At 69.7% G+C, this 461,373-nt stretch carries 394 protein-coding genes, 5 tRNA genes, 32 pseudogenes and 1 riboswitch (2 of these 432 only partly in view); of the genes and pseudogenes, 165 read left to right on the top strand and 266 right to left on the bottom strand.

Features of this window, described 5'->3' with window-relative positions; translation table 11 throughout:
- Positions 1–1,352: the 3' portion of an amino acid permease gene (locus OG390_RS45860; protein WP_406176358.1), read on the top strand. The gene continues 79 nt to the left of window position 1, outside the view; 1,352 of the gene's 1,431 nt are visible here — the last part of the coding sequence; its start codon lies off the left edge, out of view; the stop codon is at positions 1,350–1,352.
- Here OG390_RS45860 and OG390_RS45855 read toward each other — a convergent pair.
- Positions 1,339–2,505: a CapA family protein gene (locus OG390_RS45855; protein WP_406176356.1), complete on the bottom strand. Its 1,167-nt coding sequence runs from the start codon at positions 2,503–2,505 to the stop codon at positions 1,339–1,341. The two genes, OG390_RS45860 and OG390_RS45855, sit on opposite strands and share 14 nt — an antisense overlap.
- A gap of 275 nt (positions 2,506–2,780) precedes the next feature.
- On the opposite strand from OG390_RS45855, the gene OG390_RS45850 reads away from it, so the two are divergent.
- The 3 genes from OG390_RS45850 to OG390_RS45840 all read left to right on the top strand — a co-directional run bounded on the left by OG390_RS45850 (position 2,781) and on the right by OG390_RS45840 (position 4,823).
- Positions 2,781–3,329 carry a sigma-70 family RNA polymerase sigma factor gene (locus OG390_RS45850; protein WP_406176355.1) on the top strand — a complete coding sequence of 183 codons (549 nt, stop codon included), beginning with the start codon at positions 2,781–2,783 and terminating at the stop codon, positions 3,327–3,329.
- A gap of 138 nt (positions 3,330–3,467) precedes the next feature.
- On the top strand, positions 3,468–3,983 hold the full coding sequence (locus OG390_RS45845; RefSeq protein WP_406176353.1) for a hypothetical protein: 516 nt from the start codon (positions 3,468–3,470) through the stop codon (positions 3,981–3,983).
- A 189-nt stretch (positions 3,984–4,172) separates the two neighbouring features.
- Positions 4,173–4,823, top strand: a complete 651-nt coding sequence (locus OG390_RS45840) for an anti-sigma factor family protein (RefSeq protein ID WP_406176352.1) — start codon at positions 4,173–4,175, stop codon at positions 4,821–4,823.
- A 263-nt stretch (positions 4,824–5,086) separates the two neighbouring features.
- Here the strand turns inward: OG390_RS45840 and OG390_RS45835 are convergent, their stop codons facing one another.
- From OG390_RS45835 to OG390_RS45825, 3 genes are all read right to left on the bottom strand, one after another.
- A complete protein-coding gene (locus tag OG390_RS45835) occupies positions 5,087–5,947 on the bottom strand; it encodes an Fpg/Nei family DNA glycosylase (RefSeq protein WP_406176350.1) in 861 nt (286 codons plus the stop codon).
- 67 nt (positions 5,948–6,014) lie between these two features.
- A complete protein-coding gene (locus OG390_RS45830; protein ID WP_406176348.1) occupies positions 6,015–8,090 on the bottom strand; it encodes a SpoIIE family protein phosphatase in 2,076 nt (691 codons plus the stop codon).
- Positions 8,091–8,166: 76 nt separating this feature from the next.
- Complete coding sequence (locus OG390_RS45825; protein ID WP_406176347.1) at positions 8,167–9,519, bottom strand: DUF6777 domain-containing protein; 1,353 nt, start codon at positions 9,517–9,519, stop codon at positions 8,167–8,169.
- A 115-nt stretch (positions 9,520–9,634) separates the two neighbouring features.
- Here OG390_RS45825 and OG390_RS45820 point away from each other — a divergent pair, with 115 nt between their 5' ends.
- Positions 9,635–11,065: a lipase maturation factor family protein gene (locus OG390_RS45820; RefSeq protein WP_406176345.1), complete on the top strand. Its 1,431-nt coding sequence runs from the start codon at positions 9,635–9,637 to the stop codon at positions 11,063–11,065.
- 204 nt (positions 11,066–11,269) lie between these two features.
- Here OG390_RS45820 and OG390_RS45815 read toward each other — a convergent pair whose 3' ends face one another.
- Genes OG390_RS45815 through OG390_RS45780 form a run of 8 tightly spaced genes read right to left on the bottom strand, consistent with a single transcriptional unit; the run spans position 11,270 to position 19,179 of the window.
- On the bottom strand, positions 11,270–12,109 hold the full coding sequence (locus tag OG390_RS45815; RefSeq protein WP_406176344.1) for an amidohydrolase family protein: 840 nt from the start codon (positions 12,107–12,109) through the stop codon (positions 11,270–11,272).
- Entirely contained in the window at positions 12,106–12,420 is a 315-nt protein-coding gene (locus OG390_RS45810) for an L-rhamnose mutarotase (protein WP_406176342.1), read from the bottom strand. Before OG390_RS45810 ends, OG390_RS45815 begins: the two co-directional genes overlap by 4 nt.
- On the bottom strand, positions 12,417–13,403 hold the full coding sequence (locus tag OG390_RS45805; protein ID WP_406176341.1) for an aldo/keto reductase: 987 nt from the start codon (positions 13,401–13,403) through the stop codon (positions 12,417–12,419). Before OG390_RS45805 ends, OG390_RS45810 begins: the two co-directional genes overlap by 4 nt.
- Complete coding sequence (locus OG390_RS45800; protein ID WP_406176340.1) at positions 13,400–14,173, bottom strand: SDR family NAD(P)-dependent oxidoreductase; 774 nt, start codon at positions 14,171–14,173, stop codon at positions 13,400–13,402. The genes OG390_RS45805 and OG390_RS45800 overlap by 4 nt, the downstream gene beginning before the upstream one ends.
- Positions 14,170–15,525 carry an L-fuconate dehydratase gene (locus OG390_RS45795; protein WP_406176338.1) on the bottom strand — a complete coding sequence of 452 codons (1,356 nt, stop codon included), beginning with the start codon at positions 15,523–15,525 and terminating at the stop codon, positions 14,170–14,172. The genes OG390_RS45800 and OG390_RS45795 overlap by 4 nt, the downstream gene beginning before the upstream one ends.
- A 60-nt stretch (positions 15,526–15,585) precedes the next feature.
- Complete coding sequence (locus OG390_RS45790) at positions 15,586–16,620, bottom strand: ABC transporter permease (RefSeq protein WP_406176336.1); 1,035 nt, start codon at positions 16,618–16,620, stop codon at positions 15,586–15,588.
- Complete coding sequence (locus OG390_RS45785) at positions 16,613–18,106, bottom strand: sugar ABC transporter ATP-binding protein (protein ID WP_406176334.1); 1,494 nt, start codon at positions 18,104–18,106, stop codon at positions 16,613–16,615. The genes OG390_RS45790 and OG390_RS45785 overlap by 8 nt, the downstream gene beginning before the upstream one ends.
- Positions 18,103–19,179, bottom strand: a complete 1,077-nt coding sequence (locus tag OG390_RS45780; RefSeq protein ID WP_399079345.1) for a sugar ABC transporter substrate-binding protein — start codon at positions 19,177–19,179, stop codon at positions 18,103–18,105. The genes OG390_RS45785 and OG390_RS45780 overlap by 4 nt, the downstream gene beginning before the upstream one ends.
- A 195-nt stretch (positions 19,180–19,374) precedes the next feature.
- Between OG390_RS45780 and OG390_RS45775 the strand changes: the two genes are divergently transcribed.
- Positions 19,375–20,076, top strand: coding sequence for a FadR/GntR family transcriptional regulator (locus OG390_RS45775; protein ID WP_406176332.1), 702 nt, complete (start codon positions 19,375–19,377; stop codon positions 20,074–20,076).
- A gap of 588 nt (positions 20,077–20,664) precedes the next feature.
- On the opposite strand, the gene OG390_RS45770 is transcribed toward OG390_RS45775, so the two are convergent.
- The 6 genes from OG390_RS45770 to OG390_RS45745 form a co-directional block, all read right to left on the bottom strand.
- Entirely contained in the window at positions 20,665–23,682 is a 3,018-nt protein-coding gene (locus tag OG390_RS45770; protein WP_406176330.1) for an alpha-mannosidase, read from the bottom strand.
- A gap of 29 nt (positions 23,683–23,711) precedes the next feature.
- On the bottom strand, positions 23,712–25,718 hold the full coding sequence (locus tag OG390_RS45765) for an endo-beta-N-acetylglucosaminidase (protein WP_406176328.1): 2,007 nt from the start codon (positions 25,716–25,718) through the stop codon (positions 23,712–23,714).
- Between the two features lie 55 nt (positions 25,719–25,773).
- Positions 25,774–27,006, bottom strand: coding sequence for a glycosyl hydrolase (locus OG390_RS45760; protein WP_406176326.1), 1,233 nt, complete (start codon positions 27,004–27,006; stop codon positions 25,774–25,776).
- Positions 27,007–27,040: 34 nt separating this feature from the next.
- Positions 27,041–27,946: a carbohydrate ABC transporter permease gene (locus OG390_RS45755; protein WP_406176324.1), complete on the bottom strand. Its 906-nt coding sequence runs from the start codon at positions 27,944–27,946 to the stop codon at positions 27,041–27,043.
- Positions 27,943–28,848 carry a carbohydrate ABC transporter permease gene (locus OG390_RS45750; protein ID WP_406176322.1) on the bottom strand — a complete coding sequence of 302 codons (906 nt, stop codon included), beginning with the start codon at positions 28,846–28,848 and terminating at the stop codon, positions 27,943–27,945. The genes OG390_RS45755 and OG390_RS45750 overlap by 4 nt, the downstream gene beginning before the upstream one ends.
- Before the next feature lie 105 nt (positions 28,849–28,953).
- Positions 28,954–30,246, bottom strand: coding sequence for an ABC transporter substrate-binding protein (locus OG390_RS45745; RefSeq protein ID WP_406176321.1), 1,293 nt, complete (start codon positions 30,244–30,246; stop codon positions 28,954–28,956).
- 221 nt (positions 30,247–30,467) lie between these two features.
- On the opposite strand from OG390_RS45745, the gene OG390_RS45740 reads away from it, so the two are divergent.
- Positions 30,468–31,511, top strand: coding sequence for a LacI family DNA-binding transcriptional regulator (locus OG390_RS45740; RefSeq protein ID WP_406176319.1), 1,044 nt, complete (start codon positions 30,468–30,470; stop codon positions 31,509–31,511).
- A gap of 101 nt (positions 31,512–31,612) precedes the next feature.
- Here the strand turns inward: OG390_RS45740 and OG390_RS45735 are convergent.
- The 3 genes and pseudogenes from OG390_RS45735 to OG390_RS45725 form a co-directional block, all read right to left on the bottom strand.
- Positions 31,613–32,695 (bottom strand): annotated as a pseudogene (locus OG390_RS45735) (alpha-L-fucosidase); the annotation flags it as partial.
- Between the two features lie 57 nt (positions 32,696–32,752).
- Positions 32,753–32,941: a hypothetical protein gene (locus tag OG390_RS45730; protein ID WP_406176318.1), complete on the bottom strand. Its 189-nt coding sequence runs from the start codon at positions 32,939–32,941 to the stop codon at positions 32,753–32,755.
- Positions 32,934–35,324: an alpha-L-fucosidase gene (locus OG390_RS45725; RefSeq protein ID WP_406176316.1), complete on the bottom strand. Its 2,391-nt coding sequence runs from the start codon at positions 35,322–35,324 to the stop codon at positions 32,934–32,936. The genes OG390_RS45730 and OG390_RS45725 overlap by 8 nt, the downstream gene beginning before the upstream one ends.
- A gap of 268 nt (positions 35,325–35,592) precedes the next feature.
- Between OG390_RS45725 and OG390_RS45720 the strand changes: the two genes are divergently transcribed.
- Positions 35,593–36,933, top strand: coding sequence for an amidase (locus tag OG390_RS45720; RefSeq protein WP_406176314.1), 1,341 nt, complete (start codon positions 35,593–35,595; stop codon positions 36,931–36,933).
- Positions 36,934–36,982: 49 nt separating this feature from the next.
- Here the strand turns inward: OG390_RS45720 and OG390_RS45715 are convergent, their stop codons facing one another.
- Entirely contained in the window at positions 36,983–37,465 is a 483-nt protein-coding gene (locus tag OG390_RS45715) for a GNAT family N-acetyltransferase (protein WP_406176312.1), read from the bottom strand.
- An 80-nt stretch (positions 37,466–37,545) separates the two neighbouring features.
- Positions 37,546–37,722 (bottom strand): hypothetical protein, encoded by a 177-nt coding sequence (locus OG390_RS45710; RefSeq protein ID WP_189185670.1) that lies wholly within the window; start codon positions 37,720–37,722, stop codon positions 37,546–37,548.
- Positions 37,723–38,144: 422 nt separating this feature from the next.
- Here OG390_RS45710 and OG390_RS45705 point away from each other — a divergent pair, with 422 nt between their 5' ends.
- From OG390_RS45705 to OG390_RS45695, 3 genes are all read left to right on the top strand, one after another.
- Entirely contained in the window at positions 38,145–39,302 is a 1,158-nt protein-coding gene (locus OG390_RS45705; protein WP_406176310.1) for a permease, read from the top strand.
- Between the two features lie 96 nt (positions 39,303–39,398).
- Complete coding sequence (locus tag OG390_RS45700; RefSeq protein WP_406176308.1) at positions 39,399–39,989, top strand: HD domain-containing protein; 591 nt, start codon at positions 39,399–39,401, stop codon at positions 39,987–39,989.
- A gap of 127 nt (positions 39,990–40,116) precedes the next feature.
- Entirely contained in the window at positions 40,117–40,923 is an 807-nt protein-coding gene (locus tag OG390_RS45695; RefSeq protein WP_406176307.1) for an SDR family oxidoreductase, read from the top strand.
- Positions 40,924–41,447: 524 nt separating this feature from the next.
- Here OG390_RS45695 and OG390_RS45690 read toward each other — a convergent pair.
- From OG390_RS45690 to OG390_RS45675, 4 genes and pseudogenes are all read right to left on the bottom strand, one after another.
- Positions 41,448–41,681: a hypothetical protein gene (locus OG390_RS45690; RefSeq protein ID WP_406176305.1), complete on the bottom strand. Its 234-nt coding sequence runs from the start codon at positions 41,679–41,681 to the stop codon at positions 41,448–41,450.
- A gap of 75 nt (positions 41,682–41,756) precedes the next feature.
- Positions 41,757–43,298 (bottom strand): SDR family NAD(P)-dependent oxidoreductase, encoded by a 1,542-nt coding sequence (locus tag OG390_RS45685; RefSeq protein WP_406176303.1) that lies wholly within the window; start codon positions 43,296–43,298, stop codon positions 41,757–41,759.
- A 112-nt stretch (positions 43,299–43,410) separates the two neighbouring features.
- Positions 43,411–44,739, bottom strand: coding sequence for a wax ester/triacylglycerol synthase family O-acyltransferase (locus OG390_RS45680; RefSeq protein WP_406176302.1), 1,329 nt, complete (start codon positions 44,737–44,739; stop codon positions 43,411–43,413).
- A gap of 240 nt (positions 44,740–44,979) precedes the next feature.
- Positions 44,980–46,234, bottom strand: a pseudogene (locus tag OG390_RS45675) (GH92 family glycosyl hydrolase); the annotation flags it as partial.
- A 1-nt stretch (position 46,235) separates the two neighbouring features.
- Between OG390_RS45675 and OG390_RS45670 the strand changes: the two are divergent.
- Positions 46,236–46,640, top strand: a pseudogene (locus OG390_RS45670) (hypothetical protein); the annotation flags it as partial.
- Positions 46,641–46,689: 49 nt separating this feature from the next.
- Here OG390_RS45670 and glgC read toward each other — a convergent pair.
- The 3 genes from glgC to OG390_RS45655 form a co-directional block, all read right to left on the bottom strand.
- Positions 46,690–47,910 carry a glucose-1-phosphate adenylyltransferase gene (gene glgC, locus OG390_RS45665; RefSeq protein WP_406176300.1) on the bottom strand — a complete coding sequence of 407 codons (1,221 nt, stop codon included), beginning with the start codon at positions 47,908–47,910 and terminating at the stop codon, positions 46,690–46,692.
- A gap of 81 nt (positions 47,911–47,991) precedes the next feature.
- Complete coding sequence (glgA, locus tag OG390_RS45660) at positions 47,992–49,143, bottom strand: glycogen synthase (RefSeq protein ID WP_406178264.1); 1,152 nt, start codon at positions 49,141–49,143, stop codon at positions 47,992–47,994.
- Positions 49,144–49,228: 85 nt separating this feature from the next.
- On the bottom strand, positions 49,229–49,978 hold the full coding sequence (locus OG390_RS45655; protein ID WP_406176298.1) for a (2Fe-2S)-binding protein: 750 nt from the start codon (positions 49,976–49,978) through the stop codon (positions 49,229–49,231).
- Between the two features lie 210 nt (positions 49,979–50,188).
- Between OG390_RS45655 and OG390_RS45650 the strand changes: the two genes are divergently transcribed.
- A complete protein-coding gene (locus tag OG390_RS45650; protein ID WP_406176296.1) occupies positions 50,189–51,463 on the top strand; it encodes a DMT family transporter in 1,275 nt (424 codons plus the stop codon).
- On the opposite strand, the gene OG390_RS45645 is transcribed toward OG390_RS45650, so the two are convergent.
- Positions 51,453–52,592: a transglycosylase family protein gene (locus OG390_RS45645; RefSeq protein WP_406176294.1), complete on the bottom strand. Its 1,140-nt coding sequence runs from the start codon at positions 52,590–52,592 to the stop codon at positions 51,453–51,455. The genes OG390_RS45650 and OG390_RS45645 overlap by 11 nt on opposite strands.
- 264 nt (positions 52,593–52,856) lie before the next feature.
- Between OG390_RS45645 and gndA the strand changes: the two genes are divergently transcribed.
- Entirely contained in the window at positions 52,857–54,296 is a 1,440-nt protein-coding gene (gene gndA / locus OG390_RS45640) for an NADP-dependent phosphogluconate dehydrogenase (RefSeq protein WP_406176292.1), read from the top strand.
- A 437-nt stretch (positions 54,297–54,733) separates the two neighbouring features.
- Here gndA and OG390_RS45635 read toward each other — a convergent pair whose 3' ends face one another.
- From OG390_RS45635 to OG390_RS45615, 5 genes are all read right to left on the bottom strand, one after another.
- Positions 54,734–55,408 (bottom strand): arylsulfatase, encoded by a 675-nt coding sequence (locus OG390_RS45635; RefSeq protein ID WP_406176290.1) that lies wholly within the window; start codon positions 55,406–55,408, stop codon positions 54,734–54,736.
- A gap of 14 nt (positions 55,409–55,422) precedes the next feature.
- Entirely contained in the window at positions 55,423–55,767 is a 345-nt protein-coding gene (locus OG390_RS45630; protein WP_399079403.1) for a GNAT family N-acetyltransferase, read from the bottom strand.
- Between the two features lie 44 nt (positions 55,768–55,811).
- The gene (panD, locus tag OG390_RS45625) at positions 55,812–56,231 is read right to left on the bottom strand and encodes an aspartate 1-decarboxylase (protein WP_406176288.1); all 420 of its coding nucleotides are present in this window, start codon (positions 56,229–56,231) and stop codon (positions 55,812–55,814) included.
- Between the two features lie 463 nt (positions 56,232–56,694).
- The gene (locus OG390_RS45620) at positions 56,695–58,764 is read right to left on the bottom strand and encodes a SpoIIE family protein phosphatase (protein WP_406176286.1); all 2,070 of its coding nucleotides are present in this window, start codon (positions 58,762–58,764) and stop codon (positions 56,695–56,697) included.
- 158 nt (positions 58,765–58,922) lie between these two features.
- Entirely contained in the window at positions 58,923–59,066 is a 144-nt protein-coding gene (locus tag OG390_RS45615) for a hypothetical protein (RefSeq protein ID WP_406176284.1), read from the bottom strand.
- A gap of 722 nt (positions 59,067–59,788) precedes the next feature.
- Between OG390_RS45615 and OG390_RS45610 the strand changes: the two genes are divergently transcribed.
- Positions 59,789–62,455, top strand: a complete 2,667-nt coding sequence (locus OG390_RS45610; protein ID WP_406178262.1) for a SpoIIE family protein phosphatase — start codon at positions 59,789–59,791, stop codon at positions 62,453–62,455.
- 296 nt (positions 62,456–62,751) lie between these two features.
- On the top strand, positions 62,752–63,891 hold the full coding sequence (locus OG390_RS45605) for an ABC transporter substrate-binding protein (RefSeq protein WP_406176282.1): 1,140 nt from the start codon (positions 62,752–62,754) through the stop codon (positions 63,889–63,891).
- 461 nt (positions 63,892–64,352) lie between these two features.
- On the opposite strand, the gene OG390_RS45600 is transcribed toward OG390_RS45605, so the two are convergent.
- The 8 genes from OG390_RS45600 to OG390_RS45565 all read right to left on the bottom strand — a co-directional run bounded on the left by OG390_RS45600 (position 64,353) and on the right by OG390_RS45565 (position 72,622).
- Positions 64,353–64,562 carry a hypothetical protein gene (locus tag OG390_RS45600; RefSeq protein ID WP_406176280.1) on the bottom strand — a complete coding sequence of 70 codons (210 nt, stop codon included), beginning with the start codon at positions 64,560–64,562 and terminating at the stop codon, positions 64,353–64,355.
- Complete coding sequence (locus tag OG390_RS45595; protein ID WP_406176278.1) at positions 64,562–64,987, bottom strand: hypothetical protein; 426 nt, start codon at positions 64,985–64,987, stop codon at positions 64,562–64,564. Before OG390_RS45595 ends, OG390_RS45600 begins: the two co-directional genes overlap by 1 nt.
- Before the next feature lie 885 nt (positions 64,988–65,872).
- On the bottom strand, positions 65,873–67,021 hold the full coding sequence (locus tag OG390_RS45590; RefSeq protein ID WP_406176276.1) for a vWA domain-containing protein: 1,149 nt from the start codon (positions 67,019–67,021) through the stop codon (positions 65,873–65,875).
- A complete protein-coding gene (locus tag OG390_RS45585) occupies positions 67,014–67,922 on the bottom strand; it encodes an AAA family ATPase (RefSeq protein ID WP_406176274.1) in 909 nt (302 codons plus the stop codon). Before OG390_RS45585 ends, OG390_RS45590 begins: the two co-directional genes overlap by 8 nt.
- Positions 67,915–68,847: an XdhC family protein gene (locus OG390_RS45580; protein ID WP_406176272.1), complete on the bottom strand. Its 933-nt coding sequence runs from the start codon at positions 68,845–68,847 to the stop codon at positions 67,915–67,917. Before OG390_RS45580 ends, OG390_RS45585 begins: the two co-directional genes overlap by 8 nt.
- Before the next feature lie 10 nt (positions 68,848–68,857).
- Positions 68,858–71,230: an aerobic carbon-monoxide dehydrogenase large subunit gene (locus tag OG390_RS45575; protein WP_406176270.1), complete on the bottom strand. Its 2,373-nt coding sequence runs from the start codon at positions 71,228–71,230 to the stop codon at positions 68,858–68,860.
- Positions 71,227–71,748: a (2Fe-2S)-binding protein gene (locus OG390_RS45570; RefSeq protein WP_406176268.1), complete on the bottom strand. Its 522-nt coding sequence runs from the start codon at positions 71,746–71,748 to the stop codon at positions 71,227–71,229. The genes OG390_RS45575 and OG390_RS45570 overlap by 4 nt, the downstream gene beginning before the upstream one ends.
- Position 71,749: 1 nt before the next feature.
- A complete protein-coding gene (locus OG390_RS45565) occupies positions 71,750–72,622 on the bottom strand; it encodes an FAD binding domain-containing protein (RefSeq protein ID WP_406176266.1) in 873 nt (290 codons plus the stop codon).
- A 115-nt stretch (positions 72,623–72,737) separates the two neighbouring features.
- On the opposite strand from OG390_RS45565, the gene OG390_RS45560 reads away from it, so the two are divergent.
- On the top strand, positions 72,738–73,694 hold the full coding sequence (locus OG390_RS45560; RefSeq protein WP_406176264.1) for a LysR family transcriptional regulator: 957 nt from the start codon (positions 72,738–72,740) through the stop codon (positions 73,692–73,694).
- Between the two features lie 51 nt (positions 73,695–73,745).
- A pseudogene (locus OG390_RS45555) lies at positions 73,746–74,214 on the top strand (transposase); the annotation flags it as partial.
- 57 nt (positions 74,215–74,271) lie between these two features.
- Here OG390_RS45555 and OG390_RS45550 read toward each other — a convergent pair.
- Positions 74,272–76,194, bottom strand: a complete 1,923-nt coding sequence (locus OG390_RS45550; RefSeq protein WP_406178260.1) for an ABC transporter ATP-binding protein — start codon at positions 76,192–76,194, stop codon at positions 74,272–74,274.
- A 141-nt stretch (positions 76,195–76,335) separates the two neighbouring features.
- On the opposite strand from OG390_RS45550, the gene OG390_RS45545 reads away from it, so the two are divergent.
- Together OG390_RS45545 and OG390_RS45540 are read left to right on the top strand one after the other, a co-directional pair.
- The gene (locus OG390_RS45545; protein WP_406176262.1) at positions 76,336–77,310 is read left to right on the top strand and encodes a YbhN family protein; all 975 of its coding nucleotides are present in this window, start codon (positions 76,336–76,338) and stop codon (positions 77,308–77,310) included.
- Between the two features lie 231 nt (positions 77,311–77,541).
- Positions 77,542–78,306 carry a crotonase/enoyl-CoA hydratase family protein gene (locus tag OG390_RS45540; protein WP_406176260.1) on the top strand — a complete coding sequence of 255 codons (765 nt, stop codon included), beginning with the start codon at positions 77,542–77,544 and terminating at the stop codon, positions 78,304–78,306.
- 568 nt (positions 78,307–78,874) lie between these two features.
- Here OG390_RS45540 and OG390_RS45535 read toward each other — a convergent pair.
- A pseudogene (locus OG390_RS45535) lies at positions 78,875–79,144 on the bottom strand (FGGY family carbohydrate kinase); the annotation flags it as partial.
- A gap of 239 nt (positions 79,145–79,383) precedes the next feature.
- On the opposite strand from OG390_RS45535, the gene OG390_RS45530 reads away from it, so the two are divergent.
- Positions 79,384–80,469, top strand: a complete 1,086-nt coding sequence (locus OG390_RS45530) for a mechanosensitive ion channel family protein (protein WP_406176258.1) — start codon at positions 79,384–79,386, stop codon at positions 80,467–80,469.
- A 39-nt stretch (positions 80,470–80,508) separates the two neighbouring features.
- Here OG390_RS45530 and OG390_RS45525 read toward each other — a convergent pair.
- A pseudogene (locus OG390_RS45525) lies at positions 80,509–81,156 on the bottom strand (RNA-guided endonuclease InsQ/TnpB family protein); the annotation flags it as partial.
- Between the two features lie 373 nt (positions 81,157–81,529).
- Here OG390_RS45525 and OG390_RS45520 point away from each other — a divergent pair.
- A complete protein-coding gene (locus OG390_RS45520; protein ID WP_406176256.1) occupies positions 81,530–83,749 on the top strand; it encodes an NADP-dependent isocitrate dehydrogenase in 2,220 nt (739 codons plus the stop codon).
- Positions 83,750–83,983: 234 nt separating this feature from the next.
- Here OG390_RS45520 and OG390_RS45515 read toward each other — a convergent pair whose 3' ends face one another.
- A complete protein-coding gene (locus OG390_RS45515; protein ID WP_399079458.1) occupies positions 83,984–84,187 on the bottom strand; it encodes a cold-shock protein in 204 nt (67 codons plus the stop codon).
- Between the two features lie 195 nt (positions 84,188–84,382).
- Between OG390_RS45515 and OG390_RS45510 the strand changes: the two genes are divergently transcribed.
- Together OG390_RS45510 and OG390_RS45505 are read left to right on the top strand one after the other, a co-directional pair.
- The gene (locus tag OG390_RS45510; RefSeq protein ID WP_406176254.1) at positions 84,383–85,444 is read left to right on the top strand and encodes a nitrous oxide reductase family maturation protein NosD; all 1,062 of its coding nucleotides are present in this window, start codon (positions 84,383–84,385) and stop codon (positions 85,442–85,444) included.
- Positions 85,445–85,496: 52 nt separating this feature from the next.
- Positions 85,497–86,525 (top strand): methyltransferase, encoded by a 1,029-nt coding sequence (locus OG390_RS45505; protein WP_406176253.1) that lies wholly within the window; start codon positions 85,497–85,499, stop codon positions 86,523–86,525.
- An 86-nt stretch (positions 86,526–86,611) separates the two neighbouring features.
- Here OG390_RS45505 and OG390_RS45500 read toward each other — a convergent pair whose 3' ends face one another.
- From OG390_RS45500 to OG390_RS45470, 7 genes are all read right to left on the bottom strand, one after another.
- Positions 86,612–86,947: a TcmI family type II polyketide cyclase gene (locus tag OG390_RS45500; RefSeq protein WP_406176251.1), complete on the bottom strand. Its 336-nt coding sequence runs from the start codon at positions 86,945–86,947 to the stop codon at positions 86,612–86,614.
- Between the two features lie 24 nt (positions 86,948–86,971).
- A complete protein-coding gene (locus OG390_RS45495; RefSeq protein ID WP_406176249.1) occupies positions 86,972–87,451 on the bottom strand; it encodes an SRPBCC family protein in 480 nt (159 codons plus the stop codon).
- A 1-nt stretch (position 87,452) separates the two neighbouring features.
- Positions 87,453–87,710 carry a phosphopantetheine-binding protein gene (locus OG390_RS45490; RefSeq protein ID WP_399079468.1) on the bottom strand — a complete coding sequence of 86 codons (258 nt, stop codon included), beginning with the start codon at positions 87,708–87,710 and terminating at the stop codon, positions 87,453–87,455.
- Between the two features lie 23 nt (positions 87,711–87,733).
- Positions 87,734–88,981, bottom strand: coding sequence for a ketosynthase chain-length factor (locus tag OG390_RS45485; protein WP_406176247.1), 1,248 nt, complete (start codon positions 88,979–88,981; stop codon positions 87,734–87,736).
- Positions 88,978–90,246: a beta-ketoacyl-[acyl-carrier-protein] synthase family protein gene (locus OG390_RS45480; protein WP_406176245.1), complete on the bottom strand. Its 1,269-nt coding sequence runs from the start codon at positions 90,244–90,246 to the stop codon at positions 88,978–88,980. Before OG390_RS45480 ends, OG390_RS45485 begins: the two co-directional genes overlap by 4 nt.
- Positions 90,243–90,725, bottom strand: a complete 483-nt coding sequence (locus OG390_RS45475) for a cupin domain-containing protein (protein ID WP_406176243.1) — start codon at positions 90,723–90,725, stop codon at positions 90,243–90,245. The genes OG390_RS45480 and OG390_RS45475 overlap by 4 nt, the downstream gene beginning before the upstream one ends.
- Before the next feature lie 71 nt (positions 90,726–90,796).
- The gene (locus OG390_RS45470) at positions 90,797–91,921 is read right to left on the bottom strand and encodes a SchA/CurD-like domain-containing protein (protein ID WP_399079477.1); all 1,125 of its coding nucleotides are present in this window, start codon (positions 91,919–91,921) and stop codon (positions 90,797–90,799) included.
- Between the two features lie 234 nt (positions 91,922–92,155).
- Between OG390_RS45470 and OG390_RS45465 the strand changes: the two genes are divergently transcribed.
- A complete protein-coding gene (locus tag OG390_RS45465) occupies positions 92,156–93,874 on the top strand; it encodes an FAD-dependent oxidoreductase (RefSeq protein WP_406176241.1) in 1,719 nt (572 codons plus the stop codon).
- A gap of 250 nt (positions 93,875–94,124) precedes the next feature.
- Here the strand turns inward: OG390_RS45465 and OG390_RS45460 are convergent, their stop codons facing one another.
- Positions 94,125–94,496, bottom strand: a complete 372-nt coding sequence (locus OG390_RS45460) for a DUF488 domain-containing protein (protein WP_406176239.1) — start codon at positions 94,494–94,496, stop codon at positions 94,125–94,127.
- 26 nt (positions 94,497–94,522) lie between these two features.
- Between OG390_RS45460 and OG390_RS45455 the strand changes: the two genes are divergently transcribed.
- The 5 genes and pseudogenes from OG390_RS45455 to OG390_RS45435 all read left to right on the top strand — a co-directional run.
- A complete protein-coding gene (locus tag OG390_RS45455) occupies positions 94,523–94,756 on the top strand; it encodes a hypothetical protein (RefSeq protein ID WP_406178259.1) in 234 nt (77 codons plus the stop codon).
- Positions 94,757–94,856: 100 nt separating this feature from the next.
- Positions 94,857–95,033 carry a hypothetical protein gene (locus tag OG390_RS45450; RefSeq protein WP_406176237.1) on the top strand — a complete coding sequence of 59 codons (177 nt, stop codon included), beginning with the start codon at positions 94,857–94,859 and terminating at the stop codon, positions 95,031–95,033.
- A 103-nt stretch (positions 95,034–95,136) separates the two neighbouring features.
- Positions 95,137–95,391 (top strand): DUF5133 domain-containing protein, encoded by a 255-nt coding sequence (locus OG390_RS45445; protein WP_406176235.1) that lies wholly within the window; start codon positions 95,137–95,139, stop codon positions 95,389–95,391.
- A 56-nt stretch (positions 95,392–95,447) separates the two neighbouring features.
- Positions 95,448–96,551: a hypothetical protein gene (locus tag OG390_RS45440; RefSeq protein WP_406176234.1), complete on the top strand. Its 1,104-nt coding sequence runs from the start codon at positions 95,448–95,450 to the stop codon at positions 96,549–96,551.
- 126 nt (positions 96,552–96,677) lie between these two features.
- Positions 96,678–96,842 (top strand): annotated as a pseudogene (locus OG390_RS45435) (xanthine dehydrogenase family protein subunit M); the annotation flags it as partial.
- Positions 96,843–96,885: 43 nt separating this feature from the next.
- On the opposite strand, the gene OG390_RS45430 reads toward OG390_RS45435, so the two are convergent.
- Together OG390_RS45430 and OG390_RS45425 are read right to left on the bottom strand one after the other, a co-directional pair.
- On the bottom strand, positions 96,886–97,950 hold the full coding sequence (locus tag OG390_RS45430; protein ID WP_406178258.1) for a patatin-like phospholipase family protein: 1,065 nt from the start codon (positions 97,948–97,950) through the stop codon (positions 96,886–96,888).
- Between the two features lie 308 nt (positions 97,951–98,258).
- Positions 98,259–99,173 (bottom strand): class I fructose-bisphosphate aldolase, encoded by a 915-nt coding sequence (locus tag OG390_RS45425; RefSeq protein ID WP_406176232.1) that lies wholly within the window; start codon positions 99,171–99,173, stop codon positions 98,259–98,261.
- 375 nt (positions 99,174–99,548) lie between these two features.
- Between OG390_RS45425 and OG390_RS45420 the strand changes: the two genes are divergently transcribed.
- Positions 99,549–100,409: a universal stress protein gene (locus tag OG390_RS45420; protein WP_406176230.1), complete on the top strand. Its 861-nt coding sequence runs from the start codon at positions 99,549–99,551 to the stop codon at positions 100,407–100,409.
- Positions 100,410–100,427: 18 nt separating this feature from the next.
- Here OG390_RS45420 and OG390_RS45415 read toward each other — a convergent pair whose 3' ends face one another.
- The 5 genes from OG390_RS45415 to OG390_RS45395 all read right to left on the bottom strand — a co-directional run bounded on the left by OG390_RS45415 (position 100,428) and on the right by OG390_RS45395 (position 104,863).
- Complete coding sequence (locus OG390_RS45415; protein ID WP_406176228.1) at positions 100,428–101,456, bottom strand: 6-phosphofructokinase; 1,029 nt, start codon at positions 101,454–101,456, stop codon at positions 100,428–100,430.
- Between the two features lie 265 nt (positions 101,457–101,721).
- Positions 101,722–102,780, bottom strand: coding sequence for an RNA 3'-terminal phosphate cyclase (rtcA, locus tag OG390_RS45410; RefSeq protein WP_406176226.1), 1,059 nt, complete (start codon positions 102,778–102,780; stop codon positions 101,722–101,724).
- A 20-nt stretch (positions 102,781–102,800) separates the two neighbouring features.
- Positions 102,801–103,025, bottom strand: coding sequence for a hypothetical protein (locus OG390_RS45405; protein ID WP_406176224.1), 225 nt, complete (start codon positions 103,023–103,025; stop codon positions 102,801–102,803).
- 355 nt (positions 103,026–103,380) lie between these two features.
- Positions 103,381–103,851: a universal stress protein gene (locus tag OG390_RS45400; RefSeq protein ID WP_406176222.1), complete on the bottom strand. Its 471-nt coding sequence runs from the start codon at positions 103,849–103,851 to the stop codon at positions 103,381–103,383.
- A gap of 184 nt (positions 103,852–104,035) precedes the next feature.
- On the bottom strand, positions 104,036–104,863 hold the full coding sequence (locus tag OG390_RS45395; protein WP_406176220.1) for a YbhN family protein: 828 nt from the start codon (positions 104,861–104,863) through the stop codon (positions 104,036–104,038).
- 309 nt (positions 104,864–105,172) lie between these two features.
- Between OG390_RS45395 and OG390_RS45390 the strand changes: the two genes are divergently transcribed.
- Complete coding sequence (locus OG390_RS45390; RefSeq protein ID WP_406176219.1) at positions 105,173–106,507, top strand: phosphoribosyltransferase family protein; 1,335 nt, start codon at positions 105,173–105,175, stop codon at positions 106,505–106,507.
- Between the two features lie 61 nt (positions 106,508–106,568).
- Here the strand turns inward: OG390_RS45390 and OG390_RS45385 are convergent, their stop codons facing one another.
- A complete protein-coding gene (locus OG390_RS45385) occupies positions 106,569–107,369 on the bottom strand; it encodes an HPF/RaiA family ribosome-associated protein (RefSeq protein WP_406176217.1) in 801 nt (266 codons plus the stop codon).
- A gap of 294 nt (positions 107,370–107,663) precedes the next feature.
- Between OG390_RS45385 and ftsH the strand changes: the two genes are divergently transcribed.
- Positions 107,664–109,646 (top strand): ATP-dependent zinc metalloprotease FtsH, encoded by a 1,983-nt coding sequence (gene ftsH, locus OG390_RS45380; RefSeq protein ID WP_406178256.1) that lies wholly within the window; start codon positions 107,664–107,666, stop codon positions 109,644–109,646.
- Between the two features lie 270 nt (positions 109,647–109,916).
- Here the strand turns inward: ftsH and OG390_RS45375 are convergent, their stop codons facing one another.
- Positions 109,917–110,591: a CBS domain-containing protein gene (locus OG390_RS45375; protein WP_406176216.1), complete on the bottom strand. Its 675-nt coding sequence runs from the start codon at positions 110,589–110,591 to the stop codon at positions 109,917–109,919.
- A gap of 469 nt (positions 110,592–111,060) precedes the next feature.
- On the opposite strand from OG390_RS45375, the gene OG390_RS45370 reads away from it, so the two are divergent.
- The gene (locus OG390_RS45370) at positions 111,061–112,551 is read left to right on the top strand and encodes an ATP-binding protein (protein WP_406176215.1); all 1,491 of its coding nucleotides are present in this window, start codon (positions 111,061–111,063) and stop codon (positions 112,549–112,551) included.
- Positions 112,552–113,013: 462 nt separating this feature from the next.
- Positions 113,014–113,781, top strand: coding sequence for an STAS/SEC14 domain-containing protein (locus OG390_RS45365; RefSeq protein WP_406176214.1), 768 nt, complete (start codon positions 113,014–113,016; stop codon positions 113,779–113,781).
- A 154-nt stretch (positions 113,782–113,935) separates the two neighbouring features.
- Here OG390_RS45365 and OG390_RS45360 read toward each other — a convergent pair.
- The 3 genes from OG390_RS45360 to OG390_RS45350 all read right to left on the bottom strand — a co-directional run bounded on the left by OG390_RS45360 (position 113,936) and on the right by OG390_RS45350 (position 116,700).
- A tRNA-Pro gene (locus OG390_RS45360) sits at positions 113,936–114,009 on the bottom strand.
- Between the two features lie 220 nt (positions 114,010–114,229).
- Positions 114,230–114,997 carry an NPP1 family protein gene (locus OG390_RS45355; protein ID WP_406176212.1) on the bottom strand — a complete coding sequence of 256 codons (768 nt, stop codon included), beginning with the start codon at positions 114,995–114,997 and terminating at the stop codon, positions 114,230–114,232.
- A 260-nt stretch (positions 114,998–115,257) separates the two neighbouring features.
- Positions 115,258–116,700 carry a hypothetical protein gene (locus OG390_RS45350; RefSeq protein WP_406178255.1) on the bottom strand — a complete coding sequence of 481 codons (1,443 nt, stop codon included), beginning with the start codon at positions 116,698–116,700 and terminating at the stop codon, positions 115,258–115,260.
- 120 nt (positions 116,701–116,820) lie between these two features.
- Here OG390_RS45350 and OG390_RS45345 point away from each other — a divergent pair, with 120 nt between their 5' ends.
- Positions 116,821–117,681: a hypothetical protein gene (locus OG390_RS45345; RefSeq protein ID WP_406176210.1), complete on the top strand. Its 861-nt coding sequence runs from the start codon at positions 116,821–116,823 to the stop codon at positions 117,679–117,681.
- On the opposite strand, the pseudogene OG390_RS45340 reads toward OG390_RS45345, so the two are convergent.
- Positions 117,617–118,039, bottom strand: a pseudogene (locus OG390_RS45340) (iron-containing alcohol dehydrogenase); the annotation flags it as partial. The gene OG390_RS45345 and the pseudogene OG390_RS45340 sit on opposite strands and share 65 nt — an antisense overlap.
- A 509-nt stretch (positions 118,040–118,548) precedes the next feature.
- Here OG390_RS45340 and OG390_RS45335 point away from each other — a divergent pair.
- From OG390_RS45335 to OG390_RS45325, 3 genes are all read left to right on the top strand, one after another.
- The gene (locus OG390_RS45335; protein WP_406176209.1) at positions 118,549–119,079 is read left to right on the top strand and encodes a hypothetical protein; all 531 of its coding nucleotides are present in this window, start codon (positions 118,549–118,551) and stop codon (positions 119,077–119,079) included.
- Between the two features lie 459 nt (positions 119,080–119,538).
- Positions 119,539–120,663: a DUF2235 domain-containing protein gene (locus OG390_RS45330; protein ID WP_406176207.1), complete on the top strand. Its 1,125-nt coding sequence runs from the start codon at positions 119,539–119,541 to the stop codon at positions 120,661–120,663.
- A gap of 24 nt (positions 120,664–120,687) precedes the next feature.
- The gene (locus OG390_RS45325; RefSeq protein ID WP_406178254.1) at positions 120,688–121,215 is read left to right on the top strand and encodes an NUDIX hydrolase family protein; all 528 of its coding nucleotides are present in this window, start codon (positions 120,688–120,690) and stop codon (positions 121,213–121,215) included.
- Positions 121,216–121,321: 106 nt separating this feature from the next.
- On the opposite strand, the gene OG390_RS45320 is transcribed toward OG390_RS45325, so the two are convergent.
- The 3 genes from OG390_RS45320 to OG390_RS45310 form a co-directional block, all read right to left on the bottom strand.
- Entirely contained in the window at positions 121,322–121,594 is a 273-nt protein-coding gene (locus OG390_RS45320) for an SHOCT domain-containing protein (protein ID WP_406176205.1), read from the bottom strand.
- Positions 121,595–121,677: 83 nt separating this feature from the next.
- On the bottom strand, positions 121,678–122,115 hold the full coding sequence (locus OG390_RS45315) for a DUF6325 family protein (RefSeq protein ID WP_406176203.1): 438 nt from the start codon (positions 122,113–122,115) through the stop codon (positions 121,678–121,680).
- Positions 122,116–122,383: 268 nt separating this feature from the next.
- Positions 122,384–122,457, bottom strand: a tRNA-Pro gene (locus OG390_RS45310).
- 100 nt (positions 122,458–122,557) lie between these two features.
- On the opposite strand from OG390_RS45310, the gene OG390_RS45305 reads away from it, so the two are divergent.
- Together OG390_RS45305 and cobF are read left to right on the top strand one after the other, a co-directional pair.
- Entirely contained in the window at positions 122,558–123,082 is a 525-nt protein-coding gene (locus OG390_RS45305) for a DUF309 domain-containing protein (RefSeq protein WP_406176201.1), read from the top strand.
- Positions 123,083–123,161: 79 nt separating this feature from the next.
- The gene (cobF, locus tag OG390_RS45300) at positions 123,162–123,932 is read left to right on the top strand and encodes a precorrin-6A synthase (deacetylating) (protein ID WP_406176200.1); all 771 of its coding nucleotides are present in this window, start codon (positions 123,162–123,164) and stop codon (positions 123,930–123,932) included.
- A gap of 284 nt (positions 123,933–124,216) precedes the next feature.
- Here cobF and OG390_RS45295 read toward each other — a convergent pair whose 3' ends face one another.
- Positions 124,217–124,963: a cobalt-precorrin-6A reductase gene (locus OG390_RS45295; protein ID WP_406176198.1), complete on the bottom strand. Its 747-nt coding sequence runs from the start codon at positions 124,961–124,963 to the stop codon at positions 124,217–124,219.
- 244 nt (positions 124,964–125,207) lie between these two features.
- Between OG390_RS45295 and OG390_RS45290 the strand changes: the two genes are divergently transcribed.
- On the top strand, positions 125,208–126,038 hold the full coding sequence (locus OG390_RS45290) for an HAD-IIA family hydrolase (protein WP_406176196.1): 831 nt from the start codon (positions 125,208–125,210) through the stop codon (positions 126,036–126,038).
- 43 nt (positions 126,039–126,081) lie between these two features.
- Here the strand turns inward: OG390_RS45290 and OG390_RS45285 are convergent, their stop codons facing one another.
- The 4 genes from OG390_RS45285 to OG390_RS45270 all read right to left on the bottom strand — a co-directional run bounded on the left by OG390_RS45285 (position 126,082) and on the right by OG390_RS45270 (position 130,559).
- The gene (locus OG390_RS45285; RefSeq protein WP_406176194.1) at positions 126,082–126,855 is read right to left on the bottom strand and encodes a sulfite exporter TauE/SafE family protein; all 774 of its coding nucleotides are present in this window, start codon (positions 126,853–126,855) and stop codon (positions 126,082–126,084) included.
- Positions 126,856–126,952: 97 nt separating this feature from the next.
- Complete coding sequence (locus OG390_RS45280; RefSeq protein WP_406176192.1) at positions 126,953–128,461, bottom strand: long-chain-fatty-acid--CoA ligase; 1,509 nt, start codon at positions 128,459–128,461, stop codon at positions 126,953–126,955.
- Between the two features lie 94 nt (positions 128,462–128,555).
- Positions 128,556–129,317 (bottom strand): 3-oxoacyl-ACP reductase FabG, encoded by a 762-nt coding sequence (gene fabG, locus OG390_RS45275; protein WP_406176191.1) that lies wholly within the window; start codon positions 129,315–129,317, stop codon positions 128,556–128,558.
- Between the two features lie 54 nt (positions 129,318–129,371).
- The gene (locus OG390_RS45270; protein WP_406176189.1) at positions 129,372–130,559 is read right to left on the bottom strand and encodes a thiolase family protein; all 1,188 of its coding nucleotides are present in this window, start codon (positions 130,557–130,559) and stop codon (positions 129,372–129,374) included.
- Positions 130,560–130,774: 215 nt separating this feature from the next.
- Between OG390_RS45270 and OG390_RS45265 the strand changes: the two genes are divergently transcribed.
- From OG390_RS45265 to OG390_RS45250, 4 genes are all read left to right on the top strand, one after another.
- On the top strand, positions 130,775–131,041 hold the full coding sequence (locus tag OG390_RS45265; RefSeq protein WP_406176187.1) for a WhiB family transcriptional regulator: 267 nt from the start codon (positions 130,775–130,777) through the stop codon (positions 131,039–131,041).
- A gap of 30 nt (positions 131,042–131,071) precedes the next feature.
- Positions 131,072–131,887 carry an SAM-dependent methyltransferase gene (locus OG390_RS45260; RefSeq protein WP_406176185.1) on the top strand — a complete coding sequence of 272 codons (816 nt, stop codon included), beginning with the start codon at positions 131,072–131,074 and terminating at the stop codon, positions 131,885–131,887.
- Between the two features lie 114 nt (positions 131,888–132,001).
- Positions 132,002–132,361, top strand: coding sequence for a thioesterase family protein (locus tag OG390_RS45255; RefSeq protein WP_406176183.1), 360 nt, complete (start codon positions 132,002–132,004; stop codon positions 132,359–132,361).
- A 311-nt stretch (positions 132,362–132,672) separates the two neighbouring features.
- The gene (locus tag OG390_RS45250) at positions 132,673–134,007 is read left to right on the top strand and encodes a S28 family serine protease (protein ID WP_406176181.1); all 1,335 of its coding nucleotides are present in this window, start codon (positions 132,673–132,675) and stop codon (positions 134,005–134,007) included.
- 255 nt (positions 134,008–134,262) lie between these two features.
- Here the strand turns inward: OG390_RS45250 and OG390_RS45245 are convergent, their stop codons facing one another.
- The 3 genes from OG390_RS45245 to OG390_RS45235 are packed head-to-tail and all read right to left on the bottom strand — an operon-like array spanning position 134,263 to position 135,961.
- Complete coding sequence (locus tag OG390_RS45245) at positions 134,263–134,736, bottom strand: transketolase C-terminal domain-containing protein (protein ID WP_406178252.1); 474 nt, start codon at positions 134,734–134,736, stop codon at positions 134,263–134,265.
- On the bottom strand, positions 134,673–135,425 hold the full coding sequence (locus tag OG390_RS45240; RefSeq protein WP_406176179.1) for a thiamine pyrophosphate-dependent enzyme: 753 nt from the start codon (positions 135,423–135,425) through the stop codon (positions 134,673–134,675). The genes OG390_RS45245 and OG390_RS45240 overlap by 64 nt, the downstream gene beginning before the upstream one ends.
- Positions 135,426–135,430: 5 nt before the next feature.
- Positions 135,431–135,961 carry a MarR family winged helix-turn-helix transcriptional regulator gene (locus OG390_RS45235; RefSeq protein WP_406176177.1) on the bottom strand — a complete coding sequence of 177 codons (531 nt, stop codon included), beginning with the start codon at positions 135,959–135,961 and terminating at the stop codon, positions 135,431–135,433.
- 238 nt (positions 135,962–136,199) lie between these two features.
- Here OG390_RS45235 and OG390_RS45230 point away from each other — a divergent pair, with 238 nt between their 5' ends.
- Positions 136,200–136,751: a YceI family protein gene (locus OG390_RS45230; RefSeq protein WP_406176175.1), complete on the top strand. Its 552-nt coding sequence runs from the start codon at positions 136,200–136,202 to the stop codon at positions 136,749–136,751.
- Between the two features lie 77 nt (positions 136,752–136,828).
- On the opposite strand, the gene OG390_RS45225 is transcribed toward OG390_RS45230, so the two are convergent.
- On the bottom strand, positions 136,829–137,350 hold the full coding sequence (locus OG390_RS45225) for a hypothetical protein (RefSeq protein ID WP_406176174.1): 522 nt from the start codon (positions 137,348–137,350) through the stop codon (positions 136,829–136,831).
- Positions 137,351–137,569: 219 nt separating this feature from the next.
- Between OG390_RS45225 and OG390_RS45220 the strand changes: the two genes are divergently transcribed.
- Complete coding sequence (locus tag OG390_RS45220) at positions 137,570–138,142, top strand: MarR family winged helix-turn-helix transcriptional regulator (protein ID WP_406176173.1); 573 nt, start codon at positions 137,570–137,572, stop codon at positions 138,140–138,142.
- A 291-nt stretch (positions 138,143–138,433) separates the two neighbouring features.
- Here OG390_RS45220 and OG390_RS45215 read toward each other — a convergent pair whose 3' ends face one another.
- Complete coding sequence (locus tag OG390_RS45215) at positions 138,434–139,153, bottom strand: gamma-glutamyl-gamma-aminobutyrate hydrolase family protein (protein ID WP_406176172.1); 720 nt, start codon at positions 139,151–139,153, stop codon at positions 138,434–138,436.
- Complete coding sequence (locus OG390_RS45210) at positions 139,150–140,640, bottom strand: aldehyde dehydrogenase (RefSeq protein WP_406176170.1); 1,491 nt, start codon at positions 140,638–140,640, stop codon at positions 139,150–139,152. Before OG390_RS45210 ends, OG390_RS45215 begins: the two co-directional genes overlap by 4 nt.
- A gap of 124 nt (positions 140,641–140,764) precedes the next feature.
- On the opposite strand from OG390_RS45210, the gene OG390_RS45205 reads away from it, so the two are divergent.
- Entirely contained in the window at positions 140,765–141,475 is a 711-nt protein-coding gene (locus tag OG390_RS45205) for a type 1 glutamine amidotransferase (RefSeq protein ID WP_406176168.1), read from the top strand.
- A 138-nt stretch (positions 141,476–141,613) separates the two neighbouring features.
- Here OG390_RS45205 and OG390_RS45200 read toward each other — a convergent pair whose 3' ends face one another.
- From OG390_RS45200 to OG390_RS45165, 8 genes are all read right to left on the bottom strand, one after another.
- A complete protein-coding gene (locus OG390_RS45200; RefSeq protein WP_406176166.1) occupies positions 141,614–143,071 on the bottom strand; it encodes an APC family permease in 1,458 nt (485 codons plus the stop codon).
- Between the two features lie 193 nt (positions 143,072–143,264).
- Positions 143,265–143,933 carry a TetR/AcrR family transcriptional regulator gene (locus OG390_RS45195; protein ID WP_406176164.1) on the bottom strand — a complete coding sequence of 223 codons (669 nt, stop codon included), beginning with the start codon at positions 143,931–143,933 and terminating at the stop codon, positions 143,265–143,267.
- A gap of 94 nt (positions 143,934–144,027) precedes the next feature.
- Positions 144,028–144,873, bottom strand: coding sequence for a fumarylacetoacetate hydrolase family protein (locus OG390_RS45190; RefSeq protein ID WP_406176163.1), 846 nt, complete (start codon positions 144,871–144,873; stop codon positions 144,028–144,030).
- Positions 144,874–144,903: 30 nt separating this feature from the next.
- A complete protein-coding gene (locus OG390_RS45185) occupies positions 144,904–145,839 on the bottom strand; it encodes a 3,4-dihydroxyphenylacetate 2,3-dioxygenase (protein ID WP_406176161.1) in 936 nt (311 codons plus the stop codon).
- Positions 145,832–147,301: an aldehyde dehydrogenase gene (locus OG390_RS45180; RefSeq protein ID WP_406176159.1), complete on the bottom strand. Its 1,470-nt coding sequence runs from the start codon at positions 147,299–147,301 to the stop codon at positions 145,832–145,834. Before OG390_RS45180 ends, OG390_RS45185 begins: the two co-directional genes overlap by 8 nt.
- A gap of 125 nt (positions 147,302–147,426) precedes the next feature.
- Positions 147,427–148,239 carry an acetoacetate decarboxylase family protein gene (locus OG390_RS45175; protein ID WP_406176157.1) on the bottom strand — a complete coding sequence of 271 codons (813 nt, stop codon included), beginning with the start codon at positions 148,237–148,239 and terminating at the stop codon, positions 147,427–147,429.
- A 12-nt stretch (positions 148,240–148,251) separates the two neighbouring features.
- Entirely contained in the window at positions 148,252–149,460 is a 1,209-nt protein-coding gene (locus OG390_RS45170) for an NAD(P)/FAD-dependent oxidoreductase (RefSeq protein ID WP_406176155.1), read from the bottom strand.
- A gap of 5 nt (positions 149,461–149,465) precedes the next feature.
- Complete coding sequence (locus tag OG390_RS45165; RefSeq protein WP_138044410.1) at positions 149,466–149,654, bottom strand: ferredoxin; 189 nt, start codon at positions 149,652–149,654, stop codon at positions 149,466–149,468.
- Between the two features lie 358 nt (positions 149,655–150,012).
- Between OG390_RS45165 and OG390_RS45160 the strand changes: the two genes are divergently transcribed.
- Positions 150,013–151,368, top strand: coding sequence for a glutamine synthetase family protein (locus tag OG390_RS45160; protein ID WP_406176153.1), 1,356 nt, complete (start codon positions 150,013–150,015; stop codon positions 151,366–151,368).
- A gap of 20 nt (positions 151,369–151,388) precedes the next feature.
- Entirely contained in the window at positions 151,389–152,681 is a 1,293-nt protein-coding gene (locus OG390_RS45155; protein ID WP_406176152.1) for a cytochrome P450, read from the top strand.
- Between the two features lie 122 nt (positions 152,682–152,803).
- Here OG390_RS45155 and OG390_RS45150 read toward each other — a convergent pair whose 3' ends face one another.
- Together OG390_RS45150 and OG390_RS45145 are read right to left on the bottom strand one after the other, a co-directional pair.
- Positions 152,804–152,941, bottom strand: coding sequence for a hypothetical protein (locus OG390_RS45150; RefSeq protein ID WP_406176150.1), 138 nt, complete (start codon positions 152,939–152,941; stop codon positions 152,804–152,806).
- Between the two features lie 99 nt (positions 152,942–153,040).
- Positions 153,041–154,498, bottom strand: coding sequence for an MFS transporter (locus OG390_RS45145; RefSeq protein ID WP_406176148.1), 1,458 nt, complete (start codon positions 154,496–154,498; stop codon positions 153,041–153,043).
- A gap of 135 nt (positions 154,499–154,633) precedes the next feature.
- Between OG390_RS45145 and OG390_RS45140 the strand changes: the two genes are divergently transcribed.
- Complete coding sequence (locus OG390_RS45140; RefSeq protein WP_406176146.1) at positions 154,634–155,536, top strand: LysR family transcriptional regulator; 903 nt, start codon at positions 154,634–154,636, stop codon at positions 155,534–155,536.
- A 225-nt stretch (positions 155,537–155,761) separates the two neighbouring features.
- Here OG390_RS45140 and OG390_RS45135 read toward each other — a convergent pair whose 3' ends face one another.
- From OG390_RS45135 to OG390_RS45115, 5 genes and pseudogenes are all read right to left on the bottom strand, one after another.
- Complete coding sequence (locus OG390_RS45135) at positions 155,762–157,576, bottom strand: ABC transporter ATP-binding protein (protein ID WP_406176144.1); 1,815 nt, start codon at positions 157,574–157,576, stop codon at positions 155,762–155,764.
- A gap of 297 nt (positions 157,577–157,873) precedes the next feature.
- Positions 157,874–158,539: pseudogene (locus OG390_RS45130) on the bottom strand (RNA-guided endonuclease InsQ/TnpB family protein); the annotation flags it as partial.
- Positions 158,517–158,726, bottom strand: coding sequence for a hypothetical protein (locus OG390_RS45125; protein WP_406176142.1), 210 nt, complete (start codon positions 158,724–158,726; stop codon positions 158,517–158,519). The gene OG390_RS45125 and the pseudogene OG390_RS45130, both read right to left, overlap by 23 nt.
- A 433-nt stretch (positions 158,727–159,159) precedes the next feature.
- The gene (locus tag OG390_RS45120; protein WP_406176140.1) at positions 159,160–159,987 is read right to left on the bottom strand and encodes an enoyl-CoA hydratase-related protein; all 828 of its coding nucleotides are present in this window, start codon (positions 159,985–159,987) and stop codon (positions 159,160–159,162) included.
- A gap of 40 nt (positions 159,988–160,027) precedes the next feature.
- Entirely contained in the window at positions 160,028–160,522 is a 495-nt protein-coding gene (locus OG390_RS45115) for a PaaI family thioesterase (RefSeq protein ID WP_406176138.1), read from the bottom strand.
- A gap of 98 nt (positions 160,523–160,620) precedes the next feature.
- Between OG390_RS45115 and OG390_RS45110 the strand changes: the two genes are divergently transcribed.
- Both OG390_RS45110 and OG390_RS45105 read left to right on the top strand, forming a co-directional pair.
- The gene (locus OG390_RS45110; RefSeq protein ID WP_406176137.1) at positions 160,621–161,088 is read left to right on the top strand and encodes a winged helix-turn-helix transcriptional regulator; all 468 of its coding nucleotides are present in this window, start codon (positions 160,621–160,623) and stop codon (positions 161,086–161,088) included.
- A 413-nt stretch (positions 161,089–161,501) separates the two neighbouring features.
- A complete protein-coding gene (locus OG390_RS45105; protein WP_406176135.1) occupies positions 161,502–161,858 on the top strand; it encodes a hypothetical protein in 357 nt (118 codons plus the stop codon).
- A gap of 696 nt (positions 161,859–162,554) precedes the next feature.
- Here OG390_RS45105 and OG390_RS45100 read toward each other — a convergent pair.
- From OG390_RS45100 to OG390_RS45055, 10 genes are all read right to left on the bottom strand, one after another.
- Entirely contained in the window at positions 162,555–163,157 is a 603-nt protein-coding gene (locus tag OG390_RS45100; protein ID WP_406176133.1) for a sarcosine oxidase subunit gamma, read from the bottom strand.
- Positions 163,150–166,443 carry a sarcosine oxidase subunit alpha family protein gene (locus OG390_RS45095; protein WP_406176131.1) on the bottom strand — a complete coding sequence of 1,098 codons (3,294 nt, stop codon included), beginning with the start codon at positions 166,441–166,443 and terminating at the stop codon, positions 163,150–163,152. Before OG390_RS45095 ends, OG390_RS45100 begins: the two co-directional genes overlap by 8 nt.
- A 12-nt stretch (positions 166,444–166,455) precedes the next feature.
- A complete protein-coding gene (locus tag OG390_RS45090) occupies positions 166,456–167,688 on the bottom strand; it encodes a sarcosine oxidase subunit beta family protein (RefSeq protein WP_406176130.1) in 1,233 nt (410 codons plus the stop codon).
- A complete protein-coding gene (gene glyA, locus OG390_RS45085; RefSeq protein WP_406176128.1) occupies positions 167,685–168,986 on the bottom strand; it encodes a serine hydroxymethyltransferase in 1,302 nt (433 codons plus the stop codon). Before glyA ends, OG390_RS45090 begins: the two co-directional genes overlap by 4 nt.
- Entirely contained in the window at positions 168,983–169,843 is an 861-nt protein-coding gene (locus tag OG390_RS45080) for a bifunctional methylenetetrahydrofolate dehydrogenase/methenyltetrahydrofolate cyclohydrolase (RefSeq protein ID WP_406176126.1), read from the bottom strand. Before OG390_RS45080 ends, glyA begins: the two co-directional genes overlap by 4 nt.
- A gap of 438 nt (positions 169,844–170,281) precedes the next feature.
- A complete protein-coding gene (locus OG390_RS45075; protein WP_406176124.1) occupies positions 170,282–172,720 on the bottom strand; it encodes an FAD-dependent oxidoreductase in 2,439 nt (812 codons plus the stop codon).
- A 250-nt stretch (positions 172,721–172,970) separates the two neighbouring features.
- Entirely contained in the window at positions 172,971–173,939 is a 969-nt protein-coding gene (locus tag OG390_RS45070) for an ABC transporter substrate-binding protein (RefSeq protein ID WP_406176122.1), read from the bottom strand.
- 12 nt (positions 173,940–173,951) lie between these two features.
- Complete coding sequence (locus OG390_RS45065; RefSeq protein WP_406176120.1) at positions 173,952–175,961, bottom strand: ABC transporter permease; 2,010 nt, start codon at positions 175,959–175,961, stop codon at positions 173,952–173,954.
- Positions 175,961–177,049, bottom strand: coding sequence for a glycine betaine/L-proline ABC transporter ATP-binding protein (locus OG390_RS45060; RefSeq protein ID WP_406176118.1), 1,089 nt, complete (start codon positions 177,047–177,049; stop codon positions 175,961–175,963). The genes OG390_RS45065 and OG390_RS45060 overlap by 1 nt, the downstream gene beginning before the upstream one ends.
- Before the next feature lie 20 nt (positions 177,050–177,069).
- On the bottom strand, positions 177,070–178,539 hold the full coding sequence (locus OG390_RS45055; RefSeq protein ID WP_406176116.1) for an aldehyde dehydrogenase family protein: 1,470 nt from the start codon (positions 178,537–178,539) through the stop codon (positions 177,070–177,072).
- A 219-nt stretch (positions 178,540–178,758) separates the two neighbouring features.
- Between OG390_RS45055 and purU the strand changes: the two genes are divergently transcribed.
- On the top strand, positions 178,759–179,631 hold the full coding sequence (gene purU, locus OG390_RS45050; protein ID WP_406176115.1) for a formyltetrahydrofolate deformylase: 873 nt from the start codon (positions 178,759–178,761) through the stop codon (positions 179,629–179,631).
- A 259-nt stretch (positions 179,632–179,890) separates the two neighbouring features.
- Here purU and OG390_RS45045 read toward each other — a convergent pair whose 3' ends face one another.
- Positions 179,891–180,727, bottom strand: a complete 837-nt coding sequence (locus tag OG390_RS45045) for a 5,10-methylenetetrahydrofolate reductase (protein WP_406176114.1) — start codon at positions 180,725–180,727, stop codon at positions 179,891–179,893.
- Positions 180,728–180,730: 3 nt separating this feature from the next.
- A complete protein-coding gene (betA, locus tag OG390_RS45040; RefSeq protein WP_406176113.1) occupies positions 180,731–182,398 on the bottom strand; it encodes a choline dehydrogenase in 1,668 nt (555 codons plus the stop codon).
- A gap of 151 nt (positions 182,399–182,549) precedes the next feature.
- Here betA and OG390_RS45035 point away from each other — a divergent pair, with 151 nt between their 5' ends.
- Positions 182,550–183,347, top strand: coding sequence for an IclR family transcriptional regulator (locus tag OG390_RS45035; RefSeq protein WP_406176111.1), 798 nt, complete (start codon positions 182,550–182,552; stop codon positions 183,345–183,347).
- Positions 183,348–183,410: 63 nt separating this feature from the next.
- Here OG390_RS45035 and OG390_RS45030 read toward each other — a convergent pair whose 3' ends face one another.
- From OG390_RS45030 to OG390_RS45020, 3 genes are all read right to left on the bottom strand, one after another.
- A complete protein-coding gene (locus OG390_RS45030) occupies positions 183,411–184,541 on the bottom strand; it encodes an aromatic ring-hydroxylating dioxygenase subunit alpha (RefSeq protein ID WP_406176109.1) in 1,131 nt (376 codons plus the stop codon).
- Between the two features lie 133 nt (positions 184,542–184,674).
- Positions 184,675–185,844 (bottom strand): NAD(P)/FAD-dependent oxidoreductase, encoded by a 1,170-nt coding sequence (locus OG390_RS45025; RefSeq protein WP_406176108.1) that lies wholly within the window; start codon positions 185,842–185,844, stop codon positions 184,675–184,677.
- Positions 185,841–186,203: a bifunctional 3-phenylpropionate/cinnamic acid dioxygenase ferredoxin subunit gene (locus OG390_RS45020; protein ID WP_406176106.1), complete on the bottom strand. Its 363-nt coding sequence runs from the start codon at positions 186,201–186,203 to the stop codon at positions 185,841–185,843. Before OG390_RS45020 ends, OG390_RS45025 begins: the two co-directional genes overlap by 4 nt.
- Positions 186,204–186,406: 203 nt before the next feature.
- Here OG390_RS45020 and OG390_RS45015 point away from each other — a divergent pair.
- A pseudogene (locus OG390_RS45015) lies at positions 186,407–186,466 on the top strand (hypothetical protein); the annotation flags it as partial.
- A gap of 72 nt (positions 186,467–186,538) precedes the next feature.
- A pseudogene (locus tag OG390_RS45010) lies at positions 186,539–187,104 on the top strand (L-serine ammonia-lyase, iron-sulfur-dependent, subunit alpha); the annotation flags it as partial.
- A 47-nt stretch (positions 187,105–187,151) separates the two neighbouring features.
- On the opposite strand, the gene OG390_RS45005 reads toward OG390_RS45010, so the two are convergent.
- The 4 genes and pseudogenes from OG390_RS45005 to OG390_RS44990 all read right to left on the bottom strand — a co-directional run bounded on the left by OG390_RS45005 (position 187,152) and on the right by OG390_RS44990 (position 191,275).
- Positions 187,152–187,793 (bottom strand): MBL fold metallo-hydrolase, encoded by a 642-nt coding sequence (locus OG390_RS45005; RefSeq protein WP_406176105.1) that lies wholly within the window; start codon positions 187,791–187,793, stop codon positions 187,152–187,154.
- Positions 187,793–188,878, bottom strand: a complete 1,086-nt coding sequence (locus tag OG390_RS45000) for an S-(hydroxymethyl)mycothiol dehydrogenase (protein WP_406176103.1) — start codon at positions 188,876–188,878, stop codon at positions 187,793–187,795. Before OG390_RS45000 ends, OG390_RS45005 begins: the two co-directional genes overlap by 1 nt.
- A gap of 318 nt (positions 188,879–189,196) precedes the next feature.
- Positions 189,197–190,030: pseudogene (locus tag OG390_RS44995) on the bottom strand (alpha/beta fold hydrolase).
- A 1,131-nt stretch (positions 190,031–191,161) separates the two neighbouring features.
- Positions 191,162–191,275 (bottom strand): DUF397 domain-containing protein, encoded by a 114-nt coding sequence (locus OG390_RS44990; protein WP_406176101.1) that lies wholly within the window; start codon positions 191,273–191,275, stop codon positions 191,162–191,164.
- 60 nt (positions 191,276–191,335) lie between these two features.
- Between OG390_RS44990 and OG390_RS44985 the strand changes: the two genes are divergently transcribed.
- Both OG390_RS44985 and OG390_RS44980 read left to right on the top strand, forming a co-directional pair.
- Complete coding sequence (locus OG390_RS44985) at positions 191,336–192,418, top strand: IS630 family transposase (protein ID WP_406177445.1); 1,083 nt, start codon at positions 191,336–191,338, stop codon at positions 192,416–192,418.
- 190 nt (positions 192,419–192,608) lie between these two features.
- A complete protein-coding gene (locus OG390_RS44980) occupies positions 192,609–193,151 on the top strand; it encodes a hypothetical protein (RefSeq protein WP_406176100.1) in 543 nt (180 codons plus the stop codon).
- Here OG390_RS44980 and OG390_RS44975 read toward each other — a convergent pair.
- The 7 genes from OG390_RS44975 to OG390_RS44945 all read right to left on the bottom strand — a co-directional run bounded on the left by OG390_RS44975 (position 193,101) and on the right by OG390_RS44945 (position 197,222).
- Entirely contained in the window at positions 193,101–195,299 is a 2,199-nt protein-coding gene (locus OG390_RS44975; protein WP_406176098.1) for a type IV secretory system conjugative DNA transfer family protein, read from the bottom strand. The genes OG390_RS44980 and OG390_RS44975 overlap by 51 nt on opposite strands.
- 165 nt (positions 195,300–195,464) lie before the next feature.
- Positions 195,465–196,100, bottom strand: coding sequence for an MT-A70 family methyltransferase (locus OG390_RS44970; RefSeq protein WP_406176096.1), 636 nt, complete (start codon positions 196,098–196,100; stop codon positions 195,465–195,467).
- Between the two features lie 256 nt (positions 196,101–196,356).
- The gene (locus tag OG390_RS44965) at positions 196,357–196,533 is read right to left on the bottom strand and encodes a hypothetical protein (RefSeq protein ID WP_406176094.1); all 177 of its coding nucleotides are present in this window, start codon (positions 196,531–196,533) and stop codon (positions 196,357–196,359) included.
- The gene (locus OG390_RS44960) at positions 196,530–196,727 is read right to left on the bottom strand and encodes a hypothetical protein (RefSeq protein ID WP_406176093.1); all 198 of its coding nucleotides are present in this window, start codon (positions 196,725–196,727) and stop codon (positions 196,530–196,532) included. The genes OG390_RS44965 and OG390_RS44960 overlap by 4 nt, the downstream gene beginning before the upstream one ends.
- Positions 196,724–196,879 (bottom strand): hypothetical protein, encoded by a 156-nt coding sequence (locus OG390_RS44955; protein WP_406176091.1) that lies wholly within the window; start codon positions 196,877–196,879, stop codon positions 196,724–196,726. Before OG390_RS44955 ends, OG390_RS44960 begins: the two co-directional genes overlap by 4 nt.
- Positions 196,876–197,076, bottom strand: coding sequence for a hypothetical protein (locus tag OG390_RS44950; RefSeq protein ID WP_406176089.1), 201 nt, complete (start codon positions 197,074–197,076; stop codon positions 196,876–196,878). The genes OG390_RS44955 and OG390_RS44950 overlap by 4 nt, the downstream gene beginning before the upstream one ends.
- A complete protein-coding gene (locus tag OG390_RS44945) occupies positions 197,073–197,222 on the bottom strand; it encodes a hypothetical protein (protein WP_406176088.1) in 150 nt (49 codons plus the stop codon). Before OG390_RS44945 ends, OG390_RS44950 begins: the two co-directional genes overlap by 4 nt.
- A 350-nt stretch (positions 197,223–197,572) precedes the next feature.
- Between OG390_RS44945 and OG390_RS44940 the strand changes: the two genes are divergently transcribed.
- Entirely contained in the window at positions 197,573–198,067 is a 495-nt protein-coding gene (locus OG390_RS44940) for a hypothetical protein (protein ID WP_406176086.1), read from the top strand.
- Positions 198,068–198,100: 33 nt separating this feature from the next.
- Positions 198,101–200,005, top strand: coding sequence for an NB-ARC domain-containing protein (locus OG390_RS44935; protein ID WP_406176084.1), 1,905 nt, complete (start codon positions 198,101–198,103; stop codon positions 200,003–200,005).
- Between the two features lie 23 nt (positions 200,006–200,028).
- On the opposite strand, the gene OG390_RS44930 is transcribed toward OG390_RS44935, so the two are convergent.
- The 3 genes from OG390_RS44930 to OG390_RS44920 all read right to left on the bottom strand — a co-directional run bounded on the left by OG390_RS44930 (position 200,029) and on the right by OG390_RS44920 (position 201,195).
- Positions 200,029–200,364 carry a hypothetical protein gene (locus tag OG390_RS44930; protein WP_406176082.1) on the bottom strand — a complete coding sequence of 112 codons (336 nt, stop codon included), beginning with the start codon at positions 200,362–200,364 and terminating at the stop codon, positions 200,029–200,031.
- A gap of 62 nt (positions 200,365–200,426) precedes the next feature.
- Positions 200,427–200,840 carry an ATP-binding protein gene (locus OG390_RS44925; RefSeq protein ID WP_406176081.1) on the bottom strand — a complete coding sequence of 138 codons (414 nt, stop codon included), beginning with the start codon at positions 200,838–200,840 and terminating at the stop codon, positions 200,427–200,429.
- Positions 200,830–201,195 carry a hypothetical protein gene (locus OG390_RS44920; RefSeq protein WP_406176079.1) on the bottom strand — a complete coding sequence of 122 codons (366 nt, stop codon included), beginning with the start codon at positions 201,193–201,195 and terminating at the stop codon, positions 200,830–200,832. Before OG390_RS44920 ends, OG390_RS44925 begins: the two co-directional genes overlap by 11 nt.
- A 347-nt stretch (positions 201,196–201,542) precedes the next feature.
- Here OG390_RS44920 and OG390_RS44915 point away from each other — a divergent pair, with 347 nt between their 5' ends.
- A complete protein-coding gene (locus OG390_RS44915) occupies positions 201,543–203,042 on the top strand; it encodes an XRE family transcriptional regulator (protein ID WP_406176078.1) in 1,500 nt (499 codons plus the stop codon).
- On the opposite strand, the gene OG390_RS44910 is transcribed toward OG390_RS44915, so the two are convergent.
- The 3 genes from OG390_RS44910 to OG390_RS44900 all read right to left on the bottom strand — a co-directional run bounded on the left by OG390_RS44910 (position 203,020) and on the right by OG390_RS44900 (position 206,031).
- Positions 203,020–204,144 carry an ISAs1 family transposase gene (locus tag OG390_RS44910; RefSeq protein ID WP_406176077.1) on the bottom strand — a complete coding sequence of 375 codons (1,125 nt, stop codon included), beginning with the start codon at positions 204,142–204,144 and terminating at the stop codon, positions 203,020–203,022. The genes OG390_RS44915 and OG390_RS44910 overlap by 23 nt on opposite strands.
- Before the next feature lie 240 nt (positions 204,145–204,384).
- Complete coding sequence (locus OG390_RS44905) at positions 204,385–205,104, bottom strand: hypothetical protein (protein WP_406176076.1); 720 nt, start codon at positions 205,102–205,104, stop codon at positions 204,385–204,387.
- 108 nt (positions 205,105–205,212) lie between these two features.
- Positions 205,213–206,031: an alpha/beta hydrolase gene (locus tag OG390_RS44900; RefSeq protein ID WP_406176075.1), complete on the bottom strand. Its 819-nt coding sequence runs from the start codon at positions 206,029–206,031 to the stop codon at positions 205,213–205,215.
- Between the two features lie 148 nt (positions 206,032–206,179).
- On the opposite strand from OG390_RS44900, the gene OG390_RS44895 reads away from it, so the two are divergent.
- On the top strand, positions 206,180–206,677 hold the full coding sequence (locus OG390_RS44895; RefSeq protein ID WP_406176074.1) for a hypothetical protein: 498 nt from the start codon (positions 206,180–206,182) through the stop codon (positions 206,675–206,677).
- Here the strand turns inward: OG390_RS44895 and OG390_RS44890 are convergent.
- Positions 206,655–207,368: a hypothetical protein gene (locus OG390_RS44890; RefSeq protein WP_406176072.1), complete on the bottom strand. Its 714-nt coding sequence runs from the start codon at positions 207,366–207,368 to the stop codon at positions 206,655–206,657. The genes OG390_RS44895 and OG390_RS44890 overlap by 23 nt on opposite strands.
- On the opposite strand from OG390_RS44890, the gene OG390_RS44885 reads away from it, so the two are divergent.
- The 5 genes from OG390_RS44885 to OG390_RS44865 are packed head-to-tail and all read left to right on the top strand — an operon-like array spanning position 207,361 to position 212,038.
- A complete protein-coding gene (locus OG390_RS44885) occupies positions 207,361–208,080 on the top strand; it encodes a hypothetical protein (protein ID WP_406176070.1) in 720 nt (239 codons plus the stop codon). The genes OG390_RS44890 and OG390_RS44885 overlap by 8 nt on opposite strands.
- Positions 208,077–208,967, top strand: coding sequence for a class I SAM-dependent methyltransferase (locus OG390_RS44880; protein ID WP_406176069.1), 891 nt, complete (start codon positions 208,077–208,079; stop codon positions 208,965–208,967). The genes OG390_RS44885 and OG390_RS44880 overlap by 4 nt, the downstream gene beginning before the upstream one ends.
- Positions 208,964–210,415, top strand: coding sequence for a phosphotransferase (locus OG390_RS44875; protein WP_406176067.1), 1,452 nt, complete (start codon positions 208,964–208,966; stop codon positions 210,413–210,415). Before OG390_RS44880 ends, OG390_RS44875 begins: the two co-directional genes overlap by 4 nt.
- On the top strand, positions 210,405–211,436 hold the full coding sequence (locus tag OG390_RS44870) for a GNAT family N-acetyltransferase (RefSeq protein WP_406176065.1): 1,032 nt from the start codon (positions 210,405–210,407) through the stop codon (positions 211,434–211,436). Before OG390_RS44875 ends, OG390_RS44870 begins: the two co-directional genes overlap by 11 nt.
- Positions 211,437–211,456: 20 nt before the next feature.
- Entirely contained in the window at positions 211,457–212,038 is a 582-nt protein-coding gene (locus OG390_RS44865) for a M15 family metallopeptidase (RefSeq protein WP_406176064.1), read from the top strand.
- 129 nt (positions 212,039–212,167) lie between these two features.
- Here the strand turns inward: OG390_RS44865 and OG390_RS44860 are convergent, their stop codons facing one another.
- From OG390_RS44860 to OG390_RS44845, 4 genes are all read right to left on the bottom strand, one after another.
- Complete coding sequence (locus tag OG390_RS44860; protein WP_406176062.1) at positions 212,168–212,707, bottom strand: GNAT family N-acetyltransferase; 540 nt, start codon at positions 212,705–212,707, stop codon at positions 212,168–212,170.
- 222 nt (positions 212,708–212,929) lie between these two features.
- Entirely contained in the window at positions 212,930–213,343 is a 414-nt protein-coding gene (locus OG390_RS44855) for a hypothetical protein (protein ID WP_406176061.1), read from the bottom strand.
- Positions 213,340–213,852: a hypothetical protein gene (locus OG390_RS44850; RefSeq protein ID WP_406176059.1), complete on the bottom strand. Its 513-nt coding sequence runs from the start codon at positions 213,850–213,852 to the stop codon at positions 213,340–213,342. The genes OG390_RS44855 and OG390_RS44850 overlap by 4 nt, the downstream gene beginning before the upstream one ends.
- Before the next feature lie 156 nt (positions 213,853–214,008).
- Positions 214,009–214,082 (bottom strand) — tRNA-Pro (locus tag OG390_RS44845).
- A 151-nt stretch (positions 214,083–214,233) separates the two neighbouring features.
- Here OG390_RS44845 and OG390_RS44840 point away from each other — a divergent pair.
- A complete protein-coding gene (locus OG390_RS44840; protein WP_406176058.1) occupies positions 214,234–214,935 on the top strand; it encodes a transketolase in 702 nt (233 codons plus the stop codon).
- 115 nt (positions 214,936–215,050) lie between these two features.
- Positions 215,051–215,962, top strand: coding sequence for a transketolase family protein (locus OG390_RS44835; RefSeq protein WP_406176056.1), 912 nt, complete (start codon positions 215,051–215,053; stop codon positions 215,960–215,962).
- Positions 215,963–215,998: 36 nt separating this feature from the next.
- Here OG390_RS44835 and OG390_RS44830 read toward each other — a convergent pair whose 3' ends face one another.
- The 14 genes and pseudogenes from OG390_RS44830 to OG390_RS44765 all read right to left on the bottom strand — a co-directional run bounded on the left by OG390_RS44830 (position 215,999) and on the right by OG390_RS44765 (position 230,173).
- Positions 215,999–217,462: an MFS transporter gene (locus OG390_RS44830; protein ID WP_406176054.1), complete on the bottom strand. Its 1,464-nt coding sequence runs from the start codon at positions 217,460–217,462 to the stop codon at positions 215,999–216,001.
- A gap of 125 nt (positions 217,463–217,587) precedes the next feature.
- Positions 217,588–217,947 (bottom strand): MmcQ/YjbR family DNA-binding protein, encoded by a 360-nt coding sequence (locus OG390_RS44825; RefSeq protein WP_406176052.1) that lies wholly within the window; start codon positions 217,945–217,947, stop codon positions 217,588–217,590.
- Between the two features lie 355 nt (positions 217,948–218,302).
- A complete protein-coding gene (locus OG390_RS44820; RefSeq protein WP_406176050.1) occupies positions 218,303–218,845 on the bottom strand; it encodes a GNAT family N-acetyltransferase in 543 nt (180 codons plus the stop codon).
- Positions 218,842–219,414: a helix-turn-helix domain-containing protein gene (locus OG390_RS44815; RefSeq protein WP_406176049.1), complete on the bottom strand. Its 573-nt coding sequence runs from the start codon at positions 219,412–219,414 to the stop codon at positions 218,842–218,844. The genes OG390_RS44820 and OG390_RS44815 overlap by 4 nt, the downstream gene beginning before the upstream one ends.
- Before the next feature lie 38 nt (positions 219,415–219,452).
- Positions 219,453–220,358 (bottom strand): LysR family transcriptional regulator, encoded by a 906-nt coding sequence (locus OG390_RS44810; RefSeq protein WP_406176048.1) that lies wholly within the window; start codon positions 220,356–220,358, stop codon positions 219,453–219,455.
- A gap of 83 nt (positions 220,359–220,441) precedes the next feature.
- Positions 220,442–221,635, bottom strand: a complete 1,194-nt coding sequence (locus tag OG390_RS44805; RefSeq protein ID WP_406178250.1) for a glycine C-acetyltransferase — start codon at positions 221,633–221,635, stop codon at positions 220,442–220,444.
- Positions 221,636–221,726: 91 nt separating this feature from the next.
- Positions 221,727–222,755: an L-threonine 3-dehydrogenase gene (tdh, locus tag OG390_RS44800; protein ID WP_406176047.1), complete on the bottom strand. Its 1,029-nt coding sequence runs from the start codon at positions 222,753–222,755 to the stop codon at positions 221,727–221,729.
- A 171-nt stretch (positions 222,756–222,926) separates the two neighbouring features.
- A pseudogene (locus tag OG390_RS44795) lies at positions 222,927–224,110 on the bottom strand (Gfo/Idh/MocA family protein).
- Positions 224,111–224,338: 228 nt separating this feature from the next.
- The gene (locus OG390_RS44790) at positions 224,339–224,932 is read right to left on the bottom strand and encodes a GAF domain-containing protein (protein WP_406176045.1); all 594 of its coding nucleotides are present in this window, start codon (positions 224,930–224,932) and stop codon (positions 224,339–224,341) included.
- On the bottom strand, positions 224,929–225,528 hold the full coding sequence (locus tag OG390_RS44785; protein ID WP_189185851.1) for an ATP/GTP-binding protein: 600 nt from the start codon (positions 225,526–225,528) through the stop codon (positions 224,929–224,931). Before OG390_RS44785 ends, OG390_RS44790 begins: the two co-directional genes overlap by 4 nt.
- Positions 225,506–225,877: a DUF742 domain-containing protein gene (locus tag OG390_RS44780; RefSeq protein ID WP_406176044.1), complete on the bottom strand. Its 372-nt coding sequence runs from the start codon at positions 225,875–225,877 to the stop codon at positions 225,506–225,508. Before OG390_RS44780 ends, OG390_RS44785 begins: the two co-directional genes overlap by 23 nt.
- Before the next feature lie 2 nt (positions 225,878–225,879).
- On the bottom strand, positions 225,880–226,314 hold the full coding sequence (locus tag OG390_RS44775; protein WP_388871471.1) for a roadblock/LC7 domain-containing protein: 435 nt from the start codon (positions 226,312–226,314) through the stop codon (positions 225,880–225,882).
- 68 nt (positions 226,315–226,382) lie between these two features.
- Positions 226,383–228,608, bottom strand: a complete 2,226-nt coding sequence (locus OG390_RS44770; RefSeq protein ID WP_406176042.1) for an ATP-binding protein — start codon at positions 228,606–228,608, stop codon at positions 226,383–226,385.
- Positions 228,609–228,955: 347 nt separating this feature from the next.
- Positions 228,956–230,173 carry an MBL fold metallo-hydrolase gene (locus OG390_RS44765; protein ID WP_406176041.1) on the bottom strand — a complete coding sequence of 406 codons (1,218 nt, stop codon included), beginning with the start codon at positions 230,171–230,173 and terminating at the stop codon, positions 228,956–228,958.
- 451 nt (positions 230,174–230,624) lie between these two features.
- On the opposite strand from OG390_RS44765, the gene OG390_RS44760 reads away from it, so the two are divergent.
- The 4 genes from OG390_RS44760 to OG390_RS44745 are packed head-to-tail and all read left to right on the top strand — an operon-like array spanning position 230,625 to position 234,587.
- On the top strand, positions 230,625–231,320 hold the full coding sequence (locus tag OG390_RS44760) for an acyl-CoA dehydrogenase family protein (protein ID WP_406176040.1): 696 nt from the start codon (positions 230,625–230,627) through the stop codon (positions 231,318–231,320).
- The gene (locus OG390_RS44755) at positions 231,320–232,924 is read left to right on the top strand and encodes a 5-guanidino-2-oxopentanoate decarboxylase (RefSeq protein WP_406176039.1); all 1,605 of its coding nucleotides are present in this window, start codon (positions 231,320–231,322) and stop codon (positions 232,922–232,924) included. The genes OG390_RS44760 and OG390_RS44755 overlap by 1 nt, the downstream gene beginning before the upstream one ends.
- Entirely contained in the window at positions 232,921–234,099 is a 1,179-nt protein-coding gene (locus OG390_RS44750; protein ID WP_406176038.1) for a Glu/Leu/Phe/Val dehydrogenase dimerization domain-containing protein, read from the top strand. Before OG390_RS44755 ends, OG390_RS44750 begins: the two co-directional genes overlap by 4 nt.
- Positions 234,096–234,587: a CoA-binding protein gene (locus OG390_RS44745; protein WP_406176036.1), complete on the top strand. Its 492-nt coding sequence runs from the start codon at positions 234,096–234,098 to the stop codon at positions 234,585–234,587. The genes OG390_RS44750 and OG390_RS44745 overlap by 4 nt, the downstream gene beginning before the upstream one ends.
- Here OG390_RS44745 and OG390_RS44740 read toward each other — a convergent pair.
- Positions 234,517–235,443, bottom strand: a complete 927-nt coding sequence (locus tag OG390_RS44740; protein WP_406176035.1) for an APC family permease — start codon at positions 235,441–235,443, stop codon at positions 234,517–234,519. The two genes, OG390_RS44745 and OG390_RS44740, sit on opposite strands and share 71 nt — an antisense overlap.
- 199 nt (positions 235,444–235,642) lie before the next feature.
- Positions 235,643–235,822 (bottom strand): annotated as a pseudogene (locus OG390_RS44735) (amino acid permease); the annotation flags it as partial.
- 341 nt (positions 235,823–236,163) lie between these two features.
- Here OG390_RS44735 and OG390_RS44730 point away from each other — a divergent pair.
- Positions 236,164–236,784, top strand: coding sequence for a TetR/AcrR family transcriptional regulator (locus tag OG390_RS44730; RefSeq protein WP_406176034.1), 621 nt, complete (start codon positions 236,164–236,166; stop codon positions 236,782–236,784).
- A 409-nt stretch (positions 236,785–237,193) separates the two neighbouring features.
- Here the strand turns inward: OG390_RS44730 and OG390_RS44725 are convergent, their stop codons facing one another.
- The 5 genes and pseudogenes from OG390_RS44725 to OG390_RS44705 form a co-directional block, all read right to left on the bottom strand.
- Positions 237,194–237,979, bottom strand: coding sequence for an SGNH/GDSL hydrolase family protein (locus tag OG390_RS44725; protein WP_406178248.1), 786 nt, complete (start codon positions 237,977–237,979; stop codon positions 237,194–237,196).
- A gap of 145 nt (positions 237,980–238,124) precedes the next feature.
- Positions 238,125–238,364: pseudogene (locus tag OG390_RS44720) on the bottom strand (DUF6250 domain-containing protein); the annotation flags it as partial.
- A 56-nt stretch (positions 238,365–238,420) separates the two neighbouring features.
- Positions 238,421–238,534: pseudogene (locus OG390_RS44715) on the bottom strand (hypothetical protein); the annotation flags it as partial.
- A gap of 105 nt (positions 238,535–238,639) precedes the next feature.
- Positions 238,640–239,530 (bottom strand): peptidoglycan DD-metalloendopeptidase family protein, encoded by an 891-nt coding sequence (locus tag OG390_RS44710; RefSeq protein WP_406176032.1) that lies wholly within the window; start codon positions 239,528–239,530, stop codon positions 238,640–238,642.
- A 4-nt stretch (positions 239,531–239,534) separates the two neighbouring features.
- Positions 239,535–239,710: riboswitch (cyclic di-AMP (ydaO/yuaA leader) on the bottom strand.
- 283 nt (positions 239,711–239,993) lie between these two features.
- Positions 239,994–242,063, bottom strand: a complete 2,070-nt coding sequence (locus OG390_RS44705; protein WP_406176030.1) for an alpha-galactosidase — start codon at positions 242,061–242,063, stop codon at positions 239,994–239,996.
- 190 nt (positions 242,064–242,253) lie between these two features.
- Between OG390_RS44705 and OG390_RS44700 the strand changes: the two genes are divergently transcribed.
- Entirely contained in the window at positions 242,254–243,051 is a 798-nt protein-coding gene (locus OG390_RS44700) for a tyrosine-protein phosphatase (RefSeq protein WP_406176029.1), read from the top strand.
- Positions 243,052–243,064: 13 nt separating this feature from the next.
- Here the strand turns inward: OG390_RS44700 and OG390_RS44695 are convergent, their stop codons facing one another.
- From OG390_RS44695 to OG390_RS44600, 20 genes are all read right to left on the bottom strand, one after another.
- A complete protein-coding gene (locus OG390_RS44695) occupies positions 243,065–243,181 on the bottom strand; it encodes a DUF6126 family protein (protein ID WP_369252793.1) in 117 nt (38 codons plus the stop codon).
- Between the two features lie 32 nt (positions 243,182–243,213).
- Positions 243,214–243,858 (bottom strand): helix-turn-helix domain-containing protein, encoded by a 645-nt coding sequence (locus OG390_RS44690; protein WP_406176027.1) that lies wholly within the window; start codon positions 243,856–243,858, stop codon positions 243,214–243,216.
- A gap of 297 nt (positions 243,859–244,155) precedes the next feature.
- On the bottom strand, positions 244,156–245,556 hold the full coding sequence (locus OG390_RS44685; protein WP_406176026.1) for an aspartate aminotransferase family protein: 1,401 nt from the start codon (positions 245,554–245,556) through the stop codon (positions 244,156–244,158).
- Positions 245,553–247,487, bottom strand: coding sequence for a 1-deoxy-D-xylulose-5-phosphate synthase (gene dxs / locus OG390_RS44680; protein WP_406176024.1), 1,935 nt, complete (start codon positions 247,485–247,487; stop codon positions 245,553–245,555). The genes OG390_RS44685 and dxs overlap by 4 nt, the downstream gene beginning before the upstream one ends.
- 27 nt (positions 247,488–247,514) lie before the next feature.
- Entirely contained in the window at positions 247,515–248,672 is a 1,158-nt protein-coding gene (ispG, locus tag OG390_RS44675) for a flavodoxin-dependent (E)-4-hydroxy-3-methylbut-2-enyl-diphosphate synthase (protein WP_406176023.1), read from the bottom strand.
- A 4-nt stretch (positions 248,673–248,676) separates the two neighbouring features.
- Positions 248,677–249,699, bottom strand: a complete 1,023-nt coding sequence (hpnH, locus tag OG390_RS44670) for an adenosyl-hopene transferase HpnH (RefSeq protein WP_406176021.1) — start codon at positions 249,697–249,699, stop codon at positions 248,677–248,679.
- A gap of 5 nt (positions 249,700–249,704) precedes the next feature.
- The gene (locus OG390_RS44665; protein WP_406176019.1) at positions 249,705–250,346 is read right to left on the bottom strand and encodes a 1-hydroxy-2-methyl-2-butenyl 4-diphosphate reductase; all 642 of its coding nucleotides are present in this window, start codon (positions 250,344–250,346) and stop codon (positions 249,705–249,707) included.
- Positions 250,346–252,349: a squalene--hopene cyclase gene (gene shc, locus OG390_RS44660; RefSeq protein WP_406176018.1), complete on the bottom strand. Its 2,004-nt coding sequence runs from the start codon at positions 252,347–252,349 to the stop codon at positions 250,346–250,348. The genes OG390_RS44665 and shc overlap by 1 nt, the downstream gene beginning before the upstream one ends.
- 113 nt (positions 252,350–252,462) lie before the next feature.
- Positions 252,463–253,581 carry a polyprenyl synthetase family protein gene (locus tag OG390_RS44655; RefSeq protein ID WP_406178246.1) on the bottom strand — a complete coding sequence of 373 codons (1,119 nt, stop codon included), beginning with the start codon at positions 253,579–253,581 and terminating at the stop codon, positions 252,463–252,465.
- A 17-nt stretch (positions 253,582–253,598) separates the two neighbouring features.
- Positions 253,599–255,008 carry a hydroxysqualene dehydroxylase HpnE gene (gene hpnE / locus OG390_RS44650; RefSeq protein WP_406176016.1) on the bottom strand — a complete coding sequence of 470 codons (1,410 nt, stop codon included), beginning with the start codon at positions 255,006–255,008 and terminating at the stop codon, positions 253,599–253,601.
- A complete protein-coding gene (locus tag OG390_RS44645) occupies positions 255,005–255,145 on the bottom strand; it encodes a DUF6380 family protein (RefSeq protein WP_406176015.1) in 141 nt (46 codons plus the stop codon). The genes hpnE and OG390_RS44645 overlap by 4 nt, the downstream gene beginning before the upstream one ends.
- Positions 255,145–256,095: a presqualene diphosphate synthase HpnD gene (hpnD, locus tag OG390_RS44640; RefSeq protein WP_406176013.1), complete on the bottom strand. Its 951-nt coding sequence runs from the start codon at positions 256,093–256,095 to the stop codon at positions 255,145–255,147. The genes OG390_RS44645 and hpnD overlap by 1 nt, the downstream gene beginning before the upstream one ends.
- Positions 256,092–256,994: a squalene synthase HpnC gene (hpnC, locus tag OG390_RS44635; RefSeq protein ID WP_406176011.1), complete on the bottom strand. Its 903-nt coding sequence runs from the start codon at positions 256,992–256,994 to the stop codon at positions 256,092–256,094. The genes hpnD and hpnC overlap by 4 nt, the downstream gene beginning before the upstream one ends.
- A 358-nt stretch (positions 256,995–257,352) precedes the next feature.
- Complete coding sequence (locus OG390_RS44630) at positions 257,353–258,126, bottom strand: ABC transporter ATP-binding protein (RefSeq protein ID WP_406176010.1); 774 nt, start codon at positions 258,124–258,126, stop codon at positions 257,353–257,355.
- Positions 258,119–259,048, bottom strand: a complete 930-nt coding sequence (locus OG390_RS44625) for an ABC transporter permease (RefSeq protein WP_406176009.1) — start codon at positions 259,046–259,048, stop codon at positions 258,119–258,121. Before OG390_RS44625 ends, OG390_RS44630 begins: the two co-directional genes overlap by 8 nt.
- 100 nt (positions 259,049–259,148) lie before the next feature.
- Positions 259,149–260,021, bottom strand: coding sequence for a glycosyltransferase family 2 protein (locus OG390_RS44620; protein ID WP_406178244.1), 873 nt, complete (start codon positions 260,019–260,021; stop codon positions 259,149–259,151).
- 8 nt (positions 260,022–260,029) lie between these two features.
- Positions 260,030–260,809 (bottom strand): CDP-alcohol phosphatidyltransferase family protein, encoded by a 780-nt coding sequence (locus OG390_RS44615; RefSeq protein WP_406176007.1) that lies wholly within the window; start codon positions 260,807–260,809, stop codon positions 260,030–260,032.
- Positions 260,787–261,848 (bottom strand): iron-containing alcohol dehydrogenase family protein, encoded by a 1,062-nt coding sequence (locus OG390_RS44610; RefSeq protein ID WP_406176005.1) that lies wholly within the window; start codon positions 261,846–261,848, stop codon positions 260,787–260,789. Before OG390_RS44610 ends, OG390_RS44615 begins: the two co-directional genes overlap by 23 nt.
- Entirely contained in the window at positions 261,836–262,588 is a 753-nt protein-coding gene (locus OG390_RS44605) for a sugar phosphate nucleotidyltransferase (RefSeq protein WP_406176004.1), read from the bottom strand. The genes OG390_RS44610 and OG390_RS44605 overlap by 13 nt, the downstream gene beginning before the upstream one ends.
- Entirely contained in the window at positions 262,585–264,381 is a 1,797-nt protein-coding gene (locus tag OG390_RS44600; RefSeq protein ID WP_406178242.1) for a DUF5941 domain-containing protein, read from the bottom strand. The genes OG390_RS44605 and OG390_RS44600 overlap by 4 nt, the downstream gene beginning before the upstream one ends.
- Before the next feature lie 383 nt (positions 264,382–264,764).
- Here OG390_RS44600 and galE point away from each other — a divergent pair, with 383 nt between their 5' ends.
- The 4 genes from galE to idi all read left to right on the top strand — a co-directional run bounded on the left by galE (position 264,765) and on the right by idi (position 268,310).
- A complete protein-coding gene (gene galE / locus OG390_RS44595) occupies positions 264,765–265,745 on the top strand; it encodes a UDP-glucose 4-epimerase GalE (RefSeq protein WP_406176002.1) in 981 nt (326 codons plus the stop codon).
- A 134-nt stretch (positions 265,746–265,879) separates the two neighbouring features.
- Positions 265,880–266,818 carry a cation diffusion facilitator family transporter gene (locus OG390_RS44590; RefSeq protein ID WP_406176000.1) on the top strand — a complete coding sequence of 313 codons (939 nt, stop codon included), beginning with the start codon at positions 265,880–265,882 and terminating at the stop codon, positions 266,816–266,818.
- Between the two features lie 244 nt (positions 266,819–267,062).
- Positions 267,063–267,593 carry a GNAT family N-acetyltransferase gene (locus OG390_RS44585; RefSeq protein WP_406175998.1) on the top strand — a complete coding sequence of 177 codons (531 nt, stop codon included), beginning with the start codon at positions 267,063–267,065 and terminating at the stop codon, positions 267,591–267,593.
- Positions 267,594–267,716: 123 nt separating this feature from the next.
- Positions 267,717–268,310: an isopentenyl-diphosphate Delta-isomerase gene (idi, locus tag OG390_RS44580; RefSeq protein WP_406175997.1), complete on the top strand. Its 594-nt coding sequence runs from the start codon at positions 267,717–267,719 to the stop codon at positions 268,308–268,310.
- 11 nt (positions 268,311–268,321) lie between these two features.
- Here idi and OG390_RS44575 read toward each other — a convergent pair whose 3' ends face one another.
- Positions 268,322–268,828: an ATP-binding protein gene (locus tag OG390_RS44575; RefSeq protein ID WP_406178240.1), complete on the bottom strand. Its 507-nt coding sequence runs from the start codon at positions 268,826–268,828 to the stop codon at positions 268,322–268,324.
- Between the two features lie 370 nt (positions 268,829–269,198).
- Between OG390_RS44575 and OG390_RS44570 the strand changes: the two genes are divergently transcribed.
- The gene (locus OG390_RS44570; protein WP_406175996.1) at positions 269,199–269,942 is read left to right on the top strand and encodes an enoyl-CoA hydratase/isomerase family protein; all 744 of its coding nucleotides are present in this window, start codon (positions 269,199–269,201) and stop codon (positions 269,940–269,942) included.
- Positions 269,943–269,955: 13 nt separating this feature from the next.
- Here the strand turns inward: OG390_RS44570 and OG390_RS44565 are convergent, their stop codons facing one another.
- Positions 269,956–270,591: a DJ-1/PfpI family protein gene (locus OG390_RS44565; RefSeq protein ID WP_406175995.1), complete on the bottom strand. Its 636-nt coding sequence runs from the start codon at positions 270,589–270,591 to the stop codon at positions 269,956–269,958.
- A gap of 10 nt (positions 270,592–270,601) precedes the next feature.
- A complete protein-coding gene (locus OG390_RS44560; RefSeq protein ID WP_406175993.1) occupies positions 270,602–271,555 on the bottom strand; it encodes a GlxA family transcriptional regulator in 954 nt (317 codons plus the stop codon).
- A 113-nt stretch (positions 271,556–271,668) separates the two neighbouring features.
- Between OG390_RS44560 and OG390_RS44555 the strand changes: the two genes are divergently transcribed.
- The gene (locus tag OG390_RS44555; RefSeq protein ID WP_406175991.1) at positions 271,669–272,535 is read left to right on the top strand and encodes an SCO6745 family protein; all 867 of its coding nucleotides are present in this window, start codon (positions 271,669–271,671) and stop codon (positions 272,533–272,535) included.
- A gap of 88 nt (positions 272,536–272,623) precedes the next feature.
- Positions 272,624–275,008, top strand: coding sequence for a Tex family protein (locus tag OG390_RS44550; RefSeq protein WP_406175989.1), 2,385 nt, complete (start codon positions 272,624–272,626; stop codon positions 275,006–275,008).
- Between the two features lie 233 nt (positions 275,009–275,241).
- On the opposite strand, the gene OG390_RS44545 is transcribed toward OG390_RS44550, so the two are convergent.
- Positions 275,242–276,888 (bottom strand): ABC-F family ATP-binding cassette domain-containing protein, encoded by a 1,647-nt coding sequence (locus OG390_RS44545; RefSeq protein WP_406175987.1) that lies wholly within the window; start codon positions 276,886–276,888, stop codon positions 275,242–275,244.
- Between the two features lie 414 nt (positions 276,889–277,302).
- A complete protein-coding gene (locus OG390_RS44540; protein WP_406175986.1) occupies positions 277,303–278,337 on the bottom strand; it encodes an oxidoreductase in 1,035 nt (344 codons plus the stop codon).
- 66 nt (positions 278,338–278,403) lie between these two features.
- Here OG390_RS44540 and OG390_RS44535 point away from each other — a divergent pair, with 66 nt between their 5' ends.
- Positions 278,404–279,369, top strand: coding sequence for an FAD-dependent oxidoreductase (locus OG390_RS44535; RefSeq protein ID WP_406175984.1), 966 nt, complete (start codon positions 278,404–278,406; stop codon positions 279,367–279,369).
- Between the two features lie 25 nt (positions 279,370–279,394).
- Here OG390_RS44535 and OG390_RS44530 read toward each other — a convergent pair whose 3' ends face one another.
- Both OG390_RS44530 and OG390_RS44525 read right to left on the bottom strand, forming a co-directional pair.
- The gene (locus OG390_RS44530; RefSeq protein ID WP_406178239.1) at positions 279,395–280,675 is read right to left on the bottom strand and encodes a M14 family metallocarboxypeptidase; all 1,281 of its coding nucleotides are present in this window, start codon (positions 280,673–280,675) and stop codon (positions 279,395–279,397) included.
- Complete coding sequence (locus OG390_RS44525) at positions 280,675–282,636, bottom strand: Xaa-Pro dipeptidyl-peptidase (protein ID WP_406175982.1); 1,962 nt, start codon at positions 282,634–282,636, stop codon at positions 280,675–280,677. The genes OG390_RS44530 and OG390_RS44525 overlap by 1 nt, the downstream gene beginning before the upstream one ends.
- Before the next feature lie 227 nt (positions 282,637–282,863).
- Here OG390_RS44525 and OG390_RS44520 point away from each other — a divergent pair, with 227 nt between their 5' ends.
- Entirely contained in the window at positions 282,864–284,354 is a 1,491-nt protein-coding gene (locus tag OG390_RS44520) for a M1 family metallopeptidase (protein ID WP_406175981.1), read from the top strand.
- A gap of 285 nt (positions 284,355–284,639) precedes the next feature.
- Here the strand turns inward: OG390_RS44520 and OG390_RS44515 are convergent, their stop codons facing one another.
- Positions 284,640–285,560 (bottom strand): PfkB family carbohydrate kinase, encoded by a 921-nt coding sequence (locus OG390_RS44515; RefSeq protein WP_406175979.1) that lies wholly within the window; start codon positions 285,558–285,560, stop codon positions 284,640–284,642.
- Positions 285,561–285,704: 144 nt separating this feature from the next.
- A complete protein-coding gene (locus tag OG390_RS44510; RefSeq protein WP_406175978.1) occupies positions 285,705–286,184 on the bottom strand; it encodes a macro domain-containing protein in 480 nt (159 codons plus the stop codon).
- 264 nt (positions 286,185–286,448) lie between these two features.
- On the opposite strand from OG390_RS44510, the gene OG390_RS44505 reads away from it, so the two are divergent.
- Positions 286,449–287,147, top strand: a complete 699-nt coding sequence (locus tag OG390_RS44505) for a MerR family transcriptional regulator (RefSeq protein ID WP_406175976.1) — start codon at positions 286,449–286,451, stop codon at positions 287,145–287,147.
- Between the two features lie 15 nt (positions 287,148–287,162).
- On the opposite strand, the gene OG390_RS44500 is transcribed toward OG390_RS44505, so the two are convergent.
- The 8 genes from OG390_RS44500 to OG390_RS44465 all read right to left on the bottom strand — a co-directional run bounded on the left by OG390_RS44500 (position 287,163) and on the right by OG390_RS44465 (position 295,791).
- Positions 287,163–287,903 (bottom strand): hypothetical protein, encoded by a 741-nt coding sequence (locus OG390_RS44500; RefSeq protein ID WP_406175975.1) that lies wholly within the window; start codon positions 287,901–287,903, stop codon positions 287,163–287,165.
- A 292-nt stretch (positions 287,904–288,195) separates the two neighbouring features.
- On the bottom strand, positions 288,196–288,387 hold the full coding sequence (locus tag OG390_RS44495) for a hypothetical protein (protein WP_406175973.1): 192 nt from the start codon (positions 288,385–288,387) through the stop codon (positions 288,196–288,198).
- Between the two features lie 49 nt (positions 288,388–288,436).
- Positions 288,437–290,614: a 3-hydroxyacyl-CoA dehydrogenase NAD-binding domain-containing protein gene (locus tag OG390_RS44490; RefSeq protein ID WP_406175971.1), complete on the bottom strand. Its 2,178-nt coding sequence runs from the start codon at positions 290,612–290,614 to the stop codon at positions 288,437–288,439.
- A gap of 39 nt (positions 290,615–290,653) precedes the next feature.
- Positions 290,654–291,868 carry an acetyl-CoA C-acetyltransferase gene (locus OG390_RS44485; RefSeq protein WP_406175969.1) on the bottom strand — a complete coding sequence of 405 codons (1,215 nt, stop codon included), beginning with the start codon at positions 291,866–291,868 and terminating at the stop codon, positions 290,654–290,656.
- Positions 291,869–291,916: 48 nt separating this feature from the next.
- On the bottom strand, positions 291,917–293,059 hold the full coding sequence (locus OG390_RS44480; RefSeq protein WP_406175968.1) for an acyl-CoA dehydrogenase family protein: 1,143 nt from the start codon (positions 293,057–293,059) through the stop codon (positions 291,917–291,919).
- A 42-nt stretch (positions 293,060–293,101) separates the two neighbouring features.
- Complete coding sequence (locus tag OG390_RS44475) at positions 293,102–294,115, bottom strand: LLM class F420-dependent oxidoreductase (RefSeq protein WP_406175966.1); 1,014 nt, start codon at positions 294,113–294,115, stop codon at positions 293,102–293,104.
- Positions 294,115–295,269, bottom strand: coding sequence for a CaiB/BaiF CoA transferase family protein (locus tag OG390_RS44470; protein ID WP_406175964.1), 1,155 nt, complete (start codon positions 295,267–295,269; stop codon positions 294,115–294,117). Before OG390_RS44470 ends, OG390_RS44475 begins: the two co-directional genes overlap by 1 nt.
- A gap of 141 nt (positions 295,270–295,410) precedes the next feature.
- Positions 295,411–295,791, bottom strand: coding sequence for an MmcQ/YjbR family DNA-binding protein (locus tag OG390_RS44465; protein ID WP_406175962.1), 381 nt, complete (start codon positions 295,789–295,791; stop codon positions 295,411–295,413).
- Between the two features lie 139 nt (positions 295,792–295,930).
- On the opposite strand from OG390_RS44465, the gene OG390_RS44460 reads away from it, so the two are divergent.
- Entirely contained in the window at positions 295,931–297,103 is a 1,173-nt protein-coding gene (locus tag OG390_RS44460; protein WP_406175961.1) for a saccharopine dehydrogenase family protein, read from the top strand.
- 34 nt (positions 297,104–297,137) lie between these two features.
- Here the strand turns inward: OG390_RS44460 and mmpA are convergent, their stop codons facing one another.
- Together mmpA and OG390_RS44450 are read right to left on the bottom strand one after the other, a co-directional pair.
- Complete coding sequence (mmpA, locus tag OG390_RS44455) at positions 297,138–297,284, bottom strand: morphogenic membrane protein MmpA (protein WP_406175960.1); 147 nt, start codon at positions 297,282–297,284, stop codon at positions 297,138–297,140.
- Between the two features lie 94 nt (positions 297,285–297,378).
- On the bottom strand, positions 297,379–298,080 hold the full coding sequence (locus OG390_RS44450) for an endonuclease V (protein ID WP_406175958.1): 702 nt from the start codon (positions 298,078–298,080) through the stop codon (positions 297,379–297,381).
- A 194-nt stretch (positions 298,081–298,274) separates the two neighbouring features.
- Between OG390_RS44450 and OG390_RS44445 the strand changes: the two genes are divergently transcribed.
- Positions 298,275–298,571: a YciI family protein gene (locus OG390_RS44445; RefSeq protein ID WP_406175957.1), complete on the top strand. Its 297-nt coding sequence runs from the start codon at positions 298,275–298,277 to the stop codon at positions 298,569–298,571.
- A gap of 16 nt (positions 298,572–298,587) precedes the next feature.
- Here OG390_RS44445 and OG390_RS44440 read toward each other — a convergent pair whose 3' ends face one another.
- Positions 298,588–298,914 carry a plasmid stabilization protein gene (locus OG390_RS44440; RefSeq protein ID WP_399094083.1) on the bottom strand — a complete coding sequence of 109 codons (327 nt, stop codon included), beginning with the start codon at positions 298,912–298,914 and terminating at the stop codon, positions 298,588–298,590.
- A gap of 74 nt (positions 298,915–298,988) precedes the next feature.
- Positions 298,989–300,038, bottom strand: a complete 1,050-nt coding sequence (locus OG390_RS44435; RefSeq protein ID WP_406175955.1) for a WD40/YVTN/BNR-like repeat-containing protein — start codon at positions 300,036–300,038, stop codon at positions 298,989–298,991.
- Between the two features lie 284 nt (positions 300,039–300,322).
- Here OG390_RS44435 and OG390_RS44430 point away from each other — a divergent pair, with 284 nt between their 5' ends.
- The gene (locus OG390_RS44430; RefSeq protein WP_406178238.1) at positions 300,323–300,739 is read left to right on the top strand and encodes an SsgA family sporulation/cell division regulator; all 417 of its coding nucleotides are present in this window, start codon (positions 300,323–300,325) and stop codon (positions 300,737–300,739) included.
- A 48-nt stretch (positions 300,740–300,787) separates the two neighbouring features.
- On the opposite strand, the gene OG390_RS44425 is transcribed toward OG390_RS44430, so the two are convergent.
- Complete coding sequence (locus OG390_RS44425; protein WP_406175953.1) at positions 300,788–301,651, bottom strand: isocitrate lyase/phosphoenolpyruvate mutase family protein; 864 nt, start codon at positions 301,649–301,651, stop codon at positions 300,788–300,790.
- A 121-nt stretch (positions 301,652–301,772) separates the two neighbouring features.
- Complete coding sequence (locus OG390_RS44420) at positions 301,773–302,450, bottom strand: GPP34 family phosphoprotein (protein ID WP_406175952.1); 678 nt, start codon at positions 302,448–302,450, stop codon at positions 301,773–301,775.
- Between the two features lie 410 nt (positions 302,451–302,860).
- Between OG390_RS44420 and OG390_RS44415 the strand changes: the two are divergent.
- The 5 genes and pseudogenes from OG390_RS44415 to OG390_RS44395 form a co-directional block, all read left to right on the top strand.
- A pseudogene (locus OG390_RS44415) lies at positions 302,861–303,313 on the top strand (ATP-binding cassette domain-containing protein); the annotation flags it as partial.
- A 30-nt stretch (positions 303,314–303,343) separates the two neighbouring features.
- The gene (locus OG390_RS44410) at positions 303,344–304,399 is read left to right on the top strand and encodes an ATP-binding cassette domain-containing protein (protein ID WP_406178236.1); all 1,056 of its coding nucleotides are present in this window, start codon (positions 303,344–303,346) and stop codon (positions 304,397–304,399) included.
- Between the two features lie 128 nt (positions 304,400–304,527).
- Positions 304,528–305,304 carry a dimethylargininase gene (ddaH, locus tag OG390_RS44405; RefSeq protein WP_406175950.1) on the top strand — a complete coding sequence of 259 codons (777 nt, stop codon included), beginning with the start codon at positions 304,528–304,530 and terminating at the stop codon, positions 305,302–305,304.
- A 209-nt stretch (positions 305,305–305,513) separates the two neighbouring features.
- Positions 305,514–306,491, top strand: a complete 978-nt coding sequence (locus tag OG390_RS44400; protein WP_406175949.1) for an acyl-ACP desaturase — start codon at positions 305,514–305,516, stop codon at positions 306,489–306,491.
- A gap of 135 nt (positions 306,492–306,626) precedes the next feature.
- Positions 306,627–307,504: pseudogene (locus tag OG390_RS44395) on the top strand (hypothetical protein); the annotation flags it as partial.
- A gap of 339 nt (positions 307,505–307,843) precedes the next feature.
- Here the strand turns inward: OG390_RS44395 and OG390_RS44390 are convergent.
- From OG390_RS44390 to OG390_RS44375, 4 genes are all read right to left on the bottom strand, one after another.
- Positions 307,844–308,296 (bottom strand): hypothetical protein, encoded by a 453-nt coding sequence (locus tag OG390_RS44390; RefSeq protein ID WP_406175947.1) that lies wholly within the window; start codon positions 308,294–308,296, stop codon positions 307,844–307,846.
- A 159-nt stretch (positions 308,297–308,455) separates the two neighbouring features.
- Positions 308,456–308,527, bottom strand: a tRNA-Ala gene (locus OG390_RS44385).
- Between the two features lie 31 nt (positions 308,528–308,558).
- Positions 308,559–308,630: transfer RNA gene (locus OG390_RS44380), tRNA-Glu, on the bottom strand.
- Between the two features lie 584 nt (positions 308,631–309,214).
- On the bottom strand, positions 309,215–309,463 hold the full coding sequence (locus OG390_RS44375; RefSeq protein ID WP_399094051.1) for a WhiB family transcriptional regulator: 249 nt from the start codon (positions 309,461–309,463) through the stop codon (positions 309,215–309,217).
- A 271-nt stretch (positions 309,464–309,734) separates the two neighbouring features.
- On the opposite strand from OG390_RS44375, the gene OG390_RS44370 reads away from it, so the two are divergent.
- The gene (locus tag OG390_RS44370) at positions 309,735–310,526 is read left to right on the top strand and encodes a VOC family protein (RefSeq protein ID WP_406178234.1); all 792 of its coding nucleotides are present in this window, start codon (positions 309,735–309,737) and stop codon (positions 310,524–310,526) included.
- A gap of 376 nt (positions 310,527–310,902) precedes the next feature.
- Here OG390_RS44370 and OG390_RS44365 read toward each other — a convergent pair whose 3' ends face one another.
- Positions 310,903–311,742: a patatin-like phospholipase family protein gene (locus tag OG390_RS44365; protein ID WP_406175945.1), complete on the bottom strand. Its 840-nt coding sequence runs from the start codon at positions 311,740–311,742 to the stop codon at positions 310,903–310,905.
- 103 nt (positions 311,743–311,845) lie between these two features.
- Here OG390_RS44365 and OG390_RS44360 point away from each other — a divergent pair, with 103 nt between their 5' ends.
- Positions 311,846–312,511, top strand: coding sequence for a TetR/AcrR family transcriptional regulator (locus tag OG390_RS44360; RefSeq protein WP_406175943.1), 666 nt, complete (start codon positions 311,846–311,848; stop codon positions 312,509–312,511).
- Positions 312,512–312,514: 3 nt separating this feature from the next.
- Here the strand turns inward: OG390_RS44360 and OG390_RS44355 are convergent, their stop codons facing one another.
- On the bottom strand, positions 312,515–313,561 hold the full coding sequence (locus OG390_RS44355) for a LacI family DNA-binding transcriptional regulator (protein ID WP_406175942.1): 1,047 nt from the start codon (positions 313,559–313,561) through the stop codon (positions 312,515–312,517).
- A 141-nt stretch (positions 313,562–313,702) separates the two neighbouring features.
- Between OG390_RS44355 and OG390_RS44350 the strand changes: the two genes are divergently transcribed.
- The 4 genes and pseudogenes from OG390_RS44350 to OG390_RS44335 form a co-directional block, all read left to right on the top strand.
- The gene (locus OG390_RS44350) at positions 313,703–314,611 is read left to right on the top strand and encodes a hypothetical protein (protein WP_406175940.1); all 909 of its coding nucleotides are present in this window, start codon (positions 313,703–313,705) and stop codon (positions 314,609–314,611) included.
- Positions 314,612–315,209: 598 nt separating this feature from the next.
- Positions 315,210–316,917, top strand: a pseudogene (locus OG390_RS44345) (PQQ-dependent sugar dehydrogenase); the annotation flags it as partial.
- Positions 316,917–319,127 (top strand): annotated as a pseudogene (locus OG390_RS44340) (OmpL47-type beta-barrel domain-containing protein). The pseudogenes OG390_RS44345 and OG390_RS44340, both read left to right, overlap by 1 nt.
- Positions 319,128–319,251: 124 nt before the next feature.
- Positions 319,252–319,542: pseudogene (locus OG390_RS44335) on the top strand (HEAT repeat domain-containing protein); the annotation flags it as partial.
- A 201-nt stretch (positions 319,543–319,743) separates the two neighbouring features.
- Here the strand turns inward: OG390_RS44335 and ligD are convergent.
- A complete protein-coding gene (gene ligD / locus OG390_RS44330; RefSeq protein WP_406175938.1) occupies positions 319,744–320,760 on the bottom strand; it encodes a non-homologous end-joining DNA ligase in 1,017 nt (338 codons plus the stop codon).
- 74 nt (positions 320,761–320,834) lie between these two features.
- Between ligD and OG390_RS44325 the strand changes: the two genes are divergently transcribed.
- Together OG390_RS44325 and OG390_RS44320 are read left to right on the top strand one after the other, a co-directional pair.
- Entirely contained in the window at positions 320,835–321,905 is a 1,071-nt protein-coding gene (locus OG390_RS44325) for an ATP-dependent DNA ligase (protein WP_406175936.1), read from the top strand.
- A gap of 166 nt (positions 321,906–322,071) precedes the next feature.
- Complete coding sequence (locus OG390_RS44320) at positions 322,072–323,049, top strand: DUF3048 domain-containing protein (RefSeq protein WP_406175935.1); 978 nt, start codon at positions 322,072–322,074, stop codon at positions 323,047–323,049.
- Positions 323,050–323,596: 547 nt separating this feature from the next.
- On the opposite strand, the gene OG390_RS44315 is transcribed toward OG390_RS44320, so the two are convergent.
- Entirely contained in the window at positions 323,597–324,064 is a 468-nt protein-coding gene (locus tag OG390_RS44315) for a MarR family winged helix-turn-helix transcriptional regulator (protein ID WP_399094009.1), read from the bottom strand.
- 214 nt (positions 324,065–324,278) lie between these two features.
- Here OG390_RS44315 and OG390_RS44310 point away from each other — a divergent pair, with 214 nt between their 5' ends.
- The 8 genes from OG390_RS44310 to OG390_RS44275 all read left to right on the top strand — a co-directional run bounded on the left by OG390_RS44310 (position 324,279) and on the right by OG390_RS44275 (position 331,679).
- On the top strand, positions 324,279–325,061 hold the full coding sequence (locus OG390_RS44310; RefSeq protein WP_406175933.1) for a CoA transferase subunit A: 783 nt from the start codon (positions 324,279–324,281) through the stop codon (positions 325,059–325,061).
- Positions 325,061–325,705 (top strand): CoA transferase subunit B, encoded by a 645-nt coding sequence (locus tag OG390_RS44305; protein ID WP_406175931.1) that lies wholly within the window; start codon positions 325,061–325,063, stop codon positions 325,703–325,705. The genes OG390_RS44310 and OG390_RS44305 overlap by 1 nt, the downstream gene beginning before the upstream one ends.
- On the top strand, positions 325,702–326,943 hold the full coding sequence (locus OG390_RS44300) for a thiolase family protein (protein WP_406175929.1): 1,242 nt from the start codon (positions 325,702–325,704) through the stop codon (positions 326,941–326,943). The genes OG390_RS44305 and OG390_RS44300 overlap by 4 nt, the downstream gene beginning before the upstream one ends.
- A 10-nt stretch (positions 326,944–326,953) precedes the next feature.
- Positions 326,954–327,724, top strand: coding sequence for a protocatechuate 3,4-dioxygenase subunit beta (gene pcaH / locus OG390_RS44295; protein ID WP_406175927.1), 771 nt, complete (start codon positions 326,954–326,956; stop codon positions 327,722–327,724).
- A 2-nt stretch (positions 327,725–327,726) separates the two neighbouring features.
- Positions 327,727–328,290: a protocatechuate 3,4-dioxygenase subunit alpha gene (gene pcaG / locus OG390_RS44290; protein WP_406175926.1), complete on the top strand. Its 564-nt coding sequence runs from the start codon at positions 327,727–327,729 to the stop codon at positions 328,288–328,290.
- Positions 328,287–329,696 (top strand): 3-carboxy-cis,cis-muconate cycloisomerase, encoded by a 1,410-nt coding sequence (pcaB, locus tag OG390_RS44285; RefSeq protein WP_406175925.1) that lies wholly within the window; start codon positions 328,287–328,289, stop codon positions 329,694–329,696. Before pcaG ends, pcaB begins: the two co-directional genes overlap by 4 nt.
- Entirely contained in the window at positions 329,693–330,820 is a 1,128-nt protein-coding gene (pcaD, locus tag OG390_RS44280) for a 3-oxoadipate enol-lactonase (RefSeq protein WP_406175923.1), read from the top strand. Before pcaB ends, pcaD begins: the two co-directional genes overlap by 4 nt.
- A 64-nt stretch (positions 330,821–330,884) precedes the next feature.
- Positions 330,885–331,679: an SDR family NAD(P)-dependent oxidoreductase gene (locus OG390_RS44275; RefSeq protein WP_406175921.1), complete on the top strand. Its 795-nt coding sequence runs from the start codon at positions 330,885–330,887 to the stop codon at positions 331,677–331,679.
- 123 nt (positions 331,680–331,802) lie between these two features.
- Here OG390_RS44275 and OG390_RS44270 read toward each other — a convergent pair whose 3' ends face one another.
- Positions 331,803–332,096 carry a YciI family protein gene (locus OG390_RS44270; RefSeq protein ID WP_406175919.1) on the bottom strand — a complete coding sequence of 98 codons (294 nt, stop codon included), beginning with the start codon at positions 332,094–332,096 and terminating at the stop codon, positions 331,803–331,805.
- A 64-nt stretch (positions 332,097–332,160) separates the two neighbouring features.
- Positions 332,161–334,830, bottom strand: coding sequence for an ATP-binding protein (locus tag OG390_RS44265; protein ID WP_406175917.1), 2,670 nt, complete (start codon positions 334,828–334,830; stop codon positions 332,161–332,163).
- Between the two features lie 260 nt (positions 334,831–335,090).
- Between OG390_RS44265 and OG390_RS44260 the strand changes: the two genes are divergently transcribed.
- From OG390_RS44260 to OG390_RS44250, 3 genes are read left to right on the top strand one after another with little or no spacing between them, the layout of a single operon-like run.
- Positions 335,091–336,377 carry an MFS transporter gene (locus OG390_RS44260; RefSeq protein ID WP_406175915.1) on the top strand — a complete coding sequence of 429 codons (1,287 nt, stop codon included), beginning with the start codon at positions 335,091–335,093 and terminating at the stop codon, positions 336,375–336,377.
- A gap of 4 nt (positions 336,378–336,381) precedes the next feature.
- Complete coding sequence (locus OG390_RS44255; RefSeq protein ID WP_406175914.1) at positions 336,382–337,536, top strand: anhydro-N-acetylmuramic acid kinase; 1,155 nt, start codon at positions 336,382–336,384, stop codon at positions 337,534–337,536.
- A 55-nt stretch (positions 337,537–337,591) separates the two neighbouring features.
- A complete protein-coding gene (locus tag OG390_RS44250; protein WP_406175912.1) occupies positions 337,592–338,605 on the top strand; it encodes a DUF2510 domain-containing protein in 1,014 nt (337 codons plus the stop codon).
- Between the two features lie 141 nt (positions 338,606–338,746).
- Here OG390_RS44250 and OG390_RS44245 read toward each other — a convergent pair whose 3' ends face one another.
- Entirely contained in the window at positions 338,747–339,361 is a 615-nt protein-coding gene (locus tag OG390_RS44245) for a TetR/AcrR family transcriptional regulator C-terminal ligand-binding domain-containing protein (RefSeq protein ID WP_406175910.1), read from the bottom strand.
- A 246-nt stretch (positions 339,362–339,607) separates the two neighbouring features.
- Between OG390_RS44245 and OG390_RS44240 the strand changes: the two genes are divergently transcribed.
- Both OG390_RS44240 and OG390_RS44235 read left to right on the top strand, forming a co-directional pair.
- Positions 339,608–340,492 (top strand): phosphatase PAP2 family protein, encoded by an 885-nt coding sequence (locus tag OG390_RS44240; protein WP_406175909.1) that lies wholly within the window; start codon positions 339,608–339,610, stop codon positions 340,490–340,492.
- Positions 340,489–341,457 carry a hypothetical protein gene (locus OG390_RS44235; protein ID WP_406175907.1) on the top strand — a complete coding sequence of 323 codons (969 nt, stop codon included), beginning with the start codon at positions 340,489–340,491 and terminating at the stop codon, positions 341,455–341,457. Before OG390_RS44240 ends, OG390_RS44235 begins: the two co-directional genes overlap by 4 nt.
- Positions 341,458–341,699: 242 nt before the next feature.
- Here the strand turns inward: OG390_RS44235 and OG390_RS44230 are convergent, their stop codons facing one another.
- Together OG390_RS44230 and OG390_RS44225 are read right to left on the bottom strand one after the other, a co-directional pair.
- Positions 341,700–342,554: a phospholipid scramblase-related protein gene (locus OG390_RS44230; protein WP_406175905.1), complete on the bottom strand. Its 855-nt coding sequence runs from the start codon at positions 342,552–342,554 to the stop codon at positions 341,700–341,702.
- Between the two features lie 52 nt (positions 342,555–342,606).
- Entirely contained in the window at positions 342,607–344,658 is a 2,052-nt protein-coding gene (locus OG390_RS44225; RefSeq protein WP_406175903.1) for a phosphocholine-specific phospholipase C, read from the bottom strand.
- Positions 344,659–345,773: 1,115 nt separating this feature from the next.
- On the opposite strand from OG390_RS44225, the gene OG390_RS44220 reads away from it, so the two are divergent.
- The 6 genes from OG390_RS44220 to OG390_RS44195 are packed head-to-tail and all read left to right on the top strand — an operon-like array spanning position 345,774 to position 354,829.
- The gene (locus OG390_RS44220; protein ID WP_406178232.1) at positions 345,774–346,406 is read left to right on the top strand and encodes a 4Fe-4S single cluster domain-containing protein; all 633 of its coding nucleotides are present in this window, start codon (positions 345,774–345,776) and stop codon (positions 346,404–346,406) included.
- Complete coding sequence (locus tag OG390_RS44215; RefSeq protein WP_406175902.1) at positions 346,403–347,809, top strand: hypothetical protein; 1,407 nt, start codon at positions 346,403–346,405, stop codon at positions 347,807–347,809. Before OG390_RS44220 ends, OG390_RS44215 begins: the two co-directional genes overlap by 4 nt.
- Positions 347,810–347,815: 6 nt before the next feature.
- The gene (locus tag OG390_RS44210; protein WP_406175900.1) at positions 347,816–350,347 is read left to right on the top strand and encodes an AAA family ATPase; all 2,532 of its coding nucleotides are present in this window, start codon (positions 347,816–347,818) and stop codon (positions 350,345–350,347) included.
- Positions 350,334–351,917, top strand: coding sequence for a WD40 repeat domain-containing protein (locus OG390_RS44205; RefSeq protein WP_406175898.1), 1,584 nt, complete (start codon positions 350,334–350,336; stop codon positions 351,915–351,917). Before OG390_RS44210 ends, OG390_RS44205 begins: the two co-directional genes overlap by 14 nt.
- A gap of 25 nt (positions 351,918–351,942) precedes the next feature.
- Complete coding sequence (locus tag OG390_RS44200; protein WP_406175896.1) at positions 351,943–352,881, top strand: hypothetical protein; 939 nt, start codon at positions 351,943–351,945, stop codon at positions 352,879–352,881.
- Positions 352,874–354,829 (top strand): Hsp70 family protein, encoded by a 1,956-nt coding sequence (locus OG390_RS44195; RefSeq protein WP_406175894.1) that lies wholly within the window; start codon positions 352,874–352,876, stop codon positions 354,827–354,829. The genes OG390_RS44200 and OG390_RS44195 overlap by 8 nt, the downstream gene beginning before the upstream one ends.
- A gap of 52 nt (positions 354,830–354,881) precedes the next feature.
- Here OG390_RS44195 and OG390_RS44190 read toward each other — a convergent pair whose 3' ends face one another.
- Both OG390_RS44190 and OG390_RS44185 read right to left on the bottom strand, forming a co-directional pair.
- Positions 354,882–355,862 carry a hypothetical protein gene (locus OG390_RS44190; protein ID WP_406175892.1) on the bottom strand — a complete coding sequence of 327 codons (981 nt, stop codon included), beginning with the start codon at positions 355,860–355,862 and terminating at the stop codon, positions 354,882–354,884.
- A 4-nt stretch (positions 355,863–355,866) separates the two neighbouring features.
- The gene (locus OG390_RS44185) at positions 355,867–357,009 is read right to left on the bottom strand and encodes a hypothetical protein (protein ID WP_406175891.1); all 1,143 of its coding nucleotides are present in this window, start codon (positions 357,007–357,009) and stop codon (positions 355,867–355,869) included.
- Positions 357,010–357,213: 204 nt separating this feature from the next.
- Between OG390_RS44185 and OG390_RS44180 the strand changes: the two genes are divergently transcribed.
- From OG390_RS44180 to OG390_RS44170, 3 genes are all read left to right on the top strand, one after another.
- Positions 357,214–357,546, top strand: a complete 333-nt coding sequence (locus OG390_RS44180; protein WP_406175890.1) for a CU044_2847 family protein — start codon at positions 357,214–357,216, stop codon at positions 357,544–357,546.
- 9 nt (positions 357,547–357,555) lie between these two features.
- On the top strand, positions 357,556–362,040 hold the full coding sequence (locus OG390_RS44175; protein ID WP_406175889.1) for a tetratricopeptide repeat protein: 4,485 nt from the start codon (positions 357,556–357,558) through the stop codon (positions 362,038–362,040).
- Between the two features lie 116 nt (positions 362,041–362,156).
- Complete coding sequence (locus OG390_RS44170; RefSeq protein ID WP_406175887.1) at positions 362,157–362,624, top strand: hypothetical protein; 468 nt, start codon at positions 362,157–362,159, stop codon at positions 362,622–362,624.
- 197 nt (positions 362,625–362,821) lie between these two features.
- Here OG390_RS44170 and OG390_RS44165 read toward each other — a convergent pair whose 3' ends face one another.
- Together OG390_RS44165 and OG390_RS44160 are read right to left on the bottom strand one after the other, a co-directional pair.
- Complete coding sequence (locus OG390_RS44165) at positions 362,822–363,205, bottom strand: hypothetical protein (RefSeq protein ID WP_406175885.1); 384 nt, start codon at positions 363,203–363,205, stop codon at positions 362,822–362,824.
- A gap of 398 nt (positions 363,206–363,603) precedes the next feature.
- A complete protein-coding gene (locus tag OG390_RS44160) occupies positions 363,604–364,380 on the bottom strand; it encodes a hypothetical protein (protein WP_406175884.1) in 777 nt (258 codons plus the stop codon).
- A gap of 131 nt (positions 364,381–364,511) precedes the next feature.
- On the opposite strand from OG390_RS44160, the gene OG390_RS44155 reads away from it, so the two are divergent.
- Positions 364,512–365,183: a uracil-DNA glycosylase gene (locus OG390_RS44155; RefSeq protein WP_406175882.1), complete on the top strand. Its 672-nt coding sequence runs from the start codon at positions 364,512–364,514 to the stop codon at positions 365,181–365,183.
- A gap of 450 nt (positions 365,184–365,633) precedes the next feature.
- Here the strand turns inward: OG390_RS44155 and OG390_RS44150 are convergent, their stop codons facing one another.
- The 4 genes from OG390_RS44150 to OG390_RS44135 all read right to left on the bottom strand — a co-directional run bounded on the left by OG390_RS44150 (position 365,634) and on the right by OG390_RS44135 (position 369,167).
- Positions 365,634–366,452, bottom strand: coding sequence for a class I SAM-dependent methyltransferase (locus OG390_RS44150; protein WP_406175880.1), 819 nt, complete (start codon positions 366,450–366,452; stop codon positions 365,634–365,636).
- Positions 366,449–368,062, bottom strand: coding sequence for a radical SAM protein (locus OG390_RS44145; protein ID WP_406175878.1), 1,614 nt, complete (start codon positions 368,060–368,062; stop codon positions 366,449–366,451). The genes OG390_RS44150 and OG390_RS44145 overlap by 4 nt, the downstream gene beginning before the upstream one ends.
- Positions 368,059–368,289 carry a hypothetical protein gene (locus tag OG390_RS44140; protein WP_406175876.1) on the bottom strand — a complete coding sequence of 77 codons (231 nt, stop codon included), beginning with the start codon at positions 368,287–368,289 and terminating at the stop codon, positions 368,059–368,061. The genes OG390_RS44145 and OG390_RS44140 overlap by 4 nt, the downstream gene beginning before the upstream one ends.
- A 308-nt stretch (positions 368,290–368,597) precedes the next feature.
- On the bottom strand, positions 368,598–369,167 hold the full coding sequence (locus OG390_RS44135; protein ID WP_406175875.1) for an SRPBCC family protein: 570 nt from the start codon (positions 369,165–369,167) through the stop codon (positions 368,598–368,600).
- Positions 369,168–369,320: 153 nt separating this feature from the next.
- On the opposite strand from OG390_RS44135, the gene OG390_RS44130 reads away from it, so the two are divergent.
- A complete protein-coding gene (locus OG390_RS44130; protein WP_406175873.1) occupies positions 369,321–369,995 on the top strand; it encodes a CDP-alcohol phosphatidyltransferase family protein in 675 nt (224 codons plus the stop codon).
- A 327-nt stretch (positions 369,996–370,322) separates the two neighbouring features.
- Here the strand turns inward: OG390_RS44130 and OG390_RS44125 are convergent, their stop codons facing one another.
- From OG390_RS44125 to OG390_RS44075, 11 genes are all read right to left on the bottom strand, one after another.
- On the bottom strand, positions 370,323–370,625 hold the full coding sequence (locus OG390_RS44125; protein WP_406175872.1) for a DUF427 domain-containing protein: 303 nt from the start codon (positions 370,623–370,625) through the stop codon (positions 370,323–370,325).
- Between the two features lie 417 nt (positions 370,626–371,042).
- Positions 371,043–371,555: a copper chaperone PCu(A)C gene (locus OG390_RS44120; RefSeq protein ID WP_406175870.1), complete on the bottom strand. Its 513-nt coding sequence runs from the start codon at positions 371,553–371,555 to the stop codon at positions 371,043–371,045.
- Complete coding sequence (locus OG390_RS44115) at positions 371,552–372,205, bottom strand: SCO family protein (RefSeq protein WP_406175868.1); 654 nt, start codon at positions 372,203–372,205, stop codon at positions 371,552–371,554. Before OG390_RS44115 ends, OG390_RS44120 begins: the two co-directional genes overlap by 4 nt.
- A 334-nt stretch (positions 372,206–372,539) precedes the next feature.
- The gene (locus OG390_RS44110; RefSeq protein ID WP_406175866.1) at positions 372,540–373,388 is read right to left on the bottom strand and encodes a hypothetical protein; all 849 of its coding nucleotides are present in this window, start codon (positions 373,386–373,388) and stop codon (positions 372,540–372,542) included.
- 191 nt (positions 373,389–373,579) lie between these two features.
- A complete protein-coding gene (locus OG390_RS44105; protein ID WP_406175864.1) occupies positions 373,580–374,170 on the bottom strand; it encodes a copper resistance protein CopC in 591 nt (196 codons plus the stop codon).
- Positions 374,149–374,763: a superoxide dismutase family protein gene (locus OG390_RS44100; protein ID WP_406175863.1), complete on the bottom strand. Its 615-nt coding sequence runs from the start codon at positions 374,761–374,763 to the stop codon at positions 374,149–374,151. The genes OG390_RS44105 and OG390_RS44100 overlap by 22 nt, the downstream gene beginning before the upstream one ends.
- A 237-nt stretch (positions 374,764–375,000) precedes the next feature.
- Positions 375,001–375,816, bottom strand: a complete 816-nt coding sequence (locus OG390_RS44095) for a hypothetical protein (protein ID WP_406175862.1) — start codon at positions 375,814–375,816, stop codon at positions 375,001–375,003.
- A gap of 163 nt (positions 375,817–375,979) precedes the next feature.
- Positions 375,980–377,836: a copper resistance CopC/CopD family protein gene (locus OG390_RS44090; protein ID WP_406175861.1), complete on the bottom strand. Its 1,857-nt coding sequence runs from the start codon at positions 377,834–377,836 to the stop codon at positions 375,980–375,982.
- Complete coding sequence (locus OG390_RS44085; protein WP_406175859.1) at positions 377,833–378,549, bottom strand: DUF1775 domain-containing protein; 717 nt, start codon at positions 378,547–378,549, stop codon at positions 377,833–377,835. The genes OG390_RS44090 and OG390_RS44085 overlap by 4 nt, the downstream gene beginning before the upstream one ends.
- A gap of 900 nt (positions 378,550–379,449) precedes the next feature.
- Positions 379,450–379,737: a universal stress protein gene (locus tag OG390_RS44080; protein ID WP_406175857.1), complete on the bottom strand. Its 288-nt coding sequence runs from the start codon at positions 379,735–379,737 to the stop codon at positions 379,450–379,452.
- Entirely contained in the window at positions 379,641–379,889 is a 249-nt protein-coding gene (locus OG390_RS44075; RefSeq protein WP_406175855.1) for a universal stress protein, read from the bottom strand. Before OG390_RS44075 ends, OG390_RS44080 begins: the two co-directional genes overlap by 97 nt.
- A 329-nt stretch (positions 379,890–380,218) precedes the next feature.
- On the opposite strand from OG390_RS44075, the gene OG390_RS44070 reads away from it, so the two are divergent.
- Together OG390_RS44070 and OG390_RS44065 are read left to right on the top strand one after the other, a co-directional pair.
- Positions 380,219–381,898 carry a chloride channel protein gene (locus OG390_RS44070; protein ID WP_406178230.1) on the top strand — a complete coding sequence of 560 codons (1,680 nt, stop codon included), beginning with the start codon at positions 380,219–380,221 and terminating at the stop codon, positions 381,896–381,898.
- A 101-nt stretch (positions 381,899–381,999) separates the two neighbouring features.
- Entirely contained in the window at positions 382,000–382,245 is a 246-nt protein-coding gene (locus OG390_RS44065; protein WP_406175853.1) for a hypothetical protein, read from the top strand.
- A 134-nt stretch (positions 382,246–382,379) separates the two neighbouring features.
- Here OG390_RS44065 and OG390_RS44060 read toward each other — a convergent pair whose 3' ends face one another.
- Positions 382,380–382,544 (bottom strand): hypothetical protein, encoded by a 165-nt coding sequence (locus tag OG390_RS44060; RefSeq protein ID WP_406175852.1) that lies wholly within the window; start codon positions 382,542–382,544, stop codon positions 382,380–382,382.
- A gap of 359 nt (positions 382,545–382,903) precedes the next feature.
- Here OG390_RS44060 and OG390_RS44055 point away from each other — a divergent pair, with 359 nt between their 5' ends.
- The 3 genes and pseudogenes from OG390_RS44055 (at position 382,904) to OG390_RS44045 (ending at position 386,640) form a co-directional block, all read left to right on the top strand.
- Complete coding sequence (locus OG390_RS44055; RefSeq protein ID WP_406175851.1) at positions 382,904–384,838, top strand: galactose oxidase-like domain-containing protein; 1,935 nt, start codon at positions 382,904–382,906, stop codon at positions 384,836–384,838.
- 152 nt (positions 384,839–384,990) lie between these two features.
- Positions 384,991–385,758, top strand: coding sequence for a DUF4142 domain-containing protein (locus OG390_RS44050; protein WP_406175849.1), 768 nt, complete (start codon positions 384,991–384,993; stop codon positions 385,756–385,758).
- Positions 385,759–385,874: 116 nt separating this feature from the next.
- Positions 385,875–386,640 (top strand): annotated as a pseudogene (locus OG390_RS44045) (DUF4142 domain-containing protein).
- On the opposite strand, the gene OG390_RS44040 reads toward OG390_RS44045, so the two are convergent.
- The 3 genes and pseudogenes from OG390_RS44040 to OG390_RS44030 form a co-directional block, all read right to left on the bottom strand.
- Positions 386,604–387,248, bottom strand: a complete 645-nt coding sequence (locus OG390_RS44040; protein WP_406175847.1) for a hypothetical protein — start codon at positions 387,246–387,248, stop codon at positions 386,604–386,606. The pseudogene OG390_RS44045 and the gene OG390_RS44040 overlap by 37 nt on opposite strands.
- Before the next feature lie 251 nt (positions 387,249–387,499).
- Positions 387,500–388,021: a MarR family winged helix-turn-helix transcriptional regulator gene (locus tag OG390_RS44035; protein WP_406175845.1), complete on the bottom strand. Its 522-nt coding sequence runs from the start codon at positions 388,019–388,021 to the stop codon at positions 387,500–387,502.
- A gap of 34 nt (positions 388,022–388,055) precedes the next feature.
- Positions 388,056–388,890 (bottom strand): annotated as a pseudogene (locus OG390_RS44030) (PP2C family protein-serine/threonine phosphatase); the annotation flags it as partial.
- A 925-nt stretch (positions 388,891–389,815) separates the two neighbouring features.
- On the opposite strand from OG390_RS44030, the gene OG390_RS44025 reads away from it, so the two are divergent.
- Genes OG390_RS44025 through OG390_RS44010 form a run of 4 tightly spaced genes read left to right on the top strand, consistent with a single transcriptional unit; the run spans position 389,816 to position 392,189 of the window.
- Complete coding sequence (locus OG390_RS44025; RefSeq protein ID WP_406175843.1) at positions 389,816–390,460, top strand: TetR/AcrR family transcriptional regulator; 645 nt, start codon at positions 389,816–389,818, stop codon at positions 390,458–390,460.
- A 14-nt stretch (positions 390,461–390,474) separates the two neighbouring features.
- Positions 390,475–391,134, top strand: a complete 660-nt coding sequence (locus OG390_RS44020) for an ABC transporter ATP-binding protein (protein ID WP_406175842.1) — start codon at positions 390,475–390,477, stop codon at positions 391,132–391,134.
- A complete protein-coding gene (locus OG390_RS44015; protein ID WP_406175840.1) occupies positions 391,121–392,005 on the top strand; it encodes a hypothetical protein in 885 nt (294 codons plus the stop codon). Before OG390_RS44020 ends, OG390_RS44015 begins: the two co-directional genes overlap by 14 nt.
- Before the next feature lie 13 nt (positions 392,006–392,018).
- Complete coding sequence (locus tag OG390_RS44010) at positions 392,019–392,189, top strand: hypothetical protein (RefSeq protein WP_406175839.1); 171 nt, start codon at positions 392,019–392,021, stop codon at positions 392,187–392,189.
- Between the two features lie 448 nt (positions 392,190–392,637).
- Here the strand turns inward: OG390_RS44010 and OG390_RS44005 are convergent, their stop codons facing one another.
- A complete protein-coding gene (locus OG390_RS44005; protein WP_406175837.1) occupies positions 392,638–393,102 on the bottom strand; it encodes a CBS domain-containing protein in 465 nt (154 codons plus the stop codon).
- Between the two features lie 431 nt (positions 393,103–393,533).
- Between OG390_RS44005 and OG390_RS44000 the strand changes: the two genes are divergently transcribed.
- On the top strand, positions 393,534–393,902 hold the full coding sequence (locus OG390_RS44000; RefSeq protein WP_406175835.1) for a hypothetical protein: 369 nt from the start codon (positions 393,534–393,536) through the stop codon (positions 393,900–393,902).
- A gap of 230 nt (positions 393,903–394,132) precedes the next feature.
- Here the strand turns inward: OG390_RS44000 and OG390_RS43995 are convergent.
- Positions 394,133–394,885 (bottom strand): annotated as a pseudogene (locus tag OG390_RS43995) (galactose oxidase early set domain-containing protein); the annotation flags it as partial.
- Between the two features lie 437 nt (positions 394,886–395,322).
- Between OG390_RS43995 and OG390_RS43990 the strand changes: the two are divergent.
- Entirely contained in the window at positions 395,323–395,829 is a 507-nt protein-coding gene (locus OG390_RS43990; RefSeq protein ID WP_406175834.1) for a nitroreductase family deazaflavin-dependent oxidoreductase, read from the top strand.
- 320 nt (positions 395,830–396,149) lie between these two features.
- Here OG390_RS43990 and OG390_RS43985 read toward each other — a convergent pair whose 3' ends face one another.
- The 12 genes from OG390_RS43985 to OG390_RS43930 all read right to left on the bottom strand — a co-directional run bounded on the left by OG390_RS43985 (position 396,150) and on the right by OG390_RS43930 (position 417,008).
- Positions 396,150–397,001, bottom strand: coding sequence for a lysophospholipid acyltransferase family protein (locus OG390_RS43985; protein WP_406178228.1), 852 nt, complete (start codon positions 396,999–397,001; stop codon positions 396,150–396,152).
- A 187-nt stretch (positions 397,002–397,188) separates the two neighbouring features.
- Positions 397,189–397,869 carry a DUF1295 domain-containing protein gene (locus OG390_RS43980; protein ID WP_406175832.1) on the bottom strand — a complete coding sequence of 227 codons (681 nt, stop codon included), beginning with the start codon at positions 397,867–397,869 and terminating at the stop codon, positions 397,189–397,191.
- 65 nt (positions 397,870–397,934) lie between these two features.
- Positions 397,935–399,104 (bottom strand): Rieske 2Fe-2S domain-containing protein, encoded by a 1,170-nt coding sequence (locus tag OG390_RS43975; protein ID WP_406175831.1) that lies wholly within the window; start codon positions 399,102–399,104, stop codon positions 397,935–397,937.
- Between the two features lie 73 nt (positions 399,105–399,177).
- Positions 399,178–401,898 (bottom strand): PEP/pyruvate-binding domain-containing protein, encoded by a 2,721-nt coding sequence (locus tag OG390_RS43970; RefSeq protein WP_406175829.1) that lies wholly within the window; start codon positions 401,896–401,898, stop codon positions 399,178–399,180.
- A gap of 19 nt (positions 401,899–401,917) precedes the next feature.
- Positions 401,918–403,009: an SAM-dependent methyltransferase gene (locus tag OG390_RS43965; RefSeq protein ID WP_406175827.1), complete on the bottom strand. Its 1,092-nt coding sequence runs from the start codon at positions 403,007–403,009 to the stop codon at positions 401,918–401,920.
- The gene (locus OG390_RS43960) at positions 402,997–403,869 is read right to left on the bottom strand and encodes a thioesterase II family protein (RefSeq protein ID WP_406175826.1); all 873 of its coding nucleotides are present in this window, start codon (positions 403,867–403,869) and stop codon (positions 402,997–402,999) included. Before OG390_RS43960 ends, OG390_RS43965 begins: the two co-directional genes overlap by 13 nt.
- Positions 403,870–403,934: 65 nt before the next feature.
- Positions 403,935–411,818: an aminotransferase class I/II-fold pyridoxal phosphate-dependent enzyme gene (locus tag OG390_RS43955; protein WP_406175824.1), complete on the bottom strand. Its 7,884-nt coding sequence runs from the start codon at positions 411,816–411,818 to the stop codon at positions 403,935–403,937.
- Positions 411,819–411,829: 11 nt separating this feature from the next.
- Entirely contained in the window at positions 411,830–413,452 is a 1,623-nt protein-coding gene (locus OG390_RS43950; protein ID WP_406175822.1) for a D-alanine--poly(phosphoribitol) ligase, read from the bottom strand.
- Positions 413,453–413,474: 22 nt separating this feature from the next.
- The gene (locus tag OG390_RS43945) at positions 413,475–415,364 is read right to left on the bottom strand and encodes an aminotransferase class I/II-fold pyridoxal phosphate-dependent enzyme (RefSeq protein WP_406175820.1); all 1,890 of its coding nucleotides are present in this window, start codon (positions 415,362–415,364) and stop codon (positions 413,475–413,477) included.
- Entirely contained in the window at positions 415,361–415,621 is a 261-nt protein-coding gene (locus OG390_RS43940; protein WP_406175818.1) for an acyl carrier protein, read from the bottom strand. The genes OG390_RS43945 and OG390_RS43940 overlap by 4 nt, the downstream gene beginning before the upstream one ends.
- Positions 415,622–415,708: 87 nt before the next feature.
- Complete coding sequence (locus tag OG390_RS43935; RefSeq protein ID WP_406175815.1) at positions 415,709–415,957, bottom strand: acyl carrier protein; 249 nt, start codon at positions 415,955–415,957, stop codon at positions 415,709–415,711.
- A gap of 49 nt (positions 415,958–416,006) precedes the next feature.
- Positions 416,007–417,008, bottom strand: a complete 1,002-nt coding sequence (locus tag OG390_RS43930) for a beta-ketoacyl-ACP synthase III (RefSeq protein ID WP_406175817.1) — start codon at positions 417,006–417,008, stop codon at positions 416,007–416,009.
- Positions 417,009–417,387: 379 nt separating this feature from the next.
- Between OG390_RS43930 and OG390_RS43925 the strand changes: the two genes are divergently transcribed.
- From OG390_RS43925 to OG390_RS43895, 7 genes are all read left to right on the top strand, one after another.
- Entirely contained in the window at positions 417,388–417,636 is a 249-nt protein-coding gene (locus OG390_RS43925; protein WP_406175815.1) for an acyl carrier protein, read from the top strand.
- Entirely contained in the window at positions 417,633–418,865 is a 1,233-nt protein-coding gene (locus OG390_RS43920; RefSeq protein ID WP_406175813.1) for a beta-ketoacyl-[acyl-carrier-protein] synthase family protein, read from the top strand. Before OG390_RS43925 ends, OG390_RS43920 begins: the two co-directional genes overlap by 4 nt.
- Positions 418,866–418,944: 79 nt before the next feature.
- On the top strand, positions 418,945–419,388 hold the full coding sequence (locus OG390_RS43915; protein WP_406175812.1) for a DUF6041 domain-containing protein: 444 nt from the start codon (positions 418,945–418,947) through the stop codon (positions 419,386–419,388).
- 13 nt (positions 419,389–419,401) lie between these two features.
- Complete coding sequence (locus OG390_RS43910; protein WP_406175810.1) at positions 419,402–420,292, top strand: DUF6206 family protein; 891 nt, start codon at positions 419,402–419,404, stop codon at positions 420,290–420,292.
- A gap of 10 nt (positions 420,293–420,302) precedes the next feature.
- The gene (locus OG390_RS43905) at positions 420,303–421,085 is read left to right on the top strand and encodes a 4'-phosphopantetheinyl transferase family protein (protein ID WP_406175808.1); all 783 of its coding nucleotides are present in this window, start codon (positions 420,303–420,305) and stop codon (positions 421,083–421,085) included.
- A 139-nt stretch (positions 421,086–421,224) separates the two neighbouring features.
- On the top strand, positions 421,225–422,355 hold the full coding sequence (locus OG390_RS43900) for a RedV protein (protein WP_406175806.1): 1,131 nt from the start codon (positions 421,225–421,227) through the stop codon (positions 422,353–422,355).
- Positions 422,356–422,871: 516 nt separating this feature from the next.
- On the top strand, positions 422,872–423,546 hold the full coding sequence (locus OG390_RS43895; RefSeq protein WP_406175804.1) for a DNA-binding response regulator: 675 nt from the start codon (positions 422,872–422,874) through the stop codon (positions 423,544–423,546).
- 42 nt (positions 423,547–423,588) lie between these two features.
- On the opposite strand, the gene OG390_RS43890 is transcribed toward OG390_RS43895, so the two are convergent.
- From OG390_RS43890 to OG390_RS43875, 4 genes are all read right to left on the bottom strand, one after another.
- A complete protein-coding gene (locus OG390_RS43890) occupies positions 423,589–423,942 on the bottom strand; it encodes a RedY protein (RefSeq protein WP_406175803.1) in 354 nt (117 codons plus the stop codon).
- A gap of 52 nt (positions 423,943–423,994) precedes the next feature.
- A complete protein-coding gene (gene redW / locus OG390_RS43885) occupies positions 423,995–425,173 on the bottom strand; it encodes an L-prolyl-[peptidyl-carrier protein] dehydrogenase (protein WP_406175801.1) in 1,179 nt (392 codons plus the stop codon).
- Positions 425,170–428,058, bottom strand: a complete 2,889-nt coding sequence (locus OG390_RS43880; protein WP_406175799.1) for a polyketide synthase — start codon at positions 428,056–428,058, stop codon at positions 425,170–425,172. The genes redW and OG390_RS43880 overlap by 4 nt, the downstream gene beginning before the upstream one ends.
- Before the next feature lie 140 nt (positions 428,059–428,198).
- Entirely contained in the window at positions 428,199–428,927 is a 729-nt protein-coding gene (locus tag OG390_RS43875) for a BTAD domain-containing putative transcriptional regulator (RefSeq protein ID WP_406175797.1), read from the bottom strand.
- A gap of 506 nt (positions 428,928–429,433) precedes the next feature.
- On the opposite strand from OG390_RS43875, the gene OG390_RS43870 reads away from it, so the two are divergent.
- The 3 genes from OG390_RS43870 (at position 429,434) to OG390_RS43860 (ending at position 431,306) form a co-directional block, all read left to right on the top strand.
- Positions 429,434–429,949 carry a hypothetical protein gene (locus OG390_RS43870; RefSeq protein WP_406175796.1) on the top strand — a complete coding sequence of 172 codons (516 nt, stop codon included), beginning with the start codon at positions 429,434–429,436 and terminating at the stop codon, positions 429,947–429,949.
- Positions 429,950–430,207: 258 nt separating this feature from the next.
- On the top strand, positions 430,208–430,357 hold the full coding sequence (locus OG390_RS43865; RefSeq protein WP_406175795.1) for a hypothetical protein: 150 nt from the start codon (positions 430,208–430,210) through the stop codon (positions 430,355–430,357).
- A 301-nt stretch (positions 430,358–430,658) separates the two neighbouring features.
- Positions 430,659–431,306, top strand: coding sequence for a YHS domain-containing protein (locus tag OG390_RS43860; protein ID WP_406175794.1), 648 nt, complete (start codon positions 430,659–430,661; stop codon positions 431,304–431,306).
- Between the two features lie 171 nt (positions 431,307–431,477).
- Here OG390_RS43860 and OG390_RS43855 read toward each other — a convergent pair.
- Positions 431,478–431,582, bottom strand: a pseudogene (locus tag OG390_RS43855) (flavodoxin family protein); the annotation flags it as partial.
- 49 nt (positions 431,583–431,631) lie between these two features.
- Positions 431,632–431,727 (bottom strand): annotated as a pseudogene (locus OG390_RS43850) (transposase); the annotation flags it as partial.
- A gap of 319 nt (positions 431,728–432,046) precedes the next feature.
- Between OG390_RS43850 and OG390_RS43845 the strand changes: the two are divergent.
- Positions 432,047–432,814, top strand: coding sequence for a peroxiredoxin-like family protein (locus tag OG390_RS43845; RefSeq protein ID WP_406175792.1), 768 nt, complete (start codon positions 432,047–432,049; stop codon positions 432,812–432,814).
- Here the strand turns inward: OG390_RS43845 and OG390_RS43840 are convergent.
- From OG390_RS43840 to OG390_RS43830, 3 genes are all read right to left on the bottom strand, one after another.
- On the bottom strand, positions 432,811–434,763 hold the full coding sequence (locus tag OG390_RS43840; protein ID WP_406175790.1) for a galactose oxidase-like domain-containing protein: 1,953 nt from the start codon (positions 434,761–434,763) through the stop codon (positions 432,811–432,813). The two genes, OG390_RS43845 and OG390_RS43840, sit on opposite strands and share 4 nt — an antisense overlap.
- Positions 434,764–437,096: 2,333 nt before the next feature.
- Entirely contained in the window at positions 437,097–438,755 is a 1,659-nt protein-coding gene (locus tag OG390_RS43835) for a penicillin-binding transpeptidase domain-containing protein (protein ID WP_406175789.1), read from the bottom strand.
- Between the two features lie 151 nt (positions 438,756–438,906).
- Positions 438,907–439,140, bottom strand: a complete 234-nt coding sequence (locus OG390_RS43830) for a hypothetical protein (protein WP_406175787.1) — start codon at positions 439,138–439,140, stop codon at positions 438,907–438,909.
- Positions 439,141–439,872: 732 nt separating this feature from the next.
- Between OG390_RS43830 and OG390_RS43825 the strand changes: the two genes are divergently transcribed.
- The 6 genes and pseudogenes from OG390_RS43825 (at position 439,873) to OG390_RS43800 (ending at position 443,282) form a co-directional block, all read left to right on the top strand.
- On the top strand, positions 439,873–440,025 hold the full coding sequence (locus OG390_RS43825) for a hypothetical protein (protein ID WP_406175785.1): 153 nt from the start codon (positions 439,873–439,875) through the stop codon (positions 440,023–440,025).
- A gap of 205 nt (positions 440,026–440,230) precedes the next feature.
- The gene (locus OG390_RS43820) at positions 440,231–441,259 is read left to right on the top strand and encodes a DNA-directed RNA polymerase subunit alpha (RefSeq protein ID WP_406175783.1); all 1,029 of its coding nucleotides are present in this window, start codon (positions 440,231–440,233) and stop codon (positions 441,257–441,259) included.
- Between the two features lie 23 nt (positions 441,260–441,282).
- Entirely contained in the window at positions 441,283–441,594 is a 312-nt protein-coding gene (locus OG390_RS43815) for a hypothetical protein (protein ID WP_406175782.1), read from the top strand.
- A gap of 54 nt (positions 441,595–441,648) precedes the next feature.
- Positions 441,649–442,427 (top strand): annotated as a pseudogene (locus OG390_RS43810) (transposase family protein).
- Positions 442,424–442,615, top strand: coding sequence for a hypothetical protein (locus OG390_RS43805; protein WP_406175780.1), 192 nt, complete (start codon positions 442,424–442,426; stop codon positions 442,613–442,615). Before OG390_RS43810 ends, OG390_RS43805 begins: the two are co-directional and overlap by 4 nt.
- Positions 442,616–442,916: 301 nt before the next feature.
- Complete coding sequence (locus OG390_RS43800; RefSeq protein ID WP_406175779.1) at positions 442,917–443,282, top strand: STAS domain-containing protein; 366 nt, start codon at positions 442,917–442,919, stop codon at positions 443,280–443,282.
- A 434-nt stretch (positions 443,283–443,716) separates the two neighbouring features.
- Here the strand turns inward: OG390_RS43800 and OG390_RS43795 are convergent.
- Positions 443,717–444,043, bottom strand: a pseudogene (locus tag OG390_RS43795) (hypothetical protein); the annotation flags it as partial.
- 16 nt (positions 444,044–444,059) lie between these two features.
- Positions 444,060–444,194, bottom strand: coding sequence for a hypothetical protein (locus tag OG390_RS43790; protein ID WP_406175778.1), 135 nt, complete (start codon positions 444,192–444,194; stop codon positions 444,060–444,062).
- A gap of 964 nt (positions 444,195–445,158) precedes the next feature.
- Here OG390_RS43790 and OG390_RS43785 point away from each other — a divergent pair.
- Positions 445,159–446,313, top strand: coding sequence for an alpha/beta fold hydrolase (locus OG390_RS43785; protein WP_406175776.1), 1,155 nt, complete (start codon positions 445,159–445,161; stop codon positions 446,311–446,313).
- Positions 446,314–446,627: 314 nt separating this feature from the next.
- Positions 446,628–447,092 carry a hypothetical protein gene (locus OG390_RS43780; protein WP_406175775.1) on the top strand — a complete coding sequence of 155 codons (465 nt, stop codon included), beginning with the start codon at positions 446,628–446,630 and terminating at the stop codon, positions 447,090–447,092.
- Between the two features lie 784 nt (positions 447,093–447,876).
- Here OG390_RS43780 and OG390_RS43775 read toward each other — a convergent pair.
- The 4 genes and pseudogenes from OG390_RS43775 to OG390_RS43760 form a co-directional block, all read right to left on the bottom strand.
- Entirely contained in the window at positions 447,877–449,091 is a 1,215-nt protein-coding gene (locus OG390_RS43775) for an alpha/beta fold hydrolase (RefSeq protein ID WP_406175774.1), read from the bottom strand.
- 89 nt (positions 449,092–449,180) lie between these two features.
- On the bottom strand, positions 449,181–450,761 hold the full coding sequence (locus OG390_RS43770) for an AMP-binding protein (protein ID WP_406175772.1): 1,581 nt from the start codon (positions 450,759–450,761) through the stop codon (positions 449,181–449,183).
- A 394-nt stretch (positions 450,762–451,155) separates the two neighbouring features.
- A pseudogene (locus tag OG390_RS43765) lies at positions 451,156–451,839 on the bottom strand (exonuclease domain-containing protein); the annotation flags it as partial.
- A gap of 629 nt (positions 451,840–452,468) precedes the next feature.
- Entirely contained in the window at positions 452,469–452,975 is a 507-nt protein-coding gene (locus tag OG390_RS43760) for a MarR family winged helix-turn-helix transcriptional regulator (protein ID WP_406175770.1), read from the bottom strand.
- A gap of 145 nt (positions 452,976–453,120) precedes the next feature.
- Between OG390_RS43760 and lgt the strand changes: the two genes are divergently transcribed.
- Positions 453,121–454,005, top strand: a complete 885-nt coding sequence (lgt, locus tag OG390_RS43755) for a prolipoprotein diacylglyceryl transferase (RefSeq protein WP_406175768.1) — start codon at positions 453,121–453,123, stop codon at positions 454,003–454,005.
- A 122-nt stretch (positions 454,006–454,127) separates the two neighbouring features.
- Positions 454,128–454,838, top strand: coding sequence for a phosphatase PAP2 family protein (locus OG390_RS43750; protein ID WP_406175766.1), 711 nt, complete (start codon positions 454,128–454,130; stop codon positions 454,836–454,838).
- Positions 454,839–454,983: 145 nt separating this feature from the next.
- Here the strand turns inward: OG390_RS43750 and OG390_RS43745 are convergent.
- Positions 454,984–456,392: pseudogene (locus OG390_RS43745) on the bottom strand (MFS transporter).
- A gap of 178 nt (positions 456,393–456,570) precedes the next feature.
- Here OG390_RS43745 and OG390_RS43740 point away from each other — a divergent pair.
- The 3 genes and pseudogenes from OG390_RS43740 (at position 456,571) to OG390_RS43730 (ending at position 457,779) form a co-directional block, all read left to right on the top strand.
- Positions 456,571–456,777: a three-helix bundle dimerization domain-containing protein gene (locus tag OG390_RS43740; RefSeq protein WP_406175764.1), complete on the top strand. Its 207-nt coding sequence runs from the start codon at positions 456,571–456,573 to the stop codon at positions 456,775–456,777.
- Positions 456,778–456,896: 119 nt separating this feature from the next.
- Positions 456,897–457,253: pseudogene (locus tag OG390_RS43735) on the top strand (DNA-binding protein); the annotation flags it as partial.
- Positions 457,254–457,458: 205 nt separating this feature from the next.
- Complete coding sequence (locus OG390_RS43730) at positions 457,459–457,779, top strand: hypothetical protein (RefSeq protein ID WP_406175762.1); 321 nt, start codon at positions 457,459–457,461, stop codon at positions 457,777–457,779.
- Between the two features lie 81 nt (positions 457,780–457,860).
- On the opposite strand, the gene OG390_RS43725 is transcribed toward OG390_RS43730, so the two are convergent.
- Positions 457,861–458,922, bottom strand: a complete 1,062-nt coding sequence (locus OG390_RS43725; protein ID WP_406175761.1) for a PucR family transcriptional regulator — start codon at positions 458,920–458,922, stop codon at positions 457,861–457,863.
- Positions 458,923–459,152: 230 nt separating this feature from the next.
- Between OG390_RS43725 and OG390_RS43720 the strand changes: the two are divergent.
- The 3 genes and pseudogenes from OG390_RS43720 to OG390_RS43710 form a co-directional block, all read left to right on the top strand.
- A pseudogene (locus tag OG390_RS43720) lies at positions 459,153–459,584 on the top strand (cation:proton antiporter); the annotation flags it as partial.
- Positions 459,585–459,651: 67 nt separating this feature from the next.
- A complete protein-coding gene (locus tag OG390_RS43715; RefSeq protein ID WP_406175759.1) occupies positions 459,652–460,950 on the top strand; it encodes an SLC13 family permease in 1,299 nt (432 codons plus the stop codon).
- 148 nt (positions 460,951–461,098) lie between these two features.
- On the top strand, positions 461,099–461,373 hold the beginning of the coding sequence (locus OG390_RS43710) for a flotillin domain-containing protein (protein WP_406175758.1). 871 nt of this gene lie beyond the right edge of the window; only the first 275 of its 1,146 coding nucleotides appear in the window; it begins with the start codon at positions 461,099–461,101; the stop codon falls past the right edge of the window.

Genomic DNA, 461,373 nt, shown 5'->3' with positions numbered 1-461,373 from the left:
GCCCGAAACTCGAGCGGACGCTCGGTATGTGGCAGCTGACCGCCATCGGTGTCGGCGGCATCATCGGTGCGGGCATCTTCACGCTCGCCGGCACGGTCGCGAACGGCACGGCCGGGCCCGCGGTCGTCGTGTCGTTCCTCATCGCGGGCTTCGCGAGCGCCGCGGCCGCGCTGTCGTACGCGGAATTCGCCGGCCTCATCCCGAAGGCCGGCTCGGCCTACACGTACGGCTATGCGGTGCTCGGCGAGTTCGCGGGCTGGTTCATCGGCTGGGACCTGCTCCTGGAGTACACGGCGATCGTGGCGGTGGTCGCGATCGGCATCTCCGGGTACTTCGGCTTCCTGATCGGCGAGATGGGCGCCAACCTGCCGAACTGGATGCTGGGGGCGCCGGGCACCGGCGACGGCCACCGGGTCGACCTGTTCGCCGCGGTGCTGTGCCTGCTCATCGCCGGCCTGCTGAACCTGGGCATCAAGAACGCGGCACGCTTCGAGACAGTCGTCGTCGTCCTGAAGGTGCTGGTCGTACTGCTCGTCATCGGTGTCGGTGTCTTCCGCATCAACACCGACAACTACACCCCCTTCTTCCCCTACGGGATCAGCGGGGCGTTCACGGGCGCGGCGACCGTCTTCTTCGCGGTCTTCGGGTACGACGCCATGTCGACGGCGGCCGAGGAGTCGAAGGACGCCCAGCGCCACATGCCGAAGGCGATCCTCTACTCCCTGGCGATCTCGATGGTGCTGTACGTGGCCGCCTGTCTGGTCCTGACGGGCATGCAGAACTACAAGGACATCGACAAGGAGAGCGGCTTCTCGACGGCGTTCAAGTCGGTGGGCCTGAGCGGTCTCGCGGATGTCATCGCGGTGGGAGCGATCATCGGCATCCTCACGGTCATGTTCACGTTCATGCTGGGCGTCACCCGCGTCTGGTTCAGCATGAGCCGGGACGGGCTCCTCCCCAAGTGGTTCGCCAAGACGCACCCGACGCGCCATGTACCGACGCGCGTGACGTGGATCGTGGGGTTCGCGTCGGCCGCCGTCGCCGGGTTCCTGCCGATCGCCGAGGCGGCCGAACTCACCAACATCGGGATCCTGTTGGCGTTCGTCGTGGTGTGCGTGGCGGTGATCGTGCTGCGCTACCGGCAGCCGGACCTGCCGCGCACCTTCCGCACCCCGTGGATGCCGTTCGTACCCGCACTGGGAGTGATCTTCTCCCTGTGGCTGATCACGTTCCTGCAGTGGCAGACCTGGGTGCGGTTCGCTCTGTGGTTCGTCATCGGTTGCGTCATCTACTTCGGGTACTCGTACAAGCGCTCGGAGCTGGCCAGGGACACCACGGCTACTTCCCCATGAGCAGCCCGTCCTGGGCCGCGCCCCGGCTCAGGACGACGTCCCTGATCCGGTTGCGTACGCCCGAGGCCCCCTGGTCGAGGGCGGCGTCGAGGTTGACCAGACGACCGGAGTCGAGATCGAAGGACTGCGGGATGAACTCGGCCCTCGTGACCTCCCAGCGCCCGCCCGGGTGGACGGGCGGGCCGAAGGTGAACCGCCCGATCGTGCTCTCGTTGCCGCGTGGGTCCCGCACGCCCCGCTGGTCGACCATCCCGTCGGCGATCTGGTCGCCCAGGCCGTAGACGACCCAGGTGCCGTTGACCTTCTCGTACGCCTGCGGGACATGCGCGTGGGTGCCGAGGATCAGGTCGACGTCGGGCCGTCCGTTGATCGCGGAGGCGGTCAGCTGCCTGCTCAGCCACATCTGCTGATCGTCCGGCGCGTCCTGCCATTCGGTGCCCCAGTGCAGGGAGACGACGACCACGTCCGCGCCCGCCGCCCGGGCGGCGCGGGCGTCGGCGACGATCCTGTCGGGGTCGATCAGGTTCACGGCCCAGGGCTGCCCCTGCGGGAGCGGAAACCCGTTGGTGCCGTTGGTGTAGGCGAGATGCGCGACCTTGGCGGCGCCCGCGCGCATCACCGTGACGTTGCTCGCCTCGTCCGCCGTGCGCGCCGATCCCACGTGGCGTACGCCCGCGCGGTCGAGCGCGTCCAGGGTGCGCCGAATACCGGCGGCGCCGTCGTCCAGGGTGTGGTTCGAGGCGGTGGAGCAGGCGTCGTAGCCCGTCGCGGCGAGCCCCTCGGCCACCTGCGGCGGGGAGTTGAAGCTCGGGTATCCGGTGTCGTCGCCGTCCGCGCCGTACACGGTCTCCATGTGACAGATCGCCAGGTCGGCACCGGCCACGACAGGTTGGACCGCCGCGAGCATCGGCCGGAAGTCGTACCCGCTGCCTCCCGCGTAGGTCTTCGCCTGCTCGGTGATCGTGCCGCGCGGCAGCACGGCGCCCGAGGCGACGAGGGTGAAGCCGGGCTTGAAGGAAGGGGCGGGGGCTGCGGGCTGTCCGCCGGTTCCGCTGGGCCGCGCCGTCGGCGGGTCCTGGGCCTGGCAGCCAGCGGTGGCCGCGATGAGTACGGCCGCGAGGGCCATGGTGGTCTGTCTCCTGCGTGTGGTCATCGACGGGCCCCAATGTGGTCTGATTTTCCCATTAATGAGTAGGAATCCACATACAAGGGACCCCAAGAGTCAAGGAGCAACGACACCATTCACCCGTCCGGCGTTCGAGGACGAGCCCGTCAGGGCGAATGGGAGTCCGGGTTGGGAGCCCCCGGCGACGGAGGACTCACCCGGTGGACCGTTCATCGCACCGTTCACCGACGGCTTCGACCGCCCACCGCAGACCCGCGCTCCGCCCCTGTCCCCACGGAGCGGCACCCGCTGGCATACACGCCATGACGGCCGGAACCACCACCATCACACACGGGACGACCGCCGAGCACGAGCTGGCCGCGCTGCAGCGCGAGCACGGCCGGCCCCTCTTCGCGCTGCTGCTGCGACTGTCCGACGGCGATCGGCAGCGCGCCGAGGATCTGGTGCAGGAGACGTTCGTACGCGCCTGGCAGCACCCCGAGGCGCTGCGCGCCGACGACTTCGACTCCGTACGCCCCTGGCTCCTCACCGTCGGACGACGGCTCGCGATCGACGCGCGGCGGGCCCGTCAGGCGCGACCGGCGGAGGTCGGCGACGCGGTGCTGGAGAGTGCGCGTGTCTGTGCCGATCACGCCGAACGGTCCGCGGCGATGCTCGATGTACGGGAGGCTGTGAAGACACTCACTCCCGAGCACCGCGAAGTCCTGGTGCAGGTGTACTTCCAGGGGGCGAGTGTGGCGGAGGCCGCCGCAGCCCTCGGAATTCCGCCCGGTACGGTGAAGTCTCGCGCGTACTACGCGCTGCGCGCCCTGCGCCGGGTTCTTCCGGGATACGCGACCGACCTGCGGTGAAACCGAAGGCCGAGTCAAACCTCCGTAAAGCGCCTTGCTGAGGACCATGGTTGAGCAATCAGCTTGCCTCATCCGTGTTCCGGACTGGGGGCCCGGGGTCGGGCGACGCGCACGCGAACCGGAGGAAGGCAGGAAGGGATGCTGCACAGAGGTCAAGAGAGCACGGATGGCACCGGCGGTGGCGAACTCACCGTCCCCATGGCGTGGTTGTATGCCGAGTACATCGCTGACGAACTGCTGCGGACCGGCGACCTGATGCCGCCCACGTCCTTCGAGTTCCGCGCCGGGCGCGACGCGTTGGCGCTGACCATCTTCCTCTCCGACAGCGGCGGTGAGCTCTCCGGGATCCGGGTCGTCACTCAGCTGGAGACCTGGCTTTCGCTGACGGCGTACGACCAGCCGTGGCAGGACTGGGTGCGCGAGCACATGGCACGGCTCGCGGCCGAGGCGGCGGCATCCGGCGCTCCCGCTCCGGACTTGGAGCTGGCGTCGGCGGCCTGGCGCTGGCTGGAGGAGACCGAGCTGCTCGCTCCCGACCTGGACGCGGTGCCCGGTGGCGGCCCGGTTCCGGGCGAGGACGACGGTCCGAAGGTATGGACGCCGGCCTGGCGGCTGGGGCTGCCGCTGGGGCATCTGGCGATCCACCTGTTCTGACCGCCGGCTCCGACCACGCTTGCGAGCAACTTTTTTTCGCTCGCACCAATCCGCGGGCCCTCGCGCTCCGAACGTCTTGGCCGTTATTCCGGACGAGTCTTGAGTGATTCGACGGTCTGGTGCGTACCGGTGGGCAACAGCAACACCACCCCCACCCCGCACCATCGCCACAAGGATTCGGTATTCGGTATGAGGTCCCTGGAACGGCATCGTGACGTCGGCGCCTACGCGCTCGGCGCGCTGGACGAGGCGGATGCCTTCCGCTTCGAGGATCACCTCATGGAGTGCCCCAGCTGCACGGCGCACGTGAGTGAGTTCCGGCCCGCCGCGCGGCAGTTGATGCTGTACCGACGGGCCACACCGCGCTCCGTACACCCATTCGCGGCCCCCGGGCCCCGGCTTCTCGACCGGCTGCTCGGTGAGGTGGCGTCGCGGCACCGGGCCGGGCGCCGGCGCTGGCTGTACGCGGTGGCGGCCTCCGTGGTGTTCGCCGCGGGCGGGCCCGCGATCGCGATCGTCACCGCGCACGATCCGCAGTCGACTCAGGTCGCCGCGACGGATGCCGAGACCGGGGTGTGGGCCCAGGTCACGTCCGAGGACCGGGTCTGGGGCAGCCAGGTCGAGGTCGAGGTCAAGGACGCCGGGGGCCCTCGGCCCTGTCAGCTCGTGGCCATCGGCAAGGACGGCTCCGAGCAGACGGTGACGAGCTGGATGGTGCCGCCGCACCACGGCAAGGCCACCAGCATGCAGGGCGGCGCGGCGCTCCAGACCGAGGAGATCAGTCGGTACGAGGTGCGCACGATGGATGGCAAGCATCTGGTGACGCTCAAGTCCCGGTGAGCACTGTGGTCCCGTTGAGCACTGTGGTCCCGTTGAGCACCATGGTCCGAGTAAGCACCGTGGTTCCGCTGATCACAATGGTGCCGCCGCGCACCCCGGTCCTGCTGAGCACTCTGGTCCCGGTGAGCACCGCGGTCCCGCCGAGTGGTCGGGGCCGGCATGGAGTCGGGGCCCACCGAGCGCTCAAGGCCCGCTGATCAACCGCTCTTCCGCTCCTTGAGCACAGCTCGGTGAGCACCTTCTGACGGCTCGGTGAGCACCGTCTATTTGAGCAGCCGGGACATCCGGCGGTCCGCCAGTGGCTTGCCGCCCGTCTGGCAGGTCGGGCAGTACTGCAGCGCGGAGTCGCTGAAGGAGACCTCGCGGATGGTGTCGCCGCAGACCGGGCAGGGCTTGCCCGCTCTGCCGTGCACCCGCAGTCCGCTCTTCTTTTCCGCCTTCAGACGTCCGGCGGCCAGCCCGTGGGAGCGCTCGACGGCCTCGGTGAGCGTGGAGCGCAGCGCCTCGTACAGGCGTCGTGTTTCCTCGGGTGTCAGCGAGGAGGCGAGCTTGAAGGGCGACATCTTGGCGGCGTGCAGGATCTCGTCGCTGTACGCGTTCCCCACGCCCGCGATCAGGCTCTGGTCGCGCAGGGCGCCCTTCAGCTGACGCCGCTCGCCCGCCAGCAGCTTGGCGAACCGCACCTCGTCGAAGTCGTCGGCGAGCGGGTCGGGGCCCAGCCGGGCCATGCCGGGGATCTCCGCCGGGTCCCGCACCACGTACACCGCGAGACGCTTCTGGGTGCCCGCCTCGGTGAGGTCGAAGCCCTCCCCGGTCTCCAGCGCGACACGCAGCGCGAGCGGGCCCTTGCCGGGGCGCGGCGGCCCGTCGGGCAGCGTGTCCTTCCAGTGCAGCCAGCCCGCGCGGGCCAGGTGCGTGACGAAGTGCAGGCCGTCCGCCTCGATGTCGAGGAACTTGCCGTACCGGCGCACGGCCGTGACCTGGCGCCCCTCGAAGGCGGTGACGGGCGGGTCGTAGGTCTTCAGGACGCTGACGGCGACGGGCAGCACGCGCACCACCTCGCGTCCGACGAGATGATCGGCCAGGAAGTCCTTGAGCGCTTCGACCTCGGGCAGTTCCGGCATGGGTCCAGAGTGCCACCCGGCACCGACAACACCATGCGGAACCCGACGGTCTGCGAGGCACCGCCGGTCAGATCCGCTCCGGAACGATGAACTCGCACCACACGCACTTGCCGCCGCCGCGGGCCTCCACGCCCCAGACGTCGGTCAGCCGGTCGACGAGGAGGAGGCCGCGGCCCGACACGCCGGACTCGCCCGCCTCGCGGCGGCGCGGCAGGGCGCTGGAGGAGTCCTCGACCTCGGCGCGCAGTCTGCGGTCGGAGCCGGCGAGAACGCGCAGGGTGACGATGGCGGAGCCCTCGGTGTGCATCAGGGCGTTGGTGATCAGTTCGTCGGCGACCAGCTCGATCTCGTCCGCGCGCCCGCCGGCGCCCCAGGCACGGACCGCGGCGCGGATCATGTGGCGGGCCTCGGTGAGCGCCTCGGGGTCGCCGGGAGCGACGTGCTGCTGGAGCCGTCCGCCGGCCTGCTGGGTGGTGGGGCCCTGGCGGCGCAGGAGCAGCAGCGCCACGTCGTCGTCGCCGCCGCGCTCCTCGGCCACGTCGATGAGCCGGGCGGCGAGGTCGCGGACGTCCTCGGGGCCCGAGCGGATGAGCCCCTTGAGGGTGTGCATGCCCTCGTCGAGGTCGATGCCGGGCTGTTCGACGAGCCCGTCGGTGAACAGCAGCAGGGTCTGGCCCGGATCGAGCTCGACGGTGTCGACCGGGTATTCGAGGCGGCCGAACTCGGCGGACAGCCCGAGCGGCAGACCTCCCTCGACGGCGAGTCGACGGCAGGTTCCGTCGGTCTGCCGGATCAGTGGGTCGATATGGCCGGCGCGGACCAGCTGGACCACCCCGGTGGACAGGTCGGCCTCCGCGTACAGGCAGGTCGCGAAGCGGTCGGTGTCGAGTTCGTCGAGAAACACCGAGGCGCGGGCCATCACGGTGGCCGGGGTGTGGCCCTCGGCGGCGTAGGCGCGCAGCACGATGCGCAGCTGGCCCATGACGGCCGCGGCGTGCGTGTCGTGGCCCTGGACGTCACCGATGACGGCGCCGACCCGGCCGCCGGGCAGCGGTATCACGTCGTACCAGTCGCCGCCGATGTCCCGCCCGAGAGAGGCGGAGCGATAGCGGACGGCGATGTCGGCATCGGGAACGCCGGGGATGGAGCGCGGCAGCATGGCCTGCTGGAGGCCCTGGGCGAGGTCCTTCTCCTGCTCGTAGAACATGGCCCGCTGGAGGCTCTGCGCGATGCTGCTGCCGAGCGCCACGAGGACATTGCGCTCCTCGGCCGAGAAGCCCCGCCGGTCGTTGTAGAGCAGGCCTATCGCGCCGATGGGTCGGGCCTGCACGATGAGCGGCATATACGCGGCCGAGGTGATATTCAGATCGGTGATGTTGGGCCACAGCAGGGGGTACGACGCCGCGAACTCCTCCGGCGACTCGATGAAGTGGGGCGCGAGGGTCCGGACCACCTCGTTCATCGGGTACTTCGCGTCGAGGCGGGTGACCCGGGTGCCGGGTACGTAGCTGTCCGCGGGGCCCGTGGCGACCAGGCGGATGCGACCGGCCTCCACCAGGCCCATGACCAGGCTCGTCGCCCCGAGGTGGGTGAGACCGTGGGTGTCCTCCAGGACGTCGATGACGTCCTGGACGGTGCGGGCGTGCGCGAGCGCCGCGGTGGTCATCTGGACGACGTTCGTCTGCCGGCGCCGGGCCTCGTCCAGAGCGGCCTGCTCGCGGCGCGCCGCGCTCTCGCTCAGCTCGTCCGTGGCGTCGCGGACTATGCCGATGATCCGGCGCGGCTTGCCGGTCTCGTCGCGACGGATGTAGCCCTGGGTGTGGGTCCAGCGCAGGGAGCCGTCGCGGCGGCGGACGCGGAAGTACGCGCCGTAGTTCTCGCTGCCGTCCTTCATGGCCTGGGACACCACGGCGTCGAGACGGTAGCCCTCCGTCCGGGGCACCCGTACGGTCAGGCTCTCGGGGTAGCCGTCGTATTCCTCGGGGCGCAGATCGAAGATCTCGTGGGCCTGGGCGTCCATGTGGAACAGACCCGTGTCCAGATCCCAGTCGAAGCTGCCCATGCGGTTGAGCGCCAGGATCGGATCCGGGTGGGCGGGCCAGTCGTCCGGGAGTGACAGGGCGCTTGCTCCCCGATCAACCATGGAGCCACCTTGCCAGGATTTGCCTGACTATTCGACTGGGGAGCCCGTCTCCGGGCTCCCCCCGCCGGGCCGGCGCTCAACTGTCGAAGACGTCGGTCGGGGCGTCGAAGATGCTGTCGGGGGCCGGCGACTCGTCGGGGATCAGACCGCCGCCATCGGGTACGTCGGGGCTGTCCGGGAGGGTGTCGGGGCCGATGTCCTCGTTCCCCGTGCCGCTCGACCCGCTGGGCGGCGCGAGCGGAGACGTGGGCTCCTCCGACGCGGACCGGTCAGGTGCGGCCGTACGCGTCTGTGGAGCGGTGCTCTCGCCCGACGCGGTCCCGTCCGAGGGGGCCGGTCTGCTCTCGGGCGCCGTCGTCGGCGGGGCCGTGGCGGTGTCCGTGGGGCACCGCGAGTGCTCTGCCGCCGGGTCCCCCGAAGCGTCGGCCGGCGGCCCGAGCCTCGCCGCGTCGAACAGCGGGGCCCCGGAGTCGTCGGTCGCTCCCGGGGCGGTCTCGGTCGCTCCCGGCGTGACGGTCACCGTCTGCGTGGGCGTCACGCAGTCGGGCTCCGATGCGTGGGGCCGCGGGCTCTTCATGGTCGCTGAGGCGCTGGGCAACGGGTGGTCCGGCTTCCGGGGCCGCGTCCAGTCGTCGGACGGCGGCACCGCGTGATCGTGGTGGCCGTCGTCGCCGGTCCTGCGCACGAGCCAGCTGTTGTCGACGATGTTGATGAGCGTGATGTCGGTGATCACGGTGGGCGCCGGGGTCACCACGACGACCTGGGAGGGCTGATATCCGGACCAGGGCCGGCCCAGAGTACGCGGGTTCCCCTGGAGCGCGGCGGGCGGGCTCAGTGGGTTGCCGCAGGCGCAGCGGACACGGGGCATGCCCAGGTTGTCGACGAGGACGGCGGTGCCCACCTGGAGCACGGACTGATAGCCGGACGCCCGGCCGTTGCTGAACCCGTGGTTCGTGACCAGCGTGTCGGCACGCAGGACGACCGAGGTCAGACCATGCAGGTAGTCCGGGATGGAGGCCTGGGAGATGCCCACGGTCTGGGCGAAGGCACGAGACTTGGCCCGGTCCGCGGCCAGAAACCGGATCTGCTTCTCGGCATCACAGCTGCCGACGTTCTGGGTGCCGCCGTAGAGGCCCGGCGTGGAACCCGAGATGGCGCGCAGTCCCTGCGCGCCGGAGCGGTTCCCGGTGGACTGCGGCTGCGGCATTCGGGTGACGGGCGGCGGGGTCGCCGTGGAGTCGGTGAAGGGGTCGGGCCCCTGCGCCGCGACGGGCTCGAGGAAGACCTCGCCGCCCGATCCGTCGGACGCCACCTGACCCTTCTGGTTGTGGCCGACGCACCCGGCGACGAGGAGCGCCGCCGAGAGCACGCAGGCCATGACGAAGGTTCTGGTGGGTATCTGCACCACTGTTCTGGCGGGTTTGCGCACCACGTTCTCCCGTTCATCCCGGGCAATTCGTCCACTATTGTCTGCGTCGCCCAGTTGGCTTACGCAAGCGGAGGCGGTCACCCAGCGTCACAATGAGAGGGAGAGGAGCACTGCCGTGGAGTGGTTCACCGCCCCCGAGTACTGGCTGAGCCGGTTGGTCTTCCAACGGGCGCTGGCCGTCGTGTACCTCTTCGCGTTCCTGGGCGCGGCGCTGCAGTTCCGCGCGTTGATCGGGGAGCGCGGGATGCTGCCGGTCCCCCGCTTCGTGGAGCGAGTGGCGTTCCGCCACGCGCCGAGCGTGTTCCATCTGCGCTACTCGGACCGCTTCTTCGCGGCCTGGGCCTGGACGGGCTGCGCGGTGTCGGTGGCGCTGATCGCCGGCCTGGACTCGCGACTGCCGCTCTGGGGCGGGATGTTGCTGTGGCTCGTTCCATGGGCGTTCTATCTGTCGATCGTCAACGTCGGCCAGACCTGGTACTCGTTCGGCTGGGAGTCCCTGCTCCTGGAAGTGGGCTTCCTCGCGGTCTTCCTCGGCAACGACGAGGTGGCCCCGCCGATCGTCGTCCTCTTCCTGCTGCGCTGGGTGCTGTTCCGCGTCGAGTTCGGCGCCGGGATGATCAAGATGCGGGGTGACGCGTGCTGGCGGAAGCTGACCTGCCTGTACTACCACCACGAGACACAGCCGATGCCGGGCCCGCTGAGCTGGTTCTTCCACCACCTCCCGAAACCGTTCCACCGCGTGGAGGTGGCCGCCAACCACGTCACCCAACTCGTCGTGCCGATCCTGCTGTTCACACCGCAGCCGATCGCGACGGCCGCCGCGTCGTTGATGATCCTCACGCAGCTGTGGCTGGTGCTGTCCGGCAACTTCTCCTGGCTGAACTGGATCACCATCGTGCTGGCCCTGTCGGCGGTCGAGATCCCGACCACTCCCCCGCACGTGGCCGGCCCACCACTCTGGTACGAGATCGTGGTCCTCGCCGTGGGCACGGGCCTGCTGGCCCTCAGTTACCGCCCGGCGCGCAATCTGCTCTCCCGGCGCCAGGTCATGAACCGCTCCTTCGACCCGCTCCATCTGGTGAACACCTACGGAGCGTTCGGCAGCGTCAGCCGCGTGCGCTACGAGGTGATCCTCGAGGGCACGCCGGACGCCATGCCCTACGAGGAATCGGAGTGGCGGGAGTACGAATTCAAGGGCAAACCGGGCGATCCACGGTACTGGCCGCGCCAGTTCGCTCCGTACCATCTGCGACTCGACTGGCTGATGTGGTTCGTGGCACTCTCCCCGGCGTACGCCGGCACGTGGTTCACGGGTCTGGTGGAGCGGCTCCTGGAGAACGACCGCGACACGCTGCGGCTGCTGCGCCGCTCCCCGTTCCCCGCCGACGCCCCGCCGCACTACGTCCGCGCGCGTCTCTTCCACTACCGGTACACGACCTGGCACGAGCTGCGGGAGACGGGCGCGTGCTGGCACCGGACGTACGTACGCGACTTCCTGCCGCCGACGCGGCTGGAGACGGCGGACGAGCGTCGCATTCCGTACTGAGCGGCCTCGGGGAAGTGGGGTGCGTTTCCGCGTCGTCCGGTGCGGTGCATCGGCGTACTGCCGCGTCGCCCTCGTACTGGATGCTGGGGTGATGTGGCAGTGCGGCGAGGTGCCGTGCCGGGCGGCGTGGGGGCGTGCCTCACTTCCCCGAGGCCGCTTGGACGGTCCCCGAGGCACCGAAGCCGTGGCAGGGAGCCGAGTGTGTCAGAGGCCGTAGACGCGGGTGGCGGTGCCGGAGAAGACGGCCTCCCTGGCGGTGTCACCGAAACGGACCGTCAACTCCTCAGTGACGCAAACGACTTGACCGTAGGTGGCCGCCAGCGTGCACACCGGCCAGTCGGACCCGAACATCAGCCGGTCGGGGCCGAAGGCCTCCAGGACCGTGTCGGCGTACGGGCGCAGTGTGTCGGTCGTCCATCCGGCGAGGTCGGCCTCGGTGACCAGGCCCGAGAGTTTGCACACGGTGTTGGGCAGTGCGGCCAGCGCCCGGACGTCCGACGCCCACGGTTCGAGTTCGCCCGAGGCGACCGGCGGCTTGCCCAGGTGGTCGAGGACAAAGGTGAGTTCGGGCAGGACGGCGGCCGCCTTGGCACAGGCCGGGAGCTGATGCGGCACGACGACCAGGTCGTAGACGAGCCCTGCCTCGGCCACGGCGGCCAGCCCCCGGCGTACGTCCGGGCGCAGCAGCCACTCGGGGTCGGGCTCGCCCTGGACCTGGTGGCGGATGCCCTTGAGGTACTCGCCACCCGGCAGCTCCCGCAGCCGCGCCAGCTCGTCGGCCACCTCCGCGCGGGTCAGATCGGTCCACCCCACGACTCCCGCCACCAGCTCGCTCTCCGCCGCGAGGACGAGGAACTCGGGGGTCTCCTCCGGGACGGTGATCGTCTGCACCAGGATCGTCCGGTCCACCCCGGCATCCCGCGCTCGCGGTGCGAGATCCGCGAGGGTGAAGTTCCGTCGCAGGGGCTGCAGTTCGGGCCCGGTGATCCAGTCCTGGTCGCGGACGGAGAGGTCCCACACATGGTGGTGCGCGTCCACGCTCACGGCAGCTCCCACACGACCGGCAGGCCGGCGTCCGCGCCCTCGTCGGAGTAGTCGTGGACGACGTCGAGGAGTTCGGCCATGCGGGCCTGCCAGGCGATGTTGACCGGCAGCTGCTCCAGTTCGGCGAGCATCCGCCCGTAGTCCTCGCACTCCAGGACGTGGAAGAGATCGGTGCCGCTGCGCCAGATGGTCCAAGAGGTGGCTCCGGCCGCGCGGATCGCAGCGGTCAGCTCGGCCGGGACCTCGCGGTGCGCGGCCTCGTACGCCGCGACTCGGTCCGCGCGGACCTTGGTGTGCAGCGCGACTCTCATGAGGGCTCCTGTACGGGTACGGGGGCAGTGGCGGGCAGCAGTCCTTCCGCGAGCAGTTCCACCCAGAACTCCGTGGGCACCGGTGTGGCGAACTGCTGTACACAGTCGCGGACCTCGTCCGCCGAGCGGGCACCGACCAGCACGCTCGCGACGGCCGGGTGGGCGGCCGGGAAGGCCAGGGCGGCGGCGCGCAGCGTGGTGCCGTGCCGCTCGGCGACGGCTTTCAGACGCAGGGCCCGGTCGAGCAACTCGGTCGGCGCGGCGGCGTAGTCGTACGTCGCATCGGGCCGCGGGTCCGCCAGCAGCCCGGAGTTGAAGGCGCCGCCGATGACGACGGACGTACCGCGCTCCTGGGCGTCGGGCAGCAGGTCGGTCAGTGCCCGATGGTCGAGCAGCGTGTAGCGGCCCGCGCACAGCACCACGTCGACGTCCGTCTCGCGGACGAAGCGGGTGAGCATCTCGGCCTGGTTCATGCCCGCGCCGATCGCGCCGACCACGCCTTGTGAGCGAAGCTTCTCCAGGGCGGGGTAGCCCTCACGGAAGGCCCGCTCGGCGTGGTCGTCCGGGTCGTGCAGGTAGACGACGTCCACCCGGTCCAGGCCGAGCCGTTCAAGGCTGGCGTCCAGGCTGCGACGCACGCCGTCCGCGCTGAAGTCCCAGACGCGGCGGTGCGTGGCGGGCACGGCGAAGCCGTCGGTCAGATCGTCCCCGCCCGCGTCCGCGGGCTCCAGGAGGCGGCCCACCTTGGTGGAGACGGTGTACTCGGCGCGGGGCCGTTCACGCAGGGCCGCCCCGAGGCGCCGCTCGGAGAGGCCGATGCCGTAGTGCGGCGCGGTGTCGAAGTAGCGGATGCCGCCGGCCCAGGCCGCGTCGAGGGCCTCGTACGCCTGCTCGTCGGTGACCGCGGTGAACAGGTTGCCGATGCCCGCGGCGCCGAAGGACAGCTCGCTGACCTCGACGCCGCTTCTGCCGAGCGTGCTCACTGGCCCACCGGGCGCAGTCGCAGCCCCTGCATGCCGCCGTCGACGGCGAGCGCCGTGCCCGTGGTCGCGCCGGACAGCGGACTCGCCAAGTAGGCGATGGCGCCCGCGACTTCGGCAGCCGAGACGAGGCGGCCGGTGGGCTGACGGGCCTGAAGCGAGGCACGTTCGGCGGCCGGGTCGGGGGCCACGTCGAGCAGGCGGCCGACCCAGGGCGTGTCGACCGTGCCCGGGTTGACGCAGTTCACCCGGATGCCCTCGCGGACGTGGTCGGCGGCCATGGCGAGGGTCAGGGAGAGGACTGCGCCCTTGGAAGCCGCGTACAGGGCGCGCTGGGGCAGGCCGGCGGTGGCGGCGATGGAGCAGGTGTTCACGATCGCCGCGTGCGCGGACTCGCGCAGCCGGGGCAGGGCGGCGCGGGCGGTACGGACCATGCCGAGGACGTTGACGTCCAGGACCCGGTGCCACTGCTCGTCGTCATTGTCCTCGACGGTGCCCTGCGCGCCGATGCCCGCGTTGTTGATCAGTACGTCGAGACCGCCGAGGTCGGCCACCGCCGCGGCCACCGCCGAGCGCACGGACGCGTCGTCGGTGACATCGGCACGGTAGCCGAGCAGTGGCTTCTCGACCGACGAAGGGTCGAGGTCGAGGACGGCGACCTGCGCGCCGCGCGCGGCGAGGAGGTCGGCGGTGGCCCGGCCGATGCCGGAGGCGCCGCCGGTCACCAGCGCCTTGAGTCCCTCGAAGTCCTGAGCGCCCTGAGGGTCCGTCATGCCGCTTCCCCCTTCTGGTCGGTGAGTGCCTGCTGGGCGAGGTCGGCGGCCCAGAAGGTGCCGACGGGGTAGGTGAACTCCGCGATGGACTCGGGCCGCATGGTCGACGAGAAACCCGGTGTGGAGGGTGCCATGTAGTGACCCTCGCGGATCACCACCGGGTCGCGGAAGTGTTCGTGCAGATGGTCGACGTATTCGATGACCCGGTCGTCGGTCGTGCCGGACAGCGCCACGAAGTCGAACATCGAAAGGTGCTGCACGAGTTCGCACAGCCCGACACCGCCGGCGTGCGGGCAGACGGGCACGCCGAACTTGGCCGCGAGCAGCAGGATGGCGAGGTTCTCGTTGACGCCGCCGACACGAGCCGCGTCGATCTGCAGGACGTCGATGGCATCGGCCTGGAGCAGCTGCTTGAAGATGATGCGGTTCTGCACGTGCTCGCCGGTGGCGACCTTGATGGGGGCGACGGCCTTGCGGACAGTGGCGTGGCCGAGGACGTCGTCCGGGCTCGTCGGCTCCTCGATCCAGTAGGGCCGGAACTCGGCGAGCGCCTGCGTCCAGGTGATGGCCTCGTCGACGTTCCAGCGCTGGTTGGCGTCGATGGCGATGCGGATGTCCGGGCCGACCACGGAGCGGGCGACCCGGCAGCGGCGTACGTCGTCCGCCAGGTCCGCGCCCACCTTCAGCTTGATCTGCCGGAAGCCGTCGGCGACGGCCTCGGCGGCGAGACGGGTGAGTTTCTCGTCGCTGTAGCCGAGCCAGCCCGGCGAGGTGGTGTACGCGGGGAAGCCCTCGGCCCTCAGGCTCGCGGCGCGTTCGGTGGCCCCCTCCTTGCCCCGCCGCAGCAGGTCCAACGCCTCGTCCGGCGTGAGCGCGTCCGTGATGTAACGGAAGTCGACCTGACGCACGAGCCATTCGGGCTCGGCATCGGCGAGCAGCCGCCACAGCGGCTTGCGCGCGCGTTTGGCGGCCAGATCCCACACGGCGTTGACGACGGCGCCGATCGCCATGTGCATCACGCCCTTCTCGGGTCCGAGCCAGCGCAGCTGGCTGTCGCCGATCAGGTCGCGGCTCAGGGAGCCCGGGTCCGCGCACAGCTCGTCGACGGACCGTCCGACCACATGCCCCCGCAGCGCGGCGATCGCGGCGACCTGGACATCATTGCCCCGCCCGATGGTGAAGGTGAAGCCGTGCCCCTCGGGGAAGTCGGCGGCGTCGGTGCGCAGCACGACATAGGCCGCCGAATAGTCGGGGTCCGGGTTCATCGCGTCGGAGCCGTCGAGCTCGCGCGAGGTGGGGAAGCGGATGTCGTAGGTGTCGACCGCGGTGATACGGGCGGCAGTTGGGGACACGGGAGGCCTTTCGGTCCGGGACAGGGGGTACGGAAGGGTCCGTACGCGAGCGAAGGGAGGTCAGTCCTGGGCGCGGCCGGTGGTCACGCGGGCGATCATCAGGGCGACCAGGATGATTCCGCCGTAGATGGCCTGGATCCAGAAGGACGGCACCTGGGCGAGCGTAAGCAGGTTCTGTACGACGCCGAGCAGCAGCACGCCGGTGAGGGCGCCGAACATGGTGCCCTTGCCGCCGTCGAGGCTGATGCCGCCGATGACCGCCGCCGCCATCACCGTGAAGATCATGTTGTTGCCCTGGTTGGCGCTGATGGCGCCGACGTAGCCGGTCTGCATGATCCCGCCGACGGAGGCGAGGACGCCCGCGACGACGGACGCCCCGAGCACCACCCGGTCGACGCGGATACCGGCCGCGCGGGCCGCCTCCGCGTTGCCACCGATCGCGTACAGGGCGCGGCCGATCCGGTGGTACTTGAGGATCAGCCCGGCGACACCGAAGGCGATCGCGGCCAGCCACACCGACAGCGGGACGCGCAGGAAGGTGGTGGTGGCCAGCGAGAAGAACGCGTCGGGCATGCCGAAGAGCGTCTTGCCCTTGGTGGCGCCGACCAGCAGCCCGCGCAGCACGATCAGCATCGCGAGGGTGACGATGAAGGCGTTGAGCTTGAACTTCACCACGAGGATGCCGTTGAAGGCGCCGATGACTCCGCCCACGACGAGGACCGCCAGGAGGGCGAGCGCGGCCGGCCATTGCGTGCCCCAGCCGGACTGCGCGGCGGGCAGGACCAGCAGCGCGCCGACGGCGGGCGCGATGCCGACCACCGACTCCAGCGACAGATCGATCTTGCCGGTGATCAGCACCAGCGCCTCGGCGAGCACCACCATCGCGAGCGCCGCCGAGGCGCCCAGGATGGAGATCAGGTTCCGCTCGGTGAGGAACGAGTCGTTGACGATCGCGCCGAGCACCAGGAGCACCAACAGGGCTGGCACGAGGGCGAGTTCGCGGGCACGACGGAGCAGCACGGCCTTGGCGGCACGCGCGTCGGGCGCGCGCACGGAGGTGGGTGTCGAGGCCGACGGGGCCTTCGTGTCAGCCATGGTCCACTCCTTCGATGGAGGCGATCAGCTCGTGGTCGTGCCAGCCCGCCGGGTGCTCGGCGACGACGCGGCCGTGGAAGAGGACGAGGACCCGGTCGCAGCGGCGCAGGTCGTCGAGTTCGTCGGAGACGACGAGTACGGCCGTGCCGTCCTCGCGGGCACTGTCCATGCGGGAGAGCAGGGACTCCTTGGACTTCACGTCGACGCCCGCGGTGGGGTTGATGAGGACGAGAAGGCGCGGATCGGAGGCGAGGGCGCGCGCCATGACGACCTTTTGGGCATTGCCTCCGGACAGGTCGGAGACCGGCTGTTCGGGACCCTCGGTGTGGATGTCGAGGCGCTCGATCAGATCGGCGGCGAAGCCGCGTTTGCGGTCGGTACCGATGAAGCCGTAGCTGCCGAGCCGGTTCAGGACGCTCATGGTGGCGTTGTCGCCGATACTCATCACGGAGACGAGACCCTGGTCGTGCCGGTCACGCGGAACACAGCCGACGCCGGCCTTGAGCGCGGCCTGCACATCGCCGAACGGGAGCCGCTCGCCGTCGAGTCGGGCGGTTCCGCCGGTCGGCGTGTGCAGGCCGGCGAAGGACTCGGCCAGCTCGATCTTGCCGCTGCCGCTGGAGCCGGCGAGACCGACGACCTCGCCGCTGCGGACGGTGAGGTCGATGCCGTCGTACGCGTCCGAGGTCAGTCCCTCGACGTCGAGCATCACGCGCGCGTCCGCGGCCACGGACGCGCGCGTGGCCGTGTGCTCGGCGATCGACTCCCCGGCCATCGCCTCCACCAGCGCCGGGCGCGGAAGATCCGCGACCGGGGCGGTGGTGATCCAGCGGGCGTCGCGCAGGACCGTCACCGTCTGGCACACCTCGTACACCTCCTGGAGGTGGTGCGAGATGAACAGGAAGGTGACGCCGGACTCCTGGAGCGCGCGCATCCGGGTGAAAAGCCGCTCGATCTCACGGTTGTCGAGCTGAGCGGTCGGCTCGTCGAGGACGATGAACCGGGCGCCGAAGCTCAACGCCCGGGCGATCTCGACCATTTGACGGTCCTCGACCTTGAGGTCGGCGGTCCGCGCGTCCGGGTCGACCCGCACGTCCCAGGTCTCCAGGACCTCGGCCGCCTCGGACTTCAGCCGGCGCCAGCTGATGAAGCCGCCCCGGCCCACCGGCTGCCGGTTGATGAAGAGGTTCTCGGCGACCGTCAGCTCCGGTACGACGGTGGGCTTCTGGTAGACGCAGGCCACCTTGCGGCGCCAGGCGTCGCGGTCGGTGAGCGCGGGCGCGGGCTCACCGTCGAAGCGGACCGTGCCCTCGTCGGGGGCCTGGAGGCCGGTGAGGACGGTGACGAGGGTGGACTTGCCCGCGCCGTTGCGGCCGACGAGGGCGTGCGACTCGCCCGGCAGGACGGTGAGCCGGCCGTCTTGGAGGGCGACGGTGGGGCCGTACCGCTTGGCCACCCCCCGCGCCTCCACCAGTGGTGTACTCATTTGACCGTGTTGCCCCAGAGCTTGGAGTCGTCCACGTTGTCCTTGGTCACCAGCGGCGCGGGCAGCTGGTCCTCCAGGATGCCGCTGGGCAGCTTGACGATCTCGGAGTCGTGGTCGGTCGGGCCGGGCTTGAACGTCTTCCCCTGCATCGCGGCCTTGATGTAGTACATGCCGTACTGGGCATAGGCGTCGGCGGGCTGCGAGACGGTGGCGTCGATCTCGCCCTTGCGGATGGCGTCGAACTCCTGCGGGATGCCGTCGTTCGAGACGATGGTGATGTGGCCCGCCTGGCCGGTCTTCTTCAGCATGCCCTTGGACTTGAGGGTCTGCAGGGTGGGCGCGAGGTAGACGCCGCCCGCCTGCATGTAGATGCCCTTGATGTCGGGGTTGGCGTTCAGGAGGGTGTCCAGCTTGGAGGCCGCGGTGTCGGACTCCCACTTGGCCGGGATCTCCAGGACCTTCAGCTTCGGGTAGTTCTTCTTCACGCAGGAGCGGAAGGCCTCCGAGCGCTCACGGCCGTTGACGGACGCCAGGTCGCCCATGATCTGCACGACCTTGCCGGAGCTGATCTGCTTGCCGAGGTACTCGCAGGCCTTCTCGCCGTACGCGACGTTGTTGGCGCGTACGACCATGGCGACCTTGCCCTTCTCGGGCGCCACGTCGACGGCGACCACGGGCACGCCCTTGCGCTCGGCCTGGTCGAGGCCCGCGGCGATCGCGGCGCTGTCCAGGGGGGCCACGACGAGGCCCTTCACGCCCTGGTTGAGCTGGTTGTTGATGTCGGTGATCTGCTGCGACGGGTCGCTGTTGGAGTTGACGGTCTTCAGCGCGTCCACGCCCTCGGACTTCGCCATCTTCGGGACGTAGTCGTTGTACGACTGCCAGAACGGCGAGGTCAGCAGGGGCAGGATCACCCCGACCTTGCCGGTACCGCCGCCTCCCCCGCCACCCGAGGCGACGGTGTCCTTGGTGCTGCCGCATGCCGTGAGCACGAGGGTCACGCAGGCGGCCGCAGCCGCCGCACGCACCGCCCGCGACGAGATTCGCCTGTTCCGCACTGTTCTGCCGGCCATCTGACGGCTCCTCATTGAGCGTGATCGAGCAGGACGCGTGGCCGGAGGTCCCTCTTCCGACCGGGACGAATATTTATCAGACCACTTCCCCCTCACAACACCCTCCGACGCCAGATTTTCCTACTTCCAAGCCATAGTGGTCCGACCACTCCGGTCGTTAGACTGCGGCGCACCCGACAATCAGGAGGAAGTGGCGTGGACGAGCCGGCCCCGCAGAAGGGCACCGTGACGCAGCGCGCCATCGAGCGGATCAAGGCGATGATCGGCGAGGGCCGCCTGGAGCCGGGGCAGCGGCTGCCGACCGAGCGCGATCTGGCGGCTCAGCTGGGCATCTCGCGCAGCTCGATGCGCGAGGCGATCCGGGCGCTCACGGTCCTCGGTGTACTGGAGGCGCGGCACGGATCGGGCATCTACGTCACACAGCTGGAGGCCGGCGACCTCCTTGAGACCTTCGGTGTCGTGGCCGATCTCTCGCGTGGCCCACGCCTGGTCGAGCTGCTGGAGCTGCGCCGGATCCTGGAGTCGACGGCGACCGCGCTGGCCGCCGCGCGGATCACCCCCGACCAGCTCGCCGAGGTGGAGAAGCATCTGACAGCCATGAACGCGACCGACGATCCGGAGCAGATCCTCGCGCACGACCTGGCCTTCCACCGCGTGATCGCGGCCGCCGCGGGCAACGACACGATGGCGGCCATCCTGGAGGGCCTCTCCTCACGCACCTTCCGGGCCCGTGTCTGGCGCGGCTACCAGGAGGAGGGCGCCTTCGAGCGCACCCGGCGCGAGCACGCGGCGATCCACCGAGCGCTGGTCGCCCACGACCCGGAGGCTGCGCGCGCGGCGGCGGCCGCGCATGTGGGTGAGGTGGAGGAGTGGCTGCGGACCCAGCTCAAGGCGTAGGTGCTCCCGCCACAGCGGGCGGGCCCACAGCCGCTCAAGTCGCGGGCCCACGGCCACTCCGGCCGCGGTGGGCTCACAGCCGCCCAGGCCCCTGGGGGTCCACAGCCGCTCCGGCCGCGGAAAGCACGCAGCCGCCAAAGCGCCAGGTCCACAGCCACCCAGACCCTGGGGTCCACAGCCCCTCCGGCCGTGGAAAGCACGCAGCCGCCAAAGCGCCAGGTCCACAGCCACCCAGACCCTGGGGTCCACAGCCCCTCCGGCCGTGGAAAGCACGCAGCCGCCAAAGCGCCAGGTCCACAGCCACCCAGGCCCCTGGGGGTCCACAGCCGCTCCGGCCGTGGAAAGCACGCAGCCGCCAAAGCGCCAGGTCCACAGCCACCCAGACCCTGGGGGGCTCGCGGCGCTGATGGCTCGGGGCTCGGAGGCGCTCCCGCCGTAGTGGGGCCGCAGCCATCAAGGCTCAGGGCTCGCGGTTGCGCCGCCGTAGGGGGCCCGCCGCCGCTCATGGCTCGGGGCTCACAGGTGCCCGCGCCGTAGCAGGGCCGGCGGCGGCTCATGTCGCCGCGGGCCCGCAGCCCGTGCCGTGTCTCAGGCGCGCTTCAGCCTGAGCGTCACCAGCTCGAACGGGCGCAGCGGCACCGTGACCCGGTCGCCGTCCCGCCCTGGCGTCGCCGACCCGGCGAGCGGCCGCTCCAACAGGTCGGTCACCGTGACGGCCGCGGTCTCGAAGCCCGCGGTGAGCGTGGCCCGCGTACGGCCGCCGTGGGACTCGTGGAAGCGGACCACCACGTCACCGCTGCCGTCGTCGGCGAGCTTGACCGCCGTCACGACGACCGCGTCCTGGTCCACGGTCACCAGCGGGGCGACCTCCCGCGAACCGGTCACCCGCCGTTGTGGCAGATTGATCCGCCACCCCTCGCGCACCGCGTCGCCGATCGCCGCGCCCGGCACCAGGGCGTGCCGGAAACGGTGGACGCCCTGGTCGGTCTCGGGGTCGGGAAAGCGCGGGGCGCGCAGCAGCGAGACACGCACCGTGGTGGTCGTACCGGAGTCGGTGTCGCGTACGGTCCGGGTGACGTCATGGCCGTACGTCGAGTCGTTGACCAGCGCGACGCCCCAGCCGGGCTCCTCGATGTGCACGAACCGGTGGCTGCACGTCTCGAACTTGGCCGCCTCCCAGGACGTGTTGGTGTGGGTCGGCCGGTAGAAGTGCCCGAACTGGGTCTCGGACGCGTACCGGTCGGCGTGCACGTCGAGCGGGAAGGCCAGCTTGAGGAACTTCTCGGTCTCGTGCCAGTCCACCTCGGTGTCGATGCCGAGCCGTCGCTCGCCCGGCGCGAGCGACAGCACCTGGGTGACCCGCGACGCGCCGAAGGACCGTACGATCCGGACCGACGCACCGTCCTCACCAGGCACGATCTCATCCGCGTCGACCAGGTCGGTGACCGTGTTGCGGTAGAACTCGTCGACGTCCCAGGCGTCCCACATGTTCGGGAAGTCGGGGTGGATCTGCAGCAGGTTGGCGGCCTGTCCGGGTGCGATGGTCTCGCGGCCGGCGCCGAGGTCGTACGCCGAGACGACCAGCCCCCGCGCGTCGATCTCGATGCGCAGCAGACCGTTGTCGAGGACGTAGCCCCCGTTCACGCGCGGAGCGAGCGCGGCCTCGCCCTCGACGAGGGGCGTACCGGCACCGCCGGCGGGCACGCCCTCCCGCCCGTGCGGCGCAGAGTTGAACAGCAGTGCCGCCGAGCCCTCGCCGGCCAGCGCACGCTGGGCCGCGTCGATGATGCCGTCCAGTTCCTCGGCGACCTTCTCGTACGTCCTGCGCGCCTCCCGGTGCACCCAGGCAATGGACGATCCGGGCAGGATGTCGTGGAACTGGTGGAGCAGGACCGTCTTCCAGATGCGGTCCAACTCCTCGTACGGGTAGGGGAATCCGGTCCGTACGGTCGCGGTCGCCGCCCACAGTTCGGCCTCGCGCAGGAGGTGTTCGCTGCGCCGGTTGCCCTGCTTGGTCTTCGCCTGGCTGGTGAGCGTGGCGCGGTGCAGCTCCAGGTACAACTCGCCGACCCACACGGGCGCGTTGGGGTATTCGGCTTCCGCCTTCTCGAAGAACCTCTCGGGGGTCTCCCACACCACGGTCGCGGAGCCTTCGAGGTCGCGGAGCCGGCCCGCCTTGGCGATCATCTCGCGCGTGGTGCCGCCGCCTCCGTCACCCCAGCCGGTCGGCGCGAGGGAGTGCCGGGCGACGCCCTTGTCCTTGAAGTTGCTCGCGGCGTGGGCTATTTCGCTGCCCTTCATGGAGCAGTTGTAGGTGTCGACGGGCGGGAAATGCGTGAAGATGCGGGTGCCGTCGATGCCTTCCCACCGGAAGGTGTGGTGCGGGAACCTGTTGGTCTGCGACCACGAGATCTTCTGCGTCAGCAGCCACTTGGAGCCGGCCGCCTTGATGATCTGGGGCAGCCCGGCGGCGAAGCCGAAGGTGTCGGGCAGCCAGGCCTCGTCGTTCTCGATGCCGAACTCGTCGAGGAAGAACCTCTTGCCGTGCACGAACTGACGGGCCATCGCCTCCGAGCCCGGCATGTTCGTGTCCGACTCGACCCACATGCCGCCGGCGGGCACGAAGCGCCCGTCGGCCACCGCCTTCTTCACCCGTGCCCACACCTCGGGCCGGTGTTCCTTCACCCAGGCCCACTGCTGGGCCTGCGACATGGCGAAGACGAAGTCGGGCTCGTCCTCGATCAGGGCCGTCATGTTGGAGGTCGTGCGCGCCACCTTGCGGACGGTCTCACGCAGCGGCCACAGCCACGCCGAGTCGATGTGCGCGTGTCCGACGGCGCTGATGCGGTGAGCGGAGGGGACGGCGGGCACGGACAGGACCTCCGCCAGGAGCGCACGGGCCGCGGCCGCCGTGCCGCCCACGTCCTGGAGGTCCACCGCGTCCAGGGCGCGCTCCACGGCCCGCAGGATGTCCCAACGCCGCGCCGACTCCACCGGCAGCTCGGCCATCAGCTCGCCGAGGACCTCCAGATCGATGACGAGCTGCCACACGGTCTCGTCGAAGACCGCCAGGTCCATGCGTTCCAACCGGTACTGCGGCGCACTGCCCGCCGTCTCCTTGTCGCCCAGCTGCGTGGGCAGGAACGGGTGGTAGTCCAGGATCACCGGGTTGGAGGCCGCCTCGACGTGCAGCCGGACCTGCTCGCCGCCCTCCACCGGGGCGCCGATCCGCACCCACTGGTTGCGCGGGTTGAGGCCCTTCACCGGAGTGCCGTCGGGCCGGTAGACCAGCCCCTCGCACTGGAACCCGGGCATGTTCTCGTCGAAGCCGAGGTCCATCAGCGCCTCGACGGTCCTGCCCGCCCAGGCCTCCGGCACGGTCCCGGTCGCGCGGAACCAGCTGGTCCCCCACGGAGCACCCCAGCGCGCGCCCACCTCGATCGGCTCCGGCGCGGCCGCGAGCCCCTCGGCGACCGGCACGGGCTCGCCGGGCGCGTGCCACACCGCCACGTCCAGCGGCACGGACTCGGGGTACACGGCGGGGCGTATCCGCTCGTCGAGGACGCGCTTGAGGCGGGCTTCGACCAGGGTGCGGTCGTCATGCATGAGAGTGCTCCGTGGGGTGAGGGTGCGGGCTACCAGGTGTGGGTGGTCGTGGCGGGCGTCGAGACGGTGAACAGTTCCCCCACCGCGCGCAGTTCGAACCGTGCGGCCGGTTCACCCTGTTCGGGGGCGAGACCACCGACGTAGAACGCGCGCTGGCAGGTGCCGCCGAGGAAGCGACGTGTGCCGTCGGGGAGCGTCCGGTACAGCTCGTAGTGGCGTACGGGTCCGGGGGCGCCCTGCCACGCGAAGCGCAGGTTGCCTCCGTCGGCGTCGGTGATGCGCAGGTCGGTGGGGGCAGCGGGGGTCACCACCGCGTCCCGGGCGGCGAGCCCGCCGAGGCGCCAGCGCACGGGCCCGGTGGTGGCGGTCAGCCGGACGCCGATCGCGCGCACGCTCCCCGACAGACCCGTGAGCCGGACGGTGGACGTCTGCCAGCCGTTGCCGGAGGTCGCGGTCACCGGGAAGTACCTGTACGGCGGCGCGCCACCCGCGGCGCCCGGCTCGGCAGTGGCGACGGCCAGCGCCAGGGACGCGCTGCCCGCATCGGTACGGTGGGTCAGCTCGACCACCGTCTCCGCGCCGAGCGGCAGCCGCGTCGCGTAGAGGTCCAGCGTGGTCGGCGCGTCGAGAGCGCCCTCGAGCAGGAGACTGCTGCCGCCACGCCAGGCGTCGGCGAAGTCGAAGGTGACCAAGGGGCGCCCGCCGGTGGTGCGTACGACCCAGCGGCGGGACGGCAGCCGGTCCTGGAGGCCCAGGTGGTTCCAGGCAGTGTCCGAGGTGGCCTTGCCCTTGTCGTACCACTTCAGTCCGTGGCCCGTGTTGAAGGAGCTGGCGAAGGGCACGGCGCTGACCGTCGAGCGGTCGGCGACGGACACGGCGGGGGCGCGCCAACCGGTTGTCGTGTCCGGCTTGGCAGGGTCGAGCGAGGCGCCGGTCCAGAACTTGTCGTCGGCGGCGTGGAAGTCGCCGGGCGCGCGGTTCGCGGGGAGGTGGTTGCGGGTCCACTCGGGCCGGTAGAAGCCGATGGACGTGACGTGGGCCTTGGTGGTCGGCACGATGGCGTCCCAATCGACCGAGGTGTTCGTGCCGTTGGCCTCCACGTCGACGCCCGCCCACAACTCGTAGCGGCTGCGGCCGAGTTGCTGGGCCGTCGTGCCGGAGGAGGCCAGGCTGCTCGGGGACCAGCGGAAGTCGATGAACATGGAGTCGGCGGCCTGGAAGAAGGTCTTGTTCTGGTTGTTCAGCGCCCCCTGCCAGCTCACCGGTCCGTTCACGGTCATCGAGTCGTACCAGGTGACGCGCTGCCCCTTCGCCGCCCCGAGCGTCTTCAATGCGCGCAGGAAGCCGAGCATGTCGGTGGCGAGCGCTGTGTTCCCGCCACCGGTCTCTGCGTTGATGAACCAGCCGTCGAAGCCGTACGCCGCGGCGACGGCGACCAGCTGCGCGGCGAGCGGGTAGTGCCCGGTTGAGTCCTTCTGGACCAGGTCGCGGGTCCACTGGAGTCGGCCGCCGTAGGCGACGGGTGGCAGGAAGACATTGCCGAGGACGGGTACGCCGTGCCGGTGGGCCGCGTCCACGATCGGCGCGTTCGGTGCGAGGATCAGGCCCTCGCCGGACGAGCCGCCCCAGAAGACGAGTTCGTCGACGTAGGCCCAGTGGGTGAGGGCGTAGTAGTCGGCGGTGGGCGCCCCTTGCGAGGGGTTGCTCGACGTGGGGCCGAAGGAGACCAGGGACTGGATGCGGGCCTGCCCGGAGCGGGCCGTGGTGTTCGCGGGGGTCGGCGTGAAGCGCGCGGTGAGCGGCACCGACGCCGCGTTGAACGCGAGGTCCGCGTCGCTCTCGGCACGCCAGGACTTCAGGCTGCGCCAGGTGATGCCGGTGCCGGGTGTGCCCGAGGGCAGTGAGTCGGGGTACCAGTAGGAGGCGTACGGCTGCAGGTCGCGGGTGGCCGCGGCCGCCGTACCCGACAGGCCGGGGACGAGTCCCGCGGCGACGCCGGCTCCGGCGAGCAGGACGGTGCGTCTGCTGAGGTTCACTGTGTGCTCCGTATCGTTGGGGGACGGACTACGGTGCTTTCGGTGGTGGCTGCGGTCACTGGGTGACCTGATCAGGGGTGACGACCTCGGAGATGCCCCGGGCCTCAAGGTGCTCCTTGTCGTCGGCGCGGCTCGCGAGAACCGTGGCGGGTCGGGCCCCCTCGGCGGTCAGCCGGGCGAAGGCCTCGAAGACCGGGCCGCCGGGAGCACAGACGGAACGGCCCGGCCCGGTGTCGACGACCAGCGCGGTGGTGCGCGTGGCAGGCGCGTGGGGCCGACCCTCCTTGACGATCCGGGCGATCGCCTCCCCGGCGGGCTTGGTCTGCCGGTCGCTGGTCAACAGGCCAAGGCTGTACTCCAGTTCGGGGAAGTCCGCGAGGTCACGGCTTACGTCGTGCGAGCACCACCAGGTCACGCCCCACACGTCTGGGCAGTCGAGGGCGTTCGCCACGGTCGCCTCCGTGAAGGCGGCCGCGTGCTCGGCCGGGATCAGGGGGGCGGGGGCGCCGACCTCCTGGAGCCAGACCGGGCGGTGCGGGTCGTCCGCCCATGCCTTGGACAACTCGATGAGGTACGCGGCGTGGTGTTCGGTGGCGACGCCCGTTCGGCCGTGCCGCTGCGCCGTCCCGTTGAACACCCACGAGTGCACGGCGGTGACGGCGCCGAGTCGGGCCGAGTGCTCGGGCGTGAACGGCTGGTCGTCCTGGTACCAGGCGGCGTCGTACGAGGCGTGCAGATGCAGCTTGCCGGGGGCGCCCTCTTCGCAGGCGGCGAGCAGACGCCGCAGCCACGCCTCCGCCTGCTCCGGTGTGATGCGGTCCGGGTCGGGGTGCGGCCCGGCGGCGAATTGATTGACCTCGTTGCCGAGGGTCATGCCGATGAAGTTCGGCCGGTCGGCGAGCGCCGCGGCGAGGGTGCGCAGGTACGCGGCCTCCCCCTCGACCACCTCCGGATCGGTGAAGATGTTCCGCCGGTGCCAGGTCTGTGTCCACGCGGGCAGGAAGTCGAAGCTCGACAAGTGCCCTTGCAGTCCGTCCACGTTGACGTCGAGCCCGCGTTCGGCGGCCGCGTCAGCGAGTGCGACGAGCTGCTCGACGGCTCGTGGGCGGATCAGGGTGCGGTTGGGCTGGAAGTGGGGCCACAGCGGGAAGACCCGGATGTGGTCGAGGCCGAGCGCGGCGATCGAGTCGAGATCGGCGCGCACTGCGTCGGGGTCGAAGTCGAGCCAGTGGTGGAACCACCCTTCGCTGGGGGTGTAGTTGACGCCGAAGCGCACGGCAGGGGGCATGCGGGGTCCTTGCGAATCGGAAGTACGGGAGGGGTCAGCCCTTGACGGCACCCTCGCCCACGCCGCGGAAGAAGTACCGCTGGAGACAGGCGAAGAGGGCTATCAGCGGCGCCACGGCGATGATCGTGCCCGCGGCGACGAGCCGTTCGTCATTGGCGAAGGTGCCGTGCAGATAGTTGAGTCCGATGGTGAGAGTGAACTTCGACGGGTCACTGAGGACGATCAGCGGCCACAGGAAGTCGTCCCAGGCGCCCATGAAGGCGAAGATCGCGACCACGGCGAGGGTGCCCCGCACCGACGGCAGCGCGATCCGCAGGAAACGCTGCCAGGCATTCGCCCCGTCGACGAAGGCGGCCTCCTCGATCTCGTACGGGAGGTTGAGGAAGGCGTTGCGCATCAGCAGCACGTTCATGGCGCTGATGCAGGCGGGCAGCACGACACCGATGAGTGTGTTGTTCAGACCGAGTTCCCGCATGGTCGTGAACTGGGCGATGATGATGCTCTCTGCGGGCACGAGCATCGCCAGGATGAAGACGAGTGTCGCGACGCGCCGGCCACGGTAGCGCAGCCGGGCCAGTGCGTAGCCCGCGAGCGCCGAACCGACACAGTTCGTCACGACGTTGGCGGTGGCGACCTTCAACGAGTTCAGGGCGTAGTCCCAGACCGGAATGGTGTCCGCAACTCGCTTGTAATTGTGCAGAGTCGGCTCGTCCGGCAGGAACGTGGGCGGCGAGCTGAAGATGTCCTCGTGGGGTCCCTTGAGGGACGTCGACAGCTGCCACAGGAACGGTCCGACCGTCAGTGCGAGGACGGCGAGCAACAGCAGGTAGCGCAGGGCGAGTTCCCAGGGACGGATGCGGCGGCCGTGCTCGTCGGCGATGCGGGGCTCCCGCGCGGCCGCCGGACGCTCCACCGGTCGTGTCTTCTCGGCGACGCTCACACCCCCTCCTTCCGGTCGGCACGCAGCACCAGCAGCATCAGGACGACGGTGACGACGAAGACGACCACCGAGATGGCGGATGCGTAGCCGACGCGGCCGGTCAGGCCGGTGCCGGTGCGCTGGACGAGCATCACGAGGGTGGTGTCCTCTCCCGCCGGACCGCCGTCCGGGCCCGCCATCAGGTAGACCTCGGAGAACACCTTGAAGGCGGAGACCGAGGAGAGCGCCCCGACCAGGACCATCGTGGAGCGCACGGCCGGCACGGTGACCGTGAAGAAGCGACGCACCGCGCCGGCGCCGTCCACCATGGCGGCCTCGTGCAGCTCGCGCGGCACGTTCGCCAGCGCCGCCAGATAAATGATCATGTAGTAGCCGAGGCCCCTCCACACCGTGACGGCCATGGCGCTCAGCAGGAGCAGCCACTGGTCGCTGAGGAAGCCGACCCTGCCGACACCGATCGTCTCCAACAGCGAGTTCACCAGGCCGCGTTCGTCCAGCAGCCACACCCAGATGAGCCCGACCACGACGATCGACGCGACGACCGGGGTGTAGAAGGCCGACCGGAAGAAGGTGATGCCGGGGATGTTCTTCTGGACCAGCAGGGCGAGCAGCAGCGGCAGCAGGACAAGCGCGGGGACGACCCCGAGGACGTACAGCGCGCTGTTGCGCAGCCCGATCCAGAACATGTCGTCGTGCAGCAGCTCGCGGAAGTTGTCGAAGCCCACGAATGTGCCCGGGATCAGAGTCCGGCGGTCGGTGAAGGCGTTGACCAGCGTGGAGACGAACGGGTACAGGATGAAGATGCCGGTGATCACCAGCCCGGGAGCGGCGAACAGCCAGGGGCTGGCGGGCAGGTGGCGCCGCACCCGCGGGGGGCGCGGCGCCCGTGACGGACGCCCCATCCCCTGCGGATGCCGCACCCCCGACGGACGTCGCACCCTCGACGGACGTCGCACCCTCGACGGACGCTTCACCCCGGCAGCGGTGGAGGAACTCGCCATGTCGGATCAGCCCTGCTGCTGGAGGAGCCGGTCGCAGGCCTTGACAGCGTTGTCAAGAGCCACCTTGGGGCTTTCCTTGCCTTGCAGCGCCTTGGCCACCTCGTTGCGCAGCGCCGTCTTCATCTGCTCGCTGAACAGGACCGGTGTGTAATTGACGGCGTTCTTCAGAGACTTCGCGGCCGCGATCCGCACCCGCGTCTCGTCCGTCCCGTCCTCCTTGGTGAAGTACGGGTCGTCGAGTGATCCGGCCGTGCTCGGGAAGATCGCCACCTTCTTGGCGAACGACATCTGGTTCTGCGCGTCGGTGACGTAGTGCGCGAAGGCGACCGCGGCCGGGGTGTGCTTGGTGCGCGAGTTGACCATCACACCCATCACATACATGTTCACCTTGCCGGTGCTGGTGATCTGGTCCGTGATGCCGATGTTCTTGTACAGGTTCGGCGCCTGCTTCTTGAAGTTGCCGAGGTCCAGGGCGCTGCCCGGGTTCATGGCGACGGCCTCGGTGAGGAACTTCTTGCCGGACGACTCCGGGGTCGCGGTCAGCGCCTGCGGGTCGAGCGCCTTGGCGTCGTACAACTCCTTGTACTTGGTGAGGAGTTCGACCCCCTTGGCATCGTTGAAGGCGAAGCCGGTGCCCTCCTTGTTCATCAGCTCGACGCCGTAGCGGCCGAAGTCCTCGACGGTGGGCACATTGGCGAGCGTGGCGACCTTGCCGTTGCTCTTCTTCGCCAACTGCATGGCGTCGGCGAAGAGTTCGTCGTACGTCGTCGGCGGCTTGGAGGCGTCGAGTCCGGCCTCCTTGAAGAGGGACTTGTTGTAGAAGAGCGGGCCGGTGTTGAGGTACCAGGGGAAGGCGTACGTTCCCGTCATGCCCGGGATCTGGTGGCTGGCCCAGGCGCCGTCCAGGTACTCCTTCTTGTACTGCGCGGCCGCCTTGTCGAGGTCGAGCGCGAGGCCCGCCTTGGCCAGCGGTGCGACCAGGTCCGGGGAGACGTTGACGACATCCGGCAGGGTGCCGCCCGCCGCGTCCGCGCTGATCTTGTCGGCGTAGCCCTCGGCGGGCTGGTCGATCCACTTCACATGGGTGCCGGGGTACTTCTTCTCGAAGTCGGCGATCACGCCCTCGAAGTACGGCTTGAAGTTGGCCCTCAGGTTCCAGGTCTGGAAGGTGATGTCGCCCTCGACCTTGCCGGAGGCGTCCGTCGAACCGCCGCCGTCGTCGTCACCGGAGCCGCAGGCGCTCAGCGGCAGGACGAGGGCGACGGCGGCGGCGACTAGTGCTCTGCGGGGTATGGGCACGGTGACACGGCTCCCTTGCGGCGTCGGCTAGTAGTAGCGCCAGCGACCATGCCCGCCGTGCTCGCGGAAAGTCAATGGATTCGTTCCAGCTAATTGAATCCGTCTAGCATTAGTGCAGGTCAACGCCGCATCCAAGGAGACTTGCAGATCAGGACTAATGCGCTTTAGGGTTCTATCACTCAAGCGCATTAGTGCTCAGCTCGGAGAAATGGGGAGCCAACGTGCCAGCCAAGCGGTCTCCCGCGCGCCGGCCGACGATGAAGGACATCGCGCGGCGCGCCGGGGTCTCCGAGAGCGCGGTCTCCTTCGCGCTCAACGACCGGCCCGGAGTCTCCGAGGTCACCCGCGACCGGGTCCGCCGGGTCGCCGAGCAGCTGGGCTGGCGGCCCAGTACGGCGGCCCGCCAGCTGTCCGGCGAGGGTGCGGCCACGGTCGGTCTGGTCGTCGCGCGCCCCGCCGACACGCTGGGCGTGGACTCGTTCTTCCTCCAGCTGATCTCCGGCATCCAGGAAGTGCTGGCGGAGCGTCACCTCGGGCTGCTCTTCCAGGTGGTCGAGGACGTGGACGCGGAGTGCGCGGTCTACCGGCGCTGGTGGGCCGAGCACCGCGTGGACGGCGTGCTGGTCGTGGACCCGCGCGTCGACGATCCGCGTCCCGATCTCCTCGACGAGCTGGGCCTGCCCGCCGTGGTCACCGGCGGTGCGCCGGACGCCCGGCATCCCGGGCTGTCCGTCGTCTGGGCGGACGACGCGGGCGCGATGGCCGCGGTCGTGGACGAGCTCGACTCACTCGGCCACCGCCGGATCGTGCACATCGCGGGCCTGCCGGGTCTCGCCCACACCGAGCGCCGGATCCGCACGCTGCGCGCGGAGGCCGAGCGGCGGGGTCTGACCGAGGTGCGCTCGGTGCCGACCGACTACTCGGACGCGGAGGGCGCGGCCGTCACGCGCCGCGTCCTGGAGAGCGGCACACCACCCACCGCGCTGGTCTACGACAACGACGTGATGGCCGTCGCGGGGGTCGCCGCCGCGACGGAACTGGGCTTCTCCGTGCCGGGTGATGTGTCCGTCGTGGCCTGGGAGGACTCCGTCCTGTGCCGCATGGTCAAGCCCTGGCTGTCCGCGCTGTCCCGCGACACCGTGGAGTTCGGCCGCACGGCGGCACGGGAGCTGATCGCGCTGCTGGACGGCGGCCCGGCGCGGACGGTGCAGGTGCCGGTGCCGCGGTTGATCGAGCGGGACAGCACCGGGCCCTGCGGGGCGTAATACGGCGGGCGTGGACGTCATACGGCAGGGGTGGACGTCGTGCCCGGCGTCCACCCGCATGACGGCGCCCGGGCCGCCCGTCCCGGTCTTCCTCCCGGGTGTCAGACCCGCGAGCGGTAGAGCCCGAACTCCGCGATCCGCGCCGAGCTTCGGGTCTGCGTCACCCGAAGCCGCCATCGCCTCGCCCGCACGGGCGCCGGCAGCAGCAGGATCCGGCTCGCCCCGACCGTCCCGGCCCCGGCCACTCGGGTCCAGGTGCCGCGGCTGTAGGCCTCGACGACGAAGCCCTCGACCTGCTGTCCGTGCCGGATGTCCTCCGCGAGCCGTATCCGGTCCACCTCCCGTTCGGCACCGAGGTCGACGGTGAAGACGGTCGAGGAGGCCCTGACCAGGCGGCCGCGGGCGAGATCCTCCGGAAACTCCCGGTCGACCCGTTCGCGGAACTCCCGCAGCCGGGCCACATCGGCGGCGTGCAGCAGCCCCTGGGTGTCCGGGGGAATGTTGAGCAGCAGCACCGAGTCGCGCCCGACCGACCGGAAGTAGATGTCGGTCAACTGCTCGACGCTCTTGGGCTGTTGGTCGGGGTGGTAGAACCAGCCGTCCCGGATGGACACATCGCACTCGGCCGGCCACCACTGCAGATGGTCGGCCAGCGGGCGGGCAGCGAGCAGCGCGTCACGGCTCCCCTCGTCGGGGGCGTCATAAGCCAGCGCGTAGTCCGTCCGCCCGTAGTCCTTCTCCTTGACGGGTACGACACTCCACTCGTCCTCGCGGGCCAGGCCGCCCTCGTTGCCGACCCAGCGCACATCGGGCCCCGACACGGCGATCGAGGCATCCGGTGCGAGGGCCCGCACCAGGGCGTACCAGCTGTCCCAGTCGTACTTCTCCACCTTGTCGGGAGGAATGCGTCCCTGGGCCCCGTCGAACCACACCTCGTCCATGGGCCCGTACTCGGTGAGCACCTCGTGGAGCTGGTTGAGCATGTGGGCGCCGTAGTCGGTGGCCGACAGCGCGAAGGACGGCTGGTCCGCGCGGTTGTCCCCGGCGACGGGCGTGGGGATGGTCCGCTCGGAGCGGGCGCTTCCGTTGGCGTACACGCCGTGCAGGTACTGGTTCTCGTCGGCCGGTGAGATGTAGACGCCGACCTTGATGCCGTACCGGCGCATCGAGTCGGTCGTACAGCGCCTCGGTGTTCGTGTGGAAGCCGCCGCGTACGAGGTAGAGGGAGTAGGCCGCGTTCATCAAGGGCGACTCTGGGCGATGAGTTGGCTGGGTTTCATGGCCTGTACAGCTTCCCAGTCGGACAGGGCCGGGACCGTGCGGGGCGCGGGTGTCTCCGTCCGGGCCGCCGCCGGCAGGGGCGCGGCGAACAGCAGCAGCGCCGCCGCGCCACCGATGAGCCGGGACCGTCCGCCACGCGTATCAGGCATTCCACTCCACCTTGAACACCCACACGTACTGGCCGGACTTGCGGGCCGCCTCGGGGACGTCGATCACCAACGAGCCGTTGCTCACCGTCCAGGTCAGCGGCCGGTCGTGGCCCAGCATCGTGACCTTGTCGCCGCTGCGGACCGGCACCGGTGCCTCGACGGTCAGCTTGCTGCCGGGCGTGGTCAGCGAGTGGATGTAGAAGGCCTTGTTCTGCCGGACCGTGAACCGCAGGTCCTCGCCGAGCTGGGCCATGCGCGACCAGTACGTGGTGTCGTAGATCGCCTCTCCGTTGGTCTTCAGCCACCGGCCTGTCTCCCGCAGCCGGGTCTGCATGATCTCCGCGATGGTGCCGTCCGCGCGCGGACCGATGTCCAGCAGGAAGTTGCCGTTCTTCGACACGATGTCGACCAGGCTGCGGACGACCTCCTCGGCGGTCATGTACTCGGCGTCGGGCGTCGCCTGGTTGTAGCCGTAGCTGAACGGGTCGAGGCCCCGGCTGGACTCCCACTTCGCGACGACGGTGTTCTCGTACGTCGTGTACTCGGGGGTCGTGAAGTCGTGGAAGCCGATGCCGGAGCGGTTGTTGACGGTCACCTCGTACGGCTTCGGCCGGTTCTTGCCGTGGTTGAAGTACTCGGCGAGCACATGAACGCTGTCGTTCGCCCCGCCGATGTCGCACCACAGGACGGATGGGTCGTAGCCGTGGATCAGCTCCAGCATCTGCGGGGCCTGATAGTCCTTCACATAGTCCTTGCCCGCGGTGTATCCGGTATACGGAAGCTGCTCCAGAGTGTACGGATTACGCGGCGCGTGGCCCATCCACGGGTTGTCGGGGTTGAACCACTCGGGCATGGAGAAGTACAGCCCACGGTGCAGCTCGGGCGTGAACCGCTTCGACGCGTCGAAGAGCTCACGGATCAGGTCCCGCTTCGGGCCCATCTTCACGGCGTTGCGATCGGCGACCTTGGTGTCCCAGAGGGCGAAACCCTCGTGGTGTTTCGAGGTCAGGACGTGGTACTGGGCTCCCGCGTCCCGGAACAGCTCCACCCACGCCCGCGGGTCGAACTTCTCCGCCGTGAACATCGGGATGAAGTCGTCGTAGGCGAAGTTCTCGCCGTACTTCTCCCGGTGGTACGCGTAGACCGCGTTGTCCGGGCTCTGCATGTGGTTCCAGTACCACTCGGCGTACTGTTTGCCGACCGGCGACCAGGCGGGCACGGAGTAGACGCCCCAGTGGATGAAGATGCCGAACTTGGCGCGGTGGAACCAGTAAGGGGCCTGGTGGCCGGAGAGGGACTCCTCGGTCGGCCGGTAGTCGGGGATCCCCAGGGTCAGCTTGCGGCTGCTGGAGGTGACTTGCCCGCCGCGTCCATTGACGACCACCTTGCCGTCCTGTGCGGTGCCGGGTGCCGTGCCGACACGGTTGCGGATGCCGATACGGACGCGGGCCTGCTCGCCCGGGTCGAGGCGGGTCACCGGCGCGGGCTCGACGGTGCGGGCGCCCGGCACGTCGATGCCGACCGACACATGGTCATCGGCGAGGACGGCGACCGTGCCCGCGTTGACGACGGTGGCTTCGATGCTCTGGGCGCCGCTCGACTCCAGCAGGGAGAGGGTCGAGTCCGCGTCCCGCAGGACCAGCGCCCGTCCCTGGGCGGCAGGCTGGAGGGACAGGGCGAAGACGTGCAAGGACGCTTTGTTCTCCTCGGCCGGGTTGGTGACCGGCAGGGTCAGGGCGACCGCGTCACGCTGCGGGTCGATCCAGACTTCGGCCGTGCCGATGCCGACGTCGTGCTCGTCCTTGGTGCCGTCCGGCTTGTAGCGGTACGGGACCGAGAGCGAGCCGCCCGCCGAGTACCAGTCCGCGCCGCCCAGCCCGGCACTGGTCGTCGAGCCGTCGGCGTAGTGGACGGTGGCCTTGCCGGTGGCGTTGCCGTAGCTGCCCGCCGTGAGGAACAGGGCCGAAAGGTAACGTCCCTTGGGCAGATCGATGCGCTGCCCAAGGGCCACCACGTTGTTCTTGGCGCCCGCGGCGGATGACGGGAAGAGGAAGGAGATCCCGTCGACCTCCACTCGTCCGGCGGGCAGTTCCTCGCCCGGGAACGTGTAGCCCGAGCCGTCGAAGTTCCCGCCGCGCGCCGCCGCGGAGTCGATGCCGTCGTTGTCGAGGTACGCGTCGAGCGGCACGGCTATCGGGTCGGGGACGGGTACCCACGGGCCCTGTTGCTCTCCGGCGGCGGCCCGCACTCCGGCCGCGGCTCCGGTCGGCGCCCCGGCTGCCGCACCGGCCCGCGCTTCGGCAGGGGTGGCGAGGGGAAGAGTGGCCGCGACGGCGGCTCCGGCCGCGGCTCCCAGTACCTGACGTCTTGGATGCAAACTCATGAGCGGCTCCCATTCATCGGATGTCTGATGATTGAGCCGCCGCGAAACCGTGTCAATGGGGCCTGCAGTCATAGAAGTTGAACAAGTGATCGGATGATCTCCCGCCCCGGGGAGATACCGGGCAGCCCCCGCACGAAAGTCCAAGAGAACCGCACCGAATGTCCAAGGCAGACAGCTCTCGACGCGGCACCCCACCCCCGGGCAGAGTGCTTCCCGCACTACTCACGAGTACGACCACGAGGACAACCGAGCACGACAAGGAGCGCCCGTGACCACCTGGGTCGGCCGGACCGCCGCCGAGATCGCCGCAGCCGTACGCGAGAAGCGGGCCACGCCCCGCGAAGTGGTGGCCGAACACCTCGCGCGGATCGAGCGGCTCGACGGCCGCGTAGGCGCCTTCCGCACCCTGCGGGCACAGGCGGCCCTCGCCGAGGCCGACGAGCTGGCCACGAAGGATCTCGGCGAACTCCCCCTCGCGGGCGTGCCCGTGGCGGTCAAGGACAACCTGCCGGTGCGCGGCGAGTCGAACCGCAACGGCTCTGCCGCCACCCAGGACACGCCCGCCGACCACGACCACGTGACCGTGGCCCGGCTGCGTGCGGCAGGCGCCGTGGTCGTGGGCCTGACCAACGTGCCCGAGCTCTGTGTCTTCGGCACCACGGACGGTGTGCACGGCACCGCCCGCAACCCGTGGGACCTGACCCGCACGGCGGGCGGTTCGTCGGGCGGCAGCGCGGCAGCGGTCGCCGCCGGCATGGTGCCGATCGCGCTCGGCAACGACGGGATGGGCTCGCTGCGCATCCCGGCCGCCAACTGCGGTCTCGTCACCCTGAAGCCGGGCCACGGCGTGGTGCCCGCCGGGATCGGTCACGGAGACTGGTTCGGGATGTCGGAGAACGGTCCGCTGGCCACCACGGTCGAGGACGCGCAGTTGATGTTCTCGGTACTCGCGGACACCGAGGTGGTACGCCCCTCGGAGACCGTCACCCGGAAGGTCGCCCTCTCCGTGCGCAGCCCGCTGGCCGGCGTGAGCGTCAGCCGTGCGTATACGACCGCCGCCCGGGCGGCGGCTCAGCTGCTGGCCGGGGCGGGCCATCGGGTGCGGCCCGCCGAGCCGCCGTACCCGCTCTGGCTGAGCACGACATCGCTCGCGCACTGGACGGCGGGCACCGCGGTTGACGCCGAGGGTCTCGAACCGCGCCGGCTCACCCGGCGTACCCGCGTGCACGCCGCCGTCGGTCGCCGTTTCCTGGCCGGCGTCCGCAAGAGCGGCCGCCGCGAGCAGCTGCGCGGGCGCCTGGAGCCGTTCTTCGCGGAGCACGACGTGCTGCTCACCCCGGCGCTCGCCCGACGCGGGCCCGCCGCCACGGCCTGGCACGAGCGGGGCTGGCTGCGCAATCTGGTGGCCAACACGAACTACTCGCCGATGACGCCGCCGTGGAACCTCACCGGTTGGCCCGCGATGTCGGTGCCGTTCGGGACGCTGCCGAGCGGCGCCCCGTGCGCCGTACAGCTCGTCGGCCGTCCGGGGTCCGAATCGACTCTCCTGGAAGTGGCGGGACAGCTGGAGGAACTGCGCCCGTGGCCACGTACGGCGCCGCTCGACTAGAGAACGCCTCCGCTGCAGGAGAGCCGGTCGGGAGCCTCGCTCGTCCCGGTCAGAGCGCCCGGTACATGATGTGCAACCCCACCAGCCCGTGCCGTGGGTGCTCGTACGCTTCCGGCAGGGTGCCCAGGATCATGAAGCCGAGCGAAGTCCACAGCGTGACGGCCGGGTTGGTCTCCACGACGGCGTTGAACACCATGCCGCGATAGCCGTCGGCCCTCGCCACGGCGAGGATGTGTTCGGCGAGCGCACGCCCGATGCCCTGTCCGGACCGGTCCGGGTCGACCATGAATCCGGCGTTGGCGATCCGGGCGGCGGGACCGCCGTAGTTCGGGGTGACGTAGGCGGAGCCGACGATCGCTCCGGTGTCGTCCTCGGCGACGTACACCTGCTTGCCCGGGCCCATCCACAGGGCGCGGGCGGCTTCCTCGGAGGTGTCCGGGTCCCAGGCGTAGGTCTCGCGGGCGGCGACGATCCGGTGCCAGAAAGGCCAGATCCGCGGCCAGTCGTCGGCCGCGGCTTCTCTGATCAGCATGGGCGTGAGTCTGGCACGCCCATGCTGTCAGCGATCGCGATGGGTCCTACCGGGGGTCGATCGCGATGGGTCCTGCTCGGTCAGTCGACGCTGGGCAGGATATGGGGCTCGGCGAGGTCGTCCTCGTAGCCCGCGAGACGGATCGGGGCGGACCTGGCCCACACGTCCAGGCTGCCGAGCTCCTTCTCGGGCCCACGGCCCGCACGCTCCGTGCGTTCCTTGGGGCGCTGATCGCGATTCGTCTTCTCCGGTGTCACCGCGCACTCCTTATGTGTCGGGTCACCCTCGGGACGTACAGGGCCGGTCCGCTCCGGTCGCCTGACGCCCGCTCGGGTCTGAGTCGAAGGCAGTGAGAGGACGCGGTGGCGCCGGTAACTCGTACCAGAGCAGGCCGTGATGACCGGCTTGTCCCGGGACGGACCGTGGGCGTGGGTGGAACCCGGAAAAGCTGTCCGTCTGGTACAGGGTAACCAAATGAGCGAGTGCCCGCTCGATGGGGCTGAAAACAAGAGGTTACTGTCTCGAGTCGCCCAGCGCCCATCAGGCCCCGATCTGCGGCGATTTGAAACACGATGCCCACTTCGATGCCACCCATTCGGCTCAATACCGACCGTGGGCAGGGTCACTGAACCGCCCACGGGTCATCCCTGATCCCACCGCCCAGGAGAGAGTCGAACCGATGAACGCGATCCTGCACGCACTGTCCCTCACGGGATCGATGACCTGGGAGATCACCTGGGCGCTGATCCTCGGCTTCGGCCTGTCCGCCGTGGTCCGGGCGGTGGTACGGCGGACCACGGTGGTACGACTGCTCGGCGATGACCGCCCCCGGACGCTTGCGCTCGCCGCCGGGCTCGGAGCGGCGTCCTCGTCCTGCTCGTACGCGGCCGTCGCGCTCGCGCGCTCGCTGTTCCGCAAGGGCGCGGACTTCACGGCGGCCATGGCCTTCGAGATCGCCTCGACCAACCTGGTGGTCGAACTCGGCGTGATCCTCGCCCTGTTGATGGGATGGCAATTCACGCTCGCGGAGTTCGTCGGCGGACCGGTCATGATCGTGCTGCTCGCCGTGCTGTTCCGGCTCTTTCTGCGCGAGCGGCTGCTGCGGCGGGCCCGGGAGCAGGCGGAGCGCGGGATCGCCGGGTCCATGGAGGGGCATGCCGCCATGGACATGTCCGTCCAGCGGAAAGGGTCCTTCCTGCGGCGGCTGCTCTCCGGCGACGGCTTCACCTCGGTCTCGCACGTCTTCGTCATGGAGTGGGCGGCGATCCTGCGGGACCTGGTGATCGGTCTGCTGATCGCGGGCGCGATCGCGGCCTGGGTGCCCGACGCATTCTGGAGCTCGCTCTTCCTGGACGGGCATCCGCTCGCCGCGAAGCTGATCGGCCCGCTCGTCGGACCGCTGGTGGCGATCGCCTCGTTCGTCTGCTCCATCGGAAACGTGCCGCTGGCCGTGGTCCTCTGGAAGGGCGGCATCAGCTTCGGCGGCGTGGTCGCATTCATCTTCGCGGACCTGCTGATCCTGCCGATCCTGAACATCTACCGGAAGTACTACGGGCCGCGCATGACCGCGTTCCTGCTGGTCACCTTCTACACCGCCATCGTGCTCGCCGGATACCTCGTGGAGTTCGTCTTCGGCGTCCTCGGGCTCATCCCCGACCAGGCCGACGCGATGATCCCCATGGAGGGCGTCTCCTGGAACTACACGACCTGGCTGAACATCGCCTTCCTGCTGGTGGCGGCCGCTCTGGTGTGGCGATTCCTGCGTACGGGAGGACCGGCCATGCTGCGGATGATGGGCGGGGCACCGGAACCGGCGGACCAGCATCACCGGCACTGAACACGGGTGTGCAGTTCAGGTCCCGTTGGCCGATTCGCAAGGCGGCCATGATCTGCTGACGCCCGGCAACGGCTTTTCTCCCGGGAGGACTGACGCATGGAGCTGCGCAGCGTCGAGGAGCTGATGGATCTGCTGCACGCCTGCCGGGGTGCCTGGGACACCCCGGACCTCCCCCACTCTCGGCTTCGCTCGAGCGGGGGGACCCCCATGGGCGACCCGGTCGATCTGCACGATCACGCACTGCAGACCGCGGCGCTACTGCGCCGCGGCCATCCCAGCGACAAGGAACTCCAGGTGGCGGGCCTGGTGCACGACATAGGACATCTGCTCAGGCCGGGCGACGACGCGGGACACGCCGACCACGCGGCCGATGCGGTACGTCCACTGCTCGGCGAACGGGTCTCCCGCCTCGTACGGCTGCACGTGGCGGCGAAGCGCTATCTGGCGACCACGTCGCCGGGCCGCGGGCTGTCTCCGCAGAGTGCGCTGACCCTGACCGTGCAGGGCGGCGCCATGACACCGCGGGAGGCGGCCGCGTTCGAGCACGATCCACTCGGGGAGGACGCGGTGACCCTGCGGCAGGCCGACGACGCGGGCAAGGTCGTCGGACTGGACGCCGGGGTCATGGAGGACTGGCGCACGGTGCTGGAGCTGGTGGCGGCGCAGCACTCGCGACTCGGGGCTTGACCGACGGCTTCCACCGCGCCGAGGACCTCGGCTTGCACAGCGGGGACCCCGGCTTTCACAGCCGAGGGCTGCCGGCGTGCACGGCCGGGGGCTGTCGGCTGACGGTCCGTCATGAGACCGTACGCGGATGACGTCGCCGTACGGGCTCGAAGGCAGGACCGCCATCGTCACCGGGGCCTCGCGCGGGATCGGCCTCGCCGTCGCCGCCGCGCTCACCGAGGCCGGAGCATGTGTATGCGTGAACGCCCGGGATCCCGACGGGGTGGCCCGGGCCGCCGAGCGGCTGGGCGGCGTCGGGCTCGCGGGTTCGGTGGCCGACCCCGCACATCTGTGGGAGCTGACCGAGCTGGCGCTGCGGGAGTTCGGGCGCATCGACGTCGTGGTGAACAACGCGGCGACCAACCAGCCGTACGGCCCGCTGATGGACGCCGACCCGGACCGCTGGCGCGAGGCCTTCACGGTCAACGTCGAGGCACCGCTGCGGCTGGTGCAGTGCGCGTGGCGGGCGTGGATGAGCGAGCACGGTGGCGCGGTGGTGAACGTCTGCACGGAGGGCGCCGGACACGTCGGCCCGCAGGTGGGCGCATACGGCACCAGCAAGGCCGCCCTGCTGCACCTGACCCAGCAGCTCGCCGGTGAGCTGGCCCCGAAGGTGCGCGTGAACTCCGTCTCCCCCGGTCTCGTCCGCACCGAGATGGCACGCTTCGTGTGGGAGCACGCCGAGGAGCAACTGGGCGCCGGACTGCCCCTGGGCCGCATAGGTCGGCCCGAGGACATTGCCCGGGCGGTCACCTGGCTGGCCTCGGACGCGGCCGAGTGGATCACCGGCGCCGATCTGCTGGTCGACGGCGGTACCCGGGTCAGAGCCGCGCACACCGCCACTCGCGGCCACGCCGTGCACGAGCGTCTACGGACACGGGCTCCGGACGTCTAGCGTCACGTCGGCCAAGGTTTGCCCGTTGAGGAGCGGCGTCCGGTGCGTGCTCCGGGGGTCCCCCGGCCGAAAGCTGGGGGAGTGCCGGCCGGAAGTCCTCGTACTGGACGTACTTGGGCTTTCGGCCGGTGCGGCGAGTGGGGGCACCTCCCACGCCCTTGAGGCAGTGAGGGAGCGTGCCGCGCGTCGCGACGAGGCGAACCTCGGCCGACGCGGCACTGGAGACCCGACTCCGCTGGACGCCGCTTGGGGCCCGCCAGCCCCGGAGAACCACGCGCAGACACCGCCGGCTCCGCACGACGCCGGCGGGAGCACCGGCTCCGCGGAGCAAAAACCGCTGCCTCGGGGGGGTCGAGGGGTCACCATGAGTGTCCGGCGGCGGGCACAACACCACAGCGAGCCACCGCTGAGGGCAGCCCCGACCGCGGCACACAGGTCAGGACGGCGTACTCGGGCGGGTACGCCGTCCGCGACCGTCTGCGGTCATACGCACCACCTCACTCATGACGGTGCCCCGGTACCCCTCACGGGAACAGAGCGATCCCTACCAGGACCAGCAGGACGATGCCGACGACGAGGGCGACCGTGGCCCATGTCCCCCGGTGCTTGACCGGAGCCGTGCCCCCGCCTCCGCGGGGCCGGTCCTCGGGCAACGTGGGATGCGCCGGGCGGCCGCTCGCATAGAACTGTTCGTCGGTCGGGTAGTGGTTGCGCGGATCTTCGAAGGCCCGCGGATCTATGTCGTGTGGACTGCCCATGGGAACTCCCGGCGCGGTGCTCACCAGGGTCCGGGGATCCCCACCGGCGCCGGGGCACGCGTCACGGCCGGCGGATCACCACTTGCCGGGCGCGTAGTCCTTGAGGAAGACGCCGTAGAGGTCCTCGCCCTGCTCTCCGCGCACAATCGGATCGTAAACCCGTGCGGCCCCGTCGACCAGGTCGAGCGGTGCGTGGAAGCCCTCCTCGGCCAGGCGCAGCTTGTCGTAGTGGGGGCGCTCGTCGGTGATCCAGCCGGTGTCGACCGAGGTCATGAGGATGCCGTCGGTCTGGAACATCTCCTGGCCGCTGGTCCGCGTGACCATGTTCATCGCGGCCTTGGCGGCGTTGGTGTTCGGATGGCCCGCGCCCTTGTAGCCGCGGCCGAAGACGCCCTCCATCGCGGAGACGTTCACGACGTACGCGCGTCCACTCGTCGCCTTCCTGGCGGCCTCGGCCATGGCCGGCCGCAATTTGCTGATCAGGATGAACGGCGCCGTGTAGTTGCACAGCTGGGTCTCGAGGAGCTCCACCGGCGAGATCTGCTCGATGGTCTGCACCCAGGTGTTGGTGTCGACGACGTCCGGGACCAGGCCGCCCGCGTCGATGGCGGTGCCGTCGAGGTGTCGGGCGACGCTGGCGTTGCCCGCGACCAGGGCAAGGTCTGCGACCTGCTGTGCATCGAGACCGCTGATGCCGACGGGCAGCGCGGCCAGGCCGTCGACCGCGCCGGAGTTGAAGGCGCCGATGACATGGTGGGCGGGCAGCTCCCCGGCGGGCAGAGGGGCACTCTCGCCCTCGACCAGGACGGCGTAGGCGGAGGGCAGACGGCGTACGGTCTGCGTCGCGTTGTTGACGAGGATGTCGAGCGATCCGGCCTCGGCGACCTGGTCGGCGAGGGCCACGGCCTGGGCCGGGTCGCGCAGGTCGATACCGACGACCTCGAGACGGTGGATCCAGTCCGCCGAGTCGTCCATGGCCTTGAAGCGGCGGATGGCGTCCTTGGGGAAGCGCGTGGTGATGGTGGTGTGCGCGCCGTCGCGCAGCAGCCTGAGCGCGATGTACATGCCGATCTTCGCGCGGCCGCCGGTGAGCAGCGCACGCTTCCCGGTGAGGTCGGCGCGGGCGTCGCGGCGGGACCGGTTCTCGGCGGCGCAGTTCTGGCAGAGCTGGTGGTAGAAGTAGTCGACCTCGACGTACCGCGTCTTGCAGGTGTAGCAGGAGCGCGGGCGCTGGAGTATCCCCGCGATCTCGCCCGCCTCGGTCACGGAGGAGGGCAGGATGCCCTCCGTCTCGTCGTCGATGCGCTGCGCGGAGCCGGTCGCGGTGGCCTCCGTGACCGCCTTGTCGTGGGCGGTCTTCGCGGCCCGGCGCTCCTGACGGCGGCGCTGCTTGACCATGCGGTAGATGCCCGCGGTGGCGCGGCGCACCGCGATGGCGTCCGGGTGGTCGACCTCGATCTTCTCGAGTTCGTCGAGCACGCCGAGGCAGACGGCCAGCCGCTCGGGGTCGATGCCGGGCCCGTAGGAGACCTCTGCCGTGTCGACGGCGGGAGTCGCCCGGTCGTCCCCTGCCGTGTCCACGGCGAGAGCCGCCTGGCCGTCCTCTGTCACCGTCATCGCCGTTGCCGTTCCTCGGGTTGTGCGCCGCGTTCGAACCGCGCTCGCTTTCGAAGGCGGAATTTTACGGAGCAATGGTGCGCGGCACCAAACCCGAGATGATCAACGGCCGTCAGGAACCGCAGGCGGCGGTCAGTGTCTCCACCTCCTCGGACAGCGCACGGGCCAGCAGATCGAGGTCCGGCACGGCCTCCGCGTCGGCGACGAGCCCGTAGTGGACGCGCCCACGGTAGGTCGAGACTGCCACCGCCAGCGCCTGCCCACGGGCCAGCGGGGCGAACGGATACACCTCGGCGAGCGGGCAGCCGCCGAGCTTCAGGCCGAGGCTGGGCAGCGGCACGCTGGTGACGAGGATGTCGAACAGCAGCCGGGCCGCCTGGCCGACGACGGGCCCGCCCAGCCGGTGCCCGAGCGGCGGCACATGGTCGGCGAGCAGCGCCACGGCGCCCGCTCCCCTGTTGGGCCCCGCGTCCTTGTTGCGGTCCATCGCCGTACGCACCGTACGCAGCCGTCCGAGCGGGTCCGGATCGTCGACAGGAAGCCGTATCAAGTACCCGGAGAGCCGGTTGCCCTGTGGGTGGGCGGTGCGCGGGCGGCGCTTGGAGACGGGGATCAGGGCGCGCGGCGCGACCCCGTGGCTGCCGTCACCGCGTTCGTCGAGCCAGCGGCGCAGAGCGCCCGCGACGACGGCGATCAGGACGTCATTGACGGTGCCGCCGACGGACTTGCGGACGCGGTGCACCTCATCGAGGTCCAGGATCACGCCCGCGGTGCGCCGGGTGCCGGTGGGCTGCGAGGTGAGGGCGGGCGAGGACCGTACGCCCAGGGTCGCGCGGGCCACGGAGGTGCCGATGTCGAGGGCGCGGCCCACGTCGGAGAGGGTGCCGCGGACCAGGCCCGGCAGCTTGCGCACGTCCGGGAAGAGCCCCCGGGGCGGCTCCGCCGGGCGCGGGCGGGGCTCCGGCATGTCCATCGGGTCCATGATGGCGGCCGCGAGCATCAGCGCCCTCAGTCCGTCGGCCAGCGCGTGGTGGAACTTGAAGAGCACAGCGAAGGACACGCCGTCCTCGCCGGGCAGCACATGCGCCTCCCACGGCGGCCGGCCGCGCAGCAGCGGGCGTTCCATCAGCCGGCCCGCCACCGCGTGGAAGTCCGCCGTCGGCGCGTGCAGCCGGACATGGTCGAGCGGCTCGAAGTCGGGCGCGGGCTCCCGGGTCGCGCTCCCGAAGGCGAGGGGGGCCAGTGGCTCCCACACGTCACGGATCCGCATGCGCAGCCCCGGCACCGCGGCCGCGCGTGCCGCGAGCAGATCGGCGGCGTGCGCGCCCGCGGTGGGCGAGTGGGCCACGAAGACACCGAGGGCGCCCAGATGCATGGGGTGCTGGGCGGACTCGATGTTCCAGAACGCCAGGTCGAGTGGTGCGAGGAGATCAGAAGTCAAAGGCTTGCTCTCGCGTCGACGGTGGGTGGGCAAGCAGTCAACCTCCGATAAGCGATTACGGTCAAGTACGATCAAGCTACGCACAGTTAACAGCAGATTAAGTCCCGACCCTCGTGGGAGGGGCGGGGCTCGTGTGCCTCAAGGGGTGGCTGAGGTGCGGCTGGTGTGCGGCTGGTGTGCGCCCGAGGCGCGGCTGATGTGCGTCCGAGGTGCGTACGAGTATGTCCGCGCCGTCCGCGGTCAGTTGAGGACGGGCGGCGCGGCCGCGGCGGAAGTCCCCCATTCGGACGGCTCGGCACCGACCGTGAAGGACAGCGAGCGCAGAGCGCGCAGCGTTTCGGTCGCCAGATACGTACGCCCGTACGATGCCCCGTCCACCCAATGCGGACTGGATGTACCGGTCGCTGTCCGAGCTGCCCGGCGCCGTCACCGTCAGAGCGCCACGCGGGTAGTAGCGCCGGTCGAGGGTCAGGTCGACCCGCTCGAAGACCGGCGTCGACAGGCCCCACGTGTCGTAGCCGGGCTGGACCGGGAAGATCCCGATGGACGAGAGCACGTTCCAGGCGGACATCGTGCCCAGGTCGTCATTGCCGGTCATTCCGGTCGGCGCGTCCGTGAACAGCGTCAATGCGGCATGCACCACATCGGTCGTCTTCCACGGCCGACCGGTCGAGAGGTAGGTTTACGGGGCGATGAGGTCGGGCTCGTTCTGCGGGTTGTACTTGTCCGCGTTGTAGTAGTCGTACGGACCGTTGACCCACACCTCACGGGCGGTCTTCGCCGGGTCCTTGAGCAGTTGCTCGTAGGCGAAGAACGAGTCGAGCCGGTCCTTGGCCGTCTGCCTGCCGCCGATCAGGTCGACCATGCCCGGCAGGTCCTGCGTCACGAGCCACTGCTACTGCCAGGACGTGCCCTCGCGGAAGCCCTCGCTCCGGGCCGGGTCCGCCGGGCCGGTGAAGGCGCCGGCGGCGTCCCGCGCACGGAAGAACCCGGTCGAACTGTCGTAGATCTTGCGATAGTTCTGGGCTCGTGCGGCATAGCGCGCGGCATCCGCGTCATGACCCAGATCCCGCGCCATCGCGCCGAGCATCGCGTCCGACAGGGCGTACTCCAGCGTCGCGGACGCGCCGTGGTCGTAGTCCGAGTCGCCGGGCTTCGCGTGCGGGCGGTCCTTGATGTAGGGCGCGAAGCCGTCCGCGATGTACTCCTCGTTGGCCTCGCGGCCCACCGCGGGGGAGTCGGCGGGCGGCACCCCGTCGGCGTTCTTCTTCAGGGCGCGGTAGGCCCGCTCCGTGTATCCCGCGACCCCCTTGAGCAGGCCCTGCTGGTAGGCGTTGGCGAGGAACGGGGGGACCGGGCCGCCGGTCATGATGTTCGTCTCGACCGTGCCGTAGCCCCACTTGGGCAGCCAGCCGCTCTCCTCGTCGGTCTTGATCACGGAGATCGCCATGTCCCGCGCCTCGCGCGGCGCGAGCAGGGCCAGGAGCTGGGGCTGGGGCTGGGAACCGGTGCTGCGCTCCGCGTCGGCCAAGCACGTCCCGATCGTCACCGTCGACCGCAAGATCAACGCGGCCGCCTGAAAGGACTATGTGAGTTTCATCGGCTCCGCCTTCGTGGAGCAGGGCAAGCGGGCCGCCGACCGGATGATCGAGGCGACGGGCGGCACCGGCATGGAACTGGACGCCATCTCCGCCGTTGTCATCGGCGGGACACTGCTCACCGGCGGATCCGGCTTCCTCAGCGGTTCGTTGGCCGGCGTGCTCCTGCTGAAGGTCATCCAGAACGTCATCAACCGGATCGGTTCATCGGACTCGGCGTGCCAACAGGTCGTCAGCGGGGCGTTCCTGGCCGTCGTGGTCATCGCGCAGACCTGGCTGGGGCGGAGGCGCCGGGTGATCTGAGCCCTCCGCTCCGGCCGTCCGCCCCGCCGGACCCGCTCGAGGGACCCGATCAGGAGACGAGCTGTCCCTTGCCCAACGCGATCACTCCGCCCTTGGAGACCGTGTAAAGCTCCGCGTCCCGCGAAGGGCTGACGCCGATCGTCGCGCCTGGCGGCACCTCGACGTTCTTGTCGAGGACCGCGCCGCGCACGACCGCGCCCCGCCCTATGTGGACGTTGTCGTGCAGGACCGAACCCTGGACGACGGCCCCCGGGTCGACGACAACGCCCGGTGAGAGCACGGACCTCGTGACCTGCCCGCGGATCAGGCAGCCCGCGCTGATGATGGACTCGCTCGCGATGCCACCGGCGTTGAATCTCGCCGGCGACAGCTGCCCGGAGTGGGTGTAGATGGGCCAGCTGCGGTTGTAGAGGTTGAAGGCGGGGCGCTCGGCGATCAGGTCCATGTGGGCGTCGTAGTACGCGTCGAGGGTTCCGACATCGCGCCAGTAGCCCTGGTCGCGGGTGGTCTCGCCGGGTACATGGTTGTCACTGAAGTCGTAGAGCTGCGCCTCGCCGCGGTCGGTGAGCATGGGCAGGATCGAACCGCCCATGTCGTGCACGGAGCGCTCGTCCTCGGCGTCCCGCTGGAGCGCCTCCACCAGCGCCTTGGTGGTGAAGAGGTAGTTGCCCATCGAGGCGAAGACACACTCGGGGTCGTCGGGCAGACCGGGCGGATCGGCGGGCTTCTCCAGGAAGCCCCGCACGGTCTGGCCGTCCGAGCCGGGGCTGATGACCCCGAAGGAGGAGGACTCGGCGCGCGGCACCCGTATCCCGGCCACCGTCACGCCCGCGCCGCCCTCGATGTGCTGGGCGAGCATCTGCCTCGGGTCCATCCGGTAGACGTGGTCGGCACCGAACACCGCGATGTAATCAGGCTGTTCGTCGTACACGAGGTTCAGCGACTGCAGGATCGCGTCGGCGCTGCCCAGGTACCAGCGCGGGCCGAGCCGCTGCTGGGCCGGGACGGGAGTGACGTAGTTGCCGAGCAGGCTCGACATCCGCCAGGTCGTGGTCACATGCCGGTCCAGCGAGTGCGACTTGTACTGCGTCAGGACACAGATGCGCAGGATGTCGGCGTTGACGAGATTGGAGAGTACGAAGTCGACGAGGCGGTACGTGCCGCCGAAGGTGACCGCGGGTTTCGCGCGGTCCGCGGTGAGGGGCATCAGACGCTTGCCCTCTCCACCCGCAAGTACGATTCCCAGCACCGAAGGTCCACCGCGCCGCATGCCGCCGCCCCTCTACGCCCGGTCGGGCCCTGCCCCGTGTCGGGCCGAACCCCGTGTCGCTGAACTATGCCTGTCCGATGGCTACCCCGGTTTGAGGACTTCCTCGTACAACTGGACGGTCCGCCGGGCCACCGCGTCCCAGCCGAACTCCCCCACGGCGCGCTCCCGCCCGGCCTCGCCCATGCGCCGGGCGGCTTCGGGGTCGGCGAGCAGCGCGTCGAGGGCGCGCGCCAGCCACTCTTCGAAGTCGTCCTCGACCGGCACGAGGAGCCCGGTGCGTCCGTCGTCGACGACCTCGGGGATCCCGCCGACGCGCGAGGCCACCACGGCCGTACCGCAGGCCATCGCCTCCAGGTTGACGATGCCGAGCGGCTCGTACACCGAGGGACAGACGAACACGGCCGCGTGCGTGAGGAGTTGGATGACGTCCGGGCGCGGCAGCATCTGCGGGATCCAGTGCACTCCCTCGCGTACGCCGCTCAGCTCCCGGAAGAGGTCACGGAACTCCCGGTCTATCTCGGGGGTGTCGGGGGCGCCCGCACACAGCACCACCTGGGCGGCCGGGTCGATGTCCCGCGCCGCGCGCAGGAGTTGGGGCACACCCTTCTGGCGGGTGATGCGGCCGACGAACAGGACGTACGGGCGGCTGGTGTCCAGACCGATACGGTCGAGGACGTCCGTGCCGTGGTCGGGCCGGTAGAGGGAGGTGTCGATGCCGTTGTGCACGACGCGCACCTTGGCCGGGTCCAGCGCCGGATAGCAGCCGAGGATGTCCTCGCGCATCGCGCCGGAGACCGCGATCACCGCGTCCGCGGCCTCGATGGCGGTGCGTTCCGCCCAGCTGGAGAGGGCGTAGCCGCCGCCGAGCTGCTCGGCCTTCCAGGGGCGCAGCGGCTCCAGCGAGTGCGCGGTCATGACGTGCGGGATGCCGTACAGCAGCTTGCCGAAGTGGCCCGCGAGGTTCGCATACCAGGTGTGTGAGTGGACGAGTTCGCGGCCTTCGAGGGCGGCCGCGATGGAGAGGTCCACGGAGAAGGTGCGCAGCGCGTCGTTGGCGCCGTCCAGCGAGGACCAGGGCCGGTGGCGCAGTACTCCGCCCGCGGCGCCCTCGCCCCAGCAGTGCACGTCCAGCTCCGTGAGGCTGCGCAACTCCCGGGCGAGGAACTCGACATGGACGCCCGCACCGCCGTACACGTCCGGCGGGTACTCCCGGGTCAGCAGTCCCACGCGCACACAGAACCCCCCGTCATAGCGGCTGGTGCTCCTCATGGTCACTCAGATGGGGCAGTTGGGGAAGACCACGCGAAGACCACGGCTGTCAGAAACGGTCGGCCCCCGGCCGCGGCAGCCGGTCGAAGCAGCAGTCGCCGCACAGTCCACCGCCGGGCAGGCGGTAGTACAGGCAGCAGCTGCGGCGGCGGAGCGTGTGGGGGTCGAGGGTGGTGGAGAGGTCGGGGTGCGCGAGGAGACGGGAGGCGAGTGCGTGGGCCCGATCGGCCACGTCCGTACGACCGTTGGCACACGCCCAGCGGTCGAGCTGGCGTACCGCGCCGGCCAGGGCGGAGCCCGCGTTGCCCCACAACAGGCGTGGTGAGATGCGGTACCGGGAGTGCAGGGCGGCAGCCAGCGGGGCGAGGTGACCGGCTCGTACGACCTCGTCGACGGCCGTGGCGGGCAGGGCGCGCACCTCGGACAGCCACAGGTCTTGCGGGGCGCTAGCGTCCGGATCCCAGCGCAGGAGTTCCGGATCGAGGTCGGGCACCTGCCCGTACAGCGTGGCGGCGCCGAGCGCGATCGACCACAGCCGGGCGGCGAGGGCCTGGTGGGCGATCGAGACCGCGATCCGCGATTCCGGCGCATGGAGACTCTTTGTGACCTTCTGGACACGAAAAGTCATCGGATCCGGGTAAACATCATCTTGGGCCTCAGGTCGTGGCGTTGCGTAGGCCTGCGCGAGGGTCGGCAGCGGCCCGCGCGACGGTACGCCGGTGCGTAGTACGAAGAAGCCGCCGAGCGGGCCGAGCGCCGCGAGTTCCGGGTCGAGGTCCACGAAGAGCAGTAGTACCAAGCCCCCTAGGGGATTCCACCAGCGGGTCGGCTGCCCGTGTAACCCACCTTGGGGAGGACGGTGGGCGATTCGTACTCCATCGGCAGTAGGACTCAATGCCTGCTCAGGTACGACGACGTGAACTAATTCGCGAGGCATCGTTGTTTCCATGGAAGCCGACCGTTCGTCGCACCGGGCAGACCGCGCCCGCCGTACGCAGAGGAGGGACTCATGAGCGCCCTCGCTTTGTCCGTGCTGCTCTCGTTCGTCTCCGCCGTCGCGTACGCAGGCGGCGCGATCGTCCAGGAGCAGGTCGCCCTGACCTCCCCCGGCCACACCTACGCACCGCTGCGCAGGCCGAGCTGGTGGGCCGCCGTGGCGTTGAACGGCCTCGGCGGGCTGCTGCACGTGGTGGCCCTCGCCTACGGCCCGCTGAGCCTTGTACAGCCGCTCGGCGCGCTGACCATAGTCTTCGCCCTTCCCATGGCGGCTCTGCTCGTCGGCCGCAGGGCCGGAGCGACCGCCTGGCGCGGCGCGATCATGGCCACCGTGGGTCTCGCGGGCCTGCTGTCGCTGGTCGGCGCCTCCGCGGCGCAGTCGCTCGGCGGCACCCAGCGGGTGGCGCTGGCCGTGGTGGCGGGCGGCTCGGTGGCGGCCCTGATGGTGGCGGGCCGTGCCGCCCACCGCCACCCGGCGGTGCGCAGTGTGCTGCTCGCGGTCGCCGCGGGCATCGCCTTCAGCATGTCCTCGGTGTTCACCAAGACGGTCGCGGTGGACTGGTCGCAGCAGGCCTCGCTCTCCGACCTGTCCAGCCTCGCCGTGATCGGTGTCTTCGCGACCGCCGGGATGCTGCTGTCGCAGGCCTCCTACCGGGGCGGCGGCCTGGCGGCGCCGCTGGCCACGCTGACGGTCGTGAACCCCGTCGTGGCGGCCGCCGTAGGCATCACGATGTTCGGCGAAACCTTCCGCTACGGCTCGACGGGTACCGCCCTCGCGCTGGGCTGTGGAGTCGTCGCCGCCGGCGGTCTGATCCTGCTCACGACGGAGCGGATCGGCGGCGCACGGCCGACGACCGTACCGGCGGAGTCCTCGGTCGGGTCGGCGTTCGCCGCCGGCAGGCCCGACACGGCTGGGTTCACGATCGAGTCGGTCCCGGTCCCCGTCGGGGCCGGGTCGGACCTCGCGGCTCTCACCATCGCCGAATCGGAGGTGAACGGGCTGCTCGTGGGCCTTCCCGACCAGCCGGTCGCCGGTGTCCGCGAGGAGGTCTTCGGACCTGCCGGCGACCTGCTCGTACCGGGCGAGGACGTCATCGGGGCCGACGGGGACGTCTTCGCGCCGCGCGAGGGGGTTTTCCTGCCCGGGCCCATGCCGACGCCGGCCGCGGAGAACACCTCGCAGGACAGCGCACCGGTGGACGCCCTTCCGTACTACACCGTCCTGTGCGGCGGGGCGTACGTGCCGATGCCCTTCGTGGACCACCACCGCACGAGGGTCAAATCCTGACCCCGCCCGCCCTCAGGTAGGCCACCGGATCGATGTCGGATCCGAAGCCGGGCCCCGTCCGCACCTCGAAGTGCAGATGCGGGCCCGTGCTGTTGCCCGTGGACCCCGAGCGGCCGAGGCGCTGGCCGCTCACCACGCTCTGCCCCGCCTTCACGGAGATCGCGGACAGGTGGCCGTACTGCGTGTAGCGGCCGTCGGCATGCCGGATCACCACTTGGTAGCCGAAGGAGCCGCCCCAGCCCGCGCTGACGACCTGACCGGCCGCGACCGCCTTCACGGAGGTCCCGGTGGGCACGGGGAAGTCGACGCCCGTGTGGTAGCCCTTCGACCATGAGGAACCGGCGGCGCGGTAGGGCGTGCCCGTCGCCGCGTTCACGGGGGCGACGAAGGAGGGCGCCTTCTTGGCCGTGTCCGAGGTGGTCCTGTCGGCCGCGGGCTTCTTCGTCGGCGCCGGCGCGGCTTCCGTGTGCGTGGGCGCCTGGGCCTTGCCGCGCAGGTTCAGCCGCTGGCCCGGCAGGATCAGATCCGGATCGGAGCCCACGGTCTTGCGGTTGGCGGCGTACAGCCGCTGCCAACCGCCCTGGACATGCCGGGAGTCGGCGATGCCGGAGAGCGTGTCGCCGTGCATGACCGTGTACATCTCGGCGGTGCCCGCCTGCGACTGGGGCGTGGTCTGCGGCTGCACGTCCCGCACGGAGCGCTTCGTCGACTGGGGCGTGGTGCCCGACAGGCTGATGTCGGGGGTGTCGCCGCCTCTGGTCAGCCCGGTACGGACCGAGCACACCGGCCAGGCCCGGGGCCCCTGTCCTCTCAGCACCTTCTCGGCGACGGCGATCTGCTGGTCCTTGGTGGCCTGATCCGCGCGCTGCGCGTACACCTTGCCGCCGTACGCCTCCCAGGTGGACTGGGTGAACTGCAGGCCGCCGTAGTAGCCGTTGCCCGTGTTGATGCTCCAGTTGCCGCTGGACTCGCAGGCGGCGACCTTGTTCCAGGTGCCCACATCGGCCGCGTGGGCAACACTGGTTCCGACGAGCGGGAGTGCGATACCCGCGCCGCCTGCCGTGACAGTGAGTGAGGCGCGGTTGATCCTGTTGGGCTGGTACCGGCGGTGCCGACCGCGTACGGCCATGAACGAGCCCCCCTCGACATGCGTCAGGAGCGGCAAAAGTAAGCGCTGCGAACAGGCCATGACAAGGGGGCAATCGGCCGTCCCTGCGCCCCAAGTGACCGGGATTCACCACGCGTTCCTCGGGTCACTGAGGCAGGTGGGGCACCTTGTGCGTACACAACGTCGGCAAGTCAGGATACGCGGACGGCGAATCGGGGTCGCGGTGGCGTAATACTGGCGGGCAGAACGGCATTACCGATTCCAGCAGCTTTGGGAGCCAACCGTATGAGCACTTCAGCCCAGATCGGCGTCACGGGTCTCGCGGTCATGGGGCGCAATCTCGCCCGTAATTTCGCACGCAACGGCTATACGGTCGCCGTGCACAACCGCACCGTGGCACGGACGAACGCGCTGGTGGAGGAGTTCGGTCACGAAGGCGAGTTCGTCGCGGCCGAGACGGCCAAGGAGTTCGTGGCGGCGCTGGAGCGCCCGCGGCGCCTGATGATCATGGTGAAGGCCGGTGAGCCGACCGACACGGTGATTCAGGAGTTCGCACCGCTTCTGGAGCCCGGCGACATGATCATCGACGGTGGCAACGCGCACTTCGCGGACACCCGGCGCCGCGAGCGCGCACTGCGCGAGCAGGGCATCCACTTCGTCGGCACGGGGGTCTCGGGCGGCGAGGAGGGCGCGCTGCACGGGCCCAGCATCATGCCGGGCGGCGCGAAGGAGTCGTACGAGTCCCTCGGTCCGATGCTGGAGAAGATCTCCGCGAAGGCGGCCGACGGCGCTCCGTGCGTGACGCATGTCGGTCCCGACGGCGCGGGCCACTTCGTGAAGATGGTCCACAACGGCATCGAGTACGCCGACATGCAGCTGATCGGCGAGGCGTACCAGCTGCTGCGCGATGTGGCGGGCTACTCCCCCGCGCAGATCGCGGACATCTTCCGCACCTGGAACACCGGCCGGCTCGACTCGTATCTGATCGAGATCACCGCCGAGGTCCTGTCGCACGTGGACGCGGCGACGGGCAAGCCGTTCGTGGACATCGTCGAGGACCAGGCCGAGCAGAAGGGCACGGGCCGCTGGACGGTCCAGATCGCGCTCGACCTCGGGGTTCCGGTGTCCGGTATCGCCGAGGCGGTCTTCGCGCGCTCGCTGTCCGGGCACGCCGATCTGCGGGCCGCCTCGCGCGGACTCGCCGGTCCGAAGGCCACGCAGCTCGGGGAGGCCGAGGCGGCGGCCTTCGCCGACCGGGTGGAGCAGGCGCTGTACGCGTCGAAGATCGTCTCGTACACGCAGGGCTTCCACGAGATCACCGCGGGCAGCGACGAGTACGACTGGAACATCGACCTCGGTGCCGTCGCCTCCATCTGGCGCGGCGGCTGCATCATCCGTGCCGCCTTCCTCGACCGCATCCGCGCTGCCTACGATGCCCGGCCCGACCTGCCGAGCCTGCTGTCGGACGAGACGTTCGCGCAGGAGATCGCGGCGGCCCAGGACGACTGGCGCGAGGTGCTCGTCGCCGCCACCCGCCAGGGCGTGCCCACGCCCGGCTTCTCCGCCGCCCTCGCCTACTACGACGCCCTGCGCGCCGAGCGTCTGCCCGCCGCCCTCACGCAGGGGCAGCGGGACTTCTTCGGAGCACACACGTATCGCCGTACGGACCGGGAGGGGTCGTTCCACACGCTGTGGGGCGGCGACCGGTCGGAGGTCGAGGCGTAGGCGCCTGCACGGCCGAAGCCGTCACGTCCCTGGAGTGGGGCGTGGCGGCTTCGTCGTGGTCGGTGGGGGCGGCCGGCGCGTCGTACGCGCCGGCCGCGTTGCCGTCGGTGTCTGTTCGGATGCCCGCTCAGGAGATCGGCCCCGGCTGAGGCTCCGGCTCCGGTACCGGGTCGGGGCCCGGTGGCTTCGGGATCGGGGACGGAGACGGGACGGGCTCCGGGGAGGGGTGGGGGCCCGGGTCCGGGGACGGCTCCGGGAAGGGCTCCGGGCGGTCGGGGCCCGGGCCCGGAGTGGGGCCCGGCTTCACCGGGTCGGGGAACGGATGCGTCATGGTGTCCTCCAGCCAGTCGAGACGTCGGCCCTGGACTTGTCCCACGCGTACCCGGCCCCCGCGCACCCACTCACCCCGTCGCGCGGGGGATGGAGACCAGGTGGTCCTACTCGGCGTGCGCCGCCGCGGCCGCCCGACCGCCGCACGCCGCCTCCGCTCCGGCGGCGAGCCCCGGGCGGGGGCTCGACAGCACCGGGGTCGAGGTCGCGGTCAGGTGCTGGGCCACAGCCATGGACGCCTGGGCGAGGACGATCGCGTCGGCGCCGGTGACCGCGTCGGCGGCTGCCGCCACCGTGCGGACGTACCCGTCCCCGTCGCCCGCCTCGAAGAGGGCCCACGCGCCCTCGACCAGCACCGTACGAACATGGACAGGGCGCCCGGCGCTGCGCGCCTCCTCCTCGACGAGAGCGACCGTCGGCTCCAGGGTGCTCTCCAGCGCCGCGAGGACGACGACACGCGGGCCCGCGGCCACCGCGGCGGCGGCCATCGGGCGGTCCACGCGGAGCACGGGCACCCCGGCGCCGGCGCACTCGGCGACGGCGCCGATGGTCGAGCAGGTGCAGAGCACCGCCCGCGCGCCCTGAGCGACGGCCTGGTCGAGCAGCGCCCGCACCTCGTCGGCCACCGCGTCGGGGCCCTCGCTCCGGGCGCGGGCCAGCAGTTCCTCGGCCACCAAGTGCCGCAATTCCAGCCCTCTGTGGGCCTCGTCGCGCAGCGCGTCGAAGACGGGGACGTGCACGGGCGAGGTGTGCAGCAGGGCGAGCGGGCCGGACCGGGGCATCAGGGGCACCGTCCTCAGAAGCGCCCGGGGTGCGCCTTGAGCCAGTCCACCGCCGCTTCCAGCAGCTGCGGATCGGCCGCCGGAGCCTCCTCGGGGTGACGCGCCGCCCACTTCACGACGTACGGGCACAGCGGCGCGACCACGACGCCCTCGCGCGCGGCGATGGCGTACAGCTCACGGGCGAGGGAACCGGCGATCCCCTTTCCCTCGTGCTCGGGTTCCACGATGGTGTGCACGGGGACGAGCGCCCGCGCGGGCGCTTCGAGCACGAAGTACTCGATGTGGCCGACCACTTCATCCCCGGCAACCGCCTCCAGGCGGCCGCCCGCCCGGTCGTCGCGGATCTCGATGTCGCTCATGGGCACTCCTCGGGTCCTGGGGTCCGCCGATTCCTCCGCCCAGGTCAGACGGTGACGGCCTGCGGGCTGCGCTCCTGGTCCGAGCCCGGCACCGGCTCGGACGGATCGGCCCCGAGGGCCACGATCCGGTTGTCGCGGTCCACGTGCACGACCCGCGGCCGCAGCTCCCGCGCCTCGGCGTCGGAGACCTGAGCGTAACTGATGATGATCACCAGATCCCCGGGATGGACGAGATGGGCCGCCGCTCCGTTGATGCCGATGACTCCGGAGCCGCGCTCGCCCTCGATGACGTACGTCTCCAGCCGGGCACCGTTGGTGATGTCGACGATGTGCACGAGCTCGCCCGGCAGCAGATCGGCGGCGTCGAGCAGATCGGCGTCGATGGTCACCGATCCCACGTAGTGCAGGTCGGCCTGGGTGACCGTGGCGCGGTGGATCTTGGATTTGAACATGGTACGAAGCACGAAGAAACTCCCGATTCGTCTGCTCCCTGCCTGCTTCTGCAGGTCAAGGGCGGTCTCCGGAGGCTACATCGATTCGCATGTCCGGTCAGCAGTCGCCAGGTGTTTGAAGACTCACGCTGACCCATTGCTGACCTTTCTGACGCCGCGCCAGTCACGTGCGCACGCCCCTCACGGGCTCTCGGCGCGCTTTCCGTTCCGGGCGACGTCCAGAGGGCCTCGCGTGCGGCGGTCCGGGGAGGACCGATCTCCGCAGCCAGGCCGGCGAGGAACGCAGAACCTACCGCTGCGGTGATGGCTTGATCCTCAACCGGGTGCGGTGTCCGGGGTGACGTCGACGTCTTGTACGACAACTCATCGTGTCAGAACCGGTACCTGCGTTGCCTGGTCCACGCCTCGAAAGGGCCGAGCGCGTTCACTCTCAGTTATGGACGACGGCTGAGGCCGCCTCCCGAAATGTGATTGCTCAGGACCTGGCTCGGGCGATGAGCAGCGCCACGTCGTCCTCACCCCCGGGCGAGCGCAGAATCTCCAGGATGCGGTCGCATGTGCCTTCCAGATCATGGCCACGTGTCGCGGTGAGGGCGTCGAGGAGGGTGTCCAGGCGAGCGTCGATGGGTTCGCTGCGGGTTTCGACCAAGCCGTCGGTGTAGAGGACCAGTTCGTCGCCGGGACCCAAGGTGATCGTGGCGGCCTCGAAGGGCACCCCACCGACGCCCAGCGGCGCGCCGGTGGGAAGGTCGAGAAGCTGTGCTGCGTGGCCGAGTCGCATCAGGGCCGGGGGCATGTGGCCGGCGAGGCAGATCTCGCACTTGCCCTGGTGAGGGTCGTAGACGCAGTAGATGCAGGTGGTGATGGTCTGCTCGACACCTTCGGTCAGGTGATCCAGGTGATGAAGGGCCTCGGCGGGGGCGAGAGCGAGCTCGGCGAAGGCACGGGCAGCACTTCGGAGTTGCCCCATGGTGGCGGCGGCCTTGATGCCGCTGCCCATGACGTCCCCGACGACCAGGGCGGTTCTGTCGCCCTGGAGAGGTATGGCGTCGTACCAGTCGCCGCCGATCTCGCTCGTGGCGCTGGCGGGCTGGTAGCGGCAGGCAACCTCCAAACCGGGCAGGTGCGATGGGCGCTCCGGAAGCAGACTGCGTTGGAGGGTGAGGGCCGCTCGGCGCTGGGCCTGGTATCCGCGGGCGTTGTCGATACAGACCGCGGCTCGGGCGGCCAGCTCCCAGGCGAGGAACGCATCGTCGTCGTCGAAAGGCGCGGGGTTCCGGGTGCGTGTGAGGTCAAGGGCGCCCAGGACTTCGCCCCGGGCCAGGAGCGGCACGGCCAGGTAGGAGTGAACGCCGGCCGCCGCGAGGAGGGAGGCGGCCTCGCCATGTCGGGCGATGCGCTCCAGGTCCTGACGGGTGGTGTGGGGCACCAGTACCGGTTGGCGGGTGCGCACGCACTGGGTGATCAGGCGGTCGCTGTCGTACGGGGCGAGTCCCCCTGGCACGTCGGCCGCGCGGACCGCCTCGGTGGACTGGGCCGCGCTGACCGCGAGGGCGCGGAAGAGGGCGGGTCCCTCGTGTGGCGCGGTCCGGCCGTCAAGGGCGCTGTCGAGTACGTCCACGACCGCCACGTCGGCCAGGACCGGTACGACGACGTCGGCAAGCTCGCGCGCTGTCGTTTCCAGATCGAGGGTGGTACCCACGGAGGCGGAAGCTCTGGCGATCAGCGTCAGCCGTTGCCGGGCCTGTGCCGCCTCGGCAGCGGCTCGATGACGCTCGGTGACGTCGATGACGGAGTAGGCCAGGCCCAGCACCCGCCCACCGGAATCCTCCAGCCGGTAGTACGAGACGGACCAGGCATGCTCGTGGTCCGGGTCGGCGGGGGGACGACACACGATGTCCCGGTCCACGACTGACTCGCCCGTCTCCAGGACGCGGCGCAGACGTGCCTCGGGGTCCGTGTCCAGGAAGGTCAGGACCTCGCCGACCGGCCGGCCGAGACGCTCGGCGGCGGACTGACCCGTGATGCGTTCGAGAGCGGGATTCACGGCCACGTACCGCAGCTCCGGGTCCAGAATGGCCAGCCCGACCGGGGACTGGGACACCAGACGCATGGCCAGGGCGGCATCTCGCTCGATCCGCTCCACAGCGGCCTGGTCCGCGGCAAGGCCCAGGGCGTAGACGTGGCCCAGGTCGTCCAGCAGCCGCATGTTGCGGAACTCCACCAGGCGGGTGCTGCCGTCCTTGTGCCGGATCGGGAACGCCCCTGCCCAGTCCGTGCCGGATTCCATGATCTCGGCGAACAGCTTGATCACCGCGTCCCGGTGCTCCTCGTGGACCGTTAGCCGAGCCGCGTGCTGACCCAGCGCTTCCGCCGCGGTGTAGCCGAACAGTTCCTCCGCCTTCGGGCTCCAGAAGACCACCTGGCCCTGCGCATTCAGCACCACGGCAGCGACGCTGAGCAGATCGAGCAGGCCACCGGGCGGCGCAGCAGGACCCGCCACCGACCGGCCGCGGCCTGCTCGGGAGGAGTCCGTCGTACCCATGCCTCATTTCCCTTCCCGCTCGGCGCCCCGCCTCTTGCCGTACCGGCGGGCGTTCTGCCTTCATCCATGGTCGGCCCAGACCCAGGCAGCAGACACCTGGACCGACTGCTGACAACCGCCCGACGATGCCGGCGGCAGTACCCGCACCTGCACGGGGGCTACGCCAACAGTCGCCTTTTGTGTGGTTCGGCAGTGTCCGCCATCGGTACCTGGATCGTCTGCTCGGCCCAGATGATCTCGCCGGTGGACAGGTAGCGGGTCCGCCACTGGGCCGCGAGCCGGGCGACGCGTCCAACGTCCAACCTGACAGCAACTGGTCGACCCTGGTCCGCACATCGGCCACCGCGGCGGGATCGGAGGGCACCTCCCGGGCGGCGAACCGGTTGTCTGCCAGGGCGCGGGTCCGGGCGACGAGCAGGGCGACGTCTCCCTGGGACGTGCGGGCAGCAGCGCGTCCTGCACCGCGCTGCAGGTCTGCTCCGGAGTGCGGCCGTATTGCCGAGGACGGCGCTCAGCCGCGCAGGGCCCTCGTCGACGTCGCGGCCCCGGGCCTCGGTCAGCCCGTCGGTGCACAGCACGAGCCGGCACCGCGGCCGCCACGCCGACCCGGTGCGCCGGCCGGGCGCGCACGTCGGTGCAGCTCGCGCCGCAGGGAAAGCGCCTTCAACGGTCGGCCGACCGCCGGTCCTGGTGCCGAATGACGTCGCCCTCCGGGTTCGCACCAGACCTCAGAGGCTGTGCGTGACCGCGGCCCTCCGGCAGGGCCCCATGTGTTCGTCACCGTCCCCGAGCGGACCAGTCCGTCCCGGTCGCTTCGTGGTCGGCCACCCAGAAACGATAGAAAGGGTATATGAGTGGAGTTTCGGGTCAATCCGGGCCTGATGTGCCTGATGTGCCTGATGTGTCCGTGCGGACTCATCGGTCCGGTCGGCCCCGTCAGACCGAGAAGGCGAGGCGGTCGGGCTCGCTGCTGAGCGTGCACAGCCTCGCGGGCCAGGTCTTCCTGCTCCAGCTGGCCGTTGTGATGCTGCTCGTCGCCGCCGCCCTGGTGGCGCTCGTGGTGCAGGCTCAACGCGACGTGATGGCGGACGCTCGCCACCGGACGCTCACCACGGCGCAGACGTTCGCGCACTCCCCGGGGATCGTGGCGGCACTGAACAGCGCGAACCCGACCGCCGTGCTGCAGCCGCACGCCGAGGCGGCCCGGAAGGCCGCAGGCGTCGACGCCATCATCGTGTACGGGCTGAACGGGATCACCCTCACCCACAGCGACCCGCATCAGGTCGGGAAACACATCATCGGGCCTTACGCGAAGGCGGCGACGGGCAAGCCCTTCACGAGTACCTTCCAGGGGTCCCTGGGGCTCTCCGTGATCTCGGCGGTTCCCGTCAGGGGTCCCGACGGCTCTGTCGTCGCCATCGTCTCCGTGCCCGTCACGGTCGAGAGGGTGCAGCACAGGCTGAACATGCAGCTGCCGGTCCTCCTCGGCGGCGCCGCCACGGCCCTGGTAGTCGCCGCGGGCGGGTCGGGCCTGGTGAGCCGGCGGCTGCGGCGGCAGACCCACGGGCTGGGGCCGACCGAGATGACCCGGATGTACGAGCACCACGACGCAGTGCTGCATGCGGTGCGGGAAGGAGTGCTGATCGTCGGCGGTGACGGCCGGCTGCTGCTGGCCAACGACGAGGCACGACGGCTCCTGAACCTGCCGGCGGACGCGGAGCGGCGAGGCATCGCCGATCTGGGGCTGGACGAGGACCTCGCCGGGCTGCTGGCCTCCGATCGCCCCGCCACCGACGAGGTGTACCTGGCGGCCGACCGGCTGCTCGCGGTCAGCAAGCGACTCACCGCACCTCACGGACCAGTCGGCAGCGTGGTGACGCTCCGGGACACCACCGAGCTGCGGGCCCTCTCCGGCCGGGCGGAGGTGGTGGGCGGACGATTGAACTTGCTCTACGACGCCGGGCTGCGGATCGGCACCACGCTCGATGTGCAGCGCACGGCCGAGGAACTGGCCGAGGTGGCGGTGCCCCGGTTCGCCGACATCGTCACCGTCGAGCTGCTGGACCCGGTCCTGCGCGGCGAGGAGTCCTCCGGTGCGACCGCCGGGATCACCGAGTTGCGCCGCAGCGCCGTCGCCGGTCTCGACGCGGACCATCACCTCCATCCCGTCCGCGAGCTCATCCGGTTCGTCCCGGACCATCCCGTCTCCACGGCGATGGCCGAGGGCCGACCGGTCCTGGTCGGGGACCTGAGCGCCTCCGACGGCTGGCTGGCCCAGCAGCCCGAACGTGCCCGGCGGATCCTCGATCGCGGCATCCACTCCATGCTCGTGGTGCCCCTCCGCGCCCGCGGCGTGGTGCTGGGCGTGGTGGACTTCTGGCGCGCGCAGGGCTCCCCGTCGTTCGAGGACGAGGACGTGTCGCTCGCCGAGGAGCTGGCCGCCCGGGCAGCGGTGTGCATCGACAACGCCCGCCGCTACACCCGCGAACACGCGATGGCCGTCACCCTGCAGCACAGCCTGCTGCCCCGCGCGCTGCCCGAGCAGTCCGCCCTCGACGTGGCCTACCGCTATCTGCCGGCCCAGGCCGGAGTGGGCGGGGACTGGTTCGATGTCATCCCGCTGTCCGGTACCCGGGTGGCGCTGGTCGTGGGCGATGTCGTCGGCCACGGTCTGCATGCCGCGGCGACGATGGGCCGGCTGCGCACCGCCGTGCACAACTTCGCCGGCCTGGACATGCCCGTGGAGGAGCTGCTGGGCCGGCTGGACGAGCTGGTGGCGCAGATCGACGCCGAAGAGGTCGTCGCCGCCGAGGACGGGCAGGGGATGATCACCGGGGCCACCTGCCAGTACGCCGTCTACGACCCCACCTCCGGGCGACTGGCCATCGCCACCGCCGGCCATCCGGGACCGGCGGTGGTCCGGCCCGACGGGGCCGTCGACTTCCCTGAGCTGCCCGTTTCCCCGCCACTGGGACTCGGAGCAGGCCTGCCTGTCGAGACCACCGAGCTCACCGTGCCTGAGGGTTCCCGACTGGTGCTCTACACCGACGGACTGATCGAGGACCGCACCCGAGACCTGGACGTCGGTCTGGAGGCCCTGCGCGAGGCTCTGACAGGGCCGGGTCGCACGCCGGAGGCCACCTGCGCGGCGGTGATGAAGGCCATGCTGTCCGACCGGCCCAGGGATGACATCGCGCTGCTGGTGGCCCGCACGCGCCGGCTCGGGCCAGAGCAGGTCGCCGAGTGGGACGTGCCCCGTGACCCGGCGGCGGTGGCCCCGGTACGCGGCGCCTGCGCCCGCAGGCTGACGGAGTGGGGGCTGGAGCAGGCCGGATTCACCGCCGAACTCATCCTCAGCGAACTGATCACCAACGCCGTCCGCTACGGAACCGAGCCCATCACCGTGCGGGTGCTGCGCACGGAGCCGATCGGCAGCCCCGATGCGGGCACCCTGATCTTCGAGGTCGCGGACGGCAGCAGCACCTCGCCGCGGCTGCGCCGGGCGAAGGTCACCGACGAGGGCGGCCGCGGACTCTTCCTGGTCGCCCGCTTCGCCGAACGCTGGGGGACCCGCTACACGCCCACCGGCAAGGTCATCTGGGCCGAACAGTCCCTGCACCGCGGCGCCACGCCGGAGGGCGAAGATCTCGGCGAGATCCTGCTCGGCCAATGGGACGACACCGCGCTGTGAGGTGCGCCGGTACGTCCCTTCCCTCCGCCGTGGCGCACGCCGCGTGCCGCCGTGGGCGCGGCCGGGCCCGGAACGTACGGAGAAGCCGAGTACTGGGGCAAAAACGGTGATCGCGGGCTTCCCGGACGACATTCCGCCATCCAGGCTGCCGGGTACTCTGGCCTTGATGACCGCTTCGTCGGCACCGTGGAGCCGATGAAGCGGGGGGCACAGCGGGAGGCCCGCCACTCCGGACCCAGTGGCACTGCCGCCAGCCAGTCGAGGTGACCACCTCGCCCCCACGTCCGGGAGCAGCCGTGACTACACCGTGTGCCCGAGCAGCGGCGGTCTTCGGCTGCTTCGCTCTTGTGGCACTGGGCCTGAGCGCTTGCGAGAACACACCGCCCGTCGGCCTCGCACGGCCGTCGGTGGCCACGTCCGCCGAGAGCATGGGCGGCATGCGCGCGCTGATCGCCGCAGCGAAACGGGAGGGCACGCTCAGAGCGATCGCGCTGCCACATGACTGGGCCGACTACGGCGGCCTGATCAACGGCTTCGAGAAGAAGTACGGGATCAAGGTCACGGTCGAGGATCCGCTGGGCCACAGCGAGGACGAGATCGACGCCCTGAGGAAGGGGGGAAGCCGGCCGACCGCGCCCGACGTGATCGACGTGGGCGATACGTTCGCGCGGAAAGCAGCGGCGCAGAATCTTCTCGCGCCGTACAAGGTGGCCGCTTTCGATTCGATCCCCGGCAATCAGAAGGATGCGAAGGCCCGCTGGTCCAACAACTACGGGGGCTACATCTCCATCGGCTGCGACGCCAACCGGGTCAAACCCTGTCCGGAGACTTTCTCCGATCTGCTGAAGCCCGGCTACAAGGGCAAGGTGGCACTCGAAGGCGACCCACCCCGGTCGGCCACTGCCTTCGCCAGTGTCTACGCGGCCGCGCTGGCGAACAACGGGTCGTTCGACAACGTCCAGCCGGGTCTCGACTTCTTCGCCGAGCTCAACAATCGCGGCAACTACAATCCTCTCAATTCCAACTCGGCGACGGTCGCGCGCGGCTGGACCCCCATCAGCATCAACTGGGACTACATCAACCTCCAGTACGCCGACCAACTCCGCGACAAGGGCGTGAACTTGCAGGTCTCGATCCCCTTCGACGGCAGCTTCGCCCAGTATTTCGCGCTGGCGGTCAACAAGAACGCCCCGCACCCGGCGGCTGCCCGCCTGTGGCAGGAGTACCTCTTCAGCCCAGAAGGCCAGAACCTCCGGCTGCGCGCCTATGCCCGCCCGGTGCTCATGGACGCCATGAGGCAGGATGGCACCCTCGACAAGGCCGCCGCTGCACGACTGCCGACGGTTGAGGGAACGCCGCAGTTCCCGACGGACGCGCAACTGGGGAAGGCGAAGGAGACGGTCACCCAGGGCTGGGCGAAGGCCGTCTCCGGCTAGTGCCCCGGCAGGCAACGTTTGCCCGTCAAGGAGCGGCGTCCGGTGCGTGCTCTGGGGGTCCCCCCGGCCGAAGGCCGGGGGGAGTGCCGGCCGGAAGTCCTCGTACTGGACGTACTTGGGCTTTCGGCCGGTGCGGCGAGAGGGCGTGCCGGGCGTCGCGACGGGGCGAACGTTGCCTGCTGGGGCACTAGCTGGGACGATCCCCGGCGCCCAGCAGTTGTGCGGCGAAGGGGCACCGGCACGAGGCGGGCCGGCCCTGGAGCTGTCCTCAGCGATCGCCCGGATCTCCGGCGTGGACGAGAGACAGACCATGGTGGTGCTACAGGACGGTCCTGCCCGGTCCACTGTCGAGGGTGGGCACGTGCTGCCCGAACCAGGCGGGGAAGAGGAGTGGTCGCGCCGGACCGGGGGCTGAACAGCGTGTGTGTATTTCGGTTCGGCTCCGGTGGCCTTCGACCTGCTCAGCGGCCGATGGCGGTGCCCCCATGGAACACCCCGGCCACCACGGGGACCAGCTGCCGCTCGACGAAACAGTGCCGCACCTGACGCCACGACTCGTCCACGATGTCCTTGGCGATGCCGGACTCCTCGTAGCGGCGCTGCAGTTCCGCGACACGCTCGTGAAACTGCAGCGGGCTGGTGCGCGCCCGGCCGCGACGCAGCAGCGCCATCACCCCGCCGCGGAGGACTGCGAGTCGAGCGCGGACGTGATGGCATCGGTCAAGACGGCGGTGTCCACCACGGGCGTGCCGTCCGGCCCGAACGGACAGACGACCTCGATCGATCGACCGGCCTCGCCGATCGTGGTGGTCACCGTGAGCGTGAGGGGCACGGAAGGGACACTGGCGTTCCGGGCGGCCAGGCCGAGCCAGGCCGCAACGCGGTTCACGAAGTCACCGATCTGCTCGCGCGCGACGTAGACGGCCACCAGTTGGGTCGAGACGTTCAAGGCGGTCCCACCGACCGACAGCACGGCCTCGACCACCGACGACCACTGCTCCATGCCCCTGGTCGAGGTTTCCACCTCGTCGAAGTCGCCCTCTTCGAGCAACGGCCAGAGATCTTCCGGCACATGAACGTACACGTGACTCGCCATGCGCGTACGGCAACAGCGGACGTACGGCACGGTGGCCGATATGCGGAGATCGCCCCGAGACAAGGCCCATGGCGGCACCAGTCAAGCGGCTTCCCGGAGGCCGGCGTCGAGAATCCGAGCCGCCCTGGCGACACTCCCAGGCATCAGGTGCCGGTAGGTGCGATACGTCTCCTCGATGGACTTGTGGCCCATCCATGCCGCCGCGTCAGCAACCGAATCGTGTACGGGTGATGGCAACGGGTCGGCTTGCACATGCGCAGCCCTTGAAGCGGGGGCCGGGGACTCCCCGGGCCGGGTCACCCCCTGGCCCGGAGGTCAGCAACGCCAGGACGCGGCCACGCCCGATGCTGGCCATTTGCTGACCACAGCCCGGCAATCATGCCTCCGACCTGCAGGAATGACCAAGCGTTAGATCTTGGACTTGAACATGGTACGCAGCATCGAGGTACTCCCCAATCTAGGCTCCCTGCCCGCGTATTTGTAGGTCAAGTGCTATTTCCTCACCCTACAGCCAGTCGCATGTCCGGGCAGCGTCCGCCAGGTTTTGCAGAACTCGTGCTGACCGTATGCCGACTTCCCTGACGGCGCCTCAGACGTTGATAAGAGGTGCTCGGGATCGACCTCACCCCGGGCGCCCCTGACGAACGGCCGGGATCAGCGTACGCAATGGCCCTCGAAGACCTTCGTGACGATCGCCACAGCGGTGCTCGGCTGCTCGGCTGTCAGGCCGGACAACAGTCCACGTCGGATCCGGCGGCGCGCAACGCAGCCGCCCATCGCCGGTCGCTGAACCTGAATCAGTGATGTCGGGAGGATCGGCTGAGCGCGGGTTGCCTCGGACCCGCCTCCCGGCGCCTTCTTGGCCTCGGCGCGGGACGGGCAGGGTCATCGGCGGCGGCGCGGGGCGGACAGAGCGGCGGTGAAGTCGTCCAGGGCCCCGAGGTTGTGGGCGCTGACGACGGCGTCGCAGTAGGGCAGTGCGGCAGCCATGGCGGCCACGAGCGGACGGTAGCGCGGGCTTGCGGTGCGCGGGTTGACCCACACGACGCGGTAGGCGACCCGGGACAGCCGCGCCATGTGGGTGGCGAGGTCGGCGGGCGCGCCGGTGTCCCAGCCATCGGAGATGATGGCGACCACGGCGCCGTGCGCCATGCCGCGCCGGCCGAACCGCTCGTTGAACTCCGCCAGGCACTCCGCTATCCGGGTGCCCCCTGACCAGTCCGGGGCTGCCCGTCCGGCCCGTGCCAGGGCGTCGTCCGGCCCGGCCCGCCGGAGGACGGGCGTGAGGCGTGTGAGCCGGGTGGCGAAGGTGAAGACTTCGGCGTGGGTGGCGCGAGCGGCACAGTAGAGCAGTTGGAGCATCGCGCGGGCATAGGGCTCCATCGATCCGGAGATGTCGCAGAGCACGATGAGGTCGCGGGGGCGGGCGCGGGGCACGAAGCGGCGTAGCCGCAGCGGGTATCCGCCGGTGCGCCGACTGACGGAGAGGGTGCGGCGCACGTCGATGCGCGCACCGTGGTGCGCGGTGCGGCGCCGGCGGGACGGCCGGGTCGGGGTGCGAAGCACCATGGTGCGCATCACTTCGGAGAGCCGCGCCAGTTCCTCTGCGGACAGCTCCGCGAAATCGCGGCCGGCGAGACGGTCGAGCGGACTGGCCGCGAGGGGTACGGGAGCCTCCCGCGGCTGTGTATCGGCCTCCCGGCCGCGTCCGTCCACGGTGGCCTTCTGGGCGCCGGGGACGCGGCCGGGAACGGTGTCCGGGGGCGATCGGGCCGGGTCGCCGGGTTGCCCGCGCTGTGCTCCGCGGTCGGCCGGGCCGCCGAAGACCTTGCGGAAGACCGCGTCGAACGGCTCGATCTGCTCGCGGTCGGACACCAGGGTGGCGAGCGCGCAGTGCCGCAGCTCGCGCGTTGTCGACGGTGCCAGCAGGGTGAGCGCCCGAGCGAAGCTCCGGGTACGGTCGGGGCCCACCGCGATCCCCGCGTCGTGCAGGGCGGCGGTGAACGAGGCCGCCAGTTCGGGCAGGTCAGGCATCGGAGTCTGCCTCCGCGTCGACCAGCTCCGCCAGTCCGGCCCGGCGCACGGCCTCCAGGTCCTCGGCGTACTTGAGTACCGTCCCCAGGGTGCGGTCGGCGGCGTCGGCGTCGAGAACGGAGAGCCCCAGCGCGTGCAGCGCGCCCGCCCAGTCGATCGCCTCGGCGATGCCGGGCGGCTTGGTGAGCTCCTGCCGGGCACGCAGGCGCGCCACTCCGCGCGCCACGCGCGCGGCCAGCCACTCGGCCGACTCCGGCACCCGCCTGCGGATGATCGCGGCGACGCGTGCGGTGTCCGGGTAGTCGATCCAGTGGTAGAGGCAGCGGCGTTTGAGCGCGTCGTGCAGATCCCGGGTGCGGTTGGACGTCAGTACGGCCACCGGCGGCACCGCAGCCGTCCGGGTGCCCAGTTCGGGGATGGTGACCGCGGCATCGGCGAGCAGCTCCAGCAGGAACGCCTCGAATTCGTCGTCGGCGCGGTCCACCTCGTCGATGAGCAGCACCGCCGGCCTCGGTCCCGGGTGGCAGATCGCGGCGAGCAGCGGCCGTGGCAGAAGGTAGTCCTCGGCGAACAGGTCGGCGTCCCGCAGGGGCTCCCCGCGGGACTCGGCCAGCCGGATGGCCAGCAGTTGCCGCGGATAGTTCCACTCGTAGAGGGCCTCGGCCGAGGACAGTCCCTCGTAGCACTGCAGCCGGATCAGCGGGGTGTCGAGCACGGCGGCGAGCGCGCGGGCGGCCTCGGTCTTGCCGACGCCGGGCTCGCCCTCCAGCAGGATCGGCTGCCGCATGCGCACGGCCAGCAGCAGCGCGGTGGTCAAGGCGTCGTCGGCCAGGTAGCCGACTGCGTCCAGACGCGAGCGCAGGGCGGGGACATCGGGTACGAGAGGGTCGAGGTCAGGCATGCGCGTAATGGGAGGGGTCGTCGGCGAAGGCGTGCTGGCACCCTGGCCCGCAGAAGTACACCCTGCTGCCGGCCCGGTCCAGCGAGAGGGTGGCGGGCGTGATCGCCACGGTCATGCCGCACACGGGATCCACGTCCACGTCCTCGGCCATGGTCTGCGGCGCGGCGGCGTCGGCTCCGGGGCGCACGGCTCGGGCCACCTGCGGCCGCAGTGCGATGATCTCGGCGTATACCGACAGCGCGATTTCCCCCGGGGTCCGCGCGCCGATGTCCAGGCCGGCCGGGGTGTGGACGTGCGCGCGTTGTTCCTCGGTGAGATCCAGCCCGGCGAGCACCGCCGCGCCGCGCTTCGGACTGGCCACCAGCCCGATGTACGGGATCCCGGCGTGTGCAGCCTCGATGAGCACGGTCTCCTCGTCGCGGCCGTGCGTGGCGATGACGACGACGTCCAGATCGGGCGGCAGCGGCTCTCCGGGCGAGGCTGGTCGGGCGTCGAGGCCGAGCACACGACCGACGTCGAGCAGAGCGCGGGCGATGGGGGCGTGTCCGTAGACGTAGGCCAGTGCCGGGGGGAGGTTGGCCTCCAGGAAGATGTCGAGCGTTCCGCCCGACAGGCAGGGATTGGCCACCGTGACCAGGCCTTCGCCCGGCTCCTGCGCGCCTTCGGTCCCGCTGTCCGCGACGGGCGTGATCCTCAGCAGCAGCGACTCGCCGGTCTCCAGCACCCGCAGGCACTGCAGTTGCACCGTCGTCTCGGCGCATGTGCCGCCGACGAAGCCCTCGACGGTGCCGTCGGGCAGCACCAGCGCGCTGTCCCCGGGCTTGGCGCTCGTGGGCCGTTCCGCGTGGACGACGGTCGCCAGGACGAACGGGGTCCGGCCGTGCCGGAGCACGTCCGCGCGGGTCAACAGTTCGGTGTTCGTCATCGCGGGGGCCTCAGGTGATCGCCAGGTCGGTGCGCAGCGGCCGGCCCTGGGCGGCCCGCCATACCGCGGCGGGCGTCAGCGGCATGTCGACATGGCGTACGCCAAGCGGCTTCAGCGCGTCGACCACGGCGTTGACCACCGCGGCGGGCGAGCCCACCGTGGCGGACTCGCCGACGCCCTTGGCTCCGATGGGGTGGTGCGGGGAGGGGGTGACGGTCTCGCCGAGCTCCCAGGACGGGCACTCGACCGAGGTGGGCAGGAGATAGTCCATGAACGACCCGCCGAGGCAGTTGCCGTCCTCGTCGAAGGCGATCACCTGCATCAGCGCCATGCCGAGGCCGTCGGCGAGTCCGCCGTGCACCTGACCCTCGACGATCATGGGGTTGATCCGGTTGCCGCAGTCGTCCACGGCGATGAACCGGCGGACCTTCACCTGGCCGGTGGCCGCGTCCACGTCGGCCACGCAGATGTAGGCGCCGAAGGGGAAGGTGAGGTTCGGCGGGTTGTAGACGCAGGTCGCGTCCAACTGGCCCTCGACACCCTCGGGCAGCTCCAGGTTGGAGTGCGCCGCGAGCGCGATCTCGGTCATGGTTCTTCCCTGGTCGGGGTCGCCCGTGACGTACCAGCGGCCCTTCTCCCATTCCAGGTCGTCCGGGTTCACCTCGAGCATCGCCGAGGCCACGAGCCTCGCGCGCTCGCGTACCTTGCGGGAGACCATCGCCGCCGCCGCTCCGGACACCGGCGTCGAACGGGAGCCGTAGGTACCGAGCCCGAACGGGGTCTGGTCGGTGTCGCCGTGCACCACCTCCACGTCCTCGGGCGGGATGCCCAGCTCCTCGGCGACGATCTGCGCGAAGGTCGTCTCGTGGCCCTGGCCCTGGGTCTGCACGGAGATGCGCAGCACCGCCTTGCCGGTCGGGTGAACGCGCAGTTCGGCACCGTCGGCCATGCCCAGCCCGAGGATGTCCATGTGCCTGCGCGGGCCGGCGCCGACGGCCTCGGTGAAGAAGCTGACACCGATGCCCATCAGCTCGCCACGCTCGCGTTTTTCGGCCTGCTCCCGGCGCAGATCGTCGTAGTGCGCGATGTCCATCGCCAGCCGCAGGGCCCTCGGGTAGTCGCCGGAGTCGTACTCCCACCCCGTCTGCGTCCGGTACGGAAACTGCCCGGGCCGCAGCAGGTTGCGCATCCGCAGCTCGGCCGGGTCCGTGCCGAGCTTGTCCGCGAGCACGTCGACCATCCGCTCGACCAGGTACACGGCCTCGGTGACACGGAACGAGCAGGCGTAGGCGACACCGCCGGGCGCCTTGTTGGTGTAGACGCCGGTCACGGTGCAGTGTGCGGCGGCCAGGTCGTACGAGCCGGTGAAGACGCCGAAGAAGCCTGCCGGGAACTGGGACGGTTGCGCGGTTGCGTTGAAGGCACCGTGGTCGGCGATCACGTGGACGCGCAGGGCCTGGATCTTCCCGTCCTTCGTCGCCGCGATCTCCCCGTGCATGTGGTAGTCGCGGGCGAAGGAGGTGCTCATCAGATTCTCCGAGCGGTCCTCCACCCACTTGACCGGCTTGCCGGTGACGATCGAGCCGACGACCGCGCACACGTAACCGGGGTAGATGCCGACCTTGTTGCCGAACCCGCCCCCGATGTCGGGGGAGATGATCCGGATCTTGTGCTCGGGGATGCCGGCCACCATGGCGTAGATCGTGCGGTGGGCGTGCGGGGCCTGGGTGGTGGACCACACCGTCAGCTTCCCGGTGATGGCGTCCATGTCCGCCACGGTGCCGCAGGTCTCCAGCGGCGCCGGGTGCACCCGCGGGTAGAGCATGTCCTGCTCCACCACCACGTCGGCGGCCGCGAAGACCTCGTCGGTGTGCTCCTTGTCGCCCGCCGACCAGTCGAAGATGTGGTTGTCGCTCTGCTGTTCCTTGTCGTCGCGGATCACCGGCGCGTCCGGGTCGAGCGCGCGGCGGGCATCGACGAGCGGCGACAGTGGCTCGTACGCCACGTCGATCAGCTCGAGGGCGTCCCGGGCGGCGTAGTGGTCCTCGGCGACGACGAAGGCGACTTCCTGGCCCTGGAAGCGCACCTTGTCGGTGGCGAGCACCGCCTGCGTGTCGTACGAGAGCGTGGGCATCCAGGCCAGCCCGAGACCGGCCAGGGTCTCCCCGGTGATCACGGCCTTGACCTTCGGGTGCGCCTCGGCGGCGCTGGTGTCGACGGAGATGATCCGGGCGTGCGCCAGTGGGCTGCGCAGGATGGCGCCGTGCAGCATACCGGGCAGTCGGACGTCGTCGACGTAGGTCCCGTGGCCGCGGACGAACCGCGCGTCCTCCTTGCGGGGCATTCGTCCGAAGCCGACCGGCCGCTCCTCGGTGGTCGTCATGCCCGCACCTCCTCGCGGTCGGGCGCCGGCTCGGTGCCCGCGTCGGCGGTCCGCACCCCGCCGCCATGCTCGGCGGCCCAGCGGATGGAGCGCACGATGTTCTCGTAACCGGTGCAGCGGCACACCTGTCCGGAGATGACCTTGCGGATGTCCTCCTCGGACGGATCCGCGTTGTGGTCCAGCAGCCAGCGGGCGGTCATCATCATCCCCGGCGTGCAGAAGCCGCACTGCAGCCCGTGGCAGGCGACGAATCCCTGCTGCACCGGGTCGAGTTCGGCCCCTTGCGCCAACCCCTCGACGGTCCGCACCTCATGGCCGTCGGCCATGACCGCGAGCACGGTGCAGGATTTGACCGGCGTGCCGTCCAACCAGACCGCGCACACACCGCAGTTGGAGGTGTCGCAGCCCCAGTGGGTGCCGGTGAGTCCGAGTTCGTCGCGCAGGAAGTGCACGAGCAGCAGCCTGGGCTCGACGTCCCTCGTGTGCTGCTCGCCGTTCACGGTCACGGTGATCCGCATGTCACGCCTCCTGCCCCTGGGCGCGTGCGGCGGCGGCGCGCAGCGCCCGCGTGGTGAGCTCCCCGGCCAGATGCCGCTTGTAGTCGACCGGGCCGCGCTGGTCGGCTGCCGGCCTGCACTCCTGCGAGGCGATCCGGCCCGCCTCGGCGAAGCCCTCGTCGTCCGGCCGTCCGCCGCGCAGGAAGTCCTCTGCCCGCTCGGCCACGAACCGTGGGGCACCCACCGCGGTCAGTCCGATCCCGGCCTCGGTGATCACCCCGTCGGAGATCTCCAGCACCGCTCCCGCGGCGACGACCGCCCAGTCGCCGACCCGGCGCTCGACCTTGCGGTAGGCGCTGGCGTGCGAACGGATGGGCACTCGGACCTCCACCAGAAGCTCCGCTTCGTCCAGCGCGGTCTCGTACGGCCCGAGGAAGAACTCCCTGATCCCGATGGTGCGCCTGCCGCCAGGGCCCTGGGCGACAAGGGTCGCCCGCAGTGCCGAGAACGCAGCGGACAGGTCCTCCGACGGATCGGCCTGGCACAGCGAGCCGCCCACGGTGCCGCGGTTGCGTACGAGCGGATCGGCGATCACACGTTCCGCGTCCCGCAGGATGGGGAAGTGCTCGCCGACGACCGGCGAGGCGAGCAGCTCAGCGTGGCGGACCATCGCTCCGACGGACAGTTCGTGCCCGTCCACCCGGATCAACGCCAGCTCGCCGAGGCCGTTGATATCGATCAGGGCTTCGGGCTGGGCCAGCCGCAGCTTCATCATCGGCAGCAGGCTGTGTCCGCCCGCCACCACCCGGGCCTCGGGGCCGTACCGTGTGAGCAGCTCGATCGCATGCTCGAGGCTGGTGGCCGTCTCGTACTGGAACGCAGCTGGAACCTGCATCGGGCCCTCCTGGAACGCTGTGCCCGCTGTGCAGTGATGCTGCGCTCTTCCGCACCGACCGTGCAATGGGTCGATAAGTATTCACTTATCGACCCAAACGCGGGAAAATCGCATAGTGACCGTCACACAGCTCAGCACCTTCGTGCTGGTTGCCCGGCTCGGTTCGGTCCGCGCCGCGGCGCGGACTCTGGACGTGAGCGAATCCGCGGTGTCGCAGACGCTCACCGCGCTGCGCACCCACTTCGGCGATCCACTCATCCGGCACTCCCACAGCGGTGGGATGCGCCTGACGCCCGCGGGGGCGCGGCTGCTGCCGGTCGCGTCGCGGATGGTCGCGCTGAGCGCGGATGCCGAGGCGGCGGTGCGGGTGGCACGGGGTGCGCCGGACGAGCTGCGGGTCGTCTCCACGAGCACGCTGGCCGAGTTCGTGCTCCCGGCGATCATGGAAGCCTTCGCCGGCCGCGCGGGGCGCAGGACCGAGACCTCCTTCGGCGTGGCCACCGGCAAGGAGATGCGCGTGCTCCTGGAGAGCCGACTGGCCGACGTCGCGCTCGGGCCGGATCTCGGTGCCGGCCGTGGGGGCGAAGTGGTCGGCGAGCCACTGTTCCGCACCCAGCTGGTCGTGGTGACCGGCGCCAGGGCGCCGCGGCCGCCGGGTCCGCCGCCGCTGTGGTCGTGGCTGGTCGACGCCTCCGGTACCGATCCGGACGCGGACTCCGGGCGGTTGCTGTGTCGGCTGGGTGTGACCGAGCGACACGTGTGGGTGTTCCCCAACCAGACCGCGACCTGGGCGGCCGCTGCCGAGGGCGCGGGGGTGGCGCCGGCGTTGGCCCATCTGGTGTCGACCCGTATCCGACGTGACGAGCTGCGCATGCTGGAGACTCCGGCCACGCCGTCGGACGCCACGTGGCACGTCGCGGTCCTGCGACCCGAGCACCGTTCCCCGGCCACCGACGCGTTCCTGCACTTCCTGCACACCCCCGCAGCAACCCGCATCATGCGCGCGCCCGGCGCGGGTGTCCCGCCGTCCCGGTTCCGGCCCCCGGTGTACGTCACGCTCTGGGGCGCGTGAGGGAGCAGGCTCTCACTCATTGCCATAGCGGCGCGCCCGGCTTGTGGCGCTCGGATCGCCGATCTCCACCCGGGCGAGGGCAAGACTGATGCCCGCGACACGGCGATCATCGCGGACGCCGCCCGCACCGTGCCGCACACGCTCCGCTCCATCGAGCTGGACGACGAGACCGTCGCCGAACTGCATGATCGTGGGCTTCGACAACGACCTGGCGGGCGAGGTCACCCGAGTCGCGAACCGGCCGCGGAGCCCGCTGACCCAGATCCATCCCTCGCTGGAGCGGGTGCTCGGCCCGCGCCTCCAGCACCCGGCCGTGCTGTGGCTGCCGGAACGCTTCGGCTCGCCCGAGGCAATCCGCAAGGCCGGCCACCGCCGGCTGATCAGCGTGCTCCGCCCGAAGGCCCCGCGCATGGCCGAGCGCCTGGTCGAGGACATCTTCACCGCGCTCGATGAGCAGACCGTCATCGTCCCGGGCACGGAGGCGGCCGCCGTGATCGTGCCCAACCTCACCTCGCTGCTGGACGCCCTTGGAAGGACAGCTGGTACGCAACTGCCTCTCCGGCAGCCGCGGCCTCGGTCAGGCCACGGCCTCGCCCGCGGCGGCGATGTCCGTCACGTCGGCGGTGCGCGCCGCGTCGCCCGTCCCGGGCTTACTGAACTGCGTGCGGTAGAGCTCCGCATACCGCCCCTCGGCCGCCAGCAGTTCCTCGTGCGTACCCCGCTCCACGATCCGCCCCGCCTCGACGACGAGGATCACGTGGGCGGCCCGCACGGTCGACAGGCGGTGTGCGATCACCACGGCAGTGCGGCCCTCCAGCGCTTCGGTGAGCGCCTCCTGGACAGCCGCCTCCGAGGTGTTGTCGAGGTGGGCGGTGGCCTCGTCGAGGATGACGACGCGTTGTCGGGCGAGCAGCAGCCGGGCGATGGTCATGCGCTGGCGCTCGCCGCCGGAGAGCCGGTAGCCGCGCTCGCCGACCACGGTGTCGAGGCCGTCGGGCAGGGAGTGCACGAGGTCTTCGAGGCGGGCGCGGCGCAGTACGTCCCACAGCTCGTCCTCGGTCGCGGACGGGCGGGCGAGGAGCAGGTTCGCCCGTACCGAGTCGTGGAACAGGTGCCCGTCCTGGGTGACCATGCCGAGGGTCTCGCGCATCGAGTCGGCACTCAGTTCGCGGACGTCGACGCCGCCGATGCGTACGGCGCCCTCGTCGGTGTCGTACAGCCGCGGCAGCAGCTGCGCGATGGTCGACTTGCCCGCGCCGGAGGAGCCGACGAGCGCGACGGTCTGGCCGGGTTCGGCACGGAAGGAGACACCGCGCAGGACCTCCGTGCCACCGCGGGTGTCGAGGGCGGCGACCTCCTCCAGGGAGGCCAGAGAGACCTTGTCGGCGGAGGGGTAGGCGAAGCGGACGTCCTCGAACTCCACGGCCGCCGGCCCCTCCGGCACCTGCCTCGCGTCCGGTTTCTCCTCGATGAGCGGCTTCAGGTCCAGCACCTCGAAGACACGCTCGAAGCTCACGAGGGCGCTCATGACCTCGACGCGCGCCCCGGCGAGCGAGGTGAGCGGCGCGTACAGCCGGGTCAGCAGCAGGGCCAGTGAGACGACGGCGCCCGGCTCCAGACTGCCGCGCAGCGCGAACCAGCCGCCGAGCCCGTACACGAGGGCGAGCGCCAGGGCCGACACCAGTGTCAGGGCCGTGATGAACGCCGACTGCGCCATCGCGGTGCGGACCCCGATGTCCCGCACCCGCCGGGCGCGCTCCGCGAACTCGGCGGACTCCTCCCCGGGCCGCCCGAAGAGCTTCACCAAGGTGGCGCCGGGTGCCGAGAAGCGCTCGGTCATCCGGGTGCCCATCGAGGCGTTGAGGTCGGCCGCCTCCCGCTGGAGCTTGGCCATCCGGCTGCCCATCCGCCGGGCGGGGATCACGAACACCGGCAGCAGCACGAGCGCGAGCAGCGTGATCTGCCAGGACAGGGTGAGCATCACGACGAGGGTGAGCAGCAGCGTCACCACGTTGCTGACGACTCCGGACAGCGTGTTGGAGAAGGCGCGTTGGGCGCCTATGACGTCGTTGTTGAGTCGGCTGACGAGCGCGCCCGTACGTGTACGTGTGAAGAACGCGACCGGCATGCGCTGCACATGATCGAACACAGCCGTCCGCAGATCGAGGATGAGTCCCTCGCCGAGCGTCGACGAAAGCCAGCGGCCGAGGATCCCGAGTGCCGCCTCGGCGAGCGCGATGACGGCGATGAGCACGGCAAGGCGGACGACGGTGCTCTCGTCGCCGCCGGACACGATCGCGTTCACGACGTGCCCCGCGAGCACCGGCGTCGCGACGGCCAGCAGCGCGGTCACCACGCTGAGCACCACGAACTGCCCGATGCGGCGGCGGTGCGGGCGGGCGAAGGCGGCGATGCGGCGCAGGGTCGCGCGGGCGAAGGGACGGCGCTCCTGCTGCGCGTTCATGACGCTGTGCAGCTGTGTCCAGGCTGTGGTCTCCATGCTCATGCAAGAGACACTAAGACCTCAAGCGAAGTTGGGGTCAACCGCCTGGCGCCACCTCCCTCCCCTTGCCCGGCGTGTCAGCCGCCGTCTCCGCGCCCGCAACCCCACGTTGGTGCGGTGTGGAAACCCTCTCCCGATGTGACAGCGGTACGCCTCCCCGAGGGACTCCCCCGACGCCCGCCCCTGCGGGCTGCCGTCCGGCCGGTCCTGTGTCTGCTCCCGCTCGCCCTTGTGCTGGTGGTCGCGGTACGCCACCGCTCCGTACTCGCGGAGGGCTTCGGTCACCTGAAGTCGGCCGAGTGGCCCTGGCTCGCGGCCGCGGCCGCGGCGACCTGCCTGACCTGGGTCGCGGCGGCCTTCACCCGCCAGGGGGCGGTCATCGAGCGGCTGCCCGCGCGCCGGCTGCTCGCCACCCAGTTCGCGGCGGGCGCGGCCAACCATCTGCTGCCGACGGGCCTGGGCGCCGGCGCGGTCAATCTGCGGTTCATGACGGTGTGCGGTGTGCCGCTCGCCCGCTCGTCGGCCGCGCTCGCGCTGTACATGCTGGCGGAGTCGATCGCCCGGCTGAGCCTGCTGCTCGGCCTGCTGATCGCGTTCCCGGGGGCGCTGCGGCTCGGCAGCCTCCTGCCGGACGGGGCGATCGGCCCCCTGCTGCTCGGCGTCGGCTTGGTGCTGTGCGCCGCCGTGACGGCACTCCTTCTCCTACGACGGCTCCGTACGGCCGTCCTCTCCTTCCTGCGCACCGCGCTCGGGGAGGCCCGCTCGGTGCACTCCCGCCCGTCCCGCGCGCTCGCCCTGTGGGGCGGATCGCTCGCCTTCCCGCTGCTCCAGGCGACCGGACTGGCCGCAGTGGGGCAGGCATTGGGGCTGCCGGTACCGCCGGTGCACATGGCGGTCGCGTATCTGGCGGCGACGGTCGCGGTCGCACTGGTGCCGACGCCGGGCGGGATCGGTTCGGTGGAGGCCGCACTGGTCGTCGCACTGGTCGCGGCGGGCGGTCCGGTGGCCGTGGCGACGGCGGTGGTGCTGGCGTACCGGATCATCACGGTGTGGGTCCCGCTGCTGCCGGGGGCACTGACGCTCGGGGCGCTGGTCCGCTGGAAGGTGATCTGAGGCGAACTCCGGATGTACGGCGGGATCGCCCCGGTCGAGGGCGACGACCTGCGACCGGCCCCCGGCGCCGGTCGCCGCGGCTCGCGCTGCCGCGGTGCCTGCTGACCGAGGACGAGCTGTCCGCGAAAGCGGTGTCCGACGACCCGTTCCCGGCGCGGGCCGTCCATGCGACCCGAAGCTGCGCTACCGAGGGGTAACCTCGGCGTACACCGTCGGAGAAGGGACACCACGATGCCGGTCCGGATCGAGCGCCAGGGTTACGTCACCACGGTCGTCCTCTCCCGGCCCGAGGCCCGCAACGCGGTGGACGGCCCGACGGCCGCCGAACTCGCCGACGCCTTCAGGGAGTTCGAGGCGGACGATGGCGCGCGGGTCGCGGTGCTCTGGGGCGAGGGCGGCACGTTCTGCGCGGGCGCGGACCTCAAGGCGATCGGCACCGAACGCGGCAACCAGGTCACCGAGGACGGCGACGGACCGATGGGCCCCACCCGGCTGGTCCTGACCAAGCCGGTCATCGCGGCGGTCGCGGGACACGCCGTGGCCGGCGGCCTGGAACTGGCCCTCTGGTGCGATCTGCGGGTCGCGGAGGAGGACGCCGTCTTCGGGGTCTTCTGCCGCCGCTGGGGTGTGCCGCTCATCGACGGCGGCACGGTCCGGCTTCCCCGTCTCATCGGTACCAGCCGCGCGATGGACATGATCCTCACCGGCCGCCCGGTCCCCGCTCCCGAGGCATACGAGATGGGGCTCGCCAACCGCCTCGTCCCGGCCGGCCGCGCCCGCGCGGAGGCGGAGCGCCTGGCGGCCGAGATCGCCGAGTTCCCCCAGTCCTGTCTGCGCAGCGACCGTGCCTCCGTCCTCGACCAGGAGGGCCTGGTCGAGAAGGTGGCCATGCGCACCGAACTCCGCTACGGCATGGACGTCTTGGCCGAGAGCCTGGAAGGCGCCGCCCGCTTCGCATCGGGTGCCGGTCGGCACGGTTCGTTCAGCGAGCTGTGACGCGGACGGGGCCTGCGGCCGGATCGACCGAACCGACCCAGCGTCCGTCGAGACGCAGGGGCCGATTCGGTACGGCGGTGGCGAGAAGGCGTTGTCGGTGCAGGACCCGGTCGTCCTGCGTGACGGTCAGCACCGGCCGGGTGAGGAACTCCGCCGCGCCGAGCACGAAGGGGCCGTACGGCATCGCGGCCGCGAGCCGGTTCGGGGCGGCCCAGCGCAGAGGCGGCACCACGAGGAGCGGAACCGTCGGGGACCAGGGCGCGCCCGCCAGGTGATCTCGTACGTGCCGCGCCGCCCGTACGCCCTCGCGGGCCACGGCGGCGGCGCTCTCCACGGCGTGCAGCACGTTGCCCACGGCGAACACGCCCTCGCGTGACGTGCGGAAGGCGCCGTCGACCGCGGGTCCGCGCGTGCCCGTGTCGAGGGCGGTGGCGTCGGGCAACGCCGAGACTTCGACGGGGAGTTGGCGGAGATCGGCCTGGGTCTGCTTGAGCAGCGCCGAGCGCGTCAGACCGCTGTCGACGCGCAGCGCGGTGAGCGGTGCGCCGAGGTCGGCGGCGGCCGCGTCGCCGGTCGACGGGTCCCAGGCGAAAACGGTCTCCCCCTGGTTGGCGAGCCCGACCGCCGCCACGGGCTCGCCCGCCTGAGCAAGTGCCCGGCGCCCGGCGTCGACGACGGACTCGTACAACTCGACCGGATCGACCTCGACACGTCCGCCGGGCAGATGGCGGGGGCGTACGGGAGCGGTCCCGGAACCGATCACACCGCGGTCGGGACAGATCACCAGTGCCTTGGTCCCGGACGTCCCCTGGTCGATCGCGAGCACCGAACCGGTCATGACCCTCCCCTGTGATCACCGCCTGCCAGCCTGCTTCAGGGCGCACCCGGCCGTCAATGGCGGGTCCGCGGCGGCCCGGTGACGGGAAGGCAGGTGGATGCGGCAGGATGAGCGGTCGCCCCGGACGACGAACACCGGTCCGGGCTTGATCGTGCATTCCCGGATTCGAGCAGGTGGCAAGTGACGACACAGCACATCCGGCCCGCGGGCCTTCTCTCCGGTCACCAGGGAGGTCACCGGTGAAGCGCTCCCTCACCCTGGACGACCTGATGGTCGCCGGAATCGCCGTCGCGACGGGCCTTGTGGCCGCGTTCCTGCTGCGCATGCTGCTGCGCTGGCTGGGCAAGCATGCCTCGCGCACCCGCTGGAGCGGCGACGACGTCATCGTGGACGCGCTGCGCGCGCTGGCGCCCTGGGCCGCGATCGCCGGGGGGCTCGCGTCGGCGGCCGCGGTGCTGCCGCTGACCGCGCAGGTCGGGCGCACCGTCAACCGATCGCTGACCGTCCTGCTGATCCTGGCGTCCACCATCACCGCGGCCCGGGCGATGACCGGCCTGGTCCGGTCCGTGACCCAGTCCCGGTCGGGGGTCGCCGGCTCGGCCACGATCTTCGTCAACATCACCCGGGTCGTGGTGATGGCGATCGGCTTCCTCGTCGTGCTGCAGACGCTGGGGATCTCGATAGCCCCGCTGCTCACGGCGTTGGGCGTGGGCGGTCTGGCGGTGGCCCTCGCCCTCCAGGACACCCTCGCCAACCTCTTCGCGGGCGTGCACATCCTCGCCTCGAAGACGATCCAGCCGGGCGACTACATCCGTCTGAGCAGCGGAGAGGAGGGCTATGTCGTCGACATCAACTGGCGCAACACCACGGTCCGTCAGCTCTCCAACAACCTGGTCATCATCCCCAACGCCCAGCTCTCGGGCACCAACATGACCAACTTCACCCGGCCCGAGCAGCAGATGACGCTCACCGTCCAGGTCGGGGTCGGATACGACAGTGACCTGGAGCATGTCGAGCGCGTGACCAACGAGGTCGTCACCGAGACGATGACCGAGATCACCGGCGCCGTCCCGGACCACGAGCCCGCCGTCCGCTTCCACACCTTCGGCGACTCGCGTATCGGTTTCACCGTGATCCTCGGCGTGGGCGAGTTCAGCGACCAGTACCGGATCAAGCACGAGTTCATCAAGCGCCTGCACAAGCGCTACCGGGAGGAGGGCATCCGGATTCCGTCGCCCGCGCGGACGGTGGCGCTGCAGCCGGGCGGCGCGGGGCTCCTGGAGCCGGTCATCCCCCATCAGCGCGACGCCACGGCACGCACTTGAAGCGCTCTCCCGGCTGAAGTGAAGCCGGGAGATTCCTGCCTACCTTGCGGTGGCGGGCTTGACGCCGCGGGGACGCCTGACGACTGCCCTCCCGGCAGCCGGGATGAGCGCGTGGCCCATCCGGTACAGGTGCAGGATGTTCCGGCCTGCGTTGTGGTCGGCGTTGCCTGACCATCGGCAGTCTTCGTTCTTGCACACGAATACGGCCTGGGACTCCCGGCTGCCTGGTGTGGTGACGCCACAGGCCGAGCAGCGCTGGGAGGTGCCGGGGGCGGGGATCTTGTGCAGGGTGCCGCCCTGGCGGGCGGTCTTGTACGTCAGCATCGTGACGGTGCGGCCCCAGGCCTCCTGGCTGATGGAGCGGTTCAGGCCGGATTTCTGAGCGACTCTCGTCCCGGGCTTTTCGGCGGTGCCCCTGGCGCTCTTGGTCATGTTCGTGATGTCCAGTTGTTCCACCACGATCACGCCGTAGGTCCGGGCGAGTTGGGTGGTGGTCTGGTGCTGCCAGTCGGTTGCCCTGCGCTTGGCTCTCGCACGAAGGCCGGCGATCTGGTCGTAGGTGGCCCGCAACCGGTTCGAGGTCTTCTGCCCCGGCCTGCCAAAGCTCTTGCGGTGTGCGGCCCGCTGCTGAAGGCGGAGCAGTTTCGCCTTCTCGTCGGCATTCAGCCACTTGTCCCGGTCGGCCGACCACACGATCACCATACTGTGTGGTTCACGTCACCACGGCGGAATCCTGCCAATCAAAGGCGGCCGCTGGGGCCGTCACTCTGGTGCGATATCTCATGGTTCGCTTTCGTTCGGGCGGTCGGGGCCGGCGGCCCTGCCGTCGGATCAGGTGGGTGATCTACCTGAGGTACGCAAGAGCGGGCAGTGCGGTTGCTCGCGGCGCACCACTTCCCGCTTTCACTTGCGCTTCTGTTTTCACTGGCGCCTCGGCCGCTGATCAGCGGCGGTCGCAGGAGGCCGCCCGACCGACCCTGCGCGGACCCCTGTCGAGTCGGGGCCGCTCACGAGATATCTTGATGTCGAGCAATGTTGCAGACGTGGAGCGGAGCACCCGGTGACTGACTCGACCATCATTTACACGCACACTGACGAGGCCCCGGCCCTGGCGACGTATTCGTTCCTGCCGGTGGTCCAGGCGTACGCCTCGCAGGCGGGTGTCACTGTGGAGACCCGTGACATCTCGCTGGCCGGACGCATCATCGCCCTCTTCCCCGAGTTCCTCCAGGAGGGCCAGCGCATCGCGGACGCCCTTCACGAGCTCGGTGAGCTGGCCAAGACGCCCGAGGCGAACATCATCAAGCTGCCGAACGTCTCGGCGTCGATCCCGCAGCTGAAGGCCGCGATCGCCGAGCTGCAGGAGCAGGGCTACGCGCTTCCGGGCTACCCGGACGACCCGAAGTCGGACGAGGAGCGCGACATCCGCGCCCGTTACGACAAGGTCAAGGGCAGCGCCGTGAACCCGGTGCTGCGCGAGGGCAACTCCGACCGCCGCGCCCCCGCGTCGGTCAAGAACTACGCCAAGACCCACCCGCACCGCATGGGCAAGTGGACGCCGGAGTCGAAGACGAACGTCGCCACCATGGGCGTCGACGACTTCCGCTCCACCGAGAAGTCCGCGGTGATCACCGAGCCGGGCACGCTCCGTATCGAGCTGACGGGCGACGACGGCTCCACCACCGTGCTGCGCGAGTCGGTACCCGTCCTCGCGGGCGAGGTCGTCGACGCGTCCGTCATGCACGTCGCGCCGCTGCGCGAGTTCCTCACCGCGCAGATCGCCCGCGCCAAGGCCGAGGACGTGCTGTTCTCGGTGCACCTCAAGGCCACGATGATGAAGGTCTCCGACCCGATCGTCTTCGGTCACGTGGTGCGCGCCTTCTTCCCGAAGACGTTCGCGAAGTACGGCGAGATCCTCGCCGGCGCCGGGCTCACCCCGAACGACGGTCTCGGCGGCATCTACAAGGGCCTGGAGGCGCTGCCCGAGGGCGCCGAGATCAAGGCCTCCTTCGACGCCGAGCTCGCCGAGGGCCCGGAGCTGGCGATGGTCGACTCCGACAAGGGCATCACCAACCTGCACGTCCCGTCCGACGTCATCGTCGACGCCTCGATGCCGGCCATGATCCGCACCTCCGGTCACATGTGGGGCCGGGACGGCCAGGAGGCCGACACCCTCGCGGTCCTGCCGGACAGCAGCTACTCCGGTGTCTACCAGGTCGTCATCGACGACTGCCGTGCCAACGGCGCCTTCGACCCGGCGACGATGGGCTCGGTCCCGAACGTCGGTCTGATGGCGCAGAAGGCCGAGGAGTACGGCAGCCACGACAAGACCTTCGAGATCCCGACCACCGGTACGGTCCGCCTCGTCGACGAGGCCGGCAATGTCGTCCTGAAGCAGGTCGTCTCCGCCGGTGACATCTTCCGCGCCTGCCAGACCAAGGACGCCCCGATCAAGGACTGGGTGAAGCTGGCCGTCACCCGCGCCCGCGCGACCGGCGACCCGGCCGTGTTCTGGCTCGACGAGAACCGCGCGCACGACGCCGTGCTCATCGAGAAGGTCAAGCGGTACCTGCCGGAGCACGACACCGAGGGCCTGGACATCCGCATCCTGTCCCCGATCGAGGCGACCAAGCTCTCCGTGGAGCGCATCCGCCGCGGCGAGGACACCATCTCCGTCACCGGCAACGTGCTGCGTGACTACCTGACCGACCTGTTCCCGATCCTGGAGCTGGGCACCAGCGCCAAGATGCTGTCGATCGTTCCGCTGATGGCGGGCGGCGGCCTCTTCGAGACGGGCGCCGGCGGTTCCGCGCCGAAGCACGTGCAGCAGCTGGTCAAGGAGAACTACCTGCGCTGGGACAGCCTGGGCGAGTTCCTCGCGCTGGCGTCCAGCTTCGAGCACCTCGCGACGACCACGGGCAACGCGCGCGCCCAGGTCCTCGCGGACACCCTCGACCGCGCCACGGCGACCTTCCTCAACGAGGACAAGTCCCCGACCCGTCGCGTCGGCGGCATCGACAACCGCGGCAGCCACTTCTTCCTGTCCCTGTACTGGGCGCAGGAGCTGGCGCAGCAGACCGACGACGCGGACCTCGCCAAGGCGTTCGCCCCGCTCGCCGAGACTCTCGCCGCGCAGGAGCAGACGATCGTCGACGAGCTGATCGCGGTCCAGGGTTCCCCGGCCGACATCGGCGGCTACTACCAGCCCGACCCGGCCAAGGCCGCGGCGGTCATGCGCCCGTCGACGACCTGGAACCAGGCGCTGGCGACCCTCGCCTGACATACGCACCACCCCGCGGACCCCGGTCCGTGACGGTGCCGCCCCGGCCGGATCCTCCGGTCGGGGCGGTTGCGTATGACGGGTGCTCGGTCGGCCTCATGTCTCCAACCGTGTGCGCCGCATGACACGGGAGTCACGCCCGTCCGGCATGCGGGCCCGGAGTCCGACGCAAGCCCTGCGCTCGTACGAACCGACCTTCTTGCACGGTCGGTTGCAGACCGAGGACGAGGTCCGTCAGATCGGGCGGATGTTCTCTGCCTGCAGACCCTTCTGGCCCTGGACGACGTCGAACTCGACCTTCTGGCCCTCCTGAAGCTCCCTGAAGCCCGATGCGCTGATGTTGGAGTAGTGGGCGAATACGTCAGGGCCGCCCTCGTCCTGGGCGATGAATCCGAATCCCTTCTCGGCGTTGAACCACTTCACGGTGCCTGTAGCCATGATCGTCTCTCTTTTCACCCGAAGCGGTGCCGACGACTCGGCCTGTGGCCGCTCCGGGGGTGCTCACGCGATGCATACCACTCGGCGGCCCGTTTTCTCACCGCGTCACCGCCCTGGCTCTGGCTCTGTGACGGGGGCTGCCCACCTGGGTGATCAGCGGTGGCGAGCCGGAACTCCCGCTCATAGCTTCGGCCTATGACCAAACGACAGATGGCCTACCTCGCTTGCATCGCGGCTGTCGTGGCGTCGGGACTGGGTTGCGCCCCGCCGGCCCACAGCCTGACGGTGCACCGGGTCAGCGCCGGCGAATCGATCCAGAAGGCTGTGAACGCCGCCAGACCGGGGGACACCATCGTCCTGTCCCCCGGCACCTACCACGAGAGCGTCAGCATCACCGTGTCCAACCTGACGCTGCGGGGCTCCGACGCCCAGTCCACCGTCATCGTGCCCGGCCCCGCCTCCGCCGACAGCGCATGTGCCAAGGCCGGCAACGGCATCTGCGTGACCGGGACCGACAGCAAGCGCGTCGCGGGCGTCACCGTACGCTCACTGACCCTCAGAGGCTTTGCCAAGCACGGACTGTGGGCGTCGGGGACCGATCGGCTGACCGTGCGGAACGTGACCTCCGAGAAGAACGGTCAGTGGGGCATCGCCCAGGAGAAGTCGGTCCGCGGCGTGTTCCGCTACAACACCGCCCAGAACAACGGCGACGCGGGCCTGTTCGTGTCCAATACGGTCAACACCGAGGAGGGCGCCCGCGACACCAAGGGAACGGTGGTCAGTCACAACCGCCTGGTCGGCAACCGGATCGGCGTCACGGTGCGGCGACTGCGGAACCTGACCGTCGATCACAACGAAGCGACGGGCAACTGCACCGCGGTGTTCGTCGTGGGCGACGAGAACAAGCCGGCCGTCGGGGCCCTGAGCGTGCACCACAACTACCTCCACGCCAACAACAAGAACTGTCCCAAGACCGCCCGGCTGCCTTTCCTTCAGGGCTCGGGGATCGTCCTCACCGGCGCCGAGGACACGCGGGTGACGGACAACCGGGTCGAGGACAACGTGGGCACCTCCCCGCTGTCGGGCGGCATCGTGCTGTTCAAGAGCTTCGTAGGCGCCCACAACCAGCGCAACGAGATCCGCGACAACGTGGCGATGCGCAACGGCACCGCTGATCTGGCCAACAGGGACACCGGCAGCGGCAACATCTTCCACGGCAACACGTGCGCGGTCTCCGAGCCCGCCGGAATGTGCTGACCGGTCCGCTCCCCACCCCACTTGCAGCACGACAGCAGAAGCGAGGCAACAGATGACGACCGTTGATCCGGCTCCCCCGCCGCCCATGCGGCTGCGCGAGCTCGTTTTCGGGGCGGCGTGCGCCGCCGCCGTACGCGCGGCCGCCCGCCTGGGTGTGGCCGACGCCCTGGAAGAAACGCCCATGAGCGTGGAGGACCTGGCGGCAGCGGTGAAGGCCCAGCCGCGGACACTGCGCCGGCTGCTGCGCGCGCTGTCCTGCCAGGGCGTCTTCATGGAGCACCCCGACGGCACCTTCGCGCACACGGAGATGTCCCGGCTGCTGCGCGAGGACGATCCGCACAGCCTGCGCTACATCGCGCTGTGGTGCACCGAGCCGTGGACGTGGAACGTCTGGCCCAAGCTCGACGAGGCGGTGCGCTCCGGCCGGAACGTCTTCGAGGACGTGTACGACAGGGAGTTCTTCGAGTATCTCAACGAAGAGGCCCCCGAGTCGGCGTATGTCTTCAACCGGGCCATGACGACGTCCAGCGAGCAGTCGGCACGGGACGTCGCCAACCTGCTCGACCTGCGGAACGTGTCCTCGGTCGCGGACATCGGCGGCGGTCAGGGGCAGGTCGTGGCCAGCCTGCTGGAGAAGCACCCCAAGATGCACGGCACGCTGCTCGACCTGCCAGGTGTGGTGGAGAACGCCGATCCGCGTCTGCGGAGCGGAGGTTCGCTGGCCGATCGGGTGCGCATCGTGGCCGGGGACTGCCGCGAGGACATCCCGGTCCAGGCGGATGTGTACATCATCAAGAACATCCTGGAGTGGGACGACGCGAGCACCCGCAGGGCGCTGGCGAACGTCCGGAAGGCGGCGCGGCCCGGTGCCCGCGTCGTCGTCATCGAGAACCTCGTGGACGACACCCCGTCGATGAAGTTCACGACGGCCATGGACCTGCTGCTGCTCCTCAACGTCGGCGGCGCCAAGCACACGCAGAAGAGCATGGTCGAACGGCTGACGGACGCCGGCCTGGTCATCGGCGAGATCCGCCCGGTCAACGCCTACCTCCACGCCTTCGAGTGCACCATCCCCAGCTGAGCTTCTCTCCCCCGAAGAAGACCCGAGGCCGCCGGTTCCGCGTCTGTCGCGGAGCCGGCGGCCTCGGGTCTTCTTCGGGCGCCCGTTCAGGAAACGGAGGCGTCCCGCTCCCAGCGGTAGAAGCACTGCGCCATGGCGTCCTTGGGGCTGCGCCACGTCTGCGGGTCGTACGCGCTGACGTACGCCGACAGCTGCTCGCTGATGCTCCGGAACTCGGGGTGTCCGGCCACCTTCGCGATGGCGGGCGCGGGGTCCTGGTCGGCTTCGATCAGGTGCATGTACACGTCGCCGAACTGGAAGAGGCTGCGACGGTTGACGCCGATCAGATGCGGGAGTTCGCCGCGGTCGGATGCGGCGAAGACATCGGCGATCGCCGGCGCCGAATCCGGCGCCATGCGGGCGACGATCAGGGCGTGGTGCATCGAGTGTCCTTTCGGGGCCGGCGATCAGCGGGGCATGACGGGGGCGGCCTGACGGTCGCGGGCGGCCTGCTCGATCCGGTCCCGGATGAGGGCCATCTGGACGCGCGAGTTGCGGTTGATGTTGTCCGTCATCCAGGCGTCGTCGACCGGGGCCTCGGGCTTCATCGCGAAGTCCTGCACCCAGCGCATGTGGGTGCCCTGCGGGGTCTCCTTGTACTCCCACAGGATGTTCATGTGGGCGAAGGGGCCGGTCTCGACGCGGCGGGCCCGGACCGTGCGCTTGGCGCGGTCCATGGTCCGCTCCGAGACCCAGCTCCAGACCTTCCCGTTCTCGTCCGGGTGCATGGTCAGCCGGAAGGTCGTCGTGTCGCCGTCGCGGGAGAGCACCTCCAGCGACGCGTATTCGCTGAAGAGCTGGGGCCAGTTCTCGATGTCGTTGGTCATGTCCCAGACGAGGTCGAGAGGGGCGTCGATGGTGATGCTGTTCTCGGTGTGTCCTACCACTTCAGGCTCCAGCCTTGAGGGTCGTGTTGACGAGGTCGAGGAATTCACGGGGGGTCTTGCAGCGCTCGGCGTCGGGAGGCAGCGGCTTGCTGTACTGGTTCTCCAACTCGCCGACGATGCCGAGCAGGCCGAGCGAGTCGAGGCCGAGGGTGCCGAAGGGCGAGTCCGACGAGTGCGCGAGGTCCTTGGGGTCGACGGTGACGCCGGCCGCCTTCTTCATCAGCCTGGCCAGCTCGTCGACAGTCACTTCGATGATCATGTTGTTCTCCTTCCCGCCCGGTACTACCGGGCGGAGTCGCCGCCGCGGCGCACGACCAGCGCCGCGTTGGAGCCCATCAGTCCCCTGCTGAGGACCAGGGCCGTGTGCAGTTCGGCGGGGCGAGCGCGAGACATCACCAGGTCGAGGTCGTGGCAGATGTCGAACACGTTCGGAGTAGGGGGTACTTGGCCGTGTTCCATGGCGAGCACCGCGGCCGCAGTGTCCAGCACGGGTGCCGCGCAGTAGCTCCGCCCCATTCCGGTCTTGGGCGCGGTGACGGGCACGCGGGTACCGTGCGCCCCCAGCGCGTCGGCGATGGCCAGCGCTTCGGCGCGGTCCGCCTCCGGTACGCCCAGGGCGTCGGCGAACACGACGTCGATCTCCTCCGGGGCGCAGTCGGCCTCGTCGAGGGCGCCCCGGATCGCGTGGGCGAGCCCCTCTCTGGACCGCTCCCATCGGGAGGCGCCGGTGAATGTGGCGGCATGGCCGGCCACGGTGGCCCGGACGGCCGCCCCGCGGTCGCGGGCGCGGGTCTCGTCCTCCACGACGAGCATGGCGCCGCCCTCCGCCGGAGCGAAGCCGCAGGCTCCCGCGGTGAAGGGCCGGTAGGCGCGCTCGGGGTCCTCGACGGTGCTGAGCTCGGGGTAGCCGAGCTGACAGACCATCGAGTACGGGGCCAGCGGCGCCTCCGCGGCTCCGACGACCACCGCGGCGGTTCCGCGCCGTACCACCCGGGCCGCATGCGCGATGGAGTCCAGACCACCCGCCTCGTCGCTCGCGACCACTCCGCACGGCCCCTTGAAGCCGCCCCGGATGGAGATCTGGCCGGTGCTGGCGGCGTAGAACCAGGCGATGGACTGGTACGGGCCGACGAACCGGGATCCCTGTCCCCACAGCTTCTGCAGCTCCCGCTGCCCGAACTCGCCGCCGCCGGATCCGGCGGCGGTGACCACGCCGATGTCGTAGGGCTCCGCGGGGTCACCGTTGGCGAGCCCGGCGTCGTCGAGGGAGAGGGCGGCCGCGGCCATGGCGAAGTGGCTGAACCGGTCGGTCTGGACGAGGAATCGCTCCTCGATGAGGGCCGCGGCGTCGAAGGCCCGGACCTCGCCCGCGACGCGGAGCGGCAGGTGCTCGCACCCCTCGCGGGTGATCCGGTCCAGAACGCCGAGGCCTTCCTTGACGGATTTCCAGTACGCGTCGACGCGCAGGCCGTTGGGCGCGATCACACCGATTCCGGTGATCGCCGCACGAGGTGGGCGCTGAGTGCTCATGGTGTCCTCCCACCCGGCCCGGTCAGGAGCACCGCGGACTGGAAGCCGCCGAATCCGCTGCCGACGGAGAGCACGTTCTTCAGCTTCCGTGGGCGGGCGGTGCACGGCACGTAGTCCAGGTCGCACTCGGGGTCGGGAGTCTCGTAGTTCGCCGTCGGCGGCACGACCTGGTGCTTCAGGGCGAGGACGCAGGCGACGACCTCTATCGCCCCGATCGCGCCCAGCGAGTGCCCCACCATGGATTTGATGGAGCTCATGGGCGTGTCGTAGGCGTGCGCGCCCAGGGACCGCTTGACCGCGGCGGTCTCGTGCCGGTCGTTCTGTCGGGTGCCCGAGCCGTGCGCGTTGACGTAGTCGATCAGCGTGGGGTCGAGGCGGGCCTGGTCGAGCGTGGTGTCGATCGCCCGGGCCATCTCCAGCCCCTCACCGGTCAGACCGGTCATGTGGTAGGCGTTGCCGTAGGTGGCGTAGCCGCTTATCTCGCAGTACACGTGCGCGCCGCGGGCTCGGGCGTGCTCGTACTCCTCCAGGACCAGCACCGCGGCGCCCTCGCCCATGACGAAGCCGTTGCGGTGTGCGTCGAAGGGCCGGGAGGCGTGCTCGGGGTCGTCATTGTTGGGCGACGTCGCCTTGATGGCGTCGAAGCACGCCATGGTGATCGGCGATATCGGCGAGTCCGACGCCCCGGCGATGCAGACGTCGGCCCGGCCCTCTTCGATGGTGTGGAAGGCGTAGCCGACCGCGTCGAGTCCGGAGGTGCAGCCGGTGGATACGGTCTGTACCGGGCCTTGAGCGCCGAACTGCTCGGCGACCACCGAGGCGAGCGTGCTGGGCGAGAACGCCAGGTGCAGTTTCGGGTCGGCCGCGCGGTGGTCCACGTCCCACCGCCGGCCGCGCTCACTGACCTGAACGTAGTCGTGTTCCAGGCGGGTGGTGCCGCCGACCGCGCTGCCCAGCGACACTCCGACGCGCCAGGGGTCTTCCCGGCCGGAGTCGAGGCCGGAGTCGCGTACGGCTTCCCCGGCGGCGACCACGGCGAACTGTATGTACCGGTCGGCGTGGTCGCGCAGCTCCGGGTCCAAACCGTGCGCGAGCGGGTCGAAATCGCATTCGGCGGCTATCCGCGAGCGCAGGCCCGCCGGATCGAACAGCGTGATGCCGCGGGTCGCGGTGCGGCCATGGGAGAGCAGGTCCCAGAACGCCGTCGCCCCGGTGCCGCCCGGAGCGACCACACCGATACCGGTGACGGCCACCCGCCGGGTCACTTTATGGCCCCACTTCGCTCGGACGGCTGTCCGTGGTCCGACGCGGACAGATCCGTCCCGGCGGTGGCGACCTCGCGGCTGGGCACGGTGTCGTCGGTCCCCTCCGTGTCCACGTGACCGAGACTCGGACGCGGGGCGAGCGGGCCCAGGTGGAAGACCATGCGGGCTTCCGTGTCGCCGACATTGCGGAAACGGTGCCGCATGTTGATGGGGATCAAGAGGCCCTGATCGGGCTTCAGCGCGTGCGTGTCGCCATCCAGGTCGACCTCGAGCGCGCCCGTGACGACGTACACGAACTCCTCGGAGTACGGGTGGTAGTGCTCGCCGATGCGCTCGCCGGGCTGGATGAGGGCCAGGCCCATGAAGCCGCTGGTGGAACCCGCCGTGGCGGGCGTGAGCATGGCCCGGATGTCACCTCCGCGCCTGCGGTTGGGCTCCGTCTCGCTCAGGTCCACGATGCGTGGATGCTGCTTGATCATGCTTGATACCTCCGGGTGTGGCTGGGACGTCCGGGTGGAGCGGCCGCGGGCAGGGGCCCGCGGCCGTTCCGTCAGGAATCCGCCGAGCTGCGGTCGGTGATGGGCATCATGTCGGCGTGCGACAGGAGGCGGTTGATGTTGCGTTCCGTCTCCAGGGAGCCCTCGACGCCGATCGCGGCACCGTCGAGGAGGCGCTCCAGCTCCGCCGCCTTCTTGGGACCCTTGAGGCCCAGCGAGGCGACGGGGTCCGCGTCGAAGTCGCCCACCAGGTCGATGAGGCGCACCACGGTGTCGTCACGCTGGAAGACGGTGCTTCCGTACACCGGGCTCTTCGGGTCGTCCGCCGCGGCCTCGTCCTGGTGGGCGAGCAACCGGGCCAGCTCCATCCCGCAGCCCCGCTTGGCCGGGTAGTACAGCGCGTGCCGCCGCAGGTTTGCGGGTTCCGGCCGACCGGCCACCACGTGGTGCACGGCCGGGAGCGCCGCTCGGGTGAAGAAGACCCGCGCGGAGCCGTCGTCGGTCAGGTCCCGCTCCTGCTCCAGGTACGGGTTGATGGCCTCCTCGACCGCCCGCACCTCGGGCTGACGCGCGACGTGGCGCAGGGCCACAAGGAGGTCGCCCTCCACTTCCACCGCCCGCACGACACGGTTGCCGTGCATGAACAGTGAGGTACGGCGCAGCCGCGTGGTGTCGTCGACCTGGGCCTGGGGGGACTTGTACCCCGCCAGGATCTCGGCGACCTTCGATTCGGAGCCCGGCTTGACGGTGAAGGTGAGCGCGTGGCGTGCCACACCGTCGCCCACTCGGGCCTCCACCTGCATGGCCGCCTTGGCCGACTCCGGCGTGAGCGGCTGAGCCGGGCTGGTCTCCCGGAGGATGCTGTAGCGCATCGACCGGGTGTCCCGGACACAGTCGTGCATCGGCCGGACCGTTTCGACATGCTCCTCGCTGTTCACCCAGGCCAGGAAGGGCGGAGCGCTCTCCCACTCGCTGGTGATGAGCCACTGCGAAGGGTTTTCGATCGACTGGCAGAGCTGGTCACTGAGGTGACCGGGCACCGACGCGACCTGATTGCGCATGTGCTCATACGCGTCGAGGAACTGCTGCTGGGCTCCTTCGTACAGATCGAGCAGCAGGATCACCCGCAGCCTGGAGCCGTCGAACGCCGACTGCGATATACGTCCCGTGGTGGTCATCCGGCACACCTCTCCTCTTCATTACGGAAGGTCAGGAACGACCGCCGTGTCCCGAAAGGCCGGGGTCGCCATGAGCCGATCGTTGACGGGACCTCCGAAGTGCGCGAGCCCCACGGGGCGGACGAGTGAACCGCGTGCCATCCGGGTGCCCCGAGCGAGCGAACCGGTCAGCACAGGGCATGGAAACTGCATCCCATCCCTGACTCACCTCGCAGGTGACGCTGGAGGCATTCAATGAACCGATCGGAAGAGGCCGGCGAGGTCGGTCACCACACGCCCGTCCTCATCGTCGGCGGCTCTCTGGTGGGCCTGTCCACCTCCCTGTTCCTGGGGCGTCTTGGCGTGCCGCACATGCTCGTCGAGCGTCACTCGGGCACGTCGATCCATCCGCGTGGGCGTGGAAACAACGTGCGCACCATGGAGTTGTTCCGGGTGGCCGGGGCTCAGCAGCGCATCCGGGACGCCGCCTCGATCCTGGCGGAGAACCACGGCATCATGCAGACGCCGACCCTGGTGGGCGATGCCGGCGAGTGGCTGTTCAAGGAGATCGACCCCGGTGGCGGGCTTGCGCGCTTCAGCCCGAGCGCGTGGTGTCTGTGCAGCCAGAACGACCTCGAGCCGGTGCTGCTGGAGTGCGCGCGGGAGCTGAGCGGAGATCTGCGCTTCTCCACGGAGTTGATGTCGTTCGACCAGGACTCCAACGGGGTGACCGCACAGGTCAAGAGCCGCGACACCGGCGAGCACACCACCATCCGCGCGGACTACCTCGTCGCCGCGGACGGTCCGCGCAGCCCCATCCGCGAGCGGCTCGGCATCGGGCAGACCGGACCGGGTGACCTGTTCCACAACGTGAGCCTCACGTTCACGTCCCGCGCTCTGGCGGACGTCGTCGGTGACCGGCGCTTCATCTGCTGCTACCTGACCAACCCGGATGCCGACGGGGCGCTCCTGCCGGTCGACAACAAGGAGCACTGGGTCTTTCACGCTCCCTGGCATCCCGAACACGGCGAAACCCTGGAGGAGTTCACCGACGAGCGGTGCGTGGAGCACATCCGGCGGGCCGTCGGAGTGCCGGGTCTCGATGTGGAGATCACCGGCAGAGCCGCCTGGCACGCCGCCGAGCGGGTCGCCGAGCGGTACACGGACGGCAGGGTGTTCCTCGCCGGGGACTCGGCCCATGAGATGTCCCCCACCGGGGCGTTCGGCTCCAACACTGGTATCCAGGACGCGCACAACCTCGCCTGGAAGCTGGCCGCCGTGCTGGGCGGCTGGGCCGGTCCCGGACTGCTGAGGTCCTACGACGCGGAGCGCCGGCCGGTCGCGGAGGCGACCAGCGCCCGCGCTTCGTCGCGTTCGGTCGAGCACAGCCACCCCGGGTTCACCCCCGGCCCCGGCGTCGGTGGGCCCAGTGGCCCTGGGCGCCCTGGTGGTCCCGGCGGTCCCGGCGGTCCTGGCGGTCCCGGCGGTCCCGGCGGGAAGAACGGAATCCTCAACGTGGCGCTGGGCTACCGCTATCGGCAAGGCGCGATCCTGGGTGCCGACCCGGCGATGCCCGTCGTACCCGACGGCATGCGGCTGACCGGCGAGCCCGGTAGCCGGGCGCCCCACATGTGGCTGAACCGCTCCGGCACCCGGGTCTCCACCCTGGACCTGTACGAGCGGTCCATGGTGCTCCTGAGCTCAGCGGACGGCGGCGGTGGATGGCACTCCGCAGCGAAGGGCGTCGCGCAACGGCTGTCCGTGCCCCTCGACTCGTACCGGATCGGCAGCGGGCCCGACGCGTTGCTGTCCCCCGAGGACGGCATGGACTGGGCGGAGGTCCACGGCGTCACGGCGGACGGTGCGGTGCTGGTCCGCCCCGACGGGTTCGTCGCGTGGCGGTCGAAAGGGCCGTCGGCGGACCCGGAGACGGCGTTGGAGCAAGCCCTCATGGCGATCCTGGACCGGGGCTGACCCCACAAGCTGGGCGATGAACCCGATGGAGCGCCGGTGTTCGGGGTGGCATGTCATTGACGTGCCACGTCGCTCACCGGCGCTCCAGCACGTCCTCACCCGGCACCCACCGGGTCTGTTGCCCGCTGTCCAGCCATGCCGTCGGGCGCCTGGCGATGCTCGCCGTTGTGCTGCCGACCCGGCCCGGCAGCACGTCGCCCGGCTCCCGGTCGGCGTGCCGGTGCTGTTCGTCGCATGACCGCGCAGCGCGCTACATGGGTCGCGCCGCACCGGTCAGCCACTCGGCGAGGACGGCCGCCTGGCTGTGGTCCACGTCCTTGGTGGCGGTCAGCAGCGTGAGCTTGTCGTGGTCGGCGAGATCACGCAGGTGCCCTGCCGCCTCTCGGTGCTCGGAGTCGCGCAGTTCATCGAGGTAGCGGTGGCGGAACTCCGTGAAGCGGCTGGGCTCGTGGCCGTACCACTTCCGCAGTTCGGTCGAGGGCGCGACATCGCGCAGCCACTCGTCGATGTCCGCCTCATCCTTGCGCATCCCCCGCGGCCAGACACGGTCGACCAGGATCCGTCTGCCGTCGCGGGGCGAGGTCTCCTCATAGACTCTGCGGTATTTGATCTGCTTTGCCATGATCGAACCCCCTTCCGTCTCATTTTATCGAGCCTGATCATTCATCGGGAGGGCGACCTCCTCGGAGCGCCCGCCCGCACGCCCCGGTCCCCACGCCGCTGGACTGGGACGAACTCGACGAGCCGGGGCTCGGCCCGCAGCGGTGGACGCTGCGCACCCTGCCCGAACGACTCGACAAGTACCGGGACCCGTGGAAGGGGCTCAGCCGCTGCAGGCGCGCTCTCACGAGGGCGGCAAAGCCTCTCGATGACCTCGGGTGAGGCGGACCGGGCGGACCTGTGGGGTTGAGTCGCCCTGTTCGACGCAGACGCGCACTATGGAAATCACCCGGATGCCACACACTCACGGAGGTGAACCGCGATGACGCTGCCTGTACGACACCGGGCCGGCAGCCTGCTGGGGAGGACGTTGCCCGCCTTCGGACGGGGTGAACCGGTCGATGACAAGGAACGGGAGCTCAGCGGCGGCGCCCTGACGGTCACCGTGCCCATGGCGCACGCCACCAAGTCGCGGCACATCGAAATCACCGGGTCCTGACGGCCCGGTCCGGTGCGCCGCGATGCCGTTGTGCGGCAGTCGAGCCTTCGGCTCCTCTCCCGGCCGCCGTGTGACGGCATCGGCCGGCGCAGGGAGAACGGACATGAAGATGCTGGTGCCCCACGCCAAGTCTGTCGCCGCGGCGCTGCGCGCCTACCGGTACGCACAGGCTGGTCTGCTGCGCGACCCGGCGGACCCGCTCCGCTACCGTTGGCTCGACGACGCCGCCTACACACTCTGCGTTCTCATGGGCCAACGCAACGCCGCCGATGCCGCAACGCAGGCAGAGCGCCTGCTCACCGTGTCCTCGGCCCGGGCGGCGCATCAGGCCAGGCAGGCACAGACTGTCGTTCCCTGACCTCGAAACGGGACCTCCAGTGGCACTTCCGTGGGTGGTGTCCTCAGGAGTGGAGCATGAGACTTTCCTTCCTCGAAGCCCTGTACAAGGAGAACGGCCCCTTCGCATCCGTCTATCTGGACACCTCCCGCGACAGCGCCGTCAACGATCCCGAGGCGGCCATAGAACTGCGCTGGCGCCACCTGCGGGACACCCTGACGTCCGAGGGTGCCGATCAGGACTCCCTCACCGCGGCGGCAAAGGCCGTGGGCAGCGACGTCGACGTCCCCGGTCCCCACGGGCAGGCCGTGTTCACCGCGCATGGGCGACTGGCCTTGCTGGACGAGTTGCCCGACCCGCCCGCACGGGACACCGCGCACTTCGGGACACTGCCGGACACCCTGCCGCTGATCGTCCAGCACTCCCCCGGGATCCCTTACGTGGTGGCGCACGTCCACTACAGCGGCCGTCACTCCACGGACGCCACCGGCACCGTGCGGCTCGACGCCGAGGTCGGCGTGTGGCCGCTGACCAAGGTCACGCCGGGGCATCGACTCCACGAGGAGATCCCGGTGACCGACTGGCTGAACGCCGCCGCGCGCACAGGCCGCGCGCTGGAGGGCCACGCGCGGCGTATCCACGCGGAAGCGGTGGTCGTCGCCGGGGATGTCTGGGCCCGTGGCATCCTCGTCCGCCGGCTTCCCACCCCCCTGCGCGGGCAGGTCATCACCGTCGAGGGTGCCGGTGAGTCCCAGCCGCGACGGGCGCTGTTGGAACACCGGCTCGAGAGTCTCTTCAGCGGACGCATGGCCGCGCACGACCGGTCCCTGCTGGCAGCCTTCCTCGCCCAGCGGGCACACGACGGAGCGTCGGCGGAAGGCGTTGCCGCAGCCGTGTCGGCACTGCAACGCGGCCGGGTCAAAGCCCTCTTCCTCAACCACCACCCCGAATCACCGCTCCGCCTGTGGGTCGGCCCGGAACCCGGCCAACTCGCCCTCACCGAACAGGAACTGCGCTCCTACGGCATCGAGGACGTCCGCGAGCAGCGTGCCGACGCGGTGCTCACCCGCGCCCTGGTCGGCACCAAGGCCGAACTCGTCCTCGTCCCCGTGAACCAGCTGAGACTGCACGAGGGCGTGGGCGTTCTGCTCCGCTATGCCGAACCCGGACCCGTCGTCTGATCTGACGTCGGCGGCCGTAGCGCTGCTCCTACGCGGCGATGTGATACCGAGGCGAAGTTCGCCGGTCCGGGGGGAGTGGGCGTGGACACCATGCCGTGGAAGCCGTGCCGACCGTCCTGCCGACGCGCAGACTTCCTGTTGCGACCGGGCAGTACCCCGGACCGCGAACAGGCCATTGGGCAGTATGAGTTGATTACGGCGGTGGAGGTCCTGGCGCTCCCGCGCCCGCTGAAATCGTGCTGTTTGACGGTGCGTTACCGGCAGTCCTACGAGTTCGCCGCGGATGCGGCGAGGACGCCTCCGCCCCGAAAAGGCCGGCTGACTCTGTGCCCTGTCAGGCCGTGCGTCGGTCGGCCGGGCCAGGGCCGGACGGTGCAGCTGTCTGGTGCGGGCAGGGTCCGCGCAAGGCTGCAGCCGTCGTCTGCAGCGAGGTCTCCAGGACGGTCAGTCGGTGCAGAGGGTCCATCAGATTCGCACCCATGGCTGCCAGGTCCTCCGGTCCGGGAACGATCAGCCGCACCCGAGTGCCTGCCTCCCGCACGAGTTGGGCTTCGCGCAGTAGCCGCCGGGTCGCGATCCGGCGCAGCCGGCGCTCGACTCTGGCGGGGATACTGCGCGGGTGGTCCATCCGGTCGGCGGAGGTGGGCGCCAGCACGGCCACCTCGTCCAAGTCCTGGCCGACCAACAGGTCGAGGTTGGTGTCCGACCAGGCGCAGCCGTCCACGAACCGCCGCCCATTGATCTGTACGGGCTCAAACCACGCGGGGAGGGCGCACGAGGCTGTGACTGCCGAAGCGAGGTCGGTGTCAGGTGCGCCCGGCTCCCCGAACAGCACGCGGGTGCCGCTGTCCAGGTCCACGGCAGTCACACGCAAGGAGGTGCCGCCGGGCCAGCGGTCGGCCATGTCGAGCCGACGGAACAAGTCGCGGACGCCGTCCAGGCTTCCTCGCCCGGGTGGTACACACGCGGCGATCAGAGTGGTGAGCGGCATCCGATGTGGTTGCCTGGCCAAACTGCCCAGCAGTTTCAGTGACCCGATCCCCGGCTTGGGAATACGCGGCAACGCGCCGCCCACCCAGGTGTCATAGTCGCCAAGGACCCTGCCCGCTGGACCAGAGGCCACCGTCGCGGCGCCCCGCTGATGGTCGCGCAAATCCGACGGGCGTGCCCCGATGGCCAGCAGTGAACCCACGATGGCGCCCGCAGAGGTGCCCAGAATGATGTCCGCGGTACGTGAATCCCACCCGCAGGCGTCCTCCAGGGCACACAGAGCGCCGATCGTCCACGCGGCACCCAGACTCCCGCCGGCGCCGAGAACCAGGCCTCTGCGCCCGCCTGAAAACGAAAGCGGCGGGCCCGACGCCTCGAAGCCTTCGAAACCTGTCGCTTGCGGCGCCATCTTCAACCACCGCCTCTCCCGCAATATCGTTTGAAAGGAAGTGAATCCCTGATGTAGCACCTTTCGGCCGTGTCGCGGCTGCTCAACGCACGTGGCCACGACGTGTGGTGGTGAGGGAGATCGGACCTTCGGGGCCGATGCCGATGCCGGTGGCGTCGTCAAGTTCCTGCAATGCCCGGCCCACTTCAGCTGCCTCGGCTGCGGATGAGGCACCGATCCGGCCAGCGCCACGCGCGACTGACGGGGCGCGCGTGCCTGCGGTCGGCCTCAGCCTCCATGACCGTCCACACCGCGTCCGTTCCCGTGGCTCAGGCACTGGATACGCCTGCTTGGGGGTACTTGGCGAGTATGTCCTGGAGCCGGGCCACGAACCGGAGCGACTCATCGTGCTCACGCTGCCAGACGTTGCGGCCGAAGATCAGCCCGGTGGCGCCGGCCTCCATCGACTGTCGTGTCTTCTCCAGCATGGCCTCGTCGCCCGCCTTCTCCCCACCGGAAACCAGCACCAAGGTGCGGTTCGCCGAACGCACCACCGAATCGATGGCCTGCTGGGCGGAGAAATCACGCTGGTAAGCCGCCTTGACCCCGGACACCTTCTCCGGATGAGGGAAGTTCACCTTGACCATGTCCGCGCCGAGTTCGCCGGCGGTTCGCGCAGCGTAGTCGACGGCGTAGAAGGAATCCCTGCCCCCCTTGGCCTCGATCGCCGCGCCGCGCGGGTACGCCCACACGATCAGTGGCATACCGAACCGTTGCGCGTCCTCCCGGACCTGCCGAAGCTGCCGGAAGTCCGTTTCCTGGGCAGGGCTGCCGACATACAGCGTATAGCCCACAGCATCGGCTCCAAGGCGGACCGCATCGGCGACGGACGCGTGCAGCGGGGACAGGGCCTCGGCGTCGGAGGGAATATCCGTTTTCCCGTTCAACTTGAGGATCAGGGGAACCTCGCCGGCGTAGTCCCAGTAGAACTTCTCAGCCAGCCCGATCTGGACGGCGATCCCGTTGAACCCTCCCTCCAGCGCCAGCCGGATGATGTATGCCGGGTCGCTCACGACGGGGTTGTCGAAGAAGTCCCGCGGGCCGTGTTCCAGTCCATGGTCGTACGGCAGGAAGATCGCAGTACCGTTGCGCAGGCCGTGCTGATGAAGGATCCGGTTGAGGCGGGTCTTCTTCCCCGTGCCGAGCCCGGCGCCGTTGATGCCTTTGCCTGGTTGTCTCTTCATGCCACAAGGGTCACATACATGGCGAAATGTCCGGCAGGGCCGTTCGGTCCCGTGTACGGGACCGAACGGCGCGTCCGGGACGCCGTCGTCGGACCGAAGTGCGTGTCCCTCACCCTGCGTCTTCCCGGCCGGCCACAGGCGCTCGGGGACTCGGTCGCTACGGCACGGCCCGCATCACGCGGGGCTCCGCGGTTTCCTGGACCCCTTGAGTCACCTCCCTCCCTTGGCAGCACGGCCGCCTCCAGGGGTGTCACCCCGGTTCCACATTCACAATGGTCACGAGGAGGTGACGACCGCCATGAGACGGACACCGCGTCGAGGGCGGGAGAGCACCTGTCCAGTTGCACACGAGGCGGTGCCGGGAAGGAGTCCAGGATGACCCGCTCTGTCGTAGTCGGGATCGACGGATCCCCAGGAAGTCTCGTCGCGGCCGAGTGGGCCGCCGGGGAGGCAGCTCTTCGAGGCCTCGAGCTGCGTCTCGTGCACGCCGCGCCGGCCCCCGCCCGCGACTCCGGCGATGAGCCGGTCGCCTTCTCATGGCAGCAGACCGGCGAGGAACTGCTCCAGCGCGCGAACACCGACCTTGCCAGTCGGTATCCCCGCGTGGCGATGAACGCCGTACAGGTCGCCGACGCGGCCGCGGCCGGGTTGCTCTCGGCTTGCGAGACGGCCGAACTCCTCGTCGTCGGAGCACGAGGAGAAGGCGGGTTCGACGGCCTCGTCGTGGGCTCAACGGCGCTGGCGACGGCGAGCACCGCCTCCTGCGCCGTCGCGATCGTTCCCAGGAGCCCGGCCGTGGCAGCACATGATGCCGAGGTGTGCGTGGGCGTGGACATGGGGCACGTGGCCGAGTCACCTCTGGACTTCGGGTTCGGCGCCGCTCAGCTGCGCGGCGCTCGATTGCGGGCCGTGCACGCGTGGGCTTTCTCCGGCCATGCTTCGTGGACTGCGGTCGCAGTGCCCGAAGAAGACCGGGCGGCGTGGGAGGACCAGGAAGTCCAACGGCTGTCCGACGTGCTCCAAATCTGGCAAGACAAGTATCCGGGAGTCCCCGTGCTGGCTGATGTGGTACTCCTCCACCCGGCCTACGCCCTGGTAAACGCCTCACAGCGAGCCGACCTGCTCGTCCTGGGTCGGCGCTCGAGCCCTCAGGCGGCTGAGCGGCGGCTGGGCCCCGTGGCCCACGCCGTCCTGCATCACTCTCGCTGCCCGGTGGTCATCATTCCGCATGTGTGACGTCGCCACGTGGCAGCGTCAGGTGCCGAAGAACACGTCGAACTCCGTGTACAGCTCTTGCGGCACCCGCTTGGTCGCCTTCGTCGCGTCGGCCAGCGGGATACATGTGATGTCCGTGCCGCGCAGAGCCATCATCGTGCCGAAGTCGCCGTCCTTGACCGCGTCCACGGCGTGCAGACCGAAGCGGGTGGCGAGCCACCGGTCGAACGCGCTCGGTGTGCCACCGCGCTGGACGTGACCGAGAACCGTCGTGCGGGCCTCCTTCTCGGTGCGGTGCTCGACCTGCCGGGCCAGCCAGTCACCGATCCCGGACAGCCGCACGTGCCCGAACTCATCGCGTGACTCGTCCTTGACCACCATCTGTCCGGCCTTGGGTACGGCTCCCTCGGCCACGACGACGATCGGCGCGTAGTTGATCTCAAAGCGTTTCTCCACCCAGGCGCACACCTGATCGAGATCGAAATCCACTTCCGGGATGAGGATGGCGTTCGCGCCCCCGGCGACGCCGGCATGCAGAGCGATCCACCCGGAGTGGCGACCCATCACTTCGACAACGAGAGTGCGCTTGTGGGACTCCGCGGTGGTGTGCAGACGGTCGATGGCCTCGGTCGCGATGCTGACGGCGGTGTCGAAGCCGAAGGTGTAATCCGTGCCGCCCACGTCGTTGTCGATGGTCTTGGGCACGCCGACCAGGTTGACCCCCGCATCGGACAGTGCGGTCGCGACGCTGAGCGTGTCCTCGCCGCCGATGACAACGAGAGCATCGATCTTGTGCGCGCCGAGAGTGTTCTTGATGCGGTCGATGCCGTCCTCAAGCCGGAGGGGGTTGGTGCGGGAGGAGCCGAGAATCGTGCCGCCGAGCGGAAGGATTCCGCGCACGGCCGGGACGTCCAAGGGCGTGGTCACGTCCTTGACCGCACCGGCCCACCCGTCGACCATCCCGAGGAACTTCCAGGCGTACTCCTGCACGCCCTTGCGAACGACGCTGCGGATCACCGCATTGAGACCGGGACAGTCGCCACCGCCGGTCAATACTCCCACCCGCATGACTGCTCTCCCTTGCCTTCGCCCGTCGTGATCACGCATGTCACAGCACGGCGGCGTGTCACAGTTTCCGACCTCGGGCGCCACCGGCCTCGAGTGAGCCGGTGCCCGTATGGAGATCTGTCTCCAGCTTGAACCCACCCGGGACGGAGCGCACGGTGTGCCCCTCTCGTCCGGCTCCCTGGCGTGCGGCCTTGACGACAGCCATGCCCGCAGGGCAGCCAGGGTGCCTGGGCAGAGCGGCTGCACACCACGTGGTGACACCTGATCAGGAACGCTCGCCGGCAGTTCCGTCGCCCTGGACGACGAGAAGACGTCCGTGCAGGGTCGCTCGTGCCACGCCGAAAAGGTTCGCCAGCCAGACCCCGGTACGGACGTGGTCGCTCACTTCGGCCAGCCGCGCACGGCTGCGGCCTCGAGCCAGCGCGGTGAACGTGATGATCTGGTCGGAGGCGAAACGGTCGAGTACGGCACCGGTGCGCACGTCCTCCAGCAGTCGCTCCGCGGTGGCCCGCCCGATCGCCTCAGCCGGTCGCCCACGGGCTCCCGCCCAGTCCGCCCCGAGCCGCCACCCGCCGGTCAGATCGGCAAATACGGCGAGCCCGGCCCCCGGCTGGAGGGCGCTGGTGTCCTCGCGCTCGTCGATGCGGGCTTCGTATCCGGCCCGGGTGAAGGTCTCGCGGGCGCTGTCTGCCATGCGTTGACTCACTCGGCGTTCCTGCAGGTGGGAGGCGAGGGCGATCCCCCACACCGACCGCACCGGCCCAGGCCGCTCCGCATCCAGAGGTGCGAGGGGACCGTCAGGCCGGACCTCGAGTCGCAGCACACCGCCGCCGGTGGGCACGTAACCGGGCCGCACCAGCGTGACAGCGACCGCGAGTCCCATGCGGGCGAGCAGCGGGGCGAGCACGTGCTGCAGATGGAAGGCGGAGGGCGCCCGGTCCTGGAACAGTCCACCGGTCAGTTCGACTCGGATCGGCTGCTCGTCAGCGGTGGCGAGGACGGGCAGCAGCGCGAGGGACAGCGCAGTGGCCGACCCCGATGTTCCGACATCGAACGCGTACTGTCCTCGCGGCCGCTCACCGCCGGGGCAGAAGGTGAACTCGCGTGAGCCCAGCGACGCCCCCTCAACCGTTCCACCGACCAGCATGCGGACCGCCTCGACCGCGCCGAGGTGCTGCCGACGCAGTCCGGGGCGCGGCCGGCGCGCCCGGACATGGTGCAGATGAACCGGGGTGCCCGTCACGGCCGCGTATGCCACGGCCTGGCGAACGATCATGCCTGACCCGGCGCAGGCGGCTCCGTCGATCTCCAGCAGAGAGCTCATCAGGACGTACTCCGCACCTCTCACACGACTCGCTCTTGACCCTTCGGAGCGGTCCGCGGCAGCTCGACGCCCAAAGCGTTCATGGCGTCGTGCGTGAGCCCGCGTTTCGCGGCCTCCCCGTCACATCCCGCCCATGCGGCCCGCGGCGTGTGACGCTCTGGGGAACGGAGCTGCGCCAGGGCCTTCTTCCCGAGCCGGCGCACCCGCCCGGGCGTCAGTCCAACCTGCTCGGCGGTCTGCTTCACGGTCCGCGCAGCGGAAGCACGGCGACCACGCTCCGGATACTGACCACGCTACCGGCGACGCACAGCCACGTCCCGTCCAGCAGCTCTTCCCAGAAGGCCACCAGGCTTCCCCTGCTCTGGTTGCCTCGGCCGACATCTCCAGTGCGCCGCGCTCGACGCCGTCCCGCTGAGGCCGAACAGCCCATGCCAAGGGGCCCCAAGCCTCTCTTTCGTGCGCCGGCGGGCAGCCAGTGGTCCAGCACCACCGCGCCGGTCGCACCGACCCGGAGCAGGACCGCGCACCGATTCCGTTCCACGCTCACCCCGGGCAGGCCGGGCCATTTCCTGACTCCCGCAGTTGGGGAACGCTGTCGGGTCAGGCCGGTCGGCCCGCGATCCCTCGGCTCCCAGTGGCCGTACCGGGCGGCACGACGAGCACGGGACAGGGTGCGTGGCGCAGGCAGTGCTGGGCCGTTGAGCCAAGCAGCATCCCCGTGAAGGCACCGTGCCCGCGGCTGCCGACGACAAGCAGGTCCGCCTCGCCCGCGGCGGCGAGGAGAACCTGGGCAGGGTGGCCTTCTTCGACCCGGGCGTCCACGGCGAGCCGTGGCGTCGGGCCAAGTACCTGGCCGATCGCGGCATCGAGCGTTTCCCGGGCCCTGTCCTGGTAGCCGACACCCGAGTAGTCGGGGGGATACCCGTACGTCACCGGCAGCCGCCATGCGGTGATCACCCGCAACTCGGCCCCGGTCAGCTCGGCCTGCCCAGCCGCCCATCGCAGCGCCTCCTCGCTCGCCGCGGACCCGTCCACGCCAACAACGATCGGCTGCCGACCACGGGGCGCCATCGCGCACCTCCCAGGTGTCGAGGCCGGAACCCCGTGCGCCACCACGGAGCCCCGATGAGAGCCCTCTGCCCAACCGGCAGACACACACGGAGCTCTCTCGGCTCCTTCCATGGTCTCGGAACACCTGCCTTGATCACCTTTCGCCGGCCAGGGAGACGAGGCCGGGCTTTCGCCCGCTACGGGCTCAGGTTGCCGCGTCGTTCGAGTGCCGTGGTGGGGTGCCGGGCGTACCGGCCTGGAGGGTGATGGCGAGCCAGCTCGCCCAACCGATGGGTTGCAGGGCCCAATAGCTGACTGCCCGGTACAGGAGCGTCGCGGCGATCGCCGGACCGGGCCGAAGGCCGTACAGGACGAGCAGTGCGGACAGGCTCGTCTCCACGATGCCGAGGCTGCCCGGGGTCAGGCGCAGGCTGCCGGGGATCTGGGTGAGAACGTAGACGAGCAGCAGGCTGTGCCAGGGCACGCCGATGCCGAGCGCCCACAGGCTGGCGGCCAGACAAGCGACGTCGAAGACCCAGTTCAGCAGCGCGAAGGCGAACGGTCGCAGCCAGGGCCGCAGTCCGGGCTGCAGGCCGTGGGCCTGTTCGACCAGTTGGGCGAGTGCCTCCTGGCCCTGCTGGATACGGCGGGAGCGCCGCCCGGCGCTCGTCCACGCTCGTCCCACCGCGTTACGGAAGCCCGAGAAGCGGGATGCTCCGACGACCGCCAAGGCGGTCCCCAGGACCAGCAGCGCGCCGTCTACGGGAAGCAGAACGCTCCGCAGCCCCGCCGGTCCCGCGGCGACCACGCCGGCCACGAGCAGGACGGCCAGAGCGAGTATCGACAGCGCACCGGCCACCAGCAGCACGGCGGCCGCGAGCACCTGCTCCGCGCCCCGGCGGCGCAGCTGCCGGAAGACCCAGGCGGCGGAGAACGCCGCCCCACCGCTGAAACCGGCGGTCCGACCCGCTGCCCGGAACGGCCCCCTGCACGCCGGACGGTACGCGAGTACACGGCAATGACGAGCTGTCACCACCGCATGGCGACAAGGGCGCTCTTGACTCCTTGTCGTCGTCGCACAACGAAAGCATGCCCAGACAGTGACGGCTTTCCTGACGCCCAGAACCTGTACACCGTCCTCACGCGGGGAGGGCAACCCCGGATCCAGCACCATCGCAGCAACGGCTTGTGTCGGCGGTCTCTCAAACTTTTCAGCGGCCACCGACAGGCTTGACCAGCGCACTCACTCAACTCTTCGTGTCAGAGTGAGGATGGAGGTACGGGGCGCATCGTGTTGCTCGCCGTGCCCCACCGTGTTCCGCCGGGGCAAGGAGGCCGGATCATGTACTTCGTGGATCGCCGAGATGCCGGCCGACAGTTGGCAGCCCGCCTGAAGCACCTCAAGGGGTCCGACGTCGTGGTGCTGGGGCTGCCCCGCGGAGGGGTTCCGGTCGCCGCAGAGGTCGCCCAGACCCTCGGCGCGCCGCTGGATGTCTGCCTCGTACGCAAACTCGGCGTGCCGTTCCAGCCGGAACTGGGCATGGGGGCCATCGGCGAAGGCGACGTCCGAGTGATCAACGACGAGGTGGTACGCACCGCCCGTGTCACCCTGGACGAGCTGGCCGAGGTCGAGGCACGCGAGCGGGAGGTACTGGAGAGCCGCGCCCGACGCTACCGGGGTGGGCGGGAACCACTCGGGCTCGAAGGCCGCATGGTGCTGGTGGTCGATGACGGGGTGGCCACGGGTTCGACGGCGCGAGCGGCCTGCCGGATCGCCCGCGCTCGCGGGGCCGCACGGATTGTGCTCGCGGTTCCCGTGGCACCGCATGACTGGACCGCGCGGCTCGGCGCGGACGCCGACGAACTGGTGTGCCTGCACACGCCGGGGAACTTCTACGCCATCGGTCAGTTCTACGCCGACTTCTCCCAGACCGACGACGACGAGGTCATCGCCTGCCTGGAGAAGGCCCTCGCCCGCTCGGTGAGCACCCGCCGGACTCCGCCGGGTCATGCCCTGCCCGAGGACCGGGAAGCCGATGTGCGAGCGGGTCCGCTGGTACTGCGGGGACAGCTCACGGTCCCCGAGGGCGCGCTCGGGATCGTGATGTTCGCGCACGGCAGCGGCAGCAGCCGCCGCAGCCCGCGCAACCGGTTCGTCGCGGCCGGCCTGAACCGGGCCGGGCTGGGCACCCTACTGTTCGACCTCCTCACCGAGGCTGAGGAGACCGACCGGGCCAACGTGTTCGACACGGACCTGCTCGCCCGCCGGCTCACAGACGCCACCGGCTGGCTGCGCGAGCAGCCCGAGGCCCAGGAGCTGGCCATCGGATACTTCGGCGCGAGCACCGGCGCGGCCGCCGCGCTCTGGGCCGCCGCCGAGCCCGGCGCCCGGATCGCCGCGGTCGTCTCCCGCGGCGGCAGGCCGGACTTGGCCGGTCCGCGGCTGCCGGCGGTGACGGCACCCACGCTGCTGATCGTCGGGGGCCACGATCAGCTGGTGCTCGGTCTCAACCGCGATGCTCAGGCCCGGCTGCACTGCGAGAACGGGCTCGCGGTCGTCCCCGGCGCCACCCACCTCTTCGAGGAACCCGGTGCTCTGGAGAAGGTCACCGACCTGGCCCGTGACTGGTTCACCGACCATATGGCCCCGGCTGCTCACGCGGCGGGCCGATTCTGACGGCGGGGCCGGACAGGGGCGGCTGCTCGGTGCGCTGCGGCGGCACAATCCTCGTGCCTCGCTACTCGACAGGGGAGATCAGGCCGTAATGGCCGTCGTAGCGGTGGTAGAGGATGTTTCCCCGCTCGGTGGTGGCGTCGGCGAAGAACACGAACGGGAACCCGGTGAGTTCCAGCCGCTGTCTCGCCTCGGCCGCGTCCATCCGAGGAGCGGCGAGGTCGCTCACGGTGAGCGGCACGGCCACAGGGCCGACCAGCTCGTGGTGGGGGTGCACCTGGGCGAGGCGATAGCCCGCCGGGCCGGACCGGTACAGCACGCTGTCCTCTCCGGTGCCGATGTCGGTGAAGAGGTGGAAGTCGTAGTCCATCGCCTCCAGCTCGAAGGCCGCCTCGTCGGGCGACTCCCGGGCCAGCGAGTAGGCCTTGTGCCGTACGACCTGTCGCTCCTCGGCCGGGCGCGGGAAGTAACCGGGACGGTGGGCGGGCTCGCTGCCGTGGCGCCACTCGTGCGGGCCCGACACCGGCGCCTTGCCTCGCCGCGCCTCCCAGTGCTCCTCCAGCCGCTCCAGCCGCCCAGCGAGCCGGTCCTGCAGCAGGTCGACAGCCTCGGTCACCGTGTCGGCAGAGACATGCGCGCGGGCAGGACGCCCGTTGACGTCCAGATTGGCCTGCGCGATCGCCGGCCGCTCCATGGCGGGGTTGGCCATACAGGTCAGTTTGACGCGAGCGTACAGAACCGGCTCCCGCGTCCGGCCGGTGAGTGCCCGCACCTTCTCCTGGGCGTACTCGACGGCTCCCGGCGGCATCTGCCCCTGGGTTTCCACCTGGATCTCGGGAGCCTGCTGTGGTGCCGGTCGCTTCATGGCAGCCTCCTTGCGCCGTATGCCACTATCCACACTTACGCTCATTGGGCCTGTACGCACGGTCGGTGTGGCCGTCCCTGACCGATCAGACCTCCTCGCCCCTGAGCGGACATGGCAGAACGGCCCATGCAGCGGCGGGCTCGAGAGCTCGGCCGCGAGCCCGGGCGGGCGCTGACCGGACGGCCCCCATCAGGGCCATTCGACCCATGCCACCCCGGAACAACCGGGTTGAGGCTGGTAGACGGGGTTCGATGCCGACCCAAGGGCGTGAGATTGGTGATCACACGAGTGCGGATGCCGCACCGGCACCTGACGCCGCCCGCCAAGCCCGGGCCGCCGCGCGAACCGCCCACGCCTCCGTCCCGGCAACCGCAGCCAGTCGGCGGCCGGTGGATCTTCTGGTGGATCCTGATGACGCTTGTCATCGTCCTGGTGCTCTCTCGCGCCCGCTCCGGGCCGCACGCGACATCAGTCTCCTACAGCGACTTCGTCGGCAAGGTCGGCGCCAGCCAGGTGCAGACGGTCGACATCAACGACAAAGGCGCGGTCAGTGGCACCCTGAAGGACGGCGCGAAGTTCACCACCCAGATCCCCACCGCACTGGGCACCGGCGCCCAGCTCCAGCAGCAATTGACCTCGCACCATGTGCACATCAAAGCCAGCCAGAGCAGCAGCGGCGGCTCAGCGTGGTTGTCCGTGCTCTTCACGTTCCTGCCGTTCCTGCTGCTGATCGGCTTCTTCGTGTGGAGGGGGCGCCGGGCCGCAGGGTCGGTGACCGGCGGGCTGAGCGCCATCGGACGCTCGCGCGCGAAGATCATCGAAGCGGAGCGGCCCACCACCGGCTTCGACGACATCGCCGGCTATGACGGGGTCAAGCAAGAGATCGGCGAGGTGGTCGACTTCCTGCGCAATCCCGACCGCTATGCCGCTGCGGGTGCCAAAGGGCCCCGTGGCGTGATCATGGTGGGGCCGCCCGGTACCGGCAAGACTCTCCTCGCGCGAGCCGTCGCCGGCGAGGCGGACGTAGCGTTCCTGTCGGTGACCGGCTCCGCGTTCGTGGAGATGTTCGTCGGGGTCGGTGCCTCCCGGGTGCGCGACCTGTTCGATCAGGCCCGCAAACGCGCCCCGTCGATCATCTTCATCGACGAGATCGACGCACTCGGTTCGCGTCGCGCCGGCGGGGCGAGGCTGGGCGGCAACGACGAGCGCGAGCAGACCCTCAACCAGCTGCTGGCCGAGATGGACGGCTTCGACCAGTCCAGCGGCATCGTCGTCCTCGCCGCCACCAACCGGCCCGATGCCCTCGACCCGGCCCTGCTGCGCCCCGGGCGCTTCGACCGGCAGGTCACCGTGCCGCTGCCCAACCAGGCCGAGCGGGCCGCGATCCTCGTCGTCCACGCCCGCGACAAGACCCTGGCTCCGGATGTCGACATGGATGCCGTAGCGCGCGCCACGCCCGGGTTCTCCGGAGCGGATCTCGCCAACCTCGTCAACGAGAGCGCCATCAACGCCGTACGGGGCAACCGCACTCGGATCGAGCCGCACGACCTGGATGCCGCACGCGACCGTGTGCTGCTGGGACGCCGGGAGTCCTCCAACGCGCTGCTGCCCGAGGAGCGCCGCTCGGTGGCCGTCCACGAATCGGGCCACGCCCTGGTCGCGGCATTGTGCGAGCACGCCGACCCGGTGGCGAAGGTCACCATCCTGCCGGCCGGTGTCACCCTCGGTGTCACCGAGCAACTCCCGGAAGCAGAGCGCCACTTGTACAGCGAGAGTTACATGATCGACCTTCTGGCGGTGCGCCTGGGCGGACGCGCGGCCGAGCTCGTGGCCTTCGGCGAGGGATCGACGGGAGCCGCCAACGACCTGGCCGGCGCCACCCAGATCGCCACCCGCATGGTCCGCGAGTTCGGCCTCTCCCCCGAACTCGGCCCGATCGGCTACGCCTCCTCCCAGCCGCACTACCTCGGTGAGACCACCGACGAGCCCGGCCGGCCACCGTACTCGGAGCAGACCCAGCGCATCGTCGACGTGGAGGTCGCCCGGCTGCTGCGCCAGGCCGAACAGCGCGCGATCGCTCTGCTGCGCGGCCATCGGCCCGCCTTGGAACGCCTGGCCGGAGAACTGGTCGCCCACGAGACCGTCGACGGCTCCGTCGTCCTCGACGTCCTGCGCCAAGAACCCACCCAGGTGGACGGAAGAGACGATGCCCGCGCGTTCGACACACCATCGCCCCCCGGGCGTCCGCGGCCGGAAGTTCACACGCCGCCTCGATGATCGTCAACATCACATGGTCAGCGGCCCTCGCGATCGGTCAGGGGCCCGTATGTCCAACGACAGTCGCCTCGCCGCAAAAGGCGCACTCAGCCCGGCGTCGTGCGGACAGCGTGACGCCGTCGTCGACGGCACGGTTGACGAGGCATACGGCCGGCATCTCGGTTCAGACCGTCCGCACAGGTGTATACAGCCCTCGCCGTAACCGGCCGCATTCCCCGAGGTGGAACCGCAACTTGCCGGCCGGACAGCGGATACGTCGGCCGGTCCTGGTCAGGTGCCGGTGGGTGGACGGCGGACGTCGTCGGTCCGGTACGCGATGTGCTCGGTGACCGAGACCACGCCGTCGACGCCGCGGCACAGCCGCTTGATCACGGGAACCAGACTCCGGAACTCGACGGAGCCGCCCAGGTCGACCCGCCCCTCGCGGACCTCGACCGTCACCTGCGAGGGAGCGAGCCCCATCGTGCGCCACAGCACGTCGTGGGTGATCTCGTCGCGGATGGCGTCGTCACGGCGCAGGAAGATCCGCAGCAGGTCACCACGGCTGACGATACCCAGGAGCCGTTCCGTCTCGTCCACCACGAGCAGTCGCTTGACGTGCTGGGTCTCCATGAGGCGAGCGGCCTCCACCACGTTCCACTCCGGAGCCGCACACACCGCGGGAGCCGACATCAGTTCCTCGGCCCGGGCCCCCTCGGCCTTGGCCCGCTCCCAGGCCTCCAGGTTCGGGACCGGGACTAGGCCTGACGGGTCGGCCTGGTCGGCGCTCTTGCGCAGTAGGTCGGCCTCGGACACCACACCCATGGGGCGGTCCAGATCGTCCACCACGGGCACAGCGGTTACGTCGTTGTCCGCCAGCAGCCTGACGAGCTCCTTGAACGGTGTGTCAGGACGCGCCCGGACAACGTCCCGGGTCATGAGCTCCTCGACCGTTCGGTGCTGCATGGTGCCTCCCGTATAGGGGCCGCTCATCTCGCGGATACGAACCTCCCGCCCCGTGCGGCGGTCTGTCCCGCTCGGCAGAATGGATACAGCACCATTCTGAGGAGAGGGCTGCGATCATGCGAGCCCACCTCGGCCACCGACTCGTCATGGAGAGCCTGGCGACCGGCGCCTCCAGGGCATGCAAGTGACGCTCGTCCCGACTCAGCTCGGCTCACCGACCAGTCCTGGCCCACCCCAGAGACCACCACGGTCACCGCTCGGTATCGGGCCTGCCCGGGGCGGCAGCCGTACCGCCCGGCGACGGCAGGAACGTACGACCCCCGGTGCGGGGGTCGAGCCGGACGGGATGGCCCATGGCGGCCCCCGGGAAAGGCCCGGCATGTGCACCGGCAGACCAATCGTGTCTCGCGGGGCCCGGCATCCGGCGTTGTACTGGAAAGGGAAACACCACCGAACGAGGGGACTGGCCGTGCCGTCGTCCGATATCCCTCTCCCGGACAAGCCGCAGAAGGTCTTCGACCGGGACGCCGAATGGCAGGAACTCGTCGCGTTCGCCTGTGACAACCGGCCCGAAGCCCGCCTCGGGGTCGTCAACGGGCGGCTGCGCCAAGGCAAGACCTACTTGCTGGAGACGCTCACCGGCGCCCTGGGGGGCTTCTATTTCGGGGCTCAGCAGGCGACGCAGGCCGAGTCGCTGAGCCATCTTGCCGACGAGCTTGCCCGATACACAAACGCGTCCACCCCACCCCACTGGCACGGCTGGGAGGACGCCACCGACGACCTCCTGGCGCTCGGAGACCAACGTCCGACACCCATCGTCCTCGATGAGTTTCCCGACCTGGTACGGCAGAGCCCCTCGCTCCCCTCCATCCTGCACAGCGCCTACCGGCGCCACGACGGCGGACACCCCGGCCAGGCACGCCTCCTGCTGAGCGGCAGTTCCCTGCCCCTCATGCACCGGCTGTTCAGCACAGCCTCCCCTCTGCACGAACTGAGCGATCTGCACCTCACCCTGCGTCCGTTCGACTACCGCCAGGCGGCACGCTTCTGGGGCATCGACGACCCCGCCCTCGCCCTGCTCGTCCACGCCGTCGTCGGCGGAACCCCCGCGTACCGGCACGACTACGTCCAGGACGACACCCCCGCAGGGCGCGAGGACTTCGACGCCTGGGTCTGCAGAACCGTACTCAACCCCGGCAAGCCCCAGTACCGCGAGGCGTACCACCTGCTGCAGGAGGAGATCGACCACAAGGACCGCGCCCTGTGCCACTCCGCTCTCTCCGCCGTCGCCACGGGCTGCTCGACCCAGGGCCGGGTCGCGGACTGCCTCGGCGCTCCCCTGACCGACACCGCGCGCTGCCTCGGGCTGCTGCGGGAACACGGCCTGCTGCACAGCGAGGCCGACGCCTTCCGGCCCAGCCTCATCAGACTGCGCGTCGCGGAGCCCCTGCTGGCTTTCGAACACGCGGTCGTACGACCTCACCGGTCGGCCCTGGCACAGCAGAATGCCGTCGCGGTCTGGAAGCAGGCCCGCCCGGACTTCGACTCCATGGTGCACCAGTCCCACTTCGCTCAGATCTGCCGCGACTGGGCCCTCCACTTCGCCGACCCGGACACCTTCGGCGTTCGTCCCAGGTCGGCGGCCCACGGGTCAGTGGCCGACCCCACACACCCAGGCAGTACGGACCTGGCAGCCGAGGTGGTCGTACGCGGCCACGGCGACGCAGGCCACGGCTCCCTGCTGTCGGTGGGCCTGGCCCGGTGGGACGAAGTCATGGACGTGGAGCATCTGGAACGTCTCCAGGACCTCCTCGGCATCCTCGCCAACCGCGGCGAGGACACCAGCCGTACCCGGCCGGCCTGCTACAGCGGCGCCGGCTTCAGCCCCGCCCTGCGCGCCGTCGAAGCCCAGGGACAGGTGGTACTCGTCGACCTCGACCGGCTGTACGGACGGAGGTAGCCGGCCGCGCGGGCGTCTCGCCGCGCAGGGAACGCGGCTCGGGACGCGGAGAAACCGTCGCACGCTCGAGAATCTCCACGTGCTCAGGAGCGTCGAGAGCCTCCCTGGTGGATCAGCCACCATCACGGGTGCTTTGCTCGGCCTCGCGTCGGCAGGCGCGTCCCGAAGCCGTGCCGCGCCGTGCCGCGCCGTGCCGCGCCGGCAAAAGCGAGGCACCGCATCGCCGGGCGGCACGCGGACATCCACGAAGCCCGGCTGAATCCGACCGCCGGCCGCGGCACGCACATGGGACGCGGTCGCGGAGATCATGGCATCTTGCCATGATGGAATGCAGGAAACGTGTGGATACAGGTCGATTCCGGCGACGGGGACGGGTCCTGGCTGTGCGGGTGCATCGGCTTCTCTGCCGGCCTTTCCGTCGGCCGGGACTCCACATTGCACCGACACGGAGAGAGGAACGGCATGCTTGAAAGAGCTCAGGACGTGTCCTCAGGGGTCGACGCGGTCAAGGCGATCGGCACGGTGTCGAAAGACGACTACAAAGCGGTGATCGAGCCCCTTATCAACGACGCGCGCAGGGAAGGCCGCCGCATCCGGCTCCTGTGGGAGTGCGGCCCGGATTTCCAGTCGTTCACGCCGGCAGCCGGGTGGGAGGATCTCAAGGTCGGCTTCGGCGCCATGCGCCTGTTCGAGGGATGCGCCGTCGTGACCGACATCCGCTGGATCCGAGAGTCGACCCGGCTCGCGAGTTTCCTGATGCCTTGCCCGGTACGCGTCTTCGAGGTAGAGGATCGCGAGGAGGCCCTGAACTGGCTCGTCTCACTGCCCGAAGGCCCCGGCGCATCCCACAAGCTCCTGACCGAGTCAAAAGTTCTCGTGATCGAAGTCGAGCAGCCCCTGCGCACACAGGACTTCGACGCGCTGGCACAGACCGTGGACAACTGGCTCGAAACCCACGACGCGCTGGCCGGTGTCGTGGTGCACGCTCGCGAATTCCCTGGCTGGGAGAACATCAAAAGCCTGCTCCGGCATGTACGTTTCGTCCGTGACCATCACCGCAGGGTCAGGAAGATCGCTCTGGCGGCCAACACCAAGCTCGCCGCACTCGTACCTCACGTCGCGAACCACTTCGTCCAAGCCGAGGTACGACAGTTCGGATACGCCGAACTCGACGACGCCGTAGCCTGGGCCGCGAGTCCGCCCGCTCCTGGCCCTGCCGATGCGGGTTGATTCGGGAGCCCCTCTCCGCACCGACGTGTTCACAAGGGCATCCCACGACCATCGGCTGAGCGCGCAAGCGCCCCGGTCCCCATAGGTCCCCAAGAACGATCAAGAGGTCGTGTCGGATCACTCCGACACGACCTCCGACCTGCGTCCTAGCAAGTCGGGACGACAGGATTTGAACCTGCGACCCCTTGACCCCCAGTCAAGTGCGCTACCAAGCTGCGCCACGTCCCGATGCATTTCACCCGGGGTGATCCCGTGTTCGTGCAGGTAAACCCTACCGCACGCAGGTGGATGGCCGTGCACGGGCCGGCGGCGGCGCACGGCGAGCTCGCGCCCTTCGGGGTGTTGTACCGTGGCAGGAGGACACGCCGCCGCGCCACCGGGAACGGCTTGTCGCCGCGCAGCCGGGGTGGGCGGCGCGCCAGAGGTCACCCACCCGCGGCCTCGCCGATCAGGCGTTGGGGTCGAACACGATACCGGCCGGCTTGGCCTTCTCCAGGTGGTAGTTGAAGTTGCCGTCCTTGAGACCGAAGACGGCACTGCCGAAGTCGTACGCGCTCAGCTTGTCGCGCAGGCCCGCCGGGTAGCCGTCCCAGCCGACCAGGCTGGGGAACTGCCAGGTGTGGTAGTGGTTCTCCGGCGGCTCGTCGTTGGAGTTGGCCGGGCGGAAGCAGTGCGTGCTGATGCCGTCCTTGTGATAGACGACCTTGGGGTGTGTGCCGTCCCAGCGGATCTGGTCACGGCCGTAGATGTTGAAGTTTCCGTGCGCCGAAGTGGACACATACTTGGCCTCGTTGTCCTGCACCCACACCACGACGTGTTCCCAGTCGTTCCGGTGTCCGCCCAGGCCACTGCCGGCTACGGCCTGGTCCTTCTCGAAGTAGAGGCCGTACATGATGGCGCACCAGCCGTTGTTGCACTTCTCGCGGGAGTAGCCGTTTGTGTTGTCCAGGTCCCAGGAGTCGTGGCACTGGCCGTTGAGAGCGCCGGACGGCTTGAGGCCGCCGTTGATGGTGCCGTCGGGGCCGATGGCGGGAGTCGGGTAGCAGCCGTCCGTGTCGTAGTCGTAGGCGGGCTGGAACGTCTGCTCCAGTCCGTCCGCGTTCGCGGGCAAGGCCTTCGGCGGGTCGGCGAGAGCACTGCCGGGGAAGGCGACGACCAGCGCGACGGCGCTGCCGAGGATGAGCGAGACCCTGCGGATCCGCGAGCTTTTCTTCACTGCGTCCTCCTGATCGACCGCGGCGTGGGGGCAGGGCAGACCAGGCGGTCGCGTTGGCATGCCCAGCTCAGCTTTCCGGGCCGTTCTTGAAAACGCCAGCGTCTGGAGGTGTCCGAGCGATGAAGGATCAACCAATGGGGAGAATGGGGCGGCCCGTTGGGCGTCGAGGATGCCCTCGACGCCCAACTCACGGGCCCGGCAGCGTGGTTGCCACCGGACCCGGAAGGGCGACGGCCGACCGGGGCCGCCTGCTCGTACGGCTAGACCTTGCCGTCGGCGAGCTTCCACTCGCGGTGCAACGTGCCCAGCGGGATGCTGTGTTGGAGAACGGGGGTACCGAAAATGGACAGCTGGATGCGCAGGGTGCCGGTCAGATCGACGCCGCCGTAGACGGCCCAGGCACCTGACGCTCCGACACCGGTCTTCGCCGTGGCACCGGTCGCGGACGTGGCGTCGAGCGTTCCCGCCGCCTCACCGCGGAGATACGGGGCCAGGTCCGCGGTGACGCCGACGGTGCCGTACAGCCCGACGGTGGCCTCCGCGCCGAGGGACGCCTTCACGTTTCCCGCCGCGGTGACGGCGGTGCGCACCGGTGAGCTCGTCATGTGCGACTCGTTGACCGGCGTCCAGCCCTTGGCCGGCCCGAAGGTGCCACCGGCCTTGAAGTCACCCTTGAGGTCCTGCTCGATGTCGACGGTGACGCTGCCGTCGGCGCCGATCTGGAAGTAGCAGGTCAGATCGAGGTTCACCACGACGGGAATCGGGCCGACCTCAAGCACGGGGTCGGCGTGCAGCTTCGCGAACGGCACCCGCACGGGCTGGGCCGAGGCGGCGGCGCGCCCCTTGACCGCCCACCGCGAGGTCCAGTCGCCGGAGACGCCGAGGTACGCCGCCCCGGGGCCGGAGCCGGCCGAGTCGCCGCCGTAGGAGAAGTCGACCTCGGGCGCGACCTGGACGAAGCCGGAGACGGACGCCGTCGCCGAAGCGGGTGCTCCCGTCGCCGTGCCGACCTTCGCCCCGACATCGACCCGCAGGCTGCCGAGCGGGACCTTCGTGCCCTCGGGGCCGGAGTGGATGTCTCCCGTCTTCGCCCAGGAGACCTTCACGTCGGGCAACAGTCGCTCGACATCGAAGGAGGCGGGATCGACGGGGACGGAGCCCTTCGCGTCGTCGTCGCCGAGCAGCGTGTCCAGGGTCGTCGGCGCCGTCTGGACCTCGGTGCCGTCTCCACTCTTGCCGATCACCTTGGTGACCTTGGCGAGGAGTCCGTCCGGGGCACCGGGTGCGGGGGCGCTGGCGATGATGTCGCCGACGGCTGTGGCGTGCGGCTTCGTGGTGCTCCCTGCGGTCGGGGACGGTGACGCGGTCCCCGGGTCTCCGGAAGTTCCCTTACCCGTAGGAGAGATGACGGCACGTCGCGTGTGGATGTCGTACGACTTCACCTTCAGCGCGGTCTTTTGAGCCTTTCCGCCCGCCGCGCCCGGCCGTGCGACGGCGGTCGAGGTGGCTGCCGCCTCGGGGGCGGCGGCGACGGCAAGCGGTCGGCCGGCGTCGGCGGTGGCGCCGGAGGTGGCTTCGGCGTCCTGAGCACGTGCGGCGGAGGAGGAAGAGTGCGCCCCGGGCTCCGCGGAGCAACCGGCGGCGAGGAAGAGGGCGGATGCGGCGAGCGCGGGCATGACGGCACGCAAGGGCCGCTTGCGGATACGCAAGGTCAGTCCTGAGGGGGTGGGGGGTGGCAAGGGATTACCAGCGGGTAACCAGGGGTGAGCGTGTCATGAACCTGTGAAGTTCCGCTCCACGTTTCCGCACACTCCGAAGGTGATGTGCGCCACGCGGGCGACGGACGCGTGGCTGAAGGGCGCGCCTGGGGTTCGTTTTCTCCAATTCCCTTGGGGCACAACACAACTGATGCACCATCGGGAGGCCGCATGAGTGAAAGCGCGCAGGGCAGCCGAGTCCACGACTGGCTCGCGGACAACTCCTCACGGCAGCAGCGTGATCCGGAGCGCGATCAGGACAACAGGACCGTGGGACGCCTTCGCCTCGGGGTCGGAGTCATCGGCATCATGCTTCCGCCGGCGGTGCCGTTCGGGAACGAAATCCTCCGGGCGCTGGGATCCAAGACGCCGATCATGCCCGAGTCCATCAGCGGCTCGTACTACACCGGCACACGGAATGTGTTCGTCGGCAGCCTGTGCGCGCTGGGCGTCTTCCTCATCTGCTATCGCTACAACAAACGCGACGACCACTTCAGCTCAGCGGCCGGCGTATTCGCCCTGGCCGTCGCGTTGCTGCCGACGTCACCGGGCGGACATCCGACCGCACGCCAAGGGGCCGTCGGTGTCATTCATCTCGTGTGCGCCGCGCTGCTTCTCCTCATGCTGGCTGTGTTCTGCATCATGTCCTTCTGGGATCCGGCACCGACGGACAAGCGCCACGTGAATCGCCTCTATCTGACGGCCGGAGCGGCCATCGTCGCTTTCACGGCCATCGCCGGAATCGCGCAGTTGACAAAATGGGGCACCCACTGGAAATTCACGTCCGTCTACATCTGCGAAACGCTGGCGGTGTGGGCGTTCGGTATCGCCTGGCTGACCGCGGCCCTCGAAATGGGCGCCCTCAGGTTCGGGGCTCCCAGCCCTCGTACGCCGCTGTCAGCAGACCCAGTACGCCATGCGCCGTGACCTCGCGGGGGTTGGGGTAGGACTCCTCGGCGGTCCGTGCGGCAGCGACCGGCAAGTCGGGTTCTTTCAGGCCGAGTTCGGCGAGCGTGCGGGGAGCGCCGAGGCTTCCCGCCAGCTCGCGGAGGGCGCGGGGGACGTCGTCGGTGTTCAGGGCGCGCGACAGGGCGCTGATCGCCCGGGGTGCGGCGGACGCGTTGTAGGCGAGGACGTACGGGAGGACCACCGTGTGGGTCTGCGCGTGAGACAGGCCGAAGGTGCCGCCGAGTACATGGCAGAGCTTGTGGTGCAGGCCCATGGTGGTGGCGCCCAGGCAGGCACCGCACAGCCAGGCGCCGTACAGGGCGCGGCTGCGGGCGTCCGCGCGGTGGCCTCGCCCCGGCTGCCGCATACCACCAGGACCCTGCGCAGACCGAGTCGCGCGGCCTCGCCGGGCGTCGCGGACACCGCGGCGCCGGGGCGGAAGACGACTCGCGCGGGCCGGGTCTCGTACGAGAAGTCGAGCGGGGTGCTCATCGGGGCTCCAGTAAGGGGGAGTTCGTCGGCGTCCCGGCCCGGCATCAGGCCGTTCTTGGCACACTCCGCGCTCCAGACCGGTGCCAGTCGCTCCAGTTGCCCGCGGTCGGGCGAGAGCACGTCCATCGTGGAACCTTCGTCGAACCACGCGAGCTCCCGGCCGACTTCGACGCCGCGCCCGCCGAACGCGTCGTTCCACGGCACCTTCTGCGCCGGCAGGGCACTGGTGAGCTTCTCGCCGTCCACTGCGCCGAACCCCTCGGTGTCGAGAAGTTGGTCGAAGCCGTTGAACCAGACGTCCCCGAACTCCACCGACCGGTCGAGGTCGTCCATCAGGGCGAGTACGCCGAGGATGTGGTCCTGGTCGACATGGGTGACGACGAGCAGGTCGACCAGGCCGTCGAGCCCGGCCAGGGTCGGTTTGATGAGCGGATACGTACCCGAGCGACCGCCGTCGACGAGGATCCGGCGTACGAAGCTGTCGTCGCCGTACTCCAGGAGCAGGCAGTCGCCGTCCTCGCCGGGCATCATGGTGAACCTGATCATTGCGGCCTCCCAGGCGGACCGGTCTGGCGTTCTCCGGTGTCGAGCTGTCATGGCGACCTTGTGCGACCTTCTGTGCGCGACAGTCATGGCGGCCTTCCGTGCCGGGCGTCATGGCGACGTTCTGTACAGCGCGACGATCACGAACGGCTCACGCGTGTCGACGCGCCACGACAGACGGCGCGCCAGATCGAGCCGGTGCACGCACTCCGGGTCGTCGGGGAACTCGGAAAGCCCGTGGATGAGGCGGCTCAGCCCCAGGGTGAAGACCGGCACTCCGCGGTCGAAGGCCTCGACCAGCGCGTCGCGCGCCGCCTGCCGCTCCTCTTCGGTGTGCTATGAGGATGTTGTCGATGGTGGCGACGTCGACATCGTGGGCGGTCCCGGCGCGAGGGTTCATGAACGGGGCGGGTTGCTCCTCGCTCAGCAGCAGGGCCAGGCTGCCGAGTGGGCGCTGCGGATCGTTGTACTCGGACAGGAGCCATGTCGCGAGGGCGCGGGCGGAGGCGGGGGGCGAGCTTGGCTGCCGCATTCCGTCGGAGTCCGCCACCGGCGCCTCGCCGCCCGCGAGATGCGGGTACTTCGAGATGCGGGTACTTTCCGACACCGATGACCAGCGCGTGGGTGCGCGGAAGACCGGTGTCCCCTTCGAGGTGAATGACGGCACCGGCCATGGATCCTCCGGAACCCGACTGCGCCGGAGACTGCTCGCGACCGGAGACCACCCGCGAGCAGCATTTCCCTTATTATATTTCTGCAGGACCGATATGTCATGGTGTGTCAGCGAACGTGAGGCCCGGCATGCCCAAGAATCTCGTCATCTGCCTGGACGGCACGGGCAATCAGTTGAAGGCGAAAGGGAACACCAACGTCGTCCGGCTCTACGAAATGCTGGACCTCTCCGATCCCGCCCGGCAGATCGCCTACTACGACCCCGGAGTCGGCACCTTCTCCGCCGCGGGCGCCTGGACACCCGTCGCCCGCCGCCTGTCGAAACTCCTCGGTCTCGCCTTCGGTTCCGGAATGAAGACCAACCTCGCCGAGGCGTACACATATCTGATGGAGCGTTACCAACCGGGCGACCGGATCTACGTGTTCGGCTTCAGCCGCGGCGCATACACGGCCCGCGCGCTCATGGGCATGCTGAAGGCGGTCGGCCTGATGCGGCCCGGCATGGAGAACCTCGTCCCGTACGCCGTGTCCGTGTACGCCAAGAACAAGGACTGGACCCGGCAGGACTGGGACCAACTCCACCATTTCGCGGGCGCCTTCAGCAACGCGGTCGAGGGGCGCGTCGGCATCTCCGTCGCCTACCTGGGAATCTGGGACTCCGTGAAGGCGTCCGGCGTGCTGCGCCGGAACCTGCGATGGCCGTACACCCGTCAGCTCCCGAACGTCCGCCGTGTCCGCCATGCCGTGTCCATCGACGAGAGGCGCAGGCCCTATCGCGAGTACCTGGTCACGCCCGACAAGAAGCATGCTGCCCCCGGCTCGGTCGAGCAGGTGTGGTTCGCCGGGGTGCACTCCGACGTCGGCGGGACCTTCGACGACGATCCCCGGCTCCCCACCATCACCCTCAAGTGGATCGTGGACGGCGCCCTGGAGGAGGGCCTCCTACTGAAGAACGCGGCGTACGCGCGCGAGGTGTCCCTCGTGCCCGAGGACGCCCTGGGGAAGGTGCATGGGATGGGCTGGATCTGGGCCCTGCTCACCTACCGGCGCCGGAGACTTCCGCGGGGCGCGCAGGTGCACGCGAGTGTCCTGGCGCGGATGGAGGAAAATCCGGAGTACGCGAACCGGATCCCACCCGAGGTGGGCTGGTCCGACACCGAATGGCTCACCGCTCGATGGCCGCAGGTACCCCCGCCGACGGCCCCGGGGGCGATGGTCGACCTGATGCGACACACACGCGGCAGCCGACACTGAAAGTATGATCAACCAATGTCTGACATGACCGAAACCACGCCCGGCTGGCTGACTTCCGACGAGCTGGAACTGGCCCGCGCACGGATGCCGATCCTGTACGTCGAGGCGGTACCGGTGCGCGTCGACGACAGCGGCGAAGTCACCCACATCGGACTCCTGCTGCGCATCGGTCCGGACGGGACGGTCAGCCGGACCCTCGTCTCCGGCCGGGTGCTGCACCACGAGCGGGTCCGGGATGCCCTCCTGCGCCACCTGGAGAAGGACCTCGGCCCGGTGGCGCTCCCCCGAGTCCCGGCTTCCCTGCAGCCCTTCACCGTCGCCGAGTACTTCCCGACGCTGGGGGTCACGCCCTTCCACGACCCCCGCCAGCACGCCGTGTCCCTCGCCTACATCGTCCCGGTGACCGGCGACTGCCGTCCCCAGCAGAACGCTCTCGACCTGGTCTGGGTCAGCCCCGATGAGGCTTCGTCGCCACTGGTCCTCGACGAGATGCCGGGCGGGCACGGGGTTCTGCTCAAGCAGGCCCTGGCGCATGTCGGCTGCCTGTCCTGAACGGAGGCAGGGAGCTGCCTGTCTGCACGAAGGCACGGAGAAGGCCGTCTTCCCCTCGCCGAGAAAACGGCCTCCGACCGGCTCAAGAGCTGTGCAAGCGACCGGCTCACGAAGCGAGGATCCTGCGCTTCTGCTCCTCGAATTCCTCTTCGGTCAGTACTCCTTGGGCCTTCAGGTCACCCAGTTGCTTGAGCTGATCCATCTTGACGGTCATGTCGTCTCCGGGAACCGGCGGCGGTGCGGGTGGCGGGGGCGGGGCCTGCTGAGCCTCCTGCTCTGCCCATCGGCCTGCCTGCCGACGCGACACACGGTTGGACACCGCGGTGGCGGTTCCGGAGATAACGGCAGTACGGGCAACACCACGAAGAAGTCCGGGCATGATCACTCATCTCCCACGATGCGTGCGGGCGGACGGTCGCGGACACGGTCCGCAAGGCGCCGCTTCGGTCGGCGACCGGCGCGTCACGGGGTCGCTTCGACCACGTCCAACGAGGCCAGCAGGTCCTGGACGGGAATGCGCCCGCTCGCCACCAACTGGGCACCGCTGCGTCGCATGGCCCGGGCGAAGGGTGCCGCCCACACGTTCTCGTACACCAGGATTCCGGCGGAGCTGTTCGGCTCCAGCGCGTTCCCGGCCTCCTCGATGTCGTCCTGGCCCACCAGCCCCGACGAGGCGCCCTCGAAGACGGTCAGGTCCACCTCGTCTCCGAGATCCGTCAGTTCCAGTGCCGCGACCGAGCCGTCGCTCTCCTTCCGGATGAAGACGAGGTCGAGGATGCGGATGATGCCGCGGTCGACCAGATCGACGAGCAGCGGGAAGCCCTCGCCCGTCATGCGGTTGCCAGGAAACTCGACGACCAAGTAGTCGACGGGGCCCATCTGTTCCAAGTCGTCGCTCATGGCCACTCCTCACGAGGGGCTCGGGTTCGGGGAGTCGGGGCCTCACCCGCCCCCGCCCGCGTTCGGCGGCGCTCGCCGCGACAGACGGCGACGAAACGGTCCTTGTGACCATTGCAGCACCCTGCGGAAGGCTTCGCATGTCCGCACAGCGAGCCGGCCGCCGAGCATGATCAGCGCCGGGCGCGAACATGACCGCATGATCCCCAGAAGCGCGTCAGAGGCCGTACCGGAATGCTCCGATACGGCCTCTGACCCGCGACTTCAAAAGTCGGGACGACAGGATTTGAACCTGCGACCCCTTGACCCCCAGTCAAGTGCGCTACCAAGCTGCGCCACGTCCCGATGCGGTCACCCGCGGTGACCCGCGTGATCGTGCGAACAGAACTTTACCCCACGTCGTGGGCTGCTCCGAAGGGGGCGCGGCGCGCGCGACAATCGGCGTATGAGTGGGACATCTGAGGCTCGGCAGGGCGGCGGGCGTGATCGGGACACGGCGGGGCGGGCGCGGAACGCCCGGCCGCGCGACGGGCTGGGGCGCCCCCTGCCGTACGGCGCGGACGGCGTGGAACGCCAGCCCGAAGGCGTCGTACGCGGCCCCGAGGAGACCGTCGCCGAGGCACAGACACTGCTGGAGGCGGGGAAGCCGTTCCACGCGCACGAGGTCTTCGAGGACGCCTGGAAGTCCGGGCCCGAGGACGAGCGCGCGCTCTGGCGGGGTCTGGCCCAGCTCGCGGTGGGGCTCACCCACGCGGCTCGGGGGAACACGACGGGCGGCGCGAGGCTGCTGCGGCGTGGTGCCGGCGCGGTCGAGGAGTGGGCGTCGGAGACCGGCCGGGGGCGGCCGTACGGGATGGATCTCGCGGAACTGAGCGCCTGGGCACGGGAATTGGCGGGGGTCGTGGAGCGGGAGGGCAAGGCGATCAGCGCGACGGGGCGGGCACCACGGCTGCGCGGGCGGGTCGACTGACCGGGCACCGTCACGGCGGGCCCGGGCCGAACCCGGGTGCGGTGCGTCCACTGTCAGTGGCGTACGGCAGACTCTCGGTGTGCGAAAGATTCAGGTCATCGGGATCGGGGCGGGCGACCCCGACCAGCTCACGCTGCAGGCGGTCAAGGCGCTGAGGAGCACCGACGTGTTCTTCATCCTGGACAAGGGCGAGGTGAAGTCGGACCTCGTCCAGCTGCGCCGTGACATCCTCGACGCGCACATACCGCAGGGGGCGTACCGGCTGGTCGAGGCCCGTGACCCGGACCGCGACCGGTCCGCGGGAGGCGCGGCGTACTCGCCGGCCGTCGGAGACTGGCGCAGCGCCCGCGCGGACATCTACGAGCGGCTGATCGCCGAGGAGCTGGGCGAGGACGAGAGCGGCGCGTTCCTGGTGTGGGGCGACCCCGCGCTGTACGACAGCACGCTCGGCATCCTGGAGGAGATCCTGGGCCGGGGAGCGGTGGCGTTCACCTACGACGTCGTGCCCGGTATCAGCAGCGTCTCCGCGCTCGTCGCCCGGCACCGCACGGGGCTGAACCGGGTCGCTCGGCCCGTCCAGATCACCACCGGTCGCCGCCTCGCCGAGGGCTTCCCCGACGGGGTCGACGACGTGGTGGTCATGCTCGACGCCCGCCAGACGTTCCGGCAGTACGCCGACGAGGACATCGACATCTACTGGGGCGCCTACATCGGCACGCCCGACGAGATCCTCGCCTCCGGTCCCCTCGCCGAGGCGGCTCCCCGTATCGAGCGCCTGCGGGCCGAGGCCCGTGAGCGCAAAGGATGGATCATGGACACGTATCTGCTGCGCAGGCATCCGCGCGGATAGCGCCCGCCCGGGCGGCAGTACGCCGGGCGGGTGACCCCCCGGGCACGGGCGCCCGCCGGCGTGAGGGGGCGCATGCGATCACCGTCGAGGATGCGGAGCCGGCGCCCAGCACGACGCGTAGCTGAGCGGCCTCGGGGAAGTGGGGTGCGTTTCCGGGTCGTCCGGTGCGGTGCATCGGCGTGCTGCCGCGTCGCCCTCGTACTGGATGTACTGGGGTGATGTGGCAGTGCGGCGAGGTGCCGTGCCGGGCGGCGTGGGGGCGTGCCTCACTTCCCCGAGGCCGCTCAGCGCGGGCCGAGGTCCAGCCGGGTCAGGGCCGCCGCCACGTCCGGTACCGCGGTCACGCCTTCGGGCAGGTGGGGGCGGCGTACGACGACGACGGGAAGCCTCAGGCCACGCGCGGCGATGAGTTTGGCCGCTGTTGCGTCTCCTCCGCTGTCCTTGGTCACCAGGATGTCGATGTGGTGCTCGCGCAGGAGCGCCTTCTCGCCGTCCACCGTGAACGGGCCGCGTGCCAGCAGTACTTCGGTGTCGGGGGGCAGCGGGGGCTCGGGCGCCTCCACCGAGCGTACGAGGAAGTGGAGTGCGGCGAGGTCCGCGAAGGCCGCGAGGCCCAGGCGCCCCGTGGTGAGGAACACACGGCGGCCCAACGCCGGGAGCAGCGCGGCGGCTTCGGTGAGGGAGGCTGCCGAGTGCCACCGATCGCCGGGGCCGGGGCGCCAGCCCGGGCGGCGCAGCACCACCGCGGGGACTCCGGTCGCCGCCGCGGCCCGCGCGGCGTTCGCCGTGATGCCGGAGGCGAACGGGTGCGTCGCGTCCACCACGGCGTCCACGCCGTGCTCGCGCAGCCACTCCGCCAACCCCTCCGCTCCGCCGAATCCCCCGATCCGTACGTCCCCCGCGAGCGCCCCCGGCCAGGAAACGCGCCCCGCCAGGGACGTCGTCACCCGCACGCCGTCACGCGCCGCCAGCTCGGCGGCGAGTTCGCGCGCCTCGGTGGTGCCGCCGAGGACCAGGACGTGGGAGGACATGGGGTCGAGCGTACGAGGGCGGGGGAAGGGCGCGGGACTTCGGGTCCCACCCGGGTACCAGCGGTTCGGCAGGCCGGCCGCCCGCGCATCCTGCGGGTCTCCCCCCTCGCCGGCCAGGCCACGCGATCCGGTCGGCGCCCTCCGTCCGACGCGTCGGGCGTCCTCGGGGTCCGCCAGGGTGAGCCGTCGGCGCAGACACCCCGCCCGCATGCGCGGCGCGAGCGCTGCTCGGTATCGTCCGGACATGGAGTCGGTACGTGCGGTCCTGATCGACATCGACGGTGTGCTCACGGTCTCGTGGCGACCGCTGCCCGGCACGGTCGAGGCACTGCGGGAGATCCGTGCGTCCGGGCTCGGGGTCGCGCTGGTCACCAACACGACGTCCCGTACACGCGCGTCGATCGCCGCGACGCTGGGCGAAGCCGGTTTCCCCGTGGACGCCGAGGACATCCTCACCGCACCCGCCGTCACTGCCGCGTATCTCGCAGACCGCCATCCGGGGGCCCGGTGCTCCCTGCTGAACAGCGGCGACATCGCCGAGGACCTCGTGGGCATCACACTGCTCGACGACAGCGACCGCGTGGACGACGGCGAGCGCGACAGCCACACGGACACCGTGCCGGATGTCGTCGTCGTGGGCGGCGCAGGACCCGAGTTCGACTATGCCGCCCTCAACCGGGCCTTCGGTCACCTGCAGCACGGCGCCCGGCTGATCGCCATGCACCGCAACCTGTACTGGCGCACCGACCGAGGGCTGCAGCTCGACAGCGGGGCGTTCCTGCTCGGCCTGGAGCGGGCGGCCCGCACCGAGGCGGAGATCACCGGCAAGCCGGCGCCGGCGTTCTTCGAGACGGCGCTGGCGCGTCTCGGGGTCGGTCCCGGTGAGGCGCTGATGGTAGGCGACGACATCGAGTCGGACGTGCTCGCCGCGCAGCGCACCGGAATCACCGGTGTCCTCGTCAGGACCGGCAAATACCAGCCCGAGAGCCTTCAGTCGGCGAGCGGCGAGCCCGACCACGTCCTGGACTCCTTCGCGGATCTCCCCGCCCTGCTGCACTCCGCCGCGCCTGGGTAGCGGTCACCGGAGCAACAATCGCGCTCCGCCCCCTCGGTAGCGGTCAGCGCAGCAACAGCTGCACGCCGCCCACCACTGTCGCGGCGATGACCAGCCGCTCGAAGAGCAGCTGATTGATTCGGTTCACGGCCCATTTACCGATGAACGCCCCCGGCACGACGAAGACCGCCAAGGCGGCGTCCAGCAGCAGCGAGTGGCCGTCGATCAGGCCGAGCCCCACGCTGAACGGCACCTTCGACACATTGACGATCAGGAAGAAGAAGGCCGACGTGCCGAGGAATCCCAGCTTCCTGAAGCCCGCAGACAGGAGGTACATCGACATCACCGGGCCGCCCGCGTTGGCGACCATCGTCGTGAAGCCGCCGAGCACACCGTACGAACGGGCCTTGACCCGGCCCGTGCGTGTCGCCACCGAGTCGGGTTCGTCGTCCTGGGCGGTGGCCCGGCGGCGCCACACGGTGACCGCCGCCATCAGCAGCAGGATCGCGCCGATCGAGGTCCGTACGACCGCGTCGTCGGCCCACACCAGGAACAGCGTGCCGAAGACGACGCCCGCGGCGACCGCCGGGAACAGCCGCCACAGCGTCGGCCAGTGGGCGTGCCGCCGATACGTGAGCACGGCGAGCACGTCCCCGACGATCAGGATGGGCAGGAGGACCCCGGTCGAGGCGCGGGCGGGCAGCACGGCGGCGAAGATCGCCAGACTGACCGTGTTGGCCCCGCTCACCGCGGTCTTCGAGAAGCCGACGAGCAGAGCCGCGGCGGCGAGAGCGGCGAACTCCCAGATGGATATGTGCCAGAGCGTCATCGTGTTCATGCGGGGACCGATGCTAGGCCCACGTATCTCTTCGCGTAAGGACCGTCTCGCCAGGTGACTACTTCATCCGGGCCCTCGCGCGAGGTGGCCCGCCGCGTCAGCTCGTGTAGCGCGCCCGCAGCTCCCGCTTGAGGACCTTCATGCTCGGGCCCAGCGGCAGCGCGTCGGTGAACTCCACTCGGCGCGGGTACTTGTGGCGGCCCAGGTGTTCCTTGGACCAGTCGGTGATCTCCGCCGCGTCCGACGCGGCCCCGGGGGTGCGTACGACGACCGCGCAGACCTCCTCGCCGTGCAACTCGTCCGGCAGGCCGATCACCGCGACCTGGGCGATGCCGGGGTGACGCATCAGCACCTCCTCGACCTCGCGCGGGTAGACGTTGTAGCCACCGCGGATGACGACGTCCTTCTTGCGGTCGACGATCCTGAGGAAGCCCTCGTCGTCCTTGGTGCCCAGGTCACCGGTGCGGAACCAGCCGTCGACCAGGGCCTCCGCGGTCGCCTCGGGCCGGCCCAGATAGCCGGAGAACACATTGTGGCCGCGGATGACGACCTCGCCCAGCTCCCCCGGCGGCAGCAGCTCGACGCGCTCCTCGGCCTCGGCCCGCGAGATCTCCACGTCGACGCCCCAGAGCGGGTGCCCGATGGTGCCCGCCCTGGTGCCGAACAGGGGCTGATTGACGGACGCGGTCGGCGAGGTCTCCGACAGTCCGTATCCCTCGTAGATCTTCGCCTCGAACGCCTCCTCGAAGCGTTCCAGCACGGCGACCGGCAGCGAGGCGCCGCCGGAGATGCACACCCGCAGCTCGGGTAGCGCCTCCGCCGTGCCGGCCACGGCCGCGAGGGCCACGAACATCGTCGGCACCCCGTGAAAGGTGTTCACCCGCTCTTCGACCATCAGCTCGATGGCCCGCGCGGCGTCGAAGCGCGGCAGCAACACGAGCGTCGCCCCCGCCCGCCAGGTCGAGTTCATGGACACCGTCTGCCCGAAGGCATGGAACAGCGGCAGCGCGCCCAGCGCGATGTCGTCGGGGCGGATGTCGTTGGCGTCGAAGGCGTTGACGGTCGCGTTCATCACCAGGTTGAAGTGGCTGAGTACGGCGCCCTTGGGGACACCCGTCGTGCCGCTGGTGTAGAAGACGACGGCCGGGTCGTCCGCCTCGCGGGTGACGTACGAGGGCAGCGGTTCGGCGTCGGCCGCGAGCTTGTCGAACTCGGCGCCCAGCGTGACGACCTGGACGCCGAGGGCCCGCGCGGCGGGGGCGCCGGTGTCGGCCTGCGCCGGGTGGCAGAGCAGCAGGGTCGCACCGCTGTCCTTCAGCACGTGCTCGACCTCGGCCTGCGACAGCAGCAGATGGACCGGGACGACCACGCCGCCCGCCGCCGCGATCGCGTAGTAGGCGTGCGGGAACTCGGCCGTGTTGGGCGCCATCAGCGCCACCCGGTCCCCCGGCCGCACACCCAGGCCGACGAGGGCCCCGGCCTGGGCCCGGGCGCGCCGCCACACCTCGGCGAAGGTGAGCCGCAGCTCGCCCTCGACGAGCGCCGTCCGGTCCGGACGGCGGCGGGCGTTCTCGGCGAGGATCGCGGCGAGGGACAGGGTTGCCATGGAGGGATGCTCCGTTTCCTTGCTGGTGCGGCTCTGAACCGGATGGGGCGCTGTGAGGGTGTGGCGACAGCCCCGGTCACGTACTCACGGACAACTAACGTGCGCCCCCGTTCACGTAGAGCGTCTGTCCGCTGACGTACGACGCGTCGTCGCTCGCCAGGAAGGCCACGACGGCGGCGATGTCCTCGGGCCGTCCGACGCGTCGCAGCGGGGTGCGCTCGGCGGCGAGCCGCTGGTGGTCCTCGGCGCTCGCTCCGACACGTTCGGCGGTGGCGGCGGTCATGGCGGTGGCGACGTAACCGGGGGCCACCGCGTTGACGTTGATGCCGAAGGGGCCGAGCTCGATGGCGAGGGTGGCCGTGAAGCCCTGGATTCCGGCCTTCGCGGCCGCATAGTTGGCCTGTCCGCGGTTGCCGAGCGCGGAGCGGGAGCTGAGCGAGACGATCTTGCCGTACTTCTGCCGCGTCATGTACTTCTGTGCGGCCTGGCTGCAGTTGAAGACGCTGGTGAGGTTGACGGTGAGAACCGCGTCCCAGTCGTCCTTCGGCATCTTGAAGAACATGCCGTCGCGGGTGATGCCCGCGTTGTTGACCAGGATGTGTACGCCGCCCGACTCCTCGTCGATCCGGGCGAACAGCGCGTCGACCGCGTCCTGGTCCGTGACGTCGCAGCCGTACGCCGACGCCCGGCCGCCCTTGGCCCGGATCTCCTCGGCCGTTCGCTCGGCGCGCTCCTGGGTGAGGTCGACGACGGCGACGGCCGCGCCCTCCTCGGCCAACCGGTGGGCCGTCGCGGCGCCGATGCCCTGCGCCGCTCCGGTGACGACGGCCACGCGGCCGGTGAACCTGCCGGTCATGCTCTCCCTTTCACGAGGGGGACTGCGGTCTTTCAGTGGACGGAGTACGGGACTTCAGCCGCGCTCGACCAGGACGGCGCTCCCCTGTCCGACGCCGACGCACATCGTGGCCAGGCCGCGCGCGGCGCCCGTGCGGCGCATGCGGTGCAGCAGGGTGGTGAGGATGCGGGCGCCCGAGCAGCCGAGCGGATGGCCGAGGGCGATGGCGCCGCCGGTCGGGTTGACGAGGTCCGGGTCGATGCCCAGGCGGTCCACGCTGGCGAGGGCTTGCGCCGCGAACGCCTCGTTGAACTCGGCCTCCTCGATGTCGCCGATGCTCCAGCGGACACGCCCGAGTGCCTTCTGCGTGGCGGGTACGGGGCCGATGCCCATGACGTCCGGATGGACCCCGGCCGAGGCGCCGGCGACATACCGCCCGAGGGACTCCAGCCCAAGTTCGTTCAGGGCGTCCTCGCTGACCAGCAGCACTCCGGCCGCGCCGTCGTTCATCGGCGAGGCATTGCCGGCGGTGACCGTGCCGCCCTCGCGGAAGACCGGCTTGAGGCGGGACAGCTTGTCGAGCGAGGTGTCCTCCCGTACGCATTCGTCACGGTCGACGACGACACCGTCGTGGCGCTCCACGGGAAGCAGCTCGGCGTCGAAGTGCCCGTTCTTGCCGGCGTCCGCGGCGCGCTGGTGGCTGCGCAGCGCGAAGGCGTCCTGGCGTTCGCGCGAGACGCCGTACCGCTCGGCGACCTCCTCGGCGGTCTCCCCCATCGACAGGAGCCCGTGCAGCTCCTTCATCGCGGGGTTGACCAGACGCCAGCCGAGTCGCGTGTCGACGGTCTCGATGCGGTGCGGCAGGGCTTCGTCGGGGCGGGGCAGGACGAAGGGGGCGCGGCTCATCGACTCGGAACCGCCGGCGAGCACGATGTCGGCCTCGCCGGAGGCGATGGCGCGGGCCGCGGTGGTGACCGCTTCGAGGCCGGAGGCGCAGAGCCGGTTGACCGTGGCGCCGGGTACGGACTCGGGCAGCCCGGCGAGCAGTGCGGCCATGCGGGCCACGTTGCGGTTGTCCTCGCCCGCCTGATTGGCGGCGCCCCAGTAGACGTCGTCGATGCGGGCCGGGTCGAGCGTGGGCACCTCGGCGACCAGAGCGCGCACGACGGTCGCGGCGAGGTCGTCGGGCCGCACGGAGGACAGGGCTCCACGCAGCTTGCCGATGGGGGTGCGGCGGGCGGCCGCGAAGTGGACGGGACGCACGGCAGGACTCCTGACGGACACCGGATCACAGGATCGCCGGGTCACGCGAACGCGGGATCACCGGATCGCGGGAACCGAACGATTGATCACCGAAGGGCTGAACAGCGCACAATTAATTAGCACTGCTAGTTTTGGACTATAGACCGCCCACCAGCTTCTTGGGAAGATCCCCCCGGGCCGGTTTCCACCCATCCGTCCTGGGCACCCGCGCCCGCATGGAGTGGTTGCGGAGTGCGGCCTGCGCGGAAGCGGACCCGGATCTGTTCTTCCCCGTGGGCACGAAAGGGCCGGCGCTGGACGACATCGCCGCGGCCAAGCGCGTCTGTTCCCGCTGCCCGGTGAGCAGCGAGTGCCTGGCCTGGGCGCTCAGCAACCGGCAGACGTCGGGGGTGTGGGGCGGCACCTGCGAGGAGGAACGCGCCGCGCTGATCCGAAATGGCAGACTGCTCGCACACCGCGTCGAAGGCAGGCCGACGGGGTGAACAGGCCTTGCCGAGCAGAGGAGTTGTCGTATGACCGGGACCGAGTCCACCCGAGACCGGATCGACACCAGCAAGCCGCATCCGGCGCGGGTGTACGACTGGTACCTGGGCGGCAAGGACAACTACCCGGTCGACGAGCAGCTCGGGCAGCACATCATGTCGATCGACCCCGGCGCCCGGCGGGCCGCGCGCGGCAACCGCTGGTTCATGCAGCGGGCCACGCGGCACCTCGTCCGTGCGGCGGGAATCCGCCAGTTCCTCGACATCGGCACCGGTATTCCCACGGAACCGAACCTCCACCAGATCGCGCAGATCACCGCCCCGGACGCGCGGGTCGTCTATGTCGACAACGATCCGATCGTCCTCGCCCATGCCGAGGCCCTGTTGCGCGGGACCCCGGAAGGTGTGACGGAGTACGTCCAGGCCGATGCCCGCGAGCCGCGGAAGATTCTCGAAGAGGCGGGGCGAGTCCTCGACTTCGACCGGCCCGTCGCCCTGTCGCTCATCGCCCTGATGCACTTCATCGCCGACGAGGCCGGCGCCTACGAAGTGGTGGACACCCTGGTCGACGCGCTGGCGCCGGGCAGCTGCCTGGTCCTGTCCGCGATGACCGCCGACTTCGAGCCGGAGAACGTGCGGCGGGGCATCGAGACGTACGCGAAGGGCGGTGTGACCCTCGTGGGCCGCTCGCACGACGAAGTGAGCCGCTTCTTCAAGGGACTTGACCTGACCGAGCCGGGGATCGTCTCCGTGAAGGACTGGCATCCGGACCTCGCGGAGGGCGAGACCCCGATCGGCGACGGGCCGGTCTCCCTGTACGGCGGGGTCGGCTTCAAGGCCTGGTAGTGCCGGCCGTCGGCCCCGTGGCCGACCAGCGGTGGCGGCGCCGCACCGGGTGACGAGTCCGGCAGGACCAGTGCACGAGTTCACGTTCAGTAGCGTGGTGGCATGCTTCATGAGGTGACCGATGCCGATACCGCCGTGACACTGGGCAGCGGTGATGTCCCTGTGCTGTCCACGCCGAGGCTTATCGCGTGGATGGAAGCGGCAACCGTGCACGCTGCCGCACCATTCACCGGAACGGGCCAGACCACGGTCGGGACCGCGGTGCGCATCGAGCACCTCCGGGCGATCCGAGTGGGCGGTCGGGTGGACGTCATCGCCGAGCCGCCTGCCGCCGCAGCGGGTCGGCGGCTCACTTTCCTCGTGCGAGCACTCGGCGGCTCCGGAGAGCTTGTCGCGGCGGGAGAGATCGACCGGGTGATCGTCGATCGGCAGCGGTTCCTCGCGGTGGCGCTCGGCACCGATACCGGCCGCTGAACCTCGCCGGCTCCGCGACGCGCACGTGGGGGATGCCGGCTCCTGAGGGCACATGCGTCGGATCCACTCGTCGCGTTCGAAGTCTGCCTCCCACCGGTCCTTGTCCCGTGCCCGCCGAGTGCCGAAGGGCGGGTCGAGGACGACCCCCGGACCTGTTCTTGTCTCCCCCCGTCGGGGGAGACGGTCCCCCCGCGCGCGGGATCTTCCCGTGCCGCCCGGCAGCTGTACTGCAACGGTCAGCGATCCACGGCCGGGACCGCCGCGACGGCGCACGACGTCACCGGTGCGGCCATGACAGGGGAGGATTCACCATGCGTATCTGGACGAGACGGCATCTGTTGCTTTCGGCAGCCTCGGCGGCCGGCCTCGCCGCCACGGCGGCCGTACCCGCGAACGCCGCCGGCCCAGCCCGGCCGGGGCGTGACGATGTCGTGGAGCGCCTGCGCAGTCTGCCGGGGCTGAGGGTCATCGAGGAACGACCGGGTGCCGAGCCGGGGTACCGCTTCTTCGTGCTCGGGCTGCGCCAGCCGGTCGACCACAGGAACCGGGCGGCCGGCACCTTCGAGCAGCGCCTGACCCTGCTCCATACCTCTGCCGACTGTCCCACCGTGCTGTTCACGACCGGTTACGAGGCGGCGCTCATTCCCCGGCGTGCCGAACCCACCGTGCTACTGGGCGGCAATCAAATTCAGGTCGAGCACCGCTTCTTCGGCACCTCGCGCCCAGCGGAGCTCGACTACACACACCTCACGATCCGTCAGGCCGCCGACGACCACCACCGCGTCGTCCGCCTCCTCCGCGGGCTGTATCCCGGCGCGTGGATCTCCACCGGCGGCAGCAAGGGCGGCATGGCCAGCGTCTACCACCGCCGCTTCCACCCGCACGACGTGGACGGCACCGTGGCGTACTCCGCCCCGAACAACGTCGACGACCGGGAGGACTCCGCCTACCTCCGCTTCCTGGACACCGTGGGCACCGCCGCCTGCCGCGACGCCCTCAGGGCGGCGCAGCGGCAGATCCTGCTCCGGCGCGCCGACATGGCCGCCCGCTACGAAGCCTGGGCGGCCACCACCGGCACCGCCTTCCGCATCATCGGCAGCGCCGACAAGGCGCTCGAGATTGCCGTGCTCCGCGCACCGCTCATGTTCCGGCAGAACGGCACCGCCGCGGACTGCGCCGCCGTTCCCGGCCCGGATGCCACCACCGACGCGTTGTACGCATGGCTGGACGACACGGCCGCGCTGCCCGTCTACGCCGACTCCGTCGCGCGGGACTACATCCCGTACTTCTACCAACTCGGCACGCAGCTCGGCTACTTGGATGTCCCCACCGTCCACCTGGCCGGACTCCTGCGCTACCCGGACGCCATCGAGCCGCGTACCTTCGTCCCCCGCGACATCCCCATGCGCTTCGACTCCGCTGCCATGCCCGACATCGACCGCTGGGCCCGCCGCCGCGGCAGCCGTCTGCTGTTCATCAACGGCACCCAGGACCCCGCGGTCGCCGAATCCTTCCACCCGGGCTCCCCGGACTCCCGCGTTCTGTGGGCTCCCGGCACCAACCACCACGCCACCATCGCCGGCCTCTCGTCCACCGACCGTGCCGATGCCGTCGCCACCCTCATCCACTGGGCCGGCGGTTCATGAAGCCTCCAGGCGGTCTCCTTCGGGCCATCAGGCGACCGTGAGGACGAAGGCCGGCATTCGGCAGCGGCCGGATGCACCGTCGTCAGACCTCCGTCGATCGCCCGGTTCCGCGGCCGGTTGTGTGCCTAGCCTCGTACTTCGCAGGTCACCCGATCGTGAAGATCAAGCGGTCATAGCCGATTGCTTGTCGATCGGAACCGTAGTGGCGAGAGCCGTGCCGGTCCGGATCGGTCGAGATCGGAGGCCCGGAGGTCGCTACGGCGAACCTTCTCGGCGACCTGCGAAGTGCGGGCCTAGCAGGGCTCCGGAATTTGGGGCCCGCCCGACCTGAGGAACTCCGCCATCGCGCTCAGATCCCGGCCGCCGAAGCCTCCTTCGGCGGCCGCATGGACCAATCGGCGGTTGAGGCGGGCCTGTTGCATCGACGCTCCGACACGCTCGGCGAGATTCAGGATCAAGTCCAGGTTCTTGGCGACGAGTTCGAGGCGCCACCCGGCACACCGGTGCGTCCAGCAGGCCGAAGCCCTCGTCGACGACGACCGAGACGAGGGTGCCGCCCCAGCCGCCCTGGTACGGGTTCTCCTCGACGGTGACGAGCCGCGACGTCTTCGCGACGGAGGCGAGAACGGTCCGGGTGTCCAGCGGCACCAGGCAGCGCAGGTCGATCACCTCGGCCGAAACGCCGTCCCCGGCGAGCCGTTCGGCGGCCTGGAGGGCCACGGGCACCATCGAGACGAACGCCACGAGCGTGATGTCGCCGCCTTCGCGTAGGACGGCCGCGCACCCCAGCTCGACAACGTGGTCCGGGGGGCGGGCGATCCCTTGGTCGCGAGCAGTCCCTTGTGCTCGAAGAAGACCACCGGATCGTCGCTGCGGATGGCCGCCGCCATCATGCCGATCACGTCGGTGGGGGTGGCCGGTGCCGCGATCTTCGGTCCGGGAACGGCGAACGCCCAGCTCTCGGTGGCCTGCGAGTGCTGGGCACCGAAGCCCAGTCCGCCCGTACGTCGGTGAGCGCCTCGCCCGGATCGGGTGCGGGCGCGTTCTTGGCGGCCTCGACAGCCGCCTCCACGGTCTTCTCGACGCGCGCGTCGGCCTCCGCCGTATCGGCGCCGAGGGCTTCGCCGGGCGCGGGCGAGATCGAGCGGGTCGTGCTTGAGCCAGCGCTCCACCTCCTCCGCCGGGCGGTAGGTCGCCGGATCGGCCCGGCTGTGTCCGAAGTGACGGTAGGTCAGCGCCTCCAGCACACCGGGTCCCTCCCCCGCACGGGCTCGTTCGGCCGGCCCGGCCATCGCCTCGCGGACGAGCACCACGTCATTGCCGTCGACGATCGAGGGGGCCCCGCGCAGACCGCCGCCGGACCTCGGCCGAGAGGCCGGAGCGGGCCCCTGCCGAGGTCCGCGGCCGGGTACAGGCACCGGCGTCAGCCGGACTCCACAGCTCCGGGACAGGGCTCGTCCGCGATGCCCAGGGTGGCGAAGGCGTGGGCGAAGGACGCGAAGCCCTCCTCGCCGAGGGGTTCCACGACGCGGCGGCGCACCGCGTCGGCGAACACCCTGGCCGCGGTCGTGGCGGTCTCCCGGCCGAGCGGCGTCAGTACGGCGTACGTCACCCTGCGGTCCGAACTCGACGGGCGGCGTTCGACGAGCCCGGCGTCGGCCAGCCGGTCGACCACTCCGGTCGTCCCCGCGGTGGAGAAGCCGAGCGTCTGGGAGAGCAGCCGCATCGGGGCGGCCCGATCCGGCGAGGCGACCAGGAAGCACAGCACTTCCAGCGACGAGGACGGAAGGCCGACCTCGCGCTGCGCCTCGGCGAGGAGCTCGTCCGTGAGTTCCCGGAATCCCGTCGCCAGCGCGTTCCAGCGCTGCAGCAGGTCGGTCTCCTCCGCGCTCGGGCACTGGTCCGCCACACCGGGGCACTCGACCCGCTCCACTGTCCGCTGGGGCTCCCCCATACGCCGGCTCCCGTCGTCCGTTCTCACATCTTGGCCCGCTCGTTGCCACTCGATCCCGAGTCCTGGCCACTTGCCGAGGATACCCCGCCCAGCTATTATCTCGCGAACTACCTAATAGTTGCCGATGTAATAGCTAGCGGCGTATTGAGTCTTCAACCGATCACCCGCCACGCACGGCCCGCTCCAGCGCCCGGATCGCTTCCGCCCCCCAGACCGCTCACGAAAGGCACGAAGGACCATGTCCAACACCACCTCGAACTCCCCCCACCCCGGCCCGCTCGCAGATGTCGCCGCCGGCCGTTGGACCCTCGACCCGGCGGGCACCACAGTCCGTATCCAGCACAAGACGTTCTGGGGCCTGGCCAACGTCAAGGGCGTCTTCACCAAGGTCAGCGGCGACGGCGAGGTGCTCGCCGGGGGCAGCGCCCACGGCAGCGTGACGATCGACGCCGCCTCCCTGGACACCAAGAACGCCAAGCGCGACACGCACCTGCGCTCCGCGGACTTCTTCGACGTCGACAAGCACCCCTCGCTCGTCTTCACCGCCACCGATGTCACCCCGGCCGGCAACGGAACCGCCCAGGTCACCGGCGATCTGACCGTCATCGGCGTGAGCCGCGCGCTCTCCTTCACCGCTCAGGCGTCCGAGGCCTCGGCGGACGCGGTCACCCTCACCGCCGAAATCCCTGTCGACCGCAAGGAGTTCGGCATGACCTGGAACCAGGCCAACATGCTGAAGCCGCTGACGTTCGTCACGATCACCGCACGCTTCACCCGTCGGTCCTCCTGACCCGGGGTGCGACCGGGCGGCGACCCCGCCGACGACGACGCCTGAGGACCAAGCAGCAGGCGACGGCATGACATTCCTTAGCAGTCGGACAGCCCGGGTGGCTCCTCGGCCGCGTCCACGACCGCGAGCGGCGGGTCCGAGGACTCGCCCGGCAAGAACGCGGGCTTCGGCGGGGCGTCGACCACCACCGAGAACTGCCCCGCGGCAGCGGTCGAGGGCGTGGGCGGCCGCTGCGTCACGACGGCCGAGTGCTGGAGCGGCATCACCGACATCTCGGGGCTCATCACCGTCAGCCGCGCGGACTGCCAGGTGAAACACGTGTGGGAGACCTTCGCCATCGCCCCGCTGCCCAAGGACGGGATGACGAACAATGCACGGGACCTGATCAAGCATCCCGACGTCCGGGCGCTGTGCTCGCAGAAGGTCGTGCTGAAGTCCAGGACGGCTGCCGGCCGGGACGTCGAGGACCACTGGAACGTGGACGTCATTCCGCCGACTTCGCCCAGGAATGGTCCGACGGGCTGCGGGTCTTCCGCTGTGTCGCCGCGGCGGTCACGGACGATGGGCAGATCACCGGCAGCCACTTCGGCCTCGATCACTGATCCCGCTTCGGGGCGGCGGCATCGACGCCTTCGCCCGAAGTGCTGGTGCGCTCATGACCGCGATCCGCTGCGCCGCAGGTCAGACCACTGCCGCCGGTGAACGGCAGTCAGCGGCGGCCGAACGGGCGGCGACCGTCCCTCCAGCACTTCGTACAATTTGAGTCCGAACGATATCTTCGAGACCACGCGCCCCCGCGTCGTCGAAGGAGTGTGCCCGTGCCTGGCCAGCGATCCATCACCGAAGCCGAGAAGCTCGCGGAGGCGAAACTCGGCGGCTTTCCGATCCGTCACGAGCAGATGGCCGTGGTCGCCAACATCTATCGCGCGGCCTCGGCGGTCCGGCAGCACTTGGAGAACTCGGTGCTGCGCGGGTCCGATCTGACGTGGACGGCGTTCGTCGTGCTCTGGGTGGTCTGGATCTGGGGCGAGTCGGAGACCCGGCACATCGCGGAGGAAGCGGGCATCTCCAAGGGCACGCTCACCGGGGTCTCGCGGACGCTGGAGGCGCGGGGGCTGCTCCGGCGGGCGAGCCATCCCACCGACGGCAGGCTGGTGTTGCTCAGCCTCACCGACGAGGGCGAGGAGCTCATGCAGCGGGTGTTCCCGAAGTTCAACGAGGAGGAGGCCTTCGTCGCCGGGCAGCTCAGCGACGAGGAGTGCCGCAGCGTCGCCGAGGGGCTGCGCAGGGTCGTACTCCAGGTCGAGGAGCACGGCGAGGAGCGCCGCCTCATCCTCCTGGACGGAGCCCAGCCCACCCCGCGCCGCAGCGGACGCCGCCCCAAGGCCTGAGGGCGCGACGCGACAGGTGCGACGCGGCAGACGCGGCGTGCAAGGCCACGGACGAGGTCGCTGTGGAGAGAACTCGGCGGCTGTGAAGGGCCCCTCACCTCGGCCCGCCTAGGGGGACACCTCGCGGCGCGAATCGTCCTGCCCGTGGCCATGCGGCAGGCACCACTGCCAGGTGGGCTGTGCCGCAGGGAGGCCGACGCGCCGCGGACGGCCTCGCGGGGGCGGGTCGTCGCCTTCCGGCGTGAGCCGGGATCCGTGCGGTCGGCCGCGGCCGAAGAAAGCCATATCGCGTCAGAGGCGAACCTGGGCCGCGCGCACCAGGGCGTCGAACAGTCCCTGCTGGGCGGGGTCGTTGTGCGCGGTGTCCTCGGGATGCCACTGCACGGCGGTGAACCAGCGCTGAGCATCGGGGAGTTCGAGGCCTTCCACGGTGTCGTCGGCGGCCCGCGCGGTGACCGTGAGTCCGGCTCCGGTGCGGTCCACTCGTTGATGGTGGTAGCAGGAGGCCTCCACCTTCTCGGCGCCGACGGCCTGTTCGAGCAGTGTGCCGCGTCGCACGGCCACCGGGTGTACGACATGGCGGTGTTCGCGCTCCGGCCCGCCCATGTCCTGGTGCAGGGTGCCGCCGAGGGCGACATTGACGGCCTGCAGACCGCGGCAGACGGCGAGCAGGGGCAGGCCCAGGTCGAGTGCCTGCCGGGCGACTTCGAGGTCGAAGTCGTCCTGCACGTCGTCGACGTCGTAGACGCTGTCGTGTGTGTCGGTCGCGCCGTAGCGGTGCGGGGCGAGGTCGCCACCGCCGGGGAGCAGGACGCCGTCGAAGCGGGCGAGCCGTGCCGCCACGTCGGTGTCCGCGGAGCCGGTCGGGTGGATGGTCGCCGGCTCGCCGCCGGCCCGCCACACGGCTTCGATCAGCGCGCGGGCGTTGACCTCGGCCGCGTACCGCAGGGCCGAGGTGGAGGCGGCGAACCGGGCGGGAACGGCGATGAGCGGTCGCACGGGCGTCGTCACAGCTGGATCCAGGTGGTCTTGAGATCGGTGTACTTCTCCAGGGCGTGGGCGGACTTGTCGCGTCCGTTGCCCGACTGCTTCATGCCGCCGAAGGGCACGCTCAGGTCGCCCTCCTCGTAACAGTTCACCCAGACCGTGCCGGCCTTCAGCGCGCGCGAGACCCGGTGTGCGGTGGACAGGTCGCTCGTCCACAGGCCGGCGGCGAGACCGTACTCGGTGGCGTTGGCGAGTGCGACCGCCTCGTCGACGTCGTCGAAGGTGAGGACCGACAGGACGGGGCCGAAGATCTCCTCGCGAGCCAGCCGCATCCCGGGCTCGACGCGGTCGAAGACGGTGGGCCCCAGGAAGCTTCCGCCCGACTCGGCCAGTGTGCGGGCGCCGCCGACGAGCAGCCGGGCACCCTCGTCCAGTCCCGTACCGATGTGGTCGAGTACCCGCTCCAGGTGACTCTCGCCGACCAGCGCGCCCATCTCGGTGGCCGGGTCGAGGGGATCGCCGACACGAAGGTCCCGGGCCCGCGCCACGATGGCCTCGGTGACGCGGTCGGCGATCGAGGAGTGGACGAGCAGGCGGGAGGGGGCGGTGCACATCTCGCCCTGGTTGAAGAAGATGCCCCAGGCGGCGGTCGCGGCGGCCTTCTCCAGGTCGGGGGCGTCCGGAAGGATGATGTTGGGGGACTTGCCGCCCAGCTCCAGCCAGACCCGCTTGAGGTTGGAGTCGGCGGCGTAGCGCAGGAAGTGCCGCCCCACGGCGGTGGATCCGGTGAAGGCGAGGACGTCGACGTCCGGGTGCAGGCCGATCGCGCGGCCGGCCACCGGGCCGTCGCCGGTGACGACGTTCAGAACGCCGGGCGGCAGTCCGGCCTCGGTCGCCAGCCGCCCCAGCAGCAGCGCGGACAGCGGCGAGTTCTCCGACGGCTTCAGTACGACGGTGCAGCCCGCGGCGAGCGAGGGTGCGACCTTCCAACTCGCCAGCGTCAGCGGGAAGTTCCAGGGCACGACCGCGCCGACGACACCGGCGGGCTCCCGGGTGACGAGCGCGAGCGCGTCCGGAGCGGTGTGCGGGGACTCGTCGGTGAGCTTGTCGGCCAGCTGTCCGTACCAGCGGAAAGAATTGATGGCGGCGCGCAGTTCGATGTCGTACGCGTCCGTGATCGGCTTGCCCATCTCCAGACTGACGGTCAGCGCGAGCCGGTCGCGCCGCTCCTCCAGCAGGTCGGCGATGCGCAGCAGGACGCGGCCGCGGTCGGCGGGGGCCAGGCGCGGCCAGGGTCCGGAGTCGAAGGCCCGGCGGGCCGCGGCGACGGCGAGGTCGACCTCGGCCTGCTGCGCGTCGGCCACGTCGGTCAGGACCTCGCCGTTGCGGGGTGCGACAGCGGCGAACGAGGTACCGCCGCCGGGCTCGTCGGCGCCGTCGATGTGGTGGACACCGGACAGGTCCAGCTCCTTGGCTCGGCGCAGCCACTCCTCGTGGGTGACATCCAACATGCGTGGCCTCCAGGTAACACCCAATACGTTTGGACTCAAACGGTATGATGTTCCGCGGGCCTTCACAAGGGCCCCGGCCGACACGTGGCATGGCCGACGCAGCGGAAGGAAGGGAGCGCCCGTCGTGCGAGCACTCATCGTCCGGCACGAGCACGTCACGGAGCCGGGGCTGGTGGGAGCCCGGCTCACCGAGCGTGGATACGACCTCACCACGGTCACGGTCGTGCCCGAGCGTCATCACCACGCGCCGGACGTGGCGTTCGACTTCCCCGACCCCGCCGACTGGGACCTGATCGTGTCGCTCGGCGCGCCCTGGTCCGTGTACGACGAGTCGGTCATCGGGAGCTGGATCGGCGACGAGCTCACGCTGCTGCGCAAGGCGCACGACCTCGGTGTCCCCGTGCTGGGTGTCTGCTTCGGCGCCCAGGCCCTGGCCACCGCCCTCGGCGGATCGGTGGAGCCGTCCGCGCGCCCCGAGATCGGCTGGACGGACATCGAGACCGACATACCCACGGTGGTGTCGCCGGGGCCGTGGTTCCAGTGGCACTACGACCGGTGCGTCCTGCCGCCCGGCGCGGTGGAGTTGGCCCGCAATGCCGTGGGCCCGCAGGCCTTTCGAGCGGGGCGCAGTCTCGGTGTGCAGTTCCACCCGGAGATCACCACGGCGATGGTGCGCGGCTGGCTCGACCTCGGCGGTGCGGAGCAGTGCGTGCGGCACGGCGTGGACCCTGACGAGCTGTGCGCGCGAAGCCGTGCCATGGAGCCTGCGGCGCGGGTCTACGCGGGTCGCCTGGTCGACGGGTTCCTCGACCTGGTGGCGCACACGAGCAGCTGACCCGCTGCCGCCAGGCGGCCGCGACGGCGCCGGACAGGACCGGTGCGGCCACCTCGTCGGCGAGCTCGAACCGGCCCGGCGGTCGGCATCGCGACCTCGGGCGGCCCGGCAGGAGCCGGGCCGCCCGTGTGGTGCGCGTCAGCCCCTGGCTGCCGCCCTGCCACGGGTCAGCCGGGCCGCGACCACACCCAGGACAAGGACCGCAGGGACGGTGAGTTCGAGCCAGAGGGCAGTGGTCGGATCGCCGCCGATGAGCGTGGTGAAGTTCTCGATGATCAGCCAGATCGCGCCGACGATGCCGAGCGCACCCAGGACCGGCGCGATCAGCGTGTTCCAGGGTCGCGTGTCCTGGCGCCCCCGGCGGAAGAAGACGATCACCGAGACCGAGGTCAGGAAGTACAGCAGCATGCAGCCCAGCACCGCCACCCCGCTGAACCAGGAGAAGAGGGTCAGCACCGGGTCCTTGTCCAGCAGCGCGAACGGCATGACCAGCACCAGGGCGATCGCGGTCTGCACACCACCGGCCACCCAGGGCGAGTGACGCCGGTTGATCGCGGTCAGCCGGTGCGGCAGCAGACCGTCGCGACCGAGCGAGAACAGATAGCGGTTGGCGGAGTTGTGGAAGGCGAGGATACCGGCGAAGAGCGAGGTCGCCAGCAGGAACGGCAGCACGTCACCCACCCAGGCGCCGAACTGTGCGGTGATCGGCGCGAAGACGAACGTCGTCGAGTCACCGCTCGCCAGGGCCTTCCCGGCGGCCTCGGGAGCCTTAGACGCGCCGTAGGCGGAGACCAGCATCCAGGAGGTGAAGGCGAAGAAGCCGGTGATGACGGCGACCGACAGATAGGTGGCCCGAGGAACGGTCCTGCGCGGCTCGCGGGCCTCCTCGCCGTAGATGGCGGTGGCCTCGAAGCCGAACATCGACGCCACGGCGAACATCAGCGCGACGCCCGGAGCGCCCTGGAACGCGGCCTTGGGCGAGAAGCTGTCCGTGAAACCGAGCCCCTCCGGTCCGCCGCCCTTGAAGAGGGTCACGAGCGCGAAGACGAACAGGATGCTGAACTCCGCCAGCACGAAGACGGCCAGGATCTTGGCACCCATCTCGATGCCCGCGGCACCGAGTACCTGGACCACGACCATGGTGCCCAGCACCCAGACCCACCACGGGACAGTGACGCCCGCGTAGTGCTCGACCAGGCCGCTCACGGTGGCGCCGTACAGCCCGTACATGGCGGCCTGCACGGCGCAGTAGGCGAAGAGCGCGACACCGGCGCTGCCGGACCCGGTCGGGCGGCCGAGCCCCTTGCCGATGTACGTGTAGAAGGCGCCGGCGTCCACCACATGGCGGCCCATCGCCACGAAACCGACGGAGAACAGCAGGATGACGACACCGGCCACGGCGTACGCGGCGGGCGCGCCCGTGCCGTTGCCCAGGGCGACGGCGATGGGCACGGCTCCGGCGATACCGGTGAGCGGTGCCTGGGCGGAGAGGACGAAGAAGAGGATGCCCAGGACGCCGAGGGAGTTGGGCTTGAGCTTGCCTGCGGTGGGCGCGTCCTGTGCGGCCGCTGTTCTGACGACCGTCTGACTGTCCACTCGGATCACCTGCCATGAGAGGGGGACGTTTTCGTTTCAGGCCAAACGAGTTGCCTCATGGTGGGCTGAAACTATCCGTTTGACAAGAGGTGACGCGGGGGAATCCCCTCACGCCTGGAGCCCTTACTCGTACGGAATCAAACGAGGCCCTGGACGCGACGGCCCAGGGGCTCGAAAGGCGCAGGTCAGCGCTTCAGTCGCGAGGATCCGTGACCACGTGTGCGCCGTCGCCGGCTCCGGTATCCGCGTCACCTGCGCCGTCGCCGTTCGCGTGGAGGAGTCGCAGCAAGGTGCGCAGCTCCTCCAGAGCGGCGTCGGTGACCTCGGGCTCGCCGAACACAAGCTGGTGCAGGACGAGACCATCCAGAGCGGCGAAGACCAGCCGGGTCAGGGAACCGCTCGCGCCACCGGGGATCATGCGCGACAGTTCGCGCTCGGTGGCGTCGAAGTACTCGTCGTAGAGCACACGGATCTGCGGCAGCAGCTCGGGGCGCCGACGCGACTCGAGCAGCAACTCGTACTGGAACGCCTGGGTGTCCGGGTCCGACGTGACCATCTCGGACAGGCCGACCGAGAAGTCCGCGACCTTGCCCGTCCCCGTCTCGAGCGCGCTCCTGTTCAGACTGTCGCGCACGGAGTGGGCGAGCGCCTCCTCGATCAGCGCGTCACGCGAGCCGAAGTGGTGGACGACCAGACCGTGGGTGGCCCCTGCCTCTTCCGCGACCGCCCGGTAGGTGAGCTTGCGCAGACCGCCTCGGGCCACGACCCGTACGGCCGCGTTGAGGAGCGCCTCCCGGCCCTGCCCGTAGTTCATCCGCTTGCGCGGCCTGCGGGCTTCAGGGGTCTCGGCGGATTCGGTCATGGTGGCGACCCTACCCGCCGGGCCCCGCACGGCAGCAGCGCGCCGGCGACCACCCGTCGAGCCCGGCACGGTGCCGTTTCCGGGCTGAGCCATGTCAGCGCCTGGGCGGCCTGATGCCGCGGAACTCCCAGTCGCCGCCGAGCGCGGTGGACAGGACTTCCTCCGACTCCGTGGGCTGGGCTCCGACATCGCTACGGATCGAGGTCGGGCCGGTGACGATGTGGTTGGTGAGCCTGCCCAGGCCCTCGACCTCGACCTCGACGATGTCGCCGGGCTGTACGGGACGGGAGTTGGCCGGCGTGCCGGACAACAGGACGTCACCCGGGTAGAGGGTGATGGTGCGGGCTATGTCGGCGACGAGATAGTGCATGTCCCACTCCATCTCGTCGGTCGAACCGTCCTGCACCACCTCCCCGTTGACGTACGTCTTCAGGTACTTGCCGTGGAAGTCCCAGTCGGTGACCAGGCCCGGGCCCAGCGGGCAGAGGGTGTCGGAGCCCTTGACGCGGAGCATCGAACCGGCGTCGGTGTCACGGAAGTCGTGCAGGCCGTAGTCGTTGGCGACGGTGTATCCGGCGATGTACTCCCCCGCCTCGCCGGGCGAGATGTTGCGCGCGGTCTTCCCGATGACGATCGCGACCTCGCCCTCGTAGTTGAGCCACTTGCACCCCTCGGGGCGGACGACGGCCCCCTGGTGGGAGTTGAGGGCCGAGGTCGGCTTGTGGAAGTAGGTCGGGGTCGCGGTCAGCTCGATCTGGAACTCGTCCACCCGGCTGCGGTGGTTGAGGTGGACCGCGACCACCTTCGAGGGCACGACCGGCGGCAGATGCCGGGCGTCCTCGATCTTGACGCGACGGCCGTCTCCGGCGACGAGTTCGTCTTGGTCGCGGAGGACCTGGACGGCGGCGCCGTCGAGGAGGATGCGGCGGTACTCAGGCATGGGCGGGCCTTTCTGGAAGCTTTCCGGGCACTAGGAGCGGCTGTGCGGTGTACGCGGGGCGGTGGGCGTGGGCACTCCCGTGCCGGTCCAGCCCTCGGCGGGGCGGTCGAACCACAGGTGGACCTGGCCGGTGCCGATGGAGTTCTCGTACGCGCCGTACTGCCGGGCGGGTGCCGTGCAGTTCTGCTCGCCGAGTGCGCCCGCCATCATCAGGTAGTGGAAGAAGCGGGCCTCGGGCTTGTACTTCCAGAAGTCCGGCATGGTCCCCAGGACCTTGGCGTGGCGGCCCTCCTTGAACCAGGCGATGCGCTCGTGGTCGGCCTCACGGGCCTGGGCGGTGAAGATGTGGCGGGGGTCGCTGGACTCGTGGTCACGCAGTTCCCGCAGCGGCCAGAAGGTGTGCGAGAGGGCGCCGGAGGCGATGAGGAGGACCCGGCGGCCGGGGGTGGCGGCGATACCGTCGGCGAGGGCACGGCCCAGGCGCAGATGGTCCTCCATGTCACCGGTCTGACAGACGCCGATCGTCACCCACCGTTTGTCGGGCAGCCCCTCCCCCAGGAACTTCCACAGGTTGATCGTGGCGTAGTAGATCGGCAGGTAGTCGTCCTCGATCGCGGTGATCCAGGTGCCCTGCTTGTCGGCGAACGAGGCGATGTTGTGGGCGAGTTCGGGGTCGCCCGGGAAGTCGTACGGCATCCGGCACATGCCGCGCGGCAGTTCCTCGGAGGTGAAGAGCCCGGCCCGGCGCTGCTGGGCGGTGACGACGAACTCGACCGTGGTGGCCCAGTGCGAGTCCAGGACGACGACGGTGTCGTAGTCGTCGCGCTCGAAGACCTCCTCGCGGAGCTGCCGGAGGCCGGTGACGAGGGTGATTTCCCTGCCCTCGTTCAGCTCCAGCCGTTCGGCTTCCGGCAGGACGATGGTGGGGACGTGCGCGAGCAGCCCGGCCCCGGCGATCTCACCCATGGTTCTTCCATCCGTTCGGGGCGGTGACGGTGTTCTTCAGGTCGCAGTAGAAGTCGAAGCTCCAGGTCCCGCCCTCGCGGCCGACGCCGGAGTGCCGGGAGCCGCCGAAGGGCGCCTGAAGGTCGCGTACGAAGAAGCAGTTGACCCAGACCGTGCCGGCGACGAGTTGGGCCGTGACGCGCTCGGCGCGCTCGTGGTCGCCGGTCGCCAGGGTGGCCGCGAGACCGAAGCGGGTGTCGTTGGCGAGACGGACGGCTTCCTCCTCAGTGGCGAAGGTCTGGAGGGTGAGGACCGGGCCGAAGACCTCCTCCTGCACGATCTCCGAGTCCTGGGCCACATCGGTCAGCAGGGTCGGCCGGTAGAACAGGCCGCCGAGCCCGGCGTCGGGGGTGCCGCCGATCACGGCCCGGGCCCCCTGCCCGATCGCCCGCCGCACGAAGCCGTCGATCTTCTCCAGCTGGCGGGGGTGGATGTTGGGTCCGAGGTCGGTGGCCTCGTCGCGCGGATCACCCTGCTTCAGGCGCGAGGCCTTCTCGACGAAGCGGCGGGTGAACTCGTCCGCGATCGACTCCTCGACGAGGATCCGGGTCGCCGCGAGGCACACCTGGCCGGCATTGTCGTACTGCTCCACCGCGAGGTCGACCGCGAGGTCCAGGTCGGCGTCGGAGAAGACCAACAGCGGTGACTTGCCGCCGAGTTCGAGGCTGAGCGGGGTGAGCTGGGCCGCCGCCGACTCGGCGATGCGCTTGGCGGTGGGAACCGACCCGGTGAAGCTGATGCGGCGGACGTCCGAGTGCGAGGTGAGGGCGTCCCCGATCTCGGTGCCGAGGCCCTGGACGACGTTGAGGACGCCGGCCGGCAGCCCGGCCTCGGCGGCGATGTCGGCCAGCAGGGACGCGGTCAGCGGGGACCACTCGGCGGGCTTGAGGACGACCGTGTTGCCGGCGGCCAGCGCGGGGGCGACCTTCCACGTCGCCAGCATCAGCGGCGCGTTCCACGGCGTGATCAGCACGGACGGGCCCGCCGGGTCCCAGCTCACGTGGTTGGTGTGGCCGCGCGTCTGGAAGTCCTCGTGGTCCAGCGTCAGCAGCCAGTCGGCGAAGAACCGGAAGTTGTGCGCCACGCGCGGCATCACGCCACGGCGGTGCGAGCGCAGGAGCGCGCCGTTGTCGTGGGTCTCGACGATCGCGAGCTCTTCGATCCGCTTCTCCACGCCATCGGCGATGGCGTGCAGGATACGGGCGCGTTCGGCGCGCGAGGTGGCCGCCCACGTGGGGAACGCGGCCTTGGCGGCGCTCACGGCGGCCTCGGCCTCCGCGGGGCCGCCCCGGGCGATCTCACCGAGGGTGCTGCCGTCGATGGGTGAGGTGTCGGTGAACGTCTCGGCAGAGGCGACACGTTCACCGCCGATGAAGTGCCGGGTGTCGACGGCGACCCCGGCGACGGCGATGTGGTCAGTCATGTGGAGGGCTCCCTATGGACGAGGGTGAGGAGGAGCGCCCCGGCAGGGGCGCGGGGCTGTGACGCCATGCGGCTTCGCCGCGTGGGCGCGACCGGCCACAAACGGCCCGCACGAGCCCACCGGCCTTACCGGGCGGAGGCTTCCGACGTACCGGACTCCAGCAGCCGCCCGCCGTCCCAGACCACCCCGACCTGGCGGTAGTACGCGGCGATCGGCTCCCGGATCTCCAGCCGGGCCAGCTCCTCCGTCGGCGCCTCGAACAGCTCCAGTTCCGCGTCACCGACCCACGGCTGCCCGGCCTCGAAGGACGCGGCCCCGGTCTCGATCAGCTCGTCCAGCGCCAGCCCCTTGCCGTTCTCGATGGAGGGCAGCCAGCGGTGATGCGCCATGGGGTGTCCGTTGACGAACCCATTGGTCTCCGAGGGCTCCCGCAGCGTGACCACGGCCTGGGCCAGGCGACGGTCGGCGGCGGCCAGCGTGGCACCGAACCGCGCACCCGCCTCGATCCGCGGAGCGGGCCCGTACGGGTGCGGACGCGTCTGGTGGATGGACCCGAGCTTCTTCGGGTAGCCCTGGTGCAGCCCGCGGGCGATGGCGAAGTCCTTGTCCACCCAGATGTAGACGCACCGCGAGTACGTCCGCCCCTTGTACGAGCAGCGGACGACGGCGAAGGCCTCCTTGTACTGGGAGAGCACCGGGTCCAGCAGTTCCTCCTCGCCGGCGGAGCAGGACTGCCAGTCGGCCCAGACCAGCGCGACCGCGCCCGGGTCCTCGTCCGCCAACTCCAGCGGCTCGGGGAGCAGTTCACGTACCCGGGCCGGATCGGTGCGGTACTCGACGGTGAGCAGGTCACCGGAGTACTTCCAGGGCGGTGCGGGAATCAGCGACGACGAGCCGGTCGCCGTCTTGGGGTGGAGGTATCCACGGACGCTGGCCATGACGTTGGTTCCTTACGCGGTGAGGGCGGGTTGCTTGAGCAGCTGGGCGCGGTAGCGGGCGGCGCCGGTGGCGGCCGCGTGACCGCCGAGGGCGACGACGCCGACGAGTCGGCCACCGGCGTGGTAGCCGACGAGGACGTCGCCGTCCGGGTCGCCGTCCAGGACCCGTACGTCGTCCCTGCCGAGCACCGGCGCGCCGAACGACTGCAGCCGAAACTCGTGCTGGTCGCTCCAGAAGGTGGGCAGCGGTGCGAACGGGGCGAGGCCCGCCTCCGCGCCGACGAGATGCGCGACGAGGCTCTTGGCCGCGTGCTTGGCGCTGTCGGTGGGAATGGACCAGTGCTCGACACGTCGGGGTACGCCGTCGTAGCGGGCGTTGGGGAAGCGGGCGACATCGCCGACCGCGACGACGTACGGCAGTCCGCCGACCCGGAGCCGGTCATCGGTGAGGACGCCGTCGGTGAGGTCGAGGCCGTTGCCGTCCAGCCACTCGGTGTTGGCGACCGAGCCGACGGACTCGACGACCACGTCGGCCGGAAGAACCGTTCCGTCGCTCAGGACGACGCCCGTGACGCGGTCCTCACCCTCGAATCCGGCCACGCCCGTGCCGAGCGCGAACCGCACCCCTCGCTCCTCGTGACGCCGGAGCAGCGCGCGGCCCACCAGCTCGCCGAGCGGCCCCACCATGGGCAGCGGCAGCGGATCGACGACGGTCACCTCGCTGACGCCGAGGCCGACGGCGGTGGCGGCCACCTCGCAGCCGATGAACCCGGCGCCGACCACCACGACCCTGGCGCCGGGCCGGGTCAGCTCCTCGCGCAGCCCCTGGGCGTCGGCGAGGGTGCGCACGGTGTGCCGCCCGGCGAGCGGTCCCTCGCAGCGCAGCCGCCGGGGCCGCATACCGGTGGCCACGACCAGGCCCTCGAACGCGAGCTCCTCGCCGCTGTCGAGCACGACGACACGGTCGGCCAGCCGGGCGGAGGTGACCGAGGCACCGAGCCGCCACTCCACATCGGCGGCGCTCGCCTTCGGAGTGAAGGCCAGGGACTCGAACGGCGCCTTGCCCGCCAGTACCTCCTTCGACAGCGGAGGCCGGTTGTACGGCATGTGGGGCTCGTCCCCGATGACGGTGATCGCCCCCGTCCAGTGCGCCGCGCGCAGCTGCTCGGCGGCGCGCAGGCCCCCCATGGAGGCGCCCGCGACGACGATGCGGCGTGTCATGGCCTTCAGGCCTCGATCCGGATGGCCTGGAGCGGACAGACGTCCGCGGCCTCCTCGACCTCGTCGCGCAGCGCGTCGTCGGGGTCGGATACGTAGGCCAGTCGCCCGTTGTCGTCCAGCTGGAAGACGTCGGGGGCCGCGAAGACGCACTGTCCGTGGTCCTGGCACTTGTTCATGTCGACGACGACCTTCATGGCCGGTCCTCCTGGATGTGAGGGGCGTCGGAGCGCGAAGTGGTGGAAGAAGGGGCCCGACCTGCGAACACTGCGGTCCTGCGGCCGGGCCCCGGCCAAAGGGGTCGGTGGAACCGAACTGGTCGGTGGAACCGAACTCCCTAACTCGTTTGGCTTCAAACAACATAGGGACCCGGGGGGCCCTGGTCAATAGCTATCCGGATGGATAAATTTTTGAGAGCAAACCCTTGCGGGAGGGTGGTCCCGCTTCTTACCGTTTGACTTCAAACGAGTGATCGCGGTCCTGCTCTCCCAGCCGCACGGCACCCCGGCCGCCGTCTTCACTCCGCCACCTTCACGTCCGCCCGAGGAGACATCGGTGAGCGCTCAAGACACCCCTCAACTCCGCCAGCACCTGGAACGGCTCGCCGCCGAGGGCATCGATGTGGTCCGCGTGACCTATCCCGACCTCATCGGTACCGACCGCGCCCGGGACGTCCTGCTCGACCATCTGCCGGCGGTCTGCGAGCACGGTCTCGCCTTCTGCCGCGCCGCCTACCACACCAGCCCGCAGGGTGACGTCGTCCCGGTCGAGGGCGGCCTGGACGCGGGCCTGCCCGACATCTGCGTACGCCCCGACCTCGACACCCTGGTCACGCTCCCCTGGGAGCCGGGCGTCGCGACCTGCCTGGGCGACGTCACGGATCCGGCGACCGGCTCCCCCGCCCCGGAATCGCCCCGCGACCTGCTCCGCACCGTGCTCGCCCGATGCGACGAGCACGGCCTGCGCCCGGTGGTCGGACCCGAGCTGGAGTACTTCCTCTGTACGGCCGACCCCGAGGCGCCGAGCGGCTGGCGCCGCTACACGGAGGCGGCCGGCGTCGTCTACACCGCGGGCCTGCGCGCGGACCCGGACAACCACCTGCTGCGCACCCTGCGTCAGCTGCGCGACCTGGGCATCGGCGTCTCCAGCGGCAATCACGAGTTCGACGGCGCGCAGTTCGAGATCAACCTCACCCACTCCGCTGCCATGGACGCCGCCGACCGTGCGTTCCGCTTCAAGGCCGCCGTCAAGGAGCTGGCCCGGGCCGAGGGCAAGCTCGCCACCTTCATGGCCAAGCCCTTCAACGACGCGGGCGGCTCCGGCTTCCACCTCCATCTGTCCTGCCAGGACAAGGAGGGCCGCAACGCCTTCGACGATCCCTCGGCGCCGTACGGCCTCTCCGGCACCGGGCGCCACGCCGTCGCGGGTGTCCTCGCCCATGCGCCCGCCCTCGCCGCGCTGCTCAACCCGACCGTGAACTCGTACAAGCGCTTCGGGCCCGACACCCTCGCGCCCTGGCTCATCGACTGGGGTCTCGACAACCGCAGCGCCATGGTCCGCATCCCGCCCGAGCGCGGCTCCGGTGCCCGCTTCGAGCTGCGCCTCGGGGACGCCAGTGCCAACCCCTATCTGGTGATCGCCGGCACGGTCGCCGCCGCGCTCCTCGGTGTCCTGGCCAAGGAGGAACCCCCTGCCCCACTGGAGGGCTACGGCTACGACACGGCCAAGGCCGCCCTGCTGCCCACGACTCTGCCCGCCGCGCTCGACGCGCTGGAGGCGGATACGGCGCTCGCCGACATCCTCGGCAAGGACTTCACCGCTTCGTTCCTCGCCTACAAGCGGAACGAGGTCGAACGCTTCCAACGGCACGTCACCGACTGGGAGTTCACCGAGTACGCCTACCACCTGTGACGTCTAGGAGACAGCACATCATGACCACCCGCCTCCCCGCCGTGACCGAAGCCGCGAACGAACCCCTCCCCCTGGAGGACGTCGACCTCGCCGACCTCGACAACTACACCGACGGGGTCACCCCCTGGCGGATGTTCCACACCCTGCGCCACGAGGACCCGGTGCACTGGCAGCCGGAAGAGGCCCCCAACTCCGGCTTCTGGGCGGTGACCCGGCACGCGGACATCGCCCGCGTCGACCGCGACGCCGCGACCTTCACCTCCACCAAGTTCGTCAACCTCGAAGAGCTCGACGACGACCAGATCAAGAAGCGCGCCTCGATCCTGGAGCTGGACGGCGTCCGTCACCGCGCGATGCGCAGTCTGCTCCAGCGCCAGTTCGGCCAGGGCGTCATCAACGAGTACACCGACTTCCTGCGCGGCCTGACCGCCAGGACACTCGACGCCGCCCTCGCCAAGGACACCTTCGACTTCGTCGCCGACGTCTCCGCCGACTTCCCCATCAACGTGCTGGCCCGCCTCCTCGACGTACCGCCGGAGGACAACCAGCAGCTCATCGACTGGGGCAACCGCATCATCGGCAACACCGACCCGGACTACGCCGACGTCCTGCTGCACAGCGCGGAGAGCGAGCAGTACCGCGATCTGCCCTTCCGCTCCCCCGCCTCGCTCGAAGTCTTCGAGTACGGACGGGAGTTGGCCCGGCAGCGGCGCGGCGGCACCGGCACCGACCTGGTCTCCAAGCTCGTCAACGAGACCCCGCGCGACGGAGTCCCGCTCTCGGCCCAGGACTTCGACAACTACTTCCTGCTGCTGGTGGTGGCGGGCAACGAAACCACCCGCCACACCATCTCGCACTCCATGCTCGCCCTCATCCAGCACCCCGAGCAGCTCGCCAGGCTCCAGGAGGACCCCTCCCTCATCCCGACCGCCGTCGAGGAGTTCCTGCGCTGGGCCTCCCCCGTCTACCACTTCCGCCGCACCGCGACGCGTGACGTCGAACTCGGCGGCAAGCAGGTGAAGGAGGGCGACAAGGTCGTCATGTGGTACGCCTCCGGCAACCGTGACGAGAACGTCTTCGGCAATCCGTACGACTTCGACGTCACCCGGCAGAACAACGACCACGTCACCTTCGGCAAGGGCAGCCCCCACCTGTGCCTGGGCAACCTGCTGGCCCGCACCGAGATCCGGATCATGTTCGAGGAGCTCATCCCGCGCCTCGCCTCCGTCCGCCTCGCCGGCGACGTACCGCGGGTCCGCTCCAACTTCGTCAACGGCATCAAGAAGCTGCCGGTCGAGGTCACCCTCGCCTGACGGCCCCACGTCGCCCGACAGCACCACCGAGCACGTACAGCGTGGCCGGGCCGACGCCTTCGCCGGCCCGGCCACGGTGCGTATGTCTCGCCTCCGCCCGCCGCCCCCGGCCGGCGCGGTCGTCAGGCTTCCAGTCGACCGAGCTCGGCAAGCGTAAGGAGCTCGCCGCCGATGCCCCAGCCGCCGTCGACGACCTCCTCCACCACCAGCGCGCTCGCCTCGTACAAGAACACCGACCCCGACACGTTCGTGAAGTTCATGTCGAACCGGCGCGCCGTCGAACGCTTCCGCTCCCTCTGGACGGCGAGGTGCCGGGCGACGCGGGGGCGTGCAACTTCCCCGAGGCCGCTCAGGCGAGCTTAGGCGCCGACGGGGTCTCCGGGCGAGAGCCGGGAGCGGAGCCGAAGTCCCAGGACCACGGCCAGTCCGAAGGCCACGAGGAGGGCGGCGACGGCGAACGTCCAGTGCGTACCGCGAACTATCGCCGCGGACGCGGCTGTGGTCACCTCGCTCGTGCCGGCGGCGAAGGCGAAGACCGTTCCCATGACCGATGCGCCGGTCATGAGTCCCAGGTTCCGGGCGAGGTTCAGCATGCCCGACACCAGGCCACGCCGACTCGGGGAGACATCCTTCATGACCGCGGTGTTGTTGGCCGCCTGAAACAGCGCGTAGCTCGCCGTGACGGCGACCAGGGGCAGGACGTATCCGATGACACCGGCCGCCGGGGGCATCAGGGAGAGCGTCACGGCGCCGCCGAAGATGCCGCTGAGCCCGACGACCACCATGGTCTCGGCTCCGAAGCGATCGGTGGCGCGGCCGGCCGGGACGCCGGTGAGGGCGGACACGGCGGGGCCTGCCGACATCACCAGACCGACGAGCGCCGGGTCGAGGTCGAGTGCCCGGGCCAGGTGGAAGGGTCCCACGACGAGGGTGGTCATCATGACGGTCGAGACCAGGGCGCTCGTCGTCAGACCGGCGGCGAGGACGGGATCGCGGAGCATCGAGAGGGTGAGCAGCGGGGACGAGACCCGGCTCTCGGTGAAGACGAACAGGGCGAGGCCCACCCCCGAGGCGATGAGCAGTCCGATGGCGAGCGGGCCGAACGAGTTCCCTTCGATCGTCATCGCCAGCGCATAGGCGCCGAGAGTGATCGCCAGCAGTGCCGCTCCCACGGTGTCGAACCGACGGCGCGGAGAGCTCGTTGCCGGTACGGCATCGGGCAGCACCCGAAAGGTGAGCGCGAGCGCGGCGAGGCCGAGCGGCACGCCGGCGAGGAAGATCGCACGCCAGCCGAAGAGCGTGATCAGGGCTCCGCCGAGGGTGGGTCCCAGCGCCGTACCGACTGCCGACATCGTGCCGAGCAGTCCCATGGCGCTGCCGGTGCGGTCCTTGGGCACCGTCTCACCGACAAAAGCCATGGTCAGCGCCATCATGCATGCGGCGCCGGCCCCTTGGAGTGCCCGGGCGGCGACCAGGAGGGGAAGGTTCGGGGCGAGACCGCACAGCAGCGTCGCGAGGGTGAACACGGCGATGCCGCTCAGCAGGAGGCGACGTCGGCCGGCGAGGTCGCCGAGACGGCCGGCTCCGACGATCAGTGTCGTGATGGCCAAGAGATAGGCGATGACGACCCACTGGACCTCGTTGAAGCCCGCGCCGAAGGCAACGGCCATGTTCGGCAGGCCGACGTTGGCGATGCTGATGCTCAGTGAGGGCAGCAGCATGGACAGCGACAGTGCGCTGAGCGTCCAGGCCAGAGGGGGACGGCGCCCGGGCGGCGTCTGCTCGGCCTCGGTACGTGGAGGGGTTGCTGGTTTCACGACGGTGGCCTCTTTCTGGAGTCGAGGGATCGCAATGAACGTAGGTCTCGGTTCGACCTGGCGGAAGGCGCAAAGATGGAAAGCCATGTGTGCACGCAACGCCATACCCCGATCGATCCGTGAGATCGTGTGCGCATGTCCAGACCCGATTTGAATTTGCTGGTCACGCTGGACGTCCTGCTCGAGGAGGGCAGCGTCACGCGGGCGGGAGAGCGGCTTGCCCTCAGCCCCTCCGCGATGAGTCGCGCGCTCGCGCGACTTCGGCGGGCCACGGGTGATCCGCTCCTGGTGCGGGCCGGCCGAGGGCTGGTGCCCACGCCGCGCGCCTTGGAGCTGCGCGACCGTGTGCGGGGCTTGGTCCGGGAGGCCGAAGAGGTATTGCGGCCGGCCGAGAAGCTGGACCTGGCGACGCTGGAGAGGACGTTCGCGCTGCGCAGCAGTGATGGGTTCGTGGAGAAATTCGGACCCGCGTTGGTCGCCAAGGTAGGCAGCGAGGCACCCGGCGTGCGTCTGCGGTTCCTGCAGAAGACCAAGAAGGACATCGGTCCCTTGCGCGACGGCATGGTCGACCTGGAGACGGGAGTCGTCGAACACCCGCTGCCTCCCGACGTGTTGAGCAAGCCCCTGTTCACCGACCGGTTCGTCGGGGTGGTGCGCAGCGAGCATCCGCTGAGTACCGGGAACGTGACGACGGCCCGGTATGCCTCCTCGCGACACGTGCACGTCTCGCGGCGCGGTCTGGCGGAGGGGCTGGTGGACGAGGCCCTTGCCCCTACGGGCCGCCGGCGGAGTGTCGTGACGGTCGTCGACGGCTTCAGTGCCGCCTTGGCCCTGGCCAAGGCGTCGGACCTCGTTGCCACAGTTCCGGAGCGGCACACCGCGGACCTGCGGGTGGGGATGCGCTCCTTCGAACTGCCCTTCCGCGCTCCCGAGGTGACGGTGTCGCTGCTGTGGCACGTCCGACTCGACGCGGACCCGGCTCACCGGTGGCTGCGCGACTGCGTACGCGGCGTGTGTCACTTCGACGGACAGGACTGACGGCTCGGCGAGGCCACCTCTGCGAGCGACGCTGGAGGCGTCCGGTGGCGTCCAAGTCGTACGCGATGACGCCGGCGAGCGGCTCCACCGGCAGCGGCCCGACGACAGGCACCGCCATTACCTGATCTTCATGGGCGACGGGATCGATCGACGGACCCTTGACGCATGGACGGGTGGGGTCCGGAACCCCGGACGACGACCGTCCGGGGCGCCGGACCGCGGTGTTCAGTGCAGGTCGGCCCTCGCGGGGCTGTCGTCGAGGAAGCCGCCCGACTGGTGCTGCCACAGCTTCGCGTAGGCGCCCTCCGAGGCAAGCAGCTCCTGGTGCGTGCCCTGCTCGACGATCCGTCCGTGGTCGAGGACGACGAGCTGGTCCATGGTGGCGACCGTGCTCAGCCGGTGCGCCACCACGAGCGCCGTCCGGCCCTCCATGAGCCGCCACAGCGCCTCCTGGACGAGGATCTCGCTCTCCGAGTCCAGGGCACTGGTCGCCTCGTCGAGCAGCAGGATCGGCGCGTCACGCAGGATCGCCCTGGCAAGGGCGACCCGCTGGCGCTGTCCGCCGGACAGCTTGATGCCGCGCTCGCCCACCATGGTGTCGAAGCCGTCCGGCAGTGCGTCGGCGAACTCCGTGACGTGCGCCGCCTCGGCCGCGCGGCGGATCTCGGCGTCGGTGGCGTCCGGCCGGGCGAAGGCGATGTTGTCCCGCAGCGTGCGGTGGAACATCGCCGGGTCCTGCGGTACGTAGGCGATCAGACTGCGCAGGTCGGCCTGGCGCAGCCTGCTGATGTCCTGACCTCCGATCAGGATCCGGCCGGCGTCGATGTCGGTCAGCCGCAGCAGCAGCCGGGTGAGCGTGGTCTTGCCCCCGCCGGACCGGCCGACGAGACCGATCCTCGTACCGCTGGGCACCGCCAGGTCGAGGCCCTCGAAGAGTGGCTCCGCCCCCGCGTGGGCGAAGGTCACCCGCTCGAAGCGGACGTCGGCGGCCCGGGACAGCAGCGGCTCCGGCGACGCCGGGTCGAGCACGGTCGGCGGCTTCAGCAGGAGTTCGGTGAACTGCGCCGCCTCCGTCATGGAGCTCTCCAAGCGGCGATAGATCTGGTTGAACTCGAACATGATCCGCGTCGCATTGCTGTAGTACGTGAAGGCGACCACGACCGCCTCCACGCCGTGTGTGCCCCCGCCGAGCGCGACCGCGAGCAGCAGGCCCAGCGCGTTGGTCAGCACGGACATCGGTGCGACCAGCGTGTCGATGCGCAGGTTGCCGTAGTCCCACGACCTCAGCGAGAGCCGCCGCGACTCGGCGACGCGGGAGCGGTGCTCGGCGGCCTCGCGTTCCTCGGCGGCGAACGCCCGGACCGTGTCCATGTTCATCAGGCTGTCGGCGACATGGCCGGACACCCGGGCGATCGCCTCCTCGCGCCGGTCGACGAGCGCCTGGCGGCGACGGATGAGGGGCACCACACACAGGGCCGTCAGGGCGATCATCGCCAAGAGTCCGACGACGAGCAGCGGTTCGTAGCGCCAGAGCACCACCGACCCGAACACCAGCGGCACGAGGCTGCCCACGACCTGGAACGTCAGCGTATCGACGCACTCCTCGAAACGGGAGGCGAAGCTCAGGACCCGCTTGGTCAGCGACCCGGCGAAGTTGTCGTGGAAGAACGCGGCGTCCTTGGCGAACAGCTCGTCCATGCCGATCACGTACAGGTGCTCGATGCCGAGGGCGTCCAGGCGGTTCATGCAGTGCAGGCCGAGACGCCACAGCGTCTCCGCGAGCAGCAGGACGCCTGCGAAGCCGAGCACGTAGGGCAGCGTCGAGCCCAGAGCGATGTCCGCGTCGCCGGCGATGCGGCCGATGAGCTTCGCGACGACCAGCGGCGCGATGTAGTTGATGCAGATGTTGCCCAGCGCGGGCAGCAGCATCCCGGGCACCGTCAGCCGCCGGAGGCGGGCCAACTCCCGTCCGTAGTAACGAAGCGCGAGGAGCACCGAGCCCTTGCCCGGCCGGGCCTCGCGCGATTCAGGCGATTCCATCCCAACCCCGTGTTGTCGTGCGGCTGCCCACCACGTGCCGCTGTGGGGAGACGCCGTTGCCTCAATGTCCGTACGGAGCTTCGGTTCGAGTGAGCGCCCTTGCTCGGGTCGTCCTCCGACAGGCGGGGTACGACGACGGAGCCGCCGCGGGCCTCACGGCGACGCCACCGTGCGCGTACGGGCAGGTCAGGAGAGGCAGTTTCCCGCTCCAGCGGCCGCGGAGTCCACGCGTTTTTCTCAGCCAACGGCGTGCCGTACAGGTGTGCGCCCCCGGCCGCGAAATTCGCCTGCGGCCCGTCAACACCACTTGGCCGGACACTCCTTGGCCCCGCCCGTCACGTCTACGGCAGCGACGGTACGTACGCCGCAACCTGGGACGGCGAACACGAGGACGAAGCTGTGGCGGAAACCGCCCGCACACCCTGTTCCGGGCGGGACGCGGGGAGCGTGTCGGGGCCGGCCGCGCCCCGTGCGAACAGCGTGCCGACCATCCGCGTATCGGCGGATGTTGCGGGAGCCGTTCCGGTCTGCGTGATCAACGAATCCGCACGACCGGCACGCGAACCAGGCCTGGGAGACCGGGTTCGCCTTGTCGATGTGGCCGCATTCGGCGCAGGTGCGGGAGGTGTACGCCGGATCGAGGCGCACCACCGGCACCCCCGCGATGCGGGCCTTGTATCCGATGAACTGCCCGAGCTGGGCGAAACTCCAGCTGGAATGGGTGACCCGTTGGGGCTTTTTGAGCCGCACCCGCTCGCGGACGCCCGTCAAATCCTCCAGGGCGATCCCGCGACCGGTGCGTTCTGCCTCGGCCGCCACATGTTTCGCGATCTTGTGGTTGATGTCCTTCGCCCGCCGGGCCTCCTTACGCCTGCGCGTCTTCAACCGGCGCTGGGCCGACGGGGTGTTCTCCTTCTGCAGCTTGCGGCGCAGGCCGCGTTCACGCACGCGCCCCCGGTTGAGCCGCGCGCAGGGCGAAGTTCCGCTTCACGTCCTTGTCGAACGCCACCGACGACCCCCAGGAAGCTGCTTCGTTGCAGGCGCGCAGTGTTGCCTCAAGTGCCGCCGCCTGCACGGGCATCGGCAGCAGCTTCACCCGCACCACCCGCTTCACTCCTGCGACGCTACCCGCCATCCGGATCACCGGCATGCGAACACCGAGATCTCACCGGACCCTCCGGGCCGGTCTCTTGGCCCCGCTCCGCGCTGCACGGCACGGCGGCACTCCGCGGCGCCCACCTCAGGATGCGATTCCTCCCGAGCGTGAACGACTCCGTCGGCAAAAGGACAGGGCGGGCATCCCGGCTCGCACTCTGGCTGGGAGTGGATCACTTGACCTGCGGGTCCGTGAGCCAAAATGACCACCACGGTCGGCGGTTCGTCCCTTTCTCAACGGAGTCATGAACTTCCGGGGTTCCTCGCAGGATCACGATGAAGTGTCGGCAACGCAGGACGCGTCGACGGCGGCTGGACTCTCCAGAGTGTCAGCCGATGCCCAGGTCGCGCGCGGAGTTCGCCACGGTCACCACGCAGGACTGCCGCACCATCCGTTCGTCGAGCGTCGACGCTCGACCACCTGCGGCCTAGGACCCGCTGCCGTCGGGAGCGGACAACAGGCCGCCTGCGCGGGAGGCGATGCGCCCGGCCGTGTCCGCCGTGCCCAGCAGTCGGGCGGACGTCGCGGTTTCGGCCGACATGCGCAGCACCGGATCGGCCCCGGTGGGCCTCAGCAGTGCGTGCGTGGCCTTCAGCGCCGCCTCGGGCGCGGCCAGCAGGGCCGCCACCTGCTCGGCCACGCGGGTATCGAGGTGCTCCCGGCTCTCGAACACCTCGGTGACCAGGCCGAGTTGTGCGGCCTGCGCGGCGGAGAGGCGTTCGCCCAGCAGCAGAAGCTGGGCAGCACGCTGCGGTCCGAGACGCCGCGGGAGCAGAAGGCTGGCGGCGGCGTCGGGTACGACGCCCAGGTCGACGAACGCGTACTGCAGATGGCTGCGCCGGGTCGCGTAGACGAGGTCGAAGTGCAGCAGCGCGGTGGCGCCGCTTCCGACGGCGGCGCCGTCCACGGCCGCGACCAGGATGGTGTTGGTGCGCAGCACCGCCTTGTGGAACTCGAGGACAGGGGAGCTGAGGGCCAGGGCTGTTCCGGGGTGGGCCAGGAAGTCGTCGAGGTCGTTCCCGGAGCAGAAGTCCTGGCCGGCACCGGTGAGCACAATGACCCGTACGCCCGGGTCGGCATCCGCCGTCGCGACGGCGTCCGCCAGAGCCCGGTACATGGCCACGGTCAGGGCGTTGCCCCTCTCCGGCCTGTCGATGGTGAGGGTGACCAGCGCTCCCGCGTGGTCGACGCGGATCTCCCCGGCGGGGCCGGAGGCGGACGGCCCTACGAGCCGAACGGTGCTGTCGAGGGTCACGTCGCCTCCGTGTTCGGTCTGTGCGCCTGAAGAGTGGGGGTCAGGCGGTCGGCAGCGGGAACACCATGCACGTACTGGTGGCGTGCGCGAGAAGGCGTTCCGATCCGTCCAGCAACTGGGCCTCTGCGAGTGCGGTACGTCGGCCGCTGCTGAGGACGCTGCCGACGGCGCGGACCTTGCCCGTGTCGACCGTGATCGGGCGGAGGAACTTCACCGTGAGGTCGAGCGACGTGTAGGCCATGCCCTGCGGCAGGGTGGACTGGACCGCGCAGCCGGCCGCCGAGTCGAGCATCGTCGCGTAGATCCCGCCGTGCACGCTGCCAATGGGGTTGTAGTGCTCCTCGCCGGGCACCAAGGAGAACACCGCGTGTCCGTGGTCGACCTCTTCGAGGGCGAATCCCAGAGTCGCGCCGACCGGCGGCGAGGGCACACGTCCGGCGAGGATCTCCCGGAGGAACTCCAGCCCGGAGCCCTGCCCGACGGTGGCCGCCGAGATCGTGGGGTCTTCCCAGTCGTATGTACGAGACCGTTCCATGCGGCTGCACTACCTCCCCTGACTATGTTCAGTGAAGCTAGCCCCGGACAACGCTGACTGTCAATGACAAAGCCAGGTGGCTTGCCTACGATGACGGCATGAAGTGGCTGGAGATCAGCACAGAGAACTGCACTGTCCAGCGCACCCTCGACCTGATCGGCGAGAAGTGGACGCTGCTGATCCTGCGTGACGCCTTCAACGGGGTCCGCCGCTTCGACGACTTCCGCCGCCACGTGGGGCTCTCGGAGGCGGTCCTCGCCGGGCGGCTCCGCAAGCTGGTCGAGGCCGGGATCCTGAGGACCGTCCCGTACCAGGAGCAGGGCAGCCGGACCCGGCACGAGTACCGCCTGACCCGCAAAGGCCGGGATCTGTGGCCCGTCCTCGTGGCGCTCCGGCAGTGGGGCGAGACATACGTCGGGGACCCCGAGGGCCCGATCCTGGACATCCAGCACAGCGACTGTGGCGCCCCGGTACGCGTCGTGGTCGAGTGCTCCGAAGAACAGGCCGCCCTCTCCCCCACCGAGGTCACGGTCCTGCCGGGGCCCGCGGCCCGACCCCGGACCTGATGCCGTCGAGGCGCCCGCGGGCGCCTCGACGCCTTGGAAGCAGGCGTCAGCCGTCGGATCCGCGACCTCGATGCCCAGGGAGTTGTGACACGGCCGTCCATGGAAGGTGAACGCGCCGTGATGTGTTCTCCTCGGGGCGCCATCAGGAAAACACGAAATACGCACACAGGCGGACGGTTATCCGTCGGCAAATGAAACCCCGCTCGCACATTTAGGCAAGTTGCCGAATACGTGCTCATATTTGGGATATCGCGATCGACGTGTAACGCGACGGCGGTTACGTGACGCAGACCTACACGGGCCCGCGTAACGACCTGCGTGCGTGACGCGGCAGGAGATTCTCCCGAGAGACAGCCCAGAGCGTGTTTTGTCTCTGCCTCGGCTCGCAAAGTGATGCGTCAGATTGGATTCCAGTGAGCAATACCGACCCGATGCCCGGATCCCCTGTCTACGACCAGCCCCCAGGGGGCCCACACCGCTACGAACGGAGCCGGTCCACCGCCCGGCGGACGGCCCTGGCTGTTCACACGATCGCTGACATCGCCGCCGTTTTCCTGGGGCTGCGGATCCTGCTCTACCTGCTCGGAGCCAACGAAGCCAATGTCTTTGTCGAGTTCGTGCACGGAACGGCCGACTGGCTGGCCTGGTGGTCACAGGACGTTTTCACCATGGACACCGAAAGCCTTCGTGTTCTCCTCAATTACGGTCTGCCGGCTCTGATTTATCTGCTGGTCGGTCACGGGATCGCTGCGCGGCTCAGTCGCGCATGACCGCCTTCGGATCTCAGTCCTGGACGATTGGGTGACCGTCTCCAGACCTCCGATTCGTGACCAGAAGTACGACACCAAGAAGGACCAGCCCTGTGACACCCAACTCAACCGGAAACGATCATCTGCCGGTCTACGAGAGCCTGGTACGCGAACGCGGTGACGTCGTGGCGGAAGCTCGCGTAGCAGCCGAAGAGTCGCAGCGCCAGGCCACGCAAGCGCTCCACAGGAACGATGGGGCTCAGCCGGAGCCCGGTCCTCGGTGAGCCCTGTCCGGCCGGGCAAGACGCTATGCCGAACCGGTCCGCGGGGGCAGGTGGACGACGAGGTCTCTCCTGCCTGCCCCCGCCGAGCGTGACGGCAGTCTGAAGCACTCAGCGTTGCCCCGGAGAGTTGAGCGAGCGCCTGACCGGTGGCGCACAGACCGAGCGCCGCAGCAGGCTCCACAGCAGCTGCGGTCTCCGAGGCGGGCGCAGCGCTGCCCCTGAGGCTCCGTAGAGCGCGGGGCAGCGGATCGCCGCAAGCAGCGCGAGGACTGACAAGTCGACGGCGGGCGCCTCGAGCGGAGCTACGCCAGCTCCGCGGGTAGCGCCCGGCCCGCAGCAAGCGGTCCCAGTCCCCCGGAAAACCCGACCAGGTCCTCGACGGACCCGCGGTCATCTTCTCCACAGCCCTGGGATCACGCCCTGTCGAGCTCGTTCAGACGTATTCCGCAGCCGCGTCCAGCAGCCAGTCCGTCAGGTAGCCGGCGAAGGACGAACGGACCAGCACCCAGAATCCGGCCCTGGATTCGTCCCGAGCAACCAGGACGATCTGTGCGCGAGCCAGGGTGGTCTGGGCGCAGCGTCCGGCGCCGAAGGCACGCGGGTGCAGATCCAACGGGCAGCCGTGTGCCAGCAGGTCGCGGGCGCGGGGACCCGCGACGAGGAGGGTGGTGCGCTGGGCGGAGACATCGGTGACGGACACGGGCGCGTCGCCGGTCGCCGCCCGGATCCGGCTCTCCAGGTCCTGCTGAGTGCCCGGCGGGCCGACCACCAGCCACTCGTCGGGGCCGAGCCACAGAGCGGTCAGCTCCCCGGCGCGTACGACGGTGTTGGGCTGGAGGGGCAGTTGGAGACCCAGCGCGAGTCCGACGGCGTCCGCTGCCGCTCCCTTGGCGTCGAGCCGGAGGTTGGTCTGGGCCAGGAAGGGGAGTTCGGCCAGCCGGACCGCGCCCCCGGAGGCGCGGGTCGCGGCGGCCAGGCGGTCGGCGGCACCCGTCAGCGGGCTGCGGCGCGGGATGGAAAGGGCGGTGTCAGCCATCGCGGCGGGCTCCCTCGGGGTCGTAGAGGACGGGGCTTGCGACGGTCACCGGGACCAGCCGGTCGCCCACGGGGGCGTAGAGCCGCTCACCGATGCGGTCCCGGCCGCCCTTGATCAGGGCGAGGGCGAAGGTCCGGCCGAGCGCCGCGCTGCGGTAGCTGGAGGTGACATGGCCGAGCATCGGGACGGGAGGGGCCGGCAGCACACTGTCTGCGACCAGTTGCGTGCCCTCGGGGAGGAAGGTACCGGGGTCCTCGGGGAGCAGGCCGACCAGGTGCTTGCGGTCGGGGCGGACGGCGTCGGCGCGGGCGTAGGAGCGCTTGCCGATGAAGTCGGGCTTCTTCTTCGACACCACCCAGCTCATGCCGAGGTCGTGCGGGGTGACGGTGCCGTCGGTGTCCTGGCCGATGATCGGGTAGCCCTTTTCCGCGCGCAGGACGTGCATGGTCTCGGTGCCGTACGGGGTGATGCCGAACGGCGCACCGGCCTCGTACAGCGCCTCCCAAAGGGCGAGGGCTTCCCACGCCGACACGTTGATCTCGTAGGCGAGTTCGCCGGAGAAGCTGATCCGGCACACCCTGGCCTCGATGCCCGCGACGGTAGTCTCCCGCCATGCCATGAACGGGAAGCTGTCGTTGTCCACCGCCAGCTCCGGCGCGAGCGCGCCCAGGACGTCGCGGGAGCGAGGGCCGACCAGGGCGACGGTGGCCCACTGCTCGGTGACGGAGGTGCAGTGAACGCGGAGTTCGGGCCACTCGGTCTGCAGCCATTCCTCCATCCAGTCCAGGACGGTGGCCGCGTTGCCGGTCGTGGTGGTGACCAGGAAGCGGTCCGGTGCGAGACGGATGACGGTGCCGTCGTCGAAGACCATGCCGTCCAGGCGGCACATGACGCCGTAGCGGATCATGCCGACCTTCAGGTTGCTCATCATGTTGGTGTAGAGCCGGTCGAGGAAGACGGCGGCGTCCGGGCCCTGTACGTCGATCTTGCCGAGGGTGGAGGCGTCCATGAGGGCCACGCTCTCGCGGGCGGCGGCGCACTCGCGCAGCACGGCGGCGTCCATGTCCTCGCCGTCCTGCGGGTAATACCAGGGCCTCTTCCACTGGCCGACGTTCTCGAACAGGGCGCCGTGCATGACGTGCCAGTCGTGCAGGGCGGTCACGCGTACCGGGTCGTGGAGCGCGCCACGGTCGCGGCCCGCGAGAGTGGCGAAAGAGACGGGGGTGTAGGGCGGCCGGAACGTCGTCGTGCCGAGGGACGAGATGTCCACCCCGAGGAGTTCGGCCACGATGCCGCTGGCGAGCACTCCGGACGTCTTGCCTTGATCGTTGGCTGTGCCGGCCGTGGTGTAGCGCTTGGTGTGCTCGACCGAGCACAGACCTGCGCCGGTGGCACGGGTCAGGTCGTCGATGGTGACATCGCGTTGGAGGTCGACGAAACGGGGTGCGTCGGCGGCGCCGGGGACGAGGAAGACCTGCATGGGCGGAGACTGCGGTTCGGCGACCACGTCGGGAAGGCGGGGCGCCTCGGAGGTGTAGCCCTCGGCCTCGATCGCTCGGGCACCGGCAGCCGCGCCCTGCGCGAGGACCGCGGCCAGGTCGAGGACGCCGTTCGCGCTGCCCGCGACCTCGACCGCCTGGCGGCAGGTGTCGGGGACGAAGGAGCCGAGGGTGTCGTCGTAGCGCAGCTTTCCGCCCGCCTGGCTGAACAGGTGGGCGACGGGGTTCCAGCCGCCGGAGACCAGCAGCAGGTCGACGGCGAACTCCCGGCGCCCGGTGGACTCCCCGTACGGGGCGACCATCACCGCGGTGAGCCGCGTGCCGCCTTCCGTGCCGGTGACGGCATGGCCGGTCAGCACCTCGATCCCGGCCTCCCGGGCACGGCGCGCCCACTCCTCCGGCTCGGACCGGGTGTCGACGATCGCCGCGACCTCCACACCCGCCGCCGCGAGATCCAGCGCGGCTGCGTAGGCGCTGTCGTTGGTGGTGAAGACGACGGCGTGGCGGCCGGGAAGGACGCCGTGGCGGTTGACGTAGGCGCGGGCCGAGGCGGCCAGCATCACACCGGGGCGGTCGTTGTCCGCGAAGGCCAGCGAGCGCTCGTGGGCACCGGTGGCGAGCACGACGCGACGGGCGCGGATGCGCCAGACGCGCTCGCGGGAGACGTGCTCGGGAGCCTCGGCGCCGAGGTGGTTGGTGCGGCGCTCGACGGCGAGGAGGTGGTTGTCGTCGTAGTGGCCGAAGACCGTGGTGCGACGCAGTACGCGCACCTCAGGAGCGGCTTCGAGCTCCGCGTCCAACTCCTTTGTCCAGTCAAGGAGTTGCCCCGTTCCCAGCAGGCTTCCGCCCAGCTCGGGCCGGTCGTCGGCGAGGACGACGCGTGCTCCGCTGCCGGCGGCGGCTGCCGCGGCGGCGAGACCGGCCGGTCCGGCGCCGACGACGAGCAAGTCGCAGTGCGTGTGGACGGCGTCGTAGCGGGCGGGGTCCGGCCTGGTGGCGAGCCGTCCCTGACCGGGCACGCTGCTCGCCACCAGGCCGTCGTGCAGCTCCACGGTCGTCGCGGGCAGCATCGGCTCGGGGAAGGGTGCCTCGATCTGGACGACGGCGTTGGGCTCCTCTACGCCCGCCGAGAAGATGCCGCGCGGGCGGCCCAGCTTGATGCTGGTGCCGGCCTGGATGACACCGTTGGCGAGGAGGGCGGAAGCAAGGGTGTCGCCGCGGACGCCCTCGTACGGCGTGCCGTCGAAGACGAAGCTCAACCGCTCGTCGCGGTGGATGCGACCGCCGGCGGTCAGCCGGAACGGCTGGGTGACGGTGTCGGGAGCGGTGGTTTCTTCCCCGAGCCCGCCCCTTCCCGAAACTGGGGCTGCCGCCCCGGACCCCGCGGGGTCCGTCGCCGAGTGCGGGCCAGTGGGTGGGTTGTGCCCACCTTCCCCCAGTCTCGGCTTCGCTCGACCGGGGGGACCCCCATCGCCCTGCGGAACGCCTGCCCACAACCCGGCCGGACGGGCCGGCCCAGCGGGGCGCGGCTCGCCCGAGCGGTAGACGGCCAGGATCTCGTTCGTCCCCGTGTCGCGCACCGCGTTGAACCAGCGGCGGCATCCGGCCGCATGGCTCCAGCGTTCGGCGAACGGGCCCTTCGGGTTGTCGCGGAAGAAGAGGTAGCGCGCCCACTCCTCGTCGGTCAGGGCGGCGTGGTCCTCGGGATAGGGCACGTGTGCCTGACCACCGAAGTGGAACTCGGCCTCGTCACGGGGCCCGCACCAGGGGCATGGGATGAGCAGCATGGGTTCGGCTCCCTAGTGGGCCACCGCGGCCGCGCCGTGCTCGTCGACGAGCGCGCCGGTGGTGAAACGGTCGAGCGAGAAGGGGGCGTTGAGGTGGTGAGGGGTGTCGTGGGCGATGGTGTGGGCGTAGACCCAGCCGACGCCGGGAGTGGCCTTGAATCCGCCGGTGCCCCAGCCACAGTTCAGGTAAAGGTTGTCGACCGGAGTGAGTCCGACGATGGGTGAGGCGTCGGGGCTGACGTCGACGATGCCTCCCCAGGTGCGCAGCACATGGGCGCGGGCGAAGACCGGGAAGAGTTCCAGGGCCGCGGACATCTGCTCTTCGATGATGTGGAAGGCGCCACGCTGGGTGTAGGAGTTGTACGAGTCGATGCCCGCGCCCATGACCAACTCGCCCTTGTGCGCCTGGCTGACGTACACATGGACGGCGTTGGACATGACGACCGTCGGGTGCACGGGCTCTAGGAGTTCGGAGACGAGTGCCTGCAACGGGTGGCTCTGGAGCGGGAGTTCGATACCCGCCATGGCCGCGAGCACCGAGGAGTGACCGGCCGAGCACAGTGCCACCTTGCCCGCCGCGATCGGGCCGAGCGTCGTCTGCACTCCGACGACCCTGCCCGCGACCACGTCCAGGCCGGTGACCTCGCAGTTCTGGATGATGTCGATGCCGGCGGCGTCGGCGGAGCGGGCCAGGCCCCAGGCGACGTGGTCGTGCTTGGCGATGCCGGCGCGCGGCTGATAGGTGCCGCCCATCACCGGATAGCGCACGTCAGGTGAGATGTTGACGATCGGGCAGACCTCCTTGGCCTGCCGCTCGTCCAGCCATTCGGCGTCCACGCCGTTGAGCCGGTTCGCCTCGACGCGGCGAACGCTGTCGCGGACGTCCTGGAGACTGTGGGCGAGGTTCAGCACACCGCGCTGGGAGAAGAGGATCGGGTAGTCGAGTTCCTCCTCCAGTCCCTCCCAGAGTTTGAGCGCGTGCTCGTAGATGCCCGCGCTCTCGTCCCACAGATAGTTGGAACGGATGATCGTGGTGTTGCGGGCCATGTTGCCGCCCGCCAGCCAGCCCTTCTCCAGCACGGCGACACTGGTGATGCCGTGGTTCTTCGCCAGATAGTGGGCAGTGGCAAGGCCGTGGCCGCCGCCGCCCACGATCACCACGTCGTACGACCGCTTGGGCTCCGGCGTGCGCCACAGCCAGTCGGGGTGCTCGGGGAGCTCGGCGCCGGGGGTGCGGGGGCTCATCGGACTTCTCCGGCTTCTTGTGCTTCTTCTGCCTCTGAAAGGTGCGGGTAGAGCGGGTGCTTGGCGGCCAGCGCCTCGGTGCGGGCCCGCAGGGCGGCGATGTCGGGATCGGGTTGGAGGGCCAGGGCGATCACATCGGAGACCGCTTCGAAGTCCTCGTCCGTGAAGCCTCGGGTGGCCAGCGCCGGGGTGCCGATCCGCAGTCCCGAGGTGACCATGGGCGGGCGCGGGTCGAAGGGCACGGCGTTGCGGTTGACGGTGATGCCGATCTCGTGGAGCAGGTCTTCGGCCTGCCGGCCGTCGAGCTGGGAGTCCCGCAGGTCGACCAGGACGAGGTGCACGTCCGTGCCGCCGGTGAGGACCTTCACCCCGGCGGCCGACGCGTCGGCCCGGGTGAGGCGTTCGGCGAGGATGCGGGAGCCGGCGAGCGTCCTGGCCTGGCGTTCGGCGAACTCCGGTGAAGCGGCGACCTTGAACGACACCGCCTTCGCGGCGATGACGTGCTCCAGAGGGCCGCCCTGCATACCGGGGAACACCGCCGAGTTGATCTTCTTGGCGAGGTCGGCCTCATTGGTGAGGATGACTCCGCCCCGCGGACCGCCGAGCGTCTTGTGCGTCGTCGTGGTGGTGACGTGGGCGTGTGGTACGGGGCTGGGGTGCAGCCCGGCGGCGACGAGACCGGCGAAGTGCGCCATGTCGACCATGAGGAGGGCGCCCACCTCGTCGGCGATCCGCCGGAAGGCCGCGAAGTCCAGCTGCCGCGGGTACGCCGACCAGCCCGCGATGATCATCTTGGGGCGATGTTCCTTGGCGAGGCGTTCCACCTCGTCCATGTCGATGAGGTTGTCGGTCTCGGCGACGTGGTACGGCACGACGTTGAGCATCTTGCCGCTGTAGTTGATCCGCATGCCGTGGGTGAGGTGCCCGCCGTGCGCGAGGTCGAGGCCGAGGACCGTGTCGCCGGGCTGGAGCAGGGCGAAGAAGACGGCGGTGTTCGCCTGGGCGCCCGAATGCGGCTGGACGTTGGCGAATCCGGCGCCGAAAAGGGACTTGATGCGCTCGATGGCGAGGCGCTCGGTCACATCGACGTGTTCGCAGCCACCGTAGTAGCGGCGGCCGGGGTAGCCCTCCGCGTACTTGTTGGTGAGGACCGAGCCCTGGGCCTCCAGTACGGCGGAGGGCGCGAAGTTCTCGGAGGCGATCATCTCGAGGGTGGACTGCTGGCGGTGCAGCTCGGCGCGGAGAGCGGCGTGAACCTCGGGGTCCAGTTCCGCCAGGGGGGTGTTCAGCGCGTTCATACGGCGTTCGCGTTCCTCTCGGCGGCCTCGACGACATTGGCGAGCAGCATCGCCCGCGTCATGGGTCCTACGCCCCCGGGCATCGGCGCGAGCCACCCGGCGACCGAGGCCGCGTCCGGGTGCACATCGCCGACCAGCCCGTGATCGGTGCGGGTGATGCCGACGTCCAGGACCGCCGCGCCGGGGCGCAGCATGTCCTTGGTGATCAGCCTGGGCGAGCCGGCCGCCGCGATGACGATGTCCGCCTCGCGTACGTGCCAGGCCAGGCCCTTGGTGCCGGTGTGGCACAGGGTCACGGTGGCGTTCTCGGACCGGCGGGTGAGCAGCAGCCCGAGGGGCCGTCCGACGGTGATGCCCCGGCCGATCACGCACACCCGCGCTCCCGCGAGCGGCACGTCGTACCGGCGGAGCAGTTCGACGATGCCGCGCGGGGTGCACGGCAGCGGGGCCTCGACGCCGAGGGCGAGCCGGCCGAGGCTGACGGGGTGCAGGCCGTCGGCGTCCTTGGCCGGGTCCATGCGTTCCAGTACGGCGTTGCCATCCAGGTGGCGCGGCAGCGGGAGTTGGACGATGTAACCGGTGCAGGCCGGGTCGGCGTTGAGCTCGTCGATCACGTCCTCGACCTGCGCCTGTGTGGCGTCGGCAGGCAGTTCACGACGGATGGAGGCGACGCCGATCTGCGCGCAGTCCCGGTGTTTGCCGCCGACGTAGGCACGGCTGCCCGGGTCGTCGCCGACCAGGACCGTCCCGAGCCCCGGCGGGCGGCCGTCGGTGGCCGTCAACTTGGCCACGCGCTCGGCGAGTTCGCGACGGATCGCGGCGGCGGTCGCCTTGCCGTCGAGCAGCTGTGCGGTCACCGGTGGTACTCCTTCTCTCGAAGCCGACGCTGGGTGCTAGGCGGTGTCGGGGAAGTGCGGGTGCGTTCCCGCGTCGGTCGGTGCGTGCTCTCGGCGTGCCGGACGAAGGCTCTCGATGGGGGTCCCCCCGCTCGAGCGAAGCCGAGAGTGTGGGAGGAGCTACTTGGGCCTTCGGCCGGTGCGGCGAGTGGGGGCACCTCCCACGCCCTTGAGGCAGTGCGGGAGCGTGCCGGGCGGCGTGGGGGTGTGCCTGAACTTCCCCGACACCGCCTAGCCTCGTACTTCGCAGGTCACCCGATCGTGAAGATCAAGCGGTCATAGCCGATTGCTTGTCGATCGGAACCGTAGTGGCGAGAGCCGTGCCGGTCCGGATCGGTCGAGATCGGAGGCCCGGAGGTCGCTACGGCGAACCTTCTCGGCGACCTGCGAAGTGCGGGCCTAGCCACGGAGGCGGGACATGGTCGGGTCGAACAGGGGCTCCTCGGCGACGACCGCCTCGACGCGCTGGTCGAAGTAGCCGATGTGCACGGCGGTGCCGGGGGTGCCGAGTTCCACCGGGAGCCAGGCGTAAGCGATGCCCTTGCCGATCGTGTAGCCGTAGGCGGCGCTGGTGACATAGCCGACGGGGCGATCACCGTCGTACACCGGCTCCTTGCCCATGACGACGGCCTGCGGGTCGTCGATGGTGAGGCAGGTCAGCCGCCGCCGTACGTCGGCCTTGCGCCGCTCCAGCGCGGCCTTGCCGATGAAGTCGCCCTTGTCGAGCTTGACGGCGAACCCGACTCCAGCCTCGTAGGGGTCGTGCTCGTAGGTCATGTCGGTGCCGAAGGAGCGGTAGCCCTTCTCCAGACGGAGGCTGTTGAAGGCGCCGCGGCCGGCGACGATGCCGCCCAACGGCTTGGCCGCCTGCCACAAGGTGTCCCACAGCTTCTGGCCCAGGTCGGCGGTGGTGTACAGCTCCCAGCCGAGCTCGCCGACGTACGACAGGCGCATCGCCGTGACGGGAACGGAGCCGATGTGGGCGCGCTTGGCGCGGAAGTACTTCAGGCCGTCGTTCGAGAAGTCCGCGTCGGTGAGGGGCTGGAGGACTTTGCGTGCGAGCGGTCCCCACAGGCCGATGCAGCAGGTGCCGTGGGTGATGTCGCGTACGTGCACCGATCCGTCGGCGGGGAGGTGGCGGGTGAACCAGTCGAGGTCCAGGTTGCCGTTGGCGCCGACCTGGAAGAGGTCGCGGGCCAGCCGGGCGACGGTGACGTCGCTGCGGATGCCGCCGTCCTCGTCCAGCAGCAGCGTGTACGTGACGGAGCCGACGGACTTGTCGACCTTGCCGGTGGACAGCCGCTCCAGGAAGGCGGCGGCGCCGGGCCCGGCGACCTCGAGCCGCTTGAGCGCAGTCATGTCGTACATCGCGACGGTCTCGCGGGTGGCCTGCGCCTCGGCGCCGACGATGGGTGACCAGTAGCGCGCGGCCCAGTCGTTCGGGGTCGGGATGGAACGGCCTTCGACCAGGCCAGCGTTGGCCTCATACCACTGAGGACGCTCCCAGCCGTTCGCCTCCAGAAAGAAGGCGCCCAGCTCCTGCTGGCGGGCGTGGAAGGGGCTCGTGCGGATCGGGCGCGGGTCCCCCGACGGCTGGAGGGGGTGCAGGATGTCATAGACCTCGACGAAGTTCTGGCAGTCGCGGGCCAGCACGTACTCCGGGGCCAACTGGTGCGGCTCGAAGCGGTTGACGTCGCACTCGTGCAGGTCGAAGGACGAGCAGTAGCCGTCGACCAGCCATTCGGCCATGGCCCGGCCGACGCCGGCGGAGTGGGTGACCCAGACGGCCTCGGCGACCCAGAAGCCCTTGACGTCCGGGGATTCGCCGAGCAGCGGCTGGCCGTCGGTGGTGAAGGAGAACAGGCCGTTGATGCCCTCCTCGACCTTGGCCTCCTTCGTCGACGGAAGCAGGGACTGGGTCTCGGTCCAGGCGTCCTCGAAGTCGTCCTCGGTGAACTTCAGGACCGACGGCATCTCGTCGGCCTCGTCGACGGACAGGATGTCGTCCGCGGAGACCGGCATCGGGCGGTGGCCGTAGTAGCCGATGCCCAGGGTGTCGAAGCGGTCGCGGTAGTAGAGGTCGGCGTCCTGGTGGCGCAGGATCGGGCGCACCGCCTCCTCGGTCTGGCCCGCCAGCGCCGGTACCGGCCCGGTCCAGGCGAGTTGGTGGCCGAGCGGGGTGAGCGGGAGGTTCATGCCGACCATGCGGGCGATCTTCGGGCCCCAGATGCCGGCGCAGCACACGACGATGTCGGCGGGGATTTCGCCCTGGTCGGTGAGGACGGCGGTCACGCGGCCCTCGCTCTGCTGGACGTCGAGGACTTCGTGGCGGGCGAGGAAGCGTACGCCACGCTCGGTGGCCCGGCGGATCTGCGCCTCGACGGCGAGCACGGCCTTCGCGAGGCCGTCCGTCGGCACCAGGAGGCCGGCGAGGACCTTGTCCCGGTTCACCAGCGGGTGCTGCTCGACGCACTCATCGGCGCTCAGCAGCCGGGCCTCGATGCCCCAGGCGGTGATCCAGCCGTGGCGGCGGTGCAATTCTGCGACGCGCTCGGGGGTGGTCGCCACTTCGAGGCCGCCCACCTGCAGGAAGCAGGGCCGGCCGTCGACATCGAGGGAACAGAACTTCTCGACCGTGTAGCGGGCCAACTCGGTCATGGTCTTGGAGGAGTTCGTCTGGAAGACCAGGCCTGGGGCGTGCGACGACGATCCCCCGGTGGCAGGGAGCGGGCCCTGGTCGACCACGGTCACTTCGGTCCAGCCTCGTGCGGAAATCTCGTCGGCGAGCGCCGCTCCCACGACGCCCGCTCCGATGATGACCACTCGGGGTCCCGCCATCGCCGCACCTCCGACTTGAAAGCAATCCAGTTGCCGTCTGCGCAACATGCTTCAGGTTGCGCAACTCAATGTGCCTGCCCCGAGGAGTGGGTGTCAAGGGGTCCGTGACGTCGGAAAACAGCCCGAAACGCGACGAGGCCCGGCAGGCTGTCAGCGCAGCCTGCCGGGCCCGTCCGGCGGGGTTTCCGGGTCGCTCGTGCGTCAACGCTCGAGCTCCGGTGCGGTGTCGGAGACGGAGCCGCGTCGCGCCCTACTTGATCCAGGCGTCGACCTTGTCGGGGTTGGCCTCGACCCACTTCTTCGCCGCCGCGTCGGCCGACATCTTGTCCACCGCGATGTACTTGGCCACAACGTTCTGATCGTCGTTCGTCCAGTTGAACTTCTTCACCAGGTCATAGGCCGGGCTGCCCGACTTGGCGAACTTGGCGCTGACGATCTTGTCGAGGTTGTACACGGGATAGTCGCATGCGACCTTCGCCGCATCGGCGTCACAGCCCGTCTTGTACGTGGGCAGGTTGACCTTGACCAGCGGCACCTCGGACAGGAACCACTGCGGCTCGTAGAAGTAGCCGATCACCCATTCCTTGTTCTTCTCGGCCTTCCGGTAGGCCTGGATGAGCGCGGTCTCGCTTCCCGCGTACACCACCTTGAAGTCCAGCTTCAGGTTCTTCACCAGCGCCTCGTCGTTGGTGACGTACGACGGGTCGCCGTCGAGCAGCTGGCCCTTGCCGCCCGACTCCGAGGTCTTGAACTGGGACGCGTACCTGTCCAGGTTCTTCCAGTCGGTGATGTCCGGGTGCGCCTTCGCCAGCCACGGCGGCACGTACCAGCCGATGATGCCTTTGTTGCCGGTCTGACCGGCCTCGACGGCCGTCTTCTGCCCGGTGATGTACTTCTTCTTCAGATCGTCGTGACCCCAGTTCTCCAGAACGGCATCGACCTCGCCCGTCCCGAAGCCCTGCCAGGCGATCTCTTCCTTCAGGTCCTTCTTGGTGACCTTGCAGCCGAGTTCGTGCTCCGCGACATAGGCGACGACCGCCGCATCGGCCTCGTAGCCCACCCACGGGTTGACCGCGAGGTTGAAGGTGCCGCACTTGCCCGAGCTGTCCGAGCCGGCGGAGCTGTCACCGACCTTCGCACCGCCGCAGGCGGTGAGGGTGAGGCCGAGGACCGCAATGCCGGCCGCGCCGACTCTCCACTGTCTTGCTTGCCTTGCCATGGTCAGTGCTCCTTATGCGCTCGTACGTCGCGCCGCTGCCTGAGTGATCCGGTCGAACATGACACCGAGCAGTACGATGGCGAGCCCCGCCGCCAGCCCCTTGCCGTACAGCTCTCCCTGCGAGAATCCGGCCACGACGTCGTAGCCGAGGGCGCCCGCTCCTACCAGGCCGCCCACAACAACCATCGACAGCACGTAGATCAGGCCCTGGTTGGTCGCGAGCGTCAGGGCACTGCGTGACATCGGCAGTTGAACCTTGGTGATGATCTGCCAGGTGTTGCACCCGGCAGCCGTGGCCGCCTCGACGGTGGTCTCGGGCACGGCCCGCACTCCGTCCGCGATGATCTTTATGGCAACCGGAACCGCGTAGACGACGGCAGCGACGATCGCCGTGAAGCGTGTCGCGCCGAACAGCGCCAGGAACGGCACGAGATAGACGAACGGCGGCATGACCTGCGCAGCGTCCAGGGTGGGCCGCAGCAGCCGGTCCACGAGCATGCTGCGCCCCATCCACACCCCGAAGGTGACACCGAGCACCATCACCAGGACCGTCGCCACCACAGTCGACGCCAGCGTCGTCATGCTGTCCGACCACACGCCCGTGCCGACCAGCAGTCCCACGCACACGGCCGTGGTGACTCCGGCGCGCCATCCTCCGAGCACCGCGCCGAGCGCCACCAGGGTCGCACCGACCAGCCACCACGGGGAGTCGGTCAGTAGCGTCTGGAACGGATTGAGAAGGCCGTTGGTAATGGCATCGCGGAAGGCGTTCGTGATGCCCGACAGATTGTCCTGCGCCCAAGTGGTCACATCGTCCGCCGCGCTCGCGATGGTGCTGCCGGTGCTGCCCTCGCCGGGGAACTCGGCCGCCCAGACGTACGTGTGCGACAGATACACCAGCACCGCCGCCGCCACTCCTCCTCCCACCAGCAGCGGTCGCCGCCACTTGAGGAAGCGGTTCCCCGAGCGCCGGGCCGCCTCCGCCCGTCCGCTCGCCGCGGTCGTGACCCGGTCGAGGACGATAGCCATGACGACAATGGCCAGGCCCGCGTTGAACGCCGTGCCGACGTCCAGCGACTGCAGGGCCTGGACGACGGTCTTTCCGAGGCCGGGTGCGTCGATCAGCGCCGCGATGGTCACCATGGCCAGGGCGGCCATGATGGTCTGATTGACGCCCATCACCACGGTCCGCTTGGACATTGGCAGCAGGACCTTCAGCAGCGTCTGCCGCCGCGTCGAGCCCAGCGAGTCGGCCGCTTCGACGGTGGTCTCCGGTACGGAACGGATGGCGTGCGCGGTGATGCGGATCGCCGGCGGTGCCGCGTAGATCAGGGTGGCGATCGTGGCGGAGGCAGGACCGATGAGGAAGAACAGGGTCAGGGGAGCCAGGTAGACGAAGGTCGGCATCGTCTGCATGAAGTCCAGGAAGGGCGTCATGATCCGGTTGAACCGGTCGGACAGCCCCGCCCACACACCCAGCGGGATCGCGAACAGCAGCGCCACGAAGACCGCGGAGAGGGTCAGCGCCAGGGTGTCCATGCTCTCCTGCCACAGGCCCTGCAGCCCGAAGAAGGTGAAGCCGGCCACGGCCAGGAGAGCGACCCGCCAGTTGCCCACGGCCCAGGAGAGGTAGCCGGCGATGCCGACGACGCCGAGCCAGCCGATCTGCGGCAGCGGTCGGCCGTCGGAAGGCTGGGAGATCAGCGACTGGATGAAGGTCACCAGGTTGTCGATGACCAGACGGATCTCGTTGAAGAAGTACAGGAAGAGCGGGTTGGAGTTGCGGTCCGCACCGATCGTGTCGTTGACGTCATTGAACCAGCGGTGCAGATCGGTGAGGTCCGCCGCCGCCAGCGTGAAGGTCTGCTTTCCGCGCAGCACGGCGAAGAGCACCAGCCAGGTCACCAGGATCACGGCCACCACCATGCGGCGGCTGACCCTGCGCACACCCGCGACGGGCGCGGTCTTCTCCGCTTGCTCCGCCTTGTCGGCGTTCTCCGGCTTCTCCAGGGCGACGGTCATCACATGTCGCCTTCCTGCCCGGCGACGACTGCGAGGATCTCCTCGTCACCGACGATGCCGAGCAGTTTGCCGTTCTCGACGACCTTGACCGGCTTCTCGGCCGCCAGCACCGCCCGGGTGGCTTCCCGCACCACGACGTCCGGGCCCAGCTCGGGGCCGTCCAGGGCGTCGTCCGGCTCCGCCGGACGCATGATCCACCGCAGCGTGAGTACGTCGCCGCGCGGCACGTCCTTGACGAAGTCGCGTACGTAGTCGTCGGCGGGGGCACCGACCAGTTCGTCGCCGGTGCCGCACTGGACCATCTTGCCGTCGCGCATGATGAGGATGCGGTCGCCCAGCTTGAGCGCCTCGGAGAGGTCGTGGGTGATGAACACCATCGTCTTGCCGACCTCGTGGTGCAGACGGATGACCTCGTTCTGCATGTCACGGCGGATCAGCGGGTCGAGCGCCGAGAACGGTTCGTCGAAGAGGAGCACATCCGGATCGCCGGCCAGCGCACGGGCGAGACCGACGCGCTGCTGCATGCCGCCGGAGAGCTGGTCGGGGTAGGAGTTCTCGTAGCCGGCGAGGCCGACCAGTTCGACGACCTCCCGGGCCCGCTTGGTGCGCTCGGCCCTGCCCATACCGCGGATCTCCAGGCCGAAGGACACGTTGTCGACGACCCGGCGGTGGGGCAGCAGCCCGAAGTGCTGGAAGACCATGGAGAACTTGCGGCGACGCAGTTCGCGCAGACGCTTGTCGTCCGCGTCGCGGATGTCCTCGCCCTCGAAGACGATCTCACCGGCGGTGGGTTCGATCAGCCGGGTCAGACATCGCACCAGGGTGGACTTGCCGGAGCCGGACAGGCCCATGACGACGAAGACCTCGCCGGGCGAGACCTCGAAGCTCACGTCGCGCACGGCGGCGGTGCATCCGGTGCGGTCCATCAGCTCGCGGCGGGTGAGCCCGCACAGCTCCTCGGAGTCCGGTACCTGGCCTGCCTTCGGCCCGAACACCTTCCACAGCTTGCGCACGGATATGACCGGGGTGGGGGCCGAGTCCTGTGGCGTGCCGCGCCGCTGCGGCACCTCGGTCTGTGCTGGGGTCACGATCGACCTCTTTTCGGCGTTCAGCCGCGGAACCAGTGCTGCGGCCGGGGTTGGATGTTCTGCCAGATGTGCTTGGGCTCTCGGTACTCGTCCAGGCCGGTCGGTCCCAGCTCCCGGCCCACGCCCGAGTGCCCGAAGCCACCCCATTCCGCTTGCGGCACGTAGGGGTGGTAGTCGTTGATCCACACCGTGCCGTGACGCAGCCGCCGGGCGACCCGCTGGGCCTTTCCGGCGTCCTGCGTCCAGACGGCTCCGGCGAGTCCGTACTCCGTGTCGTTGGCGATGCGTACGGCGTCGTCCTCGTCGCGGAAGCGCTCCACGGTGAGTACGGGTCCGAAGGACTCCTCGTGCACCACACGCATGTCCTGCCGACACTCGTCGAGCACGGTGGGCGGGTAGTAGTGGCCGTTCGCCAGTGCGGGGTCACCGGGGCGCTCGCCGCCGCAGCGCAGTACGGCGCCTTCGGCGAGGCCCACCGCGACGTACGCCTCGACCTTCTCCAGGTGCTGTGCGGAGATCAGCGCTCCGGTCTCGGCCTCAGGGTCGAAGGGACCGCCGAGGCGGATCTGCCGGGCACGGCGGACAACCTCGTCGACAAAGGCGTCATGGAGGGAGTCCTCGACGATCAGACGGGCGCCGGCCGAGCAGACCTGTCCCGAGTGCAGAAAGACGGCCGTGAGGGCGAAGTCCACGGCCGTCTCGAAATCGGCGTCGGCGAAGATGACGTTGGGGTTCTTGCCGCCGAGTTCCAGCGCCACTTTTTTCACGGTCGAGGCGGCGGTGGCCATGATGCGCTTGCCGGTCTCCAGGCCCCCGGTGAAGGAGACCATGTCGACGGCCGGGTCCTCGGAGAGCGGTGCACCCACCTCGGGCCCGGTGCCCAGGACGAGATTCGCCGCGCCGGCAGGAAGCCCGGCCTCCTCGAGTACCCGCATCAGCAGGATCGAGGTGGAGGGGGTGAGCTCACTGGGTTTGAGGACGATCGTGTTGCCCGCGAGCAGGGCGGGCGCGACCTTCCAGGACGCCTGGAGCAGCGGGTAGTTCCAGGGGGTGATGAGCCCGCAGACGCCGACCGGTTCGTAGACGACGCGGCTGACGGCGTCGTCGCGGCCGGTGTCGATCACCCGGCCGGCATCGGTGCCCCGGATCCCGCCGTAGTAGCGGAAGCAGGAGACAACGTCGGCGATGTCGTACTCGCTCTCCACCAGTCGCTTGCCGGTGTCCAGCGATTCGGCGCGGGCGAATTCCTTGGCGTCGCGCTCGATGAGGTCGGCAGTGCGCAGCAGCAGCGCACCGCGCTCCCGCTCGGGGGTGTGCGGCCAGGGTCCTTCGTCGAAGGCCAGGCGGGCCGCGGCGATCGCGGCCTCGGTGTCGGGACGCGTCCCCTCCGCCACGGTCGCGGCGAGCGTGCCGTCAGCGGGACAGCGGATTTCCCGGTGGCCTCCGGCCACCGCATCGCGCCATTCTCCGTCCACATACAGGTCTGCCACGTGTGGAGCCCTTCGAGCGAATTCCGTTGCGCATCGTGCACCGTATTGCTTGTGGTGGAACACCCTGGCGAATGTGCGGACATACGTCAAGGGGTTGGCAGATGACGATTTCACCATGCGGGCAGTTGCGCGGCCGCTCTTGACCACAAGCCGCGCATAGCTCAACCATGTTGCGTATCGCTCACCATGTTGTGCAATACGCACCGACGGAGGCTGCACATGTCCCCTCGACCGCATCCTGGCCGTGAGTACGTCCTCACTCTCTCGTGTCCGGACAGCGCCGGACTGGTCCACGCCGTGAGCGGCTTTCTCGTCAGGAACTCCGGCAACATCCTGGAGAGCCAGCAGTTCGATGAGCGACTCAAGGGCCGTTTCTTCATGAGGGTCCACTTCGACGTTTCCGATCCAAACGCCGATTTGAAAAATCTGCGTGACCGGTTCGGTCCCGTCGCCGAGGCCTACCGGATCTCCTGGACCCTCCGGGACGCCTCGACCCCGACCAGGACGCTGATCATGGTGTCCAAGTTCGGCCACTGCCTCAACGATCTGCTCTTCCGTCGGCGCACCGGCGCTCTCAACATCGAGATCCCCGCGATCGTCTCCAATCACCAGGACTTCGAGGGACTGGCGGAGACCTACGGTGTCCCCTTCCACCACATCCCGGTGACCAAGGACACCAAGACCGACGCCGAGGCGCGCCTGCTGGAGCTCGTGCACGAGCTGGACATCGACCTGGTGGTGTTGGCCCGTTACATGCAGATCCTCTCCGACGACCTGTGCAAACAACTGGAGGGCAGCGCCATCAACATCCACCACTCCTTCCTCCCCAGCTTCAAGGGTGCGCGCCCCTACCAGCAGGCGTACGAGCGCGGGGTGAAGCTCGTCGGCGCGACGGCGCACTATGTGACGCCGGACCTCGACGAGGGGCAGATCATCGAGCAGGACGTGGTCCGGGTGGACCACTCCCTCGATCCGGACGAGCTGGTCACGGTCGGTCGGGACGTGGAGGCGCAGGTGCTCGCGCACGCGGTGAAGTGGCACAGCGAGAGCCGCGTCATGGTGGACGGCAACCGCACGGTTGTCTTCCGCTGAGCCGAGCACGAGCGATGGGCGGACCGGAATCCGGCCCGCCCATCGCTGTATACGGCCTCTGACGCCGGCTCTTGGGGCGCAGGCCGGCTCCCTAGCCTCGTACTTCGCAGGTCACCCGATCGTGAAGATCAAGCGGTCATAGCTGATTGCTTGTCGATCGGAACCGTAGCGGCGAGAGCCGTGCCGGTCCGGATCGGTCGAGATCGGAGGCCCGGAGGTCGCTACGGCGAACCTTCTCGGCGACCTGCGAAGTGCGGGCCTAGCCGCCCAACCGGTCAAGCACAGCGCAGCGCCACCGCTCGGTCTCGGCGATCTGGTTGAAGGTGAAGAGGTGCAGGCCGGCCACCCCCGCCGAGGGAGAAGAGAGCGCGCCCGCGGAACGGGCGAGCAGCCGCTCGGGCGAGTAACCGCCAGGTGCCGCGAAATGAAGGAACCACGAGGCGTGCTTGGTCAGAAAGCGCGTCGACTCTCCCACCCCGATCTTCGCCGCCATGGACAGCAGCTTCGCCCGCTGCACCGGCCCCGCGACGCCCACGTGGACGGGCAGGGTGACGTCGCGGCGGCGTATCCGGCCGACCCAGTCACCCAGCACGCGCGGGTCGAAGCAGAGGTTGCTCACGATGTACGTGGCGTGCGCGCGCTTGTCCCACATCGCCTGGATGGTGAGGTCGTCGTGGATGATCGGGTGACTCTCGGGATAACCGGTGATCCCGACCTGCTCGAAGGGGCTGCCCAGCTCGCTCAGCCTGCGCAGCACGGGTAGCGCCCCGTCGTAGGCGCCGACCGGCGGATCGGCGTCGCCCGCCGGGACGAAGACGTCGTCGACGCCCGCCTCCCGGAGCCGGTCGACGACATCCTTCAGGTGCGCGTCGTCCCGCAGCAGCCGCGCGGGCACGTGCGGGACGACGCGACAGCCGTGCGCCGTGAGCCGGGTGGCGAGGTCGAGCGTCGGTTCCAGGCCCTTGACCGGCGACGCCGTCACGGTGACGACGACGTCGCGCGGGACATGGGCCAGGACTTTGTCCTCGGTCGCCTTCGCGGGCAGCACCTCGTAGCGGACGCTCGCCAGCAGCGCCCGGAAGTGTTCGCCGTACAAGGGTTACCCGGCCTGCTTCTGGGCGTCGCGGTACCGGTAGTACGCGGCCTTGGAAGGGGCCAACGGCTCCCTGCCCAGAATGAGGTCGGCCGCCTTCTCCGCGATCATCATCACCGGCGCGTAGATGTTGCCGTTGGTGACATAAGGCATCACCGACGCGTCGACGACACGCAGTCCCTCCACGCCGTGTACGCGCATGTTGGTGGGGTCGACGACGGACATCTCGTCGGTGCCCATCTTGCAGGTGCACGAGGGGTGCAGGGCGGTCTCGCCCTCCTTGGCGACCCAGGCGAGGATCTCCTCGTCGCTCTCCACGGACGGGCCCGGTGAGATCTCCCCGTCGTTGTACGGGGCCAGCGCCGGCTGGTTGAGGAGCTTGCGGGCGACGCGGATCGACTCGACCCACTCGCGGCGGTCCTGTTCCGTGGACAGGTAGTTGAAGTGCAGGGCCGGGTGCTCGTTCGGGTCCTTGCTCTTGATCTTCACCGAGCCGATGGCGTCGGAGTACATGGGCCCGACGTGCACCTGGTAGCCATGCCCGCCGGCGGGCGAGGAGCCGTCGTAGCGGACCGCGATCGGCAGGAAGTGGAACATCAGGTTGGGGTAGTCCACGTCCTCGTTGCTGCGGGCGAAGCCGCCGGCCTCGAAGTGGTTGGTCGAGGCGGGGCCCTTGCGGAACAGCCACTGCAGGCCGATGAAGGGGGCGCGCCACTTCGCCATGTACGGCTGCATGGAGACGGGCTGCTTGCAGGCGTACTGGATGTACACCTCCAGGTGGTCCTGCATGTTCTCGCCGACGCCCGGGAGGTCGTGGACGACGTCGATGCCGAGCGCGCCCAGTTCCTCGGCGTTGCCGACGCCGGAGAGCTGCAGCAGCTGAGGGGAGTTGATCGCGCCGCCGCAGAGGATGACCTCGCGGGCGCGCACCTGCTGGACCTTGCCGCGCCGCCGGTACTCGACACCGACAGCACGCTTGCCCTCGAAGAGGACGCGGGTGGCCAGGGCGCGGGTGATGACGGTGAGATTGGGCCGCTTCTTCGCGGGCTTGAGGTACGCCTTCGAGGCCGACAGACGGCGTCCTCGGTGGACGTTGCGGTCGAAGGGGGCGAAGCCCTCCTGCTGATAGCCGTTGACGTCGTCGGTGCGGGGATAACCCGCCTCCTGGACGGCCTTGAGGAAGGCGGTGAACAGCGGGTTGGAGGCCGGGCCGCGTTCGAGGACGAGGGGGCCGTCGTGGCCGCGGAACTCGTCGTCGGGGTCGGCCGCGAGACAGTTCTCCATCCGCTTGAAGTACGGCAGACAGTGCGCGTAGTCCCAGGACTCCATGCCGGCATCGGCGGCCCAGCGCTCGTAGTCCATGGGGTTGCCGCGCTGGAAGATCATGCCGTTGATGCTGCTGGAACCGCCCAGCACCTTGCCGCGCGCGTGGTAGATGCGCCGGTCGCCCATGTGGGGCTCGGGTTCGGACTCGTACTTCCAGTCGTAGAACCGGCTGCCGATCGGATAGGTCAGCGCCGCGGGCATGTGGATGAAGACATCCCACGGGTAGTCGGGCCGACCGGCCTCCAGGACCAGCACCTGGTTGCCCGGGTCGGCGGAGAGTCGGTTCGCCAGTGCGCTGCCGGCGGATCCACCGCCGACGATGACGAAGTCGTATTGCAGGGGAGCCATGGTGCCTCGTCTCGCTCGCGCCGTAGATACGCGTGGCATGCTAGTACGAGTATCGCTATACGCACTAGGTTGCGATCAACGCAACTTGCAAGGTCTGCGTTTCGACGCTGCCCCTTGCACTGCTGTTGTTTACTGCGCGTATAGTTTCGCTGTGAGCAACTACAGTCCAGATACCGAAACGACAGGTTCGCAGTCCGGCGGGGTTCAGTCCGTCGACCGCGCCATCAGCGTGCTGGAAATCCTGGCCCAGCGCGGCGAGGCCGGCGTCAGCGAGGTGGCCGCCGAGATCGATGTTCACAAGTCGACCGCGTTCCGCCTGCTCGGCGCCCTGGAGGCGCGCGGTCTGGTGGAGCAGGCGGGCGAGCGCGGTAAGTACCGCCTCGGCTTCGGCATCGTACGCCTGGCCGGCGGGGTCACGGGACGCATCGACATCACCCAGCAGGGCCGCCCGGTCTGCGAGCGCCTCGCCGAGGAGATCGGCGAGACCGTCAACATCGCCGTGATGCAGGAGCACTACGCGATCAACCTCTACCAGGTACGCGGCCCGGGGGCCGTCACCGCGCACAACTGGGTCGGCCAGCTGACCCCGTTGCACGCCACGTCCAGCGGCAAGATCCTCCTGGCCCACATGCCCACCAAGCAGCGCGCCGCGCTACTTTCCGAGGCCGGTCTGAAGAAGGTGACCCCGCACACCCTGACCTCGAAGACGAAGCTCGAGAAGAATCTCGCCGAGGCTCGGGAGCGTGGCTACGCCTGGACCGTAGAGGAGCTGGAGGTCGGACTCCACGCCATGGCCGCGCCGGTCCGCGACCGGGACGGAGAGGTCATCGCGGCACTCAGCGCCTCCGGCCCCGCATACCGGTTCACCGAGGAGCGCATGCACGAGCTCGCTCCGGTGCTGGTCAAGGGCGCGGAGGAGATCAGCCATCGGATGGGGCACCTGGGCTGAGCGCCCAGGTGCCGCCGCCGGCGGCACCTGCAGCCACCGCCGTCGACCTGCCGAGAACCGCCGCTACTGCGACCGCCCTGTCCTGAGACGCTCCTGGACCCAGTCGTGGAACTCGCCGATGTGGTGCTCGCTGGGCACCAGTACACCGCCCTTGGCGTACAACCGGGAGCTCATCGCGGGCTGACAGCGCTCGCACGCGTCGAAGTCCTGCCGGTTGACGCGGTCGAAGAGCTCCACCGACCGGCTGACATCCTTGCCGCTTTCGACGACGTGCTTGAGGTAGAGCCAGTCGCACTCGACGATCGTGCGGTCCGCGGCGACCGGGTACATCCGGTGGAAGATCACATGGTCGGGGACGAGGTTGATGAACACCTGCGGCCTGACGGTGATCGCGTAGTAGCGGCGGTCCTGCTCCTCGGAGACCCCCGGAATGCGGTCCAGTCCCTCGGAGCCGTCAATGGTGAAGCCCTTGACGTCGGCGCCGAACTCCGCGCCGTGACCCACGTAGTACTGAGCAGCGTACCCGTCGGCGAACTCCGGGAGTACCTCGGTGAGTTCGGGGTGGATCGTGGCGCAGTGGTAGCACTCCATGAAGTTCTCGACGATCAGCTTCCAGTTCGCCTTGACGTCATAGATGATCCGCTTGCCGACCTCGAGGTTCTCCATGTCGTAGTGCTCGATCGACTCGGTGTCGCCGAGGCGTGCGACGACGTCCTGCACGGCCTCCTCGAAGGGAGGCGGGTTCTCCGCGAGGCACACCCACACATAGCCGAGCCACTCATGGGTCGCCACGCCCGCCAGGCCGTACTCCGTGCGGCTGACGTCGGGCATCTTGGTGAGGTTGGGCGCGGCGACGAGTTTGCCCGTCAGGTCGTACGTCCAAGCGTGGTAGGGGCACTGGAAGGCGCGCTTGACCTCGCCGGTCTCCTCCGTGCAGAGCTTGGCTCCGCGATGCCGGCAGGCATTGAAGAAGGCGCGTATGGAGTTGTCCCGTGCGCGCGTGATCAGGATGCTCTCGCGGCCCACCTCGACGGTCCGGAAGGCGCCGGGCCTGGCCAGAGCCGAGGAGCGCACGGCGCAGAACCACATCGTTTCGAAGATGCGCTCCTGCTCCTGGGCGAAGATCCCCGGATCCGTATAGGAGGAGCCCGGGAGGGTTGCGATCAGGCTGTCCGGCAGGCTGGTCGAGGTCACAGTGCACTCCTCGGAGAACGTCGTGGATCGGTCATTCACGCGCCGGGAAGAGCGACTCCGGACGGCGGCGTTTTGTATGGAGCAACGCTGCGTGCTATACGCAACCGCAGCATGAAATGCCGCGTCGCCGGTGTCAAGATGTCGCGGCGGCGAGCTGCTTGCGCCAACGCATGAACAGCCGCGGCTGGTTCATCGCGAGCACGGCCACCGGATGCCCGGCACGCCGGTAGACGGCGAGGAAACTGCGGTCGCCCGCGGCGCCTTCCTCGACGATCACACTGTCGGCACCGGCCGAATGACCGGCGAACTGGATCTTCACGCCGTACTGCTCCGACCAGAAGTACGGCGGCCGGGGCACACCCGGTTCCGCCGCACCCCAGGACAACAGCGTGGCCACGGCCGCGTCGGGCCGCTCCCGCGCACCGGTCCAGTGCTCGACGCGGCGGTGGACCCCTGCGTGGTGGTCGTACCAGGAGGCGCAGTCTCCGACGGCGACGACACCGGCCAGGCTGGTGCGCCCGTCCGCGCCACACTTGACGCCGTTGTCAAGGACAACGCCGGATCCTTCCAGCCACTCGACGCAGGGGCGCGCGCCCACCCCGACGACGACGATGTCGGCGGGGATACTGCGACCGTCGTCCAGCAGGACGGCGTCGACCCGGGTCTCGCCGCTCAGTCCCTTGACTCCCACACCGCACAACAGCCGTACGCCGTGGTCCGCGTGGAGGGCGGAGACGACGCCGCCCATGGTCTCGCCGAGCGGTCCGGCGAGCGGCGTCGACGCCGCCTCGACCACCGTCACGTCGAGTCCGAGGGCGTACGCCGTGGAGGCGACCTCGGCGCCGATGAATCCGCCGCCTATCACCACCAGCCGTCCGCCCAGGGCCAGTTCGTCCCGCAGGGCGCGGGCGTCGTCCAGGGTGCGCAAGGTGTGCACTCCGACCAAACCGTCGGTGCCAGGCAGTGTCCGGGGCACCGCGCCGGTCGCGATGACGATTCCGTCGGCCCGGACTTCCCGGCCGTCGGCGAGCCGTACAACACGGTCCGTTCCGTCGGCGTCGAGTCCGGTGGCGCGGGCGCCGAGCAGCCACTCGGCTCGCAGGTCCTCGTCGTCCGACTCCAGCGCGAGATCGGCTTCGCCGATGTCACCGGCCAGGAACTCCTTGGACAGCGGCGGCCTGTCGTACGGGCGGTGCGGTTCGTCGCCGATGACGACCAGCCGCCCGTCGTACCCCTGTTTCCGCAACGAGCGCGCCGCCGACAGACCGGCCAGCGAGGCACCCACCACGGCCACTGTCCTCACGCGGGGCCTCCGGCAAGCCGGGACGCAACACAGGGCGGCAGGTTGGGTGCCTCCGTGGACGGCCGGACGTAGATCATGCCGCCCTCGATGAGCACCGCGTGCGTGCGGACCGGACGCTTGGCCGGCGGAGCGTCGACGGCTCCGGTCCGGAGGTCGAACTTCGAAGCATGCAGCGGGCATTCCACCTCGCAGCCCTCCAGCCAGCCGTCGGCGAGCGAGGCGTCCTGGTGGGTGCAGGTGTCGTCGATGGCGAAGACCTCGCCGTCATCGGTATGGAACACCGAAACCGGCGGATCGATGTCGAGCCGGTAGGCCTCGCCTCGCGGCAGATCCACGAGAAGGCACGCGGGAATCATCATGACACCTCGGTGCGTATAGCGAAACGGATTGCGGTAAGCGCAACGTCAGTTTGAGGGCGGCCCCAAACCCTTGTCAAGGCATCCAGAGGACAGGCCGACCCCTTGTTGAATGTTGCTTTTTACGCAACGCTTTGCGCCATAGACAACACACCGCATGAAGGAGCCGGCGCGGCGATCAGCGTCTTCGACCTGCTCAAGGTGGGATCGGTCCGTCGAACTCCCACACCGTGGGACCCACGAAGGCCGCCCGTCTCTTCGTCACCGGGCTGCTTGCTGCGCAGCCTGGCCGAGGACTCCCAGGATGTGGACCGCTGCACATCATGGACACGGTCAATCTCTTCGCGCCGGCCGTCAACGAGGAGAACCCCTCGGGCGGTCGCGTGGTCACCGCGCCCACCAACGGTGCGGCCGGGAGCGTGCCCACGGTGCTGCGCTCCTACACGCGCTTCGTTCCCGGGGCCGACGAGGACGGGGGCGTCCGCTTCCGCTCGCCGCCGGCGCGGTGGGGGCGCTGTTCAAGGAGATCGCGTCGATCGCCGGGGCCGAGGTGGGCTGCCAGGGCGAGGTCGGGTCGGCCTGCTCCATGGCCGCCGCTGGTCTCGCCGAGGCGCTCGGCGGCACGCCGGAGCAGGTCGAGAACGCCGCGGAGATCGGCATGGAGCACGATCTCGGGCTGACCTGCGACCCGGTCGGAGGCCTGGTCCAGATCCCCTGCATCGAGCGGAACGCCCTTGCCTCCGTCAAGGCGATCAATGCCGCGCGGACGGCGCCGCGCGGCGACGGCACGCATGTGGTCTCGCTCGACAAGGTCATCAAGACGATGCGCGAGACCGGTGCCGACATGAAAGTGAAGTACAAGGAGACCTCGCGCGGCGGCATCGCGGTCAACGTCATCGAGTGCCGAGACGTCAACGAGTGGGGACGAGGCCGCCGCGCGGTCGGCAGCGGTCAGAATCCGCGGTCGGTCCACTCCTGAAGGTGCGGGGCCTCGGCGGCGATGGTGGTCGTCTCCCCGTGGCCGGTGTATACGACCGTGTCGCCCGGCAGGGTCAGCAGCCGGTCCCGGATCGAGTCGACGATCGTGCCGAAGTGGCTGTACGAGCGTCCCGTCGCCCCCGGTCCGCCCGCGAAGAGCGTGTCACCGGTGAAGAGTGCCTTCAGGCCCTGCGCGTACAGGCACACCGCGCCGGGGGCATGACCGGGGGTGTGCAGCACGGTCAGCTCGACACCGGCCACCGTGACGATCTGCCCGTCGGCGAGTTCACCGTCGGGTGACCGATCCGGGTGGGTCTGCTTCCACAGCGGCAGGTCGTCGCCGTGGAGCAGGATCGGAGCACCGGTACGGTCGGCGAGTTCGGGAGCCGCCTCGATGTGGTCGTTGTGGGCGTGGGTACACACAATGGCCCGCAGCGTGCGTCCGCGGAGGGCCTCGGCGATCGCCTCGGCGTCGTGCGCGGCATCGATGACGACGGCCTCGGTGTCGTCGCCGATGATCCAGACGTTGTTGTCGACGTCCCAGGTGCCGCCGTCCAGCGAGAACGTGCCCGATGTGACGAGGTGTTCGATGCGGGCACCGGCCAGGCCGGCCATCAGAAGACCACCACCGAGCGCAGGACGTCGCCGCCGCGCATGCGCTCGAAGGCCTTCTCGACATCGTCCAGTGCGATGGTCTCCGTGACGAAGGCGTCCAGATCCAGGCGGCCTTGCAGGTAGAGATCGATGAGCATCGGGAAGTCGCGGGAGGGCAGGCAGTCGCCGTACCACGAGGACTTCAGCGCGCCGCCCCGGCCGAAGACGTCCAGCAACGGCAGTTCGAGCTTCATCTCCGGGGTCGGTACGCCGACGAGGACGACCGTGCCCGCCAGGTCGCGCGCGTAGAAGGCCTGCTGGTACGTCTCGGGACGGCCGACCGCCTCGATCACCACATCGGCGCCGAAGCCGCCGGTCAGCTCGCGCACCGCCTCCACGGGATCGCCCTGCTTGGAGTTCACGGTGTGGGTCGCGCCGATCTTCTTCGCGGTTTCGAGTTTCCGCTCGTCGATGTCGACGGCGATGATCTTGGCTGCCCCGGCGAGCCGCGCACCGGCGATCGCCGCGCTCCCCACCCCGCCACAGCCGATGACCGCCACGCTGTCTCCGCGTCCGACGTTGCCGGTGTTGATGGCCGCGCCGATGCCCGCCATCACTCCACAGCCCAACAGTCCGGCGGCGGCCGCCGATGCCGCCCGGTCGACCTTGGTGCACTGCCCCGCCTCCACCAGCGTCTTCTCCGAGAACGCGCCGATGCCCAGGGCCGGAGACAACTCGGTACCGTCGGTCAAGGTCATCTTCTGCTTCGCGTTGCGGGTGTTGAAGCAGTACTGCGGTCGTCCGCGCCGACAGGCCCGACACTGCCCGCAGACGGCACGCCAGTTCAGGATGACGAAGTCACCTGGGGTGACATCGGTGACGCCCGCCCCCACCGACTCCACGACACCCGCGGCCTCGTGCCCCAGCAGGAACGGGAAGTCGTCGTTGATGCCGCCCTCGCGATAGTGCAGATCAGTGTGGCAGACCCCGCAGGCCTCGATCTTCACCAGCGCCTCGCCCGGGCCGGGGTCGGGGACGATGATCGTTTCCAGGCTGACGGGGGCGCCCTTCCCCCGCGCGACGACAGCACGGACCTGGTGAGTCATGGCCACTCCTCGGCTGGTACGAGACCTGAGTCGATGTTGCTCATTACGGCACTCATCTCATGTGCCGCAACACAGCATCGTGGAGGGGCGAGCGGGGGTCAAGGATCCGGCAGACAGAACGCCGACTGGACAGGGGTGGCACTGCCCCCTCACCGCCACCCATACGCCTCGCGTCGTCGCGACCTGTTCGTGCAACCGGAGCTCACGCACCCTTCGAAGCAACCACGGCGAAGCCCGAATCGGCCCCAGCGGTTTGCTGCCCCGGCCGATCACGTCGGCCGGGGCTCCGACCGGGAAGGTTCACCAGATTGTCAGGGGTCAGCGGGAGTGCTGGAGGAAGGCGATGAGAACGGCTGCGAGCTCGGCGGGTGCGTCTTCTTGGACGAGGTGGCCCGCGCCGGTGATCGGCTCAAGTCACGCGCCCGGGATGCGGGCGGCGAGCTCCTGTCCTTTCGCCACCGGAATCCAGGTGTCGTCCTGTCCCCAGCACACCAGCGTCGGGATGCCGATCTCGCCGTACCGGTCCTGAACCTCATCCGTGTAGAGCTGGTCGGCCTGAGCGATCTGCCGGTAGAAGGCCGCCTGGCCGAGGCTGCCGAGCCAGGGCCGAACGAGCTCCTCGAGCACTGCCGGGTGCAGGCCCGGACTGCTGGCCGAGCTTATGTACTCGCGGACCAGGACGTGGTGCAGCGCAGGTGGCAGTTGCTCGAACACCTCGGAGTGCTCGCCGACGAGCCGGAAGAACGCGGACCCCCATGGCGCCAGTGCGACGGGGTCGACCAGGGCAAGTGCGCGGTAGTGAGCGCCGTGCAGCAGATGCGCCCGCAAGGAGACGGCACCGCCGAAGTCATGGGCGACCACCAGCGGTTCTTCCAGGCCCCAGTGGGCCAGGAGTGCGGTGAAGACCTTGCCCTGGGCGGCCAGGGAGACGTCCTGTCCAGCGCACTTCTCCGATGCTCCGTAACCGGGCATGTCCCACACGAACACCTGGTGACGGCGGGCGAGTGAGCGGGCGATGGCGCGCCAGACATAGGAAGAGAAGGGAGTGCCGTGCAGGAGCACGACCGGATCCTGGCCGGGGTGTCCGAGGCTGTCCCAGCGCACGTCTCCGGAGGTGCTGCGGAATGTTCGGGTCAGCTGCCATTCACTCACGCGCGTTGTTCCTCTCGGTCGTGCTTCCTGCTCAACGGGGCGATCGAGCCGGGGTCGGCCCGGGCGACAGTTGACCTCCGAGGATGAGCGGCATGCTCCAGCCCGAGATCCGGAACCGCAGTCCGCGAAAAGGGCCCCCGCAGGCTCTCGCCTGCGAAGACCCTTCGCACCGTCGGGACGACAGGATTTGAACCTGCGACCCCTTGACCCCCAGGAGTGAGGGTCATAGGAACTACCTGCACATATCAGGCAGAACTAGGGTGCGAGGCGTGTGTCCGCGCGCGTGCTGTTCAGGGTCGCGAGCACCGTGTGGTCCCCAAATGGTCCCCAGGGCAGTGGTGACGGCGTGGGTATCTGCCTGCCGTAGACCAATAGGTTCCGGACGGATCGAGCCACGCGCGGAAGACCCTGTGCACCGCGCGCCAGCGCTTCCTTCAGATTTGGCAGCAAGCAGTGATCATGTGGACGGGCCCCGTTGGAGGTGATGTCGGCCTCCTCGCCCCACCGCCGTGCAGCCACGGGTGCCCGTCCTGGGGGCGCAGTGCAGTCGTAGCGAGTTCCACGGTGCTGCCGAGGACGACGCTCCAGCGCGAAGGCGATGCCATCGACGACGGCGTCCCGGATGGCAGGCGCTTCCTCGGAGAGCACCTTGCGGAGGCGCTGGTTGGCCCGAACCTCGGCGTCGATCTCACCGATGTACTCGAAAAAATAACTCGGAGGATCGCCGCCAGAGGATCCTTCAGCCGTGTCCAGCACCCGGAAACTGCATGCACTGCACACTGGTCCCCAGAGTTGGTCCCCAAATCGGTCTCGGACGTGGTCCCCAGGATTGGTCCCCGAAGGACCGCCACGTTGGCTTCGTTACACCCAGCGCTTCGGACGGGGAGGCCAACAACCACATGGGCGATGCCCGCTGGCCCTTCCACTGGATCCGGCAGCGGGCAGAAACGTTCGGGCCGGCCCCATCTGCCGTGGGGCCGGCCCGTTGTCGTGCGGTGCTTCAGGACGGGATCACAGATCGAGCAGGAAGTCGAAGTCCGTGTCCTTCGCGCCGAGCAGCCACGCTTTGGCCTCGGACAGGGTGAAGACATGGGGTAGGCGATCGGGGTTCTGCGAGTCACCGATCAGGACTTACCCGTCCTTGACGGCGACGCGCACGCAGTTCCCGCCGCCGCCGCTGTACTTGGACACCGTCCATTCGACCGACGCCAGGTCGAACGAGGACGGGTCCGGCTTCGCTGTCACTGTGCTAGTGTCCTGCGCCAGGAATTCGATGTAGATGTGTAGCCTTGGGCTGTGGCGCGTATGGGACGGCCGATGGCCGAGCTGACATTGACGGATGAGGAACGCGAGACGCTGGTCCGCTGGTCACGGCGGGCCAAATCCTCGCAGGCGCTGGCGCAACGCTGCCGGATCGTCCTCGGCTGCGCGGACGGGAAGTCGAACCAGGAGGTCGCTGCCGAGATCGGGGTGTGGCCCCAGACCGTGGGCAAGTGGCGGCGGCGGTTCCTCGCCGGCCGGCTGGAGGGCCTGGCCGACGAGCAACGCCCCGGCGCCCCGCGGAAGGTCAGTGACGAGCAGATCGAGGACCTGGTCGTCGCCACCTTGGAACGGACCCCCAAGGACGCCACCCACTGGTCGCGGGCGTCCATGGCCGCCGAGAGCGGGCTGTCGAAGTCCACGGTCGGCCGGGTCTGGAAGGCGTTCGGTCTTAAACCGCACCTGGTGGACACCTTCAAGCTCAGCAAGGACCCGCAGTTCATCGAGAAGGTCCGCGACGTGGTCGGGCTCTACCTGGACCCGCCGGAGCGGGCCCTGGTGCTCTGCGTGGACGAGAAGAGCCAGATCCAGGCGCTGGACCGGTCCGCGCCGGTGCTCCCGATGATGCCGGGCATGCCCGAGCGTCGCACGCACGACTACCTCCGCAACGGCGTGACCACGCTGTTCGCGGCACTGGACGTGGCGACCGGTGAAGTCATCGGCTCGCTGCACCGCCGGCACCGGGCCGCGGAGTTCAAGAAGTTCCTCGCCAAACTCGACAAGGAAGTACCCGTAGACCTCGACGTACATCTCATCTGTGACAACTACGCCACCCACAAGACCCCAGCGATCCAGAAGTGGCTTGCCGCACACCCCCGGTTCCACCTGCACTTCACTCCCACCAGCTCGTCCTGGCTCAACCAAGTGGAGCGGTGGTTCGGCCTGCTGACGGACAAGCAGCTCCGACGCGGAGTCCACAAATCCGTCCGCGCGCTGGAGAAGGACATCCGGGACTGGATCAAGACCTGGAACGAGAACCCCCGCCCCTTCACCTGGACGAGGACCGCGGACGAGATCCTGGAACGACTTGCCTCATATCTTGAACGAATTCCTGGCGCAGGACACTAGCTCCTTGATCCTTTTCTTGAGGCGCATGCGCGTCTCATCGGGGTCCAGCGCCCGCTCCCACAGATTGGTGCCACCGCCGACTGCTGTACCGCGCCGCCGTCCGATAGCCGAAAACCTCGTGTTCACTCCACCGGTTGACCTGCGGCAAGAACACGAGGGATGTCCCCGTAGCCGACCCTAGGGTTTGCCCATGACCGTGAAGGTTCCCCTGAAAGAGACCGCCCTCAACGCCGAGCGCATCGCCCGCATCGGCCGCGAAGTCCACGCGGTCTGCCCCGAGTTCGATGCCGACAACTTCGTGACGTCGGTGATGACCGACCTTCCCCAGCTGGAACTGAGCGCCCGGATCGCCCGGACCAGCGAGGGCCTGCACGCCCGCCTTCCGGTCACCGGCCCCGACGCACTCCTCATCCTGCTGCGCTCGCTCCCGCCGACGCCCGAGGCAGCCGGGGTGACCAACGACTTCGGCCTGCACCTCTACTCGCCCCACTCCGACTACGTCTCCCGCTACCTACGTACGGCCGAGCACCTGGACCAGGCTCTCGCCGCCCTGGCTCGCATGACCGGGTACTTCTCCGCCGAGCTGCCGGTCCTGGTGAGGCTCGCCGTGCGGCGCCCTCGCGAAGCGAGGGGCGAAGACAGCACCGAAGACACGGGGCAGCATGTTCGCCTGAGTGCTTGGTTACTTCCGGCCGCGCCGCTTCTTTCGGCCAATGGCGCGCGGCTCAACTGACGGGCGTGGGCGAGCTACGGCAGGCTCTTCCAGAGAAGCCGCTTCGTTTCTGGCCGCCGTCTTTCTAGGTACAGCCGCGTAATTAGCTCGGGCTACCGCTCGCACTGCCCGGATATCTGCGGTGATCGGTGGCGGCGGCAAGGTTTTGACCAACGCCCAGCCGGAAGGCGCACCATCTGCGACCAGATTCGCATAGGCGTGGTATCGCGGCAGTGACATGAAGTCCTCGGGTTCCAAACCAGGAGCCAACTTAGCCATATCGCGGGCATCGTCGTACTCGCTGGCGAACACAACCTTGCTGCGCGCATTGACATCGACTGCGCTGCGCAAGGCGGGCGGGAACTGGTCGCGGAACTGCGCAGCCAAGAACCAGCCCACCGACAGCGAACGCGAAACGGCCAAAGCGTCGGCGAGTGACATGGGCAAATGCAGGAATCTGGGGGCTTCGTCGACGTAGACCGTGCCGGGCCGCTCACTGGCGTATGGGTCGCTGGCCCGTTCCTGCGTAGCCTGCCACACCTCGGCGATTACCAAACTGCCCAGCAGTGAGGCTGTTCCTGGCCCGACGAGCCCCTCATTGAGGGGAACCAGCACGATCTTGTTTTCCCGGAAGACATCGCGGAGCCGGAAGCGCGTCTCGCGCTGATCCAGCATCCGGACCATCGCCGGCCGCATAAGGAATTGGCGGAGTTTGTTCATAAACGGCGCGATTACGGCCGCTTGGCTCGCCGCAGGCTGGCTCTCGTACCACGCCCAGAATTGAGCCAGGGCGACATCGTCTTGCACTCGGCCCACGTACTGACGTCGAAGGCCAGCGTCGGTCAGGATCCGTGGCAAATCCACGAGGGTGGCGGGCGCTTTCTGGCTGCTACCTCGGGCCAGCGTCCTTAGCGAGGCCGAGGCAATATCTGCCGTGCGAGGCCCCCACCCCTCAGCGAACACCGCCTCGAAGACCGACAGGATGCCATCCACGACTACGTCAGGATCACGTCCAGTCACGTCCAATGGGTTAAATGAAACTGGTGTCTCGTCGGCTGCGTTCAGCTCGACCACGTCGTGTATGCGGCGCTGCGGAATTCTCGCCAAGATGTCGTCGATGAGCTGCCTTTTGGGATCCAATACGATCACCGGACGACCGGCCGAAATATCCGCCAAGATGAGGTGCAGCAGGCCATTGGTTTTGCCGCTCCCCGACGGCCCGTACGCAATCCCGTGGAGCGTCTGGTCCTTGGGGGAGATGCCGAGCAGACGGTCATCTCCCGGCGCAGCGCTCTGGGCGAAGACCCGTGGTCCTCGGTGGACGTGCGCGGCGGCTCGCAGCGGTCGGGGATGCCGGGGGCTGCCCGGCAAGTCGCCCTCGCCCAGGGGCCAGCCGAGCAGGCCGACCAGTTCGGAGACGCCGAGCCGTAGCGGCCACAGCCAGGGCAGGCGAACGAGGTTGAGCCGGTCGGCAGATTCGCGGTTGAGGTCGATCCGTACGCCAGGCCCCTGCGCCACCGTGACGGCGCTCAGCAGGCTCAAGATTCGGCTGCGCCGCCGGCGCGCATCTGGTCCAGCTACCCCGAGCCGGATGGTGGCCGCGAACCCCGCCTGATTGCGGCGCTCCTTGATACGAGCCCGAGTGTCGGCACTGGCAGGCATGTCGCCCACCGCCACCCGTTGGACCACGGACGCGCCGGGATCCGGCATGTCCGTGGGCATGGTCCTCGGCGAACGCCGCGGGCCAAGCACGATCTGTACGGCCATGGCTTCGCCATCTTCGAGCGGCACGCTCAAGGCTGACAGCAGTGCCTTCGAGGTGGCCTCCGCGACATCGCTCCGCAGTGGTAACCCGTGTGGGCGAAGCCGTAAGCGGCCTGCTGCGTCCATCCACTGCCGAGCCGGACGTGGTTCACTGTCGGCAAGCTGGCTCCCCGGAAGGAAGTGTTCTAGCAAGCGGCGGATGTGATGCACCTCGCTGGGGAGACAGCCCAGCAGGTAGCGCACCGAGCCAGCAGAGACGGAATCGGCGCGCACCTCCAGGACCAGCCGGGAGGCGGTCCGTTCGGCCGCCAGACGCCCGAGCAGTACCGCCACAGCTGCCTCGTCCAGCGGACGCAGCAGGTGCAACTCGGAGAACACCAGCTCCTTACCCTTGGGGTTGGCCATCTTGGCACTCCCCGTCGCCCTGGCGTTGTTCGGCGGCCTTTCGCTCAGCTTCCGCTTGGGCCAAAGCGATGAGTGCACGGCCGAGCTTCCGCAGATCTACAGGGGCGCGCTGGACGCCGCGCACCACGAATCGCCGCTGCTGCCGAGGGCTGCGTCTGCGCCGCGTCATGCCTCCCTCCTGGCGTCGCCTGCCGTGTGCTCTTGGGCACTCTGGTACCGCTTGTCACTGGGTACCGGAAAACCGGGGATCATGATGTCGCTTTCAACCTCATTGCCCCAAATAAACCAGTCCTCGTTGCTCGGGACCTCTCGCCGGGCGAACAGCTCAAGGAACGGGCCGGCGGAGATACGCTCGATGACGGCGTAGATTTCATCCGGTTTGCGCGAATGCTCCTGTACCGGCGCGTTGAACCACGTCGGTTGGCTTCGGAAGCCCACCGGAGCGTCGCCTCGCGTGCAGAACAGCAGCGTCTCCGTGCTGTTGCGCAGGTAACTCCCCAAGCCCAGCCGGAATTTGACCCAGGTGAGCGGGCTACGGACCGAAAATCCCCAGGCCGCAGCGATGTCGTAGCCGTCGCGGAGCGTGGCGTTGGTGGTCCAGAGCCACAAATGAGCGTTTTGTTCCGCCAGTTCGGCTACGGGCAATGCCCGAATCCGATCGGGCGACATGACCGGGTAGTGCCTCTCGGCACCCTTCGCCCCGATTTGGTTCGTCGACCACGGTGGATCTATGAGCAGGGTCCGGAAGCGGCGCGGTACGCCAGGCGGCCGATCACCCTCGATTTGTTGCTTGTTGGTCACGTACTTGTTTTCCTCCTTTCGTTGTGCCCCCGATACGTAAGTAGGCATCGGTAAGCATCCTTAGCTATATAGCAATGGATCGTTTTGGGGAATCCGTGCCTTCGGGCGAATGTTCGCCCGAAGGCACGGGCGAAGAAACGCCCGTGTTTCTCTGTTGAGTCCGCGATTTTGGTACGCGGATATGCGACGAGATAAAGCGTTGTGGAATAGTCACCGAGCGCAGTTACGCGCCGGTGAGCGACAGGTCCGCGCACACTTACCAGCGATTTCGGTAGTGCTTGACGACCATGACGATCCCCACGAGAACCGCCGCCCCCACGATGGCCGGGACCATGGGGAGCAGCAGGTCATAGACCGTGCGCGCTATCCAGGCCACGGCCAGGAGTAGGACGAGCCCCCGGAGGAGGCTCGTCAGCAGGCCACCGTTGTTCACGAGGGCCGGTACTCCTCGCAGGCCGTCGAGTTGGCGAACTCATCCAGGCCGCATAGCGCGGCAACAAGCTGCTGCTTGCTTTCGACTTCTCGGGCCTTGACCGCGTCATTGACGGCGATGAATCCGTCGAGCAGTCGCCAGCGGCTCTCGTTGAACCACTGACGCACGGCTCGCAGTTCTGAAGTGGTGCTCACTCCCCGTTTCCTTTCCCTTGATTGCGCATGGCGTCGGTGATGCGCTTGAGAGCCTCGGCCGTCTTGACCGCGTCGCGGTTCTTCTGCCACTGCCGGATGTGGCCGAGGAGGTATGCGGCTCCGACGACCACTAGGATTTCCAGACCGCTCACATGCGCCCCCGGTTGGCGACGCGGCGCATCTGTTCTTCGGCGCGGCGGGTCCGGGCACGAATGTCGCTGACTGCTTGGCGTGGATCGGGGTAGCAGGCGGCCCGCCGGCGGACGAATGCATCGTGTGCTTCAGTGACCACCCAGCACGCCACCCACCCGACAGTGAAGCCGAGCACGAGGAGAAGCGCGGCGGTCATCCGCCGATCTCCTGCCCGAAGCGGCTGACACTCCGCGCGATGGCCATGACTCCGGAATTGGCAATGAGGGCCAGTGCCTCGGCCGCTTCCGGACATGCCTTCTCAAGCTCCAACTGCGTGCGCTTGAGGTAGGCAACCTCAGACATGGCATATTCCGAAACTGCCGAAATAGCCCGGGAACCGGCCTGCTCGATCCGCTTCTTCAGCGACCGTCATGATGGTCACTCGGGTTCTACGTGACATGGGCGGCTGGTACTGCCGCCTCATGATCTCGCTCATGTGGTGAGGTTTCCTTTCTTTCTCTTCAACAGAGGCTCTTCGGTGCTTTGGCTCTGCCGTTGTTTCGAGAGGAAGCCTCGCGTAGAGAGGGGCTGCCGTTGCAGTCGTTCAACGGCAACTTTGACGGCAGATTCAGCGGCAGGCTGTGCCGTTACCCCTGTTCAACGGCATTTGATCTTGACAAGAAGATCAAATTCGTTCATAGTGTGGCCGGTACATGACAAATGAAAAATCACAACCACCGGTACAGCCGGAACGAGAAGTCGAGCCGCGAGTCGGACTTTTCAATATTGAGGCGATGAGCGATGAGCAAGTCACCCTCATGGCTCGCTCGCTGGCTGCAATGTCAGACACGCTTGGCGAAATTGATACGCAGAACGCCTGTAACGCCATGCTCGAAGGGTTAGGGGCGGACGTGCGTAGCCTCGCTCAACGTAACCCGGAGCGCGTAAAAGGACTCGTCGAGACGACGATGAGAAGCGATTGTCCATCGGATCAAGAGTTGGCAGCCTATGCCGTGGCTGGACTCATCGACCACGATTACTCTTTCACCCGTGAGGCATTGGTCTACCTTTATTGCGATACGCAAGATTCCTATGCGTCCGAGGCTGCCTATAACGCAATATGTAAACTTGCCAATGAGCGGCTTACTGCCGAACAGCGGGCAGACTTCAACGCATGCCTCACTTCTCAAGGAGTATCTACCATCTAGCCCCGCAACCACGGCTTCGGGCATACTGCTGCCGTGACAGCATCAGGTTATGAGCCGCCGAGCGCCGAGCAGCTTGCAGACGATCTTCGCTGGGCAACCAAGGGTCCGCTCGAAAACTATTTCAAGAAGTCTGAGCACTCTGTGAAGTGTTCCAACTTGGCTAATCTCATTTCCCATCTCCATCCGGAGGAGTGGGAACGTGATGCGAATTGGGCCTTGCGGACCGTTGTCAGGTTGGCCATCAAAGAGAAGATCGCGGAGGGTGGCCCAGAGGGCAGTGCTCTTTCGTGGGTTGAAATTGGCGAATACCTATGCAGTTTCCGCCATAACGAGGTTCCTCGTAAGTCTAATGGTGAACGGCCGGGATATGATGAGTACCGTGAGGCCGTATACGAACTTTCAGGTCTTTCCGATATGCACCCTCGTACATTCGGAAAGAATGTCACAAGACCTTTCCGCGAACATCTTGCAAAAGCGCTCCTTGAACTCACCCCTGAAGACTTTCCGGTCCGAAGCACGACGAGTCTGGCGCCACGCCAAGAAGAGCCAAAGTCGAAGGTCCCTGAAGTCACGTCTTCTATCAAGGAAATCGACGACAGTCTCGCCCTGGCAGAGCCTCCAGGCTTTGTTCCTCGTCCCGCATTGAAACAGGAACTTGAATCTGCCCTTGAAGGCGGCAAGCGAATCATTCAGCTCACAGGTCTTTGGGGTTCCGGTAAAACGCATTTTGCTGACTTGGTTGCTCGGAGTCGTACAACAACGCCGAGCGGAATGGCTTGGCTGAGTGTGGGGCTGCATAGCCTCAGCGCAAGTATTGTTGAAGAGCTTGAGAATCGAGGAGTCTCAACCCACGGTATGAGCGATGCTCTGCTTCAGCGACATTTTCGCGAACTGCTGGTAGATGCGAATGCTCCAGAAGTGGTTGTCTTTGACGATGTTCCTTCGTATCAGCTGATCGAAAAGGCCATCCCGGAACGCCCAAATTCCCTCATTCTCATAACGTGCCGTAAGGTGCTTTGGTTCGACGATAACGATCTTAAGGGCACGATTCGTGTCAGGGGGATGCGAGAGAGTGAAGCGAAAGATCTACTGCGAGCCTATTGCTCTGTTGCTGTGAATCCTCGGGAGCCTGTTGACCAAGAGGGCAATTCCAATATCAGCACCGTGAACGGGGAAGACTGGCCGGGAATGCTAGTCGATCGGCTTGGATGCAATCCCCGTGCCGTGGAACATTCTGCAAGGCAGCTCGCGGCTCTCCCGGGCACTCCCGTGAGACATCTTGCTGAAGAGTGCTGGAATAATGTCCTGAACGTCGTTGATGGAGCTTCAAGCGGAAATAGTCTCGGTGATTCCATCCGAGGGATGCTTGAGGATCTCTCGGATAATCCCCCCGCTCTTCGGATGCTTGAGTTGCTATCCGTTGGGCTTGAATGTAACCGCAAATACTTTTCTATCTATCTTGCCAACTACCTCGGTCTGATATCTGGTTCGGCCCACGTTTTTTCTGGCATCGCGACGCGGGCTTTTCAGACGCTCGACAGGCACAACATTGCCTGGGTTGGCCGAGTCGTACGTAGAGAGCAGGTGCAACTCGACTATCTTGTTCGGGATTCAGCTAGGCTCGTACTTAGCGAAGAGGCAAAGGAGGCTGCTGCGTTGAGTGCGGTGGACACTAGCCTCCGCTTCCTGCACCACGCTGTGATCTTCACTGTCGAGAAGTTTCCCGAGAAGAGCGAGGAGGATGTTCTCTGTGGGCTCATTAACACTGCGCCCTTTCGGAGCTTCTTTGACATTGCGTGGGTAGGGTATGTCGAAGAGGTGGATGACTATTCCATCGGCGCATTCATTCGCTACACGCTAAAAATGCTGCATCAGCGACGGGAGGAAAATCCGCGCTACAGGGGGATCGAAGGGATGTTGCAGAAAGGCGGGATTTAGGTTGTCCGTCTTTCCGCTAGCCATCAGCTTCGTGCGGGACGGGGCTCCTCCTCCGCCTCATGCAGCTCCGCTCCAGCATCAAGGTATACGGCCTGACAGAACAGCATCCGTGCAATCGGGTGTGTGGTGACATGCTCCACCGACGGAACGATCAAATGCTGCACTTGCCTCTCAATGAGCCAGGCCGCAAGCTCGCCGGGCCGCAGCAGCCGGTATCGTTCCTTGCGAATGCCGAGCAGTACCATGTTGTGCGCCTTGGCGTACTCGTGGAGCTGCTTTTCGAGTACCTCGATTTCACCGTCTGGCAGATCGAGGACGCGTAGGTAGCCGTACGCGGGTTCCTTTTCCGGGGCAGGCATGATGTGGCTCCAGCGGCGAGGAGTGGATAGAGCAGCCAAGGCGCAATTCGGAAAAGAACGATCTACTCCAGGGCGAGCACGCACCACACGACCTTGCCGCCGGTAGGCGGTTGGAAATATCCCCACTCTTTGGAGAGGGCCTCCACGATGAAAAGCCCCCGGCCGCTTTCGGACTGGGGGCTGACGTTCACCTTGCGGACCGGTGGGCGGTGGTCTCCATCTGCCACCTCGACCACCAGCTCGGTAGATAGGCGGCGCAGGGTCAGCGCGATGCGCGGCACCGGAGCGTCGGGGGTCGCTTCTGTGACCCGTGCGGCGTTGGTCACCAACTCGCTGACACACAGCTCGACCGTGTCGATGTGCTCAGCCAGCAGACCCCAAGCGCTGAGCACCACCTTTGCGTGGCGCCTGGCCCAGGGTGAGGTGTCGATCTGTGCAGCCAGCTCCAGCCGGCTAACGAAGTGCTCAGCGTTCACGGGCCGCCTCCTGCCTGGCAGCGGCGTCCCGTTCAAGCGGCTCGGCCAACCAGAGCCGACCGCCGATCTCCCGCTCGACCTCGTCGCGCATGATCTCCGCCAACACCGGGATCTGGTGCAGGTGTTCGGGCGAGGGCATGACGACGAGGCGTACGTTCTTCGCGTGGCAGTGGGCCACGACTTCCTGCCAAGCTTTGAGCTGCTGCCACTTGGCCTCGACGAACACATCGGCGAGCACCAGCCCTTGCTCCTGGGCGAAGTTCACGAGGTCGCGCTGCACGCGCAACACGTCTTGTATGCCCATGCCGGGCAGCACACGGAGGTAGCCGTAGGCGAGGCGGGGCGAAGTGGTCATGGCGTCGGCTCCTTGCCGCCCCGCTTCTACTTGGGGGAACGGGGCCTCCCGAGCGTGCTGGGGCCAGCCACGCGGGCCAACTACGGCCACGTATAAGGGGTATACGTCCGGCGTATTGCGGCCCGTGGGCCCCATATGGCAATACGCTTACGTAGGCAAAGGCCAGGGGCAGACGGGGCGGGAGCGGCGGCAATATGGCACCACAGCAAGCGGCCCGCTACTGCCAGTGCGGTACGCGGCTGGCCAGGGACAATGCCGGAGATCGGTGCGGTGCCTGCACCCGCCAGGAGCGTTCTTCAGCAGGCCAACCGCCGGATCTCCCTGCCGAGTTCTGGGGACACCCGCGGATGCGCGAGGCTCTGGAGAGCTGGCACTTCGGGAAGGTGCTCTACGCCTACCGCACCCATCCGCACCACGAACGGGCCATCTCCCAGGGAGTTGTCGCCAACTGGCTCGGCCTGACCCAGGCTCAGCTCTCGCGAATCGAGAACGGCGCGGCCCCGCAGGACCTCGGGAAGCTCATGAGTTGGGCGCATAGCCTGAAGATCCCGGCGTCCTTACTGTGGTTTCAGCTCCGAGGCAGCCATCGCCCGCTCGCCGCTCCCGCAACGCCGCGGGAAGAGGGCGACCACCAGAAGCCCGAGCAACCAGCCCAGATCCAGGGCTCGGCGCTGCTTCCGGTCGTGGTCAACGGACAGACCGTCCTCGTGCCGGTCGACGCCTCCGCGCTGGCGACCAGCGGCCTCGGCAGCCTGTCGGCTCTCCCCGCCGACAGCGACGCCACGAGCACGAATCGCGAGGCCATGAGTCCGCTCCACCGTAGAACCCTCCTCAGCGGCATTGCCGCTGCTGCCCTGCCTGGTCTGGGCCTGGAGGAACTCCAGCGCGTCGCGAGCGCGTTGGAAGATTCCCGCCGCTACCAGGGCGGCCCAGTCATCGACTACTTCCGCAGCCAACTCGACGACGCCAAGCGCGACGACGGCGCGCTTGGCCCGAAGAAGACCCTGCCGGTGGTGCTCGGGTTGCTCGGGGCGATCGAGCAACATGCCCGGGGAGTGAAGCCCAAAGCTCGCCGTGAGCTGCTGTCGGTCGGGGCCGACGGGGCGGAGTTCGCTGGGTGGCTTTATCGGGATATCCACCAGCCTGGGCAGGCCGGCTTCTGGTACGACCGTGCTATGGAGTGGGCTCAAGAAGCCGACGATCCTGCCATGCAGGGGTACGTGCTCCTGAAGAAATCGCAGATGGCCTACGACGAGCGTGACGCCCTGCGGGTGCTCACCCTGGCCCAGGCCGCTCGCCATACGCGGTGGCGGTTGCCCGCGCGGGCGCAGGCCGAGGTCACGCAGCAGGAAGCCCTCGGGCTGGCCATGACCGGCGAACCGCTCGACGCAGTCAGGCAGAAGCTCGACGAAGCGCACAGCTTGCTTACCAACGTGCCGGGTGACGACCCGAACCCTCTTGGGGCCTATTTCACCGAAGACACCCTCATGCTGCGAAACGCCGTTACCTACACCGAGGCCGGGAAGCCGAGCATGGCGGTTGAGCTGTTCGGGGAGGCGATCTCCTCCGGGGCTTTGTCACGCCGTGACACAGGGTTCTTCAATGCTCGGCGGGCTGCTGCTATAGCGCTCTGCGGTGAACCTGACGAGGCCGCGCAGCTCGGCCGCCAGTCCGCCGAGGTGGCCCACACCATGAAGTCGGAGCGGACCCTACGTGTCCTCTCCGAGGTGCTGCACACCTTGGATCGCTGGAACGGCCGGCCAGCGGTACGGGACTTCCGCGAGGCTCTGCGGGTTTCGTGCAGGGCTCCGGCAAAGTTGTTGATCACGCTGTCAGGAGCAGGTTGATGGGGCGGTCGGTGGCGCGTGCGTGATGCCGTAGGGCGGCGGCGATGTTCTGGTGTCCGTCCAAGCGCAGCAGCGTGATCGCGGTGTTGCGCAGGGCCGCCATGACGCGGGGTGCGTTGCCGGTGCGGATCTGGGAGCGGTCTTCGTCGAAGGTGACGTCGCGGACCCAGTGCAGGCGGTTCTCGATCTCCCAGTGCGACTGCGTCCATGCTGCCAGGACGGCGGGCGGCGCGGTGCGGGCGTCCGCGCTGGTGATCAGGTAGACGATCTCGATGGTCCGTCGGCCCTTGCGGGTGACGGTGCGCCGCAGTCGGGCGACCTGCCCGGCCCCGGCGAACCCGACCCATGCCGGCACGTCGACGGCCTTGATCGTGCGAGTGGCGCGGCGCCCATGTCCTCGGTCCGTCCTGGTGACAGCGGGGATCGAAGCCCAGGGGAGCGCCTTGAGCTGTGCGTACAGCGACTTCTGATTCGCCTTCACGGTCAGGACGTAGTCTCCCCCGGCCCTGGTCACCAGGGTCGCGGTGTCGTGCTGAGTGTGCAGTGCGTCCATCGTGACGACCACGCCGTCCAGATCGAGGAGTTGAAGCAGTTGTCGGGCGGCGGGGATCTCGTTGCTCTTCTCGCTCACCGCGACCTGGCCGAGCACCGCCCCGGACCCGTACGCGAGGGCGGCGACCAGGTGCGGGGCCGCGGAGCCGCCGCCGCGTGCTCCTCGGACCGTCTTGCCGTCGATGGCGATCACCCTGCGGCCCGCGACACGTGCGGTCCTGGTCAGGGCCCAGGCTCCCAGCACCGCATCGAGACGGTCCGCGTCGAGGCGGGCGAACAGGCGCCGCAGCGTTGATTCGTCCACCCCGCCCCGCTCCAGGCCCAGCCGTTGCAGCGCGGCACTTCCCGCGTCCCGGGCCCACTCCCCGATCGCGGTGAACCCCCGGGCTCCGGCCACCACCGCGCACACCGCCACCGCGATCAGAGCACCCACCGGGTGCCGGACACCGCGCCGACGGCGCGGATCAGGTATCCCGGCAAGCAGCTGGACGAGGACCTCATGATCCGGGGCAGGCGTGCGAACAGGCGCAGGGATGAGGGACGATGGCATGGCGCGGGCGTGATCCCCTGGTCGGACGGTAAGGCGTAGGAACCTCCATCCAACCGGACTGGACCACGCCCGCGCACCTCTTCCACCCGCAAAATCCCACGTCACAGGGCTACAGAACAACTTTGCCGGGGCCCTGGGGTTTCGTGACGATTGAGTTCACGGGCCGCCGCCGAACCGACAGACCACCACGTCCCTCATAGCAACGCCGAAGCCTTGCCGTGAGGGACGTGACCTACGAGTTCAGCACTTCACCTGTGCCGCACGTTCGACAGGAATCTGGTCAAGGAGTGTGGCATGTTCGATGGGACGGTTGAGGCTTACCTTCTGGCTTCCTTCGGGGAGCACGGCATTGGTCAGAATGGAGCTTGCGTCATCGTGGACCAAATACACGAAGATCCAGTAATGGTCGTTCTTGGGTTCTGACACGCCGACGCTAAATGGCGCAGTCGTCCATGAGTTCCCACCGGACGAGGTAGCTTTTTCTAGGCCGAAGAGCCGCGACGTGTCAGGGTTTCCACTGGTGTCGTTGACGACGGCGGTCCAGATGTCGAAGTGATCCGGAATCCAGCCGGTGCCTGACACGGTAGTCGTGCATCCGATCGATGCGTGATGGCTGGGCTTGATGCCCTGCTTGAGACGCGCGATGGTTTTCGCCCACGACGCCTCTGCGGATGCCGAGGAAGCACTGGCACTTGAGACGTCATTGGGCCAGGTGAATACCACCAGCACTGCGGCGATCACTGCGGTGAGACCTAGGGTCAGGCCGCGGGCAACTGCTGGTTGGCTGAAGGGAACGTACTTCCACAGCGCCCAGATAGCCCCGATCCCGGCGACGACGATCCCTGCTGGGCGTATCCATTCGGGCGCGTCGGCAACCCCACCCAGAACTGCGGAGCCGACACCGACGGCGTTGACGCTAATGTTCGATATGAGGAGCGATCGCTCCAAAGCAGTTGCCATGGAGCATGGTTTAGCGCAGTCGGGGCCTGCATGTGCCGCTGACGAACAATCGGTGACCATCCTGATACAGATTGCGAGCATGCCGACTGTGGCGAACCCCTGGCCCTGTTAGCCGTCGTGCGTTACCCACTCCGCCACGGCGCGAATGACGTACGCCTGCCACTCCTGGCTCTGGGGGTTCAGGTACTGCGGGTCGTCGTGGACAGCGAAGCCGTGCTGTGCGCCCTCGATCTCGACCAGTTGGCACGGAGCACGGAACTGGGAGACGGCCGACTTGGACGACTCGAACGGTACGAGCGTGTCCTTGGTGCCGTGCACGATGAGCGTAGGGGCCTGCACGTCGCCGAGTGCTTCATGGGGCCGCAGCCAAAACACCTCGTTGAAGATGGGGCGGCCGTGGCGAAGCGTCGGCGTGAACTGGATGAAGCCTTCTGACGCCAACTGCTGGGCTGCCTCCTCCTGGAGGTAGTCGTTCTCCCACTGCGGCCGGCTGTCGATGGTGCGCTTCTTGTAGTCGAGCTGGGGGTTGAAGAGCACCAGCCGTTGGACGTCCTCGGGACGGTGAGCCGCGTAGTACGCGCAGATGCCCCCACCGAAGCTGGCACCGAGCAGGGTGATCTCCGCGGCCCCGGTGGCTTCCCGGATGTAGGCCAGCATTACTCGGATGTCGTTGAGGATGGCCGACAAGGTGAGATCTTCCTGCCGACCCTCGCTCTGTCCGTGGCCGCGGAGGTCGAAGCGCAGCGAAGCAACACCAGCTCCAGCCAGCCCCGCCGCCAACCGCGTGAAGAACCCGCCCTCTTCGCGGGTGACGCCTCCGCCATGAACGAGCACCACGGCGCGTGTGGCTGGCTGCTCCGGTGTGACCAGGGTGCCCGCCAGTTGGAGACCGTCGAGGGTGCGGACGCTCACGTCTGTAGTTGGCATGGTGACCAGAGTAGGGAGATGGGGTGGTTCCTGCCAGGGAGCTTCGGCCGCTGTACTTCCGGCGAGGAAATCTGAAATGCATCTACCCGCCAACCGCAGCATTTGATCTTGACAGCGAGATCAAATTCATTCATAGTGCGATTGATATATGACACATGAACAATCAAATTCACCTGCGCAACCTGAACATGAATACGAGCCGCAAATAGGTCTATTTAATGTTGAGGCAATGAGTAACGAACAGGTCAGGCTCATAGGCAGGTCACTAATGGCCCTGACTGAATCAACACGGGATGAGCCTGGAAACGATGCGAACGAATGTAATGAACTGTGGGAAGGGTTATCGGCAGGTGTCCGCAGCTTTGCACAACGCGAACCCGAGCGGGTTAAGGGTCTTGTGCGTGAAATGGTGCGGAGCGACAAGGTAGCCGACAGAGGGCTTGCTGCAAGCACCGTGCCCGGCCTCATAGATCACGACTACCCGTTTACGCGTGAGGTTCTGGCGACGCTTTACGACGATAAAGATGCTAACGTTTCCGAGCTTACCGGTCTCGTGGTAATGAACCTTTCTCAGCTCAAGCTCACTCCTGAGCAGCGGGTAGACTTCGAGGCGCGTTTACACTTTAGAGATTCGCTCGACCGTTAGGTAGTTGCGCAAGACCGGTCAGGTGGTACGGAAGAAACTCCTTATTATCTTGCTGCGTAGCGTTAGAGCCAGGAAGATACTCATGCCATGCCCCATAGCTACAAAACGATGATTCCTGACGCCAGGATAGGTACTTGCTTGCGGTCGAACCTTGTCTGGGTTTGCGCCTCAATGCGATATCAAGGTTGGCTCGTTCAGAGAACTGACCGTATTCGATACGGCCGAATGCGGGGTTCGCGTCGGCTGCTACCCCAATGAAGGAGTCCACGAGCCATGAGCAGAATCCGGGGTCAGTGAGATCCGCGTCCCCGTGCTCGAAAGAGGCGGAGAAGGTCCTGTATTCCGGCGCCACGCCTGCCGGAAGACTGCTCAGCCTGCCACGCTCAACGTCATCGGAAAAGAAGACCAGCTGGGCCGCGTAGGGCGACCAGGGGAGTTTCTCCATGAAGGGATCCCAATCATCGTCGCCTTCGAAGCGCTGAGTTGGTCCACTCTCATCCGTCACCACGGATGCAAACCATGGAACCCCCTCCTCTCGGACTCCCGAAAACAGGCTGACCATGTTGCGACTAAACCATCGGTGAGCGATCTTTCCGTGCTGGGAACTGGCCCCGTCGACGTGCAGATCGATGTAGATATTCATTGATAACTCCATGATGACATTCAAGGTGGGATTGCCGTCCATGTCCATGACCGACGACAATCCCACCCCGAATCGAATCACGCTGAGCCGCTACACGATGCAGAGGCCCTGGACTTCAGAGGCTACTGGCAGTCAGCATGCGCCTCCCACCGCGCAGGCTGGCCCTTCGCTCAGGGCGGTCCCAAAGATCCTCACCGTCCAACTGACGAACGCGGCAAGCGGCGCGTCCCCGTCGTGGCCCGGCCTCGCCGTCGTCGAGCGCACCGCCGAAGGGCGGATCACGGCGGAGCTGCGGGCCGTGGAGTTCGCCCATCGGGCCGGGCACGGCATGGAACGGATCTGGCGGAGCGAGGAGTTCCGTCAACGCATCGCCACCGAGCCGGGCACCTGGGCCCAGCGGAGCATGCTGGCGCCGCCCGCGGACAACGACCGGGGCCTGTGGCTGGCCGCAGACCACCTGCTCGGGGGGCTGGTGCGCGACTTCGGCGCCGAGCATCTGTCCATCGGCGCGCCCGCCTGCGGATCCTGGCTACGGGTGGAGCCGGTGGGGCGCTCTCGTTGGAACGTCACCACCCACGGTTCGCGCGACATCTGGAAGGAACTCCAGGACCTGGCCGTCCGGTGGCAGGCGGCTGGCAGCCCCAGTCGATACCGCCTCCTCTTCGAGCCGGACGGTGGCCAGCGGGCCGTATCCGCGTGCGGCCGTCTGTCCTGGCGCCTTCCCACCCGCCGTGCGCTCGACGAGGGAGCATCCGCGTGACCTATCCCGACGATCCCTCCCCGAGCCTGCCTGCGGGCCAGGAAGCACTATTCGCGATGGCCGCCGCCGAGTACGACCGCTACCGGCCGGGTGTGCCCGCCGAAGCTGCCCAGCTGCTGGCCGACACCGTCCGGAACCTTCCCGATCCAACACTGCTGGACCTGGGCACCGGCACCGGACAAGTCCCCCGGGCACTGCTGAAAGCTCTCCCCACTCTCGCGTACATCGAAGGCGTCGACTGGAGCCGGCCGATGCTCGACCAGGCCCGGGCCACGCTCACGCCCCTGCTCGGGGACTGCACCCTCAGCCTCGTCCAAACCTCCGCCGACGTCTACGCGCCCCTCGCCCCTCGCCCCTCGCCCCTCGCCCCTCTGCCAGGGGAGGATAGATGGACGCCGGACCTGATCACCTGCTGCCGGGCCTACCACTGGATGAGCGGCCCGGACGTGCTGGCGATGGCGCACCGGATCGCCGCCCCGCAGGCCACACTGGCGATCATGGGGGACGGCAGCCTATGGACGTACGAGGCCGACTGGACCTGGGCACTGCGCGACCTGATCCAGCGCTACCTGGGGCCCAGGCGTCGCGCCGGAGTGCTCGGCGACTACCCCGAGCCCGTCCGCCCGTTCCAGGAGGACCTCGCCGACTCGGCGTGGAGCGAGGTGACCGAGCACCGCGTCCCCGTCACACGTTCCTGGACGCCGGAGGGGGTGCTCGGCTACCTGCGCACCACGTCCTTCGCCGGGGCCGAGCTCTTCGGGGAGCGGCACGCGGCGTTCGAGGACGAGGCCCGGGCGCTGCTCAATGAGCTCGCAGCCAGCGGATCGCTGCTGGAGGAGGCCGTGTTCACGGTCCTACTCGCCCGGCGTCCGGGTGGTTCGCGGTGAGCGGCGGGCAGCGGCACACCGAGCCGGTGGACGTCCATCTGATCTTGCTGCGGGAGAGCGCGGCAGGTCCGGAGGTTCTGTTGTCACGGCGGGCCGGCCAGGTGTACGCCGCCGGCCTGTGGCACCTGCCCTCGGGGCATCTGGACGGTCCGCACGAGGACGTCGTCGCCGCCCTGGTGCGCGAGGCGCGGGAGGAGACCGGTGTCGTCATCGAACCGGCCGACGTGCGGGCCGCCGTGACTGTGCACCACCGCAGCCCCGGAGGGGCCTCCCGCACCGGATACTTCTTCGAGGTCCGGCGGTGGCAGGGCCCGGCCCGGATCGCGGAGCCGGACGTCTGTGACGCCATGGACTGGACGCCCCTGGACGCCCTTCCTACCGGGATGGTGGCGTACTGCCGGGCTGGCCTAGACGCCTACTCCGCCGGTGCACGTCTCGCCGTGCACTTCCAACTGCCCGGAGACGCCATCGCCTTCGACTCTGGCACCGACCGTCTGCGGATCGTGCCGGACATCACCGGCCGGGCGTTCGCCAGCTGTCCCGACGCTGCGGTCGTGGAGTTCGCCGAGCGGGCGGTCGGTCGGATCACCGAGTGGACGGATGCGTCGTGGGCGCGCGAGAACAGCCGCGTCTGGCGGGCCCAAGGCATCCAGGGCGGCACCTGGTACGTGAAGGTCCACCAGAACGACAAGTTCCACGGCAGGGAAGTACGGGGACTGCGAACGTGGGCACCGGCACTGGGCGCGGCCGCACCCCGACTGGTTGCCGCCGACGAGAAGCTGCTGGCGGTGGTACTCACCGCGGTGCCGGGCCGTCCGCTGCACGGCGCCGTCCTTGCCCCGGATCGGCAGAGGGCGGTCTTCCACCGGATCGGCGCGCTGGCCCAGCGCATCCACCAGTCCTCTCCCGCACGGCCCGCGCCTGCCGGCAGTGGCCCGGCCGTTACCAAGGCCGACCGGCACCTGGCCGGAGCGCGGCCCCATCTGAACCCGGGCGATGAGGCGTTCGTCCGCAAGCTCGTCCGGCAGGCCGAGGATCTGCAGCCGCTGGAATGGGTGGAAACCCACGGGGACTTCCAGTCGCGCAACATCCTCTACACCCCCGACGCCGCAGATGAGGCGGACGATCCCGACGTCTTCGTGGCGGTGATCGACCTCGAGCGCAGTGAGCCGGGACCGGCCGTACGGGATCTGGTCCGCCTGTCCGACGCCTGGGTCGGCCGCCCCGACCTCTTCGAGGCGTTTCTGGCCGGGTACGGCAGGTCCCTGACCGCCGCCGAGGAGGCCCGGCTGGTCATCGACGCAGCTCTCGATTCCGTGAGCGGGATCGCGTACGGGGCCGCCCACGGTGATCCCGAGCTGGTCGAACGCGGCCACCGCACGCTGGCCCGGCTGCGGGCCAAGCACGACGCGACCCTCTCGTCGAAGGAGCAACCCGGTGCACACTGATCCCGCCACCCCGCACGGCGAACGGCGCGCCGCTGAAAAATTCCTGGTGCGCGCGGCTGCGCCACAGGACGCCGCCGCCATCATCCAGCTGCGCTCCGCGTACATCCTGTCGACGCCACTGAGCGCTCAGTGGATCCGGCGGTGCGCGGACGAGCTGGCCGTCCGTCTGATGCCGGACGGCGACGCGCGCGCGTTCGTCATCGACTCCCCCACCGGTGGGCCGGTCGCCTGTGCTCTCGGGCTGATCCACCCGGTTCTCGCGGCGCCGTCCTACCCGCACGGGCTGGCCGCTCGCGTGCAGATGGTCGCCACCCATCCCCAGTACCGTCGCCGCGGCTACGCGCGGGCCGTTGTCGGCACGCTCGTTGACCACCTGGCCGACGAACACATCACCCTATTCGAGCTGCACACCAGCGCGGAGGCTGCGCCGCTGTACCGGGAACTCGGCTTCAGCGGCAGCCCGGCACTGATGCGGATGACCCGGCACAGCAAATACGCCGTCGCGGCGCACGACGCGCAGCCGGAGGAGACGTGGGTGCCGCCGGAGCAGTACGCCCAGTCACTGCCCAAGGCGGTCGCGTTCGTGTGCCTGTACGTCACCGACGAGGAAGACCGGCCCCTGCAATTGCACTCCGTCAACTCCCCCTCCCATCCCTGGCACATGATCGGCGGCGCGATGGATCTGGGCGAGCGGCCCTGGGACGCGGCCGTGCGCGAGTGCCGGGAGGAGACCGGCATGAGCGTCAAGGGTCCGCCCCGGCTGCTGGCCACCGTGTACGGGCAGCCCCGGGCACAGCGCCCCTACAGCACCCTTCAGCTCGTCTTCGACGGCGGGCGTCTCACCGCCGAACAGATCCGCGCCATCACGCTCGACGCGCGCGAGCACGACGAGGCCCGTGTCCTGCCCCTTCAGCAGTGGCAGCCGCTGATGCCGAAAGGCGACTTCGCGCGACTCCGCGCGGTGGAGGAGGCCCGCCGTACCGGCGTGGCCGCATACGTCGACACCTGGGGGAACACATGAACAGCGACGGCATTGTGTTGATGTCCGATTCGAGGGTCGCGGCGATCCCCGTGCAGGACTGCGGCGAGGATCTCGTCGATGTCCGCGCACACGGCCTGACGGTCGACGACCGCAAACGCGACGCCACTGGGGCCTGGGCCCACGTCCGGCACGGAGTCCTCAGCCGGCTGCTGCACGCCCAGTCACTACTGCCCGACGGGCTACGGTTGCTGTTCATCGAGGGGTACCGGCCCCCGGCGCTGCAGCGGCAGTACTTCGAGGAGTACTCGAAGGAGCTCTCCCGCGCCAACCCGGACTGGCCGCCAGCAGAGCTTCGTCAGGCCGCCAGCCGCTTCGTTTCGCCTCCGGAGATCGCGCGGCACTCCGCCGGCGCGGCCGTGGACGTGACGCTGACCGACCACGAGGGCCGCGAGCTGGACATGGGCACGCGCGTCAACGCCTCCCCGGAGGAGTCCGACGGCGCCTGCTACACCGACGCACCCGGCCTCAGCGACCGGGCCCGCACGAACCGGGCCGCGCTGGGCCGCGCGCTGTCTTCCGCAGGCTTGATCAACTACGGCACGGAGTGGTGTTCCCAGTCAAGTTCTTGTGTTCAGACTTGAGGTCTCCGTAGGCAGCGCTTCGGGCGGCGCCCGGTCGTCTTCGTCTGGTGAGATGTTCACGAATTTCAACAGCGCCAAGTTCGGTGCCGGTAGGGCTGTCGAGTTGCGGATCCGCGCTGTAGCACGAACTCAATGGGACTGAGTGATCGGGGACCGCACGCCGAGCCACTGCTCGGCGTCCCAGGCATGGAACCGCTCTACCTCGGTGAACCCCAGCTTTGCCGCGAGGCGCATCGAGTCGACGTTGGCGGTCTGGGTGTGGAGCACCACCGGCTCGCCGGGAAGGACGCCGTCGAACCAGTCGAGTGCCGCCGCGCACGCCTCGGCGGCATACCCGAATCCCCACGCTCGAGGCAGGAACATGTAGCCGAGATCGACCTTCCCCGCGGCAGCCGGGCGACTGTGCTCCGGTGCTCTCCTGAGCAGGATCTGGCCGATCATCGTCCCGTCGAGATCAACGACGAAACTCCCGGGCCACCGCTCGGGTATCCCGGGCATCTCGCGCTCAAGCTCGTTACGCGGGCGGGGGCCGCCGAGGTAGGTGTGCACCTCTGGCGAGGCAAGCAGCTCGATGAACGCCGCACGGTCCCGGGCCTCGGGCTCACGAAGCACGAGCCTCTCGGTCCTGATCGGGGCAGGTGGCCAGGCAACAGGTCCAAGATCAGTCATGTCGCCAGCTAATCAACAGGCCCGGCAGCGATCAAGACTCATCGACCGATCAAGCCACCGGCCCCGGGCCCCTCACCAACGGAGCCTGGCTCCACAAGCCACGCCTGCCAGGGGCGGGATACCTCCCGCTCTCGTGAACATCGGCTTCGGCACGATGGTGCCCCGAAGGGAGAGTGGGTACCGCTGTGGATGGCCATCCGGCGGGCAGAATAGGGCAGGTGGTCACCCTCCCGTCGTATGGAGGGGAACGACATTGTCCGGCACCTCTTCCGGGGGCTTCCCCGCCCTCCTGCCTTGATGGGTGAGGACGGCGTTCGCGAGTGCGAGTTGAGTGACTTGGTGCCGGAGCGCCGTGATTTCGGCCTTCTGCGCGGCAACGGTTTCCTTCAGGTCGGACACGGTCTTGCGGAGCCGCTTTTCCGATTCCGGGGGTTGCTTCGTCTCGGTGCGGACGCGTTCGTAGAACTCGGTCTTCAGGTCCGCATGGCGCTTCTGGAGGGCCATGCGGTGAACACCGGCCTCGGCCGCGAGAGCGACGACGGTCAGTGCGCCGTCGGAGGCTGTGGGCTGGCCGGTGAGTAGCCGGTCCATGGCGGCACGGATGCGTGTCCGCTCGTCGGTGGATTGCTCGGTCACGACAGGTCCTCGGCAGGTTGGGCGGTGGCGTGGTGAGTGTCGGCGGTGGCGCGGTATTGCTCGGCGGCGATGCGGAGGCGCCTGGCCAGCGGCTGAGGGGAGAGGGCCGCGAGTTTGTCGATGCGGTCGGTCTCTTCCAGCAGTTCGGTCGCGTGGCTGTCAAGGCGGACGGCGTTCCCGCAGCCGGGGCGGCAGTCGAACTGGTTCGGGGCGGTTGCGTCGGGGCCTGGTTCGCAGAGCGCGTTGTCGCGCTTGAAGACGCAGATCAGCGAAGCGTCCGGGTTGTCGAAGAGGACCAGGCCGTCGCGGGCCAGGTAGTCGGCAGCCTGTTTGGCGAACTTCTGGGTGACGGTACGGCCCTCGAATCGTGGCGCCTGGACTGCTGCAGTGAGGGCTCGTCGGGCGGCGGGCCCGGAAATCTTCTCGCCGGCGGCGAGGCGGTCCCGCAGCCGCGCGGCGGTGTCAGCGGCGGCCAGGGCGGTCTCGACAGGGCAGCGCTCTCCGCGCACCTCAGCGTGTTGCGCGCACCGCGCTCGCTGCCGAGCCCGATCGTCGTGACCCGCTGACCTCGGTCAAGGACGCCGGTCCCCAACCGGTCCCCAAGAATGATCAAGGGCCGGTTTCGGATGCCTCCGAAACCGGCCCTGATCTGCGACTGTCTCCAGTCGGGACGACAGGATTTGAACCTGCGACCCCTTGACCCCCAGTCAAGTGCGCTACCAAGCTGCGCCACGTCCCGGTGCCCGTCTGACCTGGGGTTTCCCCTGGTCGAACGTGCACGGAAACAATACCGCACTCGTGCCGGTGGTCGCGCACGCGTTTTTGCGGGGCGAGGGGCGACACGGGGTGGGGTTGACCTGAAGTTTGGTTGAGGTTGCACGATCGTCAGCATGACGATCACGGCGAAGCAGAGCTACGAGTTCGCGGACCTGCCCCGGCTGATGGGGCTGATGACCGGCGATGAGAAGCACGGTCCGGCGGCGACGTCCACCCTGGACGCGCTGTGGGTGCTGTACGACCGCGTACTGCGGATCGGGGCCGAGCGGGTGGGCGATCCGGAGCGGGATCGGTTCCTGCTCTCGAAGGGGCACGGACCGATGGCGTACTACGCGGTGCTCACGGCGAAGGGATTCGTCCCGGTCGAGTGGCTGCCCGGATTCGGGTCGTACGACTCCCCGCTCGGGCACCATCCGGACCGGGTGCTGGTGCCGGGCGCCGAGATCGGCAGCGGGTCGCTCGGGCACGGGCTGCCGATCGCCGTCGGCACGGCGCTCGGGCTGCGGGCACAAGGACTCGACGAGCCGCGCGTCTGGGTGCTGATCGGCGACGCGGAGCTGGACGAGGGCAGCAACCACGAGGCGATCGCGTTCGCCGGGCCCGCGGGTCTGGAGCGGCTGCACACCGTCGTGATCGACAACTCCTCCGCGAGCCACGCCCGGCCCGGCGGGATCGCCGCCCGGTTCGAGGCGGCAGGCTGGTCCGCCGCGACCGTGGACGGCCGCGACCACGAGGCCCTCCACGCCGCCTTCACCGCCCCTCACCCAGGCCGCCCGCGCGTCGTCGTCGCCCAGGTCGAGGCGAAGTCCGCCTGAGGCGCGGCCTCCGCTCTTCCCCGGTCCCGCCTGCCCTCCGGGCCCCACCGCGCATCACCTCACCTCGCCGGACACGACAGACCTCAACCCGTACGCCCTGGAAGGACGACATCTCATGGACACCATGCGTGACCGATTCGCCCCTGCTGTCTCTCGACTGCTCGACGAGGACCCGCGGGTCGCGGTCGTGCTCGCCGAGATCGGCAAGGACGGCTTCGCGGACGCCCGACGCAAGCATCCGGATCGGGTGATCAACGTCGGTATTCGCGAACAGCTCCTGATCGGCGCGGGCGCGGGCCTCGCGCTGACGGGGCTGCGACCGGTGGTGCACACCTTCGCCAGCTTCCTCGTCGAGCGGCCCTTCGAGCAGGTCAAGCTGGACCTCGGGCACCAGGACGCGGCCGCGGTGCTCGTCAGTGCCGCCGCGTCCTTCGACTGGCCCGCGGGTGGCTTCACGCACATGGCGCCGGGCGATGTGGCTCTGCTCGACACGCTGGACGGCTGGACCGTGCACGTCCCGGGCCACCCGGACGAGGCCGAGACGCTGCTGCGCCACGCCGTCGCCGCAGGTGACGACAAGGTGTATGTGCGGCTGTCCGTCCAGTCCAACGCGCAGGGACTCACGGTCGACGGAACAGGCTTCCTCACCGTCCGCGAAGGGCGCGCCGGAGTGGTCGTCGCCGTCGGGCCGATGCTCGACGCCGTGCTGGCCGCGACGGAAGGGCTCGACGTGACCGTGCTGTACGCGACTACGGTGCGCCCGTTCGACACGGCGGCGCTGCGCCGGGCCACCGGGACCGCCGGCACCGACGTCGTCCTCGTCGAGCCATACCTGGCCGGCACCTCCACCGCCGCTGCGAACGACGCGCTCGCCGATGTGCCCCACCGCGTCCTCGGTCTCGGCGTGGGCCGCCGTGAGCTGCGCCGCTACGGAAACATCGACGAGCACGTGGCCGCACACGGCCTCGACGCGCGGTCGCTGCGCGAGCGCATCGACGGATTCCTGGGAGCGCGGGTCCGGGTGTGACTGTCGGAGCTCCGGAAGCAGTGCCGCGGAACCGACTCAGCGCATCTCCCGCCCCGCGGCCTCGGGTATCGCCCCGGTCGTACGCGGCCGGGACACGGGGGCGTCGACGCGCACAAGGTTGCGTATCGCGGGCACCAAGAGCAGGGCCGTCGAGACGACGAGGGTCATGACGCCCGCGATGAGGAGAACACGGTCCGCGCCGAGGACCGAGGCGGCCGGGCCGGCGAGAGCCTGGCCGACGGGCATCATCGCCAGGGAGCCGGCGACGTCGTACGCGTGGATGCGGTTGAGGACGTCGGGCGCGACCTGCGTCTGCACGCTGGTCGCCCACATCACACCCCAGAGCGACATGCCCGCGCCCGCTATCACCGCGCCGGTCGACATGGCTACCACGCCGAGCCCCGCCCCGACGGACGCCGGGAAGCAGGCGAAGGCGAAGAGGGCGAACGAGCCGGCACGCAGCATGCGGCGGGGGCGGAGTCGCAGCGCGATCAGTCCGCCGATGACCGTACCGGCGCCGAGGGCGGAGTTGACCAGGCCGTAGGCGCGCGGGCCGTGCTGCTGGATGACCTCCGTCGCCACCAGGGGGACGGCCGGGCCCCAGATGGAGATCATGTACACGCACCAGATGACGATGACGCCCCACAGCCAGGTCCGGGATCTGAACTCCCGCCAGCCCTCGGCAAGATCGGCCTTGAAGCTGCCGCCATGCGTGTGGGTTCCGGGTGCCGCCGAGGGGAGCCGGAGCAGCAGCAGGCACAGGGCGCTGAGCGCGTATGTCGCCGCGTGGGCCGCGAAGACCCCTGCGGCCGATGCGAACGCGACCAGCAGGCCTGCCAGGGCGGGGCCCGCGAGTTGGGCGGCGGACTCGGCGATCCGTATGGCTCCGTTGGCCCCCTGTACGTCGGCGGCCAGGCGGGGCACCGTGCTGGCCACCCCGGGCTGGAAGACCGCGCCCGCCACGCCGTTGACGGCGCCGATCGCGCAGACCTGCCAGAGGACCACATGGTCGGTGAAGAACAGCACGGCGCACAGGGACTGGGTGACCAGCCGCACCAGGTCGGCGCCGATCATCAGCTTGCGCGTGCTGAACCGGTCGGCGATGACCCCGCCGAAGATCACCAGTCCCGCGAAGGAGGCGGCAGACGCGGCCATCGCCAGGCCGACCGCGCCCACCCCGTACCCGTACTGCAGCAGTCCGGCGGCGAGCGCCACCGGCAGGATGGTGTCGCCGAGCCGGGCGAGGGCCCGCGCGACGAAGAACAGCGCGAAGTCCCGGGACCAGACGGGCCGCCGGGGCCCGTCCGCGGCAACGATGTCATGACGGCCGATGGCCCTTTCGACCGGCGCGTCAGCGGCTTCGGACAGTGCCCCAAAGGCTTCGTGCGACTCCTCGGAAACTGCGGGTCGCTGCTCAGAAGCTCCCCGCCGAGTCCCCGAAGCTCCGTGCGGTGTCTCCGACGCACACGGCGGCTTCTCGCCCGATGACGTCCCGGCCATCCGGTCGCACCCCTCCCCTGCCATGCTCTGCCAATGCCCCACAACTCCCCCGCGGAGCCGAGTGTCCCGCTCTCCACTCCTGTCGCCGGATCATGCCACGGGGCGCTGACAACGCCTCAAGGATTTCAGTCGGCGGACGGGAGACCCAACTCCGGATAGGAGTTGAGCAGTGGGGGCGGGGCCGCCTGGCGCCAGGAGTCGGCGAGGATGTCGCGGAGTTCGTCGTCGTCCTCCAGGGCGGTCAGGCGGACCCGGACCCAGGCGAAGCTCGCCTCGTGGTCGGCGATCCAGAACTTCCTGGGCTCGGCGAGGACGAGTTCGTCGCGCTCCTCCTTCGGGCAGCGCACGGCGATGGAGGTCTCCTCCTCGGGCAGCGTGGCGAACATCTTTCCCGCGACCCGGAACGTGGGCATGCTCCAGGCGATCTTCTCCGTCGTGTCCGGCAGGGAGAGGGCGATACGGCGTACGTCTTCGGCATCCGGCATGAGAGGCACCGTAGCCAATGGCACTGACATCGACTCGTCGAGGACCGGATCAAAAGGCGCAGGCCACGGCACCGGGTCGGGAGTCCGTACGCGCCCAGGCCACGCCACCGAAACGGGAGTCCGCACAAGCCCAGGCCACGCCACCGAAACGGGAGTCCGCACAAGCCCAGGCCACGCCACCGAAACGGGAGTCCGCACAAGCCCAGGCCACGCCACCGAAACGGGAGTCCGCACAAGCCCAGGCCACGCCACCGAAACGGGAGTCCGCACAAGCCCAGGCCACGCCACCGAAACGGGAGTCCGCACAAGCCCAGGCCACGCCACCGAAACGGGAGTCCGCACAGGCGCCGCCCCCTTACGAACCGAGAACGACCGCTTCCGCCCCGACGTGTTTGTAGAAGATCGTCGTCGGACGCAACTCGCCCGACGGGCTCGCCGCATAGTCCGGTATCGCCCCGAGCCGGGTCCAACCGGCGGAGCGGTAGAGGGACTCGGCGGGGCTGTCGGTCTCGGTGTCCAGGTGCATGAGGGTCACTCCCGCCGCGACCGCCTCGGCCTCGGCGGTCGTCAGGAGCGTACGGCCAAGACCTTGTCCGCGGCCGTCCTGGTGCACCATCAGCTTCACGAGTTCGGCGCGGTGGCGGCTGTTGGGCTTGTCGGGGAACGCGAGGCTGACGGTGCCGAGCAGTCGGCCCTCGCCTCGGGCCACCCACACGGCGAGACGGCCGGCCGCCACCGCGGCTGCACGCTCCTCCCACCAGGCGGTGGCCGTCGTACGGTCGAGCGGTGCGAGGAAGCCGATCGACGCACCACCTTGCACGGTGTCGATCAGCAGATCCGCCAACTCGTCCAGCGAAGCGCGGAGTTGGGCTGCATCCAGCCGGGAGAAGGTGGTCACGGCCGCACCACCGCCAGCGCGTACCGCACGTCCTCGGGGCCGGGGCATCGAAAACGCGTCGGGCCCCACACCCGCAGCCGGAGGCAGTCGCCGGCCTCGAGGTGGTGCTCGACGTCCTGCGCCGTCACGGCGAGCGCCCCGTCGAGGACCCAGATGTGCTGTTCCAGGCCGGGCACAGGGGGGCGGTCGTACGCGATGTCGGCGCCGGCCGCGAGCCGCCCCTCGACGAGCTCGCCGCGCATCCCCGTGTGCGGCGGCGACACCGACCGGCGTACGAAACCGGAGGCCTTGTCCTCCCAGATCGCCTGGTCGGCCGCCCGCACCAACAGCACGGGCTCCCCCTCGACCTCACTGAGCAGTTGGGACATAGTCCGCCCGTACACACCGCACAAGCGGTTCAGGAGCGAGGCGGTGGGGCTGATCTCCGCGCGCTCCGCGCGGGACAGGGTCGAGCGGCTGACCCCACTGCGCTCCGCCAGCTCGCCCAGGGACCAGCCGCGTTCGGCCCGCAGCTCGGCCAGCCGGGCACCGAGCCGGACGTCGACGGCATCCTCGACTTCGTTTCCCATATTCGGGATCCTATCCCAGATAAGAGACGATGACTTCCTCAGTCCACGGTCGCGGCCTGCGCCAACGCGTCCAGCACCGGCTGGATCAGCGGATGGCCCTCCGCGCCGCGGCGTACGGCCGCGAAGACCCGGCGGGTGGGCGCGACGCCGTCGACCGGACGTACGAGAACCCCGCTGAGGTCCATGCCGCGCAGCGCCGAGCGGGGCACCAGGGCCACGCCCGCGTCGGCCGAGGCGAGGGCGACGACGGCGCGGAAATCGTCCGAGGAGTGTTCGAGGCGGGGCTGGAATCCGGCGTTCTCGCAGGCCAGGACGACCACGTCGTGACAGGGGTTGCCCGGGTAGGGGCCGATCCACGGGTCCTTGGCGAGTTCGGCGAGCGGGACTTCGTCGGCTTCCGCCAGGCGGTGGGCGACCGGGACGACCGCGTCGAAGGGCTCGGCGTACAGAGGCACGTGGGTGAGGCGTGGGTCGTCCGCGTCGGGGGCACCCCGGTATTCGACCGCGACCGCGATGTCGACCTGTCGGTCGAGCACCATCGGCAGGCTGGCGTCACCCTCGGCGTCCTGGACCCGGATGTGGATGCCGGGCGCCGTGGAGGCGAGCCGGGCCAGCGCTGGGGCCACCACGAGGCCGATGCCGGTCGCGAACGAGGCGACGGTGACCGTGCCCGCGGAGCCCGAGCTGTACGCGGCCAACTCGGCCTCGGCGCGCTCCAGTTGGGCGAGGACGGCATTGGTGTGGCCGAGCAGGATCTCGCCGGCGGGCGTCAGCCGGACGCCCTTGGCACCGCGCTCGACGAGCCGGTGCCCCGTCTCCTGCTCCAGCGCGGCCAGCTGCTGGGAGACGGCCGACGGCGTGAGATAGAGCGCGGCGGCAGCCGCCGTCACCGTGCGGTGGTCGGCCACCGCACGGAGGATGTGGAGCCGCCGCGCTTCGATCATGCGACCGATTCTCTCAGGTCACACGCGTCGTGAAGCCCTCGTGTTCCGCCCGCTCCCTCAGCCCTGGAGTTCCGCGCGCTCCCTCAGCCCTCGAGTTCCGCGCGGGCGGCCACGAACGCGTCCACCGCCCGGTTCACGTCGTCCGTCGAGTGCCCCGCCGACAGCTGGACCCGGATACGGGCCTGTCCCTGGGGAACCACCGGGTACGAGAAGCCGATCACGTACACACCGCGCTCCAGGAGCAGCTCCGCCATGCGCCCTGCGACGGCCGCGTCGCCGATCATGACGGGGGCGATCGCGTGGTCGCCGGGAAGGACGTCGAAGCCCTCCGCGGTCATCCGGGAGCGGAAGAGCGCAGTGTTCTCGGCGAGGCGGACGCGCAGGTCGTCGGCCGACTCCAGCAGATCGATGACCTTCAGGGAGGCCGCCGCGATCACCGGGGCGAGCGTGTTCGAGAAGAGATACGGGCGCGAGCGCTGACGGAGCAGGGCGACGATCTCGGCGCGGGCGGCGACGTAACCGCCGGAAGCGCCGCCGAGCGCCTTGCCGAGGGTGCCGGTGATGATGTCGACGCGGTCCATGACGCCGTGCAGTTCGGGGGTGCCGCGGCCGCCGGGGCCGACGAAACCGACAGCGTGCGAGTCGTCGACCATGACCATCGCGTCGTAGCGGTCGGCGAGGTCGCAGATCTCCTTCAGGGGCGCGACATAGCCGTCCATCGAGAACACGCCGTCGGTGACGATCAGGCGGCGCCGGGCGCCGGACGCCTCCTTGAGCTGGGCCTCCAGGTCGGCCATGTCGCGGTTGGCGTACCGGAAGCGGCCGGCCTTGGACAGCCGGATGCCGTCGATGATCGAGGCGTGGTTGAGGGCGTCGGAGATGACCGCGTCCTCGGCACCGAGGAGGGTCTCGAAGACACCGCCGTTGGCGTCGAAACACGAGGAGTAGAGGATCGTGTCCTCCTGGCCGAGGAACGCGGACAGGCGCGCCTCCAGCTCCTTGTGCACCTCCTGCGTGCCGCAGATGAAGCGCACGGAGGCCATGCCGTAGCCCCAGCGATCGAGTGCCGCGTGGGCGGCGGCCACAACCTCGGCGTGGTCGGCGAGGCCGAGGTAGTTGTTCGCACAGAAGTTGAGGACCTCGCCGGGCCGGCCGCCCGCGGTGACATTCACGGTCGCGGACTGCGGGGTGCCGATGACGCGCTCGGGCTTGTGCAGGCCGGCGGCGCGGATCTCGTCGAGGGTGGTGCGCAGATCGTCGCGTACGGATTCGAACATCATCAGTTCCTTAGAATTCTCAAGCAGTCCGGGGGCTCAGACAGTCCAGGAGCCCCGGCGGTCGAGGGCGTCCCGGGCAGTCCGGGGTGTCTCAGGCGGTCCAGTCGAGGATGACCTTGCCGCCGCGGCCGGCGGCCGCGTCGTCGAAGGCCGCCTCGTAGTCACGGAAGCCGTACCGGCCTGTGATGACAGGGGCGAGGTCGAGACCGCCTTCGAGGAGAACCGACATGGCGTACCAGGTCTCGAACATCTCGCGGCCGTAGATGCCCTTGATCGTGATCATGGAGGTGACGATCCGGGACCAGTCGACCGGGAACTCCTGGGACGGCAGGCCGAGCATCGCGATCCGGCCGCCGTGCGTCATGTTGGCGATCATGTCGCGCATCGCCTCCGGGCGGCCAGACATCTCCAGGCCAATGTCGAAGCCCTCGCGCAGACCCAGCTCGCGCTGACCGTCGGCGATCGTCGCGCCCGTGACATTGAGGGCGAGACTCACTCCGATCTTGCGGGCCAGCTCCAGGCGCTCCTCGCTGACGTCGGTGATGACGACATTGCGGGCGCCCGCGTGGCGGGCCACGGCCGCGGCCATCAGGCCGATCGGTCCGGCCCCGGTGATGAGTACGTCCTCGCCGACCAGCGGGAAGGACAGCGCCGTGTGCACGGCGTTGCCGAAGGGGTCGAAGATCGCGGCGACATCGAGGTCGACGGGGACCCGGTGCACCCACACGTTGGCTGCGGGAAGGACCACGTACTGGGCGAACGCGCCGTCGCGGCCCACGCCCAGGCCGACCGTGGCACGGCAGAGATGGCGGCGCCCGGCCAGACAGTTGCGGCACTTGCCGCAGACCAGGTGGCCTTCGCCGCTGACGCGGTCGCCGACCTTGATGTCGGCGACGTCGCGGCCGGTCTCGACGACCTCGCCGACGAACTCGTGCCCGAGCACGAGCGGCGTGTCGATGGCCTGCTGCGCCCAGCCGTCCCAATTGCGGATGTGCAGGTCGGTGCCGCAGATCCCGGTCCTGAGGACCTTGATCAGTACGTCGCCGGGGCCGGCCTGCGGCTCCGGGACGTCCGTGAGCCAGAGCCCGGGCTCCGCCTTCTCCTTGACCAGCGCCTTCACGCGACGGCTCCTGTGGGTGAGGTCCCGGGGCAGGGCACGCCGAAGGAGCCCGTACCGGGGAGAGGGGTGAATTCCTGTAGGAATCTGCCGTACGGCGGTGCTCCCGGTCCATCGAGGTTTTCTTAAACGCGGCCGCAGCTTTCCTTCACGCCTGCCCCGGTGCCTGCGCGCTCAGGGTGTCTGACCCCGCTCGAAGTAGGCCACCAGTTCCGGGTCGAGCGGCGGCACGCCGCGCGGAGTGCCGCCGTCCCGCAGCGACTCGGTGGCCCGGAATCCGGCGGCCACCGCCATGCGCGCGGCGACCGGGGAGGTGTCGGTGCGCCCGCCCTCCCGTACGAACCGCAGGAACTCGTCGATCAGCAGCGGGTCGGCGCCCCCGTGCTCGGCGTCCTCGTCGACCTCCGGCACCGGGTACTCGGCGTCAGCCCGGTCCCGCTGCCCGGAGCGGCGGCTGTTCCGGACCTTCACCACTCCCCCGGGCCCGTCCCCGACGTTCTCCAAGCGGCCGGCGTCTCCGATGACGGTGTAGTTGCGCCAGTAGTCGGGGGTGAAATGGCACTGCTGGTAGGCGGCCAACACCCCGTTGTCCAGGCGCATGTTGACCAGCGACACGTCTTCGACATCGATGTCCGGATTCAGCGCCCGCTGGGTGTGCGGGGCCAGTGGCCGTCCTTCGTGTACCAGTCCTCCGTCCTGGGCTCTCCCGGCGCCCTCCGGTGCGGGATGTCCCCGTACACCATGAGGTCCCCGAGCGCCTGCACCCGCTGGGTGCAGCCACCGGCCAACCGGTGCAGCACGTCGATGTCGTGGGCGCCCTTCTGCAGCAACAGGCCGATGGTGTACCGGCGTTCGGCGTGCCAGTCCTTGAAATACCAGTCCCCGCCGTAGCCGACGAAGTGGCGCACCCACACCGTTTTGACGGTACCTATGTCGCCGCGCCGGACGATGGCGCGCATCAGCCGGATCACCGGCATGTGGCGCATGTTGTGGCCCACATACAGCCGGGTGCCCGTCTCGAAGGCGGTGCGCAGGATCCGGTCGCAGCGCTCGATGGTGATGTCGAGGGGCTTCTCGACGAAGACGGGTTTGCCCGCGCGCAGCGCCTTGCACGCGATGTCGGCGTGGGTGTGGTCCGGGGTGAGGACGAGCACAGCATCGACGTCCGGGGCGTCGATGACCTTGTGGTGGTCGCTCACCGTCCGGACCCCGCGTATGCGATCGGCCGCGCGGTCGCGCAGCACCGGGTCGTGTTCGGCGACGACGCTCACGCGCGAGCCCTGGCCAGGACGATGGGCGACACACGCGAGGGAACCGCGCAGTCCGAAGCCGAGGGCGCCGAGACGGAGGTCGGTCATGATGTTCCTTTCCATGCGGGTCTCCACTCCGTGGGGGACTCCATATGGGGCGCCGCCCATAGGTATCTCCCTACGGTGTCGAGGAGGTTCGGGCGCAGCCTTCCTCCGCAGGGCCTGGGCCAACCCCCGGTGGACGTCGGAGTACGACTACGGGGACATGCTTTGCCTACATCCCATGGGGGCGCACCACATTCACCAAGGCGGGACGCCGACTGCCCGGCAACGTCCTCAGAACCCTCCGCCTCCCTCCCGCAGTTCGATCTGCTCGACCAGCTCCGCCGCCAGCGACTTGATGGTCTCCAGGCCCGCCTTTCCCCATGGGCGCGGCTCGACGTCCACGACGCAGACCGTGCCGAGGGCGATGCCCGTACGGTCGATCAGCGGGGCGCCGAGGTAGGAACGGATGCCGATCTCGTCGACGACCGGGTTCCCGGCGAAGCGCGGGTAGTCACAGACGTCCTCCAGGACCAGCGCCCTGCGCCGGACCACCACATGGGGGCAGAACCCGTAGTCGCGCGCCATGTAGCGGCCCACTTCGGGGACGGTGCCGTCCCCGGTGTCGGCCCCGGGCGGCAGGACGCCCGGGCCGCCTCCCTCCGGGGTGTGCAGGCCCGCGAAGAACTGCCGGTTCTCGTCGATGAAGTTGACCATCGAGTACGGCACCGCGGCGACCTCGGCGAGCCGGTCCGCGAAGGCGTCGAAGGCCGGTTCCGCGTGCTCCCCCAGCCCCAGTCGGTGCAACCGCCGCACCCGGGCCGGCGCGTCCTTGTCCTCAGGGGTCAGCAGCAGACGACCGGCCGGACGCGGCGGATCGTAGCTCATGTACGGGCTCCGTGACTTGGGCTGTGCGCGGGCGCGTGGGCGATGAGATGGCGGACCAGGGTGAGCAGGGTCTGCACGCCCGAGCTGGAGATCCGGGCGTCGCAGCGCACGACGGGGATCTCGGGGTCGAGGTCGATGGCCGCCCGTACCTCCTCCGGGTCGTAGCGGTACGAGCCGTCGAACTCGTTGACCGCGACGATGAATCCGAGGCCCCGCTGCTCGAAGAAGTCGACGGCCGCGAAGCAGTCCTCCAGGCGGCGGGTGTCGGCGAGGATCACCGCGCCCAACGCACCCTCGGAGAGCTCGTCCCACATGAACCAGAAGCGCTCCTGGCCGGGCGTACCGAACAGATAGAGCACGTGTTCCGGATCGAGCGTGATGCGGCCGAAGTCCATGGCCACAGTGGTTTCGACCTTGTTCTCGATGCCGTCGAGACTGTCGGTTGCGGCGCTGACCGTGGTGAGCAGCTCCTCCGTGCTGAGCGGCGCGATCTCGCTCACCGCGCCGACGAGGGTTGTCTTGCCGACCCCGAACCCTCCCGCCACCAGGATCTTCAGCGCGGTGGGGAAGGGGTCAGAGCTGTCGTCGTAGTCCATCGAGCACTGCCTCCAGCAGAGACCGGTCAGTGGGGTTGTGGTGGAAGGACGGTGGCTTGGTGGTGAGCGCCCCGCAGTCGACGAGGTCGGAGAGCAGCACCTTGGTGACCGCCGCGGGCAGCTTCAGATGGGCGGCGATCTCCGCGACCGAGACGGGCGCCCGGCACAGTTCGAGTGCCTGGGTGTGCTCGGGGCCGAGGTAGCCGAGGGGCGTGGCTCCGGTGGCCATGACCTGCGACAGGAGGTCGAGCGCGGTCGTGGGCCGGGTCCGGCCGTTGCTGACCGTGTAGGGGCGTACCAGACGCCCGGCAGCGTCGTCGAGCCAAGGCCCGTCGCCGGCCGCGGCCACGCTCAAGGCCTCATCGCCGAGGGTTCGACGGCGGGCTGCCGGGGCGCGGTCATCAGGTACGGCCGGACGCTCTTGACGAGCATGGCCATCTCGTAGCCGAGGACCGCCGCGTCGGCCTCGCGTCCGGCGAGCACGGCAAGACAGGTGCCGGAGCCTGCGGTGGACACGAACAACAGCGTCGAGTCGAGTTCGACGACGACCTGCCGTACGTCGCCGCCGTCCCCGAAGCGGACGCCCGCGCTGCGACCGAGGGAGTAGAGGCCGGAGGCCAGCGCAGCCATGTGGTCGGCGCTGTCCGGGTCGAGACCGTGAACCGACTTCACGAGCCCGTCGCAGGACAGAAGTACCGCGCTTGTGGTGTGCGGCACGCGCTGTACGAGGCCGCTCATCAGCCAGTCGAGATCGGATACATGGCCGGTCGGCGCATCGCTCGCCATGGGGGATCGACTCCTTGAGGTACGAAGGTCTGCGGGAGCGGAGGGGGTGGGGGTGGTGAGGGGGGTGGTCATCCGGCCGGTGTGCTCCCGTCGTGCCGGGCAGTGAGGTCGTGTCCGGGCGCGGGCGCGGTGTCCCGCGTGCCCTGCGCCTCGTGCGGCGCCGTCGCGTGCGCCGTGTGCGCTTCGGCTATCTGCGCCGTGGCCGCTGCGTCTGTCGGCGGTACGTCCATGGGGTCCACTCCGCTGGAGGTGGCGCCGGCGGACGACGGCCCGTCGGCCTGGGCCACGCCGTCCATGCGCAGGACGTCCAGGTGCGGTCGCCCCATGTGCCGTCGCTCCATATGCGCTCGCTCCATGTGGGCGCTGTCCATGTGGGCGTTGTCCATGTGCGGTCGCTCCATGTGCGTGTTGTCCATGTGCGCACCGTCGGCATGGGCGCCACCCACAGGCGGCCCCTCCGCCCTGACCACTTCCAGGGGCGGCAGCTCATCCGTGCGCACCAGGTCCAGGTGCGCCCGGTCCCTGGGCGACGAGGTCTGCACGGGTGATGCCTGCGTACGTTCCGTCTCCGCGTGGACCGCCTCCGCAAGGCCGATGCCGCGCTGGAACGCCGCCATGAGACCCGGGTCGTGGCCGACGACGTACTCCGTGTCCTGGCGGGGCGCCGGCCCGTCACGGAGTTGGGGTGCGATGTGCTCCTGGGCGCGCCGCCTGGGCAGTTGGGGCTTGCCCATGGTGCCGCGGACGGCGCCGCCGCGCGGCGTGGGCGGCACTGCCGCGTTCTCCCTGGCGATGTGCCGGTCTTCGGGGCGGATGCCGGGCACCGCCTCCGCCGGGTTGGGCCGCTGCCCGTGAGTACCACGCACGGGCAGTGGCGCGGGACCGCCACCGCCCGCGACCGACGCGCCCGGCACCGCACGCGGGGGTGCCTGCTCGCGCTGGGCCTGACGTGGCACGGAGGGCATCGCCCGGCCGCCGGGCGAAGCGGGCGCCGTAGCCGCCTGCGTGGCCTGCGGTCTCGCGGGTGTGCGGCGCCCCCCGGGCGTCTCCTGCGGCTGCCCTTGGGCTACGTCCCCGAGAGCGCCCGGCATCGTGCCCAACAGCCCCTGCGGCACGACGAGTACGGCCTGGACACCGCCGTAGATGTTGGTCTGCAGCCGGACGTGGATGCCGTGCCGCCGGGCGAGCTGCGAGACCACGAACAGGCCGATGCGCCCGTCCTGCAGGAGGCTGGCGACATTGACCTGGTCGGGGTCGGTGAGCAGGGCGTTCATCTTGTTCTGCTCGCCCAGGGGCATGCCGAGGCCCCGGTCCTCCACCTCGACGGCGAGCCCGGAGGTGACGAGATTGGCACGCAGCAGCACTTGGGTGTGCGGGGCCGAGAACACCGTGGCGTTCTCGACGAGTTCGGCCAGCAGGTGGATGACGTCGGCGACCGCGTGCCCGCGCAGGGTGCCGTCGATCGGGGGCACCAGCTTCACCCGCGAGTACTGTTCGACCTCGGCGATCGCGGACCGCAGCACCTCCGTCATGGAGACGGGGTTGCTCCACTGGCGGCGCGAGACGGCGCCGCCGAGGACGGCGAGGTTCTCGGCATGGCGGCGGATGCGGGTGGCGAGGTGGTCGACGTGGAAGAGGCCCTTGAGCAGGTCCGGGTCCTCGATCTCGTTCTCCAGCTCGTCGAGGATCGAGATCTCGCGGTGCACGAGGGACTGCAGTCGCCGGGCCAGATTGACGAAGACCTCGAGCTTCTGTTCGCTGCCCGCCTGGCTGGAGAGCTGCGCGGCCTGCACGACGGCCGCGACGGCACCGTCGTGGGCGCGGGAGAGGTCGGCGGCGAGCAGCTCGAAGTCGTCGGCGTCCGCAGGGGGTTGGCGACGTGCCTTGCGCGTGGGCGGGTTCTCGCCCCGGCGCAGCCCTACGACGAGGGCGCGCAGGTCGGCCTCCGTCCGCGCACTGGTGCGCCGCAGGGCGCCCAGGCGCTCCCGTACGGACTTGGCGGCACGGTCGGCGGCCACGGCGGCGATCAGGATGCCGGCCAGGGCCACGCCCACGGCGCCTGCGAGTACGGCCCACAGGATGGGGCCGGGGCGGGCGCCGGTGGAGCGGACGGTGAACAGTACGGCCGCGCACGCGCTGAGGGCCACCGCGATCGGTGGCAGGACCGCCAGGCGCAGCAGCTGGGGCCGCAGATGGGTCTCGGGCAGCGAGGGGGCGGTATGGGCGCCCGGTCGCCCGTGCCGCCCGCCCTCACGGCGGTCTGCGCGTGCGGCCGGTGCGCGAAGGTGAGACATCGGTGTCCTCGTACTGTGGCGTCGGAAGCGCGGGGGCTCCAGCGGGTCGGCGCGACTCGGGCGTGCGCCATCGCGGTGCCGGTCGAGAGAGCCGAAAAATTCGGCCCTGCGTCGCCCGACGGCAACTGACAGTAGTCGCCAACCCATCATGTGCGGTGGGCAGTTGACAAAGTCCTACGGCCGGCGTCCCGCTCTGGTATGAGGCCTCGTACGACAGACCGATAACTCCATCGGACGGACGTTCCAGCGGAACATCGATTCGATCGAAGCTGGTCAGAAGTGGTCGCAAACAAACGGCGAGGGCCGGGGAGCGGTGCGCTCCCCGGCCCTCGCCGTCGATCGGAAAATCAGCCCGCGGGCACCGTCTCCGGCTCTCCGGTGTCCTCCGTCGAGCCGTCGGCGATGTCACCCGGCGTGTCGGCGACGGTCTTCTCCAGGGTGGGCCACCCTCCCGCCGGCGGGAGGGCCACGCCCCGCCACCAGGGCTCGGTCGGGACGGTCTCGGACGTGGGCTCGAAGGGCTCGCCGGGGCGGGGCAGCGCGACGCGCGCACCGGCCGCGTGCCCGGCGGCCATCGTCCCCTCGCCGGGCTCCGCCCAGGGGTGGGTCGCCAGGTTGAACGTGGCCCAGTGGATCGGCAGCATCACTCCGGAGGGCTGCCCGCCCTGGAGGTCCAGGTGGGCGCGCATGCCCTCCTCAGGCGTCATGTGGATGTCGGGCCAGAACTCGCTGTACGCGCCGATCTGGATCATCGTGGCGTCGAACGGGCCGTGCTCGGCGCCGATGTCCTTGAATCCGTCGAAATAGCCGGTGTCACCGCTGTGGTAGATCCGGTGCTCGTCGCCCGCGACGGCCCAGGAGGCCCAGAGCGTGTGCTGTGCGTTGCGCAGACCGCGGCCGCAGAAGTGCCGCGCCGGGGTGGCGGTCAGGGAGATTCCGCCGATCTTCGTCGACTCGTTCCAGTCCAGCTCGCGCAGCCGGTCGGCCGAGACACCCCAGTGCTCCAGGTGGGCGCCGACGCCCAGCGGCACCGCGAACACCGTGTCCGTGTCGGCCAGCGCCTTGATGGTGGGCAGGTCGAGGTGGTCGTAGTGGTCGTGCGAGATGACGACGACGTCCACCGGGCCGAGCTCGGCCAGCGGCAGGGGTACCGGGTGCAGCCGCTTGGGCCCGGCAAAGTCGAACGGGGAGCAGCGCTCGCCCCAGACCGGGTCGAAGAGCACCCGGTGCCCGTCGATCTCCGCGAGAACGCTGGAGTGTCCCATCCAGGTGAGCCGCAGCCCGCTCGCCGCGGGCCTGGCCAGGTCGGCGAGCGTCGTCGCATGGACGGGCACCGTGCCGGTGGGGGCGCGGTGGGCGCGCTCCTCCCTGCGGAAGTAGACCTTCGCGAACTCGACCATGGAGCCGTCGGGGCGGATCCGGGCACTCTCCGGATTCTTGAAGACACCGTCCGCGAAGTTCGGCGATCTGCGGATGCGCTCCAGGCGCTCACCACCGGGATCCGCGCCGAAGGCGGCGGGCCGCAGCGAGCGGAGCCCGGAGCTCAGGGTACGGAATCCGGTCACGGTACCTCCAGGTGGAGTCAGTCAGGTTTTCCATTATGGTCGCCGCCTCCGACAGCGCCGGGTCGGCCCTGTCACAGCCCGATGTCCGCGACTCCATGGTCTTTACTCCTCCAACTCCACGGCGCGCGTTCTTCTTCCGCTTCGCCCAGTGATTCGCGAAGCGGAAGAAGAACGCGCGTGGAGCGATGCATGAACGACGGGGGCCTGGAGTGGTGCACGAACGACCGGGCGTGCCGGTGCTCGCCGACGGTGCGTCCGCGTTCTCCACCGCCTCCCCCACTCTCGGTGGAGTGCGTCCGACGGGTCGGCCAGGCGGGCGACCGAGGCCTGCTACTGATGATCCGTTCAGTACGTTGACAGAGAACCGCACCGCTTCCGATACTGACTGATGATTCAGTAACTGCCCGGTGGCCCTGTCGGCCACGCCGCTCCGTCCGCATCTGGAGGCACCATGTCCGACCTCCCCACCGAGCTGGTCCCGCTCAGCGCGGAACAGCACGACATCGTGGAGCTGACGCGTGCGTTCGCGCGGGAGGAAATCCGTCCACGCGCGCGGGCCGTCGACGAGGCGGATATCGAGACGCCGTGGGACCTGTGGCGCAAGGCCGCCAAGGTGGGGATCACCGGCTTCATGCTGCCCGAGGAGTTCGGCGGGGGCGGCTTCACCGACGTCTTCACCCAGGTCCTGGTGCAGGAGGAGCTGTGCGTGGGCGACCTCGGCATCGGCAACCTGCTCTGCTCGAACGGCTTCTTCGCCGACCCGGTGCTGGAGCTCGGCGGCGAGGAGCAGAAGCGGGAGTGGCTGACGCCGCTCACGGGCCCCGACACCCCGATGACGTCCCTGGCGACCACCGAGCCGGGAGCGGGCTCGGACGCCGCGTCGATCGTCACCACGGCGCAGCTGATGACCTGGCGGGCCGCGAAGTGTCTGGACGCCGGCCTGAACGCGACGGCCGAGGCGGCGATGGCCAAGCTGACGGCGTCCGAGACCGCCGCGTACTGCACCTGGGCGGCCGTTCAGACGCTCGGCGGCTGGGGCTACTCGCGGGAGTTCCCGGTCGAGCAGTGGATGCGCGACGCCAAGCTGGAGGAGATCGAAGAGGGCACCTCGGACATCATGCGGCTCGTCATCTCGCGGAGCCTGTGATGGGCGACGCGGTCACCGGTGGTGAGGCACTGGTCCGCGCCCTGTGCGGACACGCCGTGACCCAGGTCTTCGGCATCCCCGGCACCCACAACCTGGAGATCTACCGTCACCTGTCCGCGTACGGCATCCGGCACGTTCTGCCCCGCCACGAGCAGGGTGCGGGATATGCCGCCGACGGCTACGCGCGCGTGACGCATCGCCCGGGTGTCGTGATCACGACGACCGGGCCCGCGCTGCTGAACGCGGCGGCCGCCATCGGGCAGGCGTACTCGGACAGCGTGCCGCTGCTGGTCGTCTCGCCGGGGATGCCGCTGCGCCACCCGCGGCTCGCGACCGGACTGCTGCACGAGATGCGCAGCCAGACCGAGGCGCTGCGCGGCGTGGCCGCGTTCAGTCACCGGGTGTCCTCGGTCGCGGAGATCGATGCCGCGATCGCCCGGGCCTTCACTCTGTTCCGTACGCGACGACCACGGCCGGTACACATCGAGGTGCCGCTCGACCTGCTGGAGGCCATGGAGGAGGCCGGTTCCGTTCGCGTCACCCCGCACGTCGCGCCGTCGGCACCCGGCACCGAAGCCGTGCGGAAGGCGTCCGAAGTCCTCAGCCGCGCGCATCGTCCGGCGCTCGTGCTCGGGGGCGGGGCGCGCGGCGCGACCGCCTCGTGCCTCGCTCTCGCGCAAGAGCTGGGCGCTCCCGTCGTCACCACGGCCAATGGCAAGGGGATCGTCCCCGAGACGCACCCGCTGTCGCTCGGGGTCTCGCTGCACAGCCCGTCCGTCCAGAGGTGGCTGACCAAGAGCGACGCCGTACTCGCCGTCGGCACTGAACTCGCGGAGTCCGATCTGTGGTCCCCGCCTCCCGCCCTGAACGGCACCCTGATCCGTGTCGACCTGGACCCCGACCAGATGTACGCCGGCCTGCCCGCTGACATCGCCGTCGTCGGCGACGCGGCCATCTCCTTGAAGGAGCTCCTTTCCGGAGTACGGGGGCACGCGCGCGTGGAGGCCGACGAGGACGCCGTCGGAGTGGTGAGCGCCCTGCGCGCGGCTCGTGACGCCGAGACCGCCGAACGCGACGCCCGCTGGATCCCGTACCTCCGGGCGATCCGTTCCGTCCTCACCGACGACGCCGTCATCACCTCGGACAGCTCCCAGTGCTGCTACTACGGAGCGCTGCCGCACCTCCCGCTGGGCCCCGAGGGCCGCTATCTTCACCCGACCGGCTTCGGCACGCTCGGCTACGCGCTGCCCGCGGCGATCGGCGCCAAAGTGGCGCAGCCTGATCGTCAGGTGGTGGCGCTCGGCGGGGACGGCGGCCTCCAGTTCACGGTTCAGGAGCTGGCGACCGCGGCACAGCTCCAACTCCCGCTGCCCGTCGTGGTGTTCGACAACAGCGGCTACGGAGAGATCCGCGACGAGATGGCCGCCCGGGGCGACAACCCCACGGCGGTCGATCTCGCGCCGGTCGACCTGCCCGCCCTGGCCCGCGCCTACGGAGGACAGGGCACGCGCGCGTGCGGACCGGACGCGCTGGCCGCCGCGCTCGCCGAGGCACTGCGCACCCCCGGCCCCACTCTGATAGCCATCCGCGAGGAGTCCCCATGACCGCCCCCCTGATGACGCTCACCTGGACGGACCATGTCACCGGCCGCCAGGGCTTCCTCGTCGTCGACCGCCTGGTGCGCGGCGTCTCCAGCGGCGGTCTGCGGATGCGGCCCGGCTGCACGCTGGAGGAGGTCGCGGGGCTCGCCCGCGGCATGACCATGAAGGAGGCCCTGCACTACAACCCCGACGGCCGCTACATCCCGCTGGGCGGCGCGAAGGGCGGTCTCGACTGCGATCCCCAGGATCCGGCGGCGTACGGCCTGCTGGTGCGCTATCTGCGCGTCATGCGCCCGTACATCGAGAGCTTCTGGACCACGGGTGAGGACCTGGGTCTCACCCAGGATCTGGTCGACCGGGCCGCCGAGGAGGCCGGGCTCGTCTCGTCCATCCAGGCCGTGTATCCGCTGCTCGACGACGAGGCGACAGCACGGCGGCGGCTCGCGGACGCCTTCGCGGTCGAGGTGGACGGCATCGGCCTCGACGAGCTGGTCGGCGGCTGCGGAGTCGCCGAGTCGGTGCTCGCCGCCCTGGACCGGGCCGGGGTGGCGTACGCGGGGACGCGCGTCGCCGTGCAGGGCCTCGGCACCATGGGCGGGGCCACGGCGCGCTTCCTCGCGCGCGCGGGGCTCGAGGTCGTGGCCGTCGCCGACATCAAGGGCACGATCGCGAACCCGGAGGGCCTCGACGTCGACGCACTGCTCGCCGCCCGCGACACGTACGGGACGGTCGACCGCTCGGTGCTGCGCCCCGACGACCGTGAACTCCCCGGCGACGCCTGGCTGGCCGCCGACGCACAGGTGCTGGTGCCCGCGGCGGTCTCGTACGCGATCGACACCGTGAACCAGCGGCGGATCACCGCCCGCTGGATCGTCGAGGCGGCCAACATGCCCGTCCTGGCGGAGGCGGAGGAGCTGCTCGCCGCGCGCGGGGTCACCGTGCTGCCGGACGTGGTGGTCAACTCCGGGACGAACGCCTGGTGGTGGTGGACGCTCTTCGGCGACATCGGCGCCGACGCCGACGAGGCATTCGCGTACACGCGGCGCTCCATGCGCGCCCTGATCGACCAGATGCTGGCCCGTGCGGAGGCCGACGGGACGACCGCGCGGGCCGCCGCGCATGCCATCGTCGACGACCGGCTGCCGGTGATCGCGGAGCGGTTCGGGTGGTACGGATGACGGACGAAACGCCGCTGCACACCCTCTTCGACCCACGCTCGGTGGCCGTGGTCGGCGCCTCCGACAACCCCGCGAAGTGGGGCTACTGGCTGGCGAAGAGGGCTCTTACCGGGCGCGACCGCCGGGCGGTGCATCTGGTGAACCGGCGCGGCGGGGCGCTCGACGGCGTGTCCTTCCGGCCGGGTCTGACCGGCCTGCCCCAGGCGCCCGAGCATGTGGTGGTCGCAGTGCCTGCCCCGTTCGTACGTCCTGTAGTCGCCGAAGGGCTCGCGGCGGGCGCCCGCTGTTTCACGGTGATCCCCTCGGGCAGCGGCACGGCCGACGAACAGGCGCTCGCCGAGCTGGTGACCGGCGGCGGGGCACGGCTGCCCGGCCCCAACTGCATGGGGCTGGTCGACACGACCACGCAGCTCCGGCTCAGCTGGGGCGAGTTCCCGGTGGGCGCCGACGCCCGCCGAAGCCGGGCCAGATCAGCACGACCACGGTGAAGGCGACGAACGCGGTGGCCAGCGCACTCACCAGCCGCACGCCGAAGCGACCGCCCGGCACGGAGTAGGGCCGGGGGACGGAGGGGTACTTGCGGCGCAGCACCGCGAGGCTCGGGAAGGTGATGACGTACGAAATGAAGGTGGTGCAGATGGTCAGGCCGAGGGCCGCCGCGAAGTACTTCTCGCCGTCGCCGTCGGTGAGGTTGAGGGCGACCACGAAGAGCAGGGAGGCGAGGACGGCGGAGAGCAGGTTCACCCTGACCGGGGTGCCGAGCTTCTCCGAGATGTGCCCGAGCCAGGCCGGTCCCGCCCCGTCCGCGCAGGCCACCGCCTGGGCACGGTGGGCGCCCATGGCCCAGGTGACGCCCGAGGTGAGCAGACCGAGGATGAGCCCGACCGCCGCGATGCCACCGCAGACGGCTCCGGCTCCGGTGAGCGTCACGGTGCCGTCCGCGGTGATCGATCCCCCGTAGACGGTGAACACGGCCTTGCAGGCGTCGATGAATCCGCCGAGGCTGCCGATCCGCTCGCCGGGCAGCACGAAGAGAATGCCGAGGATGGGGCCGCCGTAGAGCACGAGTGCGGCAAGGCCCGAACGCAGGATGGACAGCGGTATGTCGCGCCGCGGGTTCCTCATCTCCTCCGCCGCCGAGCTGGGCAGTTCGAAGCCGACGTAGTTGAAGATCAGGACGGGGACGAGCGCGACGAAGCCCGCGTACGTGGGCGCGAAGTCGCCGGCCGGCAGAGCGTGGACGCCGTGCCGGGCCGCGTACACGACGACGGAGACGAGGAAGAAGCCGAGCAGCACGATCCTGGCCACGGCTCCGGCGATCGGCACCCACTTGCCGATCCGCACCGACTGGACGACCGCGAGCGCCCCGCCCCAGATGAACGCCGGCCCGGCCGCGTACTTCCACGCCCCCGGCAGCGGGGTGAAGAACTCCTCCCAGGTCGTCAGCGCGATGATGCACAGACTGCCGCCGACCCAGACGGGGTTGGATCCAGTACAGGAGCTGGTTCACCCCGGCTGTCAGCCGTCCGAGGGCGAGCCGCGTCCAGACGTACGGGCCGCCCTGCACCGGGAAGGCGGAACCGAGTTCGGCGACCAACAGGCCGTACGGCAGGAAGAAGACCACGGCGAGAATCACCATCCAGGTCAGCCCCTGCGGGCCTTGGGCCGCGACCGAGCCGATCGTGTCGAGACCGACGAGGGTGCAGATCAGGAAGAACAGCACATCGAGCCGGCGCAGATCCCTGCGCAGCCGGGAGCGCTGCTCGCCCCAGCCCTCGGAGAGGTCGGGGGCATCGGGTTCGGGCCGGGGCTTCGGGGTGCTCGGTGCTTGGGTCACGGGCGGACTCCTGCGGCGGTGCGGGAACGTAGGGACTGGGCACACATCGGGCGGACGGACGAGGCAGACATGGGCGTACGGATGGGGCAGACATCGCCTGAACTCACAGCTACTGACTGAATGAGCAGTCAGTAGCGGCCGCACTTTGGTCTCCACCGCGCGGCAGTGCCAAGGGGGCGCAAGTGCCTGTCGTGCCCCGCGTCGGAGCCGCTGTGTAGGGTTGCCGCGTGGCGAGAGTGCGGTTGAGCGTGGCGGAGCGGCGTGAGGAGTTGCTGCGGTCCGCCGTCGAGCAGATCGAGGCGCGAGGTGTGGCGGCGGTGCGAATCGCCGACGTGGCCTCGGCGCTCGGGGTGAGCAACGCGCTGGTGCTGTACCACTTCTCGACGAAGGAGAAGCTGGTCGCCGCCGCGTTCACGTACGCGGCTGAGGACGACCTCGCCCATCTGCGCAAGCTTCTCGGCCGCCGTACGACGGCGCTGCGCCGACTGCGGGCGGCCGTGCGCTGGTATGCGCCGACCGGGCAGGCCAAGGGCTGGCGTCTGTGGATCGAGGGCTGGGCGGCGGCGCTGCGCGAGGCCGCGCTGCGGGAGGTCACGCGCGATCTCGACAAGCAGTGGAAGGCCGCGATCAGCGAGGTGATCGCGGAGGGAGTGGCCGCGGGCGAGTTCCACTGCCCGGATCCCGCGGGGGCGGCCCTTCGGCTCACGGCGCTGCTGGACGGCCTGGCCGTCCAGATGACGGCCTACGCGGGAGCGGTGTCGCGGGCCCGGACCCACGAGTGGGTGGACGAGGCACTGGCACGTGAACTGGGGCTTGAGCGGGAGGCGTTGGTGGCGGCGGTGCGCTGAGGCAGGCGCCTTACCGGCACCATTCGGGGTTCGCCCCTGCCTGGGTGGTGGGTTCGTCCCCACGGCAGGGGCACGCCGGCCGCCACCTGCGTGCCTTCACCGCCGGGGCGGTACGAACGGCCACCAGTGCGCCTCCACCACCCAGGCGGTACCAAGCCGACCACCAATGCGCCTCCACCACCCAGGCGGTACCAAGCCGACCACCAGCGCGCCTCCACCACCCAGGCGGTACCAAGCCGACCACCAGCGCGCCTCTGCAACGCGGGCAGTACGACTACGTCGGGGCGGTTCGCGGTCGTCCCAGCACCGCCGACCGCTCCCCGCCCCGCACCACTCCCGCTGTCGCCTCACCGGTCGAGCCGGACACCGGACCGGTTCGGGCCCGTGCCGGCTTGTAAGAAGGCCGGACTCAGGCCACCGACTCGATCCGCATCTTGATGTCGTCGGGCGAGAGGGCCCCCTTGGCCGCCACATGGTCCCCCGACGACTCCCCGCGCAACCGCCGCCCGATCCACGGGACCAGGTACTCTCGAGCCCAGTGGATGTCGTCGCGCCGTACTTCGAGCGTGCCGCGCGGCGGCAACGGCGGCCAGGGCTGGTCCGGGTCGGCGGGTACATCGAGGCCGAGGACCTGGCCGGCGCGGAGCGCGACCCGGGTGTGCCCCTCGGGCGACAGATGCAGCCGGTCACCGTCCCAGGCACGGCGGTCCTGGATCGTCTTGAGGGACCACAGGTCGAGTACCGGACAGCCGTAGCGGTCCGCGATGGCCCGCACATGTCCGTTGTAGGTGGCGATCTTGCCGCGCAGGTGCTTCAGCACGGGTACGCCACGGGTGTCGAAGCCGGTGGTCACCAGGACGGTGCCGACGGCGGAGGTGAGTTCGGCGATCGCGCGCTCGAAGCGCTCCGCGACCTCGTCGGGGTCGGTGCCGGGCCGGATGATGTCGTTGCCGCCCGCGGAGAAGGAGACCAGGTCCGGCGCAAGTTCCTTGGCGCGCTGGAGCTGGTCCTCGACGATCTGGTCGAGAAGTTTGCCGCGTACGGCGAGATTGGTGTAGTTGAAGTCGCCTTCTGGCCGACGGTCCGCGAGAAGTACCGCGAACCGGTCGGCCCAACCGACGAAGGCCCCGTCAGGACCGGGGTCGCCGACGCCCTCGGTGAAGCTGTCCCCCACCGCCACGTACGACCCGATCACTGATCTGTTGTCACTCTTCGAATCGTCTGCCACGTCGGCCCATGATTCACCCTCGGATGTGAGCTACGCGACCGTAGGCAAGGGTTGACGGATAGTGAGATAAGCCACGCCTAAAGTATCGTCCAATTCCGGAATAAGCCCCTGCTCAGGGGCGTTGAGGGAGCCGCCACACACGGAAGTCGGCGATCCGGAAGTGGCTCCACACGGTGCGGAACGCGAAGTGCCCACTTGTGCAGGGCTGCGGGTCGGTGTAGTCGAAGACCAACTGCCCGTTGTTCCACCATCGCACCGCGAAGCCCTCGGAGACGATCCGCACGTGGTTCGGCTCGTTCGCCACGAGCAGCGGCTGCGTGCAGTCGAAGACCAGCGGACGGACGTCCACCTCAAGGACGTCTGCTCATGTCCGTTGACCACGGCTTGCACGGTGTACGGGCCCGTGCCACGACTGTTGTCCTGGTACGTGGTCGACTTGGCGACCGGCTGGTCGTTGAGCCGTAGGCCGCCCTTGTACACGTTGAAGGCGATCTGCTGCACGCCTGCCGATACGTCGTGCATGCCTGCCACACGACCGCAGTGCGCCGATCATGAATCGCACAGGAAACACCAAGGGCCGAACCCCGGGGATCGTGGGGTCCGGCCCTTGGAGGCGAGGGAGACTCGTCAGCCGACGGCGACACCGTGCGAGCGCAGGTACGCGACGGGGTCCACGTCCGAGCCGTAGTTCGGCGTGGTGCGGATCTCGAAGTGCAGGTGCGGTCCGGTGACGTTGCCGGTCGCGCCGGAGAGGCCGATCTGCTGGCCCTCGGTCACGGTCTGGCCCGCCGAGACGGAGAGCGAGGACATGTGGGCGTACTGGGAGTACTGGCCGTCGGCGTGCTGGATGACGACCTGGTTGCCGTAGGCGCCGCCCCAGCCGGCCGAGACGACGGTGCCCGCGGCGATCGCCTTGATCGTGGTGCCGGTCGGGACCACGAAGTCCACGCCGGTGTGGTAGCCGCTGGACCACATGCTGCCGGCCACCTTGTAGCCGGTGCCGACGGTCGCGCCCGCGACGGGCAGGGTGTAGCCGGAATTGCTGCTGGTGGAGGCGGCGTTGGTGGTCACGTCGGCCTTGGTGGCCTTCGCGGCCGAAGGCGCCGGCTTGGCCGGCGACTGGGTGGCGCTGCCGGAGGCGGCCTTCTTGCCGATCGTCAGTTTCAGCCCCGGGTGGATCAGCGACGGGTCGCTGCCGACGACCGAGCGGTTGTCGGAGTAGAGCTTCTTCCAGCCACCGCTGACGTGCTGCTTGTCGGCGATCTTGGCGAGGGAGTCTCCGGCCTTCACCGCGTACGTCTTGATTCCGGCCGCCTTCTTCGCCGCGGTGGGAGCGGCGGCGGTCTTCTCCGCCGGCTTCTCGACACTCTGCGCGACGGAGGCCGTCGGGGTCGCGGCATGGGCGCCGGTGGCTCCCATCAGAGGCAGCGCGAGCGCGGCGCCGCCGGTTCCGGCCACGGCGATCGAGCGGGTGAAACGCTGAGACTTGGGACGGCGGTGCTTACCCTTCGCGGGCATGACGAATTCCTCTCCGGCGCCTGCGAGGTGAGCTGTCGGGTGCGGGCTGGAGATGCCCGGCCGCGCAATTGCACGGCTATACCCCTAGCCGTTCCGGAGACCGGAACAGGCATGGAACCTGTGGGTCCCCCGCTCCTGCCGTATGCGGGTGAGTGTGCGGATTCCGGGCGGCGGCAGGATTGGGCGTCCGTCCGGATTGAGGCTGAACGTAAGCGAGATGAGAACGCGTTCACAACCATGTGGCTTTTCTGTGCACACGCCCTTCTTGATCCATCACGGAATTCCGGTCACCCTCCGTGGATCGTCGATCTTTCCGACCTTTCAACCCGCCCGGGAATGGGGGCGGATTGAGAAAGGGCGGCCGCAACACATCGTCACGAATATGACGCTCCTCACGCACCTCGACCCACGATGCTTTATTCCAGGGCCACTTGTAACGAAGGCGCCAATTCGGACAGATCGCTCACATGCGACGCATTCGGATAACCGTCGCATCAAGGTCCCCCCGCAGCCCTGTCCGCAACCCGTGGTGCAGGAGCACCGCACCCCGGTACACTTCGCCCGTTTCGCGACACTCATACGCTTCTGTCGGGTCGAGTCCGCGCAGCCGGAGCGGGGCGACCGGCTCGCCGTGACGCTGGGCCTGGAGCCAGGCGAGGACGACGGTCTCATCGCCATGGACGTACTGCACCGCACTCAGCCCGCCCTCCGGGGGCCGCAGCCGGTAGAGGTCGCCGCGCTGCACAACGGGCCGGATCTCCTTGTAGAGATCCACCCACCCCCGTGCCTCGGCGAGCTCCTGCTCGCTCCACTCGCTCAGGTCGCCGCCGACGCCGAGCACCCCGGCCATGGCGCTCACGAAGCGAAAGCGCAGCGAGCTGACCCTGCCATTGAGCTGCGTGTTCGGGCTGTCCGTGACCCAGGCGGCCATGATCCGGGCCGGGTGGATCTGACTGAATCCGTACTGGATGGCGAGCCGGTCGAGCGGGTCGGTGTTGTCAGAGGTCCACACCTGGTCCGTACGCGCCATGATGCCGAGGTCAATACGGCCGCCACCGCCCGAGCAGGACTCGAAGGCGACCCCGGGGTGCGCGGCCCGCAGCCGGTCGAGCAGGGCGTACAGGGCCTCCACGTGCTCGACCCACAGCTTCTGCGGGTAGCGCTCGACGGACCAACCCGCGTCCGTGAAACAGCGGTTGAAATCCCACTTCACGTAGTCGATCGGAGCGCTGGAGAGCAGGCCGTCGAGCTGCTCCCAGAGGTACTCCTGAACGTCCGGGCGAGCGAGGTTCAGTACGAGCTGATTGCGGTACTCCGTCCTGGTTCGCCCCGGTTGGAACTGCACCCAGTCGGGGTGCGCACGATAGAGCTCGCTGTCCGGATTGACCATTTCCGGCTCGACCCAGATCCCGAACCGCATGCCCAGCGCGTGCACATAGTCACCGAGCGGCTTGAGCCCTGCCGGGAAGCGGTCCGGATTGGGGGTCCAGTCACCGAGCCCGGCCCGGTCACTGGTGCGCGCCCCGAACCAGCCGTCGTCGACCACGAACAGCTCGACACCCATCGCCGCGGCCCGGCGCGCGAGCACCCCCTGCTGCTCCTCGGAGATGTCGAAGGTGGTGGCCTCCCAGGAATTGAAGAGCACCGGCCTGTCCTCGTCCGCGTCAGGGATGACATACGCGCGCTGGTAGGCATGCCAGGCGCGGCTCGCTCCGCCGAAGCCGCCGTCGCTCCACAGTCCGGCGAAGACGGGGGTCGTGAACGACTCCCCTGGCTCCAGGCGCAACAGCCCGGAGTCGTCGTACCCCGCGCCGCCGGAGATCTGCACGCGCGCGTCGGGAAGTTGGGCCACGCAGATCCGCCACGAGCCCGACCAGCCGAGCGCGCACCCGTACACCTCGCCGTCCTCCTCGGTCGCCCCGCTGTCGATCGCGACCCAGGGCAGATGCTGGTGCCCGGTGTGTCCGCGCCGGCTGCCGATGACCTTCTCACCGTAGGTGAGGGGTGCGCGTACGAGCCGGGACTCGGCCGCCCATCGCCCGTGCAGCTGGGACAGCCGCCAGCCGTCGCGCTCCGGCAGCGTCCAGGTCGCGGAGTCGGCGCGCAGCAGTTCCAAAGCGGGGCCCTCGTTGGCGAGCGTCACCCAGCGCTCGACGACATCGCCGCGCATCCGGTAGTGCAGCGTGATGGCGAGCCCGGCGTCCGAGAAACGCAGGCGCAGCTCGTCGCCCTCCGTCTCGTGTGCCTCGAAGCGCCACTCCGTACCGCGGCGCTCGTCCGTGCGCATGGAAAGGGCGGGCCGTACGAAGCGCGGGCCGCCCTCGACCGGGTACTCCTCGCGCCCGTCGAGCGGGGACTCGAAGGGCCAGTACTGAGGCGCGGGCAGCGCGGCGAGCGCCTCGGCGTCGGCGAGCGCGATCCGTGGGCCCCAGTGCAGGTGCAGCAATTCGTCGCGTTCGGTGAGCCGCAGCGCGTAGCTGCTCGTCGGCCCCGAAAGAAGCCAGGTACGAACGTCCACGCCGACTTCGATCATCAGTCCCCCACAGATTCGAACAGGTGCGATCAGACGCCAACATCATCATGGGCCGGCGTCTCGGAGGCAACGCCTGTGGACAACTCATTGCCCCAGGAACCCATGTCGTATGGTCGAGAGCGCAACCCGCACACAAGCGCCAAGCGCCGCCGAGCCGAGCAGCGCCGACGGCCGAAGGGGAGGAGCCCCAGTGACGCAGCAGGTCCCGTCGACCGAGCCCGAGCTGGCAGGCGTGCGCAACTTCCGGGACGTGGGCGGCCTGCCCACCGTGGACGGCCGGCGCGTGAAGCAGGGACGGCTGTTCCGCAGCGGCCACCTGGCGCACGCCACCGAAGAGGACGCCGCGTTCCTCTCCTCCCTGGGCCTGCACACGATCTTCGACTTCCGCAATACCTCGGACCAGAAGCTGGAGGGCCCGGACGTCGAGCTGCCGGGCGTGCGGAACGTAAATCTTCCGCTGACCGACCCGGCCGACGGCGCCGAGTTCTGGAAGATGGTCCGCGACGGCGAGATCGACCAGCTCCGCTCGATCCTCGCGGACGGCAAGGCCGCCAACCGCATGATCAACTCGTACCGCACGATCATCGCGCAGCGCACGGCCGAGCACTCCCAGGTGCTGCACGCGCTGGCCGAGGACAGCGTGCCCGCGCTGATGCACTGCGCGGCGGGCAAGGACCGCGCGGGCCTGTCGATAGCCGTGACCCTCCTGGCTCTGGGCGTCGAGCTTGACGCGATCGTGGCCGACTACCTGGAGTCGAACGCCACGCACCGCCGCTACAAGGTGCACCGCAGCAGCAGCTCGGCCGCCGCGTACTCCCCGGAGGTCATGGAGCTGCTCAGCCCGCTGTTCGACGCACGCGCCGAATACCTGACGGCGGCCTTCGAGACGATCGAGCAGACCTGGGGCGGCGTCGATCCCTACCTGGAGCAGGCGCTGCGCATCACCCCCGAACTGCGGGAGCGACTGCGCGAGCGCCTGCTGGACTGAGCCCCGAAGCGACCTAGTGGCTCTGCGCGCCCAGCGTGAACAGCAGGTAGATGAAGGCCGCGAAGACATGGCCTACGGCGATGTAAATGATCAGCCGTATCCACAGGGCGCGCGGGAACCGCTCCTCCATGGACCGTCGCGTGCCGGGTTCCGTGGGTTCGGTCATGTCGTCTCTCCCGAGGTCGGGTGCCCCGTCGCCAGGCCGAGGCACAGCGCGGCGGTGGGGCTCTGCAGCAGGGTGTGTACGAAGAGGAGCTCGGCTCCGCCGCGATCCGCGGCGGCGATGCGGTGCGGTGTGAACGAGTCGAAGTGCGCGCTGTCGCCCGGTGCGAGCACATGTGCGGAGTCGCCGAGGCGCAGCCGCAGCCGCCCCTGGAGGACGTACAGCCACTCCTCGCCGGGGTGGACACGCACGATGTCGCCCTGCGAGTCGTACGGGACATGCACGCGCAGGGCCTGCATGCCCCGGCCCGGGGCACCGGCCTGCCAGTAGGTCCAGCCGCCCGCCCCGGTCGGCTCCATGTCGGCGGCGCGCACGATCGCGTCACGCTCGGCGACCGTCTCGCCGAGCAGCTCCGAGACGGTCGTACCGTAGATACGGGCGAGCGCGAGCAGCATCGGCAGCGAGGGCTGGCGCCGGCCGGTCTCCAGGCGGGAGAGGTGGGCCGGCGAGAGCCCGGCGGCGCGGGACGCGGCCTCCAGGGTCAGGGAGGCACGGCGGCGCAGCTCACGCAGTTGGGGTGCGACGGCGGGAAACTCGTCGGCCGCCCCCGGCTCGGAAGGGCTCGTACCCTCGGCAGGGTTCATGCCCTCCATTGAGCCGCAGTCTTGCCCGATAGGCAAATCTCTTGCCTAAGAGGCAAAAGATCAGCGCATGAGCCAGGGGCCCGGGCCGCGCTCACGGCAGGGAAAAGGGCGGACTCGATGCGCGAGCCCGCCCCTGACGCACCGCGGCTAGTGTCCTGCGCCATCAATTCGTCGTTAGTTCTTGGTGCCCCACTGCCGCCGACTTGGCCGAATACTCGCAGGCCGGGGCTGGATGGGCGGACAACCAACCCGGCCGGGCAAGGCGCGAATCCACCGACGAACTTCTGGCGCAGCGCACTAGCGGTTCGCCACCGCCTGCTTCACCAGCGTCTTCCCGAAGTCCCACATCAGCCCGCCCCCGCTGTGCGCGTCGTCCATCACGGCGGTGAAAGCCTCGACGAAGCGGTCGACGTCCTGCTCGCCGATGATCAGCGGCGGGATCAGCTTGATCACTTCCAGATGGTCTCCGGAGACCTGGGTGAGGATGCGGTGCCGTTGCAGCAGCGGGACGACCACCATCTGCGCAAAGAGGCCCTTGCGCGCGGCCTGGAGCATCGTCCAGCGGCTGCGCAGCTTCAGCGACTTGGGCCGCCCGAACTCGATGCCGATCATCAGGCCCCGGCCGCGTACATCGCTCAGCAGCTCGTACTTGTCCACGAGTGCCTCGAGCCGGGACTTCAGCCGCTCCCCCGTGGCCCGTACGCCCGCCACGATCTGCTCGTTCTCCATCACGGAAAGCACGGCGAGCCCCGCCGCCATGGCCTGCGCGTTCGAGCCGAAGCTCGCCGAGTGCACGAGGACCCGGTCCATCGACGAATAGACCTTCTTGAAGATCCAGTCCTTGCCGAGGGTCGCGCCGACCGGCACATACCCGCCGGACAGCGCCTTCGCCACGCACACCAGGTCCGGCTCGACGCCCTCCTCGTGCTGGTAGGCGTAGAAGTCCCCGGTCCGTCCGAGCCCGGTCTGCACCTCGTCCACGATGAGCAGCGCCTTGTGCTTGTGCAACAGCTCCTGGGCGGCGCGCAGATATCCGGGCGGGGCCTCGAGCACGCCCTTGCCCTGAATGGGTTCGACGATGAGCGCGGCGACGTCGCCCTTCTTCAGCTCCCGTGCCAGGACGTCGAGATCCCCGAGCGGGACAGGGGTGTCGGGCAGCAGCGGGGCGAAACCGTCGCGGAAGCCGTCCTCGCCGTTCACCGACAGCGAGCCGGTGGTCAGGCCGTGGAAGGCGTGCGAGCAGTAGAGGATCCGCGGCTTGCCGGTGGCGTACCGGGCGAACTTCAACGCGGTCTCGACCGCCTCTGTACCGCTGTTGCCGAAGAACACCCGATCCAGGTGCGGGCTGTGGACGAGCAGCTTCTCCGCGAGCAGTCCCGGCAGCGGCTGGCAGTCGAAGCGGGTGAGGTCGGCGAGCGAGGCGTCGAGGACGTCGTGCAGCGCCTGGCGGACGACGGGGTGATGACGGCCCAGGCCCATCACCCCGAACCCGGCGAGCATGTCCAGGTAGTCGTTGCCGTCCGCGTCCCAGAAGTGGGCACCCTCGGCCCGCTCGTACACCTTGTCGAAGCCGATGGTGTGCAGCATGCGCGGGAGCTGGTGGTTCAGAAACTTGGTGTGCAGCTCGTAGCGCTCGGCCCCTCGCTCGGCCAGTAGCGCGCCGAGGTCGAACTCCCGCTTCTGAGCAGGGTCGTTCATTCCTGTTTCTCCTTGGACAACTCATCCATGGACAGCTCGTCCTCGACCTTGGACAGCTCATCCTTGACGGCCAGACCGGCGCTGATCCGCCCGGCGATCTCGACGGGCGTGAGACCTATGTCGGCCAGCACCTCACCGCGCTTGGCGTGTGCGAGGAACTGCTCCGGGATGCCGAACCGCCGTACGGGTACGTCGACTTCGGCGTCCCCGAGTGCCAGCGCCACCGCCGCGCCGACGCCCGCCGCCCGGCTGTTGTCCTCGACGACGGCGACGAGCCGGTGCTCGGCGGCGAGGCCGGGCAGCGACGGGTCGACGGGCTTGACCCAGCGTGGGTCCACCACGGTGCATCCGATGCCGCGGGCTTCGAGCAGCTCGGCAGCCTGCAGACAGACCGGCGCCATGACACCGACGGCCGCCAACAGGACCTGCGGGATCTCCGAGCTGCGATGCAGGACATCCAGCCCGCCCACGTGGTCCACCGCCCCGATCGCCGGTCCCACCGACTCCTTCGGGAAGCGGATCAGCGTCGGCGCGTCGTCCACGGCGACCGCCTCCCGCAGCTGAGCCCGCAGCTGGTCGGCGTCGCGCGGCGCGGCGATTCTGAGGCCCGGCACGACCTGGAGGATCGACATGTCCCACATGCCGTTGTGCGACGCCCCGTCGACTCCCGTGACCCCGGCCCGGTCGAGGACGAAGGTCACGCCGCAGCGGTGCAGCGCGACGTCCATGAGGAGCTGGTCGAAAGCCCGGTTGAGGAAGGTGGCGTAGACGGCGACGACAGGATGGAGTCCGCCCGTGGCGAGCCCGGCCGCGGACACCGTGGCGTGCTGCTCGGCGATCCCGACGTCCCACACCCGGTCGGGGAACCTCTCGGCGAACTTCCCGAGCCCCACCGGATGCAGCATGGCCGCCGTGATGGCCACGACGTCCTCGCGCTCCTCCCCGATCCGGACGATCTCGTCGCCGAACACCGAGGTCCAGGAAGGCCCGTTGGAGGGCGCGAGGGGCTCGCAGGTGAGCGGGTCCATCACGCCGACCGTGTGGAAGTGGTCCTCCTCGTGCGCGAGTGCGGGCTCGTAGCCTCGGCCCTTCTCCGTCAGACAGTGAATGAGCACGGGCCCGTGAAAGCGTTTCGCGCGCCGCAGCGCCGACTCCACGGCCCCCACGTCGTGACCGTCGATCGGCCCGACGTACTTGAGCCCGAGGTCCTCGAACATGCCCTGCGGGGCGAACGCGTCCTTGAAACCCTTCTTCGCGCCGTGCAACGACTCGTAGATGGTGTTTCCGACGACGGGCGTGCGCAGCAGCACGTCCTTGCCCCAGGCGAGGACCTTCTCGTAACTGTCCGTCGTACGAAGGGTCGCGAGGTGGTTGGCGAGGCCGCCGATGGTCGGTGCGTAGGAGCGTTCGTTGTCGTTGACGACGATGATCAGCGGGCGGTCCTTGGCGGCCGCGATGTTGTTCAGCGCCTCCCACGCCATACCGCCGGTGAGCGCGCCGTCGCCGATGACCGCGACGACATGGCCCTTCTCGCCCTGTACCTGACGGGCCTTGGCCAGCCCGTCCGCCCAGCCGAGCGCCGTGGAGGCGTGGCTGTTCTCGATGATGTCGTGCTCGGACTCCTCGCGCGACGGATAGCCGGACAGGCCGCCCTTGCCGCGCAGCTTGGAGAAGTCCTGACGCCCCGTCAGCAACTTGTGTACATAGCTCTGGTGGCCGGTGTCCCACAGGATGCGGTCGACGGGTGACTCGAAGACCCGGTGGAGCGCGATGGAGAGTTCCACCACTCCCAGGTTGGGCCCGAGGTGGCCGCCGGTCCTGGCGACCGCGTGCACCAGGAACTCCCGTATCTCTTCGGCCAGTTCACCGATCTCCGCCTCGGACAGCGCCTTCAGGTCGCGTGGTCCCCGGATGTTCTCCAGAATCGTCACGCTCGGCCCCCTCTCGGTCCGTGCTGATCAACTCACGGTGACGGCCGGTTCTCCGGACGCGACGCCGTCGTTCTCCATCTGCTCGGCGATCTTCATCGCCTCGTCGATGAGGGTCTCGACGATCTTCGACTCGGGCACGGTCTTGATGACCTCGCCCTTGACGAAGATCTGCCCCTTGCCGTTGCCGGAGGCGACCCCCAGGTCCGCCTCCCGCGCCTCTCCGGGGCCGTTGACGACGCAGCCCATGACCGCGACGCGCAACGGGACCTCCATCCCCTCCAGACCGGCCGTGACCTCGTCGGCCAGCTTGTACACATCGACCTGGGCGCGCCCGCAGGACGGGCACGAGACGATCTCCAGGCGGCGCTGCTTGAGGTTGAGGGACTCCAGGATCTGGAGGCCGACCTTGACCTCCTCGGCCGGCGGCGCGCTCAAGGACACCCGGATGGTGTCCCCGATCCCCTCACTGAGCAACGCCCCGAAGGCGACGGCCGACTTGATGGTCCCCTGGAACGCCGGACCGGCTTCCGTCACACCGAGGTGCAGCGGGTAGTCGCACGCGGCCGCCAGCTGCCGGTACGCGTTGACCATGACCACGGGGTCGTTGTGCTTCACCGAGATCTTGATGTCCCGGAAGTCGTGCTCCTCGAAGAGCGACGCCTCCCACAGCGCCGACTCGACCAGCGCCTCGGGTGTCGCCCTGCCGTACTTCTGCAGCAGTCGCCGGTCGAGGGAGCCGGCGTTGACACCGATCCGGATCGGCGTGCCGTGATCCTTCGCAGCCCGCGCGATCTCCTTCACCTTGTCGTCGAACTGCTTGATGTTGCCGGGGTTCACCCGCACCGCCGCACAGCCCGCCTCGATCGCGGCGAACACGTACTTCGGCTGGAAGTGGATGTCCGCGATCACCGGGATCTGCGACTTGCGGGCGATCGTGGAAAGAGCGTCCGCGTCGTCCTGCGTGGGGCAGGCGACCCGGACGATCTGGCAGCCGGACGCGGTGAGTTCCGCGATCTGCTGCAAGGTGGCGCCGATGTCCGACGTACGCGTCGTCGTCATCGACTGCACCGACACCGGTGCTCCGCCCCCGACCGCCACCGGTCCGACCTGGATCTGCCGTGAGACACGGCGCTCCGCGATCGGCCGAACCGGCACCTCGGGGAGGCCCAAGGAAACGGCGGTCATGACGTCACCCGCGGCTTTCCGTGAAGGTCTCGCGGGCGGCGCGCAGCGACTCCTTGAGGGAGCCCATGGTGGCGAGGACCGCGGTCGGCTCGTAGCCGCAGTGGGCCATGCAGTTGGCGCACCGGTCGTCCTTGCCGCGGCCGTACGCGTCCCAGTCGGTCTCTTCCAGGAGCTGCTTGTACGTCTGCACGTACCCGTCGCTCATCAGATAGCAGGGCCTCTGCCAGCCGAAGAGCGAGTAGCTGGGGATCGCCCACGCGGTGCACGGGAAGTCGACCTTGCCCTCCAGGAAGTCCAGGAAGAGCGGACTCTGGTTGAGCCGCCAGCGGCGTCGGTTGCCGCCCGCGAAGGCCTTCTTGAACAGTTCCCGGGTCTGCTGGACACCGAGGAAGTGCTCCTGATCGGGGGCCTTCTCGTAGGCGTAGGCGGGCGAGAGCATCATCTCGTCCACCTTCAGGTCGTCGTTGAGGAAGTTGAGGACCTCGATGATGGTCTGCGGGGTGTCGGTGTTGAAGAAGGTCGAATTGGTGGTGACGCGGAAGCCGCGCCGCTTGGCCTCCTTGATGGCCTCGACCGCCTCGTCGAACGTTCCCTCCTTGGCCACCGACTCGTCGTGCCGCTCCCGCAGCCCGTCGATGTGCACGGCCCACGCGAAATAGGGCGAGGGCTTGAACTTGTCCATCTTCTTGCGCATCAGCAGCGCATTGGTGCACAGGAAGACGAACTTCTTCTTGGCCACCAACTGCCGTACGATCTCGTCGATCTGCGGGTGCATCAGCGGCTCGCCGCCGGCGATGGACACCATCGGGGCACCGGACTCGAGAACCGCTCCCACGGCCTGGGCCACTGGCATGCGCTGCTTGAGCACACCCGCCGGGTGCTGGATCTTGCCGCAGCCCTCGCATTTGAGGTTGCACGCGAAGAGCGGTTCCAACTCGACCAGAAGCGCGAACTTGTCCCGCTTCCTGAGCTTCTGTTCAAACAGGTACGCAGCGACCTTCATGGTCTGCCGAAGCGGCATGGCCATCTGGCTCACCTCCGAGGGAGCAACAAAGAACGGTGCCATTCAAAAAAAGCGGGAAGCACGGCACGAAGAACGCGGAAAGCTGATATTCCACCGCGTACCGTGCCGATACGGACGAGTTCATGTTCCGGAGCGTCCACGACCACCCGGACGGCCGCAACCGGGCGGCCGCCCGTGCGCACGGCGCTGTGGAGCGTGGCCGCCGACTCCATATCGACCGCGATTGCGCCGGTCGCGAGCAGATCCGACCGTTCGTGACCGCGGACGACGTGATCGGAACCGGTGAGGGGTCCTGTGTGGACCGTGCGCCCGGGCACGGTGCGTACGAGTTCCTTGACGAGCAGATCGATGCCCACGCACGGGGTGGTGCCGCGCGGGTCCCGGGTCTCCTCGGCGACGACCAGGTCACCGGGGTGCATGCCCGGGGCGAGCCCCGCGCAGAAGCCCGTGGCCAGGACTCCGGCCTCGCGCAGCGCCGGGTCGGCGAGCACCCGGGCGACCGAGCGTTCGGCCGCCTTGGGTCCCATGCCCGTACGCAGCACGGTGACAGGCCCGTCGGCCCCGGAGCGGTCGCCGCTGCGCAGGGCGAGGTGCTCGATGCCGAGCGCGCAGGCGATCAGCAGCGGGGCCGGGGCCGGCTTCGTGCTCATCAACCCCCCTTGGCCTCGGCGAAGGGCTCGCCGTGGACGTACCGGCCGAGAGCGGTGAGCGGGAAGACCTGCCGGTAGAGGTGGTAGTTGATCGAGAAGTCCCACGGGAAGCCGGTTCCCGTGAAGTACGGCTCGTCCCAGGAACCGTCCGCCAGCTGCGTCGCCGCGAGCCACTCGACCCCGCGCTCCACGGCCTTGGAGTCGCGCTCCCCCGCGGCCAGCAGGGCGAGCAGGGCCCAGCCGGTCTGGGAGGCGGTCGAGGCGCCCCGTCCGCTCCACTCGGCGACGTCGTGGTAGGAGCGCAGGTCCTCGCCCCAGCCGCCGTCGTCGTTCTGCACGGCTTCCAGCCAGGCCACCGCCCGGCGGATCGCCGGGTGCGAGGCGGCCAGTCCCGCTGCCACGAGCGCCGGGAGCACAGACCCCGTTCCGTACACGTAGTTGACGCCCCAGCGCCCGAACCAGGAGCCGTTCGGTTCCTGGTGGGCCAGCAGCCACTCGATGCCCCGCCGGGTGCGCGGGTCGTGCGAGAGTCCCTCGACGGCGAGCATCTCGACGACATGCGCGGTGACGTCCGCGGACGGCGGGTCGATGACCTCCCCGAAGTCGCAGAACGGCAGCCGGTTGGGGAAGGCGCTGGTGTTGTCTACGTCGAAGGCGCCCCAGCCGCCGTCCTTGGACTGCATGCCGAGGTTCCAGCGCACCCCGCGCCCGATGGCGCTCTCGACGCCGTCCGGGTCGTGGTGCTTGACGCGGCGCAGCGCGAGGACGACCTCCGCGGTGTCGTCGATGTCGGGGTAGTTGTCGTTGTGGAACTCGAACGCCCAGCCACCGGGCGGGAGGTGGGGCCGCTTGACCGCCCAGTCACCGGGCCGGACGATCTCCTCGCCGAGCATCCAGTCCGCGGCCTTCACGAGCTGCGGATGGTCGGCGGGCAGACCCGCGTCGGCGAGCGCGATGGTCGCCAGGCAGGTGTCCCACACCGGTGACTGACAGGCCTCGATCATCCGGGCACCGTCCTCGCGCCACACGGCGAAACGGTCCAGCGAGGCCAACCCCTCGCGCATCACCGGGTGTTGGAGGTCGTATCCGAGCAGATGGAGGGCGATGACCGAGTACACGGCGGGCGGCTGGATGCCTCCCCAGCAGCCGTCGTTCTCCTGTCGCTCGATGATCCAGCGCGCCGCCGAGTTCATCGCGGCCCTGCGCAGCCGGCGCGGCGCGAATTTGCGGTACTGGTGCAGCGCCTTGTCGAGGCGCTGAAAGGCACCGTCCCAACTCGCCACGGGAGCAAGCGGCTTGACCGGATTGGGGTGAGCGGCGTCGGTGTGCAGCTCGTCGAGCGGGAACGGCGCGGGCCGCACCGGACGCTTCGCCGAGACGATGGTGAGCGGCACGATCGTCTGCCGCGCCCAGCACCCGAACTCGTAGATGTTGAGCGGCATCCACTTCGGGAAGTAGATGAGCTCCGGCGGGAGCTCCGGCAGGTCGTCCCACTTCCACCAGCCGAACAGGGCGAGCCAGATCCGGGTGAAGACACGGGCCGAGGCGATGCCGCCCCGCTCGCGGATCCACGCCGACGCCTTCGCCATGTGCGGCTCGTCCGGGGCGTCCCCGGCCATCCGCAGCGCGACGTACGCCTCGATGGTGGTGGAGAGTTCACCCGGGCCGCCGTAGAACGTCGCCCAGGTGCCGTCGTCGCGCTGTTCCCCACGAATGAACAGCCCGGCGGCGCGTGTGGTCGACTCGTCGCGAATGCCCAGGAACTGACGGAGGAGCAGGTCCTCGGCGTCCATCGTGACGTTCGTCTCGAGGTCGCCCTTCCACCAGCCCTGAGCGTCCTGCCGCGAGAGCAGGAAGTCGGTGGCGCGCTGCATCGCGCGCGTGGCGGCGTCTCGGGTCTCGACTGTCCCGGCCGCCACGGGAGTCGTCTGAAGTTGTGTTTCGCTGGCCGAGGCAGCGCGGGGCGGCAGGGCCCCGGTGCTTCCGTCGGTCGTCGCTGTCATGGCTTCCCCTTCGTGCAGTGGTACGTCTCTGCTGTGGGTCCGCCGTCGGCCGGTGCTTCGCTCTCCCGCGGCACCGGCCGGCGACTACGCGAGGTTTATTCGACCGATAGTGATCATCTCTTCCGTACGACGACGAAGTCGGCGAGCGCCACGAACTGCGCCCGCACCTGGTCGGGCATCCGGACGGCGTCCAGTGCCTCGACGGCGATGGTGTGCTGGCGACGGGCCTCCTGGGCGGTCCACTCGCGGCCGCCCGCTTCCTCGATGAGCGCGGCGCGCGCGGCGAACTCCTCCTCGGAGAAGTTCTCGAAGTCGCTGGCCTTGGCGTCCTCGGCGAGCAATTCGCCGAGGCGCTCGGAGGCGGGTCCGCCCGCGGCGAGCGCGGCCACCACGGGCAGGGACTTCTTGCGCTGGCGCAGATCGCTCCAGGTCTGCTTTCCGGTGGCCTCCGGGTCGCCCCAGATGCCGAGGAGGTCGTCGACGGCCTGGAAGGCCAGGCCGAGGTGGTAGCCGTACTTCTCCAGCGTGTCGGCGGTGAAGTCGTCGGCGCCGCCGAGCACCGCGCCGATGGAGCAGGCGCAGGCGAGCAGGGCGCCCGTCTTGTTGCCCTCCATCTCCAGGCACTCCTCGACGGTGACCCGGTCGCGGTGCTCGTAGGAGATGTCCTGGGCCTGACCGTCGATCAGGGCGCGGGTGGCGGTCGTCAGACGGCGCGTGGCTCGGCCCGCCTCGGCGGTGCCGAGCTCCAGGAGGACCTCGTTGGCCAGCGCGAACAGGGCGTCGCCGACGAGGATGGCCTGGGCGGGCCCGTGCACCTTCCAGACGGTGTCGCGATGGCGGCGCTGTTCGTCACCGTCCATCAGGTCGTCGTGCAGCAGTGAGAAGTTGTGCACCAGTTCAACGGCGACCGCACCCGGCACACCCACCTCGGGGGCGGCACCGGCGGCCTGTGCGGACAGGACGGCGAGCGCGGGGCGTACGGCCTTGCCACCGTCGCCGTCCGCGGGGTTGCCCTCGGCGTCGATCCAGCCGAAGTGGTAGGCGGCGACGGTGTCCATGGGCGCCGCCAGGCGGTCGACGGCCGCCTTCAGCACCGGTGTGGCCAGGGTCCGGCCGCGCTCGAGGAGCGCGGTCACGTCCACCGCGTCGGCAGCCGTTTCGGCCGGGGGCACAGTGGGCACAGTCTCTCCTCTTGTTGCGATACGGGGGGTGCGGGGGCCTGCGGTGCTCATATCGATCTGCTCGAGCGTCATGCCGCCTCCTCGAAGAGCTCGATGAGGTGATCGCGGGGCCGGCCCAGGGCGCCCAGCGCGGCGCCCGCCGCACTGACGCCACTGCGGACCGCACTCTCCATGGTCGCGGGCCACCCTGTGGCGGTCCACGATCCGGCCAGGTACAGGCCGGGGGCCTTGGTGCGGGCGCCGGGCCGCAGCCGCCCGACGCCGGGGGTGGGGGCAAACGTCGCCGTGCGCTCCCGGGTTACGAAGAAGTCCTTCACTTGCGCGCCGCGCGCCGCGGGCAACAGCCGCTCCAGCTCCGGCAGATAGCGCTCGCGCAGTACGGAGACGGGTTCGTCGATCTCGTCCTGCGCGGCCGACTGCGAGAGGGCCACGTACTGCCCCTCGCGCAGCCCGGACGCCTCGGTCCGGTCGAAGACCCACTGCACCGGGGAACCCAGCGCCGCGAAGAACGGCCTGCTGAGCACCTTCCGGTCGTAGACGACATGGACGTTGAGGATCGGCGCGGTGCCGATCTCGAGGAGCCGCTCAGGGGCGTCGAGCGCGCCCTGGGGCAGCAGATCGTGGGTCTCGCGCTGGGGTACGGCGAGGACGACCGCGTCGGCCTCGACGCTCTCGCCGGGAACCTGAACGCTCCAACGCCCGTTTTCGTTGGGGGAGATGGAGGTGACGCGTGTACGGACTTCGGTACGGACGCCCGCGGAGTCGAGCGCCTTGCGGGCCAGGGTGTCGTGCAGTTCGCCCAGCGGGACGCGTGCCCAGCCGATGTCGGCCGCGCCCGGGTCGGACAGCAGACCGGTCTTGAACACCATCGCGGCGAGCCCGAGCGAAGCATCCGAGGCCACCGCGTTGAGGGTGGCGACCCCCACGAGGTCCCACAGTGCTTCGACGGCACGCTCCGACTGACCGTGCTGGGCGAGCCAGCTGCCGAAGTTCTGCGCGTCGAGCGCCGGATCGGTGAGATCCAGGCCCTTGAGCGCCAGCGCGGCACGGCCGACTTTCGCGCGCTCGGCGAGCGACAGATGCTGATACGTCGCGAGGCTGCGCGCCAGATGCAGCGGTACGGGCAGCGCGGTGCGGCCGATTCTGCCGAGCCGTCGCCCGGGCTTGGCCTCAGCGTCGAGAACGGGCACGTCGAGACGATCCTGCAGCGGCGCCAGCGAGGCTCCGTCGACGCGGTCGAGAAACCAGCGGTAGGCGGTGCAGCAGCGCAGATACACATGCTGTCCGTTGTCCACGGTGAGATCGCCGCGCTGGAAGGAGAAGGCGAGACCGCCGAGCCGCGGCCGTCCTTCGAGCAGCGTCACGCGCACGCCGGCGTCGGCCAGCGCGAGCGCGGCCGTGATCCCGGCGAGCCCGCCGCCGACGACCACGGCGGCCGCCCCGCCGGAGCTGCCCGCGGGCTGCGTGACCTCGCTCATCGTGCACCCTCCCCCTGGAACCCGCCGTGATGATTGAACCGTGCACGGCAGGCCGTTGCAGTCAGGGACGCCACCCGCTGCCGGAGGGTTGCCTGCCGCTTTTCGTCGGTCGAATCACCTTGGCCCAAATTGTCCATCAGGTGCGCCTCCTGACGGTGTGCCGGGACACATGGCGGGCGTCGAGGCCGGAGAGACCGCGCACGGCGACATACGCCTTCTCGCGTCCGGGCAGCGAGACGCGGCCGCGCAGCACGGCCTCCGGCTCGCGCTCGATGCGGTCGAGGAGGCGGCGGTAGATGCCGGCCATCGCCGCGACACAGGCGCCGCTGCGCCGGTCCAGCATGGGCAGCAGCCGGTATCCCTCCGCGAAAAGAGCGCGGGCCCGACGCACTTCGAAGTGCACGAGGCCCGCGAAGTCGGAGCCCTCCGGTGGAGTCGGCCCGTTGAACCCGGCCGAGCAGCCGAACTTGGCGAGGTCGTCGGAGGGCAGATAGGTACGCCCGCCTTCGGCGTCCTCCCGTACGTCCCGCAGGATGTTGGTGAGTTGGAGCGCGAGCCCGAGCGTGTCGGCATACTCCGGCGCGCGCTCGGCGCCGCGCGCCCCCGGTTCCGTACCGAACACGCCGAGCGAGAGCCGCCCGATCGCCCCGGCCACGCAACGGCAGTAGACCTTCAGGTCGTCCCAGGTCTCGTACGTCTCGCCGCGTACGTCCATGAGGACGCCATCGATGAGTTCGTCGAGGCCCTCGAGGGGCACCGGGAAGTTCCGGGCGGTGTGGCTGAGCGCGACCGCGACCGGGTCGGTGTCGTCCTCGTCGACGGAGCCCTCGCGGACCCGCGCGAGCAGTGCCCGGGTGTCCTCGAGCCGGGCCGCCTTGACGTCCGGCGCGAGCGCACCGTCGCCGATGTCGTCGACACGCCGCGAGAACGCGTAGAGAGCCGACATCGCACGGCGCTTGGGCGTCGGCAGAAGCCTGATGCCGTACGCGAAATTACGGGCCTGCTGACCGGTCACTGTCTCGCAGTAGCTGTAAGCGGCGAGTACCGGTGCGGACACGTGTTGTTCCGACTCCACGGTCCGGATCACCCCTCTCCTCGCAGAGTCACTCCCACCTCGCGCAGCAACTGGAGCTTGCCGGGCTTGGGCGGGCCGGGAAGTACGTCGTATTCAGCGGCGGCAATCGCACGGATTGCCGCCCTTCCCCCCGCAATGAACCCCGCGAGCAGCAGCTTCAGCCTGCCGTGGACGCTACCCACGAGGGGGGTGCCTTCATTCAGGAGGTTCAAGGCGCGTTCTGCTTCGTATGCAACCAGTGCTCGTACCGAGGCGCCTGCTGTGACGGCGGCGAGATCCGCCTCCTGGACGTGGAAGCGCTTCATGTCCTCGGCAGGCAGGTAGACACGGTCGCGACCGAGGTCCTCAGCGACGTCCTGGAGGTGTTCGACGATCTGCAGCGCCGTGCACACCGCGTCGGAGCGGCGGACGCGCTCGGGCGTGGAGGTACCCGTGACGGAGAGGACCAGGCGGCCGACGGGGTTGGCGGACAGCTCGCAGTAGGCGACGAGGTCGTCATAGGTCTCGTACCGCTTGACGAGTTGGTCCTGGCGATTGGCCGCGATCAGGCCGAGGAAGGGCTCGGGGGTGAGGCCCGCGCGGCGGACGGTGGGCTGGAGCCGGCGCAGCAAGGGGTGGCGCGGGATCGAGTCGAACACGCGGTGAAGATCGGTTTCGAAGGCGTCCAGCAGAAGGAGACGATCCTCGGCCTCCTCGGGCGACACGCCGAGGAGGCGGGCGTCCGCGCCACCCGGGGCGAGGTCGCCGTCACCGATGTCGTCGACGAGGCGGGCGAAGCCGTAGACGGCCATCAGGTTCTCGCGCCAGGCCTTGGGCAGGAAGAAGGGCGCCACGGGGAAGTTCTCGCCCGCAGCCTTGTCGAGGGTGTCGCGCTCCGGATCGCCGGTGCGCGCCGTCCCGGCTTCGGTCACCGCTCGCCGCCCGGCGCGAGGACGGCACACGCATCGCGGAGCTGGAGAGTTTCCGTAGCCATTGCCGTCACATCTCCCGTTCTACACTGCCGACCCAATAGTGCCCATTTCGGACACGCCGCCCGGAGGTCCGCGCAGCGCGCCGGTGCCGGGTGTCGCGCATTATCGCCCTACTTGCCGCGAATCAGCACCGGTACAGCTTACGTTGTACAACGCGGCACGCTCCGTCGGGGTGTCCTGCACATCACAACAACACACCGATTGGCGTCAAGATTCCTAAGGCCAGCAGGAGTTGGCGTTTCCTTTGCAGACGCAGGGCCCCGCCGAAGAGTTCCGGCGGGGCCCTGAGCGAAATGGGCTACTTGCCCGTGAACTTCTCGTACTCCTTGAGGACCTCTTCGGTCGGGCCGTCCATGCGCAGCTCACCGCGCTCCAGCCAGAGCACGCGGTCGCAGGTGTCGCGGATCGACTTGTTGTTGTGACTGACCAGAAACACCGTGCCGGCGGACTTGCGCAGCTCGCGGATGCGTTCCTCGGAGCGTTTTTGGAACTTGCGATCGCCGGTGGCGAGGGCCTCGTCGATCATCAGGACGTCGTGGTCCTTGGCGGCCGCGATGGAGAAGCGCAGACGGGCCGCCATGCCGGACGAGTAGGTGCGCATCGGGAGGGTGATGAAGTCGCCCTTCTCGTTGATGCCCGAGAAGTCGACGATCTCGTGGTAGCGCTCCTTGATCTGCTCGCGGGACATCCCCATCGCAAGCCCGCCCAATATGACGTTCCGCTCGCCCGTCAGGTCGTTCATCAGGGCCGCGTTCACACCGAGCAGCGAGGGCTGGCCGTCGGTGAAGACCTTGCCCTTCTCGGCGGGGAGCAGGCCGGCGATGGCACGCAGGAGCGTGGACTTGCCGGAGCCGTTCGAACCGATCAGGCCGATGGCCTCGCCGCGGTACGCGGTGAAGGAGACGCCCCGGACGGCATGCACCTTGCGGACCCCGCGCTCCTCGCCGCGCTTGAGGATACGGCTGAGGGCGGCGGTGGCGCTGCCCTTGCCGGTCTTGGCGCCGTTGACGCGATAGACGATATGCAGTTCGTCCGCGATGACGGTGGGGATGTGAGACGTCTTCTCAGCCACGGCCGTACCTCTCTTCCGCCTTCCAGAAGTACACGAACCCGCCGAGGGCGACGACCACGGCCCAGAAGATCGCGATGGCCCACACGTGCGGCGGCAGGTTCGCGGATCCGTACCCGTCGATGAGCGCGAAGCGCATGAGGTCCATGTAGACGGCGGCCGGGTTCGCCTGCAGCGCGCGGGCGATCCACTCCGGGCGGCCGGCGAGCATGGTGCTGATGGAGAACATGACACCGGACGCGTACATCCACGTACGCAGGATGAACGGCATCAGCTGGGCCAGGTCCGGCGTCTTGGCGCCCATCCGGGCCACGATCAGCGCGAGGCCCGTGTTGAAGAGGAACTGCAGAACGAGCACCGGGATGATCAGCAGCCAGGACAGGCCCGGGTAGCTGCCGAAGGCGATCGCCACGATGAACAGCACGATCATCGAGAAGAGCAGCTGCTGGAGCTGCTGGAGCGCGAACGAGATGGGCAGCGAGGCACGCGGGAAGTGCAGTGCGCGGACCAGTCCCAGGTTGCCGGAGATCGCGCGGACGCCGGCCATGATCGAGCTCTGCGTGAACGTGAAGACGAAGACGCCCGTCACCAGGAACGGGATGTACACGTCGTGCGACATACCGCGGTTGGCCTTCAGGATCAGGCCGAAGATCAGGTAGTAGACGCCCGCGTTCAGCAGCGGGGTCGCCACCTGCCACAGCTGGCCCAGCTTGGCCTGGCTGTACTGGGCGGTGAGCTTCGCCTGTGAGAAGGCGAGGATGAAGTGGCGCCGCCCCCAGAGCTGACGCACATACTCGACGAGTCCGGGCCGGGCGCCGCTGACCGCGAGCCCGTACTTGGCGGCCAGGTCGGCCGCGCAGAGCCCGTCATCGGGCGACGGTCGGTCGCTCACCGCGACTCCGCCGTCATGCGTTGTCTCACTCACAAGTGGAAACTTTCGTCTTCAAGATGCGCACCGCCTGGTCGGGCGTAGGCATGAGTCAGGGACCGGGGTACGGCCACGAATGCTCTCAGAAATGAGCTTGTCAGATGACAGGAGGTCGGCCCAGTCGAGTCAGCCGCCACACCGTACGCCACTTCATGGGGCGCCGGGGACCGCACGGACTGGTCCAGCCCTCCTTGAAGCCGCCGAACCACGCCTTGAGAGCCGGTCCCGAGGGGCGGCGCAGCAGCGTCAGGAGCATCCAGACGCCGAGGTAGACCGGGACGAGCGGCGCCGGAAGGTTTCGGCGCGCGAGCCAGACCCGGTTGCGGGCCACCATGCGGTGGTAGACCGCGTGCCGCGAGGGCGCGGTCGTCGGGTGGTACAGCACCATGTCCGACCGGTAGTCGATCATCCAGCCCGCGTCGAGGGCCCGCCATGCCAGGTCGGTTTCCTCGTGCGCGTAGAAGAATTCGTCCGGGAGCCCGCCGACTTCGGCGAAGACCTTCGTACGGACCGCGTTGGCGCCGCCGAGGAAGGTGGTGACGCGTGAGTTGCGCATCGGGTCGGAGGCGCGCAGCCGCGGGACGTGGCGGCGCTGGGTCTCGCCGGTCTCGGGGTCGGCGATGCGGAAGCTGATGATGCCGAGCTGCGGGTCGGTGGCGAAGGCCTCGCGGCACAGTTCGGCGGTGTCGTGGGTCGCCAGGAGGCCGTCATCGTCCAGGAAGAGGAGGACGTCCACGTCCGTGCCGCCGGGGCCGAAGGCCTCGATGCCCACGTTGCGGCCGCCGGGTATGCCGAGGTTCTCGGGCAGCTCGACGGTGCGGATGCCTTCCGGGACGTCCGGCACGGGCGAGCCGTTGCCGACCACGACCACCTCGACCGGCTCGCCGTCCTGCTTGGCGACGGAGTCCAGCAGGGCCCGGAGCTCTTCGGGGCGGTTGCCCATCGTGATGATGACCGCGCCGACCTTCATCGGGGCGCTCACTTCAGCCTGCTCGAGGCGAGGATGGACACGAGGTGCAGCAGCGTCTGCAGGAGCGCGATGCCGGCCAGCACCGCGACGCCGAGCCGGGAGAAGAACAGGTCGCCGCGTACTTGGTCCAGCACCGCCAGGACCAGGATCAGCAAGGACGCCTCGATCCCGAGCACCAGCCGGTGGAACTTCAGCGCCCCGGCGGCCTTGCGGGCCAGCGCCATGCCGGACGAGCGCGGCTCGGACGCCGCCTCCTTGACCGGCGGCAGGCCGCCCTGGTGCCGGGCCACGCCGACGAGATCGGTCTCGGCCTTGATCAGGATCGCGCCGAGCGCGGCCAGGGTGCCGAGGAAGGCCCAGAGCCAGTCGATCCGCCCGGAGCCCCAGAGATCGGCGGCGCGCAGACCGAAGCCGACGAGCACCGCGGCGTCGGTCAGATAGGCACCGACCCGGTCCAGGTACACCCCGCTGAGCGAGAACTGCTTCTTCCAGCGCGCGATCTCGCCGTCGACGCAGTCGAGCAGCAGATAGAGCTGGACCATCAGCACGCCGAGTACGGCGCCCGCGATCCCCGGCACCAGCAGGGCCGGGGCCGCGAGCACACCGCAGAGGGTCATCAGGTACGTGAGCTGGTTGGGCGTGATCCTGGTGTTCACCAGGTAGCGGTCGCAGCGCAGCGAGATCTCTCGCATGTACAGGCGTCCCGCCCAGTGCTCACCGCTGCGCCGGTCCTTCACTCCTGCGGGGTGAACGACGGGGCGGAGTTCAGCTACCGATGGCCTTGGCATAGTCGGCGTAGATGTCCTTGATCTGGTTGGTTTTCAGGTCGAGGTGTTCGAGGATCGTGTAGCGGCCGGGCCGGGTCTGCGGGGCGAACTCCACGACCTGCACGAACTCGTCCACGGTGAAGCCGACCTCCTCCGGCAGCACCGGCAGCCCGTGCCGGTGCAGCACCTCGGCCATGTACGCCGACTCCTCGTGCGCCCCCCGCAGATACATCGCGAAGGCCGCGCCCAGGCCGCACTGCTCGCCGTGGCTCGCCGCGCGCTGGGGGAAGAGGAGGTCGAAGGCGTGGTTGATCTCGTGGCAGGCGCCGGAGGCCGGACGCGAGTCGCCCGAGATCGACATCGCCACCCCGGTGAGGACCAGCGCCTCGGCCAGTACCTGGAGGAAGTCGTTGTCGCCGATGCCGCCAGGGTGGCGCAACACGGCCTCACCGGCCTGCCGCGCCATCGCGGCCGCGAGTCCATCGATCTTCTCGCCGTTGACGCGGTTGGCCAGCTCCCAGTCCGCGATCGCGGAGATGTTGGAGACGGCGTCGCCGATGCCGGCGCGCACGAAACGTACGGGGGCCTCGCGGATGACATCGAGGTCGATGACGACCGCGATCGGGTTCGGCACACCGTACGAGCCGCGGCCCGCGTCGTTGTCGAGGGTCGCGACGGGCGAGCACAGGCCGTCGTGCGCGAGGTTCGTGGGCACCGCGACCAGCGGGAGGCCGACACGCGCCGCGGCGAACTTCGCGCAGTCGATGATCTTGCCGCCGCCCAGGCCCACGACCGCGTCGTAGTGGCCCGCCCTCATGGCACCGGCCAGCCGGATCGCGTCGTCGAGGGTGCCGCCGCCGACCTCGTACCAGGTGGCGCCGGGCAGGGCCGGAGAGATCCGCTCGCGCAGCCTGGCGCCGGAGCCGTTGCTCACCGCGACGGCGAGCTTGCCCGAGTGCGAGATCCGCTCGTCGGAGAGCACGCTCGCCAGGTCGTCCAGGGCGCCCGGACGGATGTCGACGACGACCGGCGAGGGGATGAGCCTCGTCAGTACTGGCATGCGATCTCACGTCCCTTGGCGAGGTCGTCGTGGTTGTCGATCTCGACCCACTTGACGTCACCGATCGGCGCGACATCGATCTTGAAGCCGCGGTTGACGAGCTCCTGGTAACCGTGCTCGTAGAACTGCTGCGGATCCTTCTCCCACACCGTCTTCAGGGCGTCGGCCAGCTCCGCGGCGGCCTCGCCCTCGATGAGGGTGACACCGATGTACTCGCCGGTGGCCTCGGACGGCTCCATGAGCTTGGTGATCTTCTGGACACCCTTGGCGGGGTCCACCACGACCTTCATCTCCTCGTCGGCGAGGTTCTTCACCGTGTCGAGGGCGAGGATGATCCTCTTGCCGTCGCCGCGGGCGGCGAGCAGCGTCCGCTCGACGGAGACCGGGTGCACGGTGTCGCCGTTGGCGAGGATCACACCGTCCTTGAGGGCGTCACGACCGCACCACAGGGAGTAGGCGTTGTTCCACTCCTCGGCCTTGTCGTTGTCGATGAGGGTGAGCTTGAGCCCGTACTTCTCCTCGAGCGCCGCCTGTCGCTCGTACACGGCTTCCTTGCGGTAGCCGACGATGATGCCGACCTCGGTCAGGCCGATCTCCGCGAAGTTGCCGAGGGTGAGGTCGAGGACCGTGATGCTGTCCTCTATGCCCGCGGGACCTACTGGCACGAGAGCCTTCGGGAGGCTGTCGGTGTAGGGGCGCAGACGCCGTCCGGCGCCGGCGGCCAGCACGAGGCCGATCATGCGGGTTCTCCTTCATCGTGTACGGCGGGGGCCCCGGAGGACACCCAGAAGCGGATGCTCTCGACGAGCACCAACAGGGCTACGGCCACGGCGAGCACCGTGAGCGCGACCTTGAACTGTGTGGCGGTGAGCAGCGCGGCCAGGACGGTGACCAACAGCGTCCTGCCTTCGTGCCCGCCGATCGCCCGCACCAGCCAGTGCGGGGGGGCGCCGGCGTTCCCGCGGATGCGGTACACCGTGTCGTAGTGATGGTAGGCGACCGCTGCCACCAGACCGAAAGCCGCAGGAAGTGCTCCGTTCACGTCGGCTTTGGCGGCCAGTACCAGAACGGTGCCGTATTCGGCGGCGCGGAAGAACGGCGGGACGAGCCAGTCGAGGGCGCCCTTGAGGGGCCGCGCGAGGGCCACCGGCGACAGGAGTACGTAGATCACGGCGCCCAGAACGGGCCACCAGCTGCCGTACGGGGCGAGCGCCGCGCCGAGCACCACGAGGGCTCCGGCGACGAAGGCGACGTAAGCCGGGCCGCGGCTTGCGAAGCCGCGCGTGAAGCGGGTCAGGAACTCGGCGAGCGGGCCGGAGTCGGTGAGGTCGGCGAGGGCGGTGGCGGCGCGGTCGGTGCGGCGGGCCTTGCGGGTCAGCGAGCGCAGTACGCGGCCCGCCGTGGTGTACGTCGCCGCGAAGGCGCAGCCGATGAGCAGCGCGTAGAAGGTGATGCGGGGGGTGGTCAGCGCCGTGAGCACGGCGATCATCGCCCAGCGCTCGCCGATGGGCAGCACTATCATCCGGCGCACCCACACCGTCCAGCCGACACTGTCGAGTTTGTCCGAGAGGGCCGCGGTGGGGCTGGTGTTGGCGGTGGCGTCGTGGTTCGCCTCGTTGAAGGAGAAGTCGACGACGTGCCGGCAGGTCTGCAGGATCATGGCGCCGAGGGCGAGCGCCCAGACGTCGTCGCCGCCGCGGGCCGCCCCGAGGGCGAGGCCCGCGTAGTAGGCGTACTCCTTGGCGCGGTCGAAGGTCGCGTCGAGCCAGGCGCCGAGTGTCGAGTACTGCAGGGAGTAGCGGGCGAGCTGGCCGTCCGTGCAGTCGAGGACGAAGGAGAACAGGAGCAGCAGGCCGGCCGCGACGAAGCCGACGCGGGTTCCGGTGGCGGCGCAGCCCGCGGCGATGAGCGCGGTGAGAAGTGAGGCGGTCGTCACCTGGTTCGGGGTGAGACCGTGGCGCGCGCACCAGCGGGCGATGTAGCGCGAGTACGGGCTGATGCAGTAGGTCGTGAAGAAGCCGTCACGGGCCTTCACGGCACTGCGCAGGCGTACGGCCTCGTCGTCCACGGCCGAGACGGCCTGGCGGGCCTCGTTGCGCTCCTGCGGGTCGCTCGGCACGGCGGCGACGAGCGTGCCGAGCTCGGGCTGGTGCACGGCGACGCCGTCCGCGTCGAGGGCAGCCCTGAGGCGCGCGGCGAGGTTGTCCGTGGCGACGGCGAGGCCCCCGGAGGCGGAACTCTCGCGGGCCACGGCCCGGGTCAGCGCCCGGCGGGCCTCGGGCTGCACGGATATGGCGCCGGGCAGCGCGGAGGCCGCGAACCGGGGGTCCGTGAGACCGAGGCGCAGCGCATGTGTGTGGCCCACGAAGCGGGCGTCGACGACGGCGACCCGCTGGTCCGCCGGGACGGCAGCCAGCAGGGACTCGGCCTCGCCCGCGTCGGAGGCGAGCCGCACGTCGAAGCCGAGCGACCGCAGATCGCCCTCAAGCGACGATCCGGGGACCGGCTGGCCGGTGAGGATGGCGGTCGACAGCGAACTCACTCCCTGGGTGCCGGCGCGTCCGCGCCGGTCAAGTGCGTGATGGGATGGCCCGACGACAGGGCCTGGCCGGGCGGCATGTCGGCAGAGGTTATCGGATGAATGGAAGCGGGCGTTCACCACCTGTTCATGGGCCGATCCACCCGGTTTTGCGTGGCCTCCGCCGCGATCATCATCAGGGATCCGGTGCCCACGCCACAAACCGCGCTCCCAGACCGGCGCATTCTCGGCATGGCACACGGCACCCGGCGCACCGCCCGGAGCGGGGCACGGCGGACACCGCGAGGACGGCCCGGAGCGGGGCAGGACGGACACCGGGGGCGGCCCGGACCGGGGCAGGACGGACAGCGCGCGGGACCGGCATAGGGTGGGCGTCCATGACATGGCTGATCACAGGCGGAGCCGGATACATCGGAGCCCACGTGGCGCGGGCGATGGCGGAGGCCGGAGAACGCGTCGTCGCCCTGGACGACCTTTCGTCGGGGGTGCCGAACCGGCTTCCGGAGAACATCGCGCTGGTGCGGGGCTCGTCGCTGGACGGGGATCTGCTCAAGCGGGTCTTCGCGGAGCACGCGGTGACGGGTGTGGTGCATCTCGCGGCACGCAAGCAGGTCGGTGAGTCCGTGGCCGAGCCGACGCGCTACTACCGGGAGAACGTGGGCGGTCTCGCGACGCTCCTGGAGGCGGCCGCCGAGGCGGGCGTCGAGCGGTTCCTCTTCTCCTCGTCGGCGGCCGTCTACGGCAACCCCGATGTGGACCTCATCACGGAGGACACCCCGTGCGCCCCGATGAGCCCGTACGGCGAGACGAAGCTCGCCGGGGAGTGGCTGGTGCGGGCGGCCGGGCGGGCGCACGGCATCGCGACCGTGTGCCTGCGCTACTTCAACGTGGCGGGCGCGGCCGCGCCGGAGCTCTCCGACACCGGAGTGTTCAACGTGATCCCGATGGTCTTCGACCGCCTGACCCGTGATGAGGCCCCGCGGATCTTCGGGGACGACTATCCGACGCCGGACGGCACGTGCGTCCGTGACTACATCCACGTCGCCGACCTCGCCGAGGCGCACCTCGCGGCGGCCCGGCGGCTGGCCGACGGCTCGACGGGTGATCTGACCGTGAACATCGGCCGCGGCGAAGGCGTTTCGGTCCGCGAACTCCTCACACTCATCGGCGAGGTCACCGGGGACTCCCGGGAGCCGGTCGTCGAGCCGCGCCGCCCCGGTGACGCCCCGCGAGCGGTCGCCTCGGCCGCGCTGGCCGCCAAGGAGCTGGGTTGGAGCGCGCGGCGCGGCGTGCGCGAGATGGTCGAGTCGGCCTGGGAGGGCTGGGTGTTGCACCACCCCGGGGCACGGGCCGAATGATCTTGTCAACGCTCTGACCTGCGCATCGTTTCCGCAGGTCAGGGCATATGACAACGGTGTTCAGTGCCGCGTTGCCCAATACCCCCCGCCCATAGTTGACTGTGATCCCGAGCGGAACACAGGAGGCGGCTTCCATGGGGGCTGGGCACGACCACGGGCATGCGCATGGAGCGCCGGCCCCCGGTACGGCGACAGCGGCGTACCGCGGGAGGCTGCGCGTCGCGCTGTCGATCACGCTCACCGTCATGGTGGTCGAGCTCGTCGGCGGTCTCGTCGCCGATTCGCTCGCGCTCGTCGCGGACGCGGCGCACATGGCGACGGACGCGCTGGGCCTCGGCATGGCGCTGCTCGCGATCCATTTCGCGGCCCGCCCGCCGAGCGAGACCCGCACCTTCGGGTACGCGCGGGCCGAGATCCTCGCCGCGCTGGCCAACTGTCTGCTGCTGCTCGGCGTCGGCGGCTATGTGTTCTACGAGGCGATCCAGCGCTTTGTGACCCCGGTCGACACCCATGGCGGCCAGACCATCGTGTTCGGCCTCATCGGTCTGGTCGCGAACACGATCTCGCTCACCCTGCTCATGCGCGGCCAGAAGGACAGCCTGAACGTGCGCGGCGCCTTCCTGGAGGTGGTGGCGGACGCGCTGGGTTCGGTGGCGGTCATCATCGCCGCGACGGTGATCATGACCACGGGCTGGCAGGCCGCCGACCCGATCGCTTCGATCCTGATCAGCCTCATGATCGTCCCGCGCTCCTGGAAGCTGCTCCGGGAGACGCTCAACGTGCTCCTGGAGGCCGCCCCCAAGAACGTGGACATGGCCGAGGTGCGGGCACACATCCTGGCGCTGCCGGGCGTCGAGGACATCCACGACCTGCACGCCTGGACGATCACGTCCGGCATGCCGGTGCTCTCCGTCCACGTGGTCGTCAGCTCCGAGGTCCTGAACGCGATCGGTCACGAGAAGATGCTCCACGAGCTCCAGGGCTGCCTCGGCGTCCACTTCGATGTCGAGCACTGCACCTTCCAGTTGGAGCCGAGCGGGCACGCGGAGCACGAGGCGAAGCTCTGCCATTGAGAGGCGAAGCTCTGCCGTTCATTCGAAGGCGAGACCGTCGCGTAATTCCAACGAAGGCGAGACCGTCGCGTAATTCCAACGCGAGACCGTCGCACCCGCTGCTAGCGTGGCCGGCGATCGGAGGAGGTGGGTTGATGACTGTCGCGTTCGGCGCTGCTGTGCGCAGCGACACGACCGTCCCCGCCCTCCGGGCCCGCGGCTGACCCGACGTGTCGGCCGGGCCCTTCACTCAAGGGTTTCCACGTTGACCGACAACGCTGAACACACCACTGCCTGGCACATCCGCCGGGAAACCTCCGCCGACCACGCGGAGGTGCACACCGTCAACGCCACCGCCTTCCAGAGGGCCGAGGAGGCCGATCTGGTGGACGCGCTGCGCGCCGACCCGGACGCGTGGCTGCCGGGCCTGTCGTACGTCGCCGAGGCGCCGGACGGCACGATCGCGGCGTACGCCCTGATCACCCGCTGCCATGTCGACGGCGTCCCCGCCGCGGCGCTGGCCCCCGTCGCCGTACGGCCGGAGCATCAGCGCCGGGGCGCCGGATCGGCCGTCGTACGCGCGGTGCTGGAGGCGGCACGCGCGCGTGGGGAGCGGCTCGTCCTCGTACTCGGGCATCCCGGGTACTACCCGAGGTTCGGATTCCTGCCCGCTTCGGAGTACGGCATCCGGCCCGGATTCGACGTGCCGTCCGAACACCTGATGGCCCTGATCCTGGACGATTCCTTGTCGGTGGCACCGGGCACGATCAGGTATCCGGCCGCTTTCGGGGTCTGACCCACGTCGGCCGCACGTCCCGCTCCGGGCTCTCGGGGCGGGACATGCGGGAGCCGCGAAGTGCCGGGAGTGCCGGTTTCGTACGGCAGACTTGGGGCTCGAAGACCGATGCGAAGGATGGGTATGCCGATCACACCTGCCACCGCGACGCACAGTTCGTCGAACGGCACCGTTGAAGCGATCTTGCTGGAGCTGGTCGACGAGGACGGCAACACGATCGGCACGGCGGAGAAGCTCGCCGCCCATCAGGCGCCCGGGCAGTTGCACCGCGCGTTCTCCGTGTTTCTTTTCGACGAGCGCGGTCGGCTGCTGCTGCAGCAGCGCGCACTCGGCAAGTACCACTCCCCCGGTGTCTGGTCGAACACCTGCTGCGGTCACCCCTACCCGGGCGAGGCGCCCTTCGCGGCGGCGGCCCGACGGACGTACGAGGAGCTCGGGGTCTCGCCCTCGCTGCTCGCCGAGGCGGGCACGGTCCGCTACAACCACCCGGACCCGGACTCGGGCCTGGTGGAGCAGGAGTACAACCACCTCTTCGTCGGGATGGTGCAGTCGCCGCTGCGTCCCGATCCGCAGGAGGTCGGCTCGACGGCCTTCGTCACCACCGCCGAGCTGGCGGAGCGGCACGCGAAGGACACCTTCTCGTCGTGGTTCATGACGGTGCTGGACGCGGCCCGTCCGGCGATCAGAGAGCTGACGGGTACGTCCGCGGGCTGGTGACGGCCGTCCCGCTACACGACGCTCGGAGTGAGCGGCAGGGCGGCCCAGATCACCTTGCCGCCGCTCGCGGTGTGTTCGACGTCGCACACTCCGCCCGACTCCCGGGTGACCTCACGCACCAGCAGCAGCCCACGGCCGCCGGTCTGTCCGTAGTCGGCCTCCAGGGCGGTCGGGCGGTAGGGATGGTTGTCCTCCACGGAGACGCGCACCCATTCGGCGCCGACGGCGACCTCCACGGCGAGCATCGGGGACAGCAGCGCCGCGTGCCGGACCGCGTTCGTGACCAGTTCGGAGACGATCAGCAGAAGTCCCTGGACCAGGTCGTCCGAGACGGGCACCCCCTGGCGGACCAACAGATCACGGACGGCGTGCCGCGCCTGCGGCACCGAGGCGTCGATGGCGGGAGCGGTGAACCGCCACACCCCCTCGTACGGCAGCGGGCCCGGCGGTCTCCCGTCGGGAGCCACCTGTCCGCCGACTTCAGGGCTCGGGTCGGACCCCCGCCCGAGGTTCGCCATCGTCCGGTCGCCACCCTTGCGCTCGATTGTCACCACACATGGAGTGTTGGTAATGCGCTGGTCCGTACCGGATGACTGAACAGAAGTCAGCGGTTATCGACAGCTTCTGATCGTTGGCGTATGACACGGTCAGTTGTGAGACTGCTCCTGCCCCTGTTGTGCGGACTTCAGAACTATTCGGGTTGTACGGGTTTGAGGGGCCGGGCTCGCCCCATTCGTTCCCCGCCCTCCCGCCGTCGGGGAGGCCCTCCGAGACCATGCCCACGACGCGCCGCCCGCCGTGTCCCACGGCGCGACATGGCCGTCAGCGCCTCCTCACGCCTGCTCCTTGTTGATCGGACGTTCGGCAGATGCCGCTAGCATCCGCCGTATGGAACCGCAGCTGTCGCACCGTGTCGGTGACGGGGTCGCCACCGTCGTCATCCGCTACCCGGCCAAGCGCAACGCCATGACGGCGGACATGTGGCGGGCCCTGCCGCCCCTGCTCGACGAGTTGACCGCCGACGCCGATGTACACGCACTGGTGCTCACCGGCGAGGGTGAGACGTTCTGCGCCGGAGCCGACATCTCGACGCTCCGGGGCTCCCCGGACGAGGCGCAGGGCCTTGCCACACTCGCCGAGGAAGCGCTCGCCGCGTTCCCGAAGCCGACGCTGGCCGCGATTCGCGGGTACTGCGTGGGCGGCGGGTCCCAACTCGCGGCGGCCTGCGATCTGCGGTTCGCGGAGGAGGGGGCGCTGTTCGGGGTGACCCCGGCGAAGCTGGGGATCGTCTACTCGGCCTCCTCGACACGGCGGTTGGTGTCGCTGGTGGGGCCCGCCACCGCCAAGTACCTGCTCTTCTCGGGCGAGTTGATCTACGCGGAGCGGGCGCTGCGCACGGGTCTGGTCGACGAGGTGCTGCCCGAGGGCACGCTCGACAAGCGCGTCGCGGAGTTCATGCGCGTGCTGACCTCGCGTTCGCTGCTGACCCAGGCGGCGGCCAAGGAGTTCGCGAACGGGCGCACGGACCGGGACGCGTACTGGGCGGCGCAGGCGGGAGGCGGCGGCGACACCGCGGAGGGGGTCGCCTCCTTCCTGGAGCGCCGGCAGCCGCGCTTCACATGGATGCCGTGAGCGTGCGGCGGGACTACGTCAGGATGAATCGGCTCTTCGTACGGAACTCCTCGACGAGGTGCGCGGGCGCCTTCTCCGGTGAGCCCGCGTCGTAGGGCGGCTGCGGGTCGTACTCGGTCAGCAGTTGTACGGCCTGGGCGTGTTCGTCACCCGCGATCCGTCCGAGCAGGGCGAGCCCCATGTCGATTCCGGACGAGACGCCGGCCGCGGTCACGTACTTTCCGTCGAACACGACCCGCTCACCGGTCGGCTCGGCGCCGTATTGCTTGAGGAAGTCGAGGGCCAGCCAGTGGGAGGTGGCCCGGCGGCTGTCGAGGAGCCCCGCGGCGGCGAGCAGCAGCGAGCCGGTGCAGACCGAGGTCGTCCAGGTACTGGTCTGGTCGGCGGCCCGCAGCCAGTCGAGGAGGACCTCGTTCTCCATCAGGGCGGACTGTCCGGGGCCGCCCGGGACCACCACGACGTCCGGGTGCGGCACCTCGGCGAGGGCCTTGTCGGCCATCAGCGCCAGATTGCCGGTGTCGGCACGGACGGGGCCGGCGTGCTCGGCGACGAAGACGGTCTGCGCGTCGGGCGCACGGCCGAGTGTCTCGTACGGGCCCACGGCGTCCAGGGCGGTGAAGCGGTCGTAGAGGACGATGGCGATCTGCATCGGGTTCCTTTCAATGGGTGGGCGCCGTCCGGAAACGGCGGCGGTACTCGGCCGGTGCCGAGCCGAGGGTCTTGATGAAGGCGCGGCGCATCGCCTCGGGCGTGCCGTAGCCGGATGCGCGGGAGATCTCCTCGATGCCGTCGGCGGTGTCCTCCAGGAGGCGCCGGGCATGTTCGAGGCGGACCTGCTCGACGTACCGGCCGGGCGTCATGCCGGTCTCGGTCCGGAAGGCGCGGGCGAAGTGGCGGGGCGAGAGGCGGGCACGGGTGGCGAGCGACTCGACGCTCAGGTCGTCGCCGGGGTGCTCGGTGATCCATTGCTGGACCTCGCGCAGCGGTTCGCGCTGCGCGGTCTGGACGGCCAGCTGGGCGCTGAACTGGGCCTGGTTGCCCGGGCGCCTGAGAAAGACGACCAGGTGACGGGCGATGGCGAGGGCTGCCTCGCGCCCCAGGTCCTCCTCGACGAGCGCCAGGGCCAGGTCGATTCCTGAGGTGACGCCGGCCGAGGTGGACACCTGGCCGTCACGGACGTAGATGGGGTCCGGGTCGACCTGGATCGCCGGGTGGTCGCGGGCGAGTTTGTCGCAGTAGGCCCAGTGGGTCGTGGCGCGACGGCCGTCCAGGAGACCGGCACCGGCGAGCAGGAGGGCACCGGTGCAGACGGAGACCAGCCGTGCGGCGCGCGGGCCGTGCTCGCGCAGCCAGTCGGTCAGGCGGGGGTCGGGGCGGCGGGTGCCGGCGCCGCCCGGAACGAGCAGGGTGTGCGGGGCGGGCGCGTCGGCGAGCGAGTGGTCCGGGACGAGGGCGAGGCCGCTGGAGGTGCGCACCGGTGTGCCGTCCAGGGAGGCGGTGCGGATGCGGTACGAGCCGTCGCGGTAGTTCTCGGCGCCGGTGAAGACCTCCACAGGACCCGTGACGTCGAGGCTCTGCACAGCGTCGAAGAGGACGACCAGGACGGTTCGCATGCCTTTGATTCTTGGCGGCCGAAGCGATGGCCGCAATGACGAGCACCCCTCCTTTCCTGCCATCCCCGGCTCCGCCGTTCCCTGCGTACCGACCAGTCGGTAAGGTGCGGGACATGACCACTCCACTGCCGGAGCGCGCCGGGCGGCGCTGCCACAACGTCCTCAACCCGCTGCACTCGACGCACTACTTCTCGCCCGATCTGGGGCGGGAGCTCGCCTCGGTCGGGATCGAGGACAGCAGGGGCGCGTACTTCGCCGTCCGGGCCGCGGCCATGGGTGCGGTGGGCCCGGGCACGGTGACCTCGACGTTCTACAACTTCCGCCACGAACTGGTGGCGAAGCATCTGCCCGAGGTGTGGCGGGCGGCCTCTCCGGAGACTGTGCTCGCGGCACGCGCGCGTGCCGTCGACGCGACGCTGCGCCGGCTGCTCGGCGAGGACCTCATCGCCTCCAAGGAGGTCGCCGAGGCGGCGGAACTCGCGCTGCGCGCGGCCGAGGCCTGCACCAGGACCGCGCGTCCGCTGTACGCCGCCCACGCGGACCTGCCGGTGCCCGACGCGCCGCACCTCGCGCTCTGGCACGCGGCCACCCTGCTGCGCGAGCACCGCGGCGACGGCCACCTCGCGGCGCTGCTCGACGCGGAACTCGACCCGGTGGAGGCCCTGGTGAGCCACACCGCGACCGGCAAGGGCATGGCCCCGAAGTGGGCGCTGGGCACGCGCGGCTGGTCCCGGGCGGACTGGGAGGCGGCGGCCGGGCGGCTGCGGCAACGTGGACTGCTCGACACCGAGGGCGAGTTGACGGACGCAGGCGCGGCCCTGCGCGGCGAGATCGAGGCGCGGACGGACCGGCTGGACCGCGCCCCGTACGAGCATCTGGGCGCCGCTGGAGTCGAACGACTCACCGAGCTGGCCAAGGGCCTTCTCATGACGGCGCTCGCGGCCGGCGCCTTCCCCGAGGGCATGACCGGCAAGGTCTGACACCGCCGACCGGTGCCCTGATCCCCCGTTGTCGGTGTCACCTGCCACAATTGCCGCGCAACCTCAGTGGAGAAGGCGGTACGGGATCGTGACGACACCCCTCGTAGGGTCCATCGAAGGCAGGATCGCCGAAGAGCTCGGCGTACGGGAGCGGCAGGTCAAGGCCGCCGTCGACTTGCTCGACGGCGGTTCGACGGTGCCCTTCATCGCCCGCTACCGCAAGGAAGCGACCGAGATGCTCGACGATGCGCAGCTGCGCACCCTCGAGGAGCGGCTGCGCTATCTGCGGGAGCTGGAGGAGCGGCGCGCCGCGATCCTCGACTCGGTGCGCGAGCAGGGCAAGCTCACCGCCGAGGTCGAGGCGCAGATCAGGGGCGCCGAGACGAAGGCGCGTCTTGAGGACATCTATCTGCCGTTCAAGCCGAAGCGGCGCACGAAGGCGCAGATCGCGCGCGAGGCGGGCCTGGAGCCGCTGGCCGAGGGCCTGCTCGGCGACCCGTCGGTCGATCCGCTCGCCGCGGCGGCGGCCTTCCTCGACGCCGACAAGGGGGTCGCCGATCCGCAGGCCGCCCTCGACGGCGCCCGGTCGATCCTCACCGAGCGGTTCTCGGAGGACGCCGACCTGATCGGCGAGCTGCGCGAGCGCATGTGGGTACGGGGGCGGCTCGCCGCCAAGGTGCGGGACGGCAAGGAGGAGGCGGGCGCCAAGTTCGCCGACTACTTCGACTTCGCCGAGCCCTTCAAGGAGCTGCCCTCGCACCGCATCCTCGCGATGCTGCGCGGCGAGAAAGAGGAGGTCCTCGACCTCGTCCTGGAGCCCGAGGAGCCCTCCGAGCAGCCCGGTCCGTCCTCGTACGAGGGGATCGTCGCCCACCGCTTCGCCATCGCCGACCGCGGCCGCCCTGCCGACAAGTGGCTCACCGACACCGTCCGTTGGGCCTGGCGGACGCGGATTCTCGTGCACCTCGGCATCGACCTGCGGCTGCGGCTGCGCACGGCGGCCGAGGACGAGGCGGTGAACGTCTTCGCGGCCAACCTGCGCGACCTGCTGCTCGCGGCTCCGGCGGGCACCCGCGCGACGCTGGGCCTGGACCCCGGGTTCCGTACCGGTGTGAAGGTCGCCGTGGTCGACGCGACCGGCAAGGTCGTCGCGACGGACGTGATCTACCCGCACGTACCGGCCAACAAGTGGGACGAGGCGATCGCCAAGCTCGCACGGCTCGCCAAGGAGCACGCGGTCGAGCTGATCGCGATCGGCAATGGCACGGCGTCCCGCGAGACGGACAAGCTCGCCGCTGAACTCATCACCAAGCACCCCGAGCTCAAGCTCACCAAGGTGATGGTTTCCGAGGCGGGGGCGTCCGTGTACTCGGCGTCCGCGTTCGCCTCGCAGGAGCTGCCCGACATGGACGTGTCGCTGCGTGGCGCCGTGTCCATCGCGCGCCGGCTCCAGGACCCGCTCGCCGAGCTGGTGAAGATCGACCCGAAGTCCATCGGCGTCGGGCAGTACCAGCACGACCTCTCCGAGGTGAAGCTGTCCCGGTCCCTGGACGCGGTGGTCGAGGACTGTGTGAACGGCGTGGGCGTGGACGTGAACACGGCGTCGGCGCCGCTGCTGGCGCGGGTCTCGGGGATCACCTCCGGGCTCGCGGAGAACATCGTGGCGCACCGGGATGCGAACGGACCCTTCCGGTCGCGAACGGCCCTCAAGAGTGTGGCCCGGCTCGGCCCGAAGGCGTACGAGCAGTGCGCGGGCTTCCTGCGGATCCGGGGCGGCGATGATCCGCTGGACGCATCCAGCGTGCACCCCGAGGCGTACCCAGTGGTGCGGCGGATGGTGAAGACAGCGGGCAGCGAGGTCGCGTCGCTGATCGGCAACACGGGTGTGCTGCGCTCGATGCGGCCGGACGACTTCGTCGACGAGACGTTCGGTCTGCCGACCGTCACGGACATCCTCAAGGAGCTGGAGAAGCCCGGGCGCGACCCGCGGCCCGCCTTCAAGACGGCCACCTTCAAGGAGGGCGTCGAGAAGATCTCCGACCTGGCGTCGGGGATGGTGCTGGAGGGGGTCGTCACGAATGTCGCCGCCTTCGGAGCCTTTGTCGATGTCGGCGTCCACCAGGACGGGCTTGTGCATGTCTCCGCGATGTCCAAGACCTTCGTCAAGGATCCGCGGGACGTGGTGAAGCCCGGGGACATCGTCAAGGTGAAGGTGCTGGACATCGACATTCCGCGGAAGCGGATCTCGCTGACTCTGCGGTTGGACGACGAGGCGGCGGCTCCGGCCCAGGAGGGGGGCGGGCGGCCCCAGCGTGGAGGGCGGCCGCCGCAGCAGCGGGGGCAGCAGCGGCAAGGGCGCGGGGGCGGTAGCGGGGGCGGTGGGTCTCGGCAGGCGCCGCCGCCTGCGAACAGTGCGATGGCGGATGCGTTGCGGCGGGCGGGATTGGTGGACCCCAAGCGGGGGCGGGGCTGACGCCTTGGCGTCCGGTGCCGGGGCCTTGGTGACAGGGCCCCGGCGCGGGGGCTGAACTCGGGACTGGGTGCACGCTGCCCGGCACTCACAGGTCGCCGCTGCGCCCACCCGTGCCGCCCACGGCGGCACGGGTGGGCGCAGCCACGACAACTACCAAGGCACCCGGCACCCATGTGTCGCTGCAGGTGGGCTGCCGCCCCAGCGGCACGCCGGCCCGCGGCTGAGCAGGGTCGCTACGACGGCAGTTCCGTCACCTTGCCGTCCGCCACCTCCAAGCGGCGGGTCGTGTGGACCGCGTCGAGCATGCGGCGGTCGTGGGTGACGAGGAGGAGGGTGCCCTCGTAGGAGTCCAGGGCCGATTCCAGTTGCTCGATGGCGGGGAGGTCGAGGTGGTTGGTCGGCTCGTCGAGGACGAGGAGATTGACGCCTCGGCCCTGCAGCAGGGCCAGTGCTGAGCGGGTGCGTTCGCCCGGGGAGAGGGTCCCCGCGGGGCGCAGGACGTGGTCCGACTTCAGGCCGAACTTGGCCAGCAGGGTGCGGACTTCGGCCGGTTCCGTGTCCGGGACCGCCGCGCAGAACGCGTCCAGCAGGGACTCCGAGCCGAGGAACAGCTTGCGGGCCTGATCGACCTCGCCGACGATCACACCCGAGCCGAGGGTGGCGTGGCCCGCGTCCAGGGGGACACGCCCCAGCAGGGCGGCGAGCAGCGTCGACTTGCCCGCGCCGTTCGCGCCGGTGACCGCGACCCGGTCCGCCCAGTCGATCTGCAGTGTCGCCGGGCCGAAGGTGTACTCGCCGCGCCGCACCTCCGCGTCGCGCAGCGTGGCGACGACCGCGCCGGACCGCGGTGCCGCCGCGATCTCCATGCGCAGCTCCCACTCCTTGCGCGGCTCCTCCACGACGTCGAGACGCTCGATCATGCGCTGGGTCTGCCGGGCCTTCGCTGCCTGCTTCTCGCTGGCCTCGCTGCGGAACTTGCGGCCGATCTTGTCGTTGTCGTTACCCGCCTTGCGCCGGGCGTTCTTGACGCCCTTGTCCATCCAGGAGCGCTGCATCTGGGCCCGGCCTTCGAGCGCGGACCGCTTGTCGGCGTACTCCTCGTAGTCCTCGCGAGCATGCCGGCGGGCCACGTCCCGCTCGTCCAGATAGGCCTCGTATCCACCGCCGTACAGCGTGATCTGCTGTTGCGCGAGGTCCAGTTCGAGCACCTTGGTGACCGTGCGGGTCAGGAACTCGCGGTCATGGCTGACGACGACGGTCCCGGCGCGCAGGCCGCTCACGAAGCGCTCGAGGCGTTCCAGGCCGTCCAGGTCCAGGTCGTTCGTCGGCTCGTCGAGCAGGAACACGTCGTAGCGGGAGAGGAGGAGGGAGGCCAGCCCCGCGCGAGCCGCCTGGCCGCCGGACAGGGAGGTCATCGGCTGGTCCAGGTCGACGCGGAGTCCCAGGGTGTCGGCGACCTCCTCGGCGCGCTCCTCAAGGTCGGCGCCGCCGAGGTCGAGCCACCGCTCCAGGCTGGTGGCGTACACGTCGTCCGCGCCGGGCGCTCCGTCGACGAGTGCCTGTGTCGCGTCGTCCATCACCCGCTGGGCCTCGGCGACGCCCGTGCGACGCGCGAGGAACTCCCGAACGGTCTCACCCTCCCGCCGCTCCGGCTCCTGCGGAAGATGCCCCACGGTCGCGGACGGCGGGGACAGCCGCAGCTCGCCCTGCTCCGGCGTGAGGAGACCGGCGAGCAGCCGCAGCAGCGTGGACTTGCCCGCGCCATTGGCACCGACGAGACCGATCACATCGCCGGGCGCGACGACGAGGTCGAGCCCGGAGAAGAGCGAGCGGTCGCCGTGTCCGGCGGCGAGGTTCTTGGCGACGAGAGTGGCAGTCATCAGAAGGCCGATCCTAACGGCCCGGCCTCGCGACCCGCGCCAGGGTTTTCAACGGCTCCCCTGCCCGTATCACGGGCCCGGCTGCTGCCCGTACCCATTGTCCGTGCTCAGCGGCCCGCCTGCCCGTACCTACGGGCCCGCCTGACCGTACTCACTGTCCGCGCTCAACGGCCCGCCGACCCGGACTCAAGGGCCCGCCCGCCCGTACCTACGGGCCCGCCTGACCGTACTCACTGTCCGCGCTCAACGGCCCGCCGACCCGGACTCAAGGGCCCGCCCGCCCGTTGTCACTGTCCGCGCTCAGCGGCCCGCCGGCCTGGCCCGTGCTCGGGGGCCCGCCTGCCCGTTCTCACTGCTCTCACTGTCCGTGCTCAGCGTCTCGCCTGGCCGTACTCGGGGCCCGCCTGTCCACTCTCAACGGCCCGGCTGTCCGTGAGCCATCGCCTCCACCAGCACACTTCCCGACGTCCGCGCCACGATGAACGACTCCCCCTTCACCGCCCTGGCGTCCAGCGCGACCCGGTGCCGCCCCGTCTCCAAGATCCCGTCGAAGACCTCGTGGGCATGGGTGCGGGAGAGGCGGTCGAGGCGATACGCGGTCAACTGGACGCGGCAGGTGGAGGTGACCTCGATGCCCGCCTCGCCGTCGGCGGCGACGAGCCGTGTGAGACGGCGCAGCTCCTGCGGGCTGCGGTCCAGGGCGTGCTCGATCTGGGCGACCAGCAGCGGGATGATCGGGGCGAGGCCCTCGACATACGCGACCTCGACCCCCGCCCGCTGGAAGCACCGGCGCACGGCCGCACGTTCGTCCTCGCCGACGGCCCGGCCGAAGACCACCGCGCCGTACGTACGGAGTTCGTCGGCCGGGACGTCCGTGGCGTCGCGGGTGATGTCGGTGCCGATGCCGATGGTGCGCAGGGCGGCGGCGAGCTTGGCGAGCAGCGCGACGCGAGCGCCGATCAGGAGGACGCGGCGGCGCGGTCCCGAATCGCCGTCGAGGAGGGAGTTCAGCGCGCTGCGGTACTCGGCGCCACGGAAGCGGAAGGGCCCTATCCCGTGGTAGCCATTGAGCTCCAGGTCGGCCCGTTCGTCCGTCTGCCAGGCGAAGTCGCGCCACACGTAGTCGTCGCCGGCCTGCTCGATGACGGCGGTGACGGCACCGCATTCGAGACTCGCGCACTCCGGGCAGCCGTAGATGACGTACCGGCCGCCGTCGAGTGGGGCGTCTGCCTCCAGGAGGAGGCTGCGCACCTGGGCGGTGAAGATCGCGGGCGGCACGTCGGAGGCGAGCGGCGACACCGCGTCGAGGTCGGAGAGCTGGAACAGCAGCGGGCGGCCGTCGACGATGAAGTCCACGAAATCCCGGTGCACTTGGTAGTCACCGTTGGCGAGGACTCCACCGGCACGCATCGCCGGTGCCAGGCCGAAGGTCGCGTACTCGGCAGACATGCTGTGAGTATCCCCAGACTGAGAGTGATGTGAGCACGGCATGACAGATTCCGTTAACGTCCCCGCGTGAAGAACGCTCGCAGCGGTGAAGTGATCGTGGTCGGCAGCGGTGTCATCGGCCTGACGACAGCCCTTGTCCTGGCCGCGGGTGGCACGCGGGTACGGGTGTGGGCGCGGGAGCCCGCCGAGCGGACCACCTCGGCGGTTGCGGGCGCGCTGTGGTGGCCGTATCGCATCGAGCCGAAGACTCTCGCCCGCGCGTGGGCGCTCCAATCACTCTCCGTGTACGAGGATGTGGCGGCGCGGGACGAGGAGACGGGCGTACGCATGGTCGAGGGCGTACTGGGCGAGTCACGGCTGGACGAGCAGGCCTCGTGGGTCGCCGCCCGGGTGCCGGGGCTGCGAGTGGCGACGGCCGAGGAGTACGCGGGGACGGGGCTGTGGGCGCGGCTGCCGCTGCTCGACATGCCGGCGCATCTGCGGTGGCTGCGGGAGCGGTTCCTGCGGGCGGGCGGGACGATCGAGGCGCGCACGGTGGCGGATCTCGCGGAGGCCGAGGCACCGGTCGTCGTCAACTGCACGGGCCTCGGCGCCCGCGAGCTCGTACCCGATCCGGCCGTGCGGCCCGTGCGCGGACAGCTGGTGATCGTCGAGAATCCCGGTATCCGCACCTGGCTCGTCTCAACGGACGCGGACGCGGGGACGACCACATACGTCTTCCCGCAGCCGGATCGGCTGGTGCTGGGCGGCACCACCGACGAGGACGACTGGTCGCTGACGCCCGACCCGATGGTGGCGCAGGAGATCGTCGGGCGATGCACCGCGTTGCGTCCCGAGATCGCCGGGGCGCGCGTGCTCGACCACCGGGTGGGCCTGCGGCCGGTGCGCGACTCGGTCCGGCTGGAGCGCGAGGTGCTGCCGGACGGGCGGGTGGTGGTGCACAACTACGGTCATGGCGGTGCGGGCGTCACGGTGGCGTGGGGGTGCGCGCGAAAGGCGGCCGGGCTCGCACACCCGACCGCCTCCGCGTGAGGTCCTCAGGACCTGAGGACCGTCCTCAGCAGGCCGTCTCCGGCTCTGCGGCCGTGAGGTGGTACGGCGCACGCTCGTCGAGGAGCAACGGGACGAGGGCGCGCAGGGACTGCCGCAGCGGTACGAGGACGCTGTCCCTGTCCGGTCGTACGCGCACTCCGTGCAGGGCGAGTTCGTCGCGCACGTCCGCGTACTGGTCCGCCGTGAGCCGGTAGCCGCAGGGCGGGTCCTGCATCACCTCGGCGGGTTCGGCCGGGTCGTTGTCGCCGCCCCCGAGGTAGACCGGGCCGGTGTCCCGGTAACCCGCGAGCCGGGCCGCGCCGGTGGCCGCGGCGACCCGTGCGCCGCGCTCACCCGTGAAGCCGAACAGGCCGCCGAGCGCGGCCAGTTGGGAGTGGACCCGTCGCCTGTTGTTCAAGGAGGCATCGGCCCGCTCGGCATCCGTGCCGGGGTCGACTCGGCTCTCGATGAGCAGGCCGACGGAGTGTTTCACGCCCGACATGTTCCGCAGGATGCGCTCCTGCCCGTCACCGGCGGTCTGTTTGATCGGGTCGCCGGTCACGGGGTCGGTCCAGATGCCGTACGTGCCCGTCGAGTACCCGCCCTCCTGTGCGGCGGGCCGGACAAAGTCCCGCGACAGGGTCTCCGCCTCGTCGTGCACGGCCGCGGCCGTGTTGAGGTTGCGCGGCCAGAGGTCGAAGAGGTCCTTGTCGTAGTACTTGGGCGTGGCCCCGTATTCGTGCAGGTCGTAGACGACATCGGGTCTGTGGTCGCGCAGGACGGCCGCCATCGCGCGGGCCTCGGCCGTCTTGAGAGCGAGGTGGTCGCGGTTGATGTCGACACCGTCGCTGTTCTCGCGGGTGTCGGCGGCGCGGCCGTCGGGATTGGCGGTGGGGACGACGAGCACGCTGGTGCTCCGCAGGAATCGCCGGGTGCTCCGGTCCTTCGCGTACGCCAGGTCGCGGATCGTCGTGAGGCAGGCCTCGCGCCCGGACGGCTCGTCGCCGTGCTGGCTGCACACGAGGAGCACGGTGGTGGCCGTGCGACGGTCGCCGATCCGGACGAGTTGGAGCGGGCGGCCCTGCTTCGTGGTGCCGATCCGCGACACGGACACCCGGTCGCTCGTCTTGTCGACGGCGGCCAGGAAGTCCTGCTCCTCCGGTTGGCTGGTCCAGCGTGCGCCGTCGGTCTGCTCGAATCCCGTACGCGGCGGGGTTTGAGTCGCGTACGCGGGTGCCGTCAGCAGGGGCGCGGCCAGGGCCGTGGCGGTGACCGCCACGGCCAGGGCGCGGATAAGTAAGTGGATCAACGGGTCTCCCCCGGGACACGATGGGCGGCGCGCGGCTCCTGTACGCCGTCGAGGACGGCCGCGCTCGGCGTCGCGGCGGAACCCGCCGTCGCCCTGGTGAAGGCCTCGGCGCCGCCGACGAGCGGGACCCGGGCCGACGTACGGGACAGGTCGAGCGTCAGGGTCGGCGTGCTGGACGGCGGGTCGATGAGGTCCTTGTCGGTGCCCGCGACGATCAGCGCGAGCCGGTGGCCCTTGGGGACGACGTGGTCGGTGGCTGCCAGGTCGAGCGTGATGGTGTACGCCTTGCCCGGCGTGAGCGGGACGCCCTTGAGGTCGGAGGCGTAGTTACCGAGGTCGGCCCAGCCGCGGCTGAAGACCGTGTAGTCGACGTCGGCCTTGTTCGCCTGCGTCACCTTGAAGCAGGGGCTGTCGCCGGTCGTGCTCGCGCCCCAGCAGGTGCGGTCGGTGAGCGTGGTGATGCCCTCGCCGGCCGCGTTGTAGTCACGGATGGTGTCCGGGCCGAGGTCGACGAGTACGGCGGAGAGATGGGCCGTCGAGGTCGTCGGCGTGGCGGTGACGGTCACCTTGGACGAGCCGGAAAGCCGGAGGTCGTGCGTGAGCGGCTTGCTGACGAAGCCCGCCTTGTCGGGGGTCGACCGGTCGATGTGCGCCGCCCAGTCGGTCTCGCTCAGCGCCGGGTTGTCGGTGAACGTCTCGGTTCCGGAGTGCGACCGCAGACCGAGGATGCCGACGCCCGCCTGAGTGCCCGTGCCCGGGCGCAGGGTCGTCGTCTCGGTGGCGCGGGGCGGCCAGACGCTGGAGGTGACCCACTGGTCGGGGTGGCGCTCGATGTCGGCCAGGGGTTCGCGGTCGATGCCGTTGTCGTAGCCGAGGAGTTCGTGGTCGAACCAGCGGTGCAGGGTGTCGACCCAGGTGGCGCGGCGGAAGTCGAAGGGGTCGACGTGGCCGGTCTGGGAGAGCCAGATCTTGCGCTCGACACCGTTCTTGGCGAGGGCGCTCCACCACTGGCCGAAGTGCTTGGTGCGGACGTTGAGGTCCTGCATGCCGTGGATCAGGAAGACACTGGCCTTGACCTTGCTCGCGTCCTTCACGTAGTCACGCTCGGTCCACAGGCCGGTCCAGTCTCCGGTGCGCGGCGCCTCGTCGACGAGCCTCTGCTGGACGGCGGCGCACTTGGTGCGGGCGTCGGGGCTGTCGACGTAGTCCGAGAGCCAGTCGGGGCCCGAGTCGTACAGCGGGGCGCCCTTGGCGAAGTAGTAGTCGTACCAGGAGGAGATGGCGCTGATGGGCACGATGGTCTTGAGGCCCTTCACGCCGGTGGCGGCCACGCCGTTGGCGATGGTGCCGTCCCAGCTCTTGCCGATCATGCCCGTCCTGCCGTTGGTCCAGCCGGCCTTGGCCGTGGCGGTACCCGTACGGGTGGTGTACCCACGAGCGCGTCCGTTGAGCCAGTCGATCACGGCCTTCGCGGACTGGATGTCGGAGCGGCCGCCGACGTCCACGCAGCCGTCGGAGCGGTTGGTGCCGGCCAGGTCGACGCCGACGAAGGCGTAGCCGCGCGGCACGAAGTAGTTGTCGTAGAACAGCGGCATCCGGACGACGTTGCCGCTCACGTCGTACGTCTTCTTCTGGCTCTCGTTGCCGCGTCCGCAGCAGGAGTAGTACGGGCTGGCGTCCATGATCACGGGTATCTTGCGGCCCTGTTGGGCGAGTTCGCGGGGCCGGACGATGTCGACGGCGACGCGGTCGGTCTTCCCGTCGCTGTCGCCGTCGAGGCCGGTGTCCACCCAGACGGATTCACGGATCGCGTTCTCGTACGAATAGACCGGGGTGCTCTCCCGTGGGGCGCTGTGTGCAGCGGTGGGGGCGAGGAACGCGGCCATCAGGGCGGCCGTGGCCGCCGTCGCGAGCGATCTCCAGGTCGTGAAGCGCATGCGGCGCGCTGGTATCGGCATGCGCGGAACGTACCTCGGTCAACTCCCGCGCAAAAGGGGGCCGGTGACGGGCCGAAAGGCGGTCGAGGCGCAAGCGCCGCGGTCGGCTGTGAAAGGTCCGTGGGGCGCGATCGCTCATGTCGGCCGAATGGCGATCGTGTGACAGGGGCGGCCATGGACATGACCGGGGCCCCGGGGACTGAATAGGCTCCGAACAGACTTCATGCCCCTACGACTTGGAGCTTGACGTGCACCGCAGACTCATCGCCCCGGGCGCGCTCGCGGCCTCCCTGCTGCTGGCGATCCCGGCATCGGCGGCCAGCTACTCCCCCGGGGCGCCGGGCATCGGCGACCCCTACTACCCGGCCTACGGCAACGGCGGATACGACGTCTCGCACTACGGTCTGCGGCTCAAGTACCAGCCGCAGACCGATGGGTTGGAGGGCACGGCGACCCTCCTGGCCACCACCACGCAGGATCTGTCACGGTTCGATCTGGACTTCCTGCTCGATGTGAGCGAGGTGCGGGTCAACGGCGCGAAGGCGTCCTTCGCGACCTCGGGCCAGCACGAGCTGGAGATCACTCCGGCGAACCCGCTGCCCAAGGGCATGCCGATCACGGTCGTCGTCCGCTACAGCGGGGTGCCGTCCACGAAGAGCGCGTACGGCTTCTCGACCTGGCACCGCACTCCGGACGGAGCCGTCGCGGCGGACGAGCCCGAGGCGGCGTGGTGGTGGTTCCCGAGCAACGACCACCCGCTCGACAAGGCCACCTACGACGTATCGGTGGCCGTCCCCGACGGGACGCAGGCGATCTCCAACGGCACGCTTCAGTCGACGAGTTCACGTCTCGGCTGGACCCGCTACAACTGGCGGTCCAACAAGCCGCAGGCCACCTATCTCACCACGCTCGCGATCGGCGAGTTCGACATCACGACCGGGAAGACCTCCGACGGCGTCCCGATCATCAACGCGTACAGCAAGGACCTCGGCGACAACGACGGGGCCGCGCGGGCGAGCGTCGAGCGGACCGGAGAGATCGTCGACTGGCTGACCGGGTACCTCGGCCCGTACCCCTTCAACTCGGTCGGTGGCTACGTCCCGAACACCACCACCGGGTATGCGCTGGAGACGCAGACCCGCGTGTACTACAGCCCCAAGCAGTTCGCGAACGGCTCCAACACCTCTGTCGTCGTCCACGAGTTGGCGCATCAGTGGTACGGGGACGATGTGTCGTTGAAGGGCTGGAAGGACATCTGGATCAACGAAGGCTTCGCCCGCTACGCGCAGTGGCTGTGGTCGGAGCACGAGGGCGAGGGCACGACGCAGGAGCTCGCGGACTACGTCTACGCCTCGCATCCGGCCGACGACACCTTCTGGACGGTCAAGCCCGGCGCCCCCGGTCCTGACAACCAGTTCGACATCGCGATCTACGACCGGGGCGCACTGGCGGTCCAGGCGCTGCGCAACGAGGTCGGCGACGATGCGTTCTTCGCCATCCTGAAGGGCTGGCCGAAGGATCACGCGTACGGGAACGCCTCGGTCGGCGACTTCCGGAAGTACGCCGAGCAGGTGTCCGGCAAGCCGCTTGCGGCGCTCTTCGACACCTGGCTGTTCCAGCCGACGAAGCCGGCCGCTCCGGCGACGCGGACCACGTCGATCGCGAAGGCTTCGGCGGCTCCCGCGCCGCCGAGGTCGTGGAAGAGGATCGCGGCGACGAACGATCTCCACGCCGGCTGAGCCTTGAGGCAACTACCGTGCGGCTCGGGGCACTTGACCCGAGTCGCACGGCAGCCATCACGCCACCGAGTGGGGTGTGCCGCTCAGCCTTTGCCGGTGACACCACTGCGCCGCCGTCACCCGGCCGTCGGCCGACGGTACGGACGAGGCGCCGGGCGGTCGGCAGATCGTCAGCCACCCGGGGCGGGACGGAGGGTCCGTCGCCTGGGCGATCGGTGCGGCGGCGGCCAGGGGCCGGTACGGCCGGCAGTGCGGGCCGCCGAAGCAACCACCGTGACGGGCGGGCTACTTCGACGTCGTCGCCTCCGGAGCGGCCGCACGGGTCAGGAGGTCGTCGCGGGACAGGGCGGCGGTCTCCGTGGACGGCACCGTGCACGCGTACGCCCCGGCCAGCGCACCGTACTGGGCACAGCGTCGCGGCGGCTCGCCGTTCAGCCACCCGAAGAGGAAGGCCGCAGCGAAGGCGTCGCCCGCGCCGTTGGAGTCCACCACCGGCGCGGGAGGTGTGACCGCCGGTATGTGGGTCAGCGCGCCGTCGGCCAGCAGGAACGCGCCCTCGGCGCCGGCCGTGACGACGACCACCTCGGCCCGGCCGCGCTCGACGATGCCGCGCATCGTCCGCTCCGGGTCGGTCAGGGCGGCCGTCGACAGGAAGACGACGTCCGCCGCGAGCGCGAACGGCTCGTGGTACGCGTTCTCGCCGTCCCAGTTGTGCAGGTCGGTCGAAAGGGTCACCCCGGCCTCGCGCAGCACGGGCAGGGCGAAGGCACACGGGTGGGTGATGGATACGTGGGCGTGCCGGCTCGACTCGGCCAGCTTCTGGACGACCGGCTCCGGCAGCCGGTCGTCGGCGTGTGCGCGGCTCGTGTCGTAGAGGGACAGCCGTCTGCCGTCGGGGCTGACGAGGTTGACCGCACGCTTGGTGCCGGCGGGCTGCGGGACGGCGGTGAGCGCGATGCCCCTCTCCCGGTGCAGGGCGCGGACCAGGTCGCCCTCGGGGTCGTCGCCGAGCATGTCGAGGTGGTGGGTCCGCAGGCCGAGGGCGCTCAGACCCAGGGCGACGAAGTCGCCGGTCTGTCCGGCACGCGTGCGGATCCCGGGCTCGATCATGTAGCTGTCGGCGTAGGGCAGCGGCAGTTTCGGCACGTACACGATGGTGTCCACGCCCGCTCCGCCGAGCACGAGGACATCGATGTCGCGGCTCATGGCTCTTCCTCTCGGATGCGAGCAGTGAGTCAAGCAGTCTCCGCCGAGCACGGCAAGGGCTTGCAGAATCTTCCGCAACTTCTTTCAGGGGCCTGCGCGTTGGTGCCTGAACGCTGACTGCGGTGCGGATGCCTCAGCCTCGGGTCAGTCCCCGTGGTCGTAGCCCGTCACGGCTGTCCCCCGTGTCACCAACCGCTCGGTGACGAGCGGCTCGACGCGTGACCACCTGCCGCCCGCCAGGCCGCAGCCGATGCGCGGCATATGGACCGACGCGCCGAGCTCGACGGCCTTGTCCGCCAGGCGGCCGAGGGCCGTGTCGATCGCCTCGTAGCGCACGGGCACGCCCTTGCTGCCCGTCCGTATGCCCCGCTGCCCCACCAGGTTCGCCACCCACACGTACTGCTCGACCTGGACGAACTGGGCCGCGCCCAGGCCGAAGTCGTTGTGCGCGCGGTCCCGGTGCCAGGCGCGGTAGGCCTTCTCCGGCTCCGGCCAGCGGCGCGAGAGGGCGAGTACGAAGCCCTTCCCCCATCCCCCGATGTCGTTGCAGACATGGGCGATCACCTTGACGCCCTTACCCAACGGAACGGTGGCGTCACCCCGGACATACGTGATCTCCGACATGACGCCACCGTAGGCGCTGCCACTGACAGTGGCCCGTGACCGGCTACCGGGACTTATTCGCAGTGCACCGGCCTTCAGGCCGGTGGTGAAGCGAATCTCGCGATAGCGACGCGGAGTGTCGCGGTGACGTGCCTGCGAAAAGCAGGCCGGAACCGTGAAGCAGCGCTCCGGACGCTTTCACAACACTGGTGAGACAGCAATACTGTTGCACCGGATCGACCGCTGCACCTGATCGCTGCGCAGCCCGGAGAGACAGGACCTGCCATGACGACGGACACCGAAGAGCCCACGCTCACGGTCGACGAGCTGGCCGCGCGGGCGGGCATGACGGTCCGTACGATCCGCTTCTACAGCGCCAAGGGTCTGTTGCCGCCGCCCGTCATCGGTCCCCGGCGCGTGGGCCACTACAGCCAGGAGCACGTGGCCCGGCTCGCGCTCATCGAGGAGTTGCAGCACCAGGGCATGACGCTCGCGGCGATCGAGCGCTATCTGACGCAGCTGCCGCCCGGCCTGAGCGCTCATGACCTCGCCATCCACCGGGCCGTGGTGGCCTCCTGGGCGCCCGACGCGGCGGAGGACGTGACACGCGAGGAGCTGGAGCGGCGGGCCGGGCGCTCCCTGGACGACGGGGACCTGGACCGGCTCGCCGCGATGAGCGTCATCGAGCGGAGCACGGACTCCTTCCGCGTGGACCCCGGGCTGCTGCGGCTCGGCGTACAGCTGCTCGACGTACCGCTCGCGCAGGAGTCGATCCTCGCGGCGCGCACGGTCCTCCTGGAGCACTCGCGTGCGGCCGCCCACGAGCTGTCCACGCTGCTGCGGGAGGCGGTGGGCGAGCGGGAGTCCGTGGCGGCGGTGAAGTCGCTGTCGGCGCACATGCAGCCGCTGGTGGTGCAGGCGCTGCTGACCGCGTTCCAGCGCTCCCTCAAGGAGGAAGTGCGGGAGTGGCTCAAGGAGTCCTGAGCCACTCCCCCTGCTCTACGAGACCTTCAGCCCCGCCGCCGATGCGGTGGGTGTGTCGCCGGCCGCGAGCTGCCGCAGCCGCTCGGCGTACATCCGGGCGAGGCCGGTCAGTGCGCCGGAGGCCCCCGACCGGGCCGAGTTGGTGTCGGCGCGATGCTCCAGGGTGCCGATGTACTTCCCCTGGAGGATCACCGTCTCCTGGGTGTGCTCCTTGGCGACGGACTTGTACTGGAAGGTGACGCTTCCGGCGTCGTACGTCGGGGTGTTGAGCACCTGGAGCGTACTGGTGCGGTTGCGAGCGTAGATGTCCCAGGCCTTGAACGCCTTCGAGGCGGCATTCGCGTTGCGGTACACGATGACCTGGAAGCGGGCGCCCTCGCCGGCGCGGGTGCCGCTGTAGCCGACGTCACCGTGCGCCACGGCGTTCCTGCACTTGGAGGACGGGTCCTTGCAGATCGTGGGCGCCTTGGCGCGGCTGGAGAGCGCCTCGGTGACCGTCCGCAGGGCGGTGGGCATGCTGTCGGCGGGCGGCAGCACGGACCGCGCCTGCTGGGCCCCGGTCAGCGACCCGCCGCTCGTCGAACCGCCGTTGGCGCGGCTGCGGGAGGTGGACGAGTACCCCCGGCTCTTCTTCTTGTGCTTCTTGCCCTGGCATCCCGTGAGCGCGAGCGACAGGACGAGAACGCCGACTCCGGCTCCTCGCAGCACTCGCTTGGTGGTGCACCGCACGTACGGCCCCTCCGTTGGCGTGATCATGATCTACGGGAGCCTAGTGCCGCGTCAGCCAAGGTTTGCCCGTCAAGGAGCGGCGTCCGGTGCGTGCTCTGGGGGTCCCCCCGGCCGAAGGCTGGGGGAGTGCCGGCCGGAAGTCCTCGTACTGGACGTACTGGGGCTTTCGGCCGATGCGGCGAGTGGGGGCACCTCCCACGCCCTTGAGGCAGTGGGGGAGCGTGCCGGGCGTCGCGACGGGGCGAACCTTGGCTGACGCGGCACTAGGACGTGGGCGGGGTGCATCCGGTTGCGGCACCGGCGTACGTACAGAAAACCCTCACAAGTAGGCGGATCCGCCCGCCACATTGAGGGTCTGGCCGGTCAGCAAGCCGCTGCCCTCGTCGACCACGTAGAGGAGGGTGGAGACGAGGCCGGACGGCTCCTGGGTCCTGGAGACGGCCTCGGTGGGGGCGAGTACCGGTTCGCGGGTCGGCGTCCGGTCCCCGCTCCCACGGAGCAAGCCCCTCATACCACTCGGCGATACGGCACGCGCCCCCGAGGTTCTGCCGGTCCTGTCGCTACTTGTCGCTGAACCGCTCGCCCTTCTCCGCCTTCTCGACGAGCAGGGCGGGCGGCGTGAACCGCTCCCCATAGCGCTCGGCGAGTTCACGCGCGCGTGCCACGAAACCGGACAGCCCACCGTCGTACCCGTTGATGTACTGCAGCACACCGCCGGTCCAGCCGGGGAACCCGATCCCGAAGATGGATCCGATGTTGGCGTCCGCGACGGAGGTCAGCACGCCTTCCTCCAGGAGCCGGACGGTGTCCAGCGCCTCGGAGAAGAGCATGCGCTCCTGCATGTCCTTGAACGGGATCTCGTAGCCCGGCTTGGTGAAACGCTCGCGCAGCCCCGGCCACAGCTTGCCGCGCTTGCCGTCCTCGCCGTACTCGTAGAAGCCCGCGCCGCCGCTGCGCCCGGTGCGGCCGAACTCGTCGACCATGCGGTCGATGACCTCCTCGGCCGGGTGCGTCTGCCAGGTGCCGCCCGCCTCCTCGACGGCCTGCCTCGACTCCTTGCGGATCTTGCGCGGCAGGGTGAGCGTGAGCTCGTCCATCAGGGACAGGACCTTGGCCGGGTAGCCGGCCTGGGCAGCGGCCTGCTCGACGGACGCGGGCTCGATGCCCTCGCCGACCATCGCGACGCCCTCGTTGATGAAGTGACCGATGACGCGGGAGGTGAAGAAGCCGCGCGAGTCGTTGACGACGATCGGGGTCTTCTTGATCTGCCGTACCAGGTCGAAGGCGCGCGCCAGTGCCTCGTCGCCGGAGCGCTCGCCCTTGATGATCTCGACAAGCGGCATCTTGTCGACGGGCGAGAAGAAGTGCAGCCCGATGAAGTCGTCCTGCCGGTCCACACCCTCGGCGAGCACGGTGATCGGCAGGGTCGAGGTGTTGGAGCACAGCAGCGCGTCCGGCTCGACGATGTTCTGGATCTCCTGGAACACCTTGTGCTTGAGTGCGGTGTCCTCGAAGACGGCCTCGATCACGGCGTCGCAGCCGGCCAGGTCGTTCGGGTCGGCGGTGGGCGTGATGCGGGCAAGGAGGGCGTCGGCCTTGTCCTGGCTGGTACGCCCTCGGGAGACCGCCTTCGCGCAGAGCTTCTCGGAGTAGGCCTTCCCCTTGGCCGCCGCCTCCGCGGACACGTCCTTGAGGACGACGTCGATGCCGGCGTGGGCACACGAGTAGGCGATGCCCGCGCCCATCAGCCCGGCGCCGAGGACGGCGACCCTGCGGACCGGGCGGGGCTCGACGCCCTTGGGCCGGTTGGCGCCGGAGTTGACCGCCTGGAGGTCGAAGAAGAACGCCTGGATCATGTTCTTCGAGGTCTGTCCGGTGACCAGCTCGGTGAAGTAGCGCGCCTCGATGGTCAGCGCGGTCTCGAAGTCGACCTGCGAGCCCTCGACGGCGGCCGCCATGATGTTGCGCGGGGCCGGGTAGGGGGCGCCGTTCAGCTGCTTCCTCAGGTTGGCCGGGAAGGCCGGCAGATTGGCGGCGAACTTCGGGTTCGACGGCGTGCCGCCCGGGATCTTGTAGCCCGGCTTGTCCCAGGGCTGCTGCGACTCGGGGTTGGCGTCGATGAAGGCGCGCGCTTTGGCGAGCATCTCCTCGGGGGTCGCCGCCAAGTCGTGCACGAGGCCGTTCTCCAGGGCCCGCTTCGGGGAGTACTGGGTGCCCTGGAGCAGCACCTTCAGCAGGGCGTCCGTGATGCCCATCAGCCGGACGGTGCGGGTGACGCCGCCGCCGGCGGGCAGCAGACCGAGGGTGACCTCGGGCAGGCCGATCTTGGATCCGGGCGCGTCGAGGGCGATGCGGTGGTGGGAGGCGAGGGCGATCTCGTAACCGCCGCCGAGGGCCGCGCCGTTGATGGCGGCGACGACCGGCTTGCCCAGGGTTTCGATGCGGCGCAGGGAGGACTTGATGGCCGTACCGGTGTCGAATGCCTGCTGGGCGTCCTCCGGCCCGGCCTGGATCATGTCCTTGAGGTCACCGCCCGCGAAGAAGGTCTTCTTCGCGGAGGTGTAGATGATGCCGCGAATGGAGTCCTTCTCGGCCTCGGCGCGCTCGGCGATCGCCGCGATCGAGTCCTTGAAGGCCTGGTTCATGGTGTTGGCGGACTGGTTGGGGTCGTCGAGGACGAGGGTGACGACGCCGGTCTCGTCCTGTTCCCAGCGGATGGTGGTGGACTCAGTGCTCATCAGGGGTGCTCCGTTGATCCGTGTATCCGTCGGGAAAGGTCAGACGCGCTCGACGATCGTGGCGATGCCCATGCCGCCGCCCACGCACAGGGTGGCGAGGCCGTAGCGCTTGTCCTGGCGCTCCAGCTCGTCGACGAGGGTGCCGAGGATCATCGCGCCGGTCGCGCCGAGCGGGTGGCCGAGCGCGATCGCCCCGCCGTTGACGTTGACCTTGTCCAGGGACAGGCCCATGTCCCGCGCGTACCGCAGGACGACCGCGGCGAAGGCCTCGTTGATCTCCACGAGGTCGATGTCGTCGATGGTCAGCCCGGCCTTGGCGAGCGCCTTGCGGGTCGCGGGCGCGGGCCCGGTGAGCATGATGGTGGGCTCGGAGCCGGAGACGGCCGCGGAGACGATCCGCGCGCGCGGGGTGAGTCCGTGACGCTCGCCGACCTCCTTCGAGCCGATGGCGACGAGGGAGGCGCCGTCGACGATGCCGGAGGAGTTGCCGGCGTGGTGGACGTGGTCGATCTCCTCGACCCAGTGGTACTTCTGCAGCGCCACGGCGTCGAATCCGCCCAGGTCGCCGATGTCGGCGAACGACGGCTTCAGCTTGGCGAGCGAGTCGGCGGTGGTACCGGGGCGCAGGTGCTCGTCGTGGTCGAGAACGACGAGCCCGCTGCGGTCCTTGACGGGGACGACGGACTTGTCGAAGCGCCCGTCCTTCCAGGCGGCGGCAGCGCGCTCCTGGGACAGGGCCGCGTACTCGTCGACATCCCGCCGAGAGAAGCCCTCGATGGTGGCGATGAGGTCGGCGCCGATGCCCTGCGGCACGAAGTTGGTGGCCATGTTGGTCATCGGGTCGGCGAACCAGGCGCCGCCGTCCGAGGCCATCGGCACGCGCGACATCGACTCGACGCCGCCCGCGAGGACGAGGTCCTCCCAGCCCGAACGGATCTTCATCGCCGCCATGTTGACCGCTTCCAGACCGGAGGCACAGAAGCGGTTCTCCTGGACGCCGGCGACCGTGTCGGGCAGTCCAGCGGCGACCGCGGCGATGCGGGCGATGTCGGAGCCCTGGTCGCCGACCGGGCCGACGACGCCGAGGACGATGTCGTCGATCGCGGCCGGGTCGAGGCCCGGGAAACGGCGCTGGACCTCGTGGATGAGCCCGACGACCAGGTCGATGGGCTTGGTGCCGTGCAGGGCGCCGTTCGCCTTGCCGCGGCCGCGCGGGGTGCGGATCGCGTCGTACACGTACGCTTCGGTGCTCACTGGTAAGCCTTTCAAGAGAGCCGGGAGGGCTGAGCCGGGCTGTGAGGGTCAGCCGAGCAGGGAACGGCCGATGATCTCCTTCATGATCTCGGTGGTCCCGCCGTAAATGGTCTGGATGCGTCCGTCGGTGAAGGCCCTGGCGACGCGGTACTCCGTCATGTAGCCGTACCCGCCGTGCAGTTGGAGGCAGCGGTCGGCGACCCGCTTCTGCAGTTCGGTGGCCCACCACTTGGCCATCGAGGCGTGCACCGCGTCGAGTTCCCCGTTCGAGTGATCGACGACGCAACGGTCGAGGAACGCGCGGGTGACGGCGCACTCGGTGGCCATCTCGGCTATCTCGAAGCGGATGTGCTGAAGCTTGGAGAGCGACCGCCCGAAGGCCTCGCGCTCCTTGACGTATGCGGTGGTGATCTCCAGCAGGTACTCGGCGGCCGCGATGCCGGCGACGGCGATGCCCATGCGCTCCTGCGCGAGGTTCGTCATCAGATGGACGAAGGCGCCGTTCGGCTTGCCGAGCAGGTTCTCCTTGGGGACGCGCACGTCGTTGAAGAACAGCTCGGCCGTGTCCTGGGACTTCTGGCCGATCTTGTCGAGGTTGCGGCCGCGCTCGAAGCCTTCCATACCGCGCTCGACGACGAGCAGCGACAGCCCGTGAGCGCCGCCTTCGGGCGTCGTCTTCGCGACCACGATCACGAGGTCGGCCAGGATGCCGTTGGAGATGAAGGTCTTGGAGCCGTTGAGCAGCCAGTGGTCGCCCTTGTCCTCGGCATGCGTCTTGATGCCTTGGAGGTCGGACCCGGCACCGGGTTCGGTCATGGCGATCGCCGTGATCAGCGAGCCGTCACAGAAACCGGGCAGCCAGCGCCGCTTCTGCTCCTCGGAGGCCAGGTCCGTCAGGTATGGCCCGATGATGTCGTTGTGCAGTCCGAGGGCGAGCCCTGGGGTCCCCGCGCGCGTGAACTCCTCGGCGAGGACAGCGCTGTACCGGAAGTCCGGGTTGCCGCCGCCTCCGTACTCCTCGGGAACGGCGAGCCCGAGCAGCCCCTGCTTCCCTGCCGCCCGCCAGGCGTCGCGCGAGACGATGCCGTCCATCTCCCACTGCTCGTAGTGGGGCAGCACCTCCTTGGCGAGGAAGGTGCGCACGGTCTCGCGGAACGCGTCGTGCTCGGCGGTGAAGATCTGCCGCTTCATGCGGGAAACGCCCTCCTGGAGTTCATACGGGGAAACGCCTTCCTAGAGCCAGCTCTTGACGGTCTCGACGAGCCTGGCGGGTTCCGGCCCGACGGGGATGACGTTGAGCATCGTCACCCCGGCCTCCCGGAAGGCCTCGACACGCTCGCGGACGTAGCTCTCGGGTCCACACAGCGACATCAGCTCGCAGAACTCGTCCGGCACGGCGGCCTCGGCCTCCTTCTTCCGCCCGGAGAGGTACAGCTCCTGGATGAGCCGGGCTTCCTTCTCGTAGCCGTACGCCACCGCGAGGTCGTTGTAGAAGTTCTTGCCGGGCGCGCCCATGCCGCCTACATAGAGGGCGATTTTGGGCCGCGCGAGGTCCCGCACGGCCGCCGCGTCCTCGCCGATGGCGAGCAGTCCGCCCGCGACGGTCCGCAGTGGGCCAAGGGCCGGGTCCCGGCGTGCGGCGCCGTCCGCCAACGCGGTGCCCCACACCTGGTGGGCCTTCTCCGGGAGGAACAGGGTGGGCAGCCAGCCGTCGGCGACCTCGGCGGTCATACGGACGTTGGCGGGGCCCAGCGAGGCGACGTACAGAGGTACTTCGGGCCGTACGGGCTCGGTGAGGATCTTCAGGGGCTTGCCGAGGCCGCCGAGGCGGGGCATGTCGGTGATGCCGTGGTGGTCGATGACCTCGCGGCGCAGGATGCGGCGGGTCAGCTCGATGGCTTCGCGGGTGCGGCCGAGCGGCTTGTCGTACGCCTTCCCGTGCCAGCCCTCGACGACCTGCGGGCCGGAGGCACCGAGCCCGATGATGGCTCGTCCTCCGGAGATCGCGTCGAGCCCGGCGGCCGTCTGGGCGATCAGCGCGGGAGTGCGCGAGTAGACGTTGAGGATCGCGGCGCCGATCTTCATGCGCTCGGTGCGGGCGGCAAGATAGCCCATGATCGTGGGTGAGTCGAAGCCGTAGGCCTCGGCGACCCAGACGGCGTCCAGGCCCGCGGATTCCAGCGCGGCGACCTCGTCGGCCGCCTGCCGGGGATCGCCCGCGTAGTCGAGCGGGAGGGAGAGCTCCATCAATTGCCGTCCTTCATCGGTTCGCCGTCTTTCAACAGGTCGGGTACGCCCCAGTCGCGTGCCACGTCCGCGGTGTCGGCGCCCGGTTGGGCGGGACCACTGCGGACGGCGGTGCGGGAGAGGGAGAAGCGGGGCGCGGGGGCCGGCTGGGTGATGCCACCGTGGTCGACGAAGGTGCCGCGGGCGGCGAGATGCGGATGGGCGGGCGCCTCGCGCAGCGACAGGACCGGCGCCACGCACGCGTCGGAGCCCTCGAAGACCGCGGTCCACTCGTCTCTCGTACGGGTCTTGAAGCGGGCGGCGACGGTCTCGCGCAGCTCGCCCCAGCGGGCCAGGTCCTTGCGGGCGGAGGCCATCTCCTCGATGCCGAGGAGTTCCACGAACTCGTCGTAGAACTGCTGCTCCAGGGCGCCCACCGCCATGTACTGGCCGTCGGCCGTCTCGTACGTCCCGTAGTAGGGGCAGCCGCCGTCCAGGAGGTTGGCGCCGCGCCGGTCCTGCCAGCCGCCGGCGGCGAACATGCCGTGGATCATCGCGGCGAGGTGCGCGGCGCCGTCGACGATGGCCGCGTCCACGACCTGTCCGGCGCCGCTCGCGCGCGCGTGGTGGAGCGCGGCGAGGATCCCGACGACGAGGTAGAGCGAGCCGCCCGCGTAGTCGCCGACGAGGTTCGCGGGGACCGTGGGCGGCTCGTCCGGCCTGCCGATCATGCCGAGGGTGCCGGTGAGGGCGATGTACGCGATGTCGTGCCCGGCGCGCTGGGCGAGCGGACCCTCCTGGCCCCAGCCGGTCATCCGCCCGTAGACAAGTTTCGGGTTGCGGACGTGGCAGCTCTCGGGGCCCACACCGAGGCGCTCGGCGACGCCGGGGCGGTAGCCCTCGATGAGGATGTCGGCGCGTTCGACCAGGTCGAGGACGCGGTCCTGACCGTCCTGGGTCTTGAGGTCGATGATCACGGACCGCTTGTTGCGGTTGGTGATGTCGTACTCCGGGTTGATCGCGAGCCCGGCCCCACCGGGCCTGTCCACGCGGACGACGTCCGCGCCGAGGTCGGCGAGGAGCATGGCGGCGAACGGGCCGGGGCCGATGCCCGCCAGCTCGACGACGCGCACCCCGACGAGCGGGCCGTGCCCTGGCGTCCCTGCCACTGCCATCAAGCCCCCAGCACTGTGACACTACTGATGTGACATCAGCGATGTTAAGAACGTGTTCCACACCGGGCAAGCCCTTGACGAGCAAGCGCTTAGTTAAATTCCCGGTGCGAATCAGGATGAGGAGGGGCGAAACGGGGCGTGTCAGCGCCCGTCCAGCTCGGCGATCAGCTTCTTCGGCGCGATCGTCCGGTAGCTCTCCTCGACCCAGTCGCACAGCAGCTCCGCGGCCGGAGCGTCCCGCTCCTCCAGGGGTATGCGCACCCAGCCCGACCTGCCGAGGCCGTATCCGGCGGGCTCGGCGCCGGGTGAGGCGAGGGCATGGGCGTGCGCGGCCTCGTCCTTGAGCTTCAGAGTGACGCCGAGCGGATAGCTGCCGTCGTCGAGGCCGAGGAAGACGAACACCTTCTTGTTGACCTTTGCGACGGTCTCGCCCCAGGGGAACTCCTCCGCGGCGCCGGGCAGGCCGAGGGCGAACTCGCGCACCTTCTCCCACTTTTTCAGGGCGTTATTCGGCACGGCCACGGCTCCTCCGACCTCTTCGTCCGACCTCGTCGTTCGCCTGCTCGTACCTCACGCTAGCCTCAGCCACCGACAACGGCGCTTCGCGCGCGCTGTGGGGGTACCTCCCGCTCGAGCGCAGCCGAGAGTGGGGGAGGGTGTCATGAGCAGGCCGAACGGGACGGACCGCACGTACGACATCGTGCTTTTCGGAGCCACGGGGTTCGTCGGGGAACTCACCGCGGAGTACCTCGCGGCGCACCAGCCCGAGGGGCTGCGCTGGGCGATCGCGGGGCGCAGCGTGGAGAAGCTGGAACGGCTGCGGGAGCGGCTGGCCGGCGCCCCCGGTGTGCTGCTGGCCGACGTGGCCGATCCCGAGTCGCTGCGCGAACTCGCGCGCCACGCGCGCGTGGTGGCCACAACGGTGGGGCCGTACATCACGTACGGCGAGGAACTGGTCGCCGCCTGCGCGGACGCCGGTACCGACTACGTGGACCTCACCGGCGAGCCCGAGTTCGTGGACCTGATGTATGTCCGGCACGACGCCCGCGCGCGGGAGACGGGGGCGCGCCTGGTGCACTCCTGCGGCTTCGACTCGATTCCGCACGACCTGGGCGCGTACTTCACCGTGCGGCAGCTGCCCGAGGGCGTGCCGCTCAGGGTCGACGGATATGTACGCACCCAGGCGATGTTCTCGGGCGGCACCTTCGCCTCGGCGCTCAACCAGTTCGCACGCGGGCGGCACATGCTCGCCGCGGCGCGGGACCGCAAACGCCATGAGCCGAGGCTGATGGCCCGACGCGCGGAGGCACCGCTGAGCGCTCCGCGGTTCGCCAAGGAGGTCGGGGCCTGGGCACTGCCGCTGCCCACGATCGACGCTCAGGTGGTGCAGCGGTCCGCGCGGGCGCTGGAGCGCTACGGGCCCGACTTCCGCTACCGCCACTACGCGGCCGTCGAACGACTGCCGTTCGCGGCGGGCGGGGTCGCGGCGGTCGGCGCGGTCTTCGCGGCGGCCCAACTGCCGCCCGCGCGCTGCTGGTTGTCCGACCGGCTCAAGCCCGGGGACGGGCCGAGCGCCTCGCGACGCGCCAAGAGCTGGTTCTCGGTGCGGTTCGTCGGAGAGGGCGGCGGGCGGCGCGTCTTCACCGAGGTCGCGGGCGGTGACCCGGGCTACGACGAGACCGCCAAGATGCTCGCGGAGTCGGCACTGTCCCTCGCCTTCGACGACCTGCCGAAAACGTCCGGTCAGGTCACGACGGCGGTGGCGATGGGGGATGCGCTGATGGAACGCCTCCGCAAGGCCGGGATCGTCTTCCGCGTCGCGGCCACGCGCTAGTCGACATGGTCCGGATTCTCGGGATGGCCGGGCTTCAGAACGACCATCCCGAGACCGTGTAGATCATCCCGCCTATCCAGGCGAGTCCAGCGATCACGGCGAGGACCAGCGCGGCCGTCACCGCCCGTTCGACGGGCTGGGTGGGGTGGGCGGCGGGCTTCGGGGCACGGTGCGTCGTCATGCGGCACAGCCTGCCGATCATGAGGGTGCCCTCGCATCCGTACGACTACTCAGAACGGGTACTCAGAAGGCCTGCTCCGTCGACGGAGGGGCGGTCAGGGTGTTGCCTCCTGGAGGGCCCGCCTGCAGAGGGAGTCCGCGCGCCGGGTGGTCTCCGGAAGGCGGTACTTCGGGGTGAGCGCGAGCGTGTGTGCGCACGCGTTGTCGAGGTTCACCCGGTGGCCGACCGACACGAAGACGGGCTTGACGCCGTCCCGCGTGCGCAGCGCGCGGCCGACCTCCTCGGCACCCGCGCGGCCGTCCGCGAGGAGCGGGGACGCGCTGCCGCGCCCGGCGCCGGGCTCCTCGTACGAGAAGGTGAAGGGGGTCTTGGCGACGCCGATGGTGGGGAGTCCGGTGAGGACGCCGAGGTGGCTGGCGAGGCCGAAGCGGCGCGGGTGGGCCAGGCCGTAGCCGTCGCAGACGACGAGGCCCGGCCCGCAGGGCAAGGCCTCGAGCGCGGCCAGGACGATCGGGATCTCACGGAAGGCAAGCAGCCCCGGAACGTACGGGAAGGAGACCTGGCCGACGGCGGTGGCCTCGGCGACGACATCGAGGGTGGCCGCGTCGAGCACGACGGCTGCGGCGGCGACGACGTCCCGCTCGTCGTCGTAGGCGACGTCGACCCCCGTCACCCGGCCGGTGCCGGGCGGCGGCCCCGGCTCGTCGAGCACCACCCGCTCCCGCAACTCGTCCTGCACGGCACGGGCTTGCTCTTCGGTGGCGGGCCAACCCGCGGGAATCCTTACGGTCGTCATGGTGGAGACGAGCGTAGAGGCCGCGGAACGGGCCGGTCGGACAGGGGTGGGGAACTGCAGCTCCTTGCCGCCCGGCAGCGGAGCGAACGCGGGCGACCAGCGTGCCCAACACCGTTCGGGGCACACGGCTGAGCATGAGTTCTGGAAATTGGACTCACTCCCGCTCGGTTTCTAGGAACGGTAGGCTCGCGATCATGTTCGTACTGGAGTTGACCTACACCGCGCCGCTCGAAGCGGTCGACGCCGCTCTGGAAGCACATGTCGCGTGGCTCGACGAGCAGTACGCCGCGGGGATCTTCCTGGCGTCCGGGCGCAAGAGCCCCCGCGACGGCGGAGTGATTCTCGCCGTCACGGAGGACCGGGCGCGGATCGAGGAGATCGCCGCGGGCGACCCGCTCGTCACCGCGGATGTGTGCGCCTACCGCATCACCGAGTTCGTGGCGACCAAGACGGCGCCGGCCCTGGAGCGGTACCGCGAGACGCTCGGTTGAATCGGGCCAGCGCGGTTCACTCGCCGCCGAGGGCGCGCTTCAGCTCGCTCTTGTTCATGTCCGAGCGGCCGTGGATGTTGCGCCGCTTGGCCTCCTCGTACAGCTGGTCGTAAGTGGGCCCCTGGGAGCCCTTGTGCGAGCGCTGACCGCCCCGCTTGCCGGACGACATGTCCTGAGTGGACGTACGGCTGGCGGTCTTCGACTCGCCGGACCGGGCGCGCTCCTTGTTCACCGTCCGCGCGGCGATCTCCTCGGCTCGCCGCTCGCTCTCACCACGGTCGAGTGCGCTCTCCTTGATGTGCTCGTACTGGCGTTCCCGTTTGGGGCTCGAACCGCGTGGCACGGCTGATCACTTCCTTTCGCGGTCACTGCCTTGCGCGGCCCGAGTACCCCGCATCGCGGCGTACACCGCACGGGTCAGCGCTCCAGGCGGGCCACCCGTCCCTTCTCGCCGGAGGCCCAGCACCCCAGGTCGGGGGTGCAGTCCACGGTGTCGTACGAACCGGTGTCCACGGTGCGCCAGGTGCGGCCGCCGTCCGTCGTCAGGTCGGTGCCGGTGGGGCCGACCGCGAGCGCGGCGGTGCGGCTGTGCGGGAGCCAGGTCAGGCCCGAGCGGTAGGCGGGCGGGGGCTGGGTGGCGGACGTCCAGGTGCGGCCGCCGTCGGGGGTCAGCGCTGCGGCCTGGGGTGAGGCCTGGTCGGCACGGTAGTCGCCGCCGACCGCGAGGCCGTGGGCGCGGTCGCGGAAGGCGAGGGCGAAGACGCCGCGCGCCGGGTCGCCGGCCGGGATCGGCGTGTCGGTGGCGGTCCACGTCAGTCCCCGGTCCGAGGAATGCAGCACGCGCGCGCGTGCGCCCCCGCCGGTGGCCAGCCACACATCATGCGGCCCCGACGTCACCAGGCACTGCCCGCTCGCCGCGAAGCCCGCCTCGCCGTCCTGAGCCGCGGGCATCGAGTCGCTGGGCAGCACCTTCCAGGAGCGGCCGCCGTCACTGGTCGACAGGATGCGGAACCTGCCGTCCACCGGGTCGCTCATCGCCAGGCCGTGGCGCCGGTCGAAGAAGGTGAGGCAGTCGTAGAAGGCCTTCGTGTCGGTGTTGCGGAAGGACTCCGTCCAGGTCGCGCCGCCGTCGTCCGTGCGCAGGACGCGGGAGGCCTCGCCCTCGCCGATGGCCAGGACCACGGCGCGCCGCGCGTCGAACGCCTCGATGTCGCGGAACTCCAGGTCCGCGCCGCCGGGCGGGGATACGCTGCGCCATTTCGCACCCCCGTCGGTGGTGCGCAGCACGGCGCCCTTGGAGCCGGCCACCCAGGCCGTGTCCCGGCTGACGGCCGACAGGCCGCGGAACCTTGCGTCCGTGCCGCCGTCCTTGAGCTCCCAGTGCGGCGCCTTCGCCGGCTCGTGCGCCTGCGCGGGTGCCGTGAGTGTGGCGGCGAGCGCGGCCGCGCACAGTCCCACGGTGACCATCCGACTCCTACGTCTCGTGTTCCCCAAGCCCCTCATGGCGGGCGAAGCTAGCCCACTCCCCCGGTGCCGTCCAGATGGCGATCCCGGGAACCTCGGGGCCCCGACCGAGTGTCCTCTCGGATGTCCGAAGACGACGGGACGAGACATGGATCACCACCGTGCATGAACGCGGTGACAGAGGTCACTCCAGTTTCAGGTGCACGCAGTGGCTCATTTCTACGTCTCTTCAATTGACCGGCCTCATCCGCCCGGAGTTCGTCCAGCCGTCACAAGGGAGCAAGGCGTTGTCCACCGTCATCGAGCAGCCCGTAGAGGCCCGCCTCGTCGCCGCCGCGCCGCGGATGCCGAGCATTCCCGCAACGCTCCACTACGACCGGAGCGATCCCTTCGCGGTCCGTATGACCTTCCCCGCGCCGGCCACGCTGGAAGGCGTGGAGGTCTGCTGGACCTTCGCCCGCGAGCTGCTCACGTCAGGGCTCGAGGAGTCGGTGGGCCGGGGCGACGTCCGGGTGCGGCCGTACGGCTACGACCGCACCGTTCTGGAGTTCCACGCCCCCGAGGGCACCGCCGTGGTGCATGTGCGCTCGGGCGAGTTGCGGCGGTTCCTGCAGTGCACGACGGAGCTGGTGCCCGTCGGCCTCGAGCACCTCCAGGTGGACCTGGACCACGACCTGGCGGAGCTCATGCGGGGTACGTGCTGAGCGGGGCGCCTGTTGAGGCCGGGTGCCTGTTGAGCGGGGTTCCCGTCCTCAGCCGCTTCTGCCCATCAGGGCGTTGAGCTCGGCGTAGTCGAGTCCGTCGGTCAGCGATTCGTAGGTCCCCGCGTCCAGCAGCTCCCGCGCGGCACGGCGGACCACGGCGTGTGCTGCCTGCGCGATGCCCGAACCGGCGCTGATCCGTGCGACCCCGAGGGCGGCCAGTTCGGCGACGGACGGCGCGCCGGGGCCCACCATGACGTTCAGCGGGCCTTCGATGCCCCCGACGAGTGTCTTGACGGTCACCGGATCGACGGCTCCGGGCACGAAGACACCGTCGGCTCCGGCGGCGAGGAAGGCGGCGGCTCGCTCCAGGGTTTCCTCGATCTTGCCGGCGCCCCGCAGATAGGTGTCGATGCGGGCGTTCACGTACAGCGGTACTCCGGCCGTGTCGGCGGCCGCGCGGGCCGCCGCGATGCGCTCCGCCTGCTCGGCGATCGGGCGCAGCGGCGCGCCGCCGTCGGAGCCGCCGTGGAGCGCGTCCTCGATGTTGACGCCCACCGCGCCCGCCGCGAGCACCGCGCGGATCGTGTCCGCGACCCCCTGGGCGTCCTGCGCGTAGCCACTCTCGATGTCCGCGCTGACCGGCACCCGGACCACCGCGGCGATCCGCCCGACCGCGCCGAGGGCCCCGTCCCTGTCGAGCCGGTCCCCGTCCGCCGCACCCCACACCCACGCGAGGCCCGCGCTGGTCGTCGCCACCGCGCTCGCGCCCGCCTCCTCCACGATCCGGGCACTCATGGCGTCCCACACATTCGGCAGAACGAGGGGCCGACCGGGCACGTGCAGGGCACGAAAGGCGAGCGCGGTTTCACGCAGGGAACTCGGTTCCGTGCGGGGGGATTCGGGGTTCGTCATGGGGATGAGCCAAGCATGGGGCGGGGTGGGCGGACTGGCAGGAAAACGACGTGCACATGGGCGGCGGACGCCGGGATGGGCGAAATCCAGCCAGGCTGGGGTGCGCGAGGGTGCGCGCCCCTCAGCCCCCGGCAGCCGCCCCCGTAGCCGACGCAGTCGTCGCCACGATCACCGCCGTGCGCACTTCCTGGAGGACCTTCTTCAGGGCCGGAGCCGCCGCGCCGCTGCGATCGGTCAGGTCTTCGAGGCGTGTCTTGTGGAACTCGCGGTCCTTGGCGGGTGCGAGGGTGCGGAGTTCGGCCGCGGCGGCGAGGGCGACGAGGGCCGCGTCGCGGTCGGAGATCTCGGAGACGGGGAGCGGGCCTTGGAGTACCTGCCGGGCCTCGGTGTGCAGTGCGTCCACGGCGGGCACCCGCTCCAGCTCGTACTCCACGGAGGGGAAGAGGCCGAGGACGCGCTTCTTCTCCGCCCGGAGGTATCCGTCGGCCGCCAGCTGCGCGCGCACGGCGTCCAGGGTGACGCGCGCCCGCATCGTCACCCATGCCTTCCACTTTCGCGGCCGGGACTCCGCGACGAGTTCCAGGAGTCCGTCGAGGACGACGTCGCCCGTGCGGGAGTCGGCGTCGACAGGGGTGACGATGCCGTTCTCGTCGATCAGCAGTCCGCGCTGCGCCAGCTCGGTGAGAGCGCCGGCGCGCACCAGGTGGTGGAGATGGGTCGCGCCGGTGACCTTGAGCCTGCTGGTGTCCCAGGCCAGGAGGTAGAGCCGGGCGGGCAGCGAGAGCGAGCCGTTCGGCACGGGATCTCCTTCGGGTCGAGGGGGTCACGTTAATCCTTTGACAGCCTCCGGAGCCGCCCCTACGGTGCATAGCGGTCCTGTTGCCGTCGATTGGAGAAGGACGTTGCTCGTCTGAGGTCTGAGACACCGCGTCACACACAGCCAGCTCTTCCTGGCCTCCGTGTGCGCAGCGTGCGACCTCGGCGTACGAGCCGTCCTCCGGTGCAGGGCTTTTCTGCTGTCCTTCTGGACGGCTGCCCTCCGACCTGATCGTCGTCGCCCCGCGGTGTCTCGAGCGTGTACCCCCGACCGCATCCAGCAACCGCGAGGCCCTCATGTCTACCTTCCCCACCTCCATCACCTGTACCGCCCTCTCCTTCGCCTGGCCCGACGGCACCGCCGTCTTCGACGACCTCCAGGTCGCCTTCGGCCCCGGCAGGACAGGCCTCGTCGGCATCAACGGATCAGGAAAGTCAACGCTGTTGAAGCTGATCTCCGGAGAGCTCACCCCGGCCGACGGCACGGTCCGGGTCGCGGGCGAGGTCGGCCATCTGCCACAGAACGTCACGCTCGACACCGGTCTGCGGGTCGATGAGGCGCTCGGCATCGCCGCCACCCGCGCCGCGCTGCACGCCATCGAGGCGGGCGACGTGGCCGAGGAGCACTTCGACGTCGTGGGCGACGACTGGGACGTCGAGGAGCGGGCACTGGCGACGCTCGGCGAACTCGGGCTCGGGCACATCGAGTTGGACCGCACCGTCGGTGAGGTCTCGGGCGGCGAGTCGGTGCTGCTGCGTCTGGCCGCACTCCTGCTGCGCCGACCCGACGTACTCCTGCTGGACGAGCCCACCAACAACCTCGACCTGTACGCACGGCGGCGCCTGTACGCGGCCGTCGGGTCCTGGTCCGGAGTGATGGTCGTGGTCAGCCACGACCGAGAACTCCTGGACCTGGTCGACCAGATCGCGGATCTGCGCAACGGCGAGGTGACCTGGTTCGGCGGCAACTTCTCCGCGTACGAGGAGGCGCTCGCCGGCGAGCAGGAGGCGGCGGAGCGCATGGTGCGCGTCGCCGAGGCCGACCTGAAGAAACAGAAGCGCGAACTCGTCGAAGCCCAGGTCAAGTTGGCCCGCCGCAAGCGGTACGGCCAGAAGATGTTCGAGCAGAAGCGCGAGCCGAAGATCGTCATGGGGGCACGAAAGCGCGCCGCCCAGGAGTCCGCGGGCAAGCACCGCATCATGCACGAGGGGAGGCTCGCCGAGGCGAAGGAGCGTCTCGACGACGCGGTGGAGGCCGTACGGGACGACGACGAGATCCGCGTCGACCTGCCGTACACGGCCGTGCCGCCGGGTCGCACCGTCCTCACACTCGAGAACCTGGAGCTGCGCTACGGCGCCCGCGTGGACGGCGTGTTCGACCTGCGCGGCCCCGAACGGATCGCGCTGATCGGACGCAACGGCGCGGGCAAGACCACGCTGCTGCGCACGATCGCCGGGGAACTGGGCGCGGTGTCCGGCGACGCGCGGGCCCATGTGCCGCTGCGCTTCCTGCCGCAGCGGCTCGATGTCCTCGACGACGAGCTGACCGTCGCCGAGAACGTGGCCCGGTACGCGCCTGCCGCCACGAACAACCGGATCCGGGCGCGGCTGGCCCGCTTCCTGTTCAAGGGCGCGAAGGCCGACCAGCGCGCGGCGACCCTCTCCGGCGGTGAACGCTTCCGGGCGGCACTGGCCGCGCTGATGCTGGCCGAGCCCGCGCCGCAGCTCCTGATGCTCGACGAGCCGACGAACAACCTCGACATGGCGAGCGTCCGGCAGCTCACGACCGCCCTGGAGTCGTACGAGGGAGCGCTGATCGTCGCCAGCCACGACATGGCGTTCCTGGAGTCCCTCGGAATCACGCGTTGGCTCATCCTGGAAGGAGGAGAACTGAAAGAAATCGCTCCGGAAACTGTCGGGTATTCCGCCTAGTGCGGGGCCCGGGAGCCGCCTAGCGTCGGGGTTCAGGTGTTGCCCGACGTCAGGCCGGGGGCTTTTGCGCGCGCGACCTGCGCTGCATGATGTGCGCCGACACCCCCTGCCGATTCGGAGACCCACCCGTGCCCAGCCAGAAAGCGCTCGTCCGCCGACCCAGCCCCCGCCTCGCCGAGGGGCTGGTGACGCACATCGAGCGCGAGAAGGTGGACGTCGACCTGGCGGTCGAGCAGTGGGAGGCGTACGCGGAGGCACTGCGCACGCACGGCTGGGAGACCGTCGAGGTGGACGCGGCCGACGACTGCCCGGACTCGGTGTTCGTCGAGGACACGGTGGTCGTCTTCCGCAATGTCGCGCTGATCTCCCGCCCCGGCGCGGAGTCGCGGCGCGGCGAGACCGCCGGGGTCGAGGAGGCCGTGGCCCGCCTGGGCTGCTCGGTGAACTGGGTCTGGGAGCCGGGCACCCTCGACGGCGGTGACATCCTGAAGGTCGGCGACACGGTGTACGTGGGCCGCGGCGGGCGCACCAACGCGGCCGGGGTCCAGCAGCTGCGGGCGGCCTTCGAGCCGCTCGGGGCGCGGGTCGTCGCCGTGCCGGTGAGCAAGGTGCTGCACCTGAAGTCCGCGGTCACCGCGCTGCCCGACGGCACGGTCATCGGACACGAGCCGCTGGTGGACACGCCGTCGCTGTTCCCGCGCTTCCTGCCGGTACCGGAGGAGTCCGGGGCGCACGTCGTGCTCCTGGGCGGCGCAAAGCTGCTGATGGCCGCGAGCGCCCCGAAGACGGCGGAGCTGCTCGCGGACCTCGGCCACGAACCGGTCCTCGTGGACATCAGCGAGTTCGAGAAACTCGAAGGCTGTGTGACATGTCTCTCGGTCCGACTCCGGGAGTTGTACGTCTGATCGGGTGATCGCGTGCTCGTTCGGCTCCGGGACCTGGGGGTCCGGCGTGCGCCCGGGGTGTGCGCTGCACCCCGGGGACCCCCGCTGATCAGCAGTCTTTACAGCGAACTTAACCTACGGTGTCGTAACCTACGGATACGTAGCCTACGATGCCGTAAGTTCCGTCCCCGCTCGTTGCACACGTCCCCGTCCCCCTCCCTGGAGCACCCGTGACGATCACTTCTCCCCACCTCGGCAGCCCGTCCGCCGCCTGGACCGACGCTCGACTGCTGTACGCGCTGGAAGAAGTGGTCGAGACGGAGCTCAACCGCCACCTGAAGGTGGCCAAGGACTGGATGCCGCACGAGTACGTGCCGTTCAGCGACGCCCGTAACTTCCCCGGCATCTTCGAGGACGGCGAGGCCTGGGACAAGGAACAGTCCAAGGTCACCGAGATCGGCCGGATCGCGCTGGTCGTCAATCTCCTCACCGAGGACAACCTGCCGAGCTACCACCACGAGATCGCCAGTCTCTTCGGCCGTGACGGCGCCTGGGGCACCTGGGTGCACCGCTGGACCGCGGAAGAGGGCCGGCACGGCATCGTGATGCGCGACTACCTGCTCGCCTCCCGCGCCGTCGACCCCGACAAGCTCGAGGCGTTCCGCATGGCGCACATGAGCGAGGGCTTCGAGTCGGACAACCGCCACTCGATGCTGCACTCGGTGGCGTACGTCGCCTTCCAGGAGCTCGCGACCCGCATCTCGCACCGCAACACCGGTCACCAGTCGGGCGACCCGGTCTGCGACCGCATGCTGGCGCGCATCGCGACCGACGAGAACCTGCACATGGTCTTCTATCGCAACCTCTTGAAGGCCGCGTTCGAGCTGGCTCCCGACCTGACCATGCAGGCCGTGCGCGACGTCGTCGTCAACTTCCGGATGCCCGGTCACGGCATGCCCGGCTTCGAGCGCGCCGCCGCGCAGATGGCCATCGGCGAGGTCTACAACATGCGCATCCACCACGACGACGTGATCCAGCCGGTACTGCGCCACCTCAAGGTCCTGGAGATCGACGGCCTCGGCCCCATGGGTCTGCAGGCGCAGGAGGAGCTCGGCCTCTTCATGCGCGGCCTCGACGCGGAGGCCTCGAAGTTCGACGAGAAGCTCGCGGCCCGCAAGGCCCGCATGGCGGCACGCGCCGCCGGCTGACAGGTCACGGCGCTGCCGCGCCGCCGACGGGGGCCTCGCAGAGCCCCTGCCCGCACGCCGCCACCCGGGCCCTCGCAGGGGGACCCGCTAGTCGTACGCCGTCACCTGGTCCAGCGCCGCGTCCCGCACGTCGGCCTGCTCGCGCAGGGGTTGGAGCCGGTCGCGTACGACGAATTCGCCCGGACCGACATGACGGTGTACCGCGAGCTGAAGAGGATGAAGCAGCCACCCGTCCTCGTCGGGCGGCTGTGCGTCCATCTCATGTCCGACGTACCCGCCGATCAGGAGACCGTCGACCAGGTCTCCTCCTCCGCGCTGCTCAACGCGCTGCTCGCGGGCATGCGGGTGCGGAGCAGGAGCTGCTGGACCTGATGGGCCGGACCGAGGACGCCTCGGCGCGCGCCACGAAGATCTGGGGACAGCTGGGCGCCGGCGTGCTGCGCGGCGAGAGCGCGCGGACCCGCACGGTCGACTGGTGGCAGCGCTGGCTGGTGGACGTGCTCGGTTCGAGACTCCGCGACGGTGAGCGGTTGGTGTACCCGAAGAAGCGGGGTGCGCTGCTCGCGGCGCTGGGCCAGGACCCGATGCTCTCGCGGCGCGGCCCGGTGCGCGACAAGGTGCTCGTCATCGCGTACGACACCTCGGGCTCCATGCCGGACCGGGTGGTCCACTGGCTCACCGAGCTCGTCGGCCGCATCGACGGGGTCGAGGCGCACTGGCTGTCCTTCGACGCGGTGGTGATGCCCTTCGAACCGGGCGGGCGGGTCTACGGCGGAGGCGGCACGAGCTTCCAGGTCGTCGCGGACTACGTGGCGGGGCGCACGGAGGTCAACGGACGCCGCTGCGAGGTGAGTCCGGACGCCGTGGTGATGCTCACCGACGGATACGCCCCACCGATCACCCCGGCCGAGCCCGACAAATGGATCTGGCTGATCACCGAGGGCGGCAGCGAATGGCCCGACAGCCACATACGGGCGATGGACTGCCATCGCGTGGCCACAGGGTCGCGCTAAGCGGCCTCGGGGAAGTGAGGCACGCCCCCACGAGGTGGCGTCGGGTGTCGCCGCCCGACCTCAGGGGACGGCGCCGGCAGCCATCGCCCCACCCCACAGGATCGCGCCGGCAGCCATCGCCCGACCATCACCGAAACTGGACTCACTCCCGCTCAGTTTCTAGTACTACAGCCGGACTTCCGCGTTCCCGCAGGTCAGCGGCGTCACCGAAGGCATTCAGAACTGACCATTCGTCAGCTGCGAGGTCACTCTCGCGACGCTCACCAGGCAGAATCCCGGCCCGCCGACTCGGAACGCGAGTGCTGTCGGCGACGGCCCGCGCGAAGTCCGGCTGTAGTACTAGGAACGGTTTCCGCCGATGAACAGCCGCTCGATGCGGCGACCCTTGTCCGCCGCGGCGAGGAGAGCGTCGGCCAGGACGACCGTGCCCGACGCGTCGAGCCCGGTCTGCACGAGGTCGAGGGTGCGCAGCGACCGTGCGGCCTCGATGAGTTCGGCGGCGGCCCGCCCTCCCCCGCTGCCGAGCGGGTTGCGCTTGAGCCACACGCCGGTGACGACGCGCGGCGAGGCGCGCAGGTTGTCGGCGATGCGGCAGGCGCCGCCCGCGGTGATGCCGTTGCAGCCGAGGTAGAGCGTCTCGACGTCCGCGCCCGCGGCCAGGCGGCCGCGCCCTCGTCGCCGAGCCCGTCGGTGCCGAGCAGCAAGTGGCGTACGGGGGACGGCCCTTGCGACCTTGCGGACAGCGCCTCGGCGACCAAGGCGGCGCCCTCCGCCTCGATCCCCTGCTTGCACAGGTCGAGCCGGCCGTCGGGCAGCGCCGTACCCGCCGTGAAGTCCAGCCGCTCCCCTGCCGGACGGCCGCCGCGCAACCAGTCGAGCAGTGGCGCCAGCTTGTCCTCCGTGATCCCCCCGCCGTCACCCATGTGTCCCCGCCCCACGTATGCGCTGCCGTGGTCCCGGCCGGATTCGAACCGGCGTATCCGCCTTGCCAAGGCGGCGAGTCTGCCTCTGCTCTACAGGACCCCGCATCCCGGTCCCCGCGGACCGGACGCAGCCCGGACGACCGGATTCGAACCGGCGTGACCGCCTTGAGAGGGCGGCGAGTCTGCCTCTGCTCCACGCCCGGGTGCGCACCGGATCCTAACCGCACGCCCGCCCGGCCTTCGCATCGATTTACGGCGGCCCCGCCCGGCGATGTCCCGCCGTCAAACGAGCAGGGCGAGAACAGCGGGAGAGTCGGTGCGCCCCCGCGCGAACTGCGACCGGCTCAACCGCCCCACGTAGGCGATGGCGCGAGCACCGCGAAACACCGAGAGCGTCTGTGAGCATGCTCGCGCGGAGCGCATGCGTCGCGGCCTGAGCCTGCTCGGTCCGCCGGTAGAGGTTCTGGGCCCGGCGGCCGGCGACGGTCCACGGCACGAAGCCGACCGACCACGCCATGGCCCAGGGCAGGGAGCGGCGGCGAGCGGTGTCCTGGGGCCGGCCCGACCCGCGCGGGGGCGACTTTCGCTCCCGGCGCGGCGCACACGACGCCGCCTGACCCGTGCTTACCAGTACTCCTCCATCGCCATGGCCGCATCCGGTCGGCTTGAGGAGGTGCGATGCGGGTGTTACGGAGTGGGTCTGTCCACCTGCGATCCGCGCCGGAGGGTCTAACCGGTTCGGTCAGTTCTGTTCTGTGCGCCGAAGGGTCTACCCGGTTCGACCTTGTCAGTTCTGTTCCGTGCGCCGTAGGCCGAGGCGCTCCTTCTCTGAGAGGCCGCCCCAGACCCCGAAGCGTTCGTCGTTGTTCAGCGCGTACTCCAGGCACGCGGAGCGCATCTCGCACATACCGCAGATGCGCTTCGCCTCCCGCACCGAACTGCCCGGCTCGGGAAAGAAGAAGTCGGCCCCCGTCTGCGCGCACAACGCCTGCTCCTGCCAGGCGATGTCGGCCGCAGTGATCGTTTCCAAGTGCATGGGCATGATCGTGCCTCGCGGCGAAAAACGTTCGATCAACGCGCGATCAACGGCACGTTCCGAGGCCTCCGGCGACGTCTGATGATGGACCCGCCGGACGGGGAAGCACACGGCGGCGCGCGGGGAGCGCGGCAACAAAGAAAACCCACCCGGTGACCCAGGGTGAACGCTGCCATCATCCCGGCCCGCCCGCGCGCTCCGGCAGCGATTGTCAGTGGGCGGTGCAAGACTCGGCAGTGCAGGCAACGGGACCCCTCAAAGGAGGGCAATGATGCTCACCACCCGTTTTGTCACCGGCGCCCCGAACTGGCTGGATGTCGGCACATCCGACATCGACGGCGCCATCTCCTTCTACGGAGGCCTCTTCGGCTGGCAGTTCCAGTCCGCGGGGCCCGACGCCGGCGGGTACGGCTTCTTCCAGCTCGATGGAAAGACCGTGGCCGGCGGTATGCAGACCACCCCGGGGCAGGGCCCGCCCTCCTGGACCGTCTACTTCCAAACCCCTGACGCCGAAGCCACCGCCAAGGCGGCCGAGCAGGCCAAGGGCGGCGTGCTCATGCAGCCCATGGACGTGATGGGCGAGGGCCACATGGCGATCCTCGCCGACGAGGCGGGCGTACCCTTCGGCATCTGGCAGCCGGGCCGCACCAAAGGCCTGGACGTGGCCGGTGACCAGGGCTCGCTGTGCTGGGTGGAGCTGTACACCCAAGACATCGCCGCAGCCGCCGCGTTCTACAACTCCGTGTTCGGCTGGGAGACCTCGGCCATGCCCTTCCCGGGTGGCACGTACACCTGCATCAACCCCGCGGGGGCCGAGGAGGAGGCCATGTTCGGCGGGGTCGTCCCGCTGGCCGACGACCCGACCGAGGCCGAGTCCGGCGCGTACTGGCTGCCGTACTTCGAGGTCACCGATACGGACGCGGTGGTCGGCAAGGCCCAGGAGTTGGGCGGGAAGGTCCGCATGCCCGCTACGGACCTGGAGGGCGTGGGCCGCATGGCGAAGCTCGCCGACCCGTACGGGGCACGCTTCGCAGTGATCAAGAGCGCTCCGCAGCAGAGCTGAGGCCCGGCTATCGGTGGGGTCCCGCAGGCGCCGGGACCCCACCGATGCGTCGTCAACTCCGGTGCACGGCACAGTGTCGACGTGGTCCGGCTCCGCCGACGGCGCCCGTCCCGGACGGCCACGCGCCACGCGCCACGCGCCCCGCCCCGCCCCGCCCCGCCCCGCCACAAGGGCGTGCGTACGCCCCGCCACGAGGCACGCGTACGCCCCCGCCACTGGCCATGTGCGGGCCACCACCACGGGCCGCGTGTACGCACGCCCAGGTCACGAGGCCCACGTCCGCCCCCGCTACGAGGACGCGTCGCCTGCGCCAACTCCCCGATTCCGTATGCGGCTTCGCGCACGCGGAGGCAAGCCTCAGGGGCCCATGCGGGCGTCAGCCGTACCAGACCTCGGCCACGGACTCCGCGAGTGCAACGGCCTGGGCGTGGCCCGCCCGGGCGGCGGCCGGACGGCGGGAATTGTCGATCATGTTGCGGCCCATCGCGCGGCGGGCGGCGTGATCCGGGGTCAGCAGGCTGATGCCGACCCCTTCCCCCGCCAGTTCGGCGGCCTGCCGCGGGGCACTCGGGTGCGGGCCGACCGCTTTGGGAATCGGTGAGATCACGACAACGCGGCGGTTGCCGCGCGCGAGTTGAATGTTGCTGGTCGAGCGGCTGCCGCCGTCCATCCAGCGACGGCCCACGGCCGTGACGGGAGGCCAGACCAGGGGCACCGCGCAACTCGCCGCCACCGCTTCGAGGAGGGTGACACCGGATGTCCGGTCGAACGCTTCGAGAGTCCCGGTCCGCGCGTCGACCGCGGTGATCCGCAACTCCCGCTCGGGCCAGTGCCGTACGTCGCCCAGCAGGGTGCCGACCGTGTCGAAGACCTCCGACTGAGGGCCGGTACGGGCGGCGAGTGCGGCTCGGCCGAGTCGTTCGACGGAACGTCTCGGGTTCCGGGAGCCGAGTGCCGCCCACAGGAAGCGCGCCGTCTGCCCCAGGGTGACGGTCAAGTCGACCGGGTCCGCTCCGGCGAGCTGACCCTCGTACAGCTCGGCGGTACTGACGCCGGAGGCGAGCCTGGAGCCGAAGATCGCGCCCGCGGAGGTGCCGATGACGACGTCGGCCCCGGACACCTCGACACCGGACTCGGCAAGTCCCGCCAGCACCCCCGCCATCCACGCCCCGCCGACCGCCCCGCCGCCGCCCAGCACCAGCGCCGTGTCCGCCATCGGTCCACCCCTCCCACTCAAGTGGGGAGCACTCCCCATTTTCCGGTTCGACGATAACATCAGTACCGGGGAGTGGTCCCCGGTACTGCTGAAAGGTGAGGACATGACGGTCGGCGTGGATGGGCCGGATCCGGTACGCCGGCGGCGCGACGCCGTGCGCAACCGCGAGCTTCTGGTCGAGGCGGCGCGCGAGGTGTTCGCCGAGCAGGGGCTCGACGCGCCGCTCGACGTGATCGCCCGCAGGGCCGGGGTGGGAAACGCCACGCTGTACCGGCACTTCCCGAGCCGGGCCGCTCTCGTCGACGAGGTCTTCCGGGACACCCTGACCAAGACCATGGCGGCCGGGGAACGGGCCCGGACCACGAAGGACGCCTGGAGGGGCCTACTGGACTACATGGACGCGGTCTTCACGGGGCTGGCCGCCGACCGAGGTGCGATCGATCTGATGACCACGCGCCTGGAGAACGTCGCCACGCTGGAGGCTGTGCACGCCCACAACCGGGAGACGGTGGACGTCCTCCTGCGCCGCGGCCGCGAACAGGGCGCGGTGCGCGGTGATCTCACCACCGAGGACCTCCTGTTCGCCCTCGCCGCGCTCTCCCGCGCCGTCCCGGCGCTGACGACTGCGGGCCCGGACGCATGGCGCCGCGCCCTGGCACTCCTCCTCGACGGCCTGCGGGCCTCCCCGGCCGCCGCGCCGCTGCCCGAGCCGTCGCTCACCCCGGCCCAACTCGGTGATGTCCTGGAGCACTTGGGCCCGCACCGCTGAAACCTAGGCGGAGGCCCGGCGTACGAGTGTCGTCGGCAACACCACACTGGAGGGTGCGCCCACCGGGCTGTCCTCGTCGGCCGCGCGGTCGAGGCGGCGCAGCAGCAGCCGAGCCATCAACCGACCCATTTCCTCTATGTCCTGACGGACCGTCGTCAAGGGCGGGTCCGTCTGCTCGGCGACCGGCAGCATGTCGTCGAAGCCGATCACGGCGACGTCGTCGGGCACCCGTCGTCCCTTCTCACGCAGGACGCGCAGGGCTCCCGCGGCCGACAGATCGTTCGCGGCGAACACGGCGTCCACGTCGGGGCGGCGTTCCAGCAGCTCCCGCATCGCACGCTCGCCGCCCGCCGGCGTGAAGTCGCCCTCGGCGATGAGCGCGGGGTCGACGTCGACCATGACATCCCGGAACCCGTCGAGCCGGTCGACCGCGGATGTCTGGTCGAGGGGACCGGTGATGTGGGCGATGCGCGTACGGCCGAGTCCGGCGAGGTGACGTACGGCGTCGCGGGCGCCGCCCCGGTTGTCGCAGTCGACGTACACCGTGGGCACCGCGTTGCGGGGCCCGTCGCCCCAGCCGGGCCGGCCGCCGAACACGGTCGGAACGCCCGCGCCGTGGATCAGTGAGGGCAGCGGGTCGTCGAGGTGCAGCGAGAAGACGAGCGCGCCGTCGACGTGGCCACCGGCGAGATAGCGGCCGACGCGTACGTGGTCGTCCCTGCCCTCCGTGAGCAACAGCACGAGTTGCGAGTCGTGCGCCGTCAACTCCTTGCTGATGCCCCGGAGTTGAAGAGCGAAGAAGGGGTCCGCGAAGACCCTGGTCTCCGGTTCGGCGATCACGACGGCCACCGCGTCGTGGCGCCGGGTCACGAGGCTGCGCGCGGCCTGGTTCGGCACGTAGCCGAGCTCTTCGACGGCCCGCCGCACTCGCTCGGCAAGCGGCTCGCGCACCCCGTCGCCGCCGTTCACGACACGCGACACGGTGGCCCGGGAGACCCCGGCCCGCGCGGCCACGGCCTCCAACGTGGGGCGCGACGCTGTCCCGGTCACCTCTGGGCACCTCCTCGGCGGTTGCGGATCAGGATAGCCGCGCCGCGGCGCACTCCGTGAGAGCGCTCCCGGATCACCGAAATCGGCTTGCGCCGACGAGTCCGCCGGACGAAGATCGCGGCATGACCATGAGAAAGGCCCATGACGCCTGACCGCCCCACGATCCGGCTGGCCGCGTTCGCCCGTCTCCCCCGCACCTACCGGGATCTGCACGTCGTGCACAGCACGGTCGACGCCTTCGGGCGCGCGCACTGGCTGCTGACCGAGCGTCCGCCCGAGTCGCGCCGGGAGAAGCCGTACGACGCCGTGGTCGTCACGGTGGAGGACGGCCGCCCGTACGAGACACATCTCAGCGCGGTGGCGGCGTCATTCCCCAGCTTCGACGCCCTCCCGGACGGCGGATTCGTCGTCGCGGAGCCACGCAGCCGGGCGCACGAGGAACACGTCCAGGTCTTCGACGCCCTCGGACGCCTCTCGTGGACGTTTCGCGTGGGGGACGGAATCGAGCACCTGCTGACCGATGAAGCCGGCGACCTGTGGGTGGGCTACTTCGACGAGGGCGTGTACGGCGACGACGAGCTCAGTTGGCCCGGGCTACGACGTTGGAGCCAGACCGGGGAGCCCTTGTGGACGTACCGCCCGGTTGACGGCGCGAGCGAGATCAGCGACTGCTACGCGCTCAACGTCAGCGGCCGCTCGGCCTGGGCCTGCGCCTACACCCACTTCTCCGTACTGGAGATACGCCCGGACCAGGGTGTGAAATCCCGCGTCAACAAGGTCCGAGGCGCAAAGGGACTGGCGGTCCACGACCGTCGAGTGGCCCTCTTCGGCGGCTACGAGAACGACCACGACCGGCTCGTCATCGGCGAGTTGACAGACACGGGGGTCACCGCGGTCACGGAGGGTCTGCTCGTCCGCCCCGACGGCACCCACCTCGGGCGCCGCCGACTCGTCTGCCGCGGACCGCGCATCTACGTGCAGGAAGAGCCCTTCACGGGCTGGGAGGTCCTGGACATCAGTCTCCAGCCCGAACGTCCGATGGCCCACTGATCGAGCCGGCCGCCGCCGACGGCGGCCAGAGCACCGAAACCCGGCACCGCAGGCTCCGGCCGGCCAACCGGCATGAAGAACAAGCGCCATGCACGCGAGCACTCCGGCGGGAAACAGGACAAACCAAGCCGCCCGGCAGCCATCACAAGCAGCAAGGCTCCATAAACGCCAAGTCCCGCTCGTCCAGCGAGCCTTGAGCTGATCGGGCAGGATCTCCCGAGCCATCTCAAGGAATTCAGCACCTTCGTCCTGGGTCTGCTGTCCGGCCTCGCCGATCGCGCGCATCGCCCTGTCCACCCAGGCGTCGTCGAGCCGTTCCCAGTCCGCGGCGAGCCGGCGCAGGAACACCAGCCGGAAGCGCCGCCTGGTTTCCCGGTCGTACGGGGCGAACCCATGGAGCGAATTGGGCAGGCAGGCGTCGAAGGCCGCGGTGAGATCCGCCGGGGTGCTGTCCTGATCGACGGTCAGCCAAAGACGGACGAGTGCGTTCACTGCGGAGACGGGGGTCTGGCTTCCGTTGTCGAAGAAAGTGACGACCGCCGAGTCCCAGGCGCCGGCCCAGGGTTCAAGTCCGTGCGCGAAGATGTCGTCGGCGGCGGGCGGCACGGCGTCGTCGTACGACGAGAGCGACTTCCGTACGCATCTGCGCGGCGCCCTGCTCTGGACGACCCGGCTGGTGCAGGCCGACTGCAAGGCGACGATCAACGCCAACTACAAGGCCGAGCGCCTGACTCGGCCCAATCAACCCGGCCAGAACGACCAGATCGGCGAGCCGCACGGGCTGGTGACCGCACCCGACGGACGGGTACTCTACATCGGCCGCGGCGGCGCGGACTCCTCCCAGCCCGTGATCACCGACTGGAACAACCCGGACGTAGGCAAGGGCAAGGGCGAGATCCACGTCTACGACCCCAGGACCAACAAGGTCACCCTGGCCGGCGCGCTCACCGTGTTCGGCAACAAGGGCGGCGGCGACGAGCTGATCAAGGTCGAGGAGGGCCTGCTCGGCATCGAGATCGATCCGAAGTTCGAGCAGAACGGCTGGGTGTATCTGCACTACACACCCCACGCGCAGATCAACCGCGACACGCAGATGGCCGAGCGCCGCGTCTCCCGCTTCACACTCGATCCCGCCACCGACAAGCTGGACCTGAGCAGCGAGAAGGTGCTCCTCAAGTGGCCGGTGCAGATCCACAGTTGCTGCCGCGCGGGCGGCGGAATGACCTGGGACTCCAAGGGCAATCTCTACATCGCGACCGGTGACAACAACTCCAGCCGCTTCAGCGACGGTTACTCGGGCAACAACCCCGAACCCAACTACAAGGGCGTGTCGTTCGCGGACGCGCCGCACCGCGGGCAACACCAACAACCTCAACGGCAAGATCCTGAGGATCCACCCTGAGCCCGACGGCACGTACACGCTGCCGGAAGGCAATCTCTTCACCGGCAAGGAGACCGCCGAGGGGGGCGGCAAGACACGCGGCGAGATCTATGTGATGGGGGTCAGGAACCCGGCTCGGATCGCGGTCGACAAGAAGACCGACACCCTGTATGCCGGGTGGGTCGGCCCGGACGCGAGCGCGCCGTCGACCACATGGGGCCCTGCCAAGTACGACACCTTTGCCGTCATCACCAAGGCGAGCAACCGGGGTTGGCCGTACTGCATGGGCAACAAGCAGCCCTACCGGGACCGCAATCTGCCCGACCCGACCAAGCCGCTCGGCTGGTACGACTGCGATCACCCCAAGAACGAGTCCCCGAACAACGACGGTCTCGTCGATCTTCCGCCGGTCACCGGCAACAACATCTGGTACTCGCCCCAGGGCGGCGCCCCGGACTACCCACGCGACGCGAACGGCATCCCGTCGTACAAACAGGAGGAGGCCACCTATCTGCTGCCGTGGCTGAAGGGCGGTGGCCAGGCGGCGATGAACGGGCCCGTCTACCGGTACGACGCGTCGGTCCCCAACGCCACGAAGTGGCCCTCCTATTGGGACGGCAAGTGGTTCGTCGGCGACTTCTACGACTCCGACCAGCCGCGCAACGCCGTCCTCACCGACCCGAAGACGGCCGGTGACGGCGGCCTGCCGATCCACTCCGAGTCACTGAAAAAGAACGTGCCCATCGGCAACGACGGCATCAAGAACCTCATGGACTGGAAGTTCGGGCCGGACGGCGCGCTGTATGTCCTGGACTACGGCCGCGGCTTCTTCACCTCCGACTCCAAGTCGGCACTGTGGAAGGTCACTTACACGGGTGGCGGCCCGACGCCGACCACCGCTCAACTGGCCAGGAGGGTGGAGTGATGTCCCAAAGACGTTGGTGGACCGCTTTGCTGGCGTCCCTGCTGATGGTGCTGGGGCTGACATCGACCTCCGCGTTCGGGTGGACCGAGTCCCCGTACGCCGGATCCTCGAACGACACCGCGGCCCCTCAGGTGCTCACCTGGACCGCCGGGGACGACATCACCCAGTACGCCTCGGTGCCGCAGACCGCGGTCGCGGGCCCGACGACGACCGTCTTCGAGAACACCGCGGCGACCGGCAACACCACAGGAATGCCGCACACGTTGACGTTCGACGTCTCCGACCCGGAGTACAACAACGACGTCCCGCTGAACATCCTGGCCAACCCGAACGACGACCAGGGCGGCAAGCACACGGCCGAAGTCACCCTCACCCCCGGCCGCTACCGCTTCTACTGCACGATGCCGGGCCATGAACGGATGCAGGGCATCCTCGTGGTGACGGAGGGCGGCGGCTCGGACACGACGGCGCCCGAGACGTCGGCCTCGGTCAGCGGTGCGCGGAACTCACAGGGCGTACGTCGGTTCGGCGACGATCACGGTCGCCGCGAGCGACGCGGATTCCGGCGTCGACCGGATCGAGTACGCCCTCGAGGACACGGGTGCCTGGCAGCCGTACACCACGCCCGTCGTGGTCGACCAGGTCGGCGCCCACAAGGTCCGCTATCGCGCGATCGACAAAGCGGGCAACACCGCCACCGAGAGGAGCGTCGACTTCAGGTGGTCGCGCCGCCCACGGACGACACGACCGCGCCCGAGACCTCGGCGACGGTGAGCGGCGAGCGGAATCCCGACGGTGCGTACATCGACATGGCGACCGTCACCGTCTCCGCCTCCGACACCGGTTCCGGAGTCAACACGATCGAGTACGCGGTCGACTCCGGCGGCTGGCAGCCGTACACGGCTCCCGTGATGGTGCACGCGCTCGGCGCCCACCAGGTGCGCTACCGCGCGACGGACAAGGCGGGCAACACCGCCGCCGAGAAGAGCGTCGACTTCACGGTGGTGGCGCCACCCGTTCCCGACACGACACCGCCGGTGACCGGGGTGAGCGTCGACGGGACGAAGAACTCCGACGGCGCATATGTGAACAGTGCCAAGGTGACCGTGAACGCGACGGACGAGGGTGGTTCGGGAGTCGCCGCGATCGAGTACTCACTCGACGGCGGCCCCTATCTGACGTACTCCGCATCGGTGTTGGTCGACCGCGTCGGCGCGCACACGGTGATGTACCGGGCGAGCGACAAGGCGGGCAACACATCGGAGCCGCGCACCGTGAGCTTCACGGTCGCCTCCGGTGGCGGCGTGCCCGCGCCCAACTGCCCCGAATACGACGAGAGATTGACCGTGATCGTGGGAACGGTCGACTCGGGTGTACCGAACCGGGTCACCAACAACCGTTGCCGCATCAATGAGTTGATCGAGGACGAGAAGGAGTGGACCTCCCAGGCGCTGTTCCTCAAGCGCGTCAGGACCGTCCTGGACAGGCTCCTCAAGGAAGGTGTCATCGACCAGCGCGAGTACAACCGGATCACCAAGGCGGCCAAGCAGTCCGGCATCGGCAAGCCGGGCCAGACCGACGGCTACCGCAAGATCTTCGACGGCTCGCAGGCGTCCTTCGCGCGATGGGAGCACGTGGGTGGCGGTTCGTTCGGGCTGAACACCGACGGGTCGATCACGTCCGGCACCACGCAGGGCGGGCTCGGCATGCTGTGGTTCCCCGAGCGCAAGTACGGCGACTTCTCGCTGAAGCTCCAGTGGCGTGACGACGCTCCCGGCACCGGGAACGCCAACTCCGGTGTGTTCGTGCGGTTCCCGTGGGTCCACGACCACCCGGAGGAGTCGCGGCCGGAGTGGGTCGCCATCAAGTACGGCCACGAGGTGCAGGTGCTCGACCGGCCTGACGGCGACATGTACAAGACGGGCTCGATCTACGGATTCGACCGGGTCGGGCTCGCCGGGGCCGGCGTCGCGCAGAAGGGCACCTGGAACGACTACGAGATCCGTGTGGTCGACCAGCACTACTCGGTGTACCGCAACGGCGTGCTGATCAACGAGTTCGACAACACCGGCGGCCAGGACTTTTCTCCGCCGCGCTCGGACGACCCGGGCACGGACGGACGGCGGTTCGCCTCCGGCTACGTCGGACTCCAGGTGCACAGCACGACGGACGTGATCTCGTACCGGGACATCCGGATCAAGGAGTTGTAAGGAGCTGGAAGGAAGGGAGCGGTAAGGGGTTGCGGGACGTCCGTCTCGTCCGAGCCGTTGTCAGTGGCGTGCGGCATGCTGTGATCAGTGGCCGCCGTACGCCACTGACGGCGGGGAGGTCTGTGTGTTCACGGGGATCGAAGAGGTCGACTGGGCGTCGATGGGGCACGCCTGCACCGACTCCGCGACGGAAGTGCCCGACCTGCTGTGGGGTCTTGCCTCGGACGATCCGGCCCGGCGGGACATCGCGCTGGACGGGATGTACGGGGCGGTGCACCACCAGGGCGACGTGTACGACAGCACGGTGGCGTGCATACCGTTCCTCTTCGAGCTGGTCGTGACGCCGACGGTCGCCGACCGGGGCGCCGTCGTCGGGCTGCTGCGCAGCATCGCGGGCGAGAAGGAGCCCGCCCCCCTCATGCATGAGGAGTTGGCGTCGGTCCGCCGCCACATCAACGACAACTCAACGGGGAACCTGCGCTACGACGTGGCCTCGGACGAGGCGCTGTTGAGGGACTGCCGGACGATCGTGGCCGCACTCGGCGCCTGACGGCCGCCTCCGGGCCCGGCCGCGCTCGGACGGGCGGCTCTCCCGAGGAGCCCGCCGCGTTTGTGGTCAGCCGCCCTCGTGTTTGGCGCGGCTCGGCTGCACCCGCTTCGGCTCGCCCGGCATCTTCGGGTACTCGGGCGGGTACGGCAGATCACCCAGGCCGTGGTCGTGCTCGTCGCGGCTGGCGAGTTCCAGCAGGGCTTCCAGGGAGAAGGCATGGTCGTCCATGTCGGCGTGCACATCGCCGAGTTCGGCGAAGCGCCGAGGCATGGTCGCCAGGTCGAAGTCGCGGGGCTGGGCGTCGTCCACCTCGTCCCAGCGCAGGGGCGCGGAGACGGGGGCGTGCGGGCGGGGGCGTACCGAGTAGGCGGAGGCGATGGTGCGGTCCCGCGCGGTCTGGTTGTAGTCCACGAAGATCTTTTCGCCCCTTTCCTCCTTCCACCAGGCGGTGGTGACCTGGTCGGGCATACGGCGCTCGAGTTCGCGCCCGACGGCGATGGCGGCCCGGCGTACCTGCGTGAAGGTCCAGCGCGGCTGGATCGGCACGAAGACGTGCAGGCCCCGGCCGCCGGACGTCTTGGGCCAGCCGCGCAGATCGCCGTACTCGTGCAGCACCTCGCGCAGTTCGTGAGCGGCGCGCACCGCGTCGGCGTAGTCCGTGCCGGGCTGTGGGTCGAGGTCGATCCGGAGTTCGTCGGGGCGGTCGACGTCGTCACGGCGGACCGGCCACGGGTGGAAGGTGAGTGTGCCGAACTGGGCGGCCCACAGGACGGCGGCGGGCTCGGTCGGGCACATCTCGTCCGCGCTGCGGCCGCTGGGGAAGGTGATGTGGACGGTCGGGATCCAGTCGGGCATGTTCTTGGGGGCCCGCTTCTGGAAGAAGGACTCGCCCGTCACCCCGTCCGGGTAGCGCTCCAGGGTGGTGGGGCGGTTGCGCAGGGCGCGCAGGATTCCGTCGCCGACGGCGAGGTAGTACTGGGCGAGGTCCAGCTTCGTGAAGCCGCGCTCCGGGAAGAAGACCTTGCCCGGGCTGGACAGACGTACGGTCCTCCCGGCTGCCTCGAATTCCACCGCATCGCCCATGCGAGCCACGGTAGGCGCGAGGCGCACACCTCGCACACCGGGCGGGCGGCACTGTCACCGCGCAGAATCGGAGCATGGACCTGCCGGTGATGCCACCCGTGAAGCCGATGCTCGCCAAGTCCGTGGCCAGGATCCCGCCTGACATGCACTATGAGGCGAAGTGGGACGGTTTCCGGGCGATCGTGTTCCGCGACGGTGCCGAGGTCGAGATCGGCAGTCGCACCGGGAAACCGCTGACCAGGTACTTTCCTGAGCTCGTCGCAGCGCTGCGGGAGCGGCTGCCGGAGCGTTGTGTGATGGACGGCGAGATCGTGATCGCGCGGGAAGGGCGGCTCGACTTCGACGCGCTCACGGAGCGGATCCACCCGGCGGACTCGCGGGTGCGGATGCTGGCCGAGAAGACTCCCGCCTCCTTCGTGGCCTTCGACCTGCTGGCGCTCGCCGACGAGTCGCTGCTCGACGTCCCGCTGGGCGATCGGCGCGCGCTGCTGGTGATGGCGCTGTCCGGAGTGACGGCGCCGGTCCATGTGGCACCGGCGACCACGGACCGCGAGGTGGCGCAGCGATGGTTCGAGCAGTACGAGGGCGCGGGTCTCGACGGGGTGATCGCCAAACCGCTCACGCTGCCCTATCTCCAGGACGAGCGCGCCATGTTCAAGATCAAGCATGAACGGACGGCGGACGTCGTGGTCGCCGGTTACCGCTTCCACAAGAGCGGGCCGATCGTCGGCTCGTTGCTGCTGGGTCTGTACGACGACCGGGGCACCCTCCAGCACGTGGGCGTGAGCGCCGCGTTCCCGATGAAGCGGCGCGCGGAGCTGGTGGAGGAGTTGGAGCCGCTGCGGATGGAGGATGTCGAGCAACACCCGTGGGCGGCCTGGGCGGACGAGGCGGCGCACGAGACGGCGCGGTTGCCGGGCGCGCCCAGCAGATGGTCGTCGAAGAAGGACCTCTCCTGGGTGCCGGTGCGGCCCGAGAGGGTGGCCGAGGTGGCGTACGACCACATGGAGAACGGCGTGCGGTTCCGCCACACGGCCCGCTTCCGCCGGTGGCGCCTCGACCGCACGGCTGAGAGCTGCACGTACGGCCAGTTGGAGGAACCGGTGGGGTACGACCTCGCGGAGATCTTCGGACCGCAGGACTGACCGCCGCCTTTCGGGCCGCCCTTCACGCCACCCCCAGAGGTTCACGTGCAGCAACGCGCCCGGCTGATCGACTCGGCGGCGCACGGAATCAGAATCGAACGGGTATGGCCACCGATGAGCCTATAAGCGCACAATCGATGGCACAGGACGGGGGCGCACGGTGGGCATGCGACAGCTGGCGCGGATGCGGCGCGGCGCGATGACAGCGGCGCTGCTGGCCGCCGCGGTGACGGGCTCCCTGTTGACGGGCTGCACTGTGGGGGGCGGCGCGACCGACGACGGGCGCGGCCGGACACAGGGACCCACCGAAGGCAACGACGGCACGGCGACGAGCAGTTCGGTGCTCGCCGTGAAGATCGACAATGTGCGCGCGGCCCGCCCGCAGACGGGCCTGGACGCGGCCGACGTCGTGTACGCGGAGCAGGTCGAGGGCGGTCTCAGCCGGCTGATGGCGGTCTACGCGAGCCGGTTCCCGAAGGTTGTCGGGCCCGTGCGCAGTGCCCGCGAGTCGGACCTGGAGCTGTTGCGCCAGTTCGACGAGCCGACGCTCGCCTTCTCGGGCGCGCAGCACAAGTTGCTGCCGCTGATCGACAAGGCCCCGCTGCACGCGCAACCGCCGGAAAGTGTCTCCGGCGCCTACTACCGGGGTACGGACAAACCCGCGCCGCACAATCTCTATCTGCGTCCGCAGCGGCTGATGGGATCCGCGCCGGGCAGCGCCGCCCTCACCGCCGGGTTCCACTTCGGCCAGGCGCCCACCGGCGGCAGCCCGGAGACCTCACGCACCGTGCGCTTCCCGGCGGCCCGCTTCACCTTCACCTGGTCCGGCAGCCGGCAGCGCTGGCTGGTGAACATGGACGGGACGCCCACCGTGACGACCGACGGCAAGACGGTGGCCCCGGCCACGGTCGTGGTGCAGTACGTGAAGGTGCGCGCCTCCCAGTTCCACGACGTCCTGGGCAACAACACGCCGTACACGGAGACGGTGGGCTCGGGGAAGGCGAAGGTGCTGCGCGACGGTCGTGTCTTCGACGCGAACTGGGCGCGCCCCAGCGCGACGGACGGCACGGAGTTCACGACGACGGGCGGTGCGCCGATGAACTTCGCGCGGGGCCAGGTGTGGGTGGTCTTCGCGAAGGCGTGACCGTCCCCGCAAGCGCGAGGGCATGACCGTCCCCAGGTGACCGTCCCCGGAAAAATCGACCGGACGCGGGCTAGGAGCGGCGTCCCAAGCGCCGCTCGATCGCCGCCTCCGTCTCCTGGCGCGCGGCGGCGCGCTCGCCCGATCGCCATCGGCGTGATCATCGACCGTACGGACTCGATGGCAGGCGGTCTGGTCTATGTCGCCGCACTCTCGGTGGCCGGATTCCTGGCGTACGCCTTCCTCATCGACAGGGTCGAACGCCTGGAGGCGTAGGGGCTGCGTCACGTTCCCGCCCGCCGGGCGGACGGCGAGAGCCCTGGGGCCTGTCCGGCGGATCAGGTCGGAGGGGACCCGCGGCGCCTCATCAGCGCAGGTGAGCGGGTCCTGATGCGTCCGGCCGCAAGGCGGAGGAGGGCGACGACGCGATGGGGGTCCCCCGCGCGAGGGAAGCCGAGCGTGGGGGAGTCGGCAACCGACGACAACGCCGCAGATGGACGTGCCAGGACCCGCGTCTCCGACATGATCCGCCGGACAGGCCTAGGCCGGCCTAGGCCTTCGCGGAGGCCGCGGGCTCCGCTGGATTGCGGAGACCCTCCGCGGCGTCCGAGACCCGCTGGATGAGGTCGAAGAACATGGCCTGCTCCTCGGCGGAGAGCGGGGCCAGGAAGACCTGGTTCATCCGGGCGGTGCGGACGGTCAGCTTGCGGTGCGTGCGCATCCCCTCGTCCGTGAGGCGCAGCAGGAAGCGGCGGCCGTCCTGCGGGTCGCGCACCTTGTCGAGCAGACCCCGACGGCTGAGCCGGCTGATGACCTCGGCGATGGTGGACCGGTCGAGCCCCACCCGCTCCCCCACCGTGCGCTGGTCAAGGCCCGGCTCCGCGACGAGCGCGTTAAGGACCGCGAACTGCGGGGAGGTGATCTCCTCGGAGACCATGGTGTTCCACAGCAGGTAGTGGGCCTGCTGCAGTCGCCGGGCCAGGTGCCCGGGGTGGGTGGAGAGGTCCACCGCGGCCATATGCGCTCCTCGACTCAACTATTCGTTGGTGTACTGAACAATACCCCGGCGCGGCCTGGCCCGTCTCGCCATATGCGGAGACTCTCAACTGCACATTCATTGTGGGTCTTGACGGGCCGAGGATCGGGTGGCAGCGTGTTTGAAACCTCGAAGAATTAATCAGTGCCCTGATTAATTGAGGCGTTGGACGCTCGGGAGAGATGGGGCTTCACGGATGGACAAGGTGGTCGCCACGGCCCTGGAGGCAGTGGCCGATGTGCCGGACGGCGCGACACTCGCGGTCGGTGGATTCGGCCTGAATGGTGTGCCGAATGTGCTGATCGAGGCGCTGTACGAGCGTGGCGTATCCGGCCTCGGTGTGGTCTCCAACAACTGCGGGGCGATGGAGTCGGGCCTGGCGATCCTGCTCGCGGCCGGGCGGATCGCCCGCGTCACCGGCTCGTACATCGGCGCGAACAAGGAGTTCGCCCGGCAGTACCTGGCCGGTGAGCTGGAGGTGGAGATGATCCCGCAGGGCACGCTCGCCGAGCGGCTGCGCGCGGGCGGCGCCGGGATCCCCGCCTTCTACACCCCGGCCGGGGTCGGCACGCAGGTCGCGGACGGCGGACTGCCATGGCGCTACGACGGCCAGGGCGGCGTCGCGCTGGCCTCCCCGCCGAAGGAGGTGCGCGAGTTCGACGGCACGGAGTACGTGCTGGAGCACGGTATCCGCACCGACTTCGCCCTCGTACGGGCCGCCAAGGGCGACCGGCACGGCAACCTGGTCTTCAACAAGTCCACCCGGAACTTCAACCCGCTGGCGGCGATGGCCGGCCGGGTGACGATCGCCGAGGTGGAGGAGCTGGTGGAGCCGGGCGAGATCGACCCGGACGCGGTGCATCTGCCGGGCATCTTCGTGCAGCGCGTCGTCGCGCTCACCCCGGAACAGGCGAGCGCCAAGATGATCGAGCAGCGGACGGTTTCGGCGCCCGCGGCGAATGGAACGGTGAGCGAGTAATGGCCTGGAGCAGGCAGGAGATGGCCGCCCGCGCCGCGCGCGAACTCGAGGACGGCCAGTATGTGAACCTGGGCATCGGCCTGCCGACGCTGATCCCCAACTATCTCCCCGACGGCATCGAGGTGATCCTGGAGTCCGAGAACGGCATCCTGGGGACCGGTCCCTACCCGACCGAGGACCAGGTCGACCCGGATCTCATCAACGCAGGCAAGGAGACCGTGACGGTCCTGCCGGGGGCCTCGTACTTCGACTCGTCGCTGTCCTTCGGGATGATCCGCGGCGGGCACATCGACGTCGCCGTGCTCGGCGCGATGCAGGTGTCCGCAGGCGGTGACCTCGCCAACTGGGCGATCCCCGGCAAGATGATCACCGGGATAGGCGGCGCGATGGACCTGGTCCACGGCGCCCGCACGGTCATCGTCGTGATGACGCACACCGCCAAGGACGGATCGGCGAAGATCCTCCAGGAGTGCGCGCTGCCGCTCACGGGCAAGGCGTGCGTGAACCGGATCATCACCGACCTCGGCGTGCTGGACGTCACCGCAGGGGGGCTGGTGCTCGTCGAGACCGCGCCGGGCGTCACCGTCGAGGAGATCGTGGCGAAGACCGCCGCGAAGATCCGCATTCCCGAGGAGACCTCATGAAGGACGTCTACATCGTCGATGCGGTCCGCACCCCCATCGGCAAGTACAGCGGGTCGCTGGCCGCCGTCCGCCCGGACGACCTCGCCGCCCACGCCATCCGTGAACTCCTCGCCCGTACACCGGGCTTGGACCCGTCCCGGATCGAGGACGTGTACTTCGGCAACGCCAACGGGGCGGGCGAGGAGAACCGCAACGTCGGCCGCATGGCCGCCCTGCTCGCCGGTCTGCCCACCTCGGTGCCGGGCGTGACCGTCAACCGGCTGTGCGCCTCCGGGCTCGAAGCCGTCATCCAGGCCGCCCGGGCCATCGCGCTCGGCGACGCCTCCATCGCCCTGGCCGGTGGCGTCGAGTCGATGACACGCGCCCCCTACGTACTGCCCAAGAGCGAGCGGCCCTTCCCGGCCGGACACACCGAGCTGTACTCCACGACGCTGGGCTGGCGCATGGTCAACCCGGGGATGGACCCGCAGTGGACCATCCCGCTGGGCGAGTCGGCCGAACTCATCGCCGAGAAGCACAAGATCACACGTGCGCAGCAGGACGAGTTCGCCCTCGCCAGCCACCGCAAGGCGGCCCGGGCACAGGCGGACGGCCTGTTCGACGGCGAGATCGCCCCCGTATCCCTTCCGCAGCGCAAGGGCGACCCGGTCGTCTTCGGCGCCGACGAGTGTGTACGCGCCGAGGCGTCCCTGGAGGCCATGGCGAGGCTGAAGCCCTCCTTCCGCAAGGCGAGCGAAGCGAGATGCGAGTCCCCCCAGCCGAAGGCTGGGGGAGGCACGGTGACGGCCGGCAACGCCTCGCCCTTGAACGACGGCGCGGCTGCCCTGCTGCTGGTCGACGAGGAGGGCCTGAAGGCCACCGGGCGTGAGCCCCTCGCGCGCGTCAGCGCGACCGGCGTCTCCGCGATCGACCCGCAGTACTTCGGACTCGCCCCCGTCGAGGCCGTCCATCGCGCACTCGCCAAGGCGGGCAAGGGATTTGACGACCTGTCGACGCTGGAGCTCAACGAGGCCTTCGCCGCGCAGGTCCTCGGGTGCCTGGCCGAATGGCCCGAGTTCGACCCGCAGGTCCTCAACCCGCAGGGCGGCGCCATCGCCCTCGGTCACCCCCTCGGCGCGTCCGGCGCCCGGCTCGCCGGAACCGTCGCCCACCAACTCGCCCGCCAGGGCTCCGGAGTTGGTGTCGCCACTCTCTGCATCGGTGTGGGCCAGGGCCTCGCCCTCGTCCTCGAACGATAGGAAGTCGACCATGGCTCTCACTCAGTCGGACATCGACGTCGAGATCAAGGATCACCAGGACGCGTACGACAAGGCGGTCGCCGGCGGCGCCCCGGTCCAGCACCACCCCTCGCGCGACTACCCCCCGTACCGCAGCTCCCTCCTGCGCCACCCCAAGCAGGCGCTGGTCGCCGTGAACGGCGGCGACCCGGAGACGGTCGAGCTGTCGGGTCCCGTCTTCGGTGTCACCGACATCACCGAGATCGACAATGACCTGACCCGCCGGCACCGGGGCGAACCGATCGGCGAGCGCATGACCGTCTCGGGCCGCCTCCTCGACCGCGACGGCCGTCCCGTACGCGGCCAGCTCGTCGAGATCTGGCAGGCCAACGCCGCCGGCCGCTACGCCCATCTGCGCGAACAGCACCCGGCGCCGCTCGACCCCAACTTCACCGGTGTGGGCCGTACCCTGACGGATGATCACGGGCGGTACACGTTCACGACCATCAAGCCGGGCCCGTACCCGTGGGCCAACCACACCAACGCGTGGCGGCCCGCGCACATCCACTTCTCGGTCTTCGGCACGGCGTTCACCCAGCGGCTCGTGACGCAGATGTACTTCCCGAGCGACCCGCTGTTCCCGTACGACCCGATCCTGCGGTCCGTGACAGACGAGGCGGCGCGCAGCCGTCTGATCGCCGGCTACCACCACGACCTCTCGCAGCCCGAGTTCTCGCTCGGCTATGAATGGGACATCGTCCTCGACGGTCCCTCCGCCACCTGGATCGAGGAAGGCCGTTGAGCATGACCGAGCGGTTGCTCCCCACCCCGTCCCACACCATCGGCCCCTTCTACGGCCATGCACTGCCCTTTCCCGGTGGCGGCGACGTCGCACCCCAGGGCCACCCCGACACGATCACCCTGCACGGATACGTGTTCGACGGCGCGGGCACGCCGATCCCCGACGCTCTGCTGGACTTCTGGCAGGCGGCGCCCGACGGCTCTCTGAAGGGCGCTCCCGGCTCGATGCGCCGCGACCCGTCGACGGGCGATTTCCTCGGCCGCAACGGCATCGACTTCACGGGCTTCGGGCGGGTCGCCACGGACGCCGACGGGCACTACGCGTTGCGCACGCTGCCGCCGGGGAACGCCGGGCTGCCGTACATCAGCGTCTGTGTCTTCGCCCGTGGTCTGACGCACCATCTCTTCACCCGCGCGTACCTCGCCGAAGGCGCCGACCCGCTGCTGGACTCGCTCCCGGCCGACCGGCGCGCCACGCTGATCGCGGCCGAGGGGGCGAACCGCACGTACCGTTTCGACATCCGCCTTCAGGGCGAAGGCGAAACGGTCTTCCTGGAGTTCCAGTGACAGCTGTCGACCCTGTCGATTCCGGCGCCCTGCTCGCCCCCGGGTGGGCGGGCTGCCCGGCCGCGTCCGAGACGAGCGACACCGCCTATCTGCGGGCGCTGCTCGACGCGGAGGCCGCGCTGGCCCGGGCCCAGGCATCGCTGGCGCTGGCCCCGGCTGAGGCCGCATCGGCGGTGTCCTCGGCAGCCGACGCCACCGTCTTCGACATCGCGGTGATCGCGCTGCGCGCACGAAGCGGCGGCAATCCGGTGATCCCGCTGGTCGCGGACCTGACGGCCGCTGTCGGCAAGGAGTACGGCCCGTACGTCCACCGGGGCGCGACGAGCCAGGACATCATGGACTCGGCGACCATGCTGGTCACCGCGCGCACGCTGGACCTCGTCCTGGGGGACCTCGGCCGCACGGAGCGGGCGCTGGCCCGGCTCGCCGCGGAGCACCGGGACACGGTGATGCCGGGCCGCACGCTCACCCAGCACGCGGTGCCGACGACTTTCGGGCTGAAGGCGGCGGGTTGGCGGTCGCTGGTGCTGGATGCCCGGGACAGGGTGTCCGCCGTACGTGCCTCGCTGCCTGCCCAACTGGGCGGCGCCGCAGGGACGTTGGCAGCGTTCACGGTATTCGGCCCCGCTGGGACTCGGGCCGGCGGTGGCAGGCCGGCTCTCGCGGACACGCAGGCCGCAAGCGACGCATCCGCCCCCGCGGACACGCAGGCCCTGATCGCGGCGTATGCCCGTGAACTCGGGCTCGCCCCACCCGTGCTGCCCTGGCACACCCTCCGTACGCCGATCGCCGATCTGGCCGGAGCGCTGGCGTTCACCGCCGGAGCCCTGGGCAAGACCGCCGTCGACGTGCTCACCCTGACCCGTACCGAGATCGCCGAGGTCGCCGAGGGTTCCGGCGGCGGATCGTCCGCGATGCCGCACAAGGCCAACCCCGTGCGGGCCACCCTCGTCGCCGCCGCGGCCCGCCGGGCGCCACAGCTCGCGGCAACGCTCTACGGGGCGATGGCGGCCGAGGACGAGCGTCCGGCCGGGGCCTGGCACGCCGAATGGGAGCCCCTGCGGGATCTGCTCCGGCTGGTCGGCGGGGCAGCGCGCGATGCCGCCGAGCTGGCGGAGGGGCTCCGGGTGAACGCGGACACCATGCGTGAACATCTCGGTCTCACCCACGGGTTGATCGTCTCCGAGCGGCTGGCCGCCGAGCTCGCTCCCGTGCTCGGGCGGGCCCGTGCCAAGGAGCTGCTGACGCGGGCCGCGCAGCGCGCCGTCGCCGGGAACCGGCCCCTCGTGGAGGTGCTCGGCGAGGAGCCGGAGCTCAAGGAGCTCGACCTCGCGGACCTCACCGACCCCACCCGCTACACGGGCTCCGCGGGAGCCCTCACCGACCGTGCTCTGGAGCGACGTTGACCGACACACTGCTCAACCACCGCGCCGAAGGTTCCACCACCGCTCCCCCCCTGCTCCTCGGCCCCTCGCTCGGCACGTCGTACGCCCTGTGGAACAAGGTCGCGCCCGAGCTTTCCGTCACCCATCGGGTGGTCCGCTGGGATCTGCCGGGTCACGGCGGTTCGGCCGCCGACCTGATCGGGCCCGGCGCGACCGTCGCCGACCTCGCCGGGCTGGTGCTCGCCCTCGCCGACTCGCTCGGCATCGACCGGTTCGCGTACGCGGGTGTCTCGCTCGGTGGCGCGGTCGGTCTGCACCTGGCCGTGCATCACCCTGAGCGTCTGGAGAGCCTCGCCGTCATCTGCTCGTCGGCCCACTTCAACGGCTCCAAGCCGTGGGAGGAGCGCGCGCGGACCGTGCGCCGCGAGGGCCTCGCCGCGCTCGCCGAAACCGCGAACGCCCGCTGGTTCACGCCCGGCTTCACCGTGCCCGAGCTGGTGGAGGACCATCGCACCGCGGATCCCGAGGCGTACGCCGCCTGCTGTGACGCGCTCGCCGCCTTCGACATCCGGGAGCGGCTGTCGTCCCTCACCCTGCCGACCCTGCTCATCGCGGGCCGCGAGGATCCGGCGACGCCGCGCGCGCATCTGCGGGAGATCGCGGACGCGGTGCCCGGCGCCTCGCTCACCGAGATCGCGGGCGCCTCGCACCTGGCGCCCGCGGAGCGCCCGGAGGCTGTGCTCGCCGCGCTGCGCGGGCACTTCGACGGGTATGCGCTGCGGGGCATGGAGGTGCGCCGTCAGGTCCTCGGGGACGACCACGTGGACCGCGCGCAGGCACGGCAGACGCCCTTCACCGCTCGCTTCCAGGACTTCATCTCGCGCTATGCGTGGGGCGAGATCTGGACGGATCCGACGCTGGCGCGCCGTGAGCGCAGCATGATCACGCTGACCGCGCTGGTGGCGCACGGCCACTACGACGAGCTCGCCATGCACGTCCGAGCGGCGCGGCGCAACGGCCTCACGCCCGAGGAGATCGGCGCGGTGCTGCTGCAGACGGCCGTGTACTGCGGTGTTCCGGCGGCGAACTCGGCGTTCGCGGTGGCGCAACGGGTGCTGACGGAGGAAGACAAGAGCGGTGGGTGACCCTGCTGGTCGTAGCTTCAACGGCACCTCGTACATACCTGAGCACCGTGCCTAGGGTGGAGGCATGTCCACTGTTCTGATCACCGGTGCCACCTCAGGGCTCGGCAGGTACGTCGCCTTCGAGCTGGTCCGCTCCGGATATGTCGTCCTCGCGCACGGGCGCGACCGCGCGCGGACCGAGTCGCTCGTCACGGAGCTGCGGGCCGAGGGTGGCGAGTCCTACGGGTACGTCGCCGATCTGGCCTCGCTCGCGCAGGTGCGGCGGCTGGGCGAGGAGGTCGCCGCCGAGCACCCGCGTCTCGACGTGCTGATCAACAATGCGGGGGTCGGCGCCGGCCCGCACGGTGCGGGCCGTGAGGTGAGCGCCGACGGTCACGAGCTGCGGCTCGCGGTGAACTATCTCGCTCCGGTCGCCCTCACCCGCGCGCTGCTGCCCACGCTCCGCGCGAGCGCCCCGTCCCGCGTCGTCAATGTCGGCTCGGTCGGCCAGGAGCCGCTGGACTTCGACGACCCGGAACTCACCCGGGGCTACACCGGGGTATCGGCGTACTGCCGCAGCAAGTTCGCGCTGGCGGCGCACACGTTCGCGCTGAGCGAGGAGCTGGCGGGCAGCGGCGTCTCGGTGAACGTCCTGCACCCCGCGACCTACATGGACACAGCGATGGTCCGCGACGCCGGAGTGGTCCCCTGGTCCACCGTCGCCGACGGTGCGGCGGGTGTACTCCGCCTGGCCACACGGGAGTTGGGCACCGGCGGGTACTTCGACGGCACGAACCCCTCGCGGGCGCACGCGCACACGTACGACCGCGAGGTGTGGAAGCGGCTGAAGGCGACCACGAATCAGCTGCTCGGCAGCTGAAGACCGACTGCCGAACTGACACCCCGCTGCCGGACTGGGCCATGTCTCTACGTCTGCCTCGGCACCGTGACCGCCGCCGCCCTCCTCATCTGGCTCCGTTCGTAACCAGGAACAAAGACCAACTCACCCCTGGGACTTGAGGTTCTCCAGACCGGTCGACACCAGTAGCGGAGTGAACTCAAGGACGCTGTGCGTGGCGACGCCGTTGAGCACGTACGGGTCAGTGGCGAGAAGGCGGTCGAGTTCTTCGGCGGGCATCCGGGGGGCTAGGTAGACCCCGCCGACCAGAGGCACCTGGCGCCCGGCCATCACCAGCGACCGCCGTGAAATAAGGTGGTTCAGCCAGTCGCCGTGCGCCGGTCTCCAGCGGTCCACTTCATCCAGCGGTGCCGTGTAGGTCACTGTCACAATGAACATGACCAGACCGTAGTGGACCACCAAGGACTACTGCGACCTCACTCAATGATCGCAGAGACAGGCCCTAGAGGCTCGCCAGCGCCTCCCCCGCCTTCGCCACCAACCCGTCCGCCCCGCACGAACGCGCCAGCGTCATCCCCTTGTTGATCTCCGCCACCGAGCGGGCGGCGATGCCGTACTCGACGCGGGCCGCGGCGTGTTCGTACTGGCAGGGCGAGGCTTCCAGGTAGGTGACCGCCTGGGCGGCCAGCCGTACCGCGCGCTGGCCCGATTCGAGGGCCGCGGCGCAGCGGAGCGCCTCGCCGATGGCCGTGTCGGTGCCGAAGCGCTCGGCCTGGCGGCGGGCGTCGGCGGCCAGGGCAGCGGCACGCGTCGGGTCCTCGGTGGCGAGGGCTCGGGCGAGGTCGACCGCCCAGGGGGCGAGCACCGTGTTGTGGTGACCGCGCGCGGCGGCGGCCTTCTCGGCTGCCTCCAGTTCGTTGATGCCGTCCTTGGTGCGGCCGGCGGCGAGCAGCAGACGGCCGCGTACGGAGCGGGTGTCCGGGAGCACGATCGTGGACGGGTACGGAGGTGCGAAGCCGTAGCGTTCGGCGATCTCCGCGGCCTCGTGGACATGGCCGCGGGCGAGCAGTGTGTCGATGAGTCCGCAGGTCGCGGACCAGTACAGGGGCAGCCCGCGACCGACCCGTTCGGCGAGGCGGAGCGATTCGCGCTGGTAGTGCTCCGCGTCGGCGAGGCGGCCTCGTCTGCGGTGCGCGAGGCCGAGGTAGGCGTTGGCCAGGGAGAGGTGGCCGCCGCTCCAGCTGGCCTTCACATAGGCGTGCAGGGCCTCGCTGAACAGGCTTTCGGCCCGGTCGAGCCGGTCGGCGTAGGCGTACGCGCTGCCGAGCATCAGGAGCAGTTCGACGCCCCACTCGGTGTCGGTCCAGCCGAGTCCGGGTGCGAGGCGGCCGTTGACGAGGGCGCGGTCGCAGAGTTCCACGACCTCTTCGGCGTTCTCGCCGCGCGTCATCGCGTCGAAGCCGCGCAGTATGAGCAGCGCGCGCTCGGAGTTGTCCCGCCCGGTGCAGGTCCTGACGAGTTCGGCGAGACCGAGGGAGTGTCCCGCGGCGCGCTCCTCGCCGGCGTGGATGCCCTCCCACATGTAGTGCACGGCCTGCAGTCGCATGCGGGCGGGGCCCGGTTCGAGCCGGGCGACCTCCTCGTCGACCGTGCGGACGGCCTCGTCCAACTGGTTGTTGTGGAGCAGCGCCTGGGAGAGCCGGAAGACGGCGTCCACGCGCATGGCGTCCTCGAGGCCAGGCCTTTCGAGCGCGGCGCGCAGATGGCCGATGGTCGTGGAGGGCGCGGTCAGGAGCGTGGCACAGCCCAGTTCGTAGAGCACGCGGGCGTGCACGTCGGGCAGCGGGGGCTCGGCCAGGGCGCGCTCCAGGCAGCGCCTGGCCGCGTCGGGCGCGCCGACGGCGAGGTGTTCCCTGGCGGCCTCACGCATCTGCTCGACGAGTTCGGGGTCGTCGTCCGGGTGGACTTCGAGGAGATGGCGGGACGCCGCGGCCGCACCGCGCCCGGACTCGGTGACCGCCCAGGCGGCCTGGCCGTGCATCGCGGTGCGCAGGGCGTCCGGGATCGAGCGGTAGACCGCGGTGGCGATGAGCGGGTGCACGAACTCCAGCTCGTTCTCCGCGACTTGACCGTTCGTCGGCTCGGGCCTGGTCAGGATGCGGGCGGCGCCGAGGAGTTCCGCGCAGCGCAGGGCCTCGTCGCTCTGCATTCCGGCGAGTTGGGCGGCGAGGTCGAGGGAGATCGCGGTGCCGAGGATCGCGGCCGCCCAGGCGAACCGTGTGGCGTCGATGCCGAGTCCTTCGAGGCGGGCGACGAGTCCGCGGCCGCGGGCCGAGCGGTTCAGGTCGCGCAGTTCGGCGGCCGATCCCTCGGCCGGCTCCATCTGGCTGTCCTGCACCTTGGCGAGCAGTTCGACCGTCTCGTACGGATTGCCGCCGGTGACCGCCCACACCTCGCGGCAGAACGGCGCGTCGGCGTGCTCCCCGAGCGTGGCGCGGGTCAGTCCTTCGGCCGCGGCCGGGGTCAGCGCGCTCAAGGTGGCGACCGGGCGGGCCGCGGCGGCGACCGCGTCGAGCAGCCGGGCGCTCTCGCCGCTGACCCCGCCGGGACGGCGGGCCACCACGACGAGAACGGAAAGGTCCTCGAGCCGCTCGACGAACGCGGCGAGCCAGCGCAGTGTCTCCTGGTCGGCCCAGTGGGCGTCGTCGATGAGCAGCACGAGCGGCCATTCGCGCTTGGCGAGCCGCCGCACCGCCGCGACCAGACCGTCGCACACACCTTGCGGGTCGGGCTGACACTCGCCCGGCTCCGCTATACCAAGGGCGGGCCCTGCGATGTCGTACCAGTCGCCCAGGTATTCGCGCGCCTCCTCCGGCATCAGCGAGACGAGGGCCGGCTGCAGCAACTGCCGTACGACATTGAAGGGGACGGACGTGACGGTCTCGCCGCCGCGGGCCGACCACACCGCACAGCCACTGCTCTCCGCGATCCGGCGGGCCTCGGCCAGGAGCGCCGTCTTGCCGAGGCCCGCCTCGCCGCTGAGCACCAGCAGGCTCCCCGAGGTGGCAGCGTCCGCGCGCAGCGCGGCGATCGCCCGTTCGAGTGTGGCGACTTCCTCATCGCGCTCCCACAGGGAAGCCGAGGCGCCCCCTCCGGGCCGTGCCTCCGTCATCCCGCTACCTCCCCAGGTCGCCCAAACGACGTACTGGTAACGAGCCTAGCCGCCTGGAAGCCCCGGTGGAGGCGGGTCCGGGCACGTGTTGCCGAGACGGGTGACAGCGGTGTCCCGGAGGCGACGCGAGAGGCCGTCGACCAGCTCGTGTGAAAGTTATTGACAGTCAACAACCCACGAACTGAAGCTAATTTTCCCATATCAGTCTCCGTCGGGGGCCGGTCCGACCCGGGCCCCGGCATGCCCCGGGAGGAACCGGCATGAGCGCCCCCGCGCACGACTCGGACCTGCGCGCCGCCCGGTCCGCGCACTCCCGCAGAGCCCTGCTCGCGGGCTCCGTGGGCAACTTCATCGAGTGGTACGAGTTCGGCGTCTACGGCTATTTCGCGACGATCATCGCGGCGCGCTTCTTCACACCGGAGGGCGGCAGCGAGGTCGAGGCCCTGGTGAAGACCTACGCATCCTTCGCACTGGCGTTCTTCTTCCGGCCCGTCGGCGCCGCGCTGTTCGGACGGCTCGGCGACCGGATCGGGCGACGCCCGGTGCTGATCCTGGTGATCGCCCTGATGACGGCCGCGACGACCCTGATCGGCGTGCTGCCCACCTACGCCGCGGTCGGCGCCCTCGCCCCGTGGCTGCTCACGTTCCTCCGGGTGCTCCAAGGACTGTCCGCGGGCGGGGAGTTCGGTGGCGCGGTCTCGGTGATGACGGAGTTCGCGCCGCCGGGCAGACGGGGGCTGTACGGGTCGTGGCAATCCTTCACTGTCGCGCTCGGGCTCCTCGCCGGTGCGGGCGTCGCGGCGCTGCTGGCTACGGTGCTCACCTCCCGCGAGCTCGAGGACTGGGGCTGGCGGCTGCCCTTCCTGCTGACGCTGCCGCTAGGCCTCGGGGCGCTCTGGCTGCGGCTGAGACTGGACGAGACACCGTCCTTCGAGCGGGAGCGGCAACGGGAGCGCCCGCCCGGCTCCCAGGTGGCCAGGGCGATCGCGCTCGGGGCCGGGCGCATCATGGGCTGGGCGGCGGCCGGCTACACCTTCCTGGTCGTGCTCCCCTCGTACCTGCAGAACACCCTGAACGCGACCTTCCAGCAGGCACTGCTCGCCACGGTGCTCGCCAACCTCGGCTTCGCAGCCACGATCGTCCCGGCGGGATGGCTCAGCGACCGGATCGGGCGGCGCCCGGTGATGCTCACGGGGGCCGTTCTGGTCACCGTGCTGGCGATCCCGCTGCTCAACCTCCTTCAGGGTGCCGGGACTCCGAACGCGGTGAAGGGTGTCGCCGTCTTCCTGGCGGGTGCCGTGGTCGGGCTGATGGCGGGGCCCGGTCCGGCGATGCTCTCCGAGATGTTCCCGACGAGCGTGCGCTACACCGGTCTGGGACTCGCCTACGCCCTGTCCAATGCGGTGTTTTCCGGGTGCGCGGGGCTCATCATCACGGAGACCATCAAACGGACGGGGAGCGTGGACATCCCCGCGTACTACGCGGCGGCGACCTGCGCGGTGAGCGTGCTCGCGCTCGCCACGCTCCGTACGAGGAAAGGGAGTTGATCAGGTGCGGGTGATCGGCCTGATGTCCGGCACGTCGTACGACGCGATCGACGCGGCGGCCGCCGAGCTGACCCTCGACGGGGACAGCCTCGTCATGCAGCCGCTCGGGCTCGTCAGCGAGGCGTACGACGAGGAACTGCGCGACGCGCTCGCCGCGGCGCTGCCTCCGGCCCCCACCAGCCTGGCCGAGGTGTGCCGCCTGGACACCCTCATCGGACAGGCCTTCGCAGCGGCAGCCGTCCGAGCCAACCATGAACTGTGCCACGGCGGAGGCGAGTTGATCGCCTCGCACGGCCAGACCGTCTACCACTGGGCGGCCCACGGTCAGGTGCACGGAACCCTCCAGCTCGGGCAGCCCGCCTGGATCGCCGAGGCGACCGGGCTGCCCGTGGTCGCCGACTTCCGCCCGCGTGACATCGCCGCGGGCGGCCAGGGCGCGCCGCTGGTGAGCCTGGTCGACCTGCTGTGGCTGCGCGGCCGCCCGGGAACGCCGGTGGCCCTGAACCTCGGCGGCATCGCCAACCTCACCGCGCCGGACGGCACCGCCTTCGACACCGGGCCCGCGTGCGCGCTGGTCGACGCCGCGGCACGGGGGCTGAGCGGCGGACGCCTCGACTACGACGTGGACGGCGCCCTCGCCGCCCGCGGCACCGTCCACGAGCCGCTGCTCCGGCGGCTGCTCGCCGAGCCGTACTACGCGCTGCCCGCACCCAAGACGACCGGCAAGGAGCTGTTCCATCTCGGCTATCTGAGGGACGCGTTGGCGGGTTTCGGGACACTCACCGCCGAGGACGTCATCGCGACCCTCACCCGGCTCACCGCCCGGACGGTCGCGGACGCCGTGCGCGCGGTGCGAGCCACAGAGGTGATCGCCTCCGGCGGCGGCACCCGCAATCCCGTACTCATGGCGATGCTGGGCGAGGAACTCCCCGCGGTGGTGCTGCGCACCTCCGACGACCTGGGACTGCCGTCGGCCGCCAAGGAGGCGTACGCCTTCGCCGTACTGGGTTTTCTGACGCTGCACGGGCTCGCGGGCACCGATCCGGCGAGCACCGGGGCCCGGCATCCCAGCGTGCTCGGGTCGATCACCCCGGGCAGCGAAGGGCTGCGGCTGCCGCCCCGGGCGGACCGGACACCCCTACGGCTGATCCTGAAGTGACTGCTGCCGGGCCCCTCTCATCCGCCTTTCACCCAGGGCTCATACGGTGGGCACCATGACGCAGGTGACTCCCCCCGGCTGGTATCCCGACCCCGGGCAGACAGATGACGCTCCCGCCACCGAGCGCTGGTGGGACGGTAAGGCATGGACGGACCAGACCCGCCCCGTCGGGTCGGCCGCCGCATGGGGTCCCCCGGCGCACCCGCCGGCCGCCGGACCGTATCCGGCCCTCACCCCGGGTTCGCCGCGGCGCGGGCTGCGCCTGGGCATAGCGGTCGCCGCGGCGATCGCGGTCCTCGCGGGCATCGGAGGCGGGGTGTACGCGCTGACCAAGGACGACGGCAACAGTGGCAACAGCGCGAACTCCCAGGGGCCCGGCGGGCAGGGCGGCCCCGGGGGTGGACAGGGTGGCACGGGCGCGCCCTGGGGCGGACAGGGCGGCGAGCCGGGGGGACCCGGCGGCGCTCCCGGTGGCTCCGGCGGTTCGGGCGGCCAGACACCGGTGCCCGGTCAGTCGGGGCAGCCGCAGAGCGAGGACGGCTACGCCACCGACGCGGTCAGCGGCATCAGCATCCCGGTCCCCGACGGCTGGACCGGCCAGACCCTCACGGTCGGCGCCGCGATTTCCACCAAGGACACCTACAAGTGCCCCGGCAACACCTCGCAGGACTGCCAGCGGGGCGGGGCGTACTCGGCCCCCGCGTCGGCACAGGGCCTCAAGTCCACCGGCGCGGAGGCGGCGGCCAAGGAGGACATCTCCAAGAACGCCAAGGAGTCGTACGGCAAGGGCTACGGCACGATCACCTCGCACACGGAGCTCGCCTCGAAGGCGGTCACGGTGGCCGGCGAGAAGGGCTATCTGGTCCGCTGGAAGGTCGTGACGAGCAAGGGTGACGACGGCTATGTCGAGTCGCTCGTCTTCCCCTCCCCCGCCGACTCCAAATCGCTCGTCGTCGTCCGCTTCGGCGTCGACGTCAGCTCCAAGGCGCCCGAGCAGTCGGTGATCGACACGATCACCGAGGGCATCAAGGTGGCGTCCGGGGCCGGCGGCAACGGGCAGAACGTCTAGCGGGAAAGAGTTCGGCCGGGCGGGGCGCCCCTCCGCTCAAGGGGAACCCCACCCGGCCGGGGGGTGCGCGCCGCCCCCGTCCCCACGGTGCGGCGCGATACAGGCCGACGTCCGGTCATCCCGCGGACGGCGACCTGAGTCTCAGGTCAGGCCAAGGGACGGCAGCACGACCGCCTCCATGAATTGTGAGAGATAGTCCGAATCCGCGTACTTGCCTTCCAGAACGGGGCGTACGCGCACGATGCCGAACAGCTGTGCCGGGATGAACTCCAGCGCCGGATGGTCGGCGGCGATCTCCCCGCGGTCGACCGCGCGGGCGATCATCACCCCGACCGCTGCGATCTCGGGTTCGACGAGCGCGTCGCGCAACGCCTCCTGCAGCTCCCTGTCCTGCATCACGGCATGGCCGAGCGCCTGGAGCAGCTGGGTGTCGGGCCCCGACCAGTCGCCCGCGGCCCGCGCGGCCTCTCGCAGGTCCCCGGCGAGCGAGCCGGTGTCGATCCCCGCGAACCGCGGACAGCGGTTGGCGCGCAGCGCGGCGGCCACGAACTGGGGCTTCGTCTTCCACTGCCGGTAGAGCGTGGACTTGCTGCAGCGGGTACTCGCGGCCACACCCTCCATGGTCAGCGCCTCATAGCCGCATTCGCGGATCTGGTCGAGCACGGCGTCGTAGAACTCCTGCTCACGCTCGGGCGTGATCTTGGAGCGGCGCGAGGCGACGACCGTCTCCGGTCCGTCCGCAGCCTGCGACGTCATGGCTCTTCTCCTCGCTGAATCCGGCTCGGGTCGTGATCCGCGGTGTTCCGCTTCACACAGTCTAATCGATACGCCAGTGTACCGGTACGGATACGTATCGGTACACTGGCGTATCGGTACAGTGGCGTATCGGTACACTGCCGTATCGATGAGCCTTGGACAGGATCCACATTTCTGTCGAGTGGATTCTGTCCTGGGCTCACCGCGCACCACCCCACGCAAGACCGTCAGCAAGGGGGCCGGGGGATGGATTCCCGAACCGAGCCTGCAAAGTCCGAGTCCGCCTCGGAACCGGAGCCGCCCGACGCGGCCATACGCCGGGCGTCGCCCCAGGGCGGCGCCCACGAGCCGCACGCGTACGACACCGCGGCGCGTCCGCCGCTCCTTCGCGAGCTGCTGCTCGTCCTCGGGCTCTTCGTCGTCTACAAGGTCGGCCGGCAGCTGGCCACCGGCCACACCGCCGAGGCGTTCGGCAACGCGCACCGCGTGTGGGACCTGGAGCGGGCCGTGCACCTGCCGGGCGAGGGCGCCGTGCAGACCGCGCTGCTGCACAGCGACACCCTCGTGCACCTCGCGAACACCTACTACGCGGCCGTTCACTTCCCGGCCACCGCAGCCTTCCTGGTCTGGCTGTATCTGCGGCGCCCGGCCCACTACATCTGGGCCCGCCGGGTGCTCGCCGTGGTCACCGCCGCCGCCCTGGTGGGACACCTCACCTTCCCGCTCGCGCCGCCGCGCCTGCTCGGCGAGGCGGGGCTCGTGGACACCGGGCAGGTGTACGGGCCCACGGTGTACGGGGCGCACCCGGCGACCGACTCGATGGCGAACCAGTTCGCGGCGATGCCGTCACTGCACTTCGGCTGGGCACTGATGGTGGCGATCGGCCTGATCGCGGCCACTCGGTCCCGGTGGCGGGGGCTGTGGCTGCTGCATCCGCTGCTCACGCTGCTGGTGATCGTCGGCACGGCGAACCACTACTGGCTCGACGCCATCGTCGCGACAGCGCTGCTCGGCATCGCGCTCGCCGTGATCCACCTGCCGCACCGGACGGCGACGACCGCCGGCCGGATCCAGGAGCGTGCCGACACTCCCGTGCAGGAAGTGCCGGAGCTCGCGGGGGCGGGGCGATGAACGCGACTCTCGCCGCCGTCGTCCTGTCCCTGTTCTCGGCCGTCGCGTACGCCGCCGCGGCCGTGGCCCAGGAGCGGCTCGCCTCCCGGTCCGCCGGCTCGGGCACGCTCCGGCTGCTGGCCAGCGGGGCCTGGTGGTGGTCGGTCGTGCTCAACGCGTCCGCCGCGCTGCTGCATGTCGCCGCGCTCAAGTACGGCACGCTCACGCTGGTGCAGCCGCTCGGCGCGCTCACCCTGGTGGCCGCGGTGCCGCTGGGGGCGCGGGTGGCGGGACGGCGGGTCAGCGCTGTCGAGTGGCGCGGTACGGCGCTCACCCTGCTCGGCCTCGCCGCGGTGCTCGTCACGGCGTCCGGGCCCGCGCCCGCCGACGTGCTGAGCGTGCCGCAGGCGCTGGCCGTCGCCGGTACGACCGCCGTGCTGATCGGCGGTCTGTCACGACCGGGAGCGCGGCCGGGGCTGCGGCACGCGACCGCCTCCGGGTTCGCCTCGGGGGTCGCCTCGGCGCTCACGCAGACCGTGACGGTGGCCGCGACGGATCGCTCGGACTCGCTGCTGAGCGCCCAAGTGGTCGTGGTGGCGCTGCTTGTGGCCGCCTTCGCGGCGGGCGGACTCCTCCTGTCGCAGACCGCGTACCAGGGGGGTCTCGGCGCACCACTCGCCGTCGTGACGCTCGCCAACCCGGTTGCCGCTGCGGTGATCGGCCTGTCCCTGCTCGGCGAACGCCTTCAGGGCGGTGCGGCGGGCGTACTGCTGACGCTCGTGGGAGCGGGTGTCGCGGCGTGGGGCGTCGTGACGTTGTCACGGTCGGCCCCGGAGCCCGCGCACTTGGCGGCCGACTCGGTGGGCGACTTGGCGGACGACGAGCACCCCGTCGCCGCGGTGCTGGCACTGGAGCCCGGATCGGCGGCGTACGAACCCTCGTTGGTGCCCAAGCAGTCCAACTCGGGCCACCTGACGGCTCTCTAGTGTCCTGCGCCATCAATTCGTCGTTAGTTCTTGGTGCCCCACTGCCGCCGACTTGGCCGAATACTCGCAGGCCGGGGCTGGATGGGCGGACAACCAACCCGGCCGGGCAAGGCGCGAATCCACCGACGAACTTCTGGCGCAGCGCACTAGCGTCGGCTCTGCGAGGCCGACGACAAGAAGGGCGGGTGCGGAGATCCGCAACCGCCCTTCCTCATGCCGAATGCCGATCGGCGAAGGCGATGTCAGCCCAGTCCTCGGGAGTCCTGCTTGAGCGCCGTGTCGACGGTCAGCGCCGTCGCCACGACGAGGCTCAGCAGGGGCTCGGGGAGCTGGAAGTGGATCTGCAGGACGTAGTTGTCCGCAGTGGTGAACATCGTCTTGGCAAGGCCTTCCCAGGTTTTGGTGATCCGGGCGACCTCGTTGTCCGCGTGGTCGACGATCGCGAAGTTCCAGGCGCGCCAGTTCTCCGCCTTGATCGCGCCGACCTGCCGGCCGTCGACGTTCATCGCGAAGTTGATCTTGCCGATCATGTTCTGCTGCACGATCTCGCCGACCGGCGAGCCGTCCGGACGCGACACGACCACCCGCGACTTGAGGAACTTCGCGGGACGGGTCAGCAGCAACTGCGGCTGGCCGTACGCGTCGCGGATCTCCAGCTTGTGGGTCATGAACTGGTCGAGGCTGGAGACGAAGCGCAGGACCTTCTTCAGCGCGTTCTGACCGACCTCGGTGACCGAGCCGATCTGGTTGCCGTTCTGATCCATGACCTTGTACTCGTTGGTCACCTCGATCAGTTTGGCCTTCTGGTTCACCACCAGGACCGGCTCGGTGAACAGGCTGCCGCCGCCGGCACCACTGGGCGCGACCCCGGCCTGCTGCTGCACCTGCTTCTGCACGCGCGGGTCGGGGCCCGGAGCGGGCTGGCCGTACGCCTGTTGGGGGTGCTGGGCCTGCTGCGGTACCTGCTGTGCCGCTTGGGCCTGCTGGTCCGCATTCGTGTGGTCGGTCCACTGCGAGCCGTCCCAGTAGCGCAACGTCCGGGGCGCCCCGTGCGGATCCGGGTACCAACCTGCAGGAGTGTTCGAATGCGTGGTCACCGGGGCACACTACCGTGAGATGGCCCGAAAGCAACCGGCACTTGGGTAACCATCAGGCGGTAGCGATCGCCGGGTCGCTCACACCGGACTGACCGTTCTCGACATGTCCGGCGAACCGGCGCAAGAAGCCCGCGTCCGCGTCGGACACGACGGTCAGGTCGTACCAGCGCCTGCTTTCCCGCAGCTCCACCGTGTGCCGGACGCTCCCGCCCGCCCGCACCTTGAACGACAGCGACTTTCCGCCATAGCCGTTGGTGAGCTTGAGGACGACCGTGCCGGAGCCCTTGTTGGTGAAGGTCAGCTCCACATCGCTCCCGACGTGCCGCGCGGTGACCTCGGGTCCGGTGACCTTGGCGGGACCCTTGAAGGTGCGCAGGAAGCCGTTCGGTCCGTGCACGGTGAGGTCGTACGACCCGTTCGAGTACGCCGAGTTCCAGGTGTCCGAGACCGTCCTGCCCGCCTCGGTGGTGTACGTCCAGGGGCCGTCGGTGCGGTTCTGGGAGGTGACGAGGAAGGCGGCGCCGGCCTTGGCGCCCGAGCCGAAGGTGAGCGTGAACTTGCCGGCCGCCGTATCCGCCGAACCGTCCACGAGGGGCGCGTACTTCAGCGGGCGGGCCGGGCGCGAGCCGCGCTCCTGCTCGGGCAGGACCGCCTTCGCGGGCGGGGTGGGCACGAAGTCGGGGTGACGATCGTGGTCCGGCGGCCGGTAGCCGTCGGTGTCCGGCAGCGCGACCGGTTTCGTGTCCTTGCGGGCGAAGTCGAACGCGGCGGTGAGGTCACCGCTGATCGCGCGCCGCCAGGGCGAGATGTTCGGCTCGTGCACACCGAAGCGGCGCTCCATGAACCGGATGATCGAGGTGTGGTCGAGCGTCTCGGAGCAGACGAACCCGCCCTTGCTCCACGGCGAGACGACGAGCATCGGCACGCGCTGGCCGAGGCCGTAGGGACCTGCCGTTCGGCTCGCGTCGCCCTGGTAGAGGTCCGGGCCGACATCGACCGTGGACTTGCCCTGCGCGGCGGACTGCGGCGGGAACGGCGGCACGAGGTGGTCGAAGAAGCCGTCGTTCTCGTCGTACGTGATGAACAGGGCCGTCCTGCTCCAGACCTCGGGGTCGGAGGTCAGCGCGTCGAGGACCTGGGAGATGTACCAAGCACCGTAGTTGGCGGGCCAGTTGGGGTGCTCGGTGAACGCCTCGGGCGCGACGATCCAGGAGATCTCGGGCAGCTTCTTCCCCTGGACGTCGGCCTTCAGCTGGTCGAAGAAACCCTCGCCCTTACGTGCGTCGGTGCCGGTGCGGGCCTTGTCGTAGAGCGGGTCGCCGGGCTTGGCGTTGCGGTACTGGTTGAAGTACAGCAGCGAATTGTCGCCGTAGTTGCCGCGGTAGGCGTCGGAGATCCAGCCCCAGGAGCCGTTCGCGTCCAGGCCGTCGCCGACGTCCTGGTAGATCTTCCAGGAGATCCCGGCCGCTTCGAGGCGCTCGGGGTACGTCGTCCAGTCGTACCCGGCCTCGTCGTTGCCGAGGACCGGGCCGCCACCCTTGCCGTCGTTCCCCGTGTAGCCCGTCCACATGTAGTAGCGGTTCGGGTCGGTGGAGCCGATGAACGAGCAGTGGTAAGCGTCACAGATGGTGAAGGCGTCGGCGAGCGCGTAGTGGAACGGGATGTCCTCGCGCGTCAGGTACGCCATCGTCGTCGACGACTTTGTGGGCACCCATTTGTCGTACTTGCCCTTGTTGAAGGCGGCGTGCCCGTCGCTCCAGCCGTGCGGGAGGTCCTGGATGAACTGCAGGCCCAGATTGTCCGCCTCGGGCCGGAACGGGAGCACGTCCTTGGCGCCGTCCGACTGGTACCAGACCGACTTGCTGCCCGACGTCGTGGCCGGACGCGGGTCGCCGAAGCCCCGGACGCCTCTCAGCGAACCGAAGTAGTGGTCGAAGGAACGGTTTTCCTGCATCAGGACGACGATGTGCTCGACGTCGTCGATCGTGCCGGAACGGTGGTGCGCGGGCAGCGCCGCGGCCCGCTGAATGCTGCTGGACAGCGCGGTGAACGCCGCGGTACCGCCGGCGAGTTGAAGGAAGCGGCGCCGATTCACTTGAGGCATGGGTGAGTGACCTCTTGTCCTGACGGGCCCGGTCGGCCGGTTGGTGATGGAACGTGCGCGGTTGGAGTGTTCCAAGAGCACCAAACGTCAGGGAAGGGTCCTGTGGCCCCCATGTGAAAGTCGGCGGTACGTGAGGCGAACGGTTTCGGACGGATCGTCAGCCAGCCGTCGCTGTGGGGTCCGGAATCCGCGGCGCAGTCGGCACCGGTGTCCTCCCTGCCGCAGACCGCTCGCGCGAGTGACCGTCGTCGGCGTTCCGGTCACCCGGACGATTGCCGTCCGATGAACACAGCCTTGCCGGGCTGTGGCAGGCGTCACGAATCTCGTGCGAGGCGGGCCGAGTTGCGGCTCACGATGGCCTCCGCTCTCGTGGTGTAGCCGATCAAGGCTGGTGAGCGCGCGGGCATCTGCCCGGGGCGTGCACCCGGGTCGTGTCCCGCCTTGCGGTGTAAGCGATCTTGCTCAACGCGTTCCGGTAAGTCGCGCGTTGACCGTGGGGCACACACCTCCCGCGCGTGGCGCGCGGCTGACCTGTTGTTAGCCCCATTTGCGGCACCGGAGCCCGTCGATGCGGCGATGACCTGCGCATTCCGAGTGCTTGATCAGCTACACGACCCGGCGGGACGCGATCCCGGGGTGGGCGGCGACCGGGGTGGCCATGGCGGTGAGGGCGAAGACGGCTTCGGTCCGATCGTGGGAGACCACCCCGTGGGCCCACAGGGCTGGGTCAGCAGGTCCGGCGGCTGCCCTGTCGCGCGATCACCGAAACGCCGGACCTGATGTCGGTGCTACTCACAACCCGGCATAACGATGGAGCCGCTCGCGCGACGTGTCGGATGCGATCGCCCGAGACTGCCGGACCACATTCTGCTGCTTCACAACCCTCAATACCCTCTTTGTGAAAGCTTTCTCGACCATTCCCGATCTCATATCGCCGTCTTTCGCAAGGTTCCGAAAGTGACCCCGTGGTCGAGAGAGAAAGGCGACGTGAAAGGGGCTTCCGGCACGCTGGGGAAGGTGGTTCGCCCCCTCTTGACCGCCCTCAGCAGTCGGTGGATTCTGGATGGGCTCGACGAGCCGCCGGAGTGCAGGACCTCAGCGGGCCGGGGGGATTCATGGGGGCGCTCAATGTTGCGGCGACATGGGTGGGCACTACCGCGCTCGGCCCCGGGCGGCGCTCCGTCGTCTGGGTACAGGGGTGCCCCTTCCACTGCGCGGGCTGCATGTCCCCGGAGTGGATACCGGACGTACCTGCCCGCTCGGCCGAACCGGCGGAACTGGCCACCGAACTGCTCGCCGATCCGGCCATCGACGGTCTGACGTTCTCCGGCGGCGAGCCGATGCGCCAGGCCGCGGGCCTCTCCGAGCTGATCCGCGCGGCGCGGCGCATCCGGGACACGACACTCGTCTGCTTCTCGGGCTACCGCCTCGAGCGGTTGCGCACGCGACCGCCCGCGCCCAGCGTGGCGGAACTGTTGGACGAAGTGGACGTCCTCATCGACGGGTTGTACGTCTCGACGCTCGACGACGGCCGAGGTCTGCGCGGCAGCAGCAACCAACGCGTGCACCAGCTGTCCGGACGGCTCGCGGAATGCGGTTACGACTTCTCGGAGCGGGGCCGGACCGCCGAGATCGCCGTCGACGGTCGCGAGGCACTGCTGATCGGCGTGCCACCGCCCGCCCTGGTCAGCGTCTTCGACGCGGCCGTCGACCAGGTACGGCAGTCACACATCGGGGGAAGATCATGAGCGGCAGGAAGCGTATCCAGGTCGATGAGTCGGAGTGGTATCGCCTGCAGCGCCAGGCGTCCCGGCTCAAGGACGTCCAACGCAATCTCCCGGCCTTGCTCCGTGAGGTGCGCCGGCAGACCCACGACGACCTGGAGCGGGTCTTCGGCATCATCGAGGACCGCCAGCGCTCCGTGGACCAGGTGGTCGAGGGGCTCAGCGAGCAGGCCCGCCGACTGGAGACCGAGACCCAGCAGCGGCTGCGCGCCCAGGCGCGGCGGGCGGCCGCGGACCTGCGTGCCACCGCGGGTGAGCTGCGCAAGGAGACCCGCGAACAACTCGCCGAGCAGGAGCGCCGGTTGGCGAGGGAGATCGCGGCCGAGCGGCAGCAGCGCCGCGAGGACATCCGGCGGATCAACGAGGAGTTGGGTGAACTGGTCCAGGACCGCGAGCGCGCCGCCGTCATCGCCCGGGGCGCGCTCTCCGACGGGCGCGCCATGCACGACCTGATCCGCGGCACACTCCCCCATGAGCGGTACGCCCCCGGTCGGCTGGCGAGCCTGGAGGCGACGCTCGACCGGGCCCAGGACAACATCACGCAGGGCCGGTTCGACGCGGCCCTGGCCACCGCCCAGGGCGCCTATCAGGAACTCAGCGAACTGCGGCTGGACCTGGAGCACCGCGACCTGGAGCGGCAGATGCTGCGGCTCCAGGCGGGCGAGCGGCTTGTGCTGACGCATCTGCTGATCGAGGACAGCGCCTCGCAGAGCGTACGCGGAGCCGAGGGCGAGGTGCTGACGGACGTCGACCTCGACGTCGACTTCTGGACGCGCGGCGACCTCACCGCGCTGCGCGAGGAGACCGAGGCCCTCCAGCGGCGGGTCGAGGACGACAGGCGGCCGCCGGAGGCCGACGAACTGCGCGACATCCTGGAGCACCGGGCACCTGCCCTGGAGCGGCGCCTCACCGGGCTCGTCGAGCGGGCGGCCGGACACCTGATCGCTTCGCAGCAGCGGGTGAACCTGGCGGAGGCGGTCGTCCAGACCCTCGAGGGCATGACGGCGTACGAGCTGGACGCGACCACCTACGCGGGCCGGGACCAGCGGGAGGCCTACTTCGCCCGGCTCGTCCACGGCAACCGGAACGAGATCGTCGTGGAGGTCGCCCCGGCGGACGCCGAGTCGGGGGCGTCGGTGCTGCGGGTGCTGTCGTACGACCAGGACACCGCCTCTCACACCGAACTCGCGGAGCGCGGAGCGGAGTTGACCAGGGCGCTTCGGGGCTACGGTTTCGCCGCGGCCGATGCGCAGGAGGAGCGGGGTACGCCCGATCCGGTGTACCGCGACTTCCGTGCGCTGAGCGAGTCACCTACGGCCACGGAGAGCGGGCCGCTAGAGCTGCCACGTACGGCCACGGAGAGCTGAGCCGGGATGACCGGCCGGCTCGTCGAGCGCCTGGAAGGTTTCCGGCTGCCAGTCGGCGATCCGCTGTTCGTCGTGCACGGCCAGGGGGTGGACGACATTTTCGTCGGCCACGACTACCGCGTACGGGGCATCGAGGAGCTGCTGTGGGAGGTGCTGCACGCGGCCGGTTTCGCCCGGGTCGTGTACTCGTCGCTGTCGCGTCCGCTCTACTTCCGCGACCAGAAGTCCCGGGACCTCTCCCGGCCCCGCCGTCGTTCCGCCCCGGTCGGCGGAGACAGGCAGATGCGACCCGAATTCAGCGGTCCGCTGGGCCGGCGCGTCCTGCCCGGCGCCTCTACGTCCGGCGGCGGGGACACGGGACCGCTGGGTCCGGCGCCGCCCACGCTCACCGACCAGTTCCGGGTGATGATGCTCGACCACCTCATGAAGCAGACCGAGCACCGCACCGCGATCGTGCTCGGCCACGCCGAGGAGTCGCTGCGCTACGACCGCGCCGACCGCGCGCTGGCCTCAGCGATGGCGGAGTGGGTCGAGCACGGCGACCGCAATCTGTGCGTCCTGGTCTTCCGCCGCGGCACGCTCGACGAAGTACGGGAGTTCGTCCGCGAACTGCGCAGCGTCCCTCGCCTTGAGAGCTACCTCCAGGCCCAGCACGGGCGCTCCTCACGGGGCGCCACCGCGGCGATCGGTCTTCCGCACGCGGCGGAGCTGGAACGGCTGGTCCATGTGCTCCGACTGAAGGAAAAGCTGCGGATCGGCGACTGGCGCAGACTGCCGCTCACCGCACAGGCGATGGCAGCCGCACCCGAGCGGGCCAAGAACTGGCGGGCGATGCTGCGGGAGCTGAAGGGTGAACCCCTCGACCTGGCCGAGCTGCGGCGCCGACAATGGGTCGGCGGCAGCTCCCAGGACGACCGCGGTGTCGCCGACCGCATCCGAGACATGGTGGGGCTCGGCTCGGTGAAGGAGCACCTGGAGCGGCTGCGCTGGCGGGCGGCAGCGGAGGCCGAGCTGCGCGCCCGGGGCCTGGGCACCAAGGCCGAGGCCGACTCCCTGCATCTGGTCTTCACCGGCAATCCCGGGACGGGCAAGACGACGGTCGCACGGCTGATCGGCGAGATCTACCGCGATCTCGGACTGCTGCAGCGCGGCCACCTGGTGGAGGCGGAGGTCCCCGACCTGGTGGCCGGGGTGGTGGGCGAGACCGCGATCCGCACCAACCGGACGGTGGACCGGGCTCGCGACGGGGTCCTGCTGATCGACGAGATCTACCGGCTCAGCGACCAGGGCCGCGGCTTCGGCCGGGAGGCCATCGACACGCTGCTCACCCGGATGGAGAACGACCGCGGCAGATTCGTACTGATCGCCGCGGGCTATCCGGAGAAGGTGCAGGAGTTCCTCGGCTCCAATCCGGGCCTGCGTAGCCGGATCCCCGCGGGCAATGTCATCCACTTCCCCGACTACGAACCGGACGAACTGCACACCATCCTGCTCGGTCGGCTGCGTGACCTGGGGCTGAGCTGGACGCCCACGCTGGAGGCCCTGCTGCGCGAGGTGACGGAGGGGATGTACGCGACGCGCGACGAGGAGTTCGGCAACGCCCGCGCCCTGCGCGACCTCGCTCAGGAGCTCAAGGACCGATGGGCGCAGCGGGTACGGGCCGTGGTGAGCGAGCCCCTGGAGCCCGAGGACCTGCCGGAGCGGTATCGGGTGTATGTGCGCAAGGCGGTGCCGCCGGTCGACGAACTCCTCGCCGAGCTGGACGAGTTGGTGGGCCTCGAGCCCGTCAAGGAGGTGATCCGAGACCTGGTGGGGCGGCTGCGGCTGCGCCAGTCGTACGGCGCCGGGGCGTTCCCGCCGCCGCACCTGCTGTTCGTCGGCCCGCCGGGCACCGGCAAAACGACGGTGGCGAGGCTGGTGGGCGGGCTGTTCCAGGCGCTCGGCCTCCTCGCGCGCGGGCATCTGGTGGAGGTGACCCGGGCCGAACTCGTCGCCGGATACATCGGACAGACCGCGCTCAAGACCAAGAAAGCCGTTCAGTCAGCCCTGGACGGCGTGCTGTTCATCGACGAGGCGTACGCCCTCACGCGCCACGAACAGGGCTGGGACTTCGGCGCGGAGGCCATCGACACCCTCACCCGGGAGATGGAGGACCTGCGCGGCCGGCTGGTCGTCGTCGCCGCAGGATATCCCGTACCCATGGAGCACTTCCTGGCGCAGAACCCCGGGCTGCGCTCGCGTTTCACCGAGCGCGTGGTCTTCCCGCATTACTCCGGGCCCGAACTCGTGGAGATCCTGCGGCGGATGGCCGGGAACCGCGCGCCGGGATACGAGCTTCCGGACGCCGCGGCGCACCGGGCCCAGGTCTGGTTGGACCGCCAACGCGTCGCGCATCCCCAGGACTTCGGCAACGGCAGGAGCGTACGCGTGCTACTGGACCGGATGGAGGCGCGGATGGCCCGTCGACTGGACCCCGACGCCTCGGCCCGCCATCCGCCGGTCTTCGCCCCGGAGGATGTGCCCGATGGCGATCTCTGAAGCGCCCCCGCCGACGGCGACGGACGAGGGCTGCCCGGTGTGCCTCGCGCCCGTCACCGACGAGCCGGACTGCCCGCACTGCGGCTGGACCCTGGACGGGAACCTGGTACTCGGCCGGCTCACCCCGGGGATCCGGCACGCCTTCGACGAACGGCTCGCCGCCGCCCGCCGCCACCTTGACCTCACGGCCGCGGCACGTGCGGCGGGGTACCCCGGGCACGGCGTTCCGGAGCGGCTGGCCCGGCTGGAGTCCCTGATCCGCGGCGGGCCGCCGCGCCCCGGCGAACGAAACGATGTACTGCGTGAGTTGGAGCGCGAGAGCACTCCGACGCACGGGCGGTCCGGGCAGGTGCTGGACGGCGTCACAGCCGAGATCACCGTCCGGGGGCTCAGGGCCGCGGTCTTCCACCAGGGCATCGAGGACGCCGAGGCCACCGAGTGGCCGTGGACCCACCTCCTGCCGGAACTGCCGCAGGACGAGGACGAGTTGCTGTTCCGGCTGGCCGGGGGGATCGGCGACCACGCGATCACGCCGGGCACGCCGGAGCCAAAGGACCTCGGTGTCGCGGCTACGGCGACCGTGCTGGTCAGCCGGCTGCCCGGGTGGACCGTGCCCGAGCGGCTGCTCGCCCGGCTGCGGCGGCGGCTGCCGCACGCCCGGACGCTCTATCTGCCGGCCCCTGAACCGCAGCCGGCCCCGCTGCGCCATGCGGCCGGCTTCACCGTCGTCGTCTGCGGCACCGGGCCCGCCCCTGACGACGTACGGCTCGTGGGTGGTTGTCCGGACGGTTCGGTGACCGTGTGGCGGCTGTGGCGGTCCGAGCCGATCGCCTCCCGTTGTCTGCACAACGGGCTGGTCAGCTGTGTCGATCTCGCCGAGGACGGGCTGTCCCTGGTCACCGGCGGGAAGGACGGGGCGGTCCGGCTCTGGGCGTTCGGCGCTTCGGGCCGGCTCCGCGTGCTGACCTGGCACGACGGCTGGGTCAACGCCCTGCGGCTGCGCAGCGGTGTGGTCTTCAGTCTCGGCGACGACGCCCAAGTGTACCGGTCGGTGCTCGGCAGCGCCGTAGTCGGCGGTGCGCCCCTCACACGGGTCGGCTGGGCCGAGGCGACCGCGCTCGAAGCGACCGCGGACGGCGCGACCGTGATCGTCGGGGGCTCCGACGGCGCGAACCTGCGGGACGGCAGAACCGGTGAGTGCCGCGACCGGATCGGCACCAGCCACCCCGTCACCGCCCTGGCGCTCGGCTCGAACGACCGGCTGCTGGCCCTGGGCTGCGCGGATGGCGTCGTACGCGTCCACGACACGCGCGGCGGCCGAGCCCTCGTCTCCGAACACGGCGGTCACACCGGCGCGGTACGCCATGTCACGTTCGGCCCGGACGGGTCCCTCGCCACTGCGGACAGCGGCGGCACCGTCCGGGTCTGGTCCGCGAACGGCAGGGACGCTACCGCCGTGGGCGCCCATCCGGACATGGTGCGCGGCCTGGCCTTCACCGCGAGCGGCCACCTGCTGAGCGCGGGCGGCGAAGGCCTCGTACGGACGTGGCCGATCCCACGCACCGACTGACGCAATGCCTCAGAGAGGAGTGGCCATGAGCGGAGGCTTCCTGAGCGCGGCCTTCCGGCAGCCGCGCACCCAGCTGGAGCTGACCCTCGACGAACAGACCGGCACCGAGAACGTGACGCATGCGCTGCGTACCGTGCTGACGCGGCTGGAGCGCGTCGCGGACGAGGACGGTGAGCTGGACGCGAGGGTGCGACCACAGCTGGTCGCCGCCCTGGATCTGCTGCGCGCCGCGGTCCTCGGCACCCTGTCCACCGTACGGGCCCCGGCCGTGGCACCGCCCCGGCACCGACCACCGCCGCGCCGGCCGGGACTGCGCCTGCCCTTCCTCGGCGGGGGCGACGACGACGAGGAACGCCGGGAATGGGAGCGCGAGGAGGAGCGGCTGCGGCGGCCACAACGGCCGGTGGTGCACACCGCGTCGCTGCTCGAACAGTTCCAGGCCGCGGTGGAAGCCGCCGACCGGCTGCTCGCCGAGGCCGAGCCGCCACCGCCCGTGCGGGTACCGATTGCCTGGCACCAGGATGCCGAACTGGTCAATCTGATACGGGACTTGATGGCGGCGCACGCCGAGAGCGACGGGGACCTGGCGCTGCGTCACATCGACCGGCTGCGCAAGGAGCTGGCACTGCGGCACGACATCGAAGTGGTCGACTTCGACGGCACGAACGAGTATCTGTTCACGCTCGGCACCCACCCCGGACCGGCGGACGGGCGCTACCGGACGGTGCAGCCCGCGCTGGTGACGACGGACGGGCGGGTGCTGCGCCGGGGCGAGGCAACAGGGCCCTTCGGCGGACCGCCGGCACCGCACACGGAGACCGGCAACAGCGCGCCGCCCACGCGGGGCGGCCGTACGGGAAACGGCGAGTCGGGCGAACCAGGCGACGGTACGGGTGACGGCACGCCGCGCGAGCAGGGCGACGGTACGAGGAACAACGGGGGCAAGGAGCACAGCGATGGCTAAGACGTCCGACAGCACGGTGATCGTCGGATTCGACCTCGGGCACGGCGAGACCGCGCTCGCCAAGACCTACACCGACAAGTCCGCAGCACCCGTCGTCCTGGACATCGGGTCGACCGGGGCGGGCAGGCAACACGTCACCGCGGTCGCCGAGCATCCGACCCGCGGGGTGCTGGTGGGCCGTGAGGCGACCGACGCGCGCGGGGTGACCTCGCTCTACCTGGCGTTCAAGTCACCCGAGATCGACTGTGACGACGTACGCACTCCGGTCCACCTCTTCGTCGACAAGGTCGGCCGTGACGCGCGGGAACGGGACCAGGACCTGGCCGGGAGCCGCCCGGTGCGCTGGGTGTTCGGTGCCCCCTCGGGCTGGGACGCAGCGCTGCGCCGGTCCTACGCGACGCTGCTCGGGCAGGCGGGGCTGACCGACGTGGAGGTGGTGCCGGAATCGCGCGCCGCCATGCTGTACGCCCGGGACTCGGGTGAAGTGAGCTTGGAAAAGGAGCGGTTGGGCGGGAGCGTGCTGGTCATCGACCTGGGCTCGTCGACCGCCGACTTCACCAGCGTGCTCAGTTATCACACCGGACCGCCCATCGACACCGGGGTGCAGCTGGGCGCCGGGCTCATCGACCGGACCATTCTGGAGCGCCAGCTCGATCGGCATCCGATGGGCGACGCCCTCCGGGAGGCCCTGCACGACTCGCGGTTCGAGCGGTTGCGTCTGGAACTGCTGTGCCGGGAGGCGAAGGAGACGTTCTTCCGTACGGATCCCAGTCGGTTCACGGACGACCCCGAGGCCACGGTCGGCGGGATGCGGAAGGTCGCCACCCGCACCGGCGACGTCTATTTCGAGGTCGAGCTGACGGCCGCCGAGATGACCGCGGTGGTGGACGCGCCCCAGCCGAGCCTGGGCGACCGTTCCTGGCGCCGTGCCTTCCGGGACGCGCTCCAGGAGGCGGGCACCAGGATGGGCCGCCGGCCGGACATGGTGCTGTTGACCGGCGGGGCGTCCCGGATGGACTTCGTGCAGGAGGAAGCCCGGGAGGCGTTCGGCGCGGACCGGGTGCTGCTCGGCCTGGAGCCCGAGGTTGCCATCGCCCGGGGGCTGGCGCTGGCGGGCCGGATGAGTCTGCGCGCGGCGGGGTTCCGGGCGGACATCCGCAAGCTGATCAAGAGCGACCGGATCGGTTCGCTGGTGCAGGACCGACTGTCCTCGCTGGGCGAGCGGCTCGGGGCGGCGGTCGCCGAGGGCATGACCGAGCGCCATGTGATCCCCGCGTTCCGCCGCTGGCGGAACGGAGAGATCACGACGCTCAACGACATGGCGGCAGGCATCAGCACCGCACTGCACGCCGAGCTGACGGAGCCCGGCAACCAACGGCTGAACGGCGTGATAGCCGACTGGCAGAACGAACTGCGCCCGGAGCTGGAGGAGTTGACCCGGCCCATCTGCCGCCGGTGGCACATCCCGCCCTCGGCGATGGCGCTGCCCGCCGTTCAGGTGAGCGGCGACAAGATCACCGTTCCCGTCGACTCGGCCGCCGCCACCGAGGTGCTCGACAACATCGCCAAGGTCATGAACGTGGTCGTGGCCGGGGTGATCGCGACGACCCTGTTCGGCGCCGGTGTCGCGATCATCGCGACGACTGGGCCGTTCCTCGTGATCATCGCCTTCTTCGTACTGGTCGCTGGCGGCAACGAAGTGCGGGAAGCCGCCATGGAGAAGGCACGGGAGGCGAACATCCCGCTGTTCATGCGCAAGGTCAGCGGCGAGAACCGGCTCATCGGGAAGCTGCGGCAGGGGGCCGCGTCACAGGAGGCGCAGCTGGCCGCCGCGTTCAGCGCACAGTTCCTGGACGAAGGCGCCCAGAAGATGACGAGCGAGATCAGCAAGGGCATCGCGGCAGACCTCGAAGCCCTGGCGGACGAGGCGGAGTTGCTGATCTCGTGAGCACGGGGCCCAGGCGTCGCGGTGCACGGCGGCGGAGGGTCGAGCCCTCTCATCAGCGCAGAGGATGCGGACCCGGACCCTCGTCGTTCCAGGTGATGACGGTGCGGCCCGGGCCGGCCGGCCGGTCGCGGGCGCCCAGGGCCCGGCTCAGCGCCGTGTCCACGTCGTGCAGCCGTGCCTCGATGTCGTCGATCACGGTACCGGCCCGCTCCAGGGAGTCGTCCGTGCCCGAGTCATCTGCACCGACCGGGCGCGCGGCGTCCGCGAACCGGGCCAGCACGTCCACGAGCCGGCGGTCGGCCCGGGCGTAGGCGTCGAGTTCGGCCAGCCGCTCCCGGTACTCCGCATGGCTGGCCAAGGCCTCCGCCGCGGCCCGTTCCGCGTCAGCCAGCTCGGCCTCGGCGGCAGCGAGCCGCCCCTGCGCCTCCGAGGAGCGCTTCAGCGTGTCCCGCACCGGTCCGGCAAGCCGGGACAGTTGATCCTCCGTCAGCCTCAGCAAATCGGCACTGCCGAGCCGTACGGCGTCCTCGGTCCCGTTCGCGCAGTCTCGCAGCAGCACCAGGCGCTCCTCGACGAGGCCGCGCTGCGCCTCGATCTCGTCCAGCGCCTCCACCAGCCTCTCGAGGCGACGCAGTTCGGCGACCTGACCGCGCACGGCGTCCAACTCCGCCAGTCGCGCGCGCAGTTCGCTCTCCGTATTCGCCAGGCCTTCGTGTTCCCGTCGGCATGCCTCGGTCCTGCGCCGGGTCTCGGCGAGTTCGCTCTGCCGGTCCTGGAGGTAGGCCTCCACCTCCGACCCCGGCTCCGCGACTGCCAGCAACTCCGTCACGGCACGTGCCAGCCCGACGACTTCGGTGAGGGCGTCGTCAAGGAGGAAGACCGCCTCGACGGGTGCCGTGTCCGACCCCGTGCGGGCCAGCCGGGCGACGGCCTGCGCCGACCACACCAGGGACCAGCGCAGTGCCTGCAGTGCGTCGTTGTCCTCACCACGCTCCAGCGCCTGTGCGATTCGTGTCTTCGCCTCGTCGTTCACCCTGTCACCCCGTAGTCGGTCCGGTCGGCTCGCCCAGCGGGAGAAGCACCGGTTCGCCTCCGCCGTCCGGCCGGAACACGAGCACGCCGAGCCCGGTCCCGGCCGTGTGCACACCCAGCTGGTACCGTCCGGCGCGCAGCTCCGGGCACGGCACGTCGATCTCCCGCCCGCCCGCGCGTACGCGGATGCCCGGGTGGTGCGTCTCGGGTACGTCCACCGTCACGGGCCGGCCATGGTCCATGACCGCCATGGCCACGGCCTCTCCCGCGACGGTCAGCGGGATGTCGGCCTCGGCGAGTACTCCCCGGCGGATCCGGTGGGCGCGAAGGCTGACCGAGTGGCGGGCGAGCGCGGGAGCCCTTACCGAACCCCTGGCGATGCGCAGCGCGCCGCGCGCCGCCGCATGCGGTTCCAGTTCCCGAGCCGCCAAACCGCCGGTAGCGTCCCGTACGACGTCGAGGGCGAGCGGATGCCCGCTCAACTCGCCGCCGACCAGAACCTGTTGGTCGCCATCCGGAGGCGGGTGGGGATCCGTGCCCGCACCATGCCGGGCGAATACCCCTGTGATCGCCGACCGCAGCGCCTCCTCGACCGGGGCGAAGCCATCGAGCACGGCTCCAGCCGTCACGCCGCTCCCCCGCCAGGGTGGCGCCGCCCGATAGCGAGGCTGGGCCCGGGCCCTGGCCAGCAGCAGCACGGCTCGGCCCGACCGCGCCGGGCGCCCCCGGTCTCGTACGAGCTCCGCCGCCTGGTACCCGGACGCCGGACGCCACTCGGCACCGAGCAGGTCCACGGTCCGCCCGGAGGCGCGGCACAGCGTCACCCCGACCGCATCCGTACAGATCCGGCACACCAGCCACTCGCCCGCGGGGCGCTCCACCGAGGCCGCGGCGGCCACCGCGCGGGGCACGCACCACCAGAGCGGCAGGCTGAGGGCGCCGGTCAGCTCCGCGTACAGCGCTTCACGTCGCTGGGCACCGGCCGCGTCGAACCACTGGTCGGGCAGGGCCAGTACGAGACCCTCCACCCGCTCCCCGGCCCGGCCCAGATACTGTCCGGGGCCGTACAGAGCAGGCTCCGGCGTCCGGTCACCGTCGGCCGTGCCGGTCACGGCGACTCCCGCCTCGACGTCCATTCCCACGAACACGGCCCACCACCTGTCCGCGCTCCCCACGCGCCAAGACGCGCTCCACGCACCGGTCGGCCCAGGTTAGTCCCTCGCCGCCAACTTCCGCCGGTTTCCCGGAAGATGACGTCATTTCGGAATCAACCTCGATGAGTCAGGACTAAACTCTGAGCGCACTACGACCGGGCCGGACGGGCAAGCCGGACGGGCAAATGGGGGCGGCGCATGAGCGATCTGGTGCGGTTCGAGACGCGGGACGGGGCGGCCATGGTCGTCGAGATCGAGGACACCTCACCCGGCCTGGAGAATGTGGCGCGTGACGACAACGGCATCCTGGAGGCGAGCCGTCGCCTTGATCAGATGCTGACCGGCGCCCGGCCGACGATCGAGGCTGTACTGGACCTACTGCGGCAACTGGCGCCCGATGAATACGAACTCGAGTTCGGTATCAAGCTGAACGCGGAGGCCGGAGTGGTGGTCGCCAAGACGGCGGCCGAGGGCCACTTCAACGTACGCCTGGGCTGGCAGCGGCAGCGGGCCGCCGCCCCGGCCGACTAGCGCACCGCCGTGGCGCGCTGGGAGCGGGCCCCCTGGCTCGTGAGCATCGCCCGGGTCGAGGGCCGGTCACCCAACGGCGCGGGCGTGCTCGTCACCGACCGTCATGTGCTGACCTGTGCCCATGTCGCCTCCGCGGGCACCCGGCCGCGACGCCCCGACGGACCGCTCTTCGTCCGCTTCCAGTGGTCCGACGGCCACGACCCGCTGCGCGCCGTGGTCGTCGCGGACGGCTGGCATCCGCAGCACCCCGAGCGGCGGACGGGCGACCTTGCGGTGCTGGAACTCCAGGACCCCTTGCCGGAGTTCGCCGCTGCCGCGCCGCTGGTGTCCACGGAGGGCGGCACATTCGCCCACCCCTTCCACGTCTACGGCTATCCCGAAGGCCCTCACCAGACGGACGGCGTACCGGCGAACGGTGTGATCCGCGGCCCCGCGGGAGTGGAGTGGATCGAGCTGGAGTCAGAGTCCGCGCTCGGCCACGGCCTCGCCCCGGGCTTCTCCGGCTCGCCCGTGTGGGATCTCGCGCTCGGCGGCGTCGTCGGCATCGTGGCCACCCGCGACAAACCGACCGAGCGCCAGGACACCCGGACGGCCTACGCCATCCCCGTCGACAAGCTCGCCGTCTACTGGCCGGGCCTGCGCCGGCTGATCCGCGCGCCGATCAGCGAGGAGCAACGGGCCAAGGTCGAGGGCCTGCTGGCGCTTCCACTGGATCCCGACGGGGAGCTGCCCAGGATCCACGACATCCGTATCTACGACATCGGGGTCACCCCGTCGAAGAACCTCACGGACCACCTGGACCCGGCCCGGCAGCCCGTGAACACGGACTATGTGCCCCGCCTCAGGGAGGACAGGGAACTCGAAGAGGTCCTGGAGAGCCAGTCGTTCATCCTGTTGAGCGGCGATTCCAAGGCCGGCAAGTCCCGTACCCTCATCGAGCTCCTGCGCCGCCGACTGCCTGTCGGCACCCGGCTCATCGTGCCCAGGTCCACCCCCTCGGCCCCCGGCGAACTGACCTCACTCCCACTGCCCACCGGCGGCGACCGCGCGGTGCTGTGGCTCGACGACATCCACGAGTATCTGCGGCCCGGAGGCGTGGACCTGAGGGTCCTCAACGACTACGCACGCATGGATCCTCCCGTCACCGTGGTCGCCACCATCACCTCCGAGCAGCTCAGCCGCCTCAAGGCCCCCAAGGGCGAGGTCAGCCGCACGGCCCGGCAGGTTCTGGGGAAGGTACGTCCGGTCGTCCTGCCGCGCCTGCTGCGGGAGGAGGACCTCGCCGAGGCCCAACGCCTCTATCCCCAGGAGGACTTCACCCACCGGGGCATCGGCGAGCAGATGGTCGCCGCGCCGCTCGTGGAGGAGCGGTTCAACGGCGGCCGCGAGGAGTGCCCCGAAGGCTGGGCCGTGGTCCGCGCCGCGGCCGACTGGCAACGCATGGGCTGCGAAGTACCTTTGACCGGGGTCGCGTTGGCGGAGCTCTTCGGACGCTATCTCGCCGCGGGTGCCAGCCACCGCGCCGCGACCGAACCGGCTCTGCGGACCGGGATCGACTGGGCGACCGATCCGGTGGCCGGAAGCATCGCGCTCCTCAGTGAACTCCGAGACGTGGACGACGGCGCCTACCGGGGCGAGGACGACGGCCGGGCTGACCGCCGCTACGAGGCGTTCGCCTATCTCCCCGGCTATCTCGACGGCCGCGACGACCCCGACACCTCGAGCATCCCGCAGTTCGCCTGGGACTGGGCGGTACAGGGGGTGCCCGCCAATGATCTGCTCGGTGTCGCGTTCGCCGCGTTCACCCGGGAGGAGGGCAGTGTCGCCGAGAGCGCGCTGGAGCGCGCCCATACGGATGCCACAGAGCTCGGTGTCTCGGCCTGGGCGGCGCTGATGCTCGGCGAACTGGCCATGTACCGCAAGGACATGGCACGGGCTGGGGAACTGCTCGAGGAGGCCGTCGGATCCGGGTCGTCCGACGTGGTGCCGCTGGCCAATGTGGATCTGGCCGCCGTACGGCAGCTGACCGGGGACATGGCCGGTGCGCGCCAGATGCTGGAGGCCGCGATCGACTCCGGCGATCCCCAGGCGGCCCCGCTGGCCCGCGCGAGCCTGGGCGGGCTGCTGCTCAGCCAGGGCGAGACCGTACGAGCGCGTGAACTGCTCGAAGCCGCCCTGGCGTCGGGGGACCCCCAGGTCATACCCCTCGTGGAGACCGGGTTCGGTGGGATGATCGTGCAACGCGGTGAGATGTCCGGCGCTGGGGCCCGGGCGAAGCGCAGCCTGTCCGGCCCGGTCTCGAGCGCGCAGCCGCGGCCCGGCGGCGCGGACCCACTGAGTCTGCCGCGCGCCGTGCGCGAGTCCGCCATCTCGTCGGCCGTACCGCTCGCCCAAGTCAATTTGAGCGCGGCTCTGATCGACGAAGGCGAACTGGAGCGCGCCGACGAACTGCTTCACTCGGCGCTGTCCTCGGAGAACCAGCTGGTGGTACCGCTGGCCCAGGCGAGTCTGGGGGGCCTGCACATCCAGCGGGGCGAGCTGGAGCGGGCCCGTGAACTGCTCGACGTGGCCGCGGCTTCCGACCACCTCTTCGCCTCGGAGCACGCCCAGGTCACGCTCGCCTGGCTGCACTGCCTGGAGGAGGACCTGGACCAGGCGCACGCCATCCTGGAACGCGCTGTCCACTTCACCGACGCGGAGCAGGCGCTGCGGGCGCGCTGTCTGCTCAGCGCGGTGTACGCGGCCGAGGGGGATTACGCGTCCGCGGCGGCGCAGCTCCAGACCGTCGTCGACTCGGGGCACACCGGCTGGGCGCCCCTGGCCCGCGCCGACCAGGGGTTGTACTGGTCCCACGCGGGAGAGTACGACAGGGCCCGGAAGGCGCTGACCGAGATCGCCGACTCCCAGCACGCCGACCAGGCTCCCCGGGCTGCGGACCTCCTCGGCGACCTGAAGTCTGCCCTGGAGGACTGGCCGGGGGCCGAGGCCGCGTACCGTATCGCGATCGCCTCGGACCACCCCCTCTGGGCGCCGATGGCTCGGCTGGACCTCGCTCTCATGCTCTGCCGACTAGGTGACGAGCGGGGACCGGGCCTGCTCGCCGAGCTCGCGGAGTCCGACGACCCCGATCTGGCACCGCGCGCCTCGGACATGCTCGGAGACGCACTGGCCGCCCGGAGCGACTGGGCGGGAGCCGAGGCGGCCTACCGGCAGGCGATGGACTCCGGGCACGCTCACTGGTCGGCCGTCGCCCGGGTGGATCTGGCACTGATGCTGGCGGACCTGGACGAGATCCCCCGCGCCGAGGCCCTGCTCGCCGCGGAGGCCGAGTCGCATTCGGCGCTGGCCGACATCGCCAAGGCTTTCCTGGGCATGCTCTTCGTGTACCAGCGGCGCACCGAGGAGGGGCGCGCGCTGCTCGCCCACGTCGCGGAGTCCGACTCCTACGAGGCCGCGGACCTCGCCAGTGTCCAGCTCGCGAAGATGGCGGCGGAGGAGGGCAGGCCGGAGGAGGCGACCCGGCGCTTCGAGGCCCTGTTGACCTCCGGCAGCGAGATCGCGACCTCGATGGCTCCGCTCGCCACGGCGCACCTGGGTGCCATCCTGCTCCAGCAGGGCCGGATGGACGCGGCCCTGGAGCTGCTCGACGAGGCCACCGCCTCCGGGCACCCGGGCGCGGCGGCCGTCGCACTGCTGGGCCGGGGCGAATACCTGCTCGATGCCGGGGACGCCGCGGCCGCCCAGTCGTATCTGCACGCGGCGCTCGATCTGGAGGAAGAGGACGTCACCCCAAAGGCGCTCGCCCTGCTCGGCGTGGCGCTGCTCGCCGAGAATGATCTGGAAGGGGCCCGTTCCACCCTCGCGGAGGCGCTCGCCACCGTGACTCCGGCGATCGAGCCGCTGACCCGCCGCTATTTGGGCAGCGCGCTCGCCCGGCTCGGCCGCCGCCCGGAAGCGCGCGAGACTCTCCTGCCGCTGGCCCGCTCGGACGACCTCGAACAGCGTCCTCAAGCTCTTGTGATCCTGGGGCAGTTGGCGATGCTGGACGGACACGCGGACGAGGCGCGCGGCTGGTTCGGCGAAGCAGTCGCATCGAACTCTCCGGAGGCCAGGGCTCAGGCGCTCGCCGCCCTCGACGACGCAACCCTCACACCCCGCCTGCCTCTCCCACACGGCCGCTCGGGCACTCGATTTCCGGAACTCAGTGACGCGTCGCCGACGCACGAGTCCGCGGTACCACCCCCCGTACGGCATGCACAAAAGCCTGAAGCCCTGGTACAGTCGGCGCCCTCGCCCAGCCGGTCCCCCTCGCTCACCGCACCTGCCGCTGGGCTCCACCCTGGCCTGCTTCTCCTTCTGGGTCGCATAGCCGAGGGCGAGGGGCTCCCCGAGGAGGCTCGCTACTGGTTCAAGAGGGCTCTCGCCGCCGGCCTTCACAAAGACGAGGCACGGCCACTCCTCGCGGCGCTCCCGACCGACAACGCCCCGCTGTGAAATCGGAGGCACTTCCCGCGTCCCCCTCCGGCTTGTCCCACGGCATCGAGCCCGCCTCACTGGCCGCGCAGGCAACACGACTGGCTGTTCGACGCCCGTCAGCAGGTCACGCGTCGATGACAGTGCTCTCGGCGAACTGGCAAGCGCAGGACCACGCCCTGGTGATCTACCGTTCCAAGGACGAGCGCGGAATCGGCTCGGACGGCCACCTCTACGGTGAGACCGGCCAGAGGGACGCCGTCCAACGGGAGGCGGACAGCCGGTACTGGAACTTATCCCCGACCCGAAGGCCGGGCCTGCGTCTGCGTCTGCGTCTGCGTCTGCGTCTGCGTCTGCGTCTGCGTCTGCTCATCGTGGTTGCCGACGGAGTGGTCTGCCGAATCTGGCCCGTCGATGCTGACGCCGAATGGATCGAGGAACCTGGCGGAACCGGGAAGGTCGCCCTGCCCCTCGCCGACCACCCGCTCGACCCCGGCGAGGTCCAGGCGCTCTATCCGCACCTCGGCATGGCTGTCGGAGACGAACTGCCCGCACGCCGAGGACCCATACGCCACTACATGCCCATCGACGCAGAACCGGGCTGAGGTTGCGGCTGGCCCACCGCGCGTGCTCGACGGTCAGCTCAGCGGGGACCGAACTCGTCGGTACCTCAAGGAAAGCATCTGGACGAGGAGGGCCTGGGGCACTGCTTCCTCCATTGAAGCGGATCAAACGGTTCGCACTGGACAACGAGCTCGACCACCTGCCCATCGGCGACATCGTCTTTGTCGGGACGAGTGACTCAGCCGAGTACGACGCCGGTGACCGTCGAACGGATCCCGGCGCCCGGTTCGTGTTCGACTCTGGTGCCGGTGTGCGCGGTCAAGCGCGTAGTGCAGGTGCGGGTGAGCAGGACGGCTCCCAGGATCCGGCGGGAGGCGTTGGCGTATCCGAAGGGCGTGTACTGGTCGTCGTCGTGCACACCGCCGCTCGCCGAGCGCCAGTCCTGCACCCGGCGCACGCGCAGAGCCCCGAACCGTGAGGCGCCCAGGAGGAGTGCGGCGACGACCGCGACGAGCATCAGCGGCATGGTCACCCACAGCCAGGTCGGGGAGACGGTGGAGAGGTCGCCGTAGACGGGCTCGGTGATCCAGGGGGACTTGAGGGTGCTATTCCTCACGGCCATGGGTACGAGGCCGGACAGGCCAGTGTGCCTTGAAGCCCGAACGGGTTCCGCGGACCTTCGTCGCAGTCGTTCCTCTTGCCGAAGTCGCGCTCTATGTAGGGGACGAGCCTTCCCACGCCTGCCGCCGGCCAATTGCGGTGTACGCCGAAAGACATCGGATCGGTCTCTCCGCGGGCCTCCAGACATACGGGTCCACCACGATAGAGCAGAGACCCATCAGGACCGGAATGCTCCAGGTGAGGCGCGCCATGCTCGCGGTGAAATCCGGGGCCGCAAGGAGCACATGGACCGGGGTCGCCTCCAGTCCACGGGCGAAGTCGTGGACTCACAGCGCACCACACCGACGAAGCCGCCGCTATGCCAGTGGGACCGGCGCAAGCGTCGTTCCCGGTCGCGGGCTATGACGGCAGCTGACGCACGTGGTTGTCGTCGGACACCTCGTACACGTCGATCCGCAGCAGTCGTCGTACATGCAGCGGAACGCGCTCGACGGCCTTGACCGATGAGGACGGCACGACCAGCGCGTACCTTATGTCCGGTGACTCACTGGTCATACGGCGCAGGAGCTGCCCGTAGGCGATGTCGGCGTCGATGCCTTTCTCGCCCGTTCGCCCCTTGGCTTCGCAGATCAACCGTTGGCTCCCCCGTACCGCTTCGATGTCCGTCCAGCGGTCCGTCGGCGTCACGGGTGCCCAGTCCTTGGTCAGCAGCCAGGTGCGAAAAGCATCCGTGACCCGGTCCTCGTCATTGTCGCGTGCGAGGATCTTGCTCAATGCCGCGATGTCCGCCTCTCGGTTGCGACGCAGACGGCCGCGGGTGTCCGCGTCGAGGTCGGTCGGCCGGATCACCACAAGTCGCAGGCCGTGGGCGGGGATCTCGGTGTCGCGCCGGGCGTCGTAGAGGGCCCGCTGCTCGCCGCGGTGGACGCCGCTGATGGTCAGCCTGTCTGGCTTGTCGAAGTGCGGCATCGGTTGGTCGTGCTGCAACTCCCGGTATTCGACCACGAGTTGGTGCCCGGACCAGTAGGCATCAACGGGAAGCCTGGCCTGCCTTCCGCCGGCTCCCGGGTCTCCCAGGAGCCAGTCGAACTTGTGCTGAGTCAGGGCCGTTTCGCCCAGAACCTCGTTGCACAGGTCGACGACGTATGCCTCGTCGCTCTCGTCTCTCTTTCCCATGGCCGGGCATGATGCCACCTGCTACTGACAGCGCGGTGTGGGCCGGATTCCGGCATACGGATCCGCAGGGCAGCCGTCCGGTCCCTTACGAAAACCGGCCGTTGTCAGAGGCAGGTGGCACACTGCGCTGCATGTCTTCCAATGATGCCTTCCGCTCCGCGGCTCCCCGGGCGTTGCGTGATCCTGACGTGCTGCGCGCCCGGCTGGGCGCGGTACGGACCGAGCCGGTGGTTCGGCCCTTGAACGACTGGGTGGAGAAACTGCGCGGCCGCCTCGGTGACGGCGAGTCGGTGCCGTGGTTCGATCCCGCCTCGGGTGGAGTCGAGGCTCGCAGTCTGTTTCTGCTGGAGGCGCCGGGCCAGAAGTCCATGGGCGCGGAAGCCGAACTGCGGCGCACCGGAAGCGGCATCATCTCCGTAGACAACGACGACCAGACGGCGCAGAACTGCTGGACACTGCGCGCCGAAGCCGCTCTGCCGTACCGGGAGTCCTTGCACTGGAACGTCGTGCCGTGGTACCTGGGCACGGCGGAGCGGATCGCCGCACCGGGGCGTACCGAAATACAGCGCGCAGCACCCTTCCTGCACGAAGTGATCAGCATGCTGCCGGCGCTGGAGGTGGTTGTCCCCATGGGCCGTAAGGCCCAAGCCGGCTGGGCCGCCTACCAGGAACGGTACGCGCCGAACATGCACACGCTCCCCACCTGGCACCCCAGCCCTCGCGTGTTCGCTTCCCGGCCCACCGCCCGCCAGGAAGTCCTGGAAACTCTCCAGCAGGCCGCCCGACTGCTCAACGTCGAGTGACCGTTGAGCGGCGCAGTCCTTGACGGCGCCCAGCGCCGGCGTGCTCGAGTGAACTACCAGTGCCTTCGGCGGCTTCAGCCGCCGGCTAGGGATCTCGGTCGGCTCACGTCGGTGCGGGCGCGGGCCGGGTGCGAGCGGCATCACCGGTGCCGCCAAGACCCGACCCCTCGTGGGCTCCGTGGTGGAAGGGCAAAGTGACTCGGTCCTCGCTACCCGCTGGACGGTACGGACATGGCGCCACCATCACGGATGACGCGTCAGAGACCCGCCGAACCGACGTCCTGCACGCGATCAGGTCCGGGAGCGCAAAAGGCCTAACCCGTATCCCACTCCAGGAGGCGCTGATGTTGGTCGTCAGCGGGGGAAATCGCGGGCGGGGGGATCGGCGCGTATCGCCGGAATGCCGGATTCCGGGTGAGGCGGCGGGTCATCAGTGTGAACACGGTCGGATCAGGCGGTCTTCTCGGCGATCAGCAGGGCGTAGCCGAGGGTGCCGTCGGCGACGGCGGCCCGGGCCGCGGCCAGCACGGGCGGGGCCCCGTCCAGGTCCACTCCGGTTCCGGCGAACCGGCCCGGCGCCGTGAGCCGCAGCAGGTTCAGCCGCGCCTCGATCTGGTCGATCATGCGGATCATGGCGTGGTCGTGGTGCTCGGTGCGGACGGTACGCAGTCCGGCGGCGGCGAGGATCGCGGCGTACTCGGCGAGCGGGCGGGCGTCGGCGATGCACGCGATCCGGGCGGCGAGACCGGTGAGTTCGGACGGGAGCCGGTCGGGGGCGGCGGTGACGTCGGTGATGCCGACCCTTCCACCGGGCTTGAGGACACGGGCGAACTCGGTGGCGGCCTGGGCCTTGTCGGGGAAGGTGCACAGGGCGCACTCGCACACCACTGCCTCGAACAGACAGTCCGCGTACGGGAGTTGCTCGGCATCGCCGGTGACGAAGGCCGTCCGCTCCGCGAGTCCGGCGGCTTGGGCCGCCCCTTGGGCCAGTGCGGTGTTCGAGGACGCGTAGTCCACGCCGTCCACCCGGCAACGGTAAGCGTCGGCGAGGAGCAGGGCCGTGGTGCCGCGCCCCGAGGCGACGTCCAGTACCCGCCGGTCGGGCTCCGTTCCGAGTGCGTCGGCCAGACGCCGGGTCAGTGCCGCGCCGCCCGGGTGGTAGGAATCCCCGAGCAGCAGGGCAACCACGTCCGAGGAGTACCCGGCGGCGCAGCAGGCCTTGAGCTCGTCGCTCGGCGCGCTGGGCGGGAGCGCCTCCGGGCCGGTCATCGCGCGCTCTCCTCGGCTCGGCGCCCAGTGCGGGCGGTCTTGGAGCCGTGCGGTGTGTCGGTGAGCCGGTCGGCCAGGGGCAGTGCGTTGGGGGTGACGTCCGCGACGGGGATGCCGGACATCTGGGCGCGAACCTGCTCGCGGTAGCCGACGGAGTTGTAGGCGCAGAACGGGATCAGCCTGCCGTCCGGGGTGATCTCCTCCACGCAGCACTTCATCAATTGCTTGACGTTGAGGGTGTAGGGGTCCTGGAAGTCCTGCACGACGATCATGAACGTCTTGTCGCTGAGGTCCTTCGCCGCCTCGGGCAGGTCGATGCCGCAGGCGTCCGCACAGTCGAGAGCCTCGGCGGTGGCGCGCAGCTTCTCCTCGGTCGTGGCGGTGCCCATGAAGGCCGAGGCGGACCACAGCTTCTCCAGTGCTTCGCGGATGCCGTCGTCGGGAAGGACGCGGTTGGTGACGTAGTCGAGGTAGTCCTCGACCTGGAGCAGCCGTGGGATGGGCACCACGGTGCGATTGCCGGGCTCGCCGTCCACCAGCAGGTAGGTGACGGACCGGCAGGTGGGGAAGCAGCACGGGACGGGGAAGAAGTCGCCCTTGGCGAACCAGCCCGGCAGTTGCTCCCCGATCAGGCGGATCACGTCGGGGTTGGTCAGCCGGTCGAGGGGATCGAACTCCAGGTGCCGGCCGGAGTGGGTGACCGGCTGGATCGCCACCGAGCGGACGGCGGGATGGTCGACTCCGAACTCGATGATCGCCCCCAACTCGTGTTCGTTCAGGCCGCGTTCAACGGCGGCGACCAGGGTGACGGTCAGGCCGGTCTCAGCGCAGTTGTCCAGCGCCCGCTGCTTGAGCGCGCGCAGGTCCCGGCCCCGGATCTCGCGATGCGTGCGCTCGTCGAAGCCGTCGAACTGCAGGTAGATGGTCACCGACCGACCCGGCACCTGGTTGCGCTTGGCCAGTGCGGCGACGAAGTTCCGGTCGGTGGCCAGGCGGATGCCGTTCGTGTTGAGGGTGACGTTCTTGATGGGGCGAGTCTGGGCCAGGTCGATGAAGTCGAGGATGTGCTTGTGGATGGTGGGTTCGCCGCCGGAGAACATCACCACCTCCGCCTCGCCCTCGGATTCCACGAACACGTCGAGCATCCGCGCGCACTGCTCGTGGGTGATGGAGTAGCCGTCGCTGTGGTGGCCGGAGTCGGCGAAGCAGATCGGGCAGTCCAGGTTGCAGCCGGTGTTGACCTCGATGATTCCCAGGCAGGCGTGCTGCTTGTGCTCCGGGCACAAGCCGCAGTCGCTCGGGCAGCCGTCCTTCACCTCGGTCTGGAAGGCCAGCGGGATCGTTCCCGGCTTGTTGAAGCGGGCCGAGGCCAGGTACTCCTCGGCGTCCCCGTACACCAGAGCCTCGAACTGGCCGTGCTCGCGGCAGCGTTTGCGCAAGTAGACCTTGTTGTCGCGGATGTTGACCTGGGCGTCTACGGGTGCCTTGCACAGCGGGCAGATCGACTTGGTGAACTCGATGAACACCTCCTCCCGGTCCCGCTTCGCGCGGTCCGCAGCGCCGTCTCCCGCGGCCGGCCCGTCCGGGCGTGCCGTGTCGTCCACCGTCATCGCATCCTCGCCTTCGTCTCGCCGTTGTCGTACGCCCGGTCGCCGCCGTCGCCACGATCCGCGGGCGCCACCCTGGCCCGGCGGGCGCCACGCAGGAGCAAGACGGCGTACACCAGCATCAGGACATCCTGAAGCAGGACGAACCAGCCGAGCCGCTGCGTCAGATACACGCCGAAGCAGCCGCAGTCGGCCACCGTCAGCCCGCGTACGTACGCCTGCCAGCGCACTCCACACCAGCGACACGGCGGCGTACACGCTCACCGGGGCGACCGCAGTCGATCGGGGCCGCGCCAGGAACCACAGGCCGCACACCAGCTCGCCCGCGATCAGCCCGCCGGCCAGGAAGGCCGTGGGTGTGCTGTCAGCCAGGCCGTAGACCGACAGGATCCGGGGCATGTCGTCGATGGAGGCGAGCTGGCCGGCGGCCATCGCCGTACAGATCGCGCCGAGCACGAGTCGCAGCACCACACCTCCGACGCTACGGCCGCCACCCTGCTCAGGAATGTAAGCGTGCTCACCGAACCCGGCCCATGCCTTACCGGCGGGCGGCCCGGCGCTCGGCCTCGGCCTTGATCGTCGAGAGGGAGGCGGCGACGGTCGCCTCCCAGCGGGCCGCCACGGCGTGCCCCCAGCGCTCGCCCAGCGCCCATCCATCAGTACCCAGTTCACCCTCGTACACCAGTCGGGTACCCGCACCGTGCTCGTCCAGCTGGAAGGACTCGACGACGGTGGGCACCGGCCCGCGCACCAGGCGGAAATCGACCCGCTGGGGGCGGGTGAACCGGACCGTCTCCACGGTCGTCGCCGTGAGCCGTCCGGCCGCGATCGGGGTGAAGTGCGCGGCAAGCACCATGTCGCTGCCGCGCTCCAGCACCCGTACCTTCTCCCGCATCGCCCGAGTGGACCGGCTCAGATACGGCTGCGCGATCACATCGAAGACCACCTCACGGGGCGCCGCGATGTCGACCGTCTGCGGCCCGAGCCTGCGGGTCCGGCGGCCGACCCCCACGTCCACGGGCAGCGCCCCGCTGACCAGGCCCAGGTATACGGCCGCCACGCCTCCCACGGCTGCCACCGCGATCGCCAGCCGTCCCAGCCACTTCATGGCCGCACCCTCCGCTCCGCCGGTACGTCGTCCGGGACACGAGGCTACGGCCGACGCACCCGCCGATCGGTGAGCGCGCTCACGTTCCGGCCGCGGGTCGACCGCCTACGGTGAACGCGCCCCCTCCCCCCACCGCGCGAAGGGCTTGTCCCCGTGACCGACGCGTCCGTTACCGACTTCACCGACAGCCGCGCGGCAACCGACGCCCTGCTGGGGGCGCTGAAAGAGGGCCGCTGGAGACCTGCCGCCGTCGCGAGCTTCCTACGGCTGGCCGGACATCGGTCGGTGCGCCAGGCCGCCCGTCGTCCCCGGGCAGTCGGTCAGACCACGGTGCTTCACGGGCTGTTGGCCGCTCTCGCCCGAGACCGTGGCGGCCGTGCCTGGGTGGCGGCCAGTTGGGCCCTCGCCGTCCTGCATCTGGGGCTGCTGGAGGAACGCGGCCGGCTCTCACCGGCCGACACTCTCACCCTGATCCGCGGCAGCCTGCCCGCAACCGCCCTGGGCTCCTGCCGCTGGTCGGGCCTGCTGGCGATCGCCTCGGACCTGGCCGACGGCCGTCTGGCCCGCCGCCAGGGCACTGTGTCGCCGTTCGGGGACTACGCCGACTCCCTCGCCGACGCCGCCTTCTGGACCTGGCTGGTGCTGCGGCACGAACCCAGCCGTATGGTGCGGGCCGCGGCGCTCGCCGCGTGGGCGCTGCCGGTCGCCGCAGTCACCGCCGTCGGCATCCGCCGCGGCGCCATGCCAGAACGGCCCCGGCCGGCGCTGCTGCGCCCGGCCGCCGCAATGCAGGCCGTCGTCGCCCTCCGCCACGCCCTGCGTCGCTGACCGGTCACACGGGCACGGTCCTGGTGCCGACGCCCGGCCGCCGCAATGCAGGCCGTCGTCGCTCTCCGCCACGCCCTGCGTCGCTGACCGGTCACACGGGCACGGTCCTGGTGCCGACGCCCGGCCGCCGCAATGCAGGCCGTCGTCGCCCTCCGCCACGCCCTGCGTCGCTGACCGGTCACACGGGCACGGTCCTGGTGCCGACGCCCGGCCGCCGCAATGCAGGCCGTCGTCGCCCTCCGCCACGCCCTGCGTCGCTGACCGGTCACACGGGCACGGTCCTGGTGCCGGCCTGGCCGCCTCCCATCACGCCCGCGCCGTCGCCGACTACCGGTCCGTAGGCGTCCCGGCCTCCACGATGACGCCGTTCCAGAAGGCGACATGATTCTTGATCTTCCTGGCGAACGGCGAGGGGTGCGGATAGAACCAGGCGGCGTTGGGATTGGTCCGCCCCTCCACGGTGATCGTGTAGTAGCGGGCGATCCCCGTCCACGGACACAGCGACCACGCACGCGTCTCGGTGAAGTACTCGCGGTGCAGCGACCCGGGCGGAAAGTAGTGGTTGCCCTCCACCACGACGGTCTGCTCCGCCTGCGCAAGCACCTCCCCGCGCCACACAGCACGCATCATGATCACTCAACTCCAGGCAGGCCACTGGGACTCCTCACCCGACGCTAAGCCGCCGGACAGGCTCGCCATGGTGAGCCCGCTTACAGTGCGACGCTGTCCTGCACGTGCGTGTGGTGCGCCTGAAAGGTGCGCACGGACCCCATGCACATGACCGGACCGATGTGGATGCCCACGGCCCCGCTCACCCTGGGACGGCTGCTGGCCTGGCATCCCCAGCCGCTGCCGGCGGAACCCCGTCTCGAGGCCGGCCTCGCCGATCGCCCCGGTCGTGCCGAGCAACCGCCTGCGAAACAGGCCCGGCCGGTGCTGCTGGTGCGTCGTGTTGTCTGGCATGTCGTTCACGCCTCAGGGAGGTCCGGGAGCAGCGAGGGCCGGATCGACCGGTGGCCGTGTACCGGCCCTCGCCGCAGGGCACGGTCAGTTCGGGGGCTGGTAGGTCGTCGGCTTGACGGGAGCTTGGACGGCGATCGTGTCGGAGGCGGCGAACCTGAGCTGCAGGGTGACCGTCTCGCCTGCCGTCGGTTTCTTCTGCAGTCCCATGAGCATCAGGTGGTTGCCGCCGGTGCGCAGGGTCAGGGTGCCGCCCGCCGGGATGGTGAACGACTTGACCATCTCCATCTGGTTCGCGGCCGTCGTGCGGTGCATCGACACGCTGGTGGCGATGTCACTGCTCACGCCCGTCAGCTTGTCGGGCTGCCGGCCGGTGTTGGTGATGGTGAGATAGCCGGCGGCCATGTCGGCCGTCGGCGGCTGCCGGATGAAGGCACCGGTCACCTTCAGCACCGGCTCGTCGTAGACCGCGGCGCCCGCGGAGGCGGAGGACGAGGGGGAGGGCCGGGTCGAGGTAGAGCAACCGGTCAGCATGGCGACGGCGCTCAGAAGTGCCGTGATGACGGCGCACAGGGTGAAGCGGGGCAGGGGGCGCGTCACGGTGTCCTTCCTTTGACGATCTTGGGGAGGTCGGCGGCATAGCGCTGTTGGGATGTCCCCGAGGTGTAGAAGAGGTGGGCCTTGTCGTCCCTGGGTGAGAAGGCGAACACTTCGGCGCCGTGGCTGACGGTCTCGCTGCCGTCCTTGTGCTTCACCGGTGTGGAGACGCCGACGCCCAGGCTCCGTGCCGCCTTCTGTACGACCGTGAAGTCGCCGGTCAGGCCGGTGAAGGTGGGATCGATGGCGCCCAGCCACTGCTTGAGCCGCCGTGGGGTGTCACGGGCCGGGTCCGTGCTGACGAAGACCACCCGCAGCTTCTCGCGGTCGGGCGCCGGCAGTTGGCGCACAGCCAGGGCGATGTCGACCGTCGCCGTCGGGCACACGTCGGGGCAGTGAGAGTAGCCGAAGTACAGCAAAGTGGGACGACCCGCGGTCTGCTTGACCAGGTCGTAGGAGTGGCCGTTCTGGTCGGTGAGGGTCAGGTGGGGCTTGGCATCCGGCGGGTTCAGGCTGATCGTGTCGGGGCGGGCCGAGGAGGAGGGAGTGGAGACGACGGCGGCCGGCTGGTCGCCGCAGGCGGTCAGGCCGAGTCCGGCCGCGACAGTCAGTGCCGCGACCGCGCCGACGCGGCGCGCGGGCATGGTATGCATCGTGAAGCTCCTGCATGTGAAGCGGTGAGGGCACACGCCACGCGGCCGTGGAGCGGGGCGGCGGGTATGCCGGGGACGGGCGGCGAGACACCTCCACAGCCGTGGCGCTCCGCAACGGTGGCCGCCGTGGATGTGGCGGTGGCGCGGCAGGCAGCCTGCCGACCGTCGCCGACGCCGGTGACGCAGAGTCCTACGCAGCAGTGCGGCAACGAGCGCGCAGGCGCGGCGGCCGGGCGGGCAGCGTACGGCGTCGTCACCGCGGTGGGTGAAGGTCTCGCCAAGGGCGTCCGGGCAGCCGTGTCACGCCCTGCGGCACACCGGCACGCAGGGAGTCTCAGGCCGCGGCGGCCACCACGGGCGGCCCCCGCCGGACGACGCACGTGCCCAACACGAGGGGTCGGAGCAGCCTCGCGCGGACATCCGCCATACGGCGGGGGAGGCGCGAGGACAACAGCAGCTCCAGCACAGCGGCCACCAGGGCCGGCATCCGGACGGCGGCGAGCAAACCGCTCAACCAGCACAGCACAGCGAAGCGGGCGAAACGGTCCGCGATGACCGCGGGCCACCGAACCGTCTGCCAGAGCGCGATCTCGCAGCGGCGCAGCACCCAGCCCGCGACAACAGCGGCCGCCGCGTGCGCGGCAAGCATCGGCAACGTGGCCATCGCCATCAGCGGCATCGCGTGCGCGCCATGGCCAGCCATTCCCGTCATGCCGGACATGGTATGCATGGGCGGCATCGCGCGCGGACCGCCGACGGCCTTGGCCGGGTCGATGCCCGCCTGCCGCAGGATGCGCGCCGCGCTGCGCGGGCTCAACTGCACCGCCTGGGCGCCGCACAACAGCCGCTCGGCCGCGGCCACCACGCGTTCCGACCGGTCGGCCGGGGCTGCGGTGACACCGGTGACGGCCGCGGCGGAACTCTGCCCGAGGCAGAAGACGAAATGCAGGCCGACCTCACCAGCCGGCAGACCGAGCGCGATGCCGACCAGCGAACGCTCCCTGCCGGCCAGCAACCCCGCCACGCACAGCACACCGAACCAGCCCACCGCCAGAGACCACAGCGCGATCCCGGTACCGGAGGCCAACACGTGCCCGGCCGCCGACAACGTCACGCAGACCGCAGAGAACACAGCGGCTCTCAGCAGTCTCAGATCGGCGGCAGCCCGTACCGGGACGTTCATGGCAGCCGCCATCATTCCAGCCGCCCCCGATCCACCGGCGGCCGGGGTCGGTCCCCTTGGCCCCGCCGGAACACGGATGGGCCCGGCCGCCAACCGACCGGGCCGCTTGCCGTGATGTGTCTCTTCGGATCGTGTTCAGGGTCTGTTCGACACGCCCGGAGAGCGCAACGGGGCGGCGGTGTGCTCCTCTCTCACCAGGTTGCCCTCCTTCTCCCCGTCGGCCGTGCCCCACGGAGCATGCGCGACGCAAGGACGGCTCCGCCCACGATCACGACGGCTGCCGCCGCGAAGACGGACAGAGCCGTAGTACGGCCGAGTCCGAGGATCGCGTCGCTGCCGCCCCTGTCCGGTGCCGACAGGCTCAGGCCCTGGCAGGCGGACGGGTCGGCGGGGGTCTGCGCACCGTCGGCGACCTGGAACTGGAACGCGTTGGTCTGCGTGTCGCCGTCGGCTGCGGTGACGGTGTAGGTAAGCGTGGTGACACCCGTACGCAGCGGGGTGACGGCGGCGCAGATGACGGAGCCGTCGGCCACGACGGGCTGCCCGACGTGAACCGCGGTGCCGTCGGATCCGGTCAGGGTGAGCTTCGGGGTGGTGCCGGCCTTCAGACGGGCGAAGGTCAGCGCGATGACGCTGGTACCGGGGCCGACCTTGGCGCCGGGTGCCGGTGTCGCGTCCTTCAGTGCGGTGTGGGCGAACGCGGGCGTGCCACCGAACAACAGCAGCACGCCCAGACACCCGAGCAGGGCGGCCGACGCCCTCAGAAGTCGAAGTCCGCGCATGCGATCCGGTTGTCCATCGCTTCCATGGGGTGCACGACGAGGGCGACCGCGCCCTTGCCGGTCTTCTTCGCGTTGTTCACCGTCGTCATTCCCATGCCGGACCTGTCGGCGGTGAACGCGAGGTGCACCTCGTTGGGCGGCGTTGTCGGACCGCCCTTGTCGAACTGGAAGTGCTCCCCGCCGTTGGCGGCAGAGCAGTGCTGGGCGTGCAGATGGGCCAGGTACTGGTGGCCTGGTTTCAGGCCGGTCAGGGACACCGTCACGGTGGTGCCCTTGGGGCCCTGGGCGAGCCAGGCCGTGCCCTTGACGTCGTCCATGCCCGGCGGGCGGGTGTCCAGCAGCTCGAAGGCGCCCTTCACCACGGTGGCGCCGGTCATCTTGTAGGCGGGGGTGGCCTTCGGGTCACCCATCGCCGTGTCGGCCATCCCGCTCATGCTCTTGGAGGGGGACGTGGAGGACGTGGCGGCCGCCTTCTGTGAGCTGCTGCCGGAGCTGTCGCCGCCGCATGCGGACAGCATCGCGGCCGTCGCGGCCACGGTGGCGCAGCAGACGGTGAGGCGGGCGCGCCGACGGCGCGGCCGTGCCGCTGACACGGGGTCAGGCAAGGAGGTGTGGTGATGCATGGACAGAACTCCCGATCGTGTGGAGGGGGTTGCGCCCTGTCGGCGACCTCGCGGCACCCAGCGACCTGCTCGGCGCAGGTCGAGCGGTCGGTGCGGCGGGCAGGCGGGCGCGCGCCCGGGTGAAGTGGACAGGCCGACGCGCGTACGGGCACGCCGACCCTCCGTCCGTTCCCGGTCACGGCCGACCCCCTGGCAACCGGACCGGAATCAGGACCGTAGGGTGAGCAGCTGATCGGGAGACGGGCGGCTGACTGCCGGACGGCCCCACGGCGGCCCTCTGCGGACGACGGTGTGCCTCAACGCGGAGGGAACTGCCCCCGGCAACGCCCCGTCACCGACGGCCGCCCGGCCCGACGGCATCCAGCCCTCGGGCCGCGCACGGAAGAGCACGCGACAGACCCGGCGCAGCGGTGCGAACAGGACGGCAGCCAGGGCCCGGCCGAGCCGGTGGACCGCCGCCTCACCCCGCCACAGCCACAGCCCGCACACGACGGCAGCCAGCAGATGCGCCAAGAGCATCCTGGCCGAGGTCCCGTGCATCACGCTGGACGTCAGCGGTGCGCCGGACGACTCCCCCATCATCCCGTGGTGGTGCATGACCATGTCGGCACCGGAGTGATGCATGACCATGCCGGAGTGAGAGACCGTCATCGCCTGTGTGCCGGAGGCATGTTGCTCTGCCGAGGCAGTGGCCGACGCATGGACCAGCCGGTGAGCGAGGCTGAACAGCAGGTGCAGCAGCCCCTGGGCGACGACCGTCGCTCCCACGACTGTCGCCGCGCCGCGTTCCCGGCCTGTCAGCCACCAGGCGCCGGAGGCCGTCCCGGCGAAGGCCAGGACGACCGCCCACCACGGCAGGACATCACCGGACATCAGGGCATGTCCCAGCGACGTCGTCACCACGCACACGGCCGCGAAGACGCCGGCCCGCACGAGACGCAGAACGTCGGTGGTCTGCTCTGCGACGCCTGCCGCACGGCTCCCCCGGCACGTTGCGCCGCCGCCGTGACGCCTCAGGGACATCCGCCAACTCCTCGCAGCCGATGGGCTTCCCGTCTCTTACGCACGGCCGGGCAACCGTGTTCACCTACGGCCGGGAAACCAGCGACAGTCGCTCTCGACCCCGTATGCGCACCTGGCTCACATGCGCGCATCCGACCCGTCCGGTGCCGCTCCCGGCGGGATGTCAGGGGCCGATCTTCACCGCCTTCGCCACGGTGACCTGGTCAATGTCGGAGACGCGGACGGTCACCTTCATCGTCCAGGTCCCGGCGAGCGGGACGTTGAGGGTGTCGCTGCCCCAGTAGCCACGCTCATCGACGAGGCCCGCGTCCAGGGGGCCGACGTGCTGTCGGTCGAGGGTGAAGGTGAGACGCAGTTCAGGGACGGCGACGAGGCTGCCATCGGCGCCGTAGACGACCGCCTGGACCGTGTTGCGGCCAACGCGGCCCGGCTCCAGGACGATCTGCACCTTGCCGCGCCCGGAGGGGCTGCCCGTATCGAAGGGGACCATGGACAGCGACTCCGTGGGCTGCCCGGGGACGGGGGCCTGCACCGCCGCGGCCTCGGTGGCGGCCCGGCCCGGCTCGGTTCCCGTCAGCACCGTCGTGAGCGCGAGTACCACGGCCCCGACCGCCACCTCGGCCAGCACGCACCTGCGCAGCCCGCGCCGGTGTGCCTCGGCGGCAGCCGGTGATACGGGCGTGGGTGTCCGGCCGGGTGGCGCGTCTGCACCACCGCCACCCACGGTGGCCAACGCCGGTTCCTGCTGTGGTACGTGCAGCAGCCGACCGGTCCAGCGCCGGGAGTGGGCCGCCACCGCCAGCACGACCAGCACGGTCCACACCTTGAAGGAGAGGATCCGGCCGTAGGACGTGTGGAAGAGCGCGTCCCACGAGCCCAGTCCGCGCCAGGACTGGTAGACGCCGGTCGCCGCCAGTACGGCCACCGAGGCGAGGGCGAGACGGGAGAAGCGGACGGCCGCGGCCGGCGGGAGCGGATCGTCGGCGGGCGCCCGGTACAGCGCGCTGAGCAGGGCGACCAGGCCACCCAGCCACACTGCCATGGCCAGCAGATGCAGCAGGGTGGAGGCGACCGCCACGGGCACCTGGATCCCGGCGGAGGCATGCTCGGCCACCACCCACGTCCCGCCCAGGGCAAGGGCGAGCAGCGTGCCTGCCGCAGCCATGCGCCGCCCCGCCTTCCACCGCGCCACTCGGCGCCGCAGCAGCAGTCCCACCACCAGGAGCAGAGCCAGCCGCGCCAGCAGAGCGACGCCGGGCAGGCTGCCCGCCGTGCTCGTCAGCAGCCGCGGATCCAACACCGCAGCCGGCCCGTCCCCGCTCGCGTAAGGCCCGCGCAGCAGTACCAGGGCGACGGTGGACAGTGTCAGAACCCACCAGCCTGTCAGGAACGGACGGCGCACCACTCGTGCGGCCGTTCCCGTGGACCAGCAGGCCAGGACGAACACGGCGACGCCGATCAGCAGGGCCAGGCCGGCGTAGGCGACGTAGCGGGCGGTGTCATACAGCGCGCTCGTGGCGCGGGGTACGGCGGGCAGGGCCGTGGGGACGGGCCCGGCCTGCGAGGGCTTGCCGACGGAGAAGGTGAAGGCGCCGGTCACGGCGTGGCTGTCGGCCGACACCACCCGCCAGGAGACGGTGTACGTGCCCTGCCGCAGACCGCCGGTCAGCGGGACGCGTGCGGTGTTCGCCCTGCCGCCCGCGTGCTCCGGATCACCCGCGGTCACCGGGCGGTTATCGGGGTCGAGCACGCGCAGCGAATTCTCCAGGAGGGCGACCGATTCGTCGAAGGTCACCGTGACCTGTTTCGGCGCGGTCTTCAGCACCGTGCCGTCGCGCGGGTCGCTGCCGGTCAGCACCGCGTGCGCTGCGGCAGGGGTGGCCGCGGCCAGCAGGGCGGCGAATGCGAGCAGCACGACCGCTGCCAGCAGAGGCCTGCGCGAACGGCGGCCGGTGCCGGCCTGCCGGCGCGGCGAGCCATGCCGCGCAGGGGAGGTGTCGGGGACGCACGGGCTGCTCATCGGTGCCCTCCCCGCGCGGTCCGGCGCCTGACCAACCACGCGCCGCCGGCGAGCACCAGCAGCGCTGCGACCGCTGCGCCGACGACGAGCCCGGCCGGTGGGGCCGTGTCCCCGGCCTCGGCCGCGTCCTCGGCGCGCGCGGCATCGACCGAGCGGTGGGCCGTGCCTTCGGTCGTCCCGGTGGGGGCAGAGGCCGAGCCGGCGGGACTCGCGCCCGGCGCCGCCTGCTTCAACTCCAGCACCGGAGCGGGTTGTTCGGGTTCCTCGCCACCCGTGGGCAGTTCGATCCAGCGGGAAATCCTGCCGTCCCCGTAGGTGTCGACGGTCTTGAACACGACCTGCTCGGCGTCCGGCAACTGCCTGACCTTGACAGTGTGTTCGGCGTCGACGCCCGTCGCGAGGGCCGGGCCGCCGACGGAGTAGCCGTCCCCGGTCCTCTTGAACTTCCAGCCCCGAGGGGCGTCGCCGAGTGTCACGTCACCGGGCGCGATGCCGTCCGGCAGGACGACCCGCATCTGAGTGAAACCCGCCGCGGCGGACTCGGCCTCGGAGGTGAAGGTGAGGGTGACGTTCTCGGCCAGGGCCTGCGGCCTGTCGGCGTCGGCCTCCGCGTGCGCGGAGGCGGGATCGGCCGGGGCGAATGTGGCTGTCAGTACGAGGGCGCCGACCGCGACGATGCGGTGTGCGGCCCGGACAGGGTGATGCGGGAACACGAGGGGACTCCTTGCGCGTGAAGCCGGGCGGGCCGCAGCCCGACCCGGACGGGGGGACCAGGACATCGGGGTGTCCCGGTGGCCCCCTGCGCGGCAGCGCGTCGTCCAGAAGCCGGTTCCTGACCAGTACGGGAGGCCCGCAGCCCGCGATACGGAGTACGACAGGCAGCAGACAGGGCACCAGGCCGGTCAGCCGACCCCACAGCCGCCTCAGCCGCCGCCCGACGCCGGCCACACCGCGCCGCGCGGTGTGCAGGGCGATCAGAGCGGCCGTCACAGCCGCATCGGCCCGGTGCAGCAGCCACGCCACGGCCAGCGCGGCCAGCACATGGACAGCGGTCATGGCTGCGGATGTCTGGTGCCGGGCGTGCCCGTCCGCCGAGGCCGTCACCGAATGGCCGCCCATGGCATGTGCGGCGTGACCGGCAGGGGCCGGTTCCATCGGGTGCGGGCGGGCCGCCACGGCGAGGGTCAGATGCAACGCGCCCTGGACGGCCAGCGTGCACCCGACCGTGGCCGCCGGCGCAAAGCGGCGGCGGGCAGCCGGCCAGGCACCGGCGAACTGCACGAGGACCAGCGGTATCACCAGCCGCCACGACACCGCTCCGTCAGCGACCGCGTGGTGGCCGAGGGCCGCCAGCACACTTCCGGCCAGCGCGAAGACGCCCGCCCTGGCACACGCACCCGTCCGGTCCGCCCGCTGCGGCGCGACCGGACCACCGTGGGATGTCTCGCCGACCTCCGCCACCGCCCACTCCCGCCTCCGGCCCGGGCACCTGCCTGTGAGGCAGTACGGCAGCGGAGCCGGAGGCGTTCACTCGCCCCCTGTGCAACCGACGGGCCACACCAGCCGGACGGCCACGGGCGACCGCTCCGCTCCGCACAGTGCTGGCCGAGGAGTCAGCGCTCGTCGGCGCGCACGACGAGTACCGGGCAGGCGGCGTGGTGCACGCAGTGCCGGCTGACCGATCCGAGCAGCATTCCGGCGAACGCCCCGTGCCCATGGCTGTCGGGCACCAGCAGGTCGGCGTCCCTGGCCGCCTCGGTGAGCAGGGCCGCCGGGTGGCCCTCCACGACCTGGGGAACGGCGCTCACGTCCGGGTGCTCCCCCAGCACTTCCTCCACTGTGCGTCGCAGGTTCTCGCCGGCGTGCCCTTCGAAGTCGGCATCCGAATAGTCCGTCGGCATGCCGTAGGTGGGCCTAGCCGCCGCGCTTGCACGGGACGCAGTTCCGCACAGGTCAGCGCCGCTTGTTGGGCAGCCCACCGAAACGCCGCCTTGCTCGAGTCCGATCCGTCCACGCCGATCACGATCCGCCGCAGGGTAGTCCGGTCGCTCATGGTTCGCCACCTCCGCACCGTCCGGTCTTCCCACGCTCCCGCGCCGGTGGCTCACCACCAAGGGACCTTCGGTCCCGACCTCTGCCCGACCGGGGAGGGGGTGCCGCCCCGACGGGAAAACAGCACTTCCCGGTCGAGAGGCCCCGAGCCCGACCTTACCCCGGCTACCAGCACCCTTGACACGTTTTGCATAATGCAAAAATAAGGAAGGGGAATCGATGAGTGCCATCCAGGCAGCCAAGGACGGGAATCGCATGACCAGCACCACCTCGAGCCGCTCCACGCCTCCACGGACGTTCGCGGGTCTGCGCACCGCCTCCTGGGGCCTGATGGTGCTGGCCGTGGTGATCGGAGCCGGGGCCGGGGCGGGCTCGGTCGTCTTCCGCTGGTGCATCAAGACCTTCACACATGCCTTCTCCGGTCACGCGGACTACGCGGCCTCCCCGGGCGCGGACAATCCGCACGTGCCGTGGCTGGGCCCGTACTTCGTGCTCCTCGCCCCGGTGGTCGGCGGCCTGCTGTACGGCCCGCTGGTGAACCGGTTCGCCAAGGAGGCGCGCGGCCACGGCGTGCCCGAGGTGATGCTGGCCGTCGCCCAGCGCGGCGGGCGGATCAGCCCCAAGGTCGCCGTGGTCAAGACGCTCGCCTCCGCCCTGACCATCGGCTCCGGCGGCTCGGTGGGCCGCGAAGGTCCGATCGTGCAGATCGGCTCGGCGCTCGGCTCCACGCTCGGCCGTGTCACGAAGGTGACCGAGGGGCGGATGAAGCTCCTGGTCGCGTGCGGTGCGGCGGGCGGCATCGCGGCCACCTTCAACGCCCCGCTGGCCGGCGTGTTCTTCGCCATGGAACTGATCCTGGGCACCTTCAGCGCGGAGGCCTTCGGCGCCACCGTCCTTGCCAGCGTCACCGCGAGCATCATCGGCCGTGCCGCCTTCGGCGACACGGCCTTCCTCAACCTCCCCGACTTTCACGTCGACCACCTCGCCCAGTACGGCCTGTTCGCGGCGCTCGGCATCGGCGCCGCCGTGGTCGGGGTCGGATTCTCCCGGTTCCTGTACCTGATCGAGGACGCCTGCGACTGGCTCTGGCGCGGCCCGGAATGGCTGCGCCCCGCAGTCGGCGGCCTGGCGCTCGGCCTGGTACTGCTGGCCCTGCCGGAGATGTACGGCGTCGGCTACCCGGTGCTGCAGAAGGCGACCGAGGGCGGGTACGCGGTCGGCTTTCTGCTCATGCTGCTGGTGGGCAAGATGCTGGCGACCAGCCTGACCATCGGTATCGGCGGCTCGGGCGGGGTGTTCGCACCCAGCCTGTTCATCGGGGCGATGCTGGGCTCGGCATACGGCATCGGCGTCCACCACCTGCTGCCCCAGTCCGCCGGCGCGGTGGGTGCGTACGCGTTGGTCGGCATGGGCGCCGTCTTCGCCGGCGCGGCACGAGCACCGATCACCGCCGTCGTCATCCTCTTCGAGCTCACCGGCGAGTACTCGATCATCCTGCCCCTGATGCTGGCCATCGTGCTGGCCACCGCCACCAGCCGCCTGTTCTCGCGCGACACCATCTACACCCTCAAGCTCCGCCGCCGCGGCATCGACCTCGAAGGCCCCGTCCCCGGCGCCCCCATCGGCACCCAGCACGTCGCAGCCGTCATGGAACCGCTACCTTCACCACTGCCCGCGTCCACGACACTGGCGGACGCCGCCGACCTGCTGAGCCTGTCCGGCCACGGCGCACTCCCGGTCGTCGACGATGCCGGAAACTATGTCGGCGTCGTCACCGCCCAAGCGATGGCGGAGGCCCTGGCGGAACAGCCGGAAGGTGCGCCGACGCGCATCGGACAACTCGCCGAGCCACCCGCACCTGTCACAGCGGACCAGCCGCTCGCCCAGGCCCTGCACGCCCTGCTGTCGGCCGCGGGGACCGGCGTGCCGGTCCTCGACTCGGCACACGGCAAGCCGGTCGGCTGGCTCAGCCACCAGAGCGCACTGCGCGCCGTGCACACAGCCGCCTGACCGCCCCTCTGGGTCGGTTCAGCTCAGCCCGCGACATTTTGCACTGTGCAAGAATGGGTAAGGGGGGTCTGGAGGCCCGGATCGCTCCAAGGAGGTGGGCCATGCACACAGACCATGTCCGGCGCTCTTACTCGTTCGCATGCCTCGACTGCGGGCACGGCTGGGAGGACACGTACGACATCGACGTCACCGTCGACGAGCAGACGCGCATCACCGCGACCTACCACCTCGGCGGCAGGCGTGTGCCGTCGCCGTTGCAGTCACCTCGCTGCCCAGCCTGCGAGGGCGGCAAGATACGCATCATGCGGCCGGGGCGCGTCGCGACGGCACGCCTGCACGAGAGGTGACGCGATGAAACCGCACCATCCGCCTCCGGAATCGCTGGAGGCGCCGAGCCGGGCCGGTCTGGCCACGGCTGGGGCGAGCGCCCTGGCGATCGGGGCGGACATGGCACTGCGCGGCTACCGGCAGCGCATGCGGATCATGCCGCGACGCGGTCGGCGGCAGCATTCAACTCCTTGACCACCCGGGCCGCTTCCTCGACCTCCGCCGGGAGCGCGAAGGGGCGAGCGACTTCCGGCAGCACCGCGTCGTCCTCCTCAACGATCCCGGCCGCCTGCGTCAGGTCGGTGATCTCTGCCGTCATCGGCGCACCTTCACTCTCTGGCCCGCTTCGACTCCGAGCCCCACCATTCCTCACATCAACGGCGTGCCGCCGACATCCGGCAGGGTCAGACAGAGCAGGCCATCGATGGGCGTCGGACAGCAGGTGGTCGGCTTCCTCCCGGCCTGGCCGATCAACAGCTGGCTGGTCCGGGTCGCCTGCCGGAAGGACGGATGCGACCTCACCTGCCTGGGCTCCGACGACCGCCCAGAGGCGGGCATATTGCTGGAATCGGGGCATTTTGCATAATGCAAATGAGTGTGTCGCGCCCGGCCTCGAGGGCGCGCGGGGTAGTCGTCGGTACGTCCGCGCCCGATCCGCCCGCAGTGGAGGCACCCCCCGTGACCAAGCGTTCCGCACGTCTCACCACCCGCAAGACCCTGCTCGCCGCCGGCGCCGCCGTGGCGCTGGCCGCGCTCAACGCCCCGGCCGTGGCGGGCTTCGCCCGGCACGCCTACCACCGCTACGAGATCAACCAACTCGACTACAAGGCCCGGTACGGGCACTGGGCGCTCGCCGCGCTGCCGGAGACGTACCAGCTCAACTCCATCCACGCGATCCTGCTCCACACCGGCAAGGTCTTGCTGATCGCCGGAAGCGGCAACAACGTGACGCAGCTCGACGGGGGTGTCTTCAAGAGCACCCTGTGGGACCCGGCGTCGGACACCTTCAAGAAGATCGACACCCCGGCCGACCTGTTCTGCGGCGGGCACACCCAACTCCCCGACGGCAGGATCCTCATCGCCGGCGGCACCGCCCGCCACGAGGTCCTCAAAGGTGACGTGACACGCGCGGGCGGCGCGATGCTGGTCAGGAACGAGGACCCCGAACGCGGGCGCACCTTCCCCAAGGGCACGGTCTTCCGCTCCCCCGCCGGCGTCGGGTACCGCTCGCAGTTCGCGGTGCACGTGCCCGCCGCGAAGACGACGCCCACCGACCACGGTGGCAACGTCACGGTCACCGCGAGCGAGGCGCGTGCCTTCGTCGAGGCGGTCGAACAGGGCCCGCTCGGCATCACCAACACCACCGAGCAGTACGCCATCGACGGGCTGAAGGGCAAGGACGCCGACAACCTCTACGGCATTGCCAACAAGCTCGGCCTCGACAAGAAGGACTCCCAAGGCACCAAGGACGCCTACGAGTTCGACCCGGCGACCGAGAAGTACATCAAGGTCGGCTCGATGAGCGAGGCCCGCTGGCACCCGTCCCTGACCACGCTCTCCGACGGCCGCGTCCTGGCCGTCTCCGGGCTCGACGACACCGGACAGGTCGCCCCCGGCAAGAACGAGATCTACGACCCGAAGACGAAGACGTGGTCGAAGGCCCCGGCCCGCCACTTCCCCACTTACCCGTCCTTCTTCCTCACCGGCAGACAGAAGATCTTCTACACCGGCTCGAATGCCGGCTACGGGCCCGGCGACAAGGGCCGCACACCCGGCCTGTGGAATCTGGCGGACAACACCTTCACCCCGGTCCCCGGCCTCAAGGACCAGGACATCCTGGAAACGTCGTCCTCTGTCCTGCTGCCCCCCGCGCAGGACAAGAAGGTCATGGTGCTCGGTGGCGGAGGCGTCGGCGAGTCCCGCGCCGCCACCTCCCGCACGGCGATCGTCGACCTCGGCGCCGCGCACCCCGCCTTCACGCTCGGCCCACGCCTGCCGGAGAACACTCGCTACCTGAACAGCGTGATCATGCCAGACGACACCGTCTTCACCACCGGCGGCAGCAGCGGTTATCGCGGCCAGGACGCCAGCGACATCCTCAAGTCCCAGTTCTATGACCCCACCAAGAACACCTTCATCCCCGCCGCCGCCCCCACAGTCGGCCGTAACTACCACACCGAAGCCCTTCTGCTGCCCGACGGCCGGGTCGCCGTCTTCGGCTCCGACCCGCTCTTCTCCGACCAGGCCGACTCCCGCCCCGGCCACTTCGAGCAACGCGTCGAGGTCTTCTCCCCGCCGTATCTCTTCCACGGCAAACGACCCGACCTACAACAGGCCGACAGCACCGAGGTCGAACGCGGCGACGAGATCACCCTGCGTACCGAAGACGCCTCCCGCATCAGCCGGGTCCGGCTCCTGCACCCCGGATCGGCCACCCACGTCACCGACTTCGACCAGCGCTCCGTGGCCCTGGACATCGCTCGGCGCGCCCATGGCTCGCTCTCCGTGCGCGTGCCCGACGACTCCTCACTCGTGCCCGTCGGCTGGTACATGGCTGTCGCCACCGACCGCGAGGGCACTCCTTCCAAGGCCGTCTGGCTCCACGTGCACTGACGGCGACAGCGGCATCGGGCAAGCCACTTCGCCCTCGCTCGAGTGTGAACCCAAGCCATATGGCATCATGCAATCTTTACCTACGGCAAAGGTTTTCGTGTGAGGTTCGGCCGTACCCCCTGACGTCCACGCCATCCAAACCGGGAGGCATCATGCCCCTGTCGCGCAGCACGATCGGGACCGTCTTCGTCGGCGGAGCACTGAGCGTGACCCTCGCCGCCCTGGCCTACCCGAGCATGCTCGGCGTCCAGAACGCATCCACCAACCAGTCCCGCGTGATCGCCAACACCCGCTACGGCCCGCTCACCGAGGCCGACCGCAACTTCGTCGTCTTCGTGCGCGCCGCCGGTCTGTGGGAGCTCCCCTCGGGCGAGTTGGCCATGAAGAAGGGGACGACCACGGCCGTGCGTGAAGCCGGGCGGCACCTGGTCATCGGGCACGCCGCACTCGACGCCAGCTGCCGCAAGATCGCCCCCGAGCTGAACATCACCATCCCCAACCAGGCCACGCCGCAGCAGCAGGGTTTCCTGGCGACCCTGCAGTCGGACTCCGGCAAGCAGTTCGACACCGACCTGGCCAACATCCTGCGCGTCACCCACGGCTCGATCTTCAACACCATCGCCAAGATCCGCTCCACCACCACCAACACCCTCGTGCGCCAACTGGCCGACCAGGCCAACGACGTGGTCCTCGACCACATCGAGCAGATGGAGAAGACCGGGCTGGTCAACTTCAACCAGGTCAACAACCAGGAGACGAACCCACCGAAGCTCCCGTCCAACCAAGTCACACCACCCGTGCCGCAGCCGGGGGCACCCGTAGTCGTCCTCACACCCCCCGCCGGAGTGTCGGACAGCGGCATACCGACGGGCCCGAGCACGACCACACCCGCCCCGTCCCCCACGCCGACGACGGGCTGACCAGGCCCTTTCCCGCACGCCGCCGAGCCGCATGGAAATTTTGCTCAGCGCAATGATTGATTCACGCGTAGCTTCCGTACCTTCCGGCGTACCGTCCGCTCGCGCCGGGAGGCCGCATGCCCAGCTCCCGCAACACGATCGGAACCGTCTTCGTGGGCGGTGCGCTGACGCTGACCCTCGCGGGCCTCGCCTACCCGAGCATGCTCGGGATTCAGAACGCGGCGACGAACACGTCCCGCATCATCGCCAACACGCAGTGCGGGCCGCCGACCGAGGCCGACCGCGACTTCGTCATCAAGGTCCGCTCGGCCGGCCTGTGGGAGTACCTCCTCGGTGAACTGGCCATGAAGCGGGGCACGTCCGCGGAGAAGAAGGAGGCCGGCGAGCACCTGGTCGTCGGCCACGGGTGGGCTCGACGACTTGTGCCGCAAGATCGCCCCCGAGCTGAACATCACCCTGCCCATCCGGGCCACGCCGCAACAAGAGCAGTTCGTGGCGACCGTGGACTCCAAGAGCGGCACGGAGTTCGACTCGACCGCCGTCAACATCATGCGCGTCACCCACGGTCAGATCTTCCCGACCATCGCCAAGATCCGGGCCAGCACCCAGAACACCATGGTGCGTCAGCTCGCCGACCTCGCCAACGACACGGTCCTGGAGAAGACCGGCCTGGTCAACTACGACCAGGTCAACTTCCAGCAGACCACCCCGCCCAAGCTCCCCAAGGACCAGCTCACCCCGCCCGCGGCCCAGCCCGGAGCCCCCCTCGCCGCCCTCACTCCGCGCCCCGACCTCGACGTGAACACCAGCTCCCCGACATCCGCCCCAGCGCGACGGTCGGATGATCAACGGGGAGCGGGCGCGATGGCGGAGAGCCGGTAGGAGCGTACGACCGCGACCATGCACCCGGCGACCAGGGCAGCCGCCCAGCCGCCCAGATCACGCAGCGAGCCTGCCGGGGATGCTCCGGACTGCGCACCGCGCGGCGGCACCCGCCCTTTCGGGTCGTACACGACGGCGAGGGCGTCGCCGGGGCTGGTGGACTGCCCGCAGCCCCGCCAGATCCGGACCTTGAGGGGTACGCCGTCGTGGTCGGACACCGAGCACAGGTAACGTCCGCGCCCCGAGGCTGCCGCGCCCTCGACGGACGTCACCACCACGGACTCCACGTGTCCCCGCTCCGCCAGGACCACACCTGCCGCCGCCTGGGGTGTCTGGAGTGCCAGGCATACACCGAGCAGAGCGACGATGCCGACCAGCGCCCGTCCGGCCCGCACCACGCAGAGATAGAGGGCGAGCGCGGCGGCGCACACCAGGCCGGGCTCGCCGTCCGCCAGTTCAGAGTTCCCGTACCAGGCGCCCCAGACCGCCGTGCCGACGATGACCGTCGCTCCCAGCGTCCCGGCCAGCAGTCCCTCCCCGACCAGCCACCACGGGGGCAGGCCCACGAACTCCGCCGGCCCCCACACCGTGGACCGCAGATGCGCCATCAAGTGCGGCTCCGCCGTGGAACAGGGTCGGCGCGGTCGACGCATGCGCGTCTCCACCCCCTTCGTATCCGTCTACGGCCTCGCCTCCAGACGACGCGGGCCGTTGATCCGCGTTGTCCCGCCCGGACGGGCGCGGGCGGCCCGCGGTGGCGGACGCACCTTCACGATTCCCTTGCATTATGCAAAAGGATCCGGGGAAAGAGGAAGCGCGGCCCGGATACGCCGGTGTGGACGGCGTCAGGCCTCGCGCGTCATCGCGCGTCCACCGCCCAGCCCAGCGGGTACGGTTCCGGATCGTCCAGCGCAGGGGCGGGGGGTTCTCCCCCGGCCTCGTTGAAGGCGTTGAGGGCCTCGATGAGGGCCAGCCGTTGCGTCGGTCTGAGGCGTTCGACGATCGTGGCGATCTCGGCGCGGCGCCGGGCGGTGACGTCCTCGACGGTGCGCCTGCCTTCCTCGGTGAGCTGCAGCAGGGTCTCGCGGCGGTTGTCGGGGTTGGTCTGGCGGTCGGCGAGCCCGGCCGCGATGAGCCGGTCGACCATGCGCATCGCCGTCGAGGGCGCCACCTGGAGCAGTTCGGCCAGTGCCACCAGCTTGGTGGCACCGCGAGTGGACAGCACAACCAGCATCCGGAACTGCGGCAGCGTGACCCGCTCCTCGACCTCCGCGAGCGACCGGGCGGAGACCGCCACCAGCAGCCGCGAGGCGGTCAGTACCGCACGCGTGACGGCGTCACCGTCGTCCGTGGTCCCCGTGTTGGTCTCATGCTCCGGCATGCGTCCTTTCTACCTCGCCGAAGTCCCTGCTCGCTCACCTGGTCCGGACAGATTTTCCCTCCCCATGACCGTGGTAGCGCAAAAGGAGCATGGCGGCGGCGTCGTGGAGCGGCCCGGCGGCATGCTGGACCACGTCCTCGCGCAGGGCCTCGAGCGCCAGGTGCGCGTCGCCGTCCTCGAGAAGGTGCGCGCGCTCGGCGAGCGGATAGAAGCGGCCGCCGTGGTCGCGGGCCTCGGTGACACCGTCGGTGTACAGCAACAGCTGCTCCCCCGGCGCGAAGCCCACCCGATACGGCTTCGGGCCGCCGCCCCGTGCGCTCCCAGGCGCCCAGCGGGAGCGCATACGCGGACGGCTGCGGGAAGTCGGCGCTGCCATTGCCGCGTACCAGCATCGGGGCCGGGTGGCCGTAGTTGAGGAAGACGACGTCCTGGTCCGTGCCGATCTCCGCCAGGATCGCGGTGACGAACTTCTCACCCTCCAACTCCCGGGCCACGCTCCGCTCCAGGCGCTCACCGAGCACGACCAGATCCGGCTCGTCGTGAGCGGCCTCCCGGAAGGCGCCGAGTACCACGGCGGCGGTCTCCACCGCGGCCAGGCCCTTGCCCTGGACGTCCCCCACGATCACCCGGATCCCGTGCGGCGAGGCGACCACCTCGTACAGATCCCCGCCGATCCGCGCCTCGGCGACCGCCGAGGTGTAGGAAACAGCCGCCTGCAGCGGGCCGGCGGTCAGCGGCACCGGGCGCAGCAGCACCCGCTGCGCGACCTCCGCGATCGAGCGCACATTGGCCTGCTCCGCCTCCCGCCGGCCGCGCATCACGGCCGCCGCGACCCCCGCGCCGGTCACCCCCGCCACCGACCCGATGGCCCACGACTGGCAGCGGCGCGGCCGGGCCCACCGGAGCGATACGAGCGTGACGCCCCGGACGAGCCCCCGGGGCGCCGATACGCTCCCGCGTACTGCGGGGACTTCCCCGCCTCCCGCCCTCTCCCTCGCGCCGCTGCGCCCTTCATGCCGCGGGTCGGCGAAGGCGAGCCCTCCGGTGGCTGAGAATTCCAGCGCCAGCGATCATCGGCCGATGCCGTATTGCCACCCTCCGCCCAGCATGTGCCCACGCCCCGCTCCGCCCCTTCGCCGCCATCACAGACCGACGACGGACAGGACCAGAGTGCCTGCGAGACAGGCGCGCCCGGAGAGGCCCATCATCGACGGTTGGCACTCCGCAAAGGACGTCAAAAGAAGTTCACCGAGAAACGAGAACGGCTGGTGATCTGATTTTGCACTGTGCAAGTATTGCATCCGGGGGGCCGCGCCGACGGCCGACTGCCACTCGGCGCCCAGGAGTGACACCGGCATGGTTACGGACGGTATGCCGACCGTCGGCGGGCCCCCTCCTCCACACCCCCATGACTGACCGGCAATGGCCACCACCGCTCCACCTGCGACGGGGTAGCACCGGGCTGGATCGACCTGCAGAACGAAAGCCTCGCAGGACCATGCAGGTACGCATCGCCAAGGGGAGAATGGGTGCGTACACACCTCGCCTCGGCCCGTCCTCGACAGAACTTCACGCCGGATGAGAGTCCGCTCTGGCAATGTCCCCCAGTGGCCTGCCGATCATCCCCACCACAAGGATCCGCCGAGGATCCTTCGATCCCGGTGAAAGGCTCCTGCGCGCCCAGATGGAAGCCGCCCCATCCGCAGCCGGTCCTGGCGCGCCCGGATCACCCCGAACCCACCGGATCGGCAAGGCACTGGACGCGGCACTGAACGTATGTTTAATATACTGAACATGCGTTCAACCCCGGACGACCGGACCACCCGCGCCGTCATCCGCGACGAGGCCCTACGACTCTTCGCCGAGCAGGGCCCGGAGAAGGTGACAGTGCGGCAGATCGCCGCAGCGGCGGGGGTGTCGGCCGGGCTCGTGGTGCACCACTTCGGCTCAAAGGACGGCCTGCGCGGCGAGGTCGATCAATACGTGCTGGCCGTGTTCGAAGCGATGGTGGACGAGGTGACCAACGAGGGTGGAGCGGAGTTGCTCGATCCGGGGACCGGGCCGGGCTCCCTGAGCGAGGCCTTCGCCCGGCACCTTCCCCCCGACTCACCCCTGCCCGGCTACCTGCGGCGGCTCCTGCTGTCCGACACGGACGCCGGACGACAGCTGTTCCGGAGGCTGTTCGACCTCAGCCACGCCGCGCTGGACGGTCTGACGGCAGCCGGGCTGGCCGTACCGGGCCGCGATCCGGCGGTGCGCGCCGCATTCCTGCTCGCCAACGACTTGGCCGTATTCCTGCTGCGCGACCACCTCGCTGAAGTCTTGGGCACCGACCCGCTGTCGGCCGACGGCATAGCCCGCTGGGCACCGGAGATGCTGAGCATCTACGCGAGCGGGCTGAACGCATCACCCCAAGGAGACACGCCTCACCAGGCATAGAAAGGACACCGCGTATGCCGACCGGACCCACACGCCTACCGCCACCCGTGCTGCAGGCCCGCGACATCCACAAGTCCTACGGCAAGCACCCCGTCCTGCGCGGCGCCGACCTCACCGTCGCCCCCGGGCAGCTCGTCGCCGTCGTCGGCGAGAACGGCGCCGGAAAGTCCACCCTGCTCAAGACACTGGCCGGCACCCTCCCCGTGGATCGCGGCGAGGTGACACTGTCCGGGACCCTCGGTTACTGCCCGCAGGACCCGGTCCTCAACGCAAGCCTCACCGTCGATCAGCATTTGCGCCATTTCGCCGCTGCCCACCGGCTGACCGACCTCAACCGCGGCCACGAGCTCGTGGGCCGCCTGGGCTACGAGCGCTACCGGAAGACCGTCGCCGGTGAACTCTCCGGCGGCACCCGGCAGAAGCTCAACCTCACGCTGGCCCTGCTGCACGACCCGGACGTGCTGCTCCTCGACGAGCCCTACCAGGGCTTCGACTGGGAGACCTATCTGCGCTTCTGGGAATTGGTCGCCGACCTGCGCGGCCGCAACAAGGCCGTCGTAATCATCACCCACCTCGTCTTCGAGCAGGACCGCTTCGACCAGCTGGCAGACCTCACCGACGGCCGGCTCACCCCGCGCACGGCATCCCGGGAGGACCATCATGTCAGCGCCTGAGACACCAGGACCGCGGCCGTTGTACGGGCAGTTCCCCACGGCCCTGCGCTTCTCGGTACGCGACCAGACCCGCAACCGGCTCGCCGGACTGCTGCTCGTGGTCTTCGTGCCCGTCTGGTACCTGGTGATGGACGCGCTGGCCTCGGGCGAGGTGCTGGACTTCAAGCTGTACGCGACCGGCGACATACTGCACGTCGACGGCGGCCGGCTCACCCTGATCTCGGCCGGACTCAACTCCGTCACGATGATCGCCGGGTTCGTCGTGTTCGACGCTGTCCGCAAGGCGCTCGCCTTCGACCGGCGGCTTGTCTTCGCCGGATACCGGCAGGCCACGCTGATCGGAGCGAAGACCCTCGCCGTCGCTGTGGTCGCGACCGCGATCGCCCTCTACACCGCGCTCGCCATCCTGTTCTTCTGGCGCCCGACGGCCGACGGCTGGCTCGCGGTGTTCGCCGGCTTCACGGTCATCGCCCTCACCTATGGCGCCCTCGGCCTGCTCCTCGGTGTGCTGGTCAAGCGGGACCTGGAAGGCTTCTTCCTGATCATCATGGGCGGGCTGATGGACACCTTCCTGCAGAATCCGCTGGGCAACCCCCTCGCCAACAAGCCTGTCCTGGAATGGTTCCCGTCCTTCGGCCCCATGCAGTTCGCGGTCGGCGGCTCCTTCGGCCACACGGCCCTGTGGGGCCACCTCGCCCTCGGCCTCGCCTGGGCCACCGCGTTCACCGCGATCGGACTGGTCATCTTCCGGGTCCGGACCCGCAACCGAGCCGCCCGATCGGGGATTACTCCCGGCGCGGTAGCGCCCAACTCCCCTCGGAGTAGGCTCGATGCACGGCTCCGGGACGACGCCGCAGCGCGGGACACGTAGCGACCATGGAACCATGATTCTCATCGAACTCCTCACACCGCCAGGCGTACTGGACGCCGCGCAACGCGAGCGACTGGCCCACCGGATGATCGAACTGCTCATGGCATCCCACCGCCCCGACGACTCCCACACCCCCGAAGTCATCGGCTCCGCACAGGCATTGACGCAGGTCCTCGCTACCTGATCCGGGTCACGGCTCCGGCGGCCTGGCGCAAGGACAACTGCGTAAGGGCCACACGCCGCCAGGCACGGGCAGGCCAACCCGCGAGATGGACGCACAAGGGACCACACTGCGGAAACGCCACCGCCGTCTCCCGGGCCATCACCGCGAAGAAGACCCGCCTTCGGCGCGTTTTCCGCGTGGTACTCCAGCGGTGCCCGGGATGACGTTCAAACAACCCTGCCGGCATAGCAGGCGGTCTGATCGGCAGACAGCCGTCTCCGTCTTGGAGCCAAGGAGTCTCAGCTACGACGAGGGAGCCCGCTCTGCATGACCTCGCTCACGGCGCGACCGCAAGACGCCGGGGTGACCATTTGCGGGCCCCGATACGTGCCCTCGTCAAGGGCCTTGGCCTGTCCCGCATACTCGACATCCGAAACGGGGCGGGGCACGGCAATGCGTGACCCGCCAGTCAGGCCACGGAGGCAGCGAGCAGCCGTTCCAGCAGGTGAGAGGCCGTGATCACGCCGAGCAGCCGGACACCTGGAGCCTCCTTGTTCCCGACCGCCACCAACGGGCTGCGGAGCCGCGCCATCTGCGCCGCCACCTCCGGAGCCGTATCGTCCGGCGCGGCGATCGCGGGTGGCGGCGTGTCCTTCGACAGGCAGTCGCGAACCGTCCGCCCGGCCGGCGCCTCGCACAGCCGGTCGGCGTGGCGCTCGTCGACCACCGCCGCGAGCGTCGGATCCTCCACGACGTACATCGGCACCAGGACCTTGACCATCTGGGATGTGGGGAGAATCGCCTTCGGCATACCCGCCTCGTCGACCACCAGCAGGGCGGACAGCCACTGCTGGGCCATCAGTCGCGGCGGCGCGCTCGCGTCAGCGTCGAGGCTCACCGTCTCGTACTCCACTGCCAAGTCACGCGCACGCACGTCCGACTCCTGTCTCGCTCCTGATTCACCGGCGGTCTCGCCGACGTGGGCGCACGCCGCCGGGACGGCTCCTCGTCGAACGAGACAACCGGCCGGTCCGGCCGCCTGCGACACGAAAAGGGGCCTGAACATCCGGCCAACTGAGCGACAGCGGCCGACCGCGGCCAAAGGCAACGCAGTTCGCCTGAGCCTGGCATCGAACTCCCGGGCCCCAGCGTGCGACCGGCAGCTCGGGACGTTCACGCTGCGCACCGTCCTCTTCCGATTCCCGTCACGACCAGTACGTCGAATCCGAGGCCAAGCCTCACGGACCGTGGCACGATGCAAACATGGCTCGGCCCAGCCCTCCGGCAGGAGGTACCGGTCCGGGACTGGAGTGCCGGGAAGCCTGGTCGGCAAGGAGCTTCGCCCTGCGCCGAAAGGAGCCGACCGTGACCGGCATCAAGATCGCCCTACAACGGGCGATGCGACTCGAGGGAGCAATCGGCGCCGCAGTCGTCGACTTCGTCAGCCGCATGCCACTCGGCACCGCCGGCGACCCGCACGGCCTCGACCTGGATCTGGCGGCGCACGGCGACACCGACGTCGTGCGCGCCAAACTCGCCACTCTTCACCTGATCGGCTACACACCGGAGCGCGTCGAAGACATCCTGATCACCCTGGACACCGAGTATCACCTCATCCGACTGCTCACCCGCCGGCCCCACGAGGGCCTCTTCTTCTACCTGGTCCTGGAGCGCGGCCGCGCGGACCTGGACACCGTACGCAAGGAACTTCACCAGATCGAAGACCTGCTGTGATGGCCGAGCACCGCCCCGACCGAGACGAACATCCGACCGGGGGTGACCCGACTGAGGAAGACGCAGGGCGCCCGGGAGGTGATCGTCCCCGGTGTACACCGGGGACGTCGGATCGCCGGGCCACGCGTCTGCCCGGCAGGCGTTTGTCTGGGCAGCCGCCGCTGGCCAGGGTCGCAGGTTCGGCCCAGGAGACACGCTTTCTTCCTCGCGAGCAACCGTGCGCGAGCTCGTCAGGGCACTCGGACCCACAGCGCCTGGGACGGTGTGCCCTGGTCGTCAGTCACGAGGAACATGTGCCAACCGGCCGGGACCAGGTTGCAGTTGTTCGGGACGGTCACCTGGATGCCCTTGCCGTCTTTCGTCTTCTTCAACGCCAGGGCGATGGAACGCCGTTCGACATCGGTGACGTGGGTGGTGGAGCTGGGATGGATCAGCCGCCCCGTCTTGATGACCGAGGCGTACTTGATGGTAAAGGTCGCGGTCTGGCCGAGCTTGATCCTGCTCGGGCCGCCGGTCAACGAGGGGCGCGAGTAACGGTGGAGGTATGGCGGCGTGTAGATCTCCAAGCGATGCTCGAACACGCCGGGCTTGGTCTTGACCCGGTCGGCGAAGAGCGAGTCGCCGCCGAATGTGATGACCCGGCCGTCGGGCAGCAGGATGGAACCGGAGTCGTACTTGCGGCCCACCTCGGGGTCGACGACCCGGCGCATCCTGCCGGTCTTGGCGTCGTAGATGCGGGCCGGGAGGATGTTCTCGGTGAACGGGCCCCAGCAGTCCCGAGAGCCGCCCGTGATCAGCACCGTGCCGTCGGGCAGGATCGACAACTCCGGGTAACGGGTACCCTTCTCCAGCTGCGGACCATCCGTGAAGCGGCGCGCGCCTTCGCCTTCAGGTCGACGACCCGAGTCTTCTTCGACGGCTTCCTCGACTCGCCAATGCCGCCGCCCCCGTCCACTATGAACTTCTTCGTCCTGGGCCGGCGGTCAGCACGATCATGCTGACCGCCCTGACACTGATCGTCCGCATGCCGGAGCGACTCGAGTACATCCTGATCACCCTTGCCGGCGAGCACGGGCCGTTAAGCAACCGGCGGCTGCAGCGCGCTCGTCACAGACGGCGAAGGCCTGGTCCTGGGCCCGAACGGCCAGGGGCGCGGCCGAGCGCAGTCACCGGATCACCGCCGCTGTGCCTGGCACGTCGACCAGCTGACCCGACTGCCGGCCGCGGCATGGGGGCGCGGCAAGTCTCCGCTGAGTCCACTCAACATCACTCCGGCGTGGGCCCTTTGACAAATTTGCCACTCCCGCCGCCCCGCCGAGCGCTTTAGGCTATGCAAAGATTGCACAGTCGAAGCATTCCCCGGAATCCCGCTACCGGTTGGGACACAGGCCGCACACCCGCGAAAGCCAGGAAGGCGACAATGACGCAGGACGAGAGCACTTCTAATCTCCCTCAACCACCCACTGGATGGCGACGGTTAGCGTTTCGCCTTCCCATCCGCCTGTACCGCGCCGGTCTGGGACCACTGCTCGGTAAACGTTTCCTCCTGTTGCACCACACCGGTCGTAAGTCCGGCCGAGAGCGCCAAGCGGTCATCGAAGTGGTGTCCTACGACCAGCACGCCGGCACCTGGACTGTCGCATCAGGCTTCGGGCCCAAGTCCGACTGGTATCAGAATTTGCGCCATCGACCGCAGGCCGCCATCCAGTTCGGCAGGCGACGCTTCACCGTGACCACTCACTTCCTGTCACCCGAAGAAGGCGCTGACATCATGGCCGACTACGCCCGTCGACACCCGCGAGCCGCCCGCCGCCTGTGCTCACTAATGGGCTTTCCCGTGGACGGCAGCGAAGCCGACTTCCGCAAGGTCGGGGAGGCCACTCCGTTTGCCCGGCTCGAGGACACGACCCGAACCCCATCGCCGTGAACAAACACACCCACCGACGTGAGGGGTCAAACGCAGGTCCAATGCCTGTTCAGACCGTCCGACGGCCCCCGATCGAGGCCCGACCTCACTCTCACGATCATCACCTACCTCTTCTTCGAGCAGAACCGCTTCGAACCCCTTGCCGCCCGCCGAGGGTCGGGTGCACGCCGTTCTCCGTCGGCGGCGCCTTCGGGGGCCAGTCCCGGTGGGGCATCTCGGTCTGATTTGAGCTACCGGCTTTGCCTCGGTGGGATCGGTCACCTTCCACCTCAGGGCCACCACCACCCGCTGCCACGTGCGCTGAAGCGCGGGCATCGTCCCTAGCGGAAGACCGAATCCCGATCGCGGACCATCGCGGTCAGCGTCTCCTGGATGGTGTCCCGGACCTCGTCCGAGAGCTTGTGGACGAACATCGGGTCCTCCAGCGTCTCCGTTGAGTAGTGGTCGGTCCGTACCGGCTCGCCGAACCGGATCGTCCACTTGGTCGGCAGGGGGACGGCGCCCAACGGGCCGAGCAGAGGAAATGTAGGAGTGACAGGGAAATACGGCAGGCCGAGGCGCCGGGCCAGGGGGCCGGCGTCGGCGACCATGGGATAGATCTCCTCGGCACCAACAATGGAGCAGGGCACCAAGGGACTCCCGGTCCGCAGAGCCACGGCCGCGAAGCCGCCCCGTCCGAAGCGGCGCAGCCGGTACCTCTCGGCGAACGGCTTGCCGAGCCCCTTGTATCCCTCGGGCATCACGCCGACCAGTTCACCGCGTTCCAAGAGCCGCTGTGCGCTGTCCATGCACGCGACCGTGTGGCCGGCCTTGCGGGCCAGTGTCCGCAGCACCGGCACTTGGAAGACCAGGTCGGCGGCCAGCAGCCGGAGTGCCCTGCGCGCGGGGTGATGTTCGCGCAGGGCCACCTGCAGCATGAGCGCGTCCAGCGGCAGGGTCCCGGAGTGGTTGGCGACAATCAAGGCGCCGCCCTCGCCCGGTACGTTGTCGAGACCTTCCACGTCGACGCGGAAGTACTTCTCGTAGAGCTGCCGAAGAGGCGCCAGGAGGACGTCGTCGGTGAGTTGGGGGTCAAAGCCGAAGTCGTCGACACTCTGCTCGTCGGTGAGACAGCGGTCGAGGACGTCGCGTCCCCGGGCCAGGGCGAGCATTCCCTGGGCGACCGCGTCCATGAGCAGGTCCCGCGGGCTCACCCGGTCCTGCGAGGATTGAGCATCTCTTTCGCCTGCCTCGTCCATGCGCCTCTCCTCCCGTTGCCGATGAGCGTGTCCCAGAAGCGGCGAGCGTGTTCCACCGTGCGCCCAAAGGCGGCCTCCGCGGTGCGGTCCGCCGTCTCCGGGAACCGCACCGCGGACACGCTCAGTACACGAACGGCACCAGCTTGGCCGTCTTCCGGGAGTACTCCTCGAAGGCGTCGCCGTATCGTTCGGCCAGGTACTTGTCGAGCATGGGGATATTCAGGAAGGCGAACATGCACGCCATGATCGCCGGGATGACGAACGCCCACGGGCTGCCCGTCACCAGCGCGAAGCCCGTGAAGAGCACGACGTCACCGAAGTAGTTGATGTGCATGGAGTACTTGAACAGGCCTTCCGTGTAGAGCTTGCCCTTGTGCTCCGGCACCTGCTTCCACAGCTTGCGCTGGTACTCCGAGCCGGTGTTGAGGTACGAGCCTACGAGGTAGAGCAGAACGCCGAGCCAGGTGAACACTCCCACCGAGGCGGCGTTGGTACCGCCCACGTAGGCCATCGTGCCGTGGATGATGACGACCCAGACGCCCACGGTCGCCGCCTCGGACCACTCCATGCTGCGTTTGAGCATGACGAAGGTCGTGGCGATGAACCGGAGCAGATAGATCGCCGAAAGAGCAACGAGGAGACCACGGCGGAGCAGCGCGGCATGATCCAGGTCAGTGCCGAACCAGTCGGCCACGGTGTCCGTGCCGCCGAAGAGGAACCAGGCGGCTGCCGCCACGGCCGCGATGTTGCACGTGGTCACCAGTGCTTTCGGGCCGATCGACGTGTCGTACCCGCCGTACATCTCTCACGCTCGCTTTCCGGTGCAGGTGGGGGGGTGGGGGTCGGGAACGGTGGGCTGTAGGGCCGTCAGGACTGCGCCTTGGCCAGGCTGCCTGACCGACTCCTCGACTCGGCGGTGCGCTTTCCGCGGGCGCCGTTCGTCCGCTTGGCGCCGTCGCCGCCTGCCGTGGCCTGGCTGCCATCGGGCTCGCCCACTTGGGCATCCGCGTGCGCCGCGGCTTCCGCCTTGAGGCGGTCCCGCATCTGCAGGTACTTGGCGTCCATCTCGTCGAGCGCGATGAACTTGTTCACGCCACGTTCGCTGACGCGGGGTTCCTGCCGGAGCATGATGCCCACGTCCTGCGGGTCCTGGACGAGCCGCTCCATGAGCAGCGAGGCTCGTAGCACCCAGGGCCGCAACTGCTTGATCGGCATCATGGCTCGCAGCTTCGGGTACTCGTACAGCCGCATGATCGCCAGCGTGTTCTCGTCGTCGATGGGGGTGAGCCAGGTGGTGATTTCCAGGAGCCCGGTCTTGACGTGCGTCAGTCCAGGAGCCTGGTAGATGAGGTTGAAGTGGGAGCTGTTCTGCGGGTCGGCCTCGTCACACTGGTCGAAGGTGGAGCGGATGGTGGTCCCCTCGACCTCGACCTTCTGGTTCACGATCTTGTTGGCGGCGAGGTAGCGGTCACGGCCGTCCGTCCAGAGGTTGCGCGCGGTGCCGTACATGAAGGTGTAGTCGATGTTGTTCGTCCAGTGATCCCTGTGCACGAAGGTCACGTGGTAGAACTCGAGAAGGCTTTCGATGTAGCGCGTGTAGTGGATGGGCCGGGTCCACGAGATGGTCTCGTAGGGCCTGGGATTGCCGGCGAGCTCGGTCGGCAGCTCGATCGCCGGCAATTCCTCCCGCTGGTCTCCCCACCACATCCAGACCAGGCCGTGCTCCTCCCGCACCGGGTACTTCCGCAGCTTGAGCGATGCCGGGATGCGCGCGTCGGAGCCCAGGGCGGGCACCACCTTGCAGGTGCCCTCGGAGTCGAAGCGGAAGCCGTGGTAGGGGCACTCGACGGTGTTGCCCTTGAGCCGGCCGTCGGCGATGTTGGCGCCTTTGTGGGGGCAGCGCGCCGTCTGGCACACCAGGTTGCCGTCGAGGTCGCGCCACAGGACGAGTTCCTCGCCCATGCGGCGCACCCCGGTGGGCTTGTCGCGCTTGATGTCACCCGTCTGCAGGATCGGGTACCACTGGTTGGGGATCATCCGGCTGTCTTCCTCTCGTCACCCGCACCGTGGTGAACCAGGCGCGGTGTACTGGCGGATGGGCGACTTGGGCTCAGCCTTCGACGACCTCGACGACACCGGTGTCGCCGTCGACCATGACCATGTCGCCCGTGTTGATGCGCTGTGTGGCGTACTTGGTGTTGACCACCGAGGGCACGTTGAACTCCCGGGACACGATCGAGCTGTGGGAGAGCATCGATCCGATGTCGGTGACCACGCCGCCGGCGATGGCGAAGAGTGGTGTCCAGGAGGCGTCGGTGTAGCGGGTGACCAGGATCTCCCCAGGCAGGAACTCGTCGGCCTGCCAGACCAGGTCCTCCACGATGCGGGCCCGGCCGACGATCCGGCCTGGACTGGAGCCCAGTCCCTCCAGGCGCGTCCCGCCGGCCACAGGCTGCACCGACCGGGTCGGGTCGTGCTCGCCGATGAACGTCAGCGCAGGCTCAGGCAGCCGGTTGTGGTACTCGTGGAGACGTCGGCGCTCGTCCAGCTGCGTGCGGGAGAACGCCTCGCGCCCCGTGCGCGTACCGCCCAGGTAGGCGCGGACGTCCTCGAAGTCGAGGTGGGCGACCTCGTCCAGGGAGTGCAGGACTCCCTCTGCCACAAGCCTGCGGCCGACCTCGTACACCACGTTCCTGACCAGCCAGATCGACGTGATCATCGACATGCGTGTGGTCTCGCGCAGCTCGCTGCACAGGGAGTACATCGCGATGACCGTCTCAAGGGTCTTGCGCTGGGGCAGCGGCAGCTTCTCCAGAGCCGACCGGGCGTCACCCTCCGCCCGGGCCCGGCTGCGCCCCATGATGTCGTCGACGGAGAATCCGTCGGCGGCGTAGCGGCGGATCATCTGGAAGATGTACGAGGGGTCGTCGATCCAGCGCGGATGAGTGAGCTCCATCTCCTGCCGGCCACGGGTGCCGTTGGCCCGCAGGAACGGTTCCATCTCCGTGTCCCAGAAGGCACGGCCCTCCTCGTCGTCGCGCAGTCGCGGCGCGATCTGCTCCAACGGCGCCCCGTCGATGATCCCCATGACCCGCGGACGGGCCTTGGCCGCCTGGGCCACCTTCCAGATCTCCTGGGCGGATGCCACGGTCCGCAGGCTGGACATGTCGGTCTTGAGGCGGTTCTGCAGATTGTCGCCGTCGGCCCCGAGCCACTTTCCGCAGAGTTCCGTCAGGACTCCGTAGAACCCGAACGCGTTGATGTAGTAGGGCATGTAGCCCACGTGCGCGTCGTGGAAGAAGTCGAGGTAGCGGGCGAGTTCGGCGTTGAGCTCGCGGCGACTCATCCGAGTGAGGTCCAATCGGCGGGCGCGGTCGAACTCGTACAGCCGGGTCGTGACCATTTCCTCGGCGCGGTGTTTCATGGTCACCATCTCGGTGGCCGTGGACTGCACCCAGTGGAGGGTGGACAGGAGGTCCGCGATACCGCCGGGGAACGCGCCGAAGGGGTTCTCGTAGGTGGAGAGGTCGGCTTCCTCGCTGACGAAGCGGCTGGTGAAGTGGCGCTGGTCGCGGGTGGGCAGGCACTGGCCCAACAGATAGGCCGTGTAGGAGATGTTCAGGTACACGTGGCCTTGGAGGTAGCCCATGTGCAGGGCCACGTCGCCGGTGTCCCGGACACCGAGGGCGGCGGCGCAGTCGCGGTGCACGTGCTCCTGGTAGTACCGGGCGAAACTCAGGCCCAACGGGGACATCAGTCCTACGAAGATCTCGCCGATGTCCATCCGGGACCACAAGGTGCCCTGCTGCACCATGTCCGGCTGGGGCACGACGTAGGCGCTGTGCTTCTGCTCGGCCGCTTGATCCCGGGGACGGGTGGTGATCGGCCTGGTCTGCAGCAGGTACAGCGTGCCGTCCCGCATGGCCCACTCGATGTCCTGCTCGGTGCCGTAGTGGGTGCGGACGTCGAGCGCGAGCCGAGCGAGCGCGATGAGCTGCTCGCGGGCCAGGCACGGGGTGTTGCGGTCGGCGGCGTCGACCTTGGTCATGCCGATGGTTCCGGGGGTCAGGGAGGCGCACTTGGTCACCTTGTAGCGGACGCGCTCCTCGACCACCTCCAGCGTGCGGTCGTCCACGGCGAAGAAGTCGCTGGAGACGCGCCCGGACACAAGGCCTTCACCGAGGCCGCAACAGGCTTCCACGACAAGCCGGTTGGGCTGTCCGCCGACCGGATCGACGGTGAACAGCACACCGCTGACGTCGGCATGGACCATCTCCTGCACGACGACGGCGATGGAGCCCGCGGAGCCGCTGTCCCGGTAGGCGGCGGCGCGGTCGGACCAGAGTGAGGCCCAGCAGGTCTTCACCGCCTCCAGCAGCGCCTGGTCGCCCGACACGTCCAGGACGGTGTCGTGCTGTCCGGCGAACGACTGACCGGCGGAGTCCTCCCGGCAGGCGGAGGACCGGACGGCGACCCGCGGGCGGCCCAGGTCTTCGTACGCGGCGAGCACGGTCCGAACGATGGGCTCGGGGATCTCCCGTGCGACGATCAGTTCACGGATCGTCCGGCTGTCGGCGCCGCGGGCCTCGGCGGCACGGATCTCCGCCGCCAGACCGGTCTCGCGCAGGAAGAGGTCGAACAGACCGGTACTCAGACAGAAGGCGGGCGGGACCGGGAGGCCGGCTTCGATCATCTCGCCCAGCCGGGCGCCCTTGCCCCCGGCGGTCTCGACGGTGGCACCGGTGCGGCCGAGGGCGATCACGAGGTCCGCGTGCGGCGCCTGCGCCACCGCCGGCGCGGGGGCCGGGATGCTGTCGGTTCGGGTTTCCATGATGAGGTCTCCTGGCCTGTCAGGCGCTCTGGGCGTGAGCGTTGGTGCCGGCGAAGGCGCGGAACGGTTGACCGGGAATGACCCGCGTGGACCGCACGTCGACGAAGCCCGCCTTCTCCATCTGTGAGACCAGTTCGTCCGCCCGCGGCAGGGGGCCGCCGAAGTCGGCGTACGCGAACCAGAGGTTGAGTACGTCGAGACCGAGGTTGCCGCCGCCCTGACACGACGAGGTGAGCAGCACCCGGCCGCCGGGGGCGAGGAAGGACCGGGCCCGTTCGAGTACCTCGACGCGCTCCGTCTCGGGGAAGTAGTAGATGTTGTTGTGCAGGGTGACCAGGTCGAACTGAGGCTGCAGGTCCAGCGTGCGCAGGTCGCCCTGGCGGGTCTCCACGCGCTCGGTGAGGCCCCATGCGGCCATGTTGTCGGCGGCCTGCGCGGCGACCTCCTCCTGCAGGTCGACCGCGACGGCGGTCAGTCGAGGATTCGACTCGGCGGCGTACCGCACATAGGCGCCCGTCCCGCAGCCGATCTCCAGCAGCCGGACCGGGCCGTCACGGTCCAGTGTCCGGTCGATGGCTGCCTGGACCATCCCGCGCAGCGCCAGGGACGAGCGCGCGATGACGGTTCCGTCCTGGTCCTCCAAGGAGAAGCGCCGGCCGCCGGAGAGCATGCGGGGCGCGTCGAGCAGTACGGGCACGTGGAAGCGCAGGATCTCCTCGAGGGCGGCGGCGACGGCGTCGTTCCCGGGCTGGGCCAGGAGCCTCGCGGTGGGGCTCTTGAGCCGGTAGCAGCCCTCGCGCTTGCCCAACTCGCCGAGCCTGACGCCGGTTTCGAGCCAGGTCCGGAGTTGAGGGCGGTCGTCTTCGGAGATGTCCAGGTATTCGGCGAGGCTCTCCAGGTCGCACGGGCGCACGGCGAGGCACCGCAGGACGCCCGAGCCTGCGGCGGAGGCGAGGAACGCCCCCCGGTACAGCGGGTTGACCAGCACGGTCGACAGCGTCAGCAGCACCGGGTTACGCGGGTCCGCGACGATCTTCGCCACTGTCAGCGCGTCCGTGAGTGGTTCCTCCACCCGGTGCTTGACGTTCCTGGCCAGGCTCAGCAAATCCATGAGGGTTCCCTCTTCGGAGTGGGGAGTCGGTCGGGTGCACCCGGGGCCGGCTCGCCCGGCTCGTCGGTGAGCCGGGCGAGTTCGCTCCGTATCTCGCGCAGGAGTGACAGCCTCGAAGGGCCGTTGAGGAAGAAGTGGTCGCCCTCCAGGTGGTGGTGCAGGAGCGAGCCACTGGTGTACGACCGCCAGGCCTCCACGGCGGGTCGCGGTGCGATGGGGTCGCGGGTGGCCGAGAACGCGGTCGTGGGACAGGCCAGCGGGGGCCGAGGGGTCCAGCGGTACTCCTCGCAGACAGTCAGGTCGGCCCGCAGCACGGGCAGACGCCGGTCCAGGTAGGCACTGCCGATGCTGTGGTCGTCCCCGAGGCCGCCGAGGGCGCGGACCAGCTGCCTCAGGTCCGCGTCGGACAGCGTCCGGTCGTCGCGGTCGCCGTAGAGATGGGGTGCCCTGCTCCCGGACACGAACAGGTGCCGGGGTTCGCCGTGTCCTCGCTCGCGCAGCTCGCAGGCGACTTCGTAGGCGAGCAGCGCGCCCATGCTGTGGCCGAACAGGGCGTAGTCATGTGCGAGTTCACGCTCGACGAGGGCCTCCGCGATGTCGCGGGCAAGTGGCCGCATATCCGTGTAGGGCCTCTCCCTCATCCGCAGTCCGCGTCCGGGCAGCAGGACGGGAACGACCTGCACGCCCGTACCCAGCCGGGCGTCCCAGCCGCGGTACACGGAGGGGGTGCCACCCGCGTACGGGAAGCAGATCAGTCGCAGGGGGACGGATTCGGCTCCGCTCGCGGGCGGGAGGCCCGGGAACCAGCCGACGGCGGCTGGCCGCGGGGCCGTGACGGGCCCCGGCGGCCGCTGGGTCATGGGCACGTGGATCCTCGCAGTCCTCGTTCGTCGCTTTTCGTGGGTGCCTGTCGTCGTGTTCGGACTCAGCGAGGGACGTGCTTGCGGCCCTCGGGCGAGTTCAGCCAGGCCAGGGTGAGATCCATGCCTTCCTGGAAGCCGACCTCGCTCTTGAAGCCGAAGTCGTCCCGGGCGCGGTCAATGGCATAGGACTGGTCGCGGTCGAAGAGATGGACGGCGTGCCGGGTCAGCACAGGACGCGACTTGACCCCCAGGGCGCCGTAGAGCTTCTCGGACGCCGTGGCCACACCGCGCGCCAGCGGTGTCGGCAGGCTGAAGGCGGGCGGCTTGACGCCCAGGCCGCGCGCCAGTGACTCGACGTACTCCCGCCAGGTCGTCAGATCGGCGTCTCGCAGGTTGTACGCCCTGCCCGCCGCGGTTTCGGAAGTGCAGGCGGCGATCATGCCGTCGACGAGATTCCCCACGTAGACGAGCCCGGCCGGCACATCGCCGCGGCGGATGTAGACCATCTGCTTGCTCAGCAAGAGGGTCGCGATCTCGATCACGAAGTCCTTGCTGCGCGGCCCGTAGACCGAGACCGGCCGTACGACGGTCAGGGGCAGTCCGGCCCGCTCGGCCGCCTCCCGCACGGCACGTTCACCGAGCACCTTGCTGCGGTTGTACGGCAGCCCGATGTCCCGCAGTTCCGCGGACTCGTCGCAGGGCGTGACCGGGTAGCCATAGACATCGGTGGTGCTCACGTGCAGGAAACGTTCGACGGTGCCCGCGTGGTGCGCGGCCTCGACGAGGTGCCGGCTGCCGTCGACGTTGATGCGCCGGAACTCCTCCCAGGGACCCCAGTCGGCCGACATACCGGTGCAGTTGTACACGTGCCGGACGCCGGCCGTGGCACGGCGCAGGCTGTCGGGGTCGCCGAGGTCACCGGTGGCGATCTCGACGTCGACGCCTTCGAAGGCGGAGCGGTCGCTGCCGTCGCGGACCAGTACGCGTACACGGTGGCCGTGTTCGGTCAAGCGCCGACTCAGGTGTCCGCCGATGAAGCCGCTCGCACCCGCGACCAGGACGTCAGCTCCGGAGTCGCGCAGTGGGATCGCCGGGGGGTGTGGAGCGGCCTTCGGCACGGTTTCGGACGTGGTTTCGCCGAGTGTGGTCTCATCAGCGGCCGTGGACACCGTGAGGGGGGTCGCGTTCGTGTGGTCTGCCATGGCATGTCCCAAGACGTCGAGGGAATGTTCCAGGTCTTCTTCGCTGTGGTCGGCGTTGATGAAGAAGCGCAGGCGGCACTCGTCGCGGGCGACAGCCGGGTAGCCGATGGGCATCACGTTCACGCCCCGCTCGAGCAGGGTGTTGGACAGCGCCATCGTCTTCTCCCAGTCGCCGATGATGACCGGGATCACGGCGGACGCGCGGGACACGCCGACATCGAGGCCGCGGGCCCGAGCCACATCGCGGAAGTGCTCGGCCAGGCGGCGTACCCTGGCCACCCGCTGCGGATCGTCCTTGACGACCCGGATCGCCTCCAGGGCCGCGGCCGTGTTCGCCGGCGAGATCCCCGTGCTGAAGATGTGCAGGGGGGCGGTGAACCTGAGGTATTCGATGAGCGGGCCGCGGGCCGCGATGTAGCCGCCGAGACTGCCGAGGGCCTTGCTCAACGTGCCCATCCACAGGTCGACGTCGCCACGGTCGACGCCGAAGTACTCACCGATGCCCCGGCCCGTGCGGCCCAGTACACCGATGGAATGGGCCTCGTCGATCATCAGCATCGCGCCGTGACGCTTCTTGACGTCGATGAATCGGAGCAGGTCGGGGATGTCACCGTCCTGGCTGTAGGCGCCCTCAATGAGCACCAGCGCCCGGCGATGCTGTGCGCGCAGTGAGCCCAACATCCGGTCAAGGGCCCGCCAGTCGTTGTGCGGGAAGGGCCTGCGCCGGGCCCCGGACAGGATGCAGCCGCGTACGGCGCTGTCGTGGATCCACTCGTCGTGCACGACCAAGTCCTCGGGGCCGAGGATGTGGCCGATCGTCGCCACGTTGGTGGCATGGCCCCCGGCAAACACGATCGCGTCCTCGGTGCCGAGGAAGGAGGCGATCTCAGCGTCCAGTTCGTGGTGCAGCGGCGTCTCCCCGAACAGCAGGGGAGTCGCCGAACTGGAGGTGCCGTAGCGGTCGATGGCCTCTTGCGCAGCCCTGCGGACGCGGGGGTGGTGGGACAGCGCGAGGTAGTTGAAGGACGCGAAGTTGAGGACGGTCCGGCCACTGACGGTGGCGCGGCCGGCGTTGTGTCCCTCGTGGATGCGGCCGTAGGGGTTGGCGCCGCTCGCCCTGGCTTGGCGGAGCCGACCCTGCAGTTCCGCGTACTCGGCCCACTCCTCGAACTCCCGCTCCTGCCGGACCGCGAGCGGAGGGTGGCTGGGCCGGGCGGGCGCAGCCGTAAGTTCGCGAAACGGTTCGGGCGAGGGATCACCGCTCGCGGTGGCGGGGGCCGCCTCAGTGCCGAGCAGGTCCGCCAGTTCCCGGACGCTGGGGTCGTCCGACAAGCGCTCGCGGTGCCTTTCCAGGCATCCGGGGAACTCTCTGGCGAGCGCCCGCTCCAGTTCGGTGCGCATGAGCGAGTCGAAGCCGAGCTCCCTGCCAAGGTGTGCGTCGAGGGAGATCTGGTCGACGGGGAATGAGCACACCCGTGCGACGTGTTCGAGGATCACCCGGGGCACGTCCGGCTCGTCGGTGGACGCGAGGGCGACCGCCACGGGGGTGTGCGCGGACGCGTCGACGGTCCCATGGTCGCCCCCGGCGGCCGGACGCGGCATCGCGTGCTCGGCGGCCTCTTGCTGCGGGGCAGCGTCGAGGGCGGGATTCTGCGTCACGACGGGTGCCTCCTGCGTGGGCGACGTGAACCAGTAGGACTGCCGCTCGAAGACCGTGTGCGGTACGGGCACACGCGTCCGCCGGTGTCCCTCGTCGAGCACCGCCCAGTCCACCTCGCCGCCGGCGCAGTGGAGGCGACCCAGCGACTGAAGGAGGGTCTCCCAGTCGCCGCTGCCCACCGGACCGCCCCGCCGCAGCGAGGGAAGCCACAGCATCGGGTTCTTGTTGTCCGGGGGTGTCGTCGTACGCGCGAGATTGAGCAGGGTGGGGTGCGGGCCGATCTCGACGAACGTGTCGCAGCCCAGGCGGCGCAGTGTCGCGAATCCGTCGGCGAAGCGGACCGTGCCGAGCATGTGTTCCGCCAGGTCGTCGGCGCCGATGCGTCCGGTGACCTGCTCACCGGTGGCGTCGAAGATCCACGGAATCGTCGGTTCCGCGAATTGCACGGCCCGGGCCGCCTGGCTCAGTGGCGGCGCAGCACCGGTCATCAGCGGAGAGTGGAAGGCGTGCGAGACGGCCAGCGGCCGGACGACGACGGAGCGGTCCTGGAGCAGGGCGCGGACCTCGTCGATCTCCTCCCGGGCCCCGGACAGGACCAGGTGGCCGGGAGCGTTGACAGCGGCCACCGAGACGGAGGCGAACCCGTCGGCCACCGAGCGGATCACGTCCGCGGTTCCGGCGCATGCGATCATCGCGCCGTCGCCGGGCTGTTCGTCCATGTGCCGGCCGCGTACCGCTGCCAGCGTCAACGCCTCCTCCAGCGACATCACGCCGGCCACGCACGCGGCGCCGTACGCCCCGATGCTGTGGCCGAGCAGCGCGGTCGGCCGCACGCCGAGCGACATCCAGATCTCGGCGAGCGCCACCTCCAGCGCGACCAGTGCCGGCTGGCAGTAGCGGGTGCCGCGCAGCCGGTCTCCGCCGCCGGAGGCGAAGAGCAGGTCGGGCAGCGGCCCGCCGAGGTAGGGACGGAGTACGCCGTCCGCGCGATCGATGGTGCGGGCGAAGCCGCCGTGGGTGTCGTAGAGCCCCTTGCCCATGCCGGTGTACTGCGTGCCCTGGCCGCTGAAGAGGAAGGCCACCTTCGGCGCCGGGCCGGACCGGGGCCGGTCGCGGACCAAGGCGGTCGACGCCTCGCCGCGGACCAAGGCGTCGAGCGCGGTATCCAGTGCCTCGGCGGAACCGCCGGTGACGACCGCCCGGTAACCGAGCCGGGGGCGGCCCGTGTTCGCCGCGTGGCACAGATCGGCGATGTCCGCGTCCGGATGGGCGGCCAGATGAGTGCGCCACCCCTGGGCCAGTGCGGTGAGTGCCGTCGGCGTGTGCGCCGAAAGGCACAGGGCGTGCACCGGGCGCTTCGGTGGAAGCGTCTCGCCCCGGGTCGGCTCGGGGGCCGCTTCGAGGATCAGGTGCGCGTTGGCGCCGCCGAACCCGAAGGAGCTGACGGCGGCCCGTGGCACGGTGCCTTCCGGAAGGCTCGTGAGCCGCGTGGGTATGTGAAGCGCCGTGTCCCGCACCAAATGGCGGTTCGCCATGCGCAGGTGCAGGGTCGGCGGCACTTGGCGATGGCGTACGACGAGTGCTGTCTTGATCAGGCCGGCGATGCCCGCGGCCGCTTCCAGGTGACCGATGTTGGTCTTGACCGAGCCGACGAGACAGGGCCCACCCTGCGCGCGGTCCCGGCCGTATACGGCGGCCAGCCCTTCCCACTCGACGGGGTCGCCGAGCGGGGTCCCGGTGCCGTGGGCCTCGACGTAGTGGATCTCTTCGGGTGCCAGGCCGGCTTGGTCCAGGGCCCGTTCGCAGACGGCTTGTTGCGCCGCCCCCTTGGGAGCCGTCAGGCCGTTGCTCCGGCCTCCGTGTCCCGTCGCCGAGCCCCTGATCACGGCGTGGATCCGGTCGCCGTCGGCCAGCGCTGCGGAGAGGGGCTTCAGCAGCACCAGGCCCGCGCCCTCGCCGCGCGCATAGCCGCTTGCGGAGTCGTCGAAGCTTCGACAACGGCCGTCCGTTGACAGCATGTTGCCCGCGGCGAACGCCACGGAGAGGCCGGGCGTGACCATCAGATTCACGCCGCCGGCGAGTGCCGCGGCGCACTCCCCGCGGCGCAGGCTTTCACAGGCGAGGTGGACGGCCAGCAGGGACGACGAGCACGCGGTGTCGACGGCGAGGCTCGGCCCGTGCAGATCGAGCGTGTACGACAGCCTGTTGGCCGCGATGGAGTGCGCGTTGCCGGTGGCCCCGTGGACGTCGATGGCCTCCAGTCGGCTCATCTGCAGCTCGGAGTAGTCGTGGCTGCTGATGCCGACGAAGACTCCGGTGGCGCTGCCCGCGAGCCGGCTCGGGTCGAGGCCGGCGTCCTCCACGGTCTGCCAGGCGACTTCGAGGAGCAGCCGCTGCTGTGGGTCCGTGCGGGTGGCTTCCCTCGCCGACATGCCGAAGAAGAGAGCGTCGAACTCGTCGACACGGTCGAGGAAGCCGCCGTATGCGGGCGCGTTCACCCGGTCCGGATCCCAGCGGCCGCGGGGCACTTCGGTGATCGCCTCGCGGCCGTCCACGAGGAGCCGCCAGTAGCTGTCCGCGTCGGGTGCCCCGGGGAAGCGGCAGCCGAGACCGACGATCGCCACCGGCTCCGCCGCGCGGCCGGCCACGGCCGCCGGCGGGGCCGGTTGCCCTGCCCCGGCCGGGGAGCGGTTCCCGGCCAGGGCTTCCGCGGAGTTCCGGGTGCGTGCCGCAGCGGGCACGTGGCCGGCGCCGAAGTGCTGGGCGACGGCGCGGATCGTCGGGTGGTCGAAGGCCGCGCCGGTGGTCACCTCACGGCCCGTCACCGAGCCGAGCTCGGTCAGGATCTCCACGGCCTGCTTCGAATCCAGCCCCAGGGACGCCAGCGGCTTGGTGGTGTCGATCGCCGCCGCCGGCAGTCCGAGACGACCCGCGATCCTCTGGACCAGCCATGCCTCGATGGCCTCGGGCCCTTGCGGCGCGGTCCGCGGTGTGACATCGGCGGACGCGGGGCCTGCTCCGGGCTGCTCGCCGAGGAAGAGCGCGATCAGTGTGTCGACCCGCGGCCGTACGAGCAGTTCGCCGACCGGAATCGCGGTGCCGAGCCGCTGCTCCAGCTCGTGCACGGTGGTCAGGAGCGTCGGGTAGTCGAGGTCCAGCTCGGCGAAAGTCCAGTCGGTGATGTCCGGGGCGTCGTCCGCCGGTGCGACTCCGGTCAGCGCCTCGGTGACCGCCTGGATCACCACCCGTCGGCGCCGGTCGGCGGGCAGTGTTGTGACCGCCCCGCCGGATGCCGGGGCATCGGTGTCCCGGGTGACGCTGGCTGCGACCGCCGTGAGTTCCAGACCGAGGAAGTCCTGCTTGCACGCCTGGCGTTGGATCTTGCCGCTGGTCGTCTTGTGCACCGTCGACCGCCTGAGCAGGACGACCGCGTGTGGTGTGACGTCGTGTGCCTCGGCAATGGCGGTGCGCAGCCGGGCCAGTAGCGCGGGTGCGTCCTCGATGCGCCGGCCCTCGACCTCGTAGGCGACGACCATCTCCTCGGCGTCGTTCACCTCCACCGAGAACGCGGCACCGCTGCCCGTACGTAGGCAGTCGTCGGTCTGCTCGGCGGTGAGCTCGATGTCGTGCGGGTAGTGGTTGCGGCCCTGCACGATGACGACGTCCTTGGTGCGGCCGACGACGTACAGCTCGCCGTCGCGCAGGAACCCGAGGTCTCCGCTGCGCAGATGGGGTGTCTCGTCCTGCCCCTCGATGCGGGCCCGGAACGCCTCGCGGGTGGCGTCGGGCCGACGCCAGTAGCCGTGGGCCACGCTGCCGCCCGCGATCCAGATCTCCCCGATCCGGTCCCCTGTCGTGATCCGTCGTCGCGTGGCCGGGTCGACGATCGCGACGTCCACGCCGTCGACAGCCGGGCCGCATCCGACGACCTCTGTCACCCGGCGGTCGTTCGTCTCAGCCGCGGGTTGGACCGTGCCGTCGCCGAGGGGCTGGGAAACGAACGTGCCAACCGTGGGCGCCGCCTCGGCCCGCACACCGGTCACCATCAGAGTGGCCTCGGCAAGGCCGTAGCACGGCAGGAGGGCGCTGTCCCGAAAGCCGCGGGAAGCGAAGCGTTCGGTGAAGCGCCGCAGTGTGTCGGCGCGCACCGGCTCGGCCCCGTTCAGCGCCAGCCGCCAGTGGCTCAGGTCCAGGCCCTCGCGCTGCTCGTCCGTGATCCTGCGGACGCACTGCTCGAAACCGAAGTTGGGGGCGACGCTGGTGGAGGCGCGGGTGCGCGACAGTGTCTCCAGCCACAGCAGCGGCTCCCGCACGAAGGACATGGGTGCCATCAGATGCGCGGGGAAGCCCCCGTAGAGCGGAGTCAGGATGCCGCCGATGAGGCCCATGTCGTGGTACGGCGGCAGCCAGGAGACCATCGCCGAGTCGGCGTCATGCTCCAGGCGCCGGTGGATCGCGCAGAGGTTGTGAATCAGGTTGTCGTCGCCGACCATGACGCCCTTGGGGGACGACGTCGAGCCCGAGGTGTACTGGAGAAAGGCCGGAGCCTCCCCCGAAGGACCCGGCTCGCGCCACTGGTCGGCGTCGGCGGTGTCGAGTCCGCTGGTCACCAGCCAGCGCAGGCCGCCCAGGCCGAGCGCGGCGAGTTCGTCGTGCCGGTCGGCGACGAGGCGGGAGATCTCCCCGGTCGTCAGCGCATGCGTGGCCCGCGCATCCCCGGCGATCGCGGCGAGACGGGGCATGGTCTGGCCGAAGCGCCGGGTGTCCGGGGGGTACGCCGGTACGGCGATGGCACCCGCGTACAGACAGCCCAGGAACCCGGCGATGTAGTCGAGCCCCGGCGGGTGGAGCAGCAGGACCGGCTTGCCGGCCAGGTTCTCGCGCTGCAGGACGACGGCCACCGCCCTGACGCGCAGGTCAAGTTCACGGTAGGTGAGCGACTCACCGTCCGTGCCGGCGCTGGTGAGGGAAAGGAACCGGTACGCGAGGGCGTCCGCGCGCTGTTCGCAGTGGTGTCGCAGGAGCCCGGCAACCGTCCTCGGTTCCTCGCCCCGCCAGGGAGTTCCAGTCGGGCCTTGCTTCATGAGCGTCTCCGTCACTTTCCGGGCAGGGCGCGCGCAGGCCGGGCCGTTCCACACAGTCGGCGGTAGTCCGTCTTGCCGTTGGCGTTACGCGGCAGCTCGTCGAGTCGGATCGCCGTGTGCGGGACCATGTAGCGGGGCAGATACCGCGCGCAGTGCCGTTTGATCTCGATAAGGCCTGGGCCGCTTCCGCCGCTTCGGAGCGTGTAGTAGAGGGCGATTCGCCGGTCGGTGCTCCGCGTGTCGACGACGACGGCAGCGGAGCCGATGTCGGGGTGCCGGAGCACGGCCGCCTCGATCTCTCCCAACTCGACGCGATAGCCGGAGAGTTTGACCATGCGGTCCTTGCGGCCCCGGTAGACGAGCTCGCCCTGTTCGTAGCTGACGAGGTCACCGGTGGCGTGGCGCCCCTTCCAGTGCCCGGCGGCCGCAGGCTCCGTCTCCCGACGCCAGTACCCGGGAGTGACGCAGTCGCCCTCGACGACCAACTCGCCGAAGGCGTCCGGCCCGTCGAGTACCCGCCCGTCCTCGTCGACGACGGACAACCGCGCGCCCGTGACCGGCCGGCCGATCGGCACAGGCTCGTCGCGTGTCAGATCCTCGGAGCCGACGCGGTGGTAGGTGCAGACGTTGGTCTCCGTGGGGCCGTAAAGGTTGTACAGCTCTGCTCCTACCGGCAGCAGCGCGGCCAGCCCCCTCAGCTGCTTGATCGGGAAGACCTCGCCGGCGAACAGGACGTAGCGCAGGTTGCGTGCGATCTCGGGAGTGAGCGCTCCGGACGCGGTGAGCAAGTGCAGCACCGACGGCACGGAGTACCACACGGTGACGCCATGCTCTCGGATGCCCTCGGCGAGCGCGCCGGCATCACGCGCCCGGTCGTCGGCGACGATCCAGACCCGGGCACCGACCGAGAGCGCGGTGAAGAGGTCGAAGGTGGACAGATCGAAATTGAACGAGGCGTGGTTGGCGAAGACGTCGTCCGGGCCCACGAGCAGCTCGGCACGGGCCCACCGGATGAAGTTCGCCAAGTTCCGGTAGGTGATGCGGACGCCCTTGGGCGTGCCCGTCGATCCCGAGGTGTAGAGGATCGAGGCAAGGTCGTCGCGGTCCAGCGCGGGGAGGAACACGACGTGCCGCACCGCGCCGGCCGCGAAGCCTTCCCAGCCCTCCACGGGGGCCCGGCCGTCGCCCGCCGTGGGGAAGGTCCGCCGTGGTTCGTGGACTGTTCCGTCAGACACCACGATCGTCCTGATCGAGCTGGGCAGTTCCAGGCCGGCCAGCAGCTCCAAGTGGCGGCCATCGGTGACGAGGACCAACGGTTCGCAGTCGGCGAGGATGGTGTGGACACGACTCGCCGGCTGGCCGCCGTCGAGGGGAACGTAGGCGCATCCCGCCTGCAGGGTGCCGAGGATGGCCTCGGCGTAGCGCGGCTGCTTGTCCATCCAGATCGCCACGCGGTCGCCGACCACGGCGCCGATGCCGAGCAGGCCGGAGGCCACGGAGGCGACGCCCGCCTGCAGCTCGCCATAGGTCACCGTCCGCAGCCCCACAAGGGCCGGACGGGCCGCTTGTTCCGCGGTGAGGGACTGCGGCAACCGGATCAGTGCCACGTCGGATTCGCTCATCGTCTGCGTCATGCCTGCTCCCGTCACCGTTGCCTCACGCCGCCGAGGGCAGCACACCGACTTCGCGGGCCGCCTCTACGAAGATCCCCGCCGCGTTCTCCAGGTCCTCCCGCGTGTGCTCCGAGGTGACGCTGACACGCAGCCGGGCGTCGCCGAGCGGTACTCCCGGGAAGACCACGGTCTGGCAGTAGAGCCCGCGGGCACGCACCGCGCGTCCCATCTCCATGGCCTTGCGCTCATCGCCTATGACGATGGGCAGGATGGCGCTCTGCGTGTTCTCCAGCTCGAATCCCGCGTCGGCCAACTGGCCGTGCAGCAGACGAATGTTGGACCACAGCCGGGTGATCCGTTCGGGCTCCGACTCGATGACGTCGATCGACGCGATCAGCCCTGCGGCCACCCCCGCCGGGATGTTGGCGGCGAACACATACGAGTTCGAGTAGAAGCGGAGGTACTCGACGACCTCTTCCTCGCCGACGACGAAGCCGCCCATGCCGGCCAGTGCCTTGCTCATCGTCCCGAGTTCGAGGTCGGCCTCGCCCTTGAGGCCGAAGTGCTCGGTCGTGCCGGAGCCCCGCTCACCCAGGACGCCGGTGGCGTGGGCGTCGTCGATCATGATCCTGGCGTCGTACTCCTTGGCCAGGCGGACGATCTCGGGCAAATCACAGATGTCGCCGTGCATGCTGAACACGCCGTCGGCCACGATCAGCCGACCCCCGGACCGGTCGTCGGCGCGCTTGAGGATCCGCTCCAAGTCCGCCATGTCGTTGTGCTGGTAGATCCTGCGGATGCCTCCCGAAAGGCGGGCACCGTCGACAATGCTCATGTGGTTGAGCCGGTCGACCACGAGGGTGTCGTAGCTCTTCACAAGCGCGGAGATCGCGCCCAGGTTCGCGGCGTAGCCGCCGGGATAGACGATGCAGGCCGGGCGCTGCTTGAAGGCGGCGAGCCGGCGTTCCAGCTCCTTGTGGAGAATGTTGGTGCCGCCGATGAAGCGGGAGCCGGTGTGGGTCGCTCCGTATGTGCGGGTGGCGTCACAGACCGCCTCGATCACCTTGGGATGGTTGGCGAGACCGAGATAGTTGTTGGAGGCGAACATGAGGAATTCCCGTTCGCGGCCGACGAGTTCGTCGAAGATGACGGCCCGGTTGCCGCACCGGGACTGCAGGGGCATTCCGTACCAGTAGAGCTGCTCCGCCTCTCGCCGCCGCAGGTACTTTCCGAAGCTGCGGGCCTTGGCGAACAGGTCGCCGCTGCGCTCCTCCACGAAGTCCTTCATGGAACGGTCGTCCCACTCCGCGTCGTCCTCGCCGAGCCCGGCGCCCGCCTCCGGCCCGGCGGACGAGCGCGGGACACGGGACGGCGCCCGGTCAGCGGGCCTCGTACGTGTCCGTGCGTCGCTCAGCTCGGCGGCCAGCCCCCGCAGAGACGTTGCGGTGACCGAGTCCACGAAGCCCTCACTGAGGCCGAGTTCACGCGCGGCGTCGGCGACGATCGACGCCAGGACGACGGAGTCAATGCCGAGCTCGCTCTCGAACTCGGCGTCGAGGGCCAGCTGATGGCGCTGGTACTGGGTGTGCCGCTGGGCCGCTGCGATGATCGTCTCCAGCACCGCGTCCCCGTCCTCGGGGCCGTCGGTGTGGAACTCGGCCACACTTGCCTCGCCGACCAGTGCCTGTGTGACGGCGTCGACGAGCTCCCGGATCGTCGTGGGTCCCGCGGCCAGTGGTGTGCGCAGCGTGAAGTGCTCGTTGATCGACACCAGGATGGATTCGAGGATCACCGAGTCGATCCCGAGATCCGCCTCGAAGTGGCTGTCGGGCAGGAGGTAGGACTCGTCGTACAGCGTGCGCGAGGCGACGATGTCCACGATCTGTCCGTGAACATCTCCCCCACGTTGCCTGTCCCCCGTGACGTTCGTCATCGGACACTCTCCCTCTCCAGCTGGAGCCGTTCGACGAGTGACGCGATCGTGCCGACGGTCCGGAAGTTCGCCGGGGAGACCTCCTGAAGAGGAACCGTGATCCGGTAGCGGTCCTGCAGGTAGTGCACGAGGTCGAAGATCTCCGCGGAGTCGATGATGTTGAGTTCGACGAGGGGGACGTGCGCGTCGAGCCCGTCGGCGTCGCCGTCGAGCCAGACCTCGGCGATGTGGTCGATGATTGACTGCTGGGTGCTCATGGTCGTCCTCGGCTGTGTGTCCGGCGGCCCGCTTCCCGGGTTGCTACGGGTCGACGGCGGTGGCTGTGGCGGGTGGTGTGTGTGCGGTCATGACGAGGCCGTGGAGGTGGTGTGCCGTTCCAGCAGCTCGGCGACCTTGGTGATCGTGTCGCCGGGTGAGGCGGCGTCGTCGTCGATGTGGACGCCGAACTCCGACTGGATCACCAGGAGCAGTTCCACCAGGAACAGCGAGTCCATGTCGAGGTCCTCGAACGTGGTGTCCGGGCCGATCTCGGCGCGGTCCACCTCGAAACGGTCGACGAGAAGGCCGACCAGCCTGCCGTACATCGCACTCATCACTGAACTCCTGCTCTCTCGTTCTCGGTTGCCGAGCGGATTCCGCCGGTCATGGCCGATCCAGCTGCGGCCAGGTCAACACGGTCGACCCCCAGGTGAGCCCGCCGCCGAACGCTGTGAGCAGCACCCGCTGCGACGGTTGGATCACGCCAACGGTGTGCGCCTGGTCCAGCGCAAGGGGTATCGACGCGGCCGCCGTGTTTCCCACCTCGGCGATGTTGTTGAAGCAGCGCTCCCTGGGAAGCCCGATCCCCTCCGCCACGTGGTGGGTGATCCGGAGGTTGGCCTGATGGCTGACCAGATGGTCGACATCCCCTGCCTGCCAGCCCGCTCGGGCGAGCACCGCCTTGGCCGACCCTGTCATGCGGAGTACCGCATGCCGGAACACTTCCTTGCCCGACATGGCGAAGTACTCTTCACCGGTGCGCGGCGCCACCCCGGAAAGGCGCTGCCGCGAACCGCCCGCGGGCACGGTGATGAGGGCCTCTCCTTCGCCGTCGCTCCCCAGGTCGAACGGTCCGAGCGCGCCGGGTTCGGTGCGGGTGCCAGAGCGCAGGACCACTGCGCCGGCTCCGTCTCCGAAGATCACTGAGGTGGACCGGTCGTCCGGATCGAGCAGGGTCGAGAAGGTCTCCGCGCCGATCACCAGGACTCGGTCGGCCACGTCCGCGAGGATCAGGCCGGCCGCGGTCGCCAACCCGTACACGAAGCCCGTACAGACGGCGGACACGTCGTAGGCGGCCGTCCCCGTCATGCCCAGGCGTGCGGCCACGACCGGAGCGGTCGCCGGACAGGGGCGGTCCGGCGTGGTCGTGGCCACGATCACGGCATCCACGTTGGCGAGGCCCGAGCACTTCAGGGCCTTGGCGCCCGCACCGACGGCGAGGTCCGACGTCGCCGTGCCCGGAGCCGCGAAGTAGCGCTGTTCGATGCCGGTCCGCGACCGTATCCACACATCGGAGGTGTCCAGCCGGGTGGCCAGCTCGTCGTTGGACACGGCCCGGGTCGGCAGACAACTGCCGACGCCTGCCACGACCGCGGCCCGGTTCACCGGACGCCGCCGTGGGGGGCGCGGGCTCCGACGGTGGCCGGCTTCGGCCTGTCCGTACGACGTGCCACCACGTGAGCCCCCCGTAATCCGGATCGAGAACTGCTGTCCGAGCCGAGTCTTGTCCGGGGCCCTTACCGATGGCTGACGGCGCACTGACCGATGACTGACGCGGTGCGCCACCGCAGTGCCGGCGCCATGCGTGACGCCTGCCTCCCGGATGCCGAAGTGCCGACCGGTCAGCGAGCCGTCAGCCATCCGTCAGCGGGCGGTCAGCCCCGAAGCCCAGACTCGGTACGACGAATACCCGGCACGCGAATGCGCGTTCGCCCCTGCTCCCGCGGAGCGTGAGACGGGCCACCCGAAAGGTAGGGCGCATCCCATGAGTGCGATGTACGGCAGGCTGGTCGGCCTTCTCGTCGACCGTTTCGAGGTGGACCGCGCCGAGATCGGCCCGGACACCACGTTCGAGGACCTCGACATGGACTCGCTGTTCCTGGTGGAACTGCTCCTGGTGATCCAGTCGGAGTTCGGCGTCCACATCGACGACGACGCCGCCTCACCCGGCGACACGATCACCAAGGTCGCCGAGCTGCTGGAACGGCACACCACCTCCACGGCCTCGTCATGACCGCACACACACCACCCGCCACAGCCGTCACCGGCATCGGTCTGGTCACCGCCGCCGGCATCGGTGCCGACGCCACCTGGGAGGGGATTTGCGCCGGTAGGTCGGCCGCAGCCAAGAACCCGCTGCTGGCCGGCATCCCCGTGGACATCTCCTGCACGGTGCCGGGCTTCTCCGCGCGTGAACACGTAGGACGACGCAGCTCTCTGACCCACGACCGATTCATTCAACTGTCCATCACCGCGGCACGCGAGGCCGTCGCCGACTCCGGCCTGGACCCGAAGACATGGGACGGCGCACGGGTCGGGGTCGTCGTGGGCTGCGGTCTGGGCGGTGTGACGACGTGGGAGACCCAGCATCGGCGCATGCTGGACCAGGGGCCCCAAGCAGTGTCCGCGCTGCTGATTCCGATGCTGGTGCCCAACATGGTCGCGGGCCACCTGGCCATGGACCTGCGCGCCACGGGCCCCAACCTCGTCACCGCGACGGCCTGCGCCTCCGGGGCCACCGCGATCGGTACGGCGCTGCAGTTGCTGCGCGACGGCAGCTGCGATGTAGTGATCGCGGGCGGCGGCGAAGCCGGCGTCAGCCCTCTCATGGTGACCGGCTTCGCCCAGATGGGGGCGCTGTCGACGCGGCTCGACGAACCCTCCGCCGCCTCCCGCCCGTTCGACGCGGATCGCGACGGGTTCGTCATCGGTGAGGGCAGCGGCATGCTGGTCCTGGAGCGGGAGGCGGACGCACGGGCCCGCGGGGCACGCATCCGCGCGAAGATGGCCGGATACGGAGCGTCGGCCGACGCCCACCACATGACCGCCCCGGACCCCGAGGGCACCGGCGTCGTGCAGGCCCTGCGTACGGCGCTGGCCGCGGCGGACGTCATGCCCGACGAGGTCGACCACGTCAACGCCCACGGCACGTCCACGCCACTGAATGACGCGGCGGAGGCACGGGCGGTGCGCAAGGTGCTCGGCGAGGGTGCCGCCGTGACGTCGGCCAAGGGTGTCATCGGCCACACACTGGGGGCGGCCGGTGCGATCGAGGCCGCGCTGACCGTGCTCGCCGTCGAGCACGGGACCGTTCCTCCCACGGCCAATCTCCAACACCTGGATCCCGCAGTCGAGTTGGACGTGGTCGCCGGGTCCCCCCGCCGGCGCAGGGTGGAGGTGGCGGTGAGCAACTCGTTCGGCTTCGGCGGCCAGAACGCCGTCCTGGTACTCACGGCCACGTGAGCCGCCAGGTGCGGCGGCGACGGATCTTGTCCGGAAACACACCCGGCCAGCCGGCCACGACATCGGAAGAATCCGACAGGTGACCAAACGAATCCTGATTCTGCAGCGCATCGTCGGCGTCCTCTACATCATCGCGGGCGTCGGCAAGTTCTTCCCGAAGATCGAGTCGGTGGAGCAGCGTCTGAACGACGCCGCCGACGCGAACCACGACATCGCCGTGATCGGAGACTTCACCGACTGGCTCGCCAAGTACCCGACGGGCGTCACGATCTTCGTCGCGGCCGCGATGATCGTCAGCGGCCTGGTGCTGATCCGCAACCGGGAACTGGTCCTCGCCGCGCTCTGTGGACAACTGGTGATGCTGGTCTGCTTCGTGATCATCCTTGTCAGCAGCGTGCCCCAGATCCTCGTGCTCGACGCCGCGTTCTTCGCCGCCGCCATCTATCTGATCGTGGTGCACCGCCGTGCACCGGCCGAGTCCTCCCAGGTCACCGCCGGCGCCAGGACAGACACCGAAACGTAAAGGCCCGATGCCCATGTCCTTCACCGTTCCCCACGATGAACTCGATCACCTCGAGAAGCAGGTTCAAGGTGCGCTGCGCACAGCCGACGACAGCGGCCTGGACATCCTGGGCCATGGCGAAGTCACTCTTGTGCTCCGGCTGCGGACCGACCACGGCGCCTACGCCTGTAAACGGCTGCCGGTCTTTCCCGACCGCGCGCGCTTCGAGCGCTACCGGCATGGCCTCGACGAGTACCTGCGACGCCTCACCGACAGCGGGCTGCGTCTCGCGGACACGGAGCTGTGGCACACCCATCAGCCGGGCGGACGGGTCGTGGCGTACTGCGTACAACCCGAGTTGCCGGAGCGGCGGCTGTGCTCCCGGCTCCTGCACACCGAGGACGAGACTTGGGCGAAGGACTTCTTCTCCCGCTTCCTCGACCACGTGGACCAAACCGTGTCCCCCTCCCTCGGACTCGACGCCCAAGCCTCCAACTGGGTCGATGTCGGCGGAGAGTTGGTGTACGTGGACGTGACCACCCCCCTCATGCGTGACGACCGGGGCCGGGAGAAGCTCGATGTCCGGCTCTTCTTCACCTCGCTGCCGTGGGTGCTGCGCGACGCCGTCCGTCTGACGACGAGCAAGTCGATCTTCGACAAGTTCTACCGGAAGCGCGGCGTACTCCTGGACTTCCTCGGGAATCTCCACAAGGAGCGGCTCGATTCACTGATCCCGGCCTTCCTGGATCAGGCCAACAGCCGGCTGACCGAGCCGATCACGGCCGAGGAGGTCGCCGCCTACTACCGCGGTGACGCCCGGACGTGGGAGTTGATCCAGCGGCTGCGCAAGGCCGACCGCTTCTGGCACTTCAAGGTCCTGCGCCGCCCCTACCCGTTCCTGCTGCCGCCCCCCGTGGACCGCTGACGTGAGCCTCATGACCACACCGCCGTCCCGCGTCGCAGTGGCCGGGCTCGACGAATGCCTGGCCCTCGATCCGGCACGGCCCTTGTACGTCACGCACGTTCGCGGGCCGCTGACGCTCACCGTCGTGTCGATCGCCTGGCTGCGAGGGATCGGCGACCGAGCTCGGACGATCCTCGAGTCCCGGCACCTCAGCGATGTCGAATCGGCGCAGGCGCAGCAACTACCCCTCCCCAAACGGCGCTTGGAGTGGCTGGCGGGACGGCTGGCGCTCAAGCACGGGGTGTGCGCCTACCAACGGCGTCATTTCGGCACTCGAGCAGGCACACGCGACGTCCACGTCAGCACCGTCACCGACGGCCTGCGCGCCGGCAAGCCGCAGGTCGACTTCCCGGTCGAGGTCGGGCTGTCGCACTCGGTGGACTTCGCTGTCGCCGCGTGCGGACCGCGCGCAGTCGGCATCGACGTCGAGCGCGTTCGCCGGATGCCCCCGTTGCTCACGGAACTGTTGACCACCACCACGCCCGGTACGACGCAGGCGGCGGAGTCCGCCGGTGTCCGCGCCATGGCGCCGTCACTGCGCTGGGCGTGCAAGGAGGCGGTGCTGAAGCACTTCGGTTTCGGCTTGCGCGTCGACCCACAGGAGGTCGAGTTGACCGGATGGCGTCCCGACGGCCGCTTCTCGTGGCGTGCGGGACCGGGCCTCAGGTTGCATGTGCCCGAGAGCGACGGGACGCGGTTCGACAGCTGGGCACGCGAAGTCGACGGCTACTCAGTGGCGTTGGTGTGGCGATAGGAGCTCAGCGGCAGTGACATCGACATCCCCGTCTCGGTCTGCCCCTGCGAACAGTGGCGTGGACTTCGAGGACGCGCTCCAGGTGGCGGCCCGGATTGCCGCATACAGTCCGTCATCCCACAACTGCCAGCCTTGGGCCTTGGGCTGGGCCATCGGTGCCGCCGCCCGGCACGCCGCGACGGCACTCCTCGGAGAGAACGTGGTGCGGCCCCCCACCGAGTCCGGCCACGCCGCGCTCGACGAGGACGAATACCTGGTCCTCGCCCTGGACCGCGAACGGCAGCTCACCTCTCTTCCCGCGCACGCGCTCGAGATGCTGATCAGCTGCGGTGCGTACGGGGAGATCCTGCTGCGGGCCCTGGCCGCCCAGGGCTGGAAGGCCGACCGGGTCCGCTTCGTCAACCCGGCTCCGGCAGGCCAGGCACTGGGGGACGACAGCGCCGACCGGATCTTCGGTGACCGATGGCCGCATGCCTGGGCGCCCGTGTGCGTGGTCCGTCTGCGGCACGTGCACGCCGACTCGGAGGATCTCGTCGAGCTGCGCGAAACCGCGCGCGCCCGCCACACCAACAGGGGGCCCTACCGCCCCGAGAGTATTGACCCTGCCGTGCTCACGGAACTGTCGACCCCGCGATCAGGTCTGTCGTTGTTCCAGGCGGCACCGGGACGCGACCCGAAGGTCACCGTCCGGCATGTAGTGGCCGATGCCGAGCGCGCCGAGGTCGCGGACCTCGTCTCTCGGCACGGCGGGCGCGACTTCAGTCACCTCCTCGCCTGGCAGGAGACACACTCGTTCATACGCCGCAGCGAGGCCGACGCCGAGGCACGCGGGGACGGATTCACCCTCGGTCAGCTCTTCGGGCCTCTGGCGCCGCCGCGTCAGTACGGCATGCGGATCGCGCTGGCACCCGCAACCATGCGGTTGCTGCGGCACGTGGGCTATCACCGGGTCCTTGCCCGGCAGCTCGCCGCCATGGTGCGGAGTTCTCCTGCCGCCGTCGCCCTGTGCTTCGCGGACGAGGCGCCGAGCATCGAGTCCATCGTCTGCGGCGGAGCCGCAATGGCCGACTACTGGCTTGCGGCCACCCGCGCCGGGCTGGTTCTGCATCCCGTGAGCGTCATCCTCCAGCACGACGATGTCCGGGACGAGTTGGAGAAGCGGCTCGGCCTGCCCGGGCGGGCGTTCTTCGTGAGTCGGCTCGGATGTGCGTTGACGGCATTCCCACCGTCTCACCGGCTCGCCACCTCCCGCACACTGCGGCTCGTATGACGCTCTCCGGGTACCTGACTGTCGACAATCGAGCCGAAGCGCGGTGAACCTGCCGTCACTCAAAGCGTGTCGGCTCACCGCCGGCCTCGTCAGAGAGCGACCACACAGCCCCATTCACCATTCAGTACGGCTCCGGCCTATGTATTCAGCCAGGCATCCACACCAGGCAACCACCGGGTGGGAGGCGTCGCCGCAAGTCCGGCGCCACGACGTCAACACGTGCTAGCCTCTCTACGTTGCTGATACAAAATATTGCGTGGTCGAAAAATGACCGACACAATTCAGTGCCCGTACGCAGCAACAAGTGTCGGAAGAGCGCTTAGGCGATCTCTCGGGGGAGGCACGGAATTTGCACCACCACAAGCGATCACATTCGAAAGCCGCCAGCCGATCAACCTCGACGAACCTGCCCTGCCATCGCTCGGGGTGTGCACGTCTGATCCAGCTCCCACCCCGAGCCTTCACCGGTGAACGACCCACACGCCCGCTCGGTCCCACTCCAGGGGGAGGCGGTCGGTGAACATTCGCGTACTCGTTTGCTGCGAGGATGCGATTCTGGGCGCCGGGTTGCGGGTACTGCTCGACCAGCAACCAGACATCACCGTGGTCGGCAACACGACCGGCGCCGAGTCCGCCGCAGCCGCCGCGAAGGAGGCACCAGACGTCCTGGTGATCGTGTCGCCTGCGCTGACCATGGAGCACAAGCGGGAGCTCGCCGCCCTGTCCGCCGACACCAAAGTGATCCTCATCGCGAAGGCGGAGAACGCGGCACGCTCCGTCGAGGCCCTCCGCGTCGGCGTCCAAGCCGTCCTGACTCCGGGCACCTCCGCTGATGAACTGATCCATGTACTACGCACGGTCAGTGCCGGCGGGGCCATTGTCATGCCCAAGGAGGCCAGGCCGAGCCTCCACCACCTGTCGGACCAAGTCGCCTCAGTGCCCTCCGCGAGCCTGGTGTCCACTCTGACGCCACGGGAGTCCGAGGTGATCGTGCTGCTCGCCCAAGGGAAGTCCAATGCCGAGATAGCGGAGAAACTCTCCGTCTCCACGGCGACGGTACGGTCGCACGTGCACCATTTGCTGCGGAAGCTCGGGGTGGGCACGCGCGCTCAAGCCGTGGCCGTCGCGTACGAGTCGGGGCTCATCTCCGCCATTGGACGAAATTCAGGCGCCGCGGAACAGACCGACTAAAAAGATTCAGTATGTATTTCAACCTTACTCCCGCATGAACCTTTACGCCCGGTACCCGTCCCCGATCCGCTCTCCCGTCACTTCGTCGACGACCTTCGCCATTTGCTCGAACTCCGCGACGAGCCGCTGGAACTGTGAGCTTTCCATATCCCCCTCGAACTCCTGAAGGCTGGTCACCTCGATGATCTCGAAGTAGTGACGGGGTCCGTCGATGCCGACCGGCCCGGCGTCGGCTGCCGACGGTTCGGCCGGTGTCGCTACCACCTGCTGAACGCCGAAGGCCAGGAGGCTGGGTAGTTCAGGACAAGTCGCGTAGTCGACGTCCCGCACCCAGTTCTCGAACCGCTCGGGTTCGACGCCCTCGTGCAGTCGTATACGGTGAACAATGATCGTCAAGATCAACCTCCGGACGGGTCGGGCAGTTGTGCAGATGACGGGCTGCTTGCCCTCAACGGCGATGGTGTGGGCGGCGGTTGCGCCCCAGGCCCAACGCGCGGGCGATGTTGTTCTTCTGAATCTCGCTGGTGCCAGAGAAGACGCGTGAGGGCAGGGCATCGCGCAGGAAGGTCTCTGCCTCTCCCTCGACGACCCCGAGGCCACCGCGTACCTGGACGGCATCCAGGCCCAGTTGCACCGCGGCCTCGCTCACCGCGAGTTTCGCGAGGGCTGGTGCGATCTCGTCCTGGCTGCCCCGCGCCAGGCCCCAGGCAGCCTTGTACAGCAGAAGCCGAGCGGACTCCAGGCGCAGGGTCATGTCCACGAGCCGGTGACTGACCGCCTGGAAACCCCCGATGGGAGAACCGAACTGTTCGCGCTCTCCTGCGTATCCGATCGTGGACTCCAGGACACGCTGCATAGCACCCAGATAGATGCCGAACAGACAGACGCGTTCCCACTTCATGGATGCGGAGAACACGCTGGCTCCGGCGCCTTCGGAACCGAGCACCTGGCGGGCCGGGACGACGCATCCGTCGAAGTGGACGTCGGCCGTGGGCGAGCCGCGCAGGCCGACTTTGCCATAGGTCGGTCCGACGCTGAGTCCCGGGGTGCCGGCCTCGACGACGAACGCCGTAAGGCCGAAGAAGCCGCCGTTCGGCTCGGTCGCCGCCTGAACGACGAAGACGTCGGCAACGGGCGCGTTCGTCGTGAAGCACTTGCTGCCCTGGAGCACGTACTCGTCGCCCTTGCGCTCTGCACGGGTCCGCAGGTTGAGTGCGTCGGATCCGGCCTCCGACTCCGTGATGCAGTGCGCCGCGATCCGTTCTCCCGAGGACAGTGCGGGCAGCCACTCCCGCTTCTGCTCCTCCGTGCCGAACTCGACGATAGGTACCAGCGCGGCGAACAGATGGGCGGCGATGGAGAATGCGAAACCGGCGTCCTCGCTGCCGTAGCCCAGTGCCTCCATGACGGCTGACGACGTGATCGCATCCAGGCCGCTGCCGCCGTATTCGGCGGGCACGGCACCGCCCACCAGCCCCTGTTCACCCGCGAGCCGCCAGCGCCGCCGGAAGTCACCGGCGTCGAACACGGCGTGCGCCGCATCGCGTCGGCCGGCGAGCTCGCGCTGGGCGAACGCGACGACCATGGCACGCATCTCCTCGGTGTCCGCGTCGAATTCGAAGTTCATCGCGCTCCGTCCAGGTGCTCTTCGATGAGAACGTGGTAGTTGATGCCTCCGGTGCCGAAGGAACTCACGGCAGCGCGCCTCGGCTGCCCTGGCAGGCGGCTCCACGGCGACGGCTCGGTCGAAACGGTGGCCGGTATGGCGGCGAGGTCGAGGGCCGGATTCAGTGTCCGAAGGTTGGCGTTGGGGGGCAGCGTCCCGGCCCGCATGGCGAGCAGCGTGCGCAACAGCCCGGCGCTGCCGGCGGCCGCGAACGTGTGGCCGAAGAACGACTTCGCCGACCCGATCTCCAGAGGTCGGGCACGCCGCTCGCTGCCGTACATCCGTGCGGCGGCGGCGATCTCAACGCGGTCCCCGACCTTGGTTCCTGTGCCGTGGGCTTCCAGGTAGTCGACTGCGGACGGCCCGAAGTCCACCTCGGCGAAGGCTCGCCGCATGGCCAGCAGCTGCCCCTCCACGTCCGGGGCTATCAGTGACTTCGCATCGTTGGACGCGCCGATGCCGCGTATGAGGCCGACGATTTCATCGTTGTCACGGAGAGCGTCGCCGTACCGCTTGAGCAGGAAGAGGCCGCAGCCGTCGCCCGGGCTGAAACCGTCGGCGGCCTGGTCGAAGGGCGCGTTCTTGTTGTGCGACAGCAGCCCGAGCGCCGAACAGAGCACCATGTCCCGGGTGTTGCAGGCCAACTCGACACCCCCTGTCACGGCGAAGTCCACCGTCCCCTCGCGCAGCGAACCGACACAGATGTCGAGGGCCGCGAGGGACGAGGCACATGCGGCCTCAACGCCAAGTGGAACGGCGTCCAGCCCGTATTCATGGGCGAGGAGTGCCGCCACGCCACTCGCGAGGCAACCATCGAGCAGGGCCGGTGACATTCCGTCGTCCAGCGGCCCCGGTGCCCTTTCACACACCGATGCCAGCAGAGCCTTTTTCTGCAGGGATGACAATCCGTCAAGGGCGGCGAGTCGTCCGACCACCTCGTCCCAAGCCTGCAGGGAAAGCTCCGCATTGGTACGGCGCTCGCGCGTCAGGCCCAGGTTGGTACCGATCGTGACCAGTCCTCTGCCTGTGAGCCGCCCCACCGCACCCCGTGCGTCTGGGCGGGCCACCCAGCCCTGGAACAACTCGGCGGCCACGGCGAGCGCCAGGCGCTGCGTGCCGTCCATGGCTGCGTGGCGCGACGGGATGATCTGCACGTCGTCGGGCGGTTCCTCGGGCACCGCGACATGACCGCCCTGGTCGGTGTAACTGTGGGTGAGACTGAGCGCGCCCGGTGCGTAATACAGATCACGGTCGAGCACGGACTCCGGGACTGGGCCGATACGGGTCTCGCCCGAGCTGATGACTCGCCAGATGCTCTCGGCGTCGGGCGCACCGGCGAAACGACCGGCGAGACCCACCACCGCGATCGGTTCGGGACGCGGCAGAGTGACCGGTGCGACCGCGGTCCGACGCACGGCCCCCCCGGCCCGGCCCGCCGTGGACGAGTCGAAACGGTCGGCCCGCCCGTTCGGCTCGTGGTCGGCCGCGAGCGCTCCGTGCTCCTGGACCACGAGATGGCAGACGGTCCCGGTGAATGAGGCTCCGTGCACCACGGCCCTGCGCGGCGCCAAGTCATGGCTCCCCCACCGCTCCTCATTCCTGGGCGACAGCCGGAGCGGTGTCCCGACGAGGTCGCTCGCAGCCGCACCGCCCAGCAGGCGCTGGGCAGGGATCCGTCGATGGTGCAGGGCGAGGGCGACTTTGGTGACGGCGGCGACACCGGCGTTGGCAAACGTGTTACCAAGCCGGTCCCGCACACTGCCGACCGCCACGGAAGCGGGTGCGGCGTCCCCGTGGAGCCTCGCGAGCGCCTCGAGTTCTGCTTCGGCCTCCGCGGTGACGGCCGAGCCCACGCATTCTGCATACGTCACCGACTCGGCGCTCACCCCGGCGGCGCGCAGGGACGCCTGTGCGAGCGAGCGGCGCAACTCGGCGGACCGCGAGTAGCGGAAGGCGCCCGGACGCGAGTCGTGGCGCACGGAGGAGTCGAGGATCACAGCGTAGATCCGGTCGCCGTCCCGGACGGCGGAGGAGAGTCGCTTGAGCAACAGGGCACCGACTCCCTCGCCGACCCAGTCGGCCTCGTGCCCGCGGGCGCCGGGCCTCAGTCCATCCACGCATCCTTTGGCCTGCAGGGCCCTGGTGGCGAACGGGCTCTCCCACCGCTGTCCCGCGATGACAATGACCGCGTCGGACACCTCGCGACGGAGGTTGTGCACCGCATGGTCGATAGCCACGAACGACGTCGCGTCCGCCGACTCGACCGCGAGCGTCCGGCCGTGCAACCTGAACGCGGTGGCGACCCGGGCGGGGATCGTACTCGCCATCTCTCCCACCCGGTCGTGCGGGGAGGCTCCCGCGTGCCGCGCCACCAGCGACCGCAGTTCCTGGGCCGCCGCCCCCGCAACGGCCTCGTCGAGGCCCCCTTCCACAGCTGCCAGCTCGACCTCCCGGGCGTAGCGACTGGCTTCGATCCGCAGCGCGTTGGCATGCTGACGGTCCAGCCCGAAACAGGTGCCGGTGATGACGTCGGTACGGTCCGTCGGCAGTGCGCGCCGCGGATATCCCGCGTCCGACAGGCACTGGCGTGCTGCTTCGAGCATGAGGATCTGCATCCCGGACATGGCCCTGGCCTGGGCCGGCGGAATTCCGAATCGAGCCACGTCGATGTCAAGCTCGTCCAGGGTGCGGGCCTCGGTGAATCCGACCGGGCATTCCTGGTTCAGCAACTCCCAGTACTGGTCGGGGCCGCAGGCACCGGGATAAAGAGCGGCGACGCCCACGATGGCCACGGGTTCCTTCACGAATACGCACTCGTCACGACGAAACTCCGAATCGGACGACATGATGTGGCCACTCCTACACGTTGTTCCGGCCCGTCAACCAGGCGAAGCCTCGCCGGGGCCGAAAGGAGGGAGACATAGAGAACATGGGGATCTGACGAGCAACTCGGCGCAGGCTCCGCATGAATGTTCTGAGCCGCCCGCTACCTGCTGACCACTGCGGGTTCGCGCTGGCTTGGCAGGACCGCAGTGGGCAGCCTCAAAGCCGGGTCCTGCGCCAGGATCTCGGCGTTAAGGCGCTGCAGTGGCGCCCCTGGCTGAATCCCCAGTTCTTCATCGAGCCGCCGCCTGGCCCACCGAAAGAGGTCAAGCGCCTCCCCTTGGCGTCCGGTTCGGTAGAGGGCGACCATGAGCAGTTCGCAGAACCGTTCCCGCAAGGGGTAAAGAGCGACGAGTTGACGCAGCTCCGCGATCGCACGTGCCTCGTCTCCCACCGACAGCAGGGCGCTGACCAGATCCTCACAGGCGGTCAGTCGGCGTTCGTCGAACAGTGCCGCCGCGCCCCGCACGCGTAGGCCGTCGCCCGCGTCGAGCAGGGCGGGACCGTGCCAGAGATCCAGGGCCGATTGCAGGAGTTCCAAAGAGTGTTCGGGCCTCGTGTGGAGGTGAGCAGCCCCCTGGGCGGCTAGTTCGAGGAACCTGTTGCCGTCCACGTACTCCCGTGTCACCTCGAGGAGGTAGCCGTTGTTCACAGCACGCAGTACAGAGGTACGACCCCGGCGCGAGGCCGGATCGATCGCCCTGCGTAGTCGGGTCGCGTTCGCCTGCAGTGCGTTTCGAGTATTGCCGATCGCATGCCCGGACCACAATTCGTCCGTGAGATCTTCATTGGATACCGCCCGGCCGGCTTCCAGCGCAAGGGTGGCGAGCATGGCCCGCACCTTGTTGGCTCGAATGGCGCGTATCTGCCCATCCGTGACCACGGAAACTGGGCCCAGTATGTTGATTTGCAAGTCACTCCCCCGGGTCTGTCGCGAAATGGCATCAGCCCTGTAAGTCAGCAGGATCGAACCATTCGAAAGGACCAGTGACTCACCCCCACCAGAGCACTTGCGGTTTTCCGGCGACAGGAGTGTTTGATCCGTGCAACTCTGGCCTAATCTTTTCAGCCGCCTTGACTCCTGTCATCCATCCACTGATGGATTTCCGCAGTACACGTTAAGTTGACTCACAAAGCCCGGCCATCTCCACCATTCGTTGAGGGCCCCTGTTGCACGTTCCTGCGACGGTCACGTGTGGCCGTAGATCGCTGCGTACCCACCGCACTGTCGCCCCCACTCATCCGGTGACGGGAGGCCGTACCGTGGTTCGACCCCGCGTACGGCGGAGCTGCGGCCCGCAGCCTTTTTCTCCTGGAGGCACCAGGGGCCAGAAGTCCATGGGTGTGGAAGCCGAACTGCGGCGCACCGACAGCGGGATCATCTCCATCGACAACCCCACGGCGCACAACTGCTGGACACTGCGTGCCGAGGCCGATCTGTCGTATCGGGCCTCGGCGCACGGGAACGTCGTGCCCTGGTACCTGGGCGCGGCGGACCGGATCGCCGCACCCGGGCGAACCGAGATCCAGCGCGCGGCGCCCTTCCTCCACGAGGTGATCACCACGCTGCAGGCACTGGAGGCGGTCGTCCTCATAGAGCATGAGGCCCAAGCCGGGCGTGCGGCCTATCAGGAACGGTGTGCACCGCAGGTCCACACGCTCCCCACCCGGCACGCCGGTCCTCGCGTGTTCGCCTCCCGCCCCACGGCCCGCAGAAGATCCTGGAGACTCTTCAGCAGGCTGCGCGGCCGCTCGGTACCGCGTGACGTTCGACCAGGGCAGTGTGGGCGGTGCCCGGTGCCGGCGCGCTCAAGTGAACTGCCGACAGTCTTGGTCTGCTTCAGCGACTCGTAGGGGATCTCGGTTGGCCGGCGTCGGGGCGGGCGCTGGGTCGGGTGCGCGCGGCATCACCGGGGCTGACGAGACACGGCACCTCAGGCACGCCGTGGCGGGACGGCTGCGTGGCTTCAGTGACGTTGCCGAGTGGTGGGGTGGCCTCACCGCTCGGCGACTTCCCGGAGGCGTGTAACCCAGGGTCGTAAGCTCCCGCCATGAAGTCCGTCAATCACTGCCATTGACGAGGTATCGCCGGACAGCGGCCGCAAGTGCAGCATGCACGCCGCGCCGAGCCCGAACTGCAGCGGCCAGGTCGTGGCCGTCGTGACGTTCGACGACGCCGGAGGCAAGGACAATCACTGGAACGTCTGCCACTGGTGGCTCACCGGCAACCCGGAGGCGATCGCCTTCCAGCAGTGTCGTTGACCTTAAGTCGTGGAGAGCACGCTCTCCACAGCTCTCGCGCGTTCAGGGCGGCCGCGTCCTCGGTACGGCCACCGCGGTCACGAAGGCCGTAGGAGCCCTGTCCCATCTACCCACCGGTGAGCGACGGCCTTCGGTGCCGGCGGGCTGGTCATCTTCCGGATCAGGATCCGGAAGCGTACACGAACCCGCGCCTGACCGGTGCCGTACTCCCGCCGCAGTAGCCCGCCACTCCGTTCGGAGTAGCCGCAATCCGCTTCCCCCGTAGGACGACCGCCTGGGCCTGGCGACCGAGCATGGAGCCATGATTCTCATCGAACTCTTCGCGCCCGCAGGCGCCCTCGACCAGACACAACATCAACAGGTGGGCAAGCGACTCATCGACGCGCTCATGGGCACCGAGGACGCCCACGCCCCGGCGGTCATGGACTCCGCACGCGCCCTGACCCAGGTCCTCATCCACGAACCAGCCGCATGGATCACGGGTGACCGCCAGCCGGTCGACCCCGCCGACCCACCCCGCTACCTACTGCGTGTCAGCGCCCCGGCCGCCTGGCGCAAGGAGATGAGCGCCCACGCCATCGACCGCCTCACCCAGGCCCTCGCCGAAATCGAGGCGGAGGCAGGCCGGGACCCCGACCGGCTCCGCGACCAGCCGCACGCCCTGGTCCACATCGTCGGCATCGCCGAGGGCAGCCTCGGCATGTGCGGCCACCCCATGGGCAGCCTCGACCTGCTCCAGCACATGACCGCCCCGCACCGCGACGCCATCGCGAACATCGCCACAGACGACCTGCCGCCCGGCACGGTCATCGACCCGGTGTGCGGCATGACCGTCGACCTCAAGACCACCGACCTCACCCTCGAAGTCGAGGGCACCCTCTACGGCTTCTGCAACGGCCAGTGCCGGCGCATCTTCGCCGACGAGCACGGCGTACCGCTGAACGCCTAGATCCGGACTTCGCAGGTCGCTGAAAAGGTTCGACGCAGCAGCCTCTCAGCGTCCGCGAGTGACCGGGGCAGCCCTTCGTCGGCGGCTCGCGGCCGATCCCGCCCGCCGGACGATCGAACCCGACCTGTTGATCTTCACGATCGGGTGACCTGCGAAGTCCGGGCCTAGAGCTCAGCGGTGGTCGGGGTTGGGTGCGTCGAAGCGGCGGCCCGCGTCCCACTCCGAACGCTGGTTGCCGTGGGCGGGAATGCCCTTGGCGTGCTTGAGCATGGCTGACTTCCTTCTGCCGGGTCGCGAAGTATCCCTACACCGTCTCTCACGGTGCGAAGTCGTGCGGCAGGTACCGCCAGGGGATGCCGGTGCGGTCGACGTACAAGATGGCGTCCATGATGCGGCGCAGGTCGTCTTCGGGCGGGCGGCCCATATCCAGGCCCCTCCTCCCTGCGCTCGGCCCGGGTGCAAACAGCATCAACCAGGGGCACTTGGGATCAGAACGGGAGTCCTCGAGGGAAACGGCCCGAGGCAAGGTGCCCTCTGTCACACAGCCCACATTGAGCACCGTTACCTCAATAATCGCGGCCCACTCGTCGCCTGAGGCGCTACCAAACAACCTCACCGGGACAAAACCCTCCGCCGTCGCGCAGAATCCTCCGCCTATGGACTCCAGGTCATCGGCAACCAGGCTACGGAGTTACACCGCTCCGTTCGCCGAGTGACTGCAGCGCGGCAGTCACAGTCGCGTGCAGCGAACCGGCGTCGGCGCCCGCGCGGGAGCGCAAGTTCACGCCGTAGGCAAGCAGTGTCAGCAACTCGGCGGCTGCACCCGGTTCGACTCCCGGAGCGAGCAGTCCCTGCGTCTCGGCTGCGACGAGCGCCACGTGCAGGGCGGTCCCGTAGTTCCTGGTGGTGTCGGTCGAGAAGGTTGCGGACCTCGGGGTCGCCGTTCTCGGCTCGACTCCGGGCAGGCCGACCGCGCCCTCACCGTCGGCGCCCCGGCTCCCCGGTTCCGGCTGCCCTCGGCGACGGGCCGGACGGTGGCCCCGGACGACCCGCTCGCCCACGGACCCGTGGTGCTGACCTTCTACCGCGGTGCCTGGTGCCCGTACTGCAACATCGCCATGCGTGCGCGGCAGCAGCACCATGCCGACATCACCGCACGCGTGGCACGCCTCGTGGCCGTATCCCCGCAGATCCCCGACGAGTCACCCACCCTCGCCGAGAAGCACGACCTCGCCTTCGACGTCGTCAGTGACATCGGTTCCGACACCGCCAAGCAGTACGGCCTTTCCTTCGACCTGCCCGACGACCCCGCCGCCGTCTACGACGAGCTCGGCTTCGACCTTCAGCGCGTCAACGACGGCCACCCGCGCACACTCCCCCTGCCCGCCACCTACGTCATCGACGGCGACGGTGTCATCCGTTGGGCGTTCGTCCACACCGACTACACCCTCCGCGCCGAACCCGCCGACATCCTCGCCGCGCTGGATGCCCTCGGCGGAACCCGCTAGGGCACCCGCACCCACAACGCCTTGGACGGTGTGCCCTGATCGTCGGTCACGAAGAGCATGTACCAGCCGGCCGGGACCAGGTTGCGGTTGTTCGGGACGGTGACCTGGATGCCCTTGCCGTCCTTCGTCTTCTTCAACGCCAGGGCGATGGAACGCTGTTCGACATCGGTGACGTGGGTGGTGGAGCTGGGATGGATCAGCCGCGCCGTCTTGATGACGGAGGCGTACTTGGTGGTGAAGGTCGCGGTGTGGCCCAGCGTGACGGTTTTCGGGCCGCCGGTCAGGGAGGGCCGCGAGTCCCGGTACAGGTACGGCGGCGTGTAGATCTCCAGGCGCTGCTCGAACACCCCCGGCTCGGTCTTGGCCTTGTCGGCGAAGAGGGAGTCGCCGCCGAAGGTGATGACCCGGCCGTCGGGCAGGAGGATGGAGCCGGAGTGGTAGTTGCGGCCCGCCTCGGGGTCGGCGACGCGGCGCATCCTGCCGGTCTTGGCGTCGTAGATGCGGGCCTGGAGGATGTTCTCGGCGGACGGGCCCCGGTAGTCCTTCGAGCCACCGGTGATCAGGACGGTGTCGTCGGGCAGGATCGACAGCTCGGGGTAGCGGGTGCCCTTCTCCAGCTGAGGCCCGTCGGTGAACTGCGGGTTGGTCGCCTTGAGGTCGATGATCCGGGTCTTCTTCGACGACTTCGTCGACTCGCCTATGCCGCCGCCCCCGACCACCATGAACTTCTCGTCCTGAGCCGGCGGCAGCAGGACCGTGCCGGAGGTCTCCATCAGGTTCGCGTCGTCCAGGCCGGGCAGCTTGGTGAACTTGTTGGTGGCGAACTGCCAGATGCCCGGGGTGCGGCCGACGTTGCTGGGCCCGTAGCCGGCGTTGGAACCGGAGTAGAAGAAGGTGCCGTCGGGCAGCTGGAAGACGGCCGGGTAGGTGGGGAACTGCCGGATCTTGCCGCTGTAGTGCCAGCTCTTGGTCTTCGGGTCGTAGATCTCGCTCTTGCCCGGCACCACCTGGCCGATGTCGTCCAGGCCGGACAGGGCCAGCACCCGCCCGTCGGCGAGCCGGGTCAGAGTCGGGTACCAGCGCGCCTCGTTCATCGGGGCGACCGTGGTGAACTTCTCGCTGTACGGGTTGAACTCGTACGCCTGCCGGATGCCCTGGAAGTCCTTCTTGTCCAGGCCGAGTTTGTTGGCGATGCCGTACACGTTGTGGGTGTCGGAGCCGGTCAGGCCCTCGACGCGGTAGTTCTCCTGGGCACCGGTCTCGTACTTGGTGCCGCTCTTCCGCGCCTCCACGTAGACCCGGCTCAGACTCGCCTCGGTACGCAGGAACTTCCCGGTCTTCTTGTCGAAGATCTTCTTCGCCGGTTTGACGGTGACGGTGTCCTTGGAGACGAAGGTCTTGTGGTTCTCCTTGCCGGTGAAGCGGGTGCCGGCCGTTAGGGTGACGGGCCTGTCGGGGTTCTCGTTGTGGACGACCATCAGGCCGCCGGCCTTGGTGACGTCGCCCTTGAGTTTCTCGTAGCGCCTGGTGCCGCCCGCGAACAGCAGGTTGCCGTTGGCCAGATGGATATGGCCCGTGCAGAACAGGTCGGCCGGGGTCTTGATCTCGTGGTAAGTGTTCTTGACGGGGTCCCAGACGACCGAGCGGAAGTTCTTGGCGTCGAAGTTGTCGAGGTTGTTGCCGGAGCCGGCGACCAGCAGCACCTTGCCGGTCTGCAGCAGCGCCCCGTGGATGGTGTTCTGCCGGAACTCCTTCGGGACGTCGACGAAGCCCCAGTGACCGTTCTCGGCCTTGTACTCCGGTCTGTTGATCGCGTAGTGGTGGTACTTCTCGGTCCCGAAGCGATACAGCCAGGGCCCGTTCATCCCGGCCAGCGCGAGCACCACCACGGTGCCGACCGCGAGACGACGGACGCGACGGCGCGCGCCAAAGTCACGTGCGGAACTCATTCCCACATCCCCCCGGTATGGGTGCAGCAGCGGTCCACGGCCGCCCGGAGAGGCAGCCGCATGACAAAACGTCATCCTATTTTGCACTATGCAAAGACGAACCCAAACTCGCGTAACGGCTGTGATAACGACGCCACTTGCGACCCATGGGCCTCACGTGTCAGGTGCTCCGCAACGTCTCCGGGAGGACACTGGGAGAGTGGGTGGCGCTGTCCGTACTCGCGAGGGAGTGTCGGCCATGGCCGCGACACGCGATGGCAGGTGCTGGACCTGGCGTTGGCACCGGAACCCGCTCAAGCGCCGCAGCGACGTCATGGGTGCCTGGATCCTGCTCGCGGCGTGGGTGGTTGCTCCGGCGGGCGGCGTGCTTGCGGGAGTGGCGACCGCGGGCACAGTGGGGCGGGTCCGGCCCGTCAGCGGGCCGAGCGCCACCCGGTCTCGGCCGTCATCACCCAGAACGCGCCTGGCAGCACGTCAGCGCAGGCCGCTGACGGCGGTCATGATGTACGGGTCGATGTGCGCTGGGCGGCGCCGGACGGCTAGATCCACTCGGGCCGGACAAAGGTGCGCTCCCGGAACGCGGTCATCTAGGAGTTACGTGGAATCACCTGTGAAGCTGACGTGCCGTACGGAGGCCCACGGCTGAAGAGGCCTGGTGCTTCTGCTGCCCCGGGTGGCTCTCTCAGCCACGGTCTCCAAGGTCGGTTGCTGTGGGGCGGTCCGGCAGCTGCGCTGCTGGGCGCGGCGGCGCTGACCCGACTGGCCGAGATCCGGCTGGACCGGGAGGGCATCGGACGCCTCGGCGGACGCACCTCGCCGATCGACTGGGAGGAGCTGGCCAGCGGTGTCGGTGGCCATCCGCGCCGCTGGGTGGCCCAAACGGCAAGGCGTGCTCATATTGGACGGCACCAAAGGACAGCACATGGAACTGCCCCTGCTGCTGGTCCGATTGGTCGACCGGCGGCGGCTACTGGCCGAACCGGAAGGGCGAATCCCACCGGGCACACTGCGCTACGGCTCGGAGCTGAGGGAGGTGCTCGGCGAGCCCAACGCCGGACAGCACCGCAGTCGAGCCTCTCACTGTGAGTCGAGGGGCACGCCGATCTGGCGTGCCCCTCGACGCGGGGCATGTGTTTCTCATTCCGACGCCTAGAACGAGCCTCGTGAAGAAGCCTTCAGATGTCGCCGTCCACCCCGACTCCTGGCATGCGGGGAAGGCATTTTTTTCGCCGTCATCGCGGACTCGGCTGACGTTCAGGCGGCCGTGTCCGGCAATGGTGTCGACCGATGGATCCTTGTCCGATGCATGGCGTTCCTCCTTCAAGGCCGCCCCTTGCGGAGGAGGCGCCGTCAAGTCACCATCCCCAGTGGGGGCCTGTACGGTGCGCAGATGCCCTTGCCCCGGTCCGTCTCGCGCCCGTTGCCCCGGTACGGTCCGCCGCGCCCGGGCGGCCTGCGGCGTCGGCCATGGTGGCATCGTGTATGGGGGCTGTGCGCGGTGCTCCTGGGCTCTGCCGCAATGCTGTGGGCGGTCAGTGGTTTCACTGCCCTGCCTACGGCGATAGCGGAGGAGAGGGCGTTCCACTCGGCCATCCCGTGCACCGTAGCCGGAGACAGTGCTGGCCAGGCGGATTGTCTGCACACCGTGTGGGCCACCGTGACGGGAACGGAGATCCGGAGCTCGGGGAGACAGGACACGTACACGGCTCGAACTTTCGGGTCCCACTCCGGCGTCCGGCCGGCTCAACATGGGCTCTGCGGGACCCCTTCTGAAGCGGTTGCACCCGGGCGACCAGGTTAGCGTCACCGCGTGGCGGCACTACGCGACCGCCGTCAGCAGGGGCGGGCTCACGCAGGAGACCAACAACAACCCCGTTGGCGACCCGGATACCGACACCGCTCTGGCGCTGGGGGCGCTGGCCTGCGGAATCTACCTGCTGGGGGCCGGCGGCTGCGCGCTGCTCGGAGCGCGCACTGCCGCTGAGCGCGGCCTGCCCGCCTCCCTGGCCCCCTTGGCCAAGACCACGGTCGGTGCGGCACTGGCGGTGGCCGGCCTGTCTTATCGGCGTCGGGTGGGGAGGGCCCGCGGTGGTGGTGGCGGCCTGGCTGGTGATGCTGCCGGTGGTCGGGTGGATCGTCGCGTTACGAGAACACCACGCCAGGCGCCGCTGAGCAATGCGGGTCTCCCCTACCGCCACGGCCGTCCCGCCGCCGCAGGTCACGGTCCGCGCGGCGGAGTTGTCCTGGAATCGAGCGGCAGAGCCGACGGTCGTGCCAAAACCCGCCCGACGTGAACGAAGCCCTGCGCCCAGGCTGTCGTCATTGAGTGCAGGTCAGTTCCCGGTGAGCAGGTGCCGGACGACGTATCCGGCGGAGTCCACGCCGGAACTGCCGCCCTCGACCAGGGCGGCGACGGCGATGCGGGAGTTGTACGCGGTCAGCCAGCCGTTGGTGTGGTCGCCCTCTTCGGCGGTGCCGGTCTTCGCGCCGACGCCCGCCAGACCGCCGAGCCGTGGCGCGGCGGTGCCGCTGGTGGCCACGCTGCGCATCATCGACTGCAGGTAGCCGGCCGTGCGGGCGGAGATGGGCCGGGGCGCGGTGTCCTGGTGCTGGCCCGGCAGGATGATCGGCTGCTGGAAGGCGACGCCTCGCACGGTGGCCGCCACGGAGGCCATGAACAGCGGGGTGGCCGTGACCTGGCCCTGGCCGATGAACTGGGCCGCCTGGTCGCCGCCCTGCACGTCCGGCGGGATGCTCGGGTCGGTGGTGGCGACCCCGCCGCCGATGGACCAGCTGCCCATGCCGAAGACGTTCACGGCCTCGTCGTGCAGAGCGGAGGCGTCGCCGTCGTGCACGAGGTAGTGGAAGCCGTCCTTGATGAAGGAGGTGTTGCACGACACGGTAAAGCCCTGGGCGATGGTGGAGCCGGGATTGGCCCGCACCCCGGGGTCGTTGTGGAACAGCTGACTGTTGGCCGTCAGCGAGTCCGTGCACGGGGCGGGACTGTTGGGTGTCAGGCCCGCCTGGTCGAAGAGGGCCGCCGAGGCGATGATCTTCATGGTGGAGCCCGGTGACTTGATGCCGTTGATGGCGATGTCGCCGTCCGCGCCCGTGTGCGCGAGCGCGAGGATGTGGCCGGTTCTCCAGTCGAGCGCCACGGTCCCGGCGGGTTTCTCCTGAAGGTGGGAGTCCTTCACCGCGTTCTCGGCCACCGCTTGGAGCGAGGCGTCGATGGTCGTCTTGATGACCGGGGTCCGCCCCTTGGAGAACACCTTCAGCGGCTTGACTCCCGCACCGCCGCCATCCACCACGGCCACGCCCGTGCCGGTGGTGCCGCCGGTGGGCTTGGCGTTCTTGCGGATCGTCGCCACGATGTCCCGCAGTGACGGGAAGCCGGACAGGTCCGTCTTCCCGTCACTGGCGGCCACCTTCGCCGTGACCACATCGGCCGGCAGCGTGCCCGCGGTCAGCGACTGGTCGTCACCCAGGCCGGGATAGAGCACCGAGTTGTTCCAGTGCACCGCCAACTGGCCGTTGGTGCTCTGCAGCACAGCCACCGCGCTCGGATACGTCCAGGTGCCGCCCGCCACCCGGGCCGTGACCTCGAAGGTGACCTTCGTGGCGCCTGATGTCACCGTCGACGGCCCCCCCGACGCGACCTGCGCGAAGGTCAGCGTCTTCAGGTGCAGGCCGTCCGCGTATCCCTGCAATGCCGACGCTGCCGTGCTCGGCGCGTCGGTGTTGCTCGCCGCTGCGTCGAGATGCTGCTTGGACCAGCTGTCCAGGAACGCTTGGGTCAGCTTGACGGCCGGGGCGTCCGACGGGGGTTCGCTCGATACGGTCGAGGGGTCGAAGCTGCGCGCCGCCTTGGGCTCAGCGCCGTCCGCCGGCCCGGAGGACAGTCCGTGCACGACGTTGTAGGCGCCCATTCCCCCGAGGACGAGCAGCGCCGTACTCGTACCGGCGATGCCGATCTTCACAGCTCTGTGCATGCTGTGGATCATATGTTTGTTTGCACTGTGCAGGTGTTCGCTCAGACGGATCGTTACCGGACCGTCAGGCCATCCGCCGCGCCGTCGGCAGCCGACAGGGTGGAGGCGAGCACAGCGGCGACGACCAGGCAGCCGAACCGGAAGTGAGCGGCTACGCGCCGTCGCGCGGGGCCTGCAACGGGCCAAGCGCGTAGCGCACGAGGTCGGCCATGGCCTGCCGGTCACGGGTGAGGGCCGGGTAGACCAAGGGGTCGGCGGCGCGCAGGACCGGCTCCTCCAGGTGCGGGCACTCGGCCAGGTCGGCGCACTTGCTGCAGGCATCGATGGCGTCTGCGAGCTCTCGGGAGCGCGCGCGTCCGGCTCTGCTGTTGTGGTCGGCCCCCATCACCGACTCCGACCCCACCGGCCTGAAGAAGATCTCTACCGGACAGGCCGCCGCCGTTCGGGCTGCCCCGGCGTATGACGTAGCGGATCTTGGTGGTGACGAGTACGTCGTCGCAGTTCGCGAAGTCCTTCAGCGGCGCGGCCGAGAGGGTGCTCGATCAAGCAGTCAACAGCGGGCGGCAACGCGGGAGTCCAGTCGACTTCACAGCAGTGGTCTACGCCAGAAGCCGCCGCTGTGCGAGGCGCCGTGGAACGTCCTCAACGCCGAACCCCTCCACAGCGATAGCGGCTCGGCAGCCGAGCGGACCCCCGCTCGCAGGGGTCCGCCTGGCCATGTGACCGGCTGGGCTACTCGCACGGACGCCATCGTCGCCCGGGTGTGGCACGTTGGCCTGTCTGGGCGTGGTGGTACTGGCGGGGGTGTGACCTCGACTTGCAGCCAGGGAGCCGCCGGACGTGCGTGCCGCGGTCAGCGCGGCGGGGCTCAATCGACCCGGCCGCCATCGCTTTGGGGTGTGTATGCTGATGGCTGCCATCTTTGCATTGTGCCAAGGTCTATCGATGAGGCCGACGGCGGCATGGAAGACGGCTATAGGAGAGCCATGAGAGACCTGCTCACGGCAGTCCGGAAGCGTCGCCGTGCACTCGTCCAGGACGGCATGTGTGGTCTGTGGCCGTTCGGCGATGGTTCCGAAAAGCCAGTTCGAGGTCACGCAAGGCCCTCCCTTCTGGAATGGTCCTGTTCGCCGACGCCTCCTCCGGATTCGGCCGGATCGCCGCCCGCCCGCTCGCCGACCGCGGCGCCCGGATGTTCGGCGCCTCCCGGCGCGCCCATCCGGACGACGCTGGAACTCGACTTTGCTTCGGGGAGTCCGTGAGGCGGTGATGTCCTCAGCCGCGCGGGACGTGTCACGGCTCCGGCCAAGGCATCGCGCATGTGTGACCGGATCGAGTCCCCGCCGAGGGTCTCGATGCCGGTCTGGTCCTGAGCGGGATCGAGAGGCGTGGGCACTTTTATGGCGGTACGACCGATACGTTGTGATGTCCATGGCGCCAAATGGCGAGCGCCATATAACTGGAGGCTTTACCTCATGCTGATTGCTCAGCGTCCGTCCCTGACTGAAGAGGTCGTGGAGGAGTTCCGCTCCCGGTTCGTGATCGAGCCGCTGGAGCCGGGCTTCGGCTACACCCTCGGCAACTCCCTGCGTCGTACGCTCCTCTCGTCGATCCCGGGTGCGGCGGTCACGTCCATCCGTATCGACGGTGTCCTGCACGAGTTCACCACCGTGCCGGGCGTCAGGGAGGACGTCACCGACCTGATCCTCAACATCAAGCAGCTGGTCGTCTCCTCGGAGCACGACGAGCCGGTCGTGATGTACCTGCGCAAGCAGGGCCCGGGTCTGGTCACCGCCGCCGACATCGCCCTGCGCGGCAGCGTCGAGGTGCACAACCCCGAGCTGGTCCTCGCCACGCTCAACGGCAAGGGCAAGCTGGAGATGGAGCTGACGGTCGAGCGTGGCCGCGGTTACGTCTCCGCCGTGCAGAACAAGCAGGTGGGCCAGGAGATCGGCCGGATCCCGGTCGACTCCATCTACAGCCCCGTACTCAAGGTCACGTACAAGGTCGAGGCGACCCGTGTCGAGCAGCGCACCGACTTCGACAAACTGATCGTCGACATCGAGACCAAGCAGGCGATGCGTCCACGTGACGCCATGGCCTCCGCCGGTAAGACCCTGGTCGAGCTGTTCGGTCTCGCCCTCGAGTTGAACATCGACGCCGAGGGCATCGACATGGGCCCGTCCCCCACGGACGCCAGCCTGGCCGCCGATCTGGCACTGCCGATCGAGGAGCTGGAGCTCACCGTTCGGTCGTACAACTGCCTCAAGCGTGAGGGCATCCACTCCGTGGGTGAGCTCGTCGCCCGCTCCGAGGCCGACCTGCTCGACATCCGCAACTTCGGTTCGAAGTCCATCGACGAGGTCAAGGCGAAGCTGGCCGGCCTGGGCCTGGCTTTCAAAGACAGCCCGCCCGGATTCGACCCGATCGCCACCTTCAGCAGCACCGCCTTGGGTCCGGGCGACGATACGGACGCGGGCTTCCTCGAGACCGAGCAGTACTAGGGTCCGTCTTCAAAGATCATCGAATGGTGGATCATGGTGGAGTGATACGCCGCCATGAACTCACCGACCAGGAGTGGGAGTTACACGCTCCGCTCATACGGCGGGCCGGCACGGGCCGTCCGCGGGTGTCGGACCGGCAGGTCATCAACGGAATGGTCTACAAGGTCCGGACGGTCTACACCCGCTTCCGCCGCTACGCCCTGGACGGCGTCGAGCGCTGCTTCAACCGCCTCAAGGGCTTCCGCGGAATTGCCACCAGATACGACAAGACCGCCACCTCCTACGAAGCAGTGGTCAGTCTCGCGTCATTCCCGCTCTGGGCGAGATCCGTTTGAAGACGGACCCTAAAGCGTGTTGCAGAATGGCCGTGAACAGGGCATCTCCGTTGTGTGGCTGGGGTGTTGAAGGCCGAGCGGGTGTGGGTGGAAGCGTTCATCGGGCTGCGGATCCATCAGTTCGGGCGGTTGCTGAAGGCGGTCCGTGCCCGTGGTGGTGACGGCTGTGGATGGGGGCGGTTCAGGCGGCCGTGGCGGCTGCCGCTGGCTGAGCGGGTGCTGCTGGTGGCGGTCTACTACCGCACGAACCTCACCATGCGGCAGCTGGCCCCGCTGTTCGGTGTCTCGCCGGCCACCGTCTGCCGGGTGATCCAGCGCCTTGGCCCGCTGCTCGCGCTCGAGCCCGTCCGGGCTCCGCAGGATGCCATCGAGCGGTTATGGATCGTGGACGGCACCCTCATCCCGGTCCGCGACCGAGGGTGGGCACGTCCTCACGCAACTACCGATACTCGGCGAATGTGCAGGTCATCGTGGACGCGGGCACACGTCTGGTGGTGGCTGCCGCGCGGCCGGTGCCGGGCACGAATGCGGATGCGAAGGTCTGGCGGGACTCGGGTCCGGTCGAACGGTGCCAGGGCGTCACCGTGCTCGGCGACGGCGCCTACATCAACACCGGCCTGATCGTCCCGCACCGCAAACGGCCCGGCCGGCCGCCGCTGAAGGGCGAGGAGGAGGACAACGCCGCGCACCGCAAGGTCCGCGCCCGCGTCGAGCACGTGATCGGCCGGATGAAGAACTACAAGATCCTCCGCGACTGCCGGCAACACGGCGACGGCCTCCACCACGCCGTCCAGGCCGTCGCCCGCATGCACAACCTCGCCCTCGCCGCATGAGCCAGACACGCCAACAGCCCAGCTCAGGCTGCCTGTCCACGGCCTGCTGCAACACGCTTCAGTACGCCGACACCCGCCACCACTTCCACACAGCGCTCGTCGGAACTCCGACCAAGACTGGCCGCACCGGCAAGGTCGAAGCCGCACGCAGCACCGTGCAGCCGCCCGGACGGGAGGATCGTCACTGACCTCGCCCACGCCGCTCATCCCGCGGACCTCCCCGCTCTCGCCACGCAGATCCCCCGCAGACAACGCTGCGCCGCACAGTCCGCGTGTCTTGGCTGATCTCCACGCCGACGGGTGCCAAGGTCCCCCTCGAGGCACGCATCCATGTCTTCGGCAGCCAGAAGTCCGCCACTTTGCCCGGCATCCACCACACCAGGTTCGCATGACATGCAAAGGCCGGGGCAGGCGAAGTTTCGAAGGTCTCTGTCGGCGGGTCGGTGAGGATCGCCCCGGATCTGGCACATCTGCAAGCGGGAGGCAGACATGGGGGTACAGCCGTTGCGGCTCACGCCTCGCTGGGTCGATGCCGACCTGCTGGTCGTCGAGGCCGCAGGGGTTTTCGACGCGGCTTCGGCCCCCTTGTTGTGCGGGCCGCTTGTCAGGCTTCTGCGCGTGGGACACCGTCACTTCGTGGTCGACGCCCAAAGGGTGACACACTTCAACTGCGCCGGTATCCAGCTTCTGGCGGCGGCACGGCGCACGATCCGAGCCGAGGGCGGCATGCTGACCCTGGTCGCGGGACCGGATGCGCGAAGCGCCTTCAAGACCGCGGACGTCGGCCGGTCGGCCTTTCTGTACGCCACTGTTGTCGAGGCATCACGAGCCTGCAAAGCCGCACACCTGGGCTGATGGTGGCGTCCGCGCTCTGCCCACGCCGGGGAAAGCACCCAGCCCCGGGTCGGCCCCGTGCCCTCACTCTGCACGGGATCGGTGACAAACGTGCCAGCTTCTTGAAAGGGTTGGTGTCGCTCCCCGGTATCGCCCCTGAGGCTGACATGCGCAGCCTTACTCGCATACCCGGCCTTGGTCGGCCGATGCATGCACGTCGTTCTCGATCACTGACTGACAGTGGCCTGTGCCGAGATGGGGCCTGAGCGCCGGCAGGGCCGAGGACAGCGACGACGTCGGCTGGGCGGCCTCCGGAGCACGCCTCGGCCAGGCTTGCCGCCCGGTAACCGCCGTCACGGGCCCGTTTCTCCTTGAGAGCGTCCACGGCGCCGCGGACGACTCCAACGGCCGCGTAGTCCAGCCACGAAGGTGACGGCCCGCCGCGTTACCGTTCGCAGTCGTGGGTCCGTGCTGCCCCGGTTCGGGGCGCAGGTCAGCTCGGCGGGACTGTGGACGGCGAAGGGTGTTTCCATGCCGTAGAGGTAGAAGTTGCGGTACCAGGGCGCCGGTCCGTTCGCCTTTTCCGCGAACACGACCAGGCGTCGGCCTCTGCCGATCATGTTCCCCAGCGTCGGCCACGGGCGGTCGGGGCCCGGGTCGGGCCCGTCCAACAGGTCCGTGAGTCCTGCCTGTTCGAAGGCTCAGCGGGTCTCCTGCGGACCGATGCCGTCCTGCAGGATCAGGGTGACGATGTCCGTGGGGCGTGCGCGCAGCCCAGTTCCCGATCTGCCGCAGCCGTCAGCGGGGCGGATCCCATACGTCGACTCCGCCACCTCGCCATTCGATCAGAGCCGTCCCCCCGGCCTCCTCGTGCTCCAGCAGGATGCCGATTCGGCGGACCACGGCGAGGACGTCCGCCAGGCTGCGCGCCACGGCCACTCCCTCACCCCGAACCGACACCTGGCGACCGCCGGTCAGCAGGGGCCGGTGCACGACCACAGGCGCCGTCCTTCCCCGTTCTCCTCCCGGCGGGCGCGGGCAGTCCCAAGGTCCCAGACTCGGCACTGTGGACCTCCGCCGCGATATGGATGTGTCCGTCATGTACTGATGCTCTCCCCACGCGCTCGCCCAGGCTCGCGTCCACCTCCCCCAATTCTTGCACAGTGCAAAGTGCATGGATGGAGACCGGCCTCACATGCGGGCCGGCGCCCGGCAGAGGGGGGGGCACCACCTGGACCGGCCCCCTCGTGAGCCTCACCACCGAGGCGCCGAGTCCTCTCGATCGTCTCCGCGATCTCTCCGCCCACCCCCATCAGCAGATACGTCGGCGGAGGTCGCAGGTCCACAACGCCGGACGGCCGAAACGGCAAGGCGTGCTCATCCTGGACGGCGCCGAAGGACAGCACATGGCTTTGCCCCTGCTGCTGATCCGGCCGACCGACCGGCGGCGGCTGCCGGCCGCGCTGGAGTGGAACGAACCCCACCAGGCACACTGCGTCACGACGCGGCGCTCAGGGAGGTATTCGGCAAGGCCGACGACGGATAGGCGCTGTCGCGTGGTCGGACCGTTCACCGTGGCTAGGGGGCACGCCGATCCGGCATGCCCCCTTCTACGCGGGACACGAACCTCCTGCCTCGTCGCAACCGCCGTGTGGCCTCGCGTCGTTCTCTGCATCAACCAGCCAGCGCCGGCCGCATCCACGGCCACGCAGCTGGCCGCCCCGGCCCACACCAAGACCTCCGCACCTGTCAGCCTGGGTCGGTGCACCGGTGAATCGTTCATGTGTACGCCGCCAGACCTGGGTTGTACGCTGCAACGGTGGAGGGGGACAAGTATCGTTTCGGGGAATTCGAGCTGGACGTTGCACGGCACCAGCTCCGTCGGTCCGGGGAACCGGTGCACGTCGAACCCCGGGCCCTGTACCTGCTGTGCCTCCTGGTCGAGCACCGGGACCGTGTGGTCCCGAAGAGCGAGCTGCTCGACGAGGTGTGGGGGGATCGCTTCGTCAGCGAGGCCGCCCTCACCACTGCACTGCGGACCGCTCGCCTCGCTGTAGGAGACACCGGCAGCCTGCAGCAGGTGATCCGCACCGTGCACCGACGTGGCTACCAGTTCGTGGCGCCGGTGACGGTCATCGCAGACGGCCTGTCCGCCGGCGCGGGCCGGGAGCGCAGCGTCGAGCCGACGGCAGCCGACGGCCCCGTCGGCGCCGACCGTCAAACGATCCGCTTCTGCCGGGCCGAGGACGGCGCCCGCATCGCCCATACCTCCGTCGGCTCGGGCCCGCCGCTGCTCAAGGCAGCCAACTGGATGACCCACCTCGACCTCGAATGGACGACCCCGGTGTGGTCGCACTGGCTGCGCGGCCTCGCCCGCAACCGTCGGCTCGTCCGCTACGACGAGCGGGGTTGCGGCCTCTCGGACTGGGCGGTGCCCGGCTTCACGTTCAGCGACTGGGTCGACGACCTGGAGACCGTGGTCGACGCCGTGGGGCTCGACCGCTTTCCCTTGCTCGGCGTGTCACAGGGTGGCGCGGTGGCGGTGGCCTACGCCGTGCGCCACCCCGAGCGGGTCAGCCGGCTGATCCTCGCCGGCGCCTACGCACGAGGACGCCAGGTCCGGGCCCGCAACGGGACGGAGCGTGACGAGGCGGCGCTCGACCTGGATCTGGCCAGGGTGGGGTGGATCCACGAGGACCCCCGGTTCCTGCGGGTCTTCGCCTCGCAGTTCCTGCCCGAGGGCACACCGCAGGAGTGGGACGAGTTCACCGCCTTCCAGCGGCAGACGACGTCGTCGGCCAACGGGGTGCGTTTCCTGGAGGAGTTCGCCCGGATCGACGTCTCCGACATCGCCCACCGGGTGGCCTGCCCGACGCTGATCGTCCACTCCCGCGACGACGAACGGGTGCCCGTCTCGCAGGCGAGTGAGCTGGCCGCGCTCATTCCCGACAGCAGGCTGGTCGTGCTCAAGAGCCGCAATCACCTGCTCACGGCGTTCGAGCCGGCCTGGGACGAGTTCCTCGCCCACATCGACGCCTTCCTCGCCGAGTGACCTCGGTAGCGGGTGCCGGGAGGAAGCCCGGGCAGGCCACCGGCTGACTGCGGTAGCGACTGACACGATCGGTGCCCGCCGGCTTGAACCCACTGGTGCGCGGGGACCGCGATCTCCGCACGTCCCTCGCCGGCCCGGCGCAGGCTGAGGATGCCCTCAGCCCCCCCCCTCAGAGAAGCCTCAGACCTCCCCCAAGCTCCGGCACGGCGCAGGCCCGATGCTCGAACTGCACCGGGCCGAAGGGCAGCCGACGGAGATCGTGCCCCGGCCCGGCAATCAGCCGAGAAGCGAGACACGAGAGAAAAGGACAGACGATGCGACTCGACAACACCAGGTATGCGGGCTCGATTGGGACCCGTCGGGGGCTGGCGCTGCTGATCGCCTCGGGGGCCGCGCTGGGCTCCCTGCTGCTGGGGACGGTTCCCGCGCAGGCCAACGACACCACCAAGCAGGTCGCGGCGGACGGCCAGTCGGTCACGTTCACCACGAACGACAGTAGCCGAGGGGTCAGCGGAAACGTCACGTTCGTGGTGAACGCGGACGGCAACTGGTCAATCGAGGGAAGCGGGCACAACTCCCACCTCCTCGTCCGCACGTTCCACTGGACCTGCGACCTGACGTGGGACGCGGCGGCCGTCACACACTCGACCGGCAAGAAGGCCGTGCCGGGCAAGAAGACGCGTTCCATCAGCTCGGCGGCCTACGACCCCAACATCCAGGCGGACTTCGCCGACATCGTCGACCATGGCCAGGCCGACTGCGACATCGTCATCGGCTAGTCGAGGCGGCTGAGCGACCTGGCGGAGCCCCTCCCGGGTGAGCTCGGGAGGGGCTCCACTCTCCGCCTCGCCGTGCCGATCGAGACCGGCACCACCAGTTCCTCCAAAGGCCAGGGAAGCGAGGTCGTAGCACCGATCGGGCAGGGCACGGGTTCGCGGTCGGCGAGTGTGGAGACCCCAACACGGAATCTTCGGGGCGTAGGGCTTGCGGGTGGGCGCCGGCGCGACGCATGCGACCGTCTTCTCTCCCTCGGCCGCAAGCGCATCGATCCGTGTACGCACCTCTTCACGCGAGCCGTCAGCGCCGGCCAATGTCGCGCTCGCTGCGGGCCGCTCCGCCTTCTGCGGCTCCGGCTGCGGCAGTTCGGCCGCTGAGGCAGTGCGCTCGTGCGGAGTGGAGGTCTGGTTCTGGGTGTTGCGGCGACTGCTTGAGCGACCAGTAGTGCGAGTGCGCGGGCCATCAGGGTTGCTCCGAGAACGAGTCTCACGATTTTCCCTTCGCGAAGAGGCAACGCGGCATTGGCGATCGTTCGTGCCACGGACGCCCGTAACGCCAGGGGCAAGGTCCGGCACATGCACGGCATGTTCATGCGTTGACCGAAAGCGGTTGCCTCTTCGGCTGAACACTCGCACGTTGCGGGAGTCACTGCGGCCGCGTGTCCTTCCTCACCTCCATGCCCGATCCGTACCTGCGCCTCCCGGGGCATCCTGGCATAGCTGCACGGCCTGGTGGTTCGGGGTTTGGTGGACAGCTTCCGTCGTCGGACGCGTGGTGCCTGCCGCGCTACTCGGCGAGGAAGTTTTCGAGGTGGGAGAGGAAGGTCGGCCAGGCGGGGTCGGAGGCGGTGAACAGGTGGTTGCGGCTTTCGAGCAGGATCAGCCGGCTGTCGGGGATCAGTGTGGCCAGTTCGAGGGCCTGGGCGACGGGGACCCGCGCGTCGTCGCGGGAATGGACGATCAGTGTCGGGCAGGTCACCCGGTGGGCGATGCCGGAGACGTCGATGCGGGTGAACTCCTCAATGAAGCGGAGGCCGTTGGCGGGTGACGTCGTCTGGCGTTGGTAGGCGGCGAACGCGTCCCATTCCGCGGGTGTGGCGTCGGCGAGGAACTGGGAGGCGAAGTAGCGCAGGAAGCTGCTGTCATGGGAGCGCCATCCGGCGCGGGCGATGTTCAGGTCGACCTCGGCGGCATCGCGCTCGGTGTCGTTGCCGGCACGGATCAGCTGTCCCCGGGCATAGGCCGCGGTGAGGATCAGACGGCTGACCCGTTCGGGACGACTGGCGGCGTAGGCGACGGCCACCGCGCCGCCCTGTGACACCCCGAGCAGGGGGAAGCGATCGAGGCCGGCGGCGTCGGCCACGGCGTCGAGGTCATGGATCAGGTCGTCAAGGGTGAAGCTGTTCATCGTCCACTCCGAGAGGCCGCAGCCACGTTCGTCGTAGCGGATGAGCTGCCGGCCGCGCGTGAGGCCGTCGAACCAGTGCGCCCACATCGGGGTGGTCCGGTCGAGGTCGAGGTGGGTCAGCCAGTTGGCGGTCTTCACCAGCGGCGGGCCTTCGCCGGTGAGCGCATAGGCGATGCGGGTTCCGTCGGCAGACCGGCAGAAGCGGATGACCTCGCGGTCCGCCTCCGCCGCTGCGGCAACGGCGGGGTTGGTGGGAGGGGTGGGCGAGGCGGTGGAGGCCACGGTCGCATGCGCGACGAACCGATAGCCGTCCGAGTGCACGGTGCGGATGAACTCCTGCCGTGTCTCGCTGTCACCGACCGCGAGACGGGCGGTGCGCAGCCAGGCGGCGAGCACGGCCTCACTGACCGTGTCTCCGCGCCCCATCCTGTCGCGCAACTCGTCCTCGGGCACGACACGGTCGCGGTGCTCCAGCAGGTGGCACAGCAGCTCCAGAGCCCGGGGCTCGACGTCGACATCCTGTCCGTCGCGGCTGAGCCGACGGCGGTCCGCGTCCAACGCGTACTGCCCGAACCGGAAAACCACGACGCCCACACGGTTACTCTACAACCTCCCTACATCCTCAGGGAGTTGCATGCTCACTCATGCGTCCCAGGCGCCGCGTCCACGAGTACGGCCGCCCCTCAGGAGCGCGACGGCTCCGCATCCCGCAACTGCCGTCGCAGGATCTTGCCTGAAGCCGCCTTCGGGACCACGTCGATGAACTCGACCCGGCGGATCTTCTTGTACGGAGCGACCTGGCCCTCGACGTGGGCCATCACCTCGTCGGCGGTGATCGACGCCCCGGGCGCGGGCACCACAAACGCCTTGGGGACCTCGTTGCCCTCCTCGTCGTAAACGCCGATCACCGCCGCGTCGGCGATGCCGGGATGGCCCACCAGGATCGCCTCCAGTTCGGCCGGCGCCACCTGGTAGCCCTTGTACTTGATGAGTTCCTTGAGCCGGTCGACGATGAACCAGTTCCCGTCCTCGTCGACCCGGCCGATGTCACCGGTGCGCAGCCAGCCGTCGGCGTCGATGGTCGCGTCGGTGTCCTGCGGGCGGCCGAAGTAGCCCTTCATCACCTGCGGTCCTTTGATCCACACCTCGCCCGGCTCGCCCGCCGCCACGTCCAGCCCGGTGACCGGGTCGACCAGCCGCGCCTGCGTCGACGGCAGCAGGTGCCCCACGCACGCGACGGGCTCGTCCCGGTTGCCGTCGGCATGGAGGTGCGAGACGGGGGACAGCTCCGTCATGCCGTACCCCTGCCCGACCTCCACGCCCAACCGGCCGGCCACCGCCGCCTGTACCCCGGCGTCCAACGGTGCCGCTGCGCAGATGATCCGCCGCAGGTGTGACAGGTCCACGGTCCCGACCGCGGGCTGCTTGGCCAGCGCCAGCATCACCGGCGGGGCGACGTACGCGTGGGTGATCCGGTCGCGCTCCAGGCCGGCCAGGAACGCGTCGAAATCGAACCGCGCGTGCACGTACACCGTCGCACCGCGCAGCAGCGCGCCGTTGACCAGCGCGGTCAGCCCGAAGATGTGGAAGAACGGCAGGATCGCGATGATCCGGTCGCCCTCGTCGATCCGATGCAGGGCGGCCATCTGATCGAGGTTGATGCACAGGTTGCGGTGGGTCAGCATCACGCCCTTGGGTACGCCCGTCGTACCGCTCGAATACGGCAGTACGGCGACGTCCACGGCCGGATCGAGCTCGAACGCCGGCACCTCGCCGTCATGGAGCAGCCCCAGCACCGGACGATGGCCGTCGGCGCCGTCACAGACCAGGATCTCGATGTCCCGGCCGGTCAGCCGCCTGACCACCCCGACCGCGGCCCGCGCGGTCTCGATCAACGCCGACACGCTCACCATCAGCCGCGCCTCGGAGTCGATCAACTGCTTGGCGATCTCGGCCGGCGAAGCCAGCGGTGACAGCGTGGTCACCGTCCCGCCCGCGGCGGTCGTGGCGTACAGGACCACGGGGAACAAAACCGTGTTCGGCGAATGCAGCGCGACCACATCACCCTTGCCGATGCCCTCAGCGGCAAGGCCCGCCGCGAGCCCTCGGACCAGCGCGGCCAACTCGCCGTAGGTGAGCGTCCGTCCGCTGGACACGTCCACCAAGGCCGGCCTCGTTCCGCGCCGCGCGGCATCGCGGAGCACCCATTCATGGAGGGGACGATCGACGACGGCGACGTCCGGGTACTTGCTCTTGTAGATCACAGGATCTCCGTCTCTCGGATGGCTGAATTGACCGACACGGCTCGATAGTCGAGCCCGCCACCTCGCCGTCGCTTGGTGGAACTCTGAGCCTTCTCTGAGGACGAGCTGAGGCTTGTACCTCGACTCACACGCAATCGTGCTTCTGCAACGGCAAGTGCGTCTGCGCCCAGCGCGACAGGCAACCCTCGGCCGGGTCTTTCCGCCCGTCGACATCACGGTGTGCGGAGGCAGCGCTCAACACGTGCGCCACAGACCACCTGACGCCCCATCAAATTGGGCGCAACAAGGGTCAGTTCAGCGCCAAGACATCGCCCGAAACACCCACACCGCGCACACCCAAAACCACAGGTCCCGAGCCCTTCGCCATCGACTCAAGGATGGCGACACCCCTCCACCTGATGCCCTGCACCAGCGACCCGCCCGGCGTCAGTCGGCCCGGATTGCGGTACGCGCAGGGCGTCTTGGGGACGTACGGCTTGTGGTCCTGGCGGGGCGGGCAGTCCAGGAACGGCAGGGACAGGCCCAGTTGCTCGGCCGCGCTCAACGAGCCGCGCGGAATGCCGGAGAGTACCCGTACGTCGTCCTGCGCGTCGTGGGCCTTCTCCTGGCGCACCCCATACTGCTCGGCGAGAGTGCCCAGTTTGAGATCGGGCGTCGCGGGCCCGACCAGGCGGTTGAGGGCCAGCGTGCACAGCCGCCTGCTGACCGGCACCCAGGAACGGACGTGGGCGAACTCGTGGGCCAGGAAGTCGTAGTCGAACTGCGCGTTGTGGGCGACCAGGACACGGCTGCTGAGCAGCACCCCCCCACCTGCGGCGCGATCTCCTCGAAGGTGGGGGCGCCTGCGAGACGGGCGGAGGTGAGGCCGTGGATGTGCACCGGGCCGGGGTCGCAGCCCGGGGTGAGGAGGGTCGAGAACTCCCCGGTCCGGTTGCCGTGTGCGTCCAACGCGAGGATCGCAAGGGACAGAACGGTTCCGGCCGGGTCTCAACCCGGAAGTCTCCACGTCCACCAGCGCCCAGTCGTGGAAGTAGTCGGGAAGAGTGGGCCACTTCGGGCTCGACGACAGCAGGGCCATACGAGCTTTCCCTCCCCCGGGTGCGACCCATAGCACACCCTCTCCACAGCGGTGATCAACCGGTGGAGAATTTTCGCATGCCCCGGGCGTCGTTTGTGGTGGATCTGTGACGGAGAGCCGGCCTGCAGACACCGATCGGGAACGCCAGCACCAGCACCCCCACAACGCACACGCATCAAACTGCAGGTCGAGATCCCTTCGACCGGTTGGAGTCATTTCTGGCCCTGTTCGCCGGGGCACATTCACATGATCATCGCAATACGTGATCACTTGACGGTTGCGGCGCACTCAGCCAAAGCTCTGCGGGCGAACCCTGACCAAGCACCTTGCGGCTTTCCGGGTTGCGGACCTGTGTGGTCCGTACGGGCAGCCGGCATGCGAGGGCGGCGCGCCGTTCGTCACGCGCAGGCTAGGCACCGCCGGTGATCAGGTGCATGCGGACGCCGCCGACGACTTTGGCCGGGCGCCGGCCGTCCAGGGTGTCGCGGGTGACCGGCCCACTTCCGACGGCAAGGTCGCGCAGCACGCCGAGGCGGGCCGGTCGGCGGCGGAGCCAGCACAGCAGGCTGGTGCCCGGCTGCCGCAGGAGGGCGGGAACAGACCAGTAGTCGATGGCCTGATCCGGCGGGTCAGCCCATTGCCGGGCCGTCGCCCGACTCGCCCAGGTTCTCCGCGAGCTGGAAGAGCGCCGGCAGCGCGTCGACGAGGGCCGCGCGTGCGTCGTCGTCGAGGGCGGCGAGGGCCGCGTCCATGCGGCGCTCGTGGGCGCCGGTCCAGGCGGTGAGCTGCTCGCGGCCGGCGTCGGTGAGGGTGACGACGGAGGCGCGGCGGTCGGCGGGGTCGACCTCACGGACCACGAGCCCCGCGGTGATCATCTGGCCGATCAGCCCGCTGACGGTGCTGGGGGCCAGGCGCTGGCGGGTGGCCAGTTCACTGACCCGGGCTGGCGAGTGCTCGCCGAGCACCTGCAGCAGCTCGACCTGCGCCATGGGCAGCGTCTCCCACGGGTAGTCGGTACGGATCGAGGCCCTCAGCGCGCGACGCAGCCTGGTCACGGCCTCGGTCAGCAGCCGGGCGTCCGGCGCCTCAGCGGCGGACCGGGACAGTGGGAGCTCGGAGCGGGGCTGCGCGGACATGCGGCAAGGATAGCCGGGACAGCCGTGTACACCTGTTCGTCCTGGGCGGCACCTGACCACCAATTACTTCGGTGCCCGATGTAATGTCGTACGAGTCCTCCCCGGCCCGTCGGCCGGGCCTTGCACGTGCAGAACGGTCGAGCTCATGAACCTGGCGTACCTGCCCAGCCCCTCCCAGGGCGTGTGGCACCTCGGGCCGATCCCGATTCGCGCCTACGCGCTGTGCATCCTGGCCGGCATCTTCACCGCCGTCTGGCTGACCGGCCGCCGCTGGGAGGCGCGGGCCGGTCGCCGGGAGGACATCGCGGACATCGCGATCTGGGCGGTTCCCTTCGGCATCCTCGGCGGCCGTCTGTATCACGTGGTCACCGACCCCGAGCTGTACTTCGCCGCCGGCAGGCAGCCCCTGCACGCGCTGTACATCTGGGACGGCGGTCTGGGCATCCCCGGCGCGGTGGCCCTGGGCGCGGTCGGCGCCTGGCTGGGCTGTCGCCGCCGGGGCATCCGGCTCGCCGACTTCGCGGATGCCGTCGCGCCGGGGCTGGTGCTGGCCCAGGCGATCGGACGGTGGGGCAACTACTTCAATCAGGAGCTGTACGGCCGGCCCACCCACCTGCCCTGGGCGCTGTACATCGACCCGGCCAACCGCCCCGCCGACAGCCCCAGCGTCGCCCTGTACCACCCGACCTTCCTGTACGAGTCCCTGTGGGACCTCGGAGTCATGGCGCTGCTGCTGTGGCTGGACGCCCGGCACCACCGACGCCTGCGCCGCGGACGGCTGTTCGCCTGCTACGTCCTCGCCTACACCACCGGCCGGGCCTGGATCGAGGCGCTGCGCATCGACCACGCCAACCACTTCCTCGGCCTGCGTCTGAACGACTACGTCTCCCTCCTGCTGTTCACCGGGGCGTTGGCGTATCTGGTCCTCACCCGCCGCCCCCGCCCGGATGACGATGCACGGTATCCGGGTTCGGACGGTGAAGCGCTGGTGTCTGTGCCGACCCAGGCGTCCGGCGAGAGGCTGTCGTGACGGGAGTCCCGGAAGCGGAGGAGGTACGGGGCGCGCCGGATCGGCCGAGTCCGGGCCGGCGCGTCGCTCCCCTGCTGCCCGCCCGGTTGCGCCCAGTCGAGCGGCCGCCTCTGTGGGTGGAGGTGACCTTCAGTGCGCTGCTGTACTGGGCCTACACCGTCACCCGAAACGCCGTCCCGGCCCACCGCTCCGCCGCCCTGCACCGCGCACACGAGATCCTGGCCGCGGAACGGGCACTGCACCTGGACATCGAACTCACGGTCAACCACGCGACCGACCGGGTCGGCTGGCTGATCGTGGGGATGAACTACTACTACGCCACCCTGCACTTCATCGTCACCATCGGCGTACTGGTGTGGCTGTACCTCCAGCACCCTGGCAGCTACCGCTCCGTGCGTACGGGTCTCTACACCGCCACCCTGCTCGCCCTGACCGGCTTCGCGTTCTGCGCAACGGCCCCGCCCCGCTTCCTGACCGGGCAGGGGTTCATCGACACGGTGGTCGTCCACCACACCTGGGGCTCCTGGGCCTCCGGCGACGTGGCATCGCTGTCCAACCAGTACGCAGCCATGCCCTCGGTGCACATCGTGTGGTCCGCCTGGTCCGGCCTGACCCTGGCCTTCCTGGCCCGCCGCACCTGGGTGCGGGTACTGGGCCTCTGCTACCCCTTCGCGACCTTCACCGTCATCCTCGCCACCGCCAACCACTTCGTCACCGACGCCGTCGCCGGAGCCACCGCCCTCGCGCTCGGTTTCCTGATCCAACGGCTGCTCACCGGCCGCCTGGCCTACCCGCCGCTACGGCGGAACGCCCTCACCGCCAGCCAGCCCTGACGCAGCGCCACCACCGCCCACGCCCCCGCCACAGCGGCCGGCCGGCGCGCCTGCAGCACCACCGCCCCGGTCGTGGTCACGGCCATAGCCACGACATCCGCACCGGCCATCAACGCGTCCGGCACCCACGCGGCCACCTGCCGGCTCACCGCGTACGCACCCGTCCGGCAACCGGTCGACGCGGTCCCGGGACCGCCGAGACAACTGCGACTGCCGACGCCCCGACCAGGACCAGCGCCGCCCAGCGAGCGCCGGCCGAGGCCCCGCCGCCGGCGAGGTGCAGCGCGAGTGTGACGAGCGCGACGCCCAGGGCCGTACCCAGACCCCGGGCCATGTTGACCAGGCCGCCGCTCGTACCGGACGAACGCGCGGGGATCGCCCCCATGATCAGCGTGTTGTTGGCCGGCGTGAACGTACCCAACCCGACCCCGGTCAACAACAGCAACGGCACCAGCCCGGACACGGTCAGCGGCACCACCAGCAGCCCGGTCACCGCCACGGTGAAGAGAACGGCGCCCAGCAGACAGCGGCCCCGGTCCGTCAGCGAGCGCGGCAGCAGACGGTCGCCGCCGGTCGCGGCCAGCGCGAACCCGGCAGGCAGCGCCGTCAGCACCAGACCCGCGGTCAACTCCGACGCTCCTCGCGCGGTCAGGACCACCGGCACCAGCACCAGTGGCCCGAACAGCACCAGGTATCCGCTGAGCGCCCCGACCAGCCCGAACGCCACGGCCCGCATCCGCAGCAACGCCAGTTCCAGCAGCGGCGCCGGTACAGGCCCCTGCCGGGCAACGGACGTCCAACCCGCCACCGCCGCCACGGCGAACAGCAGCCCGACGCCCCACCCGGGTACCGCCGGCCCGGAAGCCGCCGACACCCCGAGCAACGCCCCGGTGGTTGCCACCACCAACAACCCCAGTCCGGCCCAGTCGAACCCCGCCACCCGCGTCCGAGCCTGTGTACGCGGCAGCAGGTAGTGCCCGGCCACCAGAGCGACCAGACCGATGGGCACGTTGACGCCGAACACCCACCGCCGGCCGAGCGTGGAGACCAGGGCGTCGCCCACCGTCGGGCCCAGGGCCAGTCCCAGGGCCTGCGCGGCGGCCTGCACACCCAGCGCAGTGCGGCATCCGCTCCCGCGGCGCGCTCGTGGTCACCAGCGCCACGCTGTCGGCCTGCATCAGCGCCGCCCCCCGCAGCCTGCACCACCCGGAACACCACCAGTGCGGTCAGCGACGGAGCCAGACCGCAGGCGGCGGACGCCAGCGTGAACACCGCGAACCCGTACAGGTACAGCAGCTTGCGGCCGTACGCGTCCGCCAGCCGCCCGGCCGGAACCAACAGAGCAACCAGGGTGAGCAGATACGCCGGCGACACCCACTCCACCGCTACCGGCGAGGCATGGAACTCGGTGCGCAGGCTGCCGTAGGTGAGCGTCACGATGCTCGCGTCCAACTGCCCCATGAACGCCCCGAAGCACACCGTGCCCACCGCCGGCCACCAGGCATTCGGCCGTGACCGTATCCCTTCCGGGCGGGCCCGCTCCGCGGTGAACACGGCGGACCAGCGCCTGCCCGCAAGATATATCGGTAACCGAAAGGTTCTGCTACCGTTCCATCTCGGGTGCCGTGGCAGCACCACCCGCTCCGCCCGGATGACGGAGTCGAGGAATGTCCATGGCGCTGCCTCGGACCTCCCCAGGAAGACAAAACAGGCCCTGACGTCAGGGAGAGCCGTGTCGATTGAACTGGACGAAGAGACCGCCATCCGACGCATCGCCGAACGACTCAAGACCTCCTACAGCGACCGCCACACGCCCGACGAGATCGACGCCGCGGTCACCGAAGCCCGCGAATCCTTCAACGACACGCCGATCCGCACCCATGTGCCCGTACTCGTCGAGCGCAAGGCCCGCCGCACCCTGGGCGGGCACGCCGACTGAGGGAGACGACAGACGTGCGGGACCCGGCGGAGCCCGCCTCTCAGATGCGTGGCGACCTCAATCGGCGCGCCGCGGCTCAACCCTTAGGCCGCCGAAGATGGCTATGCCTCCCGCTTCAAATGACCGGTCTGCTCAAGCGCCTGGTGATCGGCCGGGCCATGCGAAGCGAAGAACTGCACGAGACGCTGCTGCCCAAACGCCTCGCCCTGCCCATCTTCGCCTGCGACCCGCTGTCCTCGGTGGCGTACGCGACTCAGGAGATCCTGCTCGTCCTCTCCCTCGGCGGGCTGGCCTATCTGCACTTCACGCCGTGGATCGCGGGCACGGTCGTACTGCTGTTGACCGTGGTGGTGCTCTCCTACCGCCAGGTGGTCAGCGCCTACCCGAGCGGCGGCGGCTCCTACGAGGTCGTCTCCACCAACCTCGGCCCGTCGTCCGGCCTCGTGGTCGCCGCCTCGCTGCTGGTCGACTACGTCACCGTGCCCCCGCTCAAGGCACGGCTGGTCGCGGTGACGCTCGCCGGCCAGGCGGGCGCAGGACCCCGAGTACGGCGAGCGGGAGCACACCAAGCACCACGACGGCCGCAGGCTCGGCGGCGAGCGTCGAGCGTGTCCCGGCGTACTGCCGGTTGAACGCCTGGTTGTTGGAGGTGACCAACCTCCCTGATTTCGACAGGAGTTGATGCTGCAGCAGGTCGGTTGCCCTGCGGTAGTCGGCGAGGGCAGCCGTCTTGCCGCCGGTGCGGTTGTCGTTCACCAGGGCGCGTCCGATCAGTTCCTGGTACTCGGCGAAGTCGTCGGTGAGGGACTCGATGGTGTGCTCGTCGCCCCGGTCGCCCTCGGCCGCGACTGCGAGGGTGCGCAGGAGGTGGCCGATGTCGCGGCGCCCGTCCCTGTAGAAACCCACTGCCTTCTCGTACGGCGTAGTCATCCGTCCTTTGCCCCCGTTGCCGCTGGACAGCAGGATGCTGGCGGCTTGCCCGGCAGTGGAAGGAGAGAGTGACCGAGGCCCTGGCCCAGGACATGCACCGGTTGCGCGAGGAGGTTCTGGCCGCAATCGCCAACTGATCCTCCGGACGCTCACTCAGAACTGGTGGGCCGGCCAGTCCAGCAGCCGGGCTCCGATGACCGCGGTCTGCAGCGTGTAGCGGTGCACCGGGTCGGCCGGGTCGGCGCCGGTGAGCTGGTGGATACGTTCCAGGCGGTAGGTCATCGCGCGTACGCTCAGCGACAGGCGCCGGGCCGCCTCCGCCGCGACACAGCCCGAGTCGAAGTACACCGTGAGCGTGTCGATGAGCGGTTCGGCACCGCCACGGGCCCGCTGCAGCGGACCGAGGGCGCTGAGGACCAGGTCTGCCATGGCCTGCCGGTCACGAGTGAGGACGGGGTAGACCAGCAGGTCGGCGGCGCGCAGGACGGGGGCATCGAGTTCCAGGCGTTCGGCCAGGTCGAGGGCGCTCAGGGCCTCCTCGTAGGACTGCACGACACCGCCCGGGCCGGGCTGCGGGCGGCCGATGGCGACCTGGCCGCCTCCGGTGGCGGCGTATGCCTGCTTGGCGAAGAAGGCGAGGACTTCGTCCTGGTCGCCGGGGGCGATGCAGACGAGCCGGCCGTCCTTGGTGGTGAGCAGGATGCTGCGGTCGCCGAACCGTCCGTTCATCGCCCGCTCCACCTCACGCGGCACGGCATCGCCTTCGTCGTACGCGGCCGTCCCGCGCGCGACCGCGACGGCGTGCTCGTAGGACAGCCGCAGGCCGAACCGTTCGGCGCGCTGGGCGAGCAGGCCCAGGTCGCTGCGTCCGTAGAGCAGGTCGTCGATGAACTCCCGGCGGGCGGCCTCCTCCTGGCGCACGGCCTGACGCTGGGCCCGCTCATAGCCTTCGGCGAAGGCGTCGACAGCCTGCTGCGCGGCGGCGAGCACGCCGTCGACGGAAGCGGCGTCCGTGCCTGGCCAGTTCGTCCGCGTCGCGGCGAAGTGCGCGCCGACCAGAGCGCGCAGGCCGTAACCCGCTTCTGCGGCCCGCTCGCCCAGGGCCCGGCGGGAGTCCAGTTCGCCGCGGGTCAGTCGGCGGCCGGTCGCGGAGGCGTCCGCCAGGATCCGGGCATACCCTGCCAGGTATTCCTCGGGTATCTCCTGCTCCGCCATGCCGCCCCCGTGCCCTTGATGATGCTGTGACGCCTTTCTAGCGCACACTCGTGGTGGGCATGCCGATGGGGTGGGATGTGCTGCCGGAGTCCGGCAAAAACAGGGCCGGCCGAGTGCACACCAAGAGCCTGCCGATGTCACGTAAAGAACGTGTAGGGTTCCTGATGGTGTGCCGGGAAGCCTGGTCGGCGTCTTGCTACAAGACTCTTCGCTGATCGGGGATTCCGGCCATGGTGCTCATCGTCGTATTCGGAGTGGCACTGCTCGTCGCGGTGCTGCTGTCGGGTCTCGCGGCCCGTACGGTGCTGTCGACCTCCTTCCCGTTCCTCGTCGGCGGCGCTCTCGTCAGCGACGGGTTTCTCGGCCTGATCCACATCACTCCGGACAGCGAGATCGTCTCCGTGACGGCCGATCTCGCCTTGTTCGCCGTGCTGTTCACCGACGGTATGCACGTCTCCTTGCCGAAGCTGCGCGCCAACTGGCGCAACCCGGCCCGTGCACTGGGTCTGGGCATGCCGCTCGCCTTCGTCGGCATGGCGCTGATCACGCACTACCTGGTGGGCCTGGACTGGACGACGTCCTTCCTGGTGGGTGCGGTGCTCGCGCCCACCGACCCGGTGTTCGCCTCGGCGATCGTGGGCCGCAAGGAAGTTCCGGCGAAGGCGACCCGATCCGCCGGGCGGATCGGGTCGCCGGCGCGTGCCTGATGGAACGACGTATCGGAGGACTGTGAACGACTGGCACAGCTGGGCGGCGATCGTCGTGTTCGTCGGCGCGTACGCCCTGATCATCAGCGAGAAGATCCACCGTGTCGCCGTGGCCCTCGGCGGCGCGGGGCTGATGCTGGCGATCGGGGCGACCGACGACGTCTCGGCGTTCTACTCCGAGGACTCCGGCATCGACTGGAACGTCATCTTCCTGCTGATGGGCATGATGATGATCGTCGGCGTGCTGAAGAAGACCGGCATGTTCGAGTACCTGGCGATCTGGTCGGTGAAGCGGGCGCGGGCGAAACCCTTCCGGGTGATGGCGATGCTGGTCGTCATCACGGCGGTCGCCTCCGCGCTGCTCGACAACGTGACGACGGTGCTGCTGATCGCCCCGGTGACACTGCTGGTCTGCGAGCGCCTCGCCCTGCCCGCCGCACCCTTCCTGATCGCCGAGGTGTTCGCCTCCAACGTCGGCGGCACCGCGACCCTGGTCGGCGATCCGCCGAACATCATCATCGCCAGCCGGGCCGATCTGACCTTCAACGACTTCCTCGTCCACCTCGCCCCACTGTCCGCCGTGCTGGTGGTCGTCCTCCTGCTGCTGTGCCGGGTGATGTTCCGCGAGTCGTTCGTCTACGACGAGGAGCGCGCCGCCGAGATCATGGCGCTGGAGGAGGGCGAGGCCATCAAGGACCCGCGCCTGCTGATCCAGGGTCTGATCGTGCTCGCCCTGGTGGTGGCCGGCTTCGTCCTGCACCCGGTGCTGCACTACGAGCCCAGCATCGTCGCCCTGCTCGGCGCGGGGCTGCTCATCGCCGTCTCCACGGCCGACACGAGCGAGGTGCTGGCCGAGGTGGAGTGGCCCACGCTCGCCTTCTTCGCCGGCCTGTTCATCATGATCGGCGGGCTCATCGACACCGGCGTCGTCAGCGAGGTCTCCCAGCACTTGGCGGACCTGATCGGCGGCAACGAACTGGGCGGCTCCATGACGCTGCTGGCCGGTTCGGCGGTCCTGTCCGGCATCGTCGACAACATCCCGTACGTCGCCACCATGGCCCCCATCACCGCCGACCTGGTCCACAACATGGGCGGCGCCAGTGACCACGTCATGTGGTGGGCGCTGGCGCTGGGAGCCGACCTGGGCGGCAACGCCACGGCCATCGGCGCCTCCGCGAATGTCGTCGTCCTGGGCATCGCCGAACGAGGCCGACAGCCCATCACCTTCTGGCAGTTCACCAAGTACGGCCTGATCGTCACCGCCGTGACCGTGGCCATCTCCCTCGGCTATGTCTGGCTGCGCTACTTCGCCCTGGCGTGACGCATGATCCCGGGCCGGGACCGGCATCAAAGAAGCGTAAAGACTGCCGGAACACGGCAATGAACGACCCCTCATGCGCGTGGGAGCATCCGGCAGGACGGCGAGAGCAGCGCCGGACACGACCGGCGTCAACGGGGAGGTGGGTGCGGTGGCCTTGTTTCTCGGTCTCGGCATCGCGGGGGTCGTCCTCCTCGCGCTCTCGCTCGTCTTCGACGAGGTGCTGGAAGGGCTCTTCGACGGACTCGGGGTCCTGGACGGACTCTTCGACGGGCTGCTGTCGCTGCCGGTCATCGCCGGGTTCGTCTCCATGCTGGGCTTCGGCGGCGCTATCACACTGGGCACAACCGGGTTCGGCGCCGGCCCGGCAGCTGTCGTGGGCGCGGGGGCGGGCATCGGAGCGGGCTGGCTGACCTGGAAGTTCAA

The sequence above is a fragment of the Streptomyces sp. NBC_00996 genome (genome assembly GCF_045162675.1).
In the GTDB taxonomy this organism is placed as follows: Bacteria; Actinomycetota; Actinomycetes; order Streptomycetales; family Streptomycetaceae; genus Streptomyces.
Note: the sequence above shows the minus strand (reverse complement) of the source record. Positions and strands in the feature narration are given on the sequence as shown.

Excerpts from the sequence above, each read along its gene's own strand:
- OG390_RS45855 (WP_406176356.1), bottom strand. The coding sequence starts at position 2,505 with ATGACCACACGCAGGAGACAGACCACCATGGCCCTCGCGGCCGTACTC.
- OG390_RS45850 (WP_406176355.1), top strand. The coding sequence starts at position 2,781 with ATGACGGCCGGAACCACCACCATCACACACGGGACGACCGCCGAGCAC.
- OG390_RS45845 (WP_406176353.1), top strand. The coding sequence starts at position 3,468 with ATGCTGCACAGAGGTCAAGAGAGCACGGATGGCACCGGCGGTGGCGAA.
- OG390_RS45840 (WP_406176352.1), top strand. The coding sequence starts at position 4,173 with ATGAGGTCCCTGGAACGGCATCGTGACGTCGGCGCCTACGCGCTCGGC.
- OG390_RS45835 (WP_406176350.1), bottom strand. The coding sequence starts at position 5,947 with ATGCCGGAACTGCCCGAGGTCGAAGCGCTCAAGGACTTCCTGGCCGAT.
- OG390_RS45830 (WP_406176348.1), bottom strand. The coding sequence starts at position 8,090 with ATGGTTGATCGGGGAGCAAGCGCCCTGTCACTCCCGGACGACTGGCCC.
- OG390_RS45810 (WP_406176342.1), bottom strand. The coding sequence starts at position 12,420 with ATGAGAGTCGCGCTGCACACCAAGGTCCGCGCGGACCGAGTCGCGGCG.
- OG390_RS45800 (WP_406176340.1), bottom strand. The coding sequence starts at position 14,173 with ATGACGGACCCTCAGGGCGCTCAGGACTTCGAGGGACTCAAGGCGCTG.
- OG390_RS45790 (WP_406176336.1), bottom strand. The coding sequence starts at position 16,620 with ATGGCTGACACGAAGGCCCCGTCGGCCTCGACACCCACCTCCGTGCGC.
- OG390_RS45785 (WP_406176334.1), bottom strand. The coding sequence starts at position 18,106 with ATGAGTACACCACTGGTGGAGGCGCGGGGGGTGGCCAAGCGGTACGGC.
- OG390_RS45780 (WP_399079345.1), bottom strand. The coding sequence starts at position 19,179 with ATGGCCGGCAGAACAGTGCGGAACAGGCGAATCTCGTCGCGGGCGGTG.
- OG390_RS45770 (WP_406176330.1), bottom strand. The coding sequence starts at position 23,682 with ATGCATGACGACCGCACCCTGGTCGAAGCCCGCCTCAAGCGCGTCCTC.
- OG390_RS45760 (WP_406176326.1), bottom strand. The coding sequence starts at position 27,006 with ATGCCCCCTGCCGTGCGCTTCGGCGTCAACTACACCCCCAGCGAAGGG.
- OG390_RS45750 (WP_406176322.1), bottom strand. The coding sequence starts at position 28,848 with ATGGGGCGTCCGTCACGGGCGCCGCGCCCCCCGCGGGTGCGGCGCCAC.
- OG390_RS45730 (WP_406176318.1), bottom strand. The coding sequence starts at position 32,941 with ATGCCTGATACGCGTGGCGGACGGTCCCGGCTCATCGGTGGCGCGGCG.
- OG390_RS45725 (WP_406176316.1), bottom strand. The coding sequence starts at position 35,324 with ATGAGTTTGCATCCAAGACGTCAGGTACTGGGAGCCGCGGCCGGAGCC.
- OG390_RS45715 (WP_406176312.1), bottom strand. The coding sequence starts at position 37,465 with ATGCTGATCAGAGAAGCCGCGGCCGACGACTGGCCGCGGATCTGGCCT.
- OG390_RS45705 (WP_406176310.1), top strand. The coding sequence starts at position 38,145 with ATGAACGCGATCCTGCACGCACTGTCCCTCACGGGATCGATGACCTGG.
- OG390_RS45700 (WP_406176308.1), top strand. The coding sequence starts at position 39,399 with ATGGAGCTGCGCAGCGTCGAGGAGCTGATGGATCTGCTGCACGCCTGC.
- OG390_RS45695 (WP_406176307.1), top strand. The coding sequence starts at position 40,117 with ATGACGTCGCCGTACGGGCTCGAAGGCAGGACCGCCATCGTCACCGGG.
- OG390_RS45690 (WP_406176305.1), bottom strand. The coding sequence starts at position 41,681 with ATGGGCAGTCCACACGACATAGATCCGCGGGCCTTCGAAGATCCGCGC.
- OG390_RS45685 (WP_406176303.1), bottom strand. The coding sequence starts at position 43,298 with ATGACGGTGACAGAGGACGGCCAGGCGGCTCTCGCCGTGGACACGGCA.
- glgC (WP_406176300.1), bottom strand. The coding sequence starts at position 47,910 with ATGCGGCGCGGTGGACCTTCGGTGCTGGGAATCGTACTTGCGGGTGGA.
- OG390_RS45650 (WP_406176296.1), top strand. The coding sequence starts at position 50,189 with ATGAGCGCCCTCGCTTTGTCCGTGCTGCTCTCGTTCGTCTCCGCCGTC.
- OG390_RS45645 (WP_406176294.1), bottom strand. The coding sequence starts at position 52,592 with ATGGCCGTACGCGGTCGGCACCGCCGGTACCAGCCCAACAGGATCAAC.
- gndA (WP_406176292.1), top strand. The coding sequence starts at position 52,857 with ATGAGCACTTCAGCCCAGATCGGCGTCACGGGTCTCGCGGTCATGGGG.
- OG390_RS45635 (WP_406176290.1), bottom strand. The coding sequence starts at position 55,408 with ATGCCCCGGTCCGGCCCGCTCGCCCTGCTGCACACCTCGCCCGTGCAC.
- OG390_RS45630 (WP_399079403.1), bottom strand. The coding sequence starts at position 55,767 with ATGAGCGACATCGAGATCCGCGACGACCGGGCGGGCGGCCGCCTGGAG.
- OG390_RS45620 (WP_406176286.1), bottom strand. The coding sequence starts at position 58,764 with ATGGGTACGACGGACTCCTCCCGAGCAGGCCGCGGCCGGTCGGTGGCG.
- OG390_RS45610 (WP_406178262.1), top strand. The coding sequence starts at position 59,789 with ATGCTGCTCGTCGCCGCCGCCCTGGTGGCGCTCGTGGTGCAGGCTCAA.
- OG390_RS45600 (WP_406176280.1), bottom strand. The coding sequence starts at position 64,562 with ATGGCGCTGCTGCGTCGCGGCCGGGCGCGCACCAGCCCGCTGCAGTTT.
- OG390_RS45595 (WP_406176278.1), bottom strand. The coding sequence starts at position 64,987 with ATGGCGAGTCACGTGTACGTTCATGTGCCGGAAGATCTCTGGCCGTTG.
- OG390_RS45590 (WP_406176276.1), bottom strand. The coding sequence starts at position 67,021 with ATGCCTGACCTGCCCGAACTGGCGGCCTCGTTCACCGCCGCCCTGCAC.
- OG390_RS45585 (WP_406176274.1), bottom strand. The coding sequence starts at position 67,922 with ATGCCTGACCTCGACCCTCTCGTACCCGATGTCCCCGCCCTGCGCTCG.
- OG390_RS45580 (WP_406176272.1), bottom strand. The coding sequence starts at position 68,847 with ATGACGAACACCGAACTGTTGACCCGCGCGGACGTGCTCCGGCACGGC.
- OG390_RS45575 (WP_406176270.1), bottom strand. The coding sequence starts at position 71,230 with ATGACGACCACCGAGGAGCGGCCGGTCGGCTTCGGACGAATGCCCCGC.
- OG390_RS45570 (WP_406176268.1), bottom strand. The coding sequence starts at position 71,748 with ATGCGGATCACCGTGACCGTGAACGGCGAGCAGCACACGAGGGACGTC.
- OG390_RS45565 (WP_406176266.1), bottom strand. The coding sequence starts at position 72,622 with ATGCAGGTTCCAGCTGCGTTCCAGTACGAGACGGCCACCAGCCTCGAG.
- OG390_RS45550 (WP_406178260.1), bottom strand. The coding sequence starts at position 76,194 with ATGGAGACCACAGCCTGGACACAGCTGCACAGCGTCATGAACGCGCAG.
- OG390_RS45540 (WP_406176260.1), top strand. The coding sequence starts at position 77,542 with ATGCCGGTCCGGATCGAGCGCCAGGGTTACGTCACCACGGTCGTCCTC.
- OG390_RS45515 (WP_399079458.1), bottom strand. The coding sequence starts at position 84,187 with ATGGCTACAGGCACCGTGAAGTGGTTCAACGCCGAGAAGGGATTCGGA.
- OG390_RS45510 (WP_406176254.1), top strand. The coding sequence starts at position 84,383 with ATGACCAAACGACAGATGGCCTACCTCGCTTGCATCGCGGCTGTCGTG.
- OG390_RS45505 (WP_406176253.1), top strand. The coding sequence starts at position 85,497 with ATGACGACCGTTGATCCGGCTCCCCCGCCGCCCATGCGGCTGCGCGAG.
- OG390_RS45500 (WP_406176251.1), bottom strand. The coding sequence starts at position 86,947 with ATGCACCACGCCCTGATCGTCGCCCGCATGGCGCCGGATTCGGCGCCG.
- OG390_RS45490 (WP_399079468.1), bottom strand. The coding sequence starts at position 87,710 with ATGATCATCGAAGTGACTGTCGACGAGCTGGCCAGGCTGATGAAGAAG.
- OG390_RS45485 (WP_406176247.1), bottom strand. The coding sequence starts at position 88,981 with ATGAGCACTCAGCGCCCACCTCGTGCGGCGATCACCGGAATCGGTGTG.
- OG390_RS45475 (WP_406176243.1), bottom strand. The coding sequence starts at position 90,725 with ATGATCAAGCAGCATCCACGCATCGTGGACCTGAGCGAGACGGAGCCC.
- OG390_RS45470 (WP_399079477.1), bottom strand. The coding sequence starts at position 91,921 with ATGACCACCACGGGACGTATATCGCAGTCGGCGTTCGACGGCTCCAGG.
- OG390_RS45465 (WP_406176241.1), top strand. The coding sequence starts at position 92,156 with ATGAACCGATCGGAAGAGGCCGGCGAGGTCGGTCACCACACGCCCGTC.
- OG390_RS45460 (WP_406176239.1), bottom strand. The coding sequence starts at position 94,496 with ATGGCAAAGCAGATCAAATACCGCAGAGTCTATGAGGAGACCTCGCCC.
- OG390_RS45450 (WP_406176237.1), top strand. The coding sequence starts at position 94,857 with ATGACGCTGCCTGTACGACACCGGGCCGGCAGCCTGCTGGGGAGGACG.
- OG390_RS45445 (WP_406176235.1), top strand. The coding sequence starts at position 95,137 with ATGAAGATGCTGGTGCCCCACGCCAAGTCTGTCGCCGCGGCGCTGCGC.
- OG390_RS45440 (WP_406176234.1), top strand. The coding sequence starts at position 95,448 with ATGAGACTTTCCTTCCTCGAAGCCCTGTACAAGGAGAACGGCCCCTTC.
- OG390_RS45430 (WP_406178258.1), bottom strand. The coding sequence starts at position 97,950 with ATGGCGCCGCAAGCGACAGGTTTCGAAGGCTTCGAGGCGTCGGGCCCG.
- OG390_RS45425 (WP_406176232.1), bottom strand. The coding sequence starts at position 99,173 with ATGAAGAGACAACCAGGCAAAGGCATCAACGGCGCCGGGCTCGGCACG.
- OG390_RS45420 (WP_406176230.1), top strand. The coding sequence starts at position 99,549 with ATGACCCGCTCTGTCGTAGTCGGGATCGACGGATCCCCAGGAAGTCTC.
- OG390_RS45415 (WP_406176228.1), bottom strand. The coding sequence starts at position 101,456 with ATGCGGGTGGGAGTATTGACCGGCGGTGGCGACTGTCCCGGTCTCAAT.
- rtcA (WP_406176226.1), bottom strand. The coding sequence starts at position 102,780 with ATGAGCTCTCTGCTGGAGATCGACGGAGCCGCCTGCGCCGGGTCAGGC.
- OG390_RS45400 (WP_406176222.1), bottom strand. The coding sequence starts at position 103,851 with ATGGCGCCCCGTGGTCGGCAGCCGATCGTTGTTGGCGTGGACGGGTCC.
- OG390_RS45390 (WP_406176219.1), top strand. The coding sequence starts at position 105,173 with ATGTACTTCGTGGATCGCCGAGATGCCGGCCGACAGTTGGCAGCCCGC.
- OG390_RS45385 (WP_406176217.1), bottom strand. The coding sequence starts at position 107,369 with ATGAAGCGACCGGCACCACAGCAGGCTCCCGAGATCCAGGTGGAAACC.
- ftsH (WP_406178256.1), top strand. The coding sequence starts at position 107,664 with ATGCCGCACCGGCACCTGACGCCGCCCGCCAAGCCCGGGCCGCCGCGC.
- OG390_RS45375 (WP_406176216.1), bottom strand. The coding sequence starts at position 110,591 with ATGCAGCACCGAACGGTCGAGGAGCTCATGACCCGGGACGTTGTCCGG.
- OG390_RS45365 (WP_406176214.1), top strand. The coding sequence starts at position 113,014 with ATGCTTGAAAGAGCTCAGGACGTGTCCTCAGGGGTCGACGCGGTCAAG.
- OG390_RS45330 (WP_406176207.1), top strand. The coding sequence starts at position 119,539 with ATGCCCAAGAATCTCGTCATCTGCCTGGACGGCACGGGCAATCAGTTG.
- OG390_RS45325 (WP_406178254.1), top strand. The coding sequence starts at position 120,688 with ATGACCGAAACCACGCCCGGCTGGCTGACTTCCGACGAGCTGGAACTG.
- OG390_RS45320 (WP_406176205.1), bottom strand. The coding sequence starts at position 121,594 with ATGCCCGGACTTCTTCGTGGTGTTGCCCGTACTGCCGTTATCTCCGGA.
- OG390_RS45315 (WP_406176203.1), bottom strand. The coding sequence starts at position 122,115 with ATGAGCGACGACTTGGAACAGATGGGCCCCGTCGACTACTTGGTCGTC.
- OG390_RS45305 (WP_406176201.1), top strand. The coding sequence starts at position 122,558 with ATGAGTGGGACATCTGAGGCTCGGCAGGGCGGCGGGCGTGATCGGGAC.
- OG390_RS45295 (WP_406176198.1), bottom strand. The coding sequence starts at position 124,963 with ATGTCCTCCCACGTCCTGGTCCTCGGCGGCACCACCGAGGCGCGCGAA.
- OG390_RS45290 (WP_406176196.1), top strand. The coding sequence starts at position 125,208 with ATGGAGTCGGTACGTGCGGTCCTGATCGACATCGACGGTGTGCTCACG.
- OG390_RS45285 (WP_406176194.1), bottom strand. The coding sequence starts at position 126,855 with ATGAACACGATGACGCTCTGGCACATATCCATCTGGGAGTTCGCCGCT.
- OG390_RS45280 (WP_406176192.1), bottom strand. The coding sequence starts at position 128,461 with ATGGCAACCCTGTCCCTCGCCGCGATCCTCGCCGAGAACGCCCGCCGC.
- fabG (WP_406176191.1), bottom strand. The coding sequence starts at position 129,317 with ATGACCGGCAGGTTCACCGGCCGCGTGGCCGTCGTCACCGGAGCGGCG.
- OG390_RS45265 (WP_406176187.1), top strand. The coding sequence starts at position 130,775 with ATGGAGTGGTTGCGGAGTGCGGCCTGCGCGGAAGCGGACCCGGATCTG.
- OG390_RS45260 (WP_406176185.1), top strand. The coding sequence starts at position 131,072 with ATGACCGGGACCGAGTCCACCCGAGACCGGATCGACACCAGCAAGCCG.
- OG390_RS45250 (WP_406176181.1), top strand. The coding sequence starts at position 132,673 with ATGCGTATCTGGACGAGACGGCATCTGTTGCTTTCGGCAGCCTCGGCG.
- OG390_RS45245 (WP_406178252.1), bottom strand. The coding sequence starts at position 134,736 with ATGGTGCCCGTGGCCCTCCAGGCCGCCGAACGGCTCGCCGGGGACGGC.
- OG390_RS45235 (WP_406176177.1), bottom strand. The coding sequence starts at position 135,961 with ATGGGGGAGCCCCAGCGGACAGTGGAGCGGGTCGAGTGCCCCGGTGTG.
- OG390_RS45230 (WP_406176175.1), top strand. The coding sequence starts at position 136,200 with ATGTCCAACACCACCTCGAACTCCCCCCACCCCGGCCCGCTCGCAGAT.
- OG390_RS45210 (WP_406176170.1), bottom strand. The coding sequence starts at position 140,640 with ATGTTGGATGTCACCCACGAGGAGTGGCTGCGCCGAGCCAAGGAGCTG.
- OG390_RS45195 (WP_406176164.1), bottom strand. The coding sequence starts at position 143,933 with ATGACCGAATCCGCCGAGACCCCTGAAGCCCGCAGGCCGCGCAAGCGG.
- OG390_RS45190 (WP_406176163.1), bottom strand. The coding sequence starts at position 144,873 with ATGCCTGAGTACCGCCGCATCCTCCTCGACGGCGCCGCCGTCCAGGTC.
- OG390_RS45185 (WP_406176161.1), bottom strand. The coding sequence starts at position 145,839 with ATGGGTGAGATCGCCGGGGCCGGGCTGCTCGCGCACGTCCCCACCATC.
- OG390_RS45180 (WP_406176159.1), bottom strand. The coding sequence starts at position 147,301 with ATGACTGACCACATCGCCGTCGCCGGGGTCGCCGTCGACACCCGGCAC.
- OG390_RS45175 (WP_406176157.1), bottom strand. The coding sequence starts at position 148,239 with ATGGCCAGCGTCCGTGGATACCTCCACCCCAAGACGGCGACCGGCTCG.
- OG390_RS45170 (WP_406176155.1), bottom strand. The coding sequence starts at position 149,460 with ATGACACGCCGCATCGTCGTCGCGGGCGCCTCCATGGGGGGCCTGCGC.
- OG390_RS45165 (WP_138044410.1), bottom strand. The coding sequence starts at position 149,654 with ATGAAGGTCGTCGTCGACATGAACAAGTGCCAGGACCACGGACAGTGC.
- OG390_RS45155 (WP_406176152.1), top strand. The coding sequence starts at position 151,389 with ATGACCACCCGCCTCCCCGCCGTGACCGAAGCCGCGAACGAACCCCTC.
- OG390_RS45150 (WP_406176150.1), bottom strand. The coding sequence starts at position 152,941 with ATGAACTTCACGAACGTGTCGGGGTCGGTGTTCTTGTACGAGGCGAGC.
- OG390_RS45140 (WP_406176146.1), top strand. The coding sequence starts at position 154,634 with ATGTCCAGACCCGATTTGAATTTGCTGGTCACGCTGGACGTCCTGCTC.
- OG390_RS45135 (WP_406176144.1), bottom strand. The coding sequence starts at position 157,576 with ATGGAATCGCCTGAATCGCGCGAGGCCCGGCCGGGCAAGGGCTCGGTG.
- OG390_RS45125 (WP_406176142.1), bottom strand. The coding sequence starts at position 158,726 with ATGCCGGTGATCCGGATGGCGGGTAGCGTCGCAGGAGTGAAGCGGGTG.
- OG390_RS45115 (WP_406176138.1), bottom strand. The coding sequence starts at position 160,522 with ATGGAACGGTCTCGTACATACGACTGGGAAGACCCCACGATCTCGGCG.
- OG390_RS45110 (WP_406176137.1), top strand. The coding sequence starts at position 160,621 with ATGAAGTGGCTGGAGATCAGCACAGAGAACTGCACTGTCCAGCGCACC.
- OG390_RS45100 (WP_406176133.1), bottom strand. The coding sequence starts at position 163,157 with ATGGCTGACACCGCCCTTTCCATCCCGCGCCGCAGCCCGCTGACGGGT.
- OG390_RS45095 (WP_406176131.1), bottom strand. The coding sequence starts at position 166,443 with ATGCTGCTCATCCCATGCCCCTGGTGCGGGCCCCGTGACGAGGCCGAG.
- OG390_RS45090 (WP_406176130.1), bottom strand. The coding sequence starts at position 167,688 with ATGAGCCCCCGCACCCCCGGCGCCGAGCTCCCCGAGCACCCCGACTGG.
- glyA (WP_406176128.1), bottom strand. The coding sequence starts at position 168,986 with ATGAACGCGCTGAACACCCCCCTGGCGGAACTGGACCCCGAGGTTCAC.
- OG390_RS45075 (WP_406176124.1), bottom strand. The coding sequence starts at position 172,720 with ATGGCGGGACCCCGAGTGGTCATCATCGGAGCGGGCGTCGTGGGAGCG.
- OG390_RS45070 (WP_406176122.1), bottom strand. The coding sequence starts at position 173,939 with ATGGCAAGGCAAGCAAGACAGTGGAGAGTCGGCGCGGCCGGCATTGCG.
- OG390_RS45065 (WP_406176120.1), bottom strand. The coding sequence starts at position 175,961 with ATGACCGTCGCCCTGGAGAAGCCGGAGAACGCCGACAAGGCGGAGCAA.
- purU (WP_406176115.1), top strand. The coding sequence starts at position 178,759 with ATGTCCCCTCGACCGCATCCTGGCCGTGAGTACGTCCTCACTCTCTCG.
- betA (WP_406176113.1), bottom strand. The coding sequence starts at position 182,398 with ATGGCTCCCCTGCAATACGACTTCGTCATCGTCGGCGGTGGATCCGCC.
- OG390_RS45020 (WP_406176106.1), bottom strand. The coding sequence starts at position 186,203 with ATGATGATTCCCGCGTGCCTTCTCGTGGATCTGCCGCGAGGCGAGGCC.
- OG390_RS45005 (WP_406176105.1), bottom strand. The coding sequence starts at position 187,793 with ATGGCCGGCCTGGCCGGTGCCCGCATCGAACACCTCGTCACATCGGGC.
- OG390_RS45000 (WP_406176103.1), bottom strand. The coding sequence starts at position 188,878 with ATGACTCACCAGGTCCGTGCTGTCGTCGCGCGGGGGAAGGGCGCCCCC.
- OG390_RS44985 (WP_406177445.1), top strand. The coding sequence starts at position 191,336 with ATGGGACGGCCGATGGCCGAGCTGACATTGACGGATGAGGAACGCGAG.
- OG390_RS44980 (WP_406176100.1), top strand. The coding sequence starts at position 192,609 with ATGACCGTGAAGGTTCCCCTGAAAGAGACCGCCCTCAACGCCGAGCGC.
- OG390_RS44975 (WP_406176098.1), bottom strand. The coding sequence starts at position 195,299 with ATGGCCAACCCCAAGGGTAAGGAGCTGGTGTTCTCCGAGTTGCACCTG.
- OG390_RS44950 (WP_406176089.1), bottom strand. The coding sequence starts at position 197,076 with ATGACCGCCGCGCTTCTCCTCGTGCTCGGCTTCACTGTCGGGTGGGTG.
- OG390_RS44945 (WP_406176088.1), bottom strand. The coding sequence starts at position 197,222 with ATGTCTGAGGTTGCCTACCTCAAGCGCACGCAGTTGGAGCTTGAGAAG.
- OG390_RS44940 (WP_406176086.1), top strand. The coding sequence starts at position 197,573 with ATGACAAATGAAAAATCACAACCACCGGTACAGCCGGAACGAGAAGTC.
- OG390_RS44930 (WP_406176082.1), bottom strand. The coding sequence starts at position 200,364 with ATGCCTGCCCCGGAAAAGGAACCCGCGTACGGCTACCTACGCGTCCTC.
- OG390_RS44920 (WP_406176079.1), bottom strand. The coding sequence starts at position 201,195 with ATGACCACTTCGCCCCGCCTCGCCTACGGCTACCTCCGTGTGCTGCCC.
- OG390_RS44915 (WP_406176078.1), top strand. The coding sequence starts at position 201,543 with ATGCGCGAGGCTCTGGAGAGCTGGCACTTCGGGAAGGTGCTCTACGCC.
- OG390_RS44910 (WP_406176077.1), bottom strand. The coding sequence starts at position 204,144 with ATGCCATCGTCCCTCATCCCTGCGCCTGTTCGCACGCCTGCCCCGGAT.
- OG390_RS44905 (WP_406176076.1), bottom strand. The coding sequence starts at position 205,104 with ATGGCAACTGCTTTGGAGCGATCGCTCCTCATATCGAACATTAGCGTC.
- OG390_RS44900 (WP_406176075.1), bottom strand. The coding sequence starts at position 206,031 with ATGCCAACTACAGACGTGAGCGTCCGCACCCTCGACGGTCTCCAACTG.
- OG390_RS44895 (WP_406176074.1), top strand. The coding sequence starts at position 206,180 with ATGACACATGAACAATCAAATTCACCTGCGCAACCTGAACATGAATAC.
- OG390_RS44885 (WP_406176070.1), top strand. The coding sequence starts at position 207,361 with ATGTCCATGACCGACGACAATCCCACCCCGAATCGAATCACGCTGAGC.
- OG390_RS44890 (WP_406176072.1), bottom strand. The coding sequence starts at position 207,368 with ATGGACATGGACGGCAATCCCACCTTGAATGTCATCATGGAGTTATCA.
- OG390_RS44865 (WP_406176064.1), top strand. The coding sequence starts at position 211,457 with ATGTCCGATTCGAGGGTCGCGGCGATCCCCGTGCAGGACTGCGGCGAG.
- OG390_RS44860 (WP_406176062.1), bottom strand. The coding sequence starts at position 212,707 with ATGACTGATCTTGGACCTGTTGCCTGGCCACCTGCCCCGATCAGGACC.
- OG390_RS44840 (WP_406176058.1), top strand. The coding sequence starts at position 214,234 with ATGACGATCACGGCGAAGCAGAGCTACGAGTTCGCGGACCTGCCCCGG.
- OG390_RS44835 (WP_406176056.1), top strand. The coding sequence starts at position 215,051 with ATGGACACCATGCGTGACCGATTCGCCCCTGCTGTCTCTCGACTGCTC.
- OG390_RS44830 (WP_406176054.1), bottom strand. The coding sequence starts at position 217,462 with ATGGCCGGGACGTCATCGGGCGAGAAGCCGCCGTGTGCGTCGGAGACA.
- OG390_RS44825 (WP_406176052.1), bottom strand. The coding sequence starts at position 217,947 with ATGCCGGATGCCGAAGACGTACGCCGTATCGCCCTCTCCCTGCCGGAC.
- OG390_RS44815 (WP_406176049.1), bottom strand. The coding sequence starts at position 219,414 with ATGGGAAACGAAGTCGAGGATGCCGTCGACGTCCGGCTCGGTGCCCGG.
- OG390_RS44810 (WP_406176048.1), bottom strand. The coding sequence starts at position 220,358 with ATGATCGAAGCGCGGCGGCTCCACATCCTCCGTGCGGTGGCCGACCAC.
- OG390_RS44805 (WP_406178250.1), bottom strand. The coding sequence starts at position 221,635 with ATGTTCGAATCCGTACGCGACGATCTGCGCACCACCCTCGACGAGATC.
- OG390_RS44790 (WP_406176045.1), bottom strand. The coding sequence starts at position 224,932 with ATGAGCTACGATCCGCCGCGTCCGGCCGGTCGTCTGCTGCTGACCCCT.
- OG390_RS44785 (WP_189185851.1), bottom strand. The coding sequence starts at position 225,528 with ATGGACTACGACGACAGCTCTGACCCCTTCCCCACCGCGCTGAAGATC.
- OG390_RS44775 (WP_388871471.1), bottom strand. The coding sequence starts at position 226,314 with ATGGCGAGCGATGCGCCGACCGGCCATGTATCCGATCTCGACTGGCTG.
- OG390_RS44770 (WP_406176042.1), bottom strand. The coding sequence starts at position 228,608 with ATGTCTCACCTTCGCGCACCGGCCGCACGCGCAGACCGCCGTGAGGGC.
- OG390_RS44760 (WP_406176040.1), top strand. The coding sequence starts at position 230,625 with ATGTCCGACCTCCCCACCGAGCTGGTCCCGCTCAGCGCGGAACAGCAC.
- OG390_RS44755 (WP_406176039.1), top strand. The coding sequence starts at position 231,320 with ATGGGCGACGCGGTCACCGGTGGTGAGGCACTGGTCCGCGCCCTGTGC.
- OG390_RS44750 (WP_406176038.1), top strand. The coding sequence starts at position 232,921 with ATGACCGCCCCCCTGATGACGCTCACCTGGACGGACCATGTCACCGGC.
- OG390_RS44745 (WP_406176036.1), top strand. The coding sequence starts at position 234,096 with ATGACGGACGAAACGCCGCTGCACACCCTCTTCGACCCACGCTCGGTG.
- OG390_RS44710 (WP_406176032.1), bottom strand. The coding sequence starts at position 239,530 with ATGCCCGCGAAGGGTAAGCACCGCCGTCCCAAGTCTCAGCGTTTCACC.
- OG390_RS44705 (WP_406176030.1), bottom strand. The coding sequence starts at position 242,063 with ATGATCGAAGTCGGCGTGGACGTTCGTACCTGGCTTCTTTCGGGGCCG.
- OG390_RS44695 (WP_369252793.1), bottom strand. The coding sequence starts at position 243,181 with ATGGAGGAGCGGTTCCCGCGCGCCCTGTGGATACGGCTGATCATTTAC.
- OG390_RS44690 (WP_406176027.1), bottom strand. The coding sequence starts at position 243,858 with ATGAACCCTGCCGAGGGTACGAGCCCTTCCGAGCCGGGGGCGGCCGAC.
- OG390_RS44685 (WP_406176026.1), bottom strand. The coding sequence starts at position 245,556 with ATGAACGACCCTGCTCAGAAGCGGGAGTTCGACCTCGGCGCGCTACTG.
- ispG (WP_406176023.1), bottom strand. The coding sequence starts at position 248,672 with ATGACCGCCGTTTCCTTGGGCCTCCCCGAGGTGCCGGTTCGGCCGATC.
- hpnH (WP_406176021.1), bottom strand. The coding sequence starts at position 249,699 with ATGGCCATGCCGCTTCGGCAGACCATGAAGGTCGCTGCGTACCTGTTT.
- OG390_RS44665 (WP_406176019.1), bottom strand. The coding sequence starts at position 250,346 with ATGAGCACGAAGCCGGCCCCGGCCCCGCTGCTGATCGCCTGCGCGCTC.
- shc (WP_406176018.1), bottom strand. The coding sequence starts at position 252,349 with ATGACAGCGACGACCGACGGAAGCACCGGGGCCCTGCCGCCCCGCGCT.
- OG390_RS44655 (WP_406178246.1), bottom strand. The coding sequence starts at position 253,581 with ATGAGCACCGCAGGCCCCCGCACCCCCCGTATCGCAACAAGAGGAGAG.
- hpnE (WP_406176016.1), bottom strand. The coding sequence starts at position 255,008 with ATGAGCGAGGTCACGCAGCCCGCGGGCAGCTCCGGCGGGGCGGCCGCC.
- OG390_RS44645 (WP_406176015.1), bottom strand. The coding sequence starts at position 255,145 with ATGGACAATTTGGGCCAAGGTGATTCGACCGACGAAAAGCGGCAGGCA.
- OG390_RS44620 (WP_406178244.1), bottom strand. The coding sequence starts at position 260,021 with ATGAAGGTCGGCGCGGTCATCATCACGATGGGCAACCGCCCCGAAGAG.
- OG390_RS44615 (WP_406176007.1), bottom strand. The coding sequence starts at position 260,809 with ATGCCAAGGCCATCGGTAGCTGAACTCCGCCCCGTCGTTCACCCCGCA.
- OG390_RS44610 (WP_406176005.1), bottom strand. The coding sequence starts at position 261,848 with ATGCCAGTACTGACGAGGCTCATCCCCTCGCCGGTCGTCGTCGACATC.
- OG390_RS44605 (WP_406176004.1), bottom strand. The coding sequence starts at position 262,588 with ATGATCGGCCTCGTGCTGGCCGCCGGCGCCGGACGGCGTCTGCGCCCC.
- galE (WP_406176002.1), top strand. The coding sequence starts at position 264,765 with ATGACATGGCTGATCACAGGCGGAGCCGGATACATCGGAGCCCACGTG.
- OG390_RS44590 (WP_406176000.1), top strand. The coding sequence starts at position 265,880 with ATGGGGGCTGGGCACGACCACGGGCATGCGCATGGAGCGCCGGCCCCC.
- idi (WP_406175997.1), top strand. The coding sequence starts at position 267,717 with ATGCCGATCACACCTGCCACCGCGACGCACAGTTCGTCGAACGGCACC.
- OG390_RS44575 (WP_406178240.1), bottom strand. The coding sequence starts at position 268,828 with ATGGCGAACCTCGGGCGGGGGTCCGACCCGAGCCCTGAAGTCGGCGGA.
- OG390_RS44570 (WP_406175996.1), top strand. The coding sequence starts at position 269,199 with ATGGAACCGCAGCTGTCGCACCGTGTCGGTGACGGGGTCGCCACCGTC.
- OG390_RS44565 (WP_406175995.1), bottom strand. The coding sequence starts at position 270,591 with ATGCAGATCGCCATCGTCCTCTACGACCGCTTCACCGCCCTGGACGCC.
- OG390_RS44560 (WP_406175993.1), bottom strand. The coding sequence starts at position 271,555 with ATGCGAACCGTCCTGGTCGTCCTCTTCGACGCTGTGCAGAGCCTCGAC.
- OG390_RS44555 (WP_406175991.1), top strand. The coding sequence starts at position 271,669 with ATGACCACTCCACTGCCGGAGCGCGCCGGGCGGCGCTGCCACAACGTC.
- OG390_RS44545 (WP_406175987.1), bottom strand. The coding sequence starts at position 276,888 with ATGACTGCCACTCTCGTCGCCAAGAACCTCGCCGCCGGACACGGCGAC.
- OG390_RS44540 (WP_406175986.1), bottom strand. The coding sequence starts at position 278,337 with ATGTCTGCCGAGTACGCGACCTTCGGCCTGGCACCGGCGATGCGTGCC.
- OG390_RS44525 (WP_406175982.1), bottom strand. The coding sequence starts at position 282,636 with ATGCCGATACCAGCGCGCCGCATGCGCTTCACGACCTGGAGATCGCTC.
- OG390_RS44515 (WP_406175979.1), bottom strand. The coding sequence starts at position 285,560 with ATGAGCCGCGACATCGATGTCCTCGTGCTCGGCGGAGCGGGCGTGGAC.
- OG390_RS44510 (WP_406175978.1), bottom strand. The coding sequence starts at position 286,184 with ATGTCGGAGATCACGTATGTCCGGGGTGACGCCACCGTTCCGTTGGGT.
- OG390_RS44505 (WP_406175976.1), top strand. The coding sequence starts at position 286,449 with ATGACGACGGACACCGAAGAGCCCACGCTCACGGTCGACGAGCTGGCC.
- OG390_RS44500 (WP_406175975.1), bottom strand. The coding sequence starts at position 287,903 with ATGATCACGCCAACGGAGGGGCCGTACGTGCGGTGCACCACCAAGCGA.
- OG390_RS44495 (WP_406175973.1), bottom strand. The coding sequence starts at position 288,387 with ATGAGGGGCTTGCTCCGTGGGAGCGGGGACCGGACGCCGACCCGCGAA.
- OG390_RS44490 (WP_406175971.1), bottom strand. The coding sequence starts at position 290,614 with ATGAGCACTGAGTCCACCACCATCCGCTGGGAACAGGACGAGACCGGC.
- OG390_RS44480 (WP_406175968.1), bottom strand. The coding sequence starts at position 293,059 with ATGAAGCGGCAGATCTTCACCGCCGAGCACGACGCGTTCCGCGAGACC.
- OG390_RS44475 (WP_406175966.1), bottom strand. The coding sequence starts at position 294,115 with ATGGAGCTCTCCCTCCCGCTCGACTACGCGGGCGATCCCCGGCAGGCG.
- OG390_RS44470 (WP_406175964.1), bottom strand. The coding sequence starts at position 295,269 with ATGGCAGTGGCAGGGACGCCAGGGCACGGCCCGCTCGTCGGGGTGCGC.
- OG390_RS44460 (WP_406175961.1), top strand. The coding sequence starts at position 295,931 with ATGAGCAGGCCGAACGGGACGGACCGCACGTACGACATCGTGCTTTTC.
- mmpA (WP_406175960.1), bottom strand. The coding sequence starts at position 297,284 with ATGACGACGCACCGTGCCCCGAAGCCCGCCGCCCACCCCACCCAGCCC.
- OG390_RS44450 (WP_406175958.1), bottom strand. The coding sequence starts at position 298,080 with ATGACGACCGTAAGGATTCCCGCGGGTTGGCCCGCCACCGAAGAGCAA.
- OG390_RS44445 (WP_406175957.1), top strand. The coding sequence starts at position 298,275 with ATGTTCGTACTGGAGTTGACCTACACCGCGCCGCTCGAAGCGGTCGAC.
- OG390_RS44435 (WP_406175955.1), bottom strand. The coding sequence starts at position 300,038 with ATGGTCACCGTGGGACTGTGCGCGGCCGCGCTCGCCGCCACACTCACG.
- OG390_RS44425 (WP_406175953.1), bottom strand. The coding sequence starts at position 301,651 with ATGACGAACCCCGAATCCCCCCGCACGGAACCGAGTTCCCTGCGTGAA.
- OG390_RS44410 (WP_406178236.1), top strand. The coding sequence starts at position 303,344 with ATGGTCGTGGTCAGCCACGACCGAGAACTCCTGGACCTGGTCGACCAG.
- OG390_RS44375 (WP_399094051.1), bottom strand. The coding sequence starts at position 309,463 with ATGCACTTGGAAACGATCACTGCGGCCGACATCGCCTGGCAGGAGCAG.
- OG390_RS44370 (WP_406178234.1), top strand. The coding sequence starts at position 309,735 with ATGCTCACCACCCGTTTTGTCACCGGCGCCCCGAACTGGCTGGATGTC.
- OG390_RS44365 (WP_406175945.1), bottom strand. The coding sequence starts at position 311,742 with ATGGCGGACACGGCGCTGGTGCTGGGCGGCGGCGGGGCGGTCGGCGGG.
- OG390_RS44360 (WP_406175943.1), top strand. The coding sequence starts at position 311,846 with ATGACGGTCGGCGTGGATGGGCCGGATCCGGTACGCCGGCGGCGCGAC.
- OG390_RS44350 (WP_406175940.1), top strand. The coding sequence starts at position 313,703 with ATGACGCCTGACCGCCCCACGATCCGGCTGGCCGCGTTCGCCCGTCTC.
- ligD (WP_406175938.1), bottom strand. The coding sequence starts at position 320,760 with ATGGGCGATGCGGTGGAATTCGAGGCAGCCGGGAGGACCGTACGTCTG.
- OG390_RS44325 (WP_406175936.1), top strand. The coding sequence starts at position 320,835 with ATGGACCTGCCGGTGATGCCACCCGTGAAGCCGATGCTCGCCAAGTCC.
- OG390_RS44320 (WP_406175935.1), top strand. The coding sequence starts at position 322,072 with ATGCGACAGCTGGCGCGGATGCGGCGCGGCGCGATGACAGCGGCGCTG.
- OG390_RS44315 (WP_399094009.1), bottom strand. The coding sequence starts at position 324,064 with ATGGCCGCGGTGGACCTCTCCACCCACCCCGGGCACCTGGCCCGGCGA.
- OG390_RS44310 (WP_406175933.1), top strand. The coding sequence starts at position 324,279 with ATGGACAAGGTGGTCGCCACGGCCCTGGAGGCAGTGGCCGATGTGCCG.
- OG390_RS44305 (WP_406175931.1), top strand. The coding sequence starts at position 325,061 with ATGGCCTGGAGCAGGCAGGAGATGGCCGCCCGCGCCGCGCGCGAACTC.
- OG390_RS44300 (WP_406175929.1), top strand. The coding sequence starts at position 325,702 with ATGAAGGACGTCTACATCGTCGATGCGGTCCGCACCCCCATCGGCAAG.
- pcaH (WP_406175927.1), top strand. The coding sequence starts at position 326,954 with ATGGCTCTCACTCAGTCGGACATCGACGTCGAGATCAAGGATCACCAG.
- pcaG (WP_406175926.1), top strand. The coding sequence starts at position 327,727 with ATGACCGAGCGGTTGCTCCCCACCCCGTCCCACACCATCGGCCCCTTC.
- OG390_RS44275 (WP_406175921.1), top strand. The coding sequence starts at position 330,885 with ATGTCCACTGTTCTGATCACCGGTGCCACCTCAGGGCTCGGCAGGTAC.
- OG390_RS44270 (WP_406175919.1), bottom strand. The coding sequence starts at position 332,096 with ATGTTCATTGTGACAGTGACCTACACGGCACCGCTGGATGAAGTGGAC.
- OG390_RS44265 (WP_406175917.1), bottom strand. The coding sequence starts at position 334,830 with ATGACGGAGGCACGGCCCGGAGGGGGCGCCTCGGCTTCCCTGTGGGAG.
- OG390_RS44260 (WP_406175915.1), top strand. The coding sequence starts at position 335,091 with ATGAGCGCCCCCGCGCACGACTCGGACCTGCGCGCCGCCCGGTCCGCG.
- OG390_RS44250 (WP_406175912.1), top strand. The coding sequence starts at position 337,592 with ATGACGCAGGTGACTCCCCCCGGCTGGTATCCCGACCCCGGGCAGACA.
- OG390_RS44245 (WP_406175910.1), bottom strand. The coding sequence starts at position 339,361 with ATGACGTCGCAGGCTGCGGACGGACCGGAGACGGTCGTCGCCTCGCGC.
- OG390_RS44240 (WP_406175909.1), top strand. The coding sequence starts at position 339,608 with ATGGATTCCCGAACCGAGCCTGCAAAGTCCGAGTCCGCCTCGGAACCG.
- OG390_RS44235 (WP_406175907.1), top strand. The coding sequence starts at position 340,489 with ATGAACGCGACTCTCGCCGCCGTCGTCCTGTCCCTGTTCTCGGCCGTC.
- OG390_RS44225 (WP_406175903.1), bottom strand. The coding sequence starts at position 344,658 with ATGCCTCAAGTGAATCGGCGCCGCTTCCTTCAACTCGCCGGCGGTACC.
- OG390_RS44220 (WP_406178232.1), top strand. The coding sequence starts at position 345,774 with ATGGGGGCGCTCAATGTTGCGGCGACATGGGTGGGCACTACCGCGCTC.
- OG390_RS44215 (WP_406175902.1), top strand. The coding sequence starts at position 346,403 with ATGAGCGGCAGGAAGCGTATCCAGGTCGATGAGTCGGAGTGGTATCGC.
- OG390_RS44210 (WP_406175900.1), top strand. The coding sequence starts at position 347,816 with ATGACCGGCCGGCTCGTCGAGCGCCTGGAAGGTTTCCGGCTGCCAGTC.
- OG390_RS44205 (WP_406175898.1), top strand. The coding sequence starts at position 350,334 with ATGGCGATCTCTGAAGCGCCCCCGCCGACGGCGACGGACGAGGGCTGC.
- OG390_RS44200 (WP_406175896.1), top strand. The coding sequence starts at position 351,943 with ATGAGCGGAGGCTTCCTGAGCGCGGCCTTCCGGCAGCCGCGCACCCAG.
- OG390_RS44195 (WP_406175894.1), top strand. The coding sequence starts at position 352,874 with ATGGCTAAGACGTCCGACAGCACGGTGATCGTCGGATTCGACCTCGGG.
- OG390_RS44180 (WP_406175890.1), top strand. The coding sequence starts at position 357,214 with ATGAGCGATCTGGTGCGGTTCGAGACGCGGGACGGGGCGGCCATGGTC.
- OG390_RS44170 (WP_406175887.1), top strand. The coding sequence starts at position 362,157 with ATGACAGTGCTCTCGGCGAACTGGCAAGCGCAGGACCACGCCCTGGTG.
- OG390_RS44165 (WP_406175885.1), bottom strand. The coding sequence starts at position 363,205 with ATGGCCGTGAGGAATAGCACCCTCAAGTCCCCCTGGATCACCGAGCCC.
- OG390_RS44160 (WP_406175884.1), bottom strand. The coding sequence starts at position 364,380 with ATGGGAAAGAGAGACGAGAGCGACGAGGCATACGTCGTCGACCTGTGC.
- OG390_RS44155 (WP_406175882.1), top strand. The coding sequence starts at position 364,512 with ATGTCTTCCAATGATGCCTTCCGCTCCGCGGCTCCCCGGGCGTTGCGT.
- OG390_RS44150 (WP_406175880.1), bottom strand. The coding sequence starts at position 366,452 with ATGACCGGCCCGGAGGCGCTCCCGCCCAGCGCGCCGAGCGACGAGCTC.
- OG390_RS44145 (WP_406175878.1), bottom strand. The coding sequence starts at position 368,062 with ATGACGGTGGACGACACGGCACGCCCGGACGGGCCGGCCGCGGGAGAC.
- OG390_RS44135 (WP_406175875.1), bottom strand. The coding sequence starts at position 369,167 with ATGAAGTGGCTGGGACGGCTGGCGATCGCGGTGGCAGCCGTGGGAGGC.
- OG390_RS44125 (WP_406175872.1), bottom strand. The coding sequence starts at position 370,625 with ATGATGCGTGCTGTGTGGCGCGGGGAGGTGCTTGCGCAGGCGGAGCAG.
- OG390_RS44115 (WP_406175868.1), bottom strand. The coding sequence starts at position 372,205 with ATGCATACCATGCCCGCGCGCCGCGTCGGCGCGGTCGCGGCACTGACT.
- OG390_RS44110 (WP_406175866.1), bottom strand. The coding sequence starts at position 373,388 with ATGAACGTCCCGGTACGGGCTGCCGCCGATCTGAGACTGCTGAGAGCC.
- OG390_RS44105 (WP_406175864.1), bottom strand. The coding sequence starts at position 374,170 with ATGCGCGGACTTCGACTTCTGAGGGCGTCGGCCGCCCTGCTCGGGTGT.
- OG390_RS44095 (WP_406175862.1), bottom strand. The coding sequence starts at position 375,816 with ATGTCCCTGAGGCGTCACGGCGGCGGCGCAACGTGCCGGGGGAGCCGT.
- OG390_RS44090 (WP_406175861.1), bottom strand. The coding sequence starts at position 377,836 with ATGAGCAGCCCGTGCGTCCCCGACACCTCCCCTGCGCGGCATGGCTCG.
- OG390_RS44080 (WP_406175857.1), bottom strand. The coding sequence starts at position 379,737 with ATGCCGACGGACTATTCGGATGCCGACTTCGAAGGGCACGCCGGCGAG.
- OG390_RS44075 (WP_406175855.1), bottom strand. The coding sequence starts at position 379,889 with ATGAGCGACCGGACTACCCTGCGGCGGATCGTGATCGGCGTGGACGGA.
- OG390_RS44070 (WP_406178230.1), top strand. The coding sequence starts at position 380,219 with ATGGTGCTGGCCGTGGTGATCGGAGCCGGGGCCGGGGCGGGCTCGGTC.
- OG390_RS44065 (WP_406175853.1), top strand. The coding sequence starts at position 382,000 with ATGCACACAGACCATGTCCGGCGCTCTTACTCGTTCGCATGCCTCGAC.
- OG390_RS44060 (WP_406175852.1), bottom strand. The coding sequence starts at position 382,544 with ATGACGGCAGAGATCACCGACCTGACGCAGGCGGCCGGGATCGTTGAG.
- OG390_RS44050 (WP_406175849.1), top strand. The coding sequence starts at position 384,991 with ATGCCCCTGTCGCGCAGCACGATCGGGACCGTCTTCGTCGGCGGAGCA.
- OG390_RS44040 (WP_406175847.1), bottom strand. The coding sequence starts at position 387,248 with ATGGCGCATCTGCGGTCCACGGTGTGGGGGCCGGCGGAGTTCGTGGGC.
- OG390_RS44035 (WP_406175845.1), bottom strand. The coding sequence starts at position 388,021 with ATGCCGGAGCATGAGACCAACACGGGGACCACGGACGACGGTGACGCC.
- OG390_RS44025 (WP_406175843.1), top strand. The coding sequence starts at position 389,816 with ATGCGTTCAACCCCGGACGACCGGACCACCCGCGCCGTCATCCGCGAC.
- OG390_RS44020 (WP_406175842.1), top strand. The coding sequence starts at position 390,475 with ATGCCGACCGGACCCACACGCCTACCGCCACCCGTGCTGCAGGCCCGC.
- OG390_RS44015 (WP_406175840.1), top strand. The coding sequence starts at position 391,121 with ATGTCAGCGCCTGAGACACCAGGACCGCGGCCGTTGTACGGGCAGTTC.
- OG390_RS44010 (WP_406175839.1), top strand. The coding sequence starts at position 392,019 with ATGATTCTCATCGAACTCCTCACACCGCCAGGCGTACTGGACGCCGCG.
- OG390_RS43990 (WP_406175834.1), top strand. The coding sequence starts at position 395,323 with ATGACGCAGGACGAGAGCACTTCTAATCTCCCTCAACCACCCACTGGA.
- OG390_RS43985 (WP_406178228.1), bottom strand. The coding sequence starts at position 397,001 with ATGGACGCGGTCGCCCAGGGAATGCTCGCCCTGGCCCGGGGACGCGAC.
- OG390_RS43980 (WP_406175832.1), bottom strand. The coding sequence starts at position 397,869 with ATGTACGGCGGGTACGACACGTCGATCGGCCCGAAAGCACTGGTGACC.
- OG390_RS43975 (WP_406175831.1), bottom strand. The coding sequence starts at position 399,104 with ATGATCCCCAACCAGTGGTACCCGATCCTGCAGACGGGTGACATCAAG.
- OG390_RS43970 (WP_406175829.1), bottom strand. The coding sequence starts at position 401,898 with ATGGAAACCCGAACCGACAGCATCCCGGCCCCCGCGCCGGCGGTGGCG.
- OG390_RS43965 (WP_406175827.1), bottom strand. The coding sequence starts at position 403,009 with ATGGATTTGCTGAGCCTGGCCAGGAACGTCAAGCACCGGGTGGAGGAA.
- OG390_RS43960 (WP_406175826.1), bottom strand. The coding sequence starts at position 403,869 with ATGACCCAGCGGCCGCCGGGGCCCGTCACGGCCCCGCGGCCAGCCGCC.
- OG390_RS43955 (WP_406175824.1), bottom strand. The coding sequence starts at position 411,818 with ATGAAGCAAGGCCCGACTGGAACTCCCTGGCGGGGCGAGGAACCGAGG.
- OG390_RS43950 (WP_406175822.1), bottom strand. The coding sequence starts at position 413,452 with ATGACGCAGACGATGAGCGAATCCGACGTGGCACTGATCCGGTTGCCG.
- OG390_RS43945 (WP_406175820.1), bottom strand. The coding sequence starts at position 415,364 with ATGACGAACGTCACGGGGGACAGGCAACGTGGGGGAGATGTTCACGGA.
- OG390_RS43940 (WP_406175818.1), bottom strand. The coding sequence starts at position 415,621 with ATGAGCACCCAGCAGTCAATCATCGACCACATCGCCGAGGTCTGGCTC.
- OG390_RS43935 (WP_406175815.1), bottom strand. The coding sequence starts at position 415,957 with ATGAGTGCGATGTACGGCAGGCTGGTCGGCCTTCTCGTCGACCGTTTC.
- OG390_RS43925 (WP_406175815.1), top strand. The coding sequence starts at position 417,388 with ATGAGTGCGATGTACGGCAGGCTGGTCGGCCTTCTCGTCGACCGTTTC.
- OG390_RS43920 (WP_406175813.1), top strand. The coding sequence starts at position 417,633 with ATGACCGCACACACACCACCCGCCACAGCCGTCACCGGCATCGGTCTG.
- OG390_RS43910 (WP_406175810.1), top strand. The coding sequence starts at position 419,402 with ATGTCCTTCACCGTTCCCCACGATGAACTCGATCACCTCGAGAAGCAG.
- OG390_RS43905 (WP_406175808.1), top strand. The coding sequence starts at position 420,303 with ATGACCACACCGCCGTCCCGCGTCGCAGTGGCCGGGCTCGACGAATGC.
- redW (WP_406175801.1), bottom strand. The coding sequence starts at position 425,173 with ATGAACTTCGAATTCGACGCGGACACCGAGGAGATGCGTGCCATGGTC.
- OG390_RS43880 (WP_406175799.1), bottom strand. The coding sequence starts at position 428,058 with ATGTCGTCCGATTCGGAGTTTCGTCGTGACGAGTGCGTATTCGTGAAG.
- OG390_RS43875 (WP_406175797.1), bottom strand. The coding sequence starts at position 428,927 with ATGCTCGCCACCCTTGCGCTGGAAGCCGGCCGGGCGGTATCCAATGAA.
- OG390_RS43870 (WP_406175796.1), top strand. The coding sequence starts at position 429,434 with ATGGGTGTGGAAGCCGAACTGCGGCGCACCGACAGCGGGATCATCTCC.
- OG390_RS43865 (WP_406175795.1), top strand. The coding sequence starts at position 430,208 with ATGCACGCCGCGCCGAGCCCGAACTGCAGCGGCCAGGTCGTGGCCGTC.
- OG390_RS43860 (WP_406175794.1), top strand. The coding sequence starts at position 430,659 with ATGATTCTCATCGAACTCTTCGCGCCCGCAGGCGCCCTCGACCAGACA.
- OG390_RS43840 (WP_406175790.1), bottom strand. The coding sequence starts at position 434,763 with ATGAGTTCCGCACGTGACTTTGGCGCGCGCCGTCGCGTCCGTCGTCTC.
- OG390_RS43835 (WP_406175789.1), bottom strand. The coding sequence starts at position 438,755 with ATGCACAGAGCTGTGAAGATCGGCATCGCCGGTACGAGTACGGCGCTG.
- OG390_RS43830 (WP_406175787.1), bottom strand. The coding sequence starts at position 439,140 with ATGGGGGCCGACCACAACAGCAGAGCCGGACGCGCGCGCTCCCGAGAG.
- OG390_RS43825 (WP_406175785.1), top strand. The coding sequence starts at position 439,873 with ATGGTCCTGTTCGCCGACGCCTCCTCCGGATTCGGCCGGATCGCCGCC.
- OG390_RS43820 (WP_406175783.1), top strand. The coding sequence starts at position 440,231 with ATGCTGATTGCTCAGCGTCCGTCCCTGACTGAAGAGGTCGTGGAGGAG.
- OG390_RS43815 (WP_406175782.1), top strand. The coding sequence starts at position 441,283 with ATGGTGGATCATGGTGGAGTGATACGCCGCCATGAACTCACCGACCAG.
- OG390_RS43805 (WP_406175780.1), top strand. The coding sequence starts at position 442,424 with ATGAGCCAGACACGCCAACAGCCCAGCTCAGGCTGCCTGTCCACGGCC.
- OG390_RS43800 (WP_406175779.1), top strand. The coding sequence starts at position 442,917 with ATGGGGGTACAGCCGTTGCGGCTCACGCCTCGCTGGGTCGATGCCGAC.
- OG390_RS43780 (WP_406175775.1), top strand. The coding sequence starts at position 446,628 with ATGCGACTCGACAACACCAGGTATGCGGGCTCGATTGGGACCCGTCGG.
- OG390_RS43760 (WP_406175770.1), bottom strand. The coding sequence starts at position 452,975 with ATGTCCGCGCAGCCCCGCTCCGAGCTCCCACTGTCCCGGTCCGCCGCT.
- lgt (WP_406175768.1), top strand. The coding sequence starts at position 453,121 with ATGAACCTGGCGTACCTGCCCAGCCCCTCCCAGGGCGTGTGGCACCTC.
- OG390_RS43730 (WP_406175762.1), top strand. The coding sequence starts at position 457,459 with ATGCTGCAGCAGGTCGGTTGCCCTGCGGTAGTCGGCGAGGGCAGCCGT.
- OG390_RS43725 (WP_406175761.1), bottom strand. The coding sequence starts at position 458,922 with ATGGCGGAGCAGGAGATACCCGAGGAATACCTGGCAGGGTATGCCCGG.